The sequence below is a fragment of the Caballeronia sp. LZ003 genome (assembly GCF_031451465.1).
GTDB lineage: Bacteria > Pseudomonadota > Gammaproteobacteria > Burkholderiales > Burkholderiaceae > Caballeronia.
This window is the reverse complement of sequence record NZ_JARUXJ010000001.1, coordinates 397,133-829,228: the sequence shown is the minus strand read 5'-3', so window position 1 is coordinate 829,228 and position 432,096 is coordinate 397,133. Positions and strand designations below refer to the sequence as shown.

Annotated in this window: 381 protein-coding genes, 7 tRNA genes, 1 other RNA gene, 9 pseudogenes and 1 riboswitch (1 of these 399 running past the window's edge); of the genes and pseudogenes, 212 read left to right on the top strand and 186 right to left on the bottom strand. The window is 62.5% G+C overall.

Going from position 1 to position 432,096, the window contains the following annotated elements; translation table 11 throughout:
• From QCE79_RS03835 to QCE79_RS03790, 10 genes and pseudogenes are all read left to right on the top strand, one after another.
• Nucleotides 1-154 (top strand): annotated as a pseudogene (locus QCE79_RS03835) (IS256 family transposase); the annotation flags it as partial.
• A 550-nt stretch (nucleotides 155-704) separates the two neighbouring features.
• On the top strand, nucleotides 705-2,102 hold the full coding sequence (locus QCE79_RS03830) for an amidase (protein WP_404988986.1): 1,398 nt from the start codon (nucleotides 705-707) through the stop codon (nucleotides 2,100-2,102).
• A gap of 111 nt (nucleotides 2,103-2,213) precedes the next feature.
• Nucleotides 2,214-2,732 (top strand): disulfide bond formation protein B, encoded by a 519-nt coding sequence (locus tag QCE79_RS03825; RefSeq protein WP_244827988.1) that lies wholly within the window; start codon nucleotides 2,214-2,216, stop codon nucleotides 2,730-2,732.
• Nucleotides 2,733-3,002: 270 nt separating this feature from the next.
• Nucleotides 3,003-4,523, top strand: coding sequence for a xanthine dehydrogenase small subunit (xdhA, locus tag QCE79_RS03820; protein WP_309841979.1), 1,521 nt, complete (start codon nucleotides 3,003-3,005; stop codon nucleotides 4,521-4,523).
• A 73-nt stretch (nucleotides 4,524-4,596) separates the two neighbouring features.
• Nucleotides 4,597-6,960, top strand: a complete 2,364-nt coding sequence (gene xdhB, locus QCE79_RS03815; RefSeq protein WP_309841976.1) for a xanthine dehydrogenase molybdopterin binding subunit — start codon at nucleotides 4,597-4,599, stop codon at nucleotides 6,958-6,960.
• A 36-nt stretch (nucleotides 6,961-6,996) separates the two neighbouring features.
• Complete coding sequence (xdhC, locus tag QCE79_RS03810; RefSeq protein ID WP_309841974.1) at nucleotides 6,997-8,013, top strand: xanthine dehydrogenase accessory protein XdhC; 1,017 nt, start codon at nucleotides 6,997-6,999, stop codon at nucleotides 8,011-8,013.
• A gap of 42 nt (nucleotides 8,014-8,055) precedes the next feature.
• Nucleotides 8,056-9,078 (top strand): adenosine deaminase, encoded by a 1,023-nt coding sequence (locus QCE79_RS03805; RefSeq protein WP_244827395.1) that lies wholly within the window; start codon nucleotides 8,056-8,058, stop codon nucleotides 9,076-9,078.
• Nucleotides 9,079-9,081: 3 nt separating this feature from the next.
• Entirely contained in the window at nucleotides 9,082-10,452 is a 1,371-nt protein-coding gene (locus QCE79_RS03800) for an NCS2 family permease (RefSeq protein WP_244827394.1), read from the top strand.
• Nucleotides 10,453-10,480: 28 nt separating this feature from the next.
• The gene (gene guaD, locus QCE79_RS03795; protein WP_244827393.1) at nucleotides 10,481-11,809 is read left to right on the top strand and encodes a guanine deaminase; all 1,329 of its coding nucleotides are present in this window, start codon (nucleotides 10,481-10,483) and stop codon (nucleotides 11,807-11,809) included.
• Nucleotides 11,810-11,972: 163 nt separating this feature from the next.
• On the top strand, nucleotides 11,973-12,422 hold the full coding sequence (locus tag QCE79_RS03790; protein ID WP_244827392.1) for a hypothetical protein: 450 nt from the start codon (nucleotides 11,973-11,975) through the stop codon (nucleotides 12,420-12,422).
• Here the strand turns inward: QCE79_RS03790 and QCE79_RS03785 are convergent.
• The 8 genes from QCE79_RS03785 to QCE79_RS03750 form a co-directional block, all read right to left on the bottom strand.
• Nucleotides 12,419-13,477: a 2-aminoethylphosphonate aminotransferase gene (locus QCE79_RS03785; protein ID WP_250508726.1), complete on the bottom strand. Its 1,059-nt coding sequence runs from the start codon at nucleotides 13,475-13,477 to the stop codon at nucleotides 12,419-12,421. The genes QCE79_RS03790 and QCE79_RS03785 overlap by 4 nt on opposite strands.
• Nucleotides 13,477-14,634, bottom strand: coding sequence for a phosphonopyruvate decarboxylase (aepY, locus tag QCE79_RS03780; protein WP_309841969.1), 1,158 nt, complete (start codon nucleotides 14,632-14,634; stop codon nucleotides 13,477-13,479). The genes QCE79_RS03785 and aepY overlap by 1 nt, the downstream gene beginning before the upstream one ends.
• Nucleotides 14,627-16,315: a phosphoenolpyruvate mutase gene (gene aepX, locus QCE79_RS03775; RefSeq protein ID WP_309841968.1), complete on the bottom strand. Its 1,689-nt coding sequence runs from the start codon at nucleotides 16,313-16,315 to the stop codon at nucleotides 14,627-14,629. The genes aepY and aepX overlap by 8 nt, the downstream gene beginning before the upstream one ends.
• Nucleotides 16,312-17,085 carry a phosphocholine cytidylyltransferase family protein gene (locus QCE79_RS03770; RefSeq protein ID WP_309841965.1) on the bottom strand — a complete coding sequence of 258 codons (774 nt, stop codon included), beginning with the start codon at nucleotides 17,083-17,085 and terminating at the stop codon, nucleotides 16,312-16,314. The genes aepX and QCE79_RS03770 overlap by 4 nt, the downstream gene beginning before the upstream one ends.
• Nucleotides 17,086-17,109: 24 nt before the next feature.
• Nucleotides 17,110-18,126 carry a flippase-like domain-containing protein gene (locus tag QCE79_RS03765; protein WP_309841962.1) on the bottom strand — a complete coding sequence of 339 codons (1,017 nt, stop codon included), beginning with the start codon at nucleotides 18,124-18,126 and terminating at the stop codon, nucleotides 17,110-17,112.
• Nucleotides 18,123-18,938 carry a 2OG-Fe(II) oxygenase gene (locus QCE79_RS03760; protein ID WP_309841961.1) on the bottom strand — a complete coding sequence of 272 codons (816 nt, stop codon included), beginning with the start codon at nucleotides 18,936-18,938 and terminating at the stop codon, nucleotides 18,123-18,125. The genes QCE79_RS03765 and QCE79_RS03760 overlap by 4 nt, the downstream gene beginning before the upstream one ends.
• Nucleotides 18,935-19,660, bottom strand: coding sequence for a CDP-alcohol phosphatidyltransferase family protein (locus QCE79_RS03755; protein WP_309845162.1), 726 nt, complete (start codon nucleotides 19,658-19,660; stop codon nucleotides 18,935-18,937). Before QCE79_RS03755 ends, QCE79_RS03760 begins: the two co-directional genes overlap by 4 nt.
• Nucleotides 19,661-19,864: 204 nt before the next feature.
• Complete coding sequence (locus QCE79_RS03750; RefSeq protein ID WP_404988981.1) at nucleotides 19,865-20,650, bottom strand: DUF4136 domain-containing protein; 786 nt, start codon at nucleotides 20,648-20,650, stop codon at nucleotides 19,865-19,867.
• Nucleotides 20,651-20,845: 195 nt separating this feature from the next.
• Here QCE79_RS03750 and pepN point away from each other — a divergent pair, with 195 nt between their 5' ends.
• The 5 genes from pepN (at nucleotide 20,846) to QCE79_RS03725 (ending at nucleotide 26,614) form a co-directional block, all read left to right on the top strand.
• Nucleotides 20,846-23,569, top strand: coding sequence for an aminopeptidase N (gene pepN / locus QCE79_RS03745; protein ID WP_309841960.1), 2,724 nt, complete (start codon nucleotides 20,846-20,848; stop codon nucleotides 23,567-23,569).
• Nucleotides 23,570-23,731: 162 nt separating this feature from the next.
• Nucleotides 23,732-24,748 (top strand): class 1 fructose-bisphosphatase, encoded by a 1,017-nt coding sequence (locus QCE79_RS03740; protein ID WP_244827384.1) that lies wholly within the window; start codon nucleotides 23,732-23,734, stop codon nucleotides 24,746-24,748.
• 53 nt (nucleotides 24,749-24,801) lie between these two features.
• A tRNA-Thr gene (locus QCE79_RS03735) sits at nucleotides 24,802-24,877 on the top strand.
• Between the two features lie 476 nt (nucleotides 24,878-25,353).
• A complete protein-coding gene (locus QCE79_RS03730) occupies nucleotides 25,354-25,905 on the top strand; it encodes a hypothetical protein (protein ID WP_309841957.1) in 552 nt (183 codons plus the stop codon).
• A 328-nt stretch (nucleotides 25,906-26,233) separates the two neighbouring features.
• On the top strand, nucleotides 26,234-26,614 hold the full coding sequence (locus tag QCE79_RS03725) for an NUDIX hydrolase (protein WP_250463896.1): 381 nt from the start codon (nucleotides 26,234-26,236) through the stop codon (nucleotides 26,612-26,614).
• A gap of 281 nt (nucleotides 26,615-26,895) precedes the next feature.
• Here the strand turns inward: QCE79_RS03725 and QCE79_RS03720 are convergent, their stop codons facing one another.
• Nucleotides 26,896-28,452 (bottom strand): methyl-accepting chemotaxis protein, encoded by a 1,557-nt coding sequence (locus QCE79_RS03720; RefSeq protein ID WP_244827379.1) that lies wholly within the window; start codon nucleotides 28,450-28,452, stop codon nucleotides 26,896-26,898.
• Between the two features lie 487 nt (nucleotides 28,453-28,939).
• Between QCE79_RS03720 and QCE79_RS03715 the strand changes: the two genes are divergently transcribed.
• Genes QCE79_RS03715 through QCE79_RS03705 form a run of 3 tightly spaced genes read left to right on the top strand, consistent with a single transcriptional unit; the run spans nucleotide 28,940 to nucleotide 33,633 of the window.
• Nucleotides 28,940-30,007, top strand: a complete 1,068-nt coding sequence (locus QCE79_RS03715; protein ID WP_309841955.1) for a Gfo/Idh/MocA family oxidoreductase — start codon at nucleotides 28,940-28,942, stop codon at nucleotides 30,005-30,007.
• Between the two features lie 17 nt (nucleotides 30,008-30,024).
• Nucleotides 30,025-31,794, top strand: a complete 1,770-nt coding sequence (locus QCE79_RS03710) for an FAD-dependent oxidoreductase (RefSeq protein ID WP_309841953.1) — start codon at nucleotides 30,025-30,027, stop codon at nucleotides 31,792-31,794.
• A 57-nt stretch (nucleotides 31,795-31,851) separates the two neighbouring features.
• The gene (locus tag QCE79_RS03705) at nucleotides 31,852-33,633 is read left to right on the top strand and encodes an FAD-dependent oxidoreductase (RefSeq protein ID WP_309841952.1); all 1,782 of its coding nucleotides are present in this window, start codon (nucleotides 31,852-31,854) and stop codon (nucleotides 33,631-33,633) included.
• Between the two features lie 4 nt (nucleotides 33,634-33,637).
• Here QCE79_RS03705 and QCE79_RS03700 read toward each other — a convergent pair whose 3' ends face one another.
• Genes QCE79_RS03700 through QCE79_RS03670 form a run of 7 tightly spaced genes read right to left on the bottom strand, consistent with a single transcriptional unit; the run spans nucleotide 33,638 to nucleotide 41,229 of the window.
• Entirely contained in the window at nucleotides 33,638-34,387 is a 750-nt protein-coding gene (locus tag QCE79_RS03700) for an SDR family NAD(P)-dependent oxidoreductase (protein WP_284507686.1), read from the bottom strand.
• A gap of 2 nt (nucleotides 34,388-34,389) precedes the next feature.
• Nucleotides 34,390-35,244 (bottom strand): TIM barrel protein, encoded by an 855-nt coding sequence (locus tag QCE79_RS03695; protein ID WP_309841950.1) that lies wholly within the window; start codon nucleotides 35,242-35,244, stop codon nucleotides 34,390-34,392.
• A 9-nt stretch (nucleotides 35,245-35,253) separates the two neighbouring features.
• Nucleotides 35,254-36,324, bottom strand: a complete 1,071-nt coding sequence (locus QCE79_RS03690) for an ABC transporter substrate-binding protein (protein WP_250525549.1) — start codon at nucleotides 36,322-36,324, stop codon at nucleotides 35,254-35,256.
• 30 nt (nucleotides 36,325-36,354) lie between these two features.
• Complete coding sequence (locus tag QCE79_RS03685) at nucleotides 36,355-37,101, bottom strand: hypothetical protein (protein ID WP_309841948.1); 747 nt, start codon at nucleotides 37,099-37,101, stop codon at nucleotides 36,355-36,357.
• Nucleotides 37,098-38,171 (bottom strand): ABC transporter ATP-binding protein, encoded by a 1,074-nt coding sequence (locus tag QCE79_RS03680; protein WP_309841946.1) that lies wholly within the window; start codon nucleotides 38,169-38,171, stop codon nucleotides 37,098-37,100. The genes QCE79_RS03685 and QCE79_RS03680 overlap by 4 nt, the downstream gene beginning before the upstream one ends.
• A gap of 38 nt (nucleotides 38,172-38,209) precedes the next feature.
• A complete protein-coding gene (locus QCE79_RS03675; RefSeq protein ID WP_244827371.1) occupies nucleotides 38,210-39,940 on the bottom strand; it encodes an iron ABC transporter permease in 1,731 nt (576 codons plus the stop codon).
• Nucleotides 39,941-39,963: 23 nt separating this feature from the next.
• Nucleotides 39,964-41,229, bottom strand: a complete 1,266-nt coding sequence (locus QCE79_RS03670) for a Gfo/Idh/MocA family oxidoreductase (RefSeq protein WP_309841945.1) — start codon at nucleotides 41,227-41,229, stop codon at nucleotides 39,964-39,966.
• A 164-nt stretch (nucleotides 41,230-41,393) separates the two neighbouring features.
• On the opposite strand from QCE79_RS03670, the gene QCE79_RS03665 reads away from it, so the two are divergent.
• Nucleotides 41,394-42,044 (top strand): DUF4286 family protein, encoded by a 651-nt coding sequence (locus QCE79_RS03665; protein WP_309841943.1) that lies wholly within the window; start codon nucleotides 41,394-41,396, stop codon nucleotides 42,042-42,044.
• An 11-nt stretch (nucleotides 42,045-42,055) separates the two neighbouring features.
• Here QCE79_RS03665 and QCE79_RS03660 read toward each other — a convergent pair whose 3' ends face one another.
• The 6 genes from QCE79_RS03660 to QCE79_RS03635 are packed head-to-tail and all read right to left on the bottom strand — an operon-like array spanning nucleotide 42,056 to nucleotide 46,708.
• Nucleotides 42,056-42,844 carry an enoyl-CoA hydratase-related protein gene (locus QCE79_RS03660; RefSeq protein WP_309841941.1) on the bottom strand — a complete coding sequence of 263 codons (789 nt, stop codon included), beginning with the start codon at nucleotides 42,842-42,844 and terminating at the stop codon, nucleotides 42,056-42,058.
• A 10-nt stretch (nucleotides 42,845-42,854) separates the two neighbouring features.
• Nucleotides 42,855-43,688: a shikimate dehydrogenase gene (gene aroE / locus QCE79_RS03655; protein ID WP_309841939.1), complete on the bottom strand. Its 834-nt coding sequence runs from the start codon at nucleotides 43,686-43,688 to the stop codon at nucleotides 42,855-42,857.
• Nucleotides 43,685-44,908, bottom strand: coding sequence for a CaiB/BaiF CoA-transferase family protein (locus QCE79_RS03650; RefSeq protein ID WP_250508710.1), 1,224 nt, complete (start codon nucleotides 44,906-44,908; stop codon nucleotides 43,685-43,687). The genes aroE and QCE79_RS03650 overlap by 4 nt, the downstream gene beginning before the upstream one ends.
• Nucleotides 44,908-45,366 carry a MaoC family dehydratase gene (locus QCE79_RS03645; RefSeq protein ID WP_250463818.1) on the bottom strand — a complete coding sequence of 153 codons (459 nt, stop codon included), beginning with the start codon at nucleotides 45,364-45,366 and terminating at the stop codon, nucleotides 44,908-44,910. The genes QCE79_RS03650 and QCE79_RS03645 overlap by 1 nt, the downstream gene beginning before the upstream one ends.
• A 1-nt stretch (nucleotide 45,367) precedes the next feature.
• Entirely contained in the window at nucleotides 45,368-45,760 is a 393-nt protein-coding gene (locus QCE79_RS03640; protein ID WP_309841936.1) for a VOC family protein, read from the bottom strand.
• Nucleotides 45,761-45,772: 12 nt separating this feature from the next.
• Nucleotides 45,773-46,708, bottom strand: coding sequence for a ketopantoate reductase family protein (locus tag QCE79_RS03635; protein ID WP_309841934.1), 936 nt, complete (start codon nucleotides 46,706-46,708; stop codon nucleotides 45,773-45,775).
• 123 nt (nucleotides 46,709-46,831) lie between these two features.
• Here QCE79_RS03635 and QCE79_RS03630 point away from each other — a divergent pair, with 123 nt between their 5' ends.
• From QCE79_RS03630 to QCE79_RS03620, 3 genes are all read left to right on the top strand, one after another.
• Entirely contained in the window at nucleotides 46,832-47,737 is a 906-nt protein-coding gene (locus tag QCE79_RS03630) for a LysR family transcriptional regulator (RefSeq protein WP_250463810.1), read from the top strand.
• A 549-nt stretch (nucleotides 47,738-48,286) separates the two neighbouring features.
• Nucleotides 48,287-48,436, top strand: coding sequence for a hypothetical protein (locus QCE79_RS03625; RefSeq protein ID WP_244827361.1), 150 nt, complete (start codon nucleotides 48,287-48,289; stop codon nucleotides 48,434-48,436).
• A 199-nt stretch (nucleotides 48,437-48,635) separates the two neighbouring features.
• Entirely contained in the window at nucleotides 48,636-49,253 is a 618-nt protein-coding gene (locus QCE79_RS03620) for a chorismate mutase (protein WP_309841932.1), read from the top strand.
• On the opposite strand, the gene QCE79_RS03615 is transcribed toward QCE79_RS03620, so the two are convergent.
• Nucleotides 49,250-50,407, bottom strand: a complete 1,158-nt coding sequence (locus QCE79_RS03615; RefSeq protein ID WP_309841931.1) for an exonuclease domain-containing protein — start codon at nucleotides 50,405-50,407, stop codon at nucleotides 49,250-49,252. The two genes, QCE79_RS03620 and QCE79_RS03615, sit on opposite strands and share 4 nt — an antisense overlap.
• A gap of 689 nt (nucleotides 50,408-51,096) precedes the next feature.
• Here QCE79_RS03615 and QCE79_RS03610 point away from each other — a divergent pair.
• Nucleotides 51,097-51,291, top strand: a complete 195-nt coding sequence (locus QCE79_RS03610; protein ID WP_309845158.1) for a hypothetical protein — start codon at nucleotides 51,097-51,099, stop codon at nucleotides 51,289-51,291.
• Between the two features lie 532 nt (nucleotides 51,292-51,823).
• A complete protein-coding gene (locus QCE79_RS03605; protein ID WP_244827357.1) occupies nucleotides 51,824-52,957 on the top strand; it encodes a porin in 1,134 nt (377 codons plus the stop codon).
• Between the two features lie 93 nt (nucleotides 52,958-53,050).
• On the opposite strand, the gene greB is transcribed toward QCE79_RS03605, so the two are convergent.
• Entirely contained in the window at nucleotides 53,051-53,602 is a 552-nt protein-coding gene (greB, locus tag QCE79_RS03600; RefSeq protein ID WP_244827356.1) for a transcription elongation factor GreB, read from the bottom strand.
• 152 nt (nucleotides 53,603-53,754) lie between these two features.
• Here greB and QCE79_RS03595 point away from each other — a divergent pair.
• Together QCE79_RS03595 and QCE79_RS03590 are read left to right on the top strand one after the other, a co-directional pair.
• Nucleotides 53,755-53,831, top strand: a tRNA-Arg gene (locus tag QCE79_RS03595).
• Nucleotides 53,832-53,936: 105 nt separating this feature from the next.
• A tRNA-Arg gene (locus QCE79_RS03590) sits at nucleotides 53,937-54,013 on the top strand.
• Between the two features lie 58 nt (nucleotides 54,014-54,071).
• Here the strand turns inward: QCE79_RS03590 and QCE79_RS03585 are convergent.
• From QCE79_RS03585 to QCE79_RS03565, 5 genes are all read right to left on the bottom strand, one after another.
• Entirely contained in the window at nucleotides 54,072-54,563 is a 492-nt protein-coding gene (locus QCE79_RS03585) for a phage protein NinX family protein (protein WP_309841928.1), read from the bottom strand.
• Nucleotides 54,564-54,618: 55 nt separating this feature from the next.
• On the bottom strand, nucleotides 54,619-57,012 hold the full coding sequence (locus QCE79_RS03580) for a bifunctional (p)ppGpp synthetase/guanosine-3',5'-bis(diphosphate) 3'-pyrophosphohydrolase (protein ID WP_250463796.1): 2,394 nt from the start codon (nucleotides 57,010-57,012) through the stop codon (nucleotides 54,619-54,621).
• A gap of 110 nt (nucleotides 57,013-57,122) precedes the next feature.
• Nucleotides 57,123-57,326 (bottom strand): DNA-directed RNA polymerase subunit omega, encoded by a 204-nt coding sequence (gene rpoZ / locus QCE79_RS03575; protein ID WP_006025620.1) that lies wholly within the window; start codon nucleotides 57,324-57,326, stop codon nucleotides 57,123-57,125.
• A 70-nt stretch (nucleotides 57,327-57,396) separates the two neighbouring features.
• Nucleotides 57,397-58,071, bottom strand: a complete 675-nt coding sequence (gene gmk, locus QCE79_RS03570; protein WP_244827353.1) for a guanylate kinase — start codon at nucleotides 58,069-58,071, stop codon at nucleotides 57,397-57,399.
• A gap of 9 nt (nucleotides 58,072-58,080) precedes the next feature.
• Complete coding sequence (locus QCE79_RS03565) at nucleotides 58,081-59,025, bottom strand: YicC/YloC family endoribonuclease (RefSeq protein ID WP_309841925.1); 945 nt, start codon at nucleotides 59,023-59,025, stop codon at nucleotides 58,081-58,083.
• 293 nt (nucleotides 59,026-59,318) lie between these two features.
• On the opposite strand from QCE79_RS03565, the gene rph reads away from it, so the two are divergent.
• The 20 genes from rph (at nucleotide 59,319) to QCE79_RS03465 (ending at nucleotide 72,630) form a co-directional block, all read left to right on the top strand.
• Nucleotides 59,319-60,077: a ribonuclease PH gene (gene rph / locus QCE79_RS03560; protein ID WP_244827351.1), complete on the top strand. Its 759-nt coding sequence runs from the start codon at nucleotides 59,319-59,321 to the stop codon at nucleotides 60,075-60,077.
• On the top strand, nucleotides 60,070-60,687 hold the full coding sequence (rdgB, locus tag QCE79_RS03555; protein ID WP_309841922.1) for an RdgB/HAM1 family non-canonical purine NTP pyrophosphatase: 618 nt from the start codon (nucleotides 60,070-60,072) through the stop codon (nucleotides 60,685-60,687). The genes rph and rdgB overlap by 8 nt, the downstream gene beginning before the upstream one ends.
• Nucleotides 60,684-61,907, top strand: a complete 1,224-nt coding sequence (gene hemW, locus QCE79_RS03550) for a radical SAM family heme chaperone HemW (protein ID WP_309841921.1) — start codon at nucleotides 60,684-60,686, stop codon at nucleotides 61,905-61,907. The genes rdgB and hemW overlap by 4 nt, the downstream gene beginning before the upstream one ends.
• Before the next feature lie 29 nt (nucleotides 61,908-61,936).
• Nucleotides 61,937-63,127, top strand: coding sequence for an MFS transporter (locus tag QCE79_RS03545; protein ID WP_309845155.1), 1,191 nt, complete (start codon nucleotides 61,937-61,939; stop codon nucleotides 63,125-63,127).
• A gap of 44 nt (nucleotides 63,128-63,171) precedes the next feature.
• Nucleotides 63,172-63,261, top strand: a tRNA-Ser gene (locus QCE79_RS03540).
• Nucleotides 63,262-63,475: 214 nt separating this feature from the next.
• Nucleotides 63,476-64,723 carry a phage integrase central domain-containing protein gene (locus QCE79_RS03535; RefSeq protein WP_309841918.1) on the top strand — a complete coding sequence of 416 codons (1,248 nt, stop codon included), beginning with the start codon at nucleotides 63,476-63,478 and terminating at the stop codon, nucleotides 64,721-64,723.
• Nucleotides 64,720-65,355 carry a hypothetical protein gene (locus QCE79_RS03530; RefSeq protein ID WP_309841916.1) on the top strand — a complete coding sequence of 212 codons (636 nt, stop codon included), beginning with the start codon at nucleotides 64,720-64,722 and terminating at the stop codon, nucleotides 65,353-65,355. The genes QCE79_RS03535 and QCE79_RS03530 overlap by 4 nt, the downstream gene beginning before the upstream one ends.
• Before the next feature lie 164 nt (nucleotides 65,356-65,519).
• Nucleotides 65,520-65,750 (top strand): transcriptional regulator, encoded by a 231-nt coding sequence (locus QCE79_RS03525; protein ID WP_309841914.1) that lies wholly within the window; start codon nucleotides 65,520-65,522, stop codon nucleotides 65,748-65,750.
• Complete coding sequence (locus tag QCE79_RS03520) at nucleotides 65,751-66,050, top strand: transcriptional coactivator p15/PC4 family protein (protein ID WP_309841912.1); 300 nt, start codon at nucleotides 65,751-65,753, stop codon at nucleotides 66,048-66,050.
• Nucleotides 66,050-66,694 (top strand): hypothetical protein, encoded by a 645-nt coding sequence (locus QCE79_RS03515; protein WP_309841910.1) that lies wholly within the window; start codon nucleotides 66,050-66,052, stop codon nucleotides 66,692-66,694. The genes QCE79_RS03520 and QCE79_RS03515 overlap by 1 nt, the downstream gene beginning before the upstream one ends.
• Nucleotides 66,687-66,917, top strand: coding sequence for a hypothetical protein (locus tag QCE79_RS03510; RefSeq protein ID WP_309841908.1), 231 nt, complete (start codon nucleotides 66,687-66,689; stop codon nucleotides 66,915-66,917). The genes QCE79_RS03515 and QCE79_RS03510 overlap by 8 nt, the downstream gene beginning before the upstream one ends.
• On the top strand, nucleotides 66,910-67,188 hold the full coding sequence (locus QCE79_RS03505) for a hypothetical protein (RefSeq protein ID WP_309841905.1): 279 nt from the start codon (nucleotides 66,910-66,912) through the stop codon (nucleotides 67,186-67,188). Before QCE79_RS03510 ends, QCE79_RS03505 begins: the two co-directional genes overlap by 8 nt.
• On the top strand, nucleotides 67,185-67,364 hold the full coding sequence (locus tag QCE79_RS03500) for a hypothetical protein (RefSeq protein ID WP_309841903.1): 180 nt from the start codon (nucleotides 67,185-67,187) through the stop codon (nucleotides 67,362-67,364). The genes QCE79_RS03505 and QCE79_RS03500 overlap by 4 nt, the downstream gene beginning before the upstream one ends.
• Complete coding sequence (locus QCE79_RS03495; protein ID WP_309841900.1) at nucleotides 67,361-68,977, top strand: YfjI family protein; 1,617 nt, start codon at nucleotides 67,361-67,363, stop codon at nucleotides 68,975-68,977. Before QCE79_RS03500 ends, QCE79_RS03495 begins: the two co-directional genes overlap by 4 nt.
• Complete coding sequence (locus QCE79_RS03490) at nucleotides 68,974-69,273, top strand: hypothetical protein (RefSeq protein WP_309841897.1); 300 nt, start codon at nucleotides 68,974-68,976, stop codon at nucleotides 69,271-69,273. Before QCE79_RS03495 ends, QCE79_RS03490 begins: the two co-directional genes overlap by 4 nt.
• Entirely contained in the window at nucleotides 69,270-69,668 is a 399-nt protein-coding gene (locus tag QCE79_RS03485; RefSeq protein WP_309841894.1) for a hypothetical protein, read from the top strand. The genes QCE79_RS03490 and QCE79_RS03485 overlap by 4 nt, the downstream gene beginning before the upstream one ends.
• Nucleotides 69,669-69,693: 25 nt before the next feature.
• Nucleotides 69,694-70,107 (top strand): hypothetical protein, encoded by a 414-nt coding sequence (locus tag QCE79_RS03480; protein WP_309841892.1) that lies wholly within the window; start codon nucleotides 69,694-69,696, stop codon nucleotides 70,105-70,107.
• 251 nt (nucleotides 70,108-70,358) lie between these two features.
• On the top strand, nucleotides 70,359-70,700 hold the full coding sequence (locus QCE79_RS03475) for a hypothetical protein (protein ID WP_309841890.1): 342 nt from the start codon (nucleotides 70,359-70,361) through the stop codon (nucleotides 70,698-70,700).
• Nucleotides 70,697-71,836, top strand: coding sequence for a phage major capsid protein (locus QCE79_RS03470; protein WP_309841889.1), 1,140 nt, complete (start codon nucleotides 70,697-70,699; stop codon nucleotides 71,834-71,836). The genes QCE79_RS03475 and QCE79_RS03470 overlap by 4 nt, the downstream gene beginning before the upstream one ends.
• Before the next feature lie 200 nt (nucleotides 71,837-72,036).
• Nucleotides 72,037-72,630, top strand: a complete 594-nt coding sequence (locus QCE79_RS03465) for a tail assembly protein (RefSeq protein ID WP_309841887.1) — start codon at nucleotides 72,037-72,039, stop codon at nucleotides 72,628-72,630.
• A 409-nt stretch (nucleotides 72,631-73,039) separates the two neighbouring features.
• On the opposite strand, the gene QCE79_RS03460 is transcribed toward QCE79_RS03465, so the two are convergent.
• Nucleotides 73,040-73,795: a hypothetical protein gene (locus QCE79_RS03460; RefSeq protein WP_309841885.1), complete on the bottom strand. Its 756-nt coding sequence runs from the start codon at nucleotides 73,793-73,795 to the stop codon at nucleotides 73,040-73,042.
• Nucleotides 73,796-74,655: 860 nt separating this feature from the next.
• On the opposite strand from QCE79_RS03460, the gene QCE79_RS03455 reads away from it, so the two are divergent.
• Complete coding sequence (locus tag QCE79_RS03455) at nucleotides 74,656-74,928, top strand: hypothetical protein (protein WP_309841883.1); 273 nt, start codon at nucleotides 74,656-74,658, stop codon at nucleotides 74,926-74,928.
• On the opposite strand, the gene QCE79_RS03450 is transcribed toward QCE79_RS03455, so the two are convergent.
• Nucleotides 74,929-75,084, bottom strand: coding sequence for a hypothetical protein (locus QCE79_RS03450; RefSeq protein WP_244827345.1), 156 nt, complete (start codon nucleotides 75,082-75,084; stop codon nucleotides 74,929-74,931).
• A 145-nt stretch (nucleotides 75,085-75,229) separates the two neighbouring features.
• Here QCE79_RS03450 and QCE79_RS03445 point away from each other — a divergent pair, with 145 nt between their 5' ends.
• Complete coding sequence (locus QCE79_RS03445) at nucleotides 75,230-75,715, top strand: TonB family protein (RefSeq protein WP_309841879.1); 486 nt, start codon at nucleotides 75,230-75,232, stop codon at nucleotides 75,713-75,715.
• Between the two features lie 258 nt (nucleotides 75,716-75,973).
• Nucleotides 75,974-77,278, top strand: a complete 1,305-nt coding sequence (locus tag QCE79_RS03440) for an MFS transporter (RefSeq protein ID WP_309841877.1) — start codon at nucleotides 75,974-75,976, stop codon at nucleotides 77,276-77,278.
• Between the two features lie 34 nt (nucleotides 77,279-77,312).
• Here QCE79_RS03440 and QCE79_RS03435 read toward each other — a convergent pair whose 3' ends face one another.
• On the bottom strand, nucleotides 77,313-78,464 hold the full coding sequence (locus QCE79_RS03435; protein ID WP_309841875.1) for an OpgC domain-containing protein: 1,152 nt from the start codon (nucleotides 78,462-78,464) through the stop codon (nucleotides 77,313-77,315).
• Between the two features lie 252 nt (nucleotides 78,465-78,716).
• Between QCE79_RS03435 and QCE79_RS03430 the strand changes: the two genes are divergently transcribed.
• Nucleotides 78,717-78,896 carry a hypothetical protein gene (locus QCE79_RS03430; protein WP_244827341.1) on the top strand — a complete coding sequence of 60 codons (180 nt, stop codon included), beginning with the start codon at nucleotides 78,717-78,719 and terminating at the stop codon, nucleotides 78,894-78,896.
• Between the two features lie 257 nt (nucleotides 78,897-79,153).
• Nucleotides 79,154-80,530 (top strand): chloride channel protein, encoded by a 1,377-nt coding sequence (locus QCE79_RS03425; RefSeq protein WP_309841873.1) that lies wholly within the window; start codon nucleotides 79,154-79,156, stop codon nucleotides 80,528-80,530.
• 17 nt (nucleotides 80,531-80,547) lie between these two features.
• Here the strand turns inward: QCE79_RS03425 and QCE79_RS03420 are convergent, their stop codons facing one another.
• The 6 genes from QCE79_RS03420 to map all read right to left on the bottom strand — a co-directional run bounded on the left by QCE79_RS03420 (nucleotide 80,548) and on the right by map (nucleotide 84,709).
• A complete protein-coding gene (locus QCE79_RS03420) occupies nucleotides 80,548-80,856 on the bottom strand; it encodes a YXWGXW repeat-containing protein (RefSeq protein WP_244827339.1) in 309 nt (102 codons plus the stop codon).
• A gap of 268 nt (nucleotides 80,857-81,124) precedes the next feature.
• Nucleotides 81,125-81,379 (bottom strand): cell division topological specificity factor MinE, encoded by a 255-nt coding sequence (gene minE / locus QCE79_RS03415; RefSeq protein WP_244827338.1) that lies wholly within the window; start codon nucleotides 81,377-81,379, stop codon nucleotides 81,125-81,127.
• A gap of 9 nt (nucleotides 81,380-81,388) precedes the next feature.
• Nucleotides 81,389-82,204: a septum site-determining protein MinD gene (gene minD, locus QCE79_RS03410; RefSeq protein WP_244827337.1), complete on the bottom strand. Its 816-nt coding sequence runs from the start codon at nucleotides 82,202-82,204 to the stop codon at nucleotides 81,389-81,391.
• Between the two features lie 79 nt (nucleotides 82,205-82,283).
• Nucleotides 82,284-83,066 carry a septum site-determining protein MinC gene (minC, locus tag QCE79_RS03405; RefSeq protein WP_244827336.1) on the bottom strand — a complete coding sequence of 261 codons (783 nt, stop codon included), beginning with the start codon at nucleotides 83,064-83,066 and terminating at the stop codon, nucleotides 82,284-82,286.
• 118 nt (nucleotides 83,067-83,184) lie between these two features.
• Nucleotides 83,185-83,709, bottom strand: a complete 525-nt coding sequence (locus QCE79_RS03400; protein WP_244827335.1) for a GNAT family N-acetyltransferase — start codon at nucleotides 83,707-83,709, stop codon at nucleotides 83,185-83,187.
• Between the two features lie 217 nt (nucleotides 83,710-83,926).
• On the bottom strand, nucleotides 83,927-84,709 hold the full coding sequence (gene map / locus QCE79_RS03395; protein ID WP_244827981.1) for a type I methionyl aminopeptidase: 783 nt from the start codon (nucleotides 84,707-84,709) through the stop codon (nucleotides 83,927-83,929).
• Between the two features lie 244 nt (nucleotides 84,710-84,953).
• On the opposite strand from map, the gene QCE79_RS03390 reads away from it, so the two are divergent.
• Nucleotides 84,954-85,331: a hypothetical protein gene (locus QCE79_RS03390; RefSeq protein ID WP_244827334.1), complete on the top strand. Its 378-nt coding sequence runs from the start codon at nucleotides 84,954-84,956 to the stop codon at nucleotides 85,329-85,331.
• Nucleotides 85,332-85,429: 98 nt separating this feature from the next.
• Here the strand turns inward: QCE79_RS03390 and QCE79_RS03385 are convergent.
• The 3 genes from QCE79_RS03385 to QCE79_RS03375 form a co-directional block, all read right to left on the bottom strand.
• A tRNA-Ser gene (locus tag QCE79_RS03385) sits at nucleotides 85,430-85,520 on the bottom strand.
• A 119-nt stretch (nucleotides 85,521-85,639) separates the two neighbouring features.
• Nucleotides 85,640-86,938 carry a serine--tRNA ligase gene (serS, locus tag QCE79_RS03380; protein ID WP_250508697.1) on the bottom strand — a complete coding sequence of 433 codons (1,299 nt, stop codon included), beginning with the start codon at nucleotides 86,936-86,938 and terminating at the stop codon, nucleotides 85,640-85,642.
• 234 nt (nucleotides 86,939-87,172) lie between these two features.
• Nucleotides 87,173-88,489 (bottom strand): replication-associated recombination protein A, encoded by a 1,317-nt coding sequence (locus tag QCE79_RS03375; protein WP_309841865.1) that lies wholly within the window; start codon nucleotides 88,487-88,489, stop codon nucleotides 87,173-87,175.
• 186 nt (nucleotides 88,490-88,675) lie between these two features.
• Between QCE79_RS03375 and cytX the strand changes: the two genes are divergently transcribed.
• On the top strand, nucleotides 88,676-89,980 hold the full coding sequence (gene cytX / locus QCE79_RS03370) for a putative hydroxymethylpyrimidine transporter CytX (protein WP_309841863.1): 1,305 nt from the start codon (nucleotides 88,676-88,678) through the stop codon (nucleotides 89,978-89,980).
• A 13-nt stretch (nucleotides 89,981-89,993) separates the two neighbouring features.
• Here the strand turns inward: cytX and speB are convergent, their stop codons facing one another.
• Nucleotides 89,994-90,983, bottom strand: coding sequence for an agmatinase (speB, locus tag QCE79_RS03365; RefSeq protein ID WP_250463667.1), 990 nt, complete (start codon nucleotides 90,981-90,983; stop codon nucleotides 89,994-89,996).
• Between the two features lie 117 nt (nucleotides 90,984-91,100).
• On the opposite strand from speB, the gene QCE79_RS03360 reads away from it, so the two are divergent.
• Both QCE79_RS03360 and QCE79_RS03355 read left to right on the top strand, forming a co-directional pair.
• On the top strand, nucleotides 91,101-92,015 hold the full coding sequence (locus QCE79_RS03360; RefSeq protein ID WP_309841858.1) for a LysR family transcriptional regulator: 915 nt from the start codon (nucleotides 91,101-91,103) through the stop codon (nucleotides 92,013-92,015).
• 194 nt (nucleotides 92,016-92,209) lie between these two features.
• Complete coding sequence (locus QCE79_RS03355; RefSeq protein ID WP_250463660.1) at nucleotides 92,210-92,635, top strand: hypothetical protein; 426 nt, start codon at nucleotides 92,210-92,212, stop codon at nucleotides 92,633-92,635.
• Nucleotides 92,636-92,650: 15 nt separating this feature from the next.
• Here the strand turns inward: QCE79_RS03355 and lolA are convergent, their stop codons facing one another.
• Entirely contained in the window at nucleotides 92,651-93,322 is a 672-nt protein-coding gene (gene lolA, locus QCE79_RS03350) for an outer membrane lipoprotein chaperone LolA (protein WP_309841856.1), read from the bottom strand.
• 32 nt (nucleotides 93,323-93,354) lie between these two features.
• Nucleotides 93,355-95,664: a DNA translocase FtsK gene (locus QCE79_RS03345; protein ID WP_250463655.1), complete on the bottom strand. Its 2,310-nt coding sequence runs from the start codon at nucleotides 95,662-95,664 to the stop codon at nucleotides 93,355-93,357.
• A 372-nt stretch (nucleotides 95,665-96,036) separates the two neighbouring features.
• On the opposite strand from QCE79_RS03345, the gene trxB reads away from it, so the two are divergent.
• From trxB to QCE79_RS03320, 5 genes are all read left to right on the top strand, one after another.
• Nucleotides 96,037-97,032 carry a thioredoxin-disulfide reductase gene (gene trxB / locus QCE79_RS03340; RefSeq protein WP_250463652.1) on the top strand — a complete coding sequence of 332 codons (996 nt, stop codon included), beginning with the start codon at nucleotides 96,037-96,039 and terminating at the stop codon, nucleotides 97,030-97,032.
• 227 nt (nucleotides 97,033-97,259) lie between these two features.
• Complete coding sequence (locus QCE79_RS03335; RefSeq protein ID WP_250463650.1) at nucleotides 97,260-98,051, top strand: Smr/MutS family protein; 792 nt, start codon at nucleotides 97,260-97,262, stop codon at nucleotides 98,049-98,051.
• A gap of 3 nt (nucleotides 98,052-98,054) precedes the next feature.
• Entirely contained in the window at nucleotides 98,055-98,675 is a 621-nt protein-coding gene (locus QCE79_RS03330; RefSeq protein WP_244827323.1) for a trimeric intracellular cation channel family protein, read from the top strand.
• A gap of 171 nt (nucleotides 98,676-98,846) precedes the next feature.
• The gene (locus QCE79_RS03325) at nucleotides 98,847-99,500 is read left to right on the top strand and encodes a protein-L-isoaspartate O-methyltransferase (protein WP_244827322.1); all 654 of its coding nucleotides are present in this window, start codon (nucleotides 98,847-98,849) and stop codon (nucleotides 99,498-99,500) included.
• A 57-nt stretch (nucleotides 99,501-99,557) separates the two neighbouring features.
• Entirely contained in the window at nucleotides 99,558-99,881 is a 324-nt protein-coding gene (locus tag QCE79_RS03320) for a rhodanese-like domain-containing protein (protein ID WP_244827321.1), read from the top strand.
• Between the two features lie 90 nt (nucleotides 99,882-99,971).
• On the opposite strand, the gene QCE79_RS03315 is transcribed toward QCE79_RS03320, so the two are convergent.
• The 3 genes from QCE79_RS03315 to hemC are packed head-to-tail and all read right to left on the bottom strand — an operon-like array spanning nucleotide 99,972 to nucleotide 104,280.
• Entirely contained in the window at nucleotides 99,972-101,165 is a 1,194-nt protein-coding gene (locus QCE79_RS03315) for a heme biosynthesis protein HemY (protein WP_244827980.1), read from the bottom strand.
• On the bottom strand, nucleotides 101,165-103,234 hold the full coding sequence (gene hemDX / locus QCE79_RS03310; protein ID WP_309841853.1) for a fused uroporphyrinogen-III synthase HemD/membrane protein HemX: 2,070 nt from the start codon (nucleotides 103,232-103,234) through the stop codon (nucleotides 101,165-101,167). Before hemDX ends, QCE79_RS03315 begins: the two co-directional genes overlap by 1 nt.
• Nucleotides 103,234-104,280 (bottom strand): hydroxymethylbilane synthase, encoded by a 1,047-nt coding sequence (gene hemC, locus QCE79_RS03305; RefSeq protein WP_244827319.1) that lies wholly within the window; start codon nucleotides 104,278-104,280, stop codon nucleotides 103,234-103,236. Before hemC ends, hemDX begins: the two co-directional genes overlap by 1 nt.
• 272 nt (nucleotides 104,281-104,552) lie before the next feature.
• On the opposite strand from hemC, the gene ppc reads away from it, so the two are divergent.
• Nucleotides 104,553-107,633: a phosphoenolpyruvate carboxylase gene (ppc, locus tag QCE79_RS03300; protein WP_309841849.1), complete on the top strand. Its 3,081-nt coding sequence runs from the start codon at nucleotides 104,553-104,555 to the stop codon at nucleotides 107,631-107,633.
• 104 nt (nucleotides 107,634-107,737) lie between these two features.
• On the opposite strand, the gene QCE79_RS03295 is transcribed toward ppc, so the two are convergent.
• Nucleotides 107,738-108,502, bottom strand: coding sequence for a class I SAM-dependent methyltransferase (locus QCE79_RS03295; RefSeq protein WP_250463642.1), 765 nt, complete (start codon nucleotides 108,500-108,502; stop codon nucleotides 107,738-107,740).
• A 134-nt stretch (nucleotides 108,503-108,636) separates the two neighbouring features.
• Here QCE79_RS03295 and QCE79_RS03290 point away from each other — a divergent pair, with 134 nt between their 5' ends.
• From QCE79_RS03290 to QCE79_RS39285, 18 genes and pseudogenes are all read left to right on the top strand, one after another.
• On the top strand, nucleotides 108,637-109,449 hold the full coding sequence (locus tag QCE79_RS03290; RefSeq protein ID WP_309841843.1) for a helix-turn-helix transcriptional regulator: 813 nt from the start codon (nucleotides 108,637-108,639) through the stop codon (nucleotides 109,447-109,449).
• 86 nt (nucleotides 109,450-109,535) lie between these two features.
• On the top strand, nucleotides 109,536-110,942 hold the full coding sequence (gene argH / locus QCE79_RS03285; RefSeq protein WP_309841840.1) for an argininosuccinate lyase: 1,407 nt from the start codon (nucleotides 109,536-109,538) through the stop codon (nucleotides 110,940-110,942).
• A gap of 185 nt (nucleotides 110,943-111,127) precedes the next feature.
• Nucleotides 111,128-111,550, top strand: a complete 423-nt coding sequence (locus QCE79_RS03280; RefSeq protein WP_309841838.1) for a hypothetical protein — start codon at nucleotides 111,128-111,130, stop codon at nucleotides 111,548-111,550.
• A 560-nt stretch (nucleotides 111,551-112,110) separates the two neighbouring features.
• Nucleotides 112,111-112,605: pseudogene (locus QCE79_RS39290) on the top strand (carbohydrate-binding protein); the annotation flags it as partial.
• Between the two features lie 26 nt (nucleotides 112,606-112,631).
• On the top strand, nucleotides 112,632-112,919 hold the full coding sequence (locus QCE79_RS03275; protein ID WP_309841835.1) for a hypothetical protein: 288 nt from the start codon (nucleotides 112,632-112,634) through the stop codon (nucleotides 112,917-112,919).
• Nucleotides 112,828-114,234: a glycoside hydrolase family 18 protein gene (locus QCE79_RS03270; protein ID WP_309841832.1), complete on the top strand. Its 1,407-nt coding sequence runs from the start codon at nucleotides 112,828-112,830 to the stop codon at nucleotides 114,232-114,234. Before QCE79_RS03275 ends, QCE79_RS03270 begins: the two co-directional genes overlap by 92 nt.
• 73 nt (nucleotides 114,235-114,307) lie before the next feature.
• Nucleotides 114,308-114,793: a type II secretion system major pseudopilin GspG gene (gspG, locus tag QCE79_RS03265; RefSeq protein ID WP_250463627.1), complete on the top strand. Its 486-nt coding sequence runs from the start codon at nucleotides 114,308-114,310 to the stop codon at nucleotides 114,791-114,793.
• A gap of 17 nt (nucleotides 114,794-114,810) precedes the next feature.
• The gene (locus QCE79_RS03260; protein ID WP_309841829.1) at nucleotides 114,811-115,995 is read left to right on the top strand and encodes a type II secretion system F family protein; all 1,185 of its coding nucleotides are present in this window, start codon (nucleotides 114,811-114,813) and stop codon (nucleotides 115,993-115,995) included.
• Nucleotides 115,996-115,998: 3 nt separating this feature from the next.
• The gene (locus QCE79_RS03255) at nucleotides 115,999-117,663 is read left to right on the top strand and encodes a GspE/PulE family protein (protein WP_309841826.1); all 1,665 of its coding nucleotides are present in this window, start codon (nucleotides 115,999-116,001) and stop codon (nucleotides 117,661-117,663) included.
• Between the two features lie 12 nt (nucleotides 117,664-117,675).
• Nucleotides 117,676-118,497 (top strand): hypothetical protein, encoded by an 822-nt coding sequence (locus tag QCE79_RS03250; RefSeq protein WP_309841823.1) that lies wholly within the window; start codon nucleotides 117,676-117,678, stop codon nucleotides 118,495-118,497.
• On the top strand, nucleotides 118,494-119,075 hold the full coding sequence (locus QCE79_RS03245) for a hypothetical protein (protein ID WP_244827308.1): 582 nt from the start codon (nucleotides 118,494-118,496) through the stop codon (nucleotides 119,073-119,075). Before QCE79_RS03250 ends, QCE79_RS03245 begins: the two co-directional genes overlap by 4 nt.
• Nucleotides 119,072-119,593: a hypothetical protein gene (locus QCE79_RS03240; RefSeq protein ID WP_309841820.1), complete on the top strand. Its 522-nt coding sequence runs from the start codon at nucleotides 119,072-119,074 to the stop codon at nucleotides 119,591-119,593. Before QCE79_RS03245 ends, QCE79_RS03240 begins: the two co-directional genes overlap by 4 nt.
• A complete protein-coding gene (locus tag QCE79_RS03235; RefSeq protein WP_309841819.1) occupies nucleotides 119,590-120,147 on the top strand; it encodes a hypothetical protein in 558 nt (185 codons plus the stop codon). Before QCE79_RS03240 ends, QCE79_RS03235 begins: the two co-directional genes overlap by 4 nt.
• The gene (locus QCE79_RS03230) at nucleotides 120,144-122,117 is read left to right on the top strand and encodes a secretin N-terminal domain-containing protein (RefSeq protein WP_309841817.1); all 1,974 of its coding nucleotides are present in this window, start codon (nucleotides 120,144-120,146) and stop codon (nucleotides 122,115-122,117) included. The genes QCE79_RS03235 and QCE79_RS03230 overlap by 4 nt, the downstream gene beginning before the upstream one ends.
• Nucleotides 122,118-122,139: 22 nt before the next feature.
• The gene (locus QCE79_RS03225) at nucleotides 122,140-122,607 is read left to right on the top strand and encodes a type II secretion system protein (protein WP_244827304.1); all 468 of its coding nucleotides are present in this window, start codon (nucleotides 122,140-122,142) and stop codon (nucleotides 122,605-122,607) included.
• Nucleotides 122,608-122,612: 5 nt separating this feature from the next.
• On the top strand, nucleotides 122,613-122,990 hold the full coding sequence (locus tag QCE79_RS03220; RefSeq protein ID WP_244827303.1) for a type II secretion system protein: 378 nt from the start codon (nucleotides 122,613-122,615) through the stop codon (nucleotides 122,988-122,990).
• Nucleotides 122,965-123,501 (top strand): type II secretion system protein, encoded by a 537-nt coding sequence (locus QCE79_RS03215; protein ID WP_309841814.1) that lies wholly within the window; start codon nucleotides 122,965-122,967, stop codon nucleotides 123,499-123,501. Before QCE79_RS03220 ends, QCE79_RS03215 begins: the two co-directional genes overlap by 26 nt.
• 18 nt (nucleotides 123,502-123,519) lie before the next feature.
• Nucleotides 123,520-123,714, top strand: a pseudogene (locus tag QCE79_RS39285) (carbohydrate-binding protein); the annotation flags it as partial.
• Nucleotides 123,715-123,754: 40 nt separating this feature from the next.
• Here QCE79_RS39285 and QCE79_RS03210 read toward each other — a convergent pair.
• Nucleotides 123,755-123,973: a hypothetical protein gene (locus QCE79_RS03210; RefSeq protein ID WP_309841812.1), complete on the bottom strand. Its 219-nt coding sequence runs from the start codon at nucleotides 123,971-123,973 to the stop codon at nucleotides 123,755-123,757.
• Between the two features lie 23 nt (nucleotides 123,974-123,996).
• On the opposite strand from QCE79_RS03210, the pseudogene QCE79_RS39280 reads away from it, so the two are divergent.
• Nucleotides 123,997-124,098, top strand: a pseudogene (locus tag QCE79_RS39280) (carbohydrate-binding protein); the annotation flags it as partial.
• Between the two features lie 57 nt (nucleotides 124,099-124,155).
• Nucleotides 124,156-125,616, top strand: a complete 1,461-nt coding sequence (locus QCE79_RS03205; RefSeq protein ID WP_309841811.1) for a chitinase — start codon at nucleotides 124,156-124,158, stop codon at nucleotides 125,614-125,616.
• A 97-nt stretch (nucleotides 125,617-125,713) separates the two neighbouring features.
• Here QCE79_RS03205 and QCE79_RS03200 read toward each other — a convergent pair whose 3' ends face one another.
• Nucleotides 125,714-126,601 carry a lytic transglycosylase domain-containing protein gene (locus QCE79_RS03200; protein WP_309841809.1) on the bottom strand — a complete coding sequence of 296 codons (888 nt, stop codon included), beginning with the start codon at nucleotides 126,599-126,601 and terminating at the stop codon, nucleotides 125,714-125,716.
• Nucleotides 126,602-126,871: 270 nt separating this feature from the next.
• Between QCE79_RS03200 and QCE79_RS03195 the strand changes: the two genes are divergently transcribed.
• Nucleotides 126,872-127,732 carry a 2OG-Fe(II) oxygenase gene (locus QCE79_RS03195; protein ID WP_309841807.1) on the top strand — a complete coding sequence of 287 codons (861 nt, stop codon included), beginning with the start codon at nucleotides 126,872-126,874 and terminating at the stop codon, nucleotides 127,730-127,732.
• A 70-nt stretch (nucleotides 127,733-127,802) separates the two neighbouring features.
• Here QCE79_RS03195 and QCE79_RS03190 read toward each other — a convergent pair whose 3' ends face one another.
• Entirely contained in the window at nucleotides 127,803-129,290 is a 1,488-nt protein-coding gene (locus QCE79_RS03190; protein WP_309841804.1) for a lytic polysaccharide monooxygenase, read from the bottom strand.
• A 595-nt stretch (nucleotides 129,291-129,885) separates the two neighbouring features.
• Here QCE79_RS03190 and QCE79_RS03185 point away from each other — a divergent pair.
• From QCE79_RS03185 to QCE79_RS03160, 6 genes and pseudogenes are all read left to right on the top strand, one after another.
• Nucleotides 129,886-130,335, top strand: a pseudogene (locus QCE79_RS03185) (bestrophin family ion channel); the annotation flags it as partial.
• A 109-nt stretch (nucleotides 130,336-130,444) separates the two neighbouring features.
• Nucleotides 130,445-130,951, top strand: a complete 507-nt coding sequence (locus QCE79_RS03180; protein ID WP_244827295.1) for a spore coat U domain-containing protein — start codon at nucleotides 130,445-130,447, stop codon at nucleotides 130,949-130,951.
• A 257-nt stretch (nucleotides 130,952-131,208) separates the two neighbouring features.
• Nucleotides 131,209-131,715 (top strand): spore coat U domain-containing protein, encoded by a 507-nt coding sequence (locus tag QCE79_RS03175; RefSeq protein ID WP_250463592.1) that lies wholly within the window; start codon nucleotides 131,209-131,211, stop codon nucleotides 131,713-131,715.
• Nucleotides 131,716-131,806: 91 nt separating this feature from the next.
• The gene (locus tag QCE79_RS03170) at nucleotides 131,807-132,532 is read left to right on the top strand and encodes a molecular chaperone (protein WP_250491933.1); all 726 of its coding nucleotides are present in this window, start codon (nucleotides 131,807-131,809) and stop codon (nucleotides 132,530-132,532) included.
• A gap of 36 nt (nucleotides 132,533-132,568) precedes the next feature.
• Nucleotides 132,569-134,989, top strand: coding sequence for a fimbria/pilus outer membrane usher protein (locus QCE79_RS03165; protein ID WP_309841799.1), 2,421 nt, complete (start codon nucleotides 132,569-132,571; stop codon nucleotides 134,987-134,989).
• A 1-nt stretch (nucleotide 134,990) separates the two neighbouring features.
• Entirely contained in the window at nucleotides 134,991-135,965 is a 975-nt protein-coding gene (locus QCE79_RS03160; RefSeq protein ID WP_244827290.1) for a spore coat U domain-containing protein, read from the top strand.
• 28 nt (nucleotides 135,966-135,993) lie between these two features.
• On the opposite strand, the gene QCE79_RS03155 is transcribed toward QCE79_RS03160, so the two are convergent.
• From QCE79_RS03155 to apbC, 4 genes are all read right to left on the bottom strand, one after another.
• A complete protein-coding gene (locus tag QCE79_RS03155; protein WP_309841796.1) occupies nucleotides 135,994-138,279 on the bottom strand; it encodes an arginine/lysine/ornithine decarboxylase in 2,286 nt (761 codons plus the stop codon).
• 106 nt (nucleotides 138,280-138,385) lie between these two features.
• Nucleotides 138,386-138,955, bottom strand: a complete 570-nt coding sequence (dcd, locus tag QCE79_RS03150; RefSeq protein WP_086972352.1) for a dCTP deaminase — start codon at nucleotides 138,953-138,955, stop codon at nucleotides 138,386-138,388.
• A 192-nt stretch (nucleotides 138,956-139,147) separates the two neighbouring features.
• Nucleotides 139,148-139,687, bottom strand: a complete 540-nt coding sequence (locus tag QCE79_RS03145) for a superoxide dismutase family protein (protein ID WP_250491930.1) — start codon at nucleotides 139,685-139,687, stop codon at nucleotides 139,148-139,150.
• Between the two features lie 120 nt (nucleotides 139,688-139,807).
• Nucleotides 139,808-140,896 (bottom strand): iron-sulfur cluster carrier protein ApbC, encoded by a 1,089-nt coding sequence (apbC, locus tag QCE79_RS03140; protein ID WP_309841791.1) that lies wholly within the window; start codon nucleotides 140,894-140,896, stop codon nucleotides 139,808-139,810.
• A 267-nt stretch (nucleotides 140,897-141,163) separates the two neighbouring features.
• Here apbC and QCE79_RS03135 point away from each other — a divergent pair, with 267 nt between their 5' ends.
• Both QCE79_RS03135 and metG read left to right on the top strand, forming a co-directional pair.
• Nucleotides 141,164-141,820: an OmpA family protein gene (locus QCE79_RS03135; protein ID WP_244827286.1), complete on the top strand. Its 657-nt coding sequence runs from the start codon at nucleotides 141,164-141,166 to the stop codon at nucleotides 141,818-141,820.
• Nucleotides 141,821-142,155: 335 nt separating this feature from the next.
• Entirely contained in the window at nucleotides 142,156-144,312 is a 2,157-nt protein-coding gene (gene metG / locus QCE79_RS03130) for a methionine--tRNA ligase (protein WP_309841785.1), read from the top strand.
• A gap of 103 nt (nucleotides 144,313-144,415) precedes the next feature.
• Here the strand turns inward: metG and QCE79_RS03125 are convergent, their stop codons facing one another.
• From QCE79_RS03125 to QCE79_RS03095, 7 genes are all read right to left on the bottom strand, one after another.
• A complete protein-coding gene (locus QCE79_RS03125; protein WP_309841783.1) occupies nucleotides 144,416-145,486 on the bottom strand; it encodes a fimbrial protein in 1,071 nt (356 codons plus the stop codon).
• Between the two features lie 39 nt (nucleotides 145,487-145,525).
• Complete coding sequence (locus tag QCE79_RS03120; protein ID WP_250491926.1) at nucleotides 145,526-146,062, bottom strand: fimbrial protein; 537 nt, start codon at nucleotides 146,060-146,062, stop codon at nucleotides 145,526-145,528.
• 73 nt (nucleotides 146,063-146,135) lie between these two features.
• Entirely contained in the window at nucleotides 146,136-148,832 is a 2,697-nt protein-coding gene (locus QCE79_RS03115; RefSeq protein ID WP_309841780.1) for a fimbria/pilus outer membrane usher protein, read from the bottom strand.
• Between the two features lie 216 nt (nucleotides 148,833-149,048).
• A complete protein-coding gene (locus QCE79_RS03110) occupies nucleotides 149,049-149,792 on the bottom strand; it encodes a fimbria/pilus periplasmic chaperone (protein ID WP_309841777.1) in 744 nt (247 codons plus the stop codon).
• A 100-nt stretch (nucleotides 149,793-149,892) separates the two neighbouring features.
• On the bottom strand, nucleotides 149,893-150,441 hold the full coding sequence (locus tag QCE79_RS03105) for a fimbrial protein (protein ID WP_250463559.1): 549 nt from the start codon (nucleotides 150,439-150,441) through the stop codon (nucleotides 149,893-149,895).
• A gap of 350 nt (nucleotides 150,442-150,791) precedes the next feature.
• Entirely contained in the window at nucleotides 150,792-154,979 is a 4,188-nt protein-coding gene (locus QCE79_RS03100; RefSeq protein WP_309841772.1) for a translocation/assembly module TamB domain-containing protein, read from the bottom strand.
• A 15-nt stretch (nucleotides 154,980-154,994) separates the two neighbouring features.
• Nucleotides 154,995-156,737 (bottom strand): autotransporter assembly complex family protein, encoded by a 1,743-nt coding sequence (locus QCE79_RS03095; RefSeq protein WP_244827979.1) that lies wholly within the window; start codon nucleotides 156,735-156,737, stop codon nucleotides 154,995-154,997.
• 487 nt (nucleotides 156,738-157,224) lie between these two features.
• Here QCE79_RS03095 and QCE79_RS03090 point away from each other — a divergent pair, with 487 nt between their 5' ends.
• The 4 genes from QCE79_RS03090 to panD all read left to right on the top strand — a co-directional run bounded on the left by QCE79_RS03090 (nucleotide 157,225) and on the right by panD (nucleotide 159,623).
• Nucleotides 157,225-157,413, top strand: coding sequence for a DUF3460 family protein (locus QCE79_RS03090; protein ID WP_244827978.1), 189 nt, complete (start codon nucleotides 157,225-157,227; stop codon nucleotides 157,411-157,413).
• Nucleotides 157,414-157,529: 116 nt separating this feature from the next.
• Nucleotides 157,530-158,315: a ScpA family protein gene (locus QCE79_RS03085; RefSeq protein ID WP_309845153.1), complete on the top strand. Its 786-nt coding sequence runs from the start codon at nucleotides 157,530-157,532 to the stop codon at nucleotides 158,313-158,315.
• Between the two features lie 66 nt (nucleotides 158,316-158,381).
• Nucleotides 158,382-159,215, top strand: a complete 834-nt coding sequence (gene panC / locus QCE79_RS03080) for a pantoate--beta-alanine ligase (RefSeq protein ID WP_309841769.1) — start codon at nucleotides 158,382-158,384, stop codon at nucleotides 159,213-159,215.
• A gap of 21 nt (nucleotides 159,216-159,236) precedes the next feature.
• Entirely contained in the window at nucleotides 159,237-159,623 is a 387-nt protein-coding gene (panD, locus tag QCE79_RS03075) for an aspartate 1-decarboxylase (RefSeq protein WP_244827277.1), read from the top strand.
• Nucleotides 159,624-159,674: 51 nt separating this feature from the next.
• On the opposite strand, the gene QCE79_RS03070 is transcribed toward panD, so the two are convergent.
• Complete coding sequence (locus QCE79_RS03070) at nucleotides 159,675-160,301, bottom strand: ParA family protein (protein ID WP_244827276.1); 627 nt, start codon at nucleotides 160,299-160,301, stop codon at nucleotides 159,675-159,677.
• Nucleotides 160,302-160,494: 193 nt separating this feature from the next.
• Between QCE79_RS03070 and QCE79_RS03065 the strand changes: the two genes are divergently transcribed.
• Nucleotides 160,495-160,911, top strand: a complete 417-nt coding sequence (locus QCE79_RS03065; protein ID WP_309841765.1) for a PaaI family thioesterase — start codon at nucleotides 160,495-160,497, stop codon at nucleotides 160,909-160,911.
• Nucleotides 160,912-160,958: 47 nt separating this feature from the next.
• Here QCE79_RS03065 and QCE79_RS03060 read toward each other — a convergent pair whose 3' ends face one another.
• From QCE79_RS03060 to QCE79_RS03050, 3 genes are all read right to left on the bottom strand, one after another.
• Nucleotides 160,959-163,169, bottom strand: coding sequence for a TonB-dependent siderophore receptor (locus QCE79_RS03060; protein ID WP_309841764.1), 2,211 nt, complete (start codon nucleotides 163,167-163,169; stop codon nucleotides 160,959-160,961).
• Nucleotides 163,170-163,407: 238 nt separating this feature from the next.
• Nucleotides 163,408-164,181, bottom strand: a complete 774-nt coding sequence (locus tag QCE79_RS03055; RefSeq protein WP_309841762.1) for a hypothetical protein — start codon at nucleotides 164,179-164,181, stop codon at nucleotides 163,408-163,410.
• Between the two features lie 125 nt (nucleotides 164,182-164,306).
• Nucleotides 164,307-165,779: a cobyric acid synthase gene (locus tag QCE79_RS03050; protein ID WP_309841759.1), complete on the bottom strand. Its 1,473-nt coding sequence runs from the start codon at nucleotides 165,777-165,779 to the stop codon at nucleotides 164,307-164,309.
• 55 nt (nucleotides 165,780-165,834) lie between these two features.
• On the opposite strand from QCE79_RS03050, the gene cobU reads away from it, so the two are divergent.
• The 4 genes from cobU to QCE79_RS03030 all read left to right on the top strand — a co-directional run bounded on the left by cobU (nucleotide 165,835) and on the right by QCE79_RS03030 (nucleotide 169,509).
• On the top strand, nucleotides 165,835-166,401 hold the full coding sequence (cobU, locus tag QCE79_RS03045) for a bifunctional adenosylcobinamide kinase/adenosylcobinamide-phosphate guanylyltransferase (RefSeq protein ID WP_244827271.1): 567 nt from the start codon (nucleotides 165,835-165,837) through the stop codon (nucleotides 166,399-166,401).
• Nucleotides 166,402-166,407: 6 nt separating this feature from the next.
• Nucleotides 166,408-167,349 carry an adenosylcobinamide-phosphate synthase CbiB gene (gene cbiB, locus QCE79_RS03040; RefSeq protein ID WP_250463543.1) on the top strand — a complete coding sequence of 314 codons (942 nt, stop codon included), beginning with the start codon at nucleotides 166,408-166,410 and terminating at the stop codon, nucleotides 167,347-167,349.
• 53 nt (nucleotides 167,350-167,402) lie between these two features.
• Nucleotides 167,403-168,407 (top strand): threonine-phosphate decarboxylase CobD, encoded by a 1,005-nt coding sequence (gene cobD / locus QCE79_RS03035; protein ID WP_309841754.1) that lies wholly within the window; start codon nucleotides 167,403-167,405, stop codon nucleotides 168,405-168,407.
• A gap of 235 nt (nucleotides 168,408-168,642) precedes the next feature.
• Entirely contained in the window at nucleotides 168,643-169,509 is an 867-nt protein-coding gene (locus QCE79_RS03030; RefSeq protein WP_309845151.1) for a cobalamin-binding protein, read from the top strand.
• 17 nt (nucleotides 169,510-169,526) lie between these two features.
• Here QCE79_RS03030 and QCE79_RS03025 read toward each other — a convergent pair whose 3' ends face one another.
• The 6 genes from QCE79_RS03025 to QCE79_RS03000 all read right to left on the bottom strand — a co-directional run bounded on the left by QCE79_RS03025 (nucleotide 169,527) and on the right by QCE79_RS03000 (nucleotide 175,681).
• Nucleotides 169,527-170,102 (bottom strand): histidine phosphatase family protein, encoded by a 576-nt coding sequence (locus tag QCE79_RS03025; RefSeq protein ID WP_309841750.1) that lies wholly within the window; start codon nucleotides 170,100-170,102, stop codon nucleotides 169,527-169,529.
• On the bottom strand, nucleotides 170,087-170,848 hold the full coding sequence (locus tag QCE79_RS03020) for an adenosylcobinamide-GDP ribazoletransferase (RefSeq protein ID WP_309845149.1): 762 nt from the start codon (nucleotides 170,846-170,848) through the stop codon (nucleotides 170,087-170,089). The genes QCE79_RS03025 and QCE79_RS03020 overlap by 16 nt, the downstream gene beginning before the upstream one ends.
• Before the next feature lie 88 nt (nucleotides 170,849-170,936).
• Entirely contained in the window at nucleotides 170,937-171,989 is a 1,053-nt protein-coding gene (cobT, locus tag QCE79_RS03015) for a nicotinate-nucleotide--dimethylbenzimidazole phosphoribosyltransferase (RefSeq protein WP_309841748.1), read from the bottom strand.
• A gap of 10 nt (nucleotides 171,990-171,999) precedes the next feature.
• The gene (locus QCE79_RS03010) at nucleotides 172,000-172,782 is read right to left on the bottom strand and encodes an ABC transporter ATP-binding protein (RefSeq protein ID WP_309841747.1); all 783 of its coding nucleotides are present in this window, start codon (nucleotides 172,780-172,782) and stop codon (nucleotides 172,000-172,002) included.
• Nucleotides 172,779-173,777: an iron ABC transporter permease gene (locus tag QCE79_RS03005; protein ID WP_309845147.1), complete on the bottom strand. Its 999-nt coding sequence runs from the start codon at nucleotides 173,775-173,777 to the stop codon at nucleotides 172,779-172,781. Before QCE79_RS03005 ends, QCE79_RS03010 begins: the two co-directional genes overlap by 4 nt.
• A gap of 26 nt (nucleotides 173,778-173,803) precedes the next feature.
• On the bottom strand, nucleotides 173,804-175,681 hold the full coding sequence (locus QCE79_RS03000) for a TonB-dependent receptor domain-containing protein (protein ID WP_309841744.1): 1,878 nt from the start codon (nucleotides 175,679-175,681) through the stop codon (nucleotides 173,804-173,806).
• 85 nt (nucleotides 175,682-175,766) lie between these two features.
• Nucleotides 175,767-176,091: riboswitch (cobalamin riboswitch) on the bottom strand.
• Between the two features lie 236 nt (nucleotides 176,092-176,327).
• On the opposite strand from QCE79_RS03000, the gene QCE79_RS02995 reads away from it, so the two are divergent.
• From QCE79_RS02995 to QCE79_RS02975, 5 genes are all read left to right on the top strand, one after another.
• Nucleotides 176,328-176,714 (top strand): ATPase, encoded by a 387-nt coding sequence (locus QCE79_RS02995; RefSeq protein ID WP_244827263.1) that lies wholly within the window; start codon nucleotides 176,328-176,330, stop codon nucleotides 176,712-176,714.
• Nucleotides 176,711-177,025, top strand: coding sequence for a cell division protein ZapA (locus tag QCE79_RS02990; RefSeq protein WP_244827262.1), 315 nt, complete (start codon nucleotides 176,711-176,713; stop codon nucleotides 177,023-177,025). The genes QCE79_RS02995 and QCE79_RS02990 overlap by 4 nt, the downstream gene beginning before the upstream one ends.
• 122 nt (nucleotides 177,026-177,147) lie before the next feature.
• A non-coding RNA gene (ssrS, locus tag QCE79_RS02985) (6S RNA) lies at nucleotides 177,148-177,330 on the top strand.
• Between the two features lie 77 nt (nucleotides 177,331-177,407).
• Entirely contained in the window at nucleotides 177,408-177,866 is a 459-nt protein-coding gene (locus QCE79_RS02980; protein ID WP_250491911.1) for an EVE domain-containing protein, read from the top strand.
• 93 nt (nucleotides 177,867-177,959) lie between these two features.
• A complete protein-coding gene (locus QCE79_RS02975) occupies nucleotides 177,960-178,691 on the top strand; it encodes an SIMPL domain-containing protein (RefSeq protein ID WP_250463523.1) in 732 nt (243 codons plus the stop codon).
• A 27-nt stretch (nucleotides 178,692-178,718) separates the two neighbouring features.
• Here the strand turns inward: QCE79_RS02975 and lgt are convergent, their stop codons facing one another.
• Both lgt and QCE79_RS02965 read right to left on the bottom strand, forming a co-directional pair.
• Nucleotides 178,719-179,615, bottom strand: coding sequence for a prolipoprotein diacylglyceryl transferase (lgt, locus tag QCE79_RS02970; protein WP_250525494.1), 897 nt, complete (start codon nucleotides 179,613-179,615; stop codon nucleotides 178,719-178,721).
• Between the two features lie 37 nt (nucleotides 179,616-179,652).
• Complete coding sequence (locus tag QCE79_RS02965; RefSeq protein ID WP_309841740.1) at nucleotides 179,653-180,588, bottom strand: LysR family transcriptional regulator; 936 nt, start codon at nucleotides 180,586-180,588, stop codon at nucleotides 179,653-179,655.
• A gap of 112 nt (nucleotides 180,589-180,700) precedes the next feature.
• Here QCE79_RS02965 and ilvD point away from each other — a divergent pair, with 112 nt between their 5' ends.
• Complete coding sequence (gene ilvD / locus QCE79_RS02960) at nucleotides 180,701-182,374, top strand: dihydroxy-acid dehydratase (protein WP_250508658.1); 1,674 nt, start codon at nucleotides 180,701-180,703, stop codon at nucleotides 182,372-182,374.
• Between the two features lie 100 nt (nucleotides 182,375-182,474).
• On the opposite strand, the gene QCE79_RS02955 is transcribed toward ilvD, so the two are convergent.
• From QCE79_RS02955 to QCE79_RS02945, 3 genes are all read right to left on the bottom strand, one after another.
• The gene (locus QCE79_RS02955; RefSeq protein WP_244827256.1) at nucleotides 182,475-182,813 is read right to left on the bottom strand and encodes a DUF2486 family protein; all 339 of its coding nucleotides are present in this window, start codon (nucleotides 182,811-182,813) and stop codon (nucleotides 182,475-182,477) included.
• A 76-nt stretch (nucleotides 182,814-182,889) separates the two neighbouring features.
• Entirely contained in the window at nucleotides 182,890-183,306 is a 417-nt protein-coding gene (locus tag QCE79_RS02950; protein WP_244827255.1) for a DNA polymerase III subunit chi, read from the bottom strand.
• Nucleotides 183,307-183,316: 10 nt separating this feature from the next.
• Entirely contained in the window at nucleotides 183,317-184,852 is a 1,536-nt protein-coding gene (locus tag QCE79_RS02945; protein ID WP_309841733.1) for a leucyl aminopeptidase, read from the bottom strand.
• Nucleotides 184,853-185,049: 197 nt separating this feature from the next.
• Here QCE79_RS02945 and lptF point away from each other — a divergent pair, with 197 nt between their 5' ends.
• The 3 genes from lptF to QCE79_RS02930 are packed head-to-tail and all read left to right on the top strand — an operon-like array spanning nucleotide 185,050 to nucleotide 187,685.
• Nucleotides 185,050-186,147, top strand: a complete 1,098-nt coding sequence (gene lptF, locus QCE79_RS02940) for an LPS export ABC transporter permease LptF (RefSeq protein ID WP_244827253.1) — start codon at nucleotides 185,050-185,052, stop codon at nucleotides 186,145-186,147.
• A 4-nt stretch (nucleotides 186,148-186,151) separates the two neighbouring features.
• Entirely contained in the window at nucleotides 186,152-187,300 is a 1,149-nt protein-coding gene (lptG, locus tag QCE79_RS02935) for an LPS export ABC transporter permease LptG (RefSeq protein WP_244827252.1), read from the top strand.
• A gap of 19 nt (nucleotides 187,301-187,319) precedes the next feature.
• Complete coding sequence (locus tag QCE79_RS02930; RefSeq protein WP_309845146.1) at nucleotides 187,320-187,685, top strand: CbiX/SirB N-terminal domain-containing protein; 366 nt, start codon at nucleotides 187,320-187,322, stop codon at nucleotides 187,683-187,685.
• Between the two features lie 84 nt (nucleotides 187,686-187,769).
• Here the strand turns inward: QCE79_RS02930 and cobA are convergent, their stop codons facing one another.
• From cobA to QCE79_RS02900, 6 genes are all read right to left on the bottom strand, one after another.
• Complete coding sequence (gene cobA / locus QCE79_RS02925) at nucleotides 187,770-188,528, bottom strand: uroporphyrinogen-III C-methyltransferase (RefSeq protein WP_244827973.1); 759 nt, start codon at nucleotides 188,526-188,528, stop codon at nucleotides 187,770-187,772.
• Nucleotides 188,529-188,538: 10 nt separating this feature from the next.
• Nucleotides 188,539-189,864, bottom strand: coding sequence for a GTP-binding protein (locus QCE79_RS02920; protein ID WP_309841726.1), 1,326 nt, complete (start codon nucleotides 189,862-189,864; stop codon nucleotides 188,539-188,541).
• A gap of 26 nt (nucleotides 189,865-189,890) precedes the next feature.
• Nucleotides 189,891-190,853 carry a sulfate adenylyltransferase subunit CysD gene (cysD, locus tag QCE79_RS02915; RefSeq protein ID WP_244827248.1) on the bottom strand — a complete coding sequence of 321 codons (963 nt, stop codon included), beginning with the start codon at nucleotides 190,851-190,853 and terminating at the stop codon, nucleotides 189,891-189,893.
• 105 nt (nucleotides 190,854-190,958) lie between these two features.
• Nucleotides 190,959-191,681 (bottom strand): phosphoadenylyl-sulfate reductase, encoded by a 723-nt coding sequence (locus QCE79_RS02910; RefSeq protein WP_309841722.1) that lies wholly within the window; start codon nucleotides 191,679-191,681, stop codon nucleotides 190,959-190,961.
• Nucleotides 191,682-191,684: 3 nt separating this feature from the next.
• A complete protein-coding gene (locus tag QCE79_RS02905; RefSeq protein WP_250491906.1) occupies nucleotides 191,685-192,224 on the bottom strand; it encodes a DUF934 domain-containing protein in 540 nt (179 codons plus the stop codon).
• A gap of 27 nt (nucleotides 192,225-192,251) precedes the next feature.
• Nucleotides 192,252-193,928, bottom strand: coding sequence for a nitrite/sulfite reductase (locus tag QCE79_RS02900; protein ID WP_250463503.1), 1,677 nt, complete (start codon nucleotides 193,926-193,928; stop codon nucleotides 192,252-192,254).
• A 254-nt stretch (nucleotides 193,929-194,182) separates the two neighbouring features.
• Between QCE79_RS02900 and QCE79_RS02895 the strand changes: the two genes are divergently transcribed.
• From QCE79_RS02895 to QCE79_RS02885, 3 genes are all read left to right on the top strand, one after another.
• The gene (locus QCE79_RS02895; RefSeq protein WP_250463500.1) at nucleotides 194,183-195,124 is read left to right on the top strand and encodes a CysB family HTH-type transcriptional regulator; all 942 of its coding nucleotides are present in this window, start codon (nucleotides 194,183-194,185) and stop codon (nucleotides 195,122-195,124) included.
• Between the two features lie 63 nt (nucleotides 195,125-195,187).
• A complete protein-coding gene (locus QCE79_RS02890) occupies nucleotides 195,188-196,348 on the top strand; it encodes an ABC transporter substrate-binding protein (RefSeq protein ID WP_309841714.1) in 1,161 nt (386 codons plus the stop codon).
• A 104-nt stretch (nucleotides 196,349-196,452) separates the two neighbouring features.
• Nucleotides 196,453-196,537 (top strand) — tRNA-Leu (locus tag QCE79_RS02885).
• Nucleotides 196,538-196,604: 67 nt separating this feature from the next.
• Here the strand turns inward: QCE79_RS02885 and QCE79_RS02880 are convergent.
• On the bottom strand, nucleotides 196,605-197,264 hold the full coding sequence (locus tag QCE79_RS02880; RefSeq protein ID WP_309841713.1) for a hypothetical protein: 660 nt from the start codon (nucleotides 197,262-197,264) through the stop codon (nucleotides 196,605-196,607).
• A 278-nt stretch (nucleotides 197,265-197,542) separates the two neighbouring features.
• On the opposite strand from QCE79_RS02880, the gene QCE79_RS02875 reads away from it, so the two are divergent.
• The 4 genes from QCE79_RS02875 to QCE79_RS02860 all read left to right on the top strand — a co-directional run bounded on the left by QCE79_RS02875 (nucleotide 197,543) and on the right by QCE79_RS02860 (nucleotide 201,882).
• A complete protein-coding gene (locus QCE79_RS02875) occupies nucleotides 197,543-199,897 on the top strand; it encodes a hypothetical protein (protein ID WP_309841711.1) in 2,355 nt (784 codons plus the stop codon).
• Between the two features lie 71 nt (nucleotides 199,898-199,968).
• Nucleotides 199,969-200,685 carry a 16S rRNA pseudouridine(516) synthase gene (locus QCE79_RS02870; RefSeq protein WP_309841709.1) on the top strand — a complete coding sequence of 239 codons (717 nt, stop codon included), beginning with the start codon at nucleotides 199,969-199,971 and terminating at the stop codon, nucleotides 200,683-200,685.
• Nucleotides 200,686-200,725: 40 nt separating this feature from the next.
• Nucleotides 200,726-201,583: an alpha/beta hydrolase gene (locus QCE79_RS02865; RefSeq protein WP_309841707.1), complete on the top strand. Its 858-nt coding sequence runs from the start codon at nucleotides 200,726-200,728 to the stop codon at nucleotides 201,581-201,583.
• Between the two features lie 122 nt (nucleotides 201,584-201,705).
• Complete coding sequence (locus QCE79_RS02860; protein WP_244827238.1) at nucleotides 201,706-201,882, top strand: hypothetical protein; 177 nt, start codon at nucleotides 201,706-201,708, stop codon at nucleotides 201,880-201,882.
• On the opposite strand, the gene QCE79_RS02855 is transcribed toward QCE79_RS02860, so the two are convergent.
• The gene (locus tag QCE79_RS02855; protein WP_309845144.1) at nucleotides 201,879-202,874 is read right to left on the bottom strand and encodes an NAD-dependent epimerase/dehydratase family protein; all 996 of its coding nucleotides are present in this window, start codon (nucleotides 202,872-202,874) and stop codon (nucleotides 201,879-201,881) included. The genes QCE79_RS02860 and QCE79_RS02855 overlap by 4 nt on opposite strands.
• 95 nt (nucleotides 202,875-202,969) lie before the next feature.
• Here QCE79_RS02855 and QCE79_RS02850 point away from each other — a divergent pair, with 95 nt between their 5' ends.
• The 3 genes from QCE79_RS02850 (at nucleotide 202,970) to QCE79_RS02840 (ending at nucleotide 205,912) form a co-directional block, all read left to right on the top strand.
• On the top strand, nucleotides 202,970-204,001 hold the full coding sequence (locus QCE79_RS02850; RefSeq protein WP_309841703.1) for a CDP-6-deoxy-delta-3,4-glucoseen reductase: 1,032 nt from the start codon (nucleotides 202,970-202,972) through the stop codon (nucleotides 203,999-204,001).
• Between the two features lie 307 nt (nucleotides 204,002-204,308).
• On the top strand, nucleotides 204,309-205,493 hold the full coding sequence (locus QCE79_RS02845) for an acetylornithine transaminase (protein ID WP_244827236.1): 1,185 nt from the start codon (nucleotides 204,309-204,311) through the stop codon (nucleotides 205,491-205,493).
• On the top strand, nucleotides 205,490-205,912 hold the full coding sequence (locus QCE79_RS02840; RefSeq protein ID WP_244827235.1) for a GNAT family acetyltransferase: 423 nt from the start codon (nucleotides 205,490-205,492) through the stop codon (nucleotides 205,910-205,912). The genes QCE79_RS02845 and QCE79_RS02840 overlap by 4 nt, the downstream gene beginning before the upstream one ends.
• A gap of 68 nt (nucleotides 205,913-205,980) precedes the next feature.
• Here the strand turns inward: QCE79_RS02840 and QCE79_RS02835 are convergent, their stop codons facing one another.
• The 7 genes from QCE79_RS02835 to QCE79_RS02805 form a co-directional block, all read right to left on the bottom strand.
• Nucleotides 205,981-206,703, bottom strand: a complete 723-nt coding sequence (locus QCE79_RS02835) for an ABC transporter ATP-binding protein (protein ID WP_244827234.1) — start codon at nucleotides 206,701-206,703, stop codon at nucleotides 205,981-205,983.
• Entirely contained in the window at nucleotides 206,703-207,479 is a 777-nt protein-coding gene (locus tag QCE79_RS02830) for an ABC transporter ATP-binding protein (protein ID WP_244827233.1), read from the bottom strand. The genes QCE79_RS02835 and QCE79_RS02830 overlap by 1 nt, the downstream gene beginning before the upstream one ends.
• Nucleotides 207,480-207,494: 15 nt before the next feature.
• On the bottom strand, nucleotides 207,495-208,664 hold the full coding sequence (locus tag QCE79_RS02825) for an ABC transporter permease subunit (RefSeq protein WP_244827232.1): 1,170 nt from the start codon (nucleotides 208,662-208,664) through the stop codon (nucleotides 207,495-207,497).
• 24 nt (nucleotides 208,665-208,688) lie between these two features.
• Nucleotides 208,689-209,639: a branched-chain amino acid ABC transporter permease gene (locus tag QCE79_RS02820; RefSeq protein ID WP_244827231.1), complete on the bottom strand. Its 951-nt coding sequence runs from the start codon at nucleotides 209,637-209,639 to the stop codon at nucleotides 208,689-208,691.
• 254 nt (nucleotides 209,640-209,893) lie between these two features.
• Nucleotides 209,894-211,123 (bottom strand): branched-chain amino acid ABC transporter substrate-binding protein, encoded by a 1,230-nt coding sequence (locus QCE79_RS02815; RefSeq protein WP_309841694.1) that lies wholly within the window; start codon nucleotides 211,121-211,123, stop codon nucleotides 209,894-209,896.
• A gap of 417 nt (nucleotides 211,124-211,540) precedes the next feature.
• Nucleotides 211,541-212,509 (bottom strand): 4-hydroxy-3-methylbut-2-enyl diphosphate reductase, encoded by a 969-nt coding sequence (gene ispH / locus QCE79_RS02810; RefSeq protein ID WP_244827229.1) that lies wholly within the window; start codon nucleotides 212,507-212,509, stop codon nucleotides 211,541-211,543.
• Between the two features lie 2 nt (nucleotides 212,510-212,511).
• Nucleotides 212,512-212,967, bottom strand: a complete 456-nt coding sequence (locus tag QCE79_RS02805; protein ID WP_244827228.1) for a peptidylprolyl isomerase — start codon at nucleotides 212,965-212,967, stop codon at nucleotides 212,512-212,514.
• 194 nt (nucleotides 212,968-213,161) lie between these two features.
• On the opposite strand from QCE79_RS02805, the gene radC reads away from it, so the two are divergent.
• The 4 genes from radC (at nucleotide 213,162) to nadB (ending at nucleotide 216,361) form a co-directional block, all read left to right on the top strand.
• Nucleotides 213,162-213,908: a DNA repair protein RadC gene (radC, locus tag QCE79_RS02800; protein ID WP_250463474.1), complete on the top strand. Its 747-nt coding sequence runs from the start codon at nucleotides 213,162-213,164 to the stop codon at nucleotides 213,906-213,908.
• Between the two features lie 250 nt (nucleotides 213,909-214,158).
• Entirely contained in the window at nucleotides 214,159-214,392 is a 234-nt protein-coding gene (gene rpmB / locus QCE79_RS02795) for a 50S ribosomal protein L28 (RefSeq protein WP_008351171.1), read from the top strand.
• 11 nt (nucleotides 214,393-214,403) lie between these two features.
• On the top strand, nucleotides 214,404-214,571 hold the full coding sequence (gene rpmG, locus QCE79_RS02790) for a 50S ribosomal protein L33 (RefSeq protein WP_007180630.1): 168 nt from the start codon (nucleotides 214,404-214,406) through the stop codon (nucleotides 214,569-214,571).
• A 191-nt stretch (nucleotides 214,572-214,762) separates the two neighbouring features.
• On the top strand, nucleotides 214,763-216,361 hold the full coding sequence (gene nadB, locus QCE79_RS02785) for an L-aspartate oxidase (RefSeq protein ID WP_250491898.1): 1,599 nt from the start codon (nucleotides 214,763-214,765) through the stop codon (nucleotides 216,359-216,361).
• 19 nt (nucleotides 216,362-216,380) lie between these two features.
• Here nadB and nadC read toward each other — a convergent pair whose 3' ends face one another.
• From nadC to purN, 6 genes are all read right to left on the bottom strand, one after another.
• Entirely contained in the window at nucleotides 216,381-217,262 is an 882-nt protein-coding gene (gene nadC / locus QCE79_RS02780; RefSeq protein WP_309841687.1) for a carboxylating nicotinate-nucleotide diphosphorylase, read from the bottom strand.
• Nucleotides 217,259-218,386, bottom strand: a complete 1,128-nt coding sequence (nadA, locus tag QCE79_RS02775; RefSeq protein WP_309841685.1) for a quinolinate synthase NadA — start codon at nucleotides 218,384-218,386, stop codon at nucleotides 217,259-217,261. The genes nadC and nadA overlap by 4 nt, the downstream gene beginning before the upstream one ends.
• Before the next feature lie 178 nt (nucleotides 218,387-218,564).
• Nucleotides 218,565-219,761 carry an acyl-CoA desaturase gene (locus tag QCE79_RS02770; RefSeq protein ID WP_244827223.1) on the bottom strand — a complete coding sequence of 399 codons (1,197 nt, stop codon included), beginning with the start codon at nucleotides 219,759-219,761 and terminating at the stop codon, nucleotides 218,565-218,567.
• A gap of 227 nt (nucleotides 219,762-219,988) precedes the next feature.
• Entirely contained in the window at nucleotides 219,989-221,365 is a 1,377-nt protein-coding gene (locus QCE79_RS02765; protein ID WP_309841680.1) for a mechanosensitive ion channel domain-containing protein, read from the bottom strand.
• Nucleotides 221,365-222,678 carry an RsmB/NOP family class I SAM-dependent RNA methyltransferase gene (locus QCE79_RS02760; RefSeq protein ID WP_244827221.1) on the bottom strand — a complete coding sequence of 438 codons (1,314 nt, stop codon included), beginning with the start codon at nucleotides 222,676-222,678 and terminating at the stop codon, nucleotides 221,365-221,367. The genes QCE79_RS02765 and QCE79_RS02760 overlap by 1 nt, the downstream gene beginning before the upstream one ends.
• Complete coding sequence (purN, locus tag QCE79_RS02755) at nucleotides 222,675-223,325, bottom strand: phosphoribosylglycinamide formyltransferase (protein ID WP_250491894.1); 651 nt, start codon at nucleotides 223,323-223,325, stop codon at nucleotides 222,675-222,677. The genes QCE79_RS02760 and purN overlap by 4 nt, the downstream gene beginning before the upstream one ends.
• A 150-nt stretch (nucleotides 223,326-223,475) precedes the next feature.
• Here purN and QCE79_RS02750 point away from each other — a divergent pair, with 150 nt between their 5' ends.
• From QCE79_RS02750 to QCE79_RS02720, 7 genes are all read left to right on the top strand, one after another.
• Entirely contained in the window at nucleotides 223,476-224,471 is a 996-nt protein-coding gene (locus tag QCE79_RS02750; RefSeq protein WP_244827219.1) for a bifunctional riboflavin kinase/FAD synthetase, read from the top strand.
• Nucleotides 224,472-224,561: 90 nt separating this feature from the next.
• A complete protein-coding gene (gene ileS, locus QCE79_RS02745; RefSeq protein ID WP_250525479.1) occupies nucleotides 224,562-227,393 on the top strand; it encodes an isoleucine--tRNA ligase in 2,832 nt (943 codons plus the stop codon).
• Entirely contained in the window at nucleotides 227,393-227,899 is a 507-nt protein-coding gene (gene lspA / locus QCE79_RS02740) for a signal peptidase II (RefSeq protein ID WP_309841674.1), read from the top strand. The genes ileS and lspA overlap by 1 nt, the downstream gene beginning before the upstream one ends.
• A 54-nt stretch (nucleotides 227,900-227,953) precedes the next feature.
• Nucleotides 227,954-229,171, top strand: coding sequence for a bifunctional phosphopantothenoylcysteine decarboxylase/phosphopantothenate--cysteine ligase CoaBC (gene coaBC / locus QCE79_RS02735; protein WP_309841672.1), 1,218 nt, complete (start codon nucleotides 227,954-227,956; stop codon nucleotides 229,169-229,171).
• Between the two features lie 4 nt (nucleotides 229,172-229,175).
• Nucleotides 229,176-230,195, top strand: coding sequence for an LLM class flavin-dependent oxidoreductase (locus QCE79_RS02730; RefSeq protein ID WP_309841669.1), 1,020 nt, complete (start codon nucleotides 229,176-229,178; stop codon nucleotides 230,193-230,195).
• Entirely contained in the window at nucleotides 230,192-230,638 is a 447-nt protein-coding gene (gene dut / locus QCE79_RS02725; RefSeq protein ID WP_250463450.1) for a dUTP diphosphatase, read from the top strand. Before QCE79_RS02730 ends, dut begins: the two co-directional genes overlap by 4 nt.
• 356 nt (nucleotides 230,639-230,994) lie before the next feature.
• Nucleotides 230,995-233,505 (top strand): hypothetical protein, encoded by a 2,511-nt coding sequence (locus QCE79_RS02720; protein WP_309841665.1) that lies wholly within the window; start codon nucleotides 230,995-230,997, stop codon nucleotides 233,503-233,505.
• A 74-nt stretch (nucleotides 233,506-233,579) separates the two neighbouring features.
• On the opposite strand, the gene clpA is transcribed toward QCE79_RS02720, so the two are convergent.
• Nucleotides 233,580-235,883: an ATP-dependent Clp protease ATP-binding subunit ClpA gene (clpA, locus tag QCE79_RS02715; protein ID WP_244827212.1), complete on the bottom strand. Its 2,304-nt coding sequence runs from the start codon at nucleotides 235,881-235,883 to the stop codon at nucleotides 233,580-233,582.
• On the bottom strand, nucleotides 235,880-236,194 hold the full coding sequence (gene clpS / locus QCE79_RS02710) for an ATP-dependent Clp protease adapter ClpS (RefSeq protein ID WP_244827211.1): 315 nt from the start codon (nucleotides 236,192-236,194) through the stop codon (nucleotides 235,880-235,882). The genes clpA and clpS overlap by 4 nt, the downstream gene beginning before the upstream one ends.
• Nucleotides 236,195-236,716: 522 nt before the next feature.
• Here clpS and QCE79_RS02705 point away from each other — a divergent pair.
• Nucleotides 236,717-236,923 (top strand): cold-shock protein, encoded by a 207-nt coding sequence (locus QCE79_RS02705; protein WP_244827210.1) that lies wholly within the window; start codon nucleotides 236,717-236,719, stop codon nucleotides 236,921-236,923.
• A gap of 160 nt (nucleotides 236,924-237,083) precedes the next feature.
• Here the strand turns inward: QCE79_RS02705 and icd are convergent, their stop codons facing one another.
• Nucleotides 237,084-238,340, bottom strand: a complete 1,257-nt coding sequence (gene icd / locus QCE79_RS02700) for an NADP-dependent isocitrate dehydrogenase (RefSeq protein WP_244827209.1) — start codon at nucleotides 238,338-238,340, stop codon at nucleotides 237,084-237,086.
• Nucleotides 238,341-238,578: 238 nt separating this feature from the next.
• On the opposite strand from icd, the gene QCE79_RS02695 reads away from it, so the two are divergent.
• The 10 genes from QCE79_RS02695 (at nucleotide 238,579) to QCE79_RS02650 (ending at nucleotide 249,715) form a co-directional block, all read left to right on the top strand.
• Nucleotides 238,579-239,148, top strand: a complete 570-nt coding sequence (locus QCE79_RS02695) for a pseudouridine synthase (protein WP_309845142.1) — start codon at nucleotides 238,579-238,581, stop codon at nucleotides 239,146-239,148.
• 358 nt (nucleotides 239,149-239,506) lie between these two features.
• The gene (locus tag QCE79_RS02690) at nucleotides 239,507-239,710 is read left to right on the top strand and encodes a hypothetical protein (protein WP_244827208.1); all 204 of its coding nucleotides are present in this window, start codon (nucleotides 239,507-239,509) and stop codon (nucleotides 239,708-239,710) included.
• Nucleotides 239,711-239,945: 235 nt separating this feature from the next.
• Nucleotides 239,946-240,488: a DUF192 domain-containing protein gene (locus QCE79_RS02685; RefSeq protein ID WP_404989357.1), complete on the top strand. Its 543-nt coding sequence runs from the start codon at nucleotides 239,946-239,948 to the stop codon at nucleotides 240,486-240,488.
• 259 nt (nucleotides 240,489-240,747) lie between these two features.
• Nucleotides 240,748-242,853: an elongation factor G gene (fusA, locus tag QCE79_RS02680; protein WP_250463444.1), complete on the top strand. Its 2,106-nt coding sequence runs from the start codon at nucleotides 240,748-240,750 to the stop codon at nucleotides 242,851-242,853.
• 127 nt (nucleotides 242,854-242,980) lie between these two features.
• Nucleotides 242,981-243,460, top strand: coding sequence for a cupin domain-containing protein (locus QCE79_RS02675; RefSeq protein ID WP_244827205.1), 480 nt, complete (start codon nucleotides 242,981-242,983; stop codon nucleotides 243,458-243,460).
• 115 nt (nucleotides 243,461-243,575) lie between these two features.
• The gene (locus QCE79_RS02670; protein WP_309841655.1) at nucleotides 243,576-245,246 is read left to right on the top strand and encodes an ABC transporter substrate-binding protein; all 1,671 of its coding nucleotides are present in this window, start codon (nucleotides 243,576-243,578) and stop codon (nucleotides 245,244-245,246) included.
• A 15-nt stretch (nucleotides 245,247-245,261) separates the two neighbouring features.
• Complete coding sequence (locus tag QCE79_RS02665; protein WP_309841652.1) at nucleotides 245,262-246,293, top strand: ABC transporter permease; 1,032 nt, start codon at nucleotides 245,262-245,264, stop codon at nucleotides 246,291-246,293.
• A complete protein-coding gene (locus QCE79_RS02660; protein ID WP_244827202.1) occupies nucleotides 246,290-247,147 on the top strand; it encodes an ABC transporter permease in 858 nt (285 codons plus the stop codon). Before QCE79_RS02665 ends, QCE79_RS02660 begins: the two co-directional genes overlap by 4 nt.
• Entirely contained in the window at nucleotides 247,144-249,231 is a 2,088-nt protein-coding gene (locus tag QCE79_RS02655; RefSeq protein WP_309841649.1) for an ABC transporter ATP-binding protein, read from the top strand. Before QCE79_RS02660 ends, QCE79_RS02655 begins: the two co-directional genes overlap by 4 nt.
• Nucleotides 249,232-249,307: 76 nt before the next feature.
• Entirely contained in the window at nucleotides 249,308-249,715 is a 408-nt protein-coding gene (locus QCE79_RS02650; RefSeq protein ID WP_309841646.1) for a hypothetical protein, read from the top strand.
• 28 nt (nucleotides 249,716-249,743) lie between these two features.
• Here QCE79_RS02650 and QCE79_RS02645 read toward each other — a convergent pair whose 3' ends face one another.
• Genes QCE79_RS02645 through aspT (QCE79_RS02635) form a run of 3 tightly spaced genes read right to left on the bottom strand, consistent with a single transcriptional unit; the run spans nucleotide 249,744 to nucleotide 254,040 of the window.
• On the bottom strand, nucleotides 249,744-250,589 hold the full coding sequence (locus QCE79_RS02645; protein WP_309841644.1) for an aldo/keto reductase: 846 nt from the start codon (nucleotides 250,587-250,589) through the stop codon (nucleotides 249,744-249,746).
• 57 nt (nucleotides 250,590-250,646) lie between these two features.
• The gene (gene aspT / locus QCE79_RS02640; RefSeq protein ID WP_309841642.1) at nucleotides 250,647-252,344 is read right to left on the bottom strand and encodes an aspartate-alanine antiporter; all 1,698 of its coding nucleotides are present in this window, start codon (nucleotides 252,342-252,344) and stop codon (nucleotides 250,647-250,649) included.
• A gap of 13 nt (nucleotides 252,345-252,357) precedes the next feature.
• On the bottom strand, nucleotides 252,358-254,040 hold the full coding sequence (gene aspT / locus QCE79_RS02635; protein WP_309841639.1) for an aspartate-alanine antiporter: 1,683 nt from the start codon (nucleotides 254,038-254,040) through the stop codon (nucleotides 252,358-252,360).
• A gap of 480 nt (nucleotides 254,041-254,520) precedes the next feature.
• On the opposite strand from aspT (QCE79_RS02635), the gene QCE79_RS02630 reads away from it, so the two are divergent.
• Nucleotides 254,521-255,531 (top strand): LysR family transcriptional regulator, encoded by a 1,011-nt coding sequence (locus QCE79_RS02630; RefSeq protein ID WP_250491978.1) that lies wholly within the window; start codon nucleotides 254,521-254,523, stop codon nucleotides 255,529-255,531.
• A gap of 61 nt (nucleotides 255,532-255,592) precedes the next feature.
• Complete coding sequence (locus QCE79_RS02625) at nucleotides 255,593-256,612, top strand: 2-hydroxyacid dehydrogenase (RefSeq protein ID WP_309841634.1); 1,020 nt, start codon at nucleotides 255,593-255,595, stop codon at nucleotides 256,610-256,612.
• A 9-nt stretch (nucleotides 256,613-256,621) separates the two neighbouring features.
• On the opposite strand, the gene QCE79_RS02620 is transcribed toward QCE79_RS02625, so the two are convergent.
• Nucleotides 256,622-257,119 carry a plasmid fertility inhibition factor family protein gene (locus tag QCE79_RS02620; protein ID WP_244827195.1) on the bottom strand — a complete coding sequence of 166 codons (498 nt, stop codon included), beginning with the start codon at nucleotides 257,117-257,119 and terminating at the stop codon, nucleotides 256,622-256,624.
• A 171-nt stretch (nucleotides 257,120-257,290) separates the two neighbouring features.
• Here QCE79_RS02620 and QCE79_RS02615 point away from each other — a divergent pair, with 171 nt between their 5' ends.
• From QCE79_RS02615 to pdeM, 4 genes are read left to right on the top strand one after another with little or no spacing between them, the layout of a single operon-like run.
• Nucleotides 257,291-258,388: a ligase-associated DNA damage response exonuclease gene (locus tag QCE79_RS02615; protein ID WP_309841630.1), complete on the top strand. Its 1,098-nt coding sequence runs from the start codon at nucleotides 257,291-257,293 to the stop codon at nucleotides 258,386-258,388.
• Nucleotides 258,385-260,040, top strand: a complete 1,656-nt coding sequence (locus tag QCE79_RS02610; protein WP_250525470.1) for an ATP-dependent DNA ligase — start codon at nucleotides 258,385-258,387, stop codon at nucleotides 260,038-260,040. Before QCE79_RS02615 ends, QCE79_RS02610 begins: the two co-directional genes overlap by 4 nt.
• 22 nt (nucleotides 260,041-260,062) lie before the next feature.
• Nucleotides 260,063-262,840: a ligase-associated DNA damage response DEXH box helicase gene (locus QCE79_RS02605; RefSeq protein ID WP_309841625.1), complete on the top strand. Its 2,778-nt coding sequence runs from the start codon at nucleotides 260,063-260,065 to the stop codon at nucleotides 262,838-262,840.
• Nucleotides 262,841-262,847: 7 nt separating this feature from the next.
• On the top strand, nucleotides 262,848-263,510 hold the full coding sequence (pdeM, locus tag QCE79_RS02600) for a ligase-associated DNA damage response endonuclease PdeM (protein ID WP_250525468.1): 663 nt from the start codon (nucleotides 262,848-262,850) through the stop codon (nucleotides 263,508-263,510).
• 1 nt (nucleotide 263,511) lies between these two features.
• Here pdeM and QCE79_RS02595 read toward each other — a convergent pair whose 3' ends face one another.
• Nucleotides 263,512-263,952, bottom strand: a complete 441-nt coding sequence (locus tag QCE79_RS02595) for a hypothetical protein (RefSeq protein ID WP_250491877.1) — start codon at nucleotides 263,950-263,952, stop codon at nucleotides 263,512-263,514.
• A gap of 313 nt (nucleotides 263,953-264,265) precedes the next feature.
• Between QCE79_RS02595 and QCE79_RS02590 the strand changes: the two genes are divergently transcribed.
• Together QCE79_RS02590 and QCE79_RS02585 are read left to right on the top strand one after the other, a co-directional pair.
• Nucleotides 264,266-265,438, top strand: a complete 1,173-nt coding sequence (locus QCE79_RS02590; protein WP_244827189.1) for an MFS transporter — start codon at nucleotides 264,266-264,268, stop codon at nucleotides 265,436-265,438.
• Complete coding sequence (locus QCE79_RS02585; protein WP_404988914.1) at nucleotides 265,404-266,663, top strand: MFS transporter; 1,260 nt, start codon at nucleotides 265,404-265,406, stop codon at nucleotides 266,661-266,663. The genes QCE79_RS02590 and QCE79_RS02585 overlap by 35 nt, the downstream gene beginning before the upstream one ends.
• Nucleotides 266,664-266,864: 201 nt before the next feature.
• Here QCE79_RS02585 and QCE79_RS02580 read toward each other — a convergent pair whose 3' ends face one another.
• The 3 genes from QCE79_RS02580 to hmgA are packed head-to-tail and all read right to left on the bottom strand — an operon-like array spanning nucleotide 266,865 to nucleotide 270,834.
• Nucleotides 266,865-268,199, bottom strand: coding sequence for an MFS transporter (locus tag QCE79_RS02580; RefSeq protein ID WP_309841619.1), 1,335 nt, complete (start codon nucleotides 268,197-268,199; stop codon nucleotides 266,865-266,867).
• Between the two features lie 2 nt (nucleotides 268,200-268,201).
• Entirely contained in the window at nucleotides 268,202-269,500 is a 1,299-nt protein-coding gene (gene fahA, locus QCE79_RS02575) for a fumarylacetoacetase (protein WP_244827187.1), read from the bottom strand.
• A complete protein-coding gene (gene hmgA / locus QCE79_RS02570) occupies nucleotides 269,497-270,834 on the bottom strand; it encodes a homogentisate 1,2-dioxygenase (protein WP_309841615.1) in 1,338 nt (445 codons plus the stop codon). Before hmgA ends, fahA begins: the two co-directional genes overlap by 4 nt.
• 202 nt (nucleotides 270,835-271,036) lie before the next feature.
• On the opposite strand from hmgA, the gene QCE79_RS02565 reads away from it, so the two are divergent.
• Nucleotides 271,037-271,858, top strand: a complete 822-nt coding sequence (locus QCE79_RS02565; RefSeq protein WP_244827185.1) for an EAL domain-containing protein — start codon at nucleotides 271,037-271,039, stop codon at nucleotides 271,856-271,858.
• Here the strand turns inward: QCE79_RS02565 and QCE79_RS02560 are convergent.
• Nucleotides 271,855-273,402, bottom strand: coding sequence for an FGGY-family carbohydrate kinase (locus tag QCE79_RS02560; RefSeq protein WP_309841613.1), 1,548 nt, complete (start codon nucleotides 273,400-273,402; stop codon nucleotides 271,855-271,857). The two genes, QCE79_RS02565 and QCE79_RS02560, sit on opposite strands and share 4 nt — an antisense overlap.
• 50 nt (nucleotides 273,403-273,452) lie before the next feature.
• On the opposite strand from QCE79_RS02560, the gene QCE79_RS02555 reads away from it, so the two are divergent.
• The 4 genes from QCE79_RS02555 (at nucleotide 273,453) to QCE79_RS02540 (ending at nucleotide 277,861) form a co-directional block, all read left to right on the top strand.
• Complete coding sequence (locus QCE79_RS02555) at nucleotides 273,453-273,659, top strand: hypothetical protein (RefSeq protein WP_309841612.1); 207 nt, start codon at nucleotides 273,453-273,455, stop codon at nucleotides 273,657-273,659.
• A 78-nt stretch (nucleotides 273,660-273,737) separates the two neighbouring features.
• Entirely contained in the window at nucleotides 273,738-275,117 is a 1,380-nt protein-coding gene (gene dalD, locus QCE79_RS02550; RefSeq protein ID WP_250525463.1) for a D-arabinitol 4-dehydrogenase, read from the top strand.
• A 108-nt stretch (nucleotides 275,118-275,225) separates the two neighbouring features.
• Complete coding sequence (gene xylB / locus QCE79_RS02545) at nucleotides 275,226-276,707, top strand: xylulokinase (RefSeq protein ID WP_250491870.1); 1,482 nt, start codon at nucleotides 275,226-275,228, stop codon at nucleotides 276,705-276,707.
• 206 nt (nucleotides 276,708-276,913) lie between these two features.
• A complete protein-coding gene (locus tag QCE79_RS02540) occupies nucleotides 276,914-277,861 on the top strand; it encodes a sugar-binding transcriptional regulator (protein ID WP_250491869.1) in 948 nt (315 codons plus the stop codon).
• Nucleotides 277,862-277,916: 55 nt separating this feature from the next.
• On the opposite strand, the gene QCE79_RS02535 is transcribed toward QCE79_RS02540, so the two are convergent.
• The 6 genes from QCE79_RS02535 to QCE79_RS02510 all read right to left on the bottom strand — a co-directional run bounded on the left by QCE79_RS02535 (nucleotide 277,917) and on the right by QCE79_RS02510 (nucleotide 283,678).
• Nucleotides 277,917-279,065, bottom strand: coding sequence for an ABC transporter ATP-binding protein (locus QCE79_RS02535; protein WP_244827179.1), 1,149 nt, complete (start codon nucleotides 279,063-279,065; stop codon nucleotides 277,917-277,919).
• 48 nt (nucleotides 279,066-279,113) lie between these two features.
• Nucleotides 279,114-279,782 (bottom strand): HAD family phosphatase, encoded by a 669-nt coding sequence (locus QCE79_RS02530; protein WP_244827969.1) that lies wholly within the window; start codon nucleotides 279,780-279,782, stop codon nucleotides 279,114-279,116.
• A gap of 55 nt (nucleotides 279,783-279,837) precedes the next feature.
• Nucleotides 279,838-280,689 carry a carbohydrate ABC transporter permease gene (locus QCE79_RS02525; RefSeq protein ID WP_244827178.1) on the bottom strand — a complete coding sequence of 284 codons (852 nt, stop codon included), beginning with the start codon at nucleotides 280,687-280,689 and terminating at the stop codon, nucleotides 279,838-279,840.
• On the bottom strand, nucleotides 280,686-281,621 hold the full coding sequence (locus QCE79_RS02520; RefSeq protein WP_244827177.1) for a carbohydrate ABC transporter permease: 936 nt from the start codon (nucleotides 281,619-281,621) through the stop codon (nucleotides 280,686-280,688). Before QCE79_RS02520 ends, QCE79_RS02525 begins: the two co-directional genes overlap by 4 nt.
• Before the next feature lie 74 nt (nucleotides 281,622-281,695).
• Nucleotides 281,696-283,057, bottom strand: a complete 1,362-nt coding sequence (locus QCE79_RS02515) for a sugar ABC transporter substrate-binding protein (RefSeq protein ID WP_250508624.1) — start codon at nucleotides 283,055-283,057, stop codon at nucleotides 281,696-281,698.
• 198 nt (nucleotides 283,058-283,255) lie between these two features.
• On the bottom strand, nucleotides 283,256-283,678 hold the full coding sequence (locus tag QCE79_RS02510; protein ID WP_250508623.1) for a hypothetical protein: 423 nt from the start codon (nucleotides 283,676-283,678) through the stop codon (nucleotides 283,256-283,258).
• Here QCE79_RS02510 and QCE79_RS02505 point away from each other — a divergent pair.
• The 5 genes from QCE79_RS02505 to QCE79_RS02485 all read left to right on the top strand — a co-directional run bounded on the left by QCE79_RS02505 (nucleotide 283,665) and on the right by QCE79_RS02485 (nucleotide 287,096).
• Nucleotides 283,665-283,976, top strand: a complete 312-nt coding sequence (locus tag QCE79_RS02505; protein ID WP_309841602.1) for a hypothetical protein — start codon at nucleotides 283,665-283,667, stop codon at nucleotides 283,974-283,976. The two genes, QCE79_RS02510 and QCE79_RS02505, sit on opposite strands and share 14 nt — an antisense overlap.
• A 21-nt stretch (nucleotides 283,977-283,997) precedes the next feature.
• The gene (locus QCE79_RS02500) at nucleotides 283,998-284,456 is read left to right on the top strand and encodes a Fur family transcriptional regulator (RefSeq protein WP_244827174.1); all 459 of its coding nucleotides are present in this window, start codon (nucleotides 283,998-284,000) and stop codon (nucleotides 284,454-284,456) included.
• A gap of 75 nt (nucleotides 284,457-284,531) precedes the next feature.
• Complete coding sequence (locus tag QCE79_RS02495) at nucleotides 284,532-285,413, top strand: metal ABC transporter solute-binding protein (protein ID WP_250463379.1); 882 nt, start codon at nucleotides 284,532-284,534, stop codon at nucleotides 285,411-285,413.
• Nucleotides 285,410-286,321, top strand: coding sequence for an ATP-binding cassette domain-containing protein (locus tag QCE79_RS02490; RefSeq protein WP_309841597.1), 912 nt, complete (start codon nucleotides 285,410-285,412; stop codon nucleotides 286,319-286,321). The genes QCE79_RS02495 and QCE79_RS02490 overlap by 4 nt, the downstream gene beginning before the upstream one ends.
• Entirely contained in the window at nucleotides 286,314-287,096 is a 783-nt protein-coding gene (locus QCE79_RS02485; protein WP_244827172.1) for a metal ABC transporter permease, read from the top strand. The genes QCE79_RS02490 and QCE79_RS02485 overlap by 8 nt, the downstream gene beginning before the upstream one ends.
• Nucleotides 287,097-287,386: 290 nt before the next feature.
• Here QCE79_RS02485 and QCE79_RS02480 read toward each other — a convergent pair whose 3' ends face one another.
• The 17 genes from QCE79_RS02480 to QCE79_RS02400 all read right to left on the bottom strand — a co-directional run bounded on the left by QCE79_RS02480 (nucleotide 287,387) and on the right by QCE79_RS02400 (nucleotide 308,725).
• On the bottom strand, nucleotides 287,387-287,980 hold the full coding sequence (locus QCE79_RS02480) for a type VI secretion system baseplate subunit TssG (RefSeq protein WP_404988904.1): 594 nt from the start codon (nucleotides 287,978-287,980) through the stop codon (nucleotides 287,387-287,389).
• Nucleotides 287,977-289,836 (bottom strand): type VI secretion system baseplate subunit TssF, encoded by a 1,860-nt coding sequence (gene tssF / locus QCE79_RS02475; RefSeq protein WP_309841592.1) that lies wholly within the window; start codon nucleotides 289,834-289,836, stop codon nucleotides 287,977-287,979. The genes QCE79_RS02480 and tssF overlap by 4 nt, the downstream gene beginning before the upstream one ends.
• Before the next feature lie 14 nt (nucleotides 289,837-289,850).
• Nucleotides 289,851-293,408, bottom strand: a complete 3,558-nt coding sequence (locus QCE79_RS02470) for an ImcF-related family protein (protein WP_309841590.1) — start codon at nucleotides 293,406-293,408, stop codon at nucleotides 289,851-289,853.
• A complete protein-coding gene (locus tag QCE79_RS02465; RefSeq protein ID WP_309841588.1) occupies nucleotides 293,365-294,687 on the bottom strand; it encodes a hypothetical protein in 1,323 nt (440 codons plus the stop codon). Before QCE79_RS02465 ends, QCE79_RS02470 begins: the two co-directional genes overlap by 44 nt.
• Before the next feature lie 3 nt (nucleotides 294,688-294,690).
• Nucleotides 294,691-294,951, bottom strand: coding sequence for a PAAR domain-containing protein (locus QCE79_RS02460; protein WP_250463372.1), 261 nt, complete (start codon nucleotides 294,949-294,951; stop codon nucleotides 294,691-294,693).
• 971 nt (nucleotides 294,952-295,922) lie between these two features.
• The gene (locus QCE79_RS02455; RefSeq protein ID WP_309841584.1) at nucleotides 295,923-296,351 is read right to left on the bottom strand and encodes a hypothetical protein; all 429 of its coding nucleotides are present in this window, start codon (nucleotides 296,349-296,351) and stop codon (nucleotides 295,923-295,925) included.
• A gap of 43 nt (nucleotides 296,352-296,394) precedes the next feature.
• Nucleotides 296,395-296,907 (bottom strand): hypothetical protein, encoded by a 513-nt coding sequence (locus QCE79_RS02450; protein ID WP_309841583.1) that lies wholly within the window; start codon nucleotides 296,905-296,907, stop codon nucleotides 296,395-296,397.
• Between the two features lie 93 nt (nucleotides 296,908-297,000).
• Complete coding sequence (locus QCE79_RS02445) at nucleotides 297,001-297,387, bottom strand: hypothetical protein (RefSeq protein WP_309841581.1); 387 nt, start codon at nucleotides 297,385-297,387, stop codon at nucleotides 297,001-297,003.
• Between the two features lie 431 nt (nucleotides 297,388-297,818).
• The gene (locus QCE79_RS02440) at nucleotides 297,819-298,463 is read right to left on the bottom strand and encodes a hypothetical protein (RefSeq protein WP_309841580.1); all 645 of its coding nucleotides are present in this window, start codon (nucleotides 298,461-298,463) and stop codon (nucleotides 297,819-297,821) included.
• Complete coding sequence (locus QCE79_RS02435; RefSeq protein ID WP_309841578.1) at nucleotides 298,456-299,649, bottom strand: hypothetical protein; 1,194 nt, start codon at nucleotides 299,647-299,649, stop codon at nucleotides 298,456-298,458. Before QCE79_RS02435 ends, QCE79_RS02440 begins: the two co-directional genes overlap by 8 nt.
• Nucleotides 299,646-300,911: a M23 family metallopeptidase gene (locus tag QCE79_RS02430; RefSeq protein WP_309841576.1), complete on the bottom strand. Its 1,266-nt coding sequence runs from the start codon at nucleotides 300,909-300,911 to the stop codon at nucleotides 299,646-299,648. Before QCE79_RS02430 ends, QCE79_RS02435 begins: the two co-directional genes overlap by 4 nt.
• A gap of 3 nt (nucleotides 300,912-300,914) precedes the next feature.
• Complete coding sequence (locus tag QCE79_RS02425) at nucleotides 300,915-303,266, bottom strand: type VI secretion system tip protein VgrG (protein WP_309841574.1); 2,352 nt, start codon at nucleotides 303,264-303,266, stop codon at nucleotides 300,915-300,917.
• Between the two features lie 471 nt (nucleotides 303,267-303,737).
• Nucleotides 303,738-303,926, bottom strand: coding sequence for a hypothetical protein (locus QCE79_RS02420; protein ID WP_309841572.1), 189 nt, complete (start codon nucleotides 303,924-303,926; stop codon nucleotides 303,738-303,740).
• On the bottom strand, nucleotides 303,917-304,768 hold the full coding sequence (fghA, locus tag QCE79_RS02415; protein ID WP_250463361.1) for an S-formylglutathione hydrolase: 852 nt from the start codon (nucleotides 304,766-304,768) through the stop codon (nucleotides 303,917-303,919). The genes QCE79_RS02420 and fghA overlap by 10 nt, the downstream gene beginning before the upstream one ends.
• A 14-nt stretch (nucleotides 304,769-304,782) precedes the next feature.
• Nucleotides 304,783-305,889 carry an S-(hydroxymethyl)glutathione dehydrogenase/class III alcohol dehydrogenase gene (locus tag QCE79_RS02410; protein ID WP_244827166.1) on the bottom strand — a complete coding sequence of 369 codons (1,107 nt, stop codon included), beginning with the start codon at nucleotides 305,887-305,889 and terminating at the stop codon, nucleotides 304,783-304,785.
• Nucleotides 305,890-305,921: 32 nt separating this feature from the next.
• Entirely contained in the window at nucleotides 305,922-307,136 is a 1,215-nt protein-coding gene (locus tag QCE79_RS02405) for an AGE family epimerase/isomerase (RefSeq protein ID WP_309841566.1), read from the bottom strand.
• 176 nt (nucleotides 307,137-307,312) lie between these two features.
• Nucleotides 307,313-308,725: an FGGY family carbohydrate kinase gene (locus QCE79_RS02400; RefSeq protein WP_309841563.1), complete on the bottom strand. Its 1,413-nt coding sequence runs from the start codon at nucleotides 308,723-308,725 to the stop codon at nucleotides 307,313-307,315.
• 335 nt (nucleotides 308,726-309,060) lie between these two features.
• On the opposite strand from QCE79_RS02400, the gene QCE79_RS02395 reads away from it, so the two are divergent.
• Nucleotides 309,061-310,437, top strand: a complete 1,377-nt coding sequence (locus tag QCE79_RS02395; protein ID WP_309841559.1) for a nucleobase:cation symporter-2 family protein — start codon at nucleotides 309,061-309,063, stop codon at nucleotides 310,435-310,437.
• A gap of 96 nt (nucleotides 310,438-310,533) precedes the next feature.
• Here QCE79_RS02395 and QCE79_RS02390 read toward each other — a convergent pair whose 3' ends face one another.
• The 6 genes from QCE79_RS02390 to QCE79_RS02365 all read right to left on the bottom strand — a co-directional run bounded on the left by QCE79_RS02390 (nucleotide 310,534) and on the right by QCE79_RS02365 (nucleotide 323,044).
• A complete protein-coding gene (locus QCE79_RS02390; protein WP_309841555.1) occupies nucleotides 310,534-312,006 on the bottom strand; it encodes an efflux transporter outer membrane subunit in 1,473 nt (490 codons plus the stop codon).
• 1 nt (nucleotide 312,007) lies between these two features.
• Nucleotides 312,008-315,232, bottom strand: a complete 3,225-nt coding sequence (locus QCE79_RS02385; RefSeq protein ID WP_250491850.1) for an efflux RND transporter permease subunit — start codon at nucleotides 315,230-315,232, stop codon at nucleotides 312,008-312,010.
• Between the two features lie 18 nt (nucleotides 315,233-315,250).
• Complete coding sequence (locus tag QCE79_RS02380) at nucleotides 315,251-316,465, bottom strand: efflux RND transporter periplasmic adaptor subunit (protein WP_250463347.1); 1,215 nt, start codon at nucleotides 316,463-316,465, stop codon at nucleotides 315,251-315,253.
• 527 nt (nucleotides 316,466-316,992) lie between these two features.
• Nucleotides 316,993-318,516: an efflux transporter outer membrane subunit gene (locus tag QCE79_RS02375; protein WP_309841550.1), complete on the bottom strand. Its 1,524-nt coding sequence runs from the start codon at nucleotides 318,514-318,516 to the stop codon at nucleotides 316,993-316,995.
• Nucleotide 318,517: 1 nt separating this feature from the next.
• The gene (locus QCE79_RS02370) at nucleotides 318,518-321,706 is read right to left on the bottom strand and encodes an efflux RND transporter permease subunit (RefSeq protein WP_244827161.1); all 3,189 of its coding nucleotides are present in this window, start codon (nucleotides 321,704-321,706) and stop codon (nucleotides 318,518-318,520) included.
• Nucleotides 321,707-321,724: 18 nt separating this feature from the next.
• Nucleotides 321,725-323,044: an efflux RND transporter periplasmic adaptor subunit gene (locus QCE79_RS02365; RefSeq protein ID WP_244827160.1), complete on the bottom strand. Its 1,320-nt coding sequence runs from the start codon at nucleotides 323,042-323,044 to the stop codon at nucleotides 321,725-321,727.
• A 453-nt stretch (nucleotides 323,045-323,497) separates the two neighbouring features.
• Here QCE79_RS02365 and QCE79_RS02360 point away from each other — a divergent pair, with 453 nt between their 5' ends.
• Nucleotides 323,498-324,214, top strand: coding sequence for a TetR family transcriptional regulator (locus QCE79_RS02360; RefSeq protein ID WP_250525443.1), 717 nt, complete (start codon nucleotides 323,498-323,500; stop codon nucleotides 324,212-324,214).
• Here the strand turns inward: QCE79_RS02360 and QCE79_RS02355 are convergent.
• The 9 genes and pseudogenes from QCE79_RS02355 to QCE79_RS02325 form a co-directional block, all read right to left on the bottom strand.
• Nucleotides 324,161-324,952 carry an SRPBCC domain-containing protein gene (locus QCE79_RS02355; protein ID WP_309841544.1) on the bottom strand — a complete coding sequence of 264 codons (792 nt, stop codon included), beginning with the start codon at nucleotides 324,950-324,952 and terminating at the stop codon, nucleotides 324,161-324,163. The two genes, QCE79_RS02360 and QCE79_RS02355, sit on opposite strands and share 54 nt — an antisense overlap.
• An 85-nt stretch (nucleotides 324,953-325,037) precedes the next feature.
• A complete protein-coding gene (locus QCE79_RS02350; RefSeq protein ID WP_250491846.1) occupies nucleotides 325,038-325,415 on the bottom strand; it encodes a DUF427 domain-containing protein in 378 nt (125 codons plus the stop codon).
• Between the two features lie 151 nt (nucleotides 325,416-325,566).
• Nucleotides 325,567-326,049 (bottom strand): carboxypeptidase regulatory-like domain-containing protein, encoded by a 483-nt coding sequence (locus tag QCE79_RS02345; RefSeq protein ID WP_309841539.1) that lies wholly within the window; start codon nucleotides 326,047-326,049, stop codon nucleotides 325,567-325,569.
• 331 nt (nucleotides 326,050-326,380) lie between these two features.
• On the bottom strand, nucleotides 326,381-327,898 hold the full coding sequence (locus QCE79_RS02340; RefSeq protein ID WP_244827155.1) for a DegQ family serine endoprotease: 1,518 nt from the start codon (nucleotides 327,896-327,898) through the stop codon (nucleotides 326,381-326,383).
• A 191-nt stretch (nucleotides 327,899-328,089) separates the two neighbouring features.
• Nucleotides 328,090-328,533, bottom strand: a pseudogene (locus tag QCE79_RS39275) (YadA family autotransporter adhesin); the annotation flags it as partial.
• A gap of 92 nt (nucleotides 328,534-328,625) precedes the next feature.
• Nucleotides 328,626-328,710: pseudogene (locus tag QCE79_RS39270) on the bottom strand (hypothetical protein); the annotation flags it as partial.
• Nucleotides 328,711-329,076: 366 nt separating this feature from the next.
• Nucleotides 329,077-329,283: pseudogene (locus tag QCE79_RS39265) on the bottom strand (hypothetical protein); the annotation flags it as partial.
• 858 nt (nucleotides 329,284-330,141) lie between these two features.
• On the bottom strand, nucleotides 330,142-331,443 hold the full coding sequence (locus QCE79_RS02330; protein ID WP_309841534.1) for an ATP-binding protein: 1,302 nt from the start codon (nucleotides 331,441-331,443) through the stop codon (nucleotides 330,142-330,144).
• Entirely contained in the window at nucleotides 331,443-332,105 is a 663-nt protein-coding gene (locus QCE79_RS02325; protein WP_244827152.1) for a response regulator, read from the bottom strand. The genes QCE79_RS02330 and QCE79_RS02325 overlap by 1 nt, the downstream gene beginning before the upstream one ends.
• A gap of 284 nt (nucleotides 332,106-332,389) precedes the next feature.
• Between QCE79_RS02325 and dacB the strand changes: the two genes are divergently transcribed.
• Nucleotides 332,390-333,997: a D-alanyl-D-alanine carboxypeptidase/D-alanyl-D-alanine-endopeptidase gene (gene dacB / locus QCE79_RS02320; RefSeq protein WP_309845139.1), complete on the top strand. Its 1,608-nt coding sequence runs from the start codon at nucleotides 332,390-332,392 to the stop codon at nucleotides 333,995-333,997.
• Nucleotides 333,998-334,296: 299 nt separating this feature from the next.
• A complete protein-coding gene (locus QCE79_RS02315; RefSeq protein WP_250463320.1) occupies nucleotides 334,297-335,406 on the top strand; it encodes an SGNH/GDSL hydrolase family protein in 1,110 nt (369 codons plus the stop codon).
• Nucleotides 335,407-335,511: 105 nt separating this feature from the next.
• Here the strand turns inward: QCE79_RS02315 and QCE79_RS02310 are convergent, their stop codons facing one another.
• The 6 genes from QCE79_RS02310 to QCE79_RS02285 all read right to left on the bottom strand — a co-directional run bounded on the left by QCE79_RS02310 (nucleotide 335,512) and on the right by QCE79_RS02285 (nucleotide 342,569).
• On the bottom strand, nucleotides 335,512-336,549 hold the full coding sequence (locus tag QCE79_RS02310) for an L-threonylcarbamoyladenylate synthase (RefSeq protein WP_309841527.1): 1,038 nt from the start codon (nucleotides 336,547-336,549) through the stop codon (nucleotides 335,512-335,514).
• Between the two features lie 21 nt (nucleotides 336,550-336,570).
• On the bottom strand, nucleotides 336,571-337,758 hold the full coding sequence (locus QCE79_RS02305) for a 5-(carboxyamino)imidazole ribonucleotide synthase (protein WP_309841523.1): 1,188 nt from the start codon (nucleotides 337,756-337,758) through the stop codon (nucleotides 336,571-336,573).
• A 102-nt stretch (nucleotides 337,759-337,860) separates the two neighbouring features.
• A complete protein-coding gene (purE, locus tag QCE79_RS02300; protein ID WP_244827148.1) occupies nucleotides 337,861-338,382 on the bottom strand; it encodes a 5-(carboxyamino)imidazole ribonucleotide mutase in 522 nt (173 codons plus the stop codon).
• 72 nt (nucleotides 338,383-338,454) lie between these two features.
• Nucleotides 338,455-339,345, bottom strand: a complete 891-nt coding sequence (locus tag QCE79_RS02295) for a phosphoribosylaminoimidazolesuccinocarboxamide synthase (protein ID WP_244827147.1) — start codon at nucleotides 339,343-339,345, stop codon at nucleotides 338,455-338,457.
• A 181-nt stretch (nucleotides 339,346-339,526) separates the two neighbouring features.
• The gene (pyk, locus tag QCE79_RS02290; RefSeq protein WP_244827966.1) at nucleotides 339,527-340,963 is read right to left on the bottom strand and encodes a pyruvate kinase; all 1,437 of its coding nucleotides are present in this window, start codon (nucleotides 340,961-340,963) and stop codon (nucleotides 339,527-339,529) included.
• A 415-nt stretch (nucleotides 340,964-341,378) separates the two neighbouring features.
• Nucleotides 341,379-342,569, bottom strand: coding sequence for a phosphoglycerate kinase (locus QCE79_RS02285; RefSeq protein WP_250491840.1), 1,191 nt, complete (start codon nucleotides 342,567-342,569; stop codon nucleotides 341,379-341,381).
• Between the two features lie 668 nt (nucleotides 342,570-343,237).
• Between QCE79_RS02285 and QCE79_RS02280 the strand changes: the two genes are divergently transcribed.
• The 6 genes from QCE79_RS02280 (at nucleotide 343,238) to QCE79_RS02255 (ending at nucleotide 348,026) form a co-directional block, all read left to right on the top strand.
• Nucleotides 343,238-344,158 carry a branched-chain amino acid transaminase gene (locus QCE79_RS02280; protein WP_244827145.1) on the top strand — a complete coding sequence of 307 codons (921 nt, stop codon included), beginning with the start codon at nucleotides 343,238-343,240 and terminating at the stop codon, nucleotides 344,156-344,158.
• Between the two features lie 78 nt (nucleotides 344,159-344,236).
• On the top strand, nucleotides 344,237-344,431 hold the full coding sequence (locus QCE79_RS02275) for a zinc-finger domain-containing protein (protein WP_244827144.1): 195 nt from the start codon (nucleotides 344,237-344,239) through the stop codon (nucleotides 344,429-344,431).
• Nucleotides 344,432-344,599: 168 nt separating this feature from the next.
• The gene (gene waaF, locus QCE79_RS02270; RefSeq protein WP_244827143.1) at nucleotides 344,600-345,676 is read left to right on the top strand and encodes a lipopolysaccharide heptosyltransferase II; all 1,077 of its coding nucleotides are present in this window, start codon (nucleotides 344,600-344,602) and stop codon (nucleotides 345,674-345,676) included.
• A 180-nt stretch (nucleotides 345,677-345,856) separates the two neighbouring features.
• Nucleotides 345,857-346,300, top strand: coding sequence for a nuclear transport factor 2 family protein (locus QCE79_RS02265; protein WP_244827142.1), 444 nt, complete (start codon nucleotides 345,857-345,859; stop codon nucleotides 346,298-346,300).
• Nucleotides 346,301-346,354: 54 nt separating this feature from the next.
• Complete coding sequence (locus QCE79_RS02260; protein ID WP_309841512.1) at nucleotides 346,355-347,437, top strand: alpha/beta fold hydrolase; 1,083 nt, start codon at nucleotides 346,355-346,357, stop codon at nucleotides 347,435-347,437.
• A complete protein-coding gene (locus tag QCE79_RS02255; protein WP_309841511.1) occupies nucleotides 347,430-348,026 on the top strand; it encodes a DUF2946 family protein in 597 nt (198 codons plus the stop codon). Before QCE79_RS02260 ends, QCE79_RS02255 begins: the two co-directional genes overlap by 8 nt.
• Nucleotides 348,027-348,104: 78 nt before the next feature.
• On the opposite strand, the pseudogene QCE79_RS02250 reads toward QCE79_RS02255, so the two are convergent.
• Nucleotides 348,105-350,762, bottom strand: a pseudogene (locus QCE79_RS02250) (M48 family metalloprotease); the annotation flags it as partial.
• A 179-nt stretch (nucleotides 350,763-350,941) separates the two neighbouring features.
• Between QCE79_RS02250 and QCE79_RS39260 the strand changes: the two are divergent.
• Together QCE79_RS39260 and moaC are read left to right on the top strand one after the other, a co-directional pair.
• Nucleotides 350,942-351,115, top strand: a complete 174-nt coding sequence (locus tag QCE79_RS39260) for a hypothetical protein (RefSeq protein WP_404989356.1) — start codon at nucleotides 350,942-350,944, stop codon at nucleotides 351,113-351,115.
• A 361-nt stretch (nucleotides 351,116-351,476) separates the two neighbouring features.
• Complete coding sequence (gene moaC, locus QCE79_RS02245) at nucleotides 351,477-351,953, top strand: cyclic pyranopterin monophosphate synthase MoaC (protein ID WP_309841509.1); 477 nt, start codon at nucleotides 351,477-351,479, stop codon at nucleotides 351,951-351,953.
• A 27-nt stretch (nucleotides 351,954-351,980) separates the two neighbouring features.
• Here moaC and QCE79_RS02240 read toward each other — a convergent pair whose 3' ends face one another.
• The 8 genes from QCE79_RS02240 to recA all read right to left on the bottom strand — a co-directional run bounded on the left by QCE79_RS02240 (nucleotide 351,981) and on the right by recA (nucleotide 361,144).
• Nucleotides 351,981-353,789, bottom strand: coding sequence for a Wzy polymerase domain-containing protein (locus QCE79_RS02240; RefSeq protein ID WP_309841506.1), 1,809 nt, complete (start codon nucleotides 353,787-353,789; stop codon nucleotides 351,981-351,983).
• A 187-nt stretch (nucleotides 353,790-353,976) separates the two neighbouring features.
• Entirely contained in the window at nucleotides 353,977-354,525 is a 549-nt protein-coding gene (locus QCE79_RS02235) for a pilin (RefSeq protein WP_244827965.1), read from the bottom strand.
• A 261-nt stretch (nucleotides 354,526-354,786) separates the two neighbouring features.
• Nucleotides 354,787-355,497 carry a TerC family protein gene (locus QCE79_RS02230; protein WP_309841502.1) on the bottom strand — a complete coding sequence of 237 codons (711 nt, stop codon included), beginning with the start codon at nucleotides 355,495-355,497 and terminating at the stop codon, nucleotides 354,787-354,789.
• A 110-nt stretch (nucleotides 355,498-355,607) separates the two neighbouring features.
• Nucleotides 355,608-356,489 (bottom strand): succinate--CoA ligase subunit alpha, encoded by an 882-nt coding sequence (gene sucD, locus QCE79_RS02225; RefSeq protein ID WP_159835338.1) that lies wholly within the window; start codon nucleotides 356,487-356,489, stop codon nucleotides 355,608-355,610.
• Between the two features lie 107 nt (nucleotides 356,490-356,596).
• Complete coding sequence (gene sucC, locus QCE79_RS02220; RefSeq protein ID WP_309845133.1) at nucleotides 356,597-357,778, bottom strand: ADP-forming succinate--CoA ligase subunit beta; 1,182 nt, start codon at nucleotides 357,776-357,778, stop codon at nucleotides 356,597-356,599.
• Nucleotides 357,779-357,859: 81 nt separating this feature from the next.
• Nucleotides 357,860-358,465 (bottom strand): DUF2889 domain-containing protein, encoded by a 606-nt coding sequence (locus tag QCE79_RS02215; RefSeq protein WP_250463302.1) that lies wholly within the window; start codon nucleotides 358,463-358,465, stop codon nucleotides 357,860-357,862.
• Nucleotides 358,466-358,954: 489 nt separating this feature from the next.
• Entirely contained in the window at nucleotides 358,955-359,656 is a 702-nt protein-coding gene (gene recX, locus QCE79_RS02210) for a recombination regulator RecX (RefSeq protein WP_404988886.1), read from the bottom strand.
• Nucleotides 359,657-360,076: 420 nt separating this feature from the next.
• Nucleotides 360,077-361,144 (bottom strand): recombinase RecA, encoded by a 1,068-nt coding sequence (recA, locus tag QCE79_RS02205; protein WP_284502972.1) that lies wholly within the window; start codon nucleotides 361,142-361,144, stop codon nucleotides 360,077-360,079.
• Nucleotides 361,145-361,402: 258 nt separating this feature from the next.
• Here recA and QCE79_RS02200 point away from each other — a divergent pair, with 258 nt between their 5' ends.
• The 6 genes from QCE79_RS02200 to QCE79_RS02175 all read left to right on the top strand — a co-directional run bounded on the left by QCE79_RS02200 (nucleotide 361,403) and on the right by QCE79_RS02175 (nucleotide 367,408).
• Complete coding sequence (locus tag QCE79_RS02200) at nucleotides 361,403-362,143, top strand: response regulator transcription factor (RefSeq protein WP_309841491.1); 741 nt, start codon at nucleotides 361,403-361,405, stop codon at nucleotides 362,141-362,143.
• A gap of 6 nt (nucleotides 362,144-362,149) precedes the next feature.
• Nucleotides 362,150-363,739: a sensor histidine kinase N-terminal domain-containing protein gene (locus QCE79_RS02195; protein WP_309841488.1), complete on the top strand. Its 1,590-nt coding sequence runs from the start codon at nucleotides 362,150-362,152 to the stop codon at nucleotides 363,737-363,739.
• 230 nt (nucleotides 363,740-363,969) lie between these two features.
• Nucleotides 363,970-365,628 carry an MFS transporter gene (locus QCE79_RS02190; protein ID WP_244827131.1) on the top strand — a complete coding sequence of 553 codons (1,659 nt, stop codon included), beginning with the start codon at nucleotides 363,970-363,972 and terminating at the stop codon, nucleotides 365,626-365,628.
• Nucleotides 365,629-365,726: 98 nt separating this feature from the next.
• Nucleotides 365,727-365,803 (top strand) — tRNA-Met (locus QCE79_RS02185).
• Nucleotides 365,804-366,118: 315 nt separating this feature from the next.
• On the top strand, nucleotides 366,119-366,787 hold the full coding sequence (locus tag QCE79_RS02180; protein WP_250525419.1) for a glycine zipper 2TM domain-containing protein: 669 nt from the start codon (nucleotides 366,119-366,121) through the stop codon (nucleotides 366,785-366,787).
• A gap of 141 nt (nucleotides 366,788-366,928) precedes the next feature.
• Nucleotides 366,929-367,408, top strand: coding sequence for a hypothetical protein (locus QCE79_RS02175; protein WP_309841483.1), 480 nt, complete (start codon nucleotides 366,929-366,931; stop codon nucleotides 367,406-367,408).
• Between the two features lie 320 nt (nucleotides 367,409-367,728).
• On the opposite strand, the gene QCE79_RS02170 is transcribed toward QCE79_RS02175, so the two are convergent.
• From QCE79_RS02170 to QCE79_RS02160, 3 genes are read right to left on the bottom strand one after another with little or no spacing between them, the layout of a single operon-like run.
• A complete protein-coding gene (locus tag QCE79_RS02170; protein WP_309841481.1) occupies nucleotides 367,729-368,115 on the bottom strand; it encodes a hypothetical protein in 387 nt (128 codons plus the stop codon).
• A gap of 15 nt (nucleotides 368,116-368,130) precedes the next feature.
• Nucleotides 368,131-368,685, bottom strand: a complete 555-nt coding sequence (gene bamE / locus QCE79_RS02165) for an outer membrane protein assembly factor BamE (RefSeq protein ID WP_309841478.1) — start codon at nucleotides 368,683-368,685, stop codon at nucleotides 368,131-368,133.
• A 37-nt stretch (nucleotides 368,686-368,722) separates the two neighbouring features.
• Nucleotides 368,723-369,613 carry a peptidoglycan DD-metalloendopeptidase family protein gene (locus QCE79_RS02160; protein WP_309841476.1) on the bottom strand — a complete coding sequence of 297 codons (891 nt, stop codon included), beginning with the start codon at nucleotides 369,611-369,613 and terminating at the stop codon, nucleotides 368,723-368,725.
• Between the two features lie 382 nt (nucleotides 369,614-369,995).
• Between QCE79_RS02160 and QCE79_RS02155 the strand changes: the two genes are divergently transcribed.
• Entirely contained in the window at nucleotides 369,996-370,247 is a 252-nt protein-coding gene (locus QCE79_RS02155; protein ID WP_244827961.1) for a GlsB/YeaQ/YmgE family stress response membrane protein, read from the top strand.
• A gap of 77 nt (nucleotides 370,248-370,324) precedes the next feature.
• Here the strand turns inward: QCE79_RS02155 and QCE79_RS02150 are convergent, their stop codons facing one another.
• A complete protein-coding gene (locus tag QCE79_RS02150) occupies nucleotides 370,325-370,984 on the bottom strand; it encodes a VTT domain-containing protein (protein ID WP_244827087.1) in 660 nt (219 codons plus the stop codon).
• Nucleotides 370,985-371,177: 193 nt separating this feature from the next.
• Here QCE79_RS02150 and mutL point away from each other — a divergent pair, with 193 nt between their 5' ends.
• The 4 genes from mutL to QCE79_RS02130 all read left to right on the top strand — a co-directional run bounded on the left by mutL (nucleotide 371,178) and on the right by QCE79_RS02130 (nucleotide 374,801).
• Nucleotides 371,178-373,112 (top strand): DNA mismatch repair endonuclease MutL, encoded by a 1,935-nt coding sequence (gene mutL, locus QCE79_RS02145; protein ID WP_309841473.1) that lies wholly within the window; start codon nucleotides 371,178-371,180, stop codon nucleotides 373,110-373,112.
• Entirely contained in the window at nucleotides 373,109-374,053 is a 945-nt protein-coding gene (gene miaA / locus QCE79_RS02140) for a tRNA (adenosine(37)-N6)-dimethylallyltransferase MiaA (RefSeq protein WP_309841471.1), read from the top strand. The genes mutL and miaA overlap by 4 nt, the downstream gene beginning before the upstream one ends.
• 101 nt (nucleotides 374,054-374,154) lie before the next feature.
• On the top strand, nucleotides 374,155-374,448 hold the full coding sequence (locus QCE79_RS02135) for a nucleotidyltransferase family protein (RefSeq protein WP_250463250.1): 294 nt from the start codon (nucleotides 374,155-374,157) through the stop codon (nucleotides 374,446-374,448).
• A gap of 17 nt (nucleotides 374,449-374,465) precedes the next feature.
• Nucleotides 374,466-374,801 (top strand): DUF86 domain-containing protein, encoded by a 336-nt coding sequence (locus QCE79_RS02130; protein ID WP_404988880.1) that lies wholly within the window; start codon nucleotides 374,466-374,468, stop codon nucleotides 374,799-374,801.
• Nucleotides 374,802-374,881: 80 nt separating this feature from the next.
• On the opposite strand, the gene purM is transcribed toward QCE79_RS02130, so the two are convergent.
• Nucleotides 374,882-375,937: a phosphoribosylformylglycinamidine cyclo-ligase gene (gene purM, locus QCE79_RS02125; protein ID WP_309841464.1), complete on the bottom strand. Its 1,056-nt coding sequence runs from the start codon at nucleotides 375,935-375,937 to the stop codon at nucleotides 374,882-374,884.
• A gap of 267 nt (nucleotides 375,938-376,204) precedes the next feature.
• Between purM and hda the strand changes: the two genes are divergently transcribed.
• From hda to QCE79_RS02090, 7 genes are all read left to right on the top strand, one after another.
• On the top strand, nucleotides 376,205-377,008 hold the full coding sequence (gene hda, locus QCE79_RS02120) for a DnaA regulatory inactivator Hda (protein WP_244827083.1): 804 nt from the start codon (nucleotides 376,205-376,207) through the stop codon (nucleotides 377,006-377,008).
• Nucleotides 377,009-377,019: 11 nt separating this feature from the next.
• Complete coding sequence (locus tag QCE79_RS02115) at nucleotides 377,020-377,706, top strand: HAD family phosphatase (protein WP_244827082.1); 687 nt, start codon at nucleotides 377,020-377,022, stop codon at nucleotides 377,704-377,706.
• A complete protein-coding gene (pcnB, locus tag QCE79_RS02110) occupies nucleotides 377,699-379,261 on the top strand; it encodes a polynucleotide adenylyltransferase PcnB (RefSeq protein ID WP_250463173.1) in 1,563 nt (520 codons plus the stop codon). The genes QCE79_RS02115 and pcnB overlap by 8 nt, the downstream gene beginning before the upstream one ends.
• 98 nt (nucleotides 379,262-379,359) lie before the next feature.
• Nucleotides 379,360-379,920, top strand: a complete 561-nt coding sequence (gene folK, locus QCE79_RS02105) for a 2-amino-4-hydroxy-6-hydroxymethyldihydropteridine diphosphokinase (protein WP_250463170.1) — start codon at nucleotides 379,360-379,362, stop codon at nucleotides 379,918-379,920.
• Complete coding sequence (locus tag QCE79_RS02100; protein WP_244827079.1) at nucleotides 379,917-380,597, top strand: deoxynucleoside kinase; 681 nt, start codon at nucleotides 379,917-379,919, stop codon at nucleotides 380,595-380,597. The genes folK and QCE79_RS02100 overlap by 4 nt, the downstream gene beginning before the upstream one ends.
• 47 nt (nucleotides 380,598-380,644) lie before the next feature.
• Complete coding sequence (gene panB / locus QCE79_RS02095; RefSeq protein ID WP_244827078.1) at nucleotides 380,645-381,460, top strand: 3-methyl-2-oxobutanoate hydroxymethyltransferase; 816 nt, start codon at nucleotides 380,645-380,647, stop codon at nucleotides 381,458-381,460.
• 88 nt (nucleotides 381,461-381,548) lie between these two features.
• A complete protein-coding gene (locus QCE79_RS02090) occupies nucleotides 381,549-381,848 on the top strand; it encodes a hypothetical protein (RefSeq protein WP_250463162.1) in 300 nt (99 codons plus the stop codon).
• A 15-nt stretch (nucleotides 381,849-381,863) separates the two neighbouring features.
• On the opposite strand, the gene QCE79_RS02085 is transcribed toward QCE79_RS02090, so the two are convergent.
• Nucleotides 381,864-382,805: a CopD family protein gene (locus QCE79_RS02085; RefSeq protein ID WP_309841458.1), complete on the bottom strand. Its 942-nt coding sequence runs from the start codon at nucleotides 382,803-382,805 to the stop codon at nucleotides 381,864-381,866.
• 468 nt (nucleotides 382,806-383,273) lie between these two features.
• Between QCE79_RS02085 and QCE79_RS02080 the strand changes: the two genes are divergently transcribed.
• The 4 genes from QCE79_RS02080 (at nucleotide 383,274) to QCE79_RS02065 (ending at nucleotide 387,912) form a co-directional block, all read left to right on the top strand.
• Nucleotides 383,274-384,017 (top strand): c-type cytochrome, encoded by a 744-nt coding sequence (locus tag QCE79_RS02080; RefSeq protein ID WP_309841455.1) that lies wholly within the window; start codon nucleotides 383,274-383,276, stop codon nucleotides 384,015-384,017.
• 21 nt (nucleotides 384,018-384,038) lie between these two features.
• Nucleotides 384,039-385,337 carry a cytochrome c gene (locus QCE79_RS02075; protein WP_250463157.1) on the top strand — a complete coding sequence of 433 codons (1,299 nt, stop codon included), beginning with the start codon at nucleotides 384,039-384,041 and terminating at the stop codon, nucleotides 385,335-385,337.
• Nucleotides 385,338-385,447: 110 nt separating this feature from the next.
• The gene (locus QCE79_RS02070; RefSeq protein ID WP_250463154.1) at nucleotides 385,448-386,068 is read left to right on the top strand and encodes a hemolysin III family protein; all 621 of its coding nucleotides are present in this window, start codon (nucleotides 385,448-385,450) and stop codon (nucleotides 386,066-386,068) included.
• 251 nt (nucleotides 386,069-386,319) lie between these two features.
• On the top strand, nucleotides 386,320-387,912 hold the full coding sequence (locus QCE79_RS02065; RefSeq protein ID WP_309841450.1) for a DEAD/DEAH box helicase: 1,593 nt from the start codon (nucleotides 386,320-386,322) through the stop codon (nucleotides 387,910-387,912).
• 17 nt (nucleotides 387,913-387,929) lie between these two features.
• On the opposite strand, the gene QCE79_RS02060 is transcribed toward QCE79_RS02065, so the two are convergent.
• From QCE79_RS02060 to ggt, 3 genes are all read right to left on the bottom strand, one after another.
• Nucleotides 387,930-388,442, bottom strand: a complete 513-nt coding sequence (locus QCE79_RS02060) for a hypothetical protein (RefSeq protein ID WP_250525409.1) — start codon at nucleotides 388,440-388,442, stop codon at nucleotides 387,930-387,932.
• A 66-nt stretch (nucleotides 388,443-388,508) separates the two neighbouring features.
• A complete protein-coding gene (locus QCE79_RS02055) occupies nucleotides 388,509-389,333 on the bottom strand; it encodes a ferritin-like domain-containing protein (protein WP_309841443.1) in 825 nt (274 codons plus the stop codon).
• A gap of 331 nt (nucleotides 389,334-389,664) precedes the next feature.
• Nucleotides 389,665-391,302, bottom strand: a complete 1,638-nt coding sequence (gene ggt, locus QCE79_RS02050; protein ID WP_309841440.1) for a gamma-glutamyltransferase — start codon at nucleotides 391,300-391,302, stop codon at nucleotides 389,665-389,667.
• 444 nt (nucleotides 391,303-391,746) lie between these two features.
• Between ggt and QCE79_RS02045 the strand changes: the two genes are divergently transcribed.
• Entirely contained in the window at nucleotides 391,747-391,944 is a 198-nt protein-coding gene (locus QCE79_RS02045) for a hypothetical protein (RefSeq protein ID WP_244827069.1), read from the top strand.
• Nucleotides 391,945-391,992: 48 nt separating this feature from the next.
• On the opposite strand, the gene QCE79_RS02040 is transcribed toward QCE79_RS02045, so the two are convergent.
• Entirely contained in the window at nucleotides 391,993-392,367 is a 375-nt protein-coding gene (locus tag QCE79_RS02040) for a hypothetical protein (protein WP_309841437.1), read from the bottom strand.
• A 261-nt stretch (nucleotides 392,368-392,628) separates the two neighbouring features.
• Between QCE79_RS02040 and glpK the strand changes: the two genes are divergently transcribed.
• Nucleotides 392,629-394,125 (top strand): glycerol kinase GlpK, encoded by a 1,497-nt coding sequence (gene glpK / locus QCE79_RS02035; protein ID WP_309841434.1) that lies wholly within the window; start codon nucleotides 392,629-392,631, stop codon nucleotides 394,123-394,125.
• Here glpK and QCE79_RS02030 read toward each other — a convergent pair.
• Nucleotides 394,122-395,303: an MFS transporter gene (locus QCE79_RS02030; protein ID WP_309841433.1), complete on the bottom strand. Its 1,182-nt coding sequence runs from the start codon at nucleotides 395,301-395,303 to the stop codon at nucleotides 394,122-394,124. The two genes, glpK and QCE79_RS02030, sit on opposite strands and share 4 nt — an antisense overlap.
• A gap of 19 nt (nucleotides 395,304-395,322) precedes the next feature.
• On the bottom strand, nucleotides 395,323-395,700 hold the full coding sequence (locus QCE79_RS02025) for a VOC family protein (RefSeq protein ID WP_250491814.1): 378 nt from the start codon (nucleotides 395,698-395,700) through the stop codon (nucleotides 395,323-395,325).
• 103 nt (nucleotides 395,701-395,803) lie between these two features.
• Here QCE79_RS02025 and QCE79_RS02020 point away from each other — a divergent pair, with 103 nt between their 5' ends.
• The 14 genes from QCE79_RS02020 (at nucleotide 395,804) to QCE79_RS01955 (ending at nucleotide 410,904) form a co-directional block, all read left to right on the top strand.
• Complete coding sequence (locus QCE79_RS02020; RefSeq protein WP_404989355.1) at nucleotides 395,804-396,775, top strand: LysR family transcriptional regulator; 972 nt, start codon at nucleotides 395,804-395,806, stop codon at nucleotides 396,773-396,775.
• A 120-nt stretch (nucleotides 396,776-396,895) separates the two neighbouring features.
• The gene (gene miaB, locus QCE79_RS02015; RefSeq protein WP_244827063.1) at nucleotides 396,896-398,275 is read left to right on the top strand and encodes a tRNA (N6-isopentenyl adenosine(37)-C2)-methylthiotransferase MiaB; all 1,380 of its coding nucleotides are present in this window, start codon (nucleotides 396,896-396,898) and stop codon (nucleotides 398,273-398,275) included.
• A gap of 21 nt (nucleotides 398,276-398,296) precedes the next feature.
• Nucleotides 398,297-399,382 (top strand): PhoH family protein, encoded by a 1,086-nt coding sequence (locus QCE79_RS02010; protein WP_250463127.1) that lies wholly within the window; start codon nucleotides 398,297-398,299, stop codon nucleotides 399,380-399,382.
• 4 nt (nucleotides 399,383-399,386) lie between these two features.
• Nucleotides 399,387-399,848, top strand: a complete 462-nt coding sequence (gene ybeY, locus QCE79_RS02005) for an rRNA maturation RNase YbeY (protein WP_250463125.1) — start codon at nucleotides 399,387-399,389, stop codon at nucleotides 399,846-399,848.
• Nucleotides 399,849-399,883: 35 nt separating this feature from the next.
• Nucleotides 399,884-400,561: a gamma-glutamylcyclotransferase gene (locus QCE79_RS02000; protein ID WP_244827959.1), complete on the top strand. Its 678-nt coding sequence runs from the start codon at nucleotides 399,884-399,886 to the stop codon at nucleotides 400,559-400,561.
• Nucleotides 400,562-400,756: 195 nt separating this feature from the next.
• The gene (locus QCE79_RS01995) at nucleotides 400,757-401,662 is read left to right on the top strand and encodes an HlyC/CorC family transporter (RefSeq protein WP_244827060.1); all 906 of its coding nucleotides are present in this window, start codon (nucleotides 400,757-400,759) and stop codon (nucleotides 401,660-401,662) included.
• An 84-nt stretch (nucleotides 401,663-401,746) separates the two neighbouring features.
• Nucleotides 401,747-403,411: an apolipoprotein N-acyltransferase gene (gene lnt / locus QCE79_RS01990; protein ID WP_309841423.1), complete on the top strand. Its 1,665-nt coding sequence runs from the start codon at nucleotides 401,747-401,749 to the stop codon at nucleotides 403,409-403,411.
• 253 nt (nucleotides 403,412-403,664) lie between these two features.
• Nucleotides 403,665-404,681, top strand: a complete 1,017-nt coding sequence (gene glyQ, locus QCE79_RS01985) for a glycine--tRNA ligase subunit alpha (RefSeq protein ID WP_244827058.1) — start codon at nucleotides 403,665-403,667, stop codon at nucleotides 404,679-404,681.
• Nucleotides 404,682-404,698: 17 nt separating this feature from the next.
• A complete protein-coding gene (gene glyS, locus QCE79_RS01980) occupies nucleotides 404,699-406,798 on the top strand; it encodes a glycine--tRNA ligase subunit beta (RefSeq protein ID WP_309841417.1) in 2,100 nt (699 codons plus the stop codon).
• Complete coding sequence (gene gmhB, locus QCE79_RS01975) at nucleotides 406,795-407,355, top strand: D-glycero-beta-D-manno-heptose 1,7-bisphosphate 7-phosphatase (protein WP_309841414.1); 561 nt, start codon at nucleotides 406,795-406,797, stop codon at nucleotides 407,353-407,355. The genes glyS and gmhB overlap by 4 nt, the downstream gene beginning before the upstream one ends.
• Nucleotides 407,356-407,380: 25 nt before the next feature.
• Nucleotides 407,381-408,154, top strand: coding sequence for a 1-acyl-sn-glycerol-3-phosphate acyltransferase (locus QCE79_RS01970; RefSeq protein WP_244827055.1), 774 nt, complete (start codon nucleotides 407,381-407,383; stop codon nucleotides 408,152-408,154).
• 91 nt (nucleotides 408,155-408,245) lie between these two features.
• The gene (locus QCE79_RS01965; protein WP_244827054.1) at nucleotides 408,246-409,127 is read left to right on the top strand and encodes a M48 family metallopeptidase; all 882 of its coding nucleotides are present in this window, start codon (nucleotides 408,246-408,248) and stop codon (nucleotides 409,125-409,127) included.
• Between the two features lie 124 nt (nucleotides 409,128-409,251).
• Nucleotides 409,252-409,638 carry a lactoylglutathione lyase gene (gene gloA, locus QCE79_RS01960; protein ID WP_244827053.1) on the top strand — a complete coding sequence of 129 codons (387 nt, stop codon included), beginning with the start codon at nucleotides 409,252-409,254 and terminating at the stop codon, nucleotides 409,636-409,638.
• Nucleotides 409,639-409,974: 336 nt separating this feature from the next.
• On the top strand, nucleotides 409,975-410,904 hold the full coding sequence (locus tag QCE79_RS01955; RefSeq protein WP_309841411.1) for a DMT family transporter: 930 nt from the start codon (nucleotides 409,975-409,977) through the stop codon (nucleotides 410,902-410,904).
• 86 nt (nucleotides 410,905-410,990) lie between these two features.
• On the opposite strand, the gene QCE79_RS01950 is transcribed toward QCE79_RS01955, so the two are convergent.
• Complete coding sequence (locus QCE79_RS01950; RefSeq protein WP_244827051.1) at nucleotides 410,991-412,004, bottom strand: DedA family protein/thiosulfate sulfurtransferase GlpE; 1,014 nt, start codon at nucleotides 412,002-412,004, stop codon at nucleotides 410,991-410,993.
• 462 nt (nucleotides 412,005-412,466) lie between these two features.
• Nucleotides 412,467-413,147: a FadR/GntR family transcriptional regulator gene (locus tag QCE79_RS01945; RefSeq protein WP_309845125.1), complete on the bottom strand. Its 681-nt coding sequence runs from the start codon at nucleotides 413,145-413,147 to the stop codon at nucleotides 412,467-412,469.
• A gap of 522 nt (nucleotides 413,148-413,669) precedes the next feature.
• On the opposite strand from QCE79_RS01945, the gene dgoD reads away from it, so the two are divergent.
• The gene (dgoD, locus tag QCE79_RS01940) at nucleotides 413,670-414,818 is read left to right on the top strand and encodes a galactonate dehydratase (protein ID WP_244827048.1); all 1,149 of its coding nucleotides are present in this window, start codon (nucleotides 413,670-413,672) and stop codon (nucleotides 414,816-414,818) included.
• Between the two features lie 39 nt (nucleotides 414,819-414,857).
• Here the strand turns inward: dgoD and pabB are convergent, their stop codons facing one another.
• The 8 genes from pabB to hrcA form a co-directional block, all read right to left on the bottom strand.
• On the bottom strand, nucleotides 414,858-416,657 hold the full coding sequence (gene pabB / locus QCE79_RS01935; RefSeq protein WP_309841406.1) for an aminodeoxychorismate synthase component I: 1,800 nt from the start codon (nucleotides 416,655-416,657) through the stop codon (nucleotides 414,858-414,860).
• Between the two features lie 37 nt (nucleotides 416,658-416,694).
• Nucleotides 416,695-417,831, bottom strand: coding sequence for a molecular chaperone DnaJ (gene dnaJ, locus QCE79_RS01930; RefSeq protein ID WP_244827046.1), 1,137 nt, complete (start codon nucleotides 417,829-417,831; stop codon nucleotides 416,695-416,697).
• 271 nt (nucleotides 417,832-418,102) lie between these two features.
• Entirely contained in the window at nucleotides 418,103-420,067 is a 1,965-nt protein-coding gene (gene dnaK / locus QCE79_RS01925; protein ID WP_250463099.1) for a molecular chaperone DnaK, read from the bottom strand.
• Nucleotides 420,068-420,233: 166 nt separating this feature from the next.
• Nucleotides 420,234-420,638 (bottom strand): thioredoxin family protein, encoded by a 405-nt coding sequence (locus QCE79_RS01920; RefSeq protein WP_309841402.1) that lies wholly within the window; start codon nucleotides 420,636-420,638, stop codon nucleotides 420,234-420,236.
• Between the two features lie 17 nt (nucleotides 420,639-420,655).
• On the bottom strand, nucleotides 420,656-421,246 hold the full coding sequence (grpE, locus tag QCE79_RS01915; RefSeq protein ID WP_244827044.1) for a nucleotide exchange factor GrpE: 591 nt from the start codon (nucleotides 421,244-421,246) through the stop codon (nucleotides 420,656-420,658).
• A 576-nt stretch (nucleotides 421,247-421,822) separates the two neighbouring features.
• Nucleotides 421,823-422,230 (bottom strand): RNA-binding S4 domain-containing protein, encoded by a 408-nt coding sequence (locus QCE79_RS01910; protein WP_244827043.1) that lies wholly within the window; start codon nucleotides 422,228-422,230, stop codon nucleotides 421,823-421,825.
• Nucleotides 422,231-422,244: 14 nt separating this feature from the next.
• The gene (gene hemH, locus QCE79_RS01905; protein WP_244827042.1) at nucleotides 422,245-423,312 is read right to left on the bottom strand and encodes a ferrochelatase; all 1,068 of its coding nucleotides are present in this window, start codon (nucleotides 423,310-423,312) and stop codon (nucleotides 422,245-422,247) included.
• A 128-nt stretch (nucleotides 423,313-423,440) separates the two neighbouring features.
• Nucleotides 423,441-424,457, bottom strand: a complete 1,017-nt coding sequence (hrcA, locus tag QCE79_RS01900) for a heat-inducible transcriptional repressor HrcA (protein WP_244827041.1) — start codon at nucleotides 424,455-424,457, stop codon at nucleotides 423,441-423,443.
• Nucleotides 424,458-424,646: 189 nt separating this feature from the next.
• Here hrcA and QCE79_RS01895 point away from each other — a divergent pair, with 189 nt between their 5' ends.
• Together QCE79_RS01895 and recN are read left to right on the top strand one after the other, a co-directional pair.
• Nucleotides 424,647-425,540 (top strand): NAD kinase, encoded by an 894-nt coding sequence (locus QCE79_RS01895; protein WP_244827040.1) that lies wholly within the window; start codon nucleotides 424,647-424,649, stop codon nucleotides 425,538-425,540.
• Between the two features lie 29 nt (nucleotides 425,541-425,569).
• A complete protein-coding gene (gene recN / locus QCE79_RS01890) occupies nucleotides 425,570-427,222 on the top strand; it encodes a DNA repair protein RecN (protein ID WP_309841399.1) in 1,653 nt (550 codons plus the stop codon).
• A 47-nt stretch (nucleotides 427,223-427,269) separates the two neighbouring features.
• Here recN and glnE read toward each other — a convergent pair whose 3' ends face one another.
• Entirely contained in the window at nucleotides 427,270-430,071 is a 2,802-nt protein-coding gene (gene glnE, locus QCE79_RS01885; protein ID WP_309841396.1) for a bifunctional [glutamate--ammonia ligase]-adenylyl-L-tyrosine phosphorylase/[glutamate--ammonia-ligase] adenylyltransferase, read from the bottom strand.
• A 205-nt stretch (nucleotides 430,072-430,276) separates the two neighbouring features.
• Here glnE and QCE79_RS01880 point away from each other — a divergent pair, with 205 nt between their 5' ends.
• On the top strand, nucleotides 430,277-432,096 hold the start of the coding sequence (locus tag QCE79_RS01880) for a YhdP family protein (protein WP_309841394.1). Its footprint extends 2,503 nt past the window's final position; only the first 1,820 of its 4,323 coding nucleotides appear in the window; the start codon lies at nucleotides 430,277-430,279; the stop codon falls past the right edge of the window.

The window sequence follows — 432,096 nt, the reverse complement described above, 5'->3', positions numbered from 1 at the left end:
CCACTTCCCCAATGACGAGGCCGCCATCAAGCTGCTGTGGCTGGCATTGCGCAACGTGCTGGCAAAGTCAGTACGCGCGGCGTTCGACTGGTCGTCCGCAATGAACCAGTTTGCCATCCTGTTTGGAGAGCGTTTTACCAACGCACGCGGGTGACTCCGCTAACCGCCTCGCACACAAAAATGCGGACAGGTTCTTTGGTTGCGGCCCTCAGGCGATGGAAAAGTTGAAGTTGGCGGCTACGAGTCTATCGATTACAGATCAACCACCAACGGCCATCCTCCAGCGCTCGACGCGATGACCACTAAGGCCAATGCTGTCTCCAGATCGCGGACTTGGATGACTGTAATACTCAGCAACCTGTCGTTGAATCGGCGACAGCACGACCGTCTCTTGTGGGTCGCAAAGCGTCTCTCACAAAGCGCCAATCAAAAGACACCTCGAATTTCAAACCCCGTCAGCACAAAATCTCCAACTTCCACGCCCACATCCATCTATCGAGCACCTACCATCAAACCACCTGCCCGCGCCTCAACAAACCATCCCCCAAGTATTTCCCCCCACCCTGGCTTAGAATGACACCCACCCCGGGCCCCCACCGCCCATCCATTCACTCGCCGATGGACCTCCGCACAAGAAGCCCATCGTCGCGCCGCCCGAGTGCCTCAAGCGCGCATCGCACGTCACGCGCGTTTCGCATTCGGCAATGCCACTGCCCGACGCCATGCCAACCACTTCGCCGCAGTTTGCCCCGCTAGCCCAACTCGCCGCCGATCTGAAAAGCGGTCGCACCACCAGTCGCGCACTCGTCGAATCCGCGCTCGAACGTATCGCCAATCCGGCTGGTCAAGGTTCCATCGTTTTCACGCATGTCGATACCGCCCACGCCCGCGCCGCCGCCGATGCCCTCGACGCGCTGCGCCGCGCCGGCACCGTGCTTTCGCCGCTCGCGGGCATCCCCATTTCCGTGAAAGATCTCTTCGATATCGAAGGGCAAGTCACGCGCGCCGGCTCCCGCGCGCTCGCCAGCACCGCGCCCGCCCAAGCCGATGCCGTGAGCGTCGCGCGCCTGCGCCGCGCAGGCGGCGTGATCGTCGGGCGCACCAACATGAGCGAGTTCGCGTTCTCCGGGCTTGGCCTGAATCCGCACTTCGGCACGCCGCACTCACCGTATCGCGCAAACGTGCCGGGCGACGAACGCATCGCGGGCGGCTCGTCGTCAGGCGCGGCGGCATCGGTGGCGGACGGCATGGCCGCCATCGCGCTCGGCACCGACACCGGCGGCTCCATCCGCATCCCCGCCACGATGTGCGGCCTCACCGGCTTCAAACCCACCGCCAGCCGCATTCCGAGGCAAGGCGGCGTGCCGCTTTCCAAATCGCTCGATTCGTTCGGGCCGATAGGCGTCTCGGTCGCGTGTTGCGCGCTAGTCGATCGCATTCTCGCTGGCCGCGAACCCGATGTGCCCGCCACGCGTCCGCTCGAAGGCGTGCGCCTCGGTGTACTCACCAATTACGTGACGGACGGCCTCGATCCCGCCGTTGCCAGCGCCGTCGATGCGGCCATCAATCATCTGTCGGCGGCGGGCGCGCTCGTGGAAGACGTGCGCTTCGGGCCGCTCGATCGTCTGCCGGACATCAGCCGCTTCAGTCTCGTCGCCATCGAAGCATATGCGTGGCATCGCAAGCTGCTCGCCGATCACGCCGCCGAGTACGATCCACGCGTGCTCGCTCGTCTGCTGCGCGCCGAGTCGGCGAGCGCGGCGGATTACATCGACCTGTGCGAAGCGCGCGCCGCGATGATCGACGAAGCGCGCACGACACTGTGGCAGCGTTTCGACGCAATTCTTTGCCCGACGGTGCCGGTTCTGCCGCCGCGTATCGCCGAGCTGGAACAGGACGACGATCTCTTCACGCGCACGAACGCGCTCATCCTGCGCAATCCCACGACCTTCAATTTTTTGGATGCCTGCGGGCTGTCGCTGCCCTGTCATCGGCGTGGCGAGGCGCCCGTGGGGCTCATGCTCGCGGGCGCGCCGCACGCGGACGACACGCTGCTCTCCATCGGCCGGGCAGTCGAAGCGGTGCTCGATACGACGCGCTAATGTTTCGCGCCGGACGTTCGCGCTAGAATTCCTCCGCGATCTCCCGCAACTCAGGTGCTTCTTTCTCGAATCGTTGCGAAACAAATGAACAACCATCTAAATCACTTTACGATGCATCAGGACGACCGCTCCCTCGGCCGCGAGAAGCGCTTGCTCGTGTTGCTCGGGTTCGTGAGTCTCGCGCTCGTTGGCGGAGCGTTGTATCTGCAGTTCTTCCAGGGCGAAGACCCTTGCCCGCTTTGCATCATCCAGCGCTACTTCTTCGTGCTGATCGCCGTGTTCGCCTTTCTCGGCGCGGGAATGCGCGGCTGGCGCGGCGTCGCGCTGCTCGAATTGCTGGTGGTGATCTCCGCGCTCGGCGGCGTCGCGACGGCGCTGCGCCATGTCTACGTGCAGTCGCATCCCGGCTTCAGTTGCGGTTTCGACGCGCTTCAGCCCATTGTCGACAACCTGCCGCCCGCACGCTGGCTGCCGCAAGTGTTCAAGGTCGCGGGCCTGTGCGAGACGCCTTATCCGCCCATTCTCGGGATCTCGCTGCCGCAATGGTCGCTGATCGCCTTCGGGGTGATTTTCCTGCTCGTCGGCGGCAGTCTGCGTCTGAAACGCAAGCTGCGCGCCGCCGCGCGCTAATTCCGCCACGTTTCATCCCCCTTCCCCGTCGCGGGCTTTTACACGGCCCGCGCGTCTTGCCTCTTCCTCGCATCAGCACATCCGCATAATCTGGATACGGTCCCGACAATCTTTTTGAGATATTGGGATGTTAAGGTCGTGACTGGATGGCGATCTACGTGCGCGCAGTCCGTTTGTTCAAAGGCAGCCAGCGTCGAATTCGACGGCAACCCATGAAGCAGGCGGAAACCGCGTAACGCGCGCCCGGTCCGCAATGTCCCCGAGTCGCTCATGACAACGCAAACCATCCGCTTCCTTCACCACGGCGCCGTTCGTGAAATCGGCGACGCGCCCGCCGCGCGCACGGTGCTTCAGCATCTGCGCGAGGAAGACCTTTGCACCGGCACCAAGGAAGGCTGTGCCGAGGGCGATTGCGGCGCCTGCACGGTCGTCGTGGGCGAGCTGGACGCCAGCGGCGAACTCGCGCTCAAGGCGGTCAACGCCTGCATTCAATTCCTGCCGACGCTCGATTCGCGCGCGCTCTTCACCGTCGAAAACCTGCGCGCCGAAGACGGCGCGCTGCATCCTGTGCAGAAGGCGCTCGTCGATTGCCACGGCTCGCAGTGCGGCTTCTGCACGCCGGGCTTCGCGATGTCGCTGTGGGCGCTGTATCACGCGCATCCGCCCGAAGCCGGGCCGCCTTCGCGCGATGAAATCAACGCCGCGCTCTCGGGCAATCTGTGCCGCTGCACGGGGTATCGGCCGATCGTGGATGCCGCCGAACGCATGTTCGACTATCCGCGTCCCGCCTTCGATCGTGCCGCGCTCAAAGACGCGCTGACTTCGCTGCGCCGTTCGGCTACGTTCGAATACCGCGCGCCGGACGCACGCGGCGCGGCTTTTGGCACGCCCGCGTTCACCGCGCCCGTCACGCGCGCTGAATTCGCGCGCCTGCGTGCAGCGAATCCGAATGCACGTCTGCTTGCGGGCAGCACGGATGTCGGCTTGTGGGTCACGAAGCAATTTCGCGATCTCGGCGACGTGCTGTTTATCGGCAACGTCGATGAACTGAAGCACATCGAGCGTGACGCCGAGACGCTGACCATCGGCGCGGCCGTATCGCTCGAAGAGGCTTACGCCGCGCTGACCGCCGATTACCCCGAACTCGCGGAACTGTGGACGCGCTTCGCCTCGCGGCCTATCCGCAATGCGGGCACGCTCGGCGGCAACGTCGCGAACGGCTCGCCGATCGGCGATTCCATGCCCGCGCTCATCGCGCTGAATACCGAAATCGTGCTGCAAAAAGGCGAGCGTACGCGCACGATGCCGCTCGATACCTTCTACCTCGGCTATCAAAAAACCGCGCTCGAAGCGGGCGAATTCGTCGCGGCGATTCGCGTGCCGCGCGCATCGGCCGACTTGCGGTTTCGCACGTACAAGGTCAGCAAGCGTTACGACCAGGACATCTCCGCCGTGTGCGCGGCGTTCGCCATTCGTTTGGCCGACGACAACCGCGTTGCAAGCGCGCGCATCGCGTTCGGCGGGATGGCCGCGACGCCCAGGCGCGCGGCCGCCGCCGAAGCCGCGCTGACCGGCCGCGAATGGTCCGAAGCCAGCGTCCGCGCCGCGATGGCCGCGCTCGATGCCGACTTTCAGCCGCTCAGCGACATGCGCGCGTCGAGCGCGTATCGGGCGAAGGTGGCGCGCAACGTGCTGTGGCGCTTCTATCTGGAAACGCGCCGCGACGCGCCGCTCGCGCTCGCGGAACTCAACGCGTTTGCGTTCGGCGCACACGGGATCGAGACGTCATGACGCGGCCCTTCCCGATCCCGATCCCGATCGCCGCGATCACGCCACTGCGCGCCAGCGTCCAAAAGGACCCGCGATGAACAAGGCCAGCGAACCTATTCAGCTCGATGCCGCGCTCGACGCCGCCGGCGCCTCGCTGCCGCACGAGTCCGCGGCGCTGCATGTGAGCGGCGAAGCCATTTACACCGACGACATCGCCGAATTGCGCGGCACGCTGCACGCGGCGCTCGGCTTGTCGCGTCATGCGCACGCGCGCATCGTCTCGCTCGATCTCGACGCGGTGCGCGCCGCGCCCGGCGTCGTCGCCGTACTCACCGCCGCCGACATTCCCGGCGAGAACAATTGCGGCCCCGTTCTGCACGACGACCCGATCCTCGCGGTCGACGAAGTGCAGTATCTCGGCCAGCCGGTCTTCGCCGTCATTGCCGAGACGCACGATCTCGCGCGCCGCGCCGCCGCGCTCGCGAAAAGCGAAGACGTCGTGCGCTACGAGCCGCTCGAAGCCGTGCTCACGCCGCGCGAAGCGAAAGCGCGCAAGGAGTTCGTGCTGCCGCCGCTGCATCTGCGGCGCGGCGATCCGGACGGACGAATCGCGGCGGCCAAACATCGGCTGTCTGGCGAATTCGAAGTCGGCGGACAGGAACAGTTCTATCTCGAAGGACAAGTCGCTTACGCCATCCCGAAAGAACAGCACGGCATGCTCGTGCATAGTTCGACGCAGCATCCGAGCGAGATGCAGCAAGTCGTCGCGCACATGCTCGCCTGGCCGACCAACGCCGTGTTGTGCGAATGCCGGCGCATGGGCGGCGGCTTCGGCGGCAAGGAATCGCAGTCGGCCGTCTTCGCGTGCGTCGCCTCGCTGGCGGCGCATCTGCTCAAGCGTCCGGTGAAGTTGCGCGCCGATCGCGACGACGACTTCATGATCACCGGCAAGCGCCACGACGCGGTCTACGAATATGAGTGCGGCTTCGACGACGACGGCCGCATCACCGGCGCGCGCGTGGAAATCGCGCTGCGGGCGGGCTATTCGGCGGACCTGTCGGGCGCGGTCGCGACGCGCGCCGTCTGTCATTTCGACAATGCCTACTTTCTCGGCGATGTCGATATCCGCGCGTTTTGCTGCAAGACCAACACGCAGTCGAACACGGCGTTTCGCGGCTTCGGCGGCCCGCAAGGCGCGCTCGTCATGGAAGTCATGCTCGACGAAGTCGCATATGCGTTGAAGCGCGATCCGCTCGACGTGCGGCGCGCGAATTACTACGGCATTGACGAGCGCAATGTCACGCCGTATGGTCAGCCGGTCGCGGATAACGTGATTGCGCCGCTCACGGACGAACTCATCGCAACGAGCGAATACGAATCGCGCCGCGCGCAAATCGCCGCGTTCAACGCGAAAAGCGCGGTGCTCAAGCGCGGTATCGCGTTCACGCCGGTCAAGTTCGGCATCTCGTTCAACGTGCCGTTTCTGAACCAGGCGGGCGCGCTCGTGCACGTCTACAAGGACGGCTCCGTGCTCGTGAATCACGGCGGAACGGAAATGGGCCAGGGGCTCAACACAAAGGTCGCGCAGGTGGTGGCGAGCGTGCTCGGCATCGGCTTGCAGCGCGTGCGCGTGACAGCGACGGATACGTCGAAGATAGCGAATACATCGGCGACGGCGGCATCGACGGGAAGCGATCTGAACGGCAAGGCGGCGGAAGCGGCGGCGCTCACCATCCGCGCGCGTCTGGCGGAACTCGTGGTGAAGCAGCTCGGCGGCGCGGCCGCGGACGTGCGCTTTCATGGCGGCGTGGTGCAGGTCAACGGCGGGCAGATGCCGTTCGAGCAACTCGTGTCGGCCGCGTATCTCGCGCGGGTGCAGTTGTGGTCGGACGGCTTCTATGCCACGCCCAAAGTCCATTGGGACGCGCGGACGCTGCAAGGCCATCCGTTCTATTACTTCGCGTATGGCGCGGCGGTGTCCGAAGTCGTCATCGATACGCTCACCGGCGAATGGAAGCTTCTGCGCGCCGATCTGCTGCACGACGCCGGGCGCTCGATCAATCCGGCTATCGACATCGGTCAGGTGGAAGGCGGCTTCATTCAGGGCATGGGCTGGCTCACGACCGAGGAGCTCTGGTGGAACCGCGACGGACGCCTGATGACGCACGCGCCTTCCACTTACAAGATCCCGGCGATCAGCGACACGCCGCCCGTGTTCAACACCACGCTTTATCGCAACGACAACGCCGAGCCGACGATTTTCCGGTCGAAAGCGGTCGGCGAACCGCCCTTGCTGCTGGCGTTTTCGGTGCTGCTGGCCATCCGCGCGGCCATCGCCGCCAATACGGCCGATGCCGCTCACGCACCGCCGTTGCGCGCGCCCGCGACGCCCGAAGCGATCCTCGACGCGCTCGATGCATCCGTAACACAAAGCGCGGCCGCCGCCCCGGTAAACTAACGCCTGCGACAACGCAAAAGACTCTGGAGCCCCTCGATGCAAGTTTGGCTGACCGACCTGCAACACCTGCTCGCGCACGGCGATGCCGTCGTGCTCGTGACGGTCGCGCGTGTCGAAGGCTCCGCGCCGCGCGAGCCGGGCACGAAAATGATCGTCACGCGCGAGGAAGCCCGCTATACCATCGGCGGCGGCCATCTCGAATGGAAGGCAATCGAAACCGCCCGGCAAGTGCTGAAGGACGGCCAGCGCCGTCCGCACATGCGGCGGCTCGAGCGTTTCGCGCTCGGTCCGAGCCTCGGCCAGTGCTGCGGCGGTGCGGTCGTTCTGTCGTTCGAGCGGCTCGATGTCGGCGATCTCAACTGGGTGACGTCGCTCGCGAAGCGCACGGCGCAAGGTCTTTCGACCGTGCGCAGCGTTTCGTTCGCGCCGATGCCCGATGCCGTCATGCTCTCCGACCCCGAACCGGGCGCCGAAGACACCGACTGTCTCCTGTGGGACGGCGCGGGCTTCGACGAAAGCGGCGCGCTGCTCACCGAGACCATCGCGCCGCGCGATTTCCAGGTCGTGCTGTTCGGCGCGGGCCATGTCGGGGCCGCGCTCGTGCGCGTGCTCGCGACCTTGCCGTGTCACGTCACCTGGGTCGACGAACGCGAAGCGGCCTTCCCCGCCGCGCAGTTCGTGCCGGATAACGTAAGCATCGAGCCGAACGACGCGCCGGACGAAGCCATCGACCAGGCGCGGCCCGGTACGTACTTCATCGTGATGACGCACAACCATACGGTGGATCTCGAACTCGCCGCACGAATTCTCGCGCGTGGCGATTTCGCGTTCTTCGGCATGATCGGCTCGCATACCAAGCGCAAGCAGTTCGAGCACCGGCTCGCGGCGCGCGGGATCGACCCCGCGCGTATCGGCCGGATGGTTTGTCCGATCGGTATAGACGGCATCGTCGACAAAGCGCCCGAAGTGATCGCCGTTGCAGCGGCAGCCCAACTGCTGCAAGCGGTCGAAGCCAACGCCAGCACTTCTGCGTCGTCGCAGCAGACCGCCTGACTAGCCGCAGGCGGAAGTCCCAGCCCCAACAAAGACAAGCCCATGAATCCCACACTCGCCGACAAGATTGCGCGCGCGCCCAAGGCGGAGTTGCATATCCATATCGAAGGATCGCTCGAACCCGAGCTGATTTTCGCGCTGGCGAAACGCAACGGCGTGACGCTCGCCTACGATTCCATCGACGCCTTGCGCGCGGCCTACGCCTTCACCGATCTGCAGTCGTTCCTCGACATCTACTACGCTGGCGCGAGCGTGCTGCTGCACGAGGAAGACTTCTACGACATGACGATGGCCTACGTCGAGCGCGCGCTCGCGGACCACGTCACGCATACGGAAATCTTCTTCGATCCGCAAACGCACACCGAACGCGGCGTTTCCATCGACACGGCGGTGGCCGGTATCGAGCGCGCGCTCGCCGAAGGCGAAAAGCGTGGTCTCACGTCGAAGATCATCCTGTGCTTCCTGCGCCATCTTTCCGAGGAAGACGCGCTCGCCACCTTCGATGCCGCGTTGCCGCTGTTCGACCAGTACGCGCATCGGCTGATCGGTGTCGGGCTGGATTCGTCGGAGCGCGGCCATCCGCCGTCGAAGTTCGAGCGCGTGTTCGCGAGGGCGCGCGAACGCGGCCTCAAGCTCGTCGCGCACGCGGGCGAGGAAGGCCCGCCGTCGTATGTCTACGAAGCGCTGGATCTGCTCAAGGTGGATCGCGTCGATCACGGCGTGCGCAGCATCGAAGACGCGGCGCTCGTCGCGCGTCTCGCCGACTCGCGCATTGCGCTCACGGTCTGCCCGCTCTCGAACATCAAGCTCTGCGTGTTCGACGACATGGCGAAGCACACGCTCAAGGACCTGCTCGATCAGGGCGTCGCGGTCATGGTGAATTCGGACGATCCCGCCTACTTCGGCGGCTACGTCAACGCGAACTATTTCGCCATCGTCGATGCCCTGAAGCTCTCGGATCACGAGGTCTACACGCTCTTGCGCAACAGCCTCGAAGCCTCGTTCGTCACCGATGAAGAACGCGCCGCGATGATCGCGCGCCTGGACACGCACTGGAAGCAGTAAGAAATGGAAAGCACGGCAACAACTCAACGCGACGCCACCGCGCTCGAACGCTTCTTCGGCGTGCGCGCGGCGGGCTCGCTCGTCAAGACCGAAGTCGTCGCGGGCATCACGACGTTTCTCACGGCGATGTACATCATCGTCGTCAATCCGGGCATTCTCTCGCAGGCGGGCGTGCCGTTTCCGGCGGCGCTCACGGCCACCGTCATCGTCAGTTTTCTCGGCAGTTGCGCGATGGGCCTTTACGCGCGCAATCCGGTGCTCGTCGCGCCGGGCATGGGCATGAACGCGCTCTTTGCGTTCGTCATGGTTCACGGCGGCAAGATGCCGTGGCAGACCGCGCTCGGCTGCGTGTTCTGGGCCGGCGTGATCTTCGCGGTGCTCGCGATCTTCAACGCGCGCAAGCTCGTGGTCGATGCCATTCCCGACAATCTGCGGCACGCGGTTTCGTGCGGCATCGGCTTGTTCATCAGCCTCATCGGGCTCGTGAACGCGAAGTTCGTCGTGGGCGATCCGGTGACCATCGTGCATTCGGCATCGCTCAATCCGGTGGTCATCACGTTCCTGATCGGGCTTGCCGTAACGACCATATTGGTGGCGCGCAAGACCACCGGCGCGCTCATGCTCGGCATCGTGTTCACGACGATCATCGCGATTCCCATCGGCCGCTATTGGGGCGACGGCACCGCTTACTGGCCCGCCGCCATCGCCACGAAAACGCTCGTCAACTGGAACGGGTTCGTGTCCGCGCCGGACTTTTCCGCACTCGGCCAGCTCGATTTGATCGGCGCGCTGAAGGTGGCCTACTGGCCGTTCATCTTCGTGATGCTGTTCACGTCCTTCTTCGACGCGCTCTCCACTTTCATGGCGATCTCCGAAGCCGGCAAGCTCTACGATAAGGACGGCAACCCGCGCAACATCCGCCAGTCGATGATGGTCGACGCCTTCTCCGCGCTCGTTTCCGCGCCGCTCGGCACGAGTCCGGCGAACGCGTATATCGAGTCGGCGGCGGGCATTTCGGCGGGCGGGCGCACGGGACTCGTCGCCGTCGTCGCGGGCCTGTGCTTCCTGCCGTTCCTGTTTCTCTCGCCGCTTCTGTCGCTCGTGCCCGCCATCGCCACCGCGCCCGCGCTGGTGCTCGTCGGCGTGTTCATGATGGAAGCCATCACCAAGATCGAATGGCAGCGCTTCGACGAAGCCATTCCCGCGTTCCTCGCGATGATCCTCATCCCGCTCACGTATTCGATCACGGACGGTGTCGCGTATGGCTTTCTCGCGTTCGTCGTGCTCAAGTCGGCGACAGGACGCGCGAAGGAAATCAAGCCGGCGATGTGGATCATCGCGGGCTTTTCGTTAGTGCTGCTTTCACAGCTTTGAAAACCACGAAGATTGGAGACGTTGCATCATGACTCAAACCGCCTACCGCGCCCAGCTGCTCACCTTCCGGGAAGATCCCGCGCATGCCGCCGACGGCGCGGTCCATGAGGCCGATGGCCTCTTGATCGTCGAAGATGGCAAGGTGGTCGCGGCGGGTTCGTATGCGTCGGTGCGCGACAAGCTCGCCGCGGACGCCACCGTGCATACGCTGCGCGACAAGCTGATCGTGCCGGGCTTCATCGACTCGCACATCCACTATCCGCAGACGGACATGATCGCGTCGCCCGCGCCGGGCCTCTTGCCGTGGCTCAACACGTACACGTTTCCGACGGAACGCGGCTTCGAGAATCCGGCGGTCGCGCGCGAAACGGCGAGCTTCTTCATCGACGAACTGCTGGCCAGCGGCACGACCACCGCGCTCGTCTATTGCACGGTCCACAAGCAATCCGCCGATGCCTTCTTCACCGAAAGCGAAGCGCGCAACCTGCGCATGGTCGCGGGCAAGGTGCTGATGGACCGCAATTGTCCCGAGTTCCTGCGCGACACCGCGCAGTCGGGCTACGACGACAGCGACGAACTGATCGGGCGCTGGCATGGCCGCGGGCGTCAGCAATATGCGCTCACGCCGCGCTTCGCGCCGACCTCGACGGAAGCGCAGCTCGAAGCCTGCGGCGTGCTCGCGCAGAAGCATCGGGACGTGTTCATCCAGAGTCACGTGGCGGAGAACACCGACGAGATCAAGTGGGTCGAGAGCCTGTTTCCGGGACACCGCAGCTATCTCGACATCTACGATCACTACGGTCTGTTGCGACGCCGCGCGGTGTACGGCCACTGCATCTATCTCGACGATGCCGACCGTCAGCGCATGGCCGAAACGGGCGCGGTGGCGTCACACTGTCCCACGTCGAACCTGTTTCTCGGCAGCGGCCTCTTCGACTTCGACAAGGCCGGCGCCTCGAACATGCCGGTTGCGCTCGCAACGGACGTCGGCGGCGGCACCTCGTTCTCCATGCTGCAGACCATGAACGAAGCGCACAAGGTCGCGCGTCTGACGGGGCATCATCTGACGGCGACGCGCATGTTCTGGCTCGCGACGACGGGCGCGGCGCAAGTGCTCGAACTCGACGACAAGATCGGCACGCTCGCGCCCGGCAGCGAAGCGGATTTCGTCGTACTCGACCCGGCTGCGACGCCGCTGCTCGCACGCCGCACGCAGCGCGTGAATACGCTTGAGGAACTGCTGTTCGCGTTCGCGCTTCTCGGCGACGATCGTGCAGTGTACGAGACGTATGCGGCCGGCAAGCGTGTGCATTCGCGCGAGCGTCGGCAGACGGCGGCGCTGGAACTGGCGGCGTAGTCGAAATTACGCTGCGTAGTTCCGCGAAGTTCGGGTTACTGATTGCCAACCGGCAGCCAGTAGCCCGTTTCTTTTTAGAACGATGGCCGCCATTCGAGCATGGCGTGTGCATAGCGGATAAAGTGGAGCCTCCGCGTTCAACCATTCGTTCGCAATGGCCTCCATGAAGCACACCGCGCGCACTTCCCGCATCGCCGTCAAGACCGCTCTCGTTTCATTGCTCGCGCTGCCTGCGCTCTGTCAGGCTTTTGGAATCGAAGGCCCGCTCGACTGCCATTCCAACGCGCATGATTTCATCGCGCCGCTCCTCGAAACCAATCTCATCGAAACCAAGCCCATGCGTGTCGAGCCGAATTCGATCAACGCGTTCCGGCCGGTCAAGGGCGTGAATCTCACGGCTTACGGATTCAAGATTTACGCGGTGGTGGGATATCAGAAGAACGATCCGATCTTCAAGGAAGGCAAGGGCGACCCGATCGGCGATTCATCCTACGGCGCCGTCGTTTGGGGCGGCGACGACGAAGTGCTGAAGAAGGTGCGCGATGCGGGCAGCGACGCGGTCGTGCACCACGTCGCGCCCTTCATCACGGCGATTTTTTGCAAGCGTTCCTAGCGCAGCAATTCCGCAACCGACGAAAGCAGGCGCTGCATGTCGTTGGAATCCAGCGCGCCCATCGTCGAGATACGGAACAGTTCCTTCGACAAGCCGCCCTGCCCTGCGTAGATGACGAAACCTTTCGCTTTCAACGCGTCGTGCAGCTTCTCGTAATTCACGCCAGCAGGCAGGCGATACGCCCGCAATACCACCGAAGACTCCTGCGCCGGCAACGCGCTCTCGATGCCGAGCGCAGCCAGACCCGCGCGCACCTGCTCGGCGAGCGTCGCGTAACGCCGATGCCGCGCGCGCCAGCCGCCTTCTTCCTCGAACTCGCGCAGTGCTTCGACGAGGGCGTAATACGCATGCACCGATGGCGTGAACGGCGTATTGCGCTCGTCCTGCAGTTTGGCCAGACGCGCGATGTCAAGGTAGTACGTGCGGCTCGCGGCGTTCTGCAAGGCATCGCGCCGCGCGATGACGAACGCCGCGCCCGGCACGCCGTGCAGGCATTTGTTGGCTGTCGCCGCCACCGCGACGATGCCGCCGCCGTCGAAGTCGATCGCCTCGGCGCCGAAGCTGCTGACGGCATCGACGAGCAACCCGATGCCGCGTTCGGCGCACGCGCGTGACAGCGTGTCGAGCGGGTTCAGGCGCCCTGTCGTGGTCTCGTGATGGATGATCGCGACATGCGAGAAGCCATCGAGACGCGCGATGATCGCATCGATATCCGGCGCCTGCATCCACTCGTATTTCACGACTTCATGGTCGATGCGGTACTGCTTCGCGATCTGCGCGATGCGCTCGCCATACACGCCGTTCTCGACGATCAGAAGCCGCCCGCCTTCCGGCACGATGCCCGCAATCATGCTCTCGACGGCGGCCGTGCCCGAACCGGTCATCAACACGGCGCTCCACTTCGCGGGATCGAGTTCGTAAGCGGCGACGAGACGCTTGCGCGCTTCGTCCTGAAGGTCGAAGAACTCCGGCTCGCGATGGCACAAGTCGGTCTGTAAAAGGCTCTTGCGCACGCGTTCGGACAGCGTGACGGGACCAGGATTGAGCAGCAGCATCAGCGGTCTCCAATGTGTCGTTGCAAACGCGCGCGCACGTCTTCGGGCGTGATCTTCGGACGCGGCAAGTCGCCCGGCGTGCCGGCGCGAATCGACAGCCGGGCAAAGCGCGCGCCATTCACGTCGCGCGCTTGCAGCAGGCGGTCGATCACGCCGATGTCGTCGCCATCGAGCGCGAGCGCGTAGCCGCAGGCGGAAGCGATCGACGCGAAATCGACACCGCGCGAAACCGTCGCCTGACCGCCGGTGGATTCGTGTGCGCCGTTGTCGAGCAGCAAGTGCACGAGGTTCGGCGGCCCGTAAGCGCCGAGCGTGGCGAACACGCCCATGCGCATGAGCGCGGCGCCGTCGCCGTCGAGCGCGACCACGGTCAGGTCCGGGCGCGACAGCGCAAGCCCGAGCGCCATCGGCGTGACGCAGCCCATCGAGCCGACGAGATAGAGCTGGTTCGCGCGGTCATCGATTGCATAGAGTTCGCGGCCGCAAAATCCCGTCGATGCCAGCACGACCGTTTCGCCGGCAGGCGTGTTCGCGATCACGCGTTCGAGCGCCGCATGACGCGTCACGCGCTCGCCATCGAAGCGCTGCACGGCGGCAGGCGTGGCGTTCGACTTGACGCCCGACAAGCCGGTTTTCTTGAGCTCGAAAGGCGCGACGCTGCCCTTTTGCACGACGAGCGCATACGGGCGGCCCGTCTTGTCCATATACGCTGTCGCGCGGTCGAGCGCCGGACTGATGGCTTCGCTTTCCGTTGGAAACAGTTCCCACGGAATCTCCATCGTTTCGAGCATCTGCGGCGTCACGGGACCCATGAGCGCGTGTTGCGGCTCATCGGCGACGCCTGGCTGGCCGCGCCACGTCACGATCAGCAACTGCGGCAGGCGAAACGTCCACGTGAGCGACGTCAGGGGACTCACCGCATTGCCCAAGCCGGAGTTCTGCATCATGGCGATGCCGCGACGTTTGCCCGCGCCGCCGAGCGCGACGCCCGCGATCAGCGCGACGGCGTCGCCTTCATTCGCCGCCGAGACGTAATGCAGCGAGTCGTCCTGCAGCACGTAGTTGATGAACGGCGTGAGATACGAGCAAGGCACGCCCGCGTACCAGTCGAAACCACGCGCGCGCGCCGCTTCGACGAACCCGGCAGCTTCAATCACGCTCGTTCTCCGTGCCGACCGGCATTTGACCGTGCGCGAAATCGCCGGCGCGACGGAAGTCGTCGAGGTCGTTCACGCCACGCCAGTGGCCATGCACGTATTGCACTTCGACCTTCTTGCCCGCCGCGACCAGTGCATTGAGCAGCGCGGCCATGTCGAGCTTGTCGAAGTCGGCGCGTTGCTGCAATTGCTTGAGCGTGGTTTGCAATGCTTCTCGCGCGTTGGCGCGCACGTTGATGAGGCCGATCCAGCGGCCTTGCGGTGCGCGGCCATCGGTCAGATTCTGGCCCGCGCCGACCACGCTTTGCAGCCAGACTTTCTGGCCGAAGAGCGAACGGTCGTCGGCGTGCGAGCAATACGCGAAGTCGGTGCCGCTCGCGCCCGCTTGCGGCGCCTGCGACGAATCCACCACTACGCAGAAGTCGCTATCCGATTCCACCAGATCGCGCAGGATATAGCTGCGGAACAAAAGATCGCCATACGAAAGCACGGTGTCGCCGCTCATAAACTTCACGGCACACGCGAGCGATGCCAGCTCGCCCGTCGTCTCGTGCTCCGCGTTGACGACGAGACGGATACCGGACGCATCGATCGCATCGGCGCGATAACCGCCGACCACCGTGATGTCGTTGATGCCTTCCTTTTTGAACGCTTCGGCCAGATGGCGCAAGAGCGGCTTGCCCGCGACCGGCAGCATGACTTTCGGACGCTCGGCGGTCAGTGCTTCGAGGCCCGCGCCACGGCTTGCCGCCAGCACCACGGCGCTGCGTTGCGCGTTGGCCGAACTCAGATAGATGTTCTCGGCGGCCGAGTATTCGTCGGCATCCTGCAGACGGAAAATTTCGTTGACCGACGCAATGCGGTCTTCCACGTTGATAAGCGTCTCGCTATCGTGGATTTCCTTCGCGATGGCCTGCATGGCCGAGACCGCGCCGCGAATCAGATGGTTCGCCCAGATCACCGTGCTGATGCCCGCCTGACGGAACACATCGGTCGGCGTGCTGTAGTACTTCGTCGGCACGATGACGAGCGGCCCGCGCCCGGCCCATTCGCGCGCGAAGGTCAGGATTTCGTCGGGCTTCGAGAGCTTGCTGTGAATCAGGATGGCGTCCGCGCCCGCCTGGCGATACGCCTCGGCGCGCTTCAACGCTTCTTCCATGCCCCAGCCCGCGATCAGCGCTTCCACGCGCGCGACGATGGAGAAGTTCGGGTCGCTCTGCGAGTCCTTGCCGGCTTTGATCTTGCCGCAGAATTCGTCGATATCGGCGAGCGGCTGCGCTTCGCCGTTGATGAAGCTGTTGGTCTTCGGAAACTGCTTGTCTTCGATACACACGCCCGCGATGCCACGCTGCTCCAGCTTCTTGACGAGCCGGCGCACGTTGTTGAAGTTGCCGTAGCCGGTGTCGCCGTCGAGGAGAATGGGCAAGTCGCTGGCGTCGGCCATGAATTCGAGGTTGTCGACGACCTGCGTCCAGCTTGCTTCGTTGTTGTCGCGCACGCCGAACTGCGCGGAGATCGACAGGCCCGAGCCCCAGATCGCCTTGAAGCCCGCTTCCTTGGCGATGCGCGCGGAAATGCCGTTGTGCGCCTCCATCAGGAATTCGAGGCGATTGCTTTGCAGCATCTCGCGCAGGCGCAGCGTGCGCGAAAAACCGACGGGAAGTTGCGAGGGTGCGTTCATTTCAGGGCTCCGGCAAACTGACTGAGGGCGTTCAATTGCGGCAGCACGTCGAGAGCCGCGCGCGTCACGTCGTTTTGAAAGTCGATTTCGATCCACGGTGCGCCGGTGACATCGGCGATATCGAACACGTGGCGCTTTTCCAGCAACAGGTCGCGCACCGCTTCTTCATGCGGCAAGTTCGCACGCCCGGTTCCCACGTAATCCGCGACGATTTCGGCCAGGCGCTGCGCCGTCTTCTGATCGAAGCGAAAGAATCCCACCGATTCGCCGATCGTGTCGTAATCCAAGCCCGCCGCCACTTGCTTGCGCAGTTCGACCGGCACGCCGTGCGCCACGCACAGCTTCACCGGCTCGTCGCCGGCTTCGAAGTCGCGGTCGATCAAAAGACGGTTCGCCGAGCCGCCCGCCACCAGCGGCGCGAGAATGCGTTCGTCGTAGAGCACGTCGGCGTCCATCAGGAGGACATCGCCGCCGCGCGTCATGGCGTCGCGCGCGGTATGCACGGAGAGCACGCTGCCAAGCGAGAAGTCGGCGTTGATCACCGTTTCCGTCTTGGGCTTCCAGTCGATGCCCGCCAGTTCCGCTTCGATCTGTTCGTGCTTGAAGCCCGTCACGAAGACGACTTCATCGACACCGGCTGCCTTCAGCAAGTGCAGATGGCGCTCAAGGAGCGACGCGTCGCCGAAACGCAAGAGACACTTCGGCTTTTGCTGGCCTTCGGGCTGCACGAGGCGCAAGCCCATCCCGGCCGCAAGGATAATTGCGCGCATGGTGTGATTCCCTTCGAGGGTGGTTCAGTCGATTTCCGGCACACGCGCGAGACGGCGGCGCTGCCAGCCTTTTTCAACGAAATGCAGATAGACGATGCCCGGCACGCCAAGCAGCAACTCGCGCGCACGTTTCACAAGCGACAGCGCGAGCGCCGCTTCGGGCGGCAGGCCGACGAGACGTGCGAGCAGCAGATAGCCGCCTTCCTGCACGCCGAGCGAACCGGGAATGGCGAACGCCGCGCCGCGAATGGCCTGGCCGAGACTTTCGAGCAGCAGCGCTTCGGTCCAGCCGACCGGGTGCCCGAGCAGACTCAGCGCGAGCCACGCTTCGCCCGTGCCGACCACCCAGCCGACGAGGCTCAGGCCGAAGCTCGCCGCCACCTTGCCGCGTTCGCGATACATCTCGTGGACGGCGGTATCGACCGCTTCGGCGCGTGTGACGAGCGAAGACCAGTCGTGCTTCTTCGAGAAGCGCGCCGCGATGCCGGAGGCGAAGCGCATGGCGCGACCGAAGAGACCGCGCCGCTGCGCCAGATAGAAGCCGAGAATCATCGCGCCGATCACGCCGATGACCGCGAGCACCGCGATCCGTACGGTGGAAGCGGAGCCGCCCGTCGCGTAACCGGTGAGGAGCACGACGCCGACCAGCGCGAAAAGCAATTGCGCGACCGTCTGCATGGTCGTGCTGACGGTAATGACCGCGGCGGCGTCGCGGGCGCGCATGCCGCGCTGCGTGAGATAGCGGACCATGAGCATCGGTCCGCCGATCTGCCCGGCGGGCATCAGGCTGTTGACCGATTCACCCGTCCAGCGCGCGAGCAAGGCATCGCGCAAGGAGACGTCGCGTTCGTCGTTCGAGAAGAGACTGCTGATAGCGATTGCATCGATGAAAAGCGGCACGAAATGGAAGGCCGCGACGGCGACGAGTCCCCAGCCCGCCGCGGCGAGCGTCGAGGCCACGGAGCCGAAGCCTTGCCAGCCGAGCAGCGCGACGAACAGAACCACGCCGGCCGACAGCAGGAAGGTGCCAGCGCGACTCATGCGGCGCCGTTCTTGCCGCCCTTGCGGCGAAAGACCTGCTTGAAACCGAAGTACGCGATCGAATCTTTCATGTTCGAGATGAAGCGCTGAAACGGCTTCATGTTCGGGTCCGTCACGTATTCGAACGTAAGCGAGACGCGCATTTCATTTTCGCCGAGCGGCGTGATGCGATGACGCAGCTTGTCGCCGTCGAAGAAGACGAGCGCGCCCGGCGGATACTGCACCGAGCCCGGCTGATCGGGAATCTCGGGCGTGCGCGTGTGCAGTTCGTAGTCGAGACGGCAGGAGGAGTCGTCGATGACACCGAGCAGCAGCGTGTAACGGCGGCCGTTGTAATACGAAGTGTCGTAGTGCCAGCCGATGTGATCGCCTGGCCGCGTATAGAAATACAGCGCGTAGGCGTGCGCGTCGTCTTCGGGCGAGAGTTGCAGTTTGTCGCCCGTCAGCGTTTCGAGCCACTCGATGAGGGCTTCCGAGCGGTACAGGTCCGCGATGAACGGCGCAAGCTTGTCGAGCGTATGACGGCTCACGCTGCCGCCCGCCTTGTGCCCCGGCAAGTAATTGCGATTCACGGCGGGCAGGACATCGTGCACCGCGGCGATCAGGCGTTCGGTGTACTCGCGCGGCAGAAAGTCTTCGAGGTAGAGAAACGCGCCCTGCTTGTCGTAGTCCTGGCGCAATTGCGGCGTCGGCAGCGCCGAGATGCGCGCGGACAACGTCGTGTCGATGTCGCGCGCGCTCGGCGTGGCTTTGCTGGTCCCGTTGCTCGTTTCGTTGAGCTTGTCGTGAAGTGGGGTTGCCGTATCGCTCATCTCACCGCCTGGAAGTCCTTGCCGTTCTCGCTACGCGTTTGCGCCTGGCTCGCGCTCGAGCTCTTCGCGCGACGCTCGCGACGCTCGCGACGCATCACGCGTTGATAATCCACCGCCACGTAGATCGCGAAAAGCGGCGCGCCGATGGCCGCCGCGATCAGAAACGGCGTCATGCCGTTCAGGATGGTAATCACCGGCAGCAGGTAAAGCACGTCCTCGGTTTCGAAGCCCGCCATCGACGCCTGCTTCGTGGCGGCCTTGCCGACCGTCGACTCGATCCGCATGCGCAGGAAAAAGATCAACGCAACGGCAATGCCCGCGATGCCGCCGAGCCACTGCGCCGAAACGGGCCACGCCGGATGATGCACGCTCACGTAAAAGCCGATGCCCGCGAACAGCAGCACGGTGACGAGCGCGTCGCACGCGAGGTCGTACAGGTGGCCGATCCTGCTCGACTGACCGCTGATACGCGCGAGCTCGCCGTCGGTGTGATCGACGAAATTCGATAGTGCGATCAGCAACGCGCCGAGCGTGCAAAGCCAGAACGAACCGAGCGACAAATAGTACGCGCCGCCAAGACCGATGGCGAGCCGTAGTGTCGTAAGGTGATTGGGCGTTACCGGCGTTCCGACGAGTGGCGTGACGAGACGGCGGGCAATGCGCGCGTCCCATGTCGATGGTTCGGGAACGGCTTTCGGGCTGGGCGGACACGATTTTGTCATCACGCGAATATATCGCTATTTCGCGCAAGCTGCATATATTGCGACTCATTCCGACGGCGTCGGAACCTTGTTTAGCGGGGCCGGACGCGTGTTTTGATCCATGCCCGCTCGCCGCAAACGATTGTCGCGATTCGCCCCGAAGAAAATATTTCCGATTCGTTTTGACGGAACAGGCGCCCCGTTTCGATTCGGGGCGCTTGCGGATCACTGAATGGTCGCGGGCGGCGGCGCGTTGCGCGGCGGCGGAGGCGGTGGCGCATTGGGCGGTGGGATGGGTACGCTGCGCTCGTTGCCGATAGATGCCGTGGTTTCGCTCGACATGCCGCCGTTCTTGTCGACAGGAATGGTGACCGTGCGAACCGTGCCGTTGCCGAGCGGGAAGTCGGCCAGCGCGCTGCGCGTGAGATACGGCATGGCGTGATAGAGCGACGGATCTTCCGTGGAATTGACCGCCGTCACCTTATAGACTTCACGCCCGGAAGCACGCTCGTTCATGCGAATTTGCAGCGCGTGGATATAGACCGGGAAGCTTTGATCGACGTAGCCCGTTGGGCCCCACGGGCCACCGCCGTAGCCATAGCCGCCCCAGCCGCCGCCCCATGGTCCGAAGCCCGGGCGCCCCCACGGACCGTACATCGGCCAGGGATCGTAATAGACGGGCTGGCGCACCGTCATCAAATCGCCGCGTACCGAATAATTGAGCGCCACCTTGTAGTTCGCGCTCGCTTCCGGCGCCTGACGGAACGAATACTTCGAAAGCTCCGTGGCGACGAGCGTCTCGTAAGTCGTCTGCTCGATGCTGTTCTGCTGATCGTTGTTGCGCGCGAAGGCGTAGGTACGGGTGGCGTCGCTGCCGCCGCTCCAATCCGAGAACGCGGTGACTTGCGTCTGCACGTAGGTCGTGCAGCCGGCAAGCCAGAGCACGCCAAGCGCGAGCGCCGCGCGGGCCAGCATGCGCCACGGGCCGCTGCCTTCGATCCGGGAAATCATGGTCTTCCTCGCTTCGTTCAATGTCGTTCCGGTTTGAGCCGCTCTTGCTGTGGCCGCGGACGCCTTGCTGACCGTCCGGCTTCACGATCGGCGGTCGTTCAGTACAATGGTTCGACATGCCGCGCCCGCTTTTGTGCCCGAAACCACCCGGCTCACGAGCGCGACCGCGCCGCTCAACTCACTCAAGATCTTGCCATGTCCACCACGACCGAAACGACCGCATCCACCGTGATCCGCCGCCAGGACTACACGCCACCCGCGTTCCTGATCGATTCCGTCGCGCTCGAGTTCGATCTCGTGCCCTCGCGGACCGTTGTCAGAAACAGCATGCGTCTGCATTGCAACCCGGACGCGGCGGACAACACCGCGCGGCTCGAACTGATCGGCGAGCAACTCGAATTCGTTAGCGCGACCATCGACGGCAAGCCGCATACGGACGTCCGTGTAAGCGATAACGGTCTGTCCATCGGCAATATTCCGGGCGACGCGTTCGAACTCGTCATTGAAAGCGTCTGCAATCCTGCCGCGAACACCACGCTGTCCGGGCTTTATGTGTCGAGCGGCAACTTCTTCACGCAGTGCGAGGCGGAAGGTTTCCGGCGCATCACCTATTTCCTCGACCGTCCGGACGTGATGGCAACCTACACCGTGACCCTGCGCGCCGACAAGACCGCGTATCCGGTGCTGCTCTCGAACGGCAATCTGATCGATGAAGGCGACCTGCCCGACGGCCGCCACTTCGCCGTCTGGGAAGACCCGTTCAAGAAGCCGAGCTATCTCTTCGCGCTGGTCGCCGGCAAGCTGGTGAGGATAGAAGAGCGCATTCAGTCCGGTTCGCGAGAGAAGCTGCTGCAGGTCTGGGTCGAGCCGCACGATCTCGACAAGACGCGCCACGCCATGGATTCGCTCATCCACTCCATTCGCTGGGACGAGAAGCGCTTCGGGCTGGAACTGGATCTGGACCGCTTCATGATCGTCGCGGTCAGCGACTTCAACATGGGCGCAATGGAGAACAAGGGCCTCAATATCTTCAACACGAAGTACGTGCTGGCCAATCCGGAAACCGCGACCGATATCGACTTCTCCAACATCGAAGCGGTCGTCGGACACGAGTACTTCCATAACTGGACCGGCAACCGCGTGACTTGCCGCGACTGGTTCCAGTTGAGCCTGAAAGAAGGCCTCACTGTCTTCCGCGACCAGGAATTTTCCGCCGATATGGCCGCGGGCGACGTGGACGGCGCGGCGAGCGCGGCCGCGCGCGCGACCAAGCGGATCGAGGACGTGCGCGTCTTGCGTCAGATGCAGTTCGCCGAGGACGCCGGCCCGATGGCGCATCCGGTGCGCCCGGAAAGCTACGTCGAGATCAATAATTTCTACACGATGACCGTCTATGAGAAAGGCTCGGAAGTCGTGCGGATGTATCAGACACTCTTTGGCCGCGAGGGTTTTCGCAAGGGCATGGACCTGTACTTCCAGCGCCACGACGGCCAGGCCGTGACTTGCGACGACTTCCGTCACGCCATGGCCGACGCTAATAACCGCGACCTCGCGCAATACGAGCGCTGGTACAGCCAGGCGGGCACGCCGCGCGTGTCGGTGCGCGCTTCTTACGACGCCGCCGCCAAGCGCTACACGCTGACGCTCGCGCAAGGCTACGCCGAGGGCAACGAAGCCGCGCGCGCCACGCAACAAGGTCCGCTCCTGATTCCGTTCGCGGTCGGTCTGATCGGCGCGAATGGCGCGGATTTGCCGCTTCGTCTCGAAGGCGAAAAAGAGCCGAACGGCACGACGCGCGTGCTCGAATTCACGGAGCGCGAACAGTCGTTCACTTTCGTCGATGTGAGCGAAGCACCGCTGCCCTCACTGCTGCGCAATTTCTCGGCACCGGTGATCGTCGAATTCGACTACACGAACGAACAACTGGCGTTTCTGCTGGCCCACGACAGCGATCCCTTCAATCGCTGGGAAGCCGGTCAGCGGCTCGCCACGCGCGAACTGCTGGCGCTCGCAGCGCGCGCGGCCAAGGGCGAAACGCTCACGCTCGATAGCGACATCATCGCGGCATTTTCCCGCGTACTCGACGACACCACGCTCACGCCCGCTTTCCGCGAACTCGCAATGATGCTGCCATCGGAAAGCTATCTCGCCGAGCAGATGTCCGTCTCCGACCCCGCCGCCGTGCATGCGGCGCGCGTGTTCATGAGCCGCCAGCTCGCGGCAGGACTGCGCGACAAGTGGCTCGCCGCTTACGAGGCGAACCGCACGCCGGGCGAATATCGTCCGACACCGGAAGATGCGGGCAAGCGCGGCCTGAAGAACCTCGCCCTTGCCTACCTGAGCCAGCTCGACGACCCGAGCGAAGCCATCAGGCTTGCCGAGGCTCAATACGATTTGGCCGACAACATGACGGATCGTTCGGCGGCGCTTTCCGCGCTGCTCCTGGCAAGCGCGACAGCGGGCGCCGATCCCACCGTCGCCGACACCGCGCTCGACGACTTTTATCGCCGCTTCGAGCACGAGGCGCTCGTCATCGACAAGTGGTTCGCGCTGCAGGCGACGCAGCGTGGCGGGCCGGACCGCAAGATCATCGAGATCGTGCGCCAGTTGATGCAGCATCAGGCGTTCACGCTGAAGAACCCGAATCGCGCGCGCTCGCTGATTTTCAGTTTCTGCAGCGGCAACCCGGCGCAGTTCCACGCGCCCGACGGTTCCGGCTACGCGTTCTGGGCCGAACAGGTCATCGCGCTCGATGCGCTCAATCCGCAAGTCGCCGCCCGCCTCGCGCGCGGCCTCGAATTGTGGCGCCGCTTCACGCCACAGTTGCGCGAGAAGATGCATGCGGCGTTGACTGAAGTAGCGTCGAAAGCGAAATCGCGCGATGTGCGCGAAGTCGTCGAAAAGGCGCTCGCTGCTTAATCACTGATTCATCACACTTTTTTACTGTTTAGCGGCCACCACGTGTTGTTTAGCGCGGTGGCCGTTCTTGCTTATGTCGGGCATCAGCGGCCTCTGTCATACGGAGCGCATGGGGCAAGCGGTTAGAATCATGAGATTCGTCAAACGCTCACGGAGCCCAGCATGTCCATCTCCAGCCGCACTACGCTCACGAAATATCTGATCGAGCAGCAGCGCGAACACCAGAATCTGCCGGCCGACTTGCGTCTTCTGATCGAAGTCGTCGCGCGTGCATGCAAGCAAATCGGTTATCAGGTGAGCAAGGGCGCACTCGGCGACGCGCTCGGTACGGCCGGCAGCGAAAACGTGCAGGGCGAAGTGCAGAAGAAGCTCGACGTGCTGTCCAACGAAATTCTGCTCGAAGCCAACGAATGGGGCGGCAACCTGGCCGCGATGGCATCGGAAGAGATGGAAAAGATCTTCCCGATCCCGAATCGTTATCCGAAAGGCAACTATCTGCTGACCTTCGATCCGCTCGATGGATCGTCGAACATCGACGTGAACGTGTCGATCGGCACCATTTTTTCGGTGCTGCGCTGTCCGGACGGCGCGGAGCCGAGCGAGGAAGCGTTCATGCAGCCGGGTTCGGCGCAGGTCGCCGCGGGCTATGCGGTGTACGGCCCGCAAACCGTGCTCGTGCTTACGACCGGCAACGGCGTGAACTGCTTCACGCTGGACCGCGAGTTGGGCTCGTGGGTGCTGACGCAAAGCGACATGCGCATTCCGACCGAAACGCGCGAGTACGCGATCAACGCGTCCAACAGCCGTCACTGGTATGAGCCGGTGCAGCGGTATATCGGCGAGTTGAACGACGGCAAGGACGGCCCGCGCAAGGACGACTTCAACATGCGCTGGATCGCGTCGATGGTGGCGGATGTGCATCGCATCTTGAATCGCGGCGGCATCTTCATGTATCCCGCCGACAAGCGCACGCCGGACCGTCCGGGCAAGCTGCGTCTGATGTACGAAGCGAACCCGATGGCGCTGATCGTCGAGCAGGCTGGCGGCGCCGCGACGGATGGCGAGCAACGCATTCTGGATATCGTTCCAACGAGCCTGCACCAGCGCGTGCCGGTGTTTCTCGGCTCGAAGAGCGAGGTCGATCGCGTGACGCGTTATCACTCGGAAAAGAAAGTTTGATTCAGGGTCTTGCCAAATTGGGAAAGGAGTCTCTATAATCTCGTTTCTCTGATGCCGGAATAGCTCAGACGGTAGAGCAGCGCATTCGTAATGCGAAGGTCGGGGGTTCGATTCCTCTTTCCGGCACCAAACGTATCAAGCAAAAAGCCCAGTCAGGTTGACTGGGCTTTTTGCGTTGTGGGGTCTTCCCAATAAACGCAGGCCAACCGAGTCCATATCAGCGATCAGATGGCACCGAAACACCGCGCACACGTAACGCCATGAAAACAAGCCATACGTTGCCTCCGCCACGGTCCTCGAAACGCGCTTCATGCAAACGCCGGTCGCGAGTCTCGAAGCGCGGCAATCAAGCAATCACAAAACTCAGTGCGTCTAAGTTTTCCGAAGCACCGCTGAGAATGGCGAACTGCTGAACGCGCCGCGAAGCAAGTTCAGCCTCCCTCCTCCGCGCTCGTCGCAGAACATGGGTCGAATGCCGCGCGGACTCATCCGCTCATCGACATGGACTACCTCGGTAGACATCAGCCCATGTCCTCGACCCACGGCGACATTCGCCACGAGACAAAACCGTATATACTGTTTTCTCCACATCAAGAGGAGAAAAAATGAGCACACCCAAAATCGATGCCCCCGCCACCAAGGCTGTCGATGCTCCCAAGAACGCCGTCGCAAAAGACGAGAAGCCGGCCACGAAGACCGCAACGAAAACCCGGTCGAAGGCTGCGGCGCCCGCATCGGGTGGAGTGAAAAGGCCCGCGAAGAAAGCGGTTGCCGAGCCCATAGCCGGTGCATCCTCGGCTCCCGCGACGAAGTCGAAAACGAAGCCGAAGACGAAGGCAACCGAAGCCAGGGAAAAGAAACCGACCGCGCGCGCCCCTGCCGATACAGCCAAACCCGCCGCGACGACCAAACCTGCGGCGAAAGCCAAGCGAGCGAAGAAAGATAAAGTCGTGCGCGACAGCTTCACCATGCCAAAAGCGGACTACGCGAAGATTGCATCGCTCAAGCAGAAGTGTCTCGACAACGGCATCCGCGTAAAGAAGAGCGAACTGCTGCGCGCCGCACTCGCCGTGCTCGACGCCGCGCCGGAAAAGCGCATCGTCGCCGCGATCAAGGCCCTCGAAACCGTCAAGACCGGCCGTCCTGCAAACGCCTGACCGCCGCTCGATCGCGAACCTCGCAATACGTCGAGGAACGCGCCGCTGCCAGTGCAATCGCCGCTGGCAGCGTCATCGACATTGAAGACGCGCAGGGCACCTACGACGCGCATCTGCTCAATGAAACTTTTGTGTCAAGCCGCCGATTTTCTCATTCGTGTGTTTTTATGAAATCGATCACAAAAGGCCGCTTTCTTGTAATAGCATTAGCGCACGTTTCTGCCCCGTCAGCGGCTCTTCACAGCTGACGCCAAGAGCCGAAGCTATTCGACGACAAAGGTGGATGAGATATGAGCCATCACATCCAAAAGAACAAAGTGGAGTTCAATTGAAGAAGCGCGCCACTGTTATCTGTCGAAAGGGAAAACGCATTCTTCTAGTGGCACGTCGCCAATCGAAATGGGCCCTGCCAGGCGGAATCCTCAAGCGCGGGGAGCATCTCCCTGACGCCGCGCTTCGAGAACTCAAGGAGGAAACACAACTCTCCGGCAAGTCGGCCAAGTATCTCTTCGACTTCAGAGGCAAGCAAAAGCACCATCACGTCTTCTATTGCGATATCTCCGCTCGGGCCAAGCCGCGTCCGAGCAATGAAATTTCGCGATGCCGCTGGGTGAATCTCGAAGACATTCCACGGCTCATGACGAGCACGCCAACGAACGATATCGTGAAGCTCGTCAGTCATAAGCGTAAGAACGGCCGCGGAAAATAAAGCCGAACCGCGACACGGACGAGCTCGTCAATCCCGAAAGACGTCACGCCTCGGCCGCACATCGACCGTGGCACTTCGCTCGGCTTATCGCGCATATCGACCGGCTCATTGGCATGGCGTCGCGTTCGTGGCCTGCCATGCCGATCTCGAGCACTGCAAGCCCTTCAACCATCGCTTCGGCTACTGGCAGGGCGACACCGTGCTGAAGGCGGCGGCGCATACGCGGGCATCGGTCTCATTTACGACCTGCATCGCGCGCGGCCAAGCTGCGAAACCGACACCTACGCGGCCCGCATCGTCCCCATACCATCTCCCCGCAGCTTGAAAATCGCCACCACGTCACGCAACGACCTCGCCTGCTCCGCCAGCGCCTGAGCCGCCGCCGATGCCTGCTCGACCAGCGCGGCGTTTTGCTGCGTCACCTCGTCCATCTGCGTGACGGCCATGTTGACCTGTTCGATGCCCGTGGTCTGTTCCTTCGACGCCGACGAAATCGCGCCGACCACATCGGTCACGCGCTCGACCGAGCCGACGATATCCGCAATGATGCTACCCGCGTCCCGCACGAGCGACGAGCCCGTCTCTACGCGGCCGGCCGACTGCTCGATCAGCTCCTTGATCTCCTTCGCGGCCGTCGCGCTGCGTTGAGCGAGCGAGCGGACTTCCGATGCCACGACCGCAAAACCGCGCCCTTCCTCGCCCGCGCGCGCCGCTTCGACGGCCGCGTTCAGCGCAAGGATGTTCGTCTGGAACGCGATGGCGTCGATCACGGCGATGATCTCGCCCACCTTGCCCGCGCTCTCGGAAATGCCGTGCATGGTCTCGACGACCTTTTCCATCATCTGGCCGCCGCGCGTGGCGGTCTGCGATGCATTCTCCGCAAGCGACGAAGCCGCGACCGCGTTATCCGCGTTCTGACGCACCGTCGCGGTGATCTCTTCCATGCTTGCCGCCGTTTCCTCGAGCGACGCCGCCTGCTCCTCGGTACGCGAAGACAGATTCAGATTGCCCGATGCGATTTCCGCGCTCGCGGTCGCCACACCTTCCGCGTTCTGGCGCACCTTGCTCACGACCGTCGCGAGACTCGTCTGCATATGCTTGAGCGCCACCAGCAATTCGGCGATTTCGTCCTTGCCGTCGGTTTCGAACTCGTGCGAGAGATCGCCCTTCGCCACGGCGCGCGCGCAACCGAGCGCACGGACGAGCGGACCGGACACCGTGCGGCTGAAGAGATATCCGCCGATCAACGAGAGCGCCAGCACGAAGAGCATCAACGTGACGCTGATGAACGACGCTTGCCGCGCGGCGCTATCGGCGTGCGCGGACACTTCGGCGCTATCGGCGGCAATCTTCTGGGCCGCCTGTTCGAGTAGCGCGGCCGGTTCGCGGTCGACGCCCGCTACGGCGTTATCGCCAGCGGACGATTCGAAGCCCGCGGCCTTGAACGCATCGAAGCCGCGCCGGTAGCCATCGCCCATTGCGGCGTGTGCGGAAGCAAAGCGGTCGATCAAATCGCGGCTCTCGCCCGCGGGAAGCGTGCGCTTGAGTTCATCGGCCAGTTTGTGCACGGTCGCTTCGCGAGTCTGGAAAGCCGACCAGTACTTCTGCAGTTTCTCGGGGTCCTTGCCGCGCAAGAGCGTGTCTTTCCACTCCTGCACTTGCAACTTGAAGGCGACCAGCGTCGCGGACACCATGCGTTCGCTCGCGACGTTATCCGCGACCACTGTTCGATAGGTGTCGATGGATTGATTGAGGGCAAAAATACCGTATAACGCGCCCGCGAACATGAAAAAGAGCGCGGCGGCAAAAGCGAGCGGAATCTTGAGGCTGAGCTTCATCGAGAGTCTTCAATTCGAGGGTTTACGCGCAATGTGCGCCGATCGCTTTTTTATCGGCTGTCTCGCGGGAAAACTGAAGGCGATGAAACAGGGAACGCATCACGTTGGCGTCGCTTTACGCACCGATAAAGCGCGCTTCGTCTAGCCACGTCGCGGCGTTCAACGCGTTCAGACTAGCTTCGCGATGCCTTCGGTCGCTGGCCGTCCGTCGATGCTCGCTAAAAGCCGCGTCACCGCCGTTTCGAACTCCAAAGACACCGGCTACGTAGGCTCCGCGACACATTCCGCTTCATCGACGACTCGGTTCGCGAGCCTGTGCGCGAAGCATGGATTGCCTCCGGCATCACGATCCAATTTGGTGTGGAATAAACTTTGAAATTGGAATACTATTCCGAAATAGCTTCGAGTTCGCGGTAACAGGATATTGCGTGCCGTCAAACGCTTCACGCAACACGCGCGGCGCGAGACACCACAACAGGAGACACGAATGAGCAGGACGACCCTCGCCCTCATCGGCGCCGGCGCGATCGGGCGCATGCATGTGGAACGCGCGCGGCTGCATCCCGATTGCGAGATCGTGGCCGTGGCCGATCCGTCGCCGGCGGCCGAAGCGTTCGCACGCGCCGAAGGCCTGCGCTGGTTCGCCGACTACACCGCCATGCTCGACGAGGTCAAACCGCGAGGCGCGATCGTCGCGACGCCGAACGCGACGCACCTGCAAGTCGGACTGGCGTGCATCGAACGGGGCGTCGCGGTGCTGATGGAAAAGCCTATCGCCGATACCGTCGAGCAAGCCGAACAACTGACCCGCGCGGCGTCGCAAGCGCAACTGCCGCTCATCGTCGGACATCATCGGCGGCATAACCCGATCCTGCGGCGCGCGCGCGAGATCGTCCAATCCGGCCGCCTCGGCACGCCGGTTGCGGCCATGGCGCTTGCCACGTTCTATAAACCCGACAGCTACTTCGAGATGGCGTGGCGCCGCGAAAAAGGCGGCGGTCCGGTGCTCATCAACCTGATCCACGACATCGACATCATGCGGTTTCTGCTCGGCGAAGTGATCGAAGTTCAAGCGCAGACATCCAACGCGGTGCGCGGCTTCGAAGTGGAGGACACGGCCGCCGTGCTGCTGCGGTTTGCGAGCGGTGCGCTCGGCACGCTCGCGGTCTCGGATTGCGCGGCATCGCCCTGGAACTGGGATCTCGCGGCGGGCGAAGCGGCGCACTACCCGCGTCAGAACGTCAACACGCATTTTCTGACGGGCACCGATGGATCGCTCACGCTGCCCTTGCTCGATGTCTGGGATTACCGCAGCGGCAAAGGCTGGCATGACCCGCTGACCGTCGAACGAAGCACACCGCATCGCGGCGATCCGTATCACGAGCAGCTGCGGCATTTCTCGGCGGTGATCGACGGCAAGGAAGCGCCGGTCTGTTCAGGCGAGGACGCAACGCGCACGCTCGCGACGACATTCGCGGTGCATCGCGCGGCCGCATCGAGAGCGCCGGTGGCGGTCGCAACAACGGCCGAAGCGAGCATCGGCCGCACGGCATGAGACAGGAGACAAAGCGCATGAATTCGATGACTCAACCCTGGGACGAAGAAGTCGATCTGCTCGTGTTCGGCGCGGGCGCGGGCGGCATGACCGCGGCGCTCGTCGCGCATCACGAAGGTCTGAAGGTGCTCATCTGCGAGAAGACCGACGCGGTCGGCGGCATTACCTCGACCTCCGGCGGCACGACCTGGGTGCCCGGCACGAGCGACAGCGTGCGCGCGGGCGTTCCCGATAAAACCGACGACGCGCGGCGCTTCCTCGCGTCGGTGGTCGGCGATCGCGGCGGCGACGATGCACGCGAGGCGTTCCTGGCGAGCGGCCCGCAGGCCATCGAGGAAATTCAGCGCATCAGCGAGGTCAAATTCGTGGCCGCGGCGGCACATCCCGATTACGTCAGCGGTCCCGGCGCGGCGTTCGGCGGACGCGCGCTCGCGCCCGTGGCCTTCGATGGCCGGCTGCTAGGCGATGACTTCGCCCGCGTAAGGCCGCCGCGCCCCGAGTTCATGGGCTTAGGCGGGATGATGGTCGCGCGCACGGACCTCGATGCGCTGCTCGAACCGTTCGCGTCGAAGAAAAATTTCACACGCACGTTGTCGGTGGTCGGACGTTATGTCGCCGACCGTCTGCGCCACAAGCGAGGCACGAATCTCGTCATGGGCAACGCGCTCGCCGCGCGTCTCTTCTACAGCCTGCGCAAGCAAAACGTGGAAGTGCGTTTCGAGACACCGTTGCTGGAACTCGTCGTCGAGCACGGCATGGTGACGGGCGCCGTGGTCGGACAGAAAGGCGGCTCGAAGAAGCGCATCGGCGCGCGCCGGGGCGTGGTGCTCGCAACGGGCGGCATCACGCGCAACCCGGCGTTGCGCAAGCAGTTGTTCCCCGCTGCCGCACAACCGTTGTCGCTTTCGCCGCAAACGCACACGGGCGATGGCATCGAGCGCGCGCTCGATCTCGATGCGAGGCTCGACGATGGCTGCGAAAGCCCCGGCCTGTGGATGCCCTGCTCCATCCTGCGTCGCGAAGGCAAGCCCGATAGCGTCTGGCCGCACATTCTTCTCGATCGCGCGAAGCCGGGACTCATCGCCGTGAACGCGCGTGGCGAGCGCTTCGTCAACGAATCGGATTCTTATCACGACTTCGTGATGGGCATGCTGCGCGACAATGGCCAGGGCACGAGCGTGCCGGCGCATCTGATCGTCGATGCCGCGTTCCTGCGCGATTACGGCCTCGGACTCGTGATGAAGAAACGCAGCCAGGCGCGCATTGCCAGCTTCGTGAAGGCGGGATATCTCATCAAGGGCGACACGTTGGCCGAACTGGCGACGAAACTCAAGGTCGATGCCAGCGGCTTGGAGCGCACGGTCGCCGCGTACAACCGCGACGCGGCGCGCGGCGAAGACCCGCAATTCAAGCGCGGCGCAAGCGCGATGAACCGCTTCAATGGCGATGCATCGCAGAAACCCAATCCCTGCGTGCGGCCCATCGGCGCGGGACCGTATTACGCCGTCACGGTGTGGCCCGCCGATCTGGCATGCAGCGCGGGGCTGTCCGGCAACGCCGACGGTCAGGTACTCGATAACCACGGCAACGCCATTCCCGGACTCTTCGCATGCGGCAACGACCTCGCATCGATCTTTCGTGGCACTTATCCGGGGCCGGGAACGACGCTCGGACCCGCACTCGTGTTCGGATGGCGTGTCGCGAAATTCGCGGCGCGCGCCGTGCCCGTCGCCGATCCTGAATTCGTGGTCGGGCTGCGGGACATTCCGGTGCGCGTCAGGGTTTGATGCGCTGTCGACGAAACTGAAGCAGCCACAATCGAACACCACGAACCGGCCTGGCACATGAATACTCCGAATCAAATCGACTGCGACCTGCTGGTCGTGGGCTCCGGCGCCTCGGGTCTCGCTGCCGCTGTTACCGCGGCGTGGCACGGGCTCAAGGTGGTCGTCGTCGAGAAGGACGACGTCTTCGGCGGCGCCACGGCATGGTCGGGCGGCTGGATGTGGGTGCCGGGCAATCCGCTCGCACGACGCGCGGGCATCATCGAAGATCCGCAACAGCCGCGCACGTATCTCAGGAACGAGTTGGGAGATCGTTACGATCCCGAACGCGTCGATGCCTTTCTGGACAATTGTCCGCACATGGTCGGCTTCTTTCACGAGCACACCGCGCTCCGGTTCGTGGACGGAAATCAAATTCCCGATGTGCATGGCCACGTCGAAGGCGCCGCGACGCAAGGGCATCAGGTGATCGCGGCGCCCTACGATGCGCGCGAAATCGGTCCGCTCAACAAGCGCCTGCGCAAGACCATGCGCGAAACTTCGTTCATGGGCATGCCGATCATGGCGGGCGCCGACCTCATGGCCTTTCTGAGCATGACACGCTCGTTCGGCTCGTTCATCCACGTGACGAAGCGCTTCACGCGTCATTTGCGCGACCTCGCTTTTCACGGCCGCGCAATGCATCTCGTGAATGGCGTGGCGCTCGTCGGGCGTCTTGCCAAGTCCGCCGACGATCTCGGCGTGACCTTGATGGAGTCCGCGCCCGCCAAGCGTCTGATCGTCGAGGATGGCGCGGTGCATGGTGCTGTCGTATCGACGAAGAGAGGCGAAGTCACGATTCGCGCGGCGAAGGGCGTGGTGCTCGCCGCCGGCGGCTTTCCGAATGACCTCACGCGCCGCAAGGCGCTCTTCCCGCGCACGCCGACAGGCCGCGAGCATCTGGCGCTGCCGCCTGAAAGCTGCTCGGGCGATGGCATCGGCCTGGGTGAATCGGCGGGCGGCTCGCTCGTGACGGATGTCGCTTCGCCCGCCGCATGGGCGCCGGTGTCGCGCGTCACGCATTCGGATGGCAGCATCGGGCACTTTCCGCACATCATCGATCGCGGCAAGCCCGGTGTGATCGGCGTGCTGTCGAACGGCAAGCGCTTCGTCAACGAAGCCGATGGCTATTACGACTACACCGCCGCTATGGTCGCGGGCGCGCCCGACGGTCAGGAAGTCGCGTCATGGCTGATTTGCGATCACCAATTCTTGCGCCGATACGGCCTGGGCTACGTGCGGCCCTTCCCGGTTCCGATGCGCCGCTTCATCCGCAACGGCTATCTGCAACGCGGTTATTCGCTGGAAGAGCTGGCCGCCCGCTGCGGTATCGATTCCGATGCGCTGGTTAAAACCGTCATCGCGTTCAATGACCACGCGCGGCGCGGCGAGGACCCGGAATTCGGACGCGGTTCGACGCCCTATAACCGCAAGATGGGCGACCCGTTGCATCAGGGGCCGAACCCATGTGTGGCGCCTATCGAACACGGTCCGTTCTACGCGGTGAAGGTGTACCCGGGCAGCTTCGGCACCTTCGCGGGATTAAAGACGAACGGCTCGGCGCAAGTGCTCGATTTGCACGACCAGGCGATCGCCGGCCTTTACGCCGTGGGCACGGACATGGCGAGCGTGATGGGCGGATTCTATCCGTCAGGCGGAATCAATCTTGGTCCCGCGATGACCTTCGGCTATGTCGCGGGCCGGTATGCGGCGGGCATTCATCGTTACGAAGACGAAGACGCGGTGCAGGAGGATCTCGTTTTGCCGCTCGACCTGAACCGCGTGCCGACGCCGACGCATTGAAGCGTCAGTAAGTCGCCCGCCCGCCCGATGCATCGAACACCGCGCCTGTGGAAAACGAGCTCTCCTCGCTACTCAACCAGCGAATCAGGGCGGCGATTTCCTGCACGGTGCCGGGACGTCCCATCGGAATCTTGGCTTGCAGCATCTTCATCTGCTCGGGCGGCATCTGCGCGAGCAACTCGCTTTGCACGGATGCCGGCGCAATTGCATTGACGGTGATATTGCGCTGAGCCAGTTCCTTGCCGAGCGACTTCGTAAGGCCGATCACGCCCGCCTTCGAAGCCGAATACGCCGATTGGTTCGCGTTGCCTTCCTTGCCCGCAATCGACGCCATGTTGACCACGCGTCCATAACCGTTTCTGAGCAGATACGGCACGGCCGCCTTGCAGACGATGAACGTTGCGGTCAGGTTCAGCAGCAGCACCTTGTTCCACGCATCGAGCGGCATCTCCCACACCGACGCACTCGATCCGACGATCCCCGCGCTATTGACCACGATATCGAGCTTGCCCGTCTGCGCCACCGCCGCTTCGAGCGCGGCGCGTACTTCATCCTCGTTCGTGACGTCGACGCGTTGCGCAATCGCGCGCTCGCCCAGACGTTCCTGGCACGCGGTGAGCCGCTTCTGGTCGATGTCCCATAGGACCACCGTCGCGCCTTCCGACATCAAGCGCTCCGTGCACGCGAGCCCGATGCCCGATGCAGCGCCCGTCACGAGGGCGACGCGTCCTTCGAATGCCTGGCTGATCGTCATGTTCAACCTCGCTGGCTTGCGCGCCGCGCGAAGAAACGACGCGCGGCATCGGTGCAATGGGCTACCTTGCGTGCATCGGATAAACCGGCATCCGCAGCAACCGGCGTCTCGATCACGAGTTGCGCGTCGGCGGGCAAGCGGTCGAGAATCGCATCGAGCGGAATCACGCCATCGCCTAGATGCAGGCGCGCGGTGCGGGCTTCGTTGGCGAGCCCGTCGAGCGACGGACTTCGTTCGATGGCATCGCACAACTGCACGTAGGCAATACGTTCGGCCGGCACCGCGTCGAGTTCTTCCGGGCGCGCGCCGCTGCGATGAAAATGCAGCACATCGAGGATCACGCCCGCGTTGGCGCGCCCCGCCGCATTCAGCAACTCGAGCGTTTCACCAAGCGTGCGCACGTCGCGATACAGCATGAATTCGACGCCCACATGCAGGCCGTATTCGGCGGCGGCATCGCACAAGCGGCCGAACAGTTCGATGCGTTCCGGCGCCGATAAAAACGCGTCGTTGGTCAGCAGTTCCGTGCCGACCGCCGAGATATGCGTCGCGCCCAGTTCCGCGCCGGTGGCGAGCGCCGCGCGATAAGTGTCGATATCGGCGGCGGGCGAAAGAATGAACGCTTCCACGTCGAACACGCGGATGTCGTTCGCACGGCACGCCGCCTTGATCTCGCGCACCACGTCTGGCCGGCCGATGACTTCGTGCGCGAGCGGCTTGGGCGTCGCCGTGCGCAAAAGCAAGCCGACCTTGCCGAGTCCCGCCGCCGCGGCGGCCTCGATCAGCGCAACGGGCGCGCCGCCCGCCACGGTCAGGTTCGCCACCGACACGTCATGTAAATTCACTTCCTCGATCATCGTTTCTCCTCAACGCGTATTGAAACCGGTGCTCGCCGACCACCACTTGAGGATCGTGTCGCGATCCTTCAGCGCCTGCGGCAAATCGAGCTTGAGCAGCTTGACGTTCGTGAGCGCGGGCAAGCCCTTCGGCGCGGCAACGTCCTTGCGCACCGGATACGCGCCCGCCGCCGCGAGCCGCGTCTGCGTCTCCGCGCTCAATGCGTAATCCAGAAAGAGCTTCGACGCGTTCGGATGCGGCGCCGTCTTGCTGATCGCCACCGCGTTGAACTGCGCCACCGCGCCCGATGCCGGCACTCTCACTTCAACCGGCACGCCTTGCGTGATGAGACCCGTCGCGGCCGTCGTGTTGGTGAAGAAATCGAGCGGACGTTCGCCGGTTTGCAGCTTGGTCGTCATCACGCCCATGGAGGCCACCAGTTCCGCGTTGGTCTTGCGCACGCCCTTGAGGATCGCGCCGCCGGCTTCGGGTCCGTAATGCTGATAAAGACTCGCGATCACCGCGAAGGTCGCGGAAGACGACGCCGGATTCGTCGTCGCCACGAGTCCGTCCCATTCATCCTTCGGCTTCGCGTAGTCCTGCCAGTCGGCGGGAATGGGCGCGGAACCGATCGACTGCTTGTTGTAGGCGAAGAGGCACAACTGGCCGTTGCCGCGCAGATACGTCGTGCCCTGTGCGGGCGTGGCGATGGGCAAGAGCACGCCCTTGTCGCCATACGACACATCGGCGAGCGTGCCCGACGCGCCCGCCGTGATGATGGTGTCCTCGGCCTGATAGAACACGTCCATCACCGGACGTCCCGCCTGCTGTTCGCCGATGAAGCGGTTATAGATCTGCCAGGCGTCGCCGGTCGCGGTCGTCACGTCGATGCCCGGATACTTCGCGGTGAATCCCTTGACGATGATCTGCACCGTGAAGAGATCGCCATACACCACGAGCTTGCCTTCCTTCTTCGCCTCCGCGATCAGCGTGCTGTCGGGCTCGGCGTGCGCGATCAGCGGCGAGATGCCGAGCGCGAGCGCCGCGCTTCCGAGCGAGAGTGTCTGGACGAGGCGGCGCCGTTTTATCGAAGTGGTCATGTTGTCTCCTGATGATTTGTAGTCGTTCGGCTATTTCAGGTCGAAGCGTTCGGTGATGAGCGCGTCGTCGCGACGGAAGTGTTCGAGATGCGCGATCTCGTCATAGTCCAGCCGGTACGCCTGCGCGTAATGCCCGGCTGAACGCACGCGTGCCGCGACGCCGCTTGCCACGAGTTGCTCGCGCACGTCCTCGAGACACGCGGCCAGTTCGTATCGATCGAAACCTTCGAGGATCACCACGCCCACCGCTTCGTTGCCCTCGCGCCCGGCCGGCAATGCTTCGCCGACGCGGATCGGCACGTTCCATTCGGGCGCGGCGAGATGCGCGCCGACCACGGGCGACAAACGCGTGAGGTCATCCACGAGCGCCGCGAGACGCGGCGCATCCTGCCGTGCATCGTCGGCGAAGTCGATCAAGAGCGTCGCCACCGTGCCGCCCGTGCCGCCGCCCGCGCTTGCCAGCACTGAGCAGTGATACGCAATGCGGTCGCGGTAATGCGGGCGCATCTTCAGAAACCAGGCGGTCTCCGTCACCTTGCACTTCGCGTGCTTCTCGTCGGTGAGCACGTCAAGACTCGTCAGCCCGTAAAACGTGAAGAAGCGCGGCATGTCGCCTTGTCCGTCGATACAGCGCCGCGCCCAGCGGATGCCGTCATCGCCGAGATAGGCCATGTGCTCGGGCACGTGGTCGCGCGTGTGCATCAGCGCAAACTCGCGGCCGTAGGCGGGCGGGATGTCGTTCCACATGGTAAAGAGACCGGTGCCGACAGCGATCATTGAAGCTCTCCTCTCATCAGATGCAAATGCTGGGGCGCGACGCTCAGGGTGATTTCATCGCCGTTGGCGTAGCGTTCGAAGCCGGGCGTCACCACGGTCTGATCGCCGAGCGGCGTTTCCACGCGCAACTCGCGCCGGTCGCCGACGAACGAACTTTCACGCACGCGGCCCGGCACGCCCGTGTGCGAGCGCGCCTGCACGCGCCACGCTTCGGGCCGCACCATGCAGAGCGCTTCGTTGCCGTTGGCGGCGCCCGTCACATCGCCCTTCACGACGATCTGCCCGGATTGCGCCACGACTTCCGTTTCGCCCGCGTGCGAACGCAGCGCAACCGGAAAGAGATTGGCCTTGCCGAGAAACTCCGCGACATAGCGCACCGCCGGCCGGAAATACAGTTCCTCGGGCGCGCCGCGCTGCACGATACGTCCGCGATCGAATAGAAAGATTTCATCGGCGAGCGACATGGCTTCTTCCTGATCGTGCGTGACGAACAAGATGGTCGCGCCGATGCGCCGCTGCAGATTGCGAATCTCGTGACGCATCTCCACGCGCAGTTTCGCGTCGAGATTGCTGAGCGGCTCGTCCATCAGGATGAGACGCGGATCGGCCACGAGACAGCGCGCAATCGATACGCGCTGCTGCTGGCCGCCCGAGAGTTGCATCGCGCTGCGATCCACTTGCTGACCGAGCCCCACCGAAGCGAGCGTGTCGCGCACGCGCGTGTCGATGGCCGCGTGCGCCGTGCCGCGCGCCCGCAGCGGCAGCGCGACGTTTTCCATCACGCTCAAATGCGGCCAGATGGCATACGACTGAAACACCATGCCGAGTTCGCGTTTCTCGGGCGGCAGGTCGATGTTGCGCGTCGATGAATACACGGTGCGCCCGTCGATCTCCATCTCGCCGCTCGTCGGCTGCTCCAGCCCGGCGATGCAGCGCAAGGTCGTGGTCTTGCCGCAGCCGCTCGCGCCCAGCAGCACCGTGATGGCGTTCGGGCGGAACTGCACCGTGAGATCGTCGATGGCGTGCACGCCGCCGAAGCGCTTGGTGAGGGACTGAATGGCAACGGTCATGGCGTGGACTCTCGTATCGGGTGATCGTATGGCGCGCGTCAGACAATCGAACTCTCGCGGCGGCGCGTGATGACGGCGACCGCCGCCATGACACCCACGCCCATCATCAGTTGCAGCAGCGAAAGCGCGGCGACTTGCGAGAATTGGCCGATCGACCAGGTATCGAAGCTGAGGATGGAAAGCGTGCGCGTCTCGGCGGTATAAAGCGGCAGCACGATGGAAAGCTCGGACACGAAGATGCTGTAGATCATCACCCAGCTCGAAATCACGCTCGGCATGATGAGCGGCAACGTGATGCGTGACAGCGCGCGCGTCCAGCCGTAGCCCGAGATGCGCGCGCTCTCTTCGAGTTCGGGATGAATCTGCACGAGACTGCTGGAAATGGCGCGCACCGAGTAGCTGATGTAGCGCCCCACCAGCGCGATGATGATGATCCACACCGTGCCGTACACGCCGACCCACTTCGGCATGGCGACCCAGAAGAAGAACACGCCGAGCGCGAAGGCGAGACTCGGCACCGACATCGGCAAAAGGACGATGGCTTCGATCCATTGACGGCCGCGCATCTTCGAGCGCGTCGTGAACCACGACACCGCGACGCCCAGAACCGTCGTCGCGCTCGCCGCGATGATCGTGATGAGAAGGCTGTTGACGAAGGTCGTGCGCACGTCCACCGTGGTCCAGAGAAAGCGCAGGTTGTTCCAGGTGAAGTGTCCCGACCACGCGTAGGTCGAAAACGCCGCCGCCGCGATGATCGCAATCGGCGCGAAGACCGTGAGCGCGAGATAGCACCAGATCGCGGCGGCGATCGCATGACGGCTCGCGCCGAGCTTCATCAGGCGCGGCCTGAATCCCTTGCCGGTGACGGTGACGAAGGAACGGCCGCGCAGCATCCATTGCTGCACGAGATTGGCCGCGACCGAAAGCACCATGAGATAGATCGCCAGCACGGCAACGATGCCCGCATCGGGCGGAAACTGCTGCAATTCGAGGTAGATGCGCGTGGTGACGAGATAAATCTCCTTCGCCATGCCAAGCAGCACAGGCGTGCCGAAGAGCCCGAGACTGATGACGAACGCGAGCACCGCGCCCGACAGAATGGACGGACCGACCACCGGCAGCGTGATGACGCGCATCGTGCGAAAGCGGCTGAGGCCGGCCACTTGCCCGGCTTCCTCGAGACTCGGGTCCATGTTCCGCAGCGCGCCGGCGACGATCATCATCACGTAAGGCGCGATGTAGATGCCCATCACCCAGACGATGCCGAGATACGAGTACACGTTGAACGGCTGGCCGATGCTCATCCACTTCGCCGCCACGTTGAAGATGCCGATGCGCGGCGCGCCGAACAGAATCCACGCAAACGCGCCGATGAACGGCGGAATGAAGATCGGCATGGCGGCGGCGCGTTCGAGAAAGCCGCGCCACGGCACGTTGGTGCGCACGAGACACCACGCGAGCATGACGCCGAGCGCGGTCGCGAGCAGCATGGAACCGAGCGCGATGACGAGCGTGTTGCCCATCGCGATCCAGTAGCTCATATCGCCGAATACCTTGCCGAAAGCGGCAAGCGATGCGCTGGCATGACCATTGTCGATTCGCACGAAGCCGCGCAGGATCAACGCGCCGAGCGGCAGGACGATCAGCACGGCGAGCGCCGCGATGAGCAGCGCGAACATGCCGATCTGGTTCAGACGGCGCGTGGAGACGCCCGCGCGCGCTGCGGGCGCGCGGTCGGCGGCAAGCGGCTGTACGTGATGTGGATTCAAACTTCGCTCCCGAAGTCGACGTGTCAGGACCGGCGGCGCATCTCGTCGATTTCCGCCTGATAGGGTGCGGCCTCGCCATCGATCACTTCGGCGAGGCTCACGCTGCGGCCGAGCCTGCCCGATTCGATCGGCGCATACGCGAGCGCGACATCGGCAAGCGCTTCCTCGCCGGTCACTTCGGGCGCTTTGCCGTGCATCACACAATCGGCGAGTTCGTGAAGCTGAAGCGCGAGAATGCGCTGGTCCACTTCGTCGAAGGCAAACGAATAGGTCCACGGACGCGCATCGCCGAAAAGCGCGGCAGCAACTGGCCCCAGGCGATAGCTCGGCGCGTGCTCGAGAACGCGCGCATCGGCGATGACGGAGCCATCGTCGAGATGAAGCGTGACAGGACGGCCATTGCGGTCGCCCGGCGCCACGATGGAGCCTTTCGAGCCGTGAATGACGCGGCTCTCGCGATGCTCGCCATGTCCCGCGCGATCGTTCACCCACTGGCCGATGGCGCCCGAAGTAAAGCGCAGTTGCGAATACGTGGCGTCGTCGCCGCTCGCTTCGAATTCCGTTGGCATGCCGCCCGGCGCGCGCCACCACTTGTCCGTCTCGGATGCCGAACCGCCTGCGCGCGCGGCCACGCGGCGCGTCTTCTCGTGCAGCCGGCTTTCGCCGTAGACGCTCGCCACGCCGCCCATGTAGAAGCGGATGATGTCCGCGTTGTGCACGCCCGAATCGAGTACCACCATGCCCGATGGCTTTTGATGCCGCCACGGCGTCTGCACCATCACATCGCGCCCGCCGATACTCGTTTCCAGCATCAGGCGCGGCGTGCCGATGGCGCCATCGTCGAGCAGCGCCTTCACGAGCCGGTTGATCGGATCGCGCCGGAAATTTTCCGCGACCGAGAGCACGCGCCCGGCATCCCTCGCCGCATTCACGATCCTGCGGCACTCTGACACCGTGATGCCGAGCGGCTTTTCGCACAGCACGTGAAGGCCGGCCGCGAAGCACTGCAACGCGACGCTCATGTGCGAGCCGGCGTCCGTGGCGATATCGGCGGCGACGATCTCCGGATTCTCGCGCGCCATTTGGCCAATGTCCGCGTACACGGCGGGCCGCGCGCCGAAGAGCGCGGCGGCTTCGTCGGCCATGCTGCGCGCGCTCTCGGCGTTGAGATCGCAGACGGCCGCAAGCTCGATGTTCGCAAGTCCGCTGCGCTTCAGTTGCGCGAGACCGTGCAGATGTCGTCGTCCCATGCCGCTGCAGCCGATTGCGGCGTATCTGATGAAAGCCATGTGTCTCTCTCCGATGCCAGTTCGCTCGATGCAGCCGTCTGATGCAGCCGTCTATGTTCTTAGAAAGCGTATCGATTTTGGAAAGGTATTTCAATCGGTAATTGCATTACGGCAATGACGCGCGCATGCTCGTGTTTCGACGACTTCTTCCACGGGGAACGCTCATGACGACGCGCACGCAGGCCATGGTCGTTATCCGCCACGACGTGGACGCGGACACGGTCGATGAATATCTGCGCTGGCATTCGTTCGAGCATCTGCCAGAACGGCTCGCCCTGCCCGGCTTCCGGCATGCGGAGCGATGGGAACGTATCAGTGGCGACGGGCCGCGCTATCTGTGCGTGATCGACGTCGATTCCGCGCGCGATCTCGAATCGCCGGACTATCTCGCGAGACTCGACGCACCGACCGAGTGGACCCGCAAGCTGATGCCGCATTACCGGAATGTTCAGCGCGCGTTGTGCGAGACGCTCGTGGATGTGGGCGGCGGCCTGGCGCCTTTTCAATGGTGCATGCGCTTCGATCTCGAGCAAGGCGTCGATATCGGCGACACCATTCGCGAGCTTCGCGACGCACATGCGCTCACGCGCGTGCGGCTCGGCCGCGTCCACGAAGCGCTCAGCGGCCGGCAGACCGAGGAAAAGCGCATGCGTGGAACGGAGGATACGGGCGGCTTCGGTCATCTGCTTTTCGCGGGCGCATTGACACGCAATGCGCTGGAATGCGGCGCGGCGGCCATGCAAGACGCGCTCGGAGTATCGGCGGCGGATTGCGACCGCGCGCTCTTCCGGTTTTCCTACGCAAGCACCGCTTAGAACGCGGCGCTTCACTGTCCGGTCCAGTTCGGCTTGCGCTTCTCGGCAAACGCCTTCGGTCCTTCGCGGGCGTCGTCGCTATCGAGCATGCGCCGCGCGAGCGGATAGTCTTCGTGCAGGGTCGCGGCGAGATTCGCTTGCGCAAGGCTTTGCAGCATCACTTGCTTGGATGCCTGAACGGCCAGCGGCGCGCACGCGAGAATGTCTTCTGCCAGGGCGCGCGCGCGCTTCATCAGTTCAGCCGCCGGCACGACTTCATTGAGCAGACCGATGCGGCGCGCCTCATCCGCCGAGATGCGATTGCCGGTCAACACGAGGCCCATTGCGTCCTTCATGCCGATCTGCCTTGGCAAGCGCTGCAAGAGACCGCCGCCCAGCGCGGCCAGTCCGACGCGCGGCTCGGGCAAACCGAATTGCGCGTGATCGGCGGCGACACCCAGGTCGCATGCCGCGAGAATCTCCATGCCGCCGCCGAGACACAGGCCGTTCACCGCCGCGATCAATGGCTTGTAAAGATCGAAGCGATGCGTGATGCCCGCGAAACCCGTCGCGGGCTTCGTATGGTCGCCACTCGCCGCCAGCGCCTTGAGGTCGGTGCCGACGCAGAATGCGCGCTCGCCCGCACCGGTCACGATGGCGACGCGCAATGAAGCATCGGCGGCGTATCGATCGAACGCTTCGGCCAGTTCCCGATGCGCCTGCGGATGCAGCGCGTTGAGCACCTCGGGACGATCGATCGTCAAGATGAGGAGCGGGCCTTCGACTTCGTAGCGGCAAAATCGAACCGTTTCGGGTGTCATGGATGCCTCGTCAGTCGAGCGGAACGGTGAGCCGATCGATTACCGCGCGCGTCCGCGGACGCACGCCGCGCCACCATTCGAAGGCTTCCGCTGCCTGTTCCACCAGCATGCCGACGCCATCGGCTATTTCCCTTACGCCGGCATTGCGCGCGAGCCGAAGGAACGGGGTCAACCGTTTGCCGTAGACGAGTTCGTAGGCAGCGCCGTCGGGATCGAACACGCTTGGCGGCACGGGCGGCAAGTCACCCGTGAGACTCGCGGAGGTCGCGTTGACCACGAGATCGAAGCCGCCCATGGCTTCGAGCGCGTCGTATCCGCAGGCCGTCAACGACGCTTGCGCGCCGACTTCGCGCACCAGCGCTTCGGCTTTCGGCACGGTTCGGTTCGCAATGACGAGTTCGGCGGGCCGCGCATCGAGAAACGGCAGCAGCGCCCCGCGCACCGCGCCGCCCGCGCCGAGCAGAAGCACGCGTTTGCCGGCCATTGGCAAACCGAGATTCATCTCGATGTCGCGCACCAGGCCGACGCCATCGAAGTTCTCGACGACGACCTTGCCGTCTTCGAAGCTCATCGCGTTGGCAGCGCCCGCAAGGGTTGCGCGCTCGCTGCGTTCATCGGCCATGGCAAACGCCTTGAGCTTGAACGGCGCGGTCACGTTCATGCCCTTGCCACCGTCCGCGATGAACGCGCGCACCGTATCGGCAAAGGCGTCGTGCGGTTCGAGCGGTCCTTCGATTGCCGTATAGCGCATGTCCTGCCGCGTTTCTTCCGCGAACAGGCCGTGGATCAAAGGAGATTTCGTGTGGCCGATCGGGTTGCCGATCACCGCGTACCGATCGCTCATCGCGGCCTCGCTTTCGAATACAGCACGCCGTCGGTCTGCATGGCGTCGATCTCCGCCGCGTCGAACCCCAGCGACTGCGCGACTTCCGCGTTGTGCTGACCGAGGTCCGGCCCGACTTCGCGAATGGTCGTATCGCAATCGGAGAACCGGAACGGCAGGTTCGGCAGACGCAGCGTGCCGAAGCGCGGATGCTCCTGCTCGATCACCATGCCACGCGCGATGATCTGCGGGTCCGCGAGCACTTCGTCGATCCGCTGCACCTTCGCGCACGGCACGTCGATGCTGTCGAGCAACGCAAGCACGTCGGCAACGGGCCGCGATGCGACCCAGGGCTTGACCACCGCGAGAATGTCGAGCCGATTCGCATTGCGCCCGTTGAGCGTGTGAAAGCGCGCGTCGGCGCCGAAGCCCGCCGGTGCGCCGTGCGCTTCGAGCAGCGCGGCGAAGCGCTTCCATGCATCGTCCACTTGCGCCGCGATCACGAGGTCGCCGTCGGCGGCGCGAAACACGCCATAGAGCGTCGATGTCGGCATGTCATGACCGGTTTGCTCGGGCACGACGCCTTGCATCGTGTAGCACTGGACCGCGTATTCGTGCATCGACACGAGCGTGTCGTAGAGCGCCATGTCGATATGCTGCCCGCGCCCGCTCTTCACGCGGCCGAGCAGCGCCGCATTGATCGCCGCGACCGCGTGAATGCCGGTGTACATGTCGCCGAGCGAGATACGCATCAGGGGCGGCGGCTCGCCGGGATTGCCGATCATCTGCATGATGCCGCTCTTCGCTTCCGCGATCAGCCCGAAGCCCGCGCGATGCGCGTCCGGTCCCGTGTGGCCGTACGCCGAGATCGAGCAATAGACGAGACCCGGATTGCGCGCGGACAGCTCTTCGTAACCGAGGCCGAGCTTCTTGAGCGCGCCCGGCCGGTAGTTCTCGACGAACACATCCGCCGAGTCGCACAGGCGCTGCATGAATTCCTTGCCGCGCGCATCGCGCATGTTGACGCTGACGCCGCGCTTGCCCATGTTGAGTTGCAGGAAGTAGGCGCTTTGTTCGTCGTCGAGCACGGTTGCATGCTGCCGGCCCGCATCGCCGCTGACCGGACGTTCGACCTTGATGACTTCCGCGCCGAGCGCCGCGAGACAGCGTCCGACATAGGGACCGGCCAGAAAGTGGCTGTAATCGACGACGCGCATGCCTTCCAGAGGACGTGCCTGCATTACTTTGCTCCCGGTCGGCGCGGCACCATCAGACGATGCTCGCCATGCTGGACGACCTGCCCGTGCTGATTGATCAACTCCGACGGCAAGATGACGATGCCCCAGTCCGGACGGCTCTTGCTGGCACGCATCGAGCCGATGCGAAACCTCACGTGCAGCACGTCGTCGACCTTGATCGGCAGGTTGAAGTCCCACGTCCAGCCAAGCGACATGCCCGGCAGGAAGCGGTAGTCGCTCTGCGTCTTGAGGCCGTCCGCGATGGACAAGCCGAAGAGTCCATGCGCGACGATCGAACCGAAGTGGCTCGCGTTGGCGTAGTCCTCATCGACGTGGACCGGCGTGTGGTCACCCGTGAGGTCGGCGTAAGCGAGGATGCGCGCTTTCGTGACCGTGTAGGTCGGGCTCGTGCACTCGTCGCCTTCGTGGGCGTCGTCCCAGTATTTATCGACAATCGTCATCTCATGCCTCCGAACGCGGATCGATGGAAAGCGCCCGTGCCACGCACGACGCGGGCTTGGCCTGAATCAGCTCGACGGCAAGGCCGTCCGGCAGGCGAATCCAGTTGCGTCCCTGCGGCATTTCATTGACTTCGTGGCGCTGCGCGGCTCGAAGCGCCGCTTCCAGGTCCTCGCACATCACGCCCAAATGGCCGAGCCGGCCTTCGGGCGCGTCATGGTCCGGCTTGTGGATGAACTGCAGTCCGCCGAGCGTCCAGTACTGGCGCGGTTCGTCGATCGTGCCGTCGACTTCGCGCATAGTCATGCCGAGCACGTCCTCGAAAAAACGGATGTGCCAGTGGATGTCCTTCACCCAGATGGCGACGTGTTCCAGATACGCCTTGCTGCCGTTCATGCGGTTGTCTCCTTATTCTTTTCGGTCGGTCATGGCCCGCTCGATGCCCTTGATGCAGGCGACGAGCGTCGCGTTGACGGGAGTCGGCACGCCGTGCCGCTCGCCCCAGCGCACGACCGCGCCGTTGATGAAATCGATCTCGGTAGCGGAGCCTTTTTCCAGGCTTTGCAGCATCGACGTCTTGAAGGCGGGCGAGAGCCCTTCGCCCGCGAGAATCCACGGCCGTTCGGGATCGGTGACGGAGAGCGCGACGCCCGCCGCTTTCGCCACGGCCATCGCTTCGGCAACCGCCGCGAGAGACGTGGCCTTGAGATGCGCGTCTTCATAGAACTGGCCGTAAGTCAGGCCCGTGATGCCCGTGAGCGCGCCGGTGGCGACGTTGACGAGGAGCTTGTCCCACATCGTCCCGAGGATGTTGTCGCTGACCGTCGTGGCGAGCCCGGACGCGTTGAAGGTGTCGGCGATGGCCGCGACGCGCGCGGTAACGCGGCCGTCGAGTTCGCCCACGATGGTCGCCTTGCCGGCCACGCCCGACTCGATATGCCCCGCGCCACGCATGACGCCGCCAACGTATGTCTTGCCGGCCAGCACGCGTTCGCGTCCGACGATTCCCGCCAGCACGTCTTCATGCCCGAGACCGTTCTGCAGCGAAAGCACCACCGTTTCGGGACCGATCAGTTCGAGCGCGCCGCGCATGGCGGCATCGGTATGAAAAGATCTGACCAGCACGATGATGAGATCGGCCGCGCCGGCATCGGCGGCTTGCGTCGTGGCGCGCACTGTGACGCGACGCGAGCCGGTGGCGTCGTCGACGAGCAGGCCGTCGCGGCGCATGGCGTCCACGTGCGCGGCGGAGCGGTTCAGCAACCACACTTCGTTGCCGCCTTCGGTCAGCGCCGCACCGATGGCGCAGCCGAGCGCACCGGCACCCAGAATCGCGATTTTCACAGCCGTCCCCCTGATCTGCGACCAAGATACGGCTCACGGGTCATATCGGCAATGCAATGAATTCAATGACCACATTGCGTTTGGCAATATCACTCGCGCGGCTTGTTCCGTGACAATAGGCCGATGGAACCGATCGAACTTCCCGACCTCAAGCTGCTGCAACTCTTCGATTTGCTCTACGACGTGCGCAGCGTGACGCGCGTCGCAGAGCAGCTCGGACAAAGCCAGCCGACCATCAGCATCTGGCTCGGACGCTTGCGAACGCATCTGCAAGACCCGCTTTTCATTCGTACGCCGAGCGGCATGGCGCCCACGCCGCAGGCCGACGCGCTGATCGGTCCATGCCGGGAGATTCTCGAATCGCTGCGACGCTTCGCTGCATGGGAAATTGCGTTCGATCCATCGACCGCCAAGCGGCGGTTTCGAATCTGCATGACCGACGCCAGTCACATCACGCTGCTCCCGCGGATGCTGGCGCATGTGCGCGCGCAGGCGCCCGGCGTGCGTCTCGATGCGGCGCGAATCGACGGCAACACGGAACGCGCCCTGGAATCCGGCGAGGCGGATCTGGCGATCGGACATGTGCCCTGGCTTGGCGGAGGAATCTACCAGCAGCAGTTATATATGCAGGATTGGGTATGCCTGACCAACCGCAGCCACCCGAGGCTGCGCGCGAAGCTCAGCCGAAAGCAGTATTGCGCCGAGGGACATGTGGCGATCGCAGCCGGCACGGGCGCGCAGTTGCTTGAGCAGGCGCTGCTACGCGAGCATATCGAGCGCGATGTCGTGCTCGAACTGCCGGGCTTTCTCGGCCTCGGATCGATCATCAAGACCACCGACCTCATCGCCACGCTGCCGCGCAATATCGGCGAGACGCTGGCGCGAGTCAACGACGTCGCCGTTCACCCGTGCCCTTTTCCCGTCGATCGATTTGCCGTGCGTCAGCACTGGCATGCGCGATATCACCACGAAGCAGGAAACCGCTGGCTGCGATCCGTCGTGGCGCAGCTATTCGGCAGCGCAAGCTGATTCGCGTGACGCCATGAAGACGCTTTCAGTGTGCGATTACAACAGTGCGGTTTCGATCCGACACGCTTGCGTAATAACAGCGAAATCACCACACCGATTTCACATTCGGGCGTGACACTTCGATGATTGATTCTTTATGTGCGCTTTCGTACAACAACGAGCTATTTTCCGCTGCGCACAATCGAGCGTCAACGCTGGTTTCCCGGTATCGTTATATCCATAGAGGAATCGCTAAACTATTAGTGCGCGATGACCTCACGGTCGCCGAGCCAAGCTGGGCGCGGCTTCCGGAGCTACCGATTATCTGGCTTTTAAGTAATTTTTGCGTTGGAAGATTTTTAAATTCGGTAATTCGTGACCGCATGCTTATTTAAAACCGTTCGTACTGGATAAATCGCTCAAGTCGGACTGCCGGCGTACCGATAACGCATTCACACAGAACGCAGTAATGAATTCGCAAGGCCGCATGCGGCGCTGTAAAAGCCATGAAACGGGCTTGCGTCGCGGAATGGCTAGTAAGTAATCGTTGTCGACACAGAGGAGAGCATCATGGACGCCAGACCGACGAAAATCCCGACCCCCGACAAAGTGAACAGTCCGGACCCGGACCCGGTTGCCGTCGAATTTCTCGCCACCGAGTTGCCCGAGCATGTTCGCGCGTTCTTCGACGAACAGCGCAACTCGACCGGCTCGAAATAGGCGGGCGGGCTGGATCGTCACGCCGTCGTCGTGAAAACGACGCCCGGCGCGCACGGACCTCACGGTCTCTTCATGGCAGAAGCCAGGCGAAGTCGCGCCTTATCCTTTTGACGGCAGCCGGGAGTCGTGCGGCAAGACTCGCCTATCCGGGATGAACTCTCACAGCGGTGCGTTATGCTGGCACTTTTGCATCGAGCCCATGCGCAGCCGATCTTTGACTTCTCTCCTCGCTTCATCTCGCGTGCTCGCGGTGACTGGCGTCGCCGCTCTGCTCTTGACGTTGTCGGCGCCCGTTAGCGCCGATGGCGACGACACCGCCTTCACCAATCTCATTGCTCTCGTCTCGCAACGGCTTGCGCTTGCCGAACCCGTCGCGCGCTGGAAGTGGGCGCGTCACGAACCGATCACCGATGAACCGCGCGAAGCCGCGCTCCTGAAGCAAGTCGAAGACAAAGCCAGCGCCGCGCAGGTCGATCCCGCGTTCGCGCGCCAGTTCTTTCGCGATCAGATCGATGCCAGCAAGGACGTGCAGAACGCGCTCTTCGCCAACTGGCGCGCGGCGAAGGCTGCGCCAGAAGGCACGCCACCCGATCTCGCGCATGACACGCGCCCGAAGCTCGATCGCCTGACGCAGTCGCTCATGACCGCGCTCGCGCGCGTCGAACCGCTACGTCAAGCCGACGATTGTCCGCTGCGTCTTGCACAAAGCGTGGCGCGCTGGAAGCATCTGACGCGCTATGACTCGTCGATGAACGATCCGCTCTCACACGCGTTGTCGCATGTGTGCGCGGCGGGCGGCGTGGGCGCGGTTGGCTAGCTGGTGACCCGATTCCCGACAGCTGCTGGCGCGCATTCGAGTGCGACGAACCCCAGTCCGCGCGCGAGGCGCTCGCCGAGGATGCGATAGGTAGCGAGTTCGAAGACGGGTGCCGAAGCAATCACCGACAAGGCGCGCGCGTCGACGATACTCCGAGCCGAACCGAGATATTGCCATCGGTCGATGACATGCCAGACGCGTTCGGCCATCGCCGGATCGCGTTCTTCGATTGCGATTGGACCCGCATAGGGCCACGGCGCGCCACGCATGTCGCCGGTACGCGCCTTTGGCACGCGGTTATGCGCCGGCCGCAGTGCCGCCACCAGTTGCGCTTCGGCAAGCAACGCACCGATTTCTCCACCGGTCGCGCGCCACTCGACGCGCCGCACGAGCGCGGACAACCGCAAATCCTTCGCGGAACGGCGTGGCCCAACCAGATGCGAGCGCACACGTTGACGCAAGCGCACGCTTCGGCCGACATATAGCGGGGCATCGTCGTCGCCGCGAAAGACGTAGACGCCACAGCCAACTGGCATGCGCTCGATCGTGTCTTCATCGATATGAGCCGCGATCTGAAAGCGCCGCGTCACGCGTTCGACGTGCGCGCTCAGTAAATCGGCCGCGTGCGAGCGATGCAGATGCTGCCAGAACTGCCAAAGCAGATCCGCATCGGCGAGTGCACGGTGACGCGCGGACGGCACGAGCGCGTGACGCTCGACGAGCGCATCGAGTCCGTGGCGGCTTTCGGCGGGATACACGGCGCGCGAAAGTTGCACGGTGCACAGCACATCCGGCGTAAAGCGCAGGTCGAGCCGCCGGAATTCGCCCTTCAGGAAACTGTGATCGAAGTGGGCGTTGTGCGCGATGAAAAGCCGCCCGTTCATGCGTTCGAACAGGTCTTGCGCGAGCGCTTCGAAGGTGGGCGCGTCGCGCACCATGGCATCGGTGATGCCCGTCAATTGCTGGATGAAGCCAGGAATCGGCTTCTGCGGGTTGACGAGCGTGGTCCACTGCGACACGCCGCTTGGCCCGACCTCGACGATGCCGATCTCCGTGATGCGATCGATGCCGAACGTGCCGCCCGTCGTCTCGAGATCGACGAAGACGATGGGATCGGTGGGAAGCTTGAATTCGGCGGGTGGATCGAAATGCATTATCGGACGGCGGGAGATTGCGGGATTCGCGGGAGTAAGCGATGGGACGAGATTGCCCATTCTAACGCAGCGGGGTGACCGGGGCTTTGGTCGCCGAGCTGCCGCGGTAATCGGTAAGTAATTCTGGTTAAGGGAATATCTTGTCGGTTTACGTGATTACCCGGATTTACGATCTACGACGCTTGAGTCGTCGCAATTAGAATTTTTTGCGGCGACAACGTTGAACACGAGTTTTGACACAATGGCGGATAACCCTGATTATTTATAGATTTTGGTCATGGTCGCTTGGACACCGTCCATACGCGCCAGAGGCCGCTCCAGCGGGCCGTCGACCGGCGATGGACGCGCCGCGAGCTACCGCGATGGAGCGCATCCTGCGAATCTCCGGTCTCACAAGTCCGAGGTCGATAATCGTTATCGAGCCCGGAAGATAATACGGCGATCGCTGTTGCACATTAACTAATCTGTAATTCAGACCATCCCGATTATTGCTTTCCGTCATCGTTATCTCAAGCGACAGGCAGACGCATTTATTAAGTGGAAAAATTACCGCGCCCGTAACCGATTTATTAAAATCGTAAGTGTTTACTCGTCTTGCCCAATTCTATGAAATTAAGGATTATCGAAACTAACTTGTAAAGGAGGACGCGGTGATAATCCAATTCAAGCGTATCGCGCTTTGGCTAAAACTGGCATTCGCTCCGACCATTGCGCCGGAAACGTCATCGGCCGGCTTGCTCCAAATCGATCCTTCCTGGCACGGCGATCATTGGCAAAACCTGCTCGCATCGCCCATGGACGCCCGCCGCTACGTGATGGAGGATTGGGCAGTGCCGCTCGGCGCGGACGTCGTCGAGCGGGAAGAGGAGAAAGCCACGGCCTAGATTGCGGCCCGTGAGTTCGCGAAGTTTCAAGCAAAAAAAAGCGCGACCCGAAGATCGCGCTGACAAAGTTTGGAGATCTTTTCCGTCAACGAAAAAGTCTGCTTCGGAAAGCAGAGCCCTCAGTATAGCCACGGCTGCAGCAATAATTACCCTCGAAACAAGCAATCTTCTGTTTCACTTGGCTCAACAATCCGTATTTTCAGAGAACGCCTGTTGCTTTGCGCCAACTTATATGTAGCGCTTGCGCAACGCGAGTTGGTTGACACTTCCGCCCTTACGACTTTATTCGCGCTTAAAGCGTTGTATTAAAAGAAGAATAAGCGGTTCATTGATCATTGCTGTTAGAAGAATGATTTATTGCGGAAATTGGAACGCCCCGCTTGTAACGCCGTCTTTACACTTCGTCTGGTCCGGAAACACATGTGTCTCTTCGTGACGCATGACTCCTCCGACAGCGCCTCTCGCAGCGCGCCGGAACGAGGTTTCCTCAAAGCCTGGGTCTAGGGCCCAATCTGCTCTCGGAGTTACAAAGATGAAAAAGACTCTCATCGTCGCAGCCCTCTCGGGTGTCTTCGCCACTGCAGCTCACGCCCAAAGCAGCGTCACGCTGTACGGCTTGATCGATGCAGGCATCACCTACACGAACAATCAGAACGGCCACAGCAACTTCAAGGAAACCAGCGGTTCGGTGAACGGCAGCCGTTGGGGCTTGCGCGGCGCTGAGGACCTCGGCGGTGGCCTGAAAGCAATCTTCACGTTGGAAAACGGCTTCAACATCGCTAACGGCACGCTGGGCCAGGGTGGCCGCGAATTCGGCCGTCAAGCGTACGTTGGTCTGTCGAGCGAACAGTTCGGCACGGTCACGCTCGGTCGTCAATATGACTCCGTGGTCGACTTCCTCGGGCCTCTGGCTCTGACGGGCACGCAATACGGCGGCACGCAGTTCGCCCACCCGTTCGACAACGACAACCTCGACAACACGTTCCGCGTGAACAACTCGGTCAAGTACACGAGCGCGAACTACGCCGGCTTCAAGCTTGGCGCGCAGTATGGCTTCTCGAACGAAGCAGGCGGTTTCTCGGACAACCGTCAATACAGCGTCGGCGCATCGTACAACTACGGCCCGTTAAACATTGCTGGCGCGTACATGCAACTGAACAACGCCGGTTCGCTGAACACCGGTGGCGCAATCAGCGGCGACAACCCGTTCGTAGCTGGCCGTCAACGCATCTTCGGCGGCGGCGTGAACTACGCTTTCGGCCCGGCAACGGTTGGCTTCGTGTTCACGCAGACGATGCTGGACAACGCAACGGCCATCAGCAACACGGGTTCGCAAGGCGCTGGCCTGGTTGGTTTGACGGACGGCCACGTTCGCTTCACGAACTACGAAGTCAACGGCCGTTACAACCTGACGCCGGCTTTGTCGCTCGCAGCGAACTACACGTACACCGACAGCCGCATCGATGGCGTGAAGCCGAAGTTCCACCAAGTCGACCTGCAAACGGCGTACGCGCTGTCCAAGCGTACGGACGTTTATCTGCAAGGCGAATACCAACACGTTTCGGATCTGGATGGCACGGGTCTGGGCGCGACGATCAACGGCGTAGGCGTTTCGTCGACGCCGAACCAAGTCTCGGCAACGGTTGGTCTGCGTCACCGCTTCTAAGCTGGACTGGTTTCATCAGTATGAAAAAGGCCGCTCTTCGGAGCGGCCTTTTTTTCGTCCAACGTTTCGGGCACCAGAGCGCCTTCAGGACTTTTAGCGCGGATAGCGCACGTCGAGGATGTCGATCTGCTGCACGCCTGCGGGCGTATGCAACGGCACCGTATCGCCGATCTTCGCCTTGAGCAGCGCGCGCGCCACCGGCGAGATCCAACTCACGTGACCGACGTCCAGGTCAACCTCGTCCACGCCGACGATCGTCACCGTATGCACCTCGCCGTCGTCGCCGGAATAGTCGACGGTCGCACCGAAGAACACCTGGTCGACGTTCTCCTGCCTGCTGCTGTCCACCACTTCCGCGAGATCGAGACGCTTGCCGAGAAAGCGGATACGCCGGTCGATTTCTCGCAGCCGACGCTTGCCGTAGATGTAATCGCCATTCTCCGAGCGGTCGCCATTTGACGCCGCCCACGACACGAGCCTGACCACTTCGGGGCGCTCGGTATCGAGCAATTGCAACAACTCGTCGCGCAGGCGCTTGTGGCCCGCTGGCGTGATGTAGTTCTTGGTCCCCGCCGGAATGTCCGGCTGACCGAGTTCGAGATCGTCGTCACTTTCGTCCGACTCTTTGACAAATGCCTTGTTCATCGCACAGACCAAGTTCGAATTTCCGGGGCTTCTCCGCCCCCAAACCAACAACTTACCACGCGCGTTGAGCGTGGAGGACGCATCTAAAGCGATAATTTGGTCAACGCCCCTTCCTTTTTCAAACAGGCTTGGCTATAATTCCGCTTCTGCGTGCGGCTGTAGCTCAGTTGGATAGAGTACTTGGCTACGAACCAAGGGGTCGTGGGTTCGAATCCTGCCAGCCGCACCACTTAATTCAGGTTTCCCGCCTTCGGACGGAAAACAGCATCAAGCGCTTAACCAAAAGCGCATGTAATAAACAAGCAGTACCGTTTGAAGCAGTACCGTTTTGCGTGCGGCTGTAGCTCAGTTGGATAGAGTACTTGGCTACGAACCAAGGGGTCGTGGGTTCGAATCCTGCCAGCCGCACCACCTTTCGAAGGGCCTTCCACACGGAAGGCCCTTTTTGTTTGCCTCGTCGCTAGTTACTCTACTGCCGCGGCAACGAGCCGATATCGCCTATACGCTCGTCCGGTATCGGCAAATCTTCAACCGATGCCACCGCGCTCGGCTCGCCAATCGCCTCGGCTCGCTCGCCCATCAGCATTTGCGAGCGATGCGGGAATTCGTCGTCCACGGTATCGCCGAAAGAGTGACGCACGAACGCACGCAGAAGCGCCACGCGCAGCGACGGTCCGCGCCCTTCCATCGTGTCCGCGTCCTTGCCGAAGCTCACGCTGCAGACCACCTCGCCGCGTCCGTGATCGCTCATTTCGAGCCGGCACGCGCGCTCGAGAACGACCGAAGCGGCTTCCCACGAAGTCGATGGCAGAAAGCGACCGTCCCAAGGCCGGCCGCGATCGTTGCCGCGAATGGAGAGCGTCTGTCCGCTGTCGGTGAAGTGGATTTCGCGAATGAAGTCGTGCAGCCCGCGCGCTACCCAGTAGTCGAGTGCGTGGCCGTCGAGATCGGATGTTTGCATGTGGCGCTTCTCCTGTAGTCGTACAGGCATGCACGCGATGTGCCCGCGCCGTGGATCAATAGTCGGCGCGTTCGCGGTCGATGCGCATGCCGCCTTCCTGATTGCGATGATGCGGCTCGTCGCTAGGCCGCTCGCGCGCGATACGCATGACGTCCGGATTGGTCCGCACACGCCGCATTACGTTGGCGAGATGCACGCGGTCGCTGACCTGGATGACGAAGCGCAGCATCTTGGCTTCCTGCGAGACGTCTTCATCCATGGCGATATGGACGATGTTGGCATCCGCCGACGTAATGTCCGCCGCGACACGCGCAAAAACGCCCTTCGTGTTTCTGACGAGCACCTTCACCGCGACATCGAACAAACGTCCCGGCTGCGGCGCCCACGCGACGTCGATCCAGCGGCCCGGATCGCGCCGATGAATCCGCTGCGCCACGCGACATTCGGTCGTATGAATGGCCATGCCGAGCCCGATGCCGATATAGCCCATGATGTCGTCGCCGGGAATCGGGCGGCAGCACGCGGAAAGCTGCACCGACATGCCTTCCGTGCCCGTGATGACAACTGGCGGCGCCGTATTCGTATTGACGTGATCGCGCGGCGAGTGATCGTCGTCGTCGCGGCCGTTCATCAGCACTTCGATGCGCTTGGCCATGACCGCCGCCACGCGCCTTCCAAGACCGATATCCGCGAAAATTTCCTGACGCGTCTTGTTGCCCGTCCATTGCACGAGCTTTTCCCAGACTTCCGGCGTGACATCCGAAAGCGCCAGACCGTAGCCCTTGAGGCTTTGATCGACGAGACGTTCGCCCAGCTGCACGGACTCGTTCAGGCGCATTGTCTTCAGATAGTGACGAATGGCCGAGCGAGCCTTACCCGTGCGCACGAAGCCGAGCCACGCGGGATTCGGCTTGGAGTACGGCGCGGTAATGACTTCGACGATATCGCCGCTCTTCAACTCCGTGCGCAGCGGCAGCAATTCGTTGTTGATCTTCACCGCGACGCACTGATTGCCGAGGTCGCTATGGATCGAATACGCGAAGTCGAGTGCGGTCGCGCCGCGCGGCAGCGGCATGATCTTCGACTTCGGCGTGAAAACGTAGACGGCGTCCGGGAACAGGTCGATCTTGACGTGTTCGAGGAACTCGCTCGAATCGCCTGCTTCGCTCTGAATGTCGAGCAGCGACTTGAGCCATTGATGCGCGCGCTTTTGCACGTCGTTGAGGTCGGCACCGCCGTTCTTGTAGAGCCAGTGCGCCGCAACGCCCGCCTCGGCGATCTCGTGCATCTTGCGCGTGCGAATCTGGAACTCGATGGGCGCGCCGAACGGACCGACCAGCGTGGTATGCAACGACTGATAGCCATTGACCTTCGGAATGGCGATGTAGTCCTTGAACTTGCCCGGCACCGGCTTATAGAGCGCATGCAGCGCCCCGATGCACGTATAGCATTCGAGCGCGCTTTCCACGACCACGCGAAAACCGTAAACATCGAGCACTTGCGAGAACGACAACTGCTTGTCGCGCATCTTCTTGTAGATGCTGAAGATCGTCTTTTCGCGGCCGGTGACTTCGGCGCTGATCTTGGCGTCCGCGATGGTGCGCTGAACGGCTTCGAGAATCTTGCCGACCACTTCGCGCCGGTTGCCGCGCGCCGCCTTCACCGCTTTTTCGAGCGTGGCGTAACGGGTTGGATTGAAGTTCGCAAAGCTCAAATCCTGCAGCTCGCGATACGTATTGTTCAGACCCAGCCGATGCGCAATGGGCGCGTAGATGTCGAGCGTCTCACGCGCGACGCGACGGCGCTTTTCCGACGGCACCGCGCCGAGCGTGCGCATGTTGTGCAGCCGGTCCGACAACTTGACGAGGATGACGCGGACATCGCGCGCCATGGCCAGCAGCATCTTGCGGAAGTTTTCCGCCTGCGCTTCCTCGCGATTGCGAAATTCCATCTTGTCGAGCTTCGACAAGCCGTCGACCAGTTCGGCGACCTTCGCGCCGAAGCGCTCCGCGATCTCCGTCTTGGTGACGCCCTGATCCTCGATCACGTCATGCAGCAGCGCCGCCATGATCGATTGCGCATCAAGCTTCCAGCCCGCGCAGATTTCCGCAACGGCAACCGGGTGCGTGATGTAGGGCTCGCCGCTTTGACGATACTGCCCGAGATGCGCTTCGTCGCTGAAATGGAAAGCCGACTTGACTTCCTTGATCTCTTCCGGCGAAAGATAGCCTGCAAGCGTGTTCGTCAGTTTCGCGATGGAAACGACGTCGTGCTTGCGCGGCTGTTCCGGCGTGGCGGTGGGCCCGAACAGATGGCGAAACGACTGTTCGAGGACCGCATCGATATATCTGCGCGCCGCTTGGGGCTTGTCCGCGTCGAGCACCGAATCCTGATCGATTTCGATGTCGGGTTCCACGGAGGCGGAGACGGGCAACGGTGCTTGACTCATGTTCGCCTCCGTGGGTAAGTGACGCGCAATGTCGTCCGGTTAGGAGAGTTGAAACGCCATGCAAAAAACAGCGCCCGTGATGAGGATCACACGGGCTGTTACGAAGGCAATTAAACCGGCACCTTCTTCAACATTTCGACGCCGACCTGGCCGGCCGCGATTTCGCGCAGCGCAACGACCGTAGGCTTGTCGCGGCTTTCGATCTTCGGCGTATGGCCTTGTGCGAGCTGACGCGCGCGATAGGTCGCTGCAAGCGCGAGCTCGAAGCGGTTAGGAATTTGTTTCAGGCAGTCTTCGACGGTGATGCGGGCCATGTTTGTTTCCTTCTCGATATGTACTTTATTCTACCTTATGTGACCGGCATGACCCGGCCACTACTTCGCGTCATTGCGCCTGCGCGGAGTGAATGCCGAGCTCCACGAATAGCTCCGTATGACGCGCGTATTGCGAGGTGAAGCGCAGCCGCGTCGCCTTGACGAGACACTGCAACTCGGCGAGCGCGCGATCGAAGTTCTCGTTGATCACGACGTACTCCGCTTCCGATGCATGCGCCATTTCGCTGCCGGCCGCAAGCAGACGCCGCACGATCACTTTCTCCGAGTCCTGGCCGCGTTTTTTCAGACGGTCTTCGAGCGCGTCCAGCGAAGGCGGCAGAATAAAAATCTCGACCGCATTGCGGAACTGCTTCTTCACCTGCTGCGCACCCTGCCAGTCGATTTCGAGCAGCACGTCGTTGCCGTTACGCATCTGATCCTCGATCCACACCTTCGAGGTCGCGTAGTAGTTGCCGTGCACTTCGGCGCTTTCGAGGAATTCGCCTGCCTTGTGGCGTTCCATGAATTCATCGACGGAAACGAAGTGATACTGCACGCCGTTGCTTTCCTTCGGGCGCGGGTCGCGCGTCGTATAGGAAACGGACAGGCGGATAGCTTCGTCCTGTGCAAGCAGCGCGTTCACGAGCGTGGACTTGCCCGCACCCGAAGGCGCGACGACCATGAACAGGTTGCCCGGATAAATGCCCGTGTAGTTGCTGTGCGAGCGGTGCGTGTTGTTCGGCATGATGTTGCGTTACTCCAGATTCTGTACTTGCTCGCGCATTTGTTCGATGAGCAGTTTCAGCGTCATCGATGCATCCGCGAGTTCCTTCGCCGCGGCCTTCGAGCCGAGCGTGTTTGCTTCGCGATTGAGCTCCTGCATCATAAAGTCGAGGCGCTTGCCGACCTTGCCGCCCTTTTGCAACACGTGGCGCGTTTCGGTCAGATGCGCGGTAAGGCGCTGCAATTCCTCGGCGATATCGATACGAATACCGTACATCGTCACTTCCTGGCGAATGCGCTCGGCAATTTCCTCGCGCGGCACGCTCGCCGATGTGGCGCCGTCGTTCGTCGCAATGCCGAGCGCGTCTTGCAAGCGTTCGACGATCTTCTGCTGATGCTTCGCGATCAATTCCGGCACGAGCGGCATGATGCGCGCGACGATGGCTTCCATCTCCGTCACGTTGTTGATGAGCACCGCGCCCAGCGCCGCGCCTTCACGCGCGCGCACGTCGATGAGATCGGCGATTGCCTGCTTGCCGCACGCGAGCACGGCTTCGCGCAACGTGTCTTGCGACACCGAGCTCTCCTTCAGCACGCCAGGCCAGCGCAGAATCTCGCCAGTGCGCATGCGTTCGGAGTCGCGAAACACGTCGAGCACGGCGCGTTCGAGCGCGGCGAGTTGCGTGAGCGCTTCGCGATTGAGCGCGCCCGCGTTGGCCGTCTGCTCCACGCGATTCAAATTGATGCGGATATCCACCTTGCCGCGCGAAAGCTTGCTCATCAGCATTTCGCGCAATTGCGGCTCGCTTGCGCGCACGTCTTCGGGCATGCGGAAGTTCAGATCGAGGAAGCGCGAATTCACCGTGCGCAATTCCACCGATACACCGACGCCCGAACCGCCCGCGCCATTGGGTCCCGCGCCATCCGCGACGACTTCGCGGGTCGCGCTGGCATAGCCTGTCATGCTGTAGATCATGGTACGTCTCGCGATGTGAGCCTTCGTTGCGAAGGCCGTTTCGATACGAGCGCCCGGCGCACTTGAGGGTGCGCTTCGGTGGCACGCGTATGGCCGCCGGGCGAGGAACCGGCATTATCCCATTTTTACTGCCGCGCCCGCCGATATGACGCCTCGCGGCGCTTGCCGCGCGCGACAACGCCGGCTTTGGATTAACGATAAAATCGCGCACACGCCGCGCTTTCGCGTTATTCCCGCGTCTTTATCGAGCGCCGGCACTTTCATTACGCGTTCAACTCCACTCTGGCCCATCCATGACCGACTCTCCCCTGCTGAAACCTTCCGTTCCGCGTCCGGGCGGCCGCCGCGCGAATCAATTGCGCGACGTGCGCATCACGCGGCACTACACGAAGCATGCGGAAGGCTCGGTGCTCGTCGAGTTCGGCGATACCAAGGTCATCTGCACGGCGAGTATCGCCGAGCGCGTGCCGGAATTCCTGCGCGGGCGCGACCAAGGCTGGCTCACCGCCGAATACGGCATGCTGCCGCGCGCCACGCATACGCGCAACGACCGCGAAGCCGCGCGCGGCAAGCAGACCGGCCGCACGCAGGAGATCCAGCGGTTGATCGGCCGCGCGCTGCGCTCCGTATTCGATCTGAACGCGCTCGGTCCGCGCACGCTGAATATCGACTGCGATGTCATCCAGGCCGACGGCGGCACGCGCACGGCGAGCATCACGGGCGCGTTCGTCGCCGCGCATGATGCCGTTACGAAGCTCGTCGCGAATGGCCGTATCGCGCAATCGCCGATCAAGGATTTCGTCGCGGCCATTTCCGTCGGCATCTATCAGGGCGCGCCCGTGCTCGACCTCGACTACGAGGAAGACTCGCAGTGCGACACCGACATGAACGTCGTGATGACGGGCGCGGGCGGTTTCGTCGAAGTTCAGGGCACGGCGGAAGGCGCACCATTTTCGCGCGACGAAATGAACGCGCTGCTCGACCTCGCGGACAGCGGCATAAAAGGCCTGATCGCGAAGCAGAAAGCTGCATTGGGGATAGAAGGTGTCTGATACGGCAACACTCGGACGCGTGGTGCTCGCGTCGAACAATGCGGGCAAGCTGCGCGAATTCGCATCGCTGCTGGATGCGGCGGGAATCGAATTGATCGCGCAGGGCGAACTCGGCGTGCCGGAAGCCGAAGAACCGCACGCCACTTTCGTCGAAAACGCGCTGGCCAAGGCGCGCCATGCCGCGACGCTCACCGGCCTGCCCGCTTTGGCCGATGACTCCGGCCTTTGCGTACGCGCGCTGAACGGCGCGCCCGGCGTGTATTCGGCGCGTTTCGCCTCGATGCGCGGCGGCGTGAAAAGCGATGCGGCCAACAACGCGCACCTCGTCTCCGAACTCGCCGACAAAGCCGACCGCCGCGCCTATTACTTCTGCGTGCTCGTGCTCGTGCGTTACGCGAACGATCCGGAACCGCTCATCGCCGAAGGCCGCTGGCACGGAGAAGTCATCGACACGCCGCGCGGCGCACATGGCTTCGGCTACGATCCGCACTTCTTTTTGCCGACGCTCAACGCGACGGCTGCCGAACTCGATCCGGCACGCAAGAACGCGCTTTCGCATCGGGCGTTGGCGCTGCGTGAATTGCTGCAACGTCTCAAGGAACTTGCGTGAGTTCCGGTCCGAAGACAATCAATGTCGTGCAGGCATTCACGTCGCCGGGCAGCATCCGGCTCAAGTCGTTGCCGCCGCTCGCGCTTTACGTGCATTTCCCGTGGTGCGTGCGTAAGTGTCCGTATTGCGATTTCAACTCGCACGAGTGGAACGGCGATGCGTTCCCCGAGGACCGTTACCTCGACGCCTTGCGTGCCGATCTCGAAAGCGCGCTGCCGCTCGTGTGGGGACGGCAGGTACACACCATTTTCATCGGCGGCGGCACGCCGAGCCTTTTGTCCGCGAAAGGACTCGACCGGCTGCTCTCGGACGCGCGCGCCTTGTTGCCCATCGACGCCGACGCCGAGATCACGCTCGAAGCCAATCCCGGCACCTTCGAAGCCGCGAAGTTTGCGCAGTTTCGCGCGAGCGGCGTGAACCGCTTGTCGATCGGCATTCAGAGTTTCGACGAAACGCATCTAAAGGCGCTCGGCCGCATTCACGATGCAACGCAGGCGCGCAAAGCCGTGGAAATCGCGTCGAAACACTTCGACAATTTCAATCTCGATCTGATGTTCGCGTTGCCGAAGCAGACGCTCGACGAATGCCGCCGCGATATCGACACCGCGATCGGCTTTGCGCCGCCGCATTTGTCGCTGTATCACCTGACCATGGAGCCGAACACGCTCTTCGCGAAATACCCGCCTGCGCTGCCCGACGACGATGCCGCCGCCGACATGCAGGACTGGATTCACGAACGCACGCGCGATGCCGGCTACGAGCATTACGAAGTATCGGCGTATGCGAAGCCGCATCGGCAAAGCAAACATAACCTGAATTACTGGCGTTTCGGCGATTACCTTGGAATCGGCGCGGGCGCGCATACCAAGCTCTCGTTTCCGCAAAAAATCTTGCGGCAGGCGCGCTTCAAGCATCCGGCGACATTCATGGACCAGGCGCTTTCGCCCGGCCAGAGCGCGATTCAGGAAGAGCGCGAAGTCGGACCGCGCGATTTGCCGTTCGAATTCATGCTCAACACGCTGCGTCTGGTCGAAGGCTTTCCGGTGCATTCGTTCATCGAGCGCACGGGCTTGTCGATGTCGGCTATCGAACCCGCGCTCGTCGAAGCGGAGAAGCGCGGACTCATCACGCGCGACTTCGAACGCATTGCGCCGACCGAGCTCGGCCAGCGCTTTCTCAACGACCTACAGGAGCTGTTCTTGAAGGATTCGCAAAATTGAGCGCGCCCACGTTGGGATCGGACTCGGTGATGCGGCATCGTCCGTTTGCGCTTTTCTGGAGCGCGCGGGTGATGTCGTCGGTGGCATTTCAGATGATGTCGGTGGCGATCGGATGGCAGGTTTATTCGATCACGCATAGCGCGTTCGCGCTCGGGCTCGTCGGACTCGCGCAGTTCCTGCCGATGTTCGTGCTCACGCTTGTCGTCGGCCATGTGGCGGATCGTTACGACAGGCGCACGATCGCTTGGGTTTGTCAGGGCATCGAGGGCGTCGCGGCGCTCTGTCTGTGCGCGGGCGCGTGGCATGGCTGGCAAAGCGTTGCGCCCATTTACGCGATTGCGGCGATCACGGGCGCGGCGCGCGCGTTCGAATCGCCATCGATGGCGGCGTTGCTGCCCAATCTCGTCCAGCGTTCGCAATTGCAGCACGCGACGGCGTGGTCTACCTCGGCAAATCAGACGGCGCAGATTCTCGGCCCGGCGATGGGCGGCCTCCTCTACGGCCTCGGCGCGTTGACGGTGTATGGCGCGGTAGCCGTCGCGTTTCTCGGCGCGGCGTTTGCCGTGGCGGCGATCAGGATCGATGAAGCCGTCCGCATGCGCGCGCCGCTGTCGTTCGAGGCGCTGTTTTCGGGCATCGCCTTCATCCGCAAGAAGCCGGTGATCCTTGGCGCGTTGTCGCTCGATTTGTTCGCGGTGCTGCTCGGCGGCGCGACCGCGCTCTTGCCGGTGTTCGCGCGCGACATCCTGCATACCGGACCTTGGGGCTTGGGTGTCTTGCGCGCGGCGCCGGCCGTGGGTGCGCTTACCGGCTCGATCTGGCTTGCGCATTTTCCGTTGCGGCAGCGTGCGGGCACGGCGCTTTTCGGTGGTGTGATTGCGTTCGGCATTGCGACGATCGTGTTCGGCTTGTCGCGCAACATTTATTTGTCGCTGGTGGCGCTCGCGGCGCTGGGCGCATCGGATGTGATCAGCGTGGTCGTGCGCATGTCGCTCGTGCAGTTGCAGACGCCCGATGAGATGCGCGGACGCGTCGGCGCGATCAATTCATTGTTCATCGGGACGTCGAATCAGCTCGGCGAATTCGAATCGGGGATGACGGCGGGTTTGTTCGGCGCGGTGCCGGCGGTGTTGATCGGCGGACTCGGAACGATTGCCGTGGCGCTTCTATGGATACAACTATTTCCCGCCTTGAAAGCGACGCGCTCGCTCGAAGGCTGATGGTTCCGAAGCGCGTTTGAGTGCGCTACAATACGCGCCTTGCTGGAGGTGTGGCCGAGCGGTTTAAGGCACCGGTCTTGAAAACCGGCGAAGGAGTGATCCTTCCGTGAGTTCGAATCTCACCGCCTCCGCCACCCCTCATTTTTCATCCGCTGTCAAGCCGTCTCAGGCAATCTCTCAACCCCCCGTCGCACAAGGCTCTCAGCGGTATTGAGCGTCTCCTCATTGTCTCAGACCGTTGCAAAAAACCTCATCCAGTCGTAAATTTTATGGTGGACGGGATGGTGGACGGTTTATGGTGGACGGGTTGGCGGACTGTCCGCGCGACAGTTCGAATGAGAGAGGGCAATGCCGAGAAAAGCGAAGGAACTAGGGCCGCTGGCGGTCAGCAGACTCACCGAACCCGGCAAGTACCCGGTGGGCGGCGTCGATGGCCTGTATCTGCGCGTCACGAGCCCGAGCGATCGTTACTGGATCTTGCGTGTGGTCATCGCCGGCAAGCGGCGGGAGATCGGCCTAGGCGCTTATTCGAAGACGCGCGGCGTGGCCGAGGCGCGCGCGATGGCGCTGGAAAAGCGCGAGGACGTCAAGCGCGGCATCGATCCCATCATGCAGCGCAAGGAGGCGGCGAGCCAGCTACGCGCCGGCCAGGCGCTGGAGATGACGTTCAAAGACACATCGGACAGGTACATTGCCGCGAAGGAAGTCGAATGGCGCAACTCGAAGCACGGCGCCCAGTGGACATACACCCTCGCCGAGTACGCCCATCCCATTATCGGCAAGATGCAGGTACGCCATGTGACGCGCGCCCACGTGCTCGAGATCCTCGAACCCATCTGGCAGGCCAAGACGGAGACGGCGAGCCGCCTGCGCGGCCGCATCGAGGCAATTCTCGACTATGCCCGCGTGAAGGGCTTCCGTGATGAAGGCGTGAACCCGGCGGCGTGGCGCGGCAATCTCGACAAGCTGCTGAGTGCGCCGAAGAAGACCAAGCGCGTGCGCAATCACCCCGCCCTGCCGATCGTGCAGATGGGCGCATTCATGACAACCCTGCGCGGTATCGAAGGCGTCAGCGCACGGTGTCTGGAGTTCTCGATATTGACCGCTGCACGATCTGGCGAGGCGCGCGCCGCGGACTGGAGCGAAATCGACCTCGACAAGGCTGTCTGGGCGATCCCTGCGGAAAAGATGAAGGCGAAGAAGGAGCATCGCGTGCCGCTGCCGAAAAACGCCGTAGCGCTGCTGAAGTCGATCGACTTAGGGAAGCGTATGGGCCTCGTGTTCCCGAGCCCGCGCTCAGGCCGCGCGCTGTCGGACATGAGTCTGCTCGCCATCATGCGGCGCCAAGGGCTGGAGGCCACGCCGCACGGTTTCCGCTCGACGTTCCGAGACTGGGCAAGCGAATACACGAACTATCCGCGCGAGCTGGCGGAGGTGGCGCTGGCGCACATCAAGGGCGACGCGACCGAGGCGGCCTATTGGCGGTCCGACGTGCTTCAGAAGCGCCGGCGGCTGATGGAGGACTGGTCAGCGTTCTGCGACAAAGTAATCGAGGCAGGGGCCGTTATCCCAATGAACAAGCAGGCACAAAAATGAAAAAATATGAGTTCGATGGAATCAAATTTATCGACGAATCTCAGCTGTCGAGTAAAGAAAAAATCGCTCGAAAGGCGGAGATGGATTTATTCGAAGAGCAAGTCAAACTGGGAGATCCAAACAAGGCCCTCTTTGAGATGATCCGCAGTCGGCAGTCCCGATACCCGGCAGATTACGCCGACCAAATTCGCGACGACATGCTGCATATCTTCTCGAAGGCTGTAGCCCAGAGTATTGTCAAACAGGCGAAGTTCGCTGGCGAGCTATACGCCGCTGCGACTTCGGCCAATGGTGACTTCTTCAAAATGTTCGAGCGCATTTCGGCGCTCCTGAAAGGTCAGGAAGTCACAAGTTTGGTCGTCTTGGGTCTAATTGCTCAGGGCAATAATGATTCTGCAGAAAAGGTCAAAAAAGCCCTTGATTCCCAGTTGTCTGACCGTGCACGGGCGGCATCCGACAAAGGAAACGCTGAGAATCGCGCGATGCGAGACGAGGCATTCAGGTGGCTGGATAAAAATTTCGACGCCCCTGGGATGACGGTCGACCGTGCGGCCGAGGCACTGCAGAAAATCGTTCCGATGGAGTTCAGTACACGACGCGGCTATGTCAAGGCGTGGAAGAAGTCAAGATAGTGCGCCAGCGTCATAGGTCAAGCGCCAGTGCTTGATGCATAGCGCTAGCGTAGTGCGTTCCGCAAAGATGCATCGATCTTAAGAATAGGTGTCGCCCGTCTCAGATACACACATGACGGCGCGACACTCGCCGGGCCGTGTCGCGCCAATACCGGAGCGACACCATGTCCCTTACTCTGCACCGCGCTCTCCGTTCGGAAGCGTTCATCAATTTCAAAAGCATGCCCGACGAGGCGCGCGTTCCCGATTACGTGGTCGCTGCCATCCTCGGCATCTCCCGCGCTACGCTGCATCGCCGCGTGCGTGCCGGCCTCATCCCTGCACCTGAACGGCAAGGCCATACCAGTCGCTGGATCGTCGGCACGGTGCGCGCAGCCCTCGCCAAGGGGGCATAAATGGAAGACAAAAAAAAGGCCGGCACGATGGCCAGCCCAGAGAGTTCGAGCAGCAATGATACCTCCGTCGGCGGCGTTCTGTTCGCCGATCTGAAGAAGCGCGACACCGAGCGCGTGCGCATCCACGTGAAGGCATACAAGGGTCACGACTTCATCGACATCCGCGTCTGGTATCTGGCGGATAACGGCGAGTTCAAGCCGAGCAGTAAGGGACTTACGATCCGTCCGGCACTGGCGTACGAACTGATTCAGGGTATCGACCTGGCGGCGCGCTCCATCGATCCGAAGGAGGGAGCGTGATGCGTGAATTTTTCAGAACGGCCCCCGGGGTCACTGACAAAACTGACAGAAGCCCACTGCATTTTCAGGAAACAGCCCGCCCCCTCACTGCCATAACTGACAAATCTCCCCTTCTGTCAGTTTTGTCAGTGACCCCCCCGGCTCTTTTCAAAAAAATAGCTTGTAAACGGGCGCGGCTTCGCTATACTCGAATCGTCGCTGAAACAACAGCGGCCGGGTTTGGCGACCCGACTAATCGAAGCGCACAGACCGCGCCGAGCGGTTTTTTTGTGCCTGACGCCTTTGCGCGCCTCCACCTCTTTCTATGGGCGGGCCTTGGCGGGGAGACCTTCGGGTCTGCCGGTTCCTTCGGTTGCCGGTTCGCCAACCCTGCCATGCGCCCGCTCACCTCATTTGGCGATGAAAAGCGGGCCTTCACCAAACCGAAGGAGCCCGCAATGCGTGCTAATGCCCCTGCTCGTCCTGAGCTTCCCGAATCTCAAGTAGTCGCACAAGCCAACTCGTTCTTGGCGCTTCAGGCCATTAATACCGCCCTGCGCGACGCCGCGATGGCGGACAACGTTTTCGACGCGCTCGACGTGTGCTCCGACGCTCTGCTGCACATCGCCGAGATCATCCGCGCGGAGGGCCGCCACCATGGATAAGAACCTTGAGGCCTTGGCGCAAGCGCGCGCTCAACTGGGCAACGCGATCGATACGCTGCGCCAGATAAACCTTCTCTTCACGCTGATCTGCTCGAAAACCGAGGGCTCGGAGACGGAGCAATGCTTTCTTCTGGCGCAGATCGGGGCTGAGCTTGCTTCTTCTGCTGGCGCGTGCGCTGAGGACTCCTATCGGGACGCATCGGAGGATCTTCGCCATGGCTGAGAAACTCGACACCAAAGAGATTGCATTTCGTATCGATAGCGCGGCCGGCGAATTCGCGCATGCCGCCTCGTGCTTCGGAAGTCTCGCAACGCTATTCGAAGCGATCATCGCGGCGACGGAGGACCACTCTCTGGCGCATCGGCTCGCGAAACTCGGCGAGAACATGTGCGTGGAATATGACGACGCATACATGACTTTGCGCGACGACTACTGCGCCCATGCCGAGCGCTACGGCAGCACGATGCGCCACTCCGAAAAGGAGGATGCATGAGCCCCGCACAAGCAATGAAGGATCGCGTTAATCGGTCCATCGAAAAGGAACTCGACCGCTGCAAGGCGGCGATGGGAGAGCACGCATGGAACGAGCACGAGGAATGGATAACGGAGTACGTGGTGGCCGAGGCGAAAAGCTGGATGGACCGCAAGCTGGGGAGGGTAAGCCAGTGAGAGATTTTCTCGACACTTATGAAATGACGGACAACGACGTGCGTGCTGCGAATGATCGAATTGCGGTGGCGAAGGCGCGCGAAAAGTTCAATGCCCGCACCGCGCATATCGCTGCTGCAAAAGATTGGCCGACACCGGAAGCGCTGCCTTCTTCGCTCCGACCGGTCGAAGCGTTCGACATGGATCTGCTGCCCGCGAGCCTTCAGACCTGGGCCCGGGACATCGCGAACCGTGTTCAATGCCCGCCGGACTTCATCGGCGCCACGGTGATCGGCGCGCTCGGCGTCGCCATCGGGCGTCGTGTCGGCGTGCGGCCGAAGCTGCGCGACGACTGGACGGAGTATGCAAACCAGTGGGTTTGCATCGTTGGCCGGCCAGGTGTGATGAAGTCGCCGGCCATGAGCGCCGTGCTCGCGCCGCTGAAGCGACTCGACGCAGAGGCCGTGAAACGCTTCGAAGACGAAATCGCGCTGCACGAAAGCGAAGCGAAGGTTCACAAGATGCGGCAGGACGCTGCGGAGAAAAAAGCCATGGCCGCGCTGAAGAAGGATCCGGAAGCCGCTGTCGACTTGTGCGAGTCGGAACCGCCGGAGCCGCCCAAGCTGCTGCGCTATTTGGTCAATGACGCGACCGTCGAAAAGCTCGGCGAGATCTGCGCCGACAATCCGCAGGGCGTCGGCGTGTTCCGCGACGAGTTGGTGAGCCTGCTGAAGGGCCTGGATCGCGACGGACAGGAAAGCGCGAGAGGCTTCTACCTGACGGGCTGGAACGGCAATGATGGGTACATCGTCGACCGCATCATGCGCGGTCACCAGCGCATCGAGGCCGTCTGCCTCTCTGTAATCGGGTCAACCCAACCCGGTCGGCTGTCCGAATACCTGCGCAGCGCGATCGGCGGCGGCGTGGCGGATGACGGGCTCGTGCAGCGCTTTGGGTTGATGGTCTGGCCGGACGTGCCGCGCGAGGCTTGGGAGAACGTCGACTGCTGGCCGGATGCGGAGGCGAAGCACGAAGCCTTTGCCGTGTTCAAGCGGCTGTCGGAAGCTGATCCCGTCGACGCGTGGCAGGCGGAGACGCCCACCGGGCCGGACGGCCAGCCGGACGGGAACCCGCCCTTCCTGCGGCTCGATGCGGAGGCGCTTGAGGTATTCGTCGAGTGGCGCACTGAACACGAAAACCTACTTCGTGCCGGCGACCTGCATCCGGCGATGGAATCGCACCTCGCAAAGTACCGAAAGCTGGTGCCGTCCCTCGCACTCGTCTTGCATCTGGCAAACGGTGGCGCCGGGCCAATCTCGGCGCGCGCGATGCATCAGGCGTTGGCTTGGTCGATCTACCTTCGAAGCCATGCCGAGCGCGCGTACGGATCCGTGCTGCTCGCCGAAATGAGTGGTGCGAAGGCGCTGCTGCGCAGAATCCAGCGCGGCGACCTATCGGACGGTTTCAGCGCGCGCGACGTGTACCGCAACCAATGGTCCGAGCTGGAGAACCGCGAGGCTACAAGCAAGGCGCTGGCGGCGCTCGTCGAATACGGCTATGTGCGATCAGAAGCCGAGGACACCGGCGGGCGTTCGAAACTGATCTACCGCATCCATCCGGAGGCAAGGCAATGACGACGCTCTGGACGTTGATGAAACAACTCGAATCGACATGTCCCGACTTGCTCCCGATTCAGTTCGCTGCCTTCAGGGCAGGACTAGACGCGGCCGCCAGCCATCTCGCGAATGACGACGATGAAGAGTCCCTCGCGTGCACGCACGAGCGCGAGTATCTATTCTTTGAGAAGCATTACGACAGCTTTACCGGCCGTTATCTGCGGCCGTACTTCGATGCAGGATTCGCTAGCCTGCTCGTGCATGCAGACGTTTCTTTGGATGAATTACGCGGACAGGTCGAGGGGTGGCGATGAATAAATATCTCGCTCGACTCAAAGGACTCGGCGAAACATCGACCCCTTCTGTCAGTTCTGTCAGTGACCCCGGGGGCTCTTTTCGAAAAACGCAACCTGCTCAGGCATCTCAGGAAAATGATGATGTCGTATCGTTCGACATCATCGACCTCTGCGCCGGCGCGCTGATGGTAGACGGTCCTTACCTCCCGTGGGGGCCATACCTGACGCCTGAGCAGCTGGCGGCAATGCAGCAGGCCGTTATTGAGGTCGTTACGGAGCTTTCCCGTATCGAGCGATGGCGCGACGACTACTACGACATGATCGTAGTGGAGATAAAGCGGCAGCCCATCAGCACGCTGTTGCCGGACCTCGACTACTTTCGTGCGCGGCTTGCGGCGGCGCGCTCTCAATAACGTACGGCTGCGGAGCGATACATTAATGAGAGACACGAAACGGAAGCGGGCCATCCTAGCGATGCTGGAGTCGCACGACGACTGGCAGTTCAGCGAATACGGCCCCGCGCCCTACTCCGCGACCACGATAGCGACCGAGATCGGAGGGAGCGCTCAGAGTGTCGCGCGCACCCTGCGCGGCATGCTGAACGAAGGGCTGGTGTTTGCCGTGCGCGACCGGGAGGAAGTATGGAACGCGATCGCACGCGACTTCATTCCTATGCCGGTCACCGCCTACTTCAGCGCCCGGACGATGCATGCAGACATCGCGGCGGCGCAGAGATGGCGGGACGGTGCGGCCGCACGATCATCCGAGGCAGGGCAAGCGCTCATGCGTGCGTTCTCTGGACAATCGCCGGCGCCCATGCTGCCGTCAAATACGGAGAAATCCCGTAGTTAGACCTAAGCCGGAATTCCGGCTTAGATCATGCAGCCCCGGCGGGATACCCTGAATCGAGGTATCCCTTATGCCGGGTGTTCGCGCTGCATCCCAACGGTATCACGGGACGAAGCAACGACGCATGCTGCGTTTTTTAACGACACCCCGTAGCAGTCCTCATTTCCTGCTTTGCTTAACTGGATCGCGCCCGTATAAATGCCCACAGAAACACGAAATCACGAAAACGTGAAAACTCATTTTTGAGGGAAGTGATGCTGATTCGAGACCTTAAAGCCCTAACACCGGAGCAATCCAAAGCGGCGCGCGTGCTGGTGTTTGCAGGCGACCTGTACGGCGGCTGGACTGTCTGGATCAACGGCCAGCCGCTCTGCACGACAAACAACAGCCGGCGGCGAGTGTTCAACGACCTCGACACGGTCGCCGCGATGCTGAAGCGCGCAAAGATTCCGAAATTCACCGTGGACATCGACGTCGGCGATTGGCGGCCGCGGTTCGAGGTGCCTCCGATGGAGATCGTCGCAAGAGCGGTCGATAACGTCGTAGACCGCGCTGCCGACCAACCGAATGAAGCGAAAGAGGAGAAGCAACAATGAGCACGAACGATGAAATCATGGACGCCTTGCGGAAGGTCGGTCCGAATCTCGAAATGCATGCAGAGAAAACGCGCGACAAGCTGAATGAGATCAGTGCGCGCATGGGCGAGCTGGAGCAATATGTTGTGGGCATCAAGCCGACATCCGGCGCGCCTGCCGCTTCGTCGCGCATCGGCCAATTGGCGGCCGCAGTGAAAGACAACGACGCGGTTACCGCGTTTAAGGAGCGTCGCCAGACCAGCGCGCGCATCCCGCTCGACAATTACCGTCGCCCGTCCGCAGCGATCACGTCGGATGGCGCCACGCCCGCTATCAATCCTTTCCCCGGCGTGCGCCCCGGCATCGAAGCCCCCTTGCTGGAAACTCTCGCGATCGAAGATCTGATTCCGCACGTAGACATGACCACTGGGTCGATCGAGTGGCTGCGCGAGAAGGCTGGCGCCGACGTGCGCGCGGCAGTCCAGGCAGCCCAAGGTGTTCGCAAGAAGGAAGGCACGCTGGCATTCGAGGCGATGGAATCAAAAGCCGCAACGGCGGCCGTGTTCCTGAAGTTCTCCAAGCAGGTTCTGGACGATCAAAGCGGCCTCGCCAAGTATGTTGAGCAACGCCTAAGCTACGGGCTGGATGACGGCATCGACGATCTGCTGCTGAACGGCACGGGCACGAACGGCGAGAACGAAGGCATGCTGCTGCCTGCAAACCATACCGCGCTGGATCCGGCGGGCCTCGGTGCCAACGCACCGATGTTCGATTACATCCGGCGCGGTAAGACGCAGATTCGCATCGCAAAGGGAGCGGCGGGGTCGCTGCTGCTTCATCCGAGTGATGCTGAAGCCATGGACCTGACGAAAGACAGCGAAGGCCGCTACATGACCGGCGGCCCCGTCGATGCTTCGGGCCGCGTGTGGGGCCTGACTCCGGTGGAGACGACGCAGATTTCTGAAGGCCAATTCGTGGTCGCGGACTTCCAGCGCGCGGCGGTGTTCTTCGACCGCATGGCGGCGATGCTGATCCTCGGCTACTCCGAAGACGACATGGTTAAAAACCTTGTCACGATGCTGATGGAGCGTCGATTCGCAGTCTCGTGGAATCGTCCGAGCCTGATCATCGTCGGGTCGTTCACCGGCGCAACCTAATCGAGAGGCAGCGGCGTGGCGCACCGTGAGGGCCTTGTGCAGTTCTTCACCCTCAAACGCGCTGGGATTACTGCTGAGTGCCCGTCCCTCCAGCGAAAACCGGCAGAGCGCGCGGCTATTACGGTAGGTAGTGGCGCGGCGAGCACTGAGCCGCTCCTGAGATTCAGGGGCGGCTTTTTCACTTCATAGGAGATGCAGAGATGCAAACGGAAAAACTACGCACCATCAGGCTGTACGGGATTCTGGGAAAGAGGTTTGGGCGAATTCATCAGCTCGCCGTTTCGTCTACGCGCGAAGCGATCAGCGCATTGAGCGTGCTTCATCCGGGCTTCAAGTCGTTCATGCTTAACGCGAAAGACAGCGGCCTGACCTTTGCAGTCTTCAATGGCAAACGCAACATTGGCGAGGACCAACTACCGCAGCCTGTAGGCGACGACGACATCCGCATCGCGCCGATATTGAGGGGCAGCAAATCAGGTGGCCTGTTCCAAACCATCCTGGGCGCTGCGCTCATCGCTGTCGCTGTGTGGAACCCGGCCTTCCTTTCCCTGTCCCCTGGTGCAGCGTCTGGACTTCTCGGTCTCGGCGCATCGATGGCACTTGGAGGCGTTGTACAAATGCTGAGTCCGCAAACGAGCGGCCTCGCCAGCACGCAGGACAATGGCACGTCGTATTACTTCAATGGTCCGGTGAATAGCGCGGCGCAGGGCGACTGCGTGCCGATCGTCTACGGCCGCATGCGCGTCGGCTCGAAGGTCGTCAGCGCCGGCATTTATGCGGAAGACCAGATGTGATGCGGAAGCACGAGCATGATCACGAGAAGGCCGCACGCCAGGCTACTCAGGCGCGGGATGCTGTAGCGTGCCGAAGCGATCTCGAACGGGTTCTGGCGGGCTGGATCGTCATCGCGCGCGCCTCGACGACGGGAGGGTGCGGTCAAACTTCAGCCCATGCCCCGCCAGGACCGACCGTTCCGCTGCATTTTCACGATCGCGAAAAATAAAATTGGATTTTGGCCGTTCATAGGAGGGGCCTATCGAAAGTTCAGGCCGATTTGCCGCCTAGACCGCCGATCATCCCATCCGCAGAAAATTTCCCCCTCTTGAGCTTTTGTTAATCAAAGCCGAAAATCAAACAACTTTTGACACGCCCGCCTGACAAGGCTCAGCGGGCGTTTTGATTGTTTGATTGCTTGAATATTTGTTAAAGCTTTAACACACCGCAATCCGGCCGGTACAGTACCGTCGATTCTGCCCAGAGCGTCTCGTATGCCTCTATCTTGAGTGTGTCATCGGATCTTGCTTTGATCAGCTCAGCCGAGGCTGTTCTCGCAATGTCTTTGAACGATTGCGTGATCGAGTAAGCGGTTGACGAGTCAACCAGGATCAAGCGGTCGTGAAGTTGCGGCTTGTGCACCCCTCGAACCTCGACCGGGCGAGCAGGACCATATTGCTCGGTCCACTTTCGAGCGGCAGCAAGCAATGCATCATTGGATGAACGCTTTACAGTGAGCAACCGCAGAGATGGAGCTTCGGTTGCGACTACAGCGAATTCAGTGAGGATCGTCTCGTCCATCCAAGGATCCGCAATAAGAACGTCTTTCGTAGCGGCCTTTAGGACTTTCACGATGCCCGCAAATGCATCGAATCGGTTTCCGGCCGGGATGAAGGTACCGGCAAATCCTGCCGGCGCCTTGACCTCCGCCAACCCAAGTGCTCGGTGCAGTAAGATCATTATGTCTTGGGCGCTTTGTGCGCGTGCAATTGGAATCGCATTATGTAGATTCGCGATCGCATTATCGATCTTAATCACTAGCATGGCGTCGCCGGTTTCCTTAATCGCCGCGTCGACCTGCCCCAGCCACCGCATCGTGTCGGTGTCTGGGCTAAACATGCATTCGTAGCGCGGAGCCGTTCCGATTAGCCTTCCAAGCTTCGTGTATAACGCGAGCGGATCCATACCGGAATTTTATGTGAGTGGGAGAAGTGTAGGGTCTCGTAAACTGTCTGCGGATTCAAGAGTGCAGATACCTTGGCTTATGGTGGACGGGATGGTGGACGAATCGCCCACTATGCCTCAGACGTCTTATCCGGCGACGTTGTTGGGCGGACACCGCCTCCGCCAGCGCGATCTCTAAAAGCCCCGTAATTTAAGAATTACGGGGCTTTTTGTTTTCCGGCGCGCAATTGATTCATCAGCAAGCAAGAACAGCGAGATCCTCTTTTTCGGGCTTGACGAACTCAGTGCACCGACGCTGGGAAATCAAGAAATTCGAGCATCCAGAACTGCTTACAGTCGGCATGCTCTAGCGTGCTATCGATCTTGGTTCATGGAGAAGCGCGCGTTTGATCGAGCCGCATGATCCAACACTGAAAGATCGACCAATAAGGCTTCGCGAAGGCGAATTCCCTGTGACACCGCTCGAAACATGGCCAACTCGCCGCACTGGGTAACAAAAGCTTAAAACGAGACAACCGTCCAATACGGCTGCATGCCCAAGAGCAACAATCAATCGGATTCCTCCGATATATGAGCCATCGCCCGATCCCTATCCTTGACCTTGCTTCCTCGTCGCGTTAAACGCCTTTTCGCGATAAGGAAGCCGTTCGAAGTGTTTGACCTCGCCTCGCGCGAGGTCTTTTTTTTGCCTGCCGCGCGCGTGCACTTGCAAACAGCAACGAGCGCACAAACCCCATCTGCCACAATCCGCATGAACAAGGCGGCTTAATTACCATCTAACCGCCTCATCGATCGATAAAGCGGAGACAAGCCTGATGAAGCCAAGCCGTATCGCGCAAGTAACTTTGGGTTGCATCGCCATGACAGGCATAACAGCGCATGCACAGCCGCAACCCAACACTCAATGGCGTCAGGCGGAAACCTCGTTTTTCGATCTGATTCAAAACGGCTACGGAATCGTAGCCGTGACGAGCATCGCCGAACGCGCGTCCGGTCTGCCTGCGGATACTTACGTGCTGCAAAAAAACAATAGCGTCTTTCGTTGCGTCGAAACGCGCGCCGCCGAGCCAGAAACAACGAGAACCGCCGCGCCATTGCGCTGTGCGGAACTCGTCAAACCCTTCGTGGATTGATCAACCTACCGGCGCTTCGCCCTCGCCTGTTTCCTTTCCTGGGCGATCGTTTGGCGACTGCTTGCGGCCTTCGTCATCGCGTTCGGGCAGCTTGCTCTTCTCGTTGTCGCTGTGTTCGGCGGGTTGTGCTTCGGCCGGCTTCGCTTCGCTAGTCATGGCTCCTCCTTTTTGCCTTGGGTGTAAGCATCGTCAGCAAATCCTGCGCCTGTAAGAAGCGCATCCAAAAGCGCACGCAGAATCGCAAACACTGCGGCGCCGACACGGGCTACCATCGATCCATCGTCATCAGATGCTACTCGCGATGCCTAAAGCACCGATTCTGCCGTCAGCCACGCTCGTCGCCATCGTGCTTGCCGCGACATTGGCCGCCTGCACAATCACGCCGCCACCGAGCGTCATCGAAGCACGCTCCGCCGCAACCGCACCGTCTCGCGCATCGCTTGGCGACTACAAGGAGCGCGTCGCGCAACGTATCCTCGAACGCAATCCGTCGTACGTGCTGAAGGGCACGCCGCAAGCCATGCTGCGCTCGTTCGTGCTGGTGTCCTTTACCGTGGATCGCAACGGGCGCGTCGTCAATTCGTCGGTGTATCGCACCAACGGCGACGACGAAGCCGAAGCCACCGCGCTCGCCTCGCTGCGGCGCTCGTCGCCATTGCCCGTGCCGCCCGCTCGCCTCCTGAACGGCAACGGCCAACTCGAACTCTTCGAAGGCTGGATGTTCAACGACGACGGCCACTTCCAGTTGCAAACGTCGCATTCGCCACAAGCGACGACCATCGATTGATTGGCGCTCGCGCGGCACGCTCGTTATAATTTTTGACATCCCGGCCGGACCCGCTTCCGGCATGGCTTTCAGACCGCGCCTACCCCTCGCGTCCGTTGAAAGTCTTTGTCCGGTTCGCGCTCTACTCCTGCGAGCCGCTCGACCGTTTTACCGCCCACCCCAACAAGCGTCTTGCGTGCGCTCTTACGCCTTGCTCGCCCATCGAGCAAGAATGCGTCACCATAAGCACCACAAAAGCGACACGACAACGGAGACACCATGTCATCACCCACGCTTTCCGCCGCCAAGCCAGGCGACGGCGCCCAAAGCACCTCGCGCGTGATCTTCGCGAGCTTCATCGGCACCGCAATCGAGTTCTACGATTTCTACGTCTATGCGACAGCCGCCGCGCTCGTCATCGGGCCGGTGTTCTTTCCACACGGATCGCCGGCCGCGCAAGCGCTTTCGGCTTTCGTCACGTTCGGCATTGCGTTCGTCGCGCGGCCTATCGGCTCGTTCATCTTCGGGCACTTCGGCGATCGCGTCGGACGCAAATCGACGCTCGTCGCGTCGCTGCTCGTCATGGGCATTTCAACGACGCTCATCGGCTTCGTGCCCGGCTACGATTCCATCGGCAGTCTTGCGCCCGTGCTCCTGTGCATCCTGCGCTTTGGGCAAGGCATCGGGCTCGGCGGCGAATGGGGCGGCGCGGCGCTACTTGCAACGGAATACGCGCCCAAGGGCAAGCGAGGCCTCTTCGGCATGTTCCCGCAGCTCGGGCCGTCAATCGGCTTTCTTGCTTCCAACGGCCTGTTCTTCGGCCTCGCGCTCTCACTCTCCGACGAACAGTTCCGCAGTTGGGGCTGGCGCGTGCCGTTCATCGTGAGCGCGGTGCTCGTCGGGCTCGGGCTTTACGTGCGCCTGAAAATCGCGGAGACGCCCGCATTCCGCACGGCCGTCGAGCGTCACGAGCGCGTGCGCGTTCCCATCGCCACGCTGCTCGGCCGTTATCTCGCGCCGACCTTGCTCGGCGCCTTCGCGATGGTCGTCTGCTACACGCTCTTCTACATCTCGACGGTCTTCTCGCTGTCGTACGGCGTCTCCACGCTGCATTTCTCGCGCGAGAAATTTCTCGGTCTCTTGTGTTTTGCCGTGCTGTTCATGGCAATTGCGACGCCGATCTCAGCCATCGCCAGCGACCGCTTCGGCAGACGGCCCGTGTTGATCGTCGGCTGTCTCGCGGCGATCCTCTCCGGCTTCGCAATGCTGCCTCTGCTCGGCAGCGGCAACACGGTCTACGTCGCGCTCTTTCTGACCATTGAATTGTTCTTGATGGGCGTGACTTTCGCGCCGATGGGCGCGCTCCTGCCCGAGCTGTTCCCGACGAGCGTGCGCTACACCGGCGCGGGCGTCGCGTACAACTTGGGTGGCATTCTGGGCGCATCGGTCGCGCCTTATATCGCGCAATTGCTCGCAAATCGCGGCGGACTGTCGTGGGTCGGCGGGTACGTATCGGCGGCGGCGGCGGTGAGCCTCATCGCCGTGTTGTGCATGCGCGAGACGCGCGACATCGTACTCGAATAGCGTTCGAATGACTTCGATGACGATACCGGCGCGTTCAGCGATCGCGCTGGTTCACCGCATGTGCGGGCACCGGCTGGCCCTTGATGAGCGGCACGCGCTTGCGTTCCCGTTCGACGCGCGTGCGCTTGCGCTCGGCCCAAAAGTGCGCGAGCCATAGGAGCGTGCCGACAGCGAGCGCATCGGCGGCAAGACCGCCAATCCACTGATCGTGCGTCATGCCGATGGCGCGCAACGCCGAATCCAGCACGAGCGACACACACGTGCCCGCGATGAAGCACACGAGCCCTTGCTGCCCGATGGTCACCACGCCCGGCAATTTAGCCGCGAGCGCCTTGATCCATCCCGCATAGACCGCGCGTGCGATCACCCACGCAACGGCGGCGAAACTCACGATACGCAACGTCGCCAGGTTCTGCTTGAGGTATCCCGGCGGCGCTTGCGTTTCCAGGAAGAGCTTGAAGAATGCGAAGGTCAGTGCGATCGCGATCGCTCCGCACGTCAGCCAACGCGCAGTACGGCTTGCGTGGAAGTCGTTGCTGACAGGCTGCACGCGCGCAAGGATGCCCATCACGAACATGAGCTGCCACGCGAACGGATTGAACGCCCACGCTTCGGCGTAGGTCGAGGGCAGCGCGCGCGCCAAGGGAAGAGCGGCGAGCCACACGAGCAGACTGCCGAACATGGCGATAACGGGCTTCCTCTCGGCGAGCGGAACCACGAAAGGCACCGCGAGCGCGAAGATGGAGTACATCGGCAAGACTGACGAAAGATACGGCTGCTGGCGCAAGGTCGTGATGTCGAACAAGAGCCCGACCGGACGGGCAAGGAACGTCGGCCATTCGGTGTACCGCAGCATCGGCGAATCGATCTTGAGGAGCATCAGCAATGCGCCGCCGATCAACATGAGAACCGCGGTCAGCAGATAGGCGCGATAGATCTCCCAGCTGCGCTTGAAAAAGCGTCGGCGGGCGGCTTGTGCACTACGGCGAGTCGCAAGCGCCGTGTATGCCGCCGCCGACGCATAACCGCCGAGGAAGACGAATACTTCCGCGGAATCGCAGAACGCGTATTGATGCAGCGTAAAGTGCGACAGCACGCTTCCCGATATATGGTCGACCGCGATAATGAGCAGCACGACGCCTCGAAAGAAATCGACTTCGAGAGAACGTTGGGTCGGGGAACTCATTGGACGAATGCTCCACGCACTGCGGTCGGGCGCGCGGCCAACATGGCGTTCGCGCGCAAACGGGGTTTGTACCTAGCCTTAAAAGAAAATTCCCTGAATCAACGCGTATTTAAATTAACACTTGAAGACAGTCGGGAAGCTGGCGGCAAAATGACTATTTTGTTGGGTGTTGCAGTAACTATGCCAATACCTAATACTCGATGAAACGCCGGTCGCGGGAAGCAATGCCGTCTCAATCGACAGGAGGCTGAAATGCCTTTTCATCTGCAGAGTTCGCATCTCGTCGTGGTCATCGCACTGGCCTTGGTGACGGCCTTGCTCCTTGCGATGAAGTTCCGGCCGCTCACATGGCGCGGCGTCGTTTGCGAGGCGCTCATTGCGAATATCGGAGCCATCGGCGCGGTGATCGCTTTCGAGATGCTTACCGGCTGAAAACGTGTCCAGTTTTCGACTGACCAAGATTTTTCAAGCCGATTGAACTTTCGTCACGGGCAAAAGTCTTTTCAGGAGTGCCGTGCATGCGCGGCAACCTTCTCCTCTCCGCTCCCGTTATCGGGAGCGTTTCTTGGGCGCCTGGCGAAAGCCTCGCGCCTGTTCTTTTTTCTGGCTCCGGGGTCTGCTTCGTCAGGCGTAACCTGCCGCATGCATGGGACGCTCGCTATACTCTGCCCTTTGGCCGAAGCGACCGCATGATCCGAGCGCTACGTTCTCTTTCTCTTCGCACCGCGCGACGCACACGCGGCCTGTGGCGTCGCTACGGTATCTTCTGGCTTGGCGCAATCGCCGTCGGACTGATCGCCGTCTACTATGCGCGGCTGATCGACTGGGGCTACGGACTTTTTCTCGATGCGCGCGCCGCGCACGCCTGGCTGCCGCTCGTCATCACACCGGCCGCCGCCGCGCTATGCGTTTTCGTCACGCGCAGGTTCTTTCGCGGCTCGGAAGGCAGCGGCATCCCGCAGGTCATCGCCGTAATCAACAGTCCGACTTCGGAAGCCGGCGGACGGCTGCTTACGCTCAGGATTCTCGCGAGCAAGATCGCCGTATCGTTCATCGCGATTCTGGGCGGCTTCACCATCGGCCGTGAAGGTCCGACCGTGCAAGTCGGCGCGGCGCTCATGTTCAACATGCGGCGCTTCTACCCGCGCTCGAACTCGCTGATCGAACGGCAACTCGTGCTGGCGGGCGCGGCGGCCGGTCTGTCGGCGGCGTTCAACACGCCGCTCGCGGGGATCGTCTTCGCCATCGAGGAGCTCACGCGCAGCTTCGAAGTGCGCACGAGCGGCGTGCTTATCACGGGCATCATCATCGCGGGGATCGTGGCGCTCGGGCTCAACGGCAACTACACGTATTTCGGCACCATCGACGTCGGCACGCACTTTTCGAACATGCTGGCCGTCGCGGTGATCGTGACCGCCGTCGTCACGGGCATGGCGGGCGGCGTCTTTTGCTGGCTCCTTCTGAACACGTCGAGGTGGATTCCCGCGCCCTTGCGGCATTTGCATGCGTCGCGGCCGGTCGTGTTCGCCGCGCTGTGCGGACTGGTCATCGCGATCGTCGGGCTCGTGTCGGGCGGCACGACCTTCGGCAGCGGCTACGCGGAAGCGCGCGGTCTGCTCGAAGGCCGCGAACATCTTTCGGTGTTCTACCCGCTATTGAAAATGATCTCGATGATCGGCTCGTATCTGCCGGGCATTCCGGGCGGCATCTTCGCGCCGTCGCTGTCGATTGGCGCGGGCTTCGGCAACGTGTTGCATCTGCTGTTTGGACAGATGTCGCTGCCCATGATGATCGCGCTCGCGATGGTCGGCTATCTCGCAGCCGTGACGCAATCGCCGATTACAGCGTTCGTCATCGTGATGGAGATGATCAACGGCCACGCGCTCGTCATCTCGCTGATGGCGACCGCGCTGGTGTCGAGCCGCGTGTCGCGCTTGTTCGCGCCGCCTTTATACGAGGCGCTGTCCGAGCGCTATATGGCGCCGTTGCCACAACCGGCGGCCTCGCCCGAGGTGCCGGAAAGAGACGAGGCCGTCGTCGAGAAAGACGCGGCCCCGCAAAAGTAATCAGCCTTACGCGCCGATCAATCCCAATGCCCTGCCACATAGCGATGCTGGCCGTGATCTTCCACCCAAACGGCCGGCACCCAGTGGTGGCCGACGTGCTCGGCTTCCCAATGGCCGCCCGCCCAGACGTAGTGGCCGTGTTCCCAGTTCCAGTGACCCTGATCCCACACGTAACCCGCGCGTGCGGGCGGCACCGGCTCATGGCGCGGCGCGGGCGGCGCGCTAGGCGCCACGATCACGATTTCGGCCGATGCCGCGGTCACGGTGAGCGCGCCAGCGACGATAAGCGCGGTTGAAGCGAGCAAATGGCGAACGGAAGTTTTCATGCTTGGACCTCGTATTCCAGGACATTGAACGCGCCGGGTGGCGCGGATTTTCATGTCGGCAACGCAACCTTGCTGCCGATGTCCGTTCAATGCGCGACGTGGTCAAAAGGAAGACAAACGTCTGATTACGAGATGACCGAAGTGCAACCGAATATTGATGAAAGCCACGCGCATTTGAAGCCGCGCGCAAACGATAGCGTCGCCATGAAAAAAGCCAGGATCGCCCGATCCTGGCTTCATACGTTCATCTCGATACACAAGCCCGGCGTTATGCCGGCGGTATCTCGATCTTCACTTCCAGCACTTCGAGATCGTCCTGACGTTCGAGGCTCACTCGAATATCGTCGTCAGTAATCTTCACGTACTTCGAAATCACCGCAACGAGTTCCCGTTGCAACGCCGGCAGGTAATCGGCGGCGGCTTTGCCACCCGCGCGCTCGTGCGCAATGATCAACTGCAAGCGTTCCTTCGCGACCGCAGCGGACTTTTTCTTCTCGCCCAGCAAAAACGAAAGAATCGACATTGCGTCCCCTTACTTGGTGCCGAAGATACGTTGCAGCAGCCCTGGCTTTTGATAATCCGTGAAGCGCAGCGCCTTTTCCTCGCCGAGAAAACGCGACACCACGTCCTTGTACGATTCCGCAACGTCGGTGCCGTCCAAATGCACCGCGGGCAAGCCCTGGTTCGATGCATGCAGCACCGCTTCCGACTCCGGAATCACGCCGATCAGCTCGATCCGCAAGATCTCCTGGATGTCGTTCAACGACAGCATCTCACCTTCGGAGACGCGCTTCGGGTTGTAGCGCGTGATCAGCAAATGCTCCTTGACCGGGTCCTTGCCTTCGATCGCGCGCTTGGTCTTCGAAGCGAGAATGCCGAGAATACGGTCCGAGTCGCGCACGGACGACACTTCCGGGTTCGTCACGATAAGCGCTTCGTCCGCGAAGTGCATGGCCATGAGCGCACCCGACTCGATACCCGCCGGCGAGTCGCAAATGATGTACTCGAAGTCCATCTTGCTCAGTTCGTCGATCACCTTCTCCACGCCTTCGAGCGTGAGCGCGTCCTTGTCACGCGTCTGAGACGCCGGAAGGATGTAAAGGTTCTCGAGCTTTTTGTCCTTGATGAGCGCCTGATGCAGGTTCGCCTCGCCCTGGATCACATTGATGAGGTCGTACACCACGCGGCGTTCGCAACCCATGATGAGGTCGAGGTTGCGCAGACCGACGTCGAAGTCGATCACGGCCGTCTTGTGGCCGCGCAATGCGAGCGCCGATGCGAAGCTCGCGCTGGTGGTCGTCTTGCCGACGCCGCCCTTCCCCGAAGTCACCACAATGATTTTTGCCATACAAGTACCTTGTGTTCGTCAAATAGGTCCGTCGCGTTGCTTAATCGAGCGCGCGCCAAGGGGCATCGGGCGCGCGGCGTCAGGTCAGCCGCAGCGGTTCGATCATCAGTTTTTCTTCGTCCAGCCAGATCTGCACCGGCTTGCTCTGTACATCGGGCGAGAGCGGGTTCTCGGTCGTCCGGTAGATTCCCGCGATGGAGATGAGTTCCGGTTCGAGACAAGTGCAGAAGATCCGCGCGTCGTGATTGCCGTGCACGCCTGCGAGCGCGCGGCCTCGCAATGGCGCATAGATATGGATATTGCCTTCCGCGATGACCTCGGCGCCGTACGACACGAGCCCGAGCACGATAAGATCGCCTTTCGCGTAGACCTGCTGACCCGAGCGCAACGGCCGGTCGATGATGGTCGACGGCTGCGGCAGCGCGGGCGGCGGCGTGATGGCGACTGCTGCTTCGATCGCCGCGGCGGCCTCGACGTTAGGCTTGGCCTCATCGACCGAAGGCTTCGGCGCGCCACGCCGGTCGCGCGCCTCGAGGACCGGCAAGCCGCCCTCGCTTGCCCATTGAATTGCCCAGCGCTGCACCGGCAACGCGACGATGCCCACGGGCCGCATGCGCACGCTCTTCAGAAGCGTCTCGAGCTCCGCGAGCGAGACGCGCTCGCCTTCGCCGCCTTCGGCTTTCTCGGCGAGCCGGCGCACGTCGATGGCGACCACGTCGCCCGCGAAGAATTCGGGAGTCGCCTCGAAGCGCCGCGTGAGTTCAGTGCGCAGGGCATCGAGGTCTGGAGTCTTGACGACGAAGTAGAGCGTGTCGACGGAGCCGCTGCGCAGTTCGAAGAAGGGCGTTTTGTTGAGCGACATAGGAACGGCCAAAATTTTTGCGTATTTTACAGGCGTGTGGGCGCGCGGCCATACTTTTTACGGCCCGTTTCAGCTATCGGAAACGATGAGTACGCGCGAAGGAAGGGTGAAGCGAGACTTACGCGCCGGTCTCGCGCTGAACGTGGCGCACGTAGAGCAGTTCGTGCTCCTGTTCGTGCGACGACATCGTGCGGCGATCGCCCGTGGGTCCGAAGCCCAGACGTTCGTAGAAGCGCATTGCGGTGCGGTTCTCGTCGGCGATCCACGCATGCACTTCCGATGCGCCCTGCGCCGCGAGCCAGTGCGACGCGGCGTTCACGAGCAACTCGCCGCCACGCAAATGGCGCACTGCCGGCGCGACCCAGAGCGCCGCCACGAAGGCCCGCGCCGATCCGGCTTCCTCGACATACGCATGTACGAGCCCGCAGGGATGCCCTTCCGTGTACAGCAGGAAGGTCGCGACGCGAGGCGAATGCGCGTGCTCGGCGGCGGTGTCGTCGAACGATTGCGGTTCGACGCGCAGCGCATCTTCCAGCGTCTCGCCGAACGCATAGGGCGCTTCGCGCAGCGACGACGTGCGCAGCTCGCGCAATACCGCGCCCTGTTGCGAGGCGATTCGGTTGACGGTCAGTGAGGGACTCATGCGGGGCTCATGCAGGCAAATTCTCTCTGGCTCTCTGGCTTCTCTGCCTCGAAGGCGCTCGGGCCTTTCCGGTATTCGGGCCATTCGCGTAGCTTCAACCGAACGGGCGTACCCGTCAATTCTTTCTTCTCGGATAGTGCTTTACAGCGCACATGCAGACGCGCTCTCGCCGCTTACGCACCATCACGGCGCGCGCAAACGGTACCCGCGCGCTTCTTTACGGCGCGGCGTAGGCGCCTACGCCATCCGGCCAGGGCGTAAGCAACTCGAAGCCGTCTTCCGTTACCGCGACCATGTGTTCCCACTGCGCTGACAGCGAGCGGTCCTTCGTGGTCACCGTCCAGCCGTCGCGCGACTGCTGCGTGGCGGGACGGCCCGCGTTGATCATGGGCTCGATGGTGAAGACGAGGCCGGCCTTGAGCCGCAGACCCGCGCCGCGCTGGCCGTAATGCAGCACTTGCGGATCTTCGTGATACACGCGGCCGATGCCGTGACCGCAGTACTCGCGCACCACCGAAAAGCCTTCACGGTGCGCGACCGTCTGGATTGCGTGGCCGACGTCGCCGAGCGTCGCGCCCGGACGCACTTCGCGGATGCCCGCGACCATGGCTTCGTAGGTCGTTTCGGTGAGGCGCCGCGCTTCCTTGTTCGGCGTGCCGGCGTAGTACATGCGGCTCGTGTCGCCGAAGTAGCCGTCCTTGATGATGGCCACGTCGATATTGATGATGTCGCCGTCTTTCAGTTCTTTCGGGCCGGGAATACCGTGACAGACGACATGATTCACCGACGTGCAGACCGTCTTCGGAAAGCCCATGTAGCCGACGTTCGCCGGCACGGCCTTCAGTTCATCGACGATGAAGCGGTTGCAGATGGCGTCGAGTTCGTCCGTGGTGACGCCGGGGCGCACGTGTTCCCCGATCATGGCGAGGACTTCGGCGGCCATGCGGCCGGAGATGCGTAACTTCTCGATGTCAGCGGGTGTCTTGAGCGTAATGGCCATTGGCAGATGTGTTCGTCGCGCCTGCGTGCGTGGCGCGAGAAACGCCGCTTGGGGCGCGCCGTGCACGAGGACATTGGGGCCGATGATAGCACTCTCGTGCGGCCCTCTCTCTTTGGAAAGGCGCATGCGTGCTGCGTTTCGTGGCGACACCGGGCGTTTGCGATCGCGCCATGCGGTCTTGTGATCGATGCGCGATTGTGGTCTAGTGACCCGCATTCGCACTTGAGAACCCGAGCCTGAAGATATGAACCTGCATCGCCTGAATGCTGCTCGTGCCGTTTATTCCGTCTATGCCGTTTGTACCGTTACCGCGGTCTTGTCCGTGCTGGCTGCCTGCAGTTCGACGAGTGGCCCGGAGCTGAGAGCGTCGAAGCCCGTGATTCATGTTTCATCGGCGCGGCGTGCGTCGGATATATCGGGTTGTCTCGAAGGCAGGTTGCCTTCGGTGCAGACAGTGCGCAATCAAGGAACGACGGAGCTCGTCGTCGGACCGAACGCGTGGCTCGTGACCTTGACGCCATCCGCGTATGGAACAGAGGTGAAGGTGCAGCGATCCGTGGATGACTACAGCGGGTTGCCGGAGCCCGAACTGAGGTTCGATGTGGCGCGATGCACGACTTGATGCACGACGTGATGCCGAAGTGATGCGAAGGCCTTGAACGAAACCGGGCCCCCAACGAAAAACCCCGCAAGTCTCACGACTTGCGGGGTTTTGTGTCTTGGCGGAAAGGGTGGGATTCGAACCCACGGTACAGCAAAACTGTACACTGGATTTCGAGTCCAGCGCATTCGACCACTCTGCCACCTTTCCGTCTACCAGACTGGGCCTTAAAGGCTTTGCCGGCCTTCGCGAAGCGGGTCGTTGCCAAGCGAAGAACGAAAGTATAACGAAGTCGTTCGAGCTTTCCAAGGCCCTTTTTAAAATAAACGTCAGACCACAGCCGGCGCCTCGATACGCTCCGCGCCACGCATGTAAGGGCGCAAAACCGCGGGAATGGTCACCGAGCCGTCCGCGTTCTGGAAATTTTCCAGCACGGCAACCAGCGTGCGTCCCACCGCGAGACCCGAGCCGTTGAGCGTATGCACGAACTCCGGCTTGCCTTGTGCATTGCGAAAGCGTGCCTGCATACGTCGCGCCTGGAAGGCCTCGGTATTCGAGCAGCTCGAAATCTCGCGATAAGTGTTTTGCGCCGGCAACCACACTTCGAGGTCGAAGGTCTTCGCCGCCGAAAAGCCCATGTCGCCCGTGCAAAGCGTGATTACGCGATACGGCAATTCGAGCTTCTGCAGAATGGTTTCGGCCTGCCCGACCATCTCGTCGAGCGCGGCGTACGAGTGCTCGGGTGCGACGACCTGCACCATCTCGACCTTATCGAATTGATGCTGGCGAATCAGGCCGCGCGTGTCGCGTCCATATGAACCCGCCTCGGAACGGAAGCACGGCGAATGCGCCGTCAGCTTCACCGGCAGCGCGCTCGCTTCGAGGATGCTGTCGCGCACGGTGTTCGTGAGTGAAATCTCCGAGGTGGAGATGAGGTACTGCGTGATCGTGTTTTCGTCGCCGCCCTTCTCGACGCGGAACATATCGTCGGCGAATTTGGGCAACTGTCCGGTCCCGTAGAGAATCTCAGGATTCACGATGTACGGTGTGTACGCTTCTGTATAGCCGTGCTGTTCGGTGTGTGTGTCGATCATGAACTGCGCGAGCGCGCGATGCAGCCGCGCAATAGGCCCGCGCAAGAGCGTGAAACGCGCGCCCGAAAGCTTTGCGCCGGTTTCGAAATCGAGTCCGAGCGGCGCGCCGACATCGACGTGATCCTTGACCTCGAAATCGAACGCGCGCGGTGAACCCCAGCGGCGCAATTCGACGTTCTGCTTCTCGTCGTTGCCCACAGGCACGCTTTCGTGAGGCAGATTCGGCACGGTCAGCATCAGGTCCGACAGACGCTTCTGCACGTTTTCGAGTTGCGTCGCCGATGCCTTCATCGTGTCGCCGATGCCGCCTACTTCCGCCATCACCGCCGACGTGTCCTCGCCCCGGCCTTTCATCGCGCCGATTTGTTTGGACAGGCTATTGCGGCGCGCCTGAAGTTCTTCGGTGCGGGTCTGGATGTCGCGTCGCTCGGCTTCGAGCGCGGCGAAGGCGGCAACGTCGAGCGTGTAGCCTCGGTCGGCGAGGCGCTTCGCGACGCCGTCCAGGTCTTTACGGAGGTGTTGAATGTCGAGCATGTCGGGGATGCTTTTGTTAAGTATTCGAAAACGACGATTTTAGCGCACGCATCGGGCGCGGCCGTGGCTGGCGTTCAGGCGATCATGCGCCGCCGATATTTGCGGCATGGCGCGCCGCCAGTAGCTGTGAAGTCTAACGCACCGGTTACGGCCGGCGCGTGCCGCTTCGATTCGCTCGATGAAACAGGCGGGCGGTGCGAGTGAAACGAAGCACCCGCCAGCGTGCAACACCCCTTACCGCTTCTTCTCATCCTTGTGCTCGCGCCGCCAGGCTTCATCGAGTTCCGCGAGACGCGACAGCTTGTCGCCGATCTTGCCTTCCAGCCCGCGCGGCGTCGGCGCATACCAGTGCGGGTCGCGCATGCCGTCCGGCAGATAGGTTTCACCGGCGGCATAGGCGTCCGGTTCGTCGTGCGCGTAGCGATACTCGTGGCCGTAGCCGAGCTCCTTCATCAACTTCGTCGGCGCGTTGCGCAGATGCACCGGCACGCCGCGCGACTGATCCTTGCCGACGAAGCGCCGTGCCTCGTTATACGCGTTGTAGCCCGCGTTCGATTTCGGCGCGACCGCCAGATAAATGAGCGCCTGCCCAAGCGCCAGTTCGCCCTCGGGCGAGCCGAGCCGCTCGTAAGTTTCGGCGGCATCGAGCGCGATGCGCGCGCCACGCGGATCGGCAAGACCGATATCTTCCCAGGCCATCCGGACGATGCGCCGCGCCAGATAACGCGCGTCCGCGCCGCCGTCGATCATGCGGCAAAACCAGTACAGCGCGGCGTCCGGATTGCTGCCGCGCACCGACTTGTGCAGCGCGCTGATCTGGTCGTAGAACGCGTCGCCGCCTTTGTCGAAACGGCGCAGATTTTCGGCGAGCGCGCTGCCGAGCAACGCGCCATCCACGTGCGTCTGCTTCTGCTGCGCGGCCGCGCGTGCGACGATTTCCAGGTTATTCAGGAGCTTGCGGCCGTCGCCATCGGCGGAACCGATCAGCGCGTCGCGCGATTCGTCGGTGAAGGTCAGGCCGCCGAGTTCAGTGCTTGCGCGCTCCAGCAGTTCTTTCAACTCGTCGGCGTCCAGGCTTTTCAGCACGTAGACGGCGGCCCGCGACAACAGCGCGCTGTTCACTTCGAACGACGGATTTTCGGTCGTCGCGCCGACGAACACGAACAGGCCCGACTCCACGTGCGGCAAGAACGCGTCCTGCTGGCTCTTGTTGAAGCGATGCACTTCATCGACGAACACGAGCGTCTGGTGCCCGTTCGCGCGATGAATCTGCGCCGTCTCGACCGCCTCGCGGATATCCTTCACGCCCGAGAGCACCGCCGAAAGCGAGATGAACTCGGCGTTGAAGGCAGCGGCCATGAGGCGCGCGAGCGTGGTCTTGCCGACGCCGGGCGGGCCCCAGAGGATCATCGAATGCGCCTCGCCCGATTCGAACGCGACGCGCAGCGGCTTCGCCTGACCGAGCAGATGCTTCTGCCCGATCACGTCGTCGATGGTGCGGGGGCGCAGGCGTTCCGCGAGCGGGACGGTGCCACGGTTTTCTTCGAACATGTGCTTGCTGAGTAAGGTGAGGCGCCGACGGCCGGGTCACCGGACGCATTTTTGCCTATGCCGAACGGCAGAGCTAGCGCATTGCTCCGCGTGGCCGCAAAATCCGGGTCATTATGACAGCCGATGCTCGCGCGCAAGCGACGGCTTCGGACAAACCGCGAACAGACAAGATAAGGATCAAATCCGATGCAGCAAGAGGACACGTCGACTTACGCCCCGCTCATTCCCGTGCCGCCCGAACGGCGCGCCTTCGGCACCAGCGACGCCTTCGCGCTGTGGTTCTCGCTCGGCATCGGCCTGCTAGTCGCGCAGGCGGGCGCGCTGCTCGTGCCGGGTCTGTCGCTGCCGCACGCACTCGTGGCAATCGTCATCGGCACGGTGATCGGCGTGGTGCTGCTCGCGCTCGCGGGCGTGGTCGGCGCGGACACGGGGCTCGCCGCCATGTCCTCGCTGCGCCCGACGCTCGGTGTGCGCGGCGCGTCGGTGCCTGCCGTGCTCAACGCCGTTCAACTGGTCGGCTGGGGCTCGTTCGAAATCATCGTCATGCGCGATTCCGCGGACGCGCTCGCCAAACAATCTTTCAATCTGTCGATGCCGCTCGTCTGGACCGTGATCTTCGGCGTGCTCGCCACGCTGCTCGCGGTGAGCGGTCCGCTGTCCTTCGTGCGGCGCTTTCTGCGTACCTGGGGCATCTGGCTTTTGCTCGCGGGCGCGGGCTGGCTCACGTGGAATCTGCTGGCCAAGCAGGATCTTGCCGCGCTGCTGGCACGTCCTGACACCGGTGAGTTGGCGTTCGGCGCGGGGATCGATCTAGTCGTTGCCATGCCGCTTTCGTGGCTGCCGCTGATTGCCGATTACACGCGCTTTTCCCGCAGCGCGGGCGGCTCGTTTCGTGGCACGCTGCTCGGCTACGGTATCGCGAACCTGTGGTTCTACGCGCTCGGCGCGGTGTACGGGCTGGCCGCGGGCGGCGGCGATGCGCTCCTCACCATCGCGCTCGCGCAAGCGGGGGGCGGCATTGCGCTGCTCCTGATTCTCATCGATGAAATCGACAACGCCTTCGCCGATATCCACTCCGCCGCCGTCTCGACGGGCACGTTCTGGGCGCGCGTGAGCGTACCCGTGCTTTCCGCCGCGTTCGGCGCGCTCTGCACGCTGGTCGCGCTCGCCGTTGCCATGGGCAAGTATCAGAACTTCCTGCTGCTGATCGGTTCGGTGTTTGCGCCGCTCTTCGGCGTGGTGCTGGCCGATCACTTCATCGTGAGAAAACGCCGCGTCGATCTCGCCGCGCTCGGCCAGTCCGTCGGCCGCTATGGCTATTCGGGCGGCTGGCACGTGAGCGCCTTTGTCGCGTGGGCGATCGGAATCGCGGCCTATCACGCGATCAACCAGTGGCTGCCGAATCTGGGCGCGACATTGCCATCGCTTGCGTTGGGCGCCGTCTGCTACTTGCTGCTGGTTTCGACGCGGCGGGCGGCGTTGGCTTCGTAACGTCTCGCCCGATTCACGCGCGCCGCTCGACACCCGGAAACACGCACAACAATTCGAACGCAAGATTCGCCCCGAGCAGCGCCGTGGTCCCGAACGGATCGTACGGCGGCGCAACCTCCACCAAATCCGCGCCGACGATATTCAAGCCCCACGCGCCGCGCACGATCTCCAGCGCCTGCGGCACCGTCAGACCCGCGATTTCCGGCGTGCCGGTTCCGGGCGCAAACGCCGGATCGATGCCATCGATGTCGAAGGTGATATACACCGGCCCGTCGCCCATCTGTTCGCGCACTTCGGCCATCAGCGGCGCGAGCGACTTGTTCCAGCACTCCTCCGTCTGCACGACGCGAAAGCCCTGTTCGCGGCACCAGTCGAAATCGCTCGCCTCGTAGCCTGTGCCGCGCAGGCCGATCTGCACGACGCGCCCGCAATCGAGCAAGCCCTCTTCCACCGCGCGGCGAAACGGCGTGCCGTGCGCGATCTTCTCGCCGAACATGGTGTCGTTGACGTCGGCGTGAGCGTCGATGTGAATGAGCCCGACCTTGCCGTGCTTCGCGTGGATCGCCCGCAGAATCGGCAACGCGATGGTGTGATCGCCGCCAAGCGTGATCGGCTTGCAATCGTGCGCGAGGATCTCGCCATATGCGCGCTCGATGCGGTCGATCGAATCCAGCAGGTTGTACGGATTGATCGCGACATCGCCGATATCGGCCACGCGCAGCGAGTCGAACGGCGCGGCGCGCGTCGCCATGTTGTAAGGGCGCAGCAGCACCGATTCGCTGCGCACCTGACGCGGGCCGAAACGCGCGCCCGTGCGATTCGACGTACCGAGGTCGAACGGCACGCCGACGAAACACACGTCGAGACCGGCGGCCGTCGGCACGTTCGGCAGACGCATCATCGTGGTGATGCCGCCGCAGCGCGGCATCTGATTGCCGGAAAGCGGTTGCGGACGCTCGGCGTTAAAGTGTTCGGCAGGCGTAAAGAGCGAAGACGTATTCATGGTGTCAAATGTTCCCATTGAGCCAAAGATGGCGTATTAGTACGCGCTTTTGACCCAAGCTAAAATGGCGACGAAAACAACTTCACATCGATCCCAATCGATGTATAGGCGGCGCGCGTGTTCACTCATCTTTCCGACCTGGATTTGCGGCTCATACGCGTGTTTCTCGCCATCGTCGATGCAGGCGGCGTTTCCTCCGCGCAGGCCACGCTCAATGTTGGCCAGTCGACCATCAGCACGCAACTCGCGACGCTCGAAACGCGCCTCGGCTACCGGCTTTGCGAGCGCGGACGCGGCGGTTTCGCACTCACTTCGCGCGGCGAGCAATTCGTCGATGCATGCAGAGCGTTGCTCGCCGCTGTCGAAACGTTCGATTCCACCGCGCGCCATGTCGGCCGAAAACTCGTCGGCACGCTGACGCTCGGGATGATCGGCAACACGCCGGTGAGCGCGAATGCGCGCATCAGCGAGGCGATCGCGCGCTTCCGGCGACGCGACGAATCGGTGCGCCTATCCGTGCTCGTCCGCTCGCCAGGCGAACTCGAGGAAATGCTGCTTGCCGGCCGCATTAAGATGGCGATCGGCTACTTCTGGCATCGCGTGCCGTCGCTGGAATACACGCAGATCTTTGCCGAAGATCAGTTCGCGTACTGCGCGCGAGAGCATCCGCTTTTTGTACACGCGGGCAATGTGAGTCCGGACGATGCCGCCGATCATGCGTGGGCGTGGCGAAGCTATCCGCTGCCCGAAGCAGGCGCGCTCACGCCGCGCACTATCGGCGCGGTCGCGGACAACATGGAAGCCGTCGCCATGCTCGTGTTATCCGGGCGGCATCTCGGTTATCTGCCGGAGCATTTCGCCGCGCCTTATGTGAAAGACGGCTTGCTCGCCGCGTTGAATCCCGAGTTCATGCGTTATCGCGTGGCGTTTCACATGGTCGTGCGCGCCGAGCGTGGACGCGGCTCGCGCAATGCGAAGAACGATATCGTCGATGCATTCATCGAGGACATGACCGCCGCTCACACTGCTTAGACGCAGCTAAATAAGCAGTACGCATGCTTATTCGACAAGCATCGATTTCCGCGAGCAATTAGCAAAAGCCAATCACTCGACCGACACGATTTCTCCTAATATCCAAGCTAATCGCGTTATCTCAAAAATAAGCCGAATGATCGGATTTGCTTAATCACGTCACGCGAAACACGGACTTTTCAACGGGGGAAAAGATGGACCAAGCAAAGCTGAGAGAAACACGCCGGGTGGGATTGGCAGCGGCGCTCGCCGTGATGAGCGCCTATGCGGTATCCGCCCCGGTGTACACGATGCCCGGTGGCACGATCACATTCCGGGGCGCGCTGGTGGCGCCGCCGTTCGGCGTATCGACATCGACGGCGGCAACGTCCGCAACTTTTTCGGCGACGAACCATGCGAGCGACCAGACGGTCTCGGTGCACTTCACGCCGCCGCCAACCGACGCGCCGAACGCACGCGTCGCCATTGCCGGCAGCGTGTACGCGCGCTTCGCCGATGGCGCTGGACGTCAGACCGCACGCGGCAGCGATGGCACGTTTCACGTCGGCGCGACAGGCGGCGTGCTGTCCATGTCGGCGCCATCGACAGCGCTCGTGACGGTCGTCACCGACTATCAATAAGCCGGGCGCCCAACCTTACCCGTTGATCACGTCCGCGCCCTTCGGCACGTTGAACTTGAAGGTATCGCTCTTGATCGGCGGGTTCTTCTGAATGTTCGAGAACGTAAGAAGCGTGACGTTGCCGAACACGTCGTGCAGTTCCATGGCTTGCAGATTGCCGTCCTTGAAGCCGATGCCCACGCGTTCGAACTGCGTGTCCTTCGCTTTAGGCGTGAGTTCCAGCCAGTCGATGCCGCCCTTCTCGCCCGCATCGCGCGAGGTGAAGTTCTTGTCGAGGTCGTTGCTGCCGAAAAGGATGGCGGCGGGGCTTGCGCCAAGCGCGCCGCCAAGCGTGCGAACGGTGACCTGGTTCAAGTCCTTGTCATAGACGTAGAGCTTGTCGCCGTCCGCCTGCAAAACCTGCGAGTACGGCTTTTCATACGACCAGATGAACTTGCCCGGCCGCGCGAACATGAATGTGCCGCTGGAGGTCACGCCCTTGGTCGGCGTAGTCGTGGAGCTTGCGCCGTTATTGACCTTGCCTGGCGCCTTGACTTCCTGTTGCGTGAATTCGCCGCGTGCCGCGTGGACTTGCGAAACGAAGGCCTTCAGCTGCTCCGTGCCACTCGCGTAAGTGTGCGACGCAAACAGCATCGATGCGGACAGCAGCGCCGCGCCGAATACCTTCTTCCCCGTGTGTTGCTTCATGCTTTTGTTCTCCATTCAAAACACGTCGGCGCTCAGTCGGAATCGCGCGCCGGCGTCAGAATCTCGCGGTTGCCGTTCGACGACATCGACGAAACGAGCCCGGAGTTCTCCATCTGTTCGAGCAGCCGCGCCGCCCGGTTATAGCCAATGCGCAGATGCCGCTGCACGAGCGAGATCGAAGCGCGCTTGTTCTTGATGACCACTTCCACCGCCTGATCGTAAAGCGGGTCGGACTCGCCATCGGTCGCGCCGCCTGCGCCGGGCGCGCCTTCTTCACCCTCGCCGGCCAGTCCGCCTTCGAGAATGCCTTCGATATAGTTCGGCTCGCCGTGCTCCTTGAGTTTGTCGACCACGCGATGCACTTCTTCATCCGACACGAACGCGCCATGCACGCGCACCGGCAGACCCGAGCCTGGCGGCAGATAAAGCATGTCGCCCATGCCGAGCAACGATTCCGCGCCCTGCTGATCGAGAATCGTGCGCGAATCGATCTTCGACGACACCTGGAACGCCATGCGCGTCGGCACGTTTGCCTTGATGAGGCCCGTGATAACATCGACGGACGGCCGCTGCGTCGCGAGAATCAGATGGATGCCCGCCGCGCGCGCCTTCTGCGCGATCCGCGCGATCAACTCCTCGACCTTCTTGCCGACGACCATCATCAGATCGGCCAGTTCGTCGATGACCACGACGATATGCGGCAGACGCGCGAGCGGCTCGGGTTCGTCCGGCGTGAGGCTAAACGGGTTCGGAATGGTTTCGTCGCGCTTCTTCGCTTCGTCGATCTTGCTGTTGAAGCTCGCGAGATTGCGCACGCCCATCTTGCTCATGAGCTTGTAGCGCCGCTCCATTTCCGCGACCGCCCAGTTGAGCGCGTGACCCGCCTGCCGCATGTCGGTGACGACCGGACACAGCAGATGCGGAATGCCTTCGTAGACGCTCATTTCAAGCATCTTCGGGTCGATGAGGATGAGCCGCACCTGATCCGCGCTTGCCTTGTAGAGCAGCGAAAGAATCATCGCGTTGATGCCGACGGACTTGCCCGAACCCGTGGTGCCCGCGACCAGCAAATGCGGCATCTTGGCAAGATCGGCGCAGACCGGATTGCCGCCGATGTCCTTGCCAAGGCCCATTGTTAGTGGCGAGGCGGCGGCTGCGTAGACCTCGGAGCCGAGAATCTCGGAGAGCTTCACGGTCTGGCGGCGCTGGTTCGGCAATTCGAGCGCCATGAAATTCTTGCCCGGAATGGTTTCGACGACGCGGATGGACACGAGCGACAACGAGCGCGCCAGATCCTTCGCGAGCCCGACGATCTGGCTGCCCTTCACGCCCGTGGCCGGTTCGATCTCGTAACGCGTCACGACCGGCCCCGGATACGCCGCGACCACGCTCACTTCCACGCCGAAGTCCTTCAGCTTCTTTTCGATGAGACGCGAGGTGTATTCCAGCGTGTCGGCAGCAATGGTTTCCTGGGTTTTCGGCGGCGCATCGAGCAACGCGAGCGGCGGCAAGGTGGAATCGCCCGGCAGGTCCTTGAAGAGCGGCACCTGCTTTTCTTTCTCCGCGCGCTCGGAGCGCGGCGGCGTGGCGACCGGCGGCACGATCACGACCGGCTCGTGATCTTCCTGCTTCACGCGCGAGCGCACGACCTTGCCTTCGCGCTTGGTCGCCGCTTCCTCGCCGAGCTTGCGGTCGCGGCCCGCTTCGCGCCGGAGTTGCGCGCCGGTGATCGCGGTGAGAATGCCGTCGCCGACTTTTTCGCACACGGACAACCACGAGAAGCGGAAATAGAGCGACAAGCCGATGGCCAGCGCGATCAGCAGAAAGAGCGTCGCCCCCGTGAAGCCAAGCGCATGGGAAACATGGCGCGCGACCATGTCGCCAACCACACCGCCCGGCGCGCGCGGCAGTGGCACCTTGAGCGACCACATGCGCAACGCCTCGATGCCATCGCTTGCGAGCAGCACGAGCACGAACGCGAATGCCTCGGCAAGCCAGGTGCGATCGCGCGGGGTGTCGTCGTCGGCGAGCGCGGGTTGCGTGATGCGCCGGTAATTCGCGACGATCCGCCTCCCGAGCAGCACGACAAACCAGTACGACGAGAGCCCGAACGCGAGCAGCAGGATATCGGACGTGTTGGCGCCGACGCGCCCAGCCCAGTTCGAAATGTGATCCACGCTGATGGCGTGCATCCAGCTCGGGTCTTTCCGGCTATAGGAAAGGAGCGCCATGACGAGAAACAGTCCGAGCGCAACCTGGAGAATCCAGCGAATCTCGGTGAAGAGCCGCGACATGCGGTGCGGCAGCGCCTGCGGGCTCGCGGAATAGGATGCTTTGGCCATTGATTCGGAGTCGCTTGTCGCGGCTTATAAAGTGCCGCATATAAGGTGGCCTATTGTAAACGCTGCATTGCGGTGAACGGCGCAAAAAGGCGTCCGTGCTTGCAACCTGTAACACTCGTCACACGCAAACCGTCGTGGTTTAAGCCACGATTAAGCAACGATTTTTTCGTGATTCCTGCGACGCTCGGCTATCAATCCGATTGAAAGGTTCACTCGGAAGGCTTTTGCAACGGCCTTTATAATTGATCCCTTGCACCCAACTAGAGTTCGTCGGGGCTGCAATGGCGCGTCGCGGTCATGAGCCGCTTTTCGCGCCGGGCGTCGAAGTTGCCGCGCCACAACCCGACGGCCATCAATAACGGACCAAACGCCATGTCATCGACCAAACACGCCAAAGTGCTGATTCTCGGTTCCGGCCCCGCCGGCTATTCGGCCGCCGTCTACGCCGCGCGCGCGAATCTGTCGCCGCTGCTCATCACCGGCTTAGCTCAGGGCGGTCAGTTGATGACCACCACCGACGTCGAAAACTGGCCGGGCGATCCCACGGGCGTGCAGGGTCCGGAACTCATGCAGCGCCTCGAAGAACACGCGCGCAACTTCAACACCGAGATCGTCTTCGATCACATCCATACGGCGAAGCTCAACGAGCGTCCGCTGCGGTTGATCGGCGACTCGGGCGAGTACACGTGCGACTCGCTCATCATCGCGACGGGCGCATCGGCGCAATATCTCGGCGATCCTTCCGAAGAAGCGTTCATGGGCAAGGGCGTTTCGGCGTGCGCCACCTGCGACGGCTTCTTCTATCGCAACGGCGAGGTGGCGGTGATCGGCGGCGGCAATACGGCGGTCGAGGAAGCCATTTACCTTGCGGGCATCGCGAAGAAGGTCACGGTGATCCATCGTCGCGACAAGTTTCGCGCCGAGCCCATTCTCATCGACCGCTTGCTGGCGAAGGAAAAGGAAGGCGTCGTCGATATCAAGTGGAACCACGTGCTCGACGAAGTGCTCGGCGACGCGACCGGCGTGACCGGCCTGCGCGTGAAGAGCACCGAAACCGGCGACACCACCGACGTCAAGCTGCAAGGCGTGTTCGTGGCAATCGGTCACAAACCGAACACCGATCTCTTCACCAACCAGCTCGAAATGAAGAACGGCTACATCATCACGAAGGGCGGCACGACGGGCGACGCAACGTCCACCAGCATCCCCGGCGTGTTCGCGGCGGGCGACGTGCAGGATCACGTGTATCGTCAGGCAATCACGAGCGCCGGAACCGGTTGTATGGCGGCACTGGATGCGCAACGTTATCTGGAAACCATCGACGAAACGCCCACGCCGCACTCGATGAGCCACGAAAAGGATCGTTGAGCGACTGCGCGCGCGTCGGACCGTTAGAATGGTTGCCGGCGCGCAGCGTACTGCTCACTGAGTTCAGCCGCATCGAGGGTTGAACCAGACTGAAGAACGGGCCACGGTTCGCGCCGCCGGCCCGTTTTTATTTTCGCGAGCGCCGTTGCGTGCAGGTGCATGGCGCCGCGCGTGGCACAATCGGCCCGCTGCGTTTGACCGTCCCGCGCTTATCCGTTGGCCGAACGATGCCGAAAAACCAACCTCATCCGAACGAACCGAAACTGCGGCGCGCCGCCACGCCGCAAGTCAGCGCGCCTGTCGAAGCGAAACCCGTCGATGTCGCCGAAGCGGTGAAACGCGAAGGGCTCGCCGGACTCGGATCGCTGAAAAGCGCGTTGAAGGCGCAGGCGGAGAAGCGCGAGGTCGAACGCGTCGCGGCCGTGCGTGCGGAACGCGAAACGTTGGCCGAGGCCGATGAGTTTCGCCGCGCCATCGGCGAAATCGAGCCATTGAAGACGCCGCCGCGCATCGCTATCGCTCGCGTGCCGCCGCCACCGCTTCCGCTGCAAAGCTGGCGCGACGAGGAAGCGGTGCTGCAGGAAGCGCTCTCCGACGAATACGACCCGGAAAGCCTGCTCGATATCGACGAGACGCTTTCCTACTGTCGTCCGGGCATCAGTCAGGAGGTCGTGAGGAAGTTGCGGCGCGGCGCGTGGATCGTTCAGGCGCAACTCGATCTGCACGGCATGCGCCGCGAGGAAGCGCGCGAGGCGCTTGCGGAGTTCATCCGCGAAGCCGTGAAGCGCGGGCTGCGCTGTCTGCGCGTGATTCACGGCAAGGGGCTCGGGTCCGTCGGCCGCGAGCCGGTGCTCAAGGGCAAGGTGCGCGCGTGGCTCGTGCAGAAGGTCGAAGTGATTGCGTTCTGTCAGGCGCGTCCGCACGATGGCGGCGCGGGCGCCGTGCTCGTGCTGCTGCAACCGGCGAGCGCGCCGCGACATCATCAACATCCACAAGACAAGAACCGCAAAGCGGGTTAGAACGTGCATCCCAGGCTGACTCTCGCCATTTCCATCATGGAGGCGTTCGCGATTTTCGCGTATGCGTTCTCCGGTCTCATCGAGGCGCGCAAGCGCCGGCTCGACGCCGTCGGCGCCTTCCTCGTCGCCCTCGCCACGGCTTTCGGCGGCGGCACCGTACGCGACGTGCTGCTGTCACGCCGGCCGTTTTATTGGGTCGAGCATCAGGAATACGTGTTCGTCATCTTCGCGATGGCGATTTTCGCGCCCTTCTTTCTACGCGTGACGACGCGTCTGTTCGATCAGCGCGCGCTCCTCATCACCGATGCGATCGGCCTCGGACTCTTCAGCGTCTCGGGCACCTCCATCGCGCTCGATGCGCAAATGCCCGTTTTCACCGCGACGATGATGGGCGTGACCACCGGCGTGTTCGGCGGCATCATGCGCGACGTGCTGTGCAACGAGATTCCGCTGATCCTGCGCGATTCGCGGCCGTACGCAGTGTGCGCGTTTGCGGGCTGCTGGATGTATATCGGGCTCGAACAGCTTCAAGTGGACACGATCTACAACGTGCTGCTGTCTACGGCTTTCATTCTGGTCGCGCGGCTCGTCACCTTCAAATTCGATATCCGACTGCCGCATTAGTCAAACTGCATGAGCCGAGCCGCACTGGCTGCGCGCGAACGGGCGGGAAAACCCGTCTATTTGCTACAATCGCACAGTTTTCCAACCCGCCTGAAGCTGCCTGAAAGTCTGACCCGGCGGCCTTCGCGGCTACCCTTCTTGCAGAACGACGCACAACGACGCACAACGAACATGAACATCGAGCAAGCGCGTTTCAACATGATCGAGCAGCAGATTCGTCCTTGGGAAGTGCTGGACCAGGAGATTTTGAATCTGCTGTCGCTCATCAAGCGCGAGAACTTCGTTCCCGCCGCGTACCGCAATATCGCTTTCGCGGACCTCGAAATTCCGCTTCCCGGCGGCGAGCGCATGCTGTCGCCAAAGGTCGAGGCGCGGGTTCTGCAAGAACTGGCCATTCACAAGGGTGAGACGGTGCTGGAAATCGGCGCGGGCTCGGGCTATATGGCGGCGCTCCTCGCGCATCGCGGCCGCAGCGTGACCACGGTTGAAATCTCGCCGGAACTCGCCGAGTTCGCGAAGCAGAATCTCGCGGCGAACGGTGTGTCGAACGCGCATGTGGTTCACGGCGACGGCGCGCGGGGCTTGGCCGACGGCGCGCCTTACGACGTGATCTGCGTTTCGGGCGGCATGCCGGTCATGCCGCAGGAATTGCTCGAACAGTTGAAAGTGGGCGGGCGTATCGCCGCTTTCGTCGGCACGGCGCCGGTCATGAAGGCGCAGATCATCACGCGGGTCGACGAAAAGCAATTCCGCGTGTCCGATGTTTTCGAAACGCTCGTCGCGCCGCTGCAAAACGCGGTGCATCCTTCGCTATTCAGGTTCTGATTCGGTGCGTTCGGGCCGGGCGCCGCCCGGCTTTCGCCATCGTCCTTACTCGATTCCATGCAAAATCTGACCGCACCCGAACTCGCCGCGTGGCTTGCCGACACCTCGCGCCCCGCTCCCGTTTTGCTCGACGTGCGCGAGCCGTGGGAAGTGCAGACCGCGAAGCTCGACAAGATCGTGTCGATTCCAATGCGCGACATCCCCGCGCGTAGCGAAGAACTCGACGACGACGCGCAGATCGTCTGCATCTGCCACCACGGTGCGCGCAGCGCGCAGGTCGGCATGTTTCTGGAGTCGCGCGGCTTCACGAACGTGTTCAATCTGTACGGCGGCATCGACGCGTGGTCGCGTCAGGTCGATCCTTCGGTGCCAACGTATTGAACCGAGCCTGAATCGAGCCTTCAGGCCAGCCAACGAAAAAGCCGCATGCGTTTAAAGCGCATGCGGCTTTTTTGTGTCGAAACGAAAGCGTCAGACCACGTTCATTGCCAGCGCGCTTGCGCGATAATGCTCCGCGGCCTTTTCGGTATCGCCGAGTTGCTCGTGCAGACGCGCCAGCGCGCGATGCGTCCGAATACGCAACGGCTCGTCTTCCGCCAGCTTCAGCGCCGATTCGAGAAACGCCTGCGCCTTGCCCCACAATTGCTGATGCAGGCACAGACGACCGAGCGTGAAAAGCAGGTCGGCGTCTTCGGTGCGTTCCTTTTGCCAGGCTTCGGCGCGCTGAATGAGCGGCAAGGCGTCGCCCCCGACGATGCAGTCCGGATAACGGCGCAACAACCGCGCATCCCAGTTCACGGCGAGCGCGTCTTCGATAATCTTCTTCGCTTCCGCCCGACGATCCAGCGCGATCAGCAATTCGGCGGCGAGATCGGCGAGACGCGGCGACTGACGCTCCACCGGCGACAATGATTGCCACAGTTCGAGCAGCGCATCCGGATTATGCCGGCGATCGCGCAGCAGGTTTTCCGCCGCGACTTGCCGCAGCCGCACGGCGACCGCGGGATGCAGCGCCTCGCGCTTTTCAAGCATGCGCACGAGCTTCAGCACTTCGCCCCAGTTCTTCAACTGCTGCTGGGCGCGCAACGCGATCTGCTGCGCATGGATGCGCCGCCCGCCCTGCGCCTGAATCTCGGTCAGCGCGACGAGCGCGCCGTCCGCGTCGCGGCCATCGGCGCGCATGTCGGCGGTGGCCATCAGGCGCGCGTCCTGCCAGTCCGCGCCGCCGACTTGCGCGAGCCACTCGTCGCGACGCGCGTATTCATGCAGCCGATGCGCCGCGTTCGCGCCGATCAAGCCCGCCGCGCCCTTGTTGTCCTCGACACTCAACGCATCGCGCGCGGCTTTCTCGGCCTTCGAGAAGCGGCCCGCGTACAGATGGCCGATCGCATCGCGCAAGGACGCGTTCGCCTTCGCAAGCTTGCTGCGCGTGCGATACGCCGCCACGCGCGACGGCATCTTCCACACGCCGCGGATCGCGCGGATCAGCGCATAGAGCGCGAGAAACAGCACGACCAGCGCCACGACAAACAGATTGAGCGACATGTCGATGCGATATGGCGGCAGCACGAGCAGAATCTGCCCGCCATTGAAGCCGCCGACCGTCGCGATGATCGCCGCAACGACGAACAACAGCGCAATCCAGATGAGTCCACGAATCGTCATCATCCGCCTCGCTTGAACTGGTGCACGGCGGCGAGGCTCGCGTCCAGGTTCGGCACGGCGACGGCCATCGACGCCTGATCGACCTGCTTCACGAGATCGCGCACGGCTTGAACCGCTTTCGACGAGGGATCGAAGTAGCGGGCAAGCGCGGCATCGGCGGCTTTCAGGTCGGACTTGAGCGTAGGCTCACTGCGCGAAAGCAGCGAAAGACGCGCGGACAACAGACGCAGCTTCACGTTCTGGCGCACGAAGTAACCCTGATCCGGCGACGTGAGCATGGCGTCCGCATTGTCGATACGCCGCACCGACACGAGACTCGACAACTGCTGCCCGATGCCGCTCGTGATCTGATACCACAGCACCTTCCAGCGCGGCACGCCGGTCGCCGCAGCAATCGACGCGCTGTCACCCGGTTCTGACGCGCGAGCGCGCGCCGGATCGATCGGCGCTTCGCCGGACAGCGGCAAGCTGTCGATGCGGTCGATCGCCGTATCGAGCTTGATCGCGAGACCCGTGAGGTCGGTGGTCGGCGTGGCCTTGAGCTTGTCCATGTCCTGCGCGACGGCCTTGCGGATCGCCACGACCTGCGGACCGTTCGTGGCGGCCAACCGCGTGTCGGCGCTTTGCAGCGCGAAGAGCGCGAGTTGCACGTTGCCGGTCAATTGCAATTGCTGGCTTGCGCTCGACAGAATCTGCTCGACTTCGGCAACCGTCCAGTCGTCGCGATTGCTCGCGAGGTCCTGATACTGCTGCTGCAACGCCTGGCTGTGCGCCTCGGCGTCATTGAGCTTGCCCTGCAACTGAATGACTTGCGTATTGAGCGCGGCGGTCGAGCTCGCGGCTTCGTCGGCCTTGGCGCGCAGTTGCGCGTCTTGCGCGTTGGCCTCTTCGACGCGCTGTGCGAGCGCCTGGTTATTGCGTTCGAACTTGCGGTTGAGCGCATAGCCGCCCGCGCCGGCAGCAATCGCGAGGATAACGATGACGAACCACAACAACACCGTGCCCGCGCCGCCGCGCCGCTTCTGCTGCTCGTAGGGCGTGAAAGGCGTATTGGGCGGAGGCGGTGGCACGTTGGGCTGAGGTGAAGCTTTGTTGGAATCGTTCGAATCAGTCATGCGTGATTGAGCCGTTTGGTGGGCCGGCGCGGCGGCCGGTTGCGTGTCCGGCGATGCATCCGCCGGTGCGGGCTTCGCGTGCGTTTCACGTGCTTGATTGGTGTGAGGTTCAGCCTGAATTCCAGCCGATTTGCGCGGGTAAAGCGCATCGACTGCCTGCACGATGCGCTCGTCGCCGGCGCCGGACACCGTCATCCTATCAAAACCCGCTTGCCGCGCGGCCTGCTCGATACGCGGATGCGGGCAGATCACCTGCGCGTGCCGCAGCCGCGTGATCTCGTCGGCGGTGAGATGTTCGCGCGCGAGTTCGTCGAGATTGCGCACGCCTTCGGAACTCGTCAGCAGCCACGCGTGCGGATTGCCCGCGAGCAGCGTGTGGATGCGCTCCCACTTGTGCATGGACGGTTCGGGCAGCACGCGGCGATACGCCGCCACCTTCTCCACTTGCGCGCCCGCTTCGGTGAGGCGCTCGGCGAGCCACTCGCGCCCGCCATCGCCACGCACGATCAGCACGCGCTTGCCTTCCAGACCGTTCTCGCCGAGCGTGGCTTCGATTGCCGTGTAGAGCGCTTCGGAATCGAAACGCGGATCGGCTTCTTCCGCCGACGGACTGATCACGCGATACGCCGGCGCGCTCACGCCTTGCCGCGCCAGCGCAGCGACGCTGCCCGGACCCACGACGGCCACCGGCACATCCACAGGCCACGGCGCGAAAAGACGGCTGAACGCATGATCGATCGCATTCGGCGAGACGAAAACCACGAGCGCGTAACGTTGCGGCCCGTAGAGTTCGTCGAGGGCCGCGCGCAAAGGAGCGTCGTCGGCGACGGGCGCGATGTCGATGAGCGGAAACTCGAGCGTCTCGAAACCGGCATCGGCGAGAAGCGCGATGAGCGCAGCCGATTGTCCCGCAGGCCGCGTGACGACGATGGTGGCGCGACGCTCGCTCGCCATCAGTGCTTGCCCGCCGTCGAAGGCGGGATCAGGTCGGGATTGGCCGCGTCGTTGCCGGGGCTTCGGTTCGGCCCGTCCGGGTGGCTGATGGTGGTCAGCGCGTTGACGATCTCCATGGCGCCCTGCGCTTCGAGATCCGCCGATACGCGCAAACCCAGTTCGAGCGCGGCGGCAAGATCGGGCGTGGCGATGCGTTCTTCCGCGTTCAAGACGCGCGTGCCATCCGGCGTCGAGACCGCGCCGCGCAAGTACAGCGAATCGTTCTCCCAATGCGCGTAAGCGGCCAACGGCACTTCACAGCTGCCACCAAGCGCACGCGACACGGCGCGCTCCGCTTCGACGGCAAGCGCGGTCGCTTCGTGATGCAAGGGCGCGAGCCACGCGACGAGATCAGCGCGATCCGCACGAATCTCGATGCCGAGCGCACCCTGCCCCGCCGCCGGCAGACTGTCGGTTTCATCCAGATACGCACGGATGCGTCCTTCGAGACCAAGCCGTATCAGACCGGCCGCCGCGAGAATGATGGCCGCGTATTCGCCGCGATCCAGCTTGCCTAGACGCGTGTCGAGATTGCCGCGCAGCGGCCGCACTTCGAGATGCGGATAGCGCGCGCGGATCATGGCTTCGCGGCGCAGGCTCGAGGTTCCGACCACGCTACCCGCCGGCAACGCAGCGAGCGAATCGAAGTGCGAAGAGACGAACGCATCGCGCGGATCTTCACGTTCGAGAATCGCGCTGAGTGCGAAGCCTTCGGGGAGTTGCATCGGCACGTCTTTGAGCGAATGAACCGCGAGATCGGCGCGGCCGTCGGCGAGCGCGGCTTCCAGTTCCTTGACGAACAAACCCTTGCCGCCGACCTTCGATAACGTGCGATCGAGAATCTGATCGCCGCGCGTCGTCATTCCGAGAATTTTGACGTCGCAAGATGGATATAATTTGTGCAGCGCACACTGCACGTGCTCGGCTTGCCACATCGCCAGCCGGCTTTCCCGCGAAACGATTGTGAGGCTCGCGGGCGGTGTCGTTGAATGCGTCTCGGAATTCATTGAAGCTCGATCGAATGACGGGATGGATAAATAGACATTAGCTAACAATGGTAGCACGCAGGCCAGGGTCGACCTGAAGACACGCGGCGCGCCAGAGCCTTAGTCCGCGCGCCTTTCGAAGCGTTCAGCACGCGTTCCGGTAGCGGAAGGCAAAGCGGCTGCGGCGCGGTTGCGGCAGCTTCGCGCCGCACCTCGCGCGGCTGTGCAGAACTCGTTTCGTCGGTGATTTCGTCGCGTTACCCTGACTGCGCAGCTTCTGAGGAGAACCCGACGTGACGACTTCCGGATCGGCCCGCCCCGCGCGCCGCAACGCTCTATCGCCTGACTCTTCCGCGGACGCATCGAGCGCGGCCCATGCAACCGGCGCCTCGTCGTCAACGATGCCAACGTCAGCGACGCCAATCATTCGCACGACGAAAGCGGCCACTGCCGTGAAGGCATCGAAGGCGAGTGTGGCTCCAAAGGCCGCGCCGGTTCCCAAGAAGGCGAGCGTCAAGACGGCCATCAATGGCGCCGAACGGCCGAAGCCAACCAGCCGCACGCGCGACGACAAGGACCGTCCGCTCTTCGAAGACATCCGCTATCTTGGCCGCCTGCTCGGCGACGTGTTGCGCGAACAGGAAGGCGACGCCGTCTTCGACCTCGTCGAAGCCATTCGTCAGACCGCCGTCAAATTTCGCCGCGAGGACGACAACGAAGCGTCGCAAGCGCTAGGAAAGCGTTTGCGTGCTTTATCGCCGGAACAGACGGTCAGCGTGGTGCGCGCCTTCAGCTATTTCTCGCATCTGGCGAATATCGCGGAAGACCGGCATCACAATCGGCGGCGGCGGATTCACGCGCTCGCCGGTTCGACTTCGCGGCCGGGCACCATCGCCTACGCCATCGAGCGCATGCGCGAGCAGTCCAACGTCAGCAAGACGCGCAAGGTGCTGGAAAAGTTCTTCGATGCCGCGCTCATCGTGCCCGTGCTCACCGCGCATCCGACGGAAGTGTCGCGAAAGAGCATTCTCGATGCGCAACACGACATCGCGCGCCTGCTTGCCGAACGCGATCAAGAACTGACAGCGCGCGAACGCGCGCACAACGAAGCCGTCCTGCGGGCGCGCGTGACCTCGCTCTGGCAAACGCGCATGTTGCGCGAGTCGCGCCTTTCGGTCGCCGATGAAATCGAGAACGCGCTTTCGTACTATCGCGCGACTTTCCTGGAGGAAATTCCCGCGCTTTACGCCGATATCGAGGAAGCGCTCGCGGAACACGGCCTGCCCGCGCGGCTGCCGCCGTTCTTCCAGATGGGAAGCTGGATTGGCGGCGACCGCGACGGCAATCCGAACGTCACCGCCGCCACGCTGGAAAACGCCATCACGCGGCAAGCAACGGTCATCTTCGAACACTATCTGGAACAGGTGCACAAGCTCGGCGCGGAGTTGTCCGTGTCGAATCTGCTCGCCGGATCGAGCGAAGCCTTGCAGGCGCTCGCGGAAGCCTCGCCGGACCAGTCGCCGCATCGCACGGACGAACCATATAGGCGCGCGCTGATCGGCATCTATACGCGGATCGCGGCGAGCGCGCGCGTGCGGCTGGGTGAAGGCGTGGTCGCGGTGCGCAGCGCGGGACGCGGCGCGGCGCCAATTCGCGCGACGCCTTATGGCGATAGCTCGGAGTTCACGCGCGATCTTCATGTGCTGATCGATTCGCTCGCGCAACATCATGGCGGCTCGCTTGCGCTGCTGCGGCTCGCGCCGCTCACGCGCGCTTCGGAAGTGTTCGGCTTTCACCTGGCGAGCATCGACTTGCGGCAGAGCTCGGATATCCACGAAGCGGTGATCGCGGAGTTGCTTTCGCGCGCGGGCGTCGAAGCCGACTATGCGGCGCTTTTCGAGGAAGACAAGCGCGCCGTGTTGCTCAGGGAACTTGCGCAGCCGCGTCCGCTGCGTCTTCCTTATGCCGATTACTCCGATCTCGCGAAGAGCGAACTCGGCGTGCTCGAAGGTGCACGCGTGACGCGCGAGAAGTTCGGCAAGCGCGCGGTGCGCAACTACATCATCTCGCACACGGAGACCGTGAGCGACTTGCTCGAAGTCATGTTGCTGCAGAAGGAAACCGGCGTGCTGCACGGTTGCCTCGGCAGCAAGGACAATCCCGCGCGCGATGGCGTGATGGTGATTCCGCTCTTCGAGACCATCGCCGACTTGCGCAATGCGCCGGTCATCATGGGCGAGTTCTTCAAGCTGCCGGGCATCGACGCGCTCATCGAAAATCAGGGCAACGAGCAGGAGGTCATGCTCGGCTATTCGGACAGCAACAAGGACGGCGGCTTCTTGACGTCCAACTGGGAGCTGTATCGCGCGGAACTGGCGCTCGTCGCGCTGTTCAAGCAACGCGGCACGACCTTGCGTCTGTTCCACGGCCGGGGAGGCACGGTGGGACGCGGCGGCGGCCCGACCTATCAGGCGATTCTGTCGCAGCCGCCCGGCACGGTCGACGGGCAAATCCGTCTCACCGAGCAAGGCGAAGTCATTTCGAGCAAGTTCGGCAATCCGGAAATCGGGCGGCGCAATCTGGAAACGGTGGTGGCGGCAACGCTCGAGGCATCGCTTCTGCCGCACGAGAACGCGCCCGCGCAATTGCCGCTATTCGAAGCGACGATGCAAACGCTCTCCGATTCCGCGATGGCCGCGTACCGCGCGCTCGTGTACGAAACTCCCGGCTTCACCGATTACTTCTTCGCCTCGACGCCGATCGCCGAGATTGCCGAACTGAACATCGGCAGTCGGCCGGCATCGCGCAAGCTGCAGGACCCGAAGCAACGCAAGATCGAAGATTTGCGCGCCATTCCGTGGGGCTTTTCGTGGGGCCAATGCCGCCTGCTGCTGACGGGCTGGTTCGGCTTCGGCAGCGCGGTGACGGCTTATCTAGATTCGGCCGACTCGGACGCGGAACGCGCGAAGCGCCTCGGCACCTTGCGCAAGATGCACAAGACGTGGCCGTTCTTCACGAATCTGCTTTCGAACATGGATATGGTGCTCGCGAAGACCGATCTCGCGGTGGCGTCGCGTTATGCGCAGCTCGTCGCGGACAAGAAGCTCAGGAAGCGCGTGTTCGATCGCATCGTCGCGGAGCACGAGCGGACCGGCAACGCGCTCGCGGAAATCACCGGCAAGGGCGAGCGCCTCGCTGACAATCCGCTGCTCGCGCGCTCGATCAAGAACCGTTTTCCGTACCTCGATCCGCTCAATCACTTGCAGGTGGAACTGCTCAAGCGGCATCGCGCGGGCGATCAGAACGTGCGGCTGCGGCGCGGGATACATTTGACGATCAACGGGATTGCGGCGGGCCTGCGTAATACGGGTTGATCGATGCGCCCGGCAACGGGCATTGCATCTTTCACGTGCCACGAATCACGCCATATGTTCGTGGCACGTTTGTTTAAGTAGCCCTTGCGGCATTCGAGCGGCGCTCAGTCGCGCCGCTTGCCTTCGATCATCAACGCATCCAGCTCGAACGAGAAGTCGTCGCCGGCCTTGAAGTATTCGCGCACTTCGTCGGGCGCGGCGGCCCACATCGATTTGATCGCCGTCACGCGTTCGGGCGGCGTTCTCATGCGTGTCACCCACGAATCGAATTCCAGGCCGATACGCCAGCGCTCGGTCACGTTCGCGTCGAAGCCGGCGGTATCGAGCATGGCGATCCACTCGTCGGCGCGATAGTCGCGGATATGCGATGCATCGCGCAACAGTTCGATTGCCTGAATGTGCGTGTCGTACAGCGGATCGTCGGCGCCCGCGATATCGATGAATTTCAGCCGGCCGCCCGGCTTGAGCACGCGCCGCACTTCGGCCAGCGCGCGCGGCACGTCGCGCCAGTGATGCGCGCTCATGCGGCTCACCACCCAGTCGAACGAGGCGTCGGCGAATGGCAGCGACTCGGCGGCGCCCTGTTGCGTGCGGATCGTGGCAAGGCCGCGTTCCTTCGCGGCGGCATCGACCGTGGCCAGCATTTGCGGGGCGATGTCGTACGCCACGACCTCGCGCACGTGCGGCGCCACCGCGAAACTCGCGTGACCCGCGCCGCATCCCATGTCCAGCACGGTCGCGTTGCCGCACGTCGCGGCAAAAGTCGCGGCGAGATTTTGCAGATCGGCGCCGCTCGCGTGAACCTGGCTCGTGAGATAGGCGGCGGCGGTGCTGCCGAATGCATCGGCTACCTGGTCGTGGTGTTTCATCGGTATGGCTCCAGAATGTTCTTGGGGACGCCGGGCGGTTCCTGAGCCGCCCGGCCTGCCGCTACAATAGAGCCCGCCTTGTACCAGTACAAGTGGACTGTTTATTCTGGTATCGACATTACCCGCCACGCCTCATGAAAACGATCCCGAAGACCGAATCCAGAGAAGCTGTCGATATCCCCGCACGCGCGCTCGGCGAATTCATCCGGGCGCATCGTGAACGGCTTTCGCCGCAGTCCGTCGGTTTGCCGCCGGGGCCGCGCCGCCGCACGCCGGGGCTGCGCCGCGAGGAAGTCGCCGCGTTGTGCGGCGTCAGCCCGACCTGGTACACGTGGATCGAGCAGGGCCGGCCGGTTTCCGCCTCGGCGGATGCGCTCGCGCGTATCGCCGTCGCATTGCAGTTGTCGCGGGCCGAACGCGCGTATCTCTTCGAACTGGCCGAGGAACGCGATCCCGCCGAGCCCGATCCCACCGCGCAGGACGTGCCCGCCGCGCTCTTGCAGAGCGTCGGGCTGATCGGCGCGCCGGCCTACGTGCTCGACCGCCAGTGGAATGCGCTGCGCTGGAACGCGCACGCGTCGGAACTGTTCGTCGGCTGGCTCGATGGCGAACACGACCGCAACCTGCTCGCCTACACGTTCACCTCGCCGGTGGCGCGCGCGTTGATCGTCGATTGGGACACGCGCGCGCGCCGTCTTGCCGCCGAGTTTCGCGCCGATTCCATCCGTCACCTCAACGACGCGCCCACGCGCACGCTGATCGACGCGCTCGGCGCCGCCAGCGATGCCTTCGCGCGCTACTGGGCGTCGCAGGACGTGTTCGAGCGCGAAGGCGGCGAACGCGCGTTCGATCATCCGTCGCGCGGACGACTCGTGTTCAACCAGATCACCTTCAAGCCCGCGCATCGCGAAGATCTGAAGCTCGTGATCCTCGTCGGCAACGACTGAGGCAGCAGGCGCCGAATGTTAAAATCTTCGACTTCCGGCTTGCCGCTTTAGCCGCCTCATTCGCCTCAACCGCCAATCACATCACCATGACGTCCCAACTGCACAAAAAAGGCGAAGCCTGGTCGGCTCGCTTCTCCGAGCCCATGTCGGATCTCGTCAAACGCTATACGTCGTCGGTGTTCTTCGACAAGCGGCTCGCTCTCGTCGACATTCAAGGCTCGCTCGCGCACGCGTCGATGCTTGCGGCGCAGAAGATCATCGGCGCGGACGACCTTGCCGCCATCGAGCGCGGCATGGCGCAGATCAAGGGCGAAATCGAGCGCGGCGAGTTCGAGTGGAAGCTGGACCTGGAAGACGTGCACCTGAACATCGAGGCGCGGCTGACCGCGTTGATCGGCGACGCCGGCAAGCGCCTGCACACCGGCCGCTCGCGCAACGATCAGGTCGCAACCGACATTCGCCTGTGGCTGCGCGGCGAGATCGACCGTATCGGTGAACTGTTGAAGGACCTGCGAAGCGCGCTCATCGACATGGCCGAGAAGCACGCCGACACCATCATGCCGGGCTTCACGCATTTGCAGGTGGCGCAGCCCGTGACCTTCGGGCATCACCTGCTCGCTTATGTCGAAATGTTCTCGCGCGACGCCGAGCGCATGCGCAACTGCCGCACGCGCGTGAACCGCCTGCCGTTGGGTGCGGCGGCGCTCGCGGGCACGAGTTATCCGATCGACCGTCACGCGGTGGCGAAGACGCTCGGCTTCGATGGCATCTGCGCGAATTCGCTCGATGCCGTCTCCGACCGCGACTTCGCCATCGAATTCACGGCGGCCGCCGCGCTCGTCATGACGCACGTCTCGCGCTTTTCCGAAGAACTCGTGTTGTGGATGAGTCCGCGCGTCGGTTTCATCGATCTCGCGGATCGTTTCTGCACCGGCTCGTCGATCATGCCGCAAAAGAAAAACCCCGACGTGCCCGAACTCGCGCGCGGCAAGACAGGCCGCGTGAACGGTCATTTGATGGCGCTGCTCACGCTGATGAAAGGCCAGCCCCTCGCTTATAACAAGGACAATCAGGAAGACAAGGAGCCGCTTTTCGATACCGTCGATACGGTCGCCGACACATTGCGCATTTTCGCGGAAATGGCGGCGGGCATTACCGTCAAGCCGCAGGCCATGCGCGCGGCCGCGCTGCAAGGTTTCTCGACGGCCACCGATCTCGCGGACTATCTCGTGAAGCGTGGCCTGCCCTTTCGCGACGCACACGAAGCCGTGGCGCATGCGGTGCGCATCTGCGTGGATCGCGAATGCGATATCGCCGATTTGTCGCTCGATGAAATGAAGCAGGAACTGGCGAACGTCGCGCATCTGATTGGCGACGATGTCTTCGAATATCTCACGCTCGAAGGTTCGGTCGCGAGCCGCGATCATGCGGGCGGCACCGCGCCGGATCAGGTGCGTGCGGCCGCCAAGGCGGCGCGTGCGGCGCTTGGCTGATCGAGCCGGACCATGCTTCGAATCGGACCCATTCGTGGGTCCATTTTTTTTGGAACGCCGGTTTTTATCACGCCGTGCGAAACACTGCATGGTTCAAATGCACGCATGAAATGGGAGCGAACCTATCCGCCTTGGCGTAGCCCGCAAGCATGATGAGAGACACTTTTTTGCCTTCGGGAATCATCATGCACAAGCGCAATTTTCGCAGTACCGCATTGGCTGCGCTCGTTGCGGCGGAAGCGCTTTCCGGCACGTCCGCCTCATATGCCGAGCGCAAAAGCTCACAACTAGAAGTCACGTTGACCATCCACAATGCCTGCTCGATTATCAGCGGTTCGGAAACGGCAGATCCGATTGAGATGCTTTCCGGTGCGAATGCCCGAACGTCCATCAAGGTGGATTGCACGGGAAAACAAACGCCCTACGGCGTTTCCGTCATGAGCGAACTGCATGCAAGCACCGCCGTCTCCAGGCAAGCAACAGCACAGGCCGCGACTGCCGCTTACGGCGATGCTCGAAAGACGATCGGCGTTGCCGCGGAACCGCAATCGTCGGCGATAAACTCCGAGACCACGCCGCTGGTCAAGTTCGTGACCGTCGAGTTTTGATATTCGCGGGGCGCCAATCGTGCGCACGATACGACTTGCAAGACAACGCTCGATTCATTGGAAAGCGATGCAATGCAGGTCGAGTGTTTTGCCCTACACGCTTTAGATGCCCAACAATCCCGATTTAAATTCACAAATATAAAACGACGGGTCTCGGATGTTCTTCCGGCTTCACCGCATCTGCTTCATCGTCTTCCCGACTGAAGGCATCTGCTAAACGGTGGCAGCTTTCTTTGTAACGCAAGCATCGCCATGATTCGAGATTGCATTCGCAGTTTCGCCTGGATCGTTCGTATTTGCTTCGCTTCTCTCAACGAGTTCCTTGAACGAATCGACGTCATTCTCACAAGAAAAAAACGTCAAGGAAAACATGCTCCGTCTACCCTTAAAAATTTTTCCGTAGGAAACCTAATATCCGATTTTCGGCTTGCCTCGCCTTGGTCGCTGGATTATCAATGATCGCACGAGCCCTATAAGAGAGGGTTTGACGACAGTTCAGTCAGCGCAAATGAGTCGCGGATCGAAACGAACCAAACAAACCGAGTAAGGAGGCCGTTCTCATGAATCGCCTTGGCATGAAGTCGAAGACTACTGCGCTGACGCTGGCTGCGCTCGTCGCTTATTCAATCAATGCGTTGGGCGCCGAATGGCAGGAAGGTGCGACCTACGCGGCGGGCGCGACCGTCACCTACAACGGGCGCACATACCAGGCTCTTCAGGCGCATACGGCTTATCCAGGCGCTGGGTGGACTCCGGCCAGCACGCCGACCTTGTGGCGCGATGTGAGCGCGGCTACGCCTACGCCAGCACCATCGCCCACGCCTGCGCCTGCGCCGACACCCGCTCCGACTCCTGCGCCAACTCCCGTACCAACCCCGACGCCGACTCCAACGCCAACACCCTCTCCCACTCCCACTCCGACACCTTCGGCTTGCTTCGCTGCGTGGTCGGCATCGCAGGTTTATGCACAGACAGGTACGCGCGTCACGGCCAATGGACGCAATTACAGAAACAAGTGGTGGACCCAAGGCGACAACCCGACGCAGTCCGGACAATACGGCGTATGGGAAGACATAGGCGCATGCTCGGGAAGTCCGACGCCGACACCGGCGCCAACGCCAGTTCCAACGCCAACACCAACGCCGGTTCCGACTCCAACGCCGGTTCCGACTCCAACGCCAACACCAACACCGGTTCCGACTCCAACGCCGACACCGACACCAACGCCGGTTCCAACACCAGCACCAACACCGGTCCCGACTCCTACGCCGGCACCCGTGCCGACACCGGTCCCGACGCCTACGCCGGCACCTACGCCTACACCCACGCCAGCACCAACGCCCGCCCCCGCTCCCGCCGGCGCGCGTGAAGTCGGCGCGTACTTCGCGCAATGGGGAATCTACGACCGCAACTACAAGGTCAAGGATGTCGACACATCGGGCTCGGCGAAGCTGCTCACGTTTATCAACTACGCATTCGGCAACGTTTATCAAAAGAACGGCGGCTACGAGTGCGGCATCATCAACAAGGCAGAACCGGGTGCGACCAACGAGAACGCCCCGGACGCAGGCACCGGCGGCGACGCCTGGGCCGACTACCAAAAAGGCTTCTCGGCGAACGAATCGGTCAACGGCAAGAGCGATGCATGGGACTGGCCCTATGGCGATCCACGTCAGGGCAAGTCCGGTCCGCTCAAGGGTAACTTCAATCAGCTCAAGCTATTGAAGGACAAGTACCCCAACGTGCGCATGATCATTTCGCTCGGCGGATGGACCTGGTCGAAGTGGTTCAGCAAGGCCAGCGCTACCGATGCGCTGCGCAAGCAGCTCGTCTCGTCGTGCATCGATGTCTATATAAAGGGCAACGTGCCCTTCGATGCTGCCTCCAACGCGGGCGGAGATGGCGTCGCAGCGAACGTGTTCGACGGCATCGACATCGACTGGGAATTTCCCGGCGGCGGCGGTCAGCCCTATAACACGTACGACGTCAAGGACAAGGAGAACTACACGCTTCTCCTGACGGAATTCCGCAAGCAACTCGACGCCATGGGCGCGCAAAACGGCAAACGCTATCTGCTCACGGTCGCCATCGGCGCGGGTGGCGACAAGATCGCCAGCACGAACCCGGGCGACTACAGCAAGCCGCTCGACTGGATCAACGTGATGACGTACGACTATCACGGCGGATGGGAAAGCACCGGCCCGACGGACTTCCAGTCGCATTTGTATCCGGACCCGGCCAGCCCGAACATGGCGGGCGCTCCCGGCAACACCTACTACACCGATGCCGCCATCCAGGCCTTGCTGAAAGCGGGAGTGCCGTCGTCGAAGATCGTTCTCGGCATTCCGTTGTATGGGCGCGGCTGGACCGGCGTCACGCCGGGACCGAAGGGAGACGGGCTCTATCAGAAAGCCACCAAGACAGCGCCTGGGAAGTACGAGGCCGGCATCCAGGACTACCGGCTCCTGAAGAGCGCCGCAGGCACGGTGTACGAGCATCCGGTGACGAAGCAGTCGTACAAGTTCGACGGCACGACTTTCTGGTCCTACGACTCGCCCACGACGATCCGCGTCAAGAACGCCTACGTGAAGCAGTTCAGTCTGCGCGGTGTCTTCGGCTGGGAGCTGGACGGCGACGCCGCCAACGCGGAACTGCTGAACGTCATGAGCGAAGTCAACAAGTGATCGGCCGCGCGACTGCGCCCGGTGCATGACGCCGGGCGCAGACGATGCGCAGTGCAATGAATCGGGGGCAGCCATGCAGGATCGATTGACGAATGCCGCGTTCTCGACGGCCGCTGTGTCGAAAACGAAACTCTCCCGGCACAATCTCGGCTGGCGCGGGCGCGGCTTTACCTTGCTCGAGTTGCTGGTGGTGCTGCTCATCATCGCGCTCCTGGCGGGCTATGTCGGCCCGAAGCTCTTCGGTGAAGTCGGCAAGGCGCGCTCCAAGACAGCGGCGACGCAGATCAAGGGTATCGAAGACGCGCTCGATCGATACCGTCTGGACACCGGCCACTTTCCCGGCACCGACGCCGGACTTCAGGCGTTGATGAGCAACGTCGGCAACACCTCGGGCTGGGAAGGTCCGTACATGAGCAGCGCCATTCCGAACGATCCTTGGGGCAAGCCGTACGTCTACCGCTCGCCCGGCGAGAACGGCAAGGACTACGACCTCATGACCTACGGCGCCGACGGCAAGCCCGGCGGTTCGGGCGAGGACGCGGACATCATCGGCAAATGATGGATTCGGCGGCAGTCATGCGATATCGCGTGCGGGTCGAGTCCGACGGCGGCCAGCAGGAACTGGAGCTCGATGCAGCGGACGAAACGCAGCTTCGGCAGAACATGGCCGACATGGGTTTGTCGCTGATCGAAGCGACACCCGTGGAAAAGAAGTCGCGCGGTCTCTCGTTGCGCAAGCCCGTATTCGAGCGCGCGCTCTTTACGCAGGAACTGATCGCGCTTCTGGAAGCGGGCCTGAGTCTCGTCGAAACGGTCGAGACGTTGCGCGACAAAAGCAAGGAAGGCCTCAACCGGACGGTGCTGCAAGGCATCGTCACCGCGCTTTACGAAGGCGAGCCGTTGTCGCGGGCGCTCGAGCGTCAAACCGAACATTTCCCGCCGCTGTATGTCGCGACCGTGGCTTCGGCGGAACAGACGGGGCATCTTTCCGAGGCGCTCAAGCGCTATCACCACTACGACGCGCGGCTCGCGGCGGTGCGCAAGAAAGTGGTGTCGGCCATGGTGTATCCGTCCATCGTGATCGCCACGGGCGCGTTCATCATCCTGTTCCTCGCGTTCTACGTGATTCCGAAGTTCAGCCAGGTGTTCGCGTCGATGAAAGACATCCCCTTCTCCGCCCGCATGATGCTCACCTGGGGCAACCTCGTCGCCGAGCACGGCGGCGTGCTGCTCGCGGGCATCGTGGCCGCGCTCGCCGGCGCGATCATGGCGCTGCGCAACGAGAAGGTGCGCGGCAGATTGTTCGGCGCGGTGCTGCGCCTGCCCAAGCTCGCTGATTACCAACGGCTCTTCGCCCTGACACGGTTTTACCGGACGCTCGGCCTGTTGCTCGCGGGCGGCATGTCGATGGTCGCGGCGCTCGAACTCTCCGCGCAACTGCTGCCTTCGCTGATGCAGTCCGCGCTTGCGCGCGCGCTCGACGAAGTGCGCGCGGGCAAGTCGCTGTCCGGCGCGTTGCCGGCCGCGAATCTCACGACGCCGGTGGCCGAGCGGCTGATCCGCGTCGGCGAGCAGAGCGGCGAGCTGGCCGGCATGGTGACGCGCTCGGCGGAATTCTGCGACGAGGAACTCGACCGCGCGATCGACACGCTGATGCGCGTGGTCGAGCCGGTGCTGATGCTGGTGGTGGGCGGCATCGTCGGGACGATCATCTTTCTGCTCTATATGCCGATTTTTCAGTTGGCCGGAAGCGTGGGGTAAGACATGGAACAGACCACCGATACGCCCGCGAAGGCGAACCCCGTGCGCGACCCGCGCCCGAAGCAGCAGCGGTTCTGGGACGAAGCGGAACACGACGGCGCCGACTATCTGATGAAGGTCACGCAGACCATCGGCCTGCGCGGCTTCGACGCCACCGCGCTCGAAACGCTCGAACCGCGCTTCGACCTCCTGCCGTTCGGCGAAGCCATGTCGCGCCGCTGCCTGCTTGCCGCCGACAGAGACGCGCGCCTATGGTTCGTGCTTGCCGATCCTTTCGATCCGCCGCTGCGTGCCTGGGCGATGCAGCGCGTTAAGAAGCCATTCGCGTTCGCCTTTTGCGTGCCGGGCGAGCTCATGGCGTACCTCGCGCTGCACGAGTCCGCGCATCAGGCGCTCACGCAGGTCAATGTCGACAGCAAGACCGGCAACGCCGCCGCGGCGGGCGTGGAGATCACGCTCGCCACGCTTTCGGCGGACGTGCATCCCGTCATCCGGCTCGTGAATTCGTCGCTGTACGACGCGCTCAGGGCGCGCGCCTCGGACATTCATATCGAGAGCACCGCGACGGGTCTCGTCATCAAATACCGCATCGACGGCGTGCTGCAGGAAACGGCGTCCGCGCCCGGCACCGATGTCGCGGAGCAAGTGCTCTCGCGGCTCAAGGTCATGGCGGAGCTCGATATCGGCGAGCGGCGCATTCCGCAAGACGGCCGCTTCAAGGCGTTCATCAATCAGCGCGAGATCGATTTTCGTGTGTCGATCATGCCGTCGATTCACGGCGAGGACGCGGTGCTGCGCGTGCTCGACAAGCAGCGCGGCGATGCAAACAGCACGACGCTGCGTCTGGACGGACTCGGACACGACCCGGACACGGTAGCGTCGATTCGCTCGATCGCGCGCGAGCCCTACGGCCTGTTGCTCGTGACGGGCCCGACTGGTTCGGGCAAGTCGACCACGCTCTACGCCACGCTCACCGAAATCAACACGGGCGACGAGAAGATCATCACGATCGAGGACCCCGTCGAATACGAACTCGCGGGCGTGCTGCAGATTCCGATCAACGACAAGAAAGGGCTCACCTTCGCGCGCGGCCTGCGTTCGATCTTGCGGCACGATCCCGACAAGATTCTCGTGGGCGAGATCCGCGACGGCGAAACCGCTGGCATCGCCGTGCAGGCCGCGCTCACGGGACATCTGGTCCTGACCTCGGTGCACGCGAACAACGTGTTCTCCGTGCTGGATCGCTTCCTTCACATGGGCGTCGACATGCACAGCTTCGTCGATGCGCTGCTCGGCGCCGTCGCGCAACGGCTCATGCGCAAGAACTGTCCGCATTGCGTGCGCGACGACGAGGTGCCCGACGACGCCACGCTGCTTGCCTCCGCGCTCACGCGCGAGCAGGTTGCGCATTGGCGCTTTCGCCGTGGCGCGGGCTGCGAGGCATGCCGCCGGACGGGCTATCTCGGGCGTCAGCCGATTGCGGAAGTGCTGCGCATGAACGACGCGATCAAGCAGTGCTTCGTGGAACGGCGGCCGTTGATCGAACTGAAGCAACTCGCGAATCGAAGCGGTTTCGTGCCGATTCGCCAGATCGCCCTGCGCGCGGTCGCGGATGGCCGCACGACGCTCGCGGAAGTCAATCGCGTCACGATCGTCGAACCGGCCTAGCGGAGACGGAACATGTCACGTTGGTCGGATCTGGTCGGAGCGATGAGCGCCGTCGCGAAGCGCCCTTCGAGGCGCACGGGACCGGCCCGCGCGGGCGCTTTCATGCCGCGCGTGACGCTATGGGTCGATGGCGAACGCGTGCGAGAGTCCGGCGTCGCGAGCAACGTCAATACCGAAGCCCTTACGACGCCGGGCGACACGGCGGCCGCGCTCAAGGCCATCGAGGCGCTCGCGCCGAAGCCCGCGCGACCTGGGCTGCACGGCCTGCGCGTGGTCGTCGGCGCGCCGTTCGTGCGCTATTACGCGCTGCCGTGGCGGCCGCATCCCAAGCCGGAGCAATGGGTGTCGATGGCGCGCATGCAGGCCGTGCAGGCGGGCGCGGGCGCCGAGCCGTGGCGCTACGCCGTCACCGATGGCGCGTGGCAACAAGGCCGCCTCGCCGCCGCGATGCCCGAGGCGCTGTGCGCGGGCATCGAGCGCTTATGCAAGACGCGACGACTGCAATTGCTCGGTATCGAGCCGGGCTTTACCTTCGCCATGCAAAAGCATGCGCGGCACATTCGCGACGGCAACATCGCCGTCGTGGAACTGGAGCAGGCGGCAAGCGGCGCGGCCATCGCGCATATCGGCTTGCGGCGCGGCGGCGGCTGGAGCGGCTTCATCGCGCTGCCGGTGGCGGGCCCGCTCGACGACGTGCTGCGCGACGCCTTCGTGCTCGCCGCCACCGAGCCGCCCGAGCGCTGTTACGCCATCGGGCCGGGCGCAGCCGATCGCTGGGTCGCGGATGCAACGCTCGTCGAATGGCTTGCCGCGCCATGGGAGGCTTCGCCATGAAAGCGCCCGCCATCGACCTGCATCGGGCCAATCGTCCGGGCGTGGCGACCGGGCTGATTGCGCTCGCCCTCGGCGTCGTCGTGCTGTTCGTGACGATGCAGTATCGCGACAAGCTCAAGGAGCAAGGCGCCGCGCTCGATGAACGCGAAGCGTCGGTCGCGCAGGAGGAGAAACGCTTCGAGCGCATTGGCCGGGCGCATCGCGGCACGCGCAATCCCCGCGCGGACGCCTTGATGGCGCAGCAGCGCTATGCGGCGGAACCGGCGCGCAGTCTGATCGAAGGCGGTTGGCAACCGAATATCGCGATGCTCTCGCTCGATATCGTGACCGCATCGCGCACCATCAACATGCAGTTCGAGACGCGCTCGGCGCAGGAAGCGATCTCCTATGCGGACTGGCTGCAGGCGCAGCCCGCCGCCGAAAGCGTCTCGATCAAGCGGCAGAGCGAGAAGCCGGGGCCGCCCGTCAAAACCGTGGAAACCGCGCTTCAGGTGACGTGGCGCCCGTTCGCGACGCAGGCGGCAACGGGCGCGTCGGCGCCGGATGTGGCCGCGTCTTCCGCCGGAGGTTCCAGATGAGCCGCTGGCTTTGGGAACTGCGCCGCGCGCAGTGGCGGCTCGGCACCTTCGGGCTCTTTGCGCTACTGCTGCTGAGCAGCGCGGCGATCATCGCGCTGGTCGAGATCTTGCCGCTTCGCAACGACATCGCCGCACGCGAGCTCGATCTCGATGCGCGCACCGCGAAGCTGAAACAACCGCCGCCGCCCACGCCGGATGAAGCCGTGGCGCCGACGAGTCCGGAGCAGCGTTACTTCGTTTTCCTGCACAGCCTGCACGCGATCGCCGCGAAGAACGGTATCTCGATGCCGCAAATCACGTATCAGATGGCCGCGCAGGACAAGGATTCGCCCTCCCGCCGCTTTGTCGTCGAGACGTCGTTTTCGAGTCAGTATCTGCAATTTCGTACTTTCTTCTCCGAGTTGCGGACCTTGCCGGGCATTCGCTGCGAGCGGCTCACGCTGTCGCGGCCGAATATCGGCGTGACCGATCTCGAAATTCGCCTGCAATGTTCGTTCGTCGTGGAGGCGGCCAAGTGAAGCCGCTCGATATGCGAACCCTGAGAATCTCGTGGCCGATAAGCGGGCTGCTCGTCGTGACGCTCGGCTTGATCTTGTTCGTGTGGTTTCGCGGGGCACCCGACGACGAGGCGGATCGTCCTCCGGCGGTGGCCACGAAGGAGCGAGTTTCACGAGCGAGCGCGCCTGCACCGGCAAGTGCGCCGCAAGCCAACGCCGCGCCGGATACCCGCGTTGCCGCCGTGAACATCTTCCCCATGCAGAACTGGCAGCCGCCACCGCCGCCGCCTCCGCCGCCCGAATCCATCAAGCCGCCGCCACCGCCGCCCTTGCCGCCCTTGCCTTTCGTCGTCCGTTCGCTGTGGCTGGACCAGCAAGGCATCTTCTACGTCGTTCTGAGCGGCACCGGACGCGAGTTCCCGCTTTGCATCAACTGCAAGAAAACGGGTTTCCTGCGTAAGGGCGATGTGCTTCTCAACGCCTACAAGATCGAGGACATCAACCGTAAAGAAGTGAGGTTCATGTACTTGCCGTTGAAGCGCCGACAAACGCTGTCGCTCGGAGAACTGAAATGAGCCGGCTCAAAGACATTACGGTCTGGGTCCTGATTCCGCTATTGACGGCGTGCGCGGGCGAGATGCATCGCAAGGATCTGCAGAACCGTCTGGGGACCATGCCGCCCGACGCGCAGCTCGAATTGCTCGCGCAGCAGAGCGCGCAGTATCCCGACGACCTGGAAATCTACAACTGGTATGTGAGCCTGCGTCGCAAGGTTTCGTTGGAGTACTTGCAGCGCGCAAGTGTTGCGTACCGCGCGGGCGATTCGGCCCAGGCGATCGCGTGGGCGAAGAAGGCTCAGGCCGCCGCGCCCGGCGACGACGGGCCGCGCGAGATGATTGCGTGGATCGAGAAGCAGGCGCCCATCGACACCGCCGTGCAATACGCCGAAACGATCTATCAGGATCAACCGGACCAGGCGATGGCGATTCTCAACGACGTGCTCTCGAAACAGCCCGACAACGCGCGCGCCATCCGTCTGCGCGACCTGCTGCTCGCGCCCAAGGGACAAGACCTCGAACCGAAGCTCAACAAGGACCTCAATCAGCCGATCACGGTGCAGTTCCGGGATCAGCCGCTTATCAGTATCTTCGAGCTGATGTCGAACATTACCGGACTGAACTTCACCTTCGACCGCGAAGTGCAGGCCGCCGCGCCGACGACCATCTTCGCGAGCAACACGCCCGTCAAGCAAGTGATGACGATGGTCCTGCAGGCGAACCAGCTCGCGAGCAAGGTGGTGAGCGGCAACTCGATCCTGATCTACCCGAAGCGGCCCGACAAGGAAACGGAATACAAGGACCTCGTCGTGCGCACGTTCTATCTGCAGAACTCGCAGGCGGCGCAGGTGCTCGCGGCGGTCAAGCAGATGGTCAAGACGCGCGATGCCGTGCTCGACGAACGCACCAACGCGATCATCATGCGCGACGCGCCGGACACCATCAAGGTCGCGGAGCGGATCATCCGCGCGCTCGACGTGACGCCCGCGGAAGTCGTCATCGACGCGCAGATTCTCGAAGTATCGTCATCCGATCTGCTGCAGATGGGCATTTCCTATCCGAATCGTATCGAGTTCGCGCTCATGCCGGACGGGACCAATTCCGATTCCTCGACCCGCGCGCCGGGCACGCTGACCTTGCAGCAACTGCGCAACCTGAACAGCAGCGACGTGCTCGTGAGGATCGGGCCGGTCGGTATCGACATGCTGCAGAACCAGGGCAAAACCAAGACGCTTGCGAACCCGAGCATCCGCGTGAGAAACCGCGAGAAGGCGAAGGTGCTGATCGGCGACCGTCTGCCCGTGGTCACGACGACGCTCTCCAGCAACTTCAGCTCCGAGAGCATCAACTATCAGGACGTGGGCCTCACGCTGGAAGTTGCGCCCGTGATCGTCAACTCGGACGAAGTGCAGGTGAAGTTGCGCATGGAAGTGTCGAACGTTACCGACACGATCACGACGACGACGGGACTGGTCGCCTATCAGATCGGCACTCGCACGGCCGAAACGGTGATGAGCGTGCGCAACAACGAAACGCAGCTGCTCGCGGGTCTCCTGCAGCGCAACGAGCGCGCGTCCGGCTCCGGTTTGCCAGGCCTGAGCCGCATTCCATTGCTGGACCGGATCTTCGGCACACGCGCGAACGACCAGCATCAGACGGAGCTCGTGCTGATGCTGACGCCGCGCATCGTGCGCAATCAGGCCATGCCGGCGGGCAATGTCGTGTCCTTCGATTCGGGCACGGAGACGCGCATTTCGACGGAGCGCGACCCGGTCGGACCGAACGCAAGCGTGCGCGTTCCGCCAAGCGGCGCGGGCAGCGCGCCTGCCCTGCCTCCGCCCGTGCCGACGCCTTCCGCGCCGCCGCCCGTGATGGCGCTGCCCGCACCCACGCCGCCGCCACAGCCACCCGCCGCGACCTCGCCGCCCGCACCCACGCCGCCGCCACAGCCACCCGCCGCGACCTCGCCGCCGCCGACCCAACCCTAGACACGTGCAACCAGCCGCGACCATGGACAAGGGCTTCACGATCATCGAGTTGCTCATCACGCTCGCGATCATCGCGGTGCTGGCGATGGTCGCGGCGCCGCTCGTGCAGGTGACCGCGCAACGCAACCGCGAAGACGAATTGCGGCGCGCCCTATGGAGTATTCGCGATGCCATCGATGCTTACAAAGCCGCCGGCGATGCCGGCAAGTTCGATCGTCCGCTCGGCGAAACGGGCTATCCCGCCAAGCTCGACGTACTGGTGGACGGCGAAGTCGACAAGACCAATCCGACTCACGCGCGCATCTTCTTCCTGCGGCGTGTTCCGCGCGATCCGATGTGCGATTGCCCGAGCCGTTCGGATGAACAGACCTGGGGCAAGCGCGCTTATTCGAGTTCCGCCGATTCACCGAGCGAAGGCAACGACGTCTACGACGTCTACTCGCTTTCGGAAGGAACCGGCCTCAACGGCGTCCCTTACCGCAAGTGGTGAGCGTCATGAACAAACGCATGCTGCGCGCTTTCACGCTAATCGAATTGCTGGTCGTTCTGGCGATCATCGCGACCTTGCTCACGCTCGTCGTGCCGCGCTACTTCGGGCAGGCGGAGAAAGCCAAGGAAACCGTGCTGCAGGAGAATCTCGCCGCCATGCGTGATTCCATCGACCGCTTTCGCGGCGATCAGGGGCGCTATCCGCAATCGCTCAACGAACTGGTCGAGCGCCGCTATCTGCGTGAGGTGCCGATGGACCCGGTCGCGCAAAGCCGCACGACCTGGACGACCGAGCCGCCCAACGACGGCACGCCCGGCGTCTATAACGTGCGCAGCGGCGCAAAAGGCAAGGCCAGGGATGGCACCGACTACGGCAGCTGGTAGCGCGCGCGGACGGCATTCGGATCGAGCGCGTCGAGCGTTTGCATCGCGCAAGCGGCAGCATGGTTTCGGCATGTTGTGGGCGCTGATGTGCGTGGCGCTCATCGGCATCTACCTGATGCAGATCGGCACCGTATGGAGCACGCAGATTCAGCGCAACCGCGAATTCGAACTGCTGAAAAAGGGCGATGCGATCCGCAACGCGATTCGTGAGTACGTCAAGGCCGACCCTGGCGGCGCTTTTCCGAAAAGCTTCGATGACCTGTTGCGCGACTCGCGCGCGTCCTTCGTGCGCCGATACCTGCGCGATGCATACACCGACCCGATGACCAACGGCGAATGGCAAACGGTGCGCGGCCCCAACGGCGAGCTGTACGGCGTGTACAGCTCATCGAAGCAAACGCCGCTGAAAACGGATGGCTTCTCCGACGAGGACGCGAGCTTCGCGTTGAAGACGAGCTACGAAGACTGGAAGTTCACGAGCTACCCGGAAATGAGCATGAATCGAAGGTAGTTTTCATATCGGGCCGGCATGTGCAGCTGCTGGCCGTCGCGTTCCAAAAGAGGTGCTGAGATGTTGACCGTTCGTAGAAAGTTGGCGATGCTTCCAGCCGCGTTGCTATTGCATGCCGGCATCGTGTCCGCGCAGGAAGCATGGCGCGAAGGCGCGACCTATGCGGCTGGCGCCACGGTGACTTATAGCGGTCGCGTTTATCAGGCGCAGCAGGCGCATACGGCATATCCGGGCGCGGGATGGTTTCCTGCGACTACGCCGACGCTTTGGAAGGATGTGGGGGCGGCGGGGGCTCCTGCTTCTGCTCCTGCTTCTGCTCCTGCTTCTGCTCCTGCTCCTGCGCCAGTTCCGGCTCCTGTGCCTGCGCCAGCTCCAAAGCCATCACCAACACCCGCCCCAACGCCAACGCCAACGCCAACGTCAACGCCAACGCCAACGCCAACGCCAACGCCAACGCCAACGCCAACTTCATCGTGCTTTGCAGCGTGGTCTGCTACCCAAGCTTATGCAACACCGGGTACACGCATAACTTATAACGGCCGCAACTATCGAAATAAGTGGTGGACCCAGGGAGACAACCCGGCGCAATCGGGCGCCTATGGTGCGTGGGAAGATCTCGGTGCGTGTTCTGGCGGCTCACCTTCGCCTACGCCTATGCCCGCGCCAACGCCAACGCCAACGCCTACGCCCGCGCCCACACCAACTCCGACGCCAACGCCGGCGCCCGCGCCTGTACCAGCGCCGACGCCAACACCCGTACCGACACCAACGCCGGCTCCCGCGCCCGTACCAACGCCAACGCCAACGCCAACACCAGCGCCGACGCCAACACCGGCGCCGACTCCAATCGCATCCTACAAGCCGAAGATCACCTACATCCCCGAACCCACCGGCTATCCGACCGTCGCCCAGTTCAACGCGACCGAGAAGACACTCGTCGATCAGGGCCAGGTCGGCTTGATCCGCGACGCGCTGCGCGTGCTGCCCGATACCGACGTCGATGCCGTCACGCCCGGACGCGCGGCGAATCCATCGAATGTGAAGCGAGTCGAGTCGATCGTAAGCGAAGCGAAGTTCGACCAGCTCTTCCCGGTGCGCAACATCAAATACTCCTACGTCAGCTTCTTGCGCGGGATCGCCAAGTTTCCGGCGTACTGCGGCGATTACACGGACGGACGCGACGCCGCCGCCATCTGCCGCAAGTTGCTCGCCACGTCCTTCGCGCACTTCGTTCAGGAGACGGGCGCCAACTGGCCGTCGCTCACGCCGGCGCAAGTTCGCTCGGGCTATGCGGACCACAACAACGCCGTGCTCGCAAAAATGCCGCAAGACACGGCCATCCCGTTCTGGCAGCAGGCTTTATGGTTCCTTCGCGAGTCGGGCTACGAGGAAGGCTCGGCCGTTGGAGCGTATCAACAATGCGCGCCGGGCTCGCATGCGACCAACTGGATCTTCTTTCCGTGCGCGAAGAACGCGGCAGGCAAGTACCTCGACTACTTCGGGCGCGGCGCCAAGCAATTGTCCTGGAACTACAACTTCGGCCCGTTCTCGCAGGCGCTATACGGCGACCCCAACGTGCTGCTCGACGACCCCGGCCGCGTCGCGGATACATGGCTGAACTTCGCCTCGGCGGTATGGTTCGCCGTGACCCCGCAGACGCCCAAGCCGCCGATGACCTGGGCGATCGACGGCACCTGGAAGCCTAATAGCGTCGACGTCGGCAACAACATGAAGCCTGGCTTCGGCGCGACGATCTACATCATCAACGGCGGCATAGAGTGCGGTCAGGGCGGCGCGGAACGCTCGCAAGTCACCAATCGCATCAACGCGTACAAGGAGTTCGCGCGCGAACTCGGCGTCACCATTCCCGCCGACGAACCGCTAGGCTGCGCGAACATGCGCGGCTTCACGGAAGGCTCGGCCGCGGCAATCAAGGCGTATCTGGACAAAGACTATGCGTGGGCCAACGGCAAGCCCGTCACCGGATGCAAGCTCGTCGATTATCAGATGCCGTTCTCGCTTCTCACGCCCGGCGACTACAAAGCCTGCACCGACTACTTCTTCCGCGGCAAGGTTCAATACAACGGGCAGATCGTGATAGACAACACGCAATAGCAACGTCCACGGGCACGCGTTCAACGGTTCGTTCTGGTTAAACGCGCGGCCTGCGAACGACGGCATCGTGCGTCCGATTTCGAAGACCGTGCCATCGTCATTTGCCGCTCTTGTAACGCTCGGTCAACTCCTTGACGCGCGAGACGTAGATCTTCGTCTCGCTGTAGGGCGGCACGCCGTTGTATTTGTCGACGCTCGATTCGCCGCTGTTATAAGCCGCCAACATGAGATCGACGTTGCCGTTGAAGCGCGTTTTCAGCCACGCCAGATAACTCACGCCACCGCGAATATTCTGCGCGGCATCGAAGGGATCGTTGACGTTGAAGCGAAGCGCCGTCGCGGGCATGAGTTGCATGAGCCCTTGTGCGCCCGCGCGCGATATTGCGTTCGTGCGGTACGCCGATTCCGCATGAATCACGGCACGAACCAATGCGCTATCGACGCCGAAGGTCGAAGCAGCCGCATCGATTTCACGTTGATATGAACGCAAGTCGAGCTTCAAGGCGGGGATGCCGATGTTCTCTTCGGGCAAGCACAAACTGCACGTCTCCATGAAGTGCAATTTGATGACTTCGACGTTTTGCGCCACGCCCAGCGGCATCTTCGTGAGGTAATGCCTGACGCCGTCTTCCACGTAGGTATAGACAGGCGTGACGGCTTCGCGCCTTGCAAGACTTGCACGACGCGGTAACGCCACGCTCGATGCCAGCGCGCCCGGATCGCCCGATGCGGCGGCACGGGCTGGCGCAACGCTCGACGCCACCGGCGGATAGGCGGCTTGCCAGATCAGATTCACGCGACTGCATTTCGCGTTGCCGAGATTCTCGCTCGCATAGCGGACGGAATTATCCGCGGCCTCGCATCTCAACATGGAAGCTGCGTTCGCCTGCCTCATCGACATCACGAGCGCGCAGGCCAGCAGCGTCGATATGGAATGACGCGTGCCGGCTCGCAAGACGAGCGCTACAGTTGAACGTGCGGACATTCAACAAGGATAGTGTGCTTCGGGCCTTCCGCCACGCTTAATCGACGAACCGAGCCAACGAACCAAACCGCCATGCAGTCAGCGTTTCGATTCATTGGCCGATTCACTTCTTTAGCACGATCTTCAATGACGGATTGTCCAAGGATGCCGTTGTTTTACGCCAGCATTTGTGCTTCCATGAAAGCTGATTTCCCCAGCGTTCAACCGAGCGTCGGCTTGTCACGCACCGCTCGGGACGAATCGAAACTCTCGCTTTTTGATGACGTCACGATGAGCACGAATCCGCGCTTCGACGCTACATGGAAGAACTGGCTCGACGAGAATATCCGCCGTGGCTGCACGCATCAATCGCTCATCGACGCAATGGTCGCCAGCGCGTTCCATCCGAACGCCGCGCGCTCCATCATCGCGCGTCACATTGCAGGCGATACATCGGATGACGGCGATGATTCGCCCGGCGTGTATCGATACGGCAAGCCCATGCTTCCCGACGGTCGCGTGCTGAGCGCGAGCGATTGCGAAGCGCTAAAGGTATTCACATGCGAGACGCCGGTAGTCGCGTTGTTGGCCGACGTCTTGACCGATGACGAATGCGCGAGGTTGATCGATATCGGCCGCGCGCGGGTGCAGCAGTCATCGGTCGTCGATCCCGACTCGGGCAACGAGATCACTATCGAGGAACGCAAGAGCGAAGGCGCGTTCGTCAACGCATCGACCGATGCACTCGTCACCAGGATCGATCGCAGGCTCGCCGAACTCGTGCGGCAACCGATCGAGAACGGCGAGGACCTGCATATTCTGCGCTACGGCATAGGTGGCGAATATCGTCCGCATTTCGACTACTTTCCCGAAGAGCAAGCCGGCAGCCGGCACCACATGCTGCGCGGCGGACAGCGTATTGCAACCGTCATCCTCTATCTCAACGAAGTCGAACGAGGCGGCGATACCACCTTTCCGGACGTCGGCTTGCGCATTCATCCGCGTCGCGGCAGCGCGTTGTACTTCGAGTATGTCAATGACCTCGGTCAAACCGACGCGCGCACGCTACATGCCGGAACGCCTGTCGAAAAAGGCGAGAAGTGGATTGCCACCAAGTGGATTCGTCAGGGCAGGTTTCGCGCCGAAGCCTGACGCATTCAAATGAGCGATCCACGCCGCGTGTGCGCCGGAACATTCGCTCCGGCGCGACACGCTGGCACTGCTACTTGCACGCTCCTACTTTTTCCCATGCACCGTCGGAGTTGGTTGCCGGGTCGACGCCCGAACTCCACCACTTGTTGCGATAGTTCATGCCGCTCACGCTGACACTCGTTCCGGCTGTCGAGTAAGTCTTGCTCGAACTCCAGGCCGGCGCGCATGTCAACGCGGTCTGTCCGGAGCACGTCCCCATGTCCTGCCACGACTTGCCGTTACCCGCGTTGCGCGATGGCTGATCGGAGTTCTCCCAGCGCGCGCTGTAGTTGTGCCCGCTATCCGATACCGTTTCCTTCGCCTTATAGAGCGTGCCGGCTTGCCAGGCAACCGAGCACGTCGATCCGCCCGCGCTTGGCGACGGGGCAGGGGTTGGCGTCGGGCTCGGCGTCGGTGTTGGCGTGGGCGTCGGCGCCGGGGCCGGGGCCGGCGATGGCGGCTTCGGTGAAGGCGCAGGGGTTGGCGTGGGCGTTGGCGTCGGGGCCGGCGTGGGAGTCGGCGTCGGAGCGGGCGTGGGCGTGGGCGTCGGCGACGGCGCAGGCGTTGGCGCGGGCGCTCCGGTGTAGTCCATCGCGAAGTTGTAGTCTTGCGCGCTATCGACGTAGATGCGGTTCGCCGACATGACCTTCTGCGGCACGATGTTCCCGTTGTTATCCACGAGACCGAGATGCACGCGCCCGGAGTCCGTGTTGATCTTCGTGGCCATCGCGTACACCCAGTCGGCCGCGGCGGTCGTTTGCTGCGTCACCGTGTAACTGAGCGATTCGAGATCGTGACCGTCGTTATCGAATACCCGCAAGGTGATTTTCGTGCCGACCGGCTGATCCACCGCGGTGGTCGGGATTGGACGAACTTCGCGCCAGCTCGTTTTAGTCGAGTTGATGACCACGTCCATACATGCATAGAACGCTTCCGCACTATCGTTGCGTTGCCAGATCGCATAAAGGATGCGCTTGCCTGTCTTGCCTGCGGGCAATTTGCATTTCAACTTGTAGCGGCCGTTGTCGAGCGTGACGCTGGTTATCTCGCAGAACGGCTTGCTGTCGAGATCGGACCATTTCAACGGTTGATTGAAGTCGTAACCATCCGCCGACATGAATATCTGGAAGTAGCGCGTCACGTGCGGCGCCGTCGCGTTCCAGACGAACTCGTAGTTGCCGCTCAGGTCGGGCGAGATCGTCGTCGTGGGCCAGTCGTTGCGACCAAGATCCAAACCGTAATAATTCGACTTGTTGGCGCTGCACAGATGCCCGTCGGGTACGAACGATTTGTGATCGCCATTGGGAAGCTGGTTGACGCCCGCCCAGTCATAAAGAAACGCTGGCCCGGCGACGGCCACCGCAGCCTTGCACGCCGCGGACGTCGGACTTTCCGGCCCTTCCTTGTAGCAGGCGTAGACCCGGCTGATCGGCGTTTCCATCGTGCCGTGACTCCACGCAAGGCATGGAACGGCCAGCGGAACCAGCATTGCCAAAACCTTCTTCTTGTGACGCAACATGAGAGACACTCCTACGCTCGTTCAATAGCCAGCGTCCGCTTTGTGTACGACGAGCCGAATTGCCTCGATATAGATTCGAAACACGTCGGCAAGCGGACTCATTTTCAGAACGTCGAGTCACTCAGTGCCTCGTTCCAGTTTCGAACGGCATTGGTGCCCGAGCTTGTTGTTTGCTTCTCCTCGATCGGCTATGCAAGATCACGCGTATCGATACGTGCGCACTCCCGGCATATAAGAAATGAAACAGGCAACTGGAGAGGGGTCTGGTATCGCGGATTCACACGGACTGTTTTCGCATCTGGCTTCGACGCATGTTTCGCTTACGCCATCTGAAATAGTTCGCTTTACTAACTTAAACGGAATCTACTTGCCCTTCGTTTGGGTTTCATTCTAGACGCTTCAAACGATATGCGGTAGCACACGCGGACCGACATCCCGGATGTTGTCAGCGTAGCCGATGTTCGCCATCAGGACGCGCATGCACCGCAGTGCGCGCGTCGTTTCGCTGCCGCTTTCTACGGCCCGCTTATCATGCTGATTGTTTCTGCATCAATCGACAACGACAGCGACCACGCTTCGCACAAGGTAGTCATTCATGATCATTCGCCCAAAACTGAACTGGTTCCGGTTGCTGTTCGTCTGGCGCGGCTCCGTGCTGCCCCAACTGCTGCCGAGGCTCGCGCTCATCTTCGTGCTGTCGATCTCGGCGATGTTCATGCACGATCACATTCGCAACTATCCGGTGAACCTGGGCACGCCGCCGTTTGCGCTCGTGGGCATCGCGCTGGCCGTGTTTCTCGGCTTTCGTAACAGCGCAAGTTACGAGCGCTGGTGGGAAGGCCGAAAACTGTGGGGCGAACTCTTCATCACGGCGCGCTCGCTCGCACGCCAGATTCTGTCGATGCCCGATTCGCTCGATCCTCTACAAAAGCGGCACTTCCTCGCGGCAATCGGCGGCTTTGCGCATGCGTTGCGGCATCAGTTGCGCGGCACCGATGCGCTCGCCGATCTCGCATCACGGCTGACGCCCGAACTGCACGCTCGCGAGTCTTAAAGCGCTCGCCTCTATGATTCATACATGTCGCGGCGATGCAGAAAAACGCAGCGCCGAATCAAAAGCTTCCCGCTTAAATTTGTACTGGAGAGTCTCAAGCATGCGTAACCTGATCAAGAATGTCGCCATCATCGCTATCGTTGCAAGCACCGTTGCCGTCGCTACGCCCAGCGCCTTCGCCGGCAGCAAGACCGCAACGTTCGACGTGACGCTCAACATTCAAGACGATTGCTCGATCTCGGCGAACCCCTTGAACTTCGGCGACACCGGCGCGCTTACCGACAACGTCGATCAGTCCAGCAACCTCGCCGTGACCTGCACCACGGGCACGCCGTACAACGTCGCGCTCGATGCCGGCACGGCAACCGGTTCGCAAGTCGCGACACGCAAGCTCGCCAATGCCGGCGGCACCGCGACGGTCGACTTCAACTTGTATCGCGATGCAGCCCGCACGCAGCTCTGGGGCCAGACGACCGGCACCGACACGACAGCGGGCGTAGGTAATGGCAAAAGTCAGAGTCTCGTCGTGTACGGCCGCGTACCGTCGCAAACCACACCGGCCGCAGGCACTTATAGCTCGACTGTCACCGCAACGGTCGTGTTCTGAAGCGAGTAGATAAGCAGACGGAACGGCCCCCTTCGGGAGGCCGTTTTTGCATCTGACGGCGCAACGAATCTATCCCAATAAAGCCGCGTCTCCTGATGCAGTAAGGGAAAGGCAGCACAACGCTATCTCAAATGAGATTCGTCTCATTCAGTCTTAAAGCGCCCGTCCCTATGATTCATACATGTCGCGGCGATGCAGAAAAACGCAGCGCCGAATCGAAAGCTTCCCGCTTAAATTCGTACCGGAGAGTCTCAAGCATGCGTAACCTGATCAAGAATGTCGCCATCATCGCTATCGTTGCAAGCACCGTTGCCGTCGCCACGCCCAGCGCCTTCGCCGGCAACAAGACCGCGACGTTCGACGTGACGCTCAACGTTCAAGACGATTGCTCGATCTCGGCGAACCCCTTGAATTTCGGCGACACCGGCGCGCTTACCGACAACGTCGATCAGTCCAGCAACCTCGCGGTGACTTGCACGTCCGGAACGCCCTACAACGTCGCGCTCGATGCCGGCACGGCAGCCGGTTCGCTCATCGCAAAGCGCAAGCTCGCCAACGCCACCGGCGACGCCTCGGTCAATTTCAACCTGTATCGCGATGCAGCCCGCACCAAGCTCTGGGGCCAGCAGACCGGCATCGACACGGCTTCGGGTGTAGGTAATGGCGACAGTCAGAGCCTCGTCGTGTACGGCCGCGTACCGTCGCAAACCACCCCGGCCGCAGGCACCTATAGCTCGACTGTTACCGCCACGGTCGTGTTCTGAGGCAACTCGCTTCGCTTCATGTGCAAAGCTTGCCAGAGCTCGAATAAAGCTATATCACTGGCATCGTCGGAAGTAATTCGGGAGACCGACGATGCCACGCTTTACACAACCAGCATGGGCAGCCTTTCTGCTTTTGGAATGCGCTGCCTCGCTCGCCGCGTCATTGCAGATATCTCCGGTTTCAATCCAGCTCGCTGGCCCGGAAAACGGCAAGGTCGTCACGTTACGCAACGATGGCGATGAACCGATTCACGCTCAGGTGCGAACCTTCGTCTGGGATCAGTCCGACGAAGAAGACAAACTCACGCCTACCCGTGATCTGATCGCCAGTCCGCCTATCGCCGAAGTGCCCGCCGGCGGTCAGCAAGTCATCCGCGTCATTCGCGCCAACGCCGCACCCGTTGCACAGGAACGCGCATACCGCCTGATCATCGACGAGTTGCCGCCCGACGGCGGCGACAAGCAATCGGCGGTTCAGTTTCGCTTTCGATATTCCGTACCCCTATTCATTTCGCCGCGCGGTGAGGCGAGCACGCCGAAGCTGCAATGGTCCGTCGTCGAAAGAAACGGCAAGGCGTATCTGCGAGTGCAAAACGATGGCGACATTCACGCGCAACTGAGCACCGTTTCACTTAAGACATCGGACAAGGATGTGCGCGTGTCCGGCGGTTTGCTCGGCTACGTGCTGCCAGGCCGGGTGCGCTCATGGATACTCCCCGACGCGGCCAGCGCCATGCGCGGCAAGACGGGCGAAGTCAGCGCCACGGTGAACGGCGCCAGCATGAACGGATCGTTGAGCAATCCGGCCGCGCCCTGATCGTTCGGGGTTGCCACGGGAACAGCGTGCATCGTCATGGATGGATCGACTCGCCCAAGGCTCGTGACGCGCGGTGTTCCTCTCCTGATTTCACTGGGCGTGTTTTCCCAAGCGGCTGTTGCTCAAGTCGATATCACCGGCGGCTCGCCCAGCCAGGTTCCGAATATCGCGGGCTCACCGCGCACCGCCTCGCTCGACATGCAATCGCAAGAAACGCAGTCGCTCGTGCTCGAGATCGTCGTCAACGGCACGAACCTGGGCGAGCCGTCCAACTTCGAGTTGCGTCACGGCCAACTCTATGCCGAGCGCGCCACGCTCGAGAATGCGGGCATCCGTGTCGACGACTTACATGCCGATGCAGACGGATGGATCGCCGTTTCATCGATTCCAGGCGTGCGCGCCACTTATTCCTCCGCGCGTCAGCAGGCGCTTCTTGACGTCGACCGGTCGCGTCAGATCGCGCAGCGCCTCGGCAACCGGCTTCCGGTTACACCGAAGGCAACGCCCGGCACCGGCTTCGCGCTCAACTACGACGTGACGTACACGCGCCAACTGGGCGAAATGGCGGCCGGTCAGTTCGGCGTCTGGAACGAACAGCGGCTCTTCAGTCCGGCGGGGGTATTCGACAACACCGGCACTTACCTCAACGGCGCCGGAACCAACGGCTACACGCGGCTGGACACGAACTGGGTCTATTCGAATCCGGCCAAACTCATGACGATGACGTTCGGCGACGCCATCTCCGGCTCGCTCGCGTGGACGCGCTCGGTGCGATTCGGCGGCTTCCAGATACAGCGCGATTTCAGCCTGCGCCCGGATCTCGTGACGTTTCCCCTGCCGATGTTCAGCGGATCGGCCGCGGTGCCCTCTGCCGTCGACTTGTATATCAACGGTCTGCGCCAGTACAACGGCAACGTCGCGCCGGGTCCGTTCCAGATCGCGCAGGCGCCCAGTCTGACAGGCGCGGGCACGGCGCAAGTGGTCGTGACCGATGCGCTCGGCCGTCGCGTCACGACGAGCGTGCCGCTTTATATCGACACGCATCTGCTGTCAAAAGGCCTGTCGAGCTATTCGGCGGAATTCGGCTTTCTGCGCGACGATTACACGCTGCGCTCCTGGTCGTACGAGGCATCGCCCGTCTTCAGCGGAACCGCCGCGTATGGCATCACCGACTGGCTCACACTGCAAGCCCACGCGGAAGGCGGGCAAGGTTTGAGCAACGCCGGCACGGGCGCGATCGTGCGCGCAGGCCAATTCGGCGTCTTCAATGCGGCGGCCGCGGGCAGCAAGCTGAATGGCGCGACCGGCGCGCTTTTCAGTCTTGGCTACCAGTACATCAGTCCTGCGGCTTCGCTGACGCTGCAGACCACGCACGCGACCAACAACTATCGCGATATCGCGGCCCTCGACGGCACCTCGGTGTTTCAGCATATTTACCAGGCGACCGTATCGGTCGCGTTGATGCGGTCGCAATCGGCAACAGTGAGCTACGTCGATTCCGAAGACACGTTCTCGGGACACGCGCGCGTCGTCACGCTTGCCTACAACGCCCAGATCGGCAGCCGCTGGTCGCTTTTCGCAAGCACGTATCGCGACTTTCTGCAGCGCGGAGTATGGGGCGGTTCGATTGGCATAACCATCGCGCTCGGCGGCAATACGTCGGTCAGCACGACGGTGGCGCAGTCGGGTGGACACACGACCGCCGACGTCACCGCATCGCGTCCCGCCGACTACGGTGGCGGCTGGGGTTGGTCGGTTCAAGGCGGCGCCGGTGCCGATTATCGTCATGCCTTCGCCGGAACGACTTATCGCTCGAAGTTCGGCGATTTCGAGGCGACCGCGCAGCGCTTCAACGGCACGACGGCGCTCAGCACGGACATGGCGGGCGGCATCGCGATCATGGACGGCGCCATCTTGCCGACGCGCACGGTCACCGACGCGTTCGCGCTCGTTTCGACCGATGGCGTCCCCAATGTTCCTGTCACGCAGGAGAACCGCTTTGTCGGCGTGACGAACTCGAAGGGCTATCTGCTCGTGCCGAATCTGACTTCCTATCAGCGCAATCAACTGGCGATCGACCCGCTCGCGCTGCCGCCAGACGCATCCATCGAGAGAACGAAACTGGACATCGCGCCGCAGCGGCGCTCGGGTGCGCTCGCGCACTTCGGCATGTCGCGCTATCAGGGCGCGTCGGTGAGTTTCGTCGATACCACGGGCGCGCCCTTGCCCGCCGGCGCCGTGGCGACGCTCACGAGCACGGGCGAAGCGGCGATCGTCGGCTACGACGGCGTTGCATTTTTCCGCCGTCTCGATTCAGACAACCACGTGACGATTCACGAGGCGAAAGGCGACTGTTCAGCCGGTTTCAGGCTCGACCCGCCGAAGGCCGGAGACCTGCCACAGCTCGGGCCGATCACCTGCCAGCCGGACAAGGGCAAAAGCCAAAAGGAGAAATGACATGCACGCACCGCTTCGCCGCACGCACGGCTCGTTTCGTCCCGTCAGATACGCGCTCGTGTTTCTCGTGCTCTGCGCGCTCTCTGGCGCGGCGCGCTCGCAAACCTGCACGTTTTCGGTGGGCTATACGGATTTCGGCTCCATCGATGTGACGGACACCGAGCCCGCCGATATCGTCGGCGGCATTCACATTTTGTGCAGCGGCTATTCGACGGCGATGGTTCGCATGTGCCTGAACATCGGCCACACCGACTCGCGCACGCTCATTGGCCCAAGCGGCGCAACGTTGAACTACAACCTCTACGTCGATCCGGACCATCAAGGTGTGTGGGGATCGGTCACGGCGCCCGACACCGTGCCGCTGACGCTCGATCTTCCCGTTCATCCGGGCGGCAAGGTCTGGGAACATGAGCCGTTCTATGGACGCATTCCGCCTAACCAGCCCGTACCGAACGGCACGTACACCATGCCGTTCAGCGCCTCGGACACCTACTTCGTCTATGTGGGATACACCGGCACGCCACCCGATTGCAAGACGGCAACGGCGCCCTATACGAGCGGTCCGTTCACGGTTACGGCGACGGTCGGCCCGACTTGCACGATAGACGCGTCGCCCCTCGTCTTTCGGGAGGCGAGCCTGCTCGACCAACCGATCGAGTCGACGAGTTCGTTGCGGGTGACGTGCGTCTCGGGCATGCCCTTTTCGGTGGCGCTGGACCGCGGCATGACGCCCGGCGCGACGACCACCAACCGCAAGCTCGCTCGCCAGGGTGGGACAGAGACCATCGACTATCAGCTATACATCGACCCGACGCACAAGGTGCCTTGGGCCGATGGCACGAATGGCACGACGATGGCCTTCAATACCGGAACCGGCCAGCCGCAAACGCTCGTGGTCTATGGCCAGGTCCCGGCGCAGGAATCGAAACCGCCTGGAAGGTATCGCGACACCATCATGGCGCTGATCGTCTTCTAGCAACGATTAGCGCGCAGCCGGGCGCAACTCAGTCGCGCACGCAATCGACGAAGTATTCGATACGCCCGTTGATCACCTCGCCCACGAGCCCGTGGATGTCGGTGTGAAAGCCCGGGAAGCGTTCGTTGAATTCGCGCGCGAAACGCAGGTAATCGACGATCGTGCGATTGAAGCGCTCGCCCGGAATCAGCAACGGAATGCCCGGCGGATACGGCGTGAGCAGAATGCTCGTCACGCGCCCTTCGAGTTCGTCGATAGGCACGCGGTCGATTTCGCGGTGCGCGAGCTTGGCGAACGCTTCGGACGGCTTCATGGCCGGCTCCATGCTCGACAGATACATCTCGGTAGTCAGACGCGCGATGTCGTTCGCGCGATAAACACTGTGAATCTGCTCGCACAGATCGCGCAGGCCGATGCGCTCGTACGATGGATGCTGTGCGATGAATTCCGGCAGCACGCGCCATAGCGGCTGGTTGTTGTCGTAGTCGTCCTTGAACTGCTGGAGTTCGGTGACCATCGAGTTCCAGCGGCCCTTCGTGATGCCGATGGTAAACATGATGAAGAACGAGTAGAGCCCGGTCTTCTCCACGATAATGCCGTGCTCGGCCAGATAGCGCGTGACGATGCCGGCCGGAATGCCCGTGTCGCCGAAGCTGCCGTCCACGTCAAGTCCCGGCGTGATGATGGTCGCCTTGATCGGGTCGAGCATGTTGAAGTTTTCCGCGAGCGCGCCGAAGCCGTGCCAGCGGTCGTTCGGCTTCAGCATCCAGTCTTCGCGGTCGCCTATACCCTCTTCGGCCAGCGCCTCCGGGCCCCAGACCTTGAAGAACCAGTCGTCGCCGTATTCGTCGTCGACCTTGCGCATGGCGCGGCGGAAATCGAGCGCTTCCGCAATCGATTCCTCGACGAGCGCCGTGCCGCCCGGCGCTTCCATCATCGCCGCGGCCACGTCGCATGACGCGATGATCGCGTATTGCGGGCTCGTCGACGTATGCATGAGGTACGCCTCGTTGAAACGATGCCGGTCGAAGGTGCTGTTCTCGCTGTCCTGCACGAGAATCTGCGACGCCTGCGAGATGCCCGCGAGCAGCTTGTGCGTGGAGTGCGTGGCGAACACGAGCGCGCCGGTACGCGGCCGGCCCGCGCCGATTGCGTGCATGTCCTGATAGAACGAATGGAACTCGGCGTGCGGCAGCCAGGCTTCGTCGAAGTGCAGCGTATCGAGCAGGTCGCCGAGCAGGTCCTTGATCATCTCGACGTTGTAGATCACGCCGTCATACGTGCTTTGCGTGATCGTCAGAATGCGCGGCTTGATCTTCGGGTTCTTCGCGAGCGCCTCGCGCGCGAACGGATTCGCCTCGATCTTCTTGCGAATGTTTTCGGGCTTGAACTCGTCGCGCGGAATCGGTCCGATGATGCCGAACTGGTTGCGCGTCGGCGTGAGGAACACGGGGATCGCGCCCGTCATGGTGATGGCGTGCAGGATCGACTTGTGACAGTTGCGGTCCACGAGCACGATATCGCCCGGCGCCACGGTCGCGTGCCACACGATCTTGTTCGAGGTGGACGTGCCGTTGGTCACGAAGAAGAGATGATCCGCGCTGAAGATGCGCGCCGCGTTACGCTCGGACGCCGCGACCGGCCCGGTGTGATCGAGCAACTGGCCGAGTTCCTCGACGGCGTTGCAGACGTCCGCGCGCAACATGTTCTCGCCGAAGAACTGGTGGAACATCTGTCCGAGCGGATTCTTCAGAAACGCGACGCCGCCCGAGTGTCCCGGACAATGCCACGAATACGAACCTTCTTCTGCGTACTGCACCAGTTCCTTGAAGAACGGCGGCGCGAGCGAATCCAGATACACCTTGGCTTCGCGAATGACGTGCCGTGCAACGAACTCCGGCGTGTCCTCGAACATGTGGATGAAGCCGTGCAGCTCGCGCAGGATGTCGTTCGGCAAGTGGCGCGAGGTGCGCGTCTCGCCGTACAGGAAGATAGGGATGTCCGCGTTGCGGCGGCGCACGGCGTTGATGAACGCGCGCAACGCGACGATAGCCGAAGCCAGTTCCGGCGTGTTGCCTTCCACGACGACGTTATCGGCATATGGCAGGAGTTCGTCGTCGTCGATCGACAGAATGAAGCACGACGCGCGGCTCGACTGCTGCGCGAAGGCCGCGAGGTCGCCGTAGCTCGTCAGGCCGAGCACTTCGGCGCCTTCGCGCTCGATCGCTTCGGCAAGCGCGCGAATGCCGGAACCCGAGATATTCTCGGAGCGAAAGTCTTCGTCGATGATGACGACGGGAAAGCGGAACTTCATCGTGCGAATCTCCAAATGGAACGACCGCTGCCCGAGACTGGAAGCTCGACGACAGCGGTCTTTCGACAAGCGTATGCGGTGTGCGTTTCTTTGAGAAGCGAAGGAATTAGGTTTTCGGCAGGGTAACGCCGTGCTGCCCCTGATACTTGCCGCCGCGATCCGCATACGACGTCTCGCAAATCTCGTCGCTTTCGAAAAACAGAACCTGCGCGACGCCTTCGTTCGCGTAGATTTTGGCAGGCAAAGGTGTCGTATTCGAGAATTCGAGCGTGACGTAGCCTTCCCATTCCGGCTCGAACGGCGTCACGTTCACGATGATCCCGCAACGCGCGTAGGTGGACTTGCCGAGACACACGGTCAGGCACGAGCGCGGAATACGGAAATATTCGACCGTGCGGGCAAGCGCGAAGGAATTCGGCGGGATGATGCAGACATCGCCCTTGAAGTCGACGAACGATTTCTCGTCGAAGTTTTTCGGATCGACGATGGTGGAATTGATGTTCGTGAAGATCTTGAATTCGTCGGCCACGCGGATGTCGTAGCCGTAGCTCGACGTGCCGTACGACACGATCTTGCGGCCGTCTTCGGTCACGCGCACCTGATCGCGCACGAACGGCTCGATCATCTTGTGCTCTTCGGCCATGCGCCGGATCCACTTGTCGGACTTGATGCTCATAGGGACGCTACCCAGCGTTGCGGCTCGCGGTCATGCGACCGGACGCCTGCGGTGAAACGGGGCATGGCGGCAGCGATCTTGTCGCGCGCTGCGGCCAAACGGAAAGCGCGTATTTTACGCGAACGACGCGTCGTATCGGCGACGCTCGACCGTGATCGACCATTCGGATGATACTCGCGGCGTCTTCATCGATCAGCGCCGGATGACGCCGCATGCGAGCGCCGGTCCCACGTTGTGCGGACTGGCGGCGTAGGGATCGGTGGCTTCGCGATGCAGCACGATAGCGCGCGAGATGACCGAGCGCACGCCGTCGAGCGACACGTCCGTCGCCACGAAAAAGCCCGTGGCCGATCCGGTGGAATCCGCGTGAATGTTGCCGAGTTCGCCTTCGAGACGCGCGGTGGCGCGCTTGCGCTCCGCCGGCAGCGCGAAGACCGGGCTTGCGTCCTGATCGTCCATGGCGATGCAGTCGCCGCGCTCGTGAACCTGCAGCGCGTGATCGCTGTCGGGCGGCATGTCGATCAGGCTATACGACACCTGAACGCCGTCCGCGCGCTCGATCAGCGTGATGGTGCCGCGCGCCGCGTTGCCAGGCGTCGGCTGAAGCACCGCGTCGGCGCGTTTCTCGTGATTCTGGAAGATGATGCCGCAGCCGCTCACGAGAACACTACAGGCGACGAGCGCCGAAGCAAGTCCGGCGTGGGCCGCCCTTCCGTCGAATCTATGTCTCATGCGATCCTCTCGGCGGCCCGCCGATACCCGGTGCATCCGCGCGGCCGCCCATAGCAGGCGACATGATACCGCGAGCCGCACCGCACAAGGCTTCGGCGAAACGCGTCCAAGCGCGCCACATCAAGTGTTCTGCACGACGATGCTCGGAAACTTCGACGTCATGTCGCGCTGACGATCGGCAATGGCAATCGCCACGCGCCGCGCAATCGCGCGATACGTCTCGGCAATCCGGCTTTCCGGCTGCGAAACGACTGTCGGCTGACCGGCATCGGTGCGTTCTCGAATCGCGATATCGAGCGGCAACTGGCCGAGAATCTCGACGCCGTATTCCTTCGCCATGCGCTCGCCGCCGCCCGCGCCGAAGATATGCTCCTCGTGCCCGCAATTCGAGCAGATATGCGTGCTCATGTTTTCGACGATGCCGAGAATGGGAATGCCGACCTTCTCGAACATCTTGAGGCCCTTCTTGGCGTCGAGCAGCGCGATGTCCTGCGGCGTGGTGACGATCACCGCGCCCGTCACCGGCACTTTCTGCGAGAGCGTCAACTGAATGTCGCCCGTGCCCGGCGGCATGTCGACGACGAGATAATCCAGGTCTTTCCAGTTGGTCTGACGCAGCAGTTGTTCGAGCGCGGAGGTGACCATCGGGCCGCGCCAGACCATCGGGTTGTCCTGCTCGATCAGAAAGCCGATGGAATTCGCCTGAATGCCATGACCGATCAGCGGATTCATCGACTGATTGTCGGGCGACTCCGGCCGGCCGGAGATGCCGAGCATCATCGGCAAGGACGGGCCATAGATGTCCGCGTCGAGCATGCCGACATTGGCGCCTTCCGCCGCCAGTGCGAGCGCGAGGTTCGCGGCTGTCGTGCTCTTGCCGACGCCGCCCTTGCCCGACGCCACCGCGATGATGTTCTTGACGTTCGGCAGCAGCTTTACGCCGCGCTGTACCGCGTGCGCGACGACTTGCGAGGACACATCGACGACGACGTCTTCCACGCCGGGCACCGCACGCAACGCATCCTCGAACAGTTTGGCCGTGGCCGCGAACTGCGTACGCGCCGGATAGCCCAGTACGACGCTCACCGAGACCGTGCCGTTTTGTAGCGAAACGTTGCGGATACTTTTGGTATCGACGAACTTGCGGCTGGTGTTCGGATCGGTCAGTGTGGCTAGTGCGGCGTCGATCTTCGCGCGGTCGATACTCATTGCAACTCCATGGAATGGTTTGTGCTGATGCGACGGCGCATTGCAACAAACTGAGGAAAGTGAAAGTAATTGTTAGAGCCGTTGCGCCGCGTCCCCGCGCATTGCACTATTGCGCGCGGTAATTGTTTCCGGGGATGCATCGCCACTGGCGACTGACGCGCTCTCATTTCTCATAATTGTAGAGGTTCGTCCGGACGCACGTCCGAAGACCCTTACGTACTGTCGGCGCGGCGCGCCGAATCGCTCGTTGATTCAAGGAGATCAAACATGAAGTTGAAGTTGATGACCCGTTTGTCGGTTTTCGTCGTTGCTGGCGCACTGGTCGCGGGCTGCGCGACGGAGCAGGGTAACAATGCGGCGGTCGGCACAGGCGTCGGCGCCGCGACCGGCGCTGGCCTCGGTGCGATTTTCGGCGGCGGCAAGGGCGCGGCAATCGGCGCGGCTGCAGGCGCGGCTGTCGGCGGTGTGACCGGCTACAACTGGCAAGCCATTCGCAACAAGATTTCCGGCGACTCAAAGGGCACCGGCACGCAGGTGACCGAGCAGCAAGACGGATCGCTCAAGGTCAACATCCCGAACTCGATCTCTTTCGACACCAACAGCTACGCGATCAAGCCGACGTTCGATCCGGTTCTGAACTCCGTCACGCAAACGTTGCAGCAGCATCCGGAGTTGATCGCCAACGTGATCGGCCATACGGATAACACCGGCACGGCGGCTTACAACCAGACGCTGTCGCAGAATCGCGCGCAAAGCGTGGCTTCCTATATCGCCACGCACGGTGTCGCCGGTCAGCGTCTGTCGTCGCAGGGCATGGGACAGAACCAGCCGATCGCCGACAACTCGACCGAAGCAGGCCGCGCACAAAATCGTCGCGTGGAAATTTACCTGCGCGCGACGGCACAGCCGGGCCAAGTGCAATAAATTTCTGATTTATAAGGAGAATCGGCAGATGCCGGCGCAGCGTGGCAAAGCGCGCGAAGCCGCCTGAAAAAAATTTGAAACTTGGGCGCACGGCGCGTGTCTGTCTTTACGGTAGGCGCGCGGCGAGGCCGCCACCTGCCATTCTCCTCTTGTCGTTGTTGCTCCGGGGCCCGGTTTTGGACCCCGGTTTTTTTTGGTGCGATGGTTTTCGGCTGCCGCGCCCAAGTCTCCCCGTCTCCCCGCCTCCCCGTCTTCCTTCCCCTCCCTGCTAAAATCGAAAATCGCTTTTTTTGCGTTCTTCGATCAACTTCTGCATTTCCTCCGGGCCGCGCCTTATGTCAGCACCGATTTCAGCCATCGCCACCGCCGCGCCCGCCGTCAAGAACGGCGCTCGCCAGATCCTCGTCACGTCCGCGTTGCCGTATGCGAACGGTCAGATTCATATCGGCCATATGGTCGAATACATTCAGACGGACATCTGGGTTCGGACGCTGCGCATGCATGGCCACGAGGTCTACTACGTCGGCGCCGACGATACCCACGGCACGCCCATCATGCTGCGCGCCGAAAAAGAAGGCATCACGCCGAAAGCGCTGATCGAACGCGTTTGGAAAGAGCACAAGCGCGACTTCGACAGCTTCGGCATTTCCTTCGACAACTATTATTCGACCGATGCCGAGGAAAACCGCGTCCTTTGCAACACCATCTACGCCGCGCTCCAGGAAGCGGGATTGATCGACGCGCGCGACATCGAACAGGCCTACGATCCGGTCAAGGAAATGTTCCTGCCGGACCGCTTCATCAAGGGCCAGTGCCCGAAGTGCGGCGCGAAGGACCAGTACGGCGACAATTGCGAGGTTTGCGGCTCGACTTATCAGCCCACCGAACTCATCAACCCGTATTCGGTGGTGTCGGGCGCGACGCCCATCCGCAAGATTTCCACGCATTATTTCTTCCGCCTGTCGGACCCGCGTTGCGAAGACTTCCTGCGCGGCTGGGTCGGCGGACTCGCGCAGCCCGAAGCCACGAACAAGATGCGCGAATGGCTCGGCGACAAGGGCGAGGCCAAGCTCGCCGACTGGGACATCTCGCGCGACGCGCCCTACTTCGGCTTTGAAATCCCCGGTGCGCCGGGCAAGTACTTCTACGTCTGGGTCGACGCCCCGGTCGGCTATTACGCGAGCTTCAAGAATCTCGCTGACCGTATCGGCCTGAATTTCGATGAATGGGTGAAGCCCGGTTCGAAGACCGAGCAGTACCACTTCATCGGCAAGGACATTCTGTATTTCCACACGCTCTTCTGGCCCGCGATGCTCGAATACTCCGGTCATCGCACGCCGACGAACGTGTTCGCGCACGGCTTTCTGACCGTCGACGGCGCGAAGATGTCGAAGTCGCGTGGCACGTTCATCACGGCGCAAAGCGTGATCGATACCGGCATCAATCCGGAATGGCTGCGCTACTACTTCGCGGCCAAGCTGAACAGCACGATGGAAGACATCGACCTCAACCTGGAAGACTTCCAGGCGCGCGTGAACAGCGATCTCGTCGGCAAATACGTGAATATCGCGAGCCGCGCGGCGGGCTTTCTTCTGAAGCGCTTCGACGGCCGCGTGCAGGACAGCGCGATGCAGCATCCGCTGCTTGCGCAACTGCGCGCCGCGATTCCGCAGATTGCGGGCTTCTACGAGTCACGCGAATACGGCCGCGCGCTGCGCACGACCATGGATCTCGCCGATACCGTCAACGGCTACGTCGATACCGCGAAGCCCTGGGAACAGGCGAAGGACCCGGCCAACTCGGTCGCGTTGCACGAGACTTGCAGCGTGAGTCTGGAGGCGTTCCGCCTGTTGTCGCTTGCGCTGAAGCCGGTGTTGCCGAAGCTGATCGAAGCGGTCGAGGCGTTCCTCGGCATCGCGCCGCTCGTCTGGGCGGATGCGGACATGCCGCTGTCGTCGGCCAATGCCGTGAACGCGTACAAGCATCTGACCACGCGCGTCGACCCGAAGCAGATCGAGGCCTTGCTCGCGGCGAATCGCGAGTCGTTGCAGGCGGCGCCGGAAGCGGCCGCTGCTTCTGCCGCTGCTACAAGTGCGAGTGCGGCTAAGAGCGCGGCGCCCGCCAAGAAGCAAGCGAACGAAGAGACGCCAGGCGTCATCTCCATCGACGACTTCTCGAAGATCGATCTGCGTATCGCGAAGATCGTCGATTGCAAAACGGTCGAAGGCTCCGACAAGCTCTTGCAACTGACGCTCGATATCGGCGAAGAGAAAACGCGCAATGTGTTCTCGGGTATTCGTTCGGCTTATCAGCCGCAGGATCTAATCGGCAAGCTGACCGTGATGGTCGCCAATCTCGCGCCGCGCAAGATGAAGTTCGGCCTGTCGGAAGGCATGGTGCTGGCGGCGTCCGCCGCCGACGAGAAGAAGGAGCCGGGGCTCTATATTCTCGAACCGCATGGCGGGGCCACGCCGGGAATGCGGGTGCGCTGAACGACAACCGCGACGCTCGAAACAGGAACGCCCCTCTTGATGGGCGTTTTTTTTCGGACGTCTGTCCGTGGCAAGCAACCTGAGCAGCGCTGCCCGGCGATGCCTATTGATAGATCATGGTGAGGATCATCGACGTGTTCGCCGGACCGGGCGTCACGGTACCGGTTCGGTAGTAACGCGCCTTCATCGGGATGACATAGCTGCCACCCGTGGAACTGTTATAGCCGGAGAATGCTTTCGTCGTGCTCAGCGGAAACACCGCGCCGGAGCCATCCAGTAGCTGCACGCCCACGCCCGTGGCCGACGACGAGCCATTGAGCGCCACGACGGATTGCGAACTGTTAAGCACACTGGTCGTGGGATCGATTTCATACAGGACGCCATTCATCCCCGAGGGACAATTGTTGAGGCTGATGTTGAACGGGACCGCCGCGGTAGTCGCACCGACAGACGCCATCTCCACCGGAAAATGGGTGCCGAGCGGCACCGGCACATCGGGGGTCTGGCAGGTAAGCGGGACGACCGTCACCGCCGGGACGATCAGATAAAAAGGCGTGGTGCCCGGGCTGTCCGGGACAAAATTGATCATGGAGCTTGAGCTCGCCAGCGTCTGCGCGCCCAGCACACCCGCCGCGCTCACAACGCCTGTCTTCACGAGCGCAACTGCCCAACGCCCATAGTTTTTGAGGTTGGAACCAACGGCGGTACAGGTCCAGCCCACGTAGGGCGGCCGCACGGAGGGCGACACCACGTCGAGCCAATCCGCGCCGCCACACGAACTCGGCTCGCCGTCGAACGCGATGGCCATGCCAACGCCGGGCACATTGGTCTGCAAGACCGTATAGGACGCGAGACCTGGACCCGGTGTGCTCGCAATCGTCACGCTGCTTTTCGGCCATGCGACATTCAACTTCGAATACATGCCGGAACCGGATGTCGTCGACATGGTGCACACGTAGTTGACCATCGACGTGATGCTCCAGGGCGCCAGAATGGCGCCCACCGGCAAGTCGCGCGGCACCGAAATCGTCGCGGGGAGAATGGCCTGCACACTCTGACCTCCGCCCGTGCAAGCGTCGGCCCATGCGTCCTGCATTCCGCCTGTCAAAACCAGCGCGCTCGACAAGATGATCCAAGCATATCGTCGCAGCCGGGCAAATCCGATGCCTTTCATATCGCTATTCCGTCAAAGGGTGTCGAAGTCACGCGCGCGTCAGTTGTAGGTGAAGTTGACCGTCGCCGAGGTCGTCACCGTGCCCGCTGTCATCGTTCCAAGACGATAGAACTGCGCCACCATCGGAATGGTCATGGCGTTGGTCGCGTCCACTTGGCCGCGATTGGAGGTGTTGCCAAGCGTGACGACCGTACCGGTGGTCCCGCCCGCACTGCTCGCCTGCAGCAGTTGCACGCCGGTCTGCGTCGCGGTGCCGGTGTTCTTGAGCACGCTCGGAACGGTGTCGGACTGGCCCGATACGGCCATCGATACCGTGGTGCCCGGCGTGCAGTTGGTCAGCTTCAGGCTGAACGCCGTGGGATTCATCGTCGATCCCACGCTCGGAAAGTCGAGGATATTGGCGCTGCCCAGATTGATCGTCTGATTCGCCGAAGCGGTGTCCACCGTGCAGGACGGGGGCACGATGGTGCCGGTGAAGTTGAGCGTGGCATCCGCTCCGAATGCCGAACCGGTCGCGGTGACGGCGATGGTGACGGCGAGATTAGCCAGAAGTGATCCAAGTGTGCGCATAGTCATTCAAACGTGTTCATGTTGCCGCCGCTCGTGCGGGTCTTTGTCGATTGCAGATTCATGTCGTGGAGATATCGGCTTAGTTGCAGGCTGCATCCGCGAAGGCAGTCGATGCCGCCCGGCTCCCGTCGGCTTCGGGCAACGCGTAATGCACCTTGCAACTCTGATCGGCCGCCGAGCCCCAACGGGCGATCAGATCGCCACTCGCGGCCTTGCTATACAACATCGCGCGGCTGCCCTGCGTCACGGCGCCAACGGATTCGCCGCTCGCATCCAGCACGTCCGCGCCGAACGGCACCGGCTCGCCGTTCAGACGACGCAAGCGCATGACGATTGCGCGGCCTCGGTCTTCGGTATCGAACTTCACGAGCGACACCGCGCCGGCCGTTGGTGCAAAGTGCTGCTCGGTGGTCTTGAGCTGCACGCCCATCGGCAAGCCCTTGGTGTCGATCTCCACCGCGTTCTGCGAATACGGCTGCATGCCCGCCACGGCCGCGCGGCCGGCGCCGTTCAGACGCACACCGGGCGAACTGGCAATGCGCGCTCCGGCGGCATCGTTCGCCTCGACAATCGCCAACGTGTCGCCGCTTTGCGGTGACAACACCAGACCGCCCCCGTATGCGACCACGGAACCGGACGCACCCGCGCCTGCCTGCGTGTATCCGTTGGCGCGGCCAACATTCGCGCGCAACTGCGCGACAGGCGAGAAATAGCCGACGTTGGCGCTAAGGCTGTCGCTGTGGCTGCCGGAATCACCCGATGTGTGGCCCGCGCTCACGCCGTAGTTCATCTCATAGTCCTTGCCGAGCGTGCCCGTGAAGGTTTCCTGAATCTGGTTCGTGTTGTCGCGCGAGTCGTGCGAGAAGCTCGTCGTCGAATTGGCGATGTTCGTGCCCAGATCGAGAGGAACGCTCAGCGTGAGCATCACGCGGTTGTCCCAGTTCGCGGTTGACGTGTCGAGTTCGCGCGAAGCCGAAACCCCCACGCCGACGCGCCCGACGTTCGTGTTGTAGCCGACCTGGAACGCGGTATCGTTGCCATGCTTGTTCCAGTAGTTCTGCGTGTAGCCCGATGCGTAAATGGAGCCCCACTTGTCGAGGTTCTGGTTGAGCGTGAGCTGCAGGCGACCTTTCTGGATGCCGTTGCTCATGAACGCGGTGCCCTTCGATTCGAGGTCGCGCAGGTTCATGGCGTCGCGGAACCCGAGGAAGCCGCTCGTCGAATAACGGTATGCCGCGAGCGTGACGTCGGTGTTCGTCGGCGTGAAGCTGCGCGAGAACGAAAGGCGAAGGCTCTGTCCGCTCCGGCTGCCGGATTTCGGCAGATTCGCATTGGCTTGCGTCGCGTCGAAGGCGAATGCACCGACCGACGTGTTGAGCGACGCGCCGAGCGCCGCCGAAATGTAGTCTTCGGCGACGATCGAGCCGCCATACAGCGTGACCAGGTTGTTCACGCCGTGCTGCACACCGGCCTGCACGACATACGGATGGCCCGATTCGCTCGAATTGCGATACTGGCCCGCTGCCACGTTCAAGCGCCAACGCCCCTCGCGCAGCGAATTCACGGGCGCGGCATACGGCACGGATGCAACGTGCTGGCTGCCGTCCGCTTCGGTGACGATCACCTGCAGGTCGCCGCCGTAGCCGGTCGGGTAGAGATCGTTGATCTCGAAAGGACCCGGCGCGACCGTCGTCTCGTAGATGAGATTGCCGTTTTGCTTGACCTGAACGTTCGCGTTGGTATTGGCGATTCCCCGCACGATCGGCGCATAGCCGCGCTGCGATTCGGGGTACATGCGGTCGTCGGTTGCGAGCTGCACGCCGCGCACGCCGAACGAATCGAAGATCGAGCCGTCGGTGTAGGAGTCGCCGAGCGTCAACTGGCTCTTGAGCGGAATCAGCGAGCGCTGCACATTCGTCTGCAGGCTCTGTGCATGCGTGCCGCCAAACGACGATGTCGTGACGTTGCCGTTGTAGCGAAAACGCCAGGCGTCGAAGTTGAGACCCGCCGTCACGCCCAGATAACCCTGAGTGTTCGACACGCCGCCGCCATTCGAGCGATACACGTTGGCGTTGTACTGCAAGGTCGCGGCTGGCACACCTTCGTCCCACAGCTTCGGATCGACCCAGCCGCGCGCGTTGCGGCTCATCATCGCTTGCGGCACGCTCACGTCGAGGCGCTGTTCGCCCATGTCGAAGGTGGCCGTCGCCTGCGGGATCAGGTCCGGCAGCGCCACGCCGCCCGTGCCGTTCGCGGCGTCGAGTTGCGCTAACGCGGAATCGGGCAGGCGCATGGTATCGACGCCCGCGCGCGCGAGCAGATCGCGATCGAAGACCGGGACCGCGCGATGGTCCGGCGCGCCGACATTGCGCAATGTGATGGCGGTCATGCCGAGCCACACGCCGTTCACGTACAGTGCGGCGCGGTAATTGCCGGCCAGTGCGATGTTGCCCTTGTCGAAGCGGCTGACGTCCATGACCGCCGCGCCCGCGAAGCGCAGGAAGCCCGGGTCGAACTCTACGGACTCGGGCGCGGCCGATGCGGCCGATGCCGTCGAGGTCGATGCCGTCGATGCCGTCGATGCAACCGCACCACTCGATGCAGCCTTGACATCGGACGAGGCCTGAGCCCGATCCGGCCGCACCCCGGACGATGACGAAGTGTCCATGCGAGCCGGCGTGTTCGCATCGGCCCTGGCATGCGCCGCGGCGAAGGCGAGCATCACGGCGACGCTGGTCCGACTCAGCGAGAGAGCGAACCTCGAATTCGATTCCATGCAGCGTTCATTCATATCGAGCCGGATTCGCGGGCAACACCGCTCCCCACCGATGGGAAACATCGGCATCCGGGGCTCGCTGCCTCGCGACGATTAAGTCTTGGTGTACGTGAACGCCAGGCTATTCGCGCCCGGCGTGTGGCCGACCGATGGCGAAGGAATCGACATCCTTCGCGTCGCTCGTGAATGGGTCAGATAGCCCGCATGCAGCGCGTCTTAGTGGATCGCTGCCTCGTGCTTCGTGGGACCGCCGTAGTCGTTCAAGGTCGTGAACGAGACCTGGCCGTTCGCGGTCGCCTTACCGGACAGTGGCAGCGTGAGCTCGCCACCCGGTGGCACCATGCCGCCTTCATCGAATCGGGCAGCATGTTCGCCTTCGCCCACATGAGCGTCGATGATCGTCACGTGATAAGGCGCCGGATTCGAAACCACGAGCGCGGACTTGCCACCTTGCGACGACAGCCGCCATGTGAGCTTGCCCGGTGCGTCGTCGGCGCTGCCCGGCAGACCTTGCGGGCGAAAGAAAAACTTCAGGCGCGAGCGGAACGCGAGCTGGACGTAGTTCGCGCCGGCCTGAGCTTCGGTTGGCTTCGGCGGCACTTCCAGCATGTTGAACCAGAGCAGGGTTTCGCGATCTTTCGGCAGCGCTTCGCCGGTATAGGCGATACGGACGGTCTGCGCCTTGCCCGGGTCGATACGCGCAAACGGCGGCGTGAGCACAAATGGAAGATCGATCTGAGCCGGATCGACCTTGGGATCGCCCTTGTCGAGCCACACCTGCGTCAAGGCCGGCGATTTTCCCGCGTTGGACAGCTTAAGCGTCACTTCGCTATCCGTGGCGTTGTACACCACGCGCGTGCCCGCGACGACGACGGACGCATTGGCTGCAAACGGCAGGATCGCAACGAGAGCGAGCACACCCGCTGTCACTGCGCTAAAAACGACTTTTCGGAAACTCATGACATTCAACAAAATTTGCGGTGACGCGATGACTCGACCCCGCGCGCCGTGCGAGGGTTAAACGAAGACGCCGCGAGGGCGTCCTCGTTTGCGAATCGATTTACTGATAGACCATCGAGTAGGTCACCTGGCTCGTCACCGTGCCCGCGGTTGCGGCGCCCATCGGCGAGCTGTACTGCGCTGCGTATTGCAGGCTTGCGCTGCCGCTCGTGATTGCAACGTCTTGCGACTGCTGCGCACCGTCGGCCTTGCTCACGTCAATGGCTTGGGCCGAGCCGTTGTAGTCCAGCAACTGGACTTCGACGTTGGTCGCCGTGCCGTTGTTCTTCAGGTTGCCGTCGGCCAGCGTGTTCGCGCCGTATTCCCAAAACGTGTGCACGTTGCCCGTGGCCGGCGTGCAGTTGGACAGCGCAATGTTGAAGCCGGTGGCGCCCGCGGTCGAGCCGGCGTCCGTCAGTTCCGCTGCGGCAAGCGCCGGCAGCGTCACGGTGAAGTTGTTGCCCTGAGCATTGCCGCTTACCGTGCACGTGTTGGCCGTCAGCTCTCCGTTGATGGTCAGCGTGCCACCGTTACCTGCCGGTGCGGCGTGCGCGGCAGCGCCTGCGAGAGACATGGACACCGCGACCAGCGGAAGAATGATCTTCTTCATAATAAGTATTCCTTAGTCGTCACCTGAGTGACTGAGCCCGATTTGAAAATTCGTCAGGTCGCGTCGTGAACAATTCATACTCGCTTCCTGACGAAAGGCTGAGTATGCTGACTCGGGCCATGCGAACGATTAGGAACACGCTTAAAACTACAAAGTTCCTACATAAATCGTTGATGTAACGCATCCATATTGAGAATGTTCTTGCGGATTTTCCCGCGCTTTGAGAACGATCAGATCAGAAGCGGACTTTGGGATCAGCAATAGGGCATCAGTTACGGGTGCGGCGTAAAAATAAAAAGGGGCACGCGATCGACTCGCATGCCCCTCTCCCCTTACGTCTTCAAAGCGATCTACTCCGTGGTCGACTCCACCTCGGATGCCGCCGCGGCCGACGAAGCCGCCGCCCGCTCCGACCGCGTGGGCGTCGTCGACGAAAAGAGCCGCATCCACGAATTGAAGCGCCGTGTGTAAGACAGATCGACGCCCTGGAACGTCCCGCCATACGCCGTCACCGACCAGAATCGCGACAGGCTCAGTGTCGCCTTGATCGCGTTGCTGGCCGATTGCAGACCCTGCTCGTAGCCAATCACCAGCCGCTCGTTGATGGCCTTGGCGATCATCACCACTTGCGGATCGGTCAGGCCCACTTCGCTCGAACCGATGGTGAATTCATCCAGCCCGAAGGTCTGCGCAATACGCTTGCCGCCCGTGCTGCCGAGCAACGCGAGTGCGCTCGTCATTGCGCTCTGCTGGCCGACGTTATTGCCCTGATCCGTGCCATGACCGAACAAGAGCCACGAGAGCTTTTCGTTGTCAGGCACGCTCGGTTCGGAAATGAGTTTGGCCACGGGCGCCTGCACCGTGCCCGTCACCTGCACGCCCGCCTCGACTTCCTGATTGCGCCGCATCGCGAGGACATTGATGCCGGGGTTCGCCACCGGTCCGTTGAACGTGAAGAAGCCATTCTCGATGTTGAGCTTGCGCCCGAACGCCGTGTAACTCGAACCCGGCGTCGTTACGCGCACATTGCCGACCGCGCGCAGCGGCATGTTCGGCGCGCTCGTCACACTGATGACGCCGGCAAGCCCGAGATCCGCGCCGGCGCCCTTGAAGCGAAAGCGCTGCCCCAGGTCGATGTCGATATTCGCCCGCGGCGTGAACGGTCCAACCGGTTTTTCCGTTGCGGCCACCGTCTGCTTCGTCGTGTTTTCGCCCTTGATGGTGCCATCGGGACGTTCGATGACCACGTCGTCGCCGAGCGATGGCGCGCCGGATTCCGGCAAGTCGAACAGCGCGTGATCGACGGTGAACTTGCCGTTGATCGCCATGCCGCCCTGCAATCCCGCGTTCGCGATACTCGCGCTGCCCGAAAGCGACAATTGCCGGTCGGGCGAGGCGAACAGTTCCAGCTTGTCCGCGATGATGCTCGCGGTGAGGTCCGGCTGTGCCTGATCGAGCCGCACCTTGCCCGTCGCGCGCAACGTGCCGCTCGCGCCGTGGAACTCCACCTGCTGGAAGTCCACCAGATTCTCCGACAGCGCAATGCGAATGATGCCGTCCTTCAACTGAACGCCCTGATCGACGACCGTCGCCGAAAGATTGTCGCCCGTCAGCGACCCAGACAGATTCGGCTTGGCGACGATCCCCGCGATGCTCAACTTGAGCGCAAGCTTGCCGCCCAGCAGATAGCTCGGGCCGAGCAGCCCGCCGGTGGTGCGCAGTTCGGGGATATTCGCGTTGATCGCGCCGGAAAGCGGCGCTTCGTCGACCACGGTCAGCATGCCGTCGCGATTGGCGAGCGGCGTGTGCGCGTTGGCTTCGATCACGCCGATGCGCGTCGCCTGCGCGCGCAGCGTCGCGTTGAGCGTATTGCCGTTGGAGAAATCGGCGCGCGCCGAGATGTCGTTGATGCCGAGCGCCGAGACGCCACGGGTGCCTTCCACGGTCACATCGCCGCTGCGGCGCTTGATCTGCGCATAACCCGTCGCCGTGGCGCCGAGCGAGAAGTTCCAGTCGCCATCGAAGACGAGGTCGGTGCGGATCGGCGGCTCCTCGCCCGTCATTTCCTGACGCACGGCCAGAAGCCGCGGCACCGAGAGATTCGTCAACGTGCCGGCCGACTGGATGCGGCCGTGATCGAGCGCGAACGACTTGAGATTGAGCGCCGCGCCTTCCGCGACGAGCCGCGTCGCGCCGAGCACGAGCCTGGCCGGACCGTAGCTCACGGTCAGCGGCTGTTCGAGGTTGACCGACGGCGTGCCCTTGTTGGTGAGCTTCGTGATCGTGCCGTCCCAATGCGGGCCGTCGGCGGCATCGGTGAACTTGCCGTTCGCGCCGAGCGCGAGATTCACCGGCTGCCCCTGAACCTTGCCGGTCGCGGTCACGTCGAGCGTGTGATGCATGCGTGTGCCGTTGAGGTTCGCATCGAGCGTGGCGACTTCGATGCCCGAGGTGCTCGCATCGCGCGCTTTCAGCGTGAAGACGAGCGCGCCGTTCGAGCCATCGCGAATGTCCGCGCGACCTTCCGCATGACCGAGGCGGTTCGCGCCGAACACGACGCCATCGGCCTGATAATTCGCCGCCACGTTCGGATGCGCAATCGAGCCGGTCAGATCGCCGTCCGCCTTCACCGTCCCCGCGAGACCGAAGCCGAGGCGCTCGAGTTGCGGCGCATCGACGCGAAAACGCAGCCGGTCGCCGGGCGCGCCGAAACTGCCGTTCAGATCGACATCGTTGCCCGCGACAGACAACTTGGCCGCGCTTGGCAAGAGCCGCATGCCCGCCAGTTGCACCGTGCCTTCGCCGGTGAGCGGCAAGTTGTCGTACATGCTGTCGGCGAGTTTGAAGGTCGCCTTGGTGGTGAGTTCGGGCGCGAGTCTGCCGGATGCGGCCAGCGTGCCGTTCACGCGCGCCTCGATCACGCGCGCGGGCGCGGGCTTCTTCTGCGTGCCTTTCCTGACGGGCGCGGGCTTCGGCTGAAGCAACTGCTGCGTGAGCAGAAGCGGATTGAAGTCGATGAATTTCGCCTTCAGGTCATAGCTCGAATTCGTATCTTTCTTGAGCACACCGTTCGCTTCGACGCGACCCTTGCCGACGGTCAGCTTGACTTCGTCGAGCGCGGTCTGCTTCGGGTCGAGCTTCACCTTGGCTTGCGCGCGGATCGCCGCTTTCGGATCGTTCAGGTTGGCGGTGACGGTTTGCGTATCGCCCGCAAGCACGACGCTGATCGGCCCGGAAAAATCGGTCGGACGCACGCTCGCTTCGATTGCGTTGAGGTCGAGCTTCGCCACCTTGAGGTCGAACTTGCCGTCGCCGCCCTTGAGCGAGCCGCCACCCGTCACGGTCGCGTCTTTCACGAGACGCACGTTTAGATCGGTGATGCTTTGCGCGGAGGCATCGAGCCGCACGTTGGCGTGCGCGTCGATGAGCGGCAGCAGCTTCTTGTCGATGGCGCCCGGCTTCGCGTTGACGATCGACACCGGCCCGCTCACCACGAAGCCCGGCGCGTTCTCGACCGGCTTCACTTCGGCGCTCACGGCGAGGTCGGCGAACGGCGCGCCCGGGCTGAACGCTTGCGGATTGACGTGATCGACATTGACGATGGCGAGCTTGAGCGGCACGTCGCCGAACGGCAGCGCTTCGACATACGCGCGGCCGTTGAGCTTCATGCCGCTGGCGTCGATGTCGGCAATGAGGTCTTCCAGCGAGCCCGATAATCGCGCGCCCACCTGCACCGCTTCGCCGTTTAGCTTGCCGGTGTAGCCGGCATCGCCGGAAAGTGGGAACGGACGCGCGCCGCCGTCGAGTTTCGCGGATGCCGTCACCGCGCCGAACGGCGTGTCGAGCCGCTGCACCGTCGCCTGATGATGCTGCCCGTCGCTGCCGCCGTTAAAGAGCAGGCGCGAGAATTCGGTGGTCGTCGCACCCTGATGCAACCGCAGCTTTTCCACGCTCAGGTCGCGGATGGCAAGCTGGATCGGCAGGCGCAAATCCTTCGGCAGTTCCGTTTTCGTCGACTTTTCTTGCGAAGGCGCGATGCGCGCGTCGATGGTGCCGACATGCAGATAATCGATGGTAAAGCGCAGCGGCTCGCGCGTGAGCGCCCAGCGTCCCGAAACGCTGTCGACCGCTATGTCCGTGCCCTTGCCGTCGGGACTCTTCCAGTGGACATCGCGCAGACTCGCGCCGGTGGCGATAGCGCCGCCATCGAGCTTGCCGGTCAGCTGACCCTTGAGCAGCGATGTCGCCGCCTGCCACGCGTAACGCGTGCCGCGCTCGGTGTTGAGCACAAACAACACGGTGCCGATGGCAAGCACGACGATCAGAACGATGACCAGCGCGAGCACGCCCAACCAGCGCATGAAACGCCTGAAGCCGCCGCGGCGCGGCTTTTTATCGTCGCCGGAACCGCCGCTGCCGCCGTTATTGCCGCCGCCCGCGTCAGCATCGGACGCAACGACGCCGCCCGCTTCATCCCAACGCGGCTCGTCCTTGCTTCCTTGTGCGCTCGATTCCGTCATGCCCTTGATATCCACCATCGCTCGTGCGCCCGTTCAGAACGCAATGCCGAGCGTCAGATACGGCTTGATGCTCTTGTTCTTGAGCCCGTAGGCCACGTCCACGTTGACCGGCCCGACCGGACTGCGCCAGCGCGCGCCGACGCCCACGCCCGGCTGGAAGACGCGCTCGCTCCAGGTATCCGTCGCCGTGCCGATGTCGAAGAACACCGCGCCGCCCCAATCGTGCGTGAACCAGTGCTGATACTCGCTGCTGCCCGTCACCATGTACTTGGTCGGCAAGATCGATCCCGCCACATTGTTGCCGATACTCAGATAGCTATACCCGCGCACCGAATTCGCGCCGCCCGCGCGAAACAGCAGGGACGCCGGCACGCCGCTCGACGGCCCGCTCGTGAACACGCCGCCGAATTCCGCGCGAAACACGAAGAGATCGTTCTTCGTGATCGGCAGATACTGCAGCGCGTTGGTGTAGAGACGCGCAAAGGTCTGATCGGTCATCAAGCCTTTCACCGCGAAGCTTGCTTCCGCGCGAATGATGTTGCCGCGACGCGGAAACAGCGGATCGTCGACATCGCGGCGCACCCACGTCCACGCGGGCACGAGCGCGCGCGCCGTCGACGGATTCGGCTCGTTTTGCGTGATGCGGTCGTCGTAGAAAGCGAGCGAATACGTCGTGTCGATGTTCTGCGTCGAACGCGAGCGCTGCACGCCCACGCGTCCGCTATAAATCTTTGTGCTCGATACGTCGGTGATGGTGTAGGAGCCGAACACCGCGTTGACCCAGCCGCGCGAATCGGGCGGCATCGCGAGTTGCACGCGGCCGTACTGCTGCGTCTGATCGAGCCGGCCGGAAATGGTGAACGGATAGGCCGCGTTGAACGTATTCAGATAGCTGTAGGCGCCCTGCACGTGAAAGCCGGTATCGGTCGCATAACCCACACCGTAGCGGATGCTGTTGTACGGATACTCGCTCACCTTCAGATGCACCGGCGTTTCGAGCGGCTTGTTGACGTCGTTGTCCGCGTCGATGGCCACGCTCGCGTAATACGGCGTGTTCTGCACCTGGCGTTGCAGTTCGTTCACGCGCGAGACGTCGTAGATCTCGCCCGGATGAATCGGGTTCACGTTGTCGATGATCTTTTCCGGATAGCGCTTCGTGCCGCTGATATCGAGCTTGCCGAATGTGAAGGTCGGACCGCTGTCGAAGGTCACGGAGAGATCGGCGAGGTGCGCGCGCGGATTGATGCGCGCCTGCGAGCGCACGATTTTCGCGCCGAGATAGCGCCGCGACTGGAGCGCGCGCAACGCGGCGTTCTTGGCGTCGTCCCACGCGCCTTGCGAGAACGGATCGCCTTCGTTCACTGAAAACGCGAAACGCGCGGCGTTCTCCTGATTGCGGTCTTCGGTCGTCACCGCGCCCGTGAAATGCAGTTGCACGGAGGCGATCTTCGTTTGCGGACCTGGATCGACGCTGACGGTCACCTTGCGCTTGTCGCCATCGGTCGTCACGTCGGTGCGCACGACCGGCGTGAAATAGCCTTCGGTCGCGACGAGGTCGCGCACGTCCTTCGGCGCGGCGGTGACGAGGAACTGGAACTGGTCGTCGCTGACGTCGTCGCGCTTGGCGAAGCGCGACAGATCGAGATGGTCCTTCAGCAGCTTCTTGACGCTGCGCGGCGCGTCGATGTCGATGTCGTACTTGGCGAACGCAGGCCAAGCGGCCGCCAGGAGCGCACATGCCACGAAGCTGCGCAGGGCAGCCGGCAAGCGCTTCATTCCGGGCGACGTGGACATCGCCATGTGCGGCCGTTTCGGCGGACAGGCGCGCAACGCGCGCAGCGGATCAAACGAACGCCCCGCCAAACGTGACCTCCGGCATCTGAATGAATGAGACTGAAAGATGAACCTCGAACGCGCGGCTGCAATGCGATGAGCCGGTCACGGCGCGCAGGCGCTATTTCACCACAGCTTCGCATGGGAACCGAGCACGGATGTGCAACGGCGGCTTGCGGCGGTGTGGTTTGCCGCGTGCCGTCCGCGGACCGCTGCCGGGCGCGCTGTCGTGCGGCTTTGGACGGTCAGACGCTCGCGGGGTTCCGCGGGTTCCAATAATCGCTTACGTGACAGCCCAAGTCCCATGCGTTACCGCTTCACGCTTGCTGTAAAATCCCGGAGATCGAACCCAGTGCCGCGCGGCATCGGCGCCAGCAAAGGCTGCCGGGCGCGTCCTCCCTACTCACCGCATCGAGCCAACGGAAAACCGATCATGTACCAGTCGGACATCACCCAGTTCATCAATCAGTTGAAAAGCCAGAAGCCGACGCTCGAAGACGAACAGCGTCGCGGCCGCGCGCTCCTGTGGGACAAGCAGCCGGTCGACCTCGACGAACGCGAACGCCAGCAAAAGGCGCGCGTGAACCAGACGCCATACGTCTACTACCAGAACTTCTGAACGTGAGTACAGCCGGCCGCGAGCCGCAGTCGCCCCGCCGTCAGGCCCCGGACGACTCGCGAGATGAACGGGCCGCCGCGCTCGCCAAGCCTGCGACCGACTCGACGCCCGACACCATCGACGGCGTCGCTTTCGCGCATCTCTACGGCGAGCCGCTCTGGAAGCTGCCGACGGATCTATACATTCCGCCGGACGCGCTCGAAATCTTTCTCGAAGCGTTCGAAGGCCCGCTCGACCTGCTGCTCTACCTCATCCGCAAGCAAAATTTCAACGTGCTCGACATTCCGATGGCGGATGTCACCGCGCAATATCTCGGCTATGTCGATCAGATTCGCGAGTCGAATCTCGAACTCGCGTCGGAATATCTGCTGATGGCGGCCATGCTCATCGAGATCAAGTCGCGCATGCTGCTGCCGGTCAAGAAGGCCGACACCGGCGAGGACGCCGAAGACCCGCGCGCCGAACTCGTGCGCCGCTTGCTGGAATACGAGCAGATGAAGCTCGCCGCGCAACGTATCGACCAGTTGCCGCAACTCGGCCGCGACTTCCTGCGCGCGGACGTCTATATCGAGCAGGCGTCGGCGCAACGCTTCCCCGACGTCGACATGAACGACCTGCGCTCCGCCTGGGCCGATGTCATCAAGCGCGCGAAGCTCGTTCAGCATCACCGGATTTCGCGGGAAGAACTCTCGGTGCGCGAGCATATGAGCGTAATCCTGCGGCGCCTGCAGCATGCGCGCTTCATGGAGTTCTCCGAGCTATTCGATCCCACGCGCGGCGTACCGGTGGTCGTGGTGAACTTCATCGCCATGCTGGAGTTGTCGCGCGAATCGCTGATCGAAATCACTCAGGCCGAGCCTTTTGCGCCCATTTACGTGAGACTCGCGTACTCTCCCGCTTAAAAGCATTTTCTCTACCCTTGCCTCGGTGCGGCCTGTTGCTGCCGCCCGCCAGGAGACACCCGCTCGATGAAAGTCATCAGCTCAATTCACGAACTGCGCGATCAGTTGCGCGGTCAGAACCGCACCGCCTTCGTCCCGACGATGGGCAACCTCCACGAAGGCCATCTTTCGCTCATGCGGCTTGCGCGCCAGCATGGCGATCCGGTGGTCGCGAGCATCTTCGTGAACCGGCTGCAATTCGGGCCGAACGAAGACTTCGACAAATATCCGCGCACGCTGCTGGACGACATCGAAAGGCTGCAGTCGGAGAACGTCTACGTGCTGTTCGCGCCGACCGAAGTGGATATGTATCCGGAGCCGCAGCAGTATCGCGTGCATCCGCCGCATAACCTCGGCGACATTCTCGAAGGCGAATTCCGCCCCGGCTTCTTCACCGGCGTGTGCACGGTCGTGATGAAGCTGATGTCGTGCGTGCAGCCGCGCGTCGCGGTGTTCGGCAAGAAGGATTATCAGCAACTGATGATCGTGCGGCAGATGTGCCACCAGTTCGCGCTGCCCACCGAGATCATCGCCGCCGAAACGGTGCGCGAGGAAAACGGTCTCGCGCTGTCATCGCGCAATCGCTTTCTGTCGGCCGCCGAGCACGCCGAAGCGCCGCAACTCGCGCTGCAGTTGAATCGGGTGCGCGAAGCCGTGCTCTCGGGCGAGAAAGATCTGGCCGCGCTCGAACGCACGGCCATGAACGCGCTCGCCGAACGCGGCTGGAAGCCCGACTACATCAGCGTGCGCAAGCGCGTCGACCTGCTCGCGCCGGGCGAAGCGGATGCGAGCGCGCCGCTCGTCGTGCTGGCGGCGGCGAAGCTCGGCAACACCCGTCTCATCGACAATCTGGAAATCTGAAGTAAAGGAACCACACGCATCATGCAGCGCACCATGCTCAAATCGAAGATTCACCGCGCGACGGTCACGCATTGCGAGCTTCACTACGAAGGCTCGTGCGCAATCGACGAGGATCTGCTCGAAGCGGCGAATCTGCTGGAGAACGAGCAGATCGACATCTGGAACGTGAACAACGGCGAGCGCCTGACCACCTATGCCATCAAGGGCGAGCGCGGCAGCGGCATGATCTCGCTGAACGGCTCGGCGGCGCGGCGCGCGCAGTTGGGCGACCTCGTGATCATTGCGGCTTTCGCGGCTGTCGACGAAAAAGAGATCGCGGCGGGCTGGAAGCCGGACCTCGTCTTCGTCGATGAAGCGAACCGCATCAAGGGCAACCGCGATCACGTGCCGACGCAGAACTGGACCTGATCGTCCGAGTTCATCCGCGACTTGGCCGGCGCTCCGCAAGGACCGCCGGCCTTATTTTTTGCTGACCCATTCGATGATGGGTTGCCACTGCTCCAGGTCCTTCTCCACGCGGCTTTTGGCGACGTCCCAGATCGTGAGTCCGTGCGCGGCGAGTTGCACGTAGTTTTGCGTGTCGCGTAAAAAGCCGAGCACGGGCAAGTCGAGACTTTCCACGAAACGATGCAGTTGTTCCGCCGAGCGCGTACGCGCGTCCACCCGCATGCCGACGACGCCGACCTGAATCGCGCCCTTTCGCACCGCCTTTTCCTTCGCGAGTTTCGACAGAAAGTCTTGCGTGGCGAGGATGTCGAACATCGACGGTTGCAGCGGCACGATCACCTTGTCGGCAATATCCAGCGCGAGCGCGAGCCGGTTGCCGTGGACTCCGGCGGGCGTATCGACGACGGCTTTTTCCAGGCCCTTGGGCGGCTTGGCGGGCGCGTCGACATCGAGATTCCATTCTTCGATTCTTGGCAGCGTGTCCGGGCGCAGCGAAAGCCACGCGTGCGAGGAGCGCTGCTTGTCCAGATCGGCGAGCGCGACCCACTCGCCGTTTGCCGCGAAACACCCGGCTAGATTGGTTGCGAGCGTGCTTTTCCCGACGCCGCCCTTCGGATTTGCCACCACGATCACGGTCATGAATTGTCCAGAAGATTGTTCGACGCGCTTGAGTTCGACGCCCTTCGCCGGTATACCCCTGCGCGCGGTTTCGTTTTAGGAACCGATACATGATTTCGAGCCGTTGATATTATCGGCAAAACGGCGCCCACGCGAAGCGCTGGCCGAACGGACTACCCTTTCCTTTTCTTCCCATCTCTTCTAAACGACCGCCATGCCCCTTCGTTCCGATGTGACGCTCGACTTTCTTCGCAACCGTCAGAAGGGCTGTCTGCCCGAGTTGCTCGGCGTGCAACTGATTTCACTCGAAGAAGGCGCGTTGACGGGCGAACTCGTCATCCGGCCGGAGTTACTCGCGCCCAATGGCTTTCTGCATGCGGCAACGGTCGTCGGCCTGGCGGATACCTGTTGCGGATACGCGTGCATCGCTCATTTACCGGAGAACGCGCAGAATTTCACGACGCTCGAATTGAAGAGCAACCACGTGTCGACGGCGCGTGAAGGGAAGATCATCGCGCGGGCGACGGCCGTGCATGCCGGACGAAGCACGCAAGTGTGGGATGCAAGCGTCACCAATGGCGAAGGAAAGCTGATCGCCATGTTCCGGTGTACGCAGATGATTCTTTATTGAGGAAAAGCCGGACAGCGGCGCGACTGTCCCGGCTTTTCAAGTCGCGATCAGAAATCGACTTGCGCGGAAATCAGCAAGGTCCGCGGCGCGGCGTTGGTCACGTAGGTGCCCTGCTGCATCCAGTACCGGCTGCCGAAGAGATTCTCGACGTTGGCGCGAAACACGACGTCCTTCTTCGCGATGCGCATTCCGTAACGCACGCCGACGTCGTAACGCGTCCACGACGGCAAGCGCAAGGTATCGCTGGAATCGTAGTACTGCGCGCCCGTATGGATGATCCGCCCGTTGACGCTCAGGCCCGGCACCCACGGCAAGTCGTAATCCGCGCCGAGGTTGAAGGCGAACTTGGGCACGCCGCCCGGATCGTTGCCGTCCTGCGTGCCGCCCGCCGTGCCCGAAACCTTCGGATCGTAGAACGTCGCGCTCGCCATCAGGCGCAGACTGCGGAACATTTCGCCGTAAGCAGCCAGTTCGAGACCGCGCACGCGCGTCTTGCCGTTGTAGCCGTAGAAATTCGTGGTGGGATCGGTGACGGCGTTGGGCTGCGAGATCTGAAACACCGAAACCGATGTCAGCACGCGGCCCCAATCCGCCTTCACGCCCGCTTCGTATTGGTTCGACTTGTACGGCGCAAACGCCTGGCCCGCGTTCGCGGTGCCCGCCGGCGCCGTGCCGCCATTCGAAAGACCCGACGTGAAGTTGCCGTACACGGAAACATTCGAAAGCGGCTTGATCGCGATGCCCGCGAGCGGCGAGATCGCCTGCTGGTCGAGCGAGCTTTGCTGCGCGCCCGTGGTCGGATCGTAATTGTCCTGGCCGATCGTCTGACGACGGAAACCGCCCGTCAGCAGCACGCGGTCGTTGAAGAACGACATCGTATCGATGACCTGCTGACTGTTCAGGCGCGTCTGGCTGCTGCGCTGCATGTCGCCGCGCGGGGTATCGACGGGTGCGAGGGGCGACGGCGAATAGAGATTGGACGCCACCGCGGTCGATCCCAGCGCGTAGAAGTAGCCGATCTCCTGATTCAGGCTCGTCACGCCCGTGACCAGCGTGTGCTTGACGCCGAAGGTATCGAAGTGAAAGCGCAGGCCCGCATCGACGGTCTTGGTGCGCGTGTACTGGTCGTAATAGCCGTTATAGGCGCTGAACTCGCCCGCCGCCGTCATGCCCGCCGCATACGGGAAGTTCTGCTGCGACGTGCCGTAATGCTCTCCCGCCGCGCCGTACACGGTCACGTACTGGTTGATGTCGTACTCGGCGCGCGTCATGACGGCCGAATCGCGCAGCTTGAGCTTCGAGCCGGGATAGAGATTGTTGTATGCCGAAGGCACGGCGGGCACGGCGGTCGCGGTGCCGAAACCGATCTGCGAGCGGTACTCGTCGGTGTTCTCGGAGACGTTGTAGGCGTCGAACGACCAACGCAACTGTTTGCCGCGATAGTCGAGGCCGATCGCGCTGTCGCCCTGCAATTGGTTGCCGTGCGCAATGCCGGTCTGCCCGTCCTTGATCTGGCCGTTGAAGCGCACGCCCCACTGGCCTTCATCGCCGAAGCGGCGGCCGATATCGGCGGCAAATCCGAACTGGCTCTTCGATTGATACAGCGCGGTGAGACGCGTGAGCGGGGTATCGTCGGCGCGCTTGGTGACGATGTTGATCGCGCCGCCGACGCTGCCGCCCGGTCCCATGCCGTACATGAGCGATCCCGGGCCTTGCAGCACTTCGACGCGTTCGAGCAGGTTGACCGGCACGCGCGCCGCCGAGACCATGCCGTAGAGGCCGTTGAGCGCGACATCGGTTGGCTGGACGTCGAAGCCGCGAATCTGGAACACGTCGCCGAATCCGCCGCCGCTTTGCTCCGTGCGCACCGACGCGTTGTTGACGACGAGGTCGCCGATGGTCCGCGCCTGCGTGTCCTGGATCATCTGCTCGGTGTAATTCGTCGTGCTGAAAGGCTGGTCCATCACGTTCGCCGTTCCAAGCACACCGATGCTGCCGCCGCGCGCCACTTGTCCGCCTGCATAGGGCGCGGGCAGATCGCCGGGCGCCGCCGATCCCTTGACCATCACGGCGGGCAAGGTCGTCGATTGAGCAGCACCGGCGCTATCGGCCGAGGTGCCGTCCGCCGCCGGCGCGCCTTGCGCGTAAGCGCTCGCCTGCATTGCGGCGGCGGCGACCAGTCCCACGAAAAGACGTTCTACCGCCTTCGATACCGCAGTGCGGCGACTGACTTCTTGCTGGGTGACCGATCGTGACATAAGGCGTGGATATTCGAAAAAAGGTGAATTGAGCCGTCTGAGCGCGTAAATGCGAATCGTTAACAATTGTAAAGTGTCTATTAAACGGACGGTACAAAAATTGTATTTGTCGTATCAGAAACTGTTGTCGTGCTGCGACGTGTACGAGGCGTCACGGCACACTGGACGAGAAAAAGCCCGCGCGCGGCGGGCTAAATCCTAAGCAAAGAACCGGGATTTTAGGAAACCAGCAACAGGCTCACTGTCCCGACAGATAGAACGCCTGATCCCGCTGCGTCGTGACGCCGACGACGGTGAGCTGTCCGTTGACGACCGTGGCCTCCACGGGCATCGACACATTATTGAGCGTGCAAGACGCGCCGCCCGCGAAGTTCAAGGTGCCATCGAGCAGATGCTTGCCGGTCGAGCGCGGCTTGAAGCTGCCCGTGAACGTGCAGGCGTTCTGCGTGCCCTTGGCCGTGCCGTCCGCCGCGAAGGTGATCGAAGAGATCGGCGAGACGCCCGATGCGCTCGTCCAAGTGCGCGCCACGTCGTTGATGGTGATCGGCGTGTCGTACGTCGCGTTGTAGTTGCCGTTGTACGCGGTGGCGGCGGTATCGGGCGGAACATAGAGCGAGGTGGTCGCGGTGAGCGTGCTCTTCTGCGTGAAGTTGCCGCTGAGCGAGCCGGCACGGATCGCGCCTGCTTCGTGGAAACCTACCGTCGACGCGTCGCTGAACGCGCCATCGGTCGCCGTCATGATGCCTTCGATCAGCCAGACGAACGAGCCATCTCGCGAATAGATGCTGAAGTACTGACCCGATTCGAGGACGATGGTCTGCGCCGCGAGCGACTGCCCGGAATTCACCGAGCCGTACCAGAAGCCTTCAGGAAGCGTATGCGACGGATTCGTTACGCACGATTTCTGCAGATTACCGAGGTCGGTCGTGCAGGTCTTGTCGTCGCCGCCGCCGCCGCCGCAAGCAGCGAGGACGGGCAATACGAGCAGCATAAGCTTGGAGCGAAGTTTCATGAGAGCGTGTTCTTGGTATCGGATTGAGCACAGGCCGCCGCTCGTCACGGCGTGCCGACAATCAGATAACGGACCGCTGCTGCAAAACTTGAATGCGGAAAAGCACGCCCCGCGGCAGCTCGTCCTTAAGCGAACGCCGCCAGCACCGCCTTTAGATCCAGCGCCTGCTCGAACGAATCCGCGAGCCGGTCGAGCGACGCCTCCCGCAACGCCGGATAGTCGAGCGGCGCGGCATCGTTCACGCCGGCCCACGCGAGCAACGCGGCACAGGCTTCGGGTGTATCGAAGAGGCCATGCAGATACGTCGCCGCGATCTGCCCGTCTTGCGACACCGCGCCGTCGAAGCGGCCGTCGTCGAGCGCCACCGCCGGCCGCGCGAGCGCCGCGCCGCTCGTGCGTCCCATATGAATCTCGTAGCCGCGCACGGGCGCCTCCTTGCCGTCGATGACAAGCCGCCCCGTCACGTTTGCGAGCTGCTTGTCGGGCGTGAGCACGGTGGCGAGATCGAGCAGCCCCAGGCCATCGACACAACCCGCCGCGCCTTCGACGCCCGAAGGATCGTCGACCGTGCGCCCCAGCATCTGCATGCCGCCGCAGATGCCTAGCACCTTGCCGCCGTAGCGCAGATGCCGCTCGATCGCCCGCTCCCAGCCGTTCGAACGCAGCCACGCCAGATCGCGCTGCACGCTTTTCGACCCAGGCAACACGATCAAGTCGGCGGGCGGCGGCGCCATGCCCGGCCGAACGTACTCGAAATCGACTTGCGGATGCGCCCGCAGCGCATCGAAGTCCGTGTGATTGCTGATGCGCGGCAACGCCGGCACGATCACCTTCAGCGTCGATTCCGCGCCGCGCGACCGCGCCTGCGACGGCAGCATGTCCTCGGCATCGAGCGTGAGGCCATGCAGATACGGCAAGACGCCGAGAACCGGCTTGCCGGTCTGCGTTTCGAGCCATTCGAGCCCCGGTGTCAGCAAGCCGATATCGCCGCGAAACCGGTTGATGACGAAGCCGCGCACTCGTGCCCGCTCACTTTCCGAAAGACACGCGAGCGTGCCGACGAGATGCGCGAACACGCCGCCGCGATCGATGTCCGCCACCAGCACGACCGGGCAATCGACTCGTTCCGCGAACCCCATGTTGGCGATATCGCGATCGCGCAGATTGATTTCGGCGGGACTGCCCGCGCCTTCGACGATCACCGCGTCGAATTCGGCCGTGAGCCGCGCGTAGGACGCGAGCACGGCATCGAACGCGGTGCGCTTGTATTCGTGAGACGCCCGCGCGGCCAGATTCGCATGCGCGGGACCGTGGATGATCACTTGCGCGCCTCGATCGCTCGTCGGCTTGAGCAGCACCGGATTGAAGTCGATGCGCGCGGGCACGCCCGCCGCGATTGCCTGCAGCGCCTGCGCCCGGCCGATCTCGCCGCCATCCACCGTGACCGCGCTGTTGAGCGCCATGTTCTGCGGCTTGAACGGCGCGACCTTCACGCCGCCGCGCCGCGCGAGCCGGCACAGGCCCGCGACGAGCGTGCTCTTGCCGGCATCGGAAGTCGTGCCCTGAATCATCAGCGTGCCGCGCGGCGTGAAAGACATGGAATGCGGTCCTCGGGTGAAAGCCTGCATCTTAGCCCGCCGGTACAATATTGCGATGACCACGACCCACTCTCCACGCGACCTCATCTTCGTTCTCGGCGGCGCTCGTTCGGGCAAGAGCGCGCACGCCGAACGCCTTGCCAACGAGAGCGGTTTGCCCGTGACATACATCGCGACTGCGCGCGTCGGCAGCGACGCCGAGTTCGCCGAGCGCGTGCGGCATCATCGCGAAAGACGGCCCGCGCACTGGACGCTCGTCGAAGCGCCGCTCAGTCTTGCCGATGCCGTGCGCGACGCGGACAGGCCGGGCGCGTGCGTGCTCATCGACTGCCTGACGCTCTGGCTCGCCAATCTGCTCTTCACAACCGATAACGCCGACGCGCAGAACGCGTCACTGCCGCGCGAGGCCACCGATGCCTTCGATGCCTTCGACCGCGCGCTCGCCGCCGTGCGCGGCACGGTCATCGTGGTATCGAACGAAATCGGCTTGGGCGTGGTGCCGCTCGGTTCCGTCACGCGCCTTTATGTCGATGAACTCGGCCGATTGAATCAACGCGTCGCCGCCGCAAGCACGCGCACGACGCTGATGGTCGCGGGTCTGCCGATCGCGCTGAAAGGCTGACCGGCGATGCTCCTGCTTTCCTTTTACTCGATGTCCTTGCTCGCGGTGCTCGGCGTGATCGTCGATCGCATGTTCGGCGAGCCGCGCACGCGGCATCCGCTCGTCGCCTTCGGGCGATACGCCACGAAGCTCGAAGCGCGCATGAACACGGGGCATCGGGCGCGGCCGGCGGGCATGCTTGCGTGGCTTGCGGCCGTCGTGCCGCCGGTGTTGGTCGCGTGGGCGCTCGTGAGCGTGCTGCCGCCCGCGTATGCCGCGGCCGTGCATGTGATCTTGCTGTGGTTCGCGCTCGGCGCCAAGAGCTTGCGTCAGCACATTGCGCCGATTGCCCGCGCCCTCTCGCTCGGCGACCTCGAAAGCGCGCGCAAGCTCACCTCGCGGATCGTGTCGCGCGATACCTCGCAAGCCGACGAGAACGCCCTTTCGCGCGCGGCCGTCGAATCCGCGCTCGAAAATGGCAACGATGCGATCTTCGGGGCGCTCTTCTGGTTCGTGATCGCGGGCGGGCCGGGCGCGCTCGCGTTTCGCCTCGCCAATACGCTCGACGCGATGTGGGGTTATCGCACGCCGCGTTACCTGCGCTTCGGCTGGGCGGCGGCGCGCATCGACGATGTGCTCAACTTCATTCCCGCGCGCCTCACGGCGGCGAGCTACGCGCTCGCGGGCGACACGCGCATGGCCTGGCATTGCTGGCGCACGCAGGCGCGTGCGTGGGACAGTCCGAACGCAGGGCCGGTGATGGCCTCGGGCGCGGGCAGCCTCAATGTGCTGATTGGCGGCGCGGCGGTTTATCACGGCGTGCTCGAAGCGCGTCCGACGCTCGGCGCGGGTCATGAGGCCACGCCGAGGCACGTGGTCGCGGCGTTGAGGCTCGTCGAGCGTTCGATCTTGCTGTGGCTTGCCATCCTGCTCGTCTTTGCCTTGATGAGCGCGTCCGGACATGGGTGATTCTTCTGTTTCGATTCGACGCGTCCATCACTTCGCGCCTTCCACACGCCATCATGGCTGATCCACTGCGTCCCATCCGTCACGGCGGCAATCTGCGCGAAGCCGCGCGTCGATACGGCATCGCGCTCGACGACTGGCTCGATCTTTCAACGGGCATCAACCCCTTAGGCTATCCGGTCCCGCCCATTCCGCCCGATGCCTGGCGCCGTTTGCCCGAAGACGCCGATGGTCTCGCCGAACTCGCCGCGACTCATTACGGCGCGCCGCTCGCGCTGCCCGTCGCGGGTTCGCAGGCCGCCATTCGTGCCTTGCCGTGGCTCTTGAAGAAGGGCACGGTAGCCATCGCACCGTTGACGTATGGCGAGTACGCGCCGGCGTTCGTGCGCGCGGGCCATTCGGTCGTACCGCTCGATGTAAATGCCGACACGTTGCCGAATGCCGTCGATCACGTGATCGTCGCCAATCCGAACAACCCGACCGCCGAGCGTCTCCCGCGCCACGTCTTGCTGCATTGGCATGCGAGGCTGGCATCGCGCGGCGGTACGTTGATCGTCGATGAAGCATTCGCCGATGTCGATCCGGCCGAGTCTCTTGCCGGTCGCAGCGCGGATGCGGGGCTTGTCGTCCTGCGCTCGGTCGGCAAGTTCTTCGGGCTCGCGGGAATTCGCGCGGGCTTCGTGCTTGCCGCACCCGATGTGATCGCCATGCTCACCGATGCGCTGGGTTCATGGACCGTCAGCGGCCCCGCGCGTCACGCGGTGCGGGCGGCTTTCGAGGATCGCGCGTGGCAACGGGAAACCCGCGAACGCTTGCAGCGCGATGGCGCACGGCTCGCGGCGCTTATCGCGCATCATGGGTTCGACGCGCGTGCGACGCCGCTTTTTACGTCGTTCCAGACATTGGATGCGAGCGGCTTGCAGCATGCGCTTGCCACGCGCGGTATCTGGACGCGGCTCTTCGATCCGGCTGGGATGACGCCGAGTTTGCGCATCGGCTTGCCAGGCAGCGAAGGAGAATGGGTGCGGCTTGAACGAGCGATGGCGGAGGTTTGCGCGTGACGTCGAAATCTTTCTGGCGCACCTTGGCTGCGCGGATCGGCTTGCTTGGCAGTGAAGTCAATCGGGCGCAGCTTGAACGCTCGCTCCCGGTGGCTTGCGCGTGAGCTTAGAACTCGTCTTGCGCACCTTGGCTGCGCGAATCGGCTTGCTCCGGCGCGCAAGCAACCGAGGTCTGCGCGCGTTCGCCGCGCATTCGCTTCGACACGCCGTTCCGCATGTCCTTCTCGCAACGACGTTGACGCTGAGCGCATCGCCCTCTGTCGCCGCTATCACCGTCACCGACGACAGCGGCTCCAGCATCACGCTCGCGACACCCGCCACGCGCGTCGTGAGTCTCGCGCCGCATGTCACCGAATTGCTGTTCGCGGCGGGCGGCGGGTCGCGTATCGTCGGCGCGGTGACGTATAGCGATTATCCGAAGGAAGCGCAGGCTATCCCGCGCGTCGGCGACAACAAGGCGCTCGATCTGGAGCGCATCGTCGCATTGCATCCGGACTTGATCGTCGTATGGCGGCATGGCAATGCGGCGCGGCAGATGGATCGGCTGCAAGCGCTCGGCATTCCGATCTTCTTCAGCGAACCGCGCCATCTCGACGATATCGCGAGCAACATCGACCGGCTCGGCGCGTTGCTCGGCACGGAAGCGAACGCACGCGCGGCGTCGGCTGCATTCACGCGCGATATCGGCAGTCTGCGGACGCGTTATGCGCAACGTCCGCCGGTCGGCGTGTTTTATCAGGTGTGGGACGACCCGCTCATGACGCTCAACCGCGACAACGTGTTCAGCGAAGTGATCGCGTTGTGCGGCGGCGTCAACGTCTTCGCCGCGAACGACACGCGCGTGCCGACCATCTCGACCGAAGCCGTGCTCGCGGCGAACCCGGAAGCCATCGTCACCGCGACGCCCGGCGCGACGACGCCGAATCGCGCGTTGCCCGCACTCGATCGATGGAAGCGATGGGGTTCGCTCACCGCGGTGGCGCGCGGCAACCTCTTCGGTATCGATGGCGATCTGATCAATCGGCCGACGCCGCGCATCGCGCTGGGCGCGGCCGAGCTTTGCAAGGATCTGGAGCAAGCGCGCGGGCGTCGCGGAAAGTGACCGAAGCGGCCCTGCCCTCAGGCATTCCACCGCACCAGCAGCCACTTCCCTCTCACGCGCCTGAACTGCACGATCGCGCCGAATTCGATCGGCCATTGCAACACGCTCGCGCGCTCCATCCCGAGCATATGCGCTGTCAGCACGCGCATGACGCCAGCATGCGCGATCACATGCACCGGCCGTTCGGCACGCTCGATATCGCGCAACCAGTCCTCCACGCGCCCGGCGAACTGCACGAGACTCTCCCCGCCATGCGGCCTCGCGTGTTCGATATCCGCGGCCCAGGCATCGATCAGCGCGCGATCGATCGCATCCCACGCGCGCCCTTCCCATGCGCCGAAGTTCATCTCGGCGAGGCGCGCATCGACGTGAGGCGCGATGCCACCGCTCAACGCCGAGGCCAGCGATGCACATCGCACGAGTCCGCTCGAATGCCAGCCATCGACACACGCGGGCACGTTCAGCGACAGCATGCGCGCCTTCAGAGCGCAAGCCGATGCATTCACATCGCGCAGCAAGGGAACATCGGTCTGGCCGTAGCACACGCCTGCATCGACGCGCACGGCTGGATGCCGGATCAGTACGAGATCCATGCGAGCCCGATGAGATAAATGGCCAGTTCGAACACCTGTTGCGCGAAGCCGAGACAATCCCCCGTATAGCCGCCGATGCGCTTCACAAAGTAACGTCCCATCGCCCAGCGCAGCACCGTGAGCAACGCGATCGTCAGGCAGGCGAATTTCCAGTCGATGACAAAGAGCCACGGCACGCCGAAGATCATCGCAATCAGAAACGAGCCCGCGCTCATGCGCTGTGCGACCGGCTTCGCCTTGCCCTCGGCGCGCACATAGTCGAGCGTGACGAGATAGCTGATGGCGAAAACGCGGCTCGCGGCGTGCGCGGCGATCAGCAACCATGCGGCAATAAGCGGCGGCGTGCTCGCAAGCGTCTGCCACTTGAGCGCCAGTGCAATGACGAGCGCAATCGCGCCGAACGCCCCGATGCGCGAGTCATGCATGATGCGCAACACGTCATCGCGCGTATAGCCGCCGCCGAAGGCGTCGGCGCAATCGGCAAGACCGTCTTCGTGGAACGCGCCGGTCAGCACGAGCGTGGCGGCCATCGACAGCAACACGGCAACGCCCAACGGAAGCACGCGCAACGCCGCGAGCAGGACGAGCGCGGCAACACCGCCGACCATCACGCCGACGAGCGGAAAATAACGCGCCGCCGCGTTCAGATAAGCGCGCTCGAAGCCAACCCAACGCGGCACCGGCACGCGCGTGAAGTAACCGAGCGCGGTGAAGAAGTAGCGCAGTTCGTCGAGCGGACGGGTCATTGCGGCAAGCGGGTCGAGACGCCCGCGCGCCTGAACGCAGTGACGCGCCCCGACCTCGTGCAGCGCTTGCGGATGATGCTCATCGCCGTCACTCTCGCTTATCCGTGACACCCGCCGCCTCGAAGCTCGCCATCTCATCGACGAACGCAACGGCCGCGCGCAGGATCGGCAACGCGAGCGCCGCGCCCGTGCCTTCGCCAAGCCGCATGTCGAGTTGCAACAGCGGCTCCGCATGCAGATGCGCGAGCATGCCCCGATGCCCCGCCTCGTTCGACGCATGCGCGAACACGCAGTAGTCGAGCACCTCGGGTGCGATCTTCGCCGCGACGAGCAGGCCGGAAGTCGCGATGAAGCCATCGACGAGAATCGTCATGCCCGCGTCCGCCGCAGCGAGACACGCACCCGCGATCATCGCGATCTCGAAGCCGCCGAACGTCGCGAGCGTGTCGATTGCATCGCCTTCGGCCGCATGCAACGCGAGCGCTCGGCCAAGCACGTCGCGCTTGTGCGCAAGGCCGCGATCGTCGAGACCCGTGCCGCGTCCGACGCATTCGCCAATGGGCACACCGCACAGACGGCTCATCAGGCACGCCGCCGCCGACGTGTTCGCAATCCCCATCTCGCCGAAGCCGATCACGTTCGTGCCGAGCGCCGCGTGATGCCGCACACGCGCCGCGCCGCGCGCGATGCCTTCGAGCGAGGTCTCGCGCGACATCGCCGCTTCCTTCGCGAAGTTGCGCGTGCCGAGGCCGAGCGACAGACGCTCGTAGCCGCTATCGATGGGAATCGGTGTCGCCACGCCCGCATCGACCACTTCGAGCGTCATGCCGACCGAACGCGACAGCGCGTTGATCGCCGCGCCGCCCGCCAGAAAATTCGCGACCATCTGCGCGGTCACTTCTTGCGGATACGGACTCACGCCCTCGGTCGCGATACCGTGATCGCCCGCAAACACGATCATCGCCGGGCGCTCGATGCACGGCTTCGTCGTGCGCTGAATCACGCCCATTTGCAGCGCGAGCGTTTCGAGCCGACCGAGGCTGCCCGGCGGCTTCGTTTTCGTATCGATGATGCGTTGTAGTTCGGCTTCGCGCGAACGGTCTGGCGCGCGGGGCGTAGGCAAGTCGTGAGCGTTTGACATCGGCAATCCTTCAGGTGCGTGCAACGGGAATGGACGGCACGAGCGCTTCGTGCTCGCCATCGCGGATCAAGGCTAGCGGATAGCCGAACGCGGCGCTCGCGCGTTCAGGCGTGAGCACGTCCGCGACGAGACCGGCGTGCGCGCCGCCCTTGCCATCGAGCAAAAGCGCGTGCGTCGAAAAGCGCCGCGCGAGATTGAGATCGTGACACGAGAAAATCACCGTGCGGCCCGACTTGCACGCGGCGTCGGCCAGTACGTGCAGACAATCGATTTGATGATGCAGGTCCAGATGCGCGAGCGGTTCGTCGAGCAGCAAGAGCGGTGTGTTTTGGCACAGCACGGCGGCGAGCGTCACGCGTTGCCGTTCGCCGCCCGACAATGTCAGGACATCACGCGAGGCGAACGATAGAAGACCGAGCGCATCGAGCGCGGCACGCGCGGCAGCGCGGTCTTCGGCGCTCTCCCAGCCCCAGCCCGTGACATACGGAAAGCGGTTGAGCAGCACGGTGTCGAGTACAGTCGCGCTGAAGGCATCGTGCGAGCTTTGCGGCATCAGCGAGCGCGCGCGTGCGAGATCCGCCGCGCGCCAGGACGCGAGTGCGCGGCCATCGAGCGATATCGCGCCTTTGGCCGGCTTTGTCAAACCCGCGAGCACGCCAATGAGCGTGGTCTTGCCCGCGCCGTTCGGCCCGGCTATGCACCACATCTCGCCCGCGCCGATACTTTGCGTGAGGTCTTCCACGAGCGTGCGTGCGCCCGCGCGCAAGCTGACGTGTTCGATATGCAGGGTCATCGCGGTCTCGCCAGCAGCATCCACAGGAACATCGGCACGCCGACGAGTGCGGTCACCACACCCACCGGCAATTGCGCGGGCGCGATCGCCGTGCGCGCGACGAGATCGGCGCTCATCACCGCGAGGCCGCCTGCCAGCGCCGACGCCGGCACGAGCATGCGCTGATCGTTGCCGAACGCGAGCCGCAATAGATGTGGCACGACGAGCCCAACGAAGCCGATGGTGCCCGCCGTCGTGACAGCCGCCGCTGCCGCAAGCGATGCGACGAGGTACACCGACAGCCGCACGCGCGAGACAGGCACGCCGAGCGAACGCGCGGCCGTATCGCCACGCAACAGCACGTTGAGTTGCGGCGCGAGCGGCACGACGACGATCATCGCGACGACGAGCGCGATCAGCGCGGGCCACGGCGTCGCTGCGCCGTTCAGGTCGCCCGTCAGCCAGAAGATCATCCCGCGCAAGCGATTCTCCGGCGCAATACTGAGGATCAACGTGATGAGCGCGCCCCAGCCCGCCGCTATCACGACCCCAGTCAGCAGAAGACGCGGCGAGGCATCGCGATCGCCGTGCCACAGGTCGCGTCGCGCGAGTCCGAGCACCAGCACGATGGATGCGAACGCGCCCGCGCACGCCGCCAGATCGATGCCCCACCACGGCAGCGACGCGAGCATCGCCGTGAGTGCGAAGGTCGCCGCTCCGCCGGATACGCCGAGCACGTACGGCTCGGCCAGCGGATTGCGCAACAGCACTTGCAGCAGCGCGCCGGAAAGCGCGAGCAAGGCGCCCGAAGCAAAACCCGCAAGCGCGCGCGGCAAACGCAAGGTGAGCACGATGTCATCGGCGATATCGGGCGCGGCCGCATGCGCGTGCAGCAACGCCGCGATGGCGCGCGGCAAGGGCAACGCGACGCTGCCGAGCGCGAGCGACGCCACGAACACAAGCAACGCGGCAAGCCCGAGCGCAGCCCAGATGCCTAACGCGCGTTTCGCGTTCATCGCGCGGCGCAGGTCAACGGTGTCGCTCACGACGGGCGCCAGCCGAGCGTGACATAAGCGCCGCGCCTCGGCGTGTTGTACGAATAAGCCAGTTCATAGTTCCGGTCGAAGAGGTTGTCGACACGCGCGCTCACGTACCACGACTTCGTGATGTCATAGCGCGCCGACAGATTCACGACGCCATAGCCCGCGAGCGTCGAATCGTAATCGCTGCGCGCACCGCTCACGATCCACTCGCCACCCACGCGCCAGCTTCCTATCGAGCGATGCGCGCTGAAACTCGCGAAACGCCGCGCACGGCGCGTCAGGTCCTGATTGCCGGTTTCATCGACGGGATTCTGGAACGTCACGCCCGCGCGCAAATCAGTGGCGCCGACATGCCCTGCCCACGATCCCTCGACGCCCTGCACCTTCGCGCGTCCGACGTTCTGCGCGATATAGAAGCCGCTGCCGTCCGATACGTAATCGATCAGATTCGAATAGCGCGTCTGAAACGCCGTCACGCGCAGCACGCCCACTTGGTCCGATGCGTACTGCAGCGCCGCTTCCACCGAATGACTGCGCTCGGGCTGAATGGACGGATTGCCGCTGAACGGATAGTAGAGATCGTCGAAGCTCGGCGCGCGGAACGACGCCGCGTAACTCGCGCTCGCGCGCCAGTGCGTGTCGATGTTGTACGCATAGCCCAGATAGTAGCTGTTCGCGCCGCCGAAATCGGAATACTGGTCGTGGCGCAGATTGGCCTGCACTTCGCTCGGACCGAAGCGTCCCACATAGCCCGCGTACACCGAATTCACGTGACGATCCGGCGCGCTGAACTGATCCGAATCGAGCGTCTGGTCGAGATGCTCGTAACCGAACAGGAGCTTGTGCGCCTCCGTCAGGCGAAAGTCGTTCTGCCACAGATACTGGCGATCCTCGGAATTGAAGCGGCTCGTATAGATGCCGTTCTGCTCGATGTTCGCGCGGTCCTGTCCCTGCGCGACCGTGAAATGCGTGGTCCACTGGTCCGTGATACGGCCGTTCGCAAACACCGATGTCGACCGCACGCGACTGTGCGAATCGTTGAGATCGCCGGGCAAGCCGTAGGCATCGTCGAAACTGTCGATGCCGTTCGACTGATAGAAGCGCACGCCCGCGTCCCATTTGTCGCCGAACTTGTGGCGCAGCGTGGCCGCGACGCTTTCGTTCAGATAACCGTTCGCGTTCGGATTGGCGTTGGGCGCGAGCGCGGGATCGATCGACGAGAAACCATCGGTCTTCTCGCGCGATACGTTGAAGCTGAAGGTCGTGCGGCCTTCGCTATCGAGCGCGCCGGAAACGCCCGCCGCTTGCCGCTGCGTGTGATAGCTGCCGTATTCCGTCTCGAAGTAGAAGCGCGGCGGATGCGCCTCGCCGTCTTTCGTGAAGATCTGCACGACGCCGCCGATCGCGCCCGAGCCGTACAGCGCCGACACGTTGCCGTCCACGACTTCGATGCGGTCGATCTGATCCGGCATGATCTGCGCAAGCTGCGCCGAACCGAGCGATGCGGATTCCACACGCACGCCGTCGATCAAAACGAGCGATTGCGTCGAGGACGCGCCGCGTATGAACGCGCTTGCATTCGCTCCCGGGCCGCCGTTGCGCGTCACCTGCACGCCGGGCGCAAGACCGATGACGCCGAGCGCGTCGTAGGCATTGCTATCGGCGATATCCTGGGCGTCGAAGAGCGAAGTCTGCGCGATCGTATCGGCGAGAGGTTGCGCGGTGCGCGTCGCGGTCACGACGACGGGCGCGAGCGGCGGTTGCGAGGCTTCGTCCGCGAGCGCTTCATGAGCGAGCAGCCATGTGTTGAGGGCGACGAGCGCGGCGCGTTCGATCGTTTTGCGTCTGCCCGCGTGTCGGGCAAGTGGCGATACCATGCGTGAAATGTTCCCATGCGTAGGCTGGCGCGACCTCGCTCCCCGCAAGGCCAATGCGCGACGAGCGCGCTCGAATGCGAACAGACGAACGCGCTGAACAGTTGGCCGGTATCCGGGCTGGCGACACACCGTCCCGCCTTCCCACGCATGAAGCGCAGTGGCATCGACACGTTCTTCGCCTTGCCTGCGTCGAGCGGCGGATTCTTGCGAATCAGACAAACTCGCAAGCAAACTCACACGACGGCGCGGCGAAAAACGCGCAAGGGACGACTTGCAACTTGCGTTGCGGTCGCTTACCGTTGCGGGGGCAGCACAGGTTGGCGTGGCCTTGGCGGCGCCGCTTCCTGTTTCCCGTTTGACTGCGCCCGCAAAAGAATGCGGACGCGAGCACCAAAAGTGCGGCAAGTGTAGGAGCGCGATTCAGGACCGTCAAGAAACGACCCTGGCCGATCATCGCAAGACACACGGCTCACGACGAACCCAACTAGAACCCGCCGTCGCAACACATCGGCAGCGCCCGCGCTTTCCACACACGAATGCATCGCGATGCACGCATGATCGCGTGCTGTTACGTCTCGAAACGAGACAATTATCGGAAGCTCCGTTGAACCGCGCTAGAATGCGAGGTCTTTAGAGGACGCAGCACATGCTCAACGAACTCGAATCACTGTCAGGAAATATCGGCCGGCTGATCCAGATCAGCGAGCGGCACAATCAGGCGCGTCTCGCGCTTGAAGCACAAATCGAACAACTGCGTAGCGACTACGCGAACGTGCAGGCAGAGCTCGTGCAAATGCGCGAGGAGCGCGACACGCTGCAAGCCGAACGTGATTCCCTCTCGGCCAAGATCGACGACGCGCAGGTCCGCCTGAACGCGATCCTCGAAAAGTTGCCGCGCGGCAAGTCCGCGAATCATGCCGAGACGGAAAATCAGCTCGATCTCCTCGATGCCCGTTCTCACGATGTGCAAGCCGCGCACGAGCATGCGCACGCGGGAGAGCACAGTGAGCATCATCACGGAGAGAAGGCATGACGACCACGCAGATCGAAGTATCCATTCTCGGCCAGCAATATCGCCTCGCCTGTTCGCCGGAAACCGAAGGCGCGCTGCGTGAAGCGGTGGCACGCGTCGACGCCGAGATGAACAAGGTGCGCAATGCAAGCAACGTGCGCGGGCAAGACCGCATCGCGGTGATGGCCGCGCTTTCACTCGCTTCCGAATTGCTGAGGCTGCAAGAAAGCGTGCGTCATGGCGAGGCCTTCCCCGCCGAGGAAATTCGCCGCACGATGCACTCCATGAACGAACAGCTTGGTGCTGTCATCGCGCAGTATGAAGTGCAGTGACCGAAGTGCTGCGACGCCGCTCCTTGGCGAACGCTAATCGGTCGCGCGATGTCAATCGAAAAAAGAAACTGCGCAATTGGTGTCGAGAGGCTGCATTAGACATTCGATTGGTGTAGAGTGACTACTCCCTGCCTGGTTCGCCAAGGTCATATATTCCTTGAACCAATGCTACATTGGCACGGTTGTGGAAACTTGCAGCACGGGCGCGCGCGTCACTCTGTCTGATGTACCCGAAGTGTTGCTTACTGCGACCAATCTTGAACCCAGGTTCAGGATGCCGGCCTAGCGGCCGAGGTGGGGACCCTACTCCAGCGGCATCGGTTCATACCGATGCCGTTTGCTTTTGTCGAGCCCGTTTTAAAACCCCGTTGCCGAATCCATCATGCGCTACTGGCTGATGAAGTCCGAACCGGACGAAGCGAGCATCGATCATCTCGCGCACGCGCCGAAGAAAACCCTCCCGTGGACGGGCGTGCGCAACTATCAGGCGCGCAACTTCATGCGCGACCAGATGCAAGTCGGCGACGGCGTGCTTTTCTATCATTCGAGTTGCCCGGAACCGGGCATTGCGGGCATCGCCAAAGTCTGTTCTACGGCCTATCCCGATCCCACTCAGTTCGACGCCAAAAGCCCGTACTTCGACGCCAAGTCCACGCAGGAGACGCCGCGCTGGATGCTCGTCGATGTGCGCTTCGTCAAGAAGACGCCGTTGATTCCGCTCGCGACATTGCGCGAACACGCGGAACTCGCCGACATGCAAGTGCTGGCGCGCGGCAATCGGCTGTCGATCACGCCCGTGACCGAGGCGCAGTGGCGCTTCATAACCGAGCGTCTGGTCTAGGGCGCGCGAATCGTTCAAGGGAACTAAGGGAACGAACGAAGCGCCTAAGTGCGGTCGCGAATCACGCGATGCTCTTGCACTCGGAGTCCTTAGATGATCGACAAGAAAACCGCCGCCGCCCTCGCCTTCGTCGCGATGTCGAGCGCCGCGCTCACGCTTCCGCTTTCGGCCGCCGCTCAGACGGTAATCACCAATCCGCAGCCATCCGGCGTGCTCTCGCTATCCGCGCAAGCCAGCGCGCAAGTGCCGCAAGATGTCGTCAACATCACGCTGTTCTACGAGCAGGAAGCGGCCGATCCATCGTCGCTCACCACCACGCTCAATCAGCGCGCCGAAGCCGCATTGCGCGAAGCAAAAGGCGTCGACAACGTGACCGCGAAAAGCGGCTCGTTCACGGTTTATCCGAGCACGGATCGCGACGGTAAGATCTCCGCGTGGCGCGGCCGCACTGAGGTCGTGCTGGAATCGCACGACTTCGCGGCGGCGTCCAAGCTCGCGGGCAAGATGAGTAACGCCATGCAAGTCGGCAGCGTCGCGTTCTCGCTGTCGCCCGAAGCGCAGCGCGCCGCCGAGCAGAAGCTCTCGACGCAGGCCATCGAGTCGTTCCGCAAGGAAGCGCAGGCCACGAGCCAGGCGTTCGGCTACGCCAACTTCACGATCCGCGAAGTGAACGTGGGCCACAGCGGCGCGGGTCCGCGCCCGGTGATGATGATGCAGGCCCGCTCGCTTGGCGCGGACGCGAAGGTCGGCGCGCCGATGGCGCTCGAAGCCGGCACGACGACGGTGACCGTCGACGTGTCGGGTTCGGTGCAAATGGGGCGATAACTGCTGTGCCGGAGAACGCGGCGTGATTTACGCCGCGTTGCCGGACACGCGTTTCTGACGTTTGTACGCCCACACCATCATGACGATGCCCGCGACGATCATTGGCAGCGAGAGCCATTGGCCCATCGAAAAGCCGAGCGCGAGGAGTCCGAGATAATCATCCGGCTCGCGCGCGAATTCCACCGTGAAGCGCGCAAGCCCATAACCGATCAGAAACAACGCCGACACTGCGCCCACCGGCCGCGGTTTGCGCGCGAAGAGGTAGATCACCGCAAACAGCACGAGCCCTTCCAGCGCGATTTCATACAACTGCGACGGATGGCGCGGCAGCATGTGATAGCGCGAGAAAATCTCCGAGAGATTGTATTGCGCATCGAGCTGCGGATGCTTCGCGAGCCAGATGGCGTCGTCGTTGGTGGAATTCTGGAAGAGCATGGCCCAGGGCGCGGCCGGGTCGGTCACGCGGCCCCACAACTCACCGTTGATGAAGTTGCCGAGACGCCCCGCCGCCAGTCCGAGCGGCACCATCGGCGCGACAAAATCCGTCACTTGCAGCCACGTGCGCTTGCGCTGAAACGCGAACAGGACCATCGCGAGCGTCACGCCAAGAAAGCCGCCGTGAAACGACATGCCGCCTTCCCACACCTTGAAGATATCGAGCGGATGCGCGAAGTAATAACTCGCCTTGTAGAACACCACATAGCCAATGCGGCCGCCGAGAATCGTTCCGAGCACGCCGTAAAACAGCATGTCGTCGATGTCCTTGACGGTCCAGCCTTGCGCGGCGACATGCGGCAAGCGCAGACGCAATCTGCCGATGGCAATGGCCGAAATGAACGCAACGAGATACATGAGGCCGTACCAGCGCACGGCGAGCGGTCCGAGATGGATCGCGACGGGATCGAAATTGGGATGTATGAGCATCGTGTAATGGAAGAGCCAGGCGAACTTCAAAGGCGAATCATACGGCAACGACGGCAGCAGCCTGCGCGCGCACGATCTCGATGAGCCGGCTCAACACCGGACTCACTTCGGCCGCGCGCCACACGAGCCCGGTTTCGACCACGGGCCCCGGTTCCCGCAACGGGCGATACACCACGCCCGTGCGCCGCAGATGCCGCAACGACTGCGGCACGAGCGCGACGCCCATGCCGGCGGACACGAGGCTCACGATGGTCTGCATCTGTATCGCCTCTTGTCCGATGCGCGGCGTCAAACCGGCCGCGCCGTAGCAGCCCATAATGATGTCATACAAACCCGGCGCGAGACGCCTTGGAAAGACGACGAGCGGCGCGCTGGCCAAGTCGTGCAGATCGACGGGCGTCTCGGTCCATTCGGCGGCGCCCTGCCCGAGTTCCTGCGCGGTATCCGTCGACATGGCGATGACGAGCGGCTCGCGCGCAATCGGCAGATACGAAAGCGTCATGGCGTGACGCGGCGGCAGCGGCGGAATCACGAGACCGGCATCGATACGGCCGGCCACGAGTTCGTCTATCTGAACGTCGCTGGTGGCTTCCGTAAGTTGCAGACGCACGCCCGGATAACGCGCATTGAATTCGCGCAGTAACGCTGGCAAAAGGCCGTAATCCGCCGTGGAGACGAACGCGAGCGAGAGCACGCCCGCCTCGCCGCGCGAAAGCGACTGCGCGAGCGGACGCAAGGCGTCGGCGGCGGCAAGCAGGCGGCGCACCTCGGGCAACAGATCGCGGCCAACCGGCGTCAGTTCGACCGTGCGCCGCGTGCGTTCGAACAGCACGACGCCGAGCGCGTCTTCCAGCGCACGGATGGCCTGCGAGAGCGGCGGCTGCGTCATGGCGAGGCGCGCGGCGGCGCGGCCGAAGTGCATCTCCTCGGCGACGGTCACGAAGTAGCGCAGCAGGCGGAGTTCGACTGGCATCGATATGTTTTGCGACTCAATAGACCCTGAATAATATATTGGACAGATACATCGACGACACTGCATTCTTCCTGCACCACACCAAGAACCACGATCCCCTCAGGAGGCAGCCATGCCCTTCAATCGCCGCTCGAAACACATCACGCAGGGCGTCGCACGTTCGCCGAACCGCTCGATGTACTACGCCCTCGGTTACAAGGAGGAAGACTTCGACAAGCCGATGATCGGTATCGCCAACGGTCACTCCACCATCACGCCGTGCAACGCGGGTCTGCAGCGTCTCGCCGATGCCGCCGTCGAATCCATTCGCAAGTCCGACGCGAATCCGCAAATCTTCGGGACGCCGACCATTTCGGACGGCATGTCGATGGGCACCGAAGGCATGAAGTACTCGCTCGTCTCGCGCGAAGTCATCGCCGACTGTATCGAAACGGCCGTGCAGGGACAGTGGATGGACGGCGTGGTCGTGATCGGCGGCTGCGACAAGAATATGCCGGGCGGCATGATCGGCCTCGCGCGCATGAACGTGCCGGGCATCTATGTGTACGGCGGCACCATTCGGCCGGGCAACTGGAAGGGCAAGGACCTGACCATCGTGTCGTCGTTCGAGGCGGTCGGCGAGTTCACGGCCGGGCGCATGTCGGAGGAAGATTTCAAGGGCGTCGAGAAGAACGCGTGTCCGTCCACCGGTTCGTGCGGCGGCATGTACACGGCCAACACCATGAGCTCCTCGTTCGAGGCGCTCGGCATGTCGCTGCTCTATTCCTCGACGATGGCGAACCCGGATCAGGAGAAGGTCGATTCCGCCGGCGAATCGGCGCGCGTGCTCGTCGAGGCCGTGAAGAAAGATCTGAAGCCGCGCGACATCATCAACAAGAAGTCGATTGAAAACGCCGTGGCGCTCATCATGGCGACGGGCGGTTCCACCAATGCCGTACTGCACTATCTGGCTATCGCGCATGCGGCGGAAGTCGAATGGAGCATCGACGACTTCGAGCGCATGCGCAAAAAAGTGCCGGTGATCTGCGACCTGAAGCCGTCGGGCCAATATGTCGCAACCGACTTGCACAAGGCGGGCGGCATTCCGCAGGTGATGAAGATCCTGCTCGATGCGGGCATGCTGCACGGCGACTGCATCACGATCACGGGTCGCACGCTCGCCGAGGAACTGAAGGACGTGCCGAGCAAGCCGCGCGCGGATCAGAAGGTGATTTTTCCGATCGAGCAGGCGTTGTACAAGGAAGGCCACCTTGCGATCCTGCGCGGCAATCTCGCGGAAGACGGCGCGGTGGCGAAGATCACGGGCTTGAAGAACCCGGTCATCACGGGGCCGGCGCGCGTGTTCGAAGACGAGCAAAGCGCGATGGACGCGATTCTCGCCGACAAGATCAAACCCGGCGATGTCGTCGTGCTGCGCTATCTCGGCCCGCAAGGCGGCCCCGGCATGCCGGAAATGCTCGCGCCGACGTCGGCGATCATCGGCAAGGGGTTGGGCGAAACCGTCGGCCTCATCACCGACGGGCGGTTTTCTGGTGGCACGTGGGGCATGGTCGTGGGCCACGTCGCGCCGGAAGCGTTCGCGGGCGGGACCATCGGGCTCGTGCAGGAAGGCGATTCGATCACCATCGACGCGCACAAGCTGCTGCTGCAATTGAACGTGGATGACGCGGAGATCGCGCGCCGCCGCGCGCTGTGGATGAAGCCGGCGCCGCGTTACACGCGCGGCGTGCTGGCAAAGTATGCGGCGTTGGCGTTGCCGGCCAATCGCGGGGCGGTAACGGGCTGAAGTGGGTCCAGCCAGGAAAGGCGAGCGCCCGGCGTTAAAAAGCCGCTACGAATGATCTTCGTAGCGGCTTTTTTCGTTCGGAGCCGTTGGCAAGCCCCGCTCACTCTTCCCGCTGCCGCCGCAACTCCTCTTCCACCGCCGCTCCGACCCACTCGCGCAAGCGTCCATCCAGCGCCACCGCCACTTCGCGCGTGATGTCCTCGACGAGCGTCTGCGTATGTTCGCGCAGCACTTCCTCGCAGCGCGCCGCGATCAGCGCGCGGGCATCGGTGTCCAGATACTGCGTGACGCGCGCGCGCAGGCGTTCGGCGACCAGCGCGGCATCGTATTCGAATGCCGCTTCCGCCGATGCCGCGCGCGCATATTCCGGCTTGCCGGGCACGACGACATCGGTGAGAACGGGGATGGACGTATCGAAGGATTCAGGTGTTTTGGTCATGGTGTCTCCGTCCGTCGCGTGATGAGCCTGTGTTGTGCGCCAATCGTAATGCCCCGCGACGGCGCGCTATGTTCGCTCAACCGCCTTGCTTGTGCGTTTCGATGGCGTAACCGCGATCCCGATAGAACCGGAAGCGCTCGCGCCCGGACGCGAGTTCGTCGTCCTCGTTGCCGACGATCTCCACGAGCCGCTCGAAGCGCGCGAATTGCGCGGACACCGGCGCGCCGAGATTGACGAGCACCTGATGATGCGGCGCGTCATCCAGATTCGACGTGAGCACGACCGGCGTCTCGGCCGCAAGCGGGCTTTTCGCCATGCAGTGCGGCACGAATTCGAGCGGCGCAAAGGTCCACAACTGCTCGTCGAATTCGGCGAGACGGCGCGGCTCGGCAAGGACGACGAGCGCGCGCCCGCTCGCATACGCCTTGCGCGCGAGGCGGCAGGCGTAGGCGAGCGAATCGCCCACGTTGGTATGAAAGTCGATGCGCGTCACGGCCTTACGCTCACTGGCCCGCGCGATCGATCAGGAACTGCGAGAGCAGCGGCACGGGACGGCCCGTGGCGCCCTTCGCCGCGCCGCTCTTCCACGCGGTCCCGGCGATATCCAGATGCGCCCACGGATAGCTCTGCGCGAAACGCGACAGGAAGCACGCCGCCGTGATGCTGCCGCCCGGACGCCCGCCGATATTCGCGACATCCGCGAAATTCGACTTGAGCTGATCCTGATACTCGTCGTCGAGCGGCAGACGCCACGCCGGATCGACGGCTTCGCGCGAGGCATCGAGCAATTCGCCGGCGAGCGCGTCGTCTTTCGAGAACAGGCCCGTGTTGTGATGGCCGAGCGCGATGACGCAAGCGCCGGTAAGTGTCGCGATGTCGACGACGGCGGCGGGCTTGAAGCGCTCCGCGTAGGTCAGCGCGTCGCACAGAATGAGACGGCCTTCGGCGTCGGTGTTGAGCACTTCGATGGTCGTGCCGTTCATCGCGGTGACGATATCGCCCGGCTTGAGCGCGTTGCCCGCGGGCATGTTCTCGCAGGTCGGGATGACGCCGACGACGTTCAGCTTGAGCCCCATCTCGGCGACCGCGCGCAGCGTGCCGAATACCGAGCCCGCGCCGCACATGTCGTACTTCATCTCGTCCATGGAATCGCCGGGCTTGATGGAAATGCCGCCCGTATCGAACGTGATGCCCTTGCCGACCAGCACGACCGGCGCGTTCTTGCCCTTCGCCTTGCCAGACTCGGTCCCGCCTGCGCCCTGATAATGGATGACGATGAATTGCGGCGGTTCCACCGAACCCTTCGCCACCGACAGGAACGAGCCCATGTTGAGCGCTTCGATTTGCTTCTGGCCGAGCACTTCGACTTTCAGCTTCCAGTCGCGGCCGAGCTTCTTCGCGGTCTGGCCGAGATAAGTCGGCGTGCAGACATTCGGTGGCAGGTTGCCGAGATCGCGCGTGAGGTCCATGCCGTTGGCGATCGCCACGCCTTGCCTGGCTGCGGCCTTCGCGGCTTTTTCATCGGCGGGATCGACACTGAAGACGATCTTCTTGAGCGAGCGCGCGCTGTTGTCGGGCTTGCTCTTCATCTGCGTGAACTTGTAGGTCAGTTCGCGCAATGCGAGGATGGCGGCGCGCACGCCCCAGTCGCCGCTGCGTTCCTGAATGGGCAACTGCGCGAGCGTAAACGTAGCCTGGACGATCTTGGCGCCGAGAATCACGCGCCACGCGGCACGTACTGCCTCGCCATATGCTTTCTGATTGAAGGCGTCCTGCTTGCCGAGTCCGACGAGCAAGATGCGCGATGCGCCAATGCCGGTGACTTCGGGAATGAGGAGCGTGCTGCCTGCGCGGCCGTTCATGTCGCCGGCCTTCACGACGCGCGAAACGAGCCCTTTGGTGGCGACATCCATGTCGCGTGCGGCGCCTGTCAACGTCTGTGCTTCGAAGATGCCGAGCACGATCACATCTGACTTCCCGGTGAGGAAACCATTTGCCTCGCCTTTGCTCCAATCACAGGCTTTTATGCTAAAGTCCATCGCGCTTATCCTCGGATAAAATCTGGGCTGAAGGATGAAAGCCGCAATTATCCGCTATTTTTTCCGCGGCGGTCACAGGCGAAGCCCGACTGACTCGGGGAACGATTGCATTGCTACTGCATCTACTTCTTGTTGTTGCAGGGCATGTTCGTTACGCCGCATCGCCGCCGGCCTTCAGCTAAATTCAGCTAAATTCAATGATCTTCGAACGCTCCCTGCAGCGCGAACTCGCGTATACGGCCGGCGCCGTATTCATGGTGCTGCTCACGATCATGCTCACGACGATGATGATCCGTATCGTCGGCTTCGCGGCATCGGGCCAGGTCGACCCGCGCGATGTCGTCGTGTTGATCGGGCTCACCGTGATCGGCTATCTCGCGGTCATGCTGATCGTGACGCTGTTCGTTTCCATCCTCTTCGTGCTGACGCGTTGGTATCGCGACTCGGAGATGGTCGTGTGGCTTGCCTCGGGCGTGAGCCAGACGCAGCTCATCAAGCCCATCGCGGTGTTTTCCACGCCGATCATCATCCTTATCGTTTTCTTCGCGTTCGTCGGCTGGCCGTGGTCGAATCAGCAGAGCAAACTCATCAAGGCGCGCTTCCAGCAACGCGATGAAGTGTCGTTGCTCGCGCCTGGCCAGTTCCGCGAATCGCCTTCGAGTCATCGCGTGTTCTTCATCGAGAAGATGTCGCCCGATCAGTCGCAAGTGGAGAACGTGTTCGTCACGAGCACCGAAGGCGGCAAGGTCAACGTCATCGTCTCGAAGAACGGACACACGGAGACGCGTCCCGACGGCGACCGCTTCATCGTGCTGGAAAACGGACGTCGTTACGATGGCGAGCCTGGCCAGCCGAATTTCCGCATCACGGAGTTCGAGCGCTACGGTGTGAAGATAATGAGTCATCAGGTCGTCAACACGCCGACCACCACCGGCATCTCCACGCCCGACCTGCTTGCCAATCCAAGCAAGGACAACCTCGCGGAATTCGCGTGGCGCCTGGGTCTGCCGCTCATCGCCATCAACCTGATGCTGCTCGCCATTCCGCTGTCTTATCAGAACCCGCGCCGCAGCCGGACCATCAATCTCGTGATGGCCGTGCTCATCTATCTGACCTATTCGAATTTGCTGAACGTGGTCCAGTCATGGATCGAGCAGGGAAAGATGTCGTTCGGCGTGGGACTCGTGGGCCTGCATTTGCTGGTGGCGGCGCTCGTGGCGTTCATCTTCTGGCTGCGCGTGCGCAACCGGCCACTTTTCACGCTCTCGACGTTCACGCGTTCGAAGGGAGCCTGACGCAATGCGCATCTACGAACGATACTTCGCGCGCCAGATCTATCTGGCGTTCATCTTCATTTTGTTCGCGTTCTCGGGCCTGTTCTTTTTCTTCGACCTGATCAACGAACTGAACACCGTGGGGCATGGCAACTACAAGTTCACGCTCGCGATATTGCGCGTGGCCTTGCAGACGCCTTCGCGCTTCTACGAAATCATTCCGGTTGCTGCGCTCATCTCGGCCATTTATGTCTTCGCGCAGATGGCGGCGGCGTCCGAATTCACCATCTTCCGCGTGTCGGGACTCTCGACGGGCACGGCATTGCGTTCGCTCTTGAAGATCGGGATTCCGCTCGTGCTGGTGACGTATATCATCGGCGAAGTGGTTGGGCCTTACGCGGATCAGTTGTCGGAGCGCGTCCGTCTGGAGGCGCTGGGGTCGTCGGTCTCGTCGAATTTCCAGTCGGGCGTGTGGGTAAAGGACACGCTGACCGCGAAGGAGAACGGCGAGCAAGTCACGCGCTTCGTCAACGTGGGCACGTTGAACCCGGATACGACGATCGCCAACGTGCGTATCTATGAATTCGATTCGAAGTTCCGTCTTACCAATGTGCGTATAGCGCAGAGTGGCGTCTTCGAACCGCCGGGCCACTGGAAGCTGACGGGGGTAACGGACACTCAACTGGTCGATGCGCCGCTCGCGGCCATCAATCCCAACGACGCGCTCAACCCTATCTACAACGCGAAGCAAACCACGCTGCCGGAGTACTCGCTGCGTTCCGAGCTTACGCCGCAGATTCTGTCGGTGCTGCTGGTGTCACCGGATCGCATGTCGATGTTCAACCTGTTTCGCTATATCCAGCACTTGACGGAAAATCATCAGGACACGCAGCGTTACGAGATTGCGTTTTGGCGCAAGATTCTTTATCCGTTCGCGGTGTTCGTCATGCTGGTGCTGTCGCTGCCGTTCGCATATTTGCACACGCGGGCTGGCGTGGTCGGCGTGAAGGTGTTCGGCGGCATCATGATCGGGATGAGTTTTCAGCTATTCAATACGCTCTTCTCGCACATCGGGACCTTGAATACGTGGCCGGCTCCGATTACTGCGGCCGCGCCTGCCCTCGCCTATCTCGCCATTGGCTTGCTGGGGCTCAAGTGGGTCGAGCGGCACTGAGTTTCTTCGGGAGAAGATGATGGGCAAGCACGGCATCGTACTGTTCGGACACGGCGCACGCGATCCACGCTGGGCGGAGCCGTTCGAACGGCTTGCAACACGCCTGCGTGCCGGGCGCGACGAGCCGGTTGCGCTTGCGTTTCTGGAGTTGATGACGCCGGATCTGCCTTCGGCGGTGACGCAGTTGGCTGAAGAAGGTTGCGATGCCGTTACCGTGGTGCCCGTGTTCTTTGGGCAAGGCGGTCATGTGAGGCGTGACTTGCCGGCGGTAATCGAGACGTGTCGCGCGGCGCATCCCTTTGTCGCGATTCATTGCGCGACGGCGGTCGGCGAGGATGATGCGGTGCTGGATGCGGTCGCGGAGTATTGTTTGCGGCAGGTTTGAGTCGTTGTGTCTGCCCGTCATCTAGCCGAGTCACGCAAAGCATTAAACGAGTGGCGCAACCGAACGCGTTACCGACGTATCAACTCAAGCCGCCGCCTGCATCCCCTTCAGATGCACCTTCGGCTTCGCCACCGCGTCGCGATCCCGAAACGCCTCGCCTATCATCAGCAAACTCGGCTGCGATGCATCGAGCCATTCCTGCGCCTCGCCTAGCGCCATGCGCGCCAGCGTAAGCGTAAGCGTGCGCTCGCGCGGCGTGCTGCACGCCTCGACGATCGCCACCGGCGTCGAACCCGGCCGTCCCGCATCGATCAACTGTTGGGCAATGTCCGGCGCGCTGTCTCGGCCCATGTAGAACACGAGCGAATCCGCCTGCGCCTGCTCGCGGATATCGTCGCTGTCGGCGGCGCGACTATGCGTCGCCAGCGCGACACTGCGCGCGACGCCTCGCAAGGTCAGCGAGCGCTTGAGCGTCGCCGCGCTGGCGAGCGCCGCCGTGATTCCCGGTACCACTTCATAGTCGATACCCGCCGCCTCCAGCGCGCGCATCTCTTCATCCGCGCGGCCGAAAAGCATCGGATCGCCGCCCTTTAGACGCACGACGAGACCGTGTTCCAAAGCGGCATCGACGATCTGCTTGCTGATGAAATGCTGCGCCGTGGAACGCTGCCCGCAACGCTTGCCGACCGCGATCTTGCGTGCGTTCGGCGCGTAGTCGAGCATCGCAGGTTCGACGAGCGCGTCGTGCAGCACCACGTCGGCCTGTTCGAGCAAACGCATGCCGCGCACGGTGATGAGATCCGCCGCGCCCGGCCCTGCTCCGATCAGATAGACCTTACCCATTTGCATGCACTCAGGCTGAGATTGCGCGAATCATACCGGCTGCGACCGTGTGATGCGTCGCCTCGTCGATCAAGACGAACGCGCCCGTGCCCTGATGCGTCTCGTACAAGTCCGCGACGAGCGGCTTCTGCAAGGTCAACGCCACGCGGCCGATATCGTTCATGGCGAGCGTATTGCGATCGACCGAATGCGACAGCGTATGCACATCCAGCACTTCCTTCACCGCGCCGATCCGCGCGAACACGGTGTTTGTCGTCTGCTTCAACAAATACTTGCGCTGCTGCGAAAGCGGCTCTTCGTCGAACCAGCACAGATCCGCTTCGAGCTTCTTCGCGGGTTCGACCGTCTGCGCTTCGCTCTCCGCGCGCGGCACGAAGGTATCGCCACGCGAGACATCGACATCCTCGGCGAGACGAATGGTCACCGTCTGGCCGGCATACGCGCGATCCACCGGCGCAACGCCGCCCGGCACCGGCGCGATGATCTCGGCGACCGTCGCCTGGCGATTCGCCGGCAGCACGGTGATGGCGTCACCAAGACGCACTTCGCCCGCTTCGACGCGGCCCATGTAGCCGCGGAAATCGTCGGCTTGAGAGCCGTCCTGACGCGCGACCCATTGCACCGGGAAACGCAGCGCCTGATCGACGGGCTGCGCGACCGGCAGCGATTCGAGCAAGTCGAGCAGCGGCTCGCCCGCATACCACGGCATGCGCTCGCTCGCGGACACAATGTTGTCGCCCTTCAACGCCGACACCGGCACGAAGCGCACATCCGCGATTCCAAGCTGACGCGCGAGCACGACGTACGCATCGCGAATTTCGTTGAAGCGCGCTTCGCTGTACTCGACCAGATCCATCTTGTTGATGGCGACGATCACGTGCTGCAAGTCGAGCAACTTGACGATCGCGCTATGGCGCTTGGTCTGCGGCAGGAGTTGAGCGTCGCCATTGTCGAAGGTGACGCGCGTCGCGTCGACGAGAATGATCGCCGCATGCGCCGTCGATGCGCCCGTCACCATGTTGCGCGTGTACTGCTCGTGACCCGGCGTATCCGCGATGATGAACTTGCGCTTCGCGGTCGCGAAATAACGATACGCGACGTCGATGGTAATGCCCTGCTCGCGCTCGGCTTCGAGGCCGTCGGTCAGCAACGACAAGTCGATCTCATCGCCCACGGTGCGCTTGTTCTTGGCGCGCGAGATGGCGGACAACTGGTCCGACAGCACGGCTTTGCTGTCGTACAGCAGGCGGCCGATCAGCGTGCTCTTGCCGTCGTCGACACTGCCCGCCGTGATGAAGCGCAACACGCCCAGGTCTTCAGCTTGATAGATGCTCATTTCGTTCGTTCCTTGGGGGCGTGGCTTCAGAAATAACCTTGCTTCTTGCGCTGTTCCATCGCGGCTTCGGAAGCCTGATCGTCCATGCGCGTGGCGCCGCGTTCGGTGATTTCCGTCACGGCCGTTTCGGCGATGATCTTTTCGACGTCGTCGGCATCGCTCGAAACCGGGCACGTGCAGCTGATGTCGCCGACCGTCCGGAAGCGCACTTGCGCCATCTCGGCGGTTTCGCCGTCGCGCACCGGAGTGAGCGGCGTCACGGGCACGAGCAGGCCGTTGCGGCGCACGATCTCGCGCTCATGCGCGTAATAGATGGACGGCAGATCGAGTTTCTCGCGCGCAATGTATTGCCACACGTCGAGTTCGGTCCAGTTGGAGATGGGGAACACGCGCAAGTGTTCGCCCGGATGCAGACGCGCGTTATAGATGCTCCAGAGTTCCGGACGCTGCGCCTTCGGGTCCCACTGGCCGAATTCGTCGCGGAACGAAAAAATACGTTCCTTCGCACGCGCCTTCTCTTCGTCGCGGCGCGCGCCGCCGATCAGCGCCGTATAGCCGTATTGCTCGATGGTTTCGAGCAGCGTCACCGCTTGCGCGGCGTTGCGCGAATCGGTTTCGCGACGCAGACGCACGGTGCCCTTCTTGATCGAATCCTCGACGTGGCCGACGACCAGTTCCGCGCCGATTTCAGCCGCGCGCCGGTCGCGAAACTCGATCACTTCGCCGAAGTTATGGCCGGTGTCGATATGGACGAGCGGAAACGGCAGCACGGTCTTGCGGCCCGCGCCGAGACCGAATGCCTTCAGCGCCAGATGCAGCACGACGACCGAGTCCTTGCCGCCCGAGAACAGAAGCGCGGGCTTGCTGCACTCCGCGACGAGTTCGCGCAGGATGTGGATCGACTCGGCTTCGAGCCAGTCGAGATGGTCCATCCGGGTCGCCTGATTGGTAATCGGGGCGGTGACGGTAGAGTCGAGCGTGGTGCTCATATGCGTCGATCCTTTTATTGGCTGCGTCATGCGTTTGTGGCGCTTTGACGCCGCGTTCAGTGACAGTGTTCGTACCGGGCGCTTCTCTCTGAGCACCTCGATGATTCAGATAGCCGAACTCGGTGCTTCTTCGACGATCTTGATGTTCGTGATGTGCAGGCCGCATTCTTTCGTATCGCGCGATTCCCACCACCAGCGGCCGGCGCGGCTATCTTCGCCGGGGCGCACGGCGCGCGTGCATGGCTCGCAGCCTATGCTCGGATAACCGCGCGCATGCAGCGGATTCACCGGCACGTCGAAGGCCTTCAAGTAGTCCCAGACATCGCTTTCGGTCCAGTCCGCGAGCGGATTGAACTTGGCGATGCCGCGCGGCGCGTCGTGCTCTTCCTCGTAGAGTTCGGTGCGCGTCACCGACTGCTCGCGGCGCTGCCCCGTCACCCACGCCGACACATCCGACAGCGCGCGATTGAGCGGCTCCACCTTGCGGATATGGCAGCAGTTCTTGCGTAAATCAATGCTCTCGTAGAACGCGTTGAGGCCGTGATCGCGGACGTAGGCATCGACGGCATCTTGGCGCGGATGAAACTGCTCGATGTCGTAGCCATAACGCGCCTTGACCGTGTCCAGCATGCCGAGCGTTTCCTCGTGCAGACGGCCCGTGTTCAGCGAAAAGATGCCGATATTCACCTCGCGCGACAGAATGGCGTGTGTGAGCACCATGTCTTCGGCGGCGAGGCTGCTGGCTAGCTTGACGCGCTCATGGCGCGCTGCGATCGAATCGAGCAGCGCGTCGAGGCGTGCAACCTTGGCTTGCAATTCGGGAGTCATGCCTCAGGCTCCAAGCGTCGCGAGAACCGCGCTGCGACGGCGAAACAGCGGTTCGAGATCGTCGGTCGCGCCTTGATAGCGCTCCGTGAACTCGTTGAACGCGTTGAGCGCGTCATTGATGTCCTTGTCTTCGCGCACAGCGAATGCGTCGAAGCCGCAGCGCGCGTGGAACAGCAACTGATCGCGCAGCACGTCGCCGATTGCGCGCAACTCACCCGTCCACTGATAGCGCTCGCGCAGCAAGCGGCCGATGGAAAAGCCGCGGCCATCGCGGAACACTGGAAAATCGACGGCGATCACGGCGATGTCGCCGAAATCGGCGACGAGATCGGCGGGTTCGTCGTCGGGCGCGAGCCACACGCCGAGTTCGTCCTTCGAATGCGCCGCGACGAGCGCCGCACGATGCTCCTTCCACAACGCGAACGGCACGAGCAACTTGCCGGCGGGCAGCGCATCGAGTGCGGGCAGCGCGCCGTCTTCGGCGGCACGGACCACGGTGAAATCGTCATTGACGACGGAGCGGTTCTTGATAATCAAAGCCATCTGCAAAGTCCTCGGTCTCGTCGACGTTTAAGCGTGCGCCTGGCGCGATGCGTACACGCGCTCCTTGAACGGCGTCATGCCGATGCGGTTATACGTCTCGATGAAACGCTCGCCTTCCATGCGGTTGTCGACGAAGGTGTCGATCACGCTCGACACGACATCCGGCATTTCATGCGCCGAGAACGACGGGCCGATGACCTTGCCGAGATGCGCGCCGGTCGCGCCCGAGCTTTGCTCGCCGCCGAGCGTCACCTGATACCACTCCGAGCCGTCCTTATCGACGCCCAGCACGCCGATGTTGCCGACGTGGTGGTGACCGCACGCGTTGATGCAGCCCGAGATGTTGAGCGACAGGTCGCCCAGGTCGTACACGTAGTCGGCGTTGCTGAAGCGCTCTTGAATGGCTTGCGCGATGGGAATGGACTTCGCATTCGCGAGCGAGCAGAAATCGCCGCCCGGGCACGCGATGATATCGGTCAGCAAACCGACGTTCGAGGTCGCGAAACCCACCGCCTTGGCGCGTTCCCACACGGCGTACAGATCGTGCTTCCTGACGTTGGCGAGAATCAGATTCTGCTCGTGCGATACGCGAATCTCACCGAAGGAGAATTCATCGGCGATAGCGGCGACATCGTCCATCTGCTGGTCGGTGGCGTCGCCCGGCGCAATGCCGGTGGGCTTGAGCGACAGCGTGACGGACGCGTAGCCCGACACCTTATGCGGACGCACATTGCGCTCGACCCAGCGCGCGAACGGCTTGCTGTCGATCAGATGCTTTTCATACGAGGCGTCGGTATCCGGCAGCTTTTCGTAGGCAGGCGGCGCGAAGTACTGCGACACGCGTGCGACTTCTTCCGCCGTGATGGTCGAAGGGCCGTCCTTCAGATGCTGCCACTCTTCCTCGACCTGCTTCGCGAACTTCTCCGGCGACAGCGCCTTCACGAGAATCTTGATACGCGCCTTATACATATTGTCGCGGCGGCCGTAGCGGTTGTACACGCGCAGCACGGCTTCGCAATACGTAATGAGATGCTGCCAGGGCAAGTCTTCCTTGATGACCGCGCCGACGATCGGCGTGCGGCCGAGCCCGCCGCCCGCGAGAATGCTCGCGACGACTTCGCCCGCTTCGTTCTTCTTCAGATAGACGCCCAGATCGTGCACCTGCGTGGCCGCGCGATCTTCTTCCGAGCCGCACACCGCGATCTTGAACTTGCGCGGCAGCCATGCGAACTCGGGGTGGAACGTCGACCATTGACGCAGAATCTCGGCCCACGGACGCGGATCGACGAGTTCATCCGGCGCCACGCCCGCAAACTGATCCGCCGTGATGTTGCGGATGCAATTACCCGACGTCTGAATGGCGTGCATTTGCACCGATGCCAGCTTGCGCAGAATCTCGGGCGTCTCTTCCAACTCGACCCAGTTGAACTGGATGTTGGTACGCGTGGAAAAGTGGCCGTACCCACGATCGTGCTCGCGCGCGATGGTGGCGAGCATGCGCATCTGGTCGCTGCGCAGATTGCCGTACGGAATCGCGATGCGGTGCATGTAGGCGTGACGCTGCATGTACAGGCCGTTCTGCAGACGCAGCGGACGGAATTCCTCTTCGCTCAACTCGCCCGACAAGCGACGGCGAACCTGGTCGGCGTATTGCGCGACACGTTCGTCGACGATGCGCTGGTCGATCTGATCGTATTGGTACATTCGGGGCCCCAAGTTTTAGTTCGAACGCCTGCGTCCTAGGTTACGCGGCGCGTTGAGAATTCAGCCATACCATATTGATTCGTCATCGCAAGCGCCGTTCCGACGCTTAATTCATTAGCTAATGACAAAAACAGATATGGATATTGGAAAAATTGGACTGATAGTAATAAACCTGCTATATATTGCAAACGACTTAAAACTTACTTTGATATGCCCTCAGGTAATAACGAAAGGGCAAAAAACGAAGGCACTACATGAATCTGCACCAGTTCCGCTTCGTCCGCGAGGCCGTGCGGCAGAACTTCAACCTGACCGAGGCCGCAAAGGCTTTATTTACCTCGCAGCCGGGCGTGTCGAAAGCGATCATCGAGCTTGAGGATGAACTCGGCGTCGAGATTTTTACACGCCACGGAAAGCGTGTCAGATCGTTGACCGAGCCGGGGCGCATCATTCTCGCATCGGTCGAAAAGATTCTGCAGGAAGTGGAAAGCCTGAAACGCGTCGGTAAGGACTACGCGGCGCAAGATCAGGGCAATCTCGTCATTGCCGCCACGCACACTCAGGCGCGCTACTCGCTGCCCTCGGCTATCGCGGAATTCAAGAAGCGCTTTCCCAAGGTGCATCTTTCGATTCTGCAAGGCAGCCCGACGCAAGTCGCGGAAATGGTCATCCACGATCAGGCGGATGTGGCTATCGCGACGGAAGCCATCGCCAACTATAAAGAACTGATTTCGCTGCCCTGCTTCCAGTGGCAGCATCTGGCCGTCATGCCGGCCGATCATCCGCTGCTGGAACGCAAGCTTCTCACGCTCGACGATCTGGTGCAGTACCCGCTCATCACTTATGAAGCGGCGTTTGCCGGCCGCAGCAAGATCAATCAGGCGTTTGCGTTGCGCAATCTCACGCCGGATATCGTGCTCGAAGCCATCGACGCCGATGTCATCAAGACTTATGTCGAACTCGGGCTCGGCGTGGGAATCATGGCGGACATAGCGTTCAATCCGGAGCGCGACAAGCATTTGCGCGCGATGCCGGTTGGCCACTTGTTCGGCACGAACGTGACGCGGCTTGCGCTCAAACAGGGCGCGTACTTGCGCAGCTATGTGTATACGCTCGTCGAACTGTTGTCGCCGTCGATGAATCGCAAGCTGATCGAGCAGGCGCTTTCGGGCGACCACGAAAGCTACGAACTCTGATCGCCACTCGTCTTGAGTAACAGAGACGCAGAAGAACCCATTACCCTCCTGGAGAGCTTTTCGATGAAGTTGTCGATGTTCACGCGCCGGCTCATGGCCGGCGTTGCCTTGTCCGCGCTGGCCGCTGCCGCGCACGCGCAACTGAAAGTAGGCGTGGACCTGTCGAGCACGGGCCCCGCCGCGACCATCGGCATCACCAGCAAGAACGCGATGTTGATGTGGCCGAAAACCATCGCCGGGCAGAACGCGGAGTACATCATCCTCGATGACGGTTCGGACCCGGGCGTGGCCGTGCGCAACATCCGCAAGCTCATCACCGAGGATCGTGTCGATGTGATCGTCGGCCCGAACATCACGCCGGCCGCGCTCGCGGCGCTCGATCCCGTGGCGGAATACCAGACACCGATGATCACGCTGATCGGTTCGGCTTCGGTGGTCGAGCCGCAGGAAGGCAAGAAGGTCTGGGCCTTCAAGATGGCGCAGACCGACCGCGCCATGGCCGACGTGATGACGCGCTACATGGCGAATCATGGCGTGAAGACGGTCGGTTTCATCGGCTTCGCGGATAGCTACGGCGACAGCTGGTTCAACGAGTTCAACAAGTTCGCGGAGTTGCGTCACATCAAGATCGTCGCGAGCGAGCGCTTCAACCGGACCGACGCGAGCGTGACGGGGCAAATTCTCAAGCTGATGTCCGCGAAGCCCGATGCGGTGCTGATCGCGGGCGCGGGCACACCGACCGTTTTGCCGCAGCGCACGCTGGTCGAGCGCGGCTACAAGGGCGCGATCTATCAGACGCACGGCATTGCGACGCCGGAGTTCATCAAGCTGGGCGGCAAGGATGTGGAAGGCACGCTCTTCCCGACGCAGCCCGTGGTCGTCGCGCGCACGCTGCCGGCCGATCATCCTTCGAAGAAAGCGGCGCTGGCGTTCGTGAGCGCTTATGAGGAAAAGTACGGCAAGGGCACCGTGACGCAATTTGCCGGCGATGCGGCGGGCGTGTACCCGCGTTTGCAGGATGCCGTGGCGCGCGCGCTCAAGACCGCGAAACCGGGTACGAAAGGATTCCGCGTGGCTTTGCGGTCGGAACTGGAGCACGCGCATGAGCTCGTCGTGCCGAATGGCGTCGTGAACACGAGCGCGACGGATCACGTCGGGCTGGATCAGCGCGCAAGCGTGATGGGCGTGATCAAGGACGGACAGTTCACTTATTTGAGTCAGTGAAGGCGTGCTTGCGGGCGGCTTGTCGAACCGGCTTGCCCACGGCGGATTTTTGCGCCATAATCGCGGACTCGATTTGCTGCTCCTCGCGAGTGGCAATTTCGAAGGCCCAGGTGGTGAAATTGGTAGACGCAGGGGACTCAAAATCCCCCGCCGCAAGGCGTGCCGGTTCGATTCCGGCCCTGGGCACCAGAAATTCATAGAAAAGCCGCTCTTTTTAGAGCGGCTTTTTTGCGTTTGGGGCGACCGATGCGGGGCTTCAGCGCTTCATACCTTCCTCGAGTTCAGCTTTTGCACGCTCTGCCATCAGCCTCCGGCGCAACCATCGCTCGTAGTAAGGCATGGTGAAATACATACCTCCGCACACTACGACCACGATTCCATATTCCTTAAAAAACCCGATCACGAGGTCCAGAATTTTTTCAACCTCTTCCTTGTAGCGCGTCAAATGCATGGAAATTACATAGTAGGTCAAAGCTTCCCAGATGGAATTCATGTTTAGTAATGCTTTGACATCCTCACTGAATGAAGACAGTAGCAAGTATATCCACAGAAGCACCCCGCCTAGCGAGGCGAAAATTCCCAGTTTCGCAATAAAAATTACCTGTCTGAGATGCTTTCTCAACTGCCATTCAACAGCATTCTCAAGTAGTCCATCAGGCAACGCGGTCACCGCAAGATTCAAACTGATCCCCGACGCGACAAGCGAGATCGGGAAAAACTCGCTCTGATCCGACTGCCTCATCGCGACACGTAACAAGTATTCGATCACGCCCATGAAGATCGGCAGCAGAAGAACCAACTGCCGCGTCGTCGATTCGAAACCGCTGGATTTCATCGTGGTGCCCGCTCGTTTGCATTGACCGCCAATTTCGCCGATGCCGCGTGCATCGGGTAGTCGGCCAATCGGCCAGGACAAGATCGCTAATACCTGTTTTATGCGGCGCAACGCACATATTCAGACTACAAACTCCGCGTTTTCCCCTACACGATCATTACGCCTATGTGCGCAATCGCGTAGACGCGTTTCACCGGGAGTCGCAAAAATAGGCTCCCGCTCGGCATTCAGGACTCCGGCGCAGGGTGCATCGCGAGGATGCGTGCCTGCGCAGGCGACCGCTTTCGGCTTCCTTAGGAGTTCCGATGTCGTGACCCGCCCGCGCCATGTGTCGGGCCATAACTCCAATAGGGTGCGACATGAACCGACCAGAATATTCGCTCACGCTCGATTCGGTGATTTGCCGCCGCTGTAACGCCGTTTCGCGCGCAGAGGAAGAAACGTGCCCTTCTTGCGGGTCCGATCGGCAGGGCGCGATCTTCACGACGCGATCCGATCCTGTCGCGCCCATTGCATCCGCTGCGCCCGCAGCCGCCGCTGCCGCCGCGCCGATGCCGGGGCAACTCGACATCACCGATCTGCGCGATACGGGCTGGCTGACGCGTCTCGTTCGTCGCAGGATGGTGACGTCCTACCCGAGTCTTGCCGAGCCGGGCGACCTGCCGCCCGAGGCCGAGCGCAAACCGGCGAGGAAGGGACTGGCGGTGCTCATTGGCGGCGTGGTCGCGGGACTCGCCGCGGGCGGATACCTTTACGTGCAATCGGACGGAGGCGTCGTCACGGCGAACCGGCCGGTGATCAGCGCGGCTGGATCGATTGGAAATGGTGCGTCGGCGGCGCGCGGCGCGGGCGACGAGAAGCGTGCCGGACTCGACCAATCGAGAGCGGTCGCGGAACAGGCGCGCACGCTGGCATCGGCTGACGACGATGCGAAACGTGTTCGTGCAGATGACGCGCAAAGGCTTGCTAGTCGCGCGAATTCGGCCGATGCGAGTTCGCGTCGGGCACCCGATAGATCCTCTGCGGGCGGTTCCGTGGCGATTGCCGGCGTGACAGCGGGAGCGTCGGCGACACCGTCGGGCAATCGGCCTACGGCGACCGCAATGGCCGATCATCGTGCGACGAACGCCGGGCTTGGGAATTCGACGGTTGCGAAGCCCGCAATGGGAACGGAGCCGAAATCCGCTGCTCTGGCTCTGGCATCGACGAGTCAGGCTCCGCAGTCCGCGACTACGCCGGTGGTGAAAACCGCATCGATCGCCGATGCGGGTGTGTCGACGGGCCCAGTGGTATCGCAAAGCAAGCCGTCGGCGGGTGGCGGCACTGTTTCCGCGCAAACGCCGGCAGCTTCCGCGCTTGGCGCATCGCAGAACAAGGCTTTGGCGTCGAATGCGGCTGGTGCTGGTGACGCCGGTGCATCGACGGTGAAACCGGCATCGCCCGGCAATGCCACGATGGCGAGCGGCTCATCGAACAAGGCCCCCGCGAACGATGCGATCGGCACACGGGAAGCAGTCGCGGCCGGTACCGATGGCAAGAAGAATGTGAACGCAGCACAACCGGCAGCGCCTTCGCTTGCCGCTCACAGCGCGCCTGGAACGGTCGCGTCGCCTGCGACGCAGACGGCGGCGAACTCGAAGCCTGAGAATGGCTCGACGTCATCGAAGCCGGCGGCGCAGACCGTCGCGGGCGGCGCCACCCCGGCGGATGCTTCGCGGGGCAACGCGGCGGCATCGAAGACGGCATCGAACGGCATTGCATCGACGACTGCAAAGCCGGTGATGCAGACCGCGGCCGCTAGCGCCAACACGCCCGATACGTCGCGAAGCAACGCGACGACGACAACATCAGAAACAACCGCAAGCGGAAAGCCGGCGACGCAGACCGCAGCCGGCGCTGTCACCGCAGCGGATACGTCGCGAAGCAACGCGACGACATTGGCAGCTTCAAAGACCGCATCGCCAAGCGCGAAGCCGGCTGTGCAGATCGCAGTCGCCAACGCGCCCGAAGCCTCCCAACACAGCCCGGCAGCCGGAAACGCAGCGCATCCCGCCCCGACCCCTCTCGCATCGACACAAGTTGCCGCGACCGTCATCGCGCAGGACGCTTCCCGCAACCACGCGACCACGTCGGCCGCGAGCGCATCCCCCGCTCCATCACCGAAAACAGCGTCGATCGCCGCCAAACCCGCCGATACCCATCCGCCGCAAGAATCACCCGCCGTGGCCCGCAACATCGCCGCCGTCCAGCAGGCGCTCGCCAATCGCGACCTGGCTGCCGCCCGCCGCAACCTGCGCGTCCTCGCTTCAAGCCAATCGCGCAACCCGGAAGTTCAACAACTCGCAGCCGATGTCACCCGCCAGGAACGCGCCCGCGACAGCGCCGTGGCAAGCGCCCGCTCGTGCCCGTTGAACAAGGACCCGTCCTGCGCGGTCCGCAATGCCCGGCGCGCCGTGGCGCTCGATCCGCGCAACGCGCAAACGCAAGCAGTCCTGCGCCACGCGACGGCCGCGCAATACGAAGCGAACATCGCCTACTTCAGTCAAGGCGCGGCCATCCCGGCGCCCGCGGTGCCCGCGATGACCTTCGATGGCCGCTGGAGCGTGGGATCGCACCACGCGCCCGTGACGAGCCTCGCGGAAGACCGTTCCAACGCGACGCTCTTCGGCTGGGGCGTGCCGACGGTGGCGAAGGGTCGCGGCGACGCGCATTGAGCAACGGCGGGGGCAATCGCTCGCAAGCCCCCGCCGCTTGCTAGAATCGCCGCTTCAACTCCGCCTATCCGATGGACCTCGAAACCCTCCTCTTCTCCCAAGGCTTCGGGTCGCGCCGCCAATGCCGCGGACTCGTCGCCGAAGGCCGCGTATGTATCGGTGGCGATGTTTGCGCCGATCCCCACGCGCGCATTTCCCTCACGCCATCGCCCGAATTCGAAGTGGACGGGCACGCCTGGACGTATCGCGAGAAAGCCTACATCGCGCTGAACAAGCCGCCCGGCTACGAATGTTCGCGCGATCCGCAACATCACCTGAGCATCTTTCACCTGTTGCCGCCGCAGTTGATCGAGCGCGGCGTGCAGACCGTCGGCAGGCTCGATCAGGACACCACCGGCCTGCTTCTGCTCTCCGATGACGGCGCCTTCGTGCATGCCTTCACGTCGCCCAAGCGCAAGGTGCCGAAGCTGTATTTGGCGACGACGCGTCACCCCATCGACGATGCACAACTCGCGCGCCTCGTCGAAGGCGTCCTGTTGCACGGCGAGACGAAGCCGAGCGCCGCGCTCGCGGCCACGCGACGCGACGAACATCTGCTCGAACTCACCGTGCAGGAAGGCAAATACCATCAGGTGAAGCGCATGGTCGCGGCGGCCGGCAACCGGGTGGAGAAACTGCATCGCGAGCGCGTGGGCGGTTATGCTTTGCCTGAGTCCCTGGCCGAAGGCGCGTGGCGCTGGCTCGACGAGACCGATCTCGCCGCGCTGCGGGACTCACGCACGTCTTAGCATCGGCTGCGCGCCGATCACTTTCAGGGTCGACGACATCATGCAACTCGCGGCGAGACGGCGCTTCATCACTCTGGCACTGGCGGCGTGCGCTGCGGGCTTCGGTCCGTTGCGCGCGCGGGCAACGGCAGTCACGGCCGCGTCCGATGACGAAGAACTCGCCGACGGCCTGCCCTACGGCCCGACTTCGCGGCAACGGCTCGACGTCTACGCGCCCGAAGAGGCCTCGCAACATGCGCGTCCGGTGATCGTGTATTTTTACGGTGGAAGCTGGCAAGCCGGCCAGCGCGCCGATTCGCGCGGCGTGGCGGACGCGCTCGCGCAACGCGGCTTCGTCGCGGTGACGCCGGATTACCGCGTGTATCCGGAAACCGTCTTCCCTGGCTTCCTTGCCGATGCCGCCGCTTCGGTGCGCTGGGCGCGCGATCACGCGCATGAGTTTGGCGGCGACCCGGAGCGCATCTTCGTGATGGGACATTCGGCGGGCGCGCATATCGCGGCGATGCTCGCCACCGACGGCCGTTATCTGCAAGCACAAGGCATGGCGAAGGAATCGTTGCGCGGCATGATCGGGCTCGCCGGGCCGTATGTCGCCATTCCGTCCGAGCCGCACATGGGCGACATCTTTCCGGCAGCGGAGCGCGCCGAAACGCTGCCGATCGACTTCATTTCCGGCAACGAGCCGCCGATGCTTCTCGCCACCGGCACCGCCGATAACGTCGTCGATCCGCGCAACAGCGAGCGCTTCGCCGCGGCGTTGCGCGCGCACGACGATAGCGTCGAGCTCAAGCGCTATCCGGGCTACGACCACGGGCGCATCGTCGATGCCTTCACCGCGTCGGCACACGCAAATTCCCCGGTTCTGGCCGATGTCGCCGCGTTTATCGGCGCGCATTGATCCTGCAAATCGGTGTAAGCCCTGAACGCGAGGCGTTGCACCGCAGCATGCTTTCCGGCGTCCGTATTCATATACTCAAAGCACGGACACCAGAATGACTATCAAAAAAGCAGGAGGGCATCATGTTCGCCCACACCACCGTTGCGCTGATCGCGTTCGCCGCACTGAGCGTTGTTCTTATCGGGGCATTGGCCGTCGCCATGCACATGCGGCACAAGTATTCGCCGAATCTGATCGGCGCGTTGATCGGCGCGCTGATGTGCTTCATCCTGCTCGAAACCTTGCCCGCGCTTATCTAGCGGGCCGCGCGCTTGCTTGCCGTCGCGCGCAGGAAGTCGGCAACGGTCGGATAACGCAGCGCGTAACCGAGCTCGCGCTTCAGGCGCGCGTTGGCGAGTCGTCGCGATTCGCGCATGAACGAAAGCGTAACCGGTTCGAGCTGCGTCGCGGCTTCCTCGCGCGAGATGCGCGGCACGCGCGGCAGTCCGTAGGCATCGGCGACGAGATCGAAATAGTCGGCCATGCGCAGGTCCGTATCGTCGGATGCGTTGATGACTCTTTGCGGCCGCATGCGTTCGAGCGCGCGCACGAGGATGGCCGCGAGATCGTCGGCGTGAATGTGATTCGTGTAGACGTCCTCGCTCGCCAGAAGCGCCGGCATGCGCTTCTCGATGCGCGCCACGGGCAAACGATTCGCCGCATAAATTCCCGGAATCCGCACGATCGACACGTGCCAGCCGCTCGTCGCGCCTGCATGCCGCAGTTGCCGTTCCGCCGATACGCGGCGCCGGGCGCGCTCGTTCTCCGGACGCGCGGGCCGTGTTTCATCGATGTGCGCGCCGGCGCAATCGCCGTAGACGCCCGTCGTGCTTGCGTACACGAAGCGCGTGCCCGTCGCGAAAGGGGCGTCGGGTACAATGAACGACCTTCGGGCAATGCGCGAACCCGGTTGCATAGGGCCACGCGCGACGGAGCGGCGCGGTGCGCGCAACGCGGCGATGAGCGCACGCGTGCGGGTATCGGCGGCGCCATCGCGTTGCGGCGGCGCGAGATGCAAGACGGTCTTCGCAATACCGGCCAGGCGCCGCAGCGACCGGCGCGCGTCGAGGTCGCCGCCAATGGGCAGCGCGCCCGCGGCACGCAACTCGCCCGCGCGTTCAGGATGATGCGTAAGCGCGATCACGCGCGGCGCGGCGGCGCGGTTTTGCAGAAGCGGCAACGCGCGCATGCCGACATCGCCGCATCCGACGACAAGCACGCGCGAGCGGCGCAAAGTTCGAGTGGCGATCATGCCGAGCATTGTATCCGCGGCAGTCATTGTCGACGGCTTCATGGCTCGCGGCATCGCACGGAACACTCCTTCACGAGACAGCAAGAATTCGATCTATGGCTTTCAATGTAACGCTCCGGCAAAGCGGCCGGCAGTTTCAGGTGGAACCCGATGAACCGGTCCTGACGGCCGCTTTGCGCCAGGGTATCGGTCTGCCTTACGGGTGCAAGAACGGCGCGTGCGGCTCCTGCAAGGGGTCCGTTGTCCAGGGCGAAATCGAGCAGGCGCCGCATTCCTCGTCCGCGCTCTCGAACGACGAAAAAACGCGCGGCATGGCGCTCTTCTGCTGCGCGACCGCGCAGACCGATCTCACCATCGACGTGCGCGAAGTCGCGGGTGTCGGCGACGTGCAGGTGAAGAAGCTGCCCTGCCGCGTGAACGCGCTCGAACGCAAGGCCGGCGACGTCATCGAACTGAAGCTGCAACTGCCCGCCAACGAACGTCTGCAATATCTCGCGGGGCAGTACATCGAATTCATTCTGAAGGACGGCAAACGTCGCAGCTATTCGATGGCGAGCCCGCCGCATCACGAAGGCCCGCTCGAACTGCACGTGCGTCACATGCCCGGCGGCACGTTCACGGACCACGTCTTCGGCTCGATGAAGGAACGCGACATCCTGCGCTTCGAAGGTCCGCTCGGCACCTTCTTTCTGCGCGACGAATCCGACAAGCCCATCGTGCTGCTCGCGTCGGGCACGGGCTTCGCGCCGATCAAGGCGATCATCGAGCATGCGGTGTTCAAGAACCTCAATCGCCCGATGACGCTCTACTGGGGCGGCCGTCGCAAGAAAGACCTCTACATGATGGCGCTTGCCGAGCAATGGGCGCGCGAAGTGCCGAACTTCAAGTTCGTGCCGGTGCTCTCCGAACCCGACGCCGACGACGCATGGACCGGCCGCACGGGCTTCGTTCATCGTGCTGTCATCGAAGATCTGCCAGACTTGAGCGCTCATCAGGTGTACGCGTGCGGCGCGCCGGTGATGGTGGAATCGGCGCAGCGCGACTTCACGTTGCATCATCGCTTGCCGGAAGACGAGTTCTATGCGGATTCGTTCACGAGCGCGGCGGATCTCGCGCATCCGGTCTGAATCGCCAAAGGTGCCAGCCTGCGAACCTGCGCGCGGATAAAAATTCGCGCGCACGGTTTACAGGCGGGAACTTGATAACGTATCCTTCGCGAATGAACTCGATCCTGATTCACCTTCGCGCACTTCGACGTCGCCGCTCGCCGCTTCCCTAGGGATGCCGCTGGCTCGTCACGCATTTGCGCGCAAAGGTTCGGTTTGTTCAACGCGCAAGAAATGAAGCCACGGATATCCGTGGCTTTTGTTTTTTTCGGCTCGCCGTTCTTCTCGCTTCCTTTCCTTCGTCACTGCTTTCGTGGAGCCTGCTGTCATGAATTTCAATGAGTACCCCGTCGATTCGCTGATGTACATCACGAACCGCCCCGAGATCGTGTTCACGCACGGCAAAGGCTCCTGGATTTACGACAACACCGGCAAGCGATATCTCGACTTCATTCAGGGCTGGGCTGTCAATTCGCTCGGCCATTGCAACGAAGGCATGATCGAAGCACTGGAAAAGCAGGCGCGCACGCTCATCAACCCGTCGCCCGCGTTCTACAACGCGCCTATGGCGCAGCTCGCGGGTCTGCTCACCGCCAACAGTTGCTTCGACAAGGTGTTCTTCGCCAACAGCGGCGCGGAAGCCAACGAAGGCGCGATCAAGCTCGCGCGCAAGTGGGGACGCAAGTTCAAAAACGGCGCGTATGAAATCATCACGTTCGACCACAGTTTCCATGGCCGCACGCTCGCGACCATGTCGGCAAGCGGCAAGCCGGGCTGGGACACCATCTACGCACCGCAAGTGCCGGGCTTTCCGAAGGCCGATCTGAACGACATCGCATCGGTGGAAAAGCTCATCACGGAAAAGACCGTCGCCGTGATGCTCGAACCGATTCAGGGCGAAGGCGGCGTGATTCCGGCCACGCGCGAATTCATGCAGCAATTGCGCGATCTGACGAAGCAACACAACCTGCTCTTGATCGTCGATGAAGTGCAAAGCGGATGCGGCCGCGCGGGAACGCTCTTCGCTTACGAACTGTCGGGCATCGAGCCGGACATCATGACGCTCGGCAAGGGTATTGGCGGTGGCGTGCCGCTGGCAGCGCTCCTTTCGACGGCGGCAATCGAATGTTTCGAACCGGGCGATCAGGGCGGCACCTACAACGGCAATCCGTTGATGACGGCAGTGGGTTACTCGGTGATCTCGCAACTCGTCGCGCCCGGCTTTCTCGAAGGCGTGCGCGAGCGTGGCGAATACCTGAAGTCCGAGTTGTTGAAGCTGTCGGCCGAGCGCGGCTTCAGGGGCGAGCGCGGCGAAGGCTTGTTGCGCGCGCTTCTGCTCGATAGCGACAAGGGTCCGCAGATCGTCGAAAAGGCGCGTCTGTTGCAACCCGACGGCCTGCTGCTCAACGCCGCGCGTCCGAATCTGTTGCGCTTCATGCCCGCGCTGAACGTGACGAAGGACGAGATCGACCAAATGCTGAAAATGCTGCGCACCGTGCTGGATGCGCTGTGATCATCCGTACGTTCGATGCAAGCGATCGCGAAGCCGTGATCGCCCTGTGGCGCGATGTCTTCCCCGAATACGCGGATGCATCGCGGCCGCAGCGCGATCCGGCATTGTCGATCGCCAACAAGATGAGCACGCAGCCGGAGTTGTTCTTCGTCGGAACGGTCGAGGACCGCGTGGTCGGCACGGTGATGTCCGGCTACGACGGTCATCGCGGCTGGGTTTATTCGCTGGCCGTGGCGCCCGCGTTACGCCGGCGCGGCTATGGCGCAACGCTCATGCGCCATGCCGAAGAAGCGCTCGCGGCACGCGGATGCCCGAAAGTGAATCTGCAGATACTCGCGGTCAAGACCGAACTGCGCGGCTTCTATGAAAAGCTCGGGTATCGGATGGATGAAGTCGTGAGCCTCGGCAAGCGGCTATAAACGTCTCTATAACGCGGCTATAAAAAAAGCCCTTCCGCGGAAGGGCTTTCGAACGACTCAAGCACTATTCACTCGCCGAGATACGCGGCACGCACCTTCGGATCGTCGAGCATGATCTTGGCGTCGCCGGACATGGTGACCACGCCCGAGTCCATCACGTAGCCGCGATTCGCCGCCTGCAACGCCAAACGCGCGTTTTGTTCGACGAGCAACACCGTCAGCCCTTCCGACGAAATCTCGCGCACCACCTCGAAAATCTTCTCGACCATGATGGGTGAAAGACCCATCGACGGCTCATCGAGCAGAAGCAGTTTCGGACGCGACAACAACGCGCGCGCCATGGCGAGCATCTGCTGTTCGCCGCCCGACAGTGTGCCCGCATATTGCGATGCGCGCTCCTTCAGACGCGGGAAGAAGCCGAACATGCGGTCGGTGTCCTTCTGAATCTGGTCGGCGTCGTTGCGCAGATAGGCGCCCATCTGCATGTTTTCCAGAATCGACATGCGCGCGAAGATACCGCGGCCTTCCGGCACCATGGCAAGACCGCGCTTGAGCAACTCGTGCGTCGGCACGCCACGGATCGACTGACCCATGTATTCGATGTCGCCGCCCGAATACGGCTTGAGACCGGTGATGGCCTTCATCGTCGTGGTCTTGCCGGCGCCGTTCGCGCCGATCAGCGTGACGAGTTCGCCCTGTCCGACTTCCAAGTCGACACCCTTCACCGCCTGGATGCCGCCGTAGTTCACCTGCAAACCCTTGACCTTCAACATTGCGCTTGGCGTCGCCATTAATGCACCCCCGCACCCAGATATGCCTCGATCACCTTCGGGTCCTTCTGCACGTCCTGCGGCAGACCCTCGGCGATCACCTTGCCGTAATCGAGCACCGTCATGCGGTTGCACAATCCCATCACGAGTTTCACGTCGTGTTCGATCAACAGAATCGTCTTGCCGTCGCTACGGATCTTGTCGAGCAGACGCGTAAGCTCCACTTTCTCCGTCGCGTTCATGCCGGCGGCCGGTTCGTCGAGCGCAAGCAGCTTCGGATCGGTCGCCAGTGCGCGCGCGATTTCCAGACGCCGCTGGTGGCCGTACGACAGATTGCGCGACGTGTAATCGGCGTATTGCAGCACGCCCACGTATTCGAGCAGCTCGAGCGCGCGCTCCTTGATCTCGCGCTCTTCGCGCCGCTCGGACGGCGTCTGAAACACCGCGCCGATGAGACCGTGCTTCGTGCGCACATGGCGTCCGACCATCACGTTTTCGAGCGCGGTCATGCCGCCGAAGAGCCGGATGTTCTGGAACGTGCGCGCAATGCCCGCCTTCGCCACCTGATACACCGCCGTCGGCGTATAGGCTTCGCCATCGAGCTTGAACACGCCCGAATCCGGCGTGTAAAGACCCGTGATCACGTTGAAGAACGTGGTCTTGCCCGCGCCGTTCGGACCGATCAGACCGTAGATTTCGCCCGCCTTGATTTCGAGGCCGACATCCGACAAAGCCTGCAGCCCGCCGAAGCGCTTGTTGACGCCCTTCACGGACAGTCGCGTTTGCTTTTCGCTCATCTTTGAGTTCCCCGTTTAGGCGCGCACTGGCTTCTTGCTGCCGCGCTTCGCGATCTTCGCGATCTTGTCTTCGTGTTTCGGGGCCGGCCACAGGCCTTCCGAGCGATACAGCATGATCAGCACCATCGCGAGACCGTAGAGCAACTGGCGGATGACTTCGGTATCGACGATCTGATGACCGAAGATCGCGTTCTGCAGCGGACCCATGGTCGAGCGCAGGAATTCGGGGAACACGGCAAGCAGCACCGCGCCGAGAATCACGCCCGGGATATGGCCCATGCCGCCGAGCACCACGCACGCCAGCACGACGATCGATTCCCAGAACGTGAACGATTCCGGCGACACGAAGCCCTGGAACGCGCCGAACATCGAGCCCGACAGACCGCCGAAGGACGCGCCCATCGCGAAGGCCAGCAGCTTTACGTTACGCGTGTTGATGCCCATTGCCTTGGCGGCGATTTCGTCTTCGCGGATAGCGGCCCACGCGCGGCCGATACGCGAGTGCTGCAAGCGCGTACACACCCAGATCACCAGCAACGCGCCGAGCACGAAGAGGTAGTAATACATGTACACGGACGGAAACTTCATGCCGAAGAACGTGTGCGTCTGCGAGAGGTTGAAGCCCGCGACGGTCACCGGATCGATACCGGTGATGCCCTTCGGACCGTTCGTGATGTTGATCGGACGATCGAGGTTGTTCATGAAGATCCGGATGATCTCCCCGAAGCCCAAGGTCACGATGGCGAGGTAGTCGCCGCGCAGACGAAGCGTCGGCGCACCGAGCAGCACACCGAAGGTCGCGGCCAGCGCCATCGCGCACGGCGCGATGATGAGGAACGGCACGTGCAGACCGCCCGGCGCGAGATGCGCGATCCACTCGAACTGCGAGGTCAGTTGCGGCGACGACAGCAGCGCTGCGACGTAAGCGCCGACCGCGTAGAACGCGATGTAGCCCAAATCGAGCAGGCCGGCGAAACCGACCACTACGTTCAGGCCCAGCGCGAGCATCACGTAGAGCATCGCGAAGTCGAGCACGCGCACCCAGTAGTTGCCGCCTGCCGCGCCGATGATCATCGGCGCCGCGATCACGAGCACCGTGGTGATGACGCCGACCACCAGCTTGCGGGTCGCGTTTTTCTCGGGAATGAGCGTCGTGGACGGCTCAATCGGTTGAATCGAAGTCATATTTTTTAGCTCCTCACGCGAGGGTTAAGCGCGATCCGCGACACGTTCGCCGAGCAGACCCGACGGACGGAACACGAGCACGATGATCAGCACGATGAAGGCGAACACGTCTTGATAGTTACTGCCGAAGACGCCGCCTGTCAGGTTGCCGATATAACCGGCGCCCAACTGTTCGATGAGACCCAGCAACACGCCCCCGACCATCGCGCCGCCCAGGTTGCCGATGCCGCCCAGCACCGCCGCCGTGAACGCCTTGAGACCGGGGATGAAGCCCATGTAGAAGTGCGCGTTGCCGTATTCGGAGGCGATCATCACGCCGGCGAGTGCGGCAAGCGCCGAGCCGATCATGAAGGTCGCGGAAATCACGAAGTTCGGGTTCACGCCCATCAGCGATGCAACGCCTGGGTTCTCGGCGATTGCGCGCATGGCGCGGCCGAGCTTGGTCTTGTGCACGAGAAGGAGCAAGCCGCCCATCACGAGGAACGCGACCACGATGATGACGATTTCAGTCATCGAGATCACCGCGCCCGGACGGGTTTCGTCGGCGGCGATGACGTTGATCGGATCGGTCGGCAGCAACTGCGGGAACGCGAGGGGATTGCGGCCCCAGATCATCATCGCGAGCGTCTGCAAGAGAATGGACACGCCGATCGCGGTGATCAGCGGCGCGAGACGCGGCGCTTTACGAAGCGGACGGTACGCGACCTTTTCGATCGTGTAGCCCACCACCGCGCAGACCACGGCGGCAATGACAAGCGCGATGGTCAGCATGATCGGCCCGGGAATGCCCGGAGCGTGATTCTGCATCACGCCGATGGCCGACAGCGCGACCATGGCACCCACCATCAGCACGTCGCCGTGCGCGAAGTTGATGATGCCGAGAATCCCATACACCATCGTATAGCCCAGTGCGATGATGGCGTAAATGCTGCCAAGCACCAGACCGTTGAGGACCTGCTGGATGAAAATATCCATATAACGCTCCTTAGCCCCGTGCGACCGGATTACGTCTTTATCACCGGCCGATAAACCGATGTGAAGCGAAATCTGGAGCAGCACTGCGCGTACTGATTAAAAAAACCGGTAAGGTTAATCGCCCGGGTCCCGCCTGCTGCCGGATCTGGCTGCAAACGTCTCCGAACGGTTTTCACGGAAGTCTTACTCCCATCCACTGCCACGAAGCCATGAGAACGGCGCTCAACGCGCGGCGCCGCTTTCACACATCTCGCTTACTGCTTGACTACGTCCAGCACGTCCTTCCTTTTGTCCTTGAACTCGTAGAGCGTGATGGCGCCCGCCTTGAGGTCGCCTTTGTCGTCGAATGCGATATGCCCGGTCAGACCGTTGAAGTCCGTCGTGGCGATCGCCGCGAGCACCTTGGGCGCTTCGATTGAATTGGCGCGCTTCATGGCATCGACGATCACGTACATCGCGTCGTACGTGAACGGCGCATAAATCTGGACCGGCGCATGAAAGCGCGCTTCGTACTTCTGCGCGAAGTCGGCGCCCTTATCCATCTTCGAAAGCGCGAGCCCCGCTTCCGAGCAGACGATGTTCTGTACGGCGTCGCCCGCAAGTTCCACGAGCTTGCCGGTGCAGACTCCGTCGCCCGCCAGAATCTTCGCCTTGATGCCGAGCGCCGCCGCTTCCTTCGCGAATGGCCCGCCCGTTACGTCCATGCCGCCGTACATCACGACATCCGGCTGGATGCGTTTGATCTTCGTGAGGATCGCCTTGAAGTTGCGCGCCTTTTCGCTCGTGGCTTCCCGGGCGGCAAGCTTCGCGCCGCCGGCCTGCGCCGTCTTCGAGAATTCATCGGCAAGGCCGCGGCCGTAGGCGCTGGCGTCGTCGACCACCACGATTCTCTTCGCGCGCAGCGTCTTGATCGCGTAATTGGCCAGCACGGGGCCTTGCAGCGCGTCGGTCGCCACGACGCGAAACGTCGTCTTGTAGCCTTGCTTCGTGTATTCGGGATTGGTCGTCGACGGCGAAATTTGCGCGATGCCCGCATCGCTGTAAATCTTCGAAGCCGGAATCGACACGCCGGAGTTCATGTGGCCGATCACCGCGACCACATGGTCGTCGACTAGACGCTGCGCGGCTTCGGTGCCCACGCGCGGATCGGCTGCATCGTCCTGGCTGTCGAGTTCGAGGCGAATGGAGCGCCCGTCGATCGTCAAACCCTGCGCGCTGATCTCTTCGAGTGCGAGTCGCGCGCCATTTTCATTGTCCCGGCCGAGGTGTGCCTGCAATCCGGTAAGCGGCGCGGCGTGACCAATTTTGACGACCATTGCTTCGCTCGCGGCGGGGGCTGCCGCAGCCGACGCTGCGGCAGGTGCGGACACCGCGCTCGCCGCCGCTACAGGTGCGCTCGCTTCGCCTTCGCCCTTCTTGCCGCATGCGGTTGCCATTGCAACCGCAGCCGCGATGGACACGGCGTAAGCAAACTTGAATCGCATCAAATAGGTCTCCTGCGCCTTTCAAAACCGTTGCCGAGAGACCCCTCCGAGCCCAAGACGGGCGCATTGTAACGCTAAATATGAGACGAGCAATATTCTTGTGTGGCGGGGTTTTCCAGCATTGCAACCCGTTTTTTTTGACGATTTTCCGCGCAAGTCGCAACCGGGTTGCGATTCGTTTTTGTGCAGCAGTTGCACCATAACGGGATCGGGTTTATTCGGCGCGTTGAAGCGTTGACGTTTGCGCCTTTGCAGCGAGGGGAAACCCTTAAATTCTTACCGAACAAAAGTCGCCCCAAAATAGTGCTTACCGCTTGGGTCTTATGTCGGCCCGAGTAGTTCCGTTCTTGAGCAAAAGCGTTCACACAGAACGAAAAAAAGCGCCCGTAGGCGCTTTTTTCGAAAGAACTATCTAACTCATTGCGGCAAGGTCAGCCCGCGCGGCAGCGGAAACGCGATGGTTTCCTCGATTCCCTCGAGCGAACGCACATTGCGCACACCGAGCTCACGCAAACGGGCGATTACCGCCTGCGCGAGCACTTCCGGCGCCGATGCGCCCGCCGTCACGCCGATACGCTTCTTGCCTTCCACCCAGCGCGGATCGATCTGCGTCGGCGAATCGACCATATAGGCCGGGATGCCGCGCTTCTCGGCCACTTCGCGCAGACGGCTCGAATTCGAACTGTTCGGGCTGCCCACGACGATCACCACGTCGCATTGCGGCGCGAGAAACTTCACCGCGTCCTGACGGTTCTGCGTCGCGTAGCAGATGTCCTGCTTCTTCGGCTCCTTGATGGCCGGATACTTGGTCTTCAACGCGTCGATGATGGCGAAGGCGTCGTCGACGGACAGGGTTGTCTGCGTGACATAGGCAATGCGGTCAGGATTGGGCAGATCGAGCTTCAGGACGTCTTCGATATCCTCGACGAGATGCATGCCCTCGCCCGACTGGCCCATCGTGCCTTCGACTTCCGGATGGCCTTTGTGGCCGATCATCACGATGTCGAAGCCTTCCTGGCGCATTTTCGCGACTTCCATGTGCACCTTGGTCACGAGCGGACACGTGGCGTCGAACACGCGCAAACCGCGCGCTTCGGCTTCGCCGCGCACCGCTTTCGACACGCCGTGCGCGCTGAAAATAAGCGTGGCGCCTTCGGGCACGTCGTCCAGTTCCTCGATGAAAATGGCGCCCTTCTTGCGCAGGTCCGACACCACGTAGGCGTTGTGGACGATTTCATGCCGCACGTAGATGGGCGCGCCGAACAGCTTGATGGCCCGCTCGACGATTTCGATCGCGCGATCCACGCCGGCGCAAAAGCCGCGCGGCTGCGCGAGCAGGATCTCGACGTCGGTATCGATCTCGTTGAGGCTTTCAGTCAGGCTCATGGCTACAGAATTCCGATGATTTTCACTTCGAAGGCCAGCGACTGGCCGGCGAGCGGGTGATTGAAGTCGAAAAGCGCCGACGTCTCGCCCACTTCCTTGAGCACGCCCGCGTAGCGCCCACCGTTGGGCGCGTTGAATTCGACGAGATCGCCGGGAGAAAAATCCTCACCGATCATGCTGTTTTCGCGCAGCGTCGCGAGCGACACGCGCTGCACGAGCTCCGGATTGCGCGGCCCGAACGCTTGCTCCGGCGTTAGCTGAAAGGTCGAATGGTGGCCGACCTTCATTCCCAGCAGAATCTCTTCCAGTGGCGGCGCGAGTTGGCCTGCGCCGAGCAGGAGGGTCGCGGGCTTGTCGGTGAATGTGTTGACGATGTCGGCGCCATCGGCCAGTGCGAGCCGGTAATGAAGCGTGACATGCGAACCGGGTTTCACCTCGGAGATATCGATGATGCTCATGAGTATTGGCTGTGACGGTTCAGTCGGAAGCGGGACGTGCGCCTGGCGCGATACTTCGGGCCGCGTGGCGGGGCGGAGCGCGCGCCGAAACCGCTATTGTAAGACAGAGTTGGGAAGCGCCGCGCTTCGCTCGAGCGGCGTAAGTGCGGTGTATCTCGCAAAAATACAGCCTTAAGATGGCCTCAGGGGAAGGAATGTCCGCCAATTTTGAGATTCTAATGCGTGAAATGGAAGCCGGCCCCGCGCTGCCGCAGCCCGTTTCCGTTCTGCCAATTTCCCAGTGGGACAAGACGGACAAGCCGCGCGAGCGTCTGTTGCAGTCCGGCGGCGACTCGTTGAGCGACGCCGCGTTGCTCGCCGTATTTTTGCGCACAGGATTGCCGGGCAAAACGGCAGTCGATGTGGCGCGTGCGCTGCTGCGGCGCTTTGGCTCGATTCGCGGCGTGCTCGACGCGTCCGCGCTTCAGCTCCAGGAAGAGCGCGGCGTCGGCGAGGCGCGCGCGGCCACGCTTTTGGCCGTGTCGGAACTGTGTCGACGGGCGCTCATCGAGAAGGCGCGCGAACGCATGCTGCTGAACTCGCCGGGCGCGGTGGAAGACTTTCTGCGCCTGAGAATCGGCACTCAGCCTAACGAACTTTTCCTGTGCATCTATCTCGATGCGCGGCATCAGCTGATCGATGCGCACGTGGAAGCGAGCGGCTCGCTCACGCGGGTGGCGGTGTATCCGCGCGAGATCGTGAAGCGTGCCTTGCATCTGAACGCGGCGGGGCTGATCGTGGCGCATAATCATCCGTCTGGCGGCGTGGAGCCTAGCGCGAACGACAAGAAGCTCACCCGCACGCTGCAAGACGCGCTGAATCTCATCGACGTGAAATTGCTCGATCACATGGTGGTCGCGGGCAATGAAATTTTTTCTTTCGCGCGTGAGGGCTGGCTTTAGATTTGACCCGAAGCAGCCGAGGTTGACTAAGATAAGGACGAACGGGCTTGATATTGCTACGTTTTTCCTGCTAGAATCCACGATTCGTTTTCTCAACCCACCTGTTTCGGGCTTACGTCGTCCTCATTGGCATAACCGTGCTGCCAACTCCCCGTTCAAGGCAATCGGGCGAATTTGAGGTATCGATTGCGGGATTCCCCCAAAATCGAGCGTTTGACTTCCGGACTCAACGTGTTTTAGGAGTGTCCTCATGGCACGCGTATGCCAAGTAACTGGGAAAGGCCCGATGTCGGGCAACAACGTTTCCCACGCAAACAACAAGACCAAGCGCCGTTTCCTGCCGAACCTGCAGAACCGCCGTTTCTTCGTTGAAAGCGAAAACCGCTGGGTGCGTCTGCGCGTCTCGAACGCCGGCCTGCGCCTGATCGACAAGAACGGTATTGACGCCGTGCTCGCAGACCTGCGCGCACGCGGTGAAATCTAAGGAGCACGCACATGGCCAAGGGCGCACGCGACAAGATCAAGCTGGAATCGACCGCAGGTACGGGTCACTTCTACACGACGACCAAGAACAAACGCAACATGCCGGAAAAGATGCTGATCAAGAAGTTCGATCCCGTCGTCCGCAAGCACGTTGAGTACAAGGAAACCAAGATCAAGTAAGCGCTTGATATTGAGAGCCTGACAAAGACACGAGAAGCCCCGCACACGCGGGGCTTTTTGTTTGTGCGCGCGATTTTTCTTCTTTCGCTTTCACACGTTCGCGCGCGGGTTATCCGTGCCGGTTGGGTGGCGAGCGCGTTATGCTTGCCGGCTTGCAGTCATAAAAAGCACATAGACGGAGATCGAGCAGCATGAATTTCGATGTAGCGATCGTGGGAAGCGGGCTTGCAGGCTTGAGCGTGGCGTTGAACCTGGCCGAAACGCGGCGCGTCGCGATCATCGCCAAGCGCGCGGTGAGCGTCGGCGCGAGCGACTGGGCGCAAGGCGGCATCGCGGCCGTGCTAGATTCGGCGGACAGCATCGACAATCACGTGCGCGATACGCTCGTCGCGGGCGCCGGACTTTGCGACGAAGCGGCGACGCGCTTCATCGTCGAAAACGGGCGCGCGGCAATCGAATGGCTGATCGCGGAAGGCGTGCCCTTCACGCGCGATGTCTCCGCGGAACTCGGCTTCCATCTGACGCGCGAAGGCGGCCATAGCCATCGGCGGATCATTCATGCCGCGGATGCCACCGGCCACGCAGTCGTCACGACGCTCAACGAGCGCGTGCGCAATCATCCGAACATCACGGTTCTCGAAGACCATACCGCGATAGATCTGATCACGTCCGACCGGCTCGGCTTGCCGGGGCACCGCTGTCATGGTCTCTACGCGCTGGATCTCGCGAGCGGACGAACCGTGACGATTCAAGCGCCGCACACCGTGCTCGCCACGGGCGGCGCGGGCAAGGTTTATCTGTACACGACGAATCCCGACACGGCCACCGGCGACGGCATCGCGATGGCGTGGCGCGCGGGCTGCCGCGTCGCCAACATGGAGTTCATCCAGTTTCATCCGACTTGCCTGTTCCATCCATACGCCAAGTCGTTCCTGATCTCCGAGGCCGTGCGCGGCGAAGGCGGCGTACTGCGTCTGCCCGACGGCACACGCTTCATGCCCGCGCACGACGAACGCGCCGAACTCGCGCCACGCGACATCGTCGCGCGCGCCATCGACTTCGAAATCAAGAAGCGCGGCATCGATTGCGTCTATCTCGACATCAGCCATCAGCCGCGCGCGTTTCTCGAAGAACATTTCCCGACGATCCTCGCGCGTTGCCGCGAATTCGGCATCGATATCGCGAAGGAGCCGATTCCCGTCGTGCCCGCCGCGCATTACACCTGCGGCGGCGTCGTGACGGACCTCGCGGGCCGCACGGATCGCGCGGGACTTTATGCGGTCGGCGAGACGTCGTACACAGGTCTGCATGGCGCGAACCGGCTCGCCAGCAACTCGCTGCTCGAATGTCTGGTGGTCGGGCGCGCGACGGCCGAGGCGATCGAGACGGAAGGTTATTCAGCGGGCTGCCATGCGCCGCTGCCCGACTGGGACGAAAGCCGCGTTTCCGATCCGGACGAAGAAGTCGTCGTTGCGCACAACTGGGACGAGTTGCGGCGGCTGATGTGGAATTACGTGGGCATCGTGCGCACGGACAAGCGGCTGGCGCGCGCGCAGCACCGGCTTGCGCTTTTGCGCGACGAAATCCACGAGTACTACGCGAACTTCAAGGTCAGCCGCGATTTGCTGGAACTGCGCAATCTCGTGGATGTGGCGTCGCTGATCGTGGAAAGCGCGTGCTCGCGACGCGAGAGCCGCGGGCTGCACTTCAGTCGCGACTGGCCGGCGACTTTGCCGAAAGCGCTTCCGACTGTGTTGATGCCGCCGGCGGCGAGGCGGCGCGCGGTTTAGATGTCGACGCGCAGCAAGCTTACTCTTCGATCAAGCGCATAGAAAAATCCGTTGCCCGCACGTCCTTCGTCAATGCGCCGATAGAGACGCGGTCCACGCCCGTCTCCGCAATCGCCCGCACGGTCTCGAAATTCACGCCGCCCGAAACTTCGAGCAGCGCCCTTCCCGCCGTCACGCGCACGGCTTCGCGCATGGCGTCGAGCGTGAAGTTGTCGAGCAACACAGATTCCGCGCGATGCGCCAACGCGGTTTCAAGCTGCGCCAGCGTTTCCACTTCGATCTGAATGGGCACGCCCGCGTCGAGCGCGAGCGCGGCGTCCATTGCAGCGCCGACGCCGCCCGCCGCCGCGATGTGATTTTCCTTGATCAGAATGCCGTCATAGAGCGCGAGCCGCTGATTGGCGCCGCCACCCACGCGCACCGCGTACTTCTGCGCGAGCCGCAAGCCGGGCAGCGTCTTGCGCGTGTCGAGGATGCGCGCCCGCGTGCCTTCGATGGCATCGACATAACGGCGCGTCGCCGTTGCCACGCCCGACAGCAATTGCAGGAAATTGAGGCCGTTGCGCTCGGCGGTCAGAAGCGAACGCGCCTGGCCGCGCAGCAAGACGACCGGCGTATTCGCCGTCATGCGCTCGCCTTCGCGATACCGCCATTCGACTTCGATGCTCGGATCGACGCGACGCATCACCTCGTCGAACCACGGCGCGCCGCACAGCACCGCCTCTTCCCGCACGATGATGCGCGCCGTGCGACGTGTGTCTGCTGGCACGAGACGCCCCGTATGATCGCCGCTGCCGATGTCCTCGGCGAGCGCATCGGCGACATTGCGGGCGAGCGCGGCGTCGAACGCTTCGCCGTACTGCGCGCGGATCTCCGCAAATAAAGGCGAATGGTTCGTCATGCGGGCCCCACGTTCGAGAACAACGTTTGATCCTTCGCGAGATCGCCGCTCGCCTGCACACGCTTCTTGTGACGCGCGGCGAAGTCGAGCATGCGGTCGATCGGCACGCGCGCGCGCTCGGCAATAGCCGCATCGACGTGAATCTCGTTGTGGCCGCGCTCAAGGACATCGGCGAGATTGGCGAGGCCGTTCATCGCCATCCACGGACAATGCGCGCAGCTCTTGCACGTGGCGCTATTGCCGGCGGTCGGCGCTTCGATGAAGGTTTTGCCGGGCGCCGCGAGCCGCATCTTGTGCAGGATGCCGAGATCGGTCGCGACGATAAAGCGCTTTGCGTCGAGCTTGACGGCGGCATCGATCAGCTGCGTGGTCGAACCGACGACGTCCGCCAGTTGCACGACGCCTTCCGGCGATTCCGGATGAACGAGAACCTTCGCGTCCGGATATTCGGCGCGCAAGAGATCCAGCTCGATGCCTTTGAACTCGTCGTGCACGAGACACGAACCTTGCCACGAGAGCATATCCGCGCCGGTCTTCTTCTGGATGTAGTTGCCCAGATGCCGGTCCGGCGCCCACAGAATCTTCTCGCCGCGTGCGTGCAGATCCGCGACGATTTCCAGTCCGATCGATGAGGTGACCATCCAGTCCGCGCGCGCCTTCACGGCGGCGCTCGTGTTCGCATACACGACGACCGTGCGGTCCGGGTGAGCATCGCAGAAAGCGGAGAATTCGTCGGGCGGACAGCCGAGGTCGAGCGAGCAGGTGGCGTCCAGATCGGGCATCAACACGCGTTTGCCGGGGCTCAAGATCTTCGATGTCTCGCCCATGAAACGCACGCCCGCGACGACCAGTGTCTTCGCGGCGTGATCGCGGCCGAAACGGGCCATTTCGAGCGAATCGGCGACGCAACCGCCCGTTTCATCGGCGAGTTCCTGGAGCTCGGAGTCCACGTAATAGTGCGCCACCAAAACCGCCTCTTCCCGATGCAACAGCGCACGGATTCGCGCCTTCAATTCGCGCTTCTCTTCGGCGGACGGCGCGTTGGGAACACGTGCCCACGCCTCGCCTACGCCGCACGTCAGGCCATGCGGCCGGTCGTATTCGACGCTCCTGATCGCTTCCATTGTTCCTGTCTCCTGTGTCCGCGCGAGTGTCGTGCCGGCGCTGACTCGTATCGATGCGCTGCCCGGCCACGCTGCAAACCCAACGCCGCGACAAAACGCGAAATCCGCCGCCCAAAAACAAAGACCCCGCCAGAGCGGGGTCTTGTGACGTCATCAAATTTTAACGGATATCGCGATATCAGGCGTAGCGTCGCAGGCGCATCGCGAAGTCTTGCAGAGCCTTGATGCCGCTCTCTTCTGCACGGTGGCACCAGTCCTGCAATTGCACCAGCAGTTGCTCGCGCGACGCATTGGAGCGGTCCCACATTGCCGACAGGTCCTTGCGCATTTCGATATACGTGCGCAGCTTCTGGTTGTCCGAGAACAGTTCCGGCAATTGCTTGCGCTGCGGCTCGTCGAGACCGTCTTCTTCCTTATGGACCCACTTGCGCGCACCGCGCATCAACTGATACTTCTCACGCGCACCGGCTTCCTTCAGCTTCGACAGTTCCTGTGCGTATGCGCGCTTGAGCGCCTTGCCGTAGCGCGCCATCACTTCGTAGCGGTTCGCGAGCACGGCTTGCAGCGTGTCGTTGTCGAGCACCGACTTGCTGTCCGCCAGACGCGGTGTGGGCGCGACCTTCTTCACCTTGGCGAGACCCACGGCCGACAACATGCGGATATAGAGCCAGCCGATATCGAACTCGTACCACTTATTCGACAGCTTCGCCGACGTGGCATACGTGTGGTGATTGTTATGCAGCTCTTCCCCGCCGATCAGGATACCGAGCGGGAAAATGTTCGTGCTGGCATCGGCCGAATTGAAGTTGCGATAACCCCACCAGTGCGCAAGACCGTTGACCACGCCAGCTGCCCAGAACGGAATCCAGATCATCTGCACGGCCCAGACCGACAGACCGACGATGCCGAACAGCGCCACGTCGATAACCATCATGATGCTGATGCCGAGGATCGGATAACGCGTGTAGAGATTGCGTTCGAGCCAGTCGTTCGGCGTGCCGTGACTGAACTTGCGCATGGTCTCTTCGTTTTTAGCTTCGACGCGATAAAGCTCGGCGCCTTCGAGCAGCACCTTCCAGATGCCGCGCGTTTGCGGGCTGTGCGGATCTTCTTCGGTTTCGCACTTCGCGTGGTGCTTGCGGTGGATCGCCGCCCATTGGCCGGTCAGCATGCCGGTGGTCGACCAGAGCCAGAAACGGAAAAAGTGACTCGCGATCGGATGCAGGTCGAGCGCACGATGCGCCTGGCAGCGATGCAGATAGATCGTGACGCCAGCGATGGTGACGTGCGTCATCGCGAGCGTGAACAAAATGATCTGCCACCAAGAAAAGTCGAGCAATCCGTTGGCGAGAAATTCGAGAGAAGAATTCAGCAAGGCAATTTACCTATCTAGCTGTGAAATTCGGAAAAAATGGCCGGTGCAAATAACGCTGAACACCGTGTTGGGCACATGAAAGAAACGCGCGCAAGTTCGATCGCATTCTACTGCATGCGTTCCAAGTCTTTGTCGTAAAGGTAGAATTTCTTGTATGGTAACAAAACGCGCAAAAACTCACGCGCCGATTTAATGCCTGTTTTCGATCCAAATCAACGGATCGAGCATCAAACCCGGGCTCCGGCCGGCGCTGCAGCGTCATCGCCGCGCCTTTCGGCATTTCCTACCGTATCGACTGGTGCATTGCGCGCGTCGCCAACAATCCTTATCTCGCGTTGCGCGTAGGGGATTTCAATGCCGTTGTCACAGAATAACCGCCAAACACGACGATTTACCTGCGACTTGACGCCGCCCGTGCCCTTCGCGGCATCTTCGATCCAGAGACTCAATTCTAGATTGATGCCGTCAGCGCCAAAGCTGGCAAGCAATGCGGCGGGCGCAGGGTCCTGCAGCACGCGTTCGACATCGTGCGTGGCTTCCACGAGTAGCAGCATCGCGCGTTCCACGTCGGAGCGATAACTCACCTGCACGGCAATCTTCGCGTTGCCGCGCGTCAGGAACGACGAATGGTTCTGTACCACGTCAGTGATGAGTTTTTCGTTCGGAATCAACGTTTCGATGCCGTCGAGTCCGCGCACTACGGTATAGCGCGTGCGAATCTGCGTGACCGTGCCCTGATAGTTGCTCACGTTGATCATGTCGCCAAGCCGCAGTGACCGGTCGAGCAGAATGATGAAGCCCGAGACATAGTTGCTCGCGATCTTCTGCAAGCCGAAGCCGAGCCCCACGCCGAGCGCGCCGCCGAACACGCCGAGCACCGTAATGTCGATGCCGACGATAGACAGACTCACCAATATGGCCGCGAGGATCATCAGTGCCCGCGCAACGCGGCCGAGCACGACCTTGAGATTGGCGTCGAGTGAGCGGGAGCGCATCAGCCGGTCGTCGAGCAGCGCGCCGGCCCACATCGCCACGATCAGCGTCACGCAGACCCACAGCACGCCCGATGCAAGCGACAGCAGAGTCATGTGCGCGTTGGCGAAATTGAAGCGCACGCTCGCCATCCAGCGCACGACGTCGTCCTGTATGCCCATTACGGTGAGGAGCATCACGACCCAGACAATGGTCGTCACGAGCTTTTCGAACAGAAAGAGGAGCGCGCCCGCCTCGTGCTCGGTGCCGTCGCGATTGAACACGCGGCGCGCGACGTAGAACATCAGATAGATGACGGTGATGCCCAACAACGGCACGAGCGCGAGCCGCAAGAACGCGGTGTGAATGAACGGCGCGAGCAACAGTTGCGCGGCCGTCACGAACACCGTGCCGAGCAGCGGAAAGAGCGCTTTGTTCAGGCTCTCCGCGCCGAAACGCACCGCCTCGAAGCGCGACTGGCGGCGCGCATCCAGCCGCTTGCGCAACAGCCGCGCGCACCACCACGCGACGACCAGCAGGCCGATCAGAACCGCAACCTGCCACAGCACCTCCGGTTCGCCGAAGTCGCGAAACAGGCGTTCGGAAAGATGCGTCAGGATGCGGTTCGGCATCAGCTTTCGGAAGGCGCTTCGTCTTCCGCCGCGGAAGCCTTCGGCGATTTTGCGTCGGGCACGCGTTCCAGCACGGCGGCGAAGAAGCCGTCGGTGCCGTGCTTGTGCGGCCACAAGGACAAGAACTCGCCCGTGTCGAGGTCGATGCGCTGTTCCGCCAGCACATCGCGCGCGGGCACGACACGGAAGTTCGGATGCGCTTCCAGGAACTGCTTCACCACGCCTTCGTTTTCGGCTTCAAGCATGCTGCACGTCGCGTAGACGAGACGCCCGCCGGGTTTGACGAGGCGCGCCGCGCTCGTGAGAATCGAGAGCTGCTTGGGCGTGAGTTCCGCAACCGTCGCGGGCGATTGCCGCCACTTCAGGTCGGGATTTCGACGCAGCGTGCCCAAGCCGGAGCAGGGAGCATCGACGAGAACGCGGTCGATCTTGCCCGCGAGGCGCTTGATCTTCGCGTCGTGTTCGCTGTCGATCAGCACCGGATTCACGTTCGACAACCCGCTGCGCGCAAGACGCGGCTTGAGTTTGGCGAGACGCCGGTCGGAGACGTCGAACGCGTAGAGACGGCCGGTCGAGCGCATCATTGCGCCGAGCGCCAGCGTCTTGCCGCCCGCGCCCGCGCAGAAGTCGACGATCATCTCGCCACGGCGCGGCGCCATCAGCGAGCACAACAACTGGCTGCCCTCGTCCTGCACTTCGATCCAGCCTTCCTGGAACGGCGCGAGGCGCGTGAGCGCGGGCTTGCCGTCCACGCGGACGCCGAACGGCGCGAACGGCATTTCGCCCGCGTCGATGCCGGCTTCGCTCAGCGCTTTCAAAACGACATCGCGGCTCGCCTTGATCGGATTCGTGCGCAGATCGAGCGGCGCCGGATAGTTCAGCGCGGCCGCGAGTTTGGCGAGTTCCTCGGCGTCGAAACGCTTGGCCATGGCCTCGTAGATCCACTGCGGCAAGTTCGTGCGTATGCGCACCGGCAAGCTCGCGGGATCGATCTTCGATACCTGCGCGAGCCATTGGTATTCGTCGGCCGAGACGTGCGGCTTGAGCGCGGTGAGACCGGCAGTCTGCATCAGCCCGAGCAGCGCGAGACGCCGCGCCTGGTTGCCGCTGCCGCTTTCGGCCAGATGCGAAAACTCCATTTTCCGGCGCAGCACGGCGAACACCGCCTCCGCGATCACGCCGCGCTCGCTGTGACCGAGCTTCGGATGCGCGCGGAAGAAACGGCTGGTCGCGGCATCGGCGGGACCTGAAAAGCGGAGTACGTCCGCCAACAGCGTTTCGGTTTGACCAATCAAAAATCCATGCAGCCTCATGCGCCCTCCCCGGCAATGTCGGCAAAGAGCCACTGTGGCTCAGAGGAACGAAGCGCGACGCGCTTTCCCTCGATGGCAAGACGCCCTTCCACGAACCAGCGCACCGCGCGTGGGTAAATCTCATGTTCGACGGCCAGCACGCGCTCGGCGAGCGTGGCGGCGTCGTCGCCGGGCAAGACCGGCACCGCGGCTTGCGCGACGATCGGACCATGATCCAGCTCGGGCGTCACGAAATGCACGCTTGCGCCGTGCACGCGCACGCCGGCATCGAGCGCTTGCTGATGCGTGCGCAAGCCCGCGAAACTCGGCAAGAGCGACGGATGCACATTGAGCATGCGCCCCGAATAGCGTTCGACGAAGGCATTTGTCAGAACCCGCATGAAGCCCGCGAGCACCACGCAATCCGGTTCGAAGCGATCGATTTCCCGCGCGAGCGCGCCATCGAACGCTTCACGCGAGTCGAATTCGCGATGATCCACCACCACGCCTTGAATGCCGTTCTCGGCCGCGAAGCCAAGCCCGGCGGCATCCGGCCGGTTTGAAACGACCGCGCGAACGCGAGCCGGCCAGCCTTCGCGCGCGCAAGCACGCACGACGGCCTCCATGTTGCTCCCGCGTCCGGAGATCAGAATGACGATATTTTTCATTCGCGGATTTTATCATTCGGCGACGGCGAAAATCGTGCCAATCCGATTGACGAGCGCGCAGCATCCGGCCGCGCGCGCCCGTCGATGCGTGCGAGCGTTTATAATCTAACGCTTTGCGGCGCAAGCCCTGCCCACCCACCAACGTCTATCGTGAGAGTCTTTCGCGGCCTCCCCAATGCCGAAAGCCGGTCGCCTTGTGCGCTGACTATCGGCAACTTCGACGGTGTCCATCGCGGTCATCAGGCGTTGCTCGCGCGCGTGCGCGCCGCCGCGGACGCGCGCGGGCTGCCGGTCTGCGTCATGACCTTCGAGCCTCACCCGCGCGAGTTCTTCAATCCGGCGGGCGCGCCGCCGCGTATCGCCATGTTGCGCGACAAGCTCGAAGCGCTGCGCACGAATGGCGTGGATCGCGTGGTGGTCGAGCATTTCAATCACACGTTCGCGAGCCAGCCGCCCGACAAGTTTGTCGAAGACATCATCGTGAACGGGCTGCACGCGCGCTGGGTCATGATCGGTGACGACTTCCGCTACGGCGCCAAACGCGCGGGCGACTTCGAATCGCTCAAGGCAGCCGGGGAAAAACACGGCTTCGAAGTCGAGCAGATGGCAACCGTCGCGCATCCGAACGGCGCGCGCATTTCGTCGTCGTCGGTGCGCTCGTCGCTCGTCGCGGGCGACCTCGACGCCGCGCAACTCGCGCTTGGCCGTCCGTACGTCATCAGCGGCCACGTCGTGCATGGCGCGAAGCTTGGCCGCGATCTCGGCTTTCCCACGCTCAACGTGCCGATTGCGCACAAGCGGCCCGCGCTCGCCGGCATCTTCGTCGTGCGCGTGCATGGGCTTGCCGATGAACCCTTGCCCGCCGTCGCGAGTCTCGGCCTGCGCCCGACCGTCGACGACTCCGGCCGCGTGCTGCTCGAAGTCTTCGTGCTCGACTGGCACGGCGACGCCTACGGCAAGCTCGTGCGCGTCGAATTCCTGAAGAAGCTGCGCGACGAAGAAAAGTACGTCGACCTGGAAACGCTTTCCGTTGCCATCGCGAAGGACGTCGCCAGCGCGCGCGCCTACTTCGGTTTGCCGCCAGCAAGCGCGGCGGGCAGCGGCGCGACGGGCTTCGCCATTTCGGCCACCGACCGAATTAGGTGAGCGCGCGGCGCCCTTGCGCCGCCCGCTGCCCCGTTCTCGAATCACTGCGCGCGTCGGCGACGCCGTCTCACCGAATTCACCGAGTCACACATGAGCGACAAGAAACAAAAAGCTGCTGCGAAATATCCCGTCAACCTGCTCGACACCCCGTTCCCCATGCGCGGCGATTTGCCCAAGCGCGAACCTGCGTGGGTGAAGGAATGGCAGGACGAAAAAATCTACGAGAAAATTCGCGCCGCCAGCAAGGGCCGCAAGAAGTTCATCCTGCACGACGGCCCGCCGTATGCGAACGGCGACATCCATCTGGGTCACGCGGTCAACAAGATTCTGAAAGACATGATCGTCAAGGCGCGCAATCTCGCGGGCTTCGACGCGGTCTACGTGCCGGGCTGGGATTGCCACGGCATGCCGATCGAAATCCAGATCGAAAAGCAGTTCGGCAAGTCGCTGCCGGCCACGGAAGTCATGCAGAAGGCGCGCGCTTATGCGAGCGAGCAGATCGAGAAACAGAAGGTCGGTTTCCGGCGTCTTGGCGTGCTCGGCGACTGGGACAATCCGTACAAGACCATGAACTTCGCGAACGAAGCCGGTGAAATCCGCGCGCTCGGCAAGATCATGGAAAAGGGCTACGTGTTCCGGGGCCTCAAGCCCGTGAACTGGTGTTTCGACTGCGGCTCGGCGCTGGCCGAAGCGGAAGTCGAATACAAGGACAAGACCGATCCGACCATCGACGTGCTGTTCGCGTTCGCCGAACCCGAAAAGACCGCGCAGGCGTTTGGTTTGCCCGCGTTGCCGAAGGCTGAAGGCGGCATCGTCATCTGGACGACCACGCCCTGGACCATTCCCGCCAATCAGGCGCTGAACGTGCATCCGGAGATCGTCTACGCACTCGTCGATACCCCGCGCGGCCTCCTCATCCTCGCGCAAGAGCGCGTCGAGGCATGCCTGCAGAACTACGGCTTGCCGGGCGAAGTCATCGCCACGACGACCGGTGCGAAGCTCGCGAACCTGCGGTTTCATCATCCGCTCGCGGCGGCGCATCCGGGCTACAAGCGCACGGCGCCCGTGTATCTCGGTGAGTACGTGACGACAGAAAGCGGCACGGGCGTCGTGCACTCGTCGCCAGCGTACGGCGTGGAAGACTTCGTGTCGTGCAAGGCGCACGGCATGTCGGACTCCGACATCGTCAGCCCCGTCATGGGTGACGGCCGCTATATCGAATCGCTGCCGCTTTTCGGCGGACTGTCGATCTGGGACGCGAATCCGCGGATCATCGAGGCGCTCGAAGGCGCGGGCTCGCTGCTCAAGACCGAGAAGTACACGCACAGCTACATGCATTGCTGGCGCCACAAGACGCCGATCATCTATCGCGCGACCTCGCAATGGTTCGCAGGCATGGACGTGACGCCGAAGGACGGCGGCAAGACGCTGCGCGAGACCGCGCTGGAAGGCGTCGAGAACACGGCGTTCTATCCGTCGTGGGGCAAGCAGCGCCTTTACAGCATGATCGCGAATCGCCCGGACTGGACGCTTTCGCGTCAGCGTCAGTGGGGCGTGCCCATGGCGTTTTTCGTGCACAAGGAAACGGGCGAACTGCATCCGCGCACGCTCGAATTGCTCGAGGAAGTGGCGAAGCGCGTCGAGCAAGGCGGGATAGAAACATGGCAGGCGCTGGACCCGCGCGAGCTGATCGGCGACGACGCCAACATGTACGAAAAGAATCGCGACACGCTCGACGTCTGGTTCGACTCCGGCACCACGCATTGGCACGTACTGCGCGGCTCGCACAAAGACTCGCTGCAATTTCCGGCGGACCTGTATCTCGAAGGTTCGGACCAGCATCGCGGCTGGTTCCATTCGTCGCTGTTGACGGCATCCATGCTCGACGGCCGCCCGCCCTACGACGCGCTTCTCACGCACGGCTTCACGGTCGATGGCGAAGGCCGCAAGATGTCGAAGTCGCTCGGCAATGGCGTCGATCCGCACGAGGTGGCGAACCGTCTGGGCGCGGAAATCATTCGCTTGTGGATCGCATCGACGGACTATTCCGGCGAGCTTGCGATCTCCGAGGAAATCCTGAAGCGCGTGACGGAGACGTACCGGCGTATCCGCAACACGCTGCGCTTCTTGCTCGCGAATCTGTCCGACTTCGACTTCGAGAAGAACGCGTTGCCGGTCGAAGACTGGCTCGAAATCGATCGTTACGCGATCGCGCTGTCGCGCAATCTGCAGGACGACGCGCTCGCGCATTACGAGAAATACGAGTTCCACCCGGTCGTCGCCAAGATCGCCACGTTCTGCTCGGAAGACCTGGGCGGCTTCTATCTCGACGTGCTGAAGGATCGTCTTTACACGACGAAGCCCGATTCACGCGAGCGCCGCAGCGCGCAGACGGCGCTTTATCACATCGCGCATGGCTTGCTGCGGCTCATCGCGCCGTATTTGTCGTTCACGGCGGAAGAGGCGTACAAGGTGCTCAAGCCCGGTCAGGAAACCATCTTCACCGAGGTCTATCACGCGTATCCGGAAGTGGCGAACGCGGGCGAATTGCTCGATACGTGGACGCTCATCCGCAACGCGCGCGGCGACGTGACGAAGGCGCTGGAAGAAGCGCGGACGGCCAATCTGATCGGCTCGTCGCTGCAAGCCGAGGTGCTCGTGCGCGCAAGCGGCGCGCGTTATGACGCGCTCGCCAGTCTCGGCGATGCGTTGCGCTTCGTGCTGATCACGTCATCGGCGGCGCTCGAGCGCGTGGCGAGCGAAGCGGAAGAAGGCGTGGACGTGAGCGCATCGAGCTATCTCAAGTGCGAGCGCTGCTGGCACTACTGTGCGGATGTCGGCTCGCACGCGGATCATCCGGGACTGTGCGGCCGCTGCTTCTCCAACCTTTTCGGCGCTGGCGAAACGCGGGGCGCGGCATAATGGTTCGAACGATGTCGAAACAAACTTCCGGTAGTGGCTCACTTGCGCCGTGGCTCGGCGTCGCGCTGATCGTCATTCTGTTCGATCAGTTGACCAAGATCGCGGTGCAGAAGATTTTCGCTTACGGCGAACCGCACGCGCTCACGCCCTTCTTCAACCTGTTCCTCGTCTATAACCGCGGCGCCGCCTTCAGCTTTCTCGCGGCGGCGGGCGGCTGGCAGCGCTGGGCGTTCACGGCGCTGGGCGTGGTGGCTGCTGTCGTGATTGGCTATCTGCTCAAGAAGCACGCCGCGCAACGGCTCTTCTGCACGGCGCTCGCGCTCATCATGGGCGGCGCGATCGGCAACGTGATCGATCGTATCGCTTATGGTCACGTGATCGACTTTCTGGACTTTCACGTGCGCGCGTGGCACTGGCCCGCGTTCAACCTTGCCGACAGCGCGATTACGATCGGCGCGGTCCTGCTCGTGTTCGACGAACTGCGGCGCGTGCGCGGTTCGCGCTGATGTTTCCGGCGCGGCTTTACAGAGAGCCGCGCGTCTCGCATCGATGGAGGCAAGTTGACTAGCGAACTCACGGGTAAGCATTTGGTGCTTGGCCTCACCGGCGGTATCGCCTGCTACAAGATCGCGGAACTCACGCGCCTCTTGATCAAGGCGGGCGCGACCGTGCAAATCGTGATGACGGAAGCGGCCACGCAGTTCATCACGCCAGTCACCATGCAGGCGTTGTCGGGCCGTCCCGTCTACACCTCGCAATGGGACGCGCGCATGCCGAACAACATGCCGCATATCGATCTTTCGCGCGAGGCGGATGCCATCGTCATCGCGCCCGCATCCACCGACTTTCTCGCGAAACTCGCGCACGGCATGTGCGACGACCTGCTCTCGACCTTGTGCATTGCACGCGATTGTCCGCTGCTCGTCGTGCCCGCCATGAACAAGCAGATGTGGCAAAACCCGGCCACGCAGCGCAACGTCGCGCAGGTTCGCGGGGATGGCATCGAGGTGCTAGGACCGGATTCGGGCTCGCAAGCGTGCGGCGAGGTCGGTGACGGACGCATGCTCGAACCCGAAGCCACGTTCGAAGCCATCTGCGCCTTCTTCCAGCCTAAGATTTTGCGCGGCCAGCGCGTGCTCATCACGGCCGGCCCGACTTTCGAGCCGCTCGATCCCGTGCGCGGCGTCACGAACCGTTCGTCAGGAAAGATGGGCTTCGCGCTTGCGCGTGCGGCAGCGCAAGCCGGCGCGGACGTGCATCTGGTGGCCGGGCTCGTTTCGCTGCCAACGCCTTGGGGCGTATTTCGGCAAGACGTGCAGACGGCCATGCAGATGCATGACGCCGTCATGCAGGCCACGCCCGATGCGGACATTTTCATCGCGGTGGCGGCGGTCGCGGACTGGCGTGTGGATCACGTCAGCGAGCACAAGATCAAGAAGGTCGCGGGTCAGCCGTTGCCATCATTCGAGTTCGTCGAGAATCCGGACATTCTTGCGTTGGTGGCCAAACAGCCGAACCCGCCCTATTGCGTCGGCTTCGCGGCGGAAAGCGGCGATCTTGACGTTCACGGCGAAGAGAAGCGCAAGCGCAAAAACGTGCCGCTTCTGATCGGCAATCTCGGTCCGCTCACGTTCGGCCGCGACGACAACGAAGTCGTGCTCTTCGAAGCATCCGGCGCGACACCCTTGCCGCGCGCCGACAAAGCGACGCTTGCTCGCACGCTGATCGGCGAAATAGCGAAACGCGCGCCACGCGGCGGCGGCTCGATACTCTCCTAAGCCCATGACAAAGCTCTCGGTTTTAGACCAGACGCCTGTGATCCACGGTCACTCGACCGCGGATGCCATCGCGGCCACGCTCGATCTCGCGCAACTCGCGGACGACCTCGGCTACACGCGCTACTGGTGCGCGGAGCATCACGGTTTGTACGGTGTGTCGAACCCGTGTCCGGAAGTGATGCTCGCGCGTATCGGAAGTCTCACGAAGCGTATCCGCATTGGCTCGGGCGGTGTCATGCTGCCCTACTACAGTTCGTTCAAGGTGGCCGAACAGTTCCTGATGCTCGAAGCGCTGTTTCCAAATCGCGTGGACTTAGGTGTCGGGCGCGCGCCGGGCGGCGACATGCGCACGGCGCAGGCGGTGGCCGCGGGTTCATACAATCGCGGCGACATTTTCCCGCAACAAGTGGCCGAACTCGTCGCGCTTTTCAAAGGCGAACTGCCCGACGATTCACTCGCGAAAGGCGTGCTGCTTCAGCCGCAGATCGAAACGCGTCCGCAACTGTGGATGCTCGGCTCCAGTGATTTCGGCGGCTTGCTCGCCGCGCAACTCGGCATTCGCTTTGCGTTTGCGCACTTCATCAACGCGCAGTATGCGCATCGCGTGGCGGAGGCTTATCGCGAGCGTTTCACGGCCGGCCACGAGGAGAAGCCTTATCTCGCCGCAGCGGTTTTCGTGATTTGCGCCGATACCGACAAGGAAGCCGATGCGCTCGAACGCGCGGTGGATCTGCGGCGCGTGCAAATGGCTTATGGTTTGAATCAGCCTATTCCGTCGATTGCGCAGGGCATCTCGCAGGTCTACGGCGAACGCGAGCTCGCAGTGATCGCGCATGAGAAAGCGCGCAGTATCATCGGCACGCCAGAGCGCGTGACGGAAAAGCTGCATGCGCTGCAAGAGCAATTCGACGCCGATGAACTCATCGTCCTTACAGTCGCCGGCAGCTATGCTGCGCGCACGCGGTCCTATCAACTTCTCGCCGAGGCATTCGAACTCGGCCGCCACGCTCAAAAGAACGTATGAAACTCGACGTCAAGATTCTCGATGCGCGCATGCGCGATTTCCTGCCCGCGTATGCCACGCCTGGCAGCGCGGGCCTCGACCTGCGCGCGTGTCTGGACGAGCCGATGGTCATCGAGCCGCATCAAACCGTGCTCGTGCCCACTGGCCTCGCCATTCATCTCGCGGACCCCGGTTATGCGGCGCTAATTCTGCCGCGATCAGGACTCGGTCATAAGCATGGCATCGTGCTTGGCAATCTGGTCGGTCTGATCGATTCGGATTATCAAGGGCAACTGATGGTATCGACATGGAATCGCGGGGACACTGCATTTACGTTGAATCCGATGGAGCGTCTTGCGCAATTGGTGATCGTGCCGGTGGTGCAGGCACAGTTCAATATCGTCGATGATTTCGATGCCAGCGCGCGTGGCGCGGGTGGTTTCGGTAGCACGGGCAAGCACTAAGCCGCATAGGTCGGGCTGCAACGGCCCGATCAGTCGTTTTATATTCCGAGCGCCATCACCGGCGCGCGCCCCGATACGGTGCGCAAATCTCGGATTTCTCCCATTCTGGCATTTATTTCCGCCACCTATAAATCGGGTGTCGAACTGATTTAAAGGTGTTCGGCACCACGCCTCGATAAGCTGGCAGCGGCTATCGAGATTCTCAATATCTTGATTGTTCTAGGAGCCGACAAACAAGACACATTGCAATTAGTTCGTTGTACATACTTAAATAAAGTAAGTTCACAAAGGCTCGTTATTATTTCGTATATCGAATTGATAATGATTCCAGCCGAAATAACGAATGGAGCAAGAACATGCAGATCAAATATGATGCAGTCGTCGGTGCGGGCGCCAATGAATGGTACGGCACGATCATCGTCTCCAACCTGCGCTATGAAGACGACAGCGCGGTCACGGTCGACAACTATCTTGCGTTCAACTTTCACTCCCCAGCCAATATCGACGCTACGGCAATCACGCCAGCGTATGCCGTGTACGTGATCGGAGACATTACCGCCGACGTTTCGCAACTGGGCGACGGCACTTTCGACGCCACCGTGACGATCGACTACACCACGTCCTACACGATGCAGCCGGCGGATCAGATCACCATCGGCATCAATGGGAATCTGGTAGCCAGCCCCGACACGTGGCTCAATTCGTTCACCTTCGCGGCGGACCAGTCGCCCGATATCGAAGGAACCCTGTCAATCACGTGTCCGGCCGCGCCCGATCCCGCTCTGTCCGGTGTGCTTCCCACACTCACGCTGACTCAGGGGGACGCGGCCGTCACCGTCGTCCTTTGCTATGACCAGACGTGTACGTCCGAACTGGAACAAGGCACGTATAGCGTGATAGCCAACCCTGTTGTCACGGGCGATGAGACGGTCCTCGCTCCGTTGCTCGTGGACCAGTCGACCGTCAAGATCGTGGCGGGTCAAACCTCGTCGCTTAAAGCGAGCTTTGGTCCGGTGGAATATTACTGTTCGCTCGATCTCTCGTTTAGCGCGCTTACCGGCCTTTCGACCGAAACGCTTCATGTGACGGTGAACGACATCGAGACCGGCGCGACGCTCGCATTATTCGACACCCGGACGAACAGCGTCGTTTCGCTACGCAAGCTGCCACCCTCGGGCAGCGCACGAGTCTCGATTCAAAACGTCGCGCTCAATAATGTCGAATACTCGTTCTCGGTGCCGCTCGTCACGCTGACGAACGCACTGCAAACGTTGACGATCAGTGATTCGATGATCACCACCTCGAACGTCCCCACCACGGGCTATGTCGAGCTGCCGATCAATATCACGGCTCAGGATGCGGTCGATCATGCGATCGAATTGCGTCTGACGGGCGGTTCGATGACCTATGTGCAGAACGTATCCGCCAAGTCGCAACAGACGGCATTCGCCGTTCCGATACAGCCAGGCAGCTATAGCACGACGGCGGGCGATTTCCTTCTCGCGGGCGTGGTCTATGTCGTCGAGGCACCGTCCTCGCTCAACGTGACGAACGACGAGAGCGCGCATCTCGATGTGAGCATTACGACCTCCGCCAATCTCACCGTGCCCGGCTTTCCGAACTATCTGTCGTTCGGCGGCTGTACAGATCTCGTGCCGAGCAATGAAGCGGATTTCGTCGCTGCACGCGCAACTTCGATCTTCTGTTATGCCGGAACGGACGGCGCTGGCGACGCCAGCACGTATCTGACGGACGACCCTCAGACCCGCGCGACGATCTCGCTTGCCCGTTCAGTCGAGGACGACTTGGGCAATGTGCAGCCGGTGCTGCCCGTAATGGTGTCCTACACCTGCAACCTGTCGCTCGGCGACACGCCGGACCAGTTGGCGAACGCGGACGCTCACGCACACAGCTTCGCGAACTACATTCTGGCGCTCAATATCGCGAACGAGGCGATCGACAGCGCGCATCCGGTGCCGGCGGGATTCATCGTGAATCCTGACTTCCTCGGCTCATGCGAGCAGGGTAAATATGCTCCAACTTACGCGATGCCGGTACGCGCGCCGCTGCAGACCGCGCTCGATCACTGGCAGGTCACGGCCACGATTCCCGCTAACGTCACGGAGGACATCAAAGGCTACGTGCTGGCCGTGAACTGGCTGACGCGCACCATCGCGCCCAAGGTGACTTTCGGCTGGCAGATCAACCTTTGGGGTGTGGGCTACTCGGAATGGATCTACGAGGCCGACGTCGATCCCGCGCAAATGGCGCAGCAGACGGCGAGCTATGTCCAGAGCCTTGGCGTCTACGACGAGCCGTACAAGCCCGACTTTCTGGCTATCGACCGGTACGAAGCCGACGACTTTACTCAGCGCGCCTACGAGAATGGCTATTGCTACGGCCCACGCGAATGGGATCGCTTTTTCGACTTTTGCAAGGCCGTCAGTCGTGCGCTCAAGTTGCCCGTGATGCCGTGGCAAATTCCAGCCAGCCACATACCGACCGTTGACGACCCGGTCGCGGACCCGTTCGATTCGCAGCACTGGGGCACGGGCGGAAGCTGCATTCTCGGCGATCCGGCAATCGGCTCGGATGCGAGCCACGTCAATGCAACCGTGCTTGCGCTGCCTTTCCCCGATGCGTTCACGCAATACATGGGCAACACGGTCGCGGACATGTTCACGCGCTCCGAGCCGTTCGATATCACCAACCCCCTCTACGGCGACTTTCCACTGCGTGGCATTTTCACCTTGTTGCTCGGCGGCGGCGCGACGACGGGCATCGTCACGACCATAGGCAACCCGGAACCGTGGACCAGACAGAAGCTGAATGTCTACATGGATAACCCGATCTCGCTCGATCACTAGGAATCTGGGCGAGACGCGTAAAAAAAAAGGCGCGGATTCAATCCGCGCCGTTTTTGTCTTCAACCGCAAAAAACTCAATCTACCTCGATCGCTTCCGGATTCGGATTACGCGGCGGAGCCGTGTTTTCGTCGAAGGTCAGTTGCACCTTGTCTTCCGCATCGACGTCCACCGTCACGCGACCACCGTTCAGCAGCTTGCCGAACAACAACTCGTCGGCGAGTGCGCGGCGGATGGTGTCCTGAATCAGACGCTGCATCGGTCGCGCGCCCATCAGCGGATCGAAACCGTGCTTCGCCAAATGCTTGCGCAGGGCGTCGGTAAAGACCGCGTCGACCTTCTTCTCGTGCAGCTGATCTTCCAGTTGCATGAGGAACTTGTCGACCACGCGCAGGATGATTTCCTCGTCCAGCGAACGGAAGCTGATGATCTGATCCAGCCGGTTGCGGAACTCAGGCGTAAACATCCGCTTGATGTCGGCCATTTCGTCTCCCGACTCGCGCTTCGCGGTGAAACCGATCACCGCCTTGCCCATGGCCTCGGCGCCCGCGTTCGTCGTCATGATGATGATGACATTGCGGAAGTCCGCCTTGCGGCCATTGTTGTCGGTCAAGGTGCCGTGGTCCATCACCTGCAACAGCACGTTATAGATGTCCGGATGCGCCTTCTCAATTTCGTCCAGCAGCAGCACGCAATGCGGCTTCTTCGTGACGGCCTCGGTCAGCAAACCGCCCTGGTCGAACCCGACGTAGCCCGGCGGCGCGCCGATCAACCGGCTCACCGCGTGACGCTCCATGTATTCCGACATGTCGAAGCGCAGCAACTCGATACCCAGCGTGAACGCCAGTTGTTTCGCGACTTCGGTCTTGCCGACACCGGTCGGGCCGGAAAACAGGAACGCGCCGATCGGCTTGTCCATCTTGCCAAGACCCGCACGCGCCATCTTGATCGACGCCGACAGCGCATCGATAGCCGGATCCTGACCGAACACGACCGCCTTCAGGTCGCGATCGAGCGTCTGCAGCTTGCTGCGATCGTCCTGCGACACGCTTTGCGGCGGGACGCGCGCGATCTTCGAGATGATCTCTTCGATCTCGCTCTTTCCAATAGTCTTCTTCTGCTTCGACTTCGGCAAAATGCGCTGGGCCGCGCCCGCTTCGTCGATCACGTCGATCGCCTTGTCCGGCAGATGACGATCCGTAATGAAGCGCGCCGACAGTTCAGCAGCCGCCGACAGCGCGCCCGACGAATATTTCACGCCGTGGTGCTCTTCGAAACGCGACTTCAAACCGCGCAGAATCGCAACTGTCTGCTCGACCGAAGGCTCGGTGACATCGACCTTCTGGAAACGCCGCGAAAGCGCCGCGTCCTTCTCGAAGATGCCGCGATATTCGGTGAACGTGGTCGCGCCAATGCACTTCAACTGTCCCGACGACAACGCCGGCTTCAGCAGGTTCGACGCGTCGAGCGTACCGCCCGAAGCCGCGCCAGCGCCGATCAGCGTATGAATTTCGTCGATGAACAGAATGGCGTGCGGACGCTCTTTCAGTTCCTTCAATACCGTCTTGAGACGCTGCTCGAAATCGCCGCGATACTTCGTGCCCGCCAGCAACGCGCCCATATCGAGCGAGTAGACCTGAGCGTCGGCCAGAATGTCCGGCACTTCGCCGCGCGTGATGCGCCAGGCGAGGCCTTCCGCAATCGCGGTCTTGCCCACGCCCGCTTCGCCGACCAGCAGCGGATTGTTCTTGCGGCGACGGCACAGCACCTGCACCACGCGCTCGACTTCGGACTCGCGGCCGATCAGCGGATCGATCTTGCCGTCCTTCGCGCTTTGGTTGAGGTTTTGCGTGAATTGCGCGAGCGGCGTTTCCTTCTGCGCCGCGGCGTCTTCCGACTCCGGATTCGCCTCGCTGCTCGCCTTGGCCGCATCGCCGCTACTGCTCTTGGCAATACCATGCGAAATGAAATTCACGACATCGAGACGCGTCACGCCCTGCTGTTGCAGGTAGTAGACCGCATGCGAATCCTTCTCGCCGAAGATCGCAACGAGCACATTCGCGCCGGTCACTTCCTTCTTGCCGTTCGAGGTCGATTGCACATGCATGATCGCGCGTTGAATCACGCGCTGGAAACCAAGCGTCGGCTGAGTATCGACGTCGTCCGTGCCGGGCACGGTCGGCGTGTTGTCATGAATGAAATTGCGCAGGTTCTGACGCAAATCTTCAATGTTGGCTGCGCAGGCACGCAACACCTCAGCCGCGGTCGGATTGTCCAAAAGGGCGAGCAAGAGATGCTCGACCGTAATGAACTCATGCCGCGCCTGACGTGCTTCCATAAACGCCATGTGCAGACTGACTTCCAGTTCCTGGGCAATCATGCTTCCTCCATCACGCACTGCAGCGGATGACCCGCCTGCCGTGCATGGCTAACGACTTGCTCAACTTTGGTCGACGCAATGTCTCGCGTGTAGACCCCACAAACTCCCCTGCCTTCGCGATGAACCTTCAGCATGATCTGCGTCGCAGTCTCACGATCCTTATTGAAGTATTCCTGCACGATCATCACGACGAATTCCATCGGCGTGAAGTCGTCGTTCAGCAGCACTACCTTGTACATCGCCGGCTGCTTGAGCTTCTGCTCCTGCCGCTCAAGTACCGTGCCGTCCTGCTTGTTGGGATTTGTCGCCATACACCCATTCTAAACAACACCGATTCCACCGCAATCGTCGCACCAGCGCCGGTCACCCGGTCGATGTGACTGCTGGCTGCAACGCTCGCAGATGGAACGTCCATTCAATCCTGCCGCTGCTTATCAAGTCAGCGCGGCCCGCTTGCACCTCGTTGAAACCAGTATCGCACAGCTTCAAAAAAAACAAACTGCACGCCGGGTGCCGGGGGCCGCCGGGTTACCACACAAGTGAGACGATTATGCGACTTTTCAAGATGGCTTGCTTGGGCGGCTGCGCACACGCAATGCAGGAATTACCCTACGAATGCGACATACACAACGAGCTTAACGGCCATCTCAAAATTTCCTTGACACCCGATTTAAGAGATTCAACAATCAAACTGGCACTTTTTTCCGGGGGCCTCCGGAAATAGAAAAAGAGCCGAGGTGAGCTAGTGAGGAGGACGCGGTTCACAAAGTGGGGTGGCCGACGAGCTTTTCGAGCGTGCTCTGGTTGCGACGAGAGTTAGAGGGGATGTACGAATGTCTACTGGTACGGTCAAATGGTTTAACGACGCGAAAGGTTACGGATTCATCACGCCCGATGAAGGCGGCGAGGATCTGTTTGCACATTTCTCGGCGATTCAAATGAACGGTTTCAAGACGCTCAAGGAAGGCCAGAAGGTCTCCTTCGAGATCGTCCAGGGACCGAAGGGCAAGCAGGCTTCCAACATCCAGGACACTGTCTGAGACGCGGACTGACCGTAAGAAGCGCAAAGCCTTTGAAACCCGGCCCAGGCCGGGTTTTTTTATTGCCTGTTTCTACGCGTTTTACCAAAGTCAAAACCCCAAAGACTTTAAGCCCTTGGGGTTTTAATGCAAATGCCGGTGATTCGTTGCGGCCGCGCTGTCACATATTCTCGATCATTACTTCGCCGAAACCCGAACATGAAACTTGCGTCGCGCCTTCCATGAGACGCGCGAAGTCGTAAGTAACGCGTTTGGACAGAATGGATTGTTCCATTGAATCGATGATTCGATCCGCCGCCTCGGTCCAGCCGAGATGACGCAGCATCATCTCGGCGGACAAAATTTCCGATCCCGGATTCACATAATCCTTGCCGGCGTACTTCGGCGCGGTGCCGTGAGTGGCTTCGAACATTGCAACCGAGTCCGACATATTGGCGCCCGGCGCAATGCCGATCCCGCCAACTTGCGCCGCGAGCGCATCGGAAATGTAATCGCCGTTCAAGTTCAGCGTGGCGATCACGTCGTATTCGGCGGGGCGCAAAAGAATCTGCTGAAGGAACGCATCCGCGATCACGTCCTTGACGACGATATCGCCACCCGTCTTCGGATTTTTCACCTTCATCCAAGGGCCGCCGTCGATAAGTTCCGCGCCGAACTCCTTCTGCGCGAGCGCATAGCCGTAATCGCGGAACGCGCCCTCGGTGAACTTCATGATGTTGCCCTTGTGCACGAGTGAAACCGAGCGGCGCTCGTTGTCGATGGCGTATTGGATTGCCTTGCGCACGAGCCGCTCGGTGCCCTCGCGCGACACCGGCTTGATGCCGAGCCCCGACGAGTCCGGAAAGCGGATCTTCTTCACGCCCATTTCCTCGCGCAGGAATTGGATGACCTTCTTCGCTTCCGGCGATTCGGCGGGCCACTCGACGCCCGCATAGATGTCTTCCGAGTTCTCGCGAAAGATCACCATGTCGACCTTTTCCGGCTCGCGCACGGGCGAAGGCACGCCTTTGAAGTACCGCACCGGCCGCAGACAAACGTAGAGGTCCAGCTGCTGGCGCAGCGCGACGTTGAGCGAGCGAATGCCGCCGCCCACCGGCGTCGTGAGCGGTCCCTTGATGGACACGAGGTACTCCTTCACCACGTCGAGCGTTTCGTCCGGCAGCCAGACGTCGGGACCGTAGACGCGCGTCGCCTTCTCGCCCGCGAAGATCTCCATCCATTGAATCTTGCGCTTGCCACCGTAGGCCCGCTCGACCGCCGCATCGACCACTTTGATCATGACCGGCGTGATGTCGACGCCCGTACCGTCACCTTCGATATACGGGATGATCGGCTGATCCGGAACGTTGAGCGAGTAATCCGCGTTGACGGTGATCTTTTCACCGTCCGCCGGAACCTGGATGTGCTGATACGGCATGGTCGACTCCAAAGAAGGCCGGGCTCGAATGGAAGCTGGCGCGATAGTGCGGACGATTCGCGGACCATGAACGTCGACGGCGCCCGCAAGCATGGCCAGAACAGCATTCTAACCACGCGCGAGTACAGCCGGTCGCCGTTCGAAGCCTGGCGTCGCGCTTGCGTCGGCTCGCGTCAGGATTGGGGGCGGCTCATTATGCATTAAGATGCCGCTTCGAATTCCGCCGCGCCTTCCTCCGATGCCGCTCATCGCGCTCAATAAACCCTTCGGCACCATCTGCCAGTTTTCCGCGCACGAGACGCGTCCCTCGCTCGGCGACTGGGTAAAGACGCCGGGCGTGTACCCGGCGGGCCGGCTCGACGCCGACAGCGAAGGCCTGCTTTTACTCACCGACGATGGCGCGTTGCAGGCGCGTATTGCCGAGCCGCGTCACAAGCTCGTCAAGCGTTATTGGGCGCAAGTGGAAGGCGCCCCTGACGATGCCGCGCTCGCGCATCTCGCGAAAGGCGTCGATCTGGGCGACTACGTGACGCGTCCGTGCCAATGCGCCTTCGTCGCCCAAGAAGACGACGCGCTCTGGCCGCGCAATCCGCCGATCCGCTATCGCGCGGCAATCCCCACAACGTGGATCGAGCTCGCCATCACCGAGGGCAAGAACCGGCAGGTCAGGCGCATGACCGCAGCCGTGGGCTATCCGACGTTGCGGCTCGTGCGCGTGGCTGTCGGTGCACTCGATATCTTCGCGCTCGGACTCGCGCCGGGCGAATGCATCGAGGTGAATGCGCGCGCGCCGTGGCGACGCGCTTAAAGCTTTATCGACGATAAGCGTCACGTCGTGCGTTTAAATGTCGTGTCGTGTAACCACGCGTGCAAAGCGCCGAGAAACTTTTTGCCGCGCGTTCGCAAATCTCTTTGAAACGACGTCAACCGAGTCTTCACGCGATGCGTTAAGGACCGCAGATGCCGAACAAAGCTATCCGGCATGAGCGATAAACCAATTGAATATGCTGTGTGCTCCAGGGTATTTGAAAGGTCAAAGCGCTCACAGCTGTATCGAAGACCAAATCATCGATACGACTGTCAACCGAAAGGTGGATGGCTCGTTTACCGACATGACTCCATGACCGGGTCGTTTGGTTAATCAACTCAAGCTAGAGGATTCACAAATGAACAAACTGATCGCTGCTCTCGTCGCTGGCCTGTTCGCAACGGCTGCATTTGCACAAGCATCGGCACCGGAAGCTGCTGCTCCGGCTGCTGCTTCGTCGGCACCGGCAAAGAAGGCTCACAAGTCGCACAAGAGCTCGAAGAAGCACGCGCACAAGAAGGCTGCCGCTTCGGCACCGGAAGCCGCTTCGGCAGCTCAGTAAGTTCGTTGTAAGAGGCGGTATAGCGAAGTTCGATGTTGCATTACCTGCAAAATCAATAACGAGCAATATCGCCGTCTTTACGGCGTTGAAGGGCAGATGGCCAACACGGCATCTGCCCTTTTGTTTTATCGACTCGCCTCATGGCACGCGCTTCGAGTAACATTCGCGAGTTTGCCGTGAGCCTGCCGGATTCTCGGCGCATCGATTCTTGATAAGGAGCATCGTCGTGATTCCGTTGTTTCATGCCTTGAAGTCTTCATTCGGTCCGAATCATTCAAATTGGCGTTCGCGCATTGCGAGCCGCGCGCTTGCCGCCGTGCAAGCATTAACTATTGCGTTGTTGTTGCCGTTTGCGGCAATGCCGCTTGCACAAGCGCAGACCATGCCGCCCGGTGCCAAGCAGCCTTCCGATTTCCCCCGCGCAAGACTCACCGCCGGCATGTTCGTGATCGATGCCGCTGTTGCCGCCAACGATGCCGATCGCGAGCAAGGCCTCATGTATCGCACGCAGCTTGCATCGAACGAAGGCATGCTCTTCGTGTTTCAGGAAAACGCCGTCCACTGCTTCTGGATGAAGAACACGCTGATCCCGCTGTCGATCGCGTTCATTCGCGCGGATGGCACCGTCACCGACATCGACGAGATGCAAGCCGAAACCGAGAACAACCATTGCCCGCGCAACAACGGCGTTTATGCCCTCGAAATGAGCAAGGGCTGGTTCACGGCCAAAGGCATCAAGCCGGGAACGAAGATTTCGGGCTTGCCAGCCGCACAGTAATCGCGGCAATCGCTGGAAAGATAAAGAGGCGCGTCACGTGAACGCGCCTTTTTTTCGTCCATACCGGCCGCATATGGCCGTCTCCGAGCCTTTTCGATTGCCGCAGGAGCGTTCCAGCGAGTTTCCTGCAAAGACCTTGCCAACGCGCTATCCTGAAAAGATTATCGCGATGCCGTTGCGAGCCCGGACGGCAATCGTGTGGCGGCGTGCACGGAATATGCGCATGCCGCCAGGGCTTACTACTCCAAAGGAGGTTCACGTGCCCCGCAAGACTCCCATCGAGCGCTACCGGAATATCGGCATCAGCGCTCACATCGACGCCGGCAAGACCACCACCACCGAGCGCATTCTTTTCTACACCGGCGTGACGCACAAGATCGGCGAGGTGCACGACGGCGCGGCCACGATGGACTGGATGGAACAGGAGCAGGAGCGCGGCATCACGATCACGTCGGCTGCAACCACGGCCTTCTGGAAAGGCATGGCGGGCAATTATCCTGAACACCGTATCAATATCATCGATACGCCGGGACACGTCGACTTCACCATCGAAGTCGAACGCTCGATGCGCGTGCTCGATGGCGCGTGCATGGTCTACGACTCGGTCGGCGGCGTGCAGCCGCAGTCGGAAACCGTGTGGCGTCAGGCGAACAAGTACAAGGTGCCGCGCATTGCGTTCGTCAACAAGATGGACCGCGTCGGCGCGGATTTTTTCCGCGTGCAGCGGCAAATCGGCGAACGTCTGAAGGGCGTGGCCGTGCCGATTCAAATTCCCATCGGCGCGGAAGATCACTTTCAGGGCGTGGTCGATCTCGTGAAGATGAAGGCCATTCTCTGGGACGACGACAGCCAGGGCATCAAGTTCACCTATGCGGAGATTCCCGACAACCTCAAGGAACTCGCGCACGAATGGCACGGCAAGATGGTCGAGGCCGCCGCCGAAGCCAACGAGGAACTGCTCGAAAAGTATCTAGAGAACCATGAAAGCCTGACCGAGGAAGAAATCAAGGCGGCGCTCAGGCAGCGCACCATCGCGAACGAAATCGTGCCGATGCTTTGCGGCAGCGCGTTCAAGAACAAGGGCGTGCAGGCCATGCTCGACGCGGTGATCGACTATCTGCCGTCGCCGGTGGACGTGCCCGCCATCCTTGGCCATACGGAAGACGACCAGGAAGCGGAACGCCATCCGAGCGATGACGAGCCGTTCGCCGCCCTCGCCTTCAAGATCATGACGGACCCGTTCGTCGGCCAGCTGATCTTCTTCCGCACGTATTCGGGCGTCGTGAATTCCGGCGATACGGTCTACAACCCGGTGAAGGAAAAGAAGGAACGCCTCGGCCGTATCCTGCAGATGCACGCCAACGAGCGCAAGGAAATCAAGGAAGTGCGCGCGGGCGACATCGCGGCGGCGGTCGGTCTCAAGGAAGCGACCACGGGCGACACGCTCTGCGATCCGAACCACGTCATCATCCTCGAACGGATGATCTTCCCGGAACCGGTGATCTCGCAGGCCGTCGAGCCGAAGACGAAGGCCGACCAGGAAAAGATGGGTATCGCGCTGAACCGGCTTGCGCAGGAAGATCCGTCGTTCCGCGTCACGAGCGACGAGGAATCCGGTCAGACCATCATCTCCGGCATGGGCGAACTGCACCTTGAAATTCTCGTCGACCGGATGAAGCGCGAGTTCGGCGTCGAAGCGACAGTCGGCAAGCCGCAAGTGGCGTATCGCGAGACGGTGCGCAACAAGGTCACGGACGTGGAAGGCAAGTTCGTCAAGCAGTCGGGCGGGCGCGGCCAATACGGCCATGCGGTCATCACGCTCGAACCGGACCCGGGCAAGGGCTACGAATTCGTCGATGCCATCAAGGGCGGCGTGATTCCGCGCGAATACATCCCGGCGGTCGACAAGGGCATTCAGGAAACGCTCAAGGCAGGCGTGCTGGCGGGCTATCCTGTCGTCGACACCAAAGTAACGCTGACCTTCGGTTCCTATCACGATGTCGATTCGAACGAAAACGCCTTCCGCATGGCAGGCTCCATCGCGTTCAAGGAAGCGATGCGCCGCGCGCGGCCGGTGCTGCTCGAACCGACCATGGCCGTCGAAGTGGAAACGCCCGAGGAGTTCATGGGCAACGTGATGGGCGATCTGTCGAGCCGTCGCGGCATCGTGCAGGGCATGGACGATATCGCGGGCGGCGGCGGCAAGATCGTGCGCGCCGAGGTGCCGCTGGCCGAGATGTTCGGCTACTCCACTTCGCTGCGTTCGCTCACGCAAGGCCGCGCGACCTACACGATGGAGTTCAAGCACTACACCGAGACGCCGTCCAACGTGTCCGAAGCGATCATCAATTCCAAAGGAAAATGATCGCCGCTTAAGACGTGTAATATCGGAAGTCCGTTGCTCGCGCGTTGTTGGTGGCGGCAACGGACTTTTTTTATCCGCAGACCAAAACGACAAACCCGACGCGATCACCACGACCATCACGACCACTATGAGCGACGCACATCACACCGATTGGCGCGAGCACGGCGTCAAGGTCATCAAGGGCGACCAGCTCGACACCAACACCGCGCAGACGCCGGGCATGAACCGCGCGGCCGCGATCAATGCGGCGCGCGTCGGTGCGCAGAAAATCTGGGCGGGCACGGTCACGATCCACCCGAATGCGAAGACCGGCGCGCATCATCATGGCGCGCTCGAAAGCGTGATCTACGTCGTGCGCGGACAGGCGCGCATGCGCTGGGGCGAACACCTCGAATTCACCGCCGAAGCCGGTCCGGGCGACTTCATCTTCGTGCCGCCTTACGTGCCGCATCAGGAAATCAACGCGAGCACCGACGATCCGCTCGAATGCGTGCTCGTGCGCAGCGACAACGAAGCCGTCGTCGTGAACCTGAATATCGATGCCGTGGAAGCGCCCGAGGAAGTCTTCTGGGTCGACCCGATCCACAAGCATCCGCACGATCATTGACATACCGGCCGCACGCCTTGGCATGCGGCCCGTTCCTTGCTTCCTCGAAACGACGCGGCAACGCTTTTCGCGTGGCCGAACGCATAACGACAACCCGCATACGGAACGACCACCGATGAAGAAATCCTCGACCGACGCACATCACCTCGACGCAGCGCGCACTCATGCGGGCGACCTGGGTAATCATGCGATCGACGAATTCAAGGCAGGCCGGCTTACGCGCCGCGAGTTATTGCGGCATGCGAGCGTGCTGGGTATCGCGCTTTCGGCTGGCGGCTTGCTTGGACTCGGCGCGACGAACGCTCGCGCTCAGGCCGCGGCCAAGCCGGGCGGCACCATTCGCGTGGCGCATCTGACGCCCGCGGGCGCCGTCGATCCGCTCACCGTCACCGATGCCTCGGGTCTCGCGCTCATCAATCAGACAGGCGAATTCCTGATCGACGACGACAGCGAAAAGCTCGCGCTCAATCCCGCGCTCGCGCTGTCGTGGTCGTCGAATGCGAAGGGCGATGTCTGGACTTTCAAACTGCGCCAGAACGTGAAGTTCCACGACGGCCAGACCATGACCGCCAAGGACGTGGCCGCGACCTTCAACCGCCTGGCCGATCCGAACGCCGGTTCGGCCGCGCTCTCGGTTCTGAAAGGCGTGCTGTCGAAGGATTCCGCGAAGGTCATCGACGATCACACCGTCGAGTTTCATCTGGACGCGCCCAACGGCAATTTCCCCTACTACGTTTCGTCCGACAACTACAACGCCGTCATTCTCCCGGCGAATTTCACGGGTTCGTACGAGAAGACCTTCATGGGCACGGGCGCGTTCAAGCTCGAAAAGTACACGCCGAAAGTGGGCGCGTCGTTCGTGCGCAATCCCGACTACTGGGGCGCAAAAGCGCTGCCGGACCGCGTGAACTTCTCGTTCTATGCGGACCATCAGGCGCAGCTTCTTGCCATGCAAGGCCGCCAGGCCGACGTCATGGGCGACTTCACCGTGCAAGGCGGCGTCTCGATCCTGAGCAATTCGCAGTTTAAGGTACTGGGCGCGAAGTCGAGCTCGCATCGGCAGATTCACATGCGCTGCGACACCGGCCCGTTCAAGGACAAGCGCGTGCGCCAGGCGCTGGCACTGGCGATCAATCGCGAAGTCATCGTGAAAGGGTTGTTCAAGGGCCGCGCGACCGTCGGCAACGACAGCCCGTTTGCGCCCGTGTTTCCGTCGAGCGATCTTTCCGTGCCGCAGCGCCATCTCGATGTTGCGAAGGCCAAGCAACTGCTCGGCGAGGCAGGCGTGGCGAACGGCTTCGACATCACGCTCACGACGGAAAAGTACATGGAGATTCCTGACCTCGCGGTCGTCGTGCAGAACGCGGCCAAAGCTGTGGGCATCCGCATCACGCTGAAGGTCGAAAGTCAGGATCTGTATTACGGCTCGGGCACGTTCGGCAAGTCGGACTGGCTGGATTCGCCGCTCGGCATCACGGACTACGGGCATCGCGGCGTGCCGAACGTGTTCCTCAACGCGCCGCTCACGAGCGACGGCACCTGGAACGCGGCGCACTTCAAGAATCCCGCTTACGACAAACTCGTCGCGCAGTTCGTGGCCTCGCTCGACGTGGCATCGCAGAAGAAAGTGTCGGGCGACATTCAGCGTCTGTTGCTCGATGAAACGCCCGTGATCATCCCGTACTTCTACGACCAGCTGATCGTCACGCGCGCCAATGTTTCGGGCGTGCGCTTCAATGCGATTTCGCAGATGTGGTTCGACCGGGCGACGGTGTCGGCGGCTTAAAGGAGGTTCGCGAGGATGAGCACGATCACGCCCTCGACCCGCATCGGGCCGGCGCGCAACGGCGGCGCGAAAGCACGCCGCGTGTTGCGCTTCGTCGGCGTGCGCGTGCTGCTCGCGCTCGTCACACTCTGGCTCTTGTCGATGATCGTCTTCGCCGGCGGCCAGTTGCTGCCGGGCGATGTCGGCCGCGCCATTCTCGGCCCGCTCGCGGATGCGCGCGCTGTCGCCGCGCTGAATCATCAGCTCGGCGTGGACCGGCCGCTTCTCACGCAATATTCGGCGTGGATCACGCATTTCCTGCGCGGCGACATGGGCGAGTCGTATGCGTTTCGCGCGCCGGTTGCACCGTTTATCGGCGAGGCGCTGTGGAATTCGGCGAAGCTCGGCGCGCTGGCGTTCATCGTCGTGGTGCCGCTCGGCATTGCAGGCGGCGTGTATGCGGCGCTGCACGCGGGGCGCTGGATCGACCGGATCATCAGCATTGGCGGACTCACGCTGACGGTCGTGCCGGAATTCGTCTCGTCCATCGTGCTGATCCTCATCTTCGGCGTGTGGCTGCAATGGCTGCCGATAGAAGCAAGCGCCAGCGCCGATGCCGGCATCCTCACGCAATTGCGGCATCTGATTTTGCCGGTGCTGCCGCTCGTCTTCGTGTTCTTCGGCTATATCGCGCGGATGGCGCGCGCGGGCACCGTCGAAGCGCTCGATGCCGACTACACGCGCACCGCAATCCTCAAGGGCTTGCCGCGCCGTATCGTGATCTGGCGGCACGTGCTGCGCAATGCGCTTCTGCCAACCGTGACGGTTGCCGCGACGCAGCTCGGCTACATGATCGGCGGGCTGGTCGTCGTGGAGACGCTCTTCCACTATCAGGGCATCGGCTCGCTGATCTACAACGCGGCGAAGGCCAAGGACTTCCCGATGCTCGAAGCAGGCGTACTCAGCATCGGCGTGATCTACACGGCGGCGAATCTGATCGCGGATGCGCTTTACGTCGTGCTGAATCCGCGTCTGCGCACGGCGGATTCGTCGGGAGACGGGCGATGAGCACACAAGCCCTTGCCCCCGTCAAACCGAAGCGCTTCGAGGCGCTTTTCGCGCTGTTGCGCTCGGCGACCTTCGTCGTCGGCGTGTCGATCCTGCTCTTCTGGGTGCTGTGCGCCTTGTTCGGTCAGCATGCCGTGCCGATCGATCCCTACGCTTCCGATCCCTTGAACTCGCTCGCGCCGCCTTCCGGCGATCACTGGTTCGGCACCGATCAGCTCGGCCGCGACGTGTTCGCGCGCGTGATCGTCGGGTCGCGCGACATTCTCACCATCGCGCCGCTCGCGACACTCATCGGCACGGCTGCGGGCACGGCCATCGGCCTCGTGGTCGGCTACTTCGACGGCTGGGTTGATGCCGTCGTCGGCCGCGCGATCGACGCTCTTCTCGCGCTGCCGCTCGTCATCGTCGCGCTGCTGGCGCTGGCCGCCGTGGGCGCGAGCAATACGACGGTGATTATCGTGATCGGCCTGACCTTCGCGCCGATCACCGCGCGCACGGTACGCGCCGCCGTGCTGGGCGAACGCCATCTCGACTACGTGATGGCGGCGCAGTTGCGCGGCGAGAACGCGCTTTACATCATGTTCGCGGAGATTCTGCCGAACGTGCTGCCGCCGATCATCGTCGAAGCCACCGTGCGGCTCGGCTACGCGATCTTCGCGGTCGCGACGCTATCGTTCCTGGGATTCGGCATTCAGCCGCCGTCCGCCGACTGGGGACTCGCGTTGTCCGAAAGCTATACGCTGATGGCGGGCGGCGCGTGGTGGACGGTCGTGTTCGATGCCGCCGCCATTGCCTCGCTCGTCGTCGCTGTCAACCTCGTCGCGGATGCCGTGCAAGGAGTGCTCGACCGATGAACGGACCGCCGCCATCGGCATTTCCCACGTTCGGCGCCGCCAAGGGCGAAGCGACCGACGCGCTCACCATCGTCGGACTGACGGTGGCCTACCGTTCGCGCGGACGCGAGCGCGAAGTGCTGCAGGACGTCTCCTTGCGCGTGCGGCGTGGCGAAGCGTACGGACTCGTCGGCGAATCCGGCTGCGGCAAGTCGACGGCGGCGCTCGCGGTGCTGCGCTACTTGCCGAAGAACGGCCGCGTAAAGTCAGGCCGCATCTCGATAGCCGGGCGCGATGTCTCCGCGCTGTCCGCCGACGCCCTGCGCGAAATGCGCGCCGATGCCGTCTCCATGGTCTATCAGGACCCGGGGCGCGCGTTGAATCCGTCGCTGACCGTCGCGCGGCAGGTGTCCGAAGCCTTCGAGGCTTCGGGCGCTTCTGAAAGCGACGCGCTCGAGCGCACGGTGGAGATGCTGCGACGTGTGCGTATTGCATCGCCCGAACGGGTGATGGAAAGCTACCCGCATCAACTGTCGGGCGGCATGCAGCAGCGCGTGGTGATCGCCATGGCGCTTGCCTGCAATCCCGAACTGCTGATTCTCGATGAACCCACCACCGGTCTCGATGCCACCGTCGAAGCCGAAGTGCTCGATCTCATTGCGCAATTGCGTGAGGAACTCGGCACCGCCGTGCTGTTCATCAGCCACAATCTCGCGGTGATTGGGCGCATGTGCGAGCGCGTCGGCGTGCTGTATGCGGGCAAGCTCGTCGAGGAAGGCGCAACCGCCGATGTCTTCGCAAAGCCGCGCCATCCATACACCGTGGGCCTGTTGCGCTGTCTGCCGACGAGTGGCCGCAGCAAGGAAAATGGCCGGCTCGACACCATTCCCGGTTCGTTGCCGCTGCCGGGATCGGTGACGCAAGGGTGCATCTTCGCCGCGCGCTGCAAGCTCGCCGACGAACGGTGTCTGAAGGAAGCGCCGCCGCCGTATCGGATGAGTGCGGCGCACGGCGATCAGATGGCGCGCTGTCACTATCACGAACGCGCGGAAATGCTGCCGCGTTCGACCGACGAAACGCCCGCCGCGCCTCCACTCGATCATCGAGCGCAACCGACGCTCGCGCTCTCCGCACGCAACCTGTCCAAAACCTTCCATGTCGGCGATGAAGAAGTGCGCGCCGTTCACGATGTCTCGCTCGATCTCGTGCAAGGCGAAACACTCGGACTCGTCGGCGAATCGGGCAGCGGCAAGACCACGCTCGCCAAGCTGCTGCTGGGCCTCGTCTCGCCGGACAAAGGCGCGACGCTCGAACTCGACGGTCAGCATCTGCCTGAACGCGTCACGCGGCGCAGCGACGAGCAGGTGAAGTCGCTGCAGATCGTGTTTCAGAACCCGGATTCGGCGCTCAATCGCGCGCATTCGGTGCGCCGGCTGATTGCGCGTTCGCTGTCGAAACTCGCGTCGCTGCGTGGCGAAGCGAAGGAAAAGCGCCTGCAATCGCTGACCGAAGCCGTGCGTCTGCCGGAGCGCTATCTCGGCTCGCGCACGCGCCAGTTGTCCGGCGGGTTGAAGCAACGCGTGGCGATCGCGCGTGCTTTTGCGGGCGATCCGCGCGTCGTCGTCTGCGACGAGCCGACTTCCGCGCTCGATGTCTCCGTGCAGGCCGCCATCCTCAATCTGCTGGCGGACTTGCAGCGCGAACGGCGCGTGAGCTACGTGTTCATCTCGCACGATCTGCACGTCGTGCGCTATTTGTCGGATCGGATTGCGGTGCTGTATCTCGGACGCATCATGGAGATCGGCCGCGCGGCGGATGTCTTCACGGGGCCGCAGCATCCGTACACCGAAGCATTGCTCTCGTCGGTGCCCGCGCTCGAAAGCGCGCCCGTGCAAAACGAGCGCATTCGCTTGTCGGGCGAGTTGCCAAGCGCGGCGAATCCGCCTTCGGGATGCGTGTTCCACACGCGCTGTCCGCGCAAGGTCGGCGACATCTGCGAACGCGAGGTTCCGCCTTGCCGCGATGCGGGGCACGGTCATGCCATTCACTGTCATATTCCGGTCGAGGAGCTGCGCGCGCTGCAAAGTCCCGAAAAGGTGACTTAAGCGCAGCGCGTCCGGAACCAAAGTGCGTGTTTGCGCCTCTCATCGGTTCACTCTCAAAACAACGAGGATTCAATCGATGAAACCCATTCTCTCGCTCGCTCTCGCCGCAGCTTGTGCCTTCGGTTCCGCTGCCGCTCACGCGCAGACGGCGGCGCCTGCCGCCATCGACCAGAGCTTCACTGCTTATTCGCTCGCGCAGCAATGCGCCCAGAAGGGCGACAACACCGCGCAAGGTCAGTGCGTGGGCGCCGTGCGCGGCATCGTGCGGGGTTATCAGTACGGCGTGCTGTTACAGTCGCAACGCGCGTCGCTGCAGGATGGCGACACCAAGCGCGTGTCGCTGTGCCTGACGGATACGTCGGTGTCATCGATCGTCGATGACTTCCTCACCGATGCGAAACAGGTGAACGAAGCCGATCTCAAGCGCACGCCGGCTGAAGTGGCGGTGCTGGGGTCGGTGCATTTGCATCATGCTTGCACGTGACTTGCACGTGCTTCGCATCTGAGTCCGCTCAAAGCATCTCCAACCCGCGCTTCGCTTTTGGCGGCTTGAACTGCTGATCGATATCCGCCAGTTCATCCGCCGACAACGCAAGGTCGAGCGCCGCGCGATTCTCGCGGATATGCGCAATATCCGCGGCTTTAGGAATCGCGAAGACTTGCGGCTGTTGCAGCACCCACGCGAGCGCGACCTGAAACGCCGATACGCCGCGCGCCGCCGCGATCTTCTCCAGCGCCCCGCCCCTCGGTAGACGCGCGTGATCGACGGGGCTATACGCCATCGCTGGAACGCGGCGCTCGCGCAACCACGGCAGCAGGTCGAATTCCGGTCCACGACGCGCGACGTTATAAAGAATTTGATCGGTTGCGCAGGCATCGCCGTGATCGAGCGAAAAAAGTTCGTCCATGTCGTCGGTGTCGAAGTTGCTCACGCCCCAGTGGCGAATCTTGCCATCGCGCCTGAGTTTTTCGAAGCCCGCGATCACGCCTTCCAGATCCTCGCCGCCGCGCCAGTGCAGCAAGTAAAGATCGATGCGGTCCGTCGCCAGCCGCTTCAGGCTGCGCTCGCACGCGCTCTGCACGCCGCGTTCATTGCCGTTATGCGGATACACCTTGCTGACGATGAACAAGTCCTCGCGCCGGTCGCCGAGCGCTTCGGCGATCAGCTTTTCGCTTTCGCCATCGCCGTACATTTCGGCGGTATCGATGAGCGTCATGCCGAGTTCCACGCCCTCGCGTAATGCGGCGATCTCGGTCTTGCGGGTGTTCGGGCGTTCGCCCATCTCCCAGGTTCCCTGGCCGAGCTTCGGAATGGTTTCGCCGTTCGGCAACGTGACGGTTGGCAGTGTGTTCGCCATGGAAAGCCTCCTTGTGCTGAAGGCCGATTATGTCGCAAGGAGCACTCCAGGTCTTCGCTAGACCAGTCCGACGACGAGCGGCCCGAGCAAGGTCAGAAGCACGTTCGCAAGCGCGTAGGTGACGGCGAACGCAGCCGTCGGCACCGGGCTTTCCGCCTTGTCGAGCACGCCGCCGAACGCCGGATTCGCACTGCGCGACCCCGACAGCGCGCCCGCGAAAACCGCCGCGTTGTCGTAGCGCAGGACATATCGGCCGAACAGCATCGTGAGAAGAAGCGGAAACAGCGTGACGAATACGCCGAGCAGAAAGATGGTCACGCCGCTTTGCTTCACCGTCACGACCGCCTGCAAACCCGAGTTCAGGCCGACCACCGCGACGAACGCGGCCAGCCCGAAGTCCTTCAGCAATTGCGATGCGGCGGGCGGCATGACGCCATACATCGGATGCTTGCCGCGCATCCAGCCGAACAGAAGGCCCGTGAGCAGACATCCGCCGCCCGAGCCGAGCGTGATCGGTATGCCGCCCACGCGCACCACGATCAGCCCGATCAGCAGTCCCAGCACGATACCCACGCCCATGTAGATGAAGTCGGTCTTGTCGGTGAAGGGAAGCTCGTAACCGGCGGCATCGACGGCGCGCTTCGTGTCTTGCGGCGAGCCGTAGACGGTGATCACATCGCCATGTTCGAGGCGCGTCTCCGGCAACACGGGCATGGGCAAACCGGCGCGCGAAATCTCCTGGATATAGACGCCGTGCCGCATGTCGCGATCCACGGTCGCGCGCAGCGCGGCGATCGTCGTGTGGTTCATGCCGCGCTTGGTGAACACGCCCTGACGCTTCTGCATGACGACGCTGATGCCGTCGGTGTCCGCGACTTCCTCGCCGAGTTGCGCCGCCGCGCTCACCATTACTTCGCGCCGTCCGACGACGAGCACGATATCGCCTGCCGCGAGCATGACGTCGGGGCGCGCTTCGAGCGCCTTGCCGCCGCGCCGGATGCGCTCGATGGTGATCATGTCCGCTTCGGCCATTTCGAGGTCGGCCACCGTGCGGCCCGCCGCGCCGCTTGCCGCCGTCACGCGAAACGCCCGCCCGACGAGCGCGGGCAACGCGGAAACCTGGCCCGCCGCGGGCCCGGATGCGCCGCCGCCCGCAAGCTGCCGCTCGGCGTCGACGGATGCTTCCTTCAGGCTCTGTCCCATGAACTTCGGCAGGATGTTCACGCAGACGATGATCGCGCCGAGCGAGCCGAAGACGTAAGTCACGGCATAGGCAATGGCGACATCGGACTGGAGCGCCTTCGCTTCGGCGGCCGGCAAGCCGAGCCGCGCGATGGCGTCGCCCGCCGTGCCGATGATCGCCGATTGCGTCAGCGCCCCGCCCGCGAGTCCGGCCGCGAGTCCCTTGTTCAGTCCGAAGACCTTCGCGCAGACGATCACCGTGACGAGCGCGGAGACGGCCAGAAACACGGCCATCGCGATTTCGCGCAGCGTCTTGCGATTGAGCGAATTGAAGAACTGCGGCCCGGAGTCGTAGCCGACCGCATAGATGAACACGGCGAACATCACCGCCTTCACGCCATTGTCGATTTGCACGCCGATCTGGCTGATCGCCACCGCCGCGAGCAGCGAGCCGCCCACGCCGCCCAGCTGGAACTTGCCGAAGTTGACCTGGCCGATGAGATAACCCGCCGCGAGCGAAAGAAAGAGCGCCGTTTCGGGCGACTTCTGAAAGACGAGGTGCAGCCATTCCATGTCGATGTCCCCTTCAGCCGAGCTTGCTCGCCAGCCCGACGACGAGCGGCCCGAGCAGCGGCAGCAGCACGTTCGAGATCGCATAGGTGATGGTGTAGCCGATCACGGGCGTCGCGTTGCCCGTCACGCCGACGAGCGCGCTGATGGCGGGCGTGCTGCACTGCTGGCCGGCGATCGCGCCGAGCAGCATCGGCACTTCGAGCTTGAGCAGCATCCTGCCGATGAAAAGCGACGCGAGCGCGGGCCCCAGCGTGATGACGATGCCCGCAAGCGGCAGCGCGATACCGAATTCGCGAATCAGCCGCAGCGCGTCCGCGCCCGCCGACAAGCCCACCGCCGCGATGAAGGTGCACAGCCCGAAGTCCTTGAGAATCTGCGCGGCGGCGGATGGCAACGAGCCGATCACCGGATAGCGCGAACGAATCCAGCCGAACAGAAGACCCGCGAGAAGACAACCGCCGCCCGTGCCGAGCGTGATGTCGATGCCGCCGACAGGCGCCGAAAACCGCCCGATCGCGATGCCCGCGATCACGCCGAGCCCGAGATACACGAAGTCGGTTTTTTGGGTCGCGCGGATGATGTAGCCGAGCTTCGACGCGCCGCGCGCGACATCTTCCTTGTTGCCGACGAGCGTCAGCACATCGCCGCGATGCAGTTGCGTGCCGGGCAACGCGGGAATGGTGCTGTCCAGTCGCGTCACGGCCGCGACGAAGACGCCGCGCCCTTCGCCCGGCGCGGCGCGGGCGCGCGCCTGGGCAAGCGTGAGGCCGTGCAGCGCGCGCGCTGTGAGCATGACATCGACTTTCTCGACGTAGACATCCGAGACGCCGCCGCCGAACACTTCCTCGCCGATGGCGGGCAGTGCCTCGACGATCGCCTCGCGGCGGCCGCCGACCATCACGCGGTCGTTCGCCTTCAGGATGACCGACGGCTGCGCCTTGATGACCGAGCGGTCGCGCAACACGCGCTGCACGCTGATGTTGTAGCCGAAGCGCTTTTCAAGATCGCCGATGGACTGGCCCGCGCCCGCCGTCACTTTCAGTTCGCGTCCGGCGAGAGGCGGCGCGGCAAGCGTCTGCCCTTCGGACAGCGCGCCGTCGCCACCGAGCTTGCGCCACACGCGCTCGGCTTCATCGCGCAGATTAACGCGCAGGATGAGCGGCGCGAACTGGCTCGAAAAGAGCACGATCGTGACGAGCCCGAACAAGTAGCTCACGCTGTACGCGGTCACGATATTCGCCTGCAAGCGCGCGATTTCCGCGGCCGGAAGCCCAAGCCGGCCGATGGCCTCGGACGCCGTGCCGATCACGGCCGATTCGGTGGCGCCGCCGGCCAGAAGTCCCGCCGCCGTGCCTGGATCGAGCCTGAGCAGGCGCACGCTCAGGAGCACGAGCGCCACCACCACCACGACTTCCACGAGTGAGAGGATGCCGTAGCGCCAGCCGCGTCCGACATTCGCGAAAAACTGCGGGCCGCCCGTGAAGCCGAGCGCAAAGATAAAAAGCGCAAAAGCGATATTTTTCAGATCGGGGGAAATTCGCGCGCCGCTTTGCCCGAGAATCAGCGCGACGATGAGCGTGCCGCAAACGCCGCCCAGCTGAATCGGCCCGAGTTTGAAAGACCCAATAAAAAAACCGATCGCGAGACTCGCGAAGAGGGCTATTTCCGGTTGCGCCTTTAACAGAGTCCACAGCATGGTTGGTGTAGATCCGGTTGATTGTCGACAGAACCTCGGGTTTATTTATTAGCTCTCAAGCCGGGAAAATCCCGATTGGATTTTATCCAATTCAGCAAAGCGGAGATACGTTTCTTAACATAAACCCACTACTAATCTCACGGTTAATTAAAATGCTGCTTTTTAGTATCCACACAATACTTCATACGACTTCGTTATGGCTTTGCCGGCAAGCATAAGCGCGGTTCCGTGCGATATCGCACCTTCAGGAGCAGATTCGTATAAAAATCAACCATCAAGTCCGTGCATCTACGAAAAACCGAAATAAAACCCGTCACGTGCGCAATTACTCTATTTACCTTAAAAAATTAAATATTGCATTTCTTTCGTCCTGTCAATATTATCCGTTTAAAGAACAAAACGAGGGTCAACAAAAGTGAACGGCCGTATCTTTGGATGCGCCTAACTCACTCCATCGCTGTACAACCTGAGGGCTGCACAATGAATCAGATCCATGCAATGCGAGTTTTCGTTCGGGTAGCCGATACCGAAAGCTTCAGACGAGCCGCCCAGCAACTAGACGTCTCAAATGCCTTGGTGACACGGGCAATTGCCATGCTCGAAGCGCATTTGCGAACGCGTTTGATTAACCGGACCACGCGAAATCTTTCTCTCACGGAAGCCGGCACACGCTATCTCGAAGGCTGTCGGGCTCTGCTGGAAGAATTGGATCATCTTGAGTCGGCAGTTACCCATACCGAAGGCGAACCTAGCGGCACTTTGCGCGTGGTGGCATCGAGCGCGCTTTCACTCCTAACCCTTACTCCGTTAATCGACGGATTCAGAAAGCTTTATCCGAAAGTCAATGTGCGCCTGACGCTCGCCGAACGTCACGTCGATCTCGTCGAAGACGGCTATGACGTGGGAATCGTCACCGCGTTCATGGTGTCGAGCACCGCGCTCGTGGAACGTCCCGTCGGCAATAACGCGCTCGTGCCCGTTGCCACGCCTGCGTATCTCGCTGAACACGGCACGCCCGCCACGCCAACCGATCTACAGTCCATGCCGTCCGTTGGGCTACCCAGCGAGATACGAAGCTCTTCCTGGCATTTCCGGCACCGCCATGGAGCAGCGGACCAAGTTGCCCTCGCTCCCGTCTACTCGGTCAACAGTGCGCTGATGGTGCGCCTTGCGACGATGCGTGACATGGGCTTTTCGATCCTGCCCGAAGGCATCGTCAACCGGGATATCGCAGACGGCACGCTCGTGCGGCTCTTGCCCGAGTACACCATCGACGACCCGGAGATGAAAGTGTCGATCGTGTATCCGGGACGTCAATATCTGCCTGCCAAGACGCGCTTTTTCATCGACTACGCGCTTGAAAGGCTCACTCAGGAAGTGACCTCGGCATCGTCCAAGCCAGATGAAATCTATCGGCCGACGCCCCCCGCCTTCAAACCCGCACCGGGCGCAGGCGTGACGCCTGCCGTCACCTCGGCGACCCACCACTGACCCCAAGGCGTGCGGCTTATCTCACAGGCCGGTACGCGTCGATTCTTGCCTGTGACGAAACATGTCGAGCGCCCATTCCCATCGCCTCATTCTCTTTAGCAGCCGTCAGTACGACGCCGATACGTTTTGTCAGGCTAACGAATCGTTCGGCGTCGAGCTCGATTTTCGCGAAGCTCATCTCGACGCGCAGACGGCCATCCTTGCGCAAGGTTTCACGGCCGTCTGCCCGTTCGTCAACGATCTCGTCGATGCCGCCGTACTCGAAAAGCTCCACGCAGGCGGCACGCGTCTGGTCGCATTGCGCTCGGCGGGCTTCAATCATGTCGATCTGCATGCGGCCAAGCGCCTTGGCATCGCCGTCACGCGCGTTCCCGCGTATTCGCCGCATGCGGTGGCGGAACACGCGGCCGGCATGATCCTCACGCTCAATCGCCGGCTGCATCGCGCGGTGGCGCGCACGCGCGAAGGCGATTTCTCGCTCAACGGCCTGCTCGGCTTCGATCTGTATGGCAAGACCGTCGGCGTGGTCGGCACGGGTATCATCGGGCGCACGTTCGGCAAGATCATGGCGGGCTTCGGCATGCAGGTGCTCGCCTACGATCCAGGACCGCCCGCCACGGACCTGCTCGAACGCGGCGCGCGCTATGTCGCTCCGGACGAACTGCTCGCGAACTCCGACGTCGTCTCGCTGCACTGTCCGCTCCTGCCCGCGACCTATCACATGATCGACGAACGCGCGCTCGCAAGCATGAAGCGCGGCGCCATGCTCATCAATACCGGTCGCGGCGGGCTCGTGGAAAGCAATGCGTTGATCGGCGCGTTGAAGAGCGGTCAGTTAGGGCATCTCGGACTGGATGTCTACGAGGAAGAAGGCGGTCTTTTCTTCGAAGACCATTCGGACCACTTGCTTCAGGACGACGTGCTCGCGCGTCTCCTCACGTTTCCGAACGTCATCATTACCGCGCATCAGGCGTTTTTTACGCGCGAGGCGTTGATCGAGATTGCATCGACCACGCTCGGCAACCTCATCGCATGGGCGAACGGCACGCCGCGTAATCTGGTCGATGCCCCCGCCGCCTGACCGGCGCAATCACATATCGCCGTATTCCGCGCTCGCTTCGCCGGGCGCGGCGCACATGGCAAGCAGCATGGCCGCTTCGCGCTCGTGCACTTCCACCGGCATGCAAAGCGCGCCCGCATGAGCCAGATAGCGCGCGCGATGCTGCCCGTTGCGAAACGCGATCACACCCTCACGATGCACGCCCAGCAAGCCGAGAAAACCCGACGAGCGGCGCACGCTGATGGTCACGTAAGGCATCTCCGGCACACGCGGATTGTCCGGGTCGAGAAACTCGCGGATACCGCGTACCTTGCCCGCGTGCCAGTCGGTGACGGCCTTGAGCACGTAGTCGGTGTCGTCGCGATTGGCGCATTCGAGCAGTTTCCTGACATCGACGAGTACGACCTGATGGCGGGAACCCGGGTCGTTGAAGACCCGTTTCAGGCGCACGAAGTCGTACTGAGGATGGCCTTGCAGCCTGACGATCCAGACCGCTTCTGCGGCGGTCGGCGCTACGATCGTATCCATGTTCGGCACCAAAAAGACGAGCGGCGCGCGCCCCGTGCGCGCGTATCGCGAGATGAAGCGGCGATAGATGAGTCAGTTAAACTTTTACACCCTAGCGGTTAATCGTGAAAGCACCATGACGGGCACGTGGCGTGCTTTTGTGGTCGGAATCGAACACTATTGGCAAGCTGCATGCCTCAACGTCTCGTGGACTCCTCTTCCGACCTGATCGTCGCGCGGCCCGAAGGGCTGTTTTGCCCGCCGGGCGGCTTCTATATCGACCCGTGGCGACCGGTCGAACGCGCCGTGATCACACACGCGCATGCGGACCACGCACGCTTCGGACATGCGCGCTATCTCACCGCCGAAGCGGGACTGGGCGTGTTGCAGTCGCGCCTTCCGGGCATCGACGTTCAAGGTCTGCCTTATGGCGAGAGCATCGACGTGAATGGCGTGACGGTCTCGCTGCATCCCGCCGGACATGTGCTCGGCTCGGCGCAAGTGCGCGTGGAGCACGGCGGCCGCGTGTGGGTCGCATCCGGCGACTACAAGGTCGAGCCCGATCCGACTTGCGCGCCCTTCGAGCCCGTGCGCTGCGATACCTTCATCACGGAATCGACCTTCGGCTTGCCGATCTATCGATGGGAACCGTCCAAGGCCGTGTTCGATGGCGTCGATGCATGGTGGCGGCATAACGCCGCCGAAGGCCGCGCTTCCGTGCTCTTCTGCTATTCGTTCGGCAAGGCGCAGCATGTGCTCGCGGGCATCGACAGGAGTATCGGGCCGATCTTCTGTCATGGCGCGGTCGAGCCGCTGAATCGCGCCTATCGCGATGCGGGTGTCGACCTGCCGCCGACGCGCCTCGTCAGTGAAATCGCCGCGCGCGACAAGGCCGAGTTCAAGGGCGCGCTGATCGTCGCGCCACCATCCGCGCAAGGCAGCACGTGGATGCGCCGCTTCGGCGATTACAGCGATGCCTTCGCGTCCGGCTGGATGCGTCTGCGCGGCACGCGGCGGCGCAAGGGCGTGGACCGCGGCTTCGTTTTGTCAGACCATGCGGACTGGCCGGGCCTGCAACTCGCGATAGGCGCGACGGGCGCGGAACGCGTGATCGTCACGCACGGACAGATCGAGCCGATGGTGCGCTGGCTCACCGAGCAAGGTCTCGAAGCAGGCGCGTTCACGACCGAGTACGGCGACGACGCCATCGAAGCCGATGCCGCCGATGCGCCCGCCGAAGTCTCTGCGCCAGCCGCGACCGACGCGTCAACCCAGACCGCGCCGCAATGAAACGCTTCGCGACGCTTTATACGGCGCTCGACGCCACCACATCGACGAACGAAAAACTCGAAGCGCTGATCGCCTACTTTTCGGGCGCCGCGGCCGAAGACGCGGCGTGGGCGTCGTACTTCCTTGCAGGCGGCAAGCCGCGCCAGTCGGTGCCGACGCGCCTTTTGACCGAACTCGCCCGCGAACGCGCGGGTCTGCCGGATTGGCTCTTCGAGGAGTCGTATCAGGCCGTCGGCGATCTCGCGGAGACGATTGCACACGTGCTCCCGCCCGCCTCGCGCGAATCGGAACTCGGGCTTGCTCAATGGATCGAGGAGCGCGTGCTGACCTTGCGTGGCGTGTCGCCGGCGGAGTTGCGCGAGCGGCTGCTCGGTTACTGGGACGAACTCAACTGGGGCGAGCGCTTCCTGCTCACCAAGCTGATCGGCGGCGGTTTTCGTGTGGGCGTCGCGCGGCAACTCGTCGTGCGCGCGCTCGCGCAAGTGGCGGGCGTCGATCACAAACGCATCGCGCAACGCATGGTCGGCTGGACCGACTCGCGCCAAAGCCCGAGCGCGGCGCGTTATCTTCGGCTGATCGCGCCGACAGCCGAAGGCGATGACGTCGATACCCCGCACGAAAGCGATATCGGCTTGCCGTTTCCCTTCTTTCTCGCGCATCCGTTGCAAATCGATCCGGCGACGCTCGGCGCGCCATCGGACTGGATCGCCGAATGGAAGTGGGACGGCATTCGCGCGCAGATCGTCAAGCGCGCGGGCCGCGTGTGGATCTGGTCGCGCGGCGAGGATCTCGTCACGGAGCGGTTTCCGGAGCTTGCCGCGCTCGGCGCCGCACTGCCCGACGGCACCGTGATCGACGGCGAGATTCTCGCGTGGGAACCGGGCGCGGACGCACCGCTGCCGTTCGCGCGTCTGCAGCCGCGCATCACGCGCAAGTCGCTGACGAAGAAAGTGCTCGCTGATTCTCCCGCCGCGATGCTTGCCTACGATCTGCTCGAAGCCGATGGCCGCGACCTGCGCACCGAGCCTTTGGAAACGCGTCGTGCGAAGCTGGATGCCCTGGCGGCATCGCTCGCGGTGGATGTCTTGCGCGTGTCGCCGCTCGTGGTGGCGCCCAATTGGGAGACGCTCGCCGGCTTGCGCGACGAAAGCCGCGCGCGCGGTGTCGAAGGGCTCATGCTGAAAGAGCGCATGTCGATGTATGGCGTCGGCCGCACAAAGGCGTCGGGAACCTGGTGGAAGTGGAAGATCGATCCCTACGCCATCGACGCCGTCCTGCTCTACGCCCAGCGCGGCCACGGCCGGCGCGCGAGCCTCTACACGGATTTCACCTTCGCGGTCTGGGACGAAGCGGACGGCGTGCGCACGCTGGTGCCGTTCGCCAAGGCCTATTCCGGCTTGACCGACGAGGAAATGCGCAAGGTCGATGCAATCGTGCGCAAGACGACCATCGAAAAATTCGGTCCGGTGCGCAGCGTCACGCCGACGCTCGTGTTCGAGATCGGCTTCGAGGGCATTCAGGCGAGTCCACGCCACAAATCGGGCATCGCGGTGCGCTTTCCGCGCATGCTGCGCTGGCGGACCGACAAGACTATCGAGGACGCCGATACGCTCGACATGCTCAAGGGGTTTTTGAACGAGGCGGTGGCATGAGAAGCTCGCGCGGAGCATCGGCATGAGTGAACTCGACGATGCGGACGGTATCGATACGCCCGACACGCCCGACACGTCGGCGCGCTCCAGGCGCCGTGCGCCGCGTCCGCGTCGCGTGCCGCGCACGCAGGCGGCGCAGGCCAAGCTCGATGCCGCCGCCGACCTATTCAAACCCGCGCCGTTTGAATACGACGCGCAGGAAGCCGCGAAGCCGATGGACGAACGCATCACGCGCTGGTTCGATTCGCGCGGCTGGCAGCCGTTCGAGTTTCAGCGGGAAGTCTGGCATGAGATCGAACGAGGCGCGAGCGGCTTATTGCATGCGACCACGGGCGCGGGCAAAACATGGGCCGTGTGGCTCGGGGCGCTTGCGGCGTACGCGGGACCGCCGAAGCCCAAAGCGGGCGCGAAGCGTAAAGGCAAGACCGCCGGCAATTCCCGGCTCGACGAGAAAGGCCGCGTGCTTGCCGTTGCGGACCCTGAGGACAGCGCGCAATCCACCGCAAAGACCGCCGACCGCGTTGCCACCATCACTGACAAAACGCCCCTCCCCGCGCCGCTCACCGTGCTATGGATCACGCCGATGCGCGCCCTCGCCGCCGATACCGCTCGCGCCTTGCAAACGGCGGTGACGGCGCTCTCGGTGCCGTGGACCGTCGGCTTGCGCACGGGCGATACGTCATCCACGGAACGCTCGCGTCAGAACCGCCGCATGCCTTCCGCGCTCGTCACCACGCCGGAAAGCCTCACGCTCATGCTCACGCGCGCCAACGCGCGCGAAGAACTCGCGCACGTGCGGCTCGTCGTGGTCGACGAATGGCATGAACTGCTCGGCAACAAACGCGGTACGCAGACGCAACTCGCGTTCGCCCGCCTCGCGCGCTGGCGTCCCGAGGTGCAAATCTGGGGTCTCTCCGCCACGCTCGGCAATCTTGCGCTCGCGCACGACGCGCTGCTGCATCCCGTGCGCACGCCACGCGTCATCGTGCGCGGCGCGCAGCCGAAAACGCTCGTCGTCGACACGCTGATTCCTGAGACCATCGAGCGCTTTCCGTGGGGCGGCCATCTCGGCGTGCGCCAGGTCGGACCCGTCGCCGATGAAATCGAGCACGCGCAAAGCTCGCTCGTCTTCACCAATACCCGCTCGCAATCCGAGATCTGGTATCGCGCGCTTCTGGAGTTGAAGCCGGAGTGGGCCGGGCTCATCGCGCTGCATCACGGTTCGCTCGACAAGGAAGTGCGCGACTGGGTCGAACTCGGTCTGAAGAACGGGCAACTGAAAGCCGTCGTCTGCACGTCGAGTCTCGATCTCGGCGTCGATTTTCTGCCGGTGGATCGCGTGTTTCAGATCGGCTCGCCCAAAGGCGTCGCGCGTCTCATGCAGCGCGCCGGACGTTCGGGACACGCGCCGGGGCGTGTGTCGCGCGTGACCATCGTGCCGACGCATGCGCTCGAACTCGTGGAGGCGGCCGCGGCGCGCTGGGCCATCGGCGAGCGGCGTATCGAAGGACGGGACATGCCGCTCAAGCCGCTCGATGTCCTCGTGCAGCATCTCGTGACCGTGGCGATAGGAGGCGGCTTCACGCCCGCCGACATGTTCGACGAAGTACGCACGGCGTATGCGTATCGCGATCTCACGCAGGCCGAATTCGACTGGGCGCTCGCCTTCGTCGAACGCGGTGGCACTTCGCTTTCGGCGTATCCGGATTATCACCGCGTCGTTCATGGCGACGACGGCGTGTATCGCGTGCCGCGCGAGGACCTCGTGCGCAGGCATCGGAATAATGTCGGGACCATCGTCGCCAATGCGACCATCAGCGTGGCCTACATGACGGGCGGACGGATCGGCGCGATGGAAGAATCGTTCATCTCGCGCCTGAAACCGGGCGATGTCTTCACCTTCGGCGGCCGCGCGCTCGAACTCGTGCGCGTGCGCGACATGACCGCCTACGTGAAACGCGCGACCTCCTCGCGCGGCGCGATGCCGCAATGGGCCGGCAGCAAGATGCCGCTCTCGTCCGAGCTCTCCGAGGCCGCGCTCGTCATGCTCGCGCGCGCCAACGACGGCATCTACGACGAACCCGAAATGCGCGCCGTGCAACCGCTGCTCGACTTGCAGGCGAAATGGTCCGCGCTGCCGGGACCGGGCGTGCTGGTCGTCGAAAGCGTGCGGTCGCGCGAAGGACATCACTTCTTTTGTTATCCATTCGCCGGGCGCATGGCGCACATCGGGTTGGGCTCGCTCATCGGCTGGCGCGTCGCGCGCGATCAGCCCAGCACCTTTTCCATTTCGATGAACGATTACGGCTTCGAACTGCTGTCGGCGCGGCCGTTCGACTGGGAAACGCTCATCGAGGAAGGGCTTTTCTCGGCGGAAAATCTCGAGCACGACATTCTCGCGAGCCTCAATGCCTCGGAATTGTCGGCGCGGCGCTTCCGGGAAATTGCGCGCGTGTCGGGGCTGATTTATCAAGGGCATCCGGGGCAGCAGAAAAGCGCGCGGCAATTGCAGGCGTCGAGCGGGCTTTTCTACGAAGTGTTCCGCAAGCACGACAGCGGCAATCTGCTGCTCACGCAAGCCGATCAGGAAGTCATGTTGCAGGAACTCGAACTCGGCCGCATCCGCGCCGCGCTGCAACGCATGAGCGAAAGCCGTCTCGCGCTCACGCATCCGAAGAAGCCGACGCCCTTTGCGTTTCCGCTGATCATCGCGCGTCTGCGTGAAAAGGTGAGTACCGAAAAGCTGTCGGACCGCGTGGAGCGTATGCTTGCCGATCTGGAAAAAGCAGCGCAAGCATAGGATGCAAATGGCAATTGAAGCACTGACGGTCGACGTGAACGGTCACGCGCTCCTGCTTTCGGCGGAGCGCGCGGCCTTCGAACCCATTCTGATGACGCTCTTCATCGCCGACGCCCACTTCGGCAAGGACGCCGTGTTTCGCGCGCGCGGCATTCCAGTGCCAGTCGGCACGACGGCGGAAAGCCTGATGCGGCTCGATACGCTCGTCGCCACGCATAAACCTGAAGCAATCGTGTTTCTCGGCGATCTGCTCCATGCTCGCGAGTCGCATGCCGATGAAACGCTCACGGCGCTACATGCGTGGCGCATGCGGCATCGGCAAATGCGGCTCGTGCTGGTCGAAGGCAATCACGACAAGCACGCGGGCGCGCTGCCCGAAGCGTTCGGCGTGGAACTCGTGAAGGAGCCGTATCGGCTGGGACCGTGGGCGCTTTGTCATCATCCGCAGACCGTGGACGATGCCTACGCGCTCGCCGGACATGAACACCCTGTTTACCGGCTCGCGACGCGTGCCGACAGCGTGCGGCTGCCGTGCTTTCGCTTCGGCCAACGCTCGGGCGTGCTGCCCGCGTTCGGCGCGTTCACTGGCGGTTTCGAGGTCAACGGCGACGTGCGCGGCGAAGCGGTTTATGTCGTGGCGGGCGAACGCGTCTTCAACGTGCGCAACTGAGTCAGTGATACGTCGACGTCGACGATTGCAGCTTGATCAATGTCCCGCGCTGATAGCCGTACCAGCCGGACGACGTCTGCATGACGACTTCCTCGCCTTGCCAGAACACGCGTTTGACGACGAGCCTCTTGCCGATGCGCTGCACGAGCGGCGGCTTGTGACGAAAGTCGTAAAGCACGGGACCGACGTCGGTCTGCACGAGCGAGCGCGTGAGCGTGTCGGATGCGCCCGTCTGGTCGAAATGCACGACGCGCTTGGCGTCGAAGCGGTCGAAGGTATCGGTTCCGAGCACGGCGGCGAAGCCCGATTCGTCGCGCAGAAAATTGAGCGCGCCCGCCGACGTGGCAATGGGTCCGGTGGCGCTGCTTTGCGCCTGCGCGTGAACCGAGACGAGCAGCGCGGCAGCAAAGGCGGCGCCGAAAAAACTTTTGAGTTGGGACATGTCAATCAGTGGATGCTGCGTTTTTCCAACACTCGCCCAGAACTTCGCTCGCGCAAGCAATGGCGTCCTGTCAGAACATTACTAGAAACATCTGACGTCAACTAGCGGCCGCGCGGGTAAAACTCCGTCGACGAGGCGGCATTCGTCAAAATATCCGTTCGCGGGAGTGCATTGTCCGGGCCGAGCAGACTAAGGGTTTCCACCAGCATCAAAAATGACCTTTCGGTAGAATCCGAGCCTTCACTCGCCGACATTCGCGCCGCTCATTCCGACGACGCGCGCCGCGCGACACACCGCACTCGCACCCTCCGCCATGCCTCTGCCCCTTCTCGCTCTCGCCATCGCCGCGTTCGGCATCGGCACGACAGAATTCGTCATCATGGGCCTGCTGCCCAACGTCGCGCGCGATCTCGCGGTATCGATTCCGGCGGCAGGCATGCTCGTTTCGGGCTATGCGCTCGGCGTGACCATCGGCGCGCCGATTCTTGCCGTCGTCACGGCGAAGATGCCACGCAAGAAGGCGCTCATGGGGCTGATCGGCGTGTTTATCGTCGGCAATACGCTTTGCGCGCTCGCGCCGAATTACTGGGTGCTGATGGGCGCGCGTATCGTCACCGCGTTCTGTCATGGCGCTTTCTTTGGCATCGGCTCGGTGGTCGCCGCCGATCTGGTCGCGCCGAACCGCCGCGCGCAGGCCATTGCGCTGATGTTCACCGGCCTCACGCTCGCCAACGTGCTCGGCGTGCCGCTCGGCACCGCGCTCGGCCAAGCGGCCGGCTGGCGCGCGACCTTCTGGGTCGTGACCTTGATCGGCCTCGCCGCGGCGGGCGCGCTCGCGGTTTGCCTGCCGAAGCACATCGAGATGCGCGAGACCAGCATCCTGCGCGAATTCGACGTGCTCAAGAACCCGCAGGTGCTGATGGTGCTCGGCATCAGCGTGCTGGCTTCGGCGAGCCTGTTCTCGGTCTTTACCTACATCACGCCGATTCTCGAGGATGTCACCGGTTTCACGCCGCACGCCGTGACCTACGTGCTGCTGTTGTTCGGCCTCGGCCTCACGGTCGGCAGCACGCTTGGCGGCAAGCTCGCCGACTGGAAGCTGTTGCGCTCGCTGCTGACATTTCTCCTGTCGATCGTCGTGATCCTCACGATTTTCGCGGGCACCATGCACGAACCGGTCTCGGCGATGATCACCATCTTCCTGTGGGGCGTGCTCGCGTTCGCGATCGTGCCGCCGCTGCAGATCCTGATCGTGAATCGCGCGAGCGATGCGCCCAATCTCGCCTCCACGCTCAACCAGGGCGCGTTCAATCTGGGCAACGCCACGGGCGCGTGGCTGGGCGGCTGCGTCATCAGCGCAGGCGCGCCGCTGACTTCGCTGCCGTGGGTCGGCGTGCTGATGGCGTGCTGCGCCTTTGCGCTCACGCTGCTTTCCGCGACGCTCGACAAGCGTGCGCGGCGCGTTGCGTTCGGGCAGGCCGCTTGAGGCTGCTGCCGATCCTCACGGGTTCTCGGCGAAGCGAGCGGCACGGCGGTATATGAAGGGCATTCTTTCTCGCGACTTTCTCGCGCTCATCCTGAGTGTCGCGGTGGTCGGCCTCGGGCTAGGCGCGACCATTCCGCTCACCGCGCTTGCACTCACGCAAGCCGGGTTCGGCACGGGCATCGTCGGCCTGATGACGGCGATGCAGGCAGGCGGCGGACTGGCCGTCGCGCCTTTCGCAAGCCGCGTTGCGAGTCGGCTGGGCGCACGCGGGACGATTGTCGGGGCGGTGATCGTCGCAGCGTTCGCGACCATCGCGATGCAGTTCACCGTGAATTTGTGGCTATGGGCCGTGCTGCGCTTTCTATGCGGCGCGGCGCTGATGCTGCTATTCACCATCGGCGAAGCATGGGTCACGCAGCTCGCCGACGACTCCACGCGCGGGCGCGTCGTCGCCATTTACGCGACCAGCTTCACTCTGTTTCAGATGACGGGGCCGATGCTCGTCAGCGCCATCGGCGGCTGGACTTCGGCGCGCTTCGCCGTCTGCGGCGCGATCTTTCTGCTGGCGCTGCCCGCGCTCGCCTCGATTCGCGGCACGCCGCACACGCTTGCATCGCACGACGAACACGCTACCGCTGGCGACTGGCGGCATGTGTTGCCGCGCATGCCCGCGCTCGTGATCGGCACGGGTTTCTTCGCGCTCTTCGACACGCTCGCGCTTTCGCTGATGCCGCTCTTCGCGATCTCGCACGGCGTTGGCGCGGACGTGGGCGTGCTGTTCGCCTCCGCCATCCTGTTCGGCGATACCTTGATGCAGTTTCCCATCGGCTGGCTGGCGGACCGTATCGGGCGCACGAAGGTGCATGTCGGCGCGGGCGTGGTGGTCACGCTGCTGCTGCCGCTGCTGCCGTGGGCGGTCGAGTATCCGTGGTTGTGCTGGCCGCTCCTGTTCGTGACCGGCGCGGCGGCGGGCAGCGTCTATACGCTGTCTATCGTTGCGTGCGGCGAGCGCTTTCGCGGCACGGCGCTGGTGTCGGCGACGGCTATCGTCGGTGCTTCGTGGAGCGTGGCGAGTTTCGGCGGGCCGATCATCGCGGGGACGTTGATGGATCGCGTGAGTCCGGATGCGCTGATTGGCGTGCTGGTGGTCGCGGCGGCGGCGTTTCTGGGCGCGGCGGCTTGGGAGAAGCGCGCTTCGACAGATGACGCTGATTGCGTTTCCTGAACGTCCAACGCGCCGTCTTTCTGTCGGAGCCGGCTGCGAGCGCGCCACCGGATGGGTCGCCCTCGCAGGCATGGCGCACACGCCGTTACGCGTGGGCCTTCGTTGCACATCTGGATCGTGCCGACCGAAGGCCACGCGGCGGCGTGGCGCGACATCATGCGCCGGCGCCGGCTTCGCCTGAAGAATCAAGTCTCCATCACATCAAGCCGTCTGCGCCGCCCCACTTTGCTCCCGCCGCACGAAAGCCAGCACGCCAACCAGCAACGCCGAGCAGAACACCGGCAACGCCGCCGCATGAAAGAGCGACGCATTGCTCCATCCGAGCGCGATCATCTGTCCGCCGACGAGCGGCCCGATCACCGACCCCACGCGTCCGATGCCCAGACTCCAGCCGATGCCCGTAGACCGCAGCGAGGTCGGATAAAAGTGCCCCGCGAGCGCATTCACCGCAGGCTGTCCACCGACGATGCAGAACCCGCCCGCAAACACCGCGACGAACAGCCAGAACTGCACGTGCGCCACGCCGCCGATCATCCCCACGCTCACCGCGCCCACGAGAAAGCAGGCCAGCAACACACGCACGAAGCCGAATCGTTCGATGAACCAGCCAAGCATGAGCGTGCCCACCACGCCGCCCGTCTGCAACAGCGTGCCGACCAGCACGGCCATGCCCGGCGAGTATCCCGCATCGCGCATCACGGTCGGCAGCCAGTTCGACAGGAAGTACAGATCGATGAGATTCATGAAGCTGATCGCCCACAAGATCAGCGTGACCGGCCCGCGGCCCGCGCGGAACAGTTCGGCGACCGGCGCGCCCGAACTCGCTTTTTCGCGAACGACGAGCCGCGTCGAGGCATCGATGGCAAGCGACGGATCGAACTTCGCGAGCCAGTCGCGGGCGCGCGCCTCGCGGCCCTTCAGCACGAGAAATTGCAGCGATTCAGGCAGCGCGATGACCATCCATACCGCGAGCAACAAAGGCACCAGGCCGCCGACCCAGAACACCGAACGCCAGCCGAAAGCAGGGATCAGCGCCGCGCTCACGAAGCCGCCCAGCGCCGCGCCGAGCGTGAAGCCGCACGAGACGAGCATCATCCGCTTGACGCGATGCTCGGCCGTCGAGAACTCGCCGACGAGCGCCATTGCGTTCGGCATGATGCAGCCGAGGCCAAGACCCGTCACGAAACGCAAGGCCGTGAGCACCGGCAAGCTGTCGGTGAACGCGGTTGCGATCATCGAGAACGCGAAGAAAAACGTCGAGCCGATCAACACCGGCCTGCGCCCGATGCGATCCGCCAGCACCGACAAGCCGAGCGCGCCAAGCAGCATGCCGAAAAGACTCGCGCTGAAAACCGGCCCGAGCCCCGCCTTCGACACGTGCCAGTCCGCGATGACGGCCGGCGCGGCGTAACCCATCGCTTGCGCGTCGAAGCCATCGATTACGAGGCATAGTCCGCACAACACGAGCAGCATCGCCTGAAAGCCGGGCCGGTGCGCCTGGCCAAGCGCGCTCTCCACATCGACCGCATTCGCCATGTTCAATCCTTGAAATTATTGCGCGCCGCGAGGATGCGCCCCGCGCACTCGCCGAAACCAATGCGATAACCCTCGCCCTGACACCATCCGCGCAAGGTGACTTCATCGCCGTCCTGAAGGAACGCGCGCTCGCCGCCTTCGACGAGGCTCAACGGCCGTTGTCCGTTCCACGTGCTTTCGAGCAAACTGCCGCACGATTGCGGCGTCGCGCCGCTGATGGTGCCGGAGCCCATGAGATCGCCCACGCGCGTATTGCAGCCCGATGCCGTGTGATGCGTAAGCTGCTGCGCCATCGACCAGTACATCAGCCTGAAATTGGTGCGCGAGATGGTCGTGGCGCGGCTCGCGCCTTCCGGCCTCAGCGTCACTTCCAGGTCGATGTCGAACGCGTGCTCGCCCTCATGCCGCAGATACGCGAGCGGTTGCGGCTCCTGCACGGGCGTCGCGGTGCGGAAGGGTTCGAGCGCGTCGAGCGTGACGATCCACGGCGAAATGGTGGTCGCGAACCCTTTCGCGTTGAACGGTCCGAGCGGCACGTATTCCCATTGCTGGATGTCGCGCGCGCTCCAGTCGTTGAGCAGCACCATGCCGAAGATATGCGACTCCGCATCCGCGCAGGCAATCGGTTCGCCGAGCGCATTACCGCGCCCGATGATGAAACCCGTCTCTAGCTCGATATCCAGCTTGCGGCATGCGCCGAACACCGGCCGCTCTTCGTTGGGCGCTTTCAACTGGCCGTTAGGGCGGCGCACCGGCGTGCCGCTCACCACCACCGACGACGCGCGTCCGTTATAGCCGATCGGCATCTCGGACCAGTTCGGCAGCAGCGCATTCTTCGGATCGCGGAACATCGAGCCGACGTTGGTCGCGTGTTCCTTCGAGGAATAGAAGTCCGTGTAGCCGGGAATTTCGACGGGCAGATGGAGCGTTGCATCGGCGCGCGGAACGAGCGTGCGGCGGCGCAATGCGGAGTCGTCGCGCAGCGTGGATGCGCCCTCTTGCAGCAGGCCGCCGAGCGCGCTGCGCACCGCGCGCCACGTATCGCGTCCGAGCGCGATGAAGTCGTTCAGACGCGGCGCGTTGAAGGTGCCGTGACCATCGACGAGACGCGCTTCTTCGAGCGCCGCCAGGTCCACGATCCAGTCGCCGATAGCCACACCCGCGCGCGGCCGCGGATTCACCGGGTCGCTGAAGATGCCAAACGGCAGGTTCTGGATCGGAAAGTCGCTCGCCGGATCGTTGGCGGAGTCGAGCCAGCTTCTGAGTTGCGGCGCACGCGTCGCGTGAAGCGCGTCGTTCATCGTTGCTCCGGGTTGAAGTGTTTCGTGAGCCCTTGCCAGCACTCGTAGTAATGCGCCTGCAATTGCGCGGTTTCGAGCGCGAACTGCGTCGGCTTGATGAGCGTGCGCGTCTCGAACATGAAGGCGAGTGTGTCGCCGACCTTCGCGGGCTTCGAGGTATCGCTTCTCGATGCCTTTTCGAAGGTATCCGCGTCCGGCCCGTGTCCCGACATGCAGTTGTGCAGACTCGCGCCGCCCGGCAGGAAGCCCTCGGCCTTCGCGTCGTAGACACCATGCACGAGGCCCATGAATTCGCTCGCCACATTGCGATGGAACCAGGGCGGCCGGAACGTGTCCTCGGCGGCGAGCCAGCGCGGCGGAAAAATCACGAAGTCGATGCTATCGACGCCCGGCGTATCGCTCGGCGATTGCAGCACGAGAAAGATGGACGGATCGGGATGATCGAAGCTGATCGAACCGATGGCGTTGAAGTGGCGCAGGTCGTATTTGTACGGCGCGTAATTGCCGTGCCATGCGACCACGTCGAGCGGCGAATGGCCGATATCCGCGCGCCACAGCACGCCGTTCATCTTGGCGATGAGTTCGAACGCGCCTTCGCGGTCCTCATAAGCCGCGTGCGGCGTGAGGAAATCACGCGGATTGGCGAGCCCGTTCGAACCGATAGGCCCGAGATCGGGCAGCTGCAGCAACGCGCCGAAGTTCTCGCAGATATAGCCGCGCGCTTCGCCATCCGGCAGCGCCACGGCAAAGCGCACGCCGCGCGGAATCACCGCGATCTCGAACGGCGCGATATCGAGCTTGCCGAGTTCGGTCCAGATCGCGAGCCGTCCTGCTTGCGGCACGATCAGCAATTCGCCGTCCGCGCTGTAGAAGAAGCGCTCGTGCATCGAACGGTTCGCCGCGTACAAATGAATCGCGCAGCCGCTCATGGATTCGGCGGCGCCGTTGCCGGCCATCGTCACCCAGCCGTCGACGAAATCGGTCGGCGCGGCGGGCATCGGCAGCGGGTCCCAACGCAACTGGTTCGGCGGCGTGGGCGGCACATCGGCGAAATTGGCGACGAGCCGCGCGCGCGAGGCATCGCCAGTCAATTGCACGAACGGCCGATGCACCGCCGCCGGCCGGATGCGGTACAGCCACGAGCGCCGGTTATGCGCGCGCGGCGCGGTAAAAGCCGTGCCGGAAAGCTGCTCCGCATAAAGACCGTAGGCCGCGCGCTGCGGCGAGTTGCGGCCGATGGGCAGCGCGCCCGGCAACGCTTCGGTCGCGAAGTCGTTGGCGAAACCCGACTGATAGTGCGCGCTGGCGTCGGTATGCGTGTCGAACGTCGGCATGGTCGTGATCCTCGATGAGTGCCATCGCGTGGTATTTACGAATGGTAAAACCAATTACGTTTAGTGAAATTTGTCGTAAACCCTGAGCGTGGCTTATCCCACCCGCATATGAATATGTGAATTTGGCGCAAGCCACGGCGCCATGCGCTGGTACCATCGACGGAATTCGTCCCGCCTTGGAAGCCTCAACGCCGAACGCGCCATGATCACCCCGTCCGTGACAGAACTCGTCAACCGCGCCAAGGCGCATCCGTTTCTCGGCGCGCATATCGTGCTGGGCGAAGGCGAGCACGCGGGACAAGCGGTGGCGAACTATGGCGAGTTGCGTATTGCAAGCGCGTATGAGCCGATCTTCGATGTCGGCACGCATAGCTTTCCGCAGGTGTTGAGCGCGTCGCCCGAGAGCGCCGAGCGTTTCGGCGACGAACTCGGCGTGCAGGCGCAGACGCTGATCGAAGGCGATACTCCGCACGATCCCTTTGGCCAACTGGACAACGACCGCGAACTCGTCGCGCTCGACCGGTTATCGCGCGCGCTGCATGCGTTCAATTTCTTCGGCGCGCAAAAGCCCGGTCTGCTGTTTTTGCGCGTGCATGAGCGGTTATTGAAGAGCGTGAAGTACGACCACGGTCTGCACTTCTCGTCGGTGTTGCTGGAGTTCGGCGTGAATCCCGGACGCATCGTGATCGAATTGCCGGCGGCGGCCGTCGCGCACAAGACGTTTCTCGGCTACCTCATCAAAAGCTATCAGCGCTACGGTTTCAAGGTAGCGGGCAATCTGCCCAATGCCGGGCAGATCATGGCGGTATCGGACATGGCGCGGCTCGACTTCATCAAGATGGATGCGCGCGCCGCCTTGCGCGATTCCGTGGTCAAGCATCTGGTGGCGTATGCGCATAGGCTGCGCATTCCGCTCATCTTCAGCAATGTCGCCGATGCCGCGCAGTTCAATGCGCTCGAACAATACGACGTGCACTTCGTGCAAGGGCCGGTGTTCGACGCGCATCCCGGAGAATTGCGTTAGCTGTCGCTGCGCAGGCGATGCATCAGCGACTTCAGCGCCGGATACAGATCGAGATAGACGCCGAAGCGGTCTCTATAAACGCGTTGCCGTGCTTCGTCCGGCTCTGCGCGATCCACGAGCGTGACCCAGCCGCCTTCCGCCGTTTCGCGTGAGATGAGATTGGCGCCGAGCGCCGCGAGCAAGGCCGCGCCCATCGCCGCTTCGACTTCCTGTTCGATGGATTGCACGGGATAACCCGTTACATCCGCGATAATCTGCATCCACAGGTCAGAATGCGCCGCGCCGCCGACCACGATCAGCTTGTCATCCAGCGATTGCGCGCCGCGCCGCCCTGCTTCCATGTTGTGCTTCAACGCAAACGCGACGCCTTCGAGCACCGCGCGATAGAGCGTCGCGCGCGTGTGAAAGAGATTCAAGCCCACGAACGTGCCGCTCGCGCGGGCATCCCAGACGGGGCTGCGCTCGCCCATCAGATAAGGCAGGAACACGACGCCGTCCGAACCCGCCGCGACCTTGGCCGCCGCATCTTCGAGCAGCCGATGCGGATCGCCATCGGGTATTTGCTTGGCTGCCGCGATCTCGGCCTGACAGAACTGATCGCGATACCACGCGACGCATGCGCCCGCCGTGCTCGCGCCACCGAACACGTAGAGATCGCGCTTGCCGTTGTAGACGTGCGGCATGGAGACGAGACCGTGTTGCGCATCGACGCTCTGGTTGATGTAGCCCCAGCACATGCTCGTGCCGATCATCGCGACATGGTGACCCGCGCGCGTCACGCCCGCCGCGAAAGTGGCGACGGCCGCATCGACGCCGCCCGCGACGATCGGCGTGCCCGCCGCAAGCCCGAGCTTGTCCGCCCACTGCGGCAACAGCCCGCCCACGATCTCCGACGACTCGACGAGCCGCGCGGGCATCATCGACACGGGAATGCCGAGCATGTCGAGCGCTTCTTCCGACCACGCGCGGCGGCCGATGTCGTACACGCCGCCGATATTGCCCGCCGAACTGTGATCGATCGCGAGTTCGCCCGTGAGGCGCTGGATGATGAACGCGTTCGGCGGCAGGAAATAGCGCGTCTTCTTCCAGACTTCCGGCTGCTGCTCGCGCATCCACAGAATTTTCGTGAAGCCGTAGTAGCTGTCGACGCCGTTGCCGGTGATCGCCTCGATGCGCGCCATATCCACGTTCTGCCGCACCCATTCGACTTGCGCGGTCGCGCGGCGATCCATCCAGATGAGGCACGGGTAAAGCGCTTCCATGTCGTCGTCGACGGGAATGCCCGAGCCGCCGTAGAGACTGCTCACGCAGACCGACTTGATCTGATCGGCCGCGACGCCCTTCGCGCGCGCTTTCGCGACGCAGCCGCTCAAGGCTTCGGTCACGGCATCGAACCAGACGGACGGCCATTGTTCGGCCCAGAGCGGCTTCGGTGTATCCGGATGATAGGCGCTCGAATGTTGCGCGATGATTGCGCCAGTCGTATCGACGAGGAGCGCCTTCGTGCTCTGCGTGCCGATGTCTATGCCGATCACGTAATCCATGCTTTGTCTCCGACTCGTATCTTTCTGTGTGGTTTGCCGCGTCATTGCCTATGGTTGATGCAGACCTTCGTTCAACGCCGGCCATGCTGACTATCCGGGTTATTCCCGATTCGTCCTGTAACGGCGCGCTGGGCTACGTCCGGCGCTTAAGCGCCGCTGCCGCGCGCGGCCGCATGCGGCACCGCGCCTTGACTTTCGCGATGCCCAATACGATCATTCGATCAACCAAAGAGCAAATGCTCACCACGGCTGCGTAAATTGTGAGCGCAAGGCGTCGCAAACGCAAACGGTCGTCCGCGAAGAACGGGCGCACATCCAATCAAAGGAAGCGAGACATGACGAGCGAAAACAATGTGATCCTGCACATCGGCGCGGGGTCTTTTCATCGCGCGCATCAGGCGTGGTACTTGAGCCGGCTGATCGAATCGGGCGATGCGAGCTGGTCGCTCGCCGTGGGCAACATTCGCGGCGACATGAACGCCGTGCTCGATGCGCTCGCCGCGCAAAACGGCGAATACACGCTCGAAACCGTCACGCCGCAAGGCGAGCGCGACTACGAAACGGTGCGCTCCATCCGCCGCGTGATCCCCTGGACCGCCGATCTCGACGGGCTCATCGCGGCGGGCAGCGCGCCCGAATGCAAGATCGTATCGTTCACCGTCACCGAAGGCGGCTATTACCTCGACGAACACGACAAGCTCGAAACCGGCAACGTCGATCTCGCCGCCGACCTGAAAGGCGCGAAGACCACCATCTACGGTGCCATTGCCGCCATTCTCGACGCCCGCATGAAGAACGACGCGGGCAAGCTGTCGCTGCAGAACTGCGACAACCTGCGCAGCAACGGCGACCGCTTCAAGGCGGGCATGCTCGAATTCCTCGAACTGCGCGGCGAAACGAAATTGCGCGACTGGATGATCGCCAACACCTCGTGCCCGAACGCGATGGTCGACCGCATCACGCCGCGTCCGACACCCGATGTCGCGGAGCGCGTGAAAGCCGCGACGGGTTTCGACGACCGCGCGCCGATCATGGGCGAGAAGTTCATTCAGTGGGTGATCGAGGATCACTTCATCGCGGGAAGGCCCGCTTGGGAGAAGGTGGGCGCGGAGATGGTCGAGTCCGTGCTGCCTTACGAAGAGGCGAAGATCCGCATTCTCAACGCGAGTCATAGCTGCATTGCGTGGGCGGGAACGCTCGTCGGCCTGCAGTACATTCACGAAGGCACGCAGGACCTGGAGATTCGCGCTCTCGCCGAAGCCTATGTCACCGACGACGTCATCCCGTGCCTCACGCCTAGCCCGATCGATCTGGCGAAGTATCGCGATGTCGTGCTCGACCGCTTCAGCAATCCGTATATCAAGGACACGAATCAGCGCGTCGCCGCCGATGGCTTCTCGAAGCTGCCGGGCTTTATCGCGCCGACGCTCGCGGAATGTTTCGAGCGCAACGTCGATCCCGACTCGACCGCGATTCTGCCCGCGCTCTTCTTTCGCTTCCTCGAACGCTGGCACGAAGGCAAGCTGCCTTATACCTATCAGGATGGCGTGATGGACCCCGCCGTCGCGCATGGCTATTTCACGGCCGACGATCCGATCAAGGCCTTCGCCGGCGACAAGCTGCTCTGGGGCAGCATGGCGCAGACCGAGAGCCTGGAGCGCGTGCTGCGCGCGGCAATCGGGCGCGTCGATGCGTGGCTCAAGAACCGGCCTTGATTGGCTCGCTTGGGTGTTGTGCTCATGGCGCATTGAGGCGCACGGCGTTACATTAGCGCCTCCGGTTTTCTGCCGGGCTTCGCGCCTGGCTTCGACAAAGGTCCGTTCATGTATTTAGGTATCGACCTCGGCACCTCCGAAGTGAAAGTGCTGCTGCTCGCAAGCGACGGCAGTGTAATCGGCACGGCGGGCACGCCTTTTACGGTGTCGCGCCCGAAACCGCGCTGGTCCGAACAAAATCCGCTCGACTGGTGGGCAGGCACGCGCGCCGCCCTCTTCGCCTTGCGCGACAAGTTTCCGAAAGAGTTCGCGCAAGTGCGCGGCATCGGCCTGTCCGGGCAGATGCATGGCGCGGTGCTGCTCGATTCGAGCGATCGCGTGCTGCGCCCGGCCATCCTCTGGAACGACATGCGCAGCGACAAGGAGTGCGCCGAGCTTTACGAGCGCGCGCCGAATCTGCACGAGATCGCCGGTAATCTGGCGATGCCCGGTTTCACCGCGCCCAAGCTGCTCTGGGTCGCGCACAACGAGCCGGAAATCTTCCGGCAGACGGCTTGCGTGCTGTTGCCGAAGGATTATCTGCGCATGCATCTCACGGGCACGAAAGTGTCCGATCCATCCGATGCCGCCGGCACGCTTTGGCTCGATGTTGCGCGACGCGACTGGTCGGACGAACTGCTCGCCGCGTGCAGCATGACGCGGCAGCAGATGCCGAAGCTCGCCGAGGGCAGCGAGCCTTCGGGCACCTTGCGTCCGGAACTCGCGCGTGAACTCGGCTTGCCCGATGGCGTCATCGTTGCGGCAGGCGGCGGCGACAATGCGGCGAGCGCGGTGGGAATCGGCGCAACCGAACCCGGCGATGGCTTCCTCTCGCTCGGCACGTCGGGCGTGTTGTGCGTGGTGGGCGATCGCTTCAGGCCCAATCCGGCATCGGCGGTGCATGCGTTTTGTCACGCCATTCCGGATCGCTGGCATCAGATGAGCGTGGTGTTGTCGGCGGCGAGTTGCCTGCGCTGGGTATGCAAGCTCACGTCCACCGACGAGCCCACGCTGCTTGCGGAAATCGAGGCGCTGCCCGCCGATGCCTTATCGACCGCGCCTTTGTTCCTGCCGTATCTGAGCGGCGAGCGCACGCCGCACAACGACCCTTACGCGCAGGGCGTGTTCTTCGGCATGACGCACGCCACCGATCGCGCCTTGCTCGGCTATTCGGTGCTGGAAGGCGTGACGCTCGCCCTGACCGATGGTCTCGACGCCTTGCAATCCGCGGGCACGGAAGCGCATGCCTTGTCGCTGCTTGGCGGCGGCGCGCGCAGTGCGTACTGGGGCCAAATGTTCGCCGATGCGCTCGATACGCCCACGCGCACGCACGGCGGCGGCGAGACGGGCGCGGCGCTCGGCGCGGCGCGGCTCGGCTGGCTCGCGGCGGGCGGCGATCCGGCGACGGTGCTGACCAAACCTGCCATCAAGCAAGAGTTCACGCCGAATGCCGAGCGCCACGCGGCGTTGCGCCAGCGGCTCAAGGGCTATCGCGAGCTGTATCAGCACGTGCGGCCGTTGTTCGATCCGGCGCGTCCGCGACTAGCCTGACGCCGAGAGACGTTCGAAAGCCGGCTGTTGCCGTTAAGCGGGCAGCCGGCTGTTTCGTTTTTCAAACGGCATTCATTGGCCGCCTTGCTTGGCCTGAACGCAGCGTTTCGGTCGTGCGGGTAAATATTCGGCGATGGTTTCCGACGATAAACCGCGCCGCGCGCTATAAAAAGAACTACAACTGAAGCAGACTCAATTCAACGACCGTGCCCAAGCCCAACGAAAAACTCGATCTGGCGACGCGCGCCGCGTGGCTCTACTACGTCGCGGGCAATACTCAGAATGAGATCGCCGAAAAACTGCAAATCTCGCGACCTGTCGCGCAGCGGCTCGTCGCCTTCGCGGTCGAAAAGAACCTGATTCGCGTGCGAGTCGATCATCAGATCGCCGATTGCCTTTCGCTTGCGAAGCAACTCAGCGACCGCTACGGACTCGCGATGTGCGAAGTGGTGCCCATCGACGGCGACAGCAACGAGCAAGTGGACCGCAAGCTCGCGGTAGCAGGCGCGCAGGTGATGGAACGCTATCTCGTCGATGAGAAACCGCTCGTCGTCTCCATCAGCAGCGGGCGCACGCTCAAGGCGGTGGTCGCGCAGATCGGGCAACTGGAGCGGCCGCAGCATCGGCTGGTGTCGCTCGTCGGCGCGATTGCGCACGATGGTTCGTCCAATCGCTACGACGTCGCGCAGCAGCTCTCCGAAAAGACCGGCGGCAAGCACTTCATGCTGCCCGCGCCGCTCATGGCCGATAGCGAAGCCGAGCGCGCGCAATGGTGCAATCACCGTCTTTATCGGATCGTGGATGCGCTCGCGCAGAAAGCGGACGTGGCTTTCGTCGGCATCGGCAATGTGGGCATCAATTGTCCGCTGCACGAGGACGGGTTCATCTCGAACGCCGAAGTCCACGAGTTGATGAAAGCGGGCGCGGTGGCGGAACTGCTCGGCCTGCCGATCGATGCGAACGGAGCGCGCGTCGATTCGAAAACCGGCGCGCGCGCGACGAGCCTCAGGATCGATTCGCCGCCGAAACGGCCGACCATCGGCTTTGCCGGCGGCGAGCGCAAGCGCGCGGCGCTGGTCGCGGCGTTGAAGGGGAAGTGGTTGTCGGGATTGGTGACAGATGAGCTTTGCGCGCGCGCGGCGCTGGCGGCTTGAATCGCTCGTCCCATGACGCCGGCGTCCACGCGAGACACCGGCGCCACTGCGGAGATCAAGCCCGCGCCACGCTCGGCACAGCCAATTCCGGATGCTCCACGAGATAAGCTTCCACCACGTGCCGCCTGAACGCGATGCCGTCCGCGTTGAACAAATGGCAGTGTTCCGGCGACGCGCCCACCTTCAGCTTCTCGCCCCGCGTGTGCTTCTCCAAGGGCGGAATCCGCGAGATCAAGCCGTCCGGCGCCACCGATGTCTCCGCATACAGATAAGCCGCGTCGCCGAGCGTTTCCACGGTCATCGTCGAAGCGGACACGCCGTATTCCGAAACGTTCGGCTGTAACGCTTCCGGACGAATGCCGATAGTCACCGCATCGCCGGGCTTGGCATTGCCTGGCAGCACGCCGGCCAGTTGCGTCTCGCCGGTGGAATACTTCACGAGCACGCCATCGTCCTGAATGCGCTCGACCGTGCCCGAGAGAAAGTTCATCTTCGGCGAGCCGATAAAACCCGCCACGAACTTGTTGGCCGGCGCGTGATACAGCGTGTTGGGCGTGCCGACCTGCTCGATATTGCCCGCCGAGAGCACCACGATCTTGTCCGCCAGCGTCATTGCTTCGACCTGATCGTGAGTCACGTAGATCATCGTCGTCTTGAGATCGTCGTGCAGGCGCGCGAATTCCAGGCGCATCTTCACGCGCAACGCGGCGTCGAGATTGGAAAGCGGTTCGTCGAAGAGAAACACTTTCGGCTTGCGCGTGATCGCGCGGCCAATTGCCACGCGCTGGCGCTGTCCGCCCGACAACTGCTTCGGCTTGCGGTCCAGCAAGTGATCGATATGCAAAATCTTCGCGGCGTTCTTCACGGCCGCATCGATCGCGGGCTTCTTCTCGCCCGCGAGCTTGAGTCCGAACGCCATGTTGTCGTAGAGCGTCATGTGCGGATAAAGCGCGTACGACTGAAACACCATCGCAATGCCGCGCTTCGCGGGCGGCAACTCGTTCACGCGCACGCCGTCGATCGACAGATCGCCGCCGCTGATCTCCTCCAGCCCCGCGATCATGCGCATCAGCGTGGACTTGCCACAGCCCGACGGTCCGACGAACACGACGAACTCGCCGTCGTTGATATCGAGGTTGACGCTCTTCATCACCTCGGTGTCTTCATATCGCTTGTTGATGTTACGCAGTGTCAGACTAGCCATGATCCGTCTCCATGTTTCTTTGTTTGCGACGCTTAGCCGAGCCTCTTTTCAAGGCGTCTCGAAGGTCGCATGCTGCAGCCATTGTTCGACGAGTGCGGGCAAGCGCGCCATGTCGTCGAAGACGACTTCCGCGCCCGCGCGCTTCAACGCGCCGATCTGTCCTTCCGTCGCATGTCCTCCGCCGATGAACCCCAGCACCTGCATGCCTGCCGCGCGCGCCGCCGTCACGCCGGTCACGCTGTCCTCCACCACGAGGCAGCGCAACGGGTCGACCTTCAACGCGCGCGCCGCCGCTAAATACACGTCGGGCGCAGGCTTCGGGTTCGCCACCATGTCCGCCGTGAAGCGCCTGTCGCCGAAAAATTGCACGAGGCCCGTGCGATTCAGGACGGTATCCACGTAAGCCGCGAAGCTGTTGCTCGCGCATGCCTTGGTGAGCGGCACGGCCGCAAGCGCCTCGGCGATGCCCGCGACCGGCGGCGCTTCTACCGCCGCCGCTTCGACCGCGCGGCGGATCGACATGATCTGATCCTGCGTGAGCGTGCGGTTCACGGTGTCCGCCGCGCTCGCGAGCACGGCTTCGATGCGCAAGCCGAGCAGCGGCATCACCACGGGTTCGATATCGACGCCTGGCCACAGCGTCTGCAATTCCGTGACGAGCATGCGCGCCGCCACGGCTTCGCTGTCGATGAGCACGCCGTCGCAGTCGCAGATCATCAGTCGATCTGCGAGCGCGGCTTCTCTGGAAGGTGTCAGGTTCACTGGGTACGCCTCACTTCACCGCGCCGAAGGTCAGGCCGCGCACCAGTTGCTTCTGCGAGAGCCAGCCGACGATGAGAATCGGCGCGACGGCAAGCAGCGACGCCGCCGAAAGCTTGGCCCAGAACAAGCCTTCCGGACTCGAATACGACGCGATGAACACGGTAAGCGGCGCCGCGTTCGAGCTCGACAGGTTGATGCTCCAGAACGCCTCGTTCCAAGAGAGGATCACGAGCAGGAGACCGGTCGATGCCAGTCCCGGCAGCGACATCGGCATGAGCAGATAGACGATCTCCTGCCACGTCGTCGCGCCGTCTATGCGTCCCGCTTCGAGAATGTCGCGCGGCACTTCGTTGAAGTAAGTGAACGCCATCCACACGGCAATCGGCAAATTGATCAGCGTGTAGACGATGATGAGACCCGACACCGTATCGAGCAGGCCCGTGTTCTTCCACAACAGATAGATCGGCACCAGCACGCCGACCGACGGCATCATCTTCGTGGAGAGCATCCACAGCAGCACTTTCTGCGTCTTCTTCGTGGGGAAGAAGGCCATCGCGTAGGCGCAGGGCACGGCGAGCAACAGGCAGATCACCGTGACGCCCAGCGAGATCAGCACCGAGTTGAGCGCGAAGCCCCAGTAGTTGCTTCGCGCAAAGACCTCGCGGAAGCTGTCGAGCGTCGGCGTGAAGAAAAGCGACGACGAGTATGCCTGCTGCTCGGTCTTGAACGCGGTGATCGTCATCCAGAAGATCGGGAAGAACAACAGGATCGAAACGATCCACGCCACGATGCCGGGCACGATGCGCTTCACATGTTCGAACACGGGCACGGGCGGCCTGGTGGAAACCGGTTGAGTGCTCATGACTCGTACTCCCCTTTGAGGTTCTTCGCAAGCATTCTCACGAGGAAGAACGCAACCACGTTCGCGAGGATTACCGCGAGGATGCCGCCCGCCGATGCGAGACCGACATCGAACTGCTGCAGACCGAGCGCATAGATGAGATACGACAGGTTGGTGGTCGCGGTGCCCGGACCGCCGCCGGTGGTCGTATAGATTTCAGCGAAAATCGACAGCAGGAAGATGGTTTCCATCATCACGACGACGGCGATTGCGCGACGCAAGTGCGGCAGCGTGATGAAGAAGAACATGGCGAACGGACCCGCGCCGTCGATGCGCGCCGCTTCCTTCTGCTCCTGATCGAGCGACTGGATCGCCGTGAAGAGAATCAGGAACGCGAACGGCAGCCATTGCCACGACACGATCATGATGACCGCGAAGAGCGGATAGTCTGCGAACCAGTCGATCGGCTGCATGCCCATGGAACGCATCAGCGAGGCGACCAGGCCATACACCGGGTGCAGGATCATGTTCTTCCAGATCAGCGCGGACACCGTCGGCATGACGAAGAACGGCGCAATCACCAGAAGCCGCGCAATGCCCTGCCCGATGAATTTGCGGTCGAACAGCACGGCGAGCAGCACGCCGCCGATCACCGTGATGCCGAGCGTCGAGCCGATCAGGGTCAGCGTATGGCCAATGGACGGGCCGAACGCCGGGTCGGTGGCGAGGAACTCGTAGTTATCGAAGCCCGCGAAACCCTTTACATCGGGATTGAGCAGGTTGTAGCGCGAGAACGAAAACCAGATCGTCATCGCGAGCGGGATCGCCATCCACAAGAACAGGAGACCGGTCGAGGGCGTGATCAGCCAGCGCACCGACTTCGCGCGCTTCTTGTCGCGCTCGGCCGCGGACTCCTGGTAGTGGTCGGAGATAGGGGGATTCAGTTGACTCATCGTGACACCTCTCGATGATTGACCGGCCGCGCATCTTCGGAGGGCGAAGACGCGCGGCCTGCGAACTACGTGACTTACTTCTGATAGCCCGCCTGTTTCACTGCGCGATCGGCTGCCGCGTTGGCGGCCTTGAGCGCGCTATCGACGCTGCCCTGATTCGCGACGACGCCGGCGATCGACTGACCGACTACCGTGCCGAACGACTGGAACTCGGGGATGCCCACGAACTGGATGCCGCTATACGGCACCTTCTTGAGCGACGCATCGTTCGGATTGGCGCTTTCGATCGCCGCCAGCACGAAGTCGCCGAACGGCGCGGCCTGTTTGTACTCGGGGCGCGCGTAGGTGGACTTGCGCGTGCCCGGCGGCACCGAGGCCCAGCCCTCGTCCTTGCCGACCATTTCTATATATTCCTTCGACGTGGCCCACGCGGCGAACTTCTTCGCGGCGTCCTGCTGCTTCGACGTCTTCGGGATCGCGAGCGACCACGACCACAGCCAGTGCGAGCCCTTCGGCGTCACGGCGATCGGCGCGGCGGCAAAGCCGATCTTGTCCGAGACCTGCGACTGCGCCTTGTTGTAGAGCATGCCGGCGGCAACCGTCGCGTCGATCCACATTGCGCACTTGCCCGAGGACATCAGCGTGAGGTTTTCGTTGAAGCCGTTGGAGCTTGCTCCCGGAGGGCCGTCGGCCTTGAGCAAGTCCGCATAGAACGACACGGCCTTGTGCCATTCGGGCGAATCGAGCTGCGCCTTCCATTGTTCGTCGAACCAGCGGCCGCCGAAGGTATTCACCACCGTCGAAACGAAGGCCATGTTCTCGCCCCAGCCTGCCTTGCCGCGCAGGCAGATGCCGTATTGGCCCTTGGCCTTGTCGGTCAGCTTGTCGGCGAATTGCTTGATCTGATCGTAGGTCGGCTGATCGGGCATCTTGAGGCCGGCCGCGTCGAACAGATCCTTACGGTAATAGGTCATCGAGCTTTCGACGTAGAACGGCAGCGCATAGAGCTGGCCGTTGTACGAGAGACCGTCGCGGGCGGTTTTCACCACGTCGTCGAGATCGTAGTTCGCGGGCAGATTGGCCATCGGCGTGAGCCAGCCACGCTTGCCCCACTGCGGCGCTTCGTACGTGCCGATGGTGAGCACGTCGAACTGGCCGCTGTTGGTCGTGATGTCGGTGGTGGCGCGCTGACGCAGCACGTTTTCTTCGAGAATCACCCACTTCAGCTGGATGTCCGGATTGGCCTTCTCGAACGCGGGCGAGAGCTTTTTCAGCTCGATCATGTCCGGGTTGTTGAGCGTGGCCACCGTGATGGTGGTCGCTGCTTGCGCAGGCGGCACGAAGGCCGCGCTTGCCGCGATGAGCGATGCGACGACGCCGGTCACGGCAAGCTGTGCACGCGGCTCTGCCCGAACGATAGTGTGGATGCGTTTCATTGTGGTGCGTCTCCTTTTTTGTTGGCATGGGCGCCATGCGGGAAACAGGCCGTGCGGCGATGTCTTCGATGCCGTCGGTGCCTGTCTCGCAAGCGCCGGTGTGCCGCTGCCTGCTGCCTCAGGGATGCGCGATGGATATCGCGTGGATTCCGGTTTTGCTTCGGGTTTTCTTTTGAATCTTCGCTGCGGTATCGCCTCTTACCTTTCGCTGCCTTCTTTGGTCTTGCGCCCTACCCTTGCGTGCTTATCGTGCCGTTTCACTATAGACGGTGCGCCTCGCGCTGCAAGGGCCGTCAACTCGTCCGCTTGCCGCTTTTCGACGCTGAGCTCGCGGGCCATGATGTCGTTGACCGCGAAGACATGGCCGTGGATTTCCCGCGATTTGCCGAGGATTGGGTGCATGTCGATGAGCGCCGCGTGACTGAAGGGAATGTCGATACCGCCGGAACGCTCGACGGTCTTGGCGACGATGCGCTCGAACACATGCACGCGTTCGCCAGCGTCTTCGGAGCGCCGACGGAGTTCACTCTCGTCATCGACCACGAGCTTCGCGCCTTCTTCAAGAAAAGACCGCGCCACCGCTTCGCCAATACCACTCGTGGCAACCGTGATGATCGCCACCTTGTCGCTCAATCTCACCGACATCTCCGAGATTTTTGTTTGGTTCGAAGTGAACGAACGCTCTGGCTTCGATCAATTGCTCTTTGTGTGGTCGAATGATCGGCGTTGTGTAGAGAAGTGTCAAGGCGGGAAAACCAGTTTCGATGGTGCGACGCGCAATTGCGTCCGCGGCGGAAAGCCGCGCCAGTCGCTGCTTCGAGCAACGGTCGTTCCTAAAGGTGCACTCGACGCTGATACGTTATATCATCTCGGAATTCTCCGATTCGGCATTCGACATGAACGCCGTGTCATGCATTAAACCCGGACACCGAGCCTCAACATGACCGCATCCGTCGAAACCATGCTTGCTCGCGCGGAAGCGCTGGCCATCGAGCGCGGCGTCGCGCTCACACCCTTGCGCCGGCACGTGTACGAACTCGTGCTGAAGGCGCATAAGCCGATCGGCGCCTACGACCTCATCGACGCAATGGAGCCGAAGCGCGGCGCGCGCGTGCCGCCCACCACTGTTTATCGCGCGCTCGACTTCCTGGTCGAGAACGGCTTCGTGCATCGCATCGAATCGAAGAACGCGTTCGTCGCCTGCTGCGATGCCGGCAAGCCGCACGAAAGCCAGTTCCTTATCTGCGACGACTGCGGCAACACGCTCGAAATACAGGGCCGCGATCTGGCTTCGTCGCTTTCGGCCACGCCGCCTGCGCATGGCTTCGAAGTGCGGCATCAGGTCGTCGAATTGAGCGGACTGTGCAGCGATTGCCAGAAGAAGCACCGCCACGCCTGAGCGCACGTCGTTCGAGCCACGAACCTTGCCCTGCCGCACCGCGCCGGCACGCCCTTCAACGACTCAAGGAACCCGATGAAACTCGCGCATGTCCTCACTTGCCTCGTCGCCGCATTCGGCTTTTGCCAGGGAGCTTTCGCGCAAGCCACGCGCGTGCCCGTCGTGGCGGCTGAAAACTTCTATGGCGATGTGATCCGCCAGCTCGGCGGCGATCACGTGCAGGTGACGAGCATCCTCAGCAATCCGGATGAAGATCCGCATCTCTTCGAAGCCAGCCCGAAGACCGCGCGTGCGCTTCAGCACGCGGCGCTGGTCGTCTACAACGGCGCGGACTACGATCCATGGATGGACAAACTGCTCGCGGCATCGAGAAAGAACGACACGCGCACGATAATCGTCGCGGCGCAGCTCGTCGGCAAGAAGTCCGGCGACAATCCGCATCTCTGGTACGACCCGGCGACCATGCCCGCCGTCGCTAAAGCGGTGAGCCAGTATCTCGTAAGCGCGGACCCGTCCCACAAGAGCGATTACGACGCGCGCCTCGCGACCTTCCTGAATTCGCTCAAGCCGATCGATGCCAGCGTCGCGCAATTGCGCGCACACTTCAAAGGCGTGCCGGTGACGGCCACCGAGCCGGTGTTCGGCTATATGGCCGATGCCATCGGCTTCGAGATGCGCAATCAGCGCTTCCAGATGGCCGAGATGAACGAGACCGAGCCGAGTCCCGCCGATATCGCCGCTTTCGAAAAAGACCTGAGCGAGCGGCGCGTGCACGTGCTCATCTACAACAGCCAGGCGACGGGCGCGCTCACGAAACGCCTGCTCAACGTGGCGAAGGACGCGCATTTGCCTAGCGTCAGCGTGACGGAGACGTTGCCTGCCAACAAGACCTATCAGCAATGGATGCTGGGTCAGCTCGATTCGTTATCGGGCGCCTTGCAAGGATGGCAAAGATGAGCGTTCACTCGGGACCCGCGCTCGAAGTCGATCGCGTGACGCTGGAACTCGGCGGCCGCACGATCCTCGACGACGCAAGTTTCACCGTCCACACGGGCGAATTCATCGGCGTGCTCGGGCCGAACGGCGCGGGCAAGACCACGCTCATGCGCGCGCTGCTCGGCCTCGTGCCGCTCGCCGGCGGATCGATTCGCGTGAACGGCGCGGCGGTGGTGCGCGGCAATCCGACCATTGGCTATATGCCGCAGATTCGCAGCGGGCTTGCGGGCCGGCGAGTGTTGGGCCGCGATTTCGTCGCGATGGCGGCGGACGGACATCACTGGGGCGTGCCGCATCGCAATGCCCGCATTCGCGCGGATGTCGAGCGCGTGCTCGATCTCGTCGGCGCGGTGCAGCTCGCCGGGCGGCCGCTGTCCGAGTTGTCGGGAGGCGAGCGGCAGCGCTTGCTGCTTGCGCAATGTCTGCTCGGCGATCCGCGCCTTCTCTTGCTCGATGAACCGCTCATCAGTCTGGACCCGCGGCATCAGACGGGCGTGGTCGAACTCGTGCGGCGTGTGCAGCGCGAATTGAACATCACCGTGTTGTTCTCGGCGCATGAACTCAATCCGCTGCTCAACTCGCTCGACCGCGTGCTGTATCTCGGCAATGGACGCGCGGCGCTCGGCACGGTCGATGAAGTCATCTCGAAGCCGGTGTTGTCGAAGCTGTATGGCTCGCCGATCGACGTGATGCGCGTGAACGGCCGCATCTTCGTGATGTCGGGCGATGTGGAGATCGACAAGCTCGATCACGCGCACGAAGAAGGCGACGAACATGCTCATGGGCACGAGCATGAGCACGATCACGGTCATGGCCACGCGCATGCGCACGGTCACGACACGAAGGGAAAGCATACGCACAATGTTTGAATACGACTTCATGGTCAACGCATTCGCGGCGTCGGGGATCGTCGCGGTGCTGTCGGGGATCGTCGGCTATTTTCTGGTGCTGCGCGGGCAGACGTTCGCGGGTCACGCGTTGTCGCATGTCGGCTTCACGGGCGCAACGGGCGCCGTGTTGATCGGCCTGCCGCCGCTTTGGGGGATGATTGGCGTCACACTTGCGGCGGGCGTCGGCATGGGCGCGCTCGGCGAGAAGCTCGCGGGACGTGACGTGGCGATTGGCGTGATTTTGTCGCTATCGCTTGGCTTCGGTTTGTTGTTTCTGCACTTCTTCACGGCTTATGCGACGCAGGCTACGGCTCTCTTGTTCGGCAATGTGCTGGGCGTGAGTCATAGCGTGTTGATCGTGCTGGCGGGGCTTGCGGTCGTGAGTCTGGGCGCGTTGGCGGTGATCATGCGGCCGCTGTTGTTTGCTTCGCTGCAGCCGGAGTTGGCGGAGGCGAAAGGGGTTTCGCTGCGGCTCGTGTCGACGTTGTTTCTTGCGATTACCGCGTTGGCGGTGGCGGCTTGTACGCAGATCGTCGGAGTATTGCTCGTTTTTGCGTTGATGGTCGGGCCGGCTGCCGCTGCGCAGAATTTGACGACGCGGTTGTCGTCGGGGTTGGTGTTGGCTGGTCTTTTTGCGCTCGCGCAGGCTTGGGTGGGATTGACGCTTGCCTATTATACGGATTGGCCTACCAGTTTCTGGATTACGATGCTCGCGGCTTTGGTTTATGGAGTTAGTTTGTTGAGGAAGGGTTGAAAAGGTTTTTTGCTGCTTTTGCGGGCGCGGTGGGTTTGGGTTTTGTCGTTGTCTTGCGTTTTGGTTTAGTAGCCGTCTCCGGTCGGGGGTAGCTTTCTTTGCCGCTGCAAAAAAGTTACCAAGGAAAGCAGCTTCCATCCGCTTAGCGGGTTGCATTCTTTATTCGGCGCGGTTGAGAAGTTGGGCCGCTCTCTTGCGTTTTTGTTCAGTAGCCGCCTGCCCGGCGGAGGGGGTTACTTTCTTTGCAAAGCAAAGACGGGTTTGAGGCTGAACCCCTCATGGATAGGGATTTACAAGGAAAGTCCGGCTTTTTCCGTCCAACACCGTCGCTCACCGGCGCGCGCGGGCTTGTTGCCCCAACCGAAACCGGCAAGACAGAGCAGGTTTTGCGAATGGGTATCGGCTCCGCCGTAACGGAAGGTTTCGGTATAGCGATACTTCTTCCATGTGCGATACAGCAGCGTCACGAATCGGTGATGGAACTGATCGAGGAACGCTTCGACCGCTTCGTGTCCTTCTTCGCGTTGCGCGATATCGTCGAGGTAATGGCTCGGCATCGCGGCATCGACACCGTACAGACCCATGAAAGTCGTGCGAACGACGGGCGGCAATGGAACAGCGTACGGGCCATCGCTAGAGTCATCGAGTTCGACACGCGCGATCTCGCCCGCAGGGAAACCCATGCGGGGATGCGAGCCAAAGCGCACCGGCTCATGCTCGTGCGTGTCTCGCTCGCCAAAGCCAAAGCCGTTTGCCATCTCGGGGTGGTTTGCTTCAAGCGATCGGTACAGTTGCATGAAGCTCATCGCCGGCGCATGTGCGAGCAAAGCCGCGATAAGCGGTTCGATCGACTGTTGCATATCGGGCAGATCGCGCGGTTTCATAGTGGCGAGCGCCACGTCTTGCCGCGCGGCCATTCGACGCGCTTCTGCGTCGGCAGACTGATGACCTCGAGCTTCGTGAACAGGTTGATCTCCGCGTAAAGCTCGAAGAACCGATGCAGCAGTTCGCCGAACAACATCACATCGCCGTCACCCGAGAACGCCTGCGAATCGATCGTCACTTCGATCGACACGCCACGCTCTACGGCCCCGCCCGACACCTCTTCGAGCAGCGTCTCCGATACCCACAGAATGCCCGCCAGCCGCCTGCGATTGAGTTCGTCATTGGTCCAGTCGTAAAGCGCCAGCGCACCGCGCAACACTTCGGCATTCATCATCGACAGGAAGTTGGGCGCGAGGTGTGACAGCACGCGCCACTGGAAGCGATCGCCGGTCGGCGGGTACAGCGGCATCGTCGGCGCGACGAGGTTTCTCACGCCGACAAGCTCTGCTGCGCCGCCCACCATTTCGTCGATGCGTGCTTCACGCAGGCCCTTGCGCGGCAACAGGCCATTCGTGCCGGTCACGCGCAGTGACACGCTTTCTTCCGGCAAGTCCTCCATCGACTCCCATGCGTTGCCGCCGAAGATCAGCCACGTCTCATGCAGGCCGTCCATGCCGGGGCGCACGCGCGTATGGAAATAGCGCTCGGGCGACTCGTGCCGCATCATGCCGCCGCGATGACGGAAGGTCGAGAACGGCACGTATTCGAAACTTTGCGCTGTGACGTGATCGAAGCCGACCACGCCATCGACGGAATAGGTTTCGATGTGCTCGCCCTGATGGCTCGCCGGAATTACGCGGTATTCCGTTTCATGATGGTCGATCACGAGCGGTTCGGCGTCCAGTTCGAACAGATTGATGACCGGCGTGCAGAACAGCCGCACGTTGTCTTTGCTGAAGCGCATGTCGTGCGGATAGGTTTCTTTCAGCACGATGTCCAGTTCGAAATGCGTGGAGCGTTCCGGCAGCTCGTTCACGTCGAGACCGCAGATATCGACGAACAGGAATTTTTCGCGGAACGTGAAGTATTCGAGCAGCAGTTGATAGCCCGCGAACGCCGCGTCGGACTTGGGCCAAAGGCGTTCTTCGGGCGAGAAGCCAGCCGGTTCGATCGTCACGCCATCGAGCGGTAGAGCTTCGCCATCGCGCACTTCAGGGATACGCCAGTCGATCGCATGCACGTGTCGCGTGAGCGCGAGGTGCATGGCGAACGCGACGGCCTGATCGGCGCTCAGGTGCAGGCGCAGGCGCGAGAGGTCGGTTTCGTTGCGCTTGGCGGCGGCATCGAGTCTGAAGGCAAGCCGGATGATCGAGCGGCCATCGTGACGCACGCCCGGTCCCGCCTGCTCCAGACGCACGGGGTGCAAGTCCACCGGCTGCGTCGTGCGATACAGGCATTGGACGTTCTTCTGCGTAATACCGTCCGATGCGTCTCGGGTCACCGGAATCGGTTTGGATCGGACCGTTACGCCTGCGGGCACTTGTTCGGTGCGCTCGTGTTTCTCCATACGCGGGATCAATTCGACGATCGACAGCGACGGGATCATGCGCAGGTAATGCGGCCATAGCAGGCTCACGAGTCCTTCGGTCAGTTCGGGGAGTTCGTCGTCGAGTTTCTGCTGCAAGCGGCCGGTGAGGAACGCGAAGCCTTCGTATAAGCGTTCGACGTACGGATCGCGGTCACCGACGCGATCGAGATTGAGCATGCGGGCGCGGTCGGGATGAGCGCGCGCGAACTCGCGGCCCGACTCGCGCAGATAGCGCATCTCGGCTTCGTAGTAGCGCAGAACTGGGTCCTGATCCTGGCGAGATGGCGGGAAGTCGGGTTCGATGCCGCTGGTGGTGTCGTGCTTCATTCTGTTCAAACGGATTACTGCAACTCGGGTGGCAGCGGCGGCAGCACGGGCGTTCCTGCGACCACGCCGCCCTTGCCGACGATAAACACGCGCTGCGGCATCTTGAAACCGCGCAGCTTGAGCAGATCGAGCGGTCCCGCGCCAACCTGTGCCTTCAGGTCGTAGTGCAGCGGAAAGCCGCTGTCCTGATTGAAGGTCAACGCGTAGCTTGTGCTGTCGAGCGGCTTTACTTTGGCGGTGCCAAGCAGACGCAACAGCGCCCAGTCACCATTCGCCTGGAACGCGATGCGCGTGCCCGCCGTATCCGATTCCCACGTCAGCGTCGTGCGCCCATTCTGACCGTTGCTCGGCCACACGATCGACGTGTACTGCTCCAACTGGTTGAAGTACTCGATCTTCGTGCCATCGATCGTCAGCACATTGCGCGTTACCTCAGGCGTCGGATGCGGCATAAGCTGGAACCGATAGTTCGCATCGCCCTGCGTGTAGAGTTGCGCGCCCAGCGTCGATAACTGGCGCAGCGCCGACAGGAACTCGGGATCGAACTGCAGCGCTTGCGGGGCGAGGTCGTTCGGGACCCATGCGTTGCCTTGCTGCTGCAAGATACCGGCGAGTTGCGTCGTCACGAAGCGCGAGATCAGCCCCGTATCGGGCTTGATGTAGCGGCCAAGTTCGACGAAGGACGCGTCGGCGTCCGTGTCGGCGAACGGGTAATGGCCGTCGAATGAACTGGCGAACGGTGCGGCCACTGCCGAGCGCCACAGGTCGTTCAGACTGGCCGCGGCGGGTTGCAGAATCGTTTGCCATGCCACATCGAGCGGACGAGCGAACAGCGCGTCACCGAAGCCCGACCATTGCGAGCCGAGGCTCGCGGCGGTGAGTGCGGCATCGTCCCGCGCCTGCGTGAGTTCGGAGAGCTTGCCCTGAAACACGGCCTGCGCCATTTGACGCGCCATCGCCTGCGCATCCGCGCCGGTGGCGATCTGTTGCAGCTTTAGGCGCATGGTGGTGGCGACTGTCAGAAAGTGCGCGAGGCTGACGCCGCTGAAGTCGGCTGCGTTTTTGCTGCCGGATCTGCTGTTGGCTTTGGCGCCTGTCATCACGTCATCGCCCATCAGCGCGAGCAGCGGGCCGAAGGGTTTGTCGAGTGGATTGACGATCGGTTCGCTCGGGTTGTTCGTCTTTGTACCGATCATGTCCTGAGCCTTGCGCACCAGCGTGTCGGTCAGCGCCTGCGACGGACGGCCCGCTCCGGCCTGATATTCGACCGACTTCATCAGCGCGATTAACGGTGATGTCTGCGCATCGGTCAGGCGCGTAAGCTGGCTGATCGCTGCACTCAAGTTTGTGGCAGGCTGCCACTGGATGCTGTTTAGCATCGACTGCCACGCGGCGGCGTATTCGGAGAAGTAGCGCGCCCGCAGGCGCAGGCGCACTTCCTCCATGTCCTGCTGCGCTTCGAGCGCCGCACCGGGCACACGTGCGGCGCGTGCATCGGCGAGCACCCAATCGGCGCTGACGCGGCCTTCCTTCGCGGCCTTGTCGATGGCATCGCTTACAATCCCGTCCCACGCGGCGCGCGTGTAGACGCCGGGAACCGTCTGCGCCGATGCGAACAGGCCGCGCGCGTCCGCGCCGTTGAGCAGTGTCGGCAAGGTCATATCCGCGTACTTGCCTTTCACCTGCGCGATCACGGATTGATAGAGCGTGTCATCGGAGTTTTGCAGACCGATCTGGTTGACCAGCGTGTTACGCGCCATGCCGACGAGATCGCTTGATCCGCTGAGACGCCATTCGGGATGCGCGCGGAGATGATTGGCATAGAAGGAGGCGAGGCGCTGCGAGAGATCGAGCCACTCGCCGGTGCGCATGTCTGGGTTCGCAGGCCATGCGCTTGGGAGTTGCCTGGACAGGAACGCGGCATCGGCGTGCTTCGGGTCAGCGAGCATCAGATAGGCTTTAAGCGCGTCGTAATCGCGTTGTTGCTCGTCGGCGTTAGGCAAAGCGTCGGCGCGGGCTTGCGATAACTGCGTAAGCGATGCTTCGAGGTGACGTCCAATCGGATCGCGCAGGTTTCGTGCGGCGATCGTCGAATACGGTTGCCAGAGTGCGGCCAACAATTCGTCATTGCGATTCAGGCCCGCGCGCAGATACCACGGTGCACCGTGCTGCTGGCGGTATTCGAGCTTCTCGATTTGCTGTTGAAGGTCGAGTTGCCTGCGTAAAGCGGCAGAGGTGTTCGGTTGAACGGCGAGCGCCGCATCGACCGTACTGCGCGCATCCTGAACGAGGGAGCGGTTGCCGATGAACGAGATCGTCATCGCCGCGCACCAGGCGATGGCGCCGATCATCACCAGAGCCGCCAGCGCGTTCGGCCAATAAAAGCCGATACGCCGTCCTTTGCGCGGATCGACGCGTGCGCCGATTTCACGCCAGATTGGCAGCAGCGCGCGCGGTTGCTCACGCGGCACTGACGTCTTGTTCGCAATCCGTTCGGCCACTTCCTGCGCAACATCTTCCTCGTGTGCAGGAAGTGGCGTCGGAACGGCGGGCGTCGCATAGACCGGCGCAAACATAACGCCCGCGAGCGATGCACGACGCCACTTCGATGCACATAACGTTTGCCATGCGCTCACGATTTGCTCGCGCCGCACATCGAGATACTGCGATATTTCGGCCAGATACCAAACCGGCTTCGCGTTGCCCAATAGCGCCACGCCAACGTCCGCTGCCGCCTTTTCGATCACGCTCAGTTCGTGAGTCAACAAGTTGGTCGATGCTTGCGTATCCGCGTTCAACGGCGTCGGAATGAATGCGCCCAGCGCATGAAATTCGTCAGGGCGCTCGCCGCGTACGCTCACCGTGTGCAGCAACGTCACCGGGGCTGCCCAGCCCAACTCACGCGCCAGATTCGAGAGCGCACGGGGCCGCTCCTCATTCACCGGCAGCGCTTCGCTGGCCTGCATCACGGGAATGACGGCATCTACCGGGCGCGCGCGGCGCAAACGGCGAAGCTGAGTGCGCCACGTTTCAGGGTCGATGCCATCGGGCGCGGCATGCACGAGGATCGTATCGCCCACCCGCAGTACGGCCGATTGCTTGAGACCGGGCGCGACTTCATCGACGAGCGCTTCTTCGCCCGTGAGCATGAGCCACGGCATCGCGCTTCGCCAGCGCCATCCGATCGAGACGCGCAGTTCGTCGCACAGCAATTGCAGACGAGGATCCCGCTTCTGCGCTTTCGCGGAACGCGTCGCTTCGCCACTTTCACCGATATCGCCGATCCATCGCGCGAACTTCCTGTACAGACCGAGCCACAGCGCCCCCGCGTGCACAACTAACACGACCGCAAGCACAAGAACGATCCTGAGCAACGCAGAAATGCGCATTTCCAGCGACGTGAGACCGGTGATGTCGGCACGTCCCCACCATGCGAGCGCGCCCAACAGCGCAGCGATCAGGAAAGCGCCCAGCGCGACGCCCCAAATGATAAGGAAACCAGACGATAGTGATGTGGAAGCTTTCGATTCAAGCGCTTTCAGGTTGTTGCCCGGCGTACTCGGTGTGGTCATGCAAAGGATTCGTGTTGACGTAGAGAATGGCAGACTGCAAGCGATCGACAATCAGGTGTGGGCCTGCCAAACGCGATTCGATCGCGGCTGCGATGGAAAGCCATGCGTTTGCTGCGCCTGCATCGCCCAATACGCGATCCAGACGGCCATGCGATTCGCGGGTGGCGATGCCGGTGAAAGAGGCTTGTTTGAGCGTATCGAGTAGCGTGCTGTCGTGATTGCGCTCGAGACGCGTGAGCCACGCACGTGTGATGGTCTGAGGTTCGGCCTTGCCCCATATCGTTGTGTTGCAAATGAGATCGCGCAGCGACTCGACGCCGGCCAGTTCCTCGACCGGGCGGTGTAAGGTCGCAAGCACACGTATCGGCTCGGGAAGTTGATAGAAGCCCGGACTCAGCAGCACCGCAACAGCCGCTTCGCTGCTGTTGGCGGGCGGATCGGCGTCATGCCAGGCGAAGGCCAGAATCAACAACGCGCGACGCTCGCGCGAGTCGAGCCAAGCGTCGGCCAGCATCAGATTGTGCGGCGCTGGCTCAGCCGCGCATTCGAGTGCGGGCGCGCCTGCGATGCGCAACGCATCGCGCGCTTGCTGTGTGCGCAGGTCCATTTCGTCGGGATGCGCCAGCACGCGCGCGAGCGGTGCGTATTGCGGACCATATTGCGCGAGCGCTTGCAGCGCCGGAATCAGCGGCGCGAGTGCATCGACGAGCTTCAGTACGACGGTGGCGATCTTAGGTACGGCTTCGCATGCTTGATCATGCTCTTCGTTCGCCTGGTCCTCATTGTCCTCGGGCTCGGGCTGCGGCTCTTCAGACCACGCTTCATCGTCGAAGCGGTTGTGAACGACGAGCCCCGCTCCGCTGCGTGGCATTTGCGATTTGAACAGCGGCGTCGTCATGGTGACGATTGCGCTCAACTTGGACGTCACGGATGGCACGCAGTAACCCACGCCCAGTACCTGCAAGGGCTTTTGCGCGATGCGCAGACGCGCAGCGAGCCGCGCGGCGCGCGCTGTGTTGCAGTTGTGCGCGTAGTGCCACGTCGCTTCATATGCAATGCGCGCGAAGCACAACAGGCCGAGAAACACCGCATGCGGGCCGCCAATCACAGCGACCCAGAACGCAGCGCCGCTCGCGGATTCACTCGATGGCCACATCAGCAGGATAAGCGGCGCGCCCACCGCGCAACACGTAAGCCAGATACCGAGCCACGGCAGCAGGCGCGGGCCATGTGCCGGATACGGATAAGGCTCACCGATGTCGGACAGATCAACCGGCATGTATTACGCGAAGTTCACGTTCTGCAAGGATGAGATAAGGCGACAGCCGCACGCGCAGCGATGATCCTGCATCGCGTAGGGCTTGCCGTCGCGATCGGGGAACCGTTCGTCGCCCTCGGCAATCGTGGTTTGACCGTGGAGGTCGCATTGGGCGCTGTCGTCGCGGCGCGCGAGTGCGCGGCCCATGAACGTGCTGAACGGCGAGCCGCTTGTGACTTCGCCGCCGTGCTCGAGTTTGTCGCCGTAGCGGATGGGGGATTTCATTTGCCAACCTTTTTATTTGCATGCCCATCTTGAGGACACGCATTACAGAAAGCTACCACTGACAACCCTTCTCAAGGCTAGGGGTGACGTTTGGATCAAGAATAAAGCTTGACTTTTTCCGTGTACCATAATTTGTATATACCATTGAATAAATGTTGGCTCCTTGATTTACCATTTCGTATTCACCGGTAATCTTTCCGCGATTAACTTCAAGCCACGTCGAGGTTAATTCGTCCGGCCTACCTGCACTCAACGTCTGTTCGTCAGCAGATTTCAGCACTAGCGGAATTACAGATTTCGAATTCTGGTATCGGACAAACCCGCTTGAAAATTTCGTTGACTGATCGAAGAACATGCGAAATTCGAAGTCTTCAATGCCCTTAATGTCTGATGAGAAGCAGTAAACATCTGCAAATGCATCGCAATGGGCTACCATGGGGATGAAAAGCGATAGAAGGGAAAGCACCTTCATCAGTTTTAATATCATAACTTATTTTTCATTCGGCTCGATCTGGAGGACCGAGGCCCCGTCTTTGAGTTTACGCAAATTAAACAGTTCCAACCCTGCCGTTCCTAGTCGATACGCAGTCATCTATACGCGTTTGAGCAACTCATATTTTGTCTCTTCCCACCTGATACTAAATAGCATTGCGATGGCTTATAAATGTGACTCGCTTGACTCCCAACATAGATTACGTGAGTTTCCGGATAGCCAGGTGATGCCTGCGTCGATGTTTTCCATCGTATCGGCTCTGCTGTCATACTACGTGGGCTCACCGGAGAGAGACTGGCAACAGGCGGTGACGTAAGTACGACGCACCAACTCCCACCAGCGCGTCCCTCAAAAATTGTCCGTGAGGAATTTGTACCCGAAGTACGATCACCCGTGAGAATTATCTGATCATTGCCATAAGTTACTTCTTGCTGGAAGATATTCTCATCTGCCTCATAGTCCACACCGTGAACCGTTTTCATACCGTCTGAAATCGATTCAAAGCATGTGCCATAGTGCGATTCTTCCCGCGCGGCAGGAAGCTTAGGTTCGGCATTAGCGAGACCCGGCACGGAAATATATAGGGAGAGCAGGCTAAGGAATCTGCGGCACATAACCGATAGTTATTTGTGAAAGAACGGGACAGACGTCGGAGGAGACCCGCATCGGTGCCATCAGACTTCTTCTGCCCATCCGATACTGCATTCTGCGCCACGCGATACGCCACGACCTCGCCATCAGCAATCGCGCGCACCGGCTCTTTCTGGCCAAGTCCGCAATCAGGCACTAGGTGCATGCCGCAATGCCAGCGACGATCCGAGGCAATCGGAAAGACGCCGCTATAGGTCAGCTCGAACTTATCCACCACATCCATCATCAGATCGGTTTTCCACTTGTCAGCAGGCATGGTAAGGCCTTCGGCCGTAAGGAAGGGGGACAACGCATGATTCTTATCTACACTCTTTCAAGAGCAGCTTAAGTGTGGCTAGCTGTTGTTTTGCGAAATGTAAATCTAGCTCATCTTCCAACCAACCTGGTTGATCCGCTGCTTCCTTTTTCATACGTTCGGATGCTTGCGAAAATATACTCAGATAATCCTTCGCAACCGTTACGCATGAGGAACTGACATTATTTATCTGCAAAACAATTTTTTCGGAATTCCGATTCAATTCGGATACCCCCTCCTCGTAGCACTGATGCAAAATCATTCCGCATCCAGAACCACAGGTTAGCCTATCGTTACTCGTGCGAGCCATACATTGCGAAAAAGCATCGCCGCTACTGTTTGGGCTCGCTGAGAAAGCAGAAGCTGAGCAAGCAAGCAGAGCCGCAAAAAATAACGTGTCTTTAATTGTTTTTGGACGCATAAAAATATTGTAGGAAATTAAGGCTTCGAAAGATCTATTTTTACCCTCTTGTGTCTTGGTGTTGTGACGACTAGATCCCCTTCGGGTGGTAGCCAATCCGTGAATTCAGCTGCATGAATACGCTGAACGGCGAGTCGCTCGTGACTGCGCCGCTGTGTTCGATTCTGTCGCCGTAGCGGATCGGGGATTTCATTGTGGGCTGAGCTTTTTAGACTTTGTTCGACACAGCACGGCTTCGTTTCTTTCGTGATACGTGCTAACCAATTCACGTCTGACGTTGTCAATTTGAAGGTTAACAAAGTCGTCCCCACAAGCGGGCCGAATTTCGACGAATCGATGTTGTTTCAATGAGAATAGAAACACCATTGAGATCGTGTCTTTACCCATTCCTTCGTCCAGATACCACACGGAAAAGCCCTTCGTCCCGTTAAAAGCATAGTCCGCTACAGCCAGATGCAGCGTGCTTTCGGTATCAAATGTCAATACTTGATACCGTTCTTTTTTACCTACCTCCGAAATCTTAACTTTTACTGAGCTATCGACACGATAAATGGACGTCGTCACAGAAGGAGCCACACGAAAATTCTTGTACTGGTCCGCTGCGACAGTTGGTCCGGTCAAAAAAAACCATAGAACAAACGTAAAAAGTTTTAATATTTTCGATTTAGTTCTTTGTGCGAGTCAGATCCGGCTTTATTGCCGAGCGGTGAGCGGGCGTCAGCAACTCAGGGAAGAAGTCAGGCATCGCATCCCATAATTGGTTCAGCATAAACACTGCATAAGCCTGTCTTTCGTTGTAACCATTCGGGCCACGGTTGACAAGTCGATTGACGAAACCTACGTTATCCGCTGAATAATCTCTACGCTGTTGAGGCAAGCACTTCTATTTTGACTAAGTCCATCAACAAGATTCATCAATCGATATATGTGCTGCTGACGAAAATTACTCAAGCATCGCCGAATCCTCTTGCTTTTTGTTCACCTTTCGTTGAAGGACGACGCATACCTCATTTAGGTTTTTTGCCAAATAATGAACTACATGCACTACTGTCAGTGACAACCCGCTCATTTTTTAATATGTCCCAAACACCTGGGTAAGAGTTTTCCTCGCAACCAACGTCTCCGTTCGGTGCAACAAATTTACCATCTAAGGAAATGATAGAACTACCGGCATCACCACTGCCTCCAAATGAAAACTTCATCATATTGGAAAGCGACTGCCTGGGAATATAAGCGCCACGGAGAGAGACTAAATTTTTTGACGTACCAAGCTTAGCAATGGTCGCCAGCCATGTATAGGGCTGCACTGTCACAAAATCCAGCGCAACGTAGAGCTTTTGCTCAACATTGACATCTGTTAGAACACCAACATGTCCCGGAATATTATGTACATGTATTTTTTTATTATCGGAGCAATCTTCAAGATCTTTTTTTTCTACATATCCGCGACCGGAGACAATGATTGCAGCCTCGTCGTAAGTTTCTGTTGCATAAATAGCTGGTGCGTCCAATTTACACAACTGAGTAGTAGTAGCGTGATTGAATAATCGAATGGCGTCGCCTTGAACCTCATACTGGCCTTCCGCCATTATCGAACCCGAACTTAGCGACAAGAATCCGATTAACAATAAAAGAATATACTTCCTAGTCACAAATAATCTCCTTTGCTGCATGCGTATATTCTAATCTACGCGCGTCATCAATGTAGCCACCATTGATCGCATAGGTGACTGCTCTAGAAATCTCTCGTTCACTATTTCTTTCTTGATCGTTACTCGCAGCACGCAAAGTATCGCGATCAATTTCTTTCACCACTTTTGGCCGCTCAACACGTATATAGAATGCTCCGCTATCGATGCAATTTTCGATAAAGGCGACTCTATGTGGGTCCTCAACATTCGCTGGAGTTTTTGTCATGCCGTTTCGATCATGCCGCCTGAATGCTGCATCATTCCACCATGAATCCGTAAATGAAGAACGCGTAATCCAGCCCCGAAACAGCCAGTAACTTGCGTAATTGCTCCTGCCTGTAAGTTGCTTAAATCCACGCCCGCGAAATTTTTGAGCATCATCCTTGTCACAGTTTCCATTTTTCCAGTCGTAGCTACCCGCTATCCTGCCACCGTGGCTATTGAATTTCTCAGATTTAAACCAGAGATCTTCTTCTGACGGCACTTGTCCGTACCAATGCCCGAGATCGGATTCTGATATTTTCGAGGCTGGATTAATTGCGGCACCGTGAAGCGCGCCCGCGGTGACAGTTCCTAGCATGCTTGTTTCTTGCATTGACATCAGCCATGCACTCTCGACAGCACCTTGCCCCAAAAAATGTGCTAATCGCGAGGGGGTTGCAAGGACAAACTTCCTTGTCGCGAGGTTTAGCGGCGTTAGATATGTAGACCGCAACTCTTCTCCGCTGGGGCGGACATTTCTCGGATAATGGTTGTCGGAATAAATCCGTTTGAATTCATTCGCACTCAACCACCCACACTTCCTAAAGTGCCGAATAAACGCAAGCGGATGGAAGAACCAAAGCTTGTTGTCCTCACCCGACTGCACCTGCACTTGCCCCATGAACTGCGACTGCTCCACAAACTCGATGAAACGCGTGTACCCGTCAGGATCGACATCCTTGCGCTTTCCAAAGAACCCCTCCGGCTCTTTTAAGCCGCCGTATCGAGCTTCATTGTTACTCGCGTCCCACTCGCTCTTCGCGTGACAGATAAAGCCCTTTAGCTTGGCGCGTACCGCCGCCTGTCCCTGTACGTACGATTTCAGGCTCTCCTCTTTACTGAATTCCTGAAGCGTAGCCGCATCAGGCGACTGCAGATCGCTCACGCCGGTGATCCGGCATAGCTCGTCATTCCGCACAGACCAGCCTGATCAAAAGGCGTATTGCCGTCCTCGATCTTCTGCCAGTCCATAAAGAACGGGAAATCCGCATCCGACAGTTTCTTCACCGTATGCTGATCCACATTGATATATCCGACCTTGCCCTGATCGAACGGCACAGCCAGCCACGTCGCCTGTGCCTCTGCCGACAGCGAGGGCGTATCCGTACTCAGAATCCGCCCGAAGCGCAGCATCTCGTAGCCATCGCTCGGACACGTTCCGTAAAGCTTCGTGGCACGTTCGTATAACTGATACTCGTATTCGTCGAACTTATCCTTGATCGGCTCATCCGGCGTAAGCGCGACCAGCGTACCATCGCCCCGATCGATCCACGCGCGCATGAACCGCTCGCCGCGACTGAAATACGTCTGGACATACAGCGTATTGCCATCGCCCAAGACGCCCTCATTCAGCGCCGGAAAAAATGGCTTTGGGGTGTGTCCTCCAGTGTTCAGGCTTGCCATTCCCGGAGGCACGCTGACGAATGCGGATTTCTCAGGGATGACGAAGTACGTATGCCCCCAATAGTCCTTTGACGCTGGCGTCTCCGGGTGCGACTCTCCCAGTGCCACCTTATGACCATTCTGCTCAAACCACGCCGTGAAATCCGCCTCGGTCATGAAGATCTCGAAGTGCAGATGCGTCTCGTTGTGATACTTCCCGACATAGCCGAGCTGATCCTTGCGATACACCTTTTTGCTCCCGCCGGGTTGAACGCCTTCGGTCTCGGCGAGCAGCCACTTAGGCAGCGCGTTGGGTGAGCTGTTTTGCGGAGCCTGGCTTGGCTGCAGCTGCGGCACAAGCCCCTGCATGCCCACGATGTCGAGCAGGTGCATGTACAGCGAATAAAACGTGATTGTGCGACCTTCGCCCGTGTCGGTCGTATGTTTGAGTAGCACGAAGCCCGTATTGCTGTTCAGCGCATTGGTGCCATCGGACTTCTTCTGCCCATCCGATACTGCATTCTGCGCCACGCGATACGCCACGACCTCGCCATCAGCAATCGCGCGCACCGGCTCTTTCTGGCCAAGTCCGCAATCAGGCACCAGATGCATGCCGCAATGCCAGCGACGATCCGAGGCAATCGGAAAGACGCCGCTATAGGTCAGCTCGAACTTATCCACCACATCCATCATCGGATCGGTCTTCCACTTCTCGGCGGGCACGGTGAGGCCTTCAGCCGGAAGGAACGGGGGGCTGATAATCATGTTTTAGCGAGATTGAATATAAGTTTCTGCGAGCTTGAAATCGCTCTTGGGTAAATTCGGCAGCGGCGGATTCAGGCTCTGCGGCCCCTCAAACGTGAACGACGCCGCCTTGATCTTGAAATCCCCCGGACAGACCAATTCGATGCTGCCGTTCTCGATCTTGATCGCCGCGCCGCCGCAGGCGAGGACGGCCTTGGTTTTGCCGTTGACGAGCACATCCGCGTTGGCGCTGGAGACGTGCAATTGCTGGTCGGCATAAAGGTTCAGCGTGCTGTCGTGAGCCTGAATATCCACCGGGCCTTTTGCGAACAGCTTCATGCCCAGCTTCTGCGCGCACAGCGAAATCAATTCGCCCGCAGCGACCGTGAAGCGCCTCACCGCACTGATATCGACGTGCTTGCCCGCATTGACGATCACGTTGTCGCCCGCCGCCTGCTGCACCGAGCGCGGCGTCACGAAGGCCATGCCGCCCGGCGCGCTCGCGAGCAGGCCAGCGCTTTTGAGTTGATCGAGCGTGTCCATCAAGCTTGCCTGCGTATCACGATCAGCAGGCTCGGCCTTCGCCTGCGTCGTCGCCCGAACCAGCGACGTCACGCGCGTCAACGCCGATTGCAGTTCCTTCAGCGCGGCGTTCATCTCCAGATGCGGCGCATTCGGACTCGACAACGCGTCGGCAGAAAAGAACAGCCCCTTCGATCCGTGAATGGTCGCGTGGCCCTGCGTGTGAATTTCGACGCCTTCACCGCGAAGCTGCTTCTGGTTGTCCACCAGATAGCCCATGCTCACCGACGACTTCTGATAGATCGTCGCCAGCTTCACGCCTTCGCGGCCTTTGAAGTCCTCGAAGCGCACCTTGTTGGCGAGCAGCGCCGAGCGCCACACCGAACGCGAGTTCCAGCCCTCAAGCCCGTGAACGTGATTCGTGTGTGAATAGTCGAAGGCGGCGAATCCTATATAGGGCCTGTCGATATCAGAATTTGTGAAAAAAATTCTGACTTCCGTTCCGGGTAGCAAGGGCGCATGAAACCCGCCTTCGCGCGAGGCCGACGGCGTCATCAGCCGTAGCCGCATGCTGTTCGATCCCGACTTGCCCGCGCCATGATGGAAGTGGAACCGGACAAGATATCGACCATGCTGGTCTAAATCCGGGTACGGGCTACCCTCGGCGCTCGATTCGATCGTCGCGATGATCGAGCCGTTCATCCATTTCCAGTCGCGCTCGGGGACGTACTCGGGCCGCCATATCTTGTCCGCAGGCGTGGCTTCGAATTCGTTCAGAACCGGCTTGGAGAGCGAACCCGTCGTCTTGAGCTTGACGATCACCAGACCATAAGGCGCTTTCGGCAACTTGTGGTTGGTGGTCGTCAGCACCCAGCCCGGATACAGCCCGGCGATGTTCGTCGTGCCAGTGTGGATGACCTGCTTCGAAGCAATGTCCTGCGCACGAACTTTGGTGAGCGCCTGCGCCTCTTCCGGAGTATGAAAATGCTCGCTGCTCCGATCGATTTGGCCATGGAGCGTTTTGTCGCCTCGATCCACATACGCGATCGCGGACACCGGCGCATTGGGCGTCCGATAGTTGTGATCGCGCAACTCGACGCTTTCAGGCAGCAGCGTCTGCCTGCGCTTGATGCTCAGCAGCGCTTCGTGAAACTCGCCGTCCAGACCATTGGGACGGATGTAGGGCACGTCGATCGAACGCATGTAACCGTTCGCACGGTTATCCACCACGAGCGTATCGCGATGGGTTTTACTGTCGAGCGGAGCGTGCCTGAAGTACCAATACAGCCCATGCCGTAAGCACTGACGTCGGAAAAATTCAAGAACACTTTCCTCGTGCATCAGCAGTTGATCGTAGCGCTGATCGACGCCCTCAAAATTCAACTCGATATCATGCGGAAAGAGATGTTCACGATCGACCAATAGCTCGTAGAAAATGTCCTTGAGCGTCTTCTGTAAAAAGACGTTTGACGTCTTCGTCAGATCGAGTAAGGACACACGTGGCGCGATCTTCAGACGGAATTGCGCACCATCGTTGCTTGAACTCTGGTGCGTGAATTCACGGACTACGCCGTGCAAGGTCCGCGCGTGACGCGATGCGGTGTCGAGGTACTTCAGCGCCGCGCGCTCCTCGACGACGAAGGACACGTTCTTGCCGAGAAAATGGACGCCATCGAGCGTCTGATCGTCGGAATAGATGAGGATATCGAGTTCGAACAACTCGTTCATCGCTTCCGTGATGGTGTATTCCAGCGGACGGACCGGGACCTTAAGTCCTGCGACAGTCAATGAGAGGTGCTGGGAAAGCCATGCGTTGCGATCTTTGATCGCCGTCAGAAAATCGGTTGCAGCCATGTCTTGCGTTGCCTCGTGTTCGAAAGGACGACGAAATTACTTTTTCGACCACGGGCCATTGTGACGCAATAAATTGCTGCTATTAGGCAATGAACTGAGCGGGATTCTGTAGGAACCGCTGTATATTCCGCAGATTCAAGAAGTTATATGCGTGTGTGCTGGAACGGTTCCGTCAACATTCGGACTTGTCCGATGCGACATTCGATGCTTGGGCCACGCTTACCGATATTGGGCCGCACCACACCAGACCGGCGGCTTGCTGTTTGAACTCCGGGGAAAACGTACGTCGTTGCTTGCTCATCAGACACCTCTTCATGGCGATCATTCTCGCCTAAATCAGCGTCCGGATTCATTAGACCACTACACAGCGAAGTCAAAAACGCCGCATACCTAATAATTGATTAACCACAAGCGCGAACAATGGGAAGTGCTCAAAGGGTTTGTGGGAAATAGCGAGGAACCAGTTGTGCTTCAGAAGCCGGTTCCAAAGCTGCTTTCTTTGGTTACTTTCTTTGCAGCAGCAAAGAAAGTAACCCCTCCGCCGGGCAGGCGGCTACTGCAAAGAACCGCAAGAAACCAGAGCAACTTCCCCGAAGAAAAAAGCGCCCCAACCGAATACAAAAACCGAAACCAGCCGAAACCTAAAAAAATCACTTGCACAAAACCCGCGCATGATGCGCAACATGCTCCCCCACGAACGTGGAAATAAAAAAGTATCCATGATCGTACCCATCGTGCTTACGCAAGACGACCCCTCGATGCCCCGCCTCCCGAGCATTCCGCTCGAAAACATCCGGAAAAAGCTGCCCGTCGAGAAACTGATCCGCAAGTCCTTGATCGATCAAGATCCCGCCATCGAAACGCGAAGCCGCATCGCCGATAACGAGTTCGCTGGCATCGTATAGCTTCCACGCTTCGCGATTATCACCAAGATATCCGGAGAAAGCCTTAACGCCCCAGGGACACAAAGACGGCGCGGCAATTGGCGCAAACGCCGACACCGAGCGATAAAGATCAGGATTACGCAACGCGAGCACGAGCGCACCATGCCCACCCATCGAGTGCCCGAAAATGCCAATCCGGTCCTCGCGCAACGGCAGCTCTCGCAAAACCAGCTCACGCAACTCCTGCGTCACATACGAATACATCCGATACCGCTCGGCCCAAGGCGCCACCGTCGCATCGACATAAAAACCCGCGCCAACGCCAAAATCCCACGCATCGGATTCGCCCGGAATACCCGCTCCTCGCGGGCTCGTATCCGGCGAAATCAATGCAATGCCATGCTCGGCGGCGTAACGTTGCGCACCGCCCTTGATGGGAAACGTCTCTTCGGTACAAGTCAGGCCGGCAAGATAAAACAACGCCGGCACGCGCGAATGGGCAGCCTGCGCGGGCAGAAAAACCGAAAAGCGCATCGGCAGGCCAATCACGTCCGACTGATGCCGGTAAATACGCTGCACGCCATCGAAACAACGGTGTTCTTCGACGAGTTCGAGCATGGCTGCATCCTCTCTCAATAGATCACGACGGAACGAATGGATTCGCCCTTCTTCATCAGGTCGAAGCCTTCGTTAATACGTTCAAGCGGCAAATGGTGCGTAATCAGATCGTCGATATTGATCTTGCCTTCCATGTACCAATCGACGATCTTCGGCACATCCGTGCGTCCACGCGCGCCGCCGAATGCCGAGCCCTTCCATTCGCGCCCGGTCACGAGCTGGAACGGCCGCGTGCTGATCTCCTGTCCCGCCGCCGCCACGCCGATGATGAACGACTGTCCCCAGCCCTTGTGCGTGCATTCGAGCGCCTGACGCATCAGCTTCACATTGCCCACGCATTCGAAGGAATAGTCCGCGCCGCCATCGGTGAGTTGCACGATATGGTCGACCACGTTCTCCACTTCGTTCGGGTTGATGAAGTGGGTCATGCCGAACTTCTTCGCAAGCTCCACGCGCCCCGGATTGATATCGACACCGATAATCTTGTCCGCGCCCACCATCTTCGCGCCCTGGATCACGTTCAGGCCGATGCCGCCCAGCCCGAACACGACGACGTTCGCGCCCGCTTCGACCTTCGCCGAATACACGACCGCGCCCACGCCCGTCGTCACGCCGCAGCCGATGTAGCAAATCTTGTCGAAAGGCGCGTCCTCACGCACCTTTGCGACGGCGATCTCCGGCACCACGATGTAGTTCGAAAACGTCGACGTGCCCATGTAGTGAAAGAGCGGCTTGCCGTCGATGGAAAAGCGCGAGGTCGCATCGGGCATCAAGCCCTTGCCCTGCGTCGCGCGAATTGCCTGACAAAGATTGGTCTTGCGCGAGAGGCAGAATTTGCACTGACGGCATTCCGGCGTATAGAGCGGAATGACGTGGTCGCCCTTCTTCAGCGTGCCGACGCCCGGCCCGACATCCACGATCACGCCTGCGCCTTCGTGGCCGAGAATCGCGGGGAACAGGCCTTCGGGGTCGGCGCCCGAGAGCGTGTAGTAGTCGGTGTGGCAAATGCCCGTCGCTTTCACTTCGATCAGCACTTCGCCCGCGCGCGGGCCTTCGAGATCGACTTCCTCGATGGTGAGCGGCTTGCCTGCTTCCCATGCGATTGCTGCTTTGGTCTTCATCGTTCAAGGCTCCTGATGTCGTTTGATAGGAATTAGCGGATCACGTTCAGCGCTTCGTAGCATGCGCCCATCGTGTGATAGTCGGTCTTGCCGGCGGGGCTTTTCTCGTCGTTGTACTGGCGGTTATCGCGCGTGAGGATGCGATACCACGCGCCGTACTTGTGATCGACGAAATGCGCCCAGCTATAGGTCCACAAACGGTCGTAATCGTTCCAGTAGCGCGTCGCGGCGGCGCTGTCGCCATCGCGTTCGGCGCGATCCGCGAGCAAGGCCGCGGCCGCGAACGATTCCGCCTGCACCCAGAAGTACTTGTCCTCGTCGTAGAACTTGCCGTCGGGATCGAAGCCGTAGACCATGCCGCCGTGCTCGTCGTCCCATGACAGTTCCATCGCGCGATCGAAAAGCTCACGCGCACGCGTGACATGCCACGCTTCCGGACGATGCCGGTCGAGAATCATCAGCAGCTTCGCCCATTCGGTCTGATGTCCCGGCTGAAAACCCCAAGGCCTGAAGATGTTGCTGCGATCGCCCTTGTTGTAATCCCAGTCGACAGACCAGTCCGGCTTGTAGTGCTCCCACACGAGCCCGCCCGCAAGCGCTGCCTGACGGTTCACCATGTTGTCGGCGAGGAGCGCCGCGCGGTCGAGATAGCGCGCTTCGCCGGTCGCCTCGAAGGCGGCGAGAAACGCTTCGCACGTGTGCATGTTGGCGTTCTGGCCGCGATAGTCCGACACCTTCCAGTCGGCGCTCGCTTCGTCCTTGTACAAGCCGTGGGCGGCGTCCCAAAAGTGCGTCTCCATCAGTTGCCAGGTTTCGTCGAGATAGGCGCGTGCTTCGTCGAAACCCGCTTCGATCGCCTTCGCATACGCAAGCACGACGAACGCAAGGCCATAACAATGATTCGTCGCATCGGTGACGTCGCGGCCGGAGAGCGTCCACGCGTAGCCGCCCGTTTGCGGGTTGTAGTGAAACTCGCGCAGATAGTCGATGCCGTGCTTCACGCCGCCGCGATATTCGTCGAGGCCGAAGTGCTTGTGCGCCATCGCGTAGTTGAAGACGAAGCGCGTGCTCGACACGAGATGCCGCGACTTGCGGTCGTAGATCGTGCCGTTGTTCTTGTAGTAGTGATAGAACCCGCCGTTCGGATCGAGACAGTGCGGGTGATAGAAGATCATCGTGTGCAGCGCGTGATCGAGCAGGAATTCGCGCGAGCGGAAAGCGGGTTGCGACGGTGCGGATGCGGACATGGCTGATTTCGATGTGGTCAGGGGCAGCTCATATGAAGCGGTTCTTCATGAACCGGACGGCGCGAACTTCGGTCGAGCGCAAAGTTTAAGCGGTAAAAGAAAAACGCGGCGCGGGGTCGGCGTGGGTTCGCTCTAGACATGGCACTTTGCGTAGCCGATGCCCCGAGCGCCCACGCTCAAAACCAGTCATGCGCGCGCTGGTACAGATCGATGAAGCGCGCATACCGCGTATCGAGTGCGGGGTTCGTTTGCGGAATCGCGACCCGTGTCGCGGATGGCGCGAGCGCGTGAATCTCGTCGATACGAAAGTGCCCCGCCGCGATGCCGCCGAGCATCGCCGCACCGCGCGTTGCCGCGTTCGGGCAATCGACGGCATGGAGTTCGGCTTGCAGGGAATCCGCGAGCAATTGACGCCAGCGTGCATCGATGGAACCGCCGCCCGCAAGCCGCAACGAAGTCAGCGGCGTGCCGTGCTGTCTGATGGCATCGAGTCCCGCACGCAATGCGAACGTCACGCCTTCGAAGGCGGCGCGCATCAACGTGCCGCGCGAATCGTTGAGACCGAGACCGAGCCAGCCGCCGCGCGCTGCCGGGTTCATCCACGGCGAGCGCTCGCCGCTCAGGTACGGCAGGAAGGTGACGGAGACGCTCGGGTCGGCGGCGAAAGCGTCGTCGTAAGCGGCCGGCCACGATGCATAACCAAGCCAGCCGCGCACCGCTTCGAGCGCGACGCCAACATTCTGCATGGCCGCCATGCGATACCACGCGCCGCTCGCCGCTCGATACGTATGCAGTCCGTGCACGGGTGCGGGCGCGGCGTCGCACATCACGATGATCTGGCCGCCGGTGCCCGTGGTGAGAAGCGCGTCGCCGTCGGCGGTGAGGCCGCTGCCGAGCGCGGCGCATGGCGTATCGCCCGCGCCGACGGCGAGCGGAATGCCCGCGCGCAAGCCCAGTTCGGCCGCCGCTGCCGCCGACAGCGTGCCCGCCGTTGCATGCGATGCCGCGAGCGGTGCGAACCACGCGCGCTGCAAACCCAGCTTGTCGATGAGCGCATCGTCCCATTCGCCCGATGGCGCGGCGAGCGCCGTGGCGCATGCATCCGATGCATCCGTCACGAACGCGCCGCCCAGACGCGCGCGCAGCCAGTCCTTCGGCTGCAACGCCCAGCGCATCTGCGGGACAAGCGTGCTTTCATGCGCGACGAGCCAGCGCAACAGCGGACCGGCCATGCCCGGCGCGACGGGGTTTTGCTGCGGCTCGGACCACGCATCGAGCAGATGGCTCGCGCGCGTGTCCGGCCAGAGCATCGCGGGGCGCAACGCGCGGCCGTTGGCATCGGCGGGAACGACGCCATGCATCTGACCGGAGAAGCCGATCGCGCGCACCGCCTGACGTTCGTCGACAGGAAGATGCGCGGCGGCATCGGCGAGCGCGGCGTACCAGGTATCGACGGAAGTTTCAGCCCAGCCGGGATGTGCGCTCGTGACCGAATAGGCACGGCTCGTCATGGCGACCTCGTGGCCGCGTTCATCGATGATGGCCAGTTTCAGCGAACCCGTACCGAGATCGATGCCTAAGAAACGCATGGGATTTCGTGCTTCGGAAGGAGTAAGGGAAAACGCGTAAATCGCGGGTTAACCCCGCCAATACGCGACGAGCATGAAAAACGGACTATACGCGCGCCGCCATGAACATCATAACGAGCACACGAAGATGGCGGCCTTTCGTCACACGACGGTTCTGCTTCGATAACCGCCAAACCCCTTGTAGCAAGGACTTCCGCGAAACGCAAACGATCCGGGCGCGCTAAATATATATCGGCGTGCGAACGCGGCGTATAGCGTCCCGTGGTCTTGTTCGCGCATTTTGATGCACTTACCGTGGAGGCCACACAAATGCCAAGGCATACAAGGAGAGAGACATGGCTTCGAACAAGGTGCATCCGGTGGACGAGCGTTTGCCGACAGGACAGTTACTGACACTTGGCATCCAGCACGTTCTCGTGATGTACGCGGGCGCGGTTGCGGTGCCGCTGATTCTCGGCGCCGCGATGAATCTGTCCAAGGATCAGATCGCGTTCCTCATCAGCGCCGATCTGTTTTCATGCGGCGTCGCCACGCTGATCCAGACGCTCGGTCTCTGGATCTTTGGCATCCGCTTGCCGGTCATCATGGGTTGTACCTTCGCCGCAGTCGGCCCGATGGTCGCCATCGGCACCAATCCTTCGCTCGGCATTCTCGATGTGTTCGGCTCGACCATCGCGGCCGGCGTGATCGGCATCGTGCTCGCGCCGATGATCGGCAAACTCCTGCGTTTCTTCCCGCCCGTCGTGGTCGGCACGGTGATCGCGGTGATCGGCTTGTCGCTGATGGGCGTGGGCATCAACTGGGCGGCGGGCGGTGTGGGCAATCCCGACTACGGCAATCCCGTTTATCTGCTGCTGTCGCTCGTCGTGCTTTCGCTGATTTTGCTCATCAACAAGTTCGCGCGCGGCTTCATCGCCAATATTTCGGTGTTGCTCGGCATTGTCGCGGGCTTCGTGATCGCCGCCATGCTCGGCCGCGTCAACATGGACGGCGTCGCGCACGCCCCGTGGGGCGGCGTCGTGCTGCCGTTCCACTTCGGCTTGCCGCACTTCGACGCGCTGTCGGTGGCGACCATGGTCATCGTCATGTTCGTGACCTTCATCGAGTCGACCGGCATGTTTCTCGCGGTCGGCGATCTCGTCGATCGTCCGGTGGATCAGAAAGCGCTCGTGCGCGGCCTGCGTGTCGATGGCCTCGGCACGCTGATCGGCGGCGTGTTCAACTCGTTCCCGCATACGTCGTTCTCGCAGAACGTCGGGCTGATCGGCGTGACGGGCGTGAAGAGCCGCTTCGTCTGCGCGACCGGTGGCGTGATTCTGGTCGTGCTCGGCCTCTTTCCGAAGATGGCGCAAGTGGTCGCTTCGGTGCCGCCGTTCGTGCTTGGCGGCGCGGGCATCGTGATGTTCGGCATGGTCGCGGCGAATGGCATCAAGACGCTGTCGCGCGTGGACTTCTCGACGAACCATCACAACCTGTTCATCGTCGCGGTGAGCGTGGGTATGGGAATGGTGCCGGTGGTCGCACCGAAGTTCTTCACGCAACTGCCACATGCGCTGGAGCCGATTCTTCACAGCGGCATCTTGCTCGCTTCGGTGTCGGCGGTGATTCTGAATATCGTGTTCAACGGCGTGCGCAAGGAGCGCGATGCGCGCCGCGAGATTCGCGAGGCCGCACACGAGTTCGACGCGGCTCATGCGAGTGAAGCGCAGTAAGAGCAGATTCCTGTAGTGCTTGCGTTGAGCGCCGCGGTGTAAGCCGCGGCGTTTTTTTACGTCGCGCAAGAACAGCGGGCGCTGTTTCGCACGATCTCAACCCGCCGATGCCGCAACCGGCGCATCCGCCTCGCGCGGCATGTCTCCCGTATGCTCGATCCATCCGCCGCCGAGCGCCTGATACAAGCTCACCAGATTAGACAAACGTTCAGTGCGCGCCGTGATCAGCATCTGCTGTGTCGAATACAGATCCTGCTGCGCTTCGAGCACGCCGAGATAGCTATCGACGCCCTGCTTGTAGCGCAATGTCGAAAGATCGAGACGCCGCTGCTGTGCGCTCACTTCGCGCGTGAGCGCCGCGATTTGCTGATCGTAAGTGCCGCGGGCCGCGAGCCCATCGGCGACTTCGCGGAAGGCCGACTGAATGGCCCTCTCGTACTGCGCAATCTCGATCTTCTTCTGCACGTTCGCCAGATCGAGATTGGCCATGTTCTGACCGCCTTCGAAGATCGGCAGCGTGATGGTCGGCGCGAAACTCCATGCTGCCGAACCCGGCTTGAACAACCCGCCGAGCGACGGACTCAGCGTGCCGAAACTGCCGGTGAGCGAAATGCTCGGGAAGAACGCCGCGCGCGCCGCGCCGATGTTCGCGTTCGCCGCCAATAAATTCTGCTCGGCCTCCATGATGTCCGGACGGCGCGTCAGCAGATCCGACGGCACACCCGCCGGAATATCGGTCAACAGGTGCTGATCGTCGAGCGGCATGCCGCCCGTCATCTCGGCGGGCATCGGCTCGCCGAGCAACAGCACGAGCGCATTGACGGCTTGCGCGCGTGCGCGCTCCTGCGCCTGGAAATTGGCCGCCGCGCTTTCGACCACGGTCTGCGACTGACTCAGTTCCAGTTCCGATGCCGTACCGTTATCGAACTTGAGCTTGTTGATACCGTATGAATCGCGCGCGGTCTTGAGCGTCTGTTGCGTGACTTGAAGCAGGTCGTCAGCCTCCAGCACTTGCAGATACTGTGTCGCCACCTGGGACACGAGCGATAACTCCGCTGCCTTGCGTGCGTACGCCGTTGCAAGATACTTCGCGAGCGCCTGATTCCTGAGACTCTGCACGCGGCCGAACAGATCGATCTCCCATGCGCCGTTCAACCCGACCGAATACTGATTCGAGATCGTCTGATCGAGAAACGACAGATCTTTCGGCGTGCGCTGCTTCGACTGGCCCGCTTGCGCGCCGATAGTCGGAAACAGTTCCGAACGCACGACACGGTACTGCGCTTGCGCCGCCTGCACGTTGAGCACGGCGACGCGCAGATCGCGATTGTTCTTCAATGCGATATCGATAAGCTGCTGCAAACGCGCATCGACGAAGAAATTGCGCCAGCCAGTGTCGGCCGCGGACACGCCGTTTGCATTGTGCGCCCCCGGCGGTTGCGTCTCGTACACACCGCCTGTCGGAAAGCTCGCTGCGACTGGCGGCAAGGGGCGCTCGTATTTCGGCGCCATCGTACAGCCGGTCGCGATCACGGACACGGCTGCTGCAATCAAAGAAAATCTACGCATCTCAATGTCCCTGCTTGCCCGTGCCGTTGCCGTTGCTGTTGCTGTTGCCCTTTCCCTCGCCGTGCGAGGCATTGGCACGTTGCCGTTCGTAATGCGCGATCGCGGCGTCCGCGTCTTCCTTGTCGCCGCCGAAGCGCGCGCGCACGACGACGAAGAACATCGGGACCATGAAGATGGCGAGGAACGTCGCGGTCACCATGCCGCCGATCACACCGGTGCCAATGGCGTGCTGACTCGCCGAGCCCGCGCCATTGCTGATTGCGAGCGGCAAGGTACCGAGAATGAAGGCGAGCGAGGTCATCAGGATGGGACGCAGACGCAGACGCGCGGCTTCGAGCGCGGCCTCGATCGGTCCGATCTTTTCGGAGATCTGCAAGTCGCGCGCGAACTCGACGATCAGAATGGCGTTCTTCGCCGACAGGCCCACCGTGGTCAGAAGACCGACCTGGAAGTACACGTCGTTTTCGAGTCCACGCAAGGTGACGGCAAGCAACGCGCCGACCACGCCGAGCGGCACGACCATGATCACGGAGAACGGGATCGACCAGCTTTCATAGAGCGCCGCGAGACACAGAAACACCACGAGGATCGAAATGCCGTACAGAACCGGCGCCTGCGAACCGGATTGAATTTGCTGGAACGACAAACCCGTCCATTCGTAGCCAATGCCTGCCGGCAACTTCGCGGCGATGGCTTCGATGGCCTGCATGGCTTGGCCCGTGGAGCGGCCCGGCGCGGCCATGCCCTGGATTTCGACTGACGAATTGCCGTTGTAGCGTTCGAGCTTTGGCGAGCCGAAACTCCATCGGCCGGTCGCGAACGACGAAAACGGCACCATCGAACCGGCGTTGTTGCGCACGTACCAGCTATTGATGTTGTCGGGTGACATGCGGAACGGCGCGTCGCCCTGCAGATACACCTTCTTGATCCGGCTGTCGACATCAAGGAAGTTGTTGACGAACGAAGACGCCCAGGCGATCGAAAACGTCTGGTCGATATCGGACGCCGACACGCCTTGCGCAAGCGCCTTCTCGCGGTCGATGTCGACCTTGAACTGCGGCGTATCGTTCAAGCCGTTCGGGCGCACCTGCGCAAGCGACGGATCTTTCGCGGCCAGACCGAGCAGCATGCCGCGCGCTTCCATCAGCTTTTCGTGGCCCACGCCGCCACGATCCTCCAGTTCGAAGTCGAAGCCCGACGCGGTGCCGAGTTCGGGAATCGACGGCGGATTCACCGGAAATACGAGCGCATTGCGATAGCCCGCGAACTGTCCGAAAGTTCGGCCGACGAGCGCCTGCACTTTTTCGTCCGCGCTCTGGCGCTTGGCGAAGTCCTTCATGCGCACGAACACGAGGCCGGAGTTCTGGCCACGGCCCGCGAAGCTGTAGCCGTTGACCGTGAAGACGGACTCGACGATCCCGCTTTCTTTCTTCAAAAGATAGTTGGCCACGTCGTTCAGCGCGCGCTGGGTCATTTCCTGCGTGGAACCGGCGGGCGTGGACACGAGCACGAACATCGTGCCCTGATCTTCGTCGGGCAGGAACGCTTTCGGCAGCTTGGTGAACAAGAGGCCAACCACCGCGATGACCGCGAGGTATAACACGAGGAAGCGCCCCGAGCGACGAATCACACGCGCAACGCCGACCTGATACTTGTCGCGGCCCTTGTTAAAGGTCCGATTGAACCAGCCGAAGAAACCCGTGGTCTTTTCCTCGTGACCTTGCGGCAAGGGCTTCAGGATGGTCGCGCACAAGGCCGGCGTGAGGATCATCGCGGTCAGCACGGAGAGCACCATTGCCGAGACGATGGTCAGCGAGAACTGGCGATAGATCGCCCCGACCGAGCCGCCCGAGAACGCCACCGGCACGAACACCGCCGACAGCACGAGCGCCACGCCCACCAGCGCGCCGGTGATCTGGCCCATGGCCTTGCGCGTGGCTTCCTTCGGCGAAAGCCCTTCCTCGCTCATCACGCGCTCGACGTTTTCGACGACCACGATCGCGTCGTCCACCAGCAAGCCGATGGCGAGCACGATGCCGAACATCGATAGCGTGTTGATGGAAAAACCCACCGCCGCCATCACGCCGAAAGTGCCGAGCAGCACCACCGGCACCGCGATGGTCGGAATGAGCGTGGCGCGGATGTTCTGCAAGAACAGATACATCACGAGGAACACCAGCACGATGGCCTCGATGAGCGTCTTCACCACGTCGGAGATCGACTGGCGCACGAACGGCGTCGTGTCGTACGGATACTTTACGACGAGACCGGGCGGGAAGTACTTCGACAGCTCCTGTACCTTCGCGCGCACCGCGTCCGCCGTCGCCAGCGCGTTCGCGCCAGTCGCCAGATTGATACCGAAGCCCGCCGCCGGAGAACCGTTGTACTGCGTCTCGAAGTTGTAGTTCTCGCCGCCGAGACCCACCTTCGCCACGTCCTTCACCCGCACCTGCGAGCCGTCCTGATTCACCTTCAGAAGCACGTTGCCGAACTGGTCGGGCGTGCGCAGCAAAGTAGCTTCGGTGATCGTGGCCTGCATTGATTGGCCGGGCACCGCAGGCGTGCCGCCTAGCTGGCCGCCCGAGACTTGCACGTTCTGCGCCTTGAGCGCGTTCTGCACGTCGACCGGTGTGAGCTGGAAGTTGCTGAGTTTGTTTGGATCTAGCCAGACGCGCATGGCGTACTGCGTGCCGAACAGGCTCACCGTGCCCACGCCGTTGACTCGGCTGATGGGGTCCTGCAAATGCGACGCGACGTAGTTGGAGAGATCGTTGCGGCTCATGCTGCCGTCTTCGGAGACGAACGCGAGCACGAGCAGGAAGCTGTTGCTCGACTTCGAAACCGACAACCCGAGTTGCTGCACGATCTGCGGCAAGTTCGGTGTCGCCAGTTGCAGCTTGTTTTGCACCTGCACCTGCGCGATGTCGGGGTTGGTGCCCGCCGCGAAGGTCAGCGTGATGGTGGCCGTGCCGAAGTCATCGGAGGTGGACGAAATGTAGAGCAGATGGTCGAGCCCGTTCATCTGCTGCTCGACCACCTGCGTGACTGTGTTCTCGACCGTCTGCGCCGATGCACCGGGATACGTCGCCGTAATCTGGATGCTGGGTGGCGCGACCGTCGGATATTGCGCGACCGGCAGCGTCGAGATCGACGCGAGGCCCGCGAGCATCAGGATGATGGCAAGCACCCACGCGAAAATCGGGCGATCGATAAAAAACTTGGCCATGTGGCGTATCCTCCGTCCCTACGCGCCAGCAACGGCTGAAGCAGCCTTCGCGGGAGCGGCGGCCTGATTGTCGGAAGAAGGCTGCGTGGAAGGCCCGGGCGACTGAACCGTCACCGCTTTCACCGGCATGCCGGGACGCACCTTCTCGATACCCTCGACGATCACCCGGTCGCCCGCCTTCACGCCGCTGTCGACGACCCAGTTCTGCCCGACCATGCCGGAGGTCACGAGCTCGCGTAGCGCGACCTTGCCGTCGGTATCGACGATCAGTGCGATCGGCGTGCCCTTCTGGTCATGCGTGACGCCCGTGACAGGCACGACCAGCGCCTGCGGATTCACGCCCTCTTCGATACGCGCTCGCACGAACATGCCGGGCAACAACACGCGATCCTTGTTCTCGAACACGGCGCGCACGGTTACCGAGCCGGTGGACGGGTCCACGGTCACATCGGAAAACTGCAGGCGGCCCTGTTCGGGATAGACGCGGCCGTCTTCGAGAATCAGCGAAACCTTCGCGGCGTTCGGACCCGACGCGGTAAGACGCCCTTCCTGAATCTGGCGGCGCAGCTTGAGCCCGTCGAGGCTGGATTGCGTGAGATCGACATACACCTGGTCGAGCTGCTGCACGGTTGCCATGAGCGTGGCTTGCGCCGCTTGCACGTAGGCGCCCGGCGTGACCTGCGAGATGCCGATCTGGCCGGTCACGGGCGAGGTGACATCGGTATAGCCGAGGTCGATTCGCGCGGTCTGCACGGAGGCGCGAGCCTGTGCCACGTCGGCGGCGGCCTGACCGGCCGACGCAACAGCGTTGTCGTAGTCCTGCTTGCTTACCGCGTTCTCGGCGACCAGTACCTTGTAGCGCTCGGCTTGCGCATTGGTCGATGCGAGATTCGCCTCGGCCTTCGCAAGCGACGCTTTCGCGCTGTCCAGCTTGGCGATGTACGGCGCCGGGTCGATCTTGTAGAGCCGCTGACCGGCCTTGACGAGACTGCCTTCGGTGAATTCACGGCGCAGCACGATGCCATCGACGCGCGCACGCACTTGTGCATCGATGAAAGCGCTGGTGCGGCCCGGCAGTTCGCTCGTGACGGGCACCGCGACCGGCGCAAGCATGACGACGCCGACTTCGGGCGCATGCGCCGGCATGTCCGGATGTTTTTCACCGCATGCGGCCGCTAGCGTGACGACCGACAAAGCGCAGATGAGGCGGTATGGAATCCGTTCGAAACGCATGGAGCGACGACCTCTGTGGTTACCGGGATAAATAGATGAATAGATACGCGCGTCCTCGGTCGAGGACGGACGGAAAGAACGTCGATGCCAATCGTCTTTTCGGGATACCTAATCTTCCCCATTGAATGAAGCCTGTGGCCAGGAAGCGCTTCGTCGATTGCAGCCCATTTGCAGTCCAATCTCAGCCGATTCACATGCAATCGCAACTGATTTGCGTGTCGATTAATGCCGATACGCACGCAGTTGCACAGGAAAGCTGACATGCCTTCAGCACGCAGGCACGTTGGAGGATGCCGATTATAGTTAGCGCGTCGATCAGTAACGCTAAACAAAAGTAATAATTTGCTGAAATTTGGCACGACCTGTCATCGCGCGACGCGTTTTCCCGGTACATTCAGTGTCACGCCGCGACGTGGACCATGGACGAAAAAAAGCCCGACACGAGGTCGGGCTCTTCACTGCATCATCCCACTATCAACCATCACGGACAGCTTGCGAAAGTGACTACCGAGCGCAACTTGCGAACCTCAACTCGCCGCGTCGGATGCTGCCTTCGGCGGAGTAGCCGAGCCGAAATCCGTGGGAGTGTCGGCCGGACGCGGGGCATCGCCGGAATGCTCGATCCATCCGCCGCCGAGATACTGATACAGATCGACGAGGTTGGTCAGGCGGTTCAGGCGCGCGCTGATGAGCGTTTGCTGCGCGTCATACAACGAGGTCTGCGCGGTCAGAACAGCGAGATAGCTGTCCACGCCATTTCGATAGCGCAGGTCCGACAACTCCAGCCGCCGGCTCTGCGAACTCACGAAGCGTTGCAGGGAGCGAATCTGCTCGTCGTACGTGCCGCGCGCGGCGAGACCGTCGGCCACTTCGCGGAACGCCGTCTGAATGGCCTTCTCGTAGTTGGCAATCTCGATGCGCTTCTGCACGTTCGCCAGATCCAGATTGGCGACGTTCGTGCCGCCCTCGAAGATTGGCACGCTGATCTGCGGTGCGAACGACCACGCCGCCGAACCCGGCTTGAACAATCCGCCAAGCGTGGGCGAGAGCGTACCGAAACTGCCCGTCAACGAAATGCGCGGAAAGAACGCGGCCCGCGCCGCGCCGATGTTCGCATTGGCCGCAAGCAAGCTCTGCTCGGCCGCCGCGATATCGGGACGGCGCGTGAGGAGGTCGGAAGGCAGACCCGCCGGAATGTCGGCGAGCAAGTCCTGCGCATCCAGCGGCATGCCGCCCGGCAGATCGTCCGGCAACGGTTCGCCCACGAGAAGCACGAGACCGTTTTCCGCTTGCGCACGCAGACGCGCCTGCGACTGCAGATTCGCCTGCGCCTGTTGCACCACGCCCTCGGCCTGACGCAGATCGAGTTCCGAACCCGTACCGTTGTCGAACTGCAGCTTGGTGATGCGATACGACTCCTGCGCCGTCTTCAGCGTGTTCTGCGTGACGGTGAGCAGATCGTCGTAGGCGAGCATCGTCAGATACTGGTCCGCCACCGAAGACACCAGCGAGATTTCCGCCGCCTTGCGCGTTTCCGCGAGCGAGAAATACTGCGCGAGCGCCTGATCCTTCAGGCTGCGAATCCGTCCGAAGAAGTCGATTTCCCACGACGCATTCACGCCCACCGAATACGTGTTCGAGATGGTCTGATCGAAGAACGACAGGTTGCGCGGCGTGCGCTGCTTGCTTTGCGAGCCAACCGCATCGAGCGTCGGGAAAAGGCCCGCGCGCGTGATCTGATACTGCGCGCGCGCCGCATCGACGTTGAGCATCGATACGCGCAGATCGCGATTGTTCTTGAGCGCGAGTTCGACAATACGCTGCAGACGCGCATCGGCGAAGAAATCGCGCCAGCCGATATCCGGCGCGGTCTGCCCGCTCGCGCTGCGGCTCTTGTCTGCCGCGCCTTCAGCAGTCGGCTGCGTGGCGTACACGCCGCCTTCCGGGAACGTCTGCGTGACGGGCGCGGCCGGCCGGTCGTACTTCGGCTCGAAGGTGCAGCCCGTGGCCACGAAAGCCACGGCGGCTGCGATCAACGAAAGTTTTAGCATTTCAATGTCCTTCCTTGCCAGAGCCCGCGGGCGCGCCGCCATGCGGACCTTCGATATCGCCGCCGGACGAACCCGGTGCCGGCATGTCCTTGCTCTTGCTGAACTTGCTGATCACGACGAAGAACATCGGGATCATGAAGATCGCAAGGAAGGTCGCGGTCAGCATCCCGCCGATCACGCCGGTGCCGATTGCGTGCTGGCTCGCCGAACCCGCGCCGTTACTGATGGCAAGCGGCATCACGCCGAGAATGAACGCGAGCGACGTCATCAGAATCGGACGCAGCCGCAGACGCGCCGCTTCCATCGCGGCTTCCACCGTCGACATGCCCTGCATGCGCAATTCACGCGCAAACTCGACGATCAGAATGGCGTTTTTCGCGGACAAACCCACCGTAGTCAACAGGCCGACCTGGAAGAACACGTCGTTTTCCAGACCGCGCAGCGTCGCCGCGAGCAGCGCGCCGAGCACGCCGAGCGGCACGACCATGATGACCGAGAACGGAATCGACCAGCTTTCGTACAGCGCCGCGAGACACAGGAACACGACGAGAATCGAGATGCCGTACAGAATAGGCGCCTGCGAGCCCGACTGACGTTCCTGATACGACAGCCCCGTCCATTCGTAGCCAATACCCGCCGGCAGCTTCGCCGCGATGGCTTCGATGGCCGTCATGGCCTGACCGGTCGACTTGCCAGGCGCGGCCGCACCCTGGATTTCCACCGCCGAGATACCGTTGTAGCGCTCGAGCTTCGGCGAACCGTAGATCCAGTCGGTGGTCGCAAAGGCCGAGAACGGCACCATCGTGCCCGAGGTGTTACGCACATACCACTTGCCGATGTCTTCCGGCGACATACGGAAGCGCGGCTCGGACTGCACGTACACCTTCTTGATCCGGTTATCCACGTCGAGGAAGTTGTTCACGTACTGCGACGCCCACGCGATCGAGAAAGTCTGGTCGATATCGGAGATGGAGACGCCGAGCGCATTCGCCTTCTCGCGGTCGATGTTCACCTTGAACTGCGGCGTGTCGTTCAGGCCGTTCGGACGCACCTGCGCGAGCACCGGGTCTTTCGACGCCATGCCGAGCAGCATGTTGCGCGCTTCCATCAACTTCGCGTGCCCCACGCCGGCGCGATCCTCCAGCTCGAAGTCGAAGCCCGACGCGGTGCCGAGTTCCGGAATCGACGGTGGATTGACCGGGAAGATCATCGCGTTCTTGTAGGGCGCGAAGTGCATGAACATCCGGCCGACCAGCGCCTGCACCTTGTCATTGCTCGCCTGACGCTGCGCGTAGTCCTTCATCCGCACGAACACGAGACCGGAGTTCTGGCCGCGACCCGCGAACGAAAAGCCGTTCACCGTGAAGACGGATTCGACGATCGCCTTCTCGTCGTTCAGCAGATAGTTCTGCACGTCGGCGAGCACACCGGCCGTGTATTCCTGCGTCGAGCCGGACGGCGCCTGCACGAGCACGAACATCGTGCCCTGGTCTTCATCGGGAAGGAACGACTTCGGCAGGCGCAGGAACAGCATGCCCACTGCCACGATTACGACCAAATAGATGATGAGCCAGCGCCCCGAGCGCCGGATCACGTGCTGCACGCCCTTGTGATACTTGTCCTGGCTCTTGTTGAAGTTGCGATTGAACCAGCCGAAGAAACCCTTCTTCTCGGGCTGATGCCCTTCCGGATGCGGCTTCAGAATGGTCGCGCACAGCGCCGGCGTGAGCACCAGCGCGACCATCACGGACAGCACCATGGCCGCCACGATGGTGAGCGAGAACTGCCGGTAAATGGCGCCGACCGAACCGCCCGAAAACGCCACCGGCACGAACACCGCCGACAGCACGAGCGCCACGCCCACCAGCGCGCCCGTGATCTGGTCCATCGCCTTGCGGGTTGCGTCCCGTGGAGACAAGTGCTCCTCGGACATCACCCGCTCGACGTTTTCCACCACCACGATGGCATCGTCTACCAGCAAGCCGATGGCAAGCACGAGGCCGAACATCGACAGCACGTTGATGGAGAACCCGACCGCCGACATGATCGCGAACGTGCCGAGCAACACGACCGGCACGGCGATCGTCGGGATGAGCGTCGCCCGCAAGTTCTGCAGGAACAGATACATCACGAGGAACACCAGCACGATACCTTCGATCAGGGTCTTGACCACTTCCTCGATCGAAAGCCGCACGAACGGCGTGGTGTCGTACGGATACTTCACGACCAGCCCGTTCGGGAAGTACTTCGACAGTTCGTCGACCTTCTGGCGCACGAGCTTCGCGGTGTTGAGCGCGTTCGCGCCCGTTGCGAGCTGGATACCGAAACCGGCCGTCGGCGCACCGTTGTACTTGGTGTCGAAGTTATAGTTTTCGCCACCCAGATCGATACGCGCCACGTCCTTCAGGCGCACCTGCGAGCCATCCTGATTCACCTTCAGCAGAATGTTGCCGAACTGCTCGGGTGTTTGCAGAAGCGTCGCTTGCGTGATGGTCGCCTGCAACATCTGCCCCGGAACAGCCGGAGTGCCGCCGAGCGAGCCCGCCGCCACCTGCACGTTCTGCGCGGTGATGGCGGTCTGCACGTCGACCGGCGTCAGACTGTAGTTGGTGAGCTTGGTCGCATCGAGCCAGATACGCATGGCGTACTGCGAGCCGAACAGCGTGACCGTACCAACACCATCGATACGCGAAAGCGGGTCCTGAATTTTCGACGCCACGTAATTCGCGAGGTCGTACTTGTTCATGCTTCCGTCCTGCGACACGAACGCAAGCACCAGCAAGAAGCTGCTGCTCGACTTCGTGACCTTCGTACCGAGCTGCTGCACGACCTGCGGCAGCAATGGCGTCGCGAGCTGCAGCTTGTTCTGCACCTGCACCTGCGCGATGTCCGGATTCGTGCCCGCCGCGAACGTCAGCGTGATGGTGGCCGTACCCGAGTCGTCACTGGTCGAGGACAGATACAACAAGTGATCGAGGCCGCTCATCTGCTGCTCGATCACCTGCGTCACCGTGTTCTCGACCGTGCTCGCGGATGCGCCCGGATACGTCGCGCTGATCTGGATGGCAGGCGGCGCGATCGTCGGATACTGCGCAATAGGCAGCGTGAAGATCGACGCCATGCCCGCCAGCATCAAGATAATCGCGATCACCCACGCAAAAATCGGGCGATCGATAAAAAACTTTGCCATGAAACAGGCTCCCTGTTATTACGCGCCCGATGCGGCCGATGCCGGCGCCGCTTGCGCGCCGGATGCGTTGCCCGAAGCTGCGCCCGGCGCGGCTGCGCTCGGGCCCGTGGCGCCGCTCGCGCTGTTGGCGTTGTCGGGTGTCGCGCCCGCGCCGGATGCCGCTGGCGCCTGACCGGCCGCCGCGCCCGAGGCCGGCTGTGCGGGCAGTTGCGCCGCGACCGGCTTCACTTGCATACCGGGCTTCGCCTTTTCCACGCCGTTCACGATCACGCGGTCGCCCGGATTCAGGCCACTGTCGACCACCCAGTTGTTGCCGAACGTGCCACCGGTGACGAGCTGACGCAGTTCGACCTTGTCGTCCTTGTTGACGACGAGCGCGGTCGGCTGGCCCTTCTGGTCATGCGTGATGCCGATTTGCGGCACGACGAGCGCCTTGTCGTTCGTGCCTTCCTCGATACGCGCCCGCACGAACATGCCCGGCAGCAGCACGCGATCCTTGTTGTCGAAGATCGCGCGCACGGTGACCGAACCCGTGCTTTGGTCGACGCTCACATCGGAGAATTGCAGCTTGCCCTGCTCCGGATAGACGCGGCCGTCTTCCAGCACCAGCGACACCTTCGCCGCGTGGATGCCCTGAGTCTGCAAACGCCCGTCCTGAATCTGACGACGCAGCTTGAGGCCGTCGACGCTCGATTGCGTCAGATCGACGTAGATCGGGTCGAGCTGCTGCACGGTGGTGAGCAGCGTCGCCGCGCTCGCCTGTACATACGCGCCCGGCGTGACTTGCGACAGACCCGTGCGGCCGGTGATCGGCGAGACCACGTCGGTGTAGCCGAGGTTGATCTGCGCGGTATCGACGGCGGCCTTGCCCGCGGCGACATCGGCGACGGCCTGGCCTTGCGCGGCCACGGCGTTGTCGTAGTCCTGCTTGCTCACCGCATTGGCCGCGACCAGCACCTTGTAGCGCCCGGTCAAGGCGTTCTGCGACGCGACGTTCGCCTGCGCCTTGGCGAGCGTCGCCTTGGCGTTGTTCAGTGCGGCGATATACGGCGCCGGGTCGATCTTGTACAGACGCTGACCTTGCTTGACTTCCGCGCCTTCGACGAACTCACGGCGCAGGACGATTCCATCCACCCGCGCGCGCACTTGCGCGACCAGGAACGCGTTCGTGCGGCCCGGCAATTCGGCGATGACCGGCACGCTGGTCGGCTGCACGGTGACGATGCCCACTTCGGGCGTTTGCGGCGGAGGTGCTGACTGTTTTTGTCCGCAGGCAGCCAGGAAAACGGCAGCCGTCGCGGCGGTGATTAAGCGGAATGGAACCCGTTCGACGCGCATGGAGCGACCTCTGTCTAAGACTGAGAGTGAAGTTGGGTGCGCGACGGCCTTCCCCGGGCGATGCCGCGCACAAGCGTCGCAAGACGCTGACCAATAACCAAGCAGTGAGACCAGTGAGCGCAACGACCGGCCAGTGGCCGGCTCGCTTGCCTGTATTCCTGCCCGTGCGCGGCGCTATGCAAGCGCCGCCGATGGCCAAGAGGACGGCCAGAACGGGCAATCGAAATGAAAGCTTGGTCGGATAGTACTCGCCCTCTCCAGCTTGGGCTATCGGTCGACGGGTGGTATTGTATATACATTCACGAATGAATGTAAAAAACTGAGACAGCGATCCGTCGGCAAGGCGTAGCGAAATCGCCTCGACGGAATCGATTACGTTCGACGAACCTTCGACAACCGGCCTTCGCCCGGTCGAACAGCAAGGCAGGAGCAAACGGCCAACGGCCGCAGAATATGGTCAGACGAACCAAGGAAGAAGCACAGGAGACACGCAACCGCATTCTCGACGCGGCGGAGCGCGTCTTTTACGAAAAAGGCGTGTCGCGAACGACGCTCGCGGATATCGCGCACGCCGCAGGCGTCACGCGCGGCGCGATTTACTGGCATTTCGCCAACAAGGGTGACCTCTTCAACGCCATGTTCGACCGAAGTCTTCTTCCGCTCGACGAACTCGTGGAAGCGACGCTCGACGGCAAGGAGCCCGACCCGCTTGCGCGCATCCGCGAAATCTTCATCTGGTGCATGCGCAGCATCACGGCCGATGAACAGCGCCGCCGCGTCTTCGACATTCTGTTTCTGAAGTGCGAGTTCGTCGAGGAAATGGGACCGGTGCGCGAGCGCCATCAGAACAACATGCGCGACGGCATGGAGCGCATCGAGCGTGCGCTGCGTAATGCCATCGAAAAGAAGCAACTGCCGGCGGCGCTCGACACGCGACGCGCCACCACGCTGTTGCACGGACTTTTCACCGGCATCCTGCACGATTCGCTGATGCTACCCGGAAGCGTCGATCCGGAACACGACTCCGAAGCCGTCATCGATGCCTGCTTCGACGCCTTGCGGTGCAGTCCGGCCTTGCTCAAGAACGCCGGCTACCCCGAGCGTTCGATGCCCGCCTCATTGCAGGCCAACGTACTCTGCGAAGAACACAAAGAGTCCGACACAAACTAGCATCGCGAGCCACGCCCAGGCGGGCAGACCGAACACGCGCGGTGCGCCCGCGCCATCGCGACTACGGCGCACGAGGCCATGCGCGGCCAGACGATGACGCAGCACATTGGTCGCGGCGCCATCGACGGAGTTTCCGCCCATCGCGCGAGCGGTCGCGCCGCCGCGACGCGAGAACGCCGCCGACATCGAACCCGGTCGCAAGAAGAGATGCCGGCGCGGCACGGCTTCCTGTTCCGCACGCGCCGATGGCAAACCGTATTTCGCCCGCACGACTTCGCAGAATTCGGCGAAAAAGTCGTCGGCTGCTTCGTGCAGCGCGTTTTCAATCTGCCGTGGCGGCAATGCGGCGAGCGGCCCCGAAACCGTCGCCCAGACCGTATATTCGATCCACGTGTCCGCGCCACCGTCCTCCGCGTTCACCGCGACGGCTATCTGACCGCGCAACGAACCCACGCCTTCGCCGCGCGCCTTGAAACTGAGCGTGCTGGTGTCGTCGTCGATTTCTTGGCTTTCGTCGGCCTGCGCCAGACGCCTGCGACGAGCAATGTGCGCGCGAATTTCGTAACGCGCGCGCAAGGCGCCGATCGGCATGACGAGCGTTAACACGTACTCGCCGCTCGGCGTGAGCGTAAAGGACTCGCAATTATCGAGACTCGCGCGCAACAGCGTGAGATCGCTCAACGCCGCCTTCACATGCGCCGGATCGAGCGGAACGCGCAACGCTTCGGTGACTTCCATCCGCTTCTCCGGGCAAGGACCGCGTTCTGGCTATTGCGTTTCGGCTCGCGCGCCTCGAGTTCGGCGCTTTTATTCGACGCCCTGCCTAGGAAGTCACGTCGATACGATCGACGCGCGATGGATAAAACGCGAGGTATCCGCCGATCTGCCGCGCGCTTTCGAGCGGCGCCTCGTAACTCCAGGCGGCGTTTTCGACCGGACCTTCCTCGGTCATCAGATGGTAGTGCGTGGCCTGCCCCTTGAACGGACAGTCCGATGTATGGATGGAGCGTTGCAAGCGCGCCATGTTGACGTCGGCGCGCGGGAAATAGTGCACGTCGTCGGCGCCCGTTTCGGAAAGCGTCACGGCTTCGTGCGTGTCGGCGTAAGTGACGCCCTGGTGAATCACGCGGCAGCGCCGTCCGTTCGGCGCGATCTCGATCCGATGCGCCGCTTCATGCCCGTCGTTCAGATCCGTGCTCATCGTGGGCCCTCCGGCCTCTGCCGAATTTGCGAGGCGCGTTGGACGCCTCGTCACCAAAAAAAGCCACGAGCGTGCTGCCCGTGGCTTCATTATGAGACAAACTCTGGTCGCCGGGTGGACGGGATTTCGCCCGGACCGGCGGGAATTATCGTTACTGGATGCTCCAGTGAAACGCCGCCTTTGCCTTGCCCGGTCCGGAGACATTGACCGACTGCTTCTTCTCCTGATTCTTGTATTTGGCGTAGACCGTGTAGCTGCCCGCCGGCAGCTTGACAAGCATGTAAGGTCCCATGGAATCGGTGCTCAGCACTTCGCCGCCTTTGCCGCCGACGATCCGCACGTGCACGCCCGACAAGTAATCCGCGGTCGCACCCGTAAAGCGCAGCGATAGCGGCCAATGCGCTTGTTCGCGCTGCAAGGCGTGCGATTCGTCGAGGCCGACGCCGCCCGACGTGTAGGACACGTCGCCTTGCTGTTCGATTTGCGGCAGTCCGCCGCCGTTTTCGTTGCCCGCGCTCGACGTATCGCTCGTGCCGGCGCTCGATGCCTGCGCCCATGCGCCGCCTGCCATTCCAGCCGAAAGCGCCGTCGCCAGCAACGCGGTTGCCAGTTTTCCCGTGGTCTTGCTCATCATTATGTTGGCTCCTTTATTCGATGCCGCGGCATGCGAACACACCGACGACGCCACGCCCGATGCGTCTTTTCCACGCGATGGGGCACCGAGTGGGGTGTAGAGCATGCTTTGTGCCTGCGCGTTCGGGCGGGGGGTTGTTGATCGTGCGGTGGGACGCGCTTGGTGGAGTGATCCGAAAGCCATTGCAGAACGTGCTATCCATTGCGTGTTCGGAAAAGCACGCCGGACGACTCAGCGACGCTAAGCGCCATTCATGCCGCATGCGCAAGCGCGGTTCGGGGCGACGCGAACACGCCACTCCGAACCGCACGACGCGCATCGACGTACACCATCAGCCAAGATCGACCGGCACAAAAATCTGCGCATTGTCCCGCTGAATCAGCAGCGCGATGCTGTCGCCCGCGTGCGAGATCATTGTCTTCAACTGCTGCGCCGTCGTGACGGGCTGGCCATTGACCGCGAGAATCACGTCGCCTGCCTGGATACCCGCATTCGCCGCCGCGCCGTTCGATTGCTGCACGAGCAAACCGCGCGACACCGAGCTTTCCTGCTTCTCTTCCGGCGTGAGCGGGCGCACCGCGACGCCGAGGCGCGCGTCCTGTGCGGCGGCGCCGCCATCGTCGTCGCCCTTCACGTCAGCGCTTGCGGTCTTGGCGTCCTTGAGCGCGCCGATCGTCACGGTCAGATCCTTCGCGCTCTTGTCGCGCCACACCTGCACCTTCGCCGATGTGCCCGGCGAAAGACCCGCGACTTGCGACGGCAACGAGGTCGAATCCGTCACCTGCGTGCCGTTCAGCGAAAGAATCACGTCGCCAGGTTGCAAGCCAGCCTTCGCTGCCGGTCCGCCCGGCTCGACCGAACTCACGAGCGCACCTTGCGGCGACTTCATGCCGAACGAATTGGCGAGCGTCTGATTCAGCCCTTGCACCGTTACGCCGAGCCGGCCGCGATCGACGTGACCCGTTTTGATGAGCGCGTCCTTTACCTTGATCGCCTCGTTGATCGGGATGGCGAACGAAAGCCCCTGGAAACCGCCCGTCTGCGAATAGATCATCGAGTTGATGCCGATGACTTCGCCTTGCAGATTGAAGAGCGGCCCGCCCGAATTGCCCGGATTCACCGGTACATCGGTCTGGATGAACGGCGTGTAATTCTCGTTGGGCAGCGCGCGCGACTTCGCGCTGATGATGCCCGAGGTCACCGTGTTGTCGAAGCCATACGGCGAACCGATGGCAACCACCCACTGACCGACCTTGCTGCCGTTGGGGTCGCCGATTTTCACCGTGGGCAAATCTTTCGCGTCGATCTTCAGCACCGCGACGTCCGATTGCTTGTCCGCGCCAACCACCTTCGCCCGATATTCGCGCTTGTCCGTGAGCTTGACGGTGACGACATTCGCGCCATCGACCACGTGCGCGTTGGTGAGAATGTAGCCGTCATTGCTGACGATGAAACCCGAACCCAGCCCTTCGCTCGGACGGTCCGCGCCGGGACCCGCGCCATCGCCGCCGCCCATGCCGGGCACGCCGCCATAAAAGCGCTTGAAGAACTGATAGAACGGATCGTCGGGGTCCATCGGCACTTGATTCGCGTTGCCGCGTCGGGCGGATGTTTGCTTCACGACATGCTTCGCGCTGATATTCACCACGGCCGGACCATACGTTTCGACGAGGCCGGAGAAATCGGGAACGCCGGTCTTCGCCGCGGCTTCGGCAGGCATCAGCGCGGCTTGCGCGGGCGCGATGACCTGCGGCGCAGGCACGTTGTTATGGCCGGCCACGTAGCCCGCCGACAAGGCAACGGCGACCGCTGCTGCGACGGCGCTGCGTGTGAGAATCTTCGCTTTCATCGTGTGTGCTCCTGACGGGTTGCGCTTGAGAAGGCGCCATTGGATGAACGAAGATTACGGGGTGTCGCTTAAAGCTTTCTTAAGGTGCGTAAAAATGCAAAAAGGGCGGCTACCCTTTCGGATAGCCGCCCTGCTTACTGCCTTATTGATGCTTCGTGCTTCTGGTTTGGTCTCGCTCGCGAACCGCGTGCTTAGAACTCGTAGCCGACTTGACCGCGCACGCCTGCGTCGCCGTGCGGCGTGATCGAAGCTGCAGCGTTGACGAGCCAGCGGCTGTCACGCGAACGGTAGGTGCCGCCAACGCCCATGGCCGTGTAGCCCTTGTAGTTCGCGACACCGGCTGCGACCACGGTCTTGCCCGGCTGACTCGGCGTCAGGTTCGGCATGGCCATCGCGGCGGCGATACCGGAAAATGCCTGACGAGCTACCGTATCGACGTTGCTTTGAACTGCGTTCAACTGATTCATGTTGACGCCGTCGGTACCGTTGATGCCCGGCGCGACGTTCGTCAGGCGACGTTCGTTGCCCTTCGAGCCGATCGAGACGGTGTTGTCTTCGTCCGCGACAGAACCGCTACCCAGCGCGACGGAGTTGTTACCCGTTGCCTTTGAGCCATTTCCGAGGGCGGTCGAGTCGGTGCCGGACGCAACAGCGGGGGTGTCGGTCTTTTGCGAAGCGACCGTTGAAGCAGCGCCTTCGACGTTGCTCAATTGCTGCGCCAGACTCGAAACGTTCTGGTTCGTTTGATAAAGCTGCGAGCCGTTGACTGCGTCGGTACTGTCGGCGCTCAAGGCGCCAGCGGATACGCCGGTCACCGTACGCGTGCCATCGGTGCCCGTCATGTCGACGACCGTGCCGCCCGTGTCCTTCGCGACGGTGATGTTTTGCGTCGTTGCGTCTTGACGCACCAGACCGACGTTGCCGCTGGCGATCTGTTGATTGATGTTGCTGATGTCGCTCGTATTCTGCGCGATATCCGACGAGTTCTGCGCAACGTTGGTTTTCAGCGAAGCGATGTCGGCCGTGTTTTGCGTCACGTTCGAGTTGAGCTTGCCCAACGCTGCATCGACCGTACCGAAGGCCGTGCCGACGTCCGTAGCGGCGCCAGACGTGCCATTGATCGAGTTTGCGTTCGTCAGCGCGAAGCTGGGAGCCGAAATCGTGCCGTCGCTATTCAGCGCGGAACCGCCGCCAATCGCCTTTGCCGTGCTTTGTGCGGTGTTCTTCAACTGCCCAAAATTCACCGAATCCGTATTCGCCGTGCCAGCTGCAAGATTGGTTACCTTGCCATTGTTGAGTTGAATATTAGCGCCCGTTTTCGAAACGGTCAGCGCGTTGTTATTAGAATCGGCGCCATTGATAAACTGGTAACCCCCGACAGACATCGAAGCATTCGCGATCGAAACTGAGCCCGTTTGGGTAACTGTGTTGTAACCGGCAGTGGCAGATGTGCCGCAATTTTCCATGCCAACGGTTGTTAGGGCTTGACCCGACAGAAACTGACACTGGCCCGGATCAGGCGAGCCAAAGTCCGAATCGTTGACGATCAACGGCGCAGTAACAGCTGACGCCGTCATCGGCAATGCAATTGCAACAGCGCCTGCAGCGAGAGCGGCGGGCATTACTTTTTTGATCAGGCGCGATTGCAGTTTCGAGGGACGAAGAGCTTTGTTCATGAATAAACCTAAAAGTAAAAATCGAATGCGATAAAACACTGCTTCGCACGAGAAATCCGTTTAAAGCAAAAGGATCGCGAATAAAAAACGAATCAAAGAGAGCAATGTCACCGAATGGGCGCAGCCCACGTTGACGGGTGCGAGCATTAAAGGATCTCGTTGATTTAACTGCCTTGAAGCACGTCGATCAATCGAAACTAGCTCGCCTGCAGTGAGACGAAATTTACGGCAATTTGTTGTCAGGAGACATAAGCGCGCTCCTAATGTCTGCCGATGTCAATAGACTTACGTCTAACCGATAGAAAATCAGGTCTGAAACGAGTAATTAATTGTGTGGATTTGAAAAGATCCTGTGTTACCGCATTACAGCTTTCCTTCAAATCGCTAACTTGGTTGTTCTTCATTCCGGCGATCGCGTTTGAACAAACCGGAGCAGAATCGGAATCTGGAATTCTTTTTAAACAACGACGGCGCCTAAAGGCGGACGCTGTTTGGCCTGCCAGCGCAGCCCAACGCCCTATGCGCCCATCAGCGCATGACGATCCGATAGGGACCAGCGCGTGAAACTCAAAACGTGACCACGACTCGAAGTCCGCCTGCGACGGACGCTGCAAGGTGAACAGCCGCCCCATGCTGATCCGCAATCCGCCGCACGATGGCAAGCCCAAGCCCGCTGCCCGCCACATCCGTACGCGCGCGGTTCACGCTTTCGCCCACGCGATAAAACCGGTCGAATACTCTCTCTCGTTCTTCCTCTGGAATGCCCGGCCCGGAATCCGCGATTTCGACTACTGAATGTCCATCTTTTATTTTTAGGCAGACATCCACGCGGCCGCCGCGCGGCGTGTATTTCGTCGCGTTATCGATGAGATTGTTGAACATCACGCGCAATGAATCCGCGTCGCCCGTCACGGTGGCGGGCTCGCTTGCCTCGATGCCGAGGTCCACGCCGCGCTCTTGCGCCACGAGCACGTAACCGCGCACGCACGTTTCGAGCAACGCGGCCAGATCGACTTTCGTCGCCACGCCCTTGCCGTCCGGCTCCGAGCGCGCGAGCGCAAGCAACTGCTCCGCGAGCCGCGTGGCGCGCGCGATGCCTTCGTGCAAATCGAGCAACGCCTCGCGCCGCGATGCGTCGTCCTGCGCGCGCGCCACGAGCTGCGCCTGAATCTGCACGGCGGCAAGCGGCGTGCGCAACTCGTGCGCGGCATCGGCGACGAAGGCTTTTTGCGTATCGAGCGCCGTCGACAGACGCACCAGCAGCGCGTTCAGCGCCCGCACGACCGGCTGCACTTCCTGTGGCAAGCGTTGATTGGGAAGCGGATCGAGTGCTTCGGGATGCCGTGTATCGAGCGCGCTCGTCACACGCTGCAAGGGCGCAAGCCCGCGTCCGACGATCACCCAGATCGCAAGCCCGAGCAGCGGCAGCAACAGGACCAGCGGCCACAACGTGCGCCACGCGACGCCCGCCGCGACGCGGTTGCGTATCGAAAGCGGCTGCGCGAGTTGCACGACGTTGTCGCCGACGATCGCGCTATACACGCGCCACTCGCCGCGCGCCGTCATTTCCGTCGAGAAGCCGAGTTCGGCGTGCGGCGCGAGCGGCACGCGCGGATGCGAGTAGTACATCAGCACGCCGTTGCGATTCCAGATCTGGATGACGACGCCCTCGTCGCTTTCGCTGCGCGACGTGAGCACCGACGAAAACGGCTCCGAAGGCAGCGCCGCCGCGATCTGCTGCAATTGATAATCGAAGAGTTCGTTGGCTTCGGCGAGCGCCTGCCGGTAGATGAGCCATCCGGCAAAGCCCACGCCGACAATGACGAGCGCGAGCAGCCAGATGAGCAATTGCCGGCGGATGGACCGCATCAGGCGTCCTTCGCGACCATGTAGCCCAAACCGCGCACGTTGCGAATGAGGTCCGCGCCCAGCTTCTTGCGCAGCGAGTGGATGTAGACCTCGACCGTATTGCTGCCGATTTCCTCGCCCCAGCCGTAGATTTTCTCTTCGAGCTGACTCTTCGAGAGCACGGCGCCCGGACGCGCCATCAACGCTTCGAGCAACGCGAATTCGCGCGCCGAGAGCGCGACGGGCGCGCCCGCGAGCGTCACCTGATGACCGACCGGGTCGAGCGTGAGTTGACCATGACGCACGAGCGATTCGCCGCGTCCCGCGTGACGACGGATGAGCGCCCGCATGCGTGCGCCGAGTTCGTCGAGATCGAAGGGCTTGACGAGGTAATCGTCGGCGCCGGCATCGAGTCCTTTCACGCGATCGGCAATGGCGTCGCGCGCCGTCACGATCAGCACCGGCAATGCGTTCGCACGCGCGCGCAGCGTCCTGAGGACGTCGATGCCATCGCGCTTGGGCAAGCCGAGGTCTAGCAGCATCAGGTCGTAGGGCTCGCCGCCGACGGCCGTCAGCGCGGCCTCGCCGTCCTGCACCCAGTCGACCGCAAAGCCGTCCGCGCGCAGCGCCTTGCGCACACCTTCGGCGATCATCCGGTCATCTTCGACTAGCAGGATTCGCATGGCATCTCGTCTTCGTGGTTGGGGAGACCGGCTTTGAAAGTCGTAGCCATTCTAGCTTCGCCGCGCGCGGGCAGGCTTAAGCAAGGCTTAATGGGTGGATGTGATGGATCTTGCAGGGTGCTGGAATCTATGACGCTTGATCACGCGATGTGACGAGGGGCGTGCTTGCTCGCCGTCCTTGGCCAGCCGACAAACCCCTATTCGTACGATTTTCGCAAGCCAGCTTGTCTACAATGAGCCTTTCGCCCGTGTGGGCTTCGCCTAACAACACCAAAAGCACGCCCATGCCGCTTGTCTCGCTCGTTTCTCGCTGCTCGTCGTTTGCACTCGCCGCCGCAATCGGCTTTGCCGTCATCGCTCACATGCCCGAGGCACAAGCGCGTGGCGGCTCGAAGTCCGAATCGCAAGCGCAGGCGCCCGAGCGCGCGGCGCATGGCGGCGCGAAGGCAAAGCGCGCAGGCAAGGCGTCCCGGGCCGAGAAAGCCGTCGCCGCACGAGAACGCGTGCCCGCCGGGCCACTGCCCGCACCGGTCATGGCGGCGCTCGCTCACGCGCACATCCCGCTTTCGTCGATGAGCGTAGTCGTGCAACGTATCGGCGCGCCCGTGCCGCTCGTCACGATCAACGCGGACCGGCCGATGCTCCCCGCATCGACGATGAAGCTCGTCACGACTTACTCGGGCCTCTCGCTGCTCGGCCCCGACTATCGCTGGAAAACCACCGCCTACGCCGATGGCGATGTCGACGCACAAGGCGTGCTGCACGGCAATCTCTACATTCAGGGCACGGGCGACCCGAAGCTCGTGCCGGAAGAACTGATCGATCTCGTCGATCAGATACGCAAGAACGGCATCACGGGAATCGATGGCGCGCTCGTGCTCGACAAGCGCTATTTCGACGCCTCCACGCGCGATCTGCCCGCGTTCGATAACGACGATGCCGCGCCCTACAACGTCGGTCCCGATCCGTTGCTCTACGCGTTCAAGTCGCTTACCTTCACGCTCACGCCGAATCCGGACGGGCAGGTATCCATCGACGTATTGCCGCAACTGGCGCAACTGCAGATCGACAACGAATTGCGCGTGACGCGCGGCGCGTGCGCGGGCACGTTGCCGTCCGCATCGCCGAGCGTGGCGCAGACGCAGGGCGGCTTCGTGCAGGCGTCGTTCATCGGCGACTATCCGTTGCGCTGCGGCTCGCGCACCATCAACGTCGCCGCGCTCGACCATTCGACGTTCTTCGCAGGCGGCTTCCTCGCGCTGTGGAAGCAGGCGGGCGGCACGTTTCAGGGCGCCACGCGCGAAGGCCCGACGCCTTCGTCGGCGCGGCTCGTCGGCACGCATCGCAGCCCGGTGCTGTCGGATATCGTGCGCGACATCAACAAGTTCAGTAACAACGTGATGGCGCGAAATCTGTTTCTGACCATCGGCGCGGCGCAACTGAAACCGCCCGCGACGACCGCCAAATCCTCGCAGGCCATCCAGACGTTTCTCAAGAAAAGCGCCCTGCCAATGGCCGGTCTCGTGCTCGACAACGGCTCCGGACTCTCGCGCGACGAAACCATCTCCGCGCTCTCCCTTGCCGACCTTCTGCAAGCGGCGAACGCGAGTCCGGTCGCGCAAGTGTTCGTCGAATCGCTGCCCATTGCCGGCGTGGACGGCACCATGCGCAACCGCCTGACCAACGCGGGCGCGTTCGGCAATGCGCACATCAAGACCGGCACCTTGCGCGATGTCCGGGCGATCGCGGGCTACGTCGGCGCGGCCAATGGCGAGAGTTATGTCGTGGTGAGCTTCATCAACGATCCGCGCGCCGAGGCAGCACGCGCCGCGCACGACGCGCTCCTCGAATGGGTGTACGAAGGCGCGCGCAAGCCGGGCATCGAAGACTGAACGCGCGTTGCGCCAAGCATAGGAGGCAGGCGCGACGCAATTGAGCCAAACCCGCGCCCGGCAAGGCGGACCGAAGATTTCTTCTACGAAGACCGCCCGCGCCTGCACGCGCGCCGTGTACGCTGTCGGGCACGCATGACGGAAGGATGACTCGACCACCTTCGTGATGCACAATTCGTTCGAGCGCACGCGCGTATCGAGGCGCACGCCGGACGAAACGCAGACAGACACGCGGGCCAACACAAGGCACACGCGCTGCGGATTCAAACACATAACACCGAAAATTGGAGACGAGGTCCATGAAGAAGCAACTCTCGACGCGCGCCGCCCTGGTGCGCTACGCCCGAATCGCCACGGCGAGCGCCGCTTTCGCCCTGATTGCCGCGTGCGGCGGCGGTGGCGACGACAACAACAATTCGTTGCCGCCGGGCGGTGTCAAACTGCAAGTCGTCTCTTTCGGCGATAGCCTCTCCGACGTCGGCACCTACGCGCCGGTGGCGGCGGCGAACTTCGGCGGCGGCCGCTTCACGACCAATCCCGGTCAGGTGTGGGTTCAGGATGTCGCGCAATACTACGGCGACACGCTCACGCCCGCGATGACCGGTGGCTTCGGCACGCCGCCCCAGGCGCAATCGGGGCTCGGCTACGCGCAGGGCGGATCGCGCGTGACCAATCCTATCGGCGTGAGTCATGCGACGACCGATCCGGCCAATTACACGGGCGCGCTGACGGTGCCGGTGGCGCAACAGGTGACGAACTATCTGGCGTCGCACGGTAGCTTCAATTCGAATCAGCTCGTCATCGTCAATGGCGGCGCGAACGATATTCTGTACAACCTCACGGCCGTGCAGGCAGGACAGATGACGCCAGCGCAGGCGACCACCGCCATCGTGCAATCGGCGATCGATCTGGCGGGCGTCATCGGCTCGGTGCTGCAGCATGGCGCAACGCATGTGCTGGTGTCGAACGTGCCGGATATCGGCACCACGCCGCAGGGCATGATGAGCAACGCGGCCGTCAAGGCGCTGCTGACGCAGGCATCGCTAGGCTTCAATCAGGCGCTTGCCGCCGCGTTGACGCAATCGGGCCTGATGTCGAAGGTGATTTACCTGGATATCGTGCCGGCGCTCGCCAATATCACGGCCAACTTCGGGCAGTTCGGATTCACGGTGTCGAATACCGGCACGGCGTGCAATCTGCAGGCGATGGCCGCGGCAGCAGCGGCTTTCGGCGAGCCGAATCCGCAAGCGTTCGCCACTTCGCTTTTCTGCTCGCCGCAGAACTACACGGTGGCCAACGCGGATCAACTTTATATGTACGCGGACACCGTGCACCCGACGACGCATCTGCATGCGCTGTATGCGCAGACGGCGGAGCAGAAGGTCGCGGCGGCGGGGTTGGGTAAGTAGTCCGGTTTATTGGAAGTCGGCGAGCCGCCCGGAGATGGTCTTCCGGGCGGTTTCTTTTTGCCGTGGACAATCCTTCGCGTCGCTGTCGAAGCGAACATGAGCGAGCTAAGCGCCTTCCCCTTCGAATGCCGCCGCCGCTCTTCCCAGCCGGTCATTCACCGCGATCCACTCGACCGATTCCGGCAGCTTCTCGATGAGAATGCGTTCGACATTCGCCCGATCCAGCGCCCGCAGCAAGCCATACAACTCCCGCGCATAACTCTGCGGGTCTTCAGGTGCGGCCACGAAGTGCACGCCGGAATCGCGCGCCCAATCGCCTGCGCTCGACGCACGCGCCACCAGCGCGATCTTCTTGTCGCGCGCATTGGCACGGGCCGCAACGAGGATCGGTTCGATCGCCGCGAAAGGCAGCAACGCGAGCGGCGTCCTCGGCGCGTAATGCGCCTTCAGCGTGCCCGAGGCGCGCGGCGCGGTGGCATCCGTTCCATCCGGCAATCTCGGCGCGACGCCGATCACATCCGCGATCTGCAGCGGACTCACGTGTCCCGGCCGCAACAAAGCGGGAAAGCCGCGCGATAAATCCAGAATCGTCGATTCGATTCCCACTTGCGCCGTCCCGCCATCGAGCACATGAACGCTCGCGCCGAATTCATCGCGAACATGTTGTGCGCTCGTCGGACTTACGTGTCCGAAGCGATTCGCCGAAGGCCCCGCCACGCCGCCTTGCTTGCCCGTTCCGCTGCGTAAAGCGTGAAACGCCGACAACAGCCGCTGCGCCACCGGATGCGACGGGCAACGAATGCCCACCGAATCCTGCCCGCCGCTCACCGCCGCCGGAATGCGCTCCGCGCGCTTGAGGATGAGCGTCAAGGGTCCGGGCCAGAAGGCGTCGATGAGCTTTTGTGCATCCGCCGGCAACGCGCTTACCCAATAGCCTGGATCGGCTTCGGGCGCGAGATGCACGATCACCGGATGATTCGCCGGCCTGCCCTTCGCGGCATAGATGCGCGCGATGGCTTCGGGATTCTCGGCATCGCCGCCGAGGCCGTAGACCGTTTCAGTCGGAAACGCGACGAGTTCGCCTGCGTCGAGCAGGGCCGCTGCTTCGTCGATCTGCGCGGCGCTCGGATGGATGATGGTCATTGCCTTACTGCTTCAAGTCTTTCAATCGAGCGCGATATGCAACATGCGCGCACAGTCGCGCGCCGCCGTGCGCGCCTCTTCCAGCGTCGCCGCCGTGAAGTTGATGTGACCCATCTTGCGGCCATGGCGCGCTTCTTCCTTGCCGTACAGATGCAGGCGCGCAGCCGGCATTGCCACGACGTCGGTCCAGGCAGGAGCGCGTTGCTTGTCGCCGTTGAACCAGATATCGCCGAGCAGATTCAGCATTGCGGCTGGTGAATGCTGGCGCGTATCGCCGAGCGGCATGCCGGTCATCGCGCGGACTTGCTGTTCGAACTGGCTCGTGGCGCAGGCATCGACCGTGTAATGGCCGGAATTGTGCGGACGCGGCGCCATTTCATTGGCGATGAGCGTTCCGTCTTCCAGCACGAAGAATTCGACGCACAACACGCCGACATAGCCCAACTTCGCCGCGATGGTCAACGCCGAATCCTGCGCTTGCGCGACGAGCGCGGCGGGCGCATCGGGCGCAGGCACGACGGTCTTTGCCAGAATGCCGCCGACATGCGAATTCTGCGCAAGCGGGAACACGGCCGACTTGCCGTCGCCGCCACGCGCGATCAGCACGGACACTTCGTACTTCAACGGCATGCGTTTTTCGAGCACGCACGGCACGCCCGAAAGCGAGCCATACGCGTTCCGCACTTCCTGCACGTTGCGCACGCTCACCTGTCCCTTGCCGTCATAGCCAAGGCGCGCGGTCTTGAGAATGCCGGGCAGCACTGCCGCGATCTTCTCGTCCGACAACGCTGCAAGCGCTTCCGGCGATTCGATCACCACGTGCGGCGCGACCGGCACGCCCGCCTCGGCGATAAACCGCTTCTCCGCGACGCGATCCTGCGCAATTGCCACGCAACTCGCCGCCGGGCTCACGAACGTGCACGAAGCGAGATATTCGAGACTTGCCGACGGCACGTTCTCGAACTCGGTGGAAACCGCCGCGCACAAGCGGCCGAGTTCGGTGAGCGCGGCCTTGTCTTCGTAACCGGCGCGGATGTGACGATCAGCGACCGCGCCCGCCGGACTCGTCTGGTCGGGATCGAGCACGGCGACGCGATAGCCCATCGACTGCGCGGCAAAGCAGAACATGCGGCCGAGCTGGCCGCCGCCGACCATGCCGAGCCACGCGCCGGGCAGGATGGGTGAGTTCGGGGATTTGTTTGGGTTCATCGTGGGCTGGGGCTTGCCGGGACTGATTTGCTGGTTTGATTTCCAGACGCCGCGCATAGGGGCGCGCGGCATCGCACTTCAATGCTTCGACGTTTGAACGCTTCAGAGCGGAGGCAGCGCCATATCGCGCGCGGCCTGGTTCTGCTTCACACGGAACGCGGCCAGCGCTTCGGCGTAACGCGCATTGGTCACGCTCAGAATGGACACCGCGAAGAGCGCCGCGTTCGCCGCGCCCGCCTCGCCGATGGCGAAGGTCGCAACCGGCACGCCCTTGGGCATCTGCACGATGGAATGCAGCGAATCCACGCCCTTCAGATACTTGCTCGCCACCGGCACGCCGAGCACCGGCACCGTGGTCTTGGCGGCCAGCATGCCCGGCAGATGCGCCGCGCCGCCCGCGCCCGCGATGATCGCCTGCACGCCGCGCGCGCGCGCGCTTTCGGCATAACCGAACATCTCGTCCGGCATGCGATGCGCGGACACCACCTTCGCTTCATAAGGCACGCCGAATTCCTGCAAGATCGCGACGGCGTGCTTCATGACGTCCCAGTCGGAGCTGGAACCCATCAACACGCCGACGAGCGGCGCATCGTGCGAATGCGCTCCGGTCTGTACTTCGCTCATTTAGCTGCTTTCCTTGGGCGTTGGTTCGGGCGCGCCGTCATCTCTTCCAAATGACCGCGCGCGATACGGGTGTTATGCGAGCGTCTGCCCGGTCAGGCGCTGCAACGCTTCCTGATACTTCTCGGCGGTCTTGGCGACGACTTCGTCGGGCAGCTTCGGCGCGGGCGGTTCCTTCTTCCACGGCTGCGTTTCGAGCCAGTCGCGCACGAACTGCTTGTCGAACGACGGGGGGTTCGTGCCGACCTGATAGCCGTCGGCCGGCCAGAAGCGCGAGGAGTCGGCGGTGAGCACTTCGTCCATCAGAAACAGCTCGCCCTTGTTGTCGAGGCCGAACTCGAACTTGGTATCCGCGATGATGATGCCGCGCGTCGCCGCATACTCGGCGGCTTCCTTGTACAACTGAATGGAAATGCGGCGGATGGTGGCCGACAGTTCGGTGCCGATGCGCCGTTCCATGTCGTCGTACGTGATGTTCTCGTCGTGATGGCCCATTTCGGCCTTCGCGGCGGGCGTGAAAATGGGCTCGGGCAACTTCTGCGCGTTTTGCAGGCCGGGCGGCAATTCCACGCCGCAGACCGCGCCCGTCGCTTGATAGTCCTTCCAGCCGCTGCCCGCGAGATAGCCGCGCACGACCGCTTCCACCAAAATCGGTTCGAGACGCTTCACCACGACCGCGCGGCCGGTCACCTGCGCCACCTCGTCCGGCGCGACGACGCTCGCCGGATCGATACCCGTATTGTGATTCGGCACGATATGACCGAGCTTCTCGAACCAGAAGTCGGCCATCTGATTGAGCACTCGGCCCTTGTTCGGAATCGGCTCGCCCATGACGACGTCGAATGCGGAGAGGCGGTCGGTCGTAACGATCAGGAGCTTGTCCTGACCGACGGCATAGTTGTCGCGAACCTTGCCGCGGCCGAGCAGCGGCAGCGATTTGATCGTGGATTCGTATAGCGTGGACATCGTCATGGTCCGAAGAGGTACGGAGAAATGTTGACCGCCGCTCAAGTTGCCGTGAGCGGCGAAAAGAAATGGGAACGGGTCCCGTCGCCGGAACCCGTTGATTTTACTTTACAAATAACGCCTGGCTCGGATCAGGCTGAATTCGCGCTCATCCGAAAGCGTTTTTTCGCTCTACGCGCGCTCAGAAATGATCGCCGACGCGCACGATCTTCAGCGTGTTGGTGCCGCCCGCCGCGCCCATCGGCTCACCGACGGTGAGCACGACCATGTCGCCGCGCGCCGCGTATCCCTTCGACACGACCACTTCCAGCGCCTGATTGAGCGCGTCGTCGCGGTCCATGTTGGTATCGAGATGCAACGGCGTGACATTCCGATACAGCGACATCGTGCGCTCGCTCGCCACGCGCGGCGTGAGCGCGAAGATCGGCACATGCGTCCAGTGACGCGACATCCACAGCGCGGTCGAACCGGATTCGGTCAGCGCCACGACCGCCTTCGCGCCGAGATGGAACGCCGTAAACAGCGCGCCCATGGCGATGGACTGGTCGATGCGCGTGAACGTGCGGTCGAGGAAATCGCGGTCCAGTTGCGACTCTTCCGACTTCTCGGCTTCGACGCAAATGGCGGCCATCGTCTCGATGGTCGTCACCGGATACTTGCCCGCCGCGGTTTCGGCGGAAAGCATCACGGCGTCGGTGCCGTCGAGCACGGCGTTGGCCACGTCCGACACTTCCGCGCGGGTCGGCACGGGCGCGTGGATCATGGATTCCATCATCTGCGTGGCGGTGATGACGAGCTTGTTCGACTCGCGCCCCATGCGGATCATGCGCTTTTGCAGCGCGGGCACGGCCGCGTTGCCCACCTCCACCGCGAGATCGCCGCGCGCGACCATGATGCCGTCCGACGCATCGAGAATGCCTTGCAGCGCCGGAATGGCTTCGGCGCGCTCGATCTTCGCGATCATCTTCGGCTTGATGCCGTAAGGCGCGCCCGCGATGTTCGCGAGTTGACGCGCCATTTCCATGTCCGTCGCGTTTTTCGGGAACGACACCGCGACGAAATCCGCGCCAAGCGACATCGCCGTCTTGATGTCCTCCATGTCCTTCTCGGTCAGCGCCGGCGCCGTGAGTCCGCCGCCCTGCCGGTTGATGCCCTTGTTGTTCGACAACTCGCCGCCGACCTTTACGACCGTGTGAATCTCTTCGCCGATCACGCGCGTGACGTCGAGGACAATCAGGCCGTCGTTCAGCAGGAGCACGTCGCCGGCGCGCAAATCGCGCGGCAGGTCTTTGTAGTCGAGTCCGCAGCGCTCGTTGTTGCCGAGTTCGCAATTGGCGTCGAGCACGAAACTGTTGCCCGCGACGAGCATCGTCTTGTTGTTCTCGAACTTGCCGACGCGAATTTTCGGGCCTTGCAGGTCGGCCATGATGGCGACTTCGCGGCCCGTCTGGCGCGCGGCCTCGCGCACCCATTCGGCGCGCTGGCGATGATCGTCGGCAGTGCCGTGCGAAAAGTTGAAGCGAACGACGTCGAGCCCCGCTTGCATCATCTGCAGCAGGATCTCGGGACTGCTCGATGCCGGACCGATGGTGGCAACAATTTTGGTAGCGCGATGCATGGAATTCCTCGTCTCTGTAGGACCGCCCGTGACGCTGCGAGCACGTTGCGCCGACGGTGAGGTGTTGCTCACCGGTTGCGCGCGCGCGCCGGATCGTGCCGGCGTCGCTTTATCGATTTGCTTGATTGCATGAGCGGGCAAGCCGCCGATGATGACGGGCGCCGCCGTTGGTGCCGGCGATGCCGCGTCTTCGTTCTGCCTCGGTTGCTGATTCTGCGCGCGGGCTTCGCCGGACGACGCCTCGGTGTTCTGAGCCGCTTCGGCAATGGCCCGCGCCGCGAGCGCGGCGGCGTCGAGCTCGTCGCCCGATGCCCCGCCCGCCACTACGTTTCTGATTCCGTCTTTTTGCGCGCCGCCGGCTTCCTGCGCGCGCTTCTTGCCTGCCTTCGCCGGATTTCCTCGGGTCGTCAAGACCTTAAGCCCGCGACTCGAGCACTTCGACCGCGGGCAGCGTCTTGCCTTCCAGGAATTCGAGGAACGCGCCGCCGCCGGTCGAGATGTAGCTCACCTTGTCGTGAATGTTGTACTTCGCGATGGCCGCGAGCGTGTCGCCGCCGCCCGCGATGGAGAATGCCGACGAACTCGCAATGGCCTGCGCCAGCGTCTTCGTGCCGTTGCCGAACTGGTCGAACTCGAACACGCCGACGGGGCCGTTCCATACGATCGTGCCCGCCGTTTCCAGTTGCGCGGCGAGCGCCTTCGCGGTGTCCGGACCAATATCGAGGATCAGGTCGTCGTCGGACACATCCGCGACGGGCTTGGTTTCGGCTTTCGCGGTCGCGGCGAATTCCTTCGCGGTGACGACATCGCTCGGAATAGGCACGGATGCGCCGCGCGTGCGCGCCTGATCGATGATTTCCTTCGCTTCGTCGACGAGATCGGCTTCGGCGAGCGACTTGCCGATTTTCAGGCCCGAGGCCAGCATGAACGTGTTGGCGATACCGCCGCCGACGATCAGTTGATCCACCTTCTCCGCCAGCGACTTCAGAATGGTCAGCTTGGTCGAAACCTTCGACCCGGCGACGATGGCGACGAGCGGACGCTTCGGGTTGCCGAGCGCCTTGCCGAGCGCATCGAGTTCGGCGGCGAGCAGCGGGCCCGCGCACGCGACCGGCGCGTACTTCGCGATGCCGTGCGTGGTTGCTTCCGCGCGATGCGCGGTGCCGAAGGCGTCGTTCACATAGATGTCGCAGAGTTTCGCGAGCTTTTGCGCGAGGCCGTCGTCGTTCTTCTTCTCGCCCTTGTTGCAGCGGCAATTTTCGAGCAGCACGACGTTGCCCGGCTGAACCTCGACGCCATCGACCCAGTTCGCGACGAGCGGCACGTCGCGGCCGAGCAATTCGGACAGACGCTTCGCGACGGGCGCGAGCGAGTCTTCCGGCTTGAACTGGCCTTCGGTCGGGCGGCCCAGATGGGACGTGACCATCACGGCAGCGCCTGCATCGAGCGCGGCTTTGATGGCCGGCACCGAGGCGCGCACGCGCGTGTCTTCGGTGATGTTGCCGGCATCGTCTTGCGGCACGTTCAGATCCGCGCGGATGAACACACGCTTGCCGGAGACTTTGCCTTCGGAGATGAGGTCGGTGAAACGCAATACTTTCGTCATGGGAGTCAACGTAGGTAGAAAAGCGGTTCGGGCGAGGAAGACCGGCTTGTGCCGGCCGGTTCGTGGGGTGGCCGCGTGACTTCGAGGACTTCTTTTAGCCGTGGCAACGACACGCGGATCATGCCGGAGGCGAAGGCCGCGCGAGCGGGCCGAACGCGCGGGCAAAACAGGCAATACGAGGAACCGGGAAAGCAGGAGATCGAAGGAACAGACAGGCGGCGGCGCTCAAGTACAAGCACATGCCGGGCGCGCTCCGTTGAGGCGGTGAGCTTGGGAACCGTTGCGCGGTGACTGCCGGACACACTCTCGACCTCGCTTGATGCAACAGGAAAGACCAGCATTTTAACCGATAGCACCGGATGCTTTTAGCGGCCAATCCATGATGACGCGTATTTGGCCGCTTCCAACCGATGCGCCGGGCGCTGGCTCCACGCTGGTTCCGATCCCGCGCGTAATACCGCGCGCAATACCGCGACGAAAGGAAACTTTGCCGGCAACTTGGCGGCGAAAGGGAAATTATAGCGTCGTGAAAGCCGCTTCGAGATCGGTTCCGTCGCGAAATCAAGCTAAAATAACGGTCTTTCGCCGCCTTTCGGCCCGCGCCGCACTCATGCCGAACTAAGGCGCCAAGCCCCGCATTCACTGAACGAGACAGCTAGGAGAACCGTATGTCAATGGCCGACCGCGACGGCAAGATCTGGATGGATGGCAAGCTGGTCGACTGGCGTGACGCCAATATCCACGTTCTGACCCATACCTTGCACTACGGCATGGGCGTGTTCGAAGGCGTGCGCGCATACAAGACGTCACAAGGCACGGCCATTTTCCGCCTGAAGGAACACACCAAGCGTCTCTTCAATTCGGCCAAGATCTTTCAGATGGAAGTGCCGTTCGACCAGGCCACCATCGAAGCCGCGCAGCTCGAAGTCGTGCGCGAGAACAAGCTCGAATCCTGCTATATCCGCCCGATCATCTGGGTCGGCTCGGAAAAGCTCGGCGTATCGGCCAAGGGCAACACCATTCACGTGGCCATTGCTGCGTGGCCGTGGGGCGCGTATTTGGGCGAAGACGGCATCGCGAAGGGTATTCGCGTCAAGACCTCGTCGTTCACGCGCCATCACGTCAACGTGTCGATGGTGCGCGCCAAGGCCTCCGGCTGGTACGTGAACTCCATCCTCGCGAATCAGGAAGCCATCACCGACGGCTACGACGAAGCCCTTCTGCTCGACGTGGACGGCTATGTCTCCGAAGGCTCCGGCGAGAACTTCTTCCTCGTCAACAACGGCAAGCTGTACACGCCGGACCTGGCTTCGTGCCTCGACGGCATCACGCGCGACACGGTCATCACGCTGGCGCGCGACTTCGGCATTCCGGTGATCGAAAAGCGCATCACGCGCGACGAGGTCTACACCTGCGACGAAGCGTTCTTCACCGGCACGGCCGCCGAAGTCACGCCCATTCGCGAACTCGACAACCGCACCATTGGCTCGGGCGCGCGCGGTCCCGTCACGGAGAAGCTGCAAAGCGCATTCTTCGACGTGGTCGGCGGCAAGAACGAGAAGTACGCAAGCTGGCTCGCCAAGGTTTAATGCAAGCTGCGGCGGGCGAGGTTTCAAGCGTCCCGCCGTGTCCCCGCACGCAACACAAGTCATTCAAAAGAGATTGCAATGAGCGACCTGAAGGAAATGCCGCTGGTTGAACTGTCGGCCAAGGACCTGCCCGCGTTCTGTCCGAATCCGAAGATGCAGCGCTGGAGCACGCATCCGCGCGTGTTTATCGACATCACGCACGGCGAAGCGCGTTGCCCGTATTGCGGCACGCGCTACAAGCTGAAAGACGGCGAAGTCATCAAGGGGCATTGAGCAGCCGCCCTCTTACGGAAGGCCGAAGCCACGCCTCGTGCCCGCTTCGGCCTTCGTCCAATGCGCGAATCGCAATCACACATTGCGCGCTCAAGCCTCTCACCCACATCAACCGACGACTCGCCATAAGCCGCGAGCCGCGTATATTTTGAGATCGGAAAACGACTGATGCGCCGCGCGCTGGTAATAGCACCGAACTGGATCGGTGACGCACTCATGGCGCAGCCGCTTTTCACGCTGTTGAGAAAGCTGCATCCGCGCATCGTGATCGATGCCGTCGCGCCCTCGTGGGTCGCGCCCGTGCTCGAACGCATGCCGGAAATTCACGACGTCTACGCTACCGACCTCGCTCACGGCAAGCTGCAACTGCTGCGCCGCTGGCAACTGGCGAGCGACCTGCGCGATGTCGGCTACGACGCCGCCTACGTGCTGCCCAATTCCGCGAAATCCGCGCTGCTGCCCTGGATGGCGGGCATCCGGCTGCGCATCGGTTACAAGGGCGAAAGCCGTTACGGTCTGCTCAACGTGCGGCATGCCAATCCGCCAAAGACCGAGCGTCCGCCGATGACCGTGCACTACGCCGCGCTCGCTTATGCGCCGGGCGCGAAGCTGCCGTTCGTCGACAAGTTCGCGCAACCGCAGCCCGAAGGCATCGAAAATCCCGCGCCAACGCTGCCCGTGCCGCGCCTGGAAAACGATCCCAACGAGTCCGCGCGCGTGTCGGCGCGCTTCAATCTCGATACGCGCACGCCGCTCGTCGTGTTTTGTCCCGGCGCGGAGTATGGTCCCGCCAAGCGCTGGCCGCCGGAGCATTTTGCGTCGCTGGCGCAGTTCGTCGCGCAGTCGTTTCCGTATGCGCGGATCATCGCGCTGGGATCGAATAAAGATTCCGCCGTCGCCGATGCCATCGCCGCCCGCGCACCGAATGTGCGCAACCTGTGCGGCCAGACATCGCTCGGCGAAGCATGCGCGTTGATCGCGCGAGCGAGCGCGGTGGTCACCAACGATTCCGGCCTCATGCACGTCGCGGCGGCCATGCGACGGCCGCTCGTCGCGGTGTACGGCTCGACCGACCCGCGCCACACGCCGCCCTTGTCCGATCTCGCAAAGGTACAATGGCTGCATCTTGAATGCAGTCCGTGCTTTGCCCGCGAGTGTCCGCTCGGCCATCTGAACTGCCTTCGCGAACTTTCCGCCGAACAGGTTTTCGGCGACTTGCGCGGCATGCTGCTCGCGCATCGTTGATATCTCGAAAATTGATCCGCTGCGACATCCGCTAGCGGTTCTCCGACGGCATCGACCCAAGTGTGCGGGCGCTCACACGCGAATGCCTCCGAACGGGGGCATGCTTTGACCAATGACCGATGCGGCGCTAGTCCGGCACTACGGGCGCGCGCCGTAACGAAAGCCTGAGACCCACGAGCCATGCCACGTTTCGCCCGCCTCTTCGAAGCCGCAGCCGACACCCTCAACGCTTATTACCAGGCTGTCGCGGACGCCAGCATCGACAGCGTGATGTCGTTGTGGATCGACGAGGAATTCGCCACGTGCATCTGCGCGGACGGCACGCATCTGCATGGTCTGCCGAGCATCCGCGCCGGGATCGGCAAGCAGTTCGAAGCGCAGGCGGTGACCATCGAGCCGCTCGATATCCGCGTGTACGACAGTCTCGGCACCGTCGTGTATGCGATCGCGGAGGCGCATCAGCCAGCCGGAACGGTGGCGCCGCGCATGGTGTTCACGACTTACGTGATGGTCCACGAACGCGGCGAATGGAAAATCGCGCACATTCACGCGAGCGAGATGCCGATGGAAACGGCCGGCCAGTTCGCGGTCAAGATGCGCCACGGTCAGGGGCCGCTGCACTAAAAACGCGGCCCGGTTGCAGAGCAGCACTAAGAAGACGTATGTCGGGGAGTGGCCATGAAGCGCGATCCTTTGTTGAAACACGATTCGTCATTCGTGGATACGGGGCCCGCAGCAGCGCTTAAGGAAAGCGTGCAGGCAGCCGGGCGAACGCTCGGCGCGCCGGTTGCGGACTGGCTCTACAACGCGCCGCGCTGGCTGCCGACGAGCCACGCGCAGACCATCGTGCCGGCGCTCTTCGCGCGCAAGCCGGCGGTGCAATACCGGCGCGAACGCTGGACCACGCCGGATGGCGACTTCATCGATCTCGACTGGGTAGCCGACGAAGCACCCGCCGACGCCCCGCTCTTCGTGCTGTTTCACGGCCTCGAAGGCAGTTCGGACTCCCACTACGCCCGCACGATGATGGCCGCCACTCAAGCGCGCGGCTGGCACGGCGTCGTGCCGCACTTTCGCACGTGTAGTGGAGCGCTCAATCTGCTGCCGCGCTTTTACCATCTCGCCGACAGCGCCGAAGTCGACTGGATTCTGCGACGCCTGCGCGCCAATCACGCGGGGCCGATCGTGGCGGCGGGCGTCTCGCTGGGCGGCAATGTGCTGCTGCACTGGCTGTGCGACCGCGGCGCCGAGGCTTCGTCGATCATCAGCGCGGCGGCCGCCATCTCCGCTCCGCTCGATGTTCACGCGGGCGGCGCAGCGATCTCGCAAGGCTTCGGCATGATCTACACACGCAGCTTTTTGAAGTCGCTCAAGCGCAAGGCGCTTGCGAAGCTCGGACAGTTTCCCGGCCTTTACGACCGCGACGCCGTACTCGCCGCGCGCACGCTGTACGAGTTCGACAACGTCGTGACCGCGCCGCTGCACGGCTTTCGCGATACCAACCACTATTGGTCGACCGCGACCACGCGCGCGCATCTGAACCGCATCGCGGCGCCAGCGCTTATCCTCAACGCGCGTAACGATCCGTTCTTGCCCGAGTTCGCGTTGCCGTCGCAGGCGGAAGTGTCGTCGCGCGTCACGCTCGATCAGCCGAACCACGGCGGACATGTCGGCTTCATGACGGGGCCGTTTCCAGGGCGGATCGACTGGTTGTCGCAGCGTGTGTTCGGCTATCTGGAGAACTTCGTCGCTCATGGATGACATCGTCAGGCAGGCGCTTGCCAAATGGCCGAACGTGCCGCATTGCACGGGCTGGCTTCTGCTCGACCGACGCGGCCAGTGGCGCATGCGCGACGATGCCGCGCAAGCCGCGGGCGAACTCGGCAGTCCCATCCGGCATGAGGCGCTGATCGGCTTCATCAACCGCAACTACGAGCGCGACGACGAGGGTCAGTGGTTCTTCCAGAACGGTCCGCAGCGCGTGTATGTGGAGTTGGCTTATACGCCGTGGATCGTGCGGCTCGATGTATCGGCGGATGGTTCGTTGCAGCTGACCGATCAGGCGGGCGCGGCGTTCGAGCCGGAACAGGCGTGGATCGACGATGAAGGCGGTGTGTTGTTCGCCGATGCTTCCTCGCCGGCTCGCGTGGCCGCTTTGCACGATCATGATCTGGAGGTGCTGGCGGATCATGCTTCGCTGGATGAGGCTGCTTTGCCCGAGCACGGTGGCGTGTTTCATTGGCGCGGCGGCATTGATCTTCCCTTGCAGACGATCAGACGGACGGATGTCGAGGCGCGTTTTGGCTTTCTCGCGAGTCCGGCTGCGCGGGCTACTGGCGTGCAAGGTTAGGGGTTATCGGCGCACGGATCGTGTACGGCCGTGGCAGGGTCGAGCGCTCGCTCAGCGCTACCCGCGGCGCGCCGCCGTTCAGCTGTTTTTCTCCTCCTCGCGCTCCTCCTTGTAGCGCGTTTCGAAATCGCGCAGACGCGCGGAGATCGTCGAGAGATCGTAGAAACTCGCGGTTTTCAGGTCGCGCGCTTCCTTTAGCTGCCGAATCGCGGATGGCCATGCGCCGTCGAGTGCGAATTTCTCGGCCATCGCCTGATGCTGGCTCAGCGGGTCGTTGAGGCCCGCGCTCGCCTGCGCGAGATAAAGCCACCAGTCGGGGCGTAACGGGTCGGCGCGCGTTTCCCGGCGCGCGAGCGATTGAGCATCGGCGTAGCGGTGCGCCGACAGCAAGGCTTGCAGATGGATATCGATCGCCGCGTGCGAGTCCGGCCAGCGCTTCTGCGCTATTTCCGCGAGGCGGATGGCGTCGTCGTCACGGCCGGCGCGGCGGGCGATATCGGCGGCTAGCACGTCGAGGCTAGGCGTGCTGCGGGGCGTTGCGGGCGCTGGCGGCTGCGGTGGCGCGGCGGGTTGTGAGCTCTGGCGCGGGATAGAGGTGCTCGTGACGTGGACCGGCGGAAGCGCGATCGTGTTCTTCGAGGTCGGGGTGTTGGATGCGGTCGTGCGGCGGGAGGTGCTGTTCGCGTCGGTGGTTGTCGCAGCGCCCGCGCGATTCGTCTCGGATGGGTTGTTTTGGTGGCTCGACGAATCTTTCTCTGCGGTTGAGACGTTTGCGGTTTTCAGGCCTTTTGCGTTTGGGTTGTTTGGGTTGTTTGGGTTGTTCGTGCTGCTCGTGCCGTTCGCCAGCGTCGCGCCGCCTGTGCTGACCGCGTTCTTGACGTTAAGCGAATTGTTCGTGCCGTGCCCGCCGTTCGCGCCGTTCGCGCTGTTTGCGTTGTTTGCGTTGTTTGCGTTGTTTGCGTTGTTTGCGTTGTTTGCGTTGTTTGCGTTGTTTGCGTTGTTTGCGTTGTTTGCGTTGTTCGTGCTGCTCGCCAGCGTCGCGCCGCCTGTGCTGACCGCGTTCTTGACGTTGAGCGAATTGTTCCCGCCGTTCGCGCTGTTCGCGCTGTTCGCGCTGTTCGCGCTGTTCGCGCTGTTCGCGCTGTTCGCGCTGTTCGCGCTGTTCGCGCTGTTCCCGCCGTTCTCGCCGTTCCCGCCGTTCCCGCCGTTCGCGCCGTTCGCGCCGTTCGCGCCGTTCGCGCCGTTCGCGCCGTTCGCGCCGTTCGCGCCGTTCGCGCCGTTCGCGCCGTTCGCGCCGTTCGCGCCGTTCCCGCTGTTCCCGCTGTTCCCGCTGTTCCCGCCGTTCCCGCCGTTCCCGCCGTTCGCCAGCGTTGCGCTGCCTGTGTTGGCCGCGCTCTTGACGTTGAGCGGATTGTTCGGGTTACTCGCGCGATTGCCGCTCCCCGAAAAGCTCAGCACATCGTGCGCACTACTGCCGAGCAGCGAAGACATGCCTTCCGATAACGCGACGCCATTCGTCCTTGCATCGGTGACGGCAGGCATATGCCTCGCCTGTGCGGATCTCACGCCGTCGGCAGCGAGATTCAACCCGGCATCGACGGAAGCAGCCGCCTTCGCCGACGATGCCGCCCCACGCTGCGCCTTCAAACCCCGTGCGCCGCTAGCCGCATCCGCGCCGCCGATACTCTTCAACTCCTGCCGCGCCTGCGCCGATGCCACCGCCGCATTCGCCTCCTCGCCTTCGAACAGACGGCGCGACTTCGCGAGCGCATCGTTGGCGGCGTCGTAATCGCCGAGCAGCGACTGCGCGAGCGCGACGCCATACCAGTTCGCCGCCGGATTGAGCGCGGTCTGATCGCTGATCTCGGTCTTCAGCCGGCTCGCGACCTCGCGATAATCACTCGCATAATTGACCTGCAGCACCCGCGCGCGCGCCCGCACGAACGCGTATTCGGGCGACTGACGCGGCTGGCGATACGGCACGCGCCGCGCACGATCCTCCATATCGGCGATGCGCTCGACGGTCAGCGGATGCGTGCGCGCATAAGGCGGCACGCCGTTGTCGGACATCGTCAGGCGGTCCAGACGCGCGAAAAACGCGGTCATCGCGTAGGGATCGTAGCCGGCGGCGGCGAGCATCTGAAAGCCGACGCGGTCCGCCTCGTGTTCCGCCGCGCGCGAAAATTTGAGCTGATTGTCGACGGCGAACGCCTGCCCGCCCATTGCGATACCCATGCCGAGATCGCCGCTGCGCGCCATCACACCAGCGAGCAAGCCGGCGAGCATGGCAGCGAGCGCGGCATAGCCGCTCTTTTTCTGCGCGCCGATCATGCGCGCGATGTGCCGCTGCAGCACGTGCCCCATCTCGTGACCGATGACCGACGCCAGTTCCGACTCGGTCTGCGTCGCGGAAATCAGCCCCGTGTTCACGCCGATGAAACCGCCGGGCATCGAGAACGCGTTGATTTGCGGATCGCGCACGGCGAACAGGTCGAAGTCCGGCCGATAGCCACCGAGGTACTGCGTCGCGGCGGCGGCGGAGAGCTTGGTGGCGATGGAATCGAGGTAATCGCGCATCAGCCAGTCGTCGAGATAGTCGGGGTCGGCGCGGACTTCGCGCATCATCCGTTCGCCGAGCGTGCGTTCGGCTTGCGGTGAAAGCGTGCCGCCGGAGCCATCGCCGAGATCGGGAAGCTGCACCGAGGACAAGGGCGCACGCAGGCCGCTCATTTCCCCAGGCCGATTGGCGAAGCGGCTTTCGGCGCCGCCGTAGACGCCGAAGACGCCGTCGGCCAGGTTGGCGGGGGGTGAGGCGAGGACGGTGGTGGTGGTCGCGGTTGCTGCGGTTGCGGTTGCGGTTGCGGTTGCGGTTGCGGTTGTGGTTGCGGTTGCGGTTGCGGTTGCGGTAGGCGCGGTTGCGGTGGGCGCGGTTGCGGTGGGCGCGGTTGTGGTGGGCGCGGTTGTGGTGGGCGCGTTTGAGGTGCCGGCGTTTGCGGTGGTCGCGTTTGCGTTGGTCGCGTTTGCGTTGGTCGCGTTTGCGGCGATCGCATTTGCGGTGGTCGCATTTGCGTTGGTCGCATTTGCGGTAATCGCATTTGCGGTAATCGCATTTGCGGCGGTCGCGTTTGCGGCGGTCGCGGTCACGTTCGCGGCGGTCGCGTTTGCAGCGCCCCTTGCGCCCGCCTTCGCCGAATCATCCACGCGAGCCACGGACGCACCAACCTGCGCCAACGCAACGGGCGGCATGGCGAGACTCAGGCACAGCACGAAAATGAGCGCACGGCTCGAACGTGTCGAATTCATGGCGCGAAACCGGCGTCGGCGAGCCGGTCAGCTTGATGACGAAAACAGGCTTATCGTATCAAGTGTTCGGCGCTCGGCGGTGGATTGAATCGGACCGAAGACGCCGTATCGCGCTGGTATGATGAGCGCCCGTTCGAAGGAGAGGCTATGTCCGGACTCACACATTTCGATGCCGCCGGCGAGGCGCACATGGTCGATGTCGGCGACAAGGGCGAGACACGCCGCATCGCCGTCGCGCGCGGTTCCATCGCCATGCTCGATGGCACGCTGGCGCTGATCCGCGAAGGCCGCGCGAAGAAAGGCGACGTGCTGGGCGTCGCGCGCATCGCCGCTATTCAAGGCGCGAAGCGCACGGCCGACCTGATTCCGCTGTGTCATCCACTTGCGCTGACGCGCGTGGCGGTGGATTTCAGCATCGACGAAACGCTACCTGGCGTGCACTGCGAAGTGCGTGTGGAAACGGTCGGGCGCACCGGCGTGGAAATGGAAGCGCTCACCGCCGTGCAGATCGGCTTGCTGACGATCTACGACATGTGCAAGGCGGTGGATCGCGGCATGACGATCAACAATGTGAAGGTGCTGGAGAAGCATGGCGGGAAGTCGGGGGATTGGGTGGCGGCGTAGTCCTCGCGCCCGGAGCCGACGCCGACCTCACTCATCATCATCGTCATCATCGGCAGTGGCGCCCCCCACCCCCGGCTCTCCATACAACTTCACCAGATCCGCCTTGAAAGAAGCCAGCGGCTTCCCCGTCTCATCGATGAGCTGATAAACCGACGCCAGTTGCTTCGGCCAGTCATGCAGTTGGGTCGCGAAAATCTTGAGCTTCGCCATCGTGTCCAGCGCTTCGTCGCGCTGACCAGCAAGCGCCTGCAACACCGCATATCGCCGCAACACCGTCTCGCCCGGCAGTAACGCAATCGCCTTGCGATGCATCGCGAGCTTCTCTTCGAGGTTCTGCGCGTTGATCGGCACGAGCGTGGCCGCGCCGTATTCGCCCCACGCGGTGAAGAGGAACGAAGGATCGTCCCGATACTGCTCCGCCGGCCGCGATCCGTAGTAAAGCACCTCGGCTCGATGATAGTCGAGCATCACCGGATACAACGCCGCCAGCCCGCCCACCACGAGCACCACGTACACGCCGAACGACAACGGCTTCGCCACCAGCCGCAACGGCCGCGTCTCCAGCAAGCCGATCACGAGCATCGCCGGCATCAAAAAGAACATGTATTGCTGCGGATATTCAACCAACGCATGCATCAGCAGAACGCCAAGCAGCGAAAGCCCGAAAATGCGCGCGGGCGTCTGCGGCGCGCGCAGCACGCGAATCAGCCAGAAGACGAACCCCAGCACCAGAATGCCGAGGCCCAGCGCGCCCGTCTTCGCGAGCAAATCGATGAAGATGTCATGCGCATTGTTCGCGATCTCGACGCCGCCCAGCTCGCGCACCATGTCGAACTGATAGCGCGGAAACTCGCCCCAGCCGACGCCGAGGATGGGATGCGTATGGAACATCGTCCAGCCGTATTTCCACAACGCAAGGCGCGGCGCGATCTGATTGGCGTCCTGCATGCGCTCGGCGGCCGATTGCGCGAGGTCGAAGTGGAAGCGCACGTTGGCCCAGCGCACCGCCGCGTTCACCGCGAAGAACACGAGCGCGAGCACCACCGGCATGAGCCACGCGCGAAGATCGCGGCGGCCGGGTCCGTCGAAACCTTCCGCCACTGCCGGCCGCCCCTGCACGAACGCCATCCAGAATCCGGCGACGACGATCACCGCCATCTGCAACCAGGGTCCGCGCGAAACGGTCAGCGCATGTCCTAGCGAAAACACCGCCGTCAGCGCGAGCCACACGATAACGGGCAAACGCCGCGTCTGCACGAAGTACAGCGCGCCCGCCATCGCGAAGGCGATCACCGTTGCGAGGTGATTCGCCTGCGCCATGTTGCCGAACGGCCGCCGCTCAGCCATCACGTTATAAGCGACGACAAACGGCGTGAACTTCACCTCCAGATGCAGCAACTGCACGATCTGGCAAAAGACCGCGAACGAACCGCCCGCCATGAGCGCGGCCGCGCCGATGCGCAACGCCTTCTCCGACAAACCCGCGCGCACGAGCCCGTAGCCGGTATGCACCGCGATGAACGAGGCGAGCAGATACGCGCCGCCGAGCCAGTTCATCGAAGGCTGCGATACCGGCAGCAACACCGTCTGCGCGATGAGCAGCACGCCGAACGCAAGCGGCATGAGCGCAACGACCGGCGAGGCGAACGACACGCGCGGCTCCGACACGCGCACGAGCAGCGCGACCGTCGCCCCGAGCGCCAAGTAAAGCGCCAGCGCGCTGTATTCGGCGTAGAAGGTCGGAATCGGGTACGTGTGGTTGACGACGCCAAACGGCAAGGTCAACGCAAGGCACAGAACGGCAAAACAAAGGTAGCGCGCGTATTGAGAAGGCATGAGAGGCTGTGAACGTCGGCAACCGGCGCACTATACAAAACTTTGCTGCCCATGTCCGGTACACAGCCCGATTTGCGACGAAATCCCCGCGTTTCCAACAAAAAATCCCCGCACCTGACCGCTTCTTGCCGATGGCAGACGAGCGATGCCAACGCACCGCTCGTCTGCCCGTCGTCAGCGATGCACGTCAGCCACGGCATTCCGCCGGCGCGAGATTGGCGGGCAAGCTCGGTGCCTCCGCGGGCGACGGTCCCGCGCCCGGCGCCGGCAACGACGACGCCGCCTTGCCGCCCGCGAAGCATTCCCACGTCAAGGTGCCTGCCTGCACCGATCCGCGCGCAAGCGACACGCGGGCCGTCGGAGTCTCGGCGTTGTCGGGCGTGGATGGCACGAGCACGAGCGTGTTCGATCCTGCTGGCGCGACGCGCGTCGAATAGGCAATCGTGATCTGGCCGTTGTCGCTGTCGATATGGATCGAGTCGACGTTGCGCGTGCCTGGCGGCGAGGCATATCCGCTTGCGAGATCGGCCGCGCTCGCCGCGTTCTCGGCCACGGCAAGCCGCGCCGATGCCGCGAGCGACAAGCCCTCGCCCACCCGGCTGCGCGCCAGATAATCCTGATACGCGGGAATCGCATACGCGGCCACCACGCCGACGATCGCCAACACGATCATCAGTTCGATCAGGGTGAAACCTCGCGTCGCCGCGTCGCCGGCAGAGCGCAGCCAGCCGTGCATCGCGCGCCAGGCACGCGGCGAATTCGTGTTGCAGGTGATCGTTGTCATCGGTACTCCCAAAAGGACAAAAAGCGCCCGGATGCATGATGCAATCCAGACGCTTCGATCTTATTCAGGGAGCTTTAGCGGTGACAGTCGGCCGAATGGCTAACGTGGGGGCCTGGGGTGAGCGTCTTTCGGTAAAGGCCTTAGCGTGAGCGCGTTCCCGGTCGACGCGATTGGGCGGAGTGCGCCTCAGTCACCGCACTGCATAGAACAGCCTCACCCCGGCGCCCGTTTTGCACTGGCGAGCGCGCGCCGCTTGATCAGCACGCCCGCCGCGACCACGAAAATCGCGCCCACCGCTCGCGCGATATACCCGACGAGCTCGGTGTTCAGCTCGGGCCATCGATCGATGAAGGGATCGTCGATGATCAAGCCGCCCGCGATCCACCCGAGCAACGCCGCGCCAAAAAGTACGATGACCGGAAAGCGATCGAGCAGCTTCAGCACCAGCGTGCTGCCCCACACGATGAGCGGAATGCTCACCACCAGCCCGAAGACGACGAGCGTGAAGCGATGCCGCGGGTCCGCCGCCTCCGCCGCGCCCGCAATGGCGATGACGTTGTCGAGGCTCATCACGGCGTCCGCGATGACGATGGTCTTGACCGCTGTCCAGAGCTTGTCCGATGCGTTGATCTCGTGCGCGTCGTGGTCGGGCTGCATCAGCTTCACGCCGATCCACAGCAGCAGGATGCCGCCGACGAACTTGAGGAACGGGATATCGAGCAGAAACACCGCGAACGCGATCAGCACGACGCGCAGCACGATGGCGCCGAGCGTGCCAAGCAAGATGCCACGCGTGCGCTGGCCGTCGGGCAAACCGCGACAGGCGAGCGCGATCACGACCGCGTTGTCGCCACCGAGCAGAATGTCGATGACAATGATCTGAAGCACCGCGCCCCAATGGAGCGTCGCAAAAAAATCGAGCATGTAGTAATAAAAAAAGCGAGGAAGCCAACGCTCCCTCGCTTTCTATTCGGCGGTTACGAAAGGATTCGGTAAGAGTACCAAACCCCAGGCCGTTCTGCCGATAAACCCGCTTAGATCACCGACTTCAACAGACGACCCATTTCCGACGGGTTCTTCGTGACCTTGATGCCGCACGCGTCCATGATTTCGAGCTTGGCATCGGCCGTGTCCGCGCCGCCCGAGATCAGCGCGCCTGCGTGACCCATGCGCTTGCCCGGAGGCGCCGTGACGCCCGCGATGAAGCCAACCACCGGCTTCTTCATGTTGTCCTTGATCCAGTAAGCGGCGTTCGCTTCGTCCGGACCGCCGATCTCGCCGATCATGATGACGGCGTCCGTTTCCGGATCGTCGTTGAACATCTTCATCACGTCGATGTGCTTGAGACCGTTGATCGGATCGCCGCCAATACCGACCGCCGACGACTGGCCAAGACCCAGCGCCGTCAACTGACCCACTGCTTCATACGTCAGCGTGCCCGAGCGCGATACCACGCCGATGCGACCCTTGCGGTGGATGTGACCCGGCATGATGCCGATCTTCAGTTCGTCCGGCGTGATCGTGCCGGGGCAGTTCGGTCCGAGCAGCAGCGTCTTGCGATTTTCGCGGCGCATGCGGTCCTTGATTTCCAGCATGTCGCGAACCGGAATGCCTTCCGTGATGCAGATGGCGAGATCGAGATCGGCCTCGACGGCTTCCCAGATCGCGGCGGCAGCGCCCGCCGGCGGAACGTAGATCACCGATACGGTTGCGCCCGTTTCGGCCTTCGCTTCCTTCACGCTCGCGTAAATGGGGATGCCTTCGAAATCTTCGCCGGCCTTCTTCGGGTTCACGCCCGCAACGTACGCTTCGCGGCCGTTCGCGTATTCGCGGCAGGCGCGCGTATGGAACTGACCGGTCTTGCCGGTGATGCCCTGCGTGATGACCTTCGTGTCTTTGTTGATCAGAATCGACATGTAGTGACCTCTGTTCGTTTGGCGTCGCGACGCTTTCTCATATGGAAAGCCCGCGCCGCCATTCGTGTCTGGTGGAACGCTCTTGTCAGACTAGGAAGCGGGCGCGCTTACTTGCCTTCGGCCGCCGCGACGACCTTCTGCGCGGCTTCTTCCATGCTGTCGGCGGAGATGATCGGCAGACCGGAGTCCGCGAGCATCTTCTTGCCGAGGTCTTCGTTCGTGCCCTTCATGCGCACGACGAGCGGCACCTTCAGGTCCACGGCCTTCGACGCGACCATCACGCCTTCCGCGATCACGTCGCAGCGCATGATGCCGCCGAAGATGTTGACGAGGATCGCCTTCAGGTTCGGATTCTTGAGCATCAGCTTGAAGGCTTCGGTTACCTTCTCGGTCGTGGCGCCGCCGCCGACGTCCAGGAAGTTGGCCGGCTCGCCGCCGAACAGCTTGATGGTGTCCATCGTGGCCATGGCCAGACCCGCGCCGTTCACGAGACAGCCGATGTTGCCGTCGAGCGAGATGTACGCGAGGTCAAACTTCGACGCTTCGACTTCAGCCGGATCTTCTTCGTCGAGATCGCGATACGCGACGATTTCCGGGTGACGGAAGAGCGCGTTCGCGTCGAAGTTGAATTTGGCGTCGAGCGCAATGACCTTGCCGTCGCCGGTCAGGATCAGCGGGTTGATTTCCGCGAGCGATGCATCCGTCTCGTAGAACGCCTTGTAGAGACCTTGCAGAATGGTGCGTGCTTGCGGCAACGATGCATCGGGAATGCCGATCTTGCGCGCGAGGTCGTCCGCTTCGGCGTCCTTCAAACCCGTGGCGGGATCGACTGGCAGCTTGTGCAGCAACTCGGGCGTCTTTTCCGCGACTTCCTCGATGTCCATGCCGCCTTCGCTCGACGCCATCACGACGACCTTCTGCGATACGCGGTCGAGCACGAGGCCGACGTAAAGTTCCTTCTTGATGTCCGCGCCTTCTTCGATCAGAAGACGGTTCACCTTCTGGCCCTCGGAACCGGTCTGGTGCGTGACGAGCTGCATGCCGAGGATCTGGTTCGCGTATTCGCGGACCTGATCGATCGACTTCGCGACCTTCACGCCGCCGCCCTTACCACGGCCGCCAGCGTGAATCTGCGCCTTGACGACCCATACCGGGCCGCCCAGCTCTTCCGCGGCCTTGACCGCATCATCCACCGAGAACACGGGTTTGCCGCGCGGGACCGCGACGCCGAATTTCCGCAGGATTTCCTTACCCTGGTACTCGTGAATCTTCATGCGTGATTCCTTCAGTCTGAGAGTTGGAGTGAACTTCGATTTGCTGAACCGCTGATTTCATCGATTCTTGTTTGAATGCTGATCGCCGCGTGCGCGCTAGGTATCGCGCGGCTTGGTGTCGTTTGTGCCTGCGCGCTCGAACCAGCGCGGATAGTACTCCTCGACCGCGGGGCCGTCGAAGCGCAATGCGTGACAGCGCCCGAGTTGAAACGGCGGTGTGTCCGATGCTGCCTTTGCGTCCTTCGAATCGAACGGATTACCCGATTCGGTATTCCAGACCTGACCCGCGAATCCCTGGATGGCGACGGTCGGCAGGACGGCGCACAACTCGGTGAGATGCGTGCAAGCAGCCGCGCCGCCAATACGCTGATTGACTTCGCGGCGAAAATTCTTAAGGAGATTGAGCCCGATGAGCGAGCGATAGGCGGGATTGGACTCGGCGCAGAGACCAGCATAAGGCGCCCACTCCGAGGACGCTTCTGCGTCGACGATAGTGAGTTCGCGGTCGATGGTAATGCGTAGCCAGAGTTCATGGATTGGCTGACCGTAGGGCCGCACGCCCGTCACGAGTTGAAAGTCGCGCGTCTTCTCGTCGGTTAGAACGGCTTCGATGTCCCATAGGCCGTCATCTCGCTCGAACGCTTCAATCCGAATCGCGCGACGATGGCGCAATTGTCGGGAAACGGGCGGGGAAAGAGGCATGCTGGACCAAAGCCGGAACGGGAAAACCGTGGAATTTTAGCATATTGGGTATTTCAAGCCGGGGATGACTCAGGCACCACAAACGTGCGCGGGGAAAGCTCGAGAAGCACGCGATTATTAACGCTTTGGCGCAGTCCGGGATTTTCTTCCTGCTTCGGAGCTTGCTTGCACGCGGTCGTTTGAAATCACTTCTTACTTTGGTGGACTAGAAACCCAACGCGCGGATGTGGAAACATGAGCCCGAACTCTTTGCATGCGCGCGAAACCTGAAATTACTCAGCGGTCGAATCCGCCAGCACGATGAGGCAAGCGCGTGGAGCATGGAATAATTAACCTAACGCTTCGCGTGTGAATGGTTTTGAACCACGTCGTGATGGAATGCGGCTTCGCCATGAGTCCAGCACGTGAAAGCACGAATAGATGCACATGGCGCTCGGGCAATCACATGGCGCTCGAATGCGCCCGCACTAAACTAGACGGCGTTCGCCATCAATCGTCGATGACTTCGTCGGTCCAGTCTTCGTCGCTTCCCTTCAACACCTTGCTGATCGTGCTCATGGAGAAGCCGCGCGCCGCGAGAAAGCGCGCTTGCTTCGCACGCTCCGCGGGCGTTTCTGGTACGACGCCGTACTTCCTCTCCCATACGGACTGCGCTCGCGCGGTTTCGGTCTGCGCGAGTTTGTCGGCGGTTTCGCCGATGAGTGTCTCGCCCACTGCATGACGCTTCAATTCGTGGATGATCCGGCTGCCGCCCATGCGCGCCGCTCTTCGATGCACGACGCTTTCGACAAAGCGCTCGTTCGAGAGCCAGCCGTCACGTTCGAGGCTATCGAGCAGTGTTTCGAGCGAATCGGCTTCTTCGACGTAGGGACGCAACTTGCGCGATAACTCCGCGCGGCTATATTCCCGACGAGACAGGTAAGCAAGCGCGCGTCCTTTAAGCGAACGTTGCGGACGCTTGGAATCTTTGACTTCGGCAGCGGAAGTTTTGCGAGCGCGTTGACTTGAACGGCTGTAGACCGATTCGGATGCTGTGTTGACGCCTGCATCCGGCGTGCACTGCTCGAAGGGCTCGAAAGGATCGGCGTCTTCGAAGGCGTCGATTGCAGATGATTGGTTTGGATTGGCAATCCGGCTTACCAAGGGTGACGCGTTCTGCGCACGGTTGGTCGCCAGAGTCGGCGTTTCCACTGCCGGCTTGGAGGTTGCGTTCCTCGACGGTGCGTTGCCCTCACGAATGGACGCTGCCTGCATCAGCAACGCGCGGGCTTGCTCCAGACGCGCCCGGCGATCTTCGGACGACGATGTCTGACTTTCCCGGACAGCAGCAGCATCAACATCGGCCGCACTTGCGTCCAACTCAGCAGCATCACGCGCATTCACCGGCAACTCTCGCCGCCAGCCACCACGCAACGCCTTCGTCGAATCGCGCGACCGGGTGTCACGCGACTGAGGATCACTCGCGCCGTTCGGATCATCAGAACCAGCAGACCGCCCGAACCTTCCGTCCGTTCTGCCAGCCTTCGATCCGAACCGGCGCTTCAACATCGTCAGTGACCAAGTGAGTATCTAAAGGACGAGACGACGACTACGTGACGATTAAGCGACAACTCACTCGTCCGCCACCGTGGCGCCCGGCGCCACGGCGTCAGCCATTGCCGCCACGCCGAGCGATTCGCGGATCTTGTTCTCGATCTCGCGGGCGATGTCCGGGTTCTCGCGCAGGAATTCGCGCGCGTTGTCCTTGCCCTGACCAATACGCTCGCCGTTATAGCTGTACCAGGCGCCCGCCTTGTCGACCAACTTGGCCTGCACGCCCAGGTCGATGATCTCGCCCTGACGCGAAATGCCTTCGCCATAAAGGATGTCGAAAATGGCTTCGCGGAACGGCGGCGAGACCTTGTTCTTCACGACCTTCACGCGCGTCTCGTTGCCGATGACTTCGTCGTTCTTCTTGATGGAACCAATACGGCGAATGTCCAGGCGCACCGACGAATAGAACTTCAGCGCGTTGCCGCCCGTGGTGGTTTCCGGGTTGCCGAACATCACGCCGATCTTCATGCGGATCTGGTTGATGAAGATGACGAGGCAGTTCGTACGCTTGATGGTGCCGGTCAGCTTGCGCAGCGCTTGCGACATCAGGCGCGCTTGCAAACCAGGCAGCGAGTCGCCCATTTCGCCTTCGATTTCCGCCTTCGGCACGAGCGCCGCGACGGAGTCGATGACGATCATGTCGATGGAGCCGGAGCGCACCAGCGCATCCGCGATTTCCAGTGCCTGCTCGCCCGTGTCCGGCTGCGAGATCAGCAGTTCCTGCGCATTCACGCCGAGCTTCTGCGCGTATTGCACGTCGAGCGCGTGTTCCGCGTCGATAAACGCCGCCGTGCCGCCGACCTTTTGCATCTCGGCGATCACCTGCAGCGTGAGTGTGGTCTTGCCCGACGACTCAGGACCGTAGATTTCCACGACACGGCCGCGCGGCAAGCCGCCGACGCCGAGCGCGATATCCAGACCGAGCGACCCTGTCGAGACCACCTGAATGTCTTCCACCACCTCGCCTGCGCCGAGCCGCATGATCGACCCTTTGCCGAATTGCTTTTCGATCTGCGCGAGCGCGGCGGCCAATGCCTTGCCCTTCTCCGCAGTCATGCCAGCCGGGCCTTTCTTGCTTTCTTCCATGAATCGTCCTTTGCTATGATGAACGGCGTCTGAGGCGGGTGCCGGCAAGCTCGAAACGAACTCGAGCCCGTCTGTAGCACTCCCGCAGACACTGTATAAAAAAACAGTAGTTTTTGCAAGCCCGATCGCGCGACGCAGTCTTTTTTCCACGCCGCGCGCACCGCGCAAAAACCGCAAAACACCTGGAGACCGCCGCGCCGGGCGAAATGCGGTGTCGGCAATGACTGCGCTTTGCCGCGCACGAAGGCGCACAACACGATGCGAATCCTCATTGCCGAAGACGACAGCATACTCGCGGACGTTCTCATTCGATCACTCCGCCAATCGGGATACGCCGTCGACCATGTGAAGCATGGCGTCGAGGCAGATACCGCCCTTTCGCTGCAAACTTTCGACCTCCTGATTCTCGATCTCGGCCTGCCGCTCATGCCCGGTCTGGAGGTGCTGCGCCGCCTGCGAGCACGCAATTCGCAGATGCCGGTTTTGATCCTGACGGCGGCCGACAGTGTCGACGAACGCGTGAAGGGACTCGACCTCGGCGCCGATGACTATATGGCCAAACCCTTCGCGCTCAACGAGCTCGAAGCGCGCGTTCGAGCGTTGACGCGACGCGGCGCGGGTGGCGGTCCGACTGTCGTGAAGCATGGTTCGCTGGCGTTCGACCAGGTCGGACGCGTCGCGCATATCGGCGAGCAAGTCGTAGACCTGTCCGCGCGCGAACTCGGCGTGCTCGAAGTGCTGCTCCAGCGCATCGGGCGGCTCGTGTCGAAGGAACAGCTCGTGAATCATCTGTGCGAGTGGGGTGAAGAAGTAAGCAACAACGCAATCGAGGTGTACGTGCACCGCTTGCGCAAAAAAATCGAAGCGAGCGGCGCGCGCATCATCACGGTGCGCGGGCTCGGCTACACACTGGAAAAAGCCGTCGCCATCGTCGACAACGGCGCCGTTGCCCAACCCGCGGCGAGCGATTCCCTGCCCGCCAGCCCTCAATACAAGTAGCCGCGCATGGCGTCGCCCGTTTCCACCGAACCAAGCGAAGCCGGGCACGGACACGACCACGCCGCCACCGAAAGCGACACCGACGCCAAGCGCGACGCGCGCTACGCCAACCCGTTCGCGCCTCCCGACGAACTCGAACCCGACAACGAAACGCATCCGCGCTCGCTCTTCGGCGAGATTCTCGACTGGATGCTTGCGCCGCTTCTGCTGCTCTGGCCGATGAGCATCGCGGTGACGTATCTGGTCGCGAAGTCGATTGCGAACGGTCCGTTCGACCGCGCGCTCGAAGCCGACGTCTACATGCTCGCGCGCCAGATCCAGCCGGTGAACGGCGTCGCCGAACTGCGTCTACCCGATGTCACGCGCGATTTCCTGCGCGCCGACAACGTCGACAGCGTGTTCTTTCAAGTGCTCGGCACGCGCGGCGAACTGGTCGGCGGCGACCGTGACATGCCCTTGCCGCATGACGACGATCGTCCGCAGCCGGGCATCGTCGAATTTCGCGACGACGCCCTGCGCGGCAACGACATTCGCGTCGCCTATACGACGGTCGATGTGCCCGGTCTCGCTCCGGGACGCGATCCAGCCGAGACGCAGCCGGTGCTCGTGCAGGTCGCCGAGACGCTGGACAAACGCAGCCAGCTCGCCAACGACATCATCAAAGGCGTGATCCTGCCGCAGTTCGTGATCCTGCCGCTCGCCATCGTGCTCGCGTGGTTCGGCCTCTCGCGCGGGCTCGCGCCGCTGCACGCGCTGCAGTCGAACATTCGCGCGCGGCGTCCGGACGACCTCTCGCCGCTCGAAGCGGCCCGCGCGCCGCCCGAGATCGCGCCGCTCGTGGCGTCGTTCAACGATTTGCTCGTGCGGCTCGAACAGAACATGGAGTTTCAGAAGCGCTTTATCGCCGACGCCGCGCATCAGATGAAAACGCCGCTCGCCGGCCTGCGCATGCAGGCGGAGTTTGCGTTGCGCCAAGAGGTATCGACGGAAGTGCAGCGCTCGCTCGAACAGATCGCCATGAGTTCCGAGCACGCGGCACGGCTCGTCACGCAATTGCTCGCGTTGGCGCGCGCGGAAAATCGCGCGACGGGGCAGATTTTCTCGCACGTCGAACTGACCGATCTCGCGCGGCTCGCCGTGCGCGACTGGGTGCAGGCGGCGCTCGCGAAGGGTATCGATATCGGTTACGAGGAGCCCGCGTATCCCGTCGAGGTCGAGGGCAACGCGGTGATGCTGCGTGAACTGCTGTCGAATCTGATCGATAACGCCATCCGCTACACGCCTCCGAACGGACGCGTGACCGTGCGCGTGCGGACCGGCGAGCACGATCTCGATCACGTTCATCTCGAAGTGGAAGACACCGGACTTGGCATTCCGAGCGCCGATCGCGAGCGCGTGCTCGAGCGTTTCTATCGCATTCTCGGACGCGAGGGCGACGGCAGCGGCCTCGGTCTCGCCATCGTCAAGGAGATCACGGCGATGCACGGCGGCACGCTCGTCATCGAAGATCATGTGTATCAGGAAGCGCCGCGACTGGCTGGCACGCTGGTTCGCGTGAGCTTACAGCGGGTTTTTCCTATGCGGGACAAACCCTGAGCCCGCCCAGCGCCCAACACCTCGACAAACAACATAAAACGCGCATTGACGCAAGAATGAGCGAGATAAAAAGAAAATAGAAGATGGTTAGCCGAAGATGTACTTTATGCGCCGATTCGACCCGCATCCGGGCGAGTCAGAACGCCGTAAGTTTTCGTTCCAATAATCGTTGCACCGGAGCGCCTCGGGCGTTTCCGACACGTACGCGAATTCAAATCAGGAGACGATTCATGGCTACGGTTGAGGGGCGCATTTCCCACGCACCGATGACGAGCGAGGAAAGGAAGGTCATCTTCGCTTCGTCGCTCGGCACGGTGTTCGAGTGGTACGACTTTTATCTGGCGGGCTCGCTTGCCATCTACATCAGCAAGACGTTCTTCTCGGGCGTCAATCCGACCGCTGGCTTCATCTTCACGCTGCTCGGCTTCGCGGCGGGTTTCGCGGTGCGTCCGTTCGGCGCGATCGTGTTCGGGCGGCTCGGCGATATGGTCGGGCGCAAATACACGTTTCTCGTGACCATCGTCATCATGGGTTTGTCGACGTTTCTGATCGGCTTCCTGCCCGGCTACGCGACCATAGGCATTGCGGCGCCGGTCATCTTCATCGCGATGCGCTTGCTGCAGGGCCTCGCGCTCGGCGGCGAGTACGGCGGCGCGGCGACCTACGTCGCGGAGCACGCACCGGCCAACAAGCGCGGCGCATGGACCGCGTGGATCCAGACCACGGCGACGCTTGGCCTTTTCATCTCGCTAATCGTGATTCTGGCGGTACGCACGATGGTTGGCGAAGAACAGTTCGGTGCCTGGGGCTGGCGTATTCCGTTCCTCGTGTCGATCCTGCTGCTCGCGGTGTCGGTGTGGATTCGCATGAAGCTGCATGAATCGCCGGTGTTCGAGCGCATCAAGTCCGAAGGCAAGACTTCGAAGGCGCCGCTGACCGAAGCGTTCGGCGAATGGAAGAACCTGAAGATCGTGTTGCTGGCGCTGTTCGGTTTGACGGCGGGTCAGGCGGTCGTGTGGTACACGGGGCAGTTCTACTCGCTCTTCTTCCTCACGCAAACCCTCAAGGTCGATGGCACCAGCGCGAATATCATGGTCGCGGTGGCGCTTTTGATCGGCACGCCGTTCTTCGTGTTCTTCGGGTCGCTTTCGGACCGGATCGGCCGCAAGCCGATCATCATGGCGGGCTGCCTGATCGCCGCGTTGAGCTTCTTCCCGCTCTTCAAGGCGCTCGCGCACTACACCAACCCGACGCTCGAAGCCGCCACGCAGAAGTCGCCGATTGTCGTGATCTCCAACCCGGACGAGTGCTCGTTCCAGTTCAATCCGGTGGGCACGTCGAAGTTCACGTCGTCGTGCGATATCGCGAAGAGCGCGCTGTCCAAGGCCGGTCTCAACTACGAGAACGTCGCGGCACCGGCGGGCACGCTCGCGCAGATCAAGGTGGGCGAAACGGTGGTGAACACCTACGACGGCAAGGCGGCCGACGCGAAGGCGCAAGGCGCGGCCTTCGACAAGACGCTCGCCGGCACGTTGAAGAGCGCGGGCTACCCGGCGAAGGCCGATCCGGCGCTCATCAACTGGCCAATGGCGATCGTCGTTTTGACCATCCTCGTGATCTTCGTGACGATGGTCTACGGCCCGATCGCGGCAATGCTGGTTGAGATGTTCCCGGCGCGGATTCGCTACACGTCGATGTCGCTGCCGTATCACATCGGCAATGGCTGGTTCGGTGGATTTCTTCCTGCGACGGCCTTCGCTATCGTCGCCGCGAGAGGCGATATCTATTCGGGCTTGTGGTATCCGATTGTGATTGCGCTGGCGACGTTCGTGATCGGCATGTTGTTCGTCAAGGACACGCGCAAAACGAATGTCTACGACGAAGATTGATGACGATGGCGCTTTGCTGCCGCTTTCCTGCCGCTTGAATAAAACGAGCGGCAGGGGTTGACAGCGGTTTCACCTATCGCCATAATCTCGCTTCTTTCGGCGAATTAGCTCAGTCGGTTAGAGCGACGGAATCATAATCCGCAGGTCCGGGGTTCGAATCCCTGATTCGCCACCAGCATCAAAAGAAGCCGCTGTTCCGCAAGGATCAGCGGCTTTTTGCTTTCGGCGCGCTTCCCGGCATGCCAGCGTTTTTTTGTCTTCATGCATGACCGGCGCCTTTCCGCATCTCGTTGGTTACGCGCTCGTCGCCATGACTCAACACGCGTGACTTGCGCGCCAAAGTGACGCGACGCTTCAAACGCCTCCTCGTTCGAATCAAGCGGAGATGTTTGCTTACAAATGTCACACCGAACGCGTCCACCGGGCAGCAAACGCGGCGTTATAGCAGGCAGGCATCAATGCCTTGCAAGCACTCAACGGAGACGCTGCCATGAACGCCGTACCCCAGTTCGATCAAAAGCCCTCGCGTATTCATCCGCTCATGGCGGCGGCCGCCGTCTCGGTGATCCTCGCTTGCGGCACAGGCGTGGCCGCGATGACCGGCCTTCTGCCGTCATCGAAAGCCACCGCGACGGCCGTGACGGCTTCGCCGCTGGTAGACGCGCAAGTCGCCAAGGCGTCGCCCGCAAGCGCGCCGGCTTTGACTGGAAGCGACGCGGATCGATTGCCGCGTGCGGTTCGCGGGCATCACTTGAAACCGGCGTCGACGACGGCACATAGCGTGGCGGCCGCGGCGCCCGCAGCGGTCGAAGCCCAACCGGCGTACGATCCGTATGCCGGCCAGGTCATGGCGGTGAACGCGGTGCAGACCGCGCAACCCACCACGGGTCTCGGTGCAATAGGCGGCGCGGTCGTGGGCGGTTTGGCGGGGACGCAGATCGGTAACGGTCGCGGACGCACGGCGGCGACGATCATCGGCGCACTTGGCGGCGGGCTCGCGGGCAATCAGATCGAACATGTCGTCCACAAGACGACGACGTATCAGGTGCAAGTCCGCATGAACGATGGCAGCGTGCGCAGCTTCAATTACGACAGCGCGCCCGGCGTCGCGGTCGGCGAGCGAGTGCGCGTGGCGGGTGAATCGCTGAGCCCGGCTTGAGAACGGCGCGCCTTTGCAAAGCCTGACGCGTCTTAAGACAACACTAATTATCGAGTGCGATGATGTTTCCATGCTCATTGCACGAAGCGTCCCGGCCCACCGGTTCGGGTGCGCGAGCAAGAACCTGTTCCGGAGAATTCCGTGAAGAAAAAATCGACGAATATGAAGTCCGGCCGTCCTGCCATGTCGCCGCTGTTGCGCGCGCTGACCTATAGCCGCGCCGCCCGCGAACCGATGACCAACGCCATGCTGCTTCAAGCCTATGCCGCACTCGACGCCCTCCGGCGCGGACACGGCTCGAAGCCGCTCTTCATGGCGCTGTGCCGGCATCTGCTGATCGCGGAAGAACTCGGCCAGCTCGGTCACGTGACGGATCACGCCGACGACATCACCGCAGCCTACGAAGCGCTCGTCGAACTGGACGAGCGGCACACCGGCACGGGCGAGTGGACGCTCGACGACGCGGCGCACGCCAACCTGTGCGATGCACTCGCCATCTATGCCGACCAGCTCGAAGACGCGACGCTCGAACACATCGCGCAAGCCGAAGCACGCATGGTCACGCAATCGCTCGTCGCGGCGAACCTGCGTCACGAGGCCAAACACGAAGAACTGGCTTAGTCGAAAAGCCGATTGGACGGTTAAGGGTTTATCCGCCACGTATCTTGCTTGCGTGTGTTCGAGAACGAACACTCATACAAAACCGTTGCCTCGATACTGTGTCTGCGCACGGGGGAAGTCGATTCAAGCGCAAACGGACCACAAAAAAGATGGGCGGCATTCGACCGAGTTGTGGGTAAAGGCACAGGCGCGCCAGGCAGGTAACGAATAAAGAGCGCACGGTTTTGCCAACAGCCCGGCGAGTAGCAGGCGAACCACGCCATCGCTCCGACAAAGAAGCTCAAAAGCCGGCACTCGCCGGCTTTTCTTTTTTGCGCGACTCAGCGGTACTTCGAAAACACCGTCCGGCCGCACTCCGCACACCATGAACGCTGCGCGGATTCGATATCCGCATCCCAGACGTGTCCCCACGCGCATCGCCAGGAAGGCGGCGCCTTGATGTCGGCACGGCCCGGCGATAACAGCGCACCGCCGCGCATCTGCGCGATGCCATGCAAGCGCTGCATCTCGACCTCGCGCCGGTGCGACGCGCAGTTCATGCAACGAATATTCTGAGCCGCATCTACCGCGTCGTCCCAGTGATGGCCACGGTCGCAAGCCCAGAGCGTGAGCGTCGCATCGTTCGCGTCTTGCAGATAACGGTCGCGATAGCGCGCGGCGTCATTCATCAAGGCGTTTCGTCTCTTGTCGTTATTCTGATTGTTCATTGCCTCTGCAACCTCTCAATGACGTCCGCCGCCCTCCGCCTCCGAGCGCGAAGTCGTCACCACGATGCCGTTCGGGTCGAAATGCGCGTTGAACATGGCGTCGCGATTCACGCCATCTTCGAGCCAGTGCCAACTCCACACGCGTTCCTGCTTCAGTCGATACTCCGCGACGGTGGTCGGCTTGCCAAGCAACCGGCGCACTTCATCTTGCGTCATGCCGGGCCTTACCTTCGCGATATTCGCCGCGGTCAGAACCTGCGTCACCGACACGAAGAGTCCGTCGGCGTCGAGATCGACGAAATAGGTGTTCGTTCCCGCCGGGCCGCGCGGATATTCGAGCCGCTTGGACCCGTCGGTGAAAGTCCGTTCGATTTCCGGGTCGCCCATCTGACTGCGAATCTGCGCCTCGGTCGTGACGCCAGGCTGCAAATCCTTCAGCAGCAGATTGTCGGGCTTCACGGCATTGAAAATTGCCTTGAGCTTGTTCAACCCATCCTCGCTTTGCTGCTGATCGCAGCCAGCAAGCATTGACAGCGCGACACATGCCGCGCCCATGACTTTCTTCACCATCACTCTCCTTCGACCTTCATTTTTCAACCTTCATTCTTCAACCACCTGCGCCAAGCAGGGGCAACGGGTCAACCGCCGCGCCCGACTTGCGTACTTCGAAATGCAGCTCCGGAGAGCCGCTCGGTCCCGTGCCCATGTCGGCGATGGTCGCACCTTGCTTGACCGTATCGCCTTCGTGCACGAGCAGCTTGTCGTTATAGGCGTAGGCGGTCAGAAAATCGTTGCCATGCCGCACGATGATCATGCGCCCATACGAGCGCAAGCCGCTGCCCGCATACACGACCTTGCCGCCGGCTGCCGCCTTCACGGGCTGCCCGACCTTGCCGGAGATATCGATTCCCTTGTTGCCGCTCGCGCCGAACTTGCGCACGACCTCGCCCTTCGCGGGCCACACGAACGTGCCCCTGGCCGCGCTCACATGTTCTTCGCTGGCTTCGGGCGCGGGCTTTTGCACGACGGACTTTTCGGTCTTGTCGCTCGATGACTTCTGCGGTGTGGGAATGAGCGGCGGCATGTCTTTCTTTTGCGCCGTGCTCGCGGATGCCACGGCTGCGCCCGGCGGCACCACGCGCAACAACTGTCCGATATTCACCTGCTTGCTTTCGGGCAGCGTGTTCCATTTGGCGAGGTCGTCGGGCTTCTGCTTGTAGTTTCGCGCGATGCCGTAAAGCGTGTCGCCGGGCTTCACGCGATAGAAGCCCGGCTCCGCTGGCGGCGCGTTGAGCGGCACGACCGGCGCGGGAATGACGGCGGGCGACGTCGTCTGAACGACAGGCGGCGCGCTCGACGCCGAACTCTCGACGATAGGCGCGGGCGTGCGCGGTGTGGAGGAACATCCGGCGAGCATTGCCGCGACCGCTGCCCCCGCGATGCCCGCGCGGCTGAATAGCTTGAAACCTTCCATTTGCATCGACACCAACGTTCTCATTCTCTTGTTCTAGTCTCTTGCAGCGTGTTCAAAGCCCACAGCGCCGATTACAGCAATGCGTCGCGCCGCTCCTGTTGCAATACGTGAAACGATCAACATCCGCCAGCATAAAACATTACCGAAACAATTCCGCCGTCGTGACATAAACGACACACGTGGCCATTCGGTGCACCGGGCGTTTCGGCATTCTAAATTTTGATCAAATTACACACTATCTTCGACGCGCTTGCCGTGTCTGGCGCGAGCCGTGGCATCGACAAAACTTGACACTCAGGCCGGTCCGCGTGGCCGTTCTTTGGGCTAAATTCACCGCGCTCGAAAGCAGGAGCTTCCTGCAGTCCTGCAATCATCCAATCTCTCGGAGTTTTTTCTCATGAATTTCTTGCAACACGGAATCATCCTCTGGCTGATCATCGGCGGCGTCGCGGGCTGGCTCGCCGGTCTCATCATGAACGGCAGCGGCTTCGGCGTGATCGTCGACATTATCGTCGGCGTGGTCGGCGGTCTGATCGGCGGCTGGCTGTTCGGCACGCTCGGTATCTCGTTCGGCGGCGGCATCTTCGGCTCGCTCGTGACGGCCGTGATCGGCGCAGTCGTGCTGCTGTTCCTTATCCGCCTGATTCGCCGCGGATAAAACGCATCGAGCGAGGCGCGCAGTGACACGCGTCTCGCTCGATTTCAGTGCCCCAAAGCAGCAATTGCCGTTACGGCTTACGCCTTCGAGCGCCGCCGCGTCAGCTTCCAAAGCGCACCCAGCGCGATCGGCACCACTGCCGCGCCGATTCCCACCAGCACGATCACGTTCAAATACTGCCGAATGAACGGAATGTTGCCGAAGAAGTAGCCGAGTAGCACGAGCAACAGGACCCAAACCAGCGCGCCCAGAATATTGAAGAACTGAAAGCGCGTGTGATTCATCGACGAAGCGCCCGCCACGAACGGCGCGAAGGTCCGTACCACCGGCACGAAGCGCGCGATCACGATAGTCTTGCCGCCGTGATGCTCATAAAAGTTGTGGGTCTTCTGCAGCGCCGCGCGGTCGAGAAAGCGCTCCAGCACGGGAATGTTGGTGTCGAACACCTTCGGGCCGATAGCGCGCCCGATCCAGTAATTCACCGTGTTCCCCAAAACAGCCGCCACGAGCAGCAGCACAATGAGCGCGCTCAAGTCCATCGCGTGGGACGCGGCAAACGCGCCGCCGATGAACAACAGCGAATCGCCCGGCAGGAACGGGAATACGACGAGCCCGGTTTCGCAGAACACGATGAGGAACAACACCGCATAAACCCAAGCGCCGTAGTGCTGGATAAAGACACCGAGCGACTTGTCGATGTGAAGGATCATCCCTAGAAATTGCAGCAGCGTGTCCAAAAGCTTTCCTCGAAAAAAATGGCCCGGCGCGACAGGAATCTGCCCGCCGTCAAGAACCGTGGAAGGTCGCGCCATGATACCGAACGCAAACGCGCCTTCAATTAGGAAGCGCTCATCCAGACGCCGTCTCGACGCCCTTTTGCCGCCAAAATCGCGCATCGGGACGCTCGGATGCGAATCGCTATAATTCGGGATGGCCGAACTCAACGATCCCTCCGCCTACACATTGACCGCAGACGCCGCGCGCGGTTCGCGCGCCATCGCGCCGCTTCCCGACCAGCTCATCAGCCAGATCGCGGCGGGCGAGGTGGTGGAACGGCCGGCATCGGTCGTGAAGGAACTGCTGGAAAACGCGCTCGATGCAGGCGCGCGCACCCTGCGCATCACGCTCGATGAAGGCGGCGTGAAGCGAATCGTCATTGCCGATGACGGCAGCGGCATTCCGCCCAACGAACTTCCGCTCGCGCTTTTACGCCACGCGACCAGCAAAATCCGCTCGCTCGCGGACCTGGAAGCCGTCGCCACGCTCGGCTTTCGCGGCGAGGCAATTGCCTCGATCGCTTCCGTCGCGGAGTTGTTCATCACGAGCCGCACCGAGAGTTGTCCGCACGCGACGCGCATCGACGCGCAAACGGGCGCCATTTCCCCGGCAGCCGGCACGGTCGGCACCACCATGGAAGTGCGCGAGCTGTACTTCAACACGCCCGCGCGGCGCAAGTTCCTCAAGAGCGAACAGACCGAACTCGGGCATTGCCTCGATGTGATCCGGCGCATGGCGCTCGCGCGCCCGGACGTCGCCATTTCGGTGATGCACAACGGCAAGGCCGTCGAGCATTGGAACGCGAGCGATCCGCGGACGCGCGTCGCGAAGATTCTCGGCGAGGTGTTCGAAACCGCGCATCTGCCGCTCGATGAACGCGCCGGGCCGCTCGCCGTCTACGGTTGCGCGGGCCTGCCGACCGCCAGTCGCGGACGCGCCGATCAACAGTATTTCTTCGTCAACGGCCGCTTCGTGCGCGACAAGCTGCTTACGCACGCGGTGCGCGCGGCCTATGAAGACGTGCTGCATGGCAATCGCTATCCGGCCTATGTGCTGTTTCTCGACTTGCCGCCCGAATCGGTGGATGTGAACGTGCATCCGTCGAAGATCGAAGTGCGCTTTCGCGATTCGCGCTCGATTCACCAATACGTGTTTCATGCCGTGCAGCGCGCGCTTGCGCGGCAAGCGGGCGCGTCGCCGGAAACCACGTCGGGCGGGCATGCGGCGCAGTTGTCGCCGACCGGACCGGCTTCGTTCAGCGCAAAGCCTTACGCCACGGGCAGCGGCGATACGGCGCCGATGCGCGGCGAAAACGGCACGTCATGGATGCGCCAGTCGCGCATGACGCAGGGCACCTTGCCTGTCGCGCAGCCGCTTGCGCTGTACGACGCGCTCTTCGGCCGCAAGGACAACGCCGCGCCCGATGCGTCGCCTTCGGTGGCATGGGCCGGCGAAAGCGCGCCGGCTTATGCGCCGCGACCCGCTCCGCTCGATCACGCCGATGACCAGCCGCTCGGCTTCGCCGTCGGGCAGATTCACGGCATCTACGTGCTTGCGCAAAACGCGCGCGGACTCGTGATCGTCGACATGCACGCCGCGCACGAACGCATTCTCTACGAGCAGTTCAAGAATGCGCTTGCGGATCGTGCGATCGCCGTGCAGCCGCTTCTGATTCCGGTATCGATGACGGCGGATGCGGTCGAGATCGGCATCGTCGAGGAAGAGCGCGCCACGCTCGATGCGCTCGGCTTCGATCTGGCCGTGCTCTCGCCGACATCGATTGCCATTCGCGCAGTTCCCGCGCTGCTCAAGGATGCCGATCTGCAAGCGCTTGCGCGCGCCGTGCTGGCGGATTTGCAGGCGTATGGCGGGTCGCGCGTGCTCACCGAGCGTCAGCACGAGTTGCTTGGAACGCTCGCGTGCCATCACGCCGTGCGCGCCAACCGGCGCCTTACGCTCGATGAAATGAATGGCCTTTTGCGCCAGATGGAAGCAACCGAACGCGCCGATCAATGCAATCACGGCCGGCCGACGTGGTTTCAACTCACGCTCGCCGACCTCGACCGTCTCTTCATGCGCGGACAATGACGGCTCGTTCCATCGCGTGTTTATTGGGGCCGACGGCATCGGGAAAGACAGCGGCGGCGCTTGCGGTTGCCGCGCGCTCGGCGCGGCCGGTCGAGATTATCAGCGTGGATTCGGCGCTGGTTTATCGCGAGATGGATATCGGCACGGCCAAGCCGAGCGCGGAAGAACGCGCGCTGGCCGCGCATCATCTGATCGATATCATCGATCCCTCACAGAGCTATTCCGCCGCGCAGTTTCGCGACGATGCGCTGCGGCTCGTCGGCGAGATCGTCGCGCGCGGGCATGTGCCGTTGCTGGTCGGCGGCACGATGCTGTACTTCAAGGCGCTCACGCAGGGTTTGAACGACTTGCCTCCCGCCGATGCCGATACGCGCGCTCTTCTGGATGCCGATGCCGCGCGCGACGGCTGGCCGGCGTTGCATGCGCGACTTGCGTTAATCGATCCGCAAACCGCCGCGCGTCTCGCGCCGAATGACTCGCAGCGCATTCAACGCGCGCTCGAAGTGTTCATGCTCACCGGGCAGCCGATGTCGGCGCTGCTTGCCGCGCCGCGTGAGTCTTCGGGCGATGCGCCGTATCGCTTCGTGCCGATTGCACTCGAACCTTCGGATCGCGCGGTGCTGCATGCGCGTATCGCGGCACGCTTCGATGCGATGCTGGCGCACGGTTTCATCGACGAAGTGAAGCGGCTGCGCGCCCGTGGCGACCTCGATCTGTCGATGCCGTCGATGCGATGCGTGGGTTATCGGCAAGCATGGGAGTATCTCGACGGCGCGACACGCTATGACGAAATGCGCGATAAGGGCGTCTTCGCGACGAGGCAGTTGTGCAAGCGGCAGTTGACATGGCTGCGTTCGATACCGGAGCGGGCGGTGGTGGATTGTTGCGCGGGGGATGCAACGGAGCGGGCGGTGGCGACGGTGTTGGCGGTCGCGGGGTGAGTGGCGTCAAGAAAAGCGGCGAAACCGGTTCTCGCTTGCGCTTCATGCCTCAAGGCAAAGCCGCGTTATCATTCATGCGTGGCTTCTTATCGTTCCGTCCCATGACCAAACCTTCATCAGCGCTCGAAGTGCATCGCAACGACGTTCGTCGCATCATCGCGGCCAACCATGCGGCAAATCCGCGGGTATTCGGCTCGGTTCTTCACGGCGAAGACGACGACGGCAGCGATCTCGACATTTTGGTTGATGCTCTACAGGGAGCGACGCTTTTCGACCTTGGAGCAATTCAGGTCGAACTGGAAGAACTGCTCGGCGTGCCGGTGGACGTCGTGACACCGCAAGACTTGCCAATGAAGTTTCGATCCGTTGTTCTGAGTGAGGCGCGCGCGGTATGAATGCAAAACAGCGCCAGTTGCGCCTGACCGACTATATCGACCATCTGCTGGACGCTTCGCGAACTGCACGCGGCTACGTTCAGAAGCTGAGCAAGGCAGACTTCGTCGCGAATCGGATGGTTCAGCAGGCAGTTATTCTGAACCTCATCGTAATAGGGGAAGCCGCGGTTCAAATTGAGACCGAGTTTCCCGACTTCGCGAAAAGCAACGCTACCGTACCGTGGAAAAAGCTACGCGGCATGCGCAATCGCATGACACACGGCTATTTCGATACGAATCTGGACATTGTTTGGGAAACGGTGCAAAGCGCGCTGCCCGAACTCGAACGCGTCCTCGCGCAGCCGTCTGAGTAATGTCGTTGCTGTAGTTGAAAAACAAAAACCCCCGCCACCAGCGAGGGTTTTCAACACCGACATCACAACGCGGCAAGCATTCAAACCACCACCGTCTGCGCCTCCCCTTCCGAGCTTTCCCGCACCACACCAATCTGCCAAACCTGTTCACCCGCTGCCGACAGCAAGCCCGTGGCTGCCTGCGCGTCATCCGCCGCGACGATCACCGCCATGCCGATGCCGCAGTTGAACACGCGATGCATCTCCGCATCCGCGACGCCGCCATGCTTCTGCAGCCATGCGAACAGCGGCGGCAAAGGCCAAGCGCGATGATCCAGCTCAGCCGTCAACCCTTCGCGCAGCACACGCGGAATGTTTTCGACGAGACCGCCGCCCGTGATATGCGCCATGCCCTTCACGGTCACGGTCTGCATGGCCGACAGCAGCGACTTCACGTAGATGCGCGTGGGCGCCATCAGCGCGTCGGCGAGCGAACGGCCGTCGAAATCGGCGTTCAAGTCGGGATTTGCCCGCTCGATGATCTTGCGCACCAGCGAATACCCATTCGAATGGATACCGCTCGACGCCAGACCCAGCACGATATCGCCCGGCTTGATCGCGCTGCCGTCGATAATCTTGCTCTTCTCCACCGCGCCGACCGCGAAGCCCGCGAGGTCATACTCGCCGTCCGGGTACATGCCCGGCATTTCCGCCGTCTCGCCGCCGATCAGCGCGCAGCCCGCATATTCGCAACCCTGCGCGATGCCCTTCACCACGTCCGACGCCGTATTCACGTCCAGCTTGCCGCAGGCGAAATAATCGAGGAAAAAGAGCGGTTCCGCGCCCTGCACGAGGATGTCGTTCACGCTCATGGCGACGAGATCCTGGCCTACGGTGTCGTGCCGGTTCAGTTCGAACGCGAGACGCAGCTTGGTGCCGACGCCGTCCGTGCCCGACACGAGCACCGGTTCCTTGTACTTCTTGGGCACTTCGAACAGCGCGCCGAATCCGCCGATGCCGCCCAGCACGCCTTCGCGCAAGGTTTTCTTGGCGAACGGCTTGATCCGGTCGACGAGCGCGTCGCCTGCGTCGATGTCGACGCCCGCATCGCGATACGACAAACCGGGAGCATCAGGGGCGGATTTCGGTTGATTCATGGGGGGAGCGCAAGAAGGTCGGTAAAATGCGATTTTACCCGATGACAGCCGTCCGGCTGGTTTTCCCGCGCGTGCATCGAAGCCTGCCGGCGCTCTTTTCGAGATCGAATACGGTCCGGCGAAAGCAGCGGCGCCGCGCGCGAAAGGCGGCCAGCGGCGGCGTTTCGAACATCGGCGCACCCGAACCGCCTGTTTTCAAGACACGACGAAGACAAGACGAAGACACAACCGATCCGCCCAAACAGCCCGAACCGACTCCTTTCTCACGTGCAACGCCAACTGACGCTCGACCTGGGCACACCACCGCCCGCCACCTTCGACAACTTCTTCGCCGCGAGCAACCACGAACTGGTGACGCGCCTGCGCGAGCTCGAAGGCGCGCTCGCGGCCGGACCCGTCGCGGATCGCACGTTCTATATCTGGGGCGAAGCCGGCAGCGGCCGCAGCCATCTGCTGCACGCGCTCGTGTACGAGGCGAACGGCCGCGCGCGCTTTCTGAGCCCGCAAAGCGCGCTGAACGCGTTCGGTTTCGATCCGCGCGTGACGCTCTACGCCGTCGACGATTGCGACGGCCTCTCGCCCGCGCAACAAATCGCGCTGTTCAATCTCTTCAACGAAGTGCGCGCTTATCCCGCCAGCGCGCTCGTCGCGACCGGCAACGTCGCCCCAATGCAGCTCGCCGTGCGCGAGGACCTGCGCACGCGGCTCGGCTGGGGCCTCGTGTTCCATCTGCTGCCGCTCGCGGATGACGCCAAGGCGTCGGTGCTGCGGCACGCGGCGCGCGAGCGCGGCATCGTGCTGGCCGAAGGCGTGCCCGCTTATCTGCTCACGCATTTCCGGCGCGACATGCCGAGTCTCATGGCGCTGCTCGACGAACTCGACCGCTTCTCGCTCGAAAAAAAGCGCGCCGTGACCATGCCGCTGTTGCGCACCGTGCTCGCGCGCTTCGGCCAGCCTTCGTGGGACCTGGCCGGGTCCGAGACGGAAAGCGCATCGCCCGATTCCATCGACCTGTTCGGCGAGCCTCACGCGCACGCCGCTACAGACAACGCTCCGACCCGCTTCAAGTAAAATGCGCTCCCATGAACCTAGCCCTCTTTGATCTCGACCACACGCTCATTCCCACCGACAGCGACCACGAATGGGGCCGCTTCATGGTCAAGCTCGGTATCGTCGATGCAGACAGCTTCGCGCGGCAAAACGATGCCTTCTACGCTCAATACCAGGCGGGCGTGCTCGATATCAACGCGTATTTGCACGCCATGCTGGGGCCGCTTGCCAAGCATTCGCGCGAGCAACTAGACGACTGGCACGCGCAGTACATGCGCGAGGTGATCAATCCGCGCATCGTCCCGGCTGCCGTCACGCTCGTGCGCGAGCATCAGGATAATGGCGATCTCTGCTGCCTCGTCACCGCGACCAACGCGTTCATCACCGCGCCTATCGCGGAAGCGTTCGGCATCGAAACGCTGATCGCTTGCGAATTCGAAACCGTCGACAACGACCCGCAAGGGGCGCTCACGGGCCGGCCGACCGGCACGCCGAGTTATCGCGAAGGCAAGATCGTGCGGGTCGAGGAATGGCTCGGCACGCTCGGCAAGTCGCTCGCCGACTTCAAACACAGCTATTTTTATAGCGATTCGCACAACGACATCCCGTTGCTCGAACGCGTGACCGACCCGGTCGCAACCAATCCCGACGACACCCTGCGCGCGCATGCGCAAGCCAAAGGCTGGCGCATTCTGAACCTCTTCGATACACGTGATTAAAAAACTCATCCGCAAGCTGTTCGGACAAGAAAGCGCCGATACCACCGATGGCGACGTTCAAGCCAGCGCTTCGTCAGAAACGAAACCGGCTCGCAAGAGCACGCGCAAGAAAACCGTCGCGCCGCCCAAGCGCGATCCGAGCGTGCCGGTCATCCTGTCGTCGGATGTTCATGGCATCGATCCTTCGCTCATCTCGAAGAACGCGGTGCGCGTGACCGACGGGCTGCAACAGGCGGGGCATCGCGCGTTCATCGTCGGCGGCGCGGTGCGCGATCTCCTGCTCGGCGTCGCGCCCAAAGACTTCGATGTCGCGACCGACGCCACGCCCGACGAAGTGCAACGGCTTTTCAGGCGCGCGCGCATCATCGGGCGGCGCTTTCAGATCGTGCACGTGCAGTTCGGGCAGGAGATCATCGAGACTTCCACGTTCCGCGCGCTCGTGGATGCACCGTCCGCGCAAACCGCGCCCGCCGCCGAGGCGCCACGCCGCTACAAGCGCAGCGAACTCGACACGCGCACGCACGCGGTCGACGCGAGCGGCCGCGTCTTGCGCGACAACGTGTGGGGCGAGCAGCACGAAGACGCCACGCGCCGCGACTTCACCATCAACGCGATGTACTACGATCCGGCCACGCAAACCGTGCTGGATTATCACGACGGCATGGCCGACATCCGCGCGCGCCTGTTGCGCATGATCGGCGACCCGGCCACGCGTTATCGTGAAGACCCGGTGCGGATGCTGCGCGTCGTGCGCTTCGCGGCCAAGCTCGGCTTCGAGATCGACGACGCCACGCGCGCGCCCATTCAAGAACTCGCCGATCTCATGGACAACGTGCCCGCCGCGCGTCTGTTCGACGAGATGCTTAAGCTCTTGCTTTCCGGTCACGCATTGGCGTGTCTCACGCGTCTGCGCAAGGAGGGGCTGCATCATGGCGTCCTGCCTTTGCTCGACGTCGTGCTGGAGCAACCGCATGGCGAGAAGTTCGTCACGCTCGCGTTGACGAGCACCGACCAACGCGTGCGCGCGGGCAAGCCGGTGTCGCCGGGCTTTCTCTTCGCCACGCTGCTTTGGCACGACGTGCAGACGCGCTGGCAACAGTTCACCGCAGCCGGCGACTATCCGGTGCCGGCGCTGCATCGCGCAATGGACGACGTGCTCGACATGCAGACCGAAAAGCTCGCCATTCACAAGCGTTTTTCGTCGGATATGCGCGAGATCTGGGGGCTTCAGCATCGGCTCGAAAAGCGCGGCCGCACCGCCTTGAAGCTGCTGGAACATCCGCGCTTCAGAGCGGGTTATGATTTCTTGCTGCTGCGTTGCGAGTCGGGCGAACTGGATGCCGAAATCGGTCAATGGTGGACCGATTTCATCGAAGCCGATCACGCCGATCGCGAAGCATTGCTTTCGCAAGGCGGCACGAAAGATCGCGGTCCGAAGAAGCGCCGGCGGCGCAGCAACGCAAAGCGCAAGAACGGCGAGACCGCGGAGCACGAAGCACACGAAGCAGGCGCGGCGAGCGACTCGGGCCCAGTCGAAGGCGCCGACAACGAATAGCGCCGCTTTTCGTTACAGTAGCGAATACAGGTTTGCCCCCGGGCCGTATCGCCGGGATCTACCCGCTTTTCGCCGAACGACGGCGTAGGACTTCTGCCATGACGATTGCTTATCTGGGCCTGGGAGCGAATCTCGGCGATGCGCGCCAGACCCTGAAAGACGCAGTCGTGTGTCTCGCCCAGCAGCACACGATCACCGTGCTCGCCAAATCGAGCCTTTACCGCACCGCGCCGATCGACTCTTCGGGCGACGACTATTTCAATTGCGTCGTGAAGCTCGAAACATCGTTGCCGGCGCGCGCGCTTTTGCGCTTGTGTCACCACATCGAGGAACAATTCGGGCGCGAGCGGCCGTATCGCAATGCGCCGCGCACGCTCGACCTGGACATCCTGCTGTATGGCCAGTCGGGCATCGACGAAGCGGACCTGATCGTGCCGCATCCGCGCATGACGGAGCGCGCGTTCGTGCTCGTGCCGCTGCTTGAACTCGAACCCGAACTCGTCATTCCGCAACGCGGCCGCGCCAATGCATTTCTCGCGGGCGTCGCCGATCAGCGTATCGAGCAGGTCGCGACCTGCCAATGTCAGGTGCTCACGCGCGCCGCTCCATCCAGTGCAGCAGAGGCACCCGCTGCCGCCACCAAACCCAATTGCCGATGAGCGCTCCGCCTCTCACTGTCACCGCGCCGCAACTGCGCCCGCCGCACCGCTATATCGCAATCGAAGGTCCGATCGGCGTGGGCAAGACCACGCTTGCAACCTTGCTCGCCGAACGCTGGTCCATGCGCACGCTGTTCGAGCGCCCGCAGGACAACCCGTTTCTCGAACGCTTTTATCGCGACACCACGCGCCATGCGCTCGCGACGCAACTGAGTTTCGCGTTGCAGCGCGTGACGCAGACGCGCGAAGCCGCGGAAATGCTCACCGGCCATACGCCGTTGATCGCGGACTTTCTCACGCAGAAGAGCGAGCTTTTCGCACGCCTCACGCTGCCCGACGACGAGTTCCAGTTGTACAAGGACCTGGCCTCACGCATCGGTACCACCGGGCCCGCGCCGGATTTCGTCGTGTATCTGCAGGCGAGTCCCGAAGTGCTGTTTTCGCGCATTCAAAAACGCGCGCTGCCCATGGAACTGCAGATTTCGGATTCATATCTGCGCGCACTGTGCGATGCGTATAACGAGTTCTTCTATCACTACGACGCAACGCCGCTGCTCACGGTGAACGCGGAGCATCTGAACCCGCTGACATCGGAAGAAGATCTCGCGTTGCTCGTCGAGCGCATCGAGACCATGCGCGGACGCAAGGAATCTTTCGTGAAAGGCGTGTCGGTCTGAGCGCTTGGCTTGCTGCTGTTTTCCCCTAATCGAGTTTTGAAACGACCATGACGTACTTGCAGGAAACGAGCCGTTCGGCGATCACCGTCCCGAAACTCCAGGCCATGCGTGAAGCCGGCGAGAAAATCGCGATGCTCACGTGCTACGACGCGAGCTTCGCCGCGCTGCTCGATCGCGCGGGCGTCGACGTCATGCTGATCGGCGATTCGCTCGGCAACGTGCTTCAGGGCCATGCGACGACGCTGCCGGTCACGCTCGCGGACATCGCGTATCACACGGCTTGCGTGGCGCGCGGCAGCAAGGGCGCGCTGATCGTCGCGGATATGCCGTTCGGCACCATCGGATCGCGCGAGGAAACCTACGCCAACGCCGTGCAACTGATGCGCGCCGGCGCGCAGATGGTGAAGCTCGAAGGCGGCGAATGGCTTGCGGACACGGTGCGCTTTCTCGTCGAGCGTTCGATTCCCGTGTGCGGACACGTCGGTCTCACGCCGCAATCGGTGCACGCGTTCGGCGGTTTCAAGGTGCAGGGCAAGTCCGAAGCGGCCGCCGAGCAAATGCGCCGCGACGCGCTGGCGCTCCAGCAGGCGGGCGCCCGCTTACTCGTGATCGAAGCCGTGCCGACGCTGCTCGCGCGCGAAGTGACCGAGAGTCTGGCGATTCCGACAATCGGCATTGGCGCGGGCATCGACTGCTCGGGACAGGTGTTGGTGCTGCACGACATGCTCGGCATCTTCCACGGCAAGCGTCCGCGTTTCGTCAAGGATTTCATGCAGGGACAGCCGACCATTTTCGCGGCGGTCGACGCGTACGTGCGCGCAGTGCGTGAAGGCACATTCCCCGGCCCGGAACACACCTTCTGATTTTTTTGACGCCGATTGCGTTTTGTCGTACATATGGCGAGATTCTTGCAAAGTAAGCTGCGAACAGTCACCAAGAACGAGAACAGCCATGTGGCAAGTCCTTCCCGATGAATATATCCGCGCGCAGATGGCCGTCGGCGCGCTCGTCGCTTTCGGCGTCGCGCGCGTCGTTGCGGCGGCAATTGGCGCGCAGCGTGGCTGGCGCATTCCTGTCGTTACCAACTGGTTCATTGGCGTGGCGGGCATTTTCTGCGCGCCGCAAATGCTCGAAGTGCTGCTCGTTGCAAGCTCGCACACGGCTTATGTCGAATTGCAGGGGAAAGTGATCGGCTGCGCGGTGGCGCTCTTCTGTGCACCGATCGTCAGCCATCGGCTGGGATACGAGTAACCGTTCGAAACGCGTTCAGCCGGCGAGCGCCGCGCCTGGCACGCCGTGAGACAACACCGACGCCGTGGCGAACACGCAAAGCATCAGCACCGCTTCAAGGCGCATCACGTTGATGACCGTGTGCGCATCCATCGTCGATGCCGTGCGCTGCAGGCGCGGCAACACCGACCAGCGGTTGAGCGCGCCCAAGGCGAGCGCCGCCAGAACCAGTCCCGTTTTCACGATCAGCGCGTGCCCCCAGTTGCTGTCGACAAGCACCGCCGCCGATCCGTCCGTGCCGCGCCACGCGTTGAACACGCCCGTCGCGATGATGACGATCACCGCGAGCGTCGCCGCCCGCGACATGCGCGCGACGATGCGAATCAACGACGCACGCGCCACCGAAGTTCCGAGCGCCGGCAACACCGCCAGCGCGCCCACGATGACGATCCCGCCCCACACGCCCGTGGCAAGCAGATGCAGCGTCTGCACGGCTTCGGCGAGAGAAAACGCGCCGGCATCGGCGGCATGGCCGATAGCCGCTTTCCCTGCAGCGGCCACGAGCGCGCCGAAGATCGCGAACCCTGTCTTCGATGCGCCTTGCGGTCTGCCCGTCGCGCAGGCCAGTACGATCACCAGGCCGCCCGCCAACGCCACCAGCCAGCCGATGCCCGCTTGCGTGCTAGTCGCGACGAGCCACAGCGACGCGCCCGCATCGCTGACAGGCGAACCGCTCATCGCCGCGGCCTGAAGCCACAAGCACACGAAGTTGCAAGCCACGAAGATAATTGCGGCCACGGTTCCGGCACGCGCTGCATGCCGCCAACCCCGATGCGCAGGCGAAACGACCGCGTGCGCTCTTTCGCCGCAGAGCCACGCGTCGAAGAGCGCCGCGCCAAGCGCACAGGCAAACGCCGTATCGCTCAATGCTCCGAATACGACCTGCGCGAGCCAGAGGAAGTCGAAATCGCCGTTCATGGAGCCGCCGTGGACGCTTCGGGAACGCCAATTGTTGGATGTAAGGCTGGGGAGATCATGGAAGAACCTGCGAGTCTCGGCCCGCGCAGTCTAAACGAACGCACCTTGCGCGGCACCATTGAAAGGTCTTGAACCTGTGCATCGAGCTTCCTAAGCTTGCCGTGAGAATGGAGTGCAGCGACCCCGTTTTTCGCACGAAGAAAGTCGATGCTTTGTCGACATGCATTTGTGTTGCGCTATGTCAAAGTTCTTGGTTGCGACGCGGCAGATTGTCGCGATTGCGCCTCAGTGAGGGCGGAAAGTTGTGTCAAATAGTCATCATCATGCATCGATGATAGAATTCCGCGTCGCATCAGAGGCTCGTCGAGCCACTATGGCCGTGGCCCGCCACCCTCCGCCCCCAACGCGTGGCCGTGGTTCGCCACCTTCGCACCGAGCCGCACGAAGCTCGGCAGGTCCCCGAATTTCATGGAGTGTCGCGTGTTTTCAAGACGCATTTTTCGTCCGCTGCTCGCTTTGGCCGTCGTCAGCAGCGCCGGCGTATTCGGCGCGGGTCAGGCACAAGCCCAGGCGCAGAACCAGCCGATCGCCCCGGACACCATGGCAGCGCGCGTGCAAGGCTGCACGGCATGTCACGGTGTTCATGGCGAAGGCACGGACAATGACTATTTCCCGCGTCTTGCCGGCAAGCCTGCCGATTATCTGTACAACCAGCTCCAGAATTTCCGCGAAGGCCGGCGCAAGTATCCGCCTATGAACTACCTCGTCACGTATCTCTCGGACGACTACCTTCATCAGATCGCCGGATACTTCTCGAGCCAGCGCCCGCCGTATCCGCCGCCCGCCAAGACGAACGTTTCGGCTTCCACGCTTGCGCGCGGCCAGCAAATCGTGCTGAACGGCGATGCATCGAAGAACATTCCCGCCTGCACGGCCTGTCACGGCAAGGGTCTGACCGGCATGCAGCCGGCCATTCCAGGCCTCGTCGGGTTGCACTCGGATTACATCAGCGCGCAAGTCGGCGCATGGAAATCGGGCACGCGCCACGCGAAAGCGCCTGACTGCATGCAGCAAATCGCCTCGCGCCTGACCGACGACGACGTGACCGCCGTCGCCGCCTGGCTCTCAACGCAAACCGCACCCGCCAACCCGGTGCCCGCGCCCGCTGGCTCGTTGAAGATGCCGCTGACCTGCGGCAGCGAACCGCAATAAGGCGTCTGGAGCGACAACATAATGAAACGCAAGTCCCTGTTCGCACTCTCCTCGGCTGTCGTGGTGGCAGCCGTCGCAGCCGCCGCCGTCCTCTGGTCGGGCGGCGACAACCTGCATTCGGGCGGCGCCGTCGCGGCGACGCCTACCGACAAAGCCGCGCTGATCAAACAAGGCGAATACCTCGCGCGCGCCGGCGACTGTATCGCGTGCCACACGGTGCGCGGCGGCAAGGAATTCGCGGGCGGCCTGCCCATGGCGACGCCGTTCGGCACCATGTTCACGCCGAACATCACGCCGGACGATCAATTCGGCATCGGCAAATGGACGTCGGACGACTTTTATCGCGCGATGCACACTGGCCGCTCGAAGGACGGCAGTCTGCTCTATCCAGGCTTCCCGTTCACGAGCTACACGAAGGTCACGCGCGCCGATTCGGACGCAATCTACGCGTATCTGCGCTCCGTCCCGCCGGTCAACGAAGCGAGCCGTCCGCATGAACTGCGCTTCCCGTTCAACAACCGCAATCTGCTGATCGGCTGGCGCACCCTGTTCTTCAGCGAAGGCGAGTACAAGCCGGACCCGACCAAATCGGTCGAATGGAACCGCGGCGCGTATCTGGTCGAAGGCCTCGGCCATTGCGCCATGTGCCATACGTCGATCAACGCCATGGGCGGTCCGGTCAGCTCGGCGGCATTTGCCGGCGGTCTGATTCCGCTGCAAAACTGGTATGCGCCGTCGTTGACGTCGAACAAGGAAGCCGGTCTCGGCGACTGGGACATCAAGGACATCAACGACTTGCTGAAGTCCGGCGTGTCGCAGCGTGGCGCGGTATTCGGCCCGATGGCTGAAGTCGTCCACAACAGCTTGCAGTACATGACCGACGGCGACATCAACGCGATCTCGACGTATCTCAAGTCGATTCCGCAAAAGAAGGAAGCGCCGGAGTCGTTGCAGCTCGAAACCTCCGAGAAGTTCGGCGGCGAATTGCTGACCATGGGCAAGAAGGTCTACACCGAGAACTGCGCGAAGTGTCACCAGGAGAATGGTCTTGGCAAGCCGCCGGCATATCCGCCGCTCGCGAATAACCAGTCCATCCAGATGCCGTCGGCCGTCAACCCGATCCGCATGACGCTCAACGGGGGTTATCCGCCGAGCACGGGTGGCAACCCGATGCCGCACGGCATGCCACCGTTCGCGCAGTCGCTGTCGGATACGGAAGTGGCCGCGGTCGTGACGTACATCCGTATGTCGTGGGGCAATCACGGCACGCCGGTGTCGCCGCAGCAGGTGAGTAATCTGCGTTCGGCGCCGCTCGACTGACATTCGGGAAAGACAGCGTACAATACGCACTGGGGCGCAGCCTTCAACTTAGGCCGCGCCCCTTGTCTTTTGTGGCGCGTCACCGGCGCGTCTTTCGGTATGGATCGGGCATGTACGTAGGCGAGCGGTTCAACAGCATCAGCCATTTGATCGGCACGGTCTTGTCGATCGCCGGTCTGGTGGCGCTCGTCGTAATGGGTGCGTTGGACGGCGATGCCTACAAGGTCGTGAGCTTCGCCATCTATGGCGCCATGCTCTGCGCGCTCTACCTGATTTCGACTCTGTACCACTGCGTGCGCTCGCCTCGCCTGAAGTCGATTCTGCAAAAGTGCGACCATTCGGCAATTTATTTGCTGATAGCAGGCAGCTACACACCGTTTACACTAGTGACATTGCGCGGTCCCTGGGGCTGGTCGCTATTCGGCGTAAGCTGGGGCCTCGCGGTTCTCGGCATTACGCAGGAACTCACGCTCGGGCGCCGAACCCGCAGCGTTTCGATGGTGCTGTACGTGTTGATGGGCTGGCTCGCGCTCGTAGCCGTCCGTCCGCTCGTGACGGCGCTGCCGCCCGCGGGCACCGCGTGGCTGGTGGCGGGCGGCGTGATCTATAGCGCCGGTATCTACTTTTTCATCAACGACGAGCGTATCCGGCACGGCCACGGTATCTGGCATCTGTTCGTGCTGGCGGGCAGTCTCTGTCAGTTCGTGAGCGTCGCGCGCTATGTCGCGTGAAACGGCGAACAGCGAGTGAGCCCGGGCATCGCGGCTTCATCGATGCAACTTACGGCCAGCCGGCGTGTCTTGATAACGCGTCGAATCCCCGCGGCAACGCTTCGCGCTCGTCGATGAATCGATGAACGCTCGATGGCAAGCCGCCCGATTTTTTTCCGAGCGTCGCACATGCGCGCAACCGGCAGAACCACGGTTCGCCGCAACGTCATTCGCATGCACGCCGTTCGACACAACGAATTCGAAAATCCCTTATGTCCTTTGATTCACTCGGCCTGTCCGAACCTCTGCTACGCGCTGTCAACGAACTGGGCTACACCGTTCCGACCCCGATCCAGCTCCAGGCCATCCCCGCCGTTCTGAAGGGCGGCGATCTCCTGGCGGGCGCGCAGACCGGCACGGGCAAGACCGCCGGCTTCACGCTGCCCATCCTGCAACGTCTTTCGCAACTGGCGCCCGCTGCCGCCGGAACGAAGCGTCCGATCCGCGCGCTCATCCTCACGCCGACGCGCGAACTCGCCGCGCAGGTCGAGGAAAGCGTGCGCGCCTACGGCAAATATCTGAAGCTCAAGTCGACCGTGATGTTCGGCGGCGTGGGCATCAACCCGCAGATCGACGCGTTGAAGCGCGGCGTCGATATCGTCGTGGCAACGCCGGGACGTTTGCTCGATCACATGCAGCAGAAGACCATCGACGTGTCGCAGCTCGAGATTCTCGTGCTCGACGAAGCCGATCGCATGCTCGACATGGGCTTCATTCACGATATCAAGCGCGTGCTCGCGCGCCTGCCCGCGAAGCGTCAGAACCTGCTGTTCTCGGCTACTTTCTCGGATGAAATCAAGGCGCTGGCCGACAGCCTGCTCGATTCGCCCGCGCTGATCGAAGTCGCGCGCCGCAATACGACGGCCGAGCGTATCGAACAGAAGATTTATCCGGTGGATCGCGAACGCAAGCGCGAGATGCTCACGCATCTGATCCGCACGAACAACTGGTTCCAGGTGCTCGTGTTCACGCGCACGAAGCACGGCGCGAACCGGCTTGCCGAGCAATTGGGCAAGGACGGCATCAGCGCGCTTGCGATTCACGGCAACAAGAGTCAGTCTGCGCGTACGCGTGCGCTGGCCGAGTTCAAGGATCAGACCTTGCAGGTGCTCGTCGCCACCGACATCGCGGCGCGCGGTATCGATATCGATCAGTTGCCGCACGTGGTCAACTTCGATTTGCCGAACGTGCCGGAAGATTACGTGCACCGTATCGGCCGCACGGGTCGCGCGGGCGCGGATGGCGAAGCGGTATCGCTCGTCTGTGTGGACGAGCTTCAGTTGCTGAAGGACATCGAGCGTCTGATCAAGCGCCCGATTCCGCAGGAAGTGATTCCCGGCTTCGAGCCGGACCCGGATGCGCGTCCCGAACCGATTCAGCGCCGCAGCCAAGGGCGCGGCGGTCCGCGTGAAGGCGGCGAAGCGAAGCACAGCAGCGCCCCACGACGCGAAGGCGAAGCGAAGCGCGGTGGCGGCGAAGCGCGACGCGATGGCGGCCGTGCAAGCGGCGCGGCATCTGGCGAAGCGCGCGGCAGTGGCAAGCCGGCGAACGGTGCTCGCAACGGCGGATCGCAAGCAGCGAATTCACGCGATGGCCGCGATGCACGCGGTCCCAAGCCTGCCGGCGCGAAGCCCGCCGCTCCCAACGCCAATGCAGGCGCGGCAACGCGCCGTCCGGATGCGGCACGCGCGGCGAATCCGAACGCAAAGGCCGGTAATCCCGGCGCGCTGCTCGGCGGCAAGGCGCGCAGCGACAGCGGCGGCGCGCGGCGCGACGGCATGCGCTCGGGCGGCCGCGGACGTTAAGTATTCGAAGGTGTGTTTCAGGCGGCAGCGCTCGCTGCCCGCTTCAGCCAGTCAAGCTGCTCACGCCAGCGCGTGAGCACGCTCTCGGTCTCCGTCAGTTCGAACGTAATCCCGCTCTTCAAACGCGCATAGGCGACACGTTGCGCTTCGCCGCTTTCGATCGTGGCGACAAAGCATGCGAGCGGGACATCGTCGAGCGCCACGCGGCGCGTATCCAGCTGAACCTGAAAGAACGCTTCGTCGAATACGAAGGCGATGGTCGCGCGCCCGCTCGCGGCGATCGCCTGCGCGGTACGCGAGCCGGGCCACAACGCGAACACGAGCGTGCGCGCGTCGGGCGCGAGCAGCTCGCCCGCACTTAGGAGCGCGGTGCGGACGCGCCCGCCGCTGTCGACGGCACATAGCGACGCCGTGAAGCCGACGGGCGCGCCGGTCAGCGTGCCATCTAAGAGCGTCCTGAGTTCCGGCGGCCATTCATCGAAAGGCGTTTGCGACGAGAGTTCGGCCTGACGCGGCGTGGCATCGGTCATGGGGGAAATGACTTGAAAGGCAGATCCACCGAATGCCCGCATGAACCTGAGCGGGCATCGCCCTGATCAGCGGAAAAACAACTGCGTGATCTTGGCAAGCGGATAGTGAACGCCCGGCTGAATACGCGCGGGCAGATCGAGCGGCTTCAATAGCATCTTGATGCACTGATCCGCCGAGAGATTGCGCCGCACGAGCGCGTTCACCTGCGCGAACAGTTCGCGGTTATAGCTCGAGTCCTTGACGCGCTCGGGATAACGCACCGCAAACACGTGCCGTAGCGCGATCTCCGAGTCTTCGCTCTTCAGTTCCATCACGCGACGGATCAACGCGCCAAGCACGGCGAGACGCCCGTTGCCTTCGATCTTGTTCCACTTCTTGAAGAAGCGGAAAAAGTGCTTGTAGTGGCGCACTTCGTCTGTGCGGATGTTGTCGGTGATCTCCTTCAACACCGGCTCGTCCGAGCAGTCGTTGATCGCGCGATACAGCGTGGCCGTGCCCGTTTCGACAACACACCGTGCCACCATTTCGAGCGCACGCTTTTTCTCGAACGCTTCGTAGGAACACGTTAGCGAGTACTCGTCGAAGAAGCTCTTGAAAGCCCGGTCCCAGTCGAATTCCGGCCAGATGTGGTTGATGTAAATCTTGAGCGCCCGGCCGTGCTGCATTTCTTCGGGCTCCCATTCGTCGTTCAGCCACGCCGAAATCTCGGGGTCGTCGTGAAAATATTTGCTGAGATTGCTCGTGTAGAGATCCGTGCCGCTCTCGATGAATGAGCATGCGCACAACAGCAAAAGAAGATGTTCGTTGGATGCCGCCTTCTGACGATCGATCCGGTTGAGATCGATGTCTTCGATGCGCCACGGCATCACATGGGTACTATCGGTGTGCATGTATCGCGCTCCCTGGATGGACTGAACGCGCCATCGGCCAACAAGAGCGGGCCGAGGTTCAGGCGACGCCGCGAACCATTCGGCTCGGGCGACTTCAACTTCGCGTCTTAACGGCTTGTTTTTCCATCTTAGCCGTCCTGCAATGAATTTGCAGACATGGGGACAGACTTGCGCCGCATCAGCGCAGTTCCGTCTATGTCAAATTCTTACGCGTCGATGCGCAAGAACGGCTGGCGCACGATAGAGCACGAAATGTGCCGCCAAGGGAGGTTGCGCGATCTGGCGTCGACGACGCGCCTGCCGCCGTGATTAGCTGCCGGCGCGTGCATGCTCAGAAGCCGGCCGCGAGCCCGTCGCGTCGACTGTCGCTTGCGGCAACGTAACCACGCTCTGGATCGTGGCGATCCAGCTTCCAGATGTATTGTCCCGAGCCGAAATCCATGTATGGATCGTCGACCGACTTGATGGTGTGGCCGAGCCCTTCGAGCGCGCGGGCCGTTTCGAGGTCGAGTGTCGCTTCGATATCGATCGTGAAATCGTGATTCACCTTCCAGCGCGGCGCGTCACAGGCGGCCTGAGGCTGTTGCCCGTAGTCGAGCATGCGCACGATCGACTGCAGATGTCCTTGCGGCTGCATGTCGCCGCCCATCACGCCGAAGCTCATGACGGCCTCGCGCTGGCCATCCACTTCTTGCGTGAGGAACGCAGGAATGATCGTGTGGAACGGCCGCTTGCCGCCCTCGACCACGTTCGCTGACTTCGGGTCCATCGAGAACCCGCAACCGCGGTTTTGCAGCGAGATGCCCGTATCCGGCACGACCACGCCCGAGCCAAAACCCATGTAGTTCGATTGAATGAAGCTCACCATCATGCCGCGCTCGTCGGCGACCGACATGTAGATGGTGCCGCCCGCTTTCGGCATGCCGAAGTCGAAATGCCTTGCCTTGTTCGGATCGATCAGCTTGGCGCGTTCCGTGAGGTAGGCGTCGTCGAGCATTTGCTCGGGCGTGACTTCCATCGAGCGCGGATCGGCGACATAGCGATATACATCCGCGAACGCGAGTTTCATCGCCTCGATCTGCAGATGCTGCGACTCGATGCGGTCGACGGTCAGCGCGCGGACATCGAACTTGTCGAGGATGCCAAGCGCGATGAGCGCCGCGATTCCCTGTCCGTTCGGCGGAATCTCGTGCACGGTGTAGCCGCGATAATCCTTCTGAATCGGCTCGACCCACTCGGCGCGGTAATTTCGGAGATCGTCCATGGTCATGGCGCCGCCGCCCTGCCGCGAGAACGCAGCGATGCGCTCGGCGCTTTCGCCTTCGTAAAACGCGCGCGGGCCGTGCTCCGCGAGCCGTCGCAACGTGTTCGCATGGCCGGGAAAACGCACGAGTTCGCTGACTTCGGGCGCGCGTCCACGCGGCATGAAGACATCCGCGAAACCTGGCTGGTCTTTCAGTTCAGGCACGGCGGCCGCCCATTTATAGGCGACGATGCTGGCCACCGCGTGTCCGCGCTCCGCGATTTCGATGGCAGGTTGCATCAAATCGGCGAAGGGCAGCGAACCAAACTTCGCGTGAAGCGCTTCCCATCCGGCGATGACGCCGGGCACCGTCACCGCGTCCCAGCCGCGTTTGGGTTGACGGGCAAGACCGTTCTCTTCGCCGTATTTGGTGCGGAAATAGTCCACGTTCCAGGCTGCTGGCGCCACGCCCGAAGCGTTCAGTCCATGCAATTGGTTGCCGTCCCAGACCAGCGCGAACGCGTCGCCGCCGAGCCCGCATGAAACCGGCTCGACGACCGTGATAGCGGCCGCTGCGGCGATGGCCGCATCCACGGCGTTACCGCCCTTCCAGAGCATGCGTAAACCAGCTTGAGCGGCCAGCGGATGCGACGTCGAAACGATATTGCGCGCAAAAACCGGCAAGCGCGGAGTCGGATAAGGGTTCTGCCAGTTGAAACGAGTCATGTGATTGATGTCCGGATTAACAGCGAGCCGCTCTGGTCTGACGGCTTGCCGCGTCGATCAGCCGACAGTTCAAAAGAACGAATGGTGCATTGTCTGCTTAATTCAAAGCAAATTCATTTGTCGCCGCAATTGATGAGTCAATCGCATGGCGCTGAAAAAGACCTAGTTCGAGGTGTTTGCAGTGCGGCAAAACCTTCAAGTAATTTCTTCAAGTTCGGCTGACTTGGGACCCGCTTGCGCGACGAGGAAATGTCAAAGCCAAAATTTTCACCGGGAGTTTGGCACTCTTCAGACGCTTGCCTACAATCCGAATTCCTGGCAAACGCAGCACACGACAACGCGACTGCCCGGCAGATTGAAGTCTTCCAATTAAACGCTTAGAAGCAAAGAGACCCGGCTCACAAAGCCGGTCGCCTTGCCGTTCGGTCTTAATGGAGAACACGAATGCTGAGTCCGCACGAATTCGCCACGCTGCTGCTGGTTCAGGAAGAGCCCAATCAGGTCGACATGGAACGCGATGAACTCGATGCATTGCTCGAACGTCAACTCGTTCAACTCGAGAACCTGGCTTCGGGCCGACAACAATGGCGCCTTACCGCAACTGGCGACTCCACCATCAAGGCATTCAAGCGGTTCTCCTAGCCTTCGCTTCCCAAGCGATGTCGGACGCGGACTTATCTGCGCCGCGTCCTATCCTGCCCGCAGCGTCGGATCGACTGCCGCACGCCAGCTCAAAGCCTGCGCACGCTGATCCAGAAAGAAGCTGGCCCACGCACTTTGCGCCTCCGGCCCCGAATTCGCGCGATATACGCCGTAGCGCGCGGCGATCGTCCCCTGAAACGCGCAATAGCGATCCTTCGATAACCCGCCGCGCCGTTGCGCCACGTAAGCGTCGAAGAACGCCGTGTAGACGGACGGCGCGTCCCCGCCGTAGTCCACCTGCGTGGTCCCGCACATTTCCTGCAACGCGCTGAACGACGGCGCACCGCTCGATCCGTCGATATTCGGCGTCGCTACACAGCCGGCCAGCACGGCCACGCCCAGCACGCCTGACAGAACCCGCATTCGCATTGCATTCACCCGTTGCCCGATTTCGAGTTGCCAGTATCGGACGAACCGCGAGTTCGCGCCACTCGGCCAACTGGCATAGGCATTCTTACGGTTTCCTTGGCGCGAACGGCTCCTTACGGCGCTATGTGCTAATGGCCTATGCCATCCGGCTAGGTTGTACGCATGCCGCGCGTCCGATAGATTGCGCATGCAGACCTCGCACGGCATCGCTCGATTTCACAAGCACGCCGATCCGTGCACTTTCGGGAGATGACCATGCAGGATCAGTACGTCCTCGCGCTCGACCAGGGCACGACCAGTTCGCGGGCCATGCTGTTCGACAGGAATGGCAATGTCGTTTCGGTGGCGCAGAAGGAGTTTCAGCAGATTTATCCGCAAGCGGGCTGGGTCGAGCACGATCCGCAGGAAATCTGGTCGACTCAGGCGGGCGTCGCCGCCGAAGCCGTGACGCGGGCGGGTTTGAGCGCGTCGTCGATTGCGGCGGTGGGCATCACGAATCAGCGCGAAACGACCATCGTGTGGGATCGGGAAACGGGAAAGCCGATCTATAACGCGATCGTCTGGCAGGACCGGCGCACGGCCTCGCTGTGTGACGAATTCAAGGCACGCGGGCTCGAAACCATGGTGCGCGCGAAGACGGGGTTGCCCATCGACGCGTATTTCTCGGCGAGCAAGATCCGCTGGATTCTCGATAACGTCGAAGGCGCGCGCGACAAGGCGAAGCAGGGACGGCTCGCGTTCGGCACGGTGGATAGCTGGCTCGTGTGGAACTTCAGGCGGCGCGGTTTGCATGTCACCGACATCACCAATGCGTCGCGCACCATGCTGTTCGACATCCACGCGCGCCGCTGGGACGACGAACTGCTCGAGGCATTCGAGATACCGCGCAGCATGCTGCCGGAAGTACGCAGTTCATCTGAGGTGTATGGCACGACGCAGGGCACCGTGTTCGCGGCCGATCTTCCACTCGCGTCCATTGCCGGCGACCAGCATGCCGCGTTGTTCGGCCAGATGTGTATCGATACCGGCATGGTGAAGAACACTTACGGCACCGGCTGCTTCCTCGTGATGAACACGGGCGAAACGCCGATCGAGTCGAGCAACAATCTCGTGACGACGATTGCCTGGCAAATCGGCGATACGGTGAACTATGCGCTCGAAGGCAGTATTTTTATTGCGGGCGCGGTCGTGCAATGGCTGCGCGACGGGTTGGGACTAATTCGCCGCGCGAGTGACGTCGAAGCCCTTGCGCGCGGCGTGCCGCATAGCGATGGCGTGTATCTCGTGCCCGCTTTCGCTGGCTTGGGCGCGCCGCACTGGAACGCGCGGGCTCGCGGCACACTGTTCGGCGTGACGCGCGGGACGACTTCCGCCCATATTGCGCGGGCGGCGCTGGATTCGATCGCTTATCAATCGGTCGATGTCTTGCGCGCGATGGAAGCGGATTCGGGCATACGCATCGCCCAATTGCGGGTGGATGGCGGTGCTTGCGCCAACGATCTGTTGATGCAGTTTCAGGCGGACATCCTGGGCGTGGATGCGGTGCGACCGCGCATCGCCGAAACGACCGCGCTTGGCGCGGCTTATCTCGCGGGGCTCGCGGTCGGATATTGGAAGGACATCGACGAGCTGAAATCGCAGTGGCAACTCGAGCGGCAGTTCACACCGACGATGCCCGCCGCCGATGTCGAGGCGTCTCTCGCGGGATGGCAGCGGGCGGTGAAGGCGGCGAAGGCGTGGGCGGATGGTTAAGCATTCGAATCCGCCGCTTTCACCCCTGACCTGACCTGCGGCGCATCGAAGCGCGCCGCGAACCACGTCACCCCAAGAGCGGCCACTGCGACCATCGCCGCCGCCCAAGGCAACACATCGAGCCCATAACCATGCGTCAGTACCGCGCCGCCGAGCCAGGCGCCACCCGCATTGCCAATATTGAACGCGCCGATGTTCAACGTCGAAGCAAGATTGGGCGCGTCCTTCGCCTTCTCGACCACGCGTGTCTGCAACGGCGGCACCGTCGCGAACGCCGCGATGCCCCAGACGAAGATCGTCACGATCGCGCCGACCTGACTGTGGCTCGTCTTTGCGAACACGGTCATCACGATGGCAAGCGCCAGCAAAATGCCCATCAGCGAAGGCATCAACGCGCGGTCCGCGAGCTTGCCGCCAATCGTATTGCCGACCGTAAGCCCGATGCCGAACAGCACGAGCACGAGCGTCACGCCGCGCGGCGAGAAGCCGCCGACCTGTTCGAGAATCGGCGCGATATACGTGAACACGACGAACACGCCGCCGAAGCCGAGCACGGTCATCGTCAGCGCGAGCCAGACCTGCGGGTCGCGCAACACGCGTACTTCGCGGCCGAGTCCGCTTGGTGCCGCATCGTGACGATTCGGCACGAGCGCGGTCACGCCGAGCGCGGACAGCAAGCCGAGACCGGCGACGATCCAGAACGTCGCGCGCCAGCCCAGTTCCTGACCGACGAACGTCCCGAACGGCACGCCCAGCACGTTCGCGAGCGTGAGGCCGGTGAACATGAGCGCAATGGCGCTCGCGCGTTTGTCGGCGGGCACGAGCGACGCCGCGACCACCGCGCCGATGCCGAAGAACGAACCGTGCGCGAACGAGGTCACGACGCGCGCGATCATCAGCAAACCGTAGTTCGGTGCGAGCGCGCAAAACACGTTGCCGACGATAAACACGAGCATCAGCAATTGCAGCGCGAGCTTGCGCGGCATTTTGCTCGTAAGCACGGCGAGCAGCGGCGCGCCGACCGCCACGCCGAGCGCATAGCCCGTGACGAGCAGCCCTGCCGATGGAATCGATACGGAAAGATCGCGTGCGACGTTGGGCAGCAAGCCCATGATGACGAACTCGGTCGTGCCGATGGCGAACGCGCTGATCGCCAGCGCGAGAAGAGGTAAAGGCATGGTCATGCTCCGAAATAGATCAATGGCGCGCGGTCACGAACTCGACAACCACGCCCGGCGCAAGCCGCACGAAAAGCTGACGTTCGCGCGCAAGCGGCACTTCCGCGATCCGATAGGCGTAGCCGCGACATTCGAGACGGTCGATGAGCGTGCGCCACTCGGCTTCGTCGTCGATACGCAGCGCGAGATGGTCGATGCGCGTCGCATCGGGGTGCGCGGCGACAGACGCATCGCCCGTCGCGATCAGATGCACGGCCGGCCGCGCGCCAAGATACAGCCAGTAGCCGCTTACACCGAATGGCGGTCGCGGACCCACTGACATCCCGGCGACATCGACGAAGAAACGCATCATCGAATCGCAGTCCGGCGCGACGATAGTCACGTGATCGAGTTGCATGGCGTTGAACCTGAAACGAGTTGGACGGATTGTGACCGCATGGCGCGCCGTTGATAATTGGGCTAGCCTTTGAATCATTGTCAAACCGGATTTGAAGATGACAATGGATCGGCTAGGCGACATGCGCCTTTTCACCGAAGCCGCCACGCTCGGCAGCCTGTCGGCGGCGGGACGCAAACTCGGCTTGTCGCCAGCGGCGGCGAGCGCGCGGCTCATCAAGCTGGAAAAAGCGCTGCACGCGCGGCTCTTCGAGCGCACCACGCGCCAATTGCGCCTGACGGACGAAGGGCGGCTGTACTTGCAGCATTGCCGTATCGCGCTGCAGGCTATCGACGACGCCGAAGCGGCGCTGCAAGCCGGGCAAAATCGCGTGCGCGGCAAAGTCCGCATTTCCGCGACGTCGGATTTCGGCCGGCACATGCTGCGCGGCTGGCTGGACGACTTCAGCCGCCTGCATCCGGACGTGAGCTTCGCGCTCACGCTGTCGGACTCGGTGTCGAATCTGCTGCAGGAGGAAATCGATCTGGCGATTCGCTTCGGCGCGCCGCCGGACAGCGGGCTCACGGCACGCTCGCTGGCGCCGAATCGGCGCGTGCTGTGCGCGTCGCCGAACTATCTCGCGCGCAAAGGCGTGCCGCACACGCCCGCCGAACTAACCGGGCACCACTTCGTCGTGATTTTCACCGCTGCGGGAACCCTCAACGAACTGGCTTTCGTGCGCGGCGAGGAGCGCTATTCCTACACCTTGCCCGTCGCCGATGCCTGGGAAACCAACGACGGCGCCATCGCGCGCGCGTGGGCGCTGGCGGGACATGGCATCGCGCATCAGTCGATCTGGGACATTGCCGCCGACGTGCGCTCGGGCGCGCTGCAGTTGATTCTGCCCGACTGGTGCACGCACGAAGCGCCCGTACACGCGCTCTTCCACGCCAATCGATATATGGCGCCGCGCGTGCGCGTGCTGCTGGATTTTCTGATCGAACGCTTCGAGACGACCACGGGCGAACTGCTTGGCGATCTGGCGTATCCGCCCGAGCGCGTCGGGCTTCGTCAGGATTTGTCGCCAGAGCTATAATATCGGCCTAATTACAAGTAGAAGCCGTGCAGATTGCTGCAAAAGCGCGGCACTCACGCGCAAAACCCTCTCAATCTCTTTTAGCGCCCCCAGGTTAACCACTGCGACCGGCGACCATTCATGACCAAGAAAGTATATGTAAAGACCTTCGGCTGCCAGATGAACGAGTACGACTCCGACAAGATGGTCGACGTGCTCGGCGCGGCGGAAGGGCTCGTCAAGACCGACACGCCTGAAGATGCGGACGTCATCCTGTTCAACACGTGCTCGGTGCGTGAGAAGGCCCAGGAAAAAGTGTTTTCCGACCTCGGCCGCGTGCGCGAATTGAAGGAAGCAAACCCGAATCTGCTGATTGGCGTAGGCGGTTGTGTCGCGAGCCAGGAAGGCGCGTCCATCGTTTCGCGCGCACCTTACGTGGATCTCGTGTTCGGTCCGCAAACGCTGCATCGCCTGCCCGCCATGATCGACAAGCGCCGCTCGACCGGCCGCGCGCAGGTGGACATCTCGTTTCCGGAAATCGAAAAGTTCGATCACCTGCCGCCCGCGCGCGTCGAAGGCCCGAGCGCGTTCGTATCGATCATGGAAGGCTGCAGCAAGTATTGCAGCTATTGCGTCGTGCCCTACACGCGCGGCGAGGAAGTCTCGCGCCCGCTCGACGACGTGCTCACCGAAATCGCCGGCCTGGCCGACCAGGGCGTGCGCGAAGTCACGCTGCTCGGCCAGAACGTGAACGCTTATCGCGGCGCGCTGACGCTCGGTTCGCAGGAAATCGCCGACTTCGCCACGCTCATCGAGTATGTCGCGGAAGTGCCGGGCATCGAGCGCATTCGCTATACGACGTCGCATCCGAAGGAATTCACGCAGCGCCTCATCGATACCTACGCCAAGGTGCCGAAGCTCGTGAGCCATTTGCATTTGCCGGTGCAGCATGGTTCCGACCGCATTCTCATGGCGATGAAGCGCGGCTATACCGTGCTCGAATACAAATCGGTGATCCGCAAGCTGCGCGCCATTCGCCCGGACCTTTCGCTGTCGACGGATTTCATCGTCGGCTTCCCCGGCGAAACCGAAGACGATTTCAACAAGATGATGGCGCTCATTCACGAGATGAGCTACGACACGAGTTTCTCGTTCATCTACAGCCCGCGTCCCGGCACGCCCGCCGCGAATCTGCACGACGACACGCCGCGCGAAGTCAAACTCAAGCGCTTGCAACATTTGCAGGCGACTATCGAGGAAAACGTCGTCAAGATCAGCAATTCCATGCTCGGCTCGGTGCAGCGTATTCTCGTGGAAGGCCCGTCGCGCAAGGACCCGAGCGAGCTCGCCGGACGCACGCAGAACAATCGCGTGGTCAATTTCCCGGCGCCGCTTTCGGCTCACAAGCGCCTGATCGGCCAAATGATCGACGTCGAGATCAATCACGCGTACCCGCACTCGTTGCGCGGCGCACTGGTGCTCGCGCCGGATACGGCGGCGACGCCCGAGTTGGCCAACTAAGTTAAGGACACCCCCTTCGCCTTGAAGAACGCTCCTCAGCAGCATCTGGAATTCACCGCTCCGCGCGATGACAACGCGCGGCTCGCCAACCTCTGCGGCCCGCTCGACGAGAACCTGCGGCAAATCGAGCAGGCGCTCGACGTGACGCTTTCGCGGCGCGGCCACAAGATCGCCATTCGCGGCCGTGGCGCAAAGGTCGCGCTTACCGCGCTCGAAAACTTCTACAACCGCGCGCGCGATCCGCTCTCGGTGGACGATATCCAGCTCGCGCTGGTCGAAGCGCGCCACGCAACGCGCCGCGCGAAGGCGAAGGAAGAAGAAGCGCCGATTGATCCGCGTTTTCGCGGCGATCCGGACCATCCCTTCGACGAACCCAGCGCCACCATCGACCTGGGCGACGAAGAAGACCACGGTCCCAAGCTCTACACGCGCCGCGCCGATTTGCGTGGCCGCACGCCCGCGCAACGCGATTATCTGAAGCAGATCATCGCGCACGACGTGACCTTCGGCATCGGGCCGGCGGGCACGGGGAAGACTTATCTCGCGGTTGCCTGCGCGGTGGACGCGCTCGAACGCGATCAGGTCAAGCGCATCGTGCTAACGCGACCCGCCGTGGAAGCGGGCGAGCGGCTCGGCTTCCTGCCGGGCGACCTCGCGCAAAAGGTCGATCCGTATCTGCGTCCGCTCTACGACGCGCTCTACGACCTGCTCGGCTTCGACAAGACCGCCAAGATGTTCGAGCGCCAGATGATCGAAATCGCGCCGCTCGCCTACATGCGCGGGCGCACGCTGAACCACGCGTTCATCATTCTGGACGAGGCGCAAAACACCACGCCCGAACAGATGAAGATGTTCCTCACGCGTATCGGCTTCGGCTCGAAGGCGGTCGTAACCGGCGACACCACGCAAGTCGATTTGCCGCGCGGACACAAGAGCGGCCTGATCGAAGCGCAGCATGTGCTGGCGGAAGTGCGCGGCATCGCGATCACGCACTTCACGTCGGCGGACGTGGTGCGCCATCCGCTGGTCGCGCGTATCGTCGAGGCTTACGACGCGCAATCGCAAAAAGATGCGGCAATCGCGGAAGCGCGGCAAAGGTCCGAGTGAAGTCATGCCTCGCCTCACTTTGACGCTGCAGTTTCCTGCCGCGAAAGCGTATCCGTCGCACAAGGCGCTGTTGCCGCGTGCGACGGTTGCGCGCTGGATCAAGGCTTCGCTCTTCGCGGACGCCGAATTGACCGTGCGTTTCGTCGATGAAGAAGAAGGCCGCATGCTGAACCGGACGTATCGGCAAAAGGATTACGCGACCAATGTGCTGACCTTTGCCTATGCCGAGTCGGAAGAAGATCCGGTCGCCGGCGATCTCATTCTTTGCTGCCCGGTCGTCGAGCGCGAGGCCGCCGAGCAAGGCAAGCCGCTCGCCGCGCATTATGCGCATCTCATTGTGCATGGCACGCTGCATGCGCAAGGCTATGACCACGAGGTCGAAAGCGAGGCGGAAGAGATGGAATCGATCGAGACGGATATCATGCAGTCTCTGGGTTTCACCGATCCCTACGTGCCGCTCGTCTGATCCCCGGTCTTCATCGAGATGCCTTGCCACGCGCCGTGAACGACAAGACGCCTGAACCCACGCCCTTTTACGAACCCGCCACGCCGTGCCCCGACTATCCGCCGGTGCTGGGCAACTCCGCGCTTCTCACCGACGAGGAGCTCGCCGCCTCGCGCGCGGTGACTTTCGCCGATTGGGACGGCAAATCCGACATCTGGCTTTTCGGCTATGGATCGCTCATCTGGAACCCCGGCTTGCCGACGCTCGAAGCCGTGCGCGGCAAGGTGCATGGCTATCATCGCGGGCTCTACTTGTGGTCGCGCGTGAATCGCGGCACGCCGGAACAGCCGGGCCTCGTGCTCGCGCTCGATCGCGGAGGCTCGTGCACCGGCATGGCGTTTCGCCTGTCCGGAACCGAGGCGCACGAACATCTCGAAGTGCTCTGGCGACGCGAAATGGCAATGGGCTCGTACCGTCCCGCGTGGCTGCCGTGCACGCTGATCGACGGCCGGCGCGTCGATGCGCTTGCCTTCGTGATGCGTCGCGACGTGGTGTCGTACACAGGCAAGCTCGCGGACCCGATCGTTCGGACCGTGCTCGGCTGCGCGAGCGGCCGTTATGGCACGACGCTCGATTACGTGAGCCGCACGGTCGTGGCGCTGCGCGAAAGCGGCATGCCGGACCGCGCGCTGGAAGCGCTGTTGCGGCGCTGCAAGGGGCAAAACGCGGAGTGAAGGCGCGCGCTCGGGCATCGTACGAAGATCGTCCGGATGGCCAATCCGCGCACGAGACACACATCTCGCATAATTCTCGGCTAGCATCTCCTTCGCAGAAGAAGCGCGCGCGCCGCTTCACCCCGGCCGCTATTTTCCTTGGTGTATGCTTAACTTTCCGCTAAAACGCGCCCGGGCATTCCCGGGCGCTCCGCTATGAACGAACCCTATCCCAGTCGACGACACTCCGAAAAACCGCCGGAAAAGCGCTCGTTGCTCGAACGCCTGACCGACTTCATCTCGCACGAACCCGAGTCGCGCGACGAGCTTCTCGAAGTGCTGCAGGACGCGCACGAACGCAACCTGCTCGACGCCGATTCGCTTTCGATGATCGAAGGCGTCTTTCAGGTGTCCGATCTCTGCGCGCGCGACATCATGGTGCCGCGCGCCCAGATGGACGCCATAAACATCGCCGAAACGCCCGCGGAATTCATCCCGTTCGTGCTGGAAAAAGCACACTCGCGCTATCCGGTGTTCGAGGGCAATCGCGACAACATCATTGGCGTCCTGCTCGCGAAGGATTTGCTGCGTTATTACGCGGAAGAAGAGTTCGATGTGCGCGGCATGCTGCGCCCCGCCGTGTTCATTCCGGAATCGAAACGTCTGAACGTGCTGCTGCACGACTTTCGTGTGAACCGCAATCACATTGCCATCGTCGTCGATGAATACGGCGGCGTCGCGGGCCTCATCACCATCGAAGACGTGCTGGAGCAGATCGTCGGCGATATCGAGGACGAATACGATTTCGACGAGGAAGCGGGCAATATCATCGCGTCGCCGGACGGAAAGTATCGGGTGCGCGCGCTGACGGGCATCGAACAATTCAACGAGCAATTCGGCAGCGACTTTTCCGACGAGGAAGTGGACACCATCGGCGGGCTCGTCACGCATCGTTTCGGGCGCGTGCCGCATCGCGGCGAGAAGGTGCGCATCGACGACTTCGTGTTCGAGATACTGCGTGGCGATGCGCGGCAGATTCACGTGCTGCTCGTGAGGCGCGTGCCGAGCGTGGCGCAGCATCGCCGGCATGATGCCGATGACGAGGATGAGCTGCGGGATTGAGGGGTGCGCGATTGATAAAGTCTCGATCGCAAACCACGACCACACCTCCGCTCCCGCACGGCTCCGCCGTCAACCACGTATTCCATGACCGACTCATCGTTCCGTCTTCTCTCGCGCCGACGCGCGGCATCTGAATCCGCAACCGGCAATACGCCCCGCGCCCTTCCCTTCTGGCATTACCTCGTGGCCGCCGTGCTCGGCGCGGCCAACACGCTTTCGTTCGCGCCGACGCCGCATGGCGGCTGGATCGAGCTCGTGCTCTTCACGCTGTTCTTCGCGTGGCTCTCACGCGCGACCAGTTGGAAGAGCGCGGCGGCAACCGGCTGGGCGTTCGGTTTCGGCAATTTCGTCACGGGCGTGTGGTGGCTCTATGTCAGCATGCATGTGTACGGCGGCATGGCCGCGCCGCTCGCGGCGGCCGCCGTCGCGCTTTTTTGCCTGTATCTCGCGATGTATCCGGCATTATCGAGCGCGCTCTGGGCGCTCGTCGCAGGGCGCGCCCGTTTCGGCGATGAAGACGCGGCCACCGTGCAAGATATCGAAACCGCGTCGCGCTACGTGCCCACCTGGCACGGCGCGTTCGCCTTCGCGAGCGCGTGGGCTATCGGCGAGTGGTTGCGCGGGCTCGTGTTCACGGGCTTTCCCTGGCTCGCAAGCGGCTATGCGCAAGTCGATGGACCGCTCGCGGGCTTCGGTTCGGTCGTCGGTGTATATGGCGTTGCATGGGTGCTGGCGCTCGTCGCCGCGCTGATCGTTCAAACGGTCTATCAAGTCAGCCGAGCGCGCGCTGCGCGTTTTGTACCGGGCGCGGTTGCGCTCGCGCTGATCGTCGCCGGCATGCTGCTCTCGCTCGTGCAATGGACGACGCCCGCCAACGCGCCGCTCACCGTGCGGCTCCTGCAAGGCAATGTCAAACAGGAGATGAAGTTCGAACAGGCGGGCGTGGATGCATCGCTCGCGCTTTATGAGCGGCTCATCACGGAGAAACCCGCCGATCTCATCGTGACACCCGAAACCGCGCTGCCGGTGCTGGCTGTTCAGGTGCCGCATGATTTCGCCGCCAAGATTCGCAGCTTCGCCGACAATACGAAGTCATCGATCCTGTTCGGTGCAATTGGCGTAACGGTTCTGCCCGATGGCCGCGTGACCGACTTCACAAACAGTCTCTTTGGCATTACGCCGGGGACGCTCGATGTCTATCGCTACGACAAGCATCATCTCGTGCCGTTCGGCGAGTTCGTGCCGCTCGGGTTTCATTGGTTCGTGCAACTGATGGGCATTCCGCTCGGCGATCTCGCGCGCGGGCCGATCGCGCAGAAGGCGTTTTTCGTGCATAACCAGCCCGTAGCCGTCGATATCTGTTACGAGGACATCTTCGGCGAAGAGATCGCGCATACGATCCGCGAGCAGGAAGCGCCTGCGGGCGTGCTGGTGAACTCGACCAATCTCGCGTGGTTCGGCAATACGATCGCGCTCGACCAGCACTTGCAGATCGCACGCATGCGTTCGATCGAAACCGGCCGGCCGATGCTGCGCGCGACCAACACGGGAATGACCGCGGTGATCGCGGCGAACGGCGATATCGTCTCGCGTCTGCCGACGTTCACGACAGGCGTGCTGGAGGCGACGGTGCAGGGAATGTCGGGGCGCACGCCTTATGTGACGAGCGGGAACGTCACCGTGATTGCCGTTTCGCTGTTGTTGCTGGCGTTGGCATTTGCGTTTGCGCCGGGGAGAAAACGCTCGTAAATGCGACTGCGGCATGCGCTCATGCCGGTGCGCGCGCCGCATCGATCCAAGCTACCGAGTCACGCGAAGGCTCACCGCGCATGGGATCGGTCCGACACCTTATCCGCGCTCGGCAACCCATACGCAAGCTCCCCCACCCCGCCATACGCTAGAATCGAGAGTTTCGGTATTCCGCCGAGCCTCGGGTCCGTGCCGTCACGAGCACCATGACGTCTGCGTCCACGGCCGCGTCCGGTCCGCATCAAAGGCAATCATGCTCACCTTTCAGCAAATCATCCTGACGCTGCAGTCCTACTGGAACGACAAGGGCTGCGCGCTTCTTCAGCCGATCGACATGGAAGTCGGCGCCGGCACCTCGCACGTTCATACGTTTTTGCGCGCCATCGGCCCGGAACCGTGGCGTGCCGCCTACGTGCAGCCGTCGCGCCGCCCCAAGGACGGCCGCTATGGCGAGAACCCGAACCGCCTGCAGCACTACTATCAGTATCAAGTGGTGCTCAAGCCCGCGCCGGAAAATATCCTCGATCTCTACCTCGGCTCGCTCGAAGCGCTCGGCTTCGATCTGAAGCAGAACGACGTGCGCTTCGTCGAAGACGACTGGGAAAATCCCACGCTCGGCGCTTGGGGGCTCGGCTGGGAAGTCTGGCTGAACGGCATGGAAGTCACGCAGTTCACGTACTTCCAGCAAGCAGGCGGTCTCGACTGCAAGCCGGTGCTCGGCGAAATCACCTACGGTCTGGAACGTCTCGCGATGTATCTGCAAAAGGTCGATAACGTCTATGACCTCATCTGGACCGAATGGCAGGAAGACGGCCCGAATGGCCGCGAACTGCGGCGCCTTACGTATGGCGATGTCTATCACCAGAACGAAGTCGAACAGTCCACGTATAACTTCGAACACGCGAACGTCGATCTGCTTTTCACCTTCTTCAATAGCTACGAAGCCGAAGCGAAAAAGATGATCGAAGCGAAGCTCGCGCTGCCCGCCTACGAACTCGTGCTCAAGGCCGGCCACACATTCAATCTGCTCGATGCGCGCGGCGCCATTTCCGTGACGGAGCGCGCGGCGTATATCGGCCGCATCCGCGCGTTGTCACGACTCGTCGCGCAGGCGTATTACGATTCGCGCGAAGCGCTCGGCTTCCCGATGCTCGGCAATCCGGTGCACGCCGCAGCCGGGCTCATCACCGACAGCGAGGAAGCGGCGCGTCCCGCCTGGGCGCCCGCGTTGAAAGTCGAAAGCAATCCCGGCAACACCGAACAAGCTTGACGAGAGACGACAGAACAATGACGCAATCCACTTCCGCTTCTCTGCTCGTCGAGCTGTTGACCGAAGAACTGCCACCGAAGGCGCTCGCGCGTCTCGGCACCGCTTTCGCCGAAGGCATCGTCGAGCGTTTGGCCGCGCGCGATCTGATCGAAGGCGCGGCATCGTTCGAAAAATACGCCACGCCGCGCCGGCTCGCCGTGCTGATCGAAAACGTGCGCAACGTCGCCCCGGAAAAGCAGGTGCGCGAGAAGGTGCTGCCCGTGACCGTCGCGCTCGACGCGAGCGGCAATCCCACGCCGCCGCTCGCCAAGAAGCTTGCGGCGCTCGGCTTTCCCGACTTCCCCGTTGGCGAACTCGAACGCGCGCAGGACGGCAAGGCCGAAGCGTTCTTCCTGCGCTACGCGGCGCCGGGCGCAACGCTCACCGAAGGCTTGCAAGCCGCGCTCGACGAAACCTTGGCCAAGTTGCCGATTCCAAAGGTCATGACGTATCAGCGTCCGGACGGCGCGAGCGTGCAGTTCGTGCGTCCGGTGCAGCGTCTGGTCGCGTTGCATGGCCGCGATATCGTGCCGGTCGGCGCGCTCGGCGTCGATGCGGGCGACACGACCATCGGTCATCGCTTCATGTCGGAAGGCTTCGTTGCGATCGCTCGCGCGGACGACTACGCCGAAACGCTGCGCACCAAGGGCCATGTCGTCGCCAATTTCGACGACCGCCGCGAATCCATTCGCACGCAATTGCAGGCGTTCGCGGGTGAAGATCGCGTCGTGATGCCCGAAGCGCTGCTCGACGAAGTGAACGCGCTGGTCGAATGGCCGGTCGTGTATCAGTGCCGGTTCGACGACGAGTTCCTGCAGGTGCCGCAGGAATGTCTCATCCTCACGATGCAGACCAACCAGAAATATTTCGCGCTCACGGACCAGGACGGCAAGCTGCGCTCGCGCTTTCTGATCGTCTCCAATATCGATACGAAGACGCCCGGCGAGATCATCGAAGGCAACGAGCGCGTGGTGCGTCCGCGTCTCGCCGATGCCAAGTTCTTCTTCACGCAGGACAAGAAGAAGCGCCTCGAAGACCGCGTGCCGCAACTTGCGAACGTCGTCTACCACAACAAGCTCGGCTCGGCCTTGCAGCGCGTGGAGCGTCTCGAAGCGCTCGCGGGCGAGATCGCGCCGCTCGTTGGTGTCGATGCCGCGCTCACGCGCCGCGCCGCGCGTCTTGCGAAGGCGGACTTGCTCACCGACATGGTCGGCGAATTCCCCGAATTGCAAGGCACGATGGGCACGTACTACGCACGCCACGACGGCGAACCGGAGGAAGTGGCGCTCGCATGCTCGGAGCACTATCAGCCGCGTTTCTCGGGCGACGACACGCCGTCCACCGGCGTCGGTTGCGCGGTGGCGCTCGCGGACAAGCTGGAAACCATCGTCGGCATCTGGGGCATCGGCCTTGCGCCGACGGGCGAGAAAGATCCGTTCGCGCTGCGCCGTCATGCGCTCGGCGTGCTGCGCATCCTGCTCGAAAAGAAGATGCCGATCGACCTGCGCGAGCTCGTCAACGCGGCCCAACGCCAATTCGCCGGCATGCCGCAAGTCGCGGATTCGACCGAAGCAATCTACGCGTTCTTCCTCGATCGTCTGCGTGGTCTTCTGCGCGAACGCGGCTTCAACGCGAGCGAGATCGACGCCGTGCTGAGCCTGAATCCTACGCGTCTCGACGACATCGTCGCGCGTCTGGATGCCGTGCGCGAATTCGCCTCGTTGCCAGAGGCGGCATCGCTCGCGGCCGCCAACAAGCGCATCTCGAACATTCTCAGGAAGTCCGAGCAAGGCGTGCCGACGGCGGTCAATCCGGAACTGCTCGTCGAGGCAGCGGAGAAAGACCTTTACGCGCAGATCGAAAGTGTCACGCCGCGCGTGCAGAGCCAGCTCGCCGCACGCAACTACACCGAAGCGCTGACCGCGCTCGCCGCCCTTCGCGCTCCCGTCGACACATTCTTCAACGACGTGATGGTGAACGCGGAAGACGCGGCGTTGCGTAACAACCGCCTCGCGCTCCTCAACGCATTGCATCAGCAGATGAACTGCGTCGCGGACATCTCCAAACTGGCCGCATGACGACGATGAATCGCAAACTGGTCATTCTCGATCGCGACGGCGTCATCAACGTCGACTCCGATGCCTTCATCAAGTCGCCGGACGAATGGGTCGCTATTCCCGGCAGTCTCGAAGCCATCGCGCGGCTGAATCAGGCCGGTTTTCGCGTGGCGATCGCATCGAATCAGTCGGGGATCGGGCGCGGCCTGTTCGACATGGCCGCGCTCAACGCCATGCATCAGAAGATGAATCGCGCGACGGCGGCAGTCGGCGGGCGTATCGACGCCATCTTCTTTTGTCCGCATACGGCCGAAGACCAATGCGATTGCAGAAAGCCGAAGCCTGGCATGTTGCAGCAGATCATCGAGCGCTTCGAGATCGACCCGGAAGACACGCCGGTCGTCGGCGACTCGCTGCGCGACCTGCAAGCCGGCGCGGCGCTCGGCTTTCCCTTGCATCTCGTTCTGACCGGCAAGGGACCGATTACGCTCGCGGAAGGCAATCTGCCCGAAGGCTTAAGCGTTCACAAGGATCTGCGCGCCTTTGCGCTCGACTATCTCGCGCGGCATCGTGACTGACCGGCCGCCGCATCACTGACCTTCCATGCGCTTCATCCGTTCGTTGCTGTTGATGCTCTACTTCGTCGCGTACACCGTGCCGTACGCGACCGCGTGCTTCATCGCGTTCCCCTTCATGCGGGCCGACAAGCGTTACTGGATGGCGGCCGGCTGGTGCAAGTCGACCATCGTCGTGTTGCGCTATCTGGTCGGCATTCGCTACGAGATCGTCGGCATGGAGAATCTGCCGCATGGTCCGGCGGTGCTGTTGTCGAAGCATCAATCGGCTTGGGAGACGCTCGCGTTTCCGGCGCTCATGCCGCGTCCGCTCTGCTATGTGTTCAAGCGCGAGCTGCTCTATGTGCCATTCTTCGGCTGGGCGCTCGGACTCCTGAAGATGGTGCATATCGACCGCAAGCAAGGCCGCGATGCGTTCGTTTCCGTCGCGCGGCAAGGCCGTGCGCGCATGGACGAAGGCGCGTGGGTCATCATGTTTCCGGAAGGCACGCGCACACGCACCGGCACGCAGGGCAAGTACAAGACGGGCGGCGCGCGCTTCGCGGTGGCGACGGGCGCGCCGGTCGTGCCTATCGCGCATAACGCGGGGCGGCTCTGGCCGCGTAATTCGTTCATCAAATATCCGGGTATAGTCACGGTGTCGATTGGCCAGCCGATCGACACTGCCGGACTCACGCCCGAGGAAGTGAACACGCGAGTCGAGAGCTGGATCGAAATGGAGATGCGCCGCATCGATCCGCTCGCTTATGCGACGCCCGACGTGCGACCGGGTGAACCTGGCGCGGCGGGCGCTGGCCGCTGACGCGGTCGTTCGCATTCGCATCCGATCGAGCCGCGGCGTGCCTTTCTCGTTCTTCTCGTCATTCCTGCGCCGGGAGCGCAAAGCCGAGCCGATGCAGAAGCAACCTTCGCGACAGCGCCCCGCCGTCGCGCTCGATACCCTGCAACTCGATCTACCGTTCGAGCATGCGCCCGAGTTCTGTGCGCCATCCACGGCGCCCGCGCCTCTGCGCGGCGAAGTTCCTCCTTCAAGCGCACCACTGCCGGAAGGCGTGCGTCAGCGCCGCATCGTCCTGGGTGCACGCGCGCTCGACTATCGGCTGAAGCGGTCGGCGCGGCGCACCATCGGCTTTTGCATCGATGGCACCGGACTCACCATTACCGCGCCGCGCTGGGTGACGATCGCCGATATCGAAAGCGCGATCGGCGGCAAGCAGAGCTGGATCTTCAAGAAGCTGACCGAATGGCAGACGCGTGTGGAAGAGCGCGCGTTGCCGCGCATCGACTGGAAAGACGGCGCGCAGTTTCCGTATCTCGGCAAGACCATACGCGTGGCGCTGAATGCGGGCGCGGGATCGCTTTCGTTCGATGACGAGACCGGCGTGCTGCGTGTGCCGCTTCCCGCACTCGCGGATGCGCAGCAGATCAAGGACCGCGTGCAAGGCTGGTTGCAAAGCGAAGCAAAGCGCATCTTCGGCGAGCAGCTCGCGGTCTATGCACGAAAGCTCGGCGTGGAATACCGGGCGTATGCGCTTTCGTCGGCGGCGACGCGCTGGGGCAGTTGTTCGAGCGATGGCAAGATTCGCCTGAACTGGCGGCTCATTCATTTTCCGATGTCGATCATCGACTATGTGGTCGCGCACGAGCTTGCGCATCTGCGCGAGATGAACCACAGTCCGCGTTTCTGGCAAACCGTCGAATCCATCTTTCCCGAGTTCCGCGAAGCCCGGCATACGCTCAAGCATCATCCGCCGGATCTGCTGCCCGCGCTTTGAGCGCCCGTCAGCGCGCGCCGCGGGTGCCCGGTACAATTCGAGACGAGAACCGCGCCGCCCGACCAATCGATAAAAACGAACCGGGCGCGTCGTCTTTTCGCAATCAAACAACAGGAACCCCACCATGCGACTCCTTCACACGATGCTGCGCGTCGGCGATCTGCAACGTTCCATCGATTTCTATACGCGCATTCTCGGCATGAAAGTGCTGCGTCAAAGCGAGAACACCGAGTACAAGTACACGCTCGCCTTCGTCGGTTACGGCGATGAGAGCGAGACCAGCGTGCTCGAGCTGACCTACAACTGGGGCGTCGAGAAGTACGAGATGGGCACGGCATATGGTCATATCGCGCTGGAAGTGGACAGCGCCGCCGACGCGTGCAACCGTATCCGCGAAGCCGGCGGCAAGGTCACGCGCGAAGCCGGCCCGGTGAAGGGCGGCACGACGGTGATCGCGTTCGTCGAAGACCCGGACGGGTACAAGGTCGAGTTGATCGAAAAACATTCTTGATTGACGTCCGACGTTGGACGTTCGATTCAGGGCGATTGCGGAAATCGGAAGCGGCGAAGTGATGCCGTTTGCTCAAGCAGACCGTGCTTACCGCCTCCAAACGACCTGCGCTTGAGCACAACGGCGCTAGTCGTCAAGCCGAACTCGGCGTGTTCGAACGTCAGGCTGTGGGCGCATGACCGACCACGGCTAAGCCGGCCGTAATCATCGCGCTCGAACGTAAGGCCGGTCACGCTTTCGCATCACCGTCGTGCTACTTCTGGTTTTTCACGCGCAGCGTCACCACTTCGCTGGCACAATCGACGCTCCAAAACAGTGCGACGTCGATGCGTGAACATGAGCACATCCTCTTTCGCCCTGCGCCGCGCGCCCGACCTCACGGCCGTCGCCGTGATGATTGCGCTGTGCGGCGTGTGGGGCTTTCAGCAAGTCGCCATCAAGGAAGCGAACAGCTTTATTCCGCCGATGCTGCAAGCGGGCGGACGCTCGCTCATCGCCACTTTTCTGGTGTTGATCTGGACGCGCACGCGCGGCGTGCCGCTCTTTCAGCGCGACGATACCCTGCCCGCCGGAATCCTTGCCGGCATATTGTTCGGCGGTGAATTCGTCTGCATTTTCTTCGGCCTGAGTCTAACGACAGCCTCGCGCATGGCCGTCTTTCTCTATACCGCGCCCTGTTTCACCGCACTTGGCCTGCATTGGTTCGTCGCCGGCGAGCGGCTTGCGCGCACGCAGTGGTGCGGCATCATGCTCGCGTTTTGCGGCATGGCGCTTGCCTTCGCGGATGGCTTTCTGCACGGCGCGCCGCAAAGCGCATCGACCTTGCGCGGCATCGCAGGCGATACGCTCGGTGTCATGGCGGGCCTCTTCTGGGCCGCGACGACGGTCGTCGTGCGCGCCTCGTCACTCTCGCGAACGAGTGCGAGCAAGACGCTCTTCTATCAGCTCGCGGTATCGGCGGTCATGCTGCTCGCGCTCGCGGCCGTCACCGGACAAACTCATGTCGACGCGCTGCCGCCGCTCGCTATCGCAAGTCTCGTTTATCAGGCCGTGGTGGTGGCGTTCGTGAGCTATCTGACCTGGTTCTGGCTGCTCACGCGCTATATGGCGTCGCGGCTCTCCGTATTTTCGTTTCTGACGCCGATCTTCGGTGTGACCTTCGGCGTGTTGCTGCTCGGCGAGCACTTCACCGCGCGCTTCATGGTCGCCGCGGCGATGGTGCTTGCGGGCATCGCGCTCGCCAACCGGCGCGGCGGGAACGCTTGAATTTTTATTCGAGCGCCGACCTGGAGCATGGGCGCTTGCGGCTATCACCCGAGTAAGCCGGCGCGGCAGGACCGCCCGAGTTTTGATTACTCGGGCGCCGTCGCGCGGATCGTGACCATGTCGTCCATATCGCTGTCTTCGTGCGTATCGACGTGCGGCTTTTCCGGCGGAATGGATTCGATCGGATAGCCGTGCTTCTCCCACGCGTCCAGGCCGCCCTTGAGCGGACGCACGTTGGTGAAACCCTTGGCGCGCAGCCGACGCGAGATAGACTTGGCCGTCGCTTCGTTCGGGCAGACGCAATACACGACGACTTCGTGCTCCGACAGCAACTGATCGACGCGGCCGGGGGAATCGAGATCCAGCGCGACCGCGCCCGGAATGCGATACGGCTCCTTGCGGCGTATGTCGATTGGCCGTGCATCGTAGATGACGGGCGGCGTATCGCTTTGCATCATGGCGTCGAGCTGGTCGGGCGTGATGTGATACTTCTCCAGCCACTGGTGAAACTGCACGCGCCGCACCCATCGATACAGAATGAAACCGACGCCCGCGAGCACGAGAATATCGATCACGGTCGCGCCGTTCGCGCGAACCAGCACGACGAGGCGCGCGATCTGCTCCTGCAGCGCCGCGCCGCCCAGAATCCAGAAACTGGCCCAGGCGGTCGCGCCGATCAAGTCCCACAACACGAACACGCGCACGTCGATCTGCGTGGTGCCTAGCAACGGCGCCGACACGAGCCCGAGTCCGGGAACGAACTTGGACAACGCGAGCAGCGGCACGCCGAAGCGTTCGAACCAGCGACGCGCGGTGCGCAGCGTGGAGTCGATCGAGAGGGAGAAGCGCACCAGCGAGTTGAGGAAGCGTCGGCCGTAGAGACGGCCTGCCGCGAACCAGAGCGAATCGGCGATGAGCACCGCGAGCACGGCCGCGCCAAGCATCGGCCAGAAGGACGACTCGCCGGACGCGACGAGCGAGCCGGCGAGAATCAGCATCGGCGCGGCGGGGACCGGCACGCCAAGTTGCGTCGCGAGGACGCTGACGAACACGGCCCACGCGCCCCACGACGACGCAAGCGAAGTCGGGACGTGCGGCATTCAAACTCCTTCACGAGCTAGCGCACGGTTCTTCGATGCGGGCGTGCTTTCGGTGCGGTGCGCAAGGGCTCCACTTTATCGCGATCGTGAATGGTTTGCCTGAATGTAGCGGTGTCAGCGGGGCGTTTGGGTCGTGCGTGCGTGGCGCTGTCACTGCGGTGTGATGTGCGAGGAAGAAGGCGCGCATTGCCTTCTTGCCGATGAACACCAGCCGGTTCGGCGACGACACATGCCGAGGTCGCAGGACAGATGGTTCATGCCTCCGATGTACGCCTCGATCTACTGTCTGCTGTCTGCTATCTGCGATTGCGTCACGCCAAAGCCGATTGGCCGGCGTGCGTCGTGCGTCGTGCGTCAATCGCCGTGCGCCGTGCGCCGTGCGCCGCGCGCCGTGCGTCGTGCGCCGTGCGCCGTGCGCGTGCGCCGTGCGGCATCGCGCACGATGATCCACCGACGCCCGCCTCAACTCTCGATCCGCGACCGCGTCACGCCGAGCAGATCGGCCATTGCGCGGCGAGCGGCGCCAGCATTGCGCGCGATGATCGCATCGAACACCGCCGTGTGTTCGGCAAGCGACGCGTTGTACACCTCCGCGCGCTTCGCGTTCAGCCGAAGCTGGCCTTCCAGCGTGCGTTCGATCAGCGCGCCAAGCGGAATCAGCAACTCGTTGCTGCAGGCGGCCAGCACGCACAAATGAAAATCCAGATCGGCGCGTACCCATTCGTCGACGTTCTGCGCGCCGACCATCGCCTGATGCGCGCTCGTGAGCCGCTCGCGCGTCTGCGCTTCGTGATTGTCAGCGGCGAGCGCGGCTGCGTATGGCTCGATCATCTCGCGCATTTCCTGCAGCTTGAGCGCGAATTGCAGCGGCGGCGCCACGCGCGAGTACCAGTCGAGCATGTCGGCATCGAGCAGATTCCACGCGTCCTTTGCGCGCACGCGCGTGCCGACCTTGGGCCGCGATTCGATCAGCCCTTTCGATGTGAGCGTGCGCAGCGCCTCGCGCAGCACCGTGCGGCTCACGCCGAAGCGCTCCATCAATTCGGCCTCGCGCGGCAACGAAGTCTGCGGCGCGAAATCGCCGCGCAAAATGGCCATGCCGAGTTCGTGAGCGACGCGGCCGTGTAAATCGCGATGAATGATCTTGTTCTCCTGCTCGTTTGCGCACGATTATCGGGCATTGGCCGAGTGTGCTGAAGCGGTTTCCTTGGAACAAAGCGGCTTTGCATGGATAGCGGATGGTGCATGCGCGAGTGTCGCCATATTTCCACCGCTCCACCATCCGACTGCTCGTGCACCGATCCGCGACTTCGCCACTCTGCTGTTTCATCGCTCGCACCTCGGTCACTTAGCCACCAAGCTACTCACGACTCCCACTACGCCAACTCACCACCCAACATCTAGCAAATCCGCGATTCCGCCATTCCGCCATTCCGCCATTCCGCCATTCCGCCATTCCGCGATTCCGCGATTCCGCGATTCCGCCAATCCGCCAATCCGCCAATCCGCCAATCCGCCAATCCGCCATTCCGCGATTCCGCGATTCCGCGATTCCGCGATTCCGCCAATCCGCCAATCCGCCAATCCGCCAATCCGCCAATAGTACTATTAATACTACTTCAAGCCGCGTTTTGCTAAGATAGCGAACCCGTTTAGGAGACGTCCATGAAAATCACGAAACTGGAAACCTTCATCGTTCCACCGCGCTGGTGCTTCCTCAAGATCGAAACCGACGAGGGCATCACCGGCTGGGGCGAACCCGTTGTCGAAGGACGCGCGCATACCGTCGCCGCCGCCGTCGATGAACTCGCCGACTATCTCATCGGCAAAGACCCGCGACATATCGAAGACCTGTGGCAAGTGATGTATCGCTCGGGCTTCTATCGCGGCGGGCCTATCGGCATGAGCGCGATTGCAGGCGTCGATCAGGCGCTCTGGGACATTCTCGGCAAGCATCATGGCGTGCCGGTTCACGCGCTGCTCGGCGGACAAGTGCGCGACAAAATCAAGGTGTATTCGTGGATCGGCGGCGACCGTCCGAGCGATGTCGCGAACAACGCGCGCGCGGTCGTCGAACGCGGGTTCAAGGCCGTGAAGATGAACGGCTCGGAAGAGCTGCAGATGATCGATACCTTCGACAAGGTGCAAGGCGTCATCGACAACGTGCGCGCCGTGCGTGAAGCGGTGGGACCGAACGTGGGCATCGGCGTCGATTTTCATGGCCGCGTGCACAAGCCGATGGCGAAGGTGCTCGCGCGTGAACTCGATCCGTTCAAGCTGATGTTTATCGAAGAACCCGTGCTGTCGGAAAACGTCGAGGCGCTGCGCGATATCGTCAGTCAGACGAGCACGCCCATCGCACTCGGCGAAAGGCTCTATTCGCGCTGGGACTTCAAGCACATCCTGGCGGGCGGTTATGTGGACATCATTCAGCCGGACGCGTCGCATGCCGGCGGATTGACCGAGTGCCGCAAGATTGCCTCGATGGCCGAAGCGTACGACGTCGCGCTCGCGCTGCATTGTCCGCTCGGGCCGATTGCGCTTGCCACGTGTCTACAGATCGACGCCGTGAGCTACAACGCGTTCATTCAGGAACAGAGCCTCGGCATTCACTACAACAAGGGCAATGACCTGCTCGACTACATCAAGAATCCCGAAGTGTTCGCTTATGCGGACGGGATGGTCGCGATTCCTCAAGGACCGGGGCTGGGAATCGAGGTCAATGAAGAGAAGGTGCGCGAAATGGCGAAAATCGGTCACCGGTGGCGCAATCCGGTCTGGCGGCATGCGGATGGAAGCGTAGCCGAGTGGTGATTTCCTGACGCGCTGACGGCTCGTCGAGATCGCGAGCCGTCACCGTCTCAGACGCGCCTTCACCCCGCCGCGCAACGCATTGCTGATGAGCAACTCATCGGCGCCCTCGAGGTCTTCGGTCGTCATTACGCGCTCGGCGGCTTCCAGTTCTTCGATCAACACCGCGCGCATCACGCCCGGCAGCACGCCCGCCTCGATGGGCGGCGTCCACCACTTTCCGTCGATGCGCGCAAACACGCTCGACCGCCCGCCTTCCGTAATCTCGCCGCGTTCGTTGCAAAAGAGCATGTCGAACGCGCCCTCCGCTTCCGCCGCTTTCCACGCGCGATCGTAGTCGGCACGATGCGTCGTCTTGTGACGCAACAGCGCGTCGCCGGAGTATCGCGGCGCAAACCCGCGATCCGAAGCGAGCAACACATCCACGCTATCCGACGCCAACGGCGCAAGCCGCGCGCTCGTCAATGCAAAGCGTCCGCTCTTGTCGAGCGCGATGCGCAACCGATACGGCGCGCCCGCCTCGAAGCCCGCACGATGTTGCGCGAGTTGCGCGTCCAGCTTGCGCTCATCGAACGGAAAACGAAGCCACGCGGCGCTCGCCTTCAAACGCGAAAGATGACGCGCGGCGTGGCGCATACCGTCATCGCGCGTGGCGTACGTCGTCTCGAACAACTCGAAGCCGGGGTCCGCGCCCGTCAGAAAGCGCGCCTTCAACAGACACTCTTCGTACTCGCTCGCGGCATCGCTATCGAGCACGATTCCCGCGCCGATACCGATCACGCCGCGCGTGCCGTCGGCATCCACGACGAGCGTGCGGATCGCGACCGACAGACAAAAGTCGCCGCGCGTATCGAGCCAGCCGATCGCGCCGGTATAAAGACCGCGCGGCGTGCTCTCGATCTCGTCGATGAGCTGCATCGTGCGGTATTTCGGCGCGCCCGTGATCGAGCCGCAGGGAAACAGCGCGCGGACGATATCGGCGAACGAAGCGCCCGGTTTCACTCGCGCCTCGATGGTCGACGTCATCTGCCACACCGACGCATAAGCCTCGACCGAGAACAACGCCGGCACATGCACCGAGCCCGTCGCCGCCACGCGCGACATGTCGTTGCGCAACAGGTCGACGATCATCACGTTCTCCGCGCGATTCTTCGGGTCGTCGTGAAGCGCGGCGGGATCGGAGTCGCGTGGCGCGGTGCCTTTCATCGGCCGCGCGCGCAAAAGCGCTCCTTGCTTCTCGACGAACAACTCCGGCGAACACGAGACGACCACGCGGCCGTCCGGCATGGCGATGAACGCGCCAAAGCGCACCGGCTGACGCTCGCGCAAACGCCGATACAACGCGAGCGGCGTGCCGAATACATCGAAATTCAACCGGAACGTGAAGTTGATCTGATACGACTCGCCTTCGCGCAGCGCGTGATGAACGGCGGCGATGGCGGTATCGAATTCGTCGCGCGTGATGCTCGGCTCGATGCCCGCCACGCCCGCCACCGAGGGCGTCTCACAACCGCCATCTCGCGATGCAAGCCACGCGCTGGCTTCGTCGCGAGACATGGGCGCGCACTCGCGGAACATAAGCACTCGCAACGCACGATCCGCGCCGCGCCCGATACCGCCGAACTGGAGATTGCGCCCGAACTCGTAATCCGCGACGACGAGCGCATGCAGGCCGCCCTGGAAATCGGCATCGATGGCCGCGCATACGGCGTCGAGCGTGCGCCCGTCTTCGCAGACATGGGCGCGCACGAATCCCGTGTACAAACGACTCGACCGCCGTTCGGCGGTCGCTTCGCAGTCGTCGAGCAGCGCGAACACCGCGCCGCGCTCTTCAGTCTTCATGGCAACACTCGCTGCCGGTAGTGCCACGTCTTACACATCAATCGAAGAAGCTTTTCACGCGGTCGAACCAGCTCTTGCTTTGCGGGCTGTGGCGCGCGCCGCCTTCCGTCAGCGACTTCTCGAACTGCTTGAGCAGATCGCGCTGCTGATCGGTGAGTTTCACGGGCGTTTCGACCTGTACATGCACATACAAGTCGCCCGCGATGCTCGAACGCAAACCCTTGATCCCCTTGCCACGCAACCGGAACGTCTTGCCCGACTGCGTGCCTTCCGGCACCGTGAAGCTCGCGCGGCCCGCCAGCGTCGGCACTTCGATCTCGCCGCCCAGCGCCGCCGTGGTGAACGGAATGGGCATCTGGCAATGCAGGTCGTCGCCGTCACGCTCGAACACCGAGTGCTGCTTGATGTGGATCTCCACATACAAGTCGCCGCTCGGACCGCCATTGAGACCCGGCTCGCCGTTGCCGGCGGAGCGGATACGCATGCCGTCGTCGATGCCCGCCGGAATCTTCACTTCCAGCGTCTTCGTTTCCTTCACCTTGCCCGCGCCGTGGCAGTTCGTGCACGGGTCCGGAACATAGGTGCCGCTGCCGTGACACTTCGGGCACGTCTGCTGGATGCTGAAAAAGCCCTGCGACATGCGCACCTGGCCCTGACCATGACAAGTCGGGCAAGTCTCGGGCTTCGTGCCGGGCTTCGCGCCCGAGCCGTGACAAACATTGCAGTTGGCCCAGCTCGGCACGCGAATCTGCGTGTCGTAGCCGTGCGCCGCCTGCTCCAGCGTGATCTCCATGCTGTAGCGCAGATCCGCGCCGCGATACACCTGCGGACCCGCGCGGCCGCCACGCGCCGCGCCGCCTGCGGCTTGCCCGAAGATGTCGCCGAAGATGTCGCCGAAGGCATCGGCAAAACCGCCAAAGCCCTGCGCGCCCGCGCCGCCCATGTTCGGATCGACGCCAGCGTGGCCGTATTGATCGTAGGCCGCGCGCTTCTGCTGGTCGGAGAGCATTTCGTAGGCTTCCTTCGCCTCCTTGAAATTCTCCTCGGCCTTCTTGTTGTCCGGGTTGCGGTCAGGGTGATACTTCATCGCGAGCTTGCGATACGCCTTCTTGATCTCTTCGTCGCTCGCGTTTTTCGCGACGCCCAGAATGTCGTAGTAATCCCGTTTCGCCATGTCGGTTCGATTCCGCCGCGCTTCTAACCCGACGGTTCCTCTGAGATGCTCCGGGCCATTCGACCCGCGCTTGAAACCTCTGACGCCTCGCCCCAAAACTCGGCTCGAAGCAAGACGCCTCTAAAAACAACGTGCCCGGAGAGCCGTCAGGCTCGCCAGGCGCGTTCCACGTCAGACGCTAGACGCGTCCCGATGCCGGTCTTCGCATGACGCATACGCGCCGCGAAACGACCAAGGGCGCATGAATGTCGCCACTCACGCGCCCTTCGGCTTAGTCCTTCTTCACTTCCTTGAAGTCGGCGTCGACCACGTCATCGTGCTGCTGGCTCGCACCCGCTTCCGCCGATGCACCCGCGCCCGCCGCACCGGCCGCACCTGCCGCCGCGCCCGCCGCGCCTTGCTGCGCCTGCATGTCGGCGTACATCTTTTCGCCGAGCTTCTGCGATGCCGCCGCCAGTGCTTCGACCTTCGCTTCGATGGTCGCCTTGTCGCTCGCGTTGTCCTTCAGCGCGTCTTCGAGTTCCTTCAACGCAGCTTCGATCTTTTCCTTCTCGCCGGCTTCGACCTTGTCGCCGTACTCGGCAACCGCCTTCTTCGTGCTGTGGACCAGCGCGTCGCCCTGGTTGCGGGCATCGGCCAGTTCACGCAGCTTGTGATCTTCCTCGGCGTTGGCTTCGGCGTCCTTCACCATCTTGTCGATTTCCGCGTCCGTCAGACCCGAGTTCGCCTTGATGGTGATCTTGTTTTCCTTGCCCGTTGCCTTGTCCTTCGCGCCGACGTGCAGAATGCCGTTCGCGTCGATGTCGAAAGTCACTTCGATCTGCGGCACGCCACGCGGCGAAGGCGGAATGCCCTCGAGGTTGAACTCGCCGAGCAGCTTGTTGCCCGCGGCCATCTCGCGCTCACCCTGGAACACCTTGATGGTCACGGCGCCCTGGTTGTCGTCCGCCGTCGAATACACTTGCGCGTGCTTCGTCGGGATGGTCGTGTTCTTGTTGATCATCTTCGTCATCACGCCGCCGAGCGTCTCGATGCCGAGCGACAAAGGCGTCACGTCGAGCAGGAGCACGTCCTTGCGGTCGCCCGACAGAACCTGACCTTGAATCGCGGCGCCAACGGCCACGGCTTCGTCCGGGTTCACGTCACGGCGCGGTTCCTTGCCGAAGAATTCCTTCACCTTCTCCTGAACCTTCGGCATACGCGTCATGCCGCCGACGAGGATCACGTCGTCGATATCGCCGACCTTCACACCCGCATCCTTGATGGCGGTGCGGCACGGTTCGATCGTGCGCTCGATCAGCTCTTCGACGAGCGCTTCGAGCTTGGCGCGGGTGAACTTGAGGTTCAAGTGCTTCGGACCCGACGCGTCAGCCGTGATGTACGGCAGGTTGATGTCGGTCTGAGCCGTCGACGACAGTTCGATCTTCGCCTTTTCAGCCGCTTCCTTCAGGCGTTGCAGCGCGAGCACGTCTTTCGACAGATCGACGCCTTGTTCCTTCTTGAACTCGCCGATGATGTAATCGATGATGCGCTGGTCGAAGTCTTCACCGCCGAGGAACGTGTCGCCGTTGGTCGAGAGCACTTCGAACTGCATTTCGCCGTCCACGTCCGCGATTTCGATGATCGAGATGTCGAACGTGCCGCCGCCCAAGTCGAACACGGCGATCTTGCGGTCGCCCTTTTCGGCCTTGTCGAGACCGAAGGCGAGCGCGGCTGCCGTCGGTTCGTTGATGATGCGCTTCACTTCCAGACCGGCGATGCGGCCTGCGTCCTTTGTTGCCTGACGCTGGCTGTCGTTGAAGTACGCCGGGACCGTGATGACGGCTTCCGTGACCGGCTCGCCGAGGTAGTCCTCAGCGGTCTTCTTCATCTTGCGCAGCACTTCAGCGGAAATCTGCGACGGCGCGAGGCTCTTGCCGTGCGCTTCGACCCATGCGTCGCCGTTGTCGTGCTTGACGATCTTGTAGGGCATCAGGCTGATGTCCTTCTGCACTTCCTTCTCGTCGAAGCGGCGGCCGATCAGGCGCTTCACTGCATAAAGCGTGTTGCGCGGATTCGTAACCGACTGACGCTTGGCAGGTGCGCCAACCAGGATTTCGTTGTCGTCGACATACGCGATGATCGACGGCGTGGTGCGCGCGCCTTCCGAGTTCTCGATGACCTTGACCTGATTGCCTTCCATCAGCGCCACGCACGAGTTCGTGGTGCCGAGGTCGATACCAATGATTTTGCCCATTTTTTATACTCTCCTAGCTTTGATCGCTTTAGCGCTGCGGCCGGAAAACGCCGGCTTTTGCGGCCGATTTACCGGGCCGAACGCCCAAATATTCATACCTGTACGCAAGATAAGAACGCGGATTTCGTTTTCAAGACCCTGAAAGCGATGCGGTCTATATCTTTTTTCACTCGGAAGCCTTGCCGCGGATCTTTTCCCGTGCCGCCGCGACCGCCGCTTCGAATTGCGCGAGACCATGCCAGCCGGTGGCGCGCCCAAGACGCTTGCCGCGATGAAAGAAAAACCACGTCGGCACGCCATGCAGCAAAAAGCGCCGTCCCAGTTCCCGATGCTCGTAGACATTGCTGTGAAACCACTTCAGTCCGAGCGCGCGAATTTGATCGGGCTTCGCGAGCATCGCTTTCTTGGCGATTTCGCAGTTGAAGCAGTCGACGCCCCAGAAGAACACGACGGCCAGATCATCGCCCGCCGAAGCCAGCCCGGCGTCGAAACCGGGGGCGTCCAGCTCCTGCATGGCGAAGACCGAAAACGCGGTGGCATCGACGGGAACGCGATTCTCCGAGGCGGCCATGGCGTTCTCGCGGCGCGTTACTTCGGTGCGGCGACGGTGACGAGAGCCGGACGCAGCACGCGATCCGAAATCACGTAGCCCTTTTGCAGCACGGACACGACGGTATTCGCTTCCTGCTCGGCCGGCACCATGGAAATAGCCTGGTGACGATGCGGGTCGAACTTCTCGCCCACCGGATTCAGCGCGGTGACGCGCCCCTTTTCCAGCGCAGCGGTCAGTTGACGCAGCGTGAGTTCGACGCCTTCCCGCACCTTGACGAGATCGGACGATTGATCGGCAAGCGCGGCTTCGAGGCTGTCGAGTACCGGCAGCAGATGTTCGGCAAAGCTTTCGATGGCGAACTTGTGCGCCTTTTGCACATCGTCCTGACCGCGGCGACGCACGTTTTCCGTTTCCGCCTTGGCGCGCAGGAACTCTTCCTGGAGCGCGGCGATCTTCGCCTGTGCTTCGGCCAGCGCGGCTTCGTTCGCGTCCGGCGCGACTTGCGGCGCATCGGCGCCCGTCGGCGCTCCGGTTGCGCCGGCTTGGGTCGGGTCGGCGGCCTGGCGCGCGGTTTCGTCTGCGGGCGTAGGGTTCTGGCTCGCTGGATTCTCTTGCGTGTTTTCCATGTCGCTGAATGTATTGCTGTGAGTGAAATGGATGCGATCGGCCGGGAGTCCTCTTACCGCCGAGAACCAGGCCAGGCTTTTTCGCACTAGCGGCGGAATTTGGGGCATCCGAGGGATTTTCAAGGCTCCAGAAGCGATTTTTCGGACGAAATTTAGCTTTTTTCGCGTGCGCTTCAAACATCGGACAACGGCGGGCCACGCTTGTCGGCTGCGTGACGCGTTAAGTGCAAAATTCGCCACATTTGACTGCGAGAAACGCTTCGTAATGGGCGTTTCGTCGCAGTACGCCAAAATCAGATTGAGGCGATTGCGTTGTTCGCCTACACTTCGAACATGCGTCGCAGGAACACGTTAACCCTAATCCTACGAATGCAATAACCGCTCAGCCCTTGCCCGTTTCCTTCCGGTTTTCACGACCGGTTATCCCGCTCACCGGGGGTACCATGAAACTGACCTTTGCTATCGCGGTGGTCGCTCTGGTACTGGTTGCGGGAACGACCACCATATGTATGTCCGGCGCTGTCACCGCCCGTAACACCGAGTACGGCGGCGTTCATGCGACCATCGAAAATTACTTCAATCCGAACCTGCCAGTTTGTCGATAATGCGCCGGTCGCGCTTCGTCGGCCTGCCCTGAATTCCGGCAGCCGGCTCGCGAAACGTCTTGCGCCGCTCGGCTTCGGCTAACCGCTTCACTCGGCCCTCTTCCGTTTCCGCGTAAAGCGTCTGGGCCACGCTAGCCGGTCCGCGCACGTCGCACACGCCCTTTACTTCCACTTGCCAGACGATCCGCTCGATATCGATCTCGACGAGATCGCCGACGCGCACGTCCTTCGACGGCTTCACGTTCGCCCCGCCGATCTTCACGCGGCCTTTCTCCACCGCGTCGCTCGCGAGCGAACGCGTCTTGAAGAAGCGCGCCGCCCAAAGCCATTTGTCGATGCGCAGACGCGCGCCCGGTTCCGTCGAAATCGTGTAGTTCATGAATAACCGTTCGTTCAGGCGGCAACCGTCAATGGCTGCACGGCCTGCACCGGCCAGCCTTGCAGATTCTGCGCCGCGATTTCTCCCAGCGCCTTGATCCACGCCGGCGATGCATTTAGGCAAGGAATGCGGTGAAACTGCTTGCCGCCTGCGTGCAGAAATTCGTCGCGCACCTCGATGCCGATTTCCTCGATCGTCTCAAGACAATCCGCCGTGAAGCCCGGACAAAAAACGTCCACGCGCGCAACACCCGCCGCGCCGAGTTCCGCGAGCGTCGGCGCGGTGTATGGCTGCAGCCATTCCGCGCGGCCGAAGCGCGACTGGAACGTGACGCGACATTCCACCGGCGTGAGCCCCAACGCGGAGGCGAGCAGCGAGCCCGTCAACTGACACTGGTCGTGATACGGGTCGCCGAGATCCATGGTTCGCTTGGGGACGCCGTGAAAACTCAGCACGAGCTTGTCGCCGGCGGCAAAATCCGGCACGCCGTGATGACGCCAGTAATCGCGCACCTGCTCTGCAAGCGCGGAGATATACGCCGGATGATCCGCGTAATGACGAATGGTGCGAATCTCGGGCTGATTGCGCACGCGCTTGAGCGCGGTAAAGGCGTCGTCGAAAGCGGTCGCGGTGGTCGAAGACGAGTACTGCGGATACATCGGCACCAGGAGAATGCGCTCGGCGCCTTCGAGCTTGAGCTGATTGAGCATGACGCCGATGCCCGGCGTGCCGTAGCGCATCGCGTAGTCGACGAGCACGTGGTAGTCGTTTGCCGCAAAGAGGCGCCGCAAGCCCTCGACCTGCTTCTCCGTATAGACACGCAAGGGCGAGCCTTCCGCCATCCAGACCTGCGCATATTTCTTTGCCGACGCGCGCCCGCGAAACGGCAAGATGATCAACCGCAGAATGATCTGCCAGAGCAAGGAGGGAATCTCGACCACGCGCGGATCGGAGAGGAACTGCGCCAGATACTTGCGCACGGCACGCGGCGTGGGCGCGTCCGGCGTGCCGAGATTGATCAGCAGCACCGCGACACGATGCGAAGCGCTAGGCTGCGAAGGCAACTCGAGATCGAAACGCATAGGGCAAGGCGGCCGGAAGTGGTCGAAAGGTGAAACCCATTATAGCGGCGCGTTTCACGCCGCATCATTGGCCGAACGGCCTAGTGGCGGCGCGGCGCGCGGGCCGGCATGATGGGCTGAAGGAAAAGCTATTGAGAACTGAGCGACATGGACAACAGGCGTGCGGTGATATCGACGATGGGAATCACGCGGTTGTAGGCCATGCGCGTGGGTCCGATCACGCCGAGCGTGCCGACGATCTTGCCGTTGACTTCATACGGCGCGGTCACGACGCTCATTTCCTCGATCGGCACCAGATTAGATTCCCCGCCGATGAAAATCTGCACGCCCTGCGCGTGACTCGAAACATCCAGCAATTGCAGGAGGCTCGTCTTTTGGTCGAACAAATCGAACAGCTTGCGCAGCCGCGCCATGTCGGACGAAAGGTCCGCCACTTCGAGCAGGTTGCGCTCGCCGGAAATCAGCACGGTCTCGCCCGGATCGGTTTCGGCGGTGCTCGCGACCACGGCCGCCTGCATGAGCGCGGTCATGTCGCCGCGCAATTCGTCGATTTCCTGACGCAGCCGCAGACGCACTTCGTCGAAGGACAGGCCCGCGAAATGCGCGTTGATGTAGTTGGAGGCTTCCGTGAGTTGCGACGGCGAATAGTCGCGCTGCGTCGCCATCATGCGGTTCTGCACGTCGCCTTCGGGCGTCACGATGATAAGCAGAATGCGCTTGTCCGACAGCCGCATGAATTCGATCTGCTTGAACATGTGACTGCGGCGCGGCGTGAGGATCACGCCAGCGAACGACGAGAGACTCGACAGCACGCTCGCCGCCGCCGCGACGATCTTCTGCGGCTCCTCGCCTTGCAGGCGCGTCTTGACGGCGGTGGTCATGGCTTCGTCTTGCGGCGCTTCCACGGTGAGCATGGTGTCGACGAAGAGCCGATAGCCGCGCGGCGTGGGAATGCGTCCCGCCGACGTGTGCGGGCTGACGACGAGACCGAGGTCTTCCAGGTCCGACATCACGTTGCGAATGGTCGCGGGACTCAGCTCCAGGCCGGAATGCCGTGATAACGTGCGCGAACCGACCGGCTGACCTTCGGCGATGTAGCGCTCGATCAGCGTTTTGAGGAGGGTTTGTGCACGTGGGTCTAGCATGGGGAAATTTTAGCCTAACGTGTCGTGGCGCGGCGAACGTACCCGCCGCGATGAATCGCTTGTCGAGCGATTCAATGTCCGCTCCATTCTAGCGATAAACAACGGGCGTGCCCCGGCGTGATCGGGTGGCGTCGCAGCCACCCTTCGCGCACGGTTCTTTTCGCCTTCCACCTATGGTGTAATGCCGGCATGGAAATTGGCCAATTCAAGACTGTCGCGCTCATCGGGCGCACCAATACGCCCGGCATCGAGACGCCGCTGCGCCTGCTTGCGGAGCTGATCTCGAAGCAGGGTTTCGAGGTCGTGTTCGAGGCCGGCACCGCGAAGGATGTCGGCGTGACCGATTACCCGGCGCTCTCGGTCGCCGAAATCGGCGCGCGCGCGGACGTGGCGGTCGTGCTGGGCGGCGACGGCACCATGCTCGGCGTGGGCCGCCAGCTTGCGCCGTACAAGACGCCGCTCATCGGCGTGAATCACGGGCGGCTCGGCTTCATCACGGACATCCCGCTCACCGAGATGCGCGAGATCGTGCCGCAGATGCTCGCCGGACAGTTCGAGCGCGAGGAACGCAGCCTGCTCGAAGCGCGTATCGTGCGCAACGACAAGCCGATCTATCACGCGCTCGCCTTCAACGATGTCGTGGTCAATCGCAGCGGCTTTTCAGGCATGGCGGAACTGCGCGTGTCGGTGGATGGCCACTTCATGTACAACCAGCGCTCGGATGGTCTGATCGTCGCGACGCCCACCGGCTCGACCGCCTACGCGCTTTCGTCGGCGGGGCCGATTCTTCATCCGCAGTTGCAGGGCTTCGTGCTCGTGCCGATTGCGCCGCATTCGCTCTCGAACCGTCCGATCGTGCTGCCCGACGACTCCAAGGTGACCATTCAGTTCATCGGCGGGCGCGATGTCAACGTGAACTTCGACATGCAGTCGTTCACGGCCGTCGAGCTGAACGACGCCATCGAAGTGCGGCGCTCACGGCACACGGTGCCGGTGCTGCATCCGGTCGGCTACAGCACGTACGCCACGTTGCGCAAAAAGCTGCACTGGAACGAGCATCCCTCGCAAGACTCCGCCCTCTGAAGCGCTCACCACGCCCTTTCCAAGCGTCCATGCTCCGTCATCTCTCCATTCGGGACTTCGTTATCGTTGCCGCGCTGGATATCGAGTTCGACTCCGGCTTCACGGTTTTTTCGGGTGAAACCGGCGCAGGCAAATCCATCCTGATCGACGCCCTCGCGCTCACGCTCGGCGCCCGCGCCGACGCGAGCGTCGTGCGCACGGGCGAAGCGCGCGCCGACATTACCGCTGAATTCACCACGCACGCGCAAGTGGCGCGCTGGCTGGACGAGCACGCGCTCTCGCAAGACAGCGACACCGTCATGTTGCGCCGCGTGATCGATTCCGGCGGCCGCTCGCGCGCGTTCATCAACGGCACGCCGGCCACGCTCACGCAACTGCGCGAAGTGGGCGAAATGCTCGTCGACATCCACGGCCAGCACGCGCATCAATTGCTGATGCGCCCCGACGCGCAACGCGAACTGTTCGACACGCACGCCGGTCTCGTCGACACAGCGAGCACCGTGAATCGCGCGTGGCGTGCGTATCGCGAGGCCCAGCAGGCCGTAGAAGCCGCGCAAAGCCGCGACCGCGAACTGCAACTGGAACGCGAGCGTCTCGCATGGCAGTTGAGCGAGTTCGACAAGCTCGCGCCGCAGCCGGGCGAATGGGAGGAAGTGAGCGCGGAGCATCATCGGCTCTCGCACTCGGCAAGTCTCATCGACGGCGTGCAAAGCGCGCTGTCCGCATTGTCCGAATCCGACGAAGCCATGATTTCCCAACTCGCAGCCATCATCACGAAGCTGCGCGATCTGGCCGATATCGATCCCGCGTTGAGCGACGTGCTCGCCTCGCTCGAACCCGCCGAGATTCAGTTGCAGGAAGCGTCGTACTCGCTTTCGCACTACGCGCAGCGCCTCGAACTCGATCCTGACCGGCTCGCGCAGGTCGAGCGTCGCATGGATCAGCTTCACTCGACGGCGCGCAAGTTCCGCCTTCAGCCCGAAGCGCTGCCCGAGGAACATGAAGCGCGCCGCAGCCAGTTAGCCGAACTCGATGCCGCCGCGGACCTCGACGCGCTCAACGCCGTCGCCGAGAAAGCGAAGGACGCTTATCTCGCGGATGCAAAAGCGCTGTCGAAGGCGCGCGCGAAAGCGGCCAAGACTTTGTCGAAGGCAGTCACCGAAGGCATGCAGGAATTGTCGATGGCGGGCGGCAGCTTCGAAGTCGCGCTCGTGCCGCTTGCGGAAGGCGGCGCAAACGGGCTGGAACAGATCGAGTTTCGCGTGGCGGGCCACGCTGGCGTCGCGTTACGGCCGCTCGCGAAGGTCGCATCGGGCGGCGAACTCGCGCGCATCAGCCTCGCGCTCGCCGTGATCGCGAGCACCGCGAGCCCGACGCCCACGCTGATCTTCGACGAAGTGGATACGGGCATTGGCGGCGGCGTGGCGGAAGTGGTCGGACGGCTCTTGCATCAACTCGGACGCGACCGGCAAGTGCTGTGCGTCACGCACTTGCCGCAAGTCGCGGCGCGCGGCGATCAGCATTTCCAGGTGGCGAAAACTTCCCACGATGCCGGCGGCACGGTCAGCACGGTGACGCCGCTCGACAAGTCGAAACGCATCGAAGAAGTGGCGCGGATGCTGGGAGGAATCGAAATCACGGCGACGACACGCAAGCATGCAAAGGAGATGCTCGCGGCTTGAGGCGCGGGCGAACGAGGCGGCGCAAAAACGCTGCGCCGCCTTCCACCTTACTCGGCAATCGAGAACACGCGTCTCCACAACGCCGTCACCGCTTCCCTTTCGCCCTTTACCGCATCCGGCGCGACGCGCGCCTTCTCCATTCCATCGAGCCGCAGCGTGTGCTGCAGCTTGCGGTAGTGCCGGTACACCGCGCCAATCGTTTCCGCTTCGTCCGCGCTGATCAACCCGCTCTGCGCCGCGATCTTGAGCAAGGTGATATTGCCCGCATTGCGCACGAACTCGCGATGCTCGCGCGAGTGCAGCAACACCCAGTACTGCACGATGAACTCGATATCCACCATCCCGCCGCGATCGTGCTTCAGATCGAACAATTCGCTGCGATTGGGATGCCCCGCCGCCACACGCTCGCGCATCGCGACGATCTCGCGGGCAAGCGATGCCGCATCGCGCTCCATCACCAGCACGTCCGCGCGAATGGCTTCGAAGTGCGCGCCGATCTCGGCGTCGGCGGCGCTGTAGCGAGCGCGCGAAAGCGCCTGATGCTCCCAGACCCACGCGGTATTCGCGGCATCGCCTTCACGAATCTGATAGCGGCGAAACGACTCCAGACTCGTCACCAGCAAACCCGATTCGCCGTTCGGCCGTAGACGCAAGTCCACATCGAACAGCGTGCCCGCGCCGGTCGCCGCCGTGAGCCACGTGATGAGACGGCGCGCGAACATCGCGTAAATGTCGGCGGCGCTGTCGTTCGAATCGTCGGGATCGTCGTAAAGAAAGATCAGATCGAGATCGGACGCATAACCCAGTTCCTTGCCGCCGAGCTTTCCATACGCGATGACGGAGAAGCGCGGCGTATCGCGATGCCGCTTCGGAAACTGCCGCCAAACCGTCTGCACGGTTACGTCGAGCACGGCATCGGCGAGTTCGGACAGACGGTCGCTCACATGTTCCACCGACAGATGTCCCGCCAGATCGATCAGCAGAATGCGGAATACTTCGGCCTGATGCGCGTGACGCAGCAAGTCCATCTGATGCTCCGCGTCCTCCGCTGCCGCAAGCCGGGCGAGCAGCGAACGCTTGAACCCGTCCCAGTCGAACGGGCTGGCAATGGCTTCGTCATCGAGCAATTCGTCCAGCAATTGCGGATGGCGAATGAGATAACCCGCCGCCCAGCGCGAGCCGGACAACACGGACAGCACGCGTTCGAGCGCCGCCGGATATTCAGTCAGAAGCGCGAGATACGCGCCGCGTTTGCCGATGGCTTCGAGCAAGTCGAAAAGCCGCGCGATCACATCGCCGCGACGCGCGGCATCGATCGACTGCACGACTTCGAGCGCGCGCTGCGCGACCACGTCGAAGCGCTCGCGGCTGTGCTCGTTCAGGCTCGCGTAACGCGTGGAATTCCACACGCCCGTTAGACGCGCGAGCACCGGCGCCGGGTCCGCGAAGCCGAGTTCGGACAGACGGCCGGCGAGTTCTTCCTGCGCGGAATCGTCGGCGAGCGCGCTGCTCCAGATCCACGATGCAGCCGAATCGTCCGACACGCCGCAGCCGTTTTCACCGCCGATCTTGTCGGCGAAGATGGCATCGAACTGTTGTTCGACGAATTCGCGATGCGCATCGAGCTTGTCCATCAACGCGGCGTAGTTCGCAAATCCGAGCGATGCCGCGAGCAACGCGCGCTCGTCGTCGGCAACCGGCATGGCATGCGTCTGCGCGTCGTTGCGATACTGCAGCCGATGCTCCACCGTGCGCAGAAACAGATACGCGTCGGTGAGCGAGTCGCACACGTTCTGCGCGATCAGCCCGTGCGCGGCGGCGCGTTCGAGCACCTTGAGCGTCGGACGAATGCGAAAATCCGCCGCCTGTCCGCCGCGAATCAACTGGAAAACCTGCGCGCTGAACTCGATCTCGCGGATACCGCCGCGTCCGAGCTTGATGTCGTCGGCCTTGTCGGGACGCATGGACGCGCGCCGCCGCGCTTCCTGCCGAATCTGCAGATGCAACGAGCGAATCGCGGCGATCACGCCGTAGTCGAGGTATCGCCGATAGATGAACGGCGTCGCAATGGCTTCGAGTTGTTTGACGAGACGGCGCGCGGCATCGCTCTTCGTCTCCGAGACGACGCGCCCCTTGATCCACGCGTAGCGTTCCCATTCCCGCCCTTGCACATAGAAATACTCTTCGAGCATGCCGAGACTGCACACGAGCGGACCCGAATCGCCGTTGGGACGCAACCGCATGTCGACGCGAAACACGTAGCCGTCTTGCGTCATCTCCGCGAGCGCGCCGATCACGCGCCGCCCGAGCCGTGTGAAGAATTCCTGCACCGAGAGCGGCGAGCGCTTGCCGCCGGCGGTTTCGCCATCGTCTTCATAAACGAAGATCAGATCGATATCCGACGACGCGTTCAGTTCGCGCCCGCCAAGCTTGCCCATGCCGACGACGCCGAGCGTGAGCCGTTCGCCTTCGGGTGAGCGCGGCTCGCCGAAGAGCGCTTCGAGGTCGGCCGCGAGTACCGCGATGGCGCGTTGGATCGTTACTTCGGCGAGATCCGTCATTGCGCCGGTGACTTCGGCGACATCCGCCGTGCCCGCTAGATCGCGCTCCATCGCCGTGCAGAAAACCTCCATGCGTAAGCGGCGCAACGCCGTCTTGAGCGCGGCTTCATCGAGCGTGCCGGTCTCGACGCACGGCACGCAATGAGCGTCGAGGCGCGCTTCGATCCATTGCCGCGTGATCGGCGTCCTTGCCCACTGGGCGACATCGGAGGCTAGTTCCGGACGCGCCGAATAGGCGCGCGACGCGTAGTTGGAATAACTGGAACTGAGGAGTTTCGCGTCGGTCATGAAAGGGTAGGCTCGCTCGTTGCTTGGTACAGATGCTGATCGTACACCGGCAGCGAAGCGGTTTGAACCAACGGTCCGCGAGGCTTGTCCGAAGCGGCTCCGAGAGACTTTTCCAGAGCGGCGCGGCCAAGCCTTGCCCGCTTTTCCCTGTGTTACATTGCAGCGTCAAACACGCAAAACTACCATATCGCCGACTAGCCGCAGCATGTCCGACAGCAGACGATCCGTCGACCCGACCGAAGTTGGACAAGCCCAGCCCAGCGGCAACGCCGAGCGCGTGCTTTCACGCGTCTTCAAAATCGTTCTCGTGTTCGCACCCGTGGTGTACTTCGCGGTTGCGGGCATCTATCTCGCGCTGCGCTATATCGTGTTGCCGCAGGTCGATTCGTTCCGGCCGCGCATCGAGCAACTCGTCTCCTCGCGCATTCACGCGCAGCTACATATCGGCCGGATCACGGCGGTCATGGCGGGTTCGCAACCCACCTTTCTGATCGACAATCTGCGTATCGACGCCGCCGACGGAGCGCCCGGCGTGGCGGTGCCGCATGCGCGCGCGAGCATTGCGTGGGGCTCGCTGCTGCATCTTCGGCCGAAGCTTGCCGATCTCACCGTCGATGGTCCCGATGTCATCGTCGCGCGCAATGCCAAGGGCGAACTGACCGTCGCGGGCGTGCCTGTTCCCACGCATCGCACGGGTTCTGGCGCGTTCACGAACTGGCTGCTCGGACAAGACCGCATTCGTCTGCGCGACGGCACGCTGCGTTGGCGCGATGCCGAACGCGACGCGCCCGAAGTGGCGTTCAAGCGCCTGCAACTGACCATCCTCAACGACGGCTTGCGGCATCGGCTCGCACTCGATGCACCCGCCGACGGCGACGTGCTGCACGGCCCGCTCGATGTGCGCGCGGACTTTCGCCACGAGCCGTTTACCGCGATGGGCGCACCCGCGAACTGGACCGGACGTCTCTACGTTTCCACCGGGCCGCTCGACCTGCCGACGCTCGGCCGCTACGTGAAGCTGCCTTTTCAAATCTACGATGGCCGCGTCGAAAACCGTATCTGGGTGGACTTCGCGCGCGGCCAGTTGCAAAAGGCAGGCGGCGATCTGAACGGCGGCAACGTCGCGCTGCGCGTGCGCGCCACCCAGCCGCGCCTCGAATTGCCGATTGCGCGCTTCGACTGGACCATCGACAAGAACGACACGGCCTACACGCTGAATCTGTCCGACATCCATGCCGAACTCGGTCAGCCCGCGCTCTCGGACGGCACGCCGGTCGCGCGTCTTCTGGCGGCGCATACGCTCACGGGCACGTACCGGCCGGCATCGGTTGGCAAGGGATTGATGTTTCGCGTCGCGGGCGATCACGTCGATCTCGGCATCCTCGCGGACTTCGTGCGGGCGCTGCCCGTGCCGCCGCGCGTGCTCAACGAACTCGTGCGCTTCAATCCGCGCGGGCAGATTGCGAACTACTCGATCTACACGGAGCGCGCGGCGCCGCGCAATGAAGAAGAGGTAAAGCAGCAGCACGAAAAAGGCGACGCCAAGCTCTTGCACTTCGCGCTCAAGGCCGACTTGCAGGGAATCAGCGTGCAGGCGCAGGAACCGCCGCCGGGACTTACCGTGAACAACCATCCGCGTGCGGGCATTCCGGGCATCGAAAATCTGTGGGGTCATGTCGATGCCAACGAGGCGCAAGGCGCTATCGACATCGATACGAAAAATGCGGCCATCACCATTCCCGGCGCGTTCGATGATCCGCGTCTGACCTTCGATACGCTGCAAGGCCACGCAACCTGGACCGTCGCCGATGAAATCGCGCCCGGCGAATTGCGCCGCGCATTCACCATTCACCTCGACACGCTGCGTGTGAAGAACGCCGATGCCGAAGGCGACGTCACCGCTTCATATTGGAATCAAGGCCACGGGCGCGGCAATCTCGATCTCAAGGCGAAGATCGCGCACATGCAGGTCACAAGGCTCGTGCGCTATCTGCCGACGAGTCTCAACGAACGCGTGCGCGTCTA

What these genes read in the sequence shown, in the direction of transcription:
- QCE79_RS02620 (WP_244827195.1), bottom strand. Translation starts at nt 257,119, where the DNA reads ATGGATACGATCGTAGCGCCGACCGCCGCAGAAGCGGTCTGGATCGTC.
- xdhB (WP_309841976.1), top strand. Translation starts at nt 4,597, where the DNA reads ATGAACAAGGCCAGCGAACCTATTCAGCTCGATGCCGCGCTCGACGCC.
- QCE79_RS03135 (WP_244827286.1), top strand. Translation starts at nt 141,164, where the DNA reads ATGAAGTTGAAGTTGATGACCCGTTTGTCGGTTTTCGTCGTTGCTGGC.
- QCE79_RS02875 (WP_309841711.1), top strand. Translation starts at nt 197,543, where the DNA reads ATGAACCGACCAGAATATTCGCTCACGCTCGATTCGGTGATTTGCCGC.
- QCE79_RS02580 (WP_309841619.1), bottom strand. Translation starts at nt 268,199, where the DNA reads ATGGCGAATGCGGTCGATGTGGAGAGCGCGCTTGGCCAGGCGCACCGG.
- speB (WP_250463667.1), bottom strand. Translation starts at nt 90,983, where the DNA reads ATGAATACGTCTTCGCTCTTTACGCCTGCCGAACACTTTAACGCCGAG.
- QCE79_RS03400 (WP_244827335.1), bottom strand. Translation starts at nt 83,709, where the DNA reads ATGAGTCCCTCACTGACCGTCAACCGAATCGCCTCGCAACAGGGCGCG.
- cysD (WP_244827248.1), bottom strand. Translation starts at nt 190,853, where the DNA reads ATGAGCACCACGCTCGACTCTACCGTCACCGCCCCGATTACCAATCAG.
- QCE79_RS02075 (WP_250463157.1), top strand. Translation starts at nt 384,039, where the DNA reads ATGAAACGCAAGTCCCTGTTCGCACTCTCCTCGGCTGTCGTGGTGGCA.
- fahA (WP_244827187.1), bottom strand. Translation starts at nt 269,500, where the DNA reads ATGAACGACGCGCTTCACGCGACGCGTGCGCCGCAACTCAGAAGCTGG.
- QCE79_RS02090 (WP_250463162.1), top strand. Translation starts at nt 381,549, where the DNA reads ATGTGGCAAGTCCTTCCCGATGAATATATCCGCGCGCAGATGGCCGTC.
- QCE79_RS02235 (WP_244827965.1), bottom strand. Translation starts at nt 354,525, where the DNA reads ATGCACGGCTGGCTGCGCTCTGCCGGCGACGCGGCGACGCGAGGTTTC.
- QCE79_RS02760 (WP_244827221.1), bottom strand. Translation starts at nt 222,678, where the DNA reads ATGAGGCTGCATGGATTTTTGATTGGTCAAACCGAAACGCTGTTGGCG.
- QCE79_RS03210 (WP_309841812.1), bottom strand. Translation starts at nt 123,973, where the DNA reads ATGAAGTTGGCGTTGGCGTTGGCGTTGGCGTTGGCGTTGGCGTTGGCG.
- QCE79_RS03790 (WP_244827392.1), top strand. Translation starts at nt 11,973, where the DNA reads ATGAAGCACACCGCGCGCACTTCCCGCATCGCCGTCAAGACCGCTCTC.
- QCE79_RS01895 (WP_244827040.1), top strand. Translation starts at nt 424,647, where the DNA reads ATGGAAATTGGCCAATTCAAGACTGTCGCGCTCATCGGGCGCACCAAT.
- QCE79_RS02115 (WP_244827082.1), top strand. Translation starts at nt 377,020, where the DNA reads ATGAACCTAGCCCTCTTTGATCTCGACCACACGCTCATTCCCACCGAC.
- QCE79_RS02820 (WP_244827231.1), bottom strand. Translation starts at nt 209,639, where the DNA reads ATGGATATTTTCATCCAGCAGGTCCTCAACGGTCTGGTGCTTGGCAGC.
- QCE79_RS03535 (WP_309841918.1), top strand. Translation starts at nt 63,476, where the DNA reads ATGCCGAGAAAAGCGAAGGAACTAGGGCCGCTGGCGGTCAGCAGACTC.
- QCE79_RS01955 (WP_309841411.1), top strand. Translation starts at nt 409,975, where the DNA reads ATGAGCACATCCTCTTTCGCCCTGCGCCGCGCGCCCGACCTCACGGCC.
- rph (WP_244827351.1), top strand. Translation starts at nt 59,319, where the DNA reads ATGACCGACTCTCCCCTGCTGAAACCTTCCGTTCCGCGTCCGGGCGGC.
- QCE79_RS03390 (WP_244827334.1), top strand. Translation starts at nt 84,954, where the DNA reads ATGAACCTGCATCGCCTGAATGCTGCTCGTGCCGTTTATTCCGTCTAT.
- QCE79_RS03435 (WP_309841875.1), bottom strand. Translation starts at nt 78,464, where the DNA reads ATGAGTTCCCCGACCCAACGTTCTCTCGAAGTCGATTTCTTTCGAGGC.
- QCE79_RS03705 (WP_309841952.1), top strand. Translation starts at nt 31,852, where the DNA reads ATGAATACTCCGAATCAAATCGACTGCGACCTGCTGGTCGTGGGCTCC.
- QCE79_RS03710 (WP_309841953.1), top strand. Translation starts at nt 30,025, where the DNA reads ATGAATTCGATGACTCAACCCTGGGACGAAGAAGTCGATCTGCTCGTG.
- QCE79_RS02720 (WP_309841665.1), top strand. Translation starts at nt 230,995, where the DNA reads ATGCAGATCAAATATGATGCAGTCGTCGGTGCGGGCGCCAATGAATGG.
- QCE79_RS03125 (WP_309841783.1), bottom strand. Translation starts at nt 145,486, where the DNA reads ATGAAAGGCATCGGATTTGCCCGGCTGCGACGATATGCTTGGATCATC.
- QCE79_RS02645 (WP_309841644.1), bottom strand. Translation starts at nt 250,589, where the DNA reads ATGGCGAACACACTGCCAACCGTCACGTTGCCGAACGGCGAAACCATT.
- serS (WP_250508697.1), bottom strand. Translation starts at nt 86,938, where the DNA reads ATGCTCGACATTCAACACCTCCGTAAAGACCTGGACGGCGTCGCGAAG.
- purM (WP_309841464.1), bottom strand. Translation starts at nt 375,937, where the DNA reads ATGAATCAACCGAAATCCGCCCCTGATGCTCCCGGTTTGTCGTATCGC.
- QCE79_RS03475 (WP_309841890.1), top strand. Translation starts at nt 70,359, where the DNA reads ATGCTGATTCGAGACCTTAAAGCCCTAACACCGGAGCAATCCAAAGCG.
- QCE79_RS03470 (WP_309841889.1), top strand. Translation starts at nt 70,697, where the DNA reads ATGAGCACGAACGATGAAATCATGGACGCCTTGCGGAAGGTCGGTCCG.
- QCE79_RS02045 (WP_244827069.1), top strand. Translation starts at nt 391,747, where the DNA reads ATGCTGAGTCCGCACGAATTCGCCACGCTGCTGCTGGTTCAGGAAGAG.
- QCE79_RS03605 (WP_244827357.1), top strand. Translation starts at nt 51,824, where the DNA reads ATGAAAAAGACTCTCATCGTCGCAGCCCTCTCGGGTGTCTTCGCCACT.
- QCE79_RS03100 (WP_309841772.1), bottom strand. Translation starts at nt 154,979, where the DNA reads ATGGTGGATATCAAGGGCATGACGGAATCGAGCGCACAAGGAAGCAAG.
- panB (WP_244827078.1), top strand. Translation starts at nt 380,645, where the DNA reads ATGACGTACTTGCAGGAAACGAGCCGTTCGGCGATCACCGTCCCGAAA.
- QCE79_RS02395 (WP_309841559.1), top strand. Translation starts at nt 309,061, where the DNA reads ATGGCTTCGAACAAGGTGCATCCGGTGGACGAGCGTTTGCCGACAGGA.
- QCE79_RS02425 (WP_309841574.1), bottom strand. Translation starts at nt 303,266, where the DNA reads ATGGCTGCAACCGATTTTCTGACGGCGATCAAAGATCGCAACGCATGG.
- QCE79_RS02730 (WP_309841669.1), top strand. Translation starts at nt 229,176, where the DNA reads ATGACAAAGCTCTCGGTTTTAGACCAGACGCCTGTGATCCACGGTCAC.
- QCE79_RS03295 (WP_250463642.1), bottom strand. Translation starts at nt 108,502, where the DNA reads ATGAAACACCACGACCAGGTAGCCGATGCATTCGGCAGCACCGCCGCC.
- grpE (WP_244827044.1), bottom strand. Translation starts at nt 421,246, where the DNA reads ATGGAAAACACGCAAGAGAATCCAGCGAGCCAGAACCCTACGCCCGCA.
- icd (WP_244827209.1), bottom strand. Translation starts at nt 238,340, where the DNA reads ATGCCGTATCAGCACATCCAGGTTCCGGCGGACGGTGAAAAGATCACC.
- ilvD (WP_250508658.1), top strand. Translation starts at nt 180,701, where the DNA reads ATGCCCTTCAATCGCCGCTCGAAACACATCACGCAGGGCGTCGCACGT.
- QCE79_RS03520 (WP_309841912.1), top strand. Translation starts at nt 65,751, where the DNA reads ATGGAAGACAAAAAAAAGGCCGGCACGATGGCCAGCCCAGAGAGTTCG.
- QCE79_RS03480 (WP_309841892.1), top strand. Translation starts at nt 69,694, where the DNA reads ATGAGAGACACGAAACGGAAGCGGGCCATCCTAGCGATGCTGGAGTCG.
- QCE79_RS02630 (WP_250491978.1), top strand. Translation starts at nt 254,521, where the DNA reads ATGAATCAGATCCATGCAATGCGAGTTTTCGTTCGGGTAGCCGATACC.
- QCE79_RS03645 (WP_250463818.1), bottom strand. Translation starts at nt 45,366, where the DNA reads ATGACGATTGTCGATAAATACTGGGACGACGCCCACGAAGGCGACGAG.
- QCE79_RS02375 (WP_309841550.1), bottom strand. Translation starts at nt 318,516, where the DNA reads ATGCTAAAACTTTCGTTGATCGCAGCCGCCGTGGCTTTCGTGGCCACG.
- QCE79_RS01910 (WP_244827043.1), bottom strand. Translation starts at nt 422,230, where the DNA reads ATGAACTACACGATTTCGACGGAACCGGGCGCGCGTCTGCGCATCGAC.
- QCE79_RS02275 (WP_244827144.1), top strand. Translation starts at nt 344,237, where the DNA reads ATGAGCGACCTGAAGGAAATGCCGCTGGTTGAACTGTCGGCCAAGGAC.
- metG (WP_309841785.1), top strand. Translation starts at nt 142,156, where the DNA reads ATGTCAGCACCGATTTCAGCCATCGCCACCGCCGCGCCCGCCGTCAAG.
- guaD (WP_244827393.1), top strand. Translation starts at nt 10,481, where the DNA reads ATGACTCAAACCGCCTACCGCGCCCAGCTGCTCACCTTCCGGGAAGAT.
- fghA (WP_250463361.1), bottom strand. Translation starts at nt 304,768, where the DNA reads ATGCTCGAACTCGTCGAAGAACACCGTTGTTTCGATGGCGTGCAGCGT.
- QCE79_RS02315 (WP_250463320.1), top strand. Translation starts at nt 334,297, where the DNA reads ATGAAGAAGCAACTCTCGACGCGCGCCGCCCTGGTGCGCTACGCCCGA.
- argH (WP_309841840.1), top strand. Translation starts at nt 109,536, where the DNA reads ATGACGTCCCAACTGCACAAAAAAGGCGAAGCCTGGTCGGCTCGCTTC.
- QCE79_RS03000 (WP_309841744.1), bottom strand. Translation starts at nt 175,681, where the DNA reads ATGGTATCGCCACTTGCCCGACACGCGGGCAGACGCAAAACGATCGAA.
- QCE79_RS03070 (WP_244827276.1), bottom strand. Translation starts at nt 160,301, where the DNA reads ATGACCGTGATCGTGGTGGCAAATCCGAAGGGCGGCGTCGGGAAAAGC.
- QCE79_RS02690 (WP_244827208.1), top strand. Translation starts at nt 239,507, where the DNA reads ATGAACAAACTGATCGCTGCTCTCGTCGCTGGCCTGTTCGCAACGGCT.
- QCE79_RS03515 (WP_309841910.1), top strand. Translation starts at nt 66,050, where the DNA reads ATGCGTGAATTTTTCAGAACGGCCCCCGGGGTCACTGACAAAACTGAC.
- QCE79_RS02500 (WP_244827174.1), top strand. Translation starts at nt 283,998, where the DNA reads ATGACCGCATCCGTCGAAACCATGCTTGCTCGCGCGGAAGCGCTGGCC.
- QCE79_RS02945 (WP_309841733.1), bottom strand. Translation starts at nt 184,852, where the DNA reads ATGGACTTTAGCATAAAAGCCTGTGATTGGAGCAAAGGCGAGGCAAAT.
- QCE79_RS02060 (WP_250525409.1), bottom strand. Translation starts at nt 388,442, where the DNA reads ATGACCGATGCCACGCCGCGTCAGGCCGAACTCTCGTCGCAAACGCCT.
- QCE79_RS03335 (WP_250463650.1), top strand. Translation starts at nt 97,260, where the DNA reads ATGCCGAAAAACCAACCTCATCCGAACGAACCGAAACTGCGGCGCGCC.
- QCE79_RS02380 (WP_250463347.1), bottom strand. Translation starts at nt 316,465, where the DNA reads ATGCGTTTCGAACGGATTCCATACCGCCTCATCTGCGCTTTGTCGGTC.
- QCE79_RS03695 (WP_309841950.1), bottom strand. Translation starts at nt 35,244, where the DNA reads ATGATCGAGGAAGTGAATTTACATGACGTGTCGGTGGCGAACCTGACC.
- ispH (WP_244827229.1), bottom strand. Translation starts at nt 212,509, where the DNA reads ATGAGCCTGACTGAAAGCCTCAACGAGATCGATACCGACGTCGAGATC.
- QCE79_RS03025 (WP_309841750.1), bottom strand. Translation starts at nt 170,102, where the DNA reads ATGGATCTCGTACTGATCCGGCATCCAGCCGTGCGCGTCGATGCAGGC.
- QCE79_RS03490 (WP_309841897.1), top strand. Translation starts at nt 68,974, where the DNA reads ATGACGACGCTCTGGACGTTGATGAAACAACTCGAATCGACATGTCCC.
- QCE79_RS03170 (WP_250491933.1), top strand. Translation starts at nt 131,807, where the DNA reads ATGCCACGCTTTACACAACCAGCATGGGCAGCCTTTCTGCTTTTGGAA.
- cobU (WP_244827271.1), top strand. Translation starts at nt 165,835, where the DNA reads ATGACCACGACCCACTCTCCACGCGACCTCATCTTCGTTCTCGGCGGC.
- QCE79_RS03250 (WP_309841823.1), top strand. Translation starts at nt 117,676, where the DNA reads ATGTCACGTTGGTCGGATCTGGTCGGAGCGATGAGCGCCGTCGCGAAG.
- QCE79_RS02485 (WP_244827172.1), top strand. Translation starts at nt 286,314, where the DNA reads ATGTTTGAATACGACTTCATGGTCAACGCATTCGCGGCGTCGGGGATC.
- QCE79_RS03770 (WP_309841965.1), bottom strand. Translation starts at nt 17,085, where the DNA reads ATGCGCGCAATTATCCTTGCGGCCGGGATGGGCTTGCGCCTCGTGCAG.
- QCE79_RS03530 (WP_309841916.1), top strand. Translation starts at nt 64,720, where the DNA reads ATGAAAAAATATGAGTTCGATGGAATCAAATTTATCGACGAATCTCAG.
- QCE79_RS02385 (WP_250491850.1), bottom strand. Translation starts at nt 315,232, where the DNA reads ATGGCCAAGTTTTTTATCGATCGCCCGATTTTCGCGTGGGTGCTTGCC.
- QCE79_RS02560 (WP_309841613.1), bottom strand. Translation starts at nt 273,402, where the DNA reads ATGGATTACGTGATCGGCATAGACATCGGCACGCAGAGCACGAAGGCG.
- QCE79_RS03830 (WP_404988986.1), top strand. Translation starts at nt 705, where the DNA reads ATGCCACTGCCCGACGCCATGCCAACCACTTCGCCGCAGTTTGCCCCG.
- QCE79_RS02170 (WP_309841481.1), bottom strand. Translation starts at nt 368,115, where the DNA reads ATGAACAATCAGAATAACGACAAGAGACGAAACGCCTTGATGAATGAC.
- QCE79_RS03825 (WP_244827988.1), top strand. Translation starts at nt 2,214, where the DNA reads ATGCATCAGGACGACCGCTCCCTCGGCCGCGAGAAGCGCTTGCTCGTG.
- QCE79_RS03195 (WP_309841807.1), top strand. Translation starts at nt 126,872, where the DNA reads ATGAGCACGAATCCGCGCTTCGACGCTACATGGAAGAACTGGCTCGAC.
- QCE79_RS02460 (WP_250463372.1), bottom strand. Translation starts at nt 294,951, where the DNA reads ATGAAATCCCCCATCCGCTACGGCGACAAACTCGAGCACGGCGGCGAA.
- QCE79_RS03320 (WP_244827321.1), top strand. Translation starts at nt 99,558, where the DNA reads ATGCAAAATCTGACCGCACCCGAACTCGCCGCGTGGCTTGCCGACACC.
- QCE79_RS02870 (WP_309841709.1), top strand. Translation starts at nt 199,969, where the DNA reads ATGGACCTCGAAACCCTCCTCTTCTCCCAAGGCTTCGGGTCGCGCCGC.
- QCE79_RS01970 (WP_244827055.1), top strand. Translation starts at nt 407,381, where the DNA reads ATGCGCTTCATCCGTTCGTTGCTGTTGATGCTCTACTTCGTCGCGTAC.
- lgt (WP_250525494.1), bottom strand. Translation starts at nt 179,615, where the DNA reads ATGCTCATACATCCCAATTTCGATCCCGTCGCGATCCATCTCGGACCG.
- aepX (WP_309841968.1), bottom strand. Translation starts at nt 16,315, where the DNA reads ATGAACGCACCCTCGCAACTTCCCGTCGGTTTTTCGCGCACGCTGCGC.
- QCE79_RS03485 (WP_309841894.1), top strand. Translation starts at nt 69,270, where the DNA reads ATGAATAAATATCTCGCTCGACTCAAAGGACTCGGCGAAACATCGACC.
- QCE79_RS03805 (WP_244827395.1), top strand. Translation starts at nt 8,056, where the DNA reads ATGAATCCCACACTCGCCGACAAGATTGCGCGCGCGCCCAAGGCGGAG.
- QCE79_RS03240 (WP_309841820.1), top strand. Translation starts at nt 119,072, where the DNA reads ATGAGCCGCTGGCTTTGGGAACTGCGCCGCGCGCAGTGGCGGCTCGGC.
- QCE79_RS03160 (WP_244827290.1), top strand. Translation starts at nt 134,991, where the DNA reads ATGCACGCACCGCTTCGCCGCACGCACGGCTCGTTTCGTCCCGTCAGA.
- xdhA (WP_309841979.1), top strand. Translation starts at nt 3,003, where the DNA reads ATGACAACGCAAACCATCCGCTTCCTTCACCACGGCGCCGTTCGTGAA.
- dut (WP_250463450.1), top strand. Translation starts at nt 230,192, where the DNA reads ATGAAACTCGACGTCAAGATTCTCGATGCGCGCATGCGCGATTTCCTG.
- rpmG (WP_007180630.1), top strand. Translation starts at nt 214,404, where the DNA reads ATGGCCAAGGGCGCACGCGACAAGATCAAGCTGGAATCGACCGCAGGT.
- QCE79_RS02080 (WP_309841455.1), top strand. Translation starts at nt 383,274, where the DNA reads ATGGAGTGTCGCGTGTTTTCAAGACGCATTTTTCGTCCGCTGCTCGCT.
- QCE79_RS03315 (WP_244827980.1), bottom strand. Translation starts at nt 101,165, where the DNA reads ATGACGATTCGTGGACTCATCTGGATTGCGCTGTTGTTCGTCGTTGCG.
- QCE79_RS03180 (WP_244827295.1), top strand. Translation starts at nt 130,445, where the DNA reads ATGCGTAACCTGATCAAGAATGTCGCCATCATCGCTATCGTTGCAAGC.
- rpmB (WP_008351171.1), top strand. Translation starts at nt 214,159, where the DNA reads ATGGCACGCGTATGCCAAGTAACTGGGAAAGGCCCGATGTCGGGCAAC.
- QCE79_RS02085 (WP_309841458.1), bottom strand. Translation starts at nt 382,805, where the DNA reads ATGAACGGCGATTTCGACTTCCTCTGGCTCGCGCAGGTCGTATTCGGA.
- dcd (WP_086972352.1), bottom strand. Translation starts at nt 138,955, where the DNA reads ATGAGCATCAAGTCCGACAAGTGGATCCGGCGCATGGCCGAAGAGCAC.
- gloA (WP_244827053.1), top strand. Translation starts at nt 409,252, where the DNA reads ATGCGACTCCTTCACACGATGCTGCGCGTCGGCGATCTGCAACGTTCC.
- QCE79_RS02955 (WP_244827256.1), bottom strand. Translation starts at nt 182,813, where the DNA reads ATGACCAAAACACCTGAATCCTTCGATACGTCCATCCCCGTTCTCACC.
- lolA (WP_309841856.1), bottom strand. Translation starts at nt 93,322, where the DNA reads ATGAAGCAACACACGGGGAAGAAGGTATTCGGCGCGGCGCTGCTGTCC.
- QCE79_RS03065 (WP_309841765.1), top strand. Translation starts at nt 160,495, where the DNA reads ATGCCCCTTCGTTCCGATGTGACGCTCGACTTTCTTCGCAACCGTCAG.
- QCE79_RS03680 (WP_309841946.1), bottom strand. Translation starts at nt 38,171, where the DNA reads ATGACCGTTGCCATTCAGTCCCTCACCAAGCGCTTCGGCGGCGTGCAC.
- QCE79_RS02430 (WP_309841576.1), bottom strand. Translation starts at nt 300,911, where the DNA reads ATGATTATCAGCCCCCCGTTCCTTCCGGCTGAAGGCCTCACCGTGCCC.
- dacB (WP_309845139.1), top strand. Translation starts at nt 332,390, where the DNA reads ATGCCGCTTGTCTCGCTCGTTTCTCGCTGCTCGTCGTTTGCACTCGCC.
- QCE79_RS02655 (WP_309841649.1), top strand. Translation starts at nt 247,144, where the DNA reads ATGAACGGACCGCCGCCATCGGCATTTCCCACGTTCGGCGCCGCCAAG.
- QCE79_RS02855 (WP_309845144.1), bottom strand. Translation starts at nt 202,874, where the DNA reads ATGATCGCCACTCGAACTTTGCGCCGCTCGCGCGTGCTTGTCGTCGGA.
- ileS (WP_250525479.1), top strand. Translation starts at nt 224,562, where the DNA reads ATGAGCGACAAGAAACAAAAAGCTGCTGCGAAATATCCCGTCAACCTG.
- QCE79_RS03730 (WP_309841957.1), top strand. Translation starts at nt 25,354, where the DNA reads ATGAGCACACCCAAAATCGATGCCCCCGCCACCAAGGCTGTCGATGCT.
- dnaJ (WP_244827046.1), bottom strand. Translation starts at nt 417,831, where the DNA reads ATGGCGAAACGGGATTACTACGACATTCTGGGCGTCGCGAAAAACGCG.
- QCE79_RS02535 (WP_244827179.1), bottom strand. Translation starts at nt 279,065, where the DNA reads ATGGCTAGTCTGACACTGCGTAACATCAACAAGCGATATGAAGACACC.
- nadC (WP_309841687.1), bottom strand. Translation starts at nt 217,262, where the DNA reads ATGACGAACCATTCGCCTTTATTTGCGGAGATCCGCGCGCAGTACGGC.
- QCE79_RS02675 (WP_244827205.1), top strand. Translation starts at nt 242,981, where the DNA reads ATGAGCGACGCACATCACACCGATTGGCGCGAGCACGGCGTCAAGGTC.
- recN (WP_309841399.1), top strand. Translation starts at nt 425,570, where the DNA reads ATGCTCCGTCATCTCTCCATTCGGGACTTCGTTATCGTTGCCGCGCTG.
- QCE79_RS02965 (WP_309841740.1), bottom strand. Translation starts at nt 180,588, where the DNA reads ATGCCAGTCGAACTCCGCCTGCTGCGCTACTTCGTGACCGTCGCCGAG.
- waaF (WP_244827143.1), top strand. Translation starts at nt 344,600, where the DNA reads ATGCGCCGCGCGCTGGTAATAGCACCGAACTGGATCGGTGACGCACTC.
- QCE79_RS02200 (WP_309841491.1), top strand. Translation starts at nt 361,403, where the DNA reads ATGCGAATCCTCATTGCCGAAGACGACAGCATACTCGCGGACGTTCTC.
- QCE79_RS02825 (WP_244827232.1), bottom strand. Translation starts at nt 208,664, where the DNA reads ATGACTTCGATTCAACCGATTGAGCCGTCCACGACGCTCATTCCCGAG.
- QCE79_RS03290 (WP_309841843.1), top strand. Translation starts at nt 108,637, where the DNA reads ATGAAAACGATCCCGAAGACCGAATCCAGAGAAGCTGTCGATATCCCC.
- map (WP_244827981.1), bottom strand. Translation starts at nt 84,709, where the DNA reads ATGGCCATTACGCTCAAGACACCCGCTGACATCGAGAAGTTACGCATC.
- QCE79_RS03455 (WP_309841883.1), top strand. Translation starts at nt 74,656, where the DNA reads ATGACAGGCATAACAGCGCATGCACAGCCGCAACCCAACACTCAATGG.
- minE (WP_244827338.1), bottom strand. Translation starts at nt 81,379, where the DNA reads ATGTCGATTCTTTCGTTTTTGCTGGGCGAGAAGAAAAAGTCCGCTGCG.
- QCE79_RS03750 (WP_404988981.1), bottom strand. Translation starts at nt 20,650, where the DNA reads ATGATTTCCCGGATCGAAGGCAGCGGCCCGTGGCGCATGCTGGCCCGC.
- lspA (WP_309841674.1), top strand. Translation starts at nt 227,393, where the DNA reads ATGGTTCGAACGATGTCGAAACAAACTTCCGGTAGTGGCTCACTTGCG.
- QCE79_RS02695 (WP_309845142.1), top strand. Translation starts at nt 238,579, where the DNA reads ATGCCGCTCATCGCGCTCAATAAACCCTTCGGCACCATCTGCCAGTTT.
- QCE79_RS03500 (WP_309841903.1), top strand. Translation starts at nt 67,185, where the DNA reads ATGAGCCCCGCACAAGCAATGAAGGATCGCGTTAATCGGTCCATCGAA.
- QCE79_RS02305 (WP_309841523.1), bottom strand. Translation starts at nt 337,758, where the DNA reads ATGAACCCAAACAAATCCCCGAACTCACCCATCCTGCCCGGCGCGTGG.
- QCE79_RS01965 (WP_244827054.1), top strand. Translation starts at nt 408,246, where the DNA reads ATGCAGAAGCAACCTTCGCGACAGCGCCCCGCCGTCGCGCTCGATACC.
- QCE79_RS03640 (WP_309841936.1), bottom strand. Translation starts at nt 45,760, where the DNA reads ATGAACGGCAGCAAGGCGTATCTGGAACACGTCGCCATCTGGGTGAAG.
- QCE79_RS02100 (WP_244827079.1), top strand. Translation starts at nt 379,917, where the DNA reads ATGAGCGCTCCGCCTCTCACTGTCACCGCGCCGCAACTGCGCCCGCCG.
- QCE79_RS03005 (WP_309845147.1), bottom strand. Translation starts at nt 173,777, where the DNA reads ATGAACGCGAAACGCGCGTTAGGCATCTGGGCTGCGCTCGGGCTTGCC.
- QCE79_RS02325 (WP_244827152.1), bottom strand. Translation starts at nt 332,105, where the DNA reads ATGCGAATCCTGCTAGTCGAAGATGACCGGATGATCGCCGAAGGTGTG.
- QCE79_RS02765 (WP_309841680.1), bottom strand. Translation starts at nt 221,365, where the DNA reads ATGCCGAACCGCATCCTGACGCATCTTTCCGAACGCCTGTTTCGCGAC.
- QCE79_RS02025 (WP_250491814.1), bottom strand. Translation starts at nt 395,700, where the DNA reads ATGCAACTCGATCACGTGACTATCGTCGCGCCGGACTGCGATTCGATG.
- QCE79_RS03445 (WP_309841879.1), top strand. Translation starts at nt 75,230, where the DNA reads ATGCCTAAAGCACCGATTCTGCCGTCAGCCACGCTCGTCGCCATCGTG.
- cobA (WP_244827973.1), bottom strand. Translation starts at nt 188,528, where the DNA reads ATGGGTAAGGTCTATCTGATCGGAGCAGGGCCGGGCGCGGCGGATCTC.
- QCE79_RS03165 (WP_309841799.1), top strand. Translation starts at nt 132,569, where the DNA reads ATGGATGGATCGACTCGCCCAAGGCTCGTGACGCGCGGTGTTCCTCTC.
- QCE79_RS03430 (WP_244827341.1), top strand. Translation starts at nt 78,717, where the DNA reads ATGCCTTTTCATCTGCAGAGTTCGCATCTCGTCGTGGTCATCGCACTG.
- QCE79_RS03060 (WP_309841764.1), bottom strand. Translation starts at nt 163,169, where the DNA reads ATGTCACGATCGGTCACCCAGCAAGAAGTCAGTCGCCGCACTGCGGTA.
- QCE79_RS02555 (WP_309841612.1), top strand. Translation starts at nt 273,453, where the DNA reads ATGGTTGATGCAGACCTTCGTTCAACGCCGGCCATGCTGACTATCCGG.
- gmhB (WP_309841414.1), top strand. Translation starts at nt 406,795, where the DNA reads ATGACGACGATGAATCGCAAACTGGTCATTCTCGATCGCGACGGCGTC.
- QCE79_RS03215 (WP_309841814.1), top strand. Translation starts at nt 122,965, where the DNA reads ATGGCACCGACTACGGCAGCTGGTAGCGCGCGCGGACGGCATTCGGAT.
- QCE79_RS03110 (WP_309841777.1), bottom strand. Translation starts at nt 149,792, where the DNA reads ATGAGTTTCCGAAAAGTCGTTTTTAGCGCAGTGACAGCGGGTGTGCTC.
- dnaK (WP_250463099.1), bottom strand. Translation starts at nt 420,067, where the DNA reads ATGGGCAAAATCATTGGTATCGACCTCGGCACCACGAACTCGTGCGTG.
- QCE79_RS03545 (WP_309845155.1), top strand. Translation starts at nt 61,937, where the DNA reads ATGCGGCATCGTCCGTTTGCGCTTTTCTGGAGCGCGCGGGTGATGTCG.
- QCE79_RS03615 (WP_309841931.1), bottom strand. Translation starts at nt 50,407, where the DNA reads ATGCATTTCGATCCACCCGCCGAATTCAAGCTTCCCACCGATCCCATC.
- QCE79_RS02660 (WP_244827202.1), top strand. Translation starts at nt 246,290, where the DNA reads ATGAGCACACAAGCCCTTGCCCCCGTCAAACCGAAGCGCTTCGAGGCG.
- hemDX (WP_309841853.1), bottom strand. Translation starts at nt 103,234, where the DNA reads ATGGCGAGCGAGCGTCGCGCCACCATCGTCGTCACGCGGCCTGCGGGA.
- QCE79_RS02590 (WP_244827189.1), top strand. Translation starts at nt 264,266, where the DNA reads ATGCCTCTGCCCCTTCTCGCTCTCGCCATCGCCGCGTTCGGCATCGGC.
- cytX (WP_309841863.1), top strand. Translation starts at nt 88,676, where the DNA reads ATGCAGCAAGAGGACACGTCGACTTACGCCCCGCTCATTCCCGTGCCG.
- QCE79_RS02490 (WP_309841597.1), top strand. Translation starts at nt 285,410, where the DNA reads ATGAGCGTTCACTCGGGACCCGCGCTCGAAGTCGATCGCGTGACGCTG.
- QCE79_RS03255 (WP_309841826.1), top strand. Translation starts at nt 115,999, where the DNA reads ATGGAACAGACCACCGATACGCCCGCGAAGGCGAACCCCGTGCGCGAC.
- dgoD (WP_244827048.1), top strand. Translation starts at nt 413,670, where the DNA reads ATGAAAATCACGAAACTGGAAACCTTCATCGTTCCACCGCGCTGGTGC.
- xylB (WP_250491870.1), top strand. Translation starts at nt 275,226, where the DNA reads ATGTATTTAGGTATCGACCTCGGCACCTCCGAAGTGAAAGTGCTGCTG.
- hrcA (WP_244827041.1), bottom strand. Translation starts at nt 424,457, where the DNA reads ATGCTAGACCCACGTGCACAAACCCTCCTCAAAACGCTGATCGAGCGC.
- QCE79_RS03660 (WP_309841941.1), bottom strand. Translation starts at nt 42,844, where the DNA reads ATGACACCCGAAACGGTTCGATTTTGCCGCTACGAAGTCGAAGGCCCG.
- QCE79_RS03155 (WP_309841796.1), bottom strand. Translation starts at nt 138,279, where the DNA reads ATGAAGTTCCGCTTTCCCGTCGTCATCATCGACGAAGACTTTCGCTCC.
- hemH (WP_244827042.1), bottom strand. Translation starts at nt 423,312, where the DNA reads ATGCGTTTCGATCTCGAGTTGCCTTCGCAGCCTAGCGCTTCGCATCGT.
- QCE79_RS02255 (WP_309841511.1), top strand. Translation starts at nt 347,430, where the DNA reads ATGGATGACATCGTCAGGCAGGCGCTTGCCAAATGGCCGAACGTGCCG.
- QCE79_RS02975 (WP_250463523.1), top strand. Translation starts at nt 177,960, where the DNA reads ATGATCGACAAGAAAACCGCCGCCGCCCTCGCCTTCGTCGCGATGTCG.
- radC (WP_250463474.1), top strand. Translation starts at nt 213,162, where the DNA reads ATGTCCGCCAATTTTGAGATTCTAATGCGTGAAATGGAAGCCGGCCCC.
- QCE79_RS02995 (WP_244827263.1), top strand. Translation starts at nt 176,328, where the DNA reads ATGCTCAACGAACTCGAATCACTGTCAGGAAATATCGGCCGGCTGATC.
- QCE79_RS02265 (WP_244827142.1), top strand. Translation starts at nt 345,857, where the DNA reads ATGCCACGTTTCGCCCGCCTCTTCGAAGCCGCAGCCGACACCCTCAAC.
- QCE79_RS02055 (WP_309841443.1), bottom strand. Translation starts at nt 389,333, where the DNA reads ATGCACACCGATAGTACCCATGTGATGCCGTGGCGCATCGAAGACATC.
- QCE79_RS02515 (WP_250508624.1), bottom strand. Translation starts at nt 283,057, where the DNA reads ATGAAACGCATCCACACTATCGTTCGGGCAGAGCCGCGTGCACAGCTT.
- minC (WP_244827336.1), bottom strand. Translation starts at nt 83,066, where the DNA reads ATGTCGCTCAACAAAACGCCCTTCTTCGAACTGCGCAGCGGCTCCGTC.
- greB (WP_244827356.1), bottom strand. Translation starts at nt 53,602, where the DNA reads ATGAACAAGGCATTTGTCAAAGAGTCGGACGAAAGTGACGACGATCTC.
- QCE79_RS03525 (WP_309841914.1), top strand. Translation starts at nt 65,520, where the DNA reads ATGTCCCTTACTCTGCACCGCGCTCTCCGTTCGGAAGCGTTCATCAAT.
- QCE79_RS02530 (WP_244827969.1), bottom strand. Translation starts at nt 279,782, where the DNA reads ATGATCTGCGACTGCGACGGCGTGCTCATCGACAGCGAAGCCGTGGCG.
- QCE79_RS03630 (WP_250463810.1), top strand. Translation starts at nt 46,832, where the DNA reads ATGGAACCGATCGAACTTCCCGACCTCAAGCTGCTGCAACTCTTCGAT.
- QCE79_RS03020 (WP_309845149.1), bottom strand. Translation starts at nt 170,848, where the DNA reads ATGACCCGTCCGCTCGACGAACTGCGCTACTTCTTCACCGCGCTCGGT.
- QCE79_RS03220 (WP_244827303.1), top strand. Translation starts at nt 122,613, where the DNA reads ATGAACAAACGCATGCTGCGCGCTTTCACGCTAATCGAATTGCTGGTC.
- QCE79_RS02610 (WP_250525470.1), top strand. Translation starts at nt 258,385, where the DNA reads ATGAAACGCTTCGCGACGCTTTATACGGCGCTCGACGCCACCACATCG.
- nadB (WP_250491898.1), top strand. Translation starts at nt 214,763, where the DNA reads ATGAATTTCGATGTAGCGATCGTGGGAAGCGGGCTTGCAGGCTTGAGC.
- QCE79_RS03620 (WP_309841932.1), top strand. Translation starts at nt 48,636, where the DNA reads ATGCGCAGCCGATCTTTGACTTCTCTCCTCGCTTCATCTCGCGTGCTC.
- lptF (WP_244827253.1), top strand. Translation starts at nt 185,050, where the DNA reads ATGATCTTCGAACGCTCCCTGCAGCGCGAACTCGCGTATACGGCCGGC.
- miaA (WP_309841471.1), top strand. Translation starts at nt 373,109, where the DNA reads ATGACGGCTCGTTCCATCGCGTGTTTATTGGGGCCGACGGCATCGGGA.
- QCE79_RS03260 (WP_309841829.1), top strand. Translation starts at nt 114,811, where the DNA reads ATGCGATATCGCGTGCGGGTCGAGTCCGACGGCGGCCAGCAGGAACTG.
- glyQ (WP_244827058.1), top strand. Translation starts at nt 403,665, where the DNA reads ATGCTCACCTTTCAGCAAATCATCCTGACGCTGCAGTCCTACTGGAAC.
- QCE79_RS02670 (WP_309841655.1), top strand. Translation starts at nt 243,576, where the DNA reads ATGAAGAAATCCTCGACCGACGCACATCACCTCGACGCAGCGCGCACT.
- mutL (WP_309841473.1), top strand. Translation starts at nt 371,178, where the DNA reads ATGGCCGAACTCAACGATCCCTCCGCCTACACATTGACCGCAGACGCC.
- QCE79_RS02020 (WP_404989355.1), top strand. Translation starts at nt 395,804, where the DNA reads ATGGATCGGCTAGGCGACATGCGCCTTTTCACCGAAGCCGCCACGCTC.
- QCE79_RS03585 (WP_309841928.1), bottom strand. Translation starts at nt 54,563, where the DNA reads ATGCAAACATCCGATCTCGACGGCCACGCACTCGACTACTGGGTAGCG.
- clpA (WP_244827212.1), bottom strand. Translation starts at nt 235,883, where the DNA reads ATGATTGCCCAGGAACTGGAAGTCAGTCTGCACATGGCGTTTATGGAA.
- QCE79_RS03105 (WP_250463559.1), bottom strand. Translation starts at nt 150,441, where the DNA reads ATGAAGAAGATCATTCTTCCGCTGGTCGCGGTGTCCATGTCTCTCGCA.
- QCE79_RS02370 (WP_244827161.1), bottom strand. Translation starts at nt 321,706, where the DNA reads ATGGCAAAGTTTTTTATCGATCGCCCGATTTTTGCGTGGGTGATCGCG.
- QCE79_RS02160 (WP_309841476.1), bottom strand. Translation starts at nt 369,613, where the DNA reads ATGAGAACGTTGGTGTCGATGCAAATGGAAGGTTTCAAGCTATTCAGC.
- QCE79_RS02650 (WP_309841646.1), top strand. Translation starts at nt 249,308, where the DNA reads ATGAAACCCATTCTCTCGCTCGCTCTCGCCGCAGCTTGTGCCTTCGGT.
- QCE79_RS03510 (WP_309841908.1), top strand. Translation starts at nt 66,687, where the DNA reads ATGGATAAGAACCTTGAGGCCTTGGCGCAAGCGCGCGCTCAACTGGGC.
- QCE79_RS02865 (WP_309841707.1), top strand. Translation starts at nt 200,726, where the DNA reads ATGCAACTCGCGGCGAGACGGCGCTTCATCACTCTGGCACTGGCGGCG.
- gmk (WP_244827353.1), bottom strand. Translation starts at nt 58,071, where the DNA reads ATGCCGAACAACACGCACCGCTCGCACAGCAACTACACGGGCATTTAT.
- gspG (WP_250463627.1), top strand. Translation starts at nt 114,308, where the DNA reads ATGCAGGATCGATTGACGAATGCCGCGTTCTCGACGGCCGCTGTGTCG.
- QCE79_RS02815 (WP_309841694.1), bottom strand. Translation starts at nt 211,123, where the DNA reads ATGCGATTCAAGTTTGCTTACGCCGTGTCCATCGCGGCTGCGGTTGCA.
- QCE79_RS03425 (WP_309841873.1), top strand. Translation starts at nt 79,154, where the DNA reads ATGATCCGAGCGCTACGTTCTCTTTCTCTTCGCACCGCGCGACGCACA.
- QCE79_RS02605 (WP_309841625.1), top strand. Translation starts at nt 260,063, where the DNA reads ATGAGTGAACTCGACGATGCGGACGGTATCGATACGCCCGACACGCCC.
- QCE79_RS01950 (WP_244827051.1), bottom strand. Translation starts at nt 412,004, where the DNA reads ATGCCGCACGTCCCGACTTCGCTTGCGTCGTCGTGGGGCGCGTGGGCC.
- apbC (WP_309841791.1), bottom strand. Translation starts at nt 140,896, where the DNA reads ATGAGTATCGACCGCGCGAAGATCGACGCCGCACTAGCCACACTGACC.
- QCE79_RS03700 (WP_284507686.1), bottom strand. Translation starts at nt 34,387, where the DNA reads ATGACGATCAGCCAGGCATTCGAAGGACGCGTCGCCCTCGTGACGGGC.
- QCE79_RS02190 (WP_244827131.1), top strand. Translation starts at nt 363,970, where the DNA reads ATGGCTACGGTTGAGGGGCGCATTTCCCACGCACCGATGACGAGCGAG.
- QCE79_RS02835 (WP_244827234.1), bottom strand. Translation starts at nt 206,703, where the DNA reads ATGGCGACGCCAAGCGCAATGTTGAAGGTCAAGGGTTTGCAGGTGAAC.
- QCE79_RS03115 (WP_309841780.1), bottom strand. Translation starts at nt 148,832, where the DNA reads ATGGAATCGAATTCGAGGTTCGCTCTCTCGCTGAGTCGGACCAGCGTC.
- QCE79_RS02910 (WP_309841722.1), bottom strand. Translation starts at nt 191,681, where the DNA reads ATGACTCCCGAATTGCAAGCCAAGGTTGCACGCCTCGACGCGCTGCTC.
- QCE79_RS02895 (WP_250463500.1), top strand. Translation starts at nt 194,183, where the DNA reads ATGAATCTGCACCAGTTCCGCTTCGTCCGCGAGGCCGTGCGGCAGAAC.
- QCE79_RS02845 (WP_244827236.1), top strand. Translation starts at nt 204,309, where the DNA reads ATGAATTTCAATGAGTACCCCGTCGATTCGCTGATGTACATCACGAAC.
- QCE79_RS03670 (WP_309841945.1), bottom strand. Translation starts at nt 41,229, where the DNA reads ATGGCTTTCATCAGATACGCCGCAATCGGCTGCAGCGGCATGGGACGA.
- QCE79_RS03055 (WP_309841762.1), bottom strand. Translation starts at nt 164,181, where the DNA reads ATGAAACTTCGCTCCAAGCTTATGCTGCTCGTATTGCCCGTCCTCGCT.
- QCE79_RS03565 (WP_309841925.1), bottom strand. Translation starts at nt 59,025, where the DNA reads ATGATCTACAGCATGACAGGCTATGCCAGCGCGACCCGCGAAGTCGTC.
- QCE79_RS03095 (WP_244827979.1), bottom strand. Translation starts at nt 156,737, where the DNA reads ATGAAGCGCTTGCCGGCTGCCCTGCGCAGCTTCGTGGCATGTGCGCTC.
- QCE79_RS03440 (WP_309841877.1), top strand. Translation starts at nt 75,974, where the DNA reads ATGTCATCACCCACGCTTTCCGCCGCCAAGCCAGGCGACGGCGCCCAA.
- cobD (WP_309841754.1), top strand. Translation starts at nt 167,403, where the DNA reads ATGGCTGATCCACTGCGTCCCATCCGTCACGGCGGCAATCTGCGCGAA.
- aspT (WP_309841639.1), bottom strand. Translation starts at nt 254,040, where the DNA reads ATGCTGTGGACTCTGTTAAAGGCGCAACCGGAAATAGCCCTCTTCGCG.
- ybeY (WP_250463125.1), top strand. Translation starts at nt 399,387, where the DNA reads ATGCCTCGCCTCACTTTGACGCTGCAGTTTCCTGCCGCGAAAGCGTAT.
- QCE79_RS02280 (WP_244827145.1), top strand. Translation starts at nt 343,238, where the DNA reads ATGTCAATGGCCGACCGCGACGGCAAGATCTGGATGGATGGCAAGCTG.
- QCE79_RS01995 (WP_244827060.1), top strand. Translation starts at nt 400,757, where the DNA reads ATGAACGAACCCTATCCCAGTCGACGACACTCCGAAAAACCGCCGGAA.
- hmgA (WP_309841615.1), bottom strand. Translation starts at nt 270,834, where the DNA reads ATGCCGACGTTCGACACGCATACCGACGCCAGCGCGCACTATCAGTCG.
- minD (WP_244827337.1), bottom strand. Translation starts at nt 82,204, where the DNA reads ATGGCAAAAATCATTGTGGTGACTTCGGGGAAGGGCGGCGTCGGCAAG.
- QCE79_RS02525 (WP_244827178.1), bottom strand. Translation starts at nt 280,689, where the DNA reads ATGAGCACTCAACCGGTTTCCACCAGGCCGCCCGTGCCCGTGTTCGAA.
- QCE79_RS02890 (WP_309841714.1), top strand. Translation starts at nt 195,188, where the DNA reads ATGAAGTTGTCGATGTTCACGCGCCGGCTCATGGCCGGCGTTGCCTTG.
- QCE79_RS02340 (WP_244827155.1), bottom strand. Translation starts at nt 327,898, where the DNA reads ATGAAAGCGAAGATTCTCACACGCAGCGCCGTCGCAGCAGCGGTCGCC.
- QCE79_RS02390 (WP_309841555.1), bottom strand. Translation starts at nt 312,006, where the DNA reads ATGCGTAGATTTTCTTTGATTGCAGCAGCCGTGTCCGTGATCGCGACC.
- QCE79_RS03450 (WP_244827345.1), bottom strand. Translation starts at nt 75,084, where the DNA reads ATGACTAGCGAAGCGAAGCCGGCCGAAGCACAACCCGCCGAACACAGC.
- purE (WP_244827148.1), bottom strand. Translation starts at nt 338,382, where the DNA reads ATGAGCGAAGTACAGACCGGAGCGCATTCGCACGATGCGCCGCTCGTC.
- QCE79_RS03205 (WP_309841811.1), top strand. Translation starts at nt 124,156, where the DNA reads ATGCCCGCGCCAACGCCAACGCCAACGCCTACGCCCGCGCCCACACCA.
- QCE79_RS02355 (WP_309841544.1), bottom strand. Translation starts at nt 324,952, where the DNA reads ATGGAAGTCACCGAAGCGTTGCGCGTTCCGCTCGATCCGGCGCATGTG.
- QCE79_RS03275 (WP_309841835.1), top strand. Translation starts at nt 112,632, where the DNA reads ATGCTCGGGAAGTCCGACGCCGACACCGGCGCCAACGCCAGTTCCAAC.
- moaC (WP_309841509.1), top strand. Translation starts at nt 351,477, where the DNA reads ATGTCCGGACTCACACATTTCGATGCCGCCGGCGAGGCGCACATGGTC.
- QCE79_RS03190 (WP_309841804.1), bottom strand. Translation starts at nt 129,290, where the DNA reads ATGTTGCGTCACAAGAAGAAGGTTTTGGCAATGCTGGTTCCGCTGGCC.
- QCE79_RS03740 (WP_244827384.1), top strand. Translation starts at nt 23,732, where the DNA reads ATGTCCATCTCCAGCCGCACTACGCTCACGAAATATCTGATCGAGCAG.
- QCE79_RS02070 (WP_250463154.1), top strand. Translation starts at nt 385,448, where the DNA reads ATGTACGTAGGCGAGCGGTTCAACAGCATCAGCCATTTGATCGGCACG.
- pyk (WP_244827966.1), bottom strand. Translation starts at nt 340,963, where the DNA reads ATGCATCGCGCTACCAAAATTGTTGCCACCATCGGTCCGGCATCGAGC.
- QCE79_RS02615 (WP_309841630.1), top strand. Translation starts at nt 257,291, where the DNA reads ATGCCTCAACGTCTCGTGGACTCCTCTTCCGACCTGATCGTCGCGCGG.
- QCE79_RS03375 (WP_309841865.1), bottom strand. Translation starts at nt 88,489, where the DNA reads ATGTTCGAAGAAAACCGTGGCACCGTCCCGCTCGCGGAACGCCTGCGC.
- QCE79_RS02625 (WP_309841634.1), top strand. Translation starts at nt 255,593, where the DNA reads ATGTCGAGCGCCCATTCCCATCGCCTCATTCTCTTTAGCAGCCGTCAG.
- nadA (WP_309841685.1), bottom strand. Translation starts at nt 218,386, where the DNA reads ATGGAAGCGATCAGGAGCGTCGAATACGACCGGCCGCATGGCCTGACG.
- QCE79_RS03460 (WP_309841885.1), bottom strand. Translation starts at nt 73,795, where the DNA reads ATGGATCCGCTCGCGTTATACACGAAGCTTGGAAGGCTAATCGGAACG.
- QCE79_RS03650 (WP_250508710.1), bottom strand. Translation starts at nt 44,908, where the DNA reads ATGCAGGCACGTCCTCTGGAAGGCATGCGCGTCGTCGATTACAGCCAC.
- QCE79_RS02805 (WP_244827228.1), bottom strand. Translation starts at nt 212,967, where the DNA reads ATGAGCATCATCGATATCTCCGAGGTGAAACCCGGTTCGCATGTCACG.
- glyS (WP_309841417.1), top strand. Translation starts at nt 404,699, where the DNA reads ATGACGCAATCCACTTCCGCTTCTCTGCTCGTCGAGCTGTTGACCGAA.
- QCE79_RS02285 (WP_250491840.1), bottom strand. Translation starts at nt 342,569, where the DNA reads ATGACGAAAGTATTGCGTTTCACCGACCTCATCTCCGAAGGCAAAGTC.
- QCE79_RS02465 (WP_309841588.1), bottom strand. Translation starts at nt 294,687, where the DNA reads ATGCCGGTTGATCTGTCCGACATCGGTGAGCCTTATCCGTATCCGGCA.
- QCE79_RS02230 (WP_309841502.1), bottom strand. Translation starts at nt 355,497, where the DNA reads ATGCTCGATTTTTTTGCGACGCTCCATTGGGGCGCGGTGCTTCAGATC.
- cbiB (WP_250463543.1), top strand. Translation starts at nt 166,408, where the DNA reads ATGCTCCTGCTTTCCTTTTACTCGATGTCCTTGCTCGCGGTGCTCGGC.
- QCE79_RS02470 (WP_309841590.1), bottom strand. Translation starts at nt 293,408, where the DNA reads ATGACCACACCGAGTACGCCGGGCAACAACCTGAAAGCGCTTGAATCG.
- QCE79_RS03760 (WP_309841961.1), bottom strand. Translation starts at nt 18,938, where the DNA reads ATGAGCGATACGGCAACCCCACTTCACGACAAGCTCAACGAAACGAGC.
- QCE79_RS03715 (WP_309841955.1), top strand. Translation starts at nt 28,940, where the DNA reads ATGAGCAGGACGACCCTCGCCCTCATCGGCGCCGGCGCGATCGGGCGC.
- QCE79_RS03225 (WP_244827304.1), top strand. Translation starts at nt 122,140, where the DNA reads ATGGACAAGGGCTTCACGATCATCGAGTTGCTCATCACGCTCGCGATC.
- folK (WP_250463170.1), top strand. Translation starts at nt 379,360, where the DNA reads ATGACGATTGCTTATCTGGGCCTGGGAGCGAATCTCGGCGATGCGCGC.
- QCE79_RS02705 (WP_244827210.1), top strand. Translation starts at nt 236,717, where the DNA reads ATGTCTACTGGTACGGTCAAATGGTTTAACGACGCGAAAGGTTACGGA.
- QCE79_RS02260 (WP_309841512.1), top strand. Translation starts at nt 346,355, where the DNA reads ATGAAGCGCGATCCTTTGTTGAAACACGATTCGTCATTCGTGGATACG.
- pepN (WP_309841960.1), top strand. Translation starts at nt 20,846, where the DNA reads ATGTCCACCACGACCGAAACGACCGCATCCACCGTGATCCGCCGCCAG.
- QCE79_RS03355 (WP_250463660.1), top strand. Translation starts at nt 92,210, where the DNA reads ATGGACCAAGCAAAGCTGAGAGAAACACGCCGGGTGGGATTGGCAGCG.
- hemC (WP_244827319.1), bottom strand. Translation starts at nt 104,280, where the DNA reads ATGAATTCCGAGACGCATTCAACGACACCGCCCGCGAGCCTCACAATC.
- QCE79_RS03685 (WP_309841948.1), bottom strand. Translation starts at nt 37,101, where the DNA reads ATGATCGCTGTCGGCACCGGTCTCTTTACCATGTGGAACGACATCCCG.
- QCE79_RS02410 (WP_244827166.1), bottom strand. Translation starts at nt 305,889, where the DNA reads ATGAAGACCAAAGCAGCAATCGCATGGGAAGCAGGCAAGCCGCTCACC.
- glnE (WP_309841396.1), bottom strand. Translation starts at nt 430,071, where the DNA reads ATGACCGACGCGAAACTCCTCAGTTCCAGTTATTCCAACTACGCGTCG.
- QCE79_RS02195 (WP_309841488.1), top strand. Translation starts at nt 362,150, where the DNA reads ATGGCGTCGCCCGTTTCCACCGAACCAAGCGAAGCCGGGCACGGACAC.
- tssF (WP_309841592.1), bottom strand. Translation starts at nt 289,836, where the DNA reads ATGAAGCACGACACCACCAGCGGCATCGAACCCGACTTCCCGCCATCT.
- QCE79_RS03230 (WP_309841817.1), top strand. Translation starts at nt 120,144, where the DNA reads ATGAGCCGGCTCAAAGACATTACGGTCTGGGTCCTGATTCCGCTATTG.
- QCE79_RS03785 (WP_250508726.1), bottom strand. Translation starts at nt 13,477, where the DNA reads ATGCTGCTGCTCAATCCTGGTCCCGTCACGCTGTCCGAACGCGTGCGC.
- QCE79_RS02595 (WP_250491877.1), bottom strand. Translation starts at nt 263,952, where the DNA reads ATGTCCCAACTCAAAAGTTTTTTCGGCGCCGCCTTTGCTGCCGCGCTG.
- QCE79_RS03050 (WP_309841759.1), bottom strand. Translation starts at nt 165,779, where the DNA reads ATGTCTTTCACGCCGCGCGGCACGCTGATGATTCAGGGCACGACTTCC.
- QCE79_RS02215 (WP_250463302.1), bottom strand. Translation starts at nt 358,465, where the DNA reads ATGCCTCTTTCCCCGCCCGTTTCCCGACAATTGCGCCATCGTCGCGCG.
- QCE79_RS01920 (WP_309841402.1), bottom strand. Translation starts at nt 420,638, where the DNA reads ATGGCCGCCTCGGAGAATCGCGTTCCCGTCGATGCCACCGCGTTTTCG.
- dalD (WP_250525463.1), top strand. Translation starts at nt 273,738, where the DNA reads ATGACGAGCGAAAACAATGTGATCCTGCACATCGGCGCGGGGTCTTTT.
- QCE79_RS02030 (WP_309841433.1), bottom strand. Translation starts at nt 395,303, where the DNA reads ATGCCTTTACCTCTTCTCGCGCTGGCGATCAGCGCGTTCGCCATCGGC.
- QCE79_RS02310 (WP_309841527.1), bottom strand. Translation starts at nt 336,549, where the DNA reads ATGACCATCATCCATCCGAGCGCCGCGCAGATCGACGAAGCAGCGGCC.
- QCE79_RS03175 (WP_250463592.1), top strand. Translation starts at nt 131,209, where the DNA reads ATGCGTAACCTGATCAAGAATGTCGCCATCATCGCTATCGTTGCAAGC.
- QCE79_RS02665 (WP_309841652.1), top strand. Translation starts at nt 245,262, where the DNA reads ATGAGCACGATCACGCCCTCGACCCGCATCGGGCCGGCGCGCAACGGC.
- QCE79_RS02405 (WP_309841566.1), bottom strand. Translation starts at nt 307,136, where the DNA reads ATGTCCGCATCCGCACCGTCGCAACCCGCTTTCCGCTCGCGCGAATTC.
- QCE79_RS02480 (WP_404988904.1), bottom strand. Translation starts at nt 287,980, where the DNA reads ATGAAACCGCGCGATCTGCCCGATATGCAACAGTCGATCGAACCGCTT.
- QCE79_RS02345 (WP_309841539.1), bottom strand. Translation starts at nt 326,049, where the DNA reads ATGATGAGCAAGACCACGGGAAAACTGGCAACCGCGTTGCTGGCGACG.
- bamE (WP_309841478.1), bottom strand. Translation starts at nt 368,685, where the DNA reads ATGGTGAAGAAAGTCATGGGCGCGGCATGTGTCGCGCTGTCAATGCTT.
- QCE79_RS03245 (WP_244827308.1), top strand. Translation starts at nt 118,494, where the DNA reads ATGAAAGCGCCCGCCATCGACCTGCATCGGGCCAATCGTCCGGGCGTG.
- QCE79_RS02830 (WP_244827233.1), bottom strand. Translation starts at nt 207,479, where the DNA reads ATGAGCGAAAAGCAAACGCGACTGTCCGTGAAGGGCGTCAACAAGCGC.
- ggt (WP_309841440.1), bottom strand. Translation starts at nt 391,302, where the DNA reads ATGACTCGTTTCAACTGGCAGAACCCTTATCCGACTCCGCGCTTGCCG.
- QCE79_RS03800 (WP_244827394.1), top strand. Translation starts at nt 9,082, where the DNA reads ATGGAAAGCACGGCAACAACTCAACGCGACGCCACCGCGCTCGAACGC.
- QCE79_RS03580 (WP_250463796.1), bottom strand. Translation starts at nt 57,012, where the DNA reads ATGAGTCAAGCACCGTTGCCCGTCTCCGCCTCCGTGGAACCCGACATC.
- aroE (WP_309841939.1), bottom strand. Translation starts at nt 43,688, where the DNA reads ATGAGCGATCGGTACGCGGTGATCGGCAACCCGATCGGCCACACGAAA.
- QCE79_RS02135 (WP_250463250.1), top strand. Translation starts at nt 374,155, where the DNA reads ATGACCAAACCTTCATCAGCGCTCGAAGTGCATCGCAACGACGTTCGT.
- QCE79_RS03465 (WP_309841887.1), top strand. Translation starts at nt 72,037, where the DNA reads ATGCAAACGGAAAAACTACGCACCATCAGGCTGTACGGGATTCTGGGA.
- QCE79_RS03145 (WP_250491930.1), bottom strand. Translation starts at nt 139,687, where the DNA reads ATGAGACATAGATTCGACGGAAGGGCGGCCCACGCCGGACTTGCTTCG.
- QCE79_RS02455 (WP_309841584.1), bottom strand. Translation starts at nt 296,351, where the DNA reads ATGCCTGCTGACAAGTGGAAAACCGATCTGATGATGGATGTGGTGGAT.
- QCE79_RS02350 (WP_250491846.1), bottom strand. Translation starts at nt 325,415, where the DNA reads ATGAGCACGGATCTGAACGACGGGCATGAAGCGGCGCATCGGATCGAG.
- xdhC (WP_309841974.1), top strand. Translation starts at nt 6,997, where the DNA reads ATGCAAGTTTGGCTGACCGACCTGCAACACCTGCTCGCGCACGGCGAT.
- glpK (WP_309841434.1), top strand. Translation starts at nt 392,629, where the DNA reads ATGCAGGATCAGTACGTCCTCGCGCTCGACCAGGGCACGACCAGTTCG.
- QCE79_RS03200 (WP_309841809.1), bottom strand. Translation starts at nt 126,601, where the DNA reads ATGTCCGCACGTTCAACTGTAGCGCTCGTCTTGCGAGCCGGCACGCGT.
- panD (WP_244827277.1), top strand. Translation starts at nt 159,237, where the DNA reads ATGCAGCGCACCATGCTCAAATCGAAGATTCACCGCGCGACGGTCACG.
- QCE79_RS03010 (WP_309841747.1), bottom strand. Translation starts at nt 172,782, where the DNA reads ATGACCCTGCATATCGAACACGTCAGCTTGCGCGCGGGCGCACGCACG.
- QCE79_RS02360 (WP_250525443.1), top strand. Translation starts at nt 323,498, where the DNA reads ATGGTCAGACGAACCAAGGAAGAAGCACAGGAGACACGCAACCGCATT.
- QCE79_RS03505 (WP_309841905.1), top strand. Translation starts at nt 66,910, where the DNA reads ATGGCTGAGAAACTCGACACCAAAGAGATTGCATTTCGTATCGATAGC.
- QCE79_RS02330 (WP_309841534.1), bottom strand. Translation starts at nt 331,443, where the DNA reads ATGCGGTCCATCCGCCGGCAATTGCTCATCTGGCTGCTCGCGCTCGTC.
- panC (WP_309841769.1), top strand. Translation starts at nt 158,382, where the DNA reads ATGAAAGTCATCAGCTCAATTCACGAACTGCGCGATCAGTTGCGCGGT.
- QCE79_RS02980 (WP_250491911.1), top strand. Translation starts at nt 177,408, where the DNA reads ATGCGCTACTGGCTGATGAAGTCCGAACCGGACGAAGCGAGCATCGAT.
- QCE79_RS02565 (WP_244827185.1), top strand. Translation starts at nt 271,037, where the DNA reads ATGATCACCCCGTCCGTGACAGAACTCGTCAACCGCGCCAAGGCGCAT.
- QCE79_RS02990 (WP_244827262.1), top strand. Translation starts at nt 176,711, where the DNA reads ATGACGACCACGCAGATCGAAGTATCCATTCTCGGCCAGCAATATCGC.
- sucD (WP_159835338.1), bottom strand. Translation starts at nt 356,489, where the DNA reads ATGTCGATTCTGATCAACAAAGACACGAAGGTCATCACGCAGGGCATC.
- QCE79_RS02905 (WP_250491906.1), bottom strand. Translation starts at nt 192,224, where the DNA reads ATGGCTTTGATTATCAAGAACCGCTCCGTCGTCAATGACGATTTCACC.
- QCE79_RS02040 (WP_309841437.1), bottom strand. Translation starts at nt 392,367, where the DNA reads ATGCGGGTTCTGTCAGGCGTGCTGGGCGTGGCCGTGCTGGCCGGCTGT.
- QCE79_RS03120 (WP_250491926.1), bottom strand. Translation starts at nt 146,062, where the DNA reads ATGACTATGCGCACACTTGGATCACTTCTGGCTAATCTCGCCGTCACC.
- QCE79_RS02240 (WP_309841506.1), bottom strand. Translation starts at nt 353,789, where the DNA reads ATGCCTTCTCAATACGCGCGCTACCTTTGTTTTGCCGTTCTGTGCCTT.
- QCE79_RS02180 (WP_250525419.1), top strand. Translation starts at nt 366,119, where the DNA reads ATGAACGCCGTACCCCAGTTCGATCAAAAGCCCTCGCGTATTCATCCG.
- QCE79_RS02900 (WP_250463503.1), bottom strand. Translation starts at nt 193,928, where the DNA reads ATGTACCAATACGATCAGATCGACCAGCGCATCGTCGACGAACGTGTC.
- QCE79_RS02065 (WP_309841450.1), top strand. Translation starts at nt 386,320, where the DNA reads ATGTCCTTTGATTCACTCGGCCTGTCCGAACCTCTGCTACGCGCTGTC.
- QCE79_RS03755 (WP_309845162.1), bottom strand. Translation starts at nt 19,660, where the DNA reads ATGACAAAATCGTGTCCGCCCAGCCCGAAAGCCGTTCCCGAACCATCG.
- clpS (WP_244827211.1), bottom strand. Translation starts at nt 236,194, where the DNA reads ATGGCGACAAATCCCAACAAGCAGGACGGCACGGTACTTGAGCGGCAG.
- QCE79_RS02850 (WP_309841703.1), top strand. Translation starts at nt 202,970, where the DNA reads ATGGCTTTCAATGTAACGCTCCGGCAAAGCGGCCGGCAGTTTCAGGTG.
- pdeM (WP_250525468.1), top strand. Translation starts at nt 262,848, where the DNA reads ATGGCAATTGAAGCACTGACGGTCGACGTGAACGGTCACGCGCTCCTG.
- aspT (WP_309841642.1), bottom strand. Translation starts at nt 252,344, where the DNA reads ATGGAATGGCTGCACCTCGTCTTTCAGAAGTCGCCCGAAACGGCGCTC.
- rpoZ (WP_006025620.1), bottom strand. Translation starts at nt 57,326, where the DNA reads ATGGCCCGCATCACCGTCGAAGACTGCCTGAAACAAATTCCTAACCGC.
- QCE79_RS03280 (WP_309841838.1), top strand. Translation starts at nt 111,128, where the DNA reads ATGCACAAGCGCAATTTTCGCAGTACCGCATTGGCTGCGCTCGTTGCG.
- pabB (WP_309841406.1), bottom strand. Translation starts at nt 416,657, where the DNA reads ATGAAGACTGAAGAGCGCGGCGCGGTGTTCGCGCTGCTCGACGACTGC.
- lptG (WP_244827252.1), top strand. Translation starts at nt 186,152, where the DNA reads ATGCGCATCTACGAACGATACTTCGCGCGCCAGATCTATCTGGCGTTC.
- QCE79_RS03720 (WP_244827379.1), bottom strand. Translation starts at nt 28,452, where the DNA reads ATGAAGCTCAGCCTCAAGATTCCGCTCGCTTTTGCCGCCGCGCTCTTT.
- QCE79_RS02520 (WP_244827177.1), bottom strand. Translation starts at nt 281,621, where the DNA reads ATGAGTCAACTGAATCCCCCTATCTCCGACCACTACCAGGAGTCCGCG.
- QCE79_RS03690 (WP_250525549.1), bottom strand. Translation starts at nt 36,324, where the DNA reads ATGACCACTTCGATAAAACGGCGCCGCCTCGTCCAGACACTCTCGCTC.
- QCE79_RS03420 (WP_244827339.1), bottom strand. Translation starts at nt 80,856, where the DNA reads ATGAAAACTTCCGTTCGCCATTTGCTCGCTTCAACCGCGCTTATCGTC.
- trxB (WP_250463652.1), top strand. Translation starts at nt 96,037, where the DNA reads ATGTCATCGACCAAACACGCCAAAGTGCTGATTCTCGGTTCCGGCCCC.
- QCE79_RS02495 (WP_250463379.1), top strand. Translation starts at nt 284,532, where the DNA reads ATGAAACTCGCGCATGTCCTCACTTGCCTCGTCGCCGCATTCGGCTTT.
- QCE79_RS03765 (WP_309841962.1), bottom strand. Translation starts at nt 18,126, where the DNA reads ATGAGTCGCGCTGGCACCTTCCTGCTGTCGGCCGGCGTGGTTCTGTTC.
- QCE79_RS02930 (WP_309845146.1), top strand. Translation starts at nt 187,320, where the DNA reads ATGGGCAAGCACGGCATCGTACTGTTCGGACACGGCGCACGCGATCCA.
- lnt (WP_309841423.1), top strand. Translation starts at nt 401,747, where the DNA reads ATGACCGACTCATCGTTCCGTCTTCTCTCGCGCCGACGCGCGGCATCT.
- QCE79_RS02365 (WP_244827160.1), bottom strand. Translation starts at nt 323,044, where the DNA reads ATGCGCGTCGAACGGGTTCCATTCCGCTTAATCACCGCCGCGACGGCT.
- QCE79_RS03345 (WP_250463655.1), bottom strand. Translation starts at nt 95,664, where the DNA reads ATGGCCAAAGCATCCTATTCCGCGAGCCCGCAGGCGCTGCCGCACCGC.
- QCE79_RS03325 (WP_244827322.1), top strand. Translation starts at nt 98,847, where the DNA reads ATGAACATCGAGCAAGCGCGTTTCAACATGATCGAGCAGCAGATTCGT.
- QCE79_RS02400 (WP_309841563.1), bottom strand. Translation starts at nt 308,725, where the DNA reads ATGCGTTTCTTAGGCATCGATCTCGGTACGGGTTCGCTGAAACTGGCC.
- QCE79_RS02920 (WP_309841726.1), bottom strand. Translation starts at nt 189,864, where the DNA reads ATGAGCATCTATCAAGCTGAAGACCTGGGCGTGTTGCGCTTCATCACG.
- QCE79_RS02860 (WP_244827238.1), top strand. Translation starts at nt 201,706, where the DNA reads ATGTTCGCCCACACCACCGTTGCGCTGATCGCGTTCGCCGCACTGAGC.
- QCE79_RS02295 (WP_244827147.1), bottom strand. Translation starts at nt 339,345, where the DNA reads ATGTCCACGCTATACGAATCCACGATCAAATCGCTGCCGCTGCTCGGC.
- recA (WP_284502972.1), bottom strand. Translation starts at nt 361,144, where the DNA reads ATGGAAGAAAGCAAGAAAGGCCCGGCTGGCATGACTGCGGAGAAGGGC.
- QCE79_RS03625 (WP_244827361.1), top strand. Translation starts at nt 48,287, where the DNA reads ATGGACGCCAGACCGACGAAAATCCCGACCCCCGACAAAGTGAACAGT.
- miaB (WP_244827063.1), top strand. Translation starts at nt 396,896, where the DNA reads ATGACCAAGAAAGTATATGTAAAGACCTTCGGCTGCCAGATGAACGAG.
- QCE79_RS03665 (WP_309841943.1), top strand. Translation starts at nt 41,394, where the DNA reads ATGACGACGCGCACGCAGGCCATGGTCGTTATCCGCCACGACGTGGAC.
- cobT (WP_309841748.1), bottom strand. Translation starts at nt 171,989, where the DNA reads ATGTCAAACGCTCACGACTTGCCTACGCCCCGCGCGCCAGACCGTTCG.
- purN (WP_250491894.1), bottom strand. Translation starts at nt 223,325, where the DNA reads ATGAAAAATATCGTCATTCTGATCTCCGGACGCGGGAGCAACATGGAG.